The 461,373-nt window shown below is 65.0% G+C and carries 404 protein-coding genes, 8 tRNA genes, 3 rRNA genes and 8 pseudogenes (2 of these 423 only partly in view); 169 read left to right on the top strand and 254 right to left on the bottom strand.

What is annotated here, in order from left to right; genetic code table 11:
* Both CMASS_RS05395 and CMASS_RS05390 read left to right on the top strand, forming a co-directional pair.
* Positions 1-641 carry the final stretch of an anaerobic C4-dicarboxylate transporter gene (locus CMASS_RS05395; protein WP_022861991.1) on the top strand. It extends 667 nt beyond the left edge of the window, so the window shows 641 of its 1,308 coding nt (coding positions 668-1,308); the start codon falls outside the window, past its left edge; it ends in the stop codon at positions 639-641.
* A gap of 87 nt (positions 642-728) precedes the next feature.
* Entirely contained in the window at positions 729-2,393 is a 1,665-nt protein-coding gene (locus CMASS_RS05390) for a formate--tetrahydrofolate ligase (RefSeq protein ID WP_022861990.1), read from the top strand.
* Here the strand turns inward: CMASS_RS05390 and CMASS_RS05385 are convergent.
* Positions 2,390-3,289, bottom strand: coding sequence for a RecB family exonuclease (locus CMASS_RS05385; RefSeq protein WP_022861989.1), 900 nt, complete (start codon positions 3,287-3,289; stop codon positions 2,390-2,392). The two genes, CMASS_RS05390 and CMASS_RS05385, sit on opposite strands and share 4 nt — an antisense overlap.
* 50 nt (positions 3,290-3,339) lie before the next feature.
* On the opposite strand from CMASS_RS05385, the gene CMASS_RS05380 reads away from it, so the two are divergent.
* The 14 genes from CMASS_RS05380 to CMASS_RS05315 all read left to right on the top strand — a co-directional run bounded on the left by CMASS_RS05380 (position 3,340) and on the right by CMASS_RS05315 (position 19,346).
* Positions 3,340-4,647 (top strand): M18 family aminopeptidase, encoded by a 1,308-nt coding sequence (locus tag CMASS_RS05380; RefSeq protein ID WP_022861988.1) that lies wholly within the window; start codon positions 3,340-3,342, stop codon positions 4,645-4,647.
* Between the two features lie 69 nt (positions 4,648-4,716).
* Positions 4,717-5,553 (top strand): tRNA (adenine-N1)-methyltransferase, encoded by an 837-nt coding sequence (locus CMASS_RS05375; RefSeq protein ID WP_022861987.1) that lies wholly within the window; start codon positions 4,717-4,719, stop codon positions 5,551-5,553.
* 9 nt (positions 5,554-5,562) lie between these two features.
* Positions 5,563-7,122 (top strand): proteasome ATPase, encoded by a 1,560-nt coding sequence (gene arc, locus CMASS_RS05370; protein WP_084684296.1) that lies wholly within the window; start codon positions 5,563-5,565, stop codon positions 7,120-7,122.
* Positions 7,123-7,172: 50 nt separating this feature from the next.
* Positions 7,173-8,705 carry a depupylase/deamidase Dop gene (dop, locus tag CMASS_RS05365; protein WP_022861985.1) on the top strand — a complete coding sequence of 511 codons (1,533 nt, stop codon included), beginning with the start codon at positions 7,173-7,175 and terminating at the stop codon, positions 8,703-8,705.
* Positions 8,706-8,739: 34 nt separating this feature from the next.
* The gene (locus tag CMASS_RS05360) at positions 8,740-8,928 is read left to right on the top strand and encodes a ubiquitin-like protein Pup (protein WP_022861984.1); all 189 of its coding nucleotides are present in this window, start codon (positions 8,740-8,742) and stop codon (positions 8,926-8,928) included.
* Positions 8,925-10,391, top strand: coding sequence for a Pup--protein ligase (pafA, locus tag CMASS_RS05355; protein WP_022861983.1), 1,467 nt, complete (start codon positions 8,925-8,927; stop codon positions 10,389-10,391). Before CMASS_RS05360 ends, pafA begins: the two co-directional genes overlap by 4 nt.
* Positions 10,392-10,463: 72 nt before the next feature.
* The gene (locus CMASS_RS05350) at positions 10,464-11,432 is read left to right on the top strand and encodes a helix-turn-helix transcriptional regulator (protein WP_027018441.1); all 969 of its coding nucleotides are present in this window, start codon (positions 10,464-10,466) and stop codon (positions 11,430-11,432) included.
* 2 nt (positions 11,433-11,434) lie between these two features.
* Positions 11,435-12,421, top strand: a complete 987-nt coding sequence (locus tag CMASS_RS05345; RefSeq protein ID WP_027018440.1) for a helix-turn-helix transcriptional regulator — start codon at positions 11,435-11,437, stop codon at positions 12,419-12,421.
* A 97-nt stretch (positions 12,422-12,518) separates the two neighbouring features.
* Complete coding sequence (gene tatA, locus CMASS_RS05340; protein ID WP_022861982.1) at positions 12,519-12,794, top strand: Sec-independent protein translocase subunit TatA; 276 nt, start codon at positions 12,519-12,521, stop codon at positions 12,792-12,794.
* Between the two features lie 53 nt (positions 12,795-12,847).
* Positions 12,848-13,852 carry a twin-arginine translocase subunit TatC gene (tatC, locus tag CMASS_RS05335; protein WP_022861981.1) on the top strand — a complete coding sequence of 335 codons (1,005 nt, stop codon included), beginning with the start codon at positions 12,848-12,850 and terminating at the stop codon, positions 13,850-13,852.
* A 21-nt stretch (positions 13,853-13,873) separates the two neighbouring features.
* Complete coding sequence (locus CMASS_RS05330) at positions 13,874-16,690, top strand: DEAD/DEAH box helicase (RefSeq protein WP_022861980.1); 2,817 nt, start codon at positions 13,874-13,876, stop codon at positions 16,688-16,690.
* A gap of 24 nt (positions 16,691-16,714) precedes the next feature.
* Entirely contained in the window at positions 16,715-17,869 is a 1,155-nt protein-coding gene (locus CMASS_RS05325) for a M24 family metallopeptidase (protein ID WP_022861979.1), read from the top strand.
* Positions 17,870-18,679, top strand: coding sequence for an SDR family oxidoreductase (locus tag CMASS_RS05320; protein ID WP_022861978.1), 810 nt, complete (start codon positions 17,870-17,872; stop codon positions 18,677-18,679). It begins immediately after the preceding gene.
* 73 nt (positions 18,680-18,752) lie between these two features.
* Positions 18,753-19,346 carry a hypothetical protein gene (locus tag CMASS_RS05315; RefSeq protein ID WP_156831742.1) on the top strand — a complete coding sequence of 198 codons (594 nt, stop codon included), beginning with the start codon at positions 18,753-18,755 and terminating at the stop codon, positions 19,344-19,346.
* A 28-nt stretch (positions 19,347-19,374) separates the two neighbouring features.
* On the opposite strand, the gene CMASS_RS05310 is transcribed toward CMASS_RS05315, so the two are convergent.
* Positions 19,375-19,941 (bottom strand): hypothetical protein, encoded by a 567-nt coding sequence (locus tag CMASS_RS05310; RefSeq protein ID WP_022861976.1) that lies wholly within the window; start codon positions 19,939-19,941, stop codon positions 19,375-19,377.
* 120 nt (positions 19,942-20,061) lie between these two features.
* On the opposite strand from CMASS_RS05310, the gene CMASS_RS05305 reads away from it, so the two are divergent.
* The 3 genes from CMASS_RS05305 (at position 20,062) to CMASS_RS05295 (ending at position 23,255) form a co-directional block, all read left to right on the top strand.
* Positions 20,062-20,718, top strand: coding sequence for an FxsA family protein (locus tag CMASS_RS05305; RefSeq protein ID WP_051126767.1), 657 nt, complete (start codon positions 20,062-20,064; stop codon positions 20,716-20,718).
* Positions 20,718-22,298 (top strand): apolipoprotein N-acyltransferase, encoded by a 1,581-nt coding sequence (gene lnt, locus CMASS_RS05300; RefSeq protein WP_022861974.1) that lies wholly within the window; start codon positions 20,718-20,720, stop codon positions 22,296-22,298. The genes CMASS_RS05305 and lnt overlap by 1 nt, the downstream gene beginning before the upstream one ends.
* Positions 22,299-22,376: 78 nt before the next feature.
* Complete coding sequence (locus CMASS_RS05295; RefSeq protein WP_051126783.1) at positions 22,377-23,255, top strand: polyprenol monophosphomannose synthase; 879 nt, start codon at positions 22,377-22,379, stop codon at positions 23,253-23,255.
* 98 nt (positions 23,256-23,353) lie between these two features.
* Here the strand turns inward: CMASS_RS05295 and CMASS_RS05290 are convergent, their stop codons facing one another.
* Positions 23,354-23,740, bottom strand: a complete 387-nt coding sequence (locus CMASS_RS05290; RefSeq protein ID WP_022861972.1) for an RNA polymerase-binding protein RbpA — start codon at positions 23,738-23,740, stop codon at positions 23,354-23,356.
* A gap of 150 nt (positions 23,741-23,890) precedes the next feature.
* On the opposite strand from CMASS_RS05290, the gene CMASS_RS05285 reads away from it, so the two are divergent.
* From CMASS_RS05285 to CMASS_RS05275, 3 genes are all read left to right on the top strand, one after another.
* Positions 23,891-24,232 carry a zinc finger MYND domain-containing protein gene (locus CMASS_RS05285; RefSeq protein WP_022861971.1) on the top strand — a complete coding sequence of 114 codons (342 nt, stop codon included), beginning with the start codon at positions 23,891-23,893 and terminating at the stop codon, positions 24,230-24,232.
* Between the two features lie 6 nt (positions 24,233-24,238).
* Positions 24,239-24,937: a YceI family protein gene (locus CMASS_RS05280; RefSeq protein ID WP_022861970.1), complete on the top strand. Its 699-nt coding sequence runs from the start codon at positions 24,239-24,241 to the stop codon at positions 24,935-24,937.
* Between the two features lie 171 nt (positions 24,938-25,108).
* Entirely contained in the window at positions 25,109-26,029 is a 921-nt protein-coding gene (locus CMASS_RS05275) for a Dyp-type peroxidase (protein WP_027018439.1), read from the top strand.
* Between the two features lie 40 nt (positions 26,030-26,069).
* Here the strand turns inward: CMASS_RS05275 and CMASS_RS05270 are convergent, their stop codons facing one another.
* On the bottom strand, positions 26,070-27,383 hold the full coding sequence (locus tag CMASS_RS05270) for a class I SAM-dependent methyltransferase (RefSeq protein WP_022861968.1): 1,314 nt from the start codon (positions 27,381-27,383) through the stop codon (positions 26,070-26,072).
* A gap of 220 nt (positions 27,384-27,603) precedes the next feature.
* On the opposite strand from CMASS_RS05270, the gene CMASS_RS05265 reads away from it, so the two are divergent.
* Positions 27,604-28,947: an NAD(P)/FAD-dependent oxidoreductase gene (locus tag CMASS_RS05265; protein WP_022861967.1), complete on the top strand. Its 1,344-nt coding sequence runs from the start codon at positions 27,604-27,606 to the stop codon at positions 28,945-28,947.
* A 126-nt stretch (positions 28,948-29,073) separates the two neighbouring features.
* The gene (locus CMASS_RS05260; protein WP_022861966.1) at positions 29,074-30,627 is read left to right on the top strand and encodes a bifunctional hydroxymethylpyrimidine kinase/phosphomethylpyrimidine kinase; all 1,554 of its coding nucleotides are present in this window, start codon (positions 29,074-29,076) and stop codon (positions 30,625-30,627) included.
* A 69-nt stretch (positions 30,628-30,696) separates the two neighbouring features.
* On the opposite strand, the gene CMASS_RS05255 is transcribed toward CMASS_RS05260, so the two are convergent.
* Entirely contained in the window at positions 30,697-31,299 is a 603-nt protein-coding gene (locus CMASS_RS05255; RefSeq protein ID WP_022861965.1) for a class I SAM-dependent methyltransferase, read from the bottom strand.
* A 114-nt stretch (positions 31,300-31,413) separates the two neighbouring features.
* Here CMASS_RS05255 and corA point away from each other — a divergent pair, with 114 nt between their 5' ends.
* Positions 31,414-32,490 carry a magnesium/cobalt transporter CorA gene (corA, locus tag CMASS_RS05250; RefSeq protein WP_022861964.1) on the top strand — a complete coding sequence of 359 codons (1,077 nt, stop codon included), beginning with the start codon at positions 31,414-31,416 and terminating at the stop codon, positions 32,488-32,490.
* Between the two features lie 34 nt (positions 32,491-32,524).
* On the opposite strand, the gene CMASS_RS05245 is transcribed toward corA, so the two are convergent.
* The gene (locus CMASS_RS05245; protein ID WP_022861963.1) at positions 32,525-33,019 is read right to left on the bottom strand and encodes a PaaI family thioesterase; all 495 of its coding nucleotides are present in this window, start codon (positions 33,017-33,019) and stop codon (positions 32,525-32,527) included.
* 59 nt (positions 33,020-33,078) lie between these two features.
* On the opposite strand from CMASS_RS05245, the gene gndA reads away from it, so the two are divergent.
* The 4 genes from gndA to CMASS_RS05225 are packed head-to-tail and all read left to right on the top strand — an operon-like array spanning position 33,079 to position 37,761.
* Positions 33,079-34,539, top strand: a complete 1,461-nt coding sequence (gene gndA / locus CMASS_RS05240; protein ID WP_022861962.1) for an NADP-dependent phosphogluconate dehydrogenase — start codon at positions 33,079-33,081, stop codon at positions 34,537-34,539.
* Between the two features lie 43 nt (positions 34,540-34,582).
* Positions 34,583-35,995, top strand: coding sequence for a DEAD/DEAH box helicase (locus CMASS_RS05235; RefSeq protein WP_022861961.1), 1,413 nt, complete (start codon positions 34,583-34,585; stop codon positions 35,993-35,995).
* Between the two features lie 3 nt (positions 35,996-35,998).
* Entirely contained in the window at positions 35,999-36,877 is an 879-nt protein-coding gene (locus CMASS_RS05230) for a hypothetical protein (RefSeq protein ID WP_022861960.1), read from the top strand.
* Positions 36,878-36,918: 41 nt separating this feature from the next.
* Positions 36,919-37,761 (top strand): vWA domain-containing protein, encoded by an 843-nt coding sequence (locus CMASS_RS05225; RefSeq protein WP_022861959.1) that lies wholly within the window; start codon positions 36,919-36,921, stop codon positions 37,759-37,761.
* Positions 37,762-37,925: 164 nt separating this feature from the next.
* Here CMASS_RS05225 and CMASS_RS05220 read toward each other — a convergent pair whose 3' ends face one another.
* The 5 genes from CMASS_RS05220 to secA2 form a co-directional block, all read right to left on the bottom strand.
* The gene (locus CMASS_RS05220) at positions 37,926-38,474 is read right to left on the bottom strand and encodes a MerR family transcriptional regulator (protein ID WP_022861958.1); all 549 of its coding nucleotides are present in this window, start codon (positions 38,472-38,474) and stop codon (positions 37,926-37,928) included.
* Positions 38,475-38,802: 328 nt separating this feature from the next.
* Positions 38,803-39,603: a bifunctional nuclease domain-containing protein gene (locus tag CMASS_RS05215; protein WP_022861957.1), complete on the bottom strand. Its 801-nt coding sequence runs from the start codon at positions 39,601-39,603 to the stop codon at positions 38,803-38,805.
* Positions 39,604-39,659: 56 nt separating this feature from the next.
* Positions 39,660-40,397: a transcriptional regulator FtsR gene (gene ftsR, locus CMASS_RS05210; protein ID WP_022861956.1), complete on the bottom strand. Its 738-nt coding sequence runs from the start codon at positions 40,395-40,397 to the stop codon at positions 39,660-39,662.
* 128 nt (positions 40,398-40,525) lie between these two features.
* A complete protein-coding gene (odhI, locus tag CMASS_RS05205; RefSeq protein ID WP_022861955.1) occupies positions 40,526-40,960 on the bottom strand; it encodes an oxoglutarate dehydrogenase inhibitor Odhl in 435 nt (144 codons plus the stop codon).
* 85 nt (positions 40,961-41,045) lie between these two features.
* Positions 41,046-43,325, bottom strand: coding sequence for an accessory Sec system translocase SecA2 (secA2, locus tag CMASS_RS05200; RefSeq protein ID WP_022861954.1), 2,280 nt, complete (start codon positions 43,323-43,325; stop codon positions 41,046-41,048).
* A 72-nt stretch (positions 43,326-43,397) separates the two neighbouring features.
* On the opposite strand from secA2, the gene CMASS_RS05195 reads away from it, so the two are divergent.
* From CMASS_RS05195 to CMASS_RS05185, 3 genes are all read left to right on the top strand, one after another.
* Positions 43,398-44,549: a bifunctional alpha/beta hydrolase/OsmC family protein gene (locus tag CMASS_RS05195; RefSeq protein WP_027018436.1), complete on the top strand. Its 1,152-nt coding sequence runs from the start codon at positions 43,398-43,400 to the stop codon at positions 44,547-44,549.
* Between the two features lie 6 nt (positions 44,550-44,555).
* Entirely contained in the window at positions 44,556-44,942 is a 387-nt protein-coding gene (locus CMASS_RS05190) for a YchJ family protein (protein WP_022861952.1), read from the top strand.
* An 86-nt stretch (positions 44,943-45,028) separates the two neighbouring features.
* Positions 45,029-45,105 (top strand) — tRNA-Pro (locus CMASS_RS05185).
* Positions 45,106-45,236: 131 nt separating this feature from the next.
* On the opposite strand, the gene CMASS_RS05180 is transcribed toward CMASS_RS05185, so the two are convergent.
* Positions 45,237-46,397 (bottom strand): IS481 family transposase, encoded by a 1,161-nt coding sequence (locus tag CMASS_RS05180; RefSeq protein WP_273665899.1) that lies wholly within the window; start codon positions 46,395-46,397, stop codon positions 45,237-45,239.
* Positions 46,398-46,806: 409 nt separating this feature from the next.
* Here CMASS_RS05180 and CMASS_RS05175 point away from each other — a divergent pair, with 409 nt between their 5' ends.
* From CMASS_RS05175 to CMASS_RS05165, 3 genes are all read left to right on the top strand, one after another.
* The gene (locus tag CMASS_RS05175; RefSeq protein WP_273665896.1) at positions 46,807-48,156 is read left to right on the top strand and encodes an IS256 family transposase; all 1,350 of its coding nucleotides are present in this window, start codon (positions 46,807-46,809) and stop codon (positions 48,154-48,156) included.
* 225 nt (positions 48,157-48,381) lie between these two features.
* Positions 48,382-49,671: an HNH endonuclease signature motif containing protein gene (locus CMASS_RS05170; protein ID WP_273665911.1), complete on the top strand. Its 1,290-nt coding sequence runs from the start codon at positions 48,382-48,384 to the stop codon at positions 49,669-49,671.
* 336 nt (positions 49,672-50,007) lie between these two features.
* Positions 50,008-51,594 carry a hypothetical protein gene (locus CMASS_RS05165; protein WP_156831838.1) on the top strand — a complete coding sequence of 529 codons (1,587 nt, stop codon included), beginning with the start codon at positions 50,008-50,010 and terminating at the stop codon, positions 51,592-51,594.
* A 36-nt stretch (positions 51,595-51,630) separates the two neighbouring features.
* On the opposite strand, the gene CMASS_RS05160 is transcribed toward CMASS_RS05165, so the two are convergent.
* Complete coding sequence (locus CMASS_RS05160; RefSeq protein WP_022863833.1) at positions 51,631-51,822, bottom strand: antitoxin; 192 nt, start codon at positions 51,820-51,822, stop codon at positions 51,631-51,633.
* Positions 51,823-51,912: 90 nt separating this feature from the next.
* Here CMASS_RS05160 and CMASS_RS05155 point away from each other — a divergent pair, with 90 nt between their 5' ends.
* Complete coding sequence (locus tag CMASS_RS05155) at positions 51,913-53,115, top strand: site-specific DNA-methyltransferase (RefSeq protein WP_051126892.1); 1,203 nt, start codon at positions 51,913-51,915, stop codon at positions 53,113-53,115.
* 34 nt (positions 53,116-53,149) lie between these two features.
* Here the strand turns inward: CMASS_RS05155 and CMASS_RS05150 are convergent, their stop codons facing one another.
* The 3 genes from CMASS_RS05150 to CMASS_RS05140 are packed head-to-tail and all read right to left on the bottom strand — an operon-like array spanning position 53,150 to position 57,325.
* Complete coding sequence (locus CMASS_RS05150; protein WP_022863831.1) at positions 53,150-54,148, bottom strand: CE1 family esterase; 999 nt, start codon at positions 54,146-54,148, stop codon at positions 53,150-53,152.
* Between the two features lie 7 nt (positions 54,149-54,155).
* A complete protein-coding gene (locus CMASS_RS05145; RefSeq protein ID WP_027018844.1) occupies positions 54,156-55,913 on the bottom strand; it encodes an ABC transporter ATP-binding protein in 1,758 nt (585 codons plus the stop codon).
* Positions 55,910-57,325 (bottom strand): ABC transporter transmembrane domain-containing protein, encoded by a 1,416-nt coding sequence (locus tag CMASS_RS05140; protein WP_027018843.1) that lies wholly within the window; start codon positions 57,323-57,325, stop codon positions 55,910-55,912. Before CMASS_RS05140 ends, CMASS_RS05145 begins: the two co-directional genes overlap by 4 nt.
* A 42-nt stretch (positions 57,326-57,367) precedes the next feature.
* On the opposite strand from CMASS_RS05140, the gene CMASS_RS05135 reads away from it, so the two are divergent.
* Entirely contained in the window at positions 57,368-58,159 is a 792-nt protein-coding gene (locus CMASS_RS05135; protein ID WP_022863828.1) for a class I SAM-dependent methyltransferase, read from the top strand.
* Positions 58,160-58,170: 11 nt separating this feature from the next.
* Here CMASS_RS05135 and der read toward each other — a convergent pair whose 3' ends face one another.
* The 16 genes from der to CMASS_RS05055 all read right to left on the bottom strand — a co-directional run bounded on the left by der (position 58,171) and on the right by CMASS_RS05055 (position 73,126).
* Positions 58,171-59,805 carry a ribosome biogenesis GTPase Der gene (der, locus tag CMASS_RS05130; protein ID WP_022863827.1) on the bottom strand — a complete coding sequence of 545 codons (1,635 nt, stop codon included), beginning with the start codon at positions 59,803-59,805 and terminating at the stop codon, positions 58,171-58,173.
* Complete coding sequence (cmk, locus tag CMASS_RS05125; protein ID WP_022863826.1) at positions 59,798-60,496, bottom strand: (d)CMP kinase; 699 nt, start codon at positions 60,494-60,496, stop codon at positions 59,798-59,800. Before cmk ends, der begins: the two co-directional genes overlap by 8 nt.
* Entirely contained in the window at positions 60,496-61,446 is a 951-nt protein-coding gene (locus CMASS_RS05120; protein WP_022863825.1) for a pseudouridine synthase, read from the bottom strand. Before CMASS_RS05120 ends, cmk begins: the two co-directional genes overlap by 1 nt.
* 53 nt (positions 61,447-61,499) lie before the next feature.
* A complete protein-coding gene (gene scpB, locus CMASS_RS05115) occupies positions 61,500-62,063 on the bottom strand; it encodes an SMC-Scp complex subunit ScpB (RefSeq protein WP_022863824.1) in 564 nt (187 codons plus the stop codon).
* 11 nt (positions 62,064-62,074) lie between these two features.
* Positions 62,075-62,863 (bottom strand): segregation and condensation protein A, encoded by a 789-nt coding sequence (locus tag CMASS_RS05110; RefSeq protein WP_022863823.1) that lies wholly within the window; start codon positions 62,861-62,863, stop codon positions 62,075-62,077.
* Positions 62,860-63,726, bottom strand: a complete 867-nt coding sequence (locus tag CMASS_RS05105) for a ParA family protein (protein WP_027018841.1) — start codon at positions 63,724-63,726, stop codon at positions 62,860-62,862. The genes CMASS_RS05110 and CMASS_RS05105 overlap by 4 nt, the downstream gene beginning before the upstream one ends.
* Before the next feature lie 93 nt (positions 63,727-63,819).
* Positions 63,820-64,761, bottom strand: coding sequence for a site-specific tyrosine recombinase XerD (gene xerD / locus CMASS_RS05100; protein WP_022863821.1), 942 nt, complete (start codon positions 64,759-64,761; stop codon positions 63,820-63,822).
* Positions 64,758-65,408 (bottom strand): NUDIX domain-containing protein, encoded by a 651-nt coding sequence (locus CMASS_RS05095; RefSeq protein WP_022863820.1) that lies wholly within the window; start codon positions 65,406-65,408, stop codon positions 64,758-64,760. The genes xerD and CMASS_RS05095 overlap by 4 nt, the downstream gene beginning before the upstream one ends.
* A gap of 2 nt (positions 65,409-65,410) precedes the next feature.
* Positions 65,411-66,358 (bottom strand): copper transporter, encoded by a 948-nt coding sequence (locus CMASS_RS05090; protein ID WP_022863819.1) that lies wholly within the window; start codon positions 66,356-66,358, stop codon positions 65,411-65,413.
* A gap of 44 nt (positions 66,359-66,402) precedes the next feature.
* Complete coding sequence (gene steA, locus CMASS_RS05085; RefSeq protein ID WP_033399730.1) at positions 66,403-67,584, bottom strand: putative cytokinetic ring protein SteA; 1,182 nt, start codon at positions 67,582-67,584, stop codon at positions 66,403-66,405.
* A gap of 51 nt (positions 67,585-67,635) precedes the next feature.
* Positions 67,636-69,333, bottom strand: coding sequence for a DNA repair protein RecN (gene recN / locus CMASS_RS05080; RefSeq protein WP_027018838.1), 1,698 nt, complete (start codon positions 69,331-69,333; stop codon positions 67,636-67,638).
* Between the two features lie 11 nt (positions 69,334-69,344).
* Positions 69,345-70,226, bottom strand: coding sequence for an NAD kinase (locus CMASS_RS05075; RefSeq protein WP_022863816.1), 882 nt, complete (start codon positions 70,224-70,226; stop codon positions 69,345-69,347).
* Positions 70,223-71,038, bottom strand: a complete 816-nt coding sequence (locus CMASS_RS05070; RefSeq protein ID WP_022863815.1) for a TlyA family RNA methyltransferase — start codon at positions 71,036-71,038, stop codon at positions 70,223-70,225. Before CMASS_RS05070 ends, CMASS_RS05075 begins: the two co-directional genes overlap by 4 nt.
* Positions 71,038-71,205, bottom strand: coding sequence for a hypothetical protein (locus tag CMASS_RS05065; RefSeq protein WP_022863814.1), 168 nt, complete (start codon positions 71,203-71,205; stop codon positions 71,038-71,040). Before CMASS_RS05065 ends, CMASS_RS05070 begins: the two co-directional genes overlap by 1 nt.
* Positions 71,205-72,188 (bottom strand): HAD-IIA family hydrolase, encoded by a 984-nt coding sequence (locus CMASS_RS05060; protein WP_022863813.1) that lies wholly within the window; start codon positions 72,186-72,188, stop codon positions 71,205-71,207. Before CMASS_RS05060 ends, CMASS_RS05065 begins: the two co-directional genes overlap by 1 nt.
* A gap of 5 nt (positions 72,189-72,193) precedes the next feature.
* A complete protein-coding gene (locus CMASS_RS05055) occupies positions 72,194-73,126 on the bottom strand; it encodes a hypothetical protein (RefSeq protein WP_022863812.1) in 933 nt (310 codons plus the stop codon).
* A gap of 433 nt (positions 73,127-73,559) precedes the next feature.
* On the opposite strand from CMASS_RS05055, the gene CMASS_RS05050 reads away from it, so the two are divergent.
* Positions 73,560-74,738 carry an IS256-like element IS1249 family transposase gene (locus tag CMASS_RS05050; protein WP_005323424.1) on the top strand — a complete coding sequence of 393 codons (1,179 nt, stop codon included), beginning with the start codon at positions 73,560-73,562 and terminating at the stop codon, positions 74,736-74,738.
* Positions 74,739-74,911: 173 nt separating this feature from the next.
* On the opposite strand, the gene rrf is transcribed toward CMASS_RS05050, so the two are convergent.
* The 16 genes from rrf to uvrA form a co-directional block, all read right to left on the bottom strand.
* Positions 74,912-75,029 (bottom strand): 5S ribosomal RNA (gene rrf, locus CMASS_RS05045).
* Between the two features lie 138 nt (positions 75,030-75,167).
* Positions 75,168-78,241: ribosomal RNA gene (locus CMASS_RS05040) — 23S ribosomal RNA — on the bottom strand.
* A 456-nt stretch (positions 78,242-78,697) separates the two neighbouring features.
* Positions 78,698-80,218, bottom strand: a 16S ribosomal RNA gene (locus CMASS_RS05035).
* Together the 16S, 23S and 5S rRNA genes form the textbook arrangement of a ribosomal RNA operon.
* A 447-nt stretch (positions 80,219-80,665) precedes the next feature.
* A complete protein-coding gene (tyrS, locus tag CMASS_RS05030) occupies positions 80,666-81,934 on the bottom strand; it encodes a tyrosine--tRNA ligase (RefSeq protein ID WP_022863660.1) in 1,269 nt (422 codons plus the stop codon).
* 77 nt (positions 81,935-82,011) lie between these two features.
* Positions 82,012-82,188, bottom strand: coding sequence for a Trm112 family protein (locus CMASS_RS05025; protein ID WP_022863661.1), 177 nt, complete (start codon positions 82,186-82,188; stop codon positions 82,012-82,014).
* A 24-nt stretch (positions 82,189-82,212) separates the two neighbouring features.
* Entirely contained in the window at positions 82,213-83,655 is a 1,443-nt protein-coding gene (argH, locus tag CMASS_RS05020) for an argininosuccinate lyase (RefSeq protein WP_022863662.1), read from the bottom strand.
* A gap of 25 nt (positions 83,656-83,680) precedes the next feature.
* The gene (locus CMASS_RS05015) at positions 83,681-84,922 is read right to left on the bottom strand and encodes an argininosuccinate synthase (protein WP_022863663.1); all 1,242 of its coding nucleotides are present in this window, start codon (positions 84,920-84,922) and stop codon (positions 83,681-83,683) included.
* Between the two features lie 219 nt (positions 84,923-85,141).
* Complete coding sequence (locus tag CMASS_RS05010) at positions 85,142-86,170, bottom strand: ornithine cyclodeaminase (RefSeq protein ID WP_022863664.1); 1,029 nt, start codon at positions 86,168-86,170, stop codon at positions 85,142-85,144.
* 49 nt (positions 86,171-86,219) lie between these two features.
* On the bottom strand, positions 86,220-87,782 hold the full coding sequence (locus tag CMASS_RS05005) for an amino acid permease (RefSeq protein ID WP_022863665.1): 1,563 nt from the start codon (positions 87,780-87,782) through the stop codon (positions 86,220-86,222).
* A 220-nt stretch (positions 87,783-88,002) separates the two neighbouring features.
* Entirely contained in the window at positions 88,003-90,516 is a 2,514-nt protein-coding gene (gene pheT / locus CMASS_RS05000) for a phenylalanine--tRNA ligase subunit beta (RefSeq protein WP_022863666.1), read from the bottom strand.
* A gap of 28 nt (positions 90,517-90,544) precedes the next feature.
* Positions 90,545-91,591: a phenylalanine--tRNA ligase subunit alpha gene (gene pheS, locus CMASS_RS04995; RefSeq protein WP_022863667.1), complete on the bottom strand. Its 1,047-nt coding sequence runs from the start codon at positions 91,589-91,591 to the stop codon at positions 90,545-90,547.
* Positions 91,592-91,657: 66 nt separating this feature from the next.
* Complete coding sequence (locus tag CMASS_RS04990) at positions 91,658-92,473, bottom strand: TrmH family RNA methyltransferase (protein ID WP_022863668.1); 816 nt, start codon at positions 92,471-92,473, stop codon at positions 91,658-91,660.
* A gap of 128 nt (positions 92,474-92,601) precedes the next feature.
* Positions 92,602-92,985 carry a 50S ribosomal protein L20 gene (gene rplT / locus CMASS_RS04985; protein ID WP_022863669.1) on the bottom strand — a complete coding sequence of 128 codons (384 nt, stop codon included), beginning with the start codon at positions 92,983-92,985 and terminating at the stop codon, positions 92,602-92,604.
* 81 nt (positions 92,986-93,066) lie between these two features.
* On the bottom strand, positions 93,067-93,261 hold the full coding sequence (gene rpmI / locus CMASS_RS04980) for a 50S ribosomal protein L35 (protein ID WP_022863670.1): 195 nt from the start codon (positions 93,259-93,261) through the stop codon (positions 93,067-93,069).
* Between the two features lie 32 nt (positions 93,262-93,293).
* The gene (gene infC, locus CMASS_RS04975) at positions 93,294-93,851 is read right to left on the bottom strand and encodes a translation initiation factor IF-3 (RefSeq protein ID WP_033399705.1); all 558 of its coding nucleotides are present in this window, start codon (positions 93,849-93,851) and stop codon (positions 93,294-93,296) included.
* Positions 93,852-94,120: 269 nt separating this feature from the next.
* Entirely contained in the window at positions 94,121-96,961 is a 2,841-nt protein-coding gene (uvrA, locus tag CMASS_RS04970; RefSeq protein WP_022863672.1) for an excinuclease ABC subunit UvrA, read from the bottom strand.
* 73 nt (positions 96,962-97,034) lie between these two features.
* Between uvrA and CMASS_RS04965 the strand changes: the two genes are divergently transcribed.
* The 3 genes from CMASS_RS04965 to CMASS_RS04955 all read left to right on the top strand — a co-directional run bounded on the left by CMASS_RS04965 (position 97,035) and on the right by CMASS_RS04955 (position 101,001).
* On the top strand, positions 97,035-97,637 hold the full coding sequence (locus tag CMASS_RS04965) for an MBL fold metallo-hydrolase (protein WP_027018810.1): 603 nt from the start codon (positions 97,035-97,037) through the stop codon (positions 97,635-97,637).
* Positions 97,638-97,720: 83 nt separating this feature from the next.
* On the top strand, positions 97,721-98,608 hold the full coding sequence (locus CMASS_RS04960) for a DoxX family membrane protein (RefSeq protein ID WP_022863674.1): 888 nt from the start codon (positions 97,721-97,723) through the stop codon (positions 98,606-98,608).
* Between the two features lie 104 nt (positions 98,609-98,712).
* The gene (locus CMASS_RS04955) at positions 98,713-101,001 is read left to right on the top strand and encodes a HelD family protein (RefSeq protein WP_022863675.1); all 2,289 of its coding nucleotides are present in this window, start codon (positions 98,713-98,715) and stop codon (positions 100,999-101,001) included.
* Here the strand turns inward: CMASS_RS04955 and CMASS_RS04950 are convergent.
* The 7 genes from CMASS_RS04950 to rpsA all read right to left on the bottom strand — a co-directional run bounded on the left by CMASS_RS04950 (position 100,994) and on the right by rpsA (position 108,914).
* Complete coding sequence (locus CMASS_RS04950) at positions 100,994-101,434, bottom strand: universal stress protein (RefSeq protein ID WP_022863676.1); 441 nt, start codon at positions 101,432-101,434, stop codon at positions 100,994-100,996. The two genes, CMASS_RS04955 and CMASS_RS04950, sit on opposite strands and share 8 nt — an antisense overlap.
* A gap of 89 nt (positions 101,435-101,523) precedes the next feature.
* Positions 101,524-101,973, bottom strand: coding sequence for a universal stress protein (locus CMASS_RS04945; RefSeq protein ID WP_022863677.1), 450 nt, complete (start codon positions 101,971-101,973; stop codon positions 101,524-101,526).
* A gap of 29 nt (positions 101,974-102,002) precedes the next feature.
* A complete protein-coding gene (gene uvrB, locus CMASS_RS04940) occupies positions 102,003-104,111 on the bottom strand; it encodes an excinuclease ABC subunit UvrB (protein ID WP_022863678.1) in 2,109 nt (702 codons plus the stop codon).
* 10 nt (positions 104,112-104,121) lie between these two features.
* Positions 104,122-104,484: a DUF4259 domain-containing protein gene (locus tag CMASS_RS04935; RefSeq protein WP_022863679.1), complete on the bottom strand. Its 363-nt coding sequence runs from the start codon at positions 104,482-104,484 to the stop codon at positions 104,122-104,124.
* A 79-nt stretch (positions 104,485-104,563) separates the two neighbouring features.
* Positions 104,564-105,154, bottom strand: coding sequence for a dephospho-CoA kinase (gene coaE, locus CMASS_RS04930; RefSeq protein WP_022863680.1), 591 nt, complete (start codon positions 105,152-105,154; stop codon positions 104,564-104,566).
* 42 nt (positions 105,155-105,196) lie between these two features.
* Positions 105,197-107,275: a glucose PTS transporter subunit IIA gene (locus CMASS_RS04925; RefSeq protein ID WP_022863681.1), complete on the bottom strand. Its 2,079-nt coding sequence runs from the start codon at positions 107,273-107,275 to the stop codon at positions 105,197-105,199.
* Between the two features lie 181 nt (positions 107,276-107,456).
* On the bottom strand, positions 107,457-108,914 hold the full coding sequence (gene rpsA / locus CMASS_RS04920; RefSeq protein WP_022863682.1) for a 30S ribosomal protein S1: 1,458 nt from the start codon (positions 108,912-108,914) through the stop codon (positions 107,457-107,459).
* Between the two features lie 291 nt (positions 108,915-109,205).
* On the opposite strand from rpsA, the gene CMASS_RS04915 reads away from it, so the two are divergent.
* Positions 109,206-109,676, top strand: a complete 471-nt coding sequence (locus tag CMASS_RS04915) for an RDD family protein (RefSeq protein ID WP_027018811.1) — start codon at positions 109,206-109,208, stop codon at positions 109,674-109,676.
* Between the two features lie 28 nt (positions 109,677-109,704).
* Here the strand turns inward: CMASS_RS04915 and polA are convergent, their stop codons facing one another.
* On the bottom strand, positions 109,705-112,287 hold the full coding sequence (polA, locus tag CMASS_RS04910) for a DNA polymerase I (protein WP_022863684.1): 2,583 nt from the start codon (positions 112,285-112,287) through the stop codon (positions 109,705-109,707).
* A 141-nt stretch (positions 112,288-112,428) separates the two neighbouring features.
* Between polA and CMASS_RS04905 the strand changes: the two genes are divergently transcribed.
* Positions 112,429-112,502 (top strand) — tRNA-Leu (locus tag CMASS_RS04905).
* Between the two features lie 352 nt (positions 112,503-112,854).
* Here the strand turns inward: CMASS_RS04905 and CMASS_RS04900 are convergent.
* From CMASS_RS04900 to CMASS_RS04870, 7 genes are all read right to left on the bottom strand, one after another.
* Entirely contained in the window at positions 112,855-113,964 is a 1,110-nt protein-coding gene (locus CMASS_RS04900) for a hypothetical protein (protein WP_022863685.1), read from the bottom strand.
* 2 nt (positions 113,965-113,966) lie between these two features.
* Positions 113,967-114,392, bottom strand: a complete 426-nt coding sequence (locus tag CMASS_RS04895; RefSeq protein WP_156831826.1) for a hypothetical protein — start codon at positions 114,390-114,392, stop codon at positions 113,967-113,969.
* Between the two features lie 771 nt (positions 114,393-115,163).
* Positions 115,164-117,317 carry an AAA family ATPase gene (locus tag CMASS_RS04890; RefSeq protein WP_084684454.1) on the bottom strand — a complete coding sequence of 718 codons (2,154 nt, stop codon included), beginning with the start codon at positions 117,315-117,317 and terminating at the stop codon, positions 115,164-115,166.
* A 140-nt stretch (positions 117,318-117,457) separates the two neighbouring features.
* The gene (locus CMASS_RS04885; RefSeq protein ID WP_022863688.1) at positions 117,458-117,664 is read right to left on the bottom strand and encodes a hypothetical protein; all 207 of its coding nucleotides are present in this window, start codon (positions 117,662-117,664) and stop codon (positions 117,458-117,460) included.
* Positions 117,661-118,074 carry a hypothetical protein gene (locus CMASS_RS04880; protein ID WP_022863689.1) on the bottom strand — a complete coding sequence of 138 codons (414 nt, stop codon included), beginning with the start codon at positions 118,072-118,074 and terminating at the stop codon, positions 117,661-117,663. Before CMASS_RS04880 ends, CMASS_RS04885 begins: the two co-directional genes overlap by 4 nt.
* Positions 118,075-118,151: 77 nt before the next feature.
* Positions 118,152-118,274, bottom strand: coding sequence for a hypothetical protein (locus CMASS_RS04875; RefSeq protein ID WP_273665910.1), 123 nt, complete (start codon positions 118,272-118,274; stop codon positions 118,152-118,154).
* Positions 118,274-118,468: a helix-turn-helix domain-containing protein gene (locus CMASS_RS04870; RefSeq protein ID WP_022863690.1), complete on the bottom strand. Its 195-nt coding sequence runs from the start codon at positions 118,466-118,468 to the stop codon at positions 118,274-118,276. Before CMASS_RS04870 ends, CMASS_RS04875 begins: the two co-directional genes overlap by 1 nt.
* A gap of 116 nt (positions 118,469-118,584) precedes the next feature.
* On the opposite strand from CMASS_RS04870, the gene CMASS_RS04865 reads away from it, so the two are divergent.
* On the top strand, positions 118,585-119,094 hold the full coding sequence (locus tag CMASS_RS04865; protein ID WP_027018813.1) for a helix-turn-helix domain-containing protein: 510 nt from the start codon (positions 118,585-118,587) through the stop codon (positions 119,092-119,094).
* On the top strand, positions 119,087-120,214 hold the full coding sequence (locus CMASS_RS04860) for a tyrosine-type recombinase/integrase (RefSeq protein WP_084684455.1): 1,128 nt from the start codon (positions 119,087-119,089) through the stop codon (positions 120,212-120,214). Before CMASS_RS04865 ends, CMASS_RS04860 begins: the two co-directional genes overlap by 8 nt.
* 275 nt (positions 120,215-120,489) lie before the next feature.
* Here CMASS_RS04860 and CMASS_RS04855 read toward each other — a convergent pair whose 3' ends face one another.
* Positions 120,490-120,672, bottom strand: coding sequence for a tyrosine-type recombinase/integrase (locus CMASS_RS04855; protein ID WP_205617739.1), 183 nt, complete (start codon positions 120,670-120,672; stop codon positions 120,490-120,492).
* Between the two features lie 172 nt (positions 120,673-120,844).
* Positions 120,845-122,128, bottom strand: a complete 1,284-nt coding sequence (locus CMASS_RS04850) for an IS30 family transposase (protein WP_420536141.1) — start codon at positions 122,126-122,128, stop codon at positions 120,845-120,847.
* 497 nt (positions 122,129-122,625) lie between these two features.
* On the opposite strand from CMASS_RS04850, the gene CMASS_RS04845 reads away from it, so the two are divergent.
* Positions 122,626-123,858: a hypothetical protein gene (locus tag CMASS_RS04845; RefSeq protein WP_156831827.1), complete on the top strand. Its 1,233-nt coding sequence runs from the start codon at positions 122,626-122,628 to the stop codon at positions 123,856-123,858.
* 29 nt (positions 123,859-123,887) lie between these two features.
* Here CMASS_RS04845 and CMASS_RS04840 read toward each other — a convergent pair.
* Both CMASS_RS04840 and CMASS_RS04835 read right to left on the bottom strand, forming a co-directional pair.
* Positions 123,888-125,082: pseudogene (locus CMASS_RS04840) on the bottom strand (IS3 family transposase).
* 672 nt (positions 125,083-125,754) lie between these two features.
* Entirely contained in the window at positions 125,755-126,399 is a 645-nt protein-coding gene (locus tag CMASS_RS04835) for a DUF6973 domain-containing protein (RefSeq protein WP_156831828.1), read from the bottom strand.
* A 664-nt stretch (positions 126,400-127,063) separates the two neighbouring features.
* On the opposite strand from CMASS_RS04835, the gene CMASS_RS04830 reads away from it, so the two are divergent.
* The 3 genes from CMASS_RS04830 to CMASS_RS04820 are packed head-to-tail and all read left to right on the top strand — an operon-like array spanning position 127,064 to position 130,300.
* Positions 127,064-128,242 (top strand): IS256-like element IS1249 family transposase, encoded by a 1,179-nt coding sequence (locus CMASS_RS04830; RefSeq protein ID WP_005323424.1) that lies wholly within the window; start codon positions 127,064-127,066, stop codon positions 128,240-128,242.
* Between the two features lie 31 nt (positions 128,243-128,273).
* The gene (locus CMASS_RS04825; protein ID WP_022862395.1) at positions 128,274-129,449 is read left to right on the top strand and encodes an MFS transporter; all 1,176 of its coding nucleotides are present in this window, start codon (positions 128,274-128,276) and stop codon (positions 129,447-129,449) included.
* 5 nt (positions 129,450-129,454) lie between these two features.
* Positions 129,455-130,300, top strand: coding sequence for a helix-turn-helix domain-containing protein (locus tag CMASS_RS04820; protein WP_022862396.1), 846 nt, complete (start codon positions 129,455-129,457; stop codon positions 130,298-130,300).
* Here the strand turns inward: CMASS_RS04820 and CMASS_RS04815 are convergent.
* From CMASS_RS04815 to CMASS_RS04770, 10 genes and pseudogenes are all read right to left on the bottom strand, one after another.
* Positions 130,297-130,620: a hypothetical protein gene (locus CMASS_RS04815; RefSeq protein WP_273665909.1), complete on the bottom strand. Its 324-nt coding sequence runs from the start codon at positions 130,618-130,620 to the stop codon at positions 130,297-130,299. The genes CMASS_RS04820 and CMASS_RS04815 overlap by 4 nt on opposite strands.
* A gap of 106 nt (positions 130,621-130,726) precedes the next feature.
* Positions 130,727-131,419 (bottom strand): annotated as a pseudogene (locus CMASS_RS10325) (MFS transporter); the annotation flags it as partial.
* A 108-nt stretch (positions 131,420-131,527) separates the two neighbouring features.
* Positions 131,528-132,970, bottom strand: a pseudogene (locus CMASS_RS04805) (FAD/NAD(P)-binding protein).
* A gap of 166 nt (positions 132,971-133,136) precedes the next feature.
* Complete coding sequence (locus tag CMASS_RS04800) at positions 133,137-133,886, bottom strand: sulfite exporter TauE/SafE family protein (protein WP_027018526.1); 750 nt, start codon at positions 133,884-133,886, stop codon at positions 133,137-133,139.
* A complete protein-coding gene (coaD, locus tag CMASS_RS04795) occupies positions 133,883-134,356 on the bottom strand; it encodes a pantetheine-phosphate adenylyltransferase (RefSeq protein ID WP_022862401.1) in 474 nt (157 codons plus the stop codon). Before coaD ends, CMASS_RS04800 begins: the two co-directional genes overlap by 4 nt.
* Complete coding sequence (gene rsmD, locus CMASS_RS04790; protein WP_022862402.1) at positions 134,353-134,925, bottom strand: 16S rRNA (guanine(966)-N(2))-methyltransferase RsmD; 573 nt, start codon at positions 134,923-134,925, stop codon at positions 134,353-134,355. The genes coaD and rsmD overlap by 4 nt, the downstream gene beginning before the upstream one ends.
* Before the next feature lie 47 nt (positions 134,926-134,972).
* Positions 134,973-137,060, bottom strand: coding sequence for an ATP-dependent DNA helicase RecG (locus tag CMASS_RS04785; RefSeq protein WP_022862403.1), 2,088 nt, complete (start codon positions 137,058-137,060; stop codon positions 134,973-134,975).
* Between the two features lie 3 nt (positions 137,061-137,063).
* Positions 137,064-138,614: a DAK2 domain-containing protein gene (locus tag CMASS_RS04780; protein WP_022862404.1), complete on the bottom strand. Its 1,551-nt coding sequence runs from the start codon at positions 138,612-138,614 to the stop codon at positions 137,064-137,066.
* A 12-nt stretch (positions 138,615-138,626) separates the two neighbouring features.
* Positions 138,627-139,271 carry a uracil-DNA glycosylase gene (locus CMASS_RS04775; RefSeq protein ID WP_022862405.1) on the bottom strand — a complete coding sequence of 215 codons (645 nt, stop codon included), beginning with the start codon at positions 139,269-139,271 and terminating at the stop codon, positions 138,627-138,629.
* The gene (locus tag CMASS_RS04770) at positions 139,268-140,215 is read right to left on the bottom strand and encodes a thiamine-phosphate kinase (protein WP_022862406.1); all 948 of its coding nucleotides are present in this window, start codon (positions 140,213-140,215) and stop codon (positions 139,268-139,270) included. Before CMASS_RS04770 ends, CMASS_RS04775 begins: the two co-directional genes overlap by 4 nt.
* Before the next feature lie 38 nt (positions 140,216-140,253).
* Between CMASS_RS04770 and CMASS_RS04765 the strand changes: the two genes are divergently transcribed.
* A complete protein-coding gene (locus tag CMASS_RS04765) occupies positions 140,254-141,177 on the top strand; it encodes a DUF3515 domain-containing protein (protein WP_022862407.1) in 924 nt (307 codons plus the stop codon).
* A gap of 41 nt (positions 141,178-141,218) precedes the next feature.
* Here CMASS_RS04765 and CMASS_RS04760 read toward each other — a convergent pair whose 3' ends face one another.
* Together CMASS_RS04760 and CMASS_RS04755 are read right to left on the bottom strand one after the other, a co-directional pair.
* Positions 141,219-142,307, bottom strand: coding sequence for a D-alanine--D-alanine ligase family protein (locus CMASS_RS04760; protein WP_022862408.1), 1,089 nt, complete (start codon positions 142,305-142,307; stop codon positions 141,219-141,221).
* Positions 142,308-142,332: 25 nt separating this feature from the next.
* Positions 142,333-143,331 (bottom strand): NAD(P)H-dependent glycerol-3-phosphate dehydrogenase, encoded by a 999-nt coding sequence (locus CMASS_RS04755; RefSeq protein WP_027018529.1) that lies wholly within the window; start codon positions 143,329-143,331, stop codon positions 142,333-142,335.
* Between the two features lie 133 nt (positions 143,332-143,464).
* Between CMASS_RS04755 and CMASS_RS04750 the strand changes: the two genes are divergently transcribed.
* On the top strand, positions 143,465-144,463 hold the full coding sequence (locus tag CMASS_RS04750; protein ID WP_022862410.1) for a bifunctional NUDIX hydrolase/histidine phosphatase family protein: 999 nt from the start codon (positions 143,465-143,467) through the stop codon (positions 144,461-144,463).
* A 58-nt stretch (positions 144,464-144,521) separates the two neighbouring features.
* Here the strand turns inward: CMASS_RS04750 and leuD are convergent, their stop codons facing one another.
* Entirely contained in the window at positions 144,522-145,103 is a 582-nt protein-coding gene (leuD, locus tag CMASS_RS04745; RefSeq protein WP_022862411.1) for a 3-isopropylmalate dehydratase small subunit, read from the bottom strand.
* A gap of 17 nt (positions 145,104-145,120) precedes the next feature.
* Complete coding sequence (gene leuC, locus CMASS_RS04740; RefSeq protein ID WP_022862412.1) at positions 145,121-146,620, bottom strand: 3-isopropylmalate dehydratase large subunit; 1,500 nt, start codon at positions 146,618-146,620, stop codon at positions 145,121-145,123.
* Positions 146,621-146,698: 78 nt separating this feature from the next.
* Between leuC and CMASS_RS04735 the strand changes: the two genes are divergently transcribed.
* Both CMASS_RS04735 and CMASS_RS04730 read left to right on the top strand, forming a co-directional pair.
* Positions 146,699-147,382: an IclR family transcriptional regulator gene (locus CMASS_RS04735; protein WP_027018530.1), complete on the top strand. Its 684-nt coding sequence runs from the start codon at positions 146,699-146,701 to the stop codon at positions 147,380-147,382.
* A gap of 84 nt (positions 147,383-147,466) precedes the next feature.
* On the top strand, positions 147,467-148,093 hold the full coding sequence (locus CMASS_RS04730; protein ID WP_022862414.1) for a DedA family protein: 627 nt from the start codon (positions 147,467-147,469) through the stop codon (positions 148,091-148,093).
* Between the two features lie 143 nt (positions 148,094-148,236).
* On the opposite strand, the gene CMASS_RS04725 is transcribed toward CMASS_RS04730, so the two are convergent.
* Positions 148,237-148,309 (bottom strand) — tRNA-Glu (locus CMASS_RS04725).
* Between the two features lie 134 nt (positions 148,310-148,443).
* On the opposite strand from CMASS_RS04725, the gene CMASS_RS04720 reads away from it, so the two are divergent.
* Positions 148,444-149,586, top strand: a complete 1,143-nt coding sequence (locus tag CMASS_RS04720) for an amidohydrolase family protein (RefSeq protein ID WP_022862415.1) — start codon at positions 148,444-148,446, stop codon at positions 149,584-149,586.
* Positions 149,587-149,650: 64 nt separating this feature from the next.
* Here CMASS_RS04720 and CMASS_RS04715 read toward each other — a convergent pair.
* The 3 genes from CMASS_RS04715 to gltX all read right to left on the bottom strand — a co-directional run bounded on the left by CMASS_RS04715 (position 149,651) and on the right by gltX (position 151,559).
* Positions 149,651-149,726: transfer RNA gene (locus CMASS_RS04715), tRNA-Glu, on the bottom strand.
* Between the two features lie 35 nt (positions 149,727-149,761).
* Positions 149,762-149,833: transfer RNA gene (locus CMASS_RS04710), tRNA-Gln, on the bottom strand.
* Between the two features lie 235 nt (positions 149,834-150,068).
* Entirely contained in the window at positions 150,069-151,559 is a 1,491-nt protein-coding gene (gene gltX / locus CMASS_RS04705) for a glutamate--tRNA ligase (protein WP_084684355.1), read from the bottom strand.
* Between the two features lie 111 nt (positions 151,560-151,670).
* On the opposite strand from gltX, the gene CMASS_RS04700 reads away from it, so the two are divergent.
* Positions 151,671-152,774 (top strand): isochorismate synthase, encoded by a 1,104-nt coding sequence (locus CMASS_RS04700; RefSeq protein WP_027018532.1) that lies wholly within the window; start codon positions 151,671-151,673, stop codon positions 152,772-152,774.
* 57 nt (positions 152,775-152,831) lie between these two features.
* On the opposite strand, the gene CMASS_RS04695 is transcribed toward CMASS_RS04700, so the two are convergent.
* From CMASS_RS04695 to ilvC, 7 genes are all read right to left on the bottom strand, one after another.
* Positions 152,832-153,632 (bottom strand): fumarylacetoacetate hydrolase family protein, encoded by an 801-nt coding sequence (locus CMASS_RS04695; RefSeq protein WP_027018533.1) that lies wholly within the window; start codon positions 153,630-153,632, stop codon positions 152,832-152,834.
* 54 nt (positions 153,633-153,686) lie between these two features.
* Positions 153,687-155,255, bottom strand: coding sequence for a cell wall-binding repeat-containing protein (locus tag CMASS_RS04690; protein WP_240482753.1), 1,569 nt, complete (start codon positions 155,253-155,255; stop codon positions 153,687-153,689).
* An 81-nt stretch (positions 155,256-155,336) separates the two neighbouring features.
* Positions 155,337-156,386: a 3-isopropylmalate dehydrogenase gene (locus CMASS_RS04685; RefSeq protein ID WP_022862420.1), complete on the bottom strand. Its 1,050-nt coding sequence runs from the start codon at positions 156,384-156,386 to the stop codon at positions 155,337-155,339.
* Between the two features lie 99 nt (positions 156,387-156,485).
* Positions 156,486-157,511 (bottom strand): hydroxyacid dehydrogenase, encoded by a 1,026-nt coding sequence (locus CMASS_RS04680; protein ID WP_022862421.1) that lies wholly within the window; start codon positions 157,509-157,511, stop codon positions 156,486-156,488.
* Positions 157,512-157,524: 13 nt separating this feature from the next.
* Positions 157,525-158,544 carry a hypothetical protein gene (locus CMASS_RS04675; RefSeq protein ID WP_156831762.1) on the bottom strand — a complete coding sequence of 340 codons (1,020 nt, stop codon included), beginning with the start codon at positions 158,542-158,544 and terminating at the stop codon, positions 157,525-157,527.
* Complete coding sequence (locus tag CMASS_RS04670; protein WP_022862423.1) at positions 158,492-160,333, bottom strand: DUF262 domain-containing protein; 1,842 nt, start codon at positions 160,331-160,333, stop codon at positions 158,492-158,494. Before CMASS_RS04670 ends, CMASS_RS04675 begins: the two co-directional genes overlap by 53 nt.
* Before the next feature lie 42 nt (positions 160,334-160,375).
* Entirely contained in the window at positions 160,376-161,383 is a 1,008-nt protein-coding gene (gene ilvC, locus CMASS_RS04665; protein WP_022862424.1) for a ketol-acid reductoisomerase, read from the bottom strand.
* 107 nt (positions 161,384-161,490) lie between these two features.
* Between ilvC and CMASS_RS04660 the strand changes: the two genes are divergently transcribed.
* Both CMASS_RS04660 and CMASS_RS04655 read left to right on the top strand, forming a co-directional pair.
* Entirely contained in the window at positions 161,491-162,045 is a 555-nt protein-coding gene (locus tag CMASS_RS04660) for a PH domain-containing protein (protein ID WP_022862425.1), read from the top strand.
* Between the two features lie 11 nt (positions 162,046-162,056).
* Complete coding sequence (locus tag CMASS_RS04655; RefSeq protein ID WP_022862426.1) at positions 162,057-163,400, top strand: glycosyltransferase family 87 protein; 1,344 nt, start codon at positions 162,057-162,059, stop codon at positions 163,398-163,400.
* Here CMASS_RS04655 and CMASS_RS04650 read toward each other — a convergent pair.
* Positions 163,397-164,626, bottom strand: coding sequence for a DoxX family protein (locus CMASS_RS04650; RefSeq protein ID WP_022862427.1), 1,230 nt, complete (start codon positions 164,624-164,626; stop codon positions 163,397-163,399). The genes CMASS_RS04655 and CMASS_RS04650 overlap by 4 nt on opposite strands.
* Positions 164,627-164,764: 138 nt before the next feature.
* On the opposite strand from CMASS_RS04650, the gene CMASS_RS04645 reads away from it, so the two are divergent.
* On the top strand, positions 164,765-165,850 hold the full coding sequence (locus CMASS_RS04645; RefSeq protein ID WP_022862428.1) for a glutathione S-transferase C-terminal domain-containing protein: 1,086 nt from the start codon (positions 164,765-164,767) through the stop codon (positions 165,848-165,850).
* 6 nt (positions 165,851-165,856) lie between these two features.
* Here the strand turns inward: CMASS_RS04645 and mgrA are convergent, their stop codons facing one another.
* The 3 genes from mgrA to CMASS_RS04630 form a co-directional block, all read right to left on the bottom strand.
* Positions 165,857-166,924, bottom strand: a complete 1,068-nt coding sequence (mgrA, locus tag CMASS_RS04640; protein ID WP_022862429.1) for an L-glyceraldehyde 3-phosphate reductase — start codon at positions 166,922-166,924, stop codon at positions 165,857-165,859.
* A 132-nt stretch (positions 166,925-167,056) separates the two neighbouring features.
* Positions 167,057-168,550 carry a YkvI family membrane protein gene (locus CMASS_RS04635; RefSeq protein ID WP_022862430.1) on the bottom strand — a complete coding sequence of 498 codons (1,494 nt, stop codon included), beginning with the start codon at positions 168,548-168,550 and terminating at the stop codon, positions 167,057-167,059.
* A gap of 170 nt (positions 168,551-168,720) precedes the next feature.
* On the bottom strand, positions 168,721-171,327 hold the full coding sequence (locus CMASS_RS04630) for an ATP-dependent DNA ligase (RefSeq protein WP_022862431.1): 2,607 nt from the start codon (positions 171,325-171,327) through the stop codon (positions 168,721-168,723).
* 91 nt (positions 171,328-171,418) lie between these two features.
* Here CMASS_RS04630 and ku point away from each other — a divergent pair, with 91 nt between their 5' ends.
* The gene (gene ku, locus CMASS_RS04625; protein ID WP_022862432.1) at positions 171,419-172,438 is read left to right on the top strand and encodes a non-homologous end joining protein Ku; all 1,020 of its coding nucleotides are present in this window, start codon (positions 171,419-171,421) and stop codon (positions 172,436-172,438) included.
* A gap of 175 nt (positions 172,439-172,613) precedes the next feature.
* Here the strand turns inward: ku and gatB are convergent, their stop codons facing one another.
* The gene (gene gatB, locus CMASS_RS04620) at positions 172,614-174,119 is read right to left on the bottom strand and encodes an Asp-tRNA(Asn)/Glu-tRNA(Gln) amidotransferase subunit GatB (RefSeq protein ID WP_027018536.1); all 1,506 of its coding nucleotides are present in this window, start codon (positions 174,117-174,119) and stop codon (positions 172,614-172,616) included.
* Positions 174,120-174,163: 44 nt separating this feature from the next.
* Here gatB and CMASS_RS04615 point away from each other — a divergent pair, with 44 nt between their 5' ends.
* On the top strand, positions 174,164-175,027 hold the full coding sequence (locus CMASS_RS04615) for a DUF4261 domain-containing protein (RefSeq protein WP_022862434.1): 864 nt from the start codon (positions 174,164-174,166) through the stop codon (positions 175,025-175,027).
* Between the two features lies 1 nt (position 175,028).
* Here CMASS_RS04615 and CMASS_RS04610 read toward each other — a convergent pair whose 3' ends face one another.
* Positions 175,029-176,060: a 6-phosphofructokinase gene (locus CMASS_RS04610; RefSeq protein ID WP_022862435.1), complete on the bottom strand. Its 1,032-nt coding sequence runs from the start codon at positions 176,058-176,060 to the stop codon at positions 175,029-175,031.
* Positions 176,061-176,096: 36 nt separating this feature from the next.
* Here CMASS_RS04610 and CMASS_RS04605 point away from each other — a divergent pair, with 36 nt between their 5' ends.
* Positions 176,097-176,420 carry a hypothetical protein gene (locus CMASS_RS04605; protein ID WP_033399465.1) on the top strand — a complete coding sequence of 108 codons (324 nt, stop codon included), beginning with the start codon at positions 176,097-176,099 and terminating at the stop codon, positions 176,418-176,420.
* A gap of 104 nt (positions 176,421-176,524) precedes the next feature.
* On the opposite strand, the gene CMASS_RS04600 is transcribed toward CMASS_RS04605, so the two are convergent.
* From CMASS_RS04600 to gatC, 3 genes are all read right to left on the bottom strand, one after another.
* On the bottom strand, positions 176,525-177,355 hold the full coding sequence (locus CMASS_RS04600) for a siderophore-interacting protein (RefSeq protein ID WP_022862437.1): 831 nt from the start codon (positions 177,353-177,355) through the stop codon (positions 176,525-176,527).
* Positions 177,356-177,515: 160 nt separating this feature from the next.
* A complete protein-coding gene (gene gatA / locus CMASS_RS04595; RefSeq protein ID WP_022862438.1) occupies positions 177,516-179,003 on the bottom strand; it encodes an Asp-tRNA(Asn)/Glu-tRNA(Gln) amidotransferase subunit GatA in 1,488 nt (495 codons plus the stop codon).
* On the bottom strand, positions 179,004-179,300 hold the full coding sequence (gatC, locus tag CMASS_RS04590; RefSeq protein ID WP_027018539.1) for an Asp-tRNA(Asn)/Glu-tRNA(Gln) amidotransferase subunit GatC: 297 nt from the start codon (positions 179,298-179,300) through the stop codon (positions 179,004-179,006).
* A gap of 228 nt (positions 179,301-179,528) precedes the next feature.
* Here gatC and CMASS_RS04585 point away from each other — a divergent pair, with 228 nt between their 5' ends.
* A complete protein-coding gene (locus CMASS_RS04585; RefSeq protein ID WP_022862440.1) occupies positions 179,529-180,191 on the top strand; it encodes an ACT domain-containing protein in 663 nt (220 codons plus the stop codon).
* Here CMASS_RS04585 and ligA read toward each other — a convergent pair.
* Complete coding sequence (ligA, locus tag CMASS_RS04580) at positions 180,188-182,230, bottom strand: NAD-dependent DNA ligase LigA (protein WP_022862441.1); 2,043 nt, start codon at positions 182,228-182,230, stop codon at positions 180,188-180,190. The genes CMASS_RS04585 and ligA overlap by 4 nt on opposite strands.
* 44 nt (positions 182,231-182,274) lie before the next feature.
* Positions 182,275-183,039 (bottom strand): MerR family transcriptional regulator, encoded by a 765-nt coding sequence (locus CMASS_RS04575; RefSeq protein WP_022862442.1) that lies wholly within the window; start codon positions 183,037-183,039, stop codon positions 182,275-182,277.
* 83 nt (positions 183,040-183,122) lie between these two features.
* Here CMASS_RS04575 and CMASS_RS04570 point away from each other — a divergent pair, with 83 nt between their 5' ends.
* Positions 183,123-183,797 carry a 3'-5' exonuclease gene (locus tag CMASS_RS04570; protein ID WP_022862443.1) on the top strand — a complete coding sequence of 225 codons (675 nt, stop codon included), beginning with the start codon at positions 183,123-183,125 and terminating at the stop codon, positions 183,795-183,797.
* Positions 183,798-183,830: 33 nt separating this feature from the next.
* Here the strand turns inward: CMASS_RS04570 and CMASS_RS04565 are convergent, their stop codons facing one another.
* The gene (locus tag CMASS_RS04565; RefSeq protein ID WP_022862444.1) at positions 183,831-184,772 is read right to left on the bottom strand and encodes a uroporphyrinogen decarboxylase/cobalamine-independent methonine synthase family protein; all 942 of its coding nucleotides are present in this window, start codon (positions 184,770-184,772) and stop codon (positions 183,831-183,833) included.
* 105 nt (positions 184,773-184,877) lie between these two features.
* Here CMASS_RS04565 and CMASS_RS04560 point away from each other — a divergent pair, with 105 nt between their 5' ends.
* A complete protein-coding gene (locus CMASS_RS04560; RefSeq protein WP_027018541.1) occupies positions 184,878-185,996 on the top strand; it encodes an ATP-binding protein in 1,119 nt (372 codons plus the stop codon).
* Here the strand turns inward: CMASS_RS04560 and mnmA are convergent.
* A complete protein-coding gene (gene mnmA, locus CMASS_RS04555; RefSeq protein ID WP_051126802.1) occupies positions 185,993-187,126 on the bottom strand; it encodes a tRNA 2-thiouridine(34) synthase MnmA in 1,134 nt (377 codons plus the stop codon). The genes CMASS_RS04560 and mnmA overlap by 4 nt on opposite strands.
* A 69-nt stretch (positions 187,127-187,195) precedes the next feature.
* Between mnmA and CMASS_RS04550 the strand changes: the two are divergent.
* Positions 187,196-188,054: pseudogene (locus CMASS_RS04550) on the top strand (spermidine synthase); the annotation flags it as partial.
* Here the strand turns inward: CMASS_RS04550 and CMASS_RS04545 are convergent.
* The 7 genes from CMASS_RS04545 to CMASS_RS04515 all read right to left on the bottom strand — a co-directional run bounded on the left by CMASS_RS04545 (position 188,054) and on the right by CMASS_RS04515 (position 194,995).
* Complete coding sequence (locus CMASS_RS04545) at positions 188,054-189,058, bottom strand: glycoside hydrolase family 25 protein (RefSeq protein WP_022862449.1); 1,005 nt, start codon at positions 189,056-189,058, stop codon at positions 188,054-188,056. The pseudogene CMASS_RS04550 and the gene CMASS_RS04545 sit on opposite strands and share 1 nt — an antisense overlap.
* Before the next feature lie 64 nt (positions 189,059-189,122).
* Positions 189,123-190,232 carry a cysteine desulfurase family protein gene (locus tag CMASS_RS04540; RefSeq protein WP_022862450.1) on the bottom strand — a complete coding sequence of 370 codons (1,110 nt, stop codon included), beginning with the start codon at positions 190,230-190,232 and terminating at the stop codon, positions 189,123-189,125.
* 35 nt (positions 190,233-190,267) lie between these two features.
* Positions 190,268-191,209: an electron transfer flavoprotein subunit alpha/FixB family protein gene (locus tag CMASS_RS04535; RefSeq protein ID WP_022862451.1), complete on the bottom strand. Its 942-nt coding sequence runs from the start codon at positions 191,207-191,209 to the stop codon at positions 190,268-190,270.
* A 16-nt stretch (positions 191,210-191,225) separates the two neighbouring features.
* A complete protein-coding gene (locus CMASS_RS04530) occupies positions 191,226-192,008 on the bottom strand; it encodes an electron transfer flavoprotein subunit beta/FixA family protein (protein ID WP_022862452.1) in 783 nt (260 codons plus the stop codon).
* 21 nt (positions 192,009-192,029) lie between these two features.
* Positions 192,030-193,286 carry a THUMP-like domain-containing protein gene (locus tag CMASS_RS04525; protein ID WP_022862453.1) on the bottom strand — a complete coding sequence of 419 codons (1,257 nt, stop codon included), beginning with the start codon at positions 193,284-193,286 and terminating at the stop codon, positions 192,030-192,032.
* Complete coding sequence (locus CMASS_RS04520) at positions 193,287-194,138, bottom strand: NUDIX hydrolase (protein WP_022862454.1); 852 nt, start codon at positions 194,136-194,138, stop codon at positions 193,287-193,289. It abuts the gene before it with no gap.
* A gap of 11 nt (positions 194,139-194,149) precedes the next feature.
* The gene (locus CMASS_RS04515; protein ID WP_022862455.1) at positions 194,150-194,995 is read right to left on the bottom strand and encodes an ABC transporter ATP-binding protein; all 846 of its coding nucleotides are present in this window, start codon (positions 194,993-194,995) and stop codon (positions 194,150-194,152) included.
* A 67-nt stretch (positions 194,996-195,062) separates the two neighbouring features.
* Between CMASS_RS04515 and CMASS_RS04510 the strand changes: the two genes are divergently transcribed.
* A complete protein-coding gene (locus CMASS_RS04510; RefSeq protein ID WP_022862456.1) occupies positions 195,063-197,015 on the top strand; it encodes a maltotransferase domain-containing protein in 1,953 nt (650 codons plus the stop codon).
* 55 nt (positions 197,016-197,070) lie between these two features.
* On the top strand, positions 197,071-199,239 hold the full coding sequence (glgB, locus tag CMASS_RS04505; protein ID WP_022862457.1) for a 1,4-alpha-glucan branching protein GlgB: 2,169 nt from the start codon (positions 197,071-197,073) through the stop codon (positions 199,237-199,239).
* Here the strand turns inward: glgB and CMASS_RS04500 are convergent.
* The 20 genes from CMASS_RS04500 to rho form a co-directional block, all read right to left on the bottom strand.
* A complete protein-coding gene (locus tag CMASS_RS04500) occupies positions 199,196-200,647 on the bottom strand; it encodes a cation:dicarboxylate symporter family transporter (RefSeq protein WP_022862458.1) in 1,452 nt (483 codons plus the stop codon). The genes glgB and CMASS_RS04500 overlap by 44 nt on opposite strands.
* 203 nt (positions 200,648-200,850) lie before the next feature.
* Complete coding sequence (locus CMASS_RS04495; protein ID WP_022862459.1) at positions 200,851-201,759, bottom strand: tetratricopeptide repeat protein; 909 nt, start codon at positions 201,757-201,759, stop codon at positions 200,851-200,853.
* Positions 201,760-202,068: a thiamine-binding protein gene (locus tag CMASS_RS04490; RefSeq protein ID WP_022862460.1), complete on the bottom strand. Its 309-nt coding sequence runs from the start codon at positions 202,066-202,068 to the stop codon at positions 201,760-201,762.
* Positions 202,069-202,096: 28 nt separating this feature from the next.
* On the bottom strand, positions 202,097-202,378 hold the full coding sequence (locus tag CMASS_RS04485; RefSeq protein WP_084684359.1) for a hypothetical protein: 282 nt from the start codon (positions 202,376-202,378) through the stop codon (positions 202,097-202,099).
* Complete coding sequence (gene nucS, locus CMASS_RS04480) at positions 202,379-203,071, bottom strand: endonuclease NucS (RefSeq protein WP_022862461.1); 693 nt, start codon at positions 203,069-203,071, stop codon at positions 202,379-202,381.
* A gap of 78 nt (positions 203,072-203,149) precedes the next feature.
* Positions 203,150-203,695: a DUF2550 domain-containing protein gene (locus CMASS_RS04475; RefSeq protein ID WP_022862462.1), complete on the bottom strand. Its 546-nt coding sequence runs from the start codon at positions 203,693-203,695 to the stop codon at positions 203,150-203,152.
* A 182-nt stretch (positions 203,696-203,877) separates the two neighbouring features.
* Positions 203,878-204,249, bottom strand: a complete 372-nt coding sequence (locus CMASS_RS04470; RefSeq protein WP_022862463.1) for a F0F1 ATP synthase subunit epsilon — start codon at positions 204,247-204,249, stop codon at positions 203,878-203,880.
* Between the two features lie 10 nt (positions 204,250-204,259).
* A complete protein-coding gene (atpD, locus tag CMASS_RS04465; protein WP_022862464.1) occupies positions 204,260-205,714 on the bottom strand; it encodes a F0F1 ATP synthase subunit beta in 1,455 nt (484 codons plus the stop codon).
* Positions 205,715-205,717: 3 nt separating this feature from the next.
* Positions 205,718-206,680 carry a F0F1 ATP synthase subunit gamma gene (locus CMASS_RS04460; protein ID WP_022862465.1) on the bottom strand — a complete coding sequence of 321 codons (963 nt, stop codon included), beginning with the start codon at positions 206,678-206,680 and terminating at the stop codon, positions 205,718-205,720.
* 60 nt (positions 206,681-206,740) lie between these two features.
* Entirely contained in the window at positions 206,741-208,381 is a 1,641-nt protein-coding gene (atpA, locus tag CMASS_RS04455; RefSeq protein WP_027018543.1) for a F0F1 ATP synthase subunit alpha, read from the bottom strand.
* Positions 208,382-208,505: 124 nt separating this feature from the next.
* The gene (locus CMASS_RS04450) at positions 208,506-209,321 is read right to left on the bottom strand and encodes a F0F1 ATP synthase subunit delta (RefSeq protein ID WP_022862467.1); all 816 of its coding nucleotides are present in this window, start codon (positions 209,319-209,321) and stop codon (positions 208,506-208,508) included.
* A 6-nt stretch (positions 209,322-209,327) separates the two neighbouring features.
* On the bottom strand, positions 209,328-209,900 hold the full coding sequence (locus CMASS_RS04445; RefSeq protein WP_022862468.1) for a F0F1 ATP synthase subunit B: 573 nt from the start codon (positions 209,898-209,900) through the stop codon (positions 209,328-209,330).
* A 44-nt stretch (positions 209,901-209,944) separates the two neighbouring features.
* Positions 209,945-210,181, bottom strand: a complete 237-nt coding sequence (locus tag CMASS_RS04440; RefSeq protein ID WP_022862469.1) for an ATP synthase F0 subunit C — start codon at positions 210,179-210,181, stop codon at positions 209,945-209,947.
* Positions 210,182-210,283: 102 nt separating this feature from the next.
* On the bottom strand, positions 210,284-211,081 hold the full coding sequence (gene atpB / locus CMASS_RS04435; RefSeq protein ID WP_022862470.1) for a F0F1 ATP synthase subunit A: 798 nt from the start codon (positions 211,079-211,081) through the stop codon (positions 210,284-210,286).
* Between the two features lie 285 nt (positions 211,082-211,366).
* On the bottom strand, positions 211,367-211,813 hold the full coding sequence (locus tag CMASS_RS04430) for a Cg1360 family ATP-synthase-associated protein (RefSeq protein ID WP_022862471.1): 447 nt from the start codon (positions 211,811-211,813) through the stop codon (positions 211,367-211,369).
* 11 nt (positions 211,814-211,824) lie between these two features.
* Entirely contained in the window at positions 211,825-212,982 is a 1,158-nt protein-coding gene (locus tag CMASS_RS04425) for a glycosyltransferase family 4 protein (protein WP_022862472.1), read from the bottom strand.
* Positions 212,983-212,985: 3 nt separating this feature from the next.
* Positions 212,986-213,660, bottom strand: coding sequence for an L-threonylcarbamoyladenylate synthase (locus tag CMASS_RS04420; RefSeq protein ID WP_022862473.1), 675 nt, complete (start codon positions 213,658-213,660; stop codon positions 212,986-212,988).
* A gap of 17 nt (positions 213,661-213,677) precedes the next feature.
* Positions 213,678-214,616 (bottom strand): N5-glutamine methyltransferase family protein, encoded by a 939-nt coding sequence (locus tag CMASS_RS04415; protein WP_022862474.1) that lies wholly within the window; start codon positions 214,614-214,616, stop codon positions 213,678-213,680.
* Between the two features lie 3 nt (positions 214,617-214,619).
* Positions 214,620-215,696, bottom strand: a complete 1,077-nt coding sequence (gene prfA, locus CMASS_RS04410) for a peptide chain release factor 1 (RefSeq protein WP_022862475.1) — start codon at positions 215,694-215,696, stop codon at positions 214,620-214,622.
* Positions 215,696-217,636 carry a transcription termination factor Rho gene (gene rho, locus CMASS_RS04405; RefSeq protein ID WP_022862476.1) on the bottom strand — a complete coding sequence of 647 codons (1,941 nt, stop codon included), beginning with the start codon at positions 217,634-217,636 and terminating at the stop codon, positions 215,696-215,698. The genes prfA and rho overlap by 1 nt, the downstream gene beginning before the upstream one ends.
* Positions 217,637-218,161: 525 nt before the next feature.
* On the opposite strand from rho, the gene CMASS_RS04400 reads away from it, so the two are divergent.
* From CMASS_RS04400 to mobA, 5 genes are all read left to right on the top strand, one after another.
* On the top strand, positions 218,162-220,063 hold the full coding sequence (locus CMASS_RS04400) for a long-chain fatty-acid--CoA ligase (RefSeq protein ID WP_022862477.1): 1,902 nt from the start codon (positions 218,162-218,164) through the stop codon (positions 220,061-220,063).
* Between the two features lie 54 nt (positions 220,064-220,117).
* Positions 220,118-221,260: a GTP 3',8-cyclase MoaA gene (gene moaA, locus CMASS_RS04395; protein ID WP_022862478.1), complete on the top strand. Its 1,143-nt coding sequence runs from the start codon at positions 220,118-220,120 to the stop codon at positions 221,258-221,260.
* A 68-nt stretch (positions 221,261-221,328) separates the two neighbouring features.
* Positions 221,329-222,663, top strand: a complete 1,335-nt coding sequence (locus CMASS_RS04390) for a molybdopterin molybdotransferase MoeA (RefSeq protein WP_022862479.1) — start codon at positions 221,329-221,331, stop codon at positions 222,661-222,663.
* A 4-nt stretch (positions 222,664-222,667) separates the two neighbouring features.
* Positions 222,668-223,144 (top strand): cyclic pyranopterin monophosphate synthase MoaC, encoded by a 477-nt coding sequence (gene moaC, locus CMASS_RS04385; protein ID WP_022862480.1) that lies wholly within the window; start codon positions 222,668-222,670, stop codon positions 223,142-223,144.
* Positions 223,141-223,782, top strand: a complete 642-nt coding sequence (gene mobA / locus CMASS_RS04380) for a molybdenum cofactor guanylyltransferase (protein WP_022862481.1) — start codon at positions 223,141-223,143, stop codon at positions 223,780-223,782. The genes moaC and mobA overlap by 4 nt, the downstream gene beginning before the upstream one ends.
* 14 nt (positions 223,783-223,796) lie before the next feature.
* Here mobA and CMASS_RS04375 read toward each other — a convergent pair whose 3' ends face one another.
* A complete protein-coding gene (locus tag CMASS_RS04375) occupies positions 223,797-225,314 on the bottom strand; it encodes a multicopper oxidase domain-containing protein (protein WP_022862482.1) in 1,518 nt (505 codons plus the stop codon).
* A 161-nt stretch (positions 225,315-225,475) separates the two neighbouring features.
* On the opposite strand from CMASS_RS04375, the gene modA reads away from it, so the two are divergent.
* Both modA and CMASS_RS04365 read left to right on the top strand, forming a co-directional pair.
* Positions 225,476-226,288: a molybdate ABC transporter substrate-binding protein gene (gene modA, locus CMASS_RS04370; protein ID WP_022862483.1), complete on the top strand. Its 813-nt coding sequence runs from the start codon at positions 225,476-225,478 to the stop codon at positions 226,286-226,288.
* A complete protein-coding gene (locus tag CMASS_RS04365) occupies positions 226,278-228,233 on the top strand; it encodes an ATP-binding cassette domain-containing protein (RefSeq protein WP_022862484.1) in 1,956 nt (651 codons plus the stop codon). The genes modA and CMASS_RS04365 overlap by 11 nt, the downstream gene beginning before the upstream one ends.
* Before the next feature lie 10 nt (positions 228,234-228,243).
* On the opposite strand, the gene thrB is transcribed toward CMASS_RS04365, so the two are convergent.
* Genes thrB through lysA form a run of 3 tightly spaced genes read right to left on the bottom strand, consistent with a single transcriptional unit; the run spans position 228,244 to position 232,008 of the window.
* Positions 228,244-229,221 (bottom strand): homoserine kinase, encoded by a 978-nt coding sequence (gene thrB / locus CMASS_RS04360; RefSeq protein WP_022862485.1) that lies wholly within the window; start codon positions 229,219-229,221, stop codon positions 228,244-228,246.
* 11 nt (positions 229,222-229,232) lie between these two features.
* On the bottom strand, positions 229,233-230,576 hold the full coding sequence (locus CMASS_RS04355; RefSeq protein WP_022862486.1) for a homoserine dehydrogenase: 1,344 nt from the start codon (positions 230,574-230,576) through the stop codon (positions 229,233-229,235).
* A gap of 55 nt (positions 230,577-230,631) precedes the next feature.
* Positions 230,632-232,008, bottom strand: a complete 1,377-nt coding sequence (lysA, locus tag CMASS_RS04350; protein WP_420536138.1) for a diaminopimelate decarboxylase — start codon at positions 232,006-232,008, stop codon at positions 230,632-230,634.
* Between the two features lie 19 nt (positions 232,009-232,027).
* On the opposite strand from lysA, the gene CMASS_RS04345 reads away from it, so the two are divergent.
* From CMASS_RS04345 to CMASS_RS04290, 12 genes and pseudogenes are all read left to right on the top strand, one after another.
* Positions 232,028-233,683, top strand: a complete 1,656-nt coding sequence (locus CMASS_RS04345; RefSeq protein WP_027018547.1) for an L-lactate permease — start codon at positions 232,028-232,030, stop codon at positions 233,681-233,683.
* A gap of 51 nt (positions 233,684-233,734) precedes the next feature.
* Positions 233,735-234,520, top strand: coding sequence for a (Fe-S)-binding protein (locus tag CMASS_RS04340; RefSeq protein WP_022862489.1), 786 nt, complete (start codon positions 233,735-233,737; stop codon positions 234,518-234,520).
* Positions 234,520-236,157: a lactate utilization protein B gene (locus tag CMASS_RS04335; RefSeq protein WP_022862490.1), complete on the top strand. Its 1,638-nt coding sequence runs from the start codon at positions 234,520-234,522 to the stop codon at positions 236,155-236,157. Before CMASS_RS04340 ends, CMASS_RS04335 begins: the two co-directional genes overlap by 1 nt.
* 111 nt (positions 236,158-236,268) lie before the next feature.
* Complete coding sequence (locus tag CMASS_RS04330; protein ID WP_240482757.1) at positions 236,269-236,853, top strand: LutC/YkgG family protein; 585 nt, start codon at positions 236,269-236,271, stop codon at positions 236,851-236,853.
* 111 nt (positions 236,854-236,964) lie between these two features.
* Entirely contained in the window at positions 236,965-238,641 is a 1,677-nt protein-coding gene (locus CMASS_RS04325) for an alpha/beta fold hydrolase (RefSeq protein ID WP_022862492.1), read from the top strand.
* A gap of 103 nt (positions 238,642-238,744) precedes the next feature.
* Positions 238,745-238,821, top strand: a tRNA-Arg gene (locus tag CMASS_RS04320).
* Positions 238,822-239,184: 363 nt separating this feature from the next.
* Positions 239,185-239,720 (top strand): annotated as a pseudogene (locus tag CMASS_RS04315) (YceI family protein).
* Positions 239,721-239,751: 31 nt separating this feature from the next.
* The gene (locus CMASS_RS04310) at positions 239,752-241,623 is read left to right on the top strand and encodes a DUF2264 domain-containing protein (RefSeq protein ID WP_022862493.1); all 1,872 of its coding nucleotides are present in this window, start codon (positions 239,752-239,754) and stop codon (positions 241,621-241,623) included.
* A 61-nt stretch (positions 241,624-241,684) separates the two neighbouring features.
* Positions 241,685-241,963 carry a ribbon-helix-helix domain-containing protein gene (locus CMASS_RS04305; protein WP_022862494.1) on the top strand — a complete coding sequence of 93 codons (279 nt, stop codon included), beginning with the start codon at positions 241,685-241,687 and terminating at the stop codon, positions 241,961-241,963.
* A complete protein-coding gene (locus CMASS_RS04300) occupies positions 241,960-242,334 on the top strand; it encodes a type II toxin-antitoxin system PemK/MazF family toxin (RefSeq protein WP_022862495.1) in 375 nt (124 codons plus the stop codon). Before CMASS_RS04305 ends, CMASS_RS04300 begins: the two co-directional genes overlap by 4 nt.
* Before the next feature lie 106 nt (positions 242,335-242,440).
* Positions 242,441-243,394, top strand: coding sequence for a ketopantoate reductase family protein (locus tag CMASS_RS04295; protein WP_022862496.1), 954 nt, complete (start codon positions 242,441-242,443; stop codon positions 243,392-243,394).
* A 162-nt stretch (positions 243,395-243,556) separates the two neighbouring features.
* Positions 243,557-244,189 (top strand): class I SAM-dependent methyltransferase, encoded by a 633-nt coding sequence (locus tag CMASS_RS04290; RefSeq protein WP_022862497.1) that lies wholly within the window; start codon positions 243,557-243,559, stop codon positions 244,187-244,189.
* Here the strand turns inward: CMASS_RS04290 and CMASS_RS04285 are convergent.
* From CMASS_RS04285 to CMASS_RS04250, 8 genes are all read right to left on the bottom strand, one after another.
* Positions 244,186-244,593 (bottom strand): hypothetical protein, encoded by a 408-nt coding sequence (locus CMASS_RS04285; protein ID WP_156831763.1) that lies wholly within the window; start codon positions 244,591-244,593, stop codon positions 244,186-244,188. The two genes, CMASS_RS04290 and CMASS_RS04285, sit on opposite strands and share 4 nt — an antisense overlap.
* 160 nt (positions 244,594-244,753) lie before the next feature.
* On the bottom strand, positions 244,754-245,053 hold the full coding sequence (locus CMASS_RS04280) for a hypothetical protein (RefSeq protein ID WP_022862499.1): 300 nt from the start codon (positions 245,051-245,053) through the stop codon (positions 244,754-244,756).
* A gap of 19 nt (positions 245,054-245,072) precedes the next feature.
* Positions 245,073-245,270, bottom strand: a complete 198-nt coding sequence (locus tag CMASS_RS04275; protein ID WP_027018550.1) for a PspC domain-containing protein — start codon at positions 245,268-245,270, stop codon at positions 245,073-245,075.
* Between the two features lie 224 nt (positions 245,271-245,494).
* Positions 245,495-246,007, bottom strand: coding sequence for a MarR family winged helix-turn-helix transcriptional regulator (locus CMASS_RS04270; RefSeq protein WP_022862501.1), 513 nt, complete (start codon positions 246,005-246,007; stop codon positions 245,495-245,497).
* A 49-nt stretch (positions 246,008-246,056) separates the two neighbouring features.
* Complete coding sequence (locus tag CMASS_RS04265; protein WP_022862502.1) at positions 246,057-248,843, bottom strand: AAA family ATPase; 2,787 nt, start codon at positions 248,841-248,843, stop codon at positions 246,057-246,059.
* A 4-nt stretch (positions 248,844-248,847) separates the two neighbouring features.
* Positions 248,848-250,029 (bottom strand): metallophosphoesterase family protein, encoded by a 1,182-nt coding sequence (locus CMASS_RS04260; protein WP_022862503.1) that lies wholly within the window; start codon positions 250,027-250,029, stop codon positions 248,848-248,850.
* 46 nt (positions 250,030-250,075) lie between these two features.
* The gene (locus CMASS_RS04255) at positions 250,076-250,921 is read right to left on the bottom strand and encodes an SWIM zinc finger family protein (protein ID WP_022862504.1); all 846 of its coding nucleotides are present in this window, start codon (positions 250,919-250,921) and stop codon (positions 250,076-250,078) included.
* A gap of 3 nt (positions 250,922-250,924) precedes the next feature.
* Positions 250,925-253,936, bottom strand: a complete 3,012-nt coding sequence (locus tag CMASS_RS04250) for a DEAD/DEAH box helicase (RefSeq protein ID WP_027018551.1) — start codon at positions 253,934-253,936, stop codon at positions 250,925-250,927.
* 463 nt (positions 253,937-254,399) lie between these two features.
* Here CMASS_RS04250 and putP point away from each other — a divergent pair, with 463 nt between their 5' ends.
* From putP to CMASS_RS04235, 3 genes are all read left to right on the top strand, one after another.
* The gene (gene putP / locus CMASS_RS04245; RefSeq protein ID WP_022862506.1) at positions 254,400-255,959 is read left to right on the top strand and encodes a sodium/proline symporter PutP; all 1,560 of its coding nucleotides are present in this window, start codon (positions 254,400-254,402) and stop codon (positions 255,957-255,959) included.
* Positions 255,960-256,033: 74 nt separating this feature from the next.
* Positions 256,034-256,723: an HNH endonuclease family protein gene (locus CMASS_RS04240; RefSeq protein ID WP_051126806.1), complete on the top strand. Its 690-nt coding sequence runs from the start codon at positions 256,034-256,036 to the stop codon at positions 256,721-256,723.
* 102 nt (positions 256,724-256,825) lie between these two features.
* On the top strand, positions 256,826-257,275 hold the full coding sequence (locus CMASS_RS04235; protein ID WP_022862507.1) for a hypothetical protein: 450 nt from the start codon (positions 256,826-256,828) through the stop codon (positions 257,273-257,275).
* 87 nt (positions 257,276-257,362) lie between these two features.
* Here CMASS_RS04235 and CMASS_RS04230 read toward each other — a convergent pair whose 3' ends face one another.
* The 5 genes and pseudogenes from CMASS_RS04230 to CMASS_RS04210 form a co-directional block, all read right to left on the bottom strand.
* On the bottom strand, positions 257,363-259,303 hold the full coding sequence (locus tag CMASS_RS04230; RefSeq protein ID WP_022862508.1) for a DEAD/DEAH box helicase: 1,941 nt from the start codon (positions 259,301-259,303) through the stop codon (positions 257,363-257,365).
* A 171-nt stretch (positions 259,304-259,474) separates the two neighbouring features.
* On the bottom strand, positions 259,475-260,668 hold the full coding sequence (gene hutI, locus CMASS_RS04225) for an imidazolonepropionase (protein ID WP_022862509.1): 1,194 nt from the start codon (positions 260,666-260,668) through the stop codon (positions 259,475-259,477).
* A gap of 139 nt (positions 260,669-260,807) precedes the next feature.
* Positions 260,808-262,484, bottom strand: a complete 1,677-nt coding sequence (gene hutU, locus CMASS_RS04220) for a urocanate hydratase (protein WP_022862510.1) — start codon at positions 262,482-262,484, stop codon at positions 260,808-260,810.
* Between the two features lie 209 nt (positions 262,485-262,693).
* A pseudogene (gene hutH / locus CMASS_RS04215) lies at positions 262,694-264,245 on the bottom strand (histidine ammonia-lyase).
* A gap of 105 nt (positions 264,246-264,350) precedes the next feature.
* The gene (locus tag CMASS_RS04210; RefSeq protein WP_027018552.1) at positions 264,351-265,091 is read right to left on the bottom strand and encodes an IclR family transcriptional regulator; all 741 of its coding nucleotides are present in this window, start codon (positions 265,089-265,091) and stop codon (positions 264,351-264,353) included.
* A gap of 249 nt (positions 265,092-265,340) precedes the next feature.
* On the opposite strand from CMASS_RS04210, the gene CMASS_RS04205 reads away from it, so the two are divergent.
* Both CMASS_RS04205 and hutG read left to right on the top strand, forming a co-directional pair.
* Positions 265,341-266,732 carry an amino acid permease gene (locus CMASS_RS04205; protein ID WP_240482758.1) on the top strand — a complete coding sequence of 464 codons (1,392 nt, stop codon included), beginning with the start codon at positions 265,341-265,343 and terminating at the stop codon, positions 266,730-266,732.
* Between the two features lie 53 nt (positions 266,733-266,785).
* Positions 266,786-267,766, top strand: a complete 981-nt coding sequence (gene hutG / locus CMASS_RS04200; RefSeq protein ID WP_022862513.1) for a formimidoylglutamase — start codon at positions 266,786-266,788, stop codon at positions 267,764-267,766.
* 109 nt (positions 267,767-267,875) lie between these two features.
* Here the strand turns inward: hutG and CMASS_RS04195 are convergent, their stop codons facing one another.
* The gene (locus tag CMASS_RS04195; protein ID WP_027018553.1) at positions 267,876-269,222 is read right to left on the bottom strand and encodes a YjiH family protein; all 1,347 of its coding nucleotides are present in this window, start codon (positions 269,220-269,222) and stop codon (positions 267,876-267,878) included.
* A gap of 236 nt (positions 269,223-269,458) precedes the next feature.
* Here CMASS_RS04195 and CMASS_RS04190 point away from each other — a divergent pair, with 236 nt between their 5' ends.
* On the top strand, positions 269,459-269,845 hold the full coding sequence (locus tag CMASS_RS04190) for a (deoxy)nucleoside triphosphate pyrophosphohydrolase (RefSeq protein ID WP_022862515.1): 387 nt from the start codon (positions 269,459-269,461) through the stop codon (positions 269,843-269,845).
* A 37-nt stretch (positions 269,846-269,882) separates the two neighbouring features.
* Positions 269,883-273,014, top strand: coding sequence for a DUF3427 domain-containing protein (locus CMASS_RS04185; protein ID WP_022862516.1), 3,132 nt, complete (start codon positions 269,883-269,885; stop codon positions 273,012-273,014).
* Positions 273,015-273,025: 11 nt separating this feature from the next.
* Here the strand turns inward: CMASS_RS04185 and CMASS_RS04180 are convergent, their stop codons facing one another.
* Entirely contained in the window at positions 273,026-274,351 is a 1,326-nt protein-coding gene (locus CMASS_RS04180) for an MFS transporter (protein WP_084684362.1), read from the bottom strand.
* Between the two features lie 79 nt (positions 274,352-274,430).
* Between CMASS_RS04180 and CMASS_RS04175 the strand changes: the two genes are divergently transcribed.
* Positions 274,431-274,979 carry a hypothetical protein gene (locus CMASS_RS04175; protein ID WP_022862518.1) on the top strand — a complete coding sequence of 183 codons (549 nt, stop codon included), beginning with the start codon at positions 274,431-274,433 and terminating at the stop codon, positions 274,977-274,979.
* On the opposite strand, the gene CMASS_RS04170 is transcribed toward CMASS_RS04175, so the two are convergent.
* Both CMASS_RS04170 and CMASS_RS04165 read right to left on the bottom strand, forming a co-directional pair.
* Positions 274,976-275,938 (bottom strand): hypothetical protein, encoded by a 963-nt coding sequence (locus tag CMASS_RS04170; protein WP_022862519.1) that lies wholly within the window; start codon positions 275,936-275,938, stop codon positions 274,976-274,978. The genes CMASS_RS04175 and CMASS_RS04170 overlap by 4 nt on opposite strands.
* A 136-nt stretch (positions 275,939-276,074) precedes the next feature.
* Positions 276,075-277,664, bottom strand: a complete 1,590-nt coding sequence (locus CMASS_RS04165) for a carboxylesterase/lipase family protein (protein ID WP_033399480.1) — start codon at positions 277,662-277,664, stop codon at positions 276,075-276,077.
* 82 nt (positions 277,665-277,746) lie between these two features.
* Between CMASS_RS04165 and CMASS_RS04160 the strand changes: the two genes are divergently transcribed.
* Positions 277,747-278,532, top strand: a complete 786-nt coding sequence (locus CMASS_RS04160; RefSeq protein WP_022862522.1) for a hypothetical protein — start codon at positions 277,747-277,749, stop codon at positions 278,530-278,532.
* A 141-nt stretch (positions 278,533-278,673) separates the two neighbouring features.
* A complete protein-coding gene (locus tag CMASS_RS04155; RefSeq protein WP_022862523.1) occupies positions 278,674-282,450 on the top strand; it encodes a multifunctional oxoglutarate decarboxylase/oxoglutarate dehydrogenase thiamine pyrophosphate-binding subunit/dihydrolipoyllysine-residue succinyltransferase subunit in 3,777 nt (1,258 codons plus the stop codon).
* 99 nt (positions 282,451-282,549) lie between these two features.
* Here the strand turns inward: CMASS_RS04155 and CMASS_RS04150 are convergent, their stop codons facing one another.
* Positions 282,550-283,395 (bottom strand): hypothetical protein, encoded by an 846-nt coding sequence (locus CMASS_RS04150; protein ID WP_156831764.1) that lies wholly within the window; start codon positions 283,393-283,395, stop codon positions 282,550-282,552.
* Between the two features lie 63 nt (positions 283,396-283,458).
* Between CMASS_RS04150 and CMASS_RS04145 the strand changes: the two genes are divergently transcribed.
* On the top strand, positions 283,459-284,589 hold the full coding sequence (locus CMASS_RS04145) for an Mrp/NBP35 family ATP-binding protein (protein WP_022862525.1): 1,131 nt from the start codon (positions 283,459-283,461) through the stop codon (positions 284,587-284,589).
* A gap of 42 nt (positions 284,590-284,631) precedes the next feature.
* On the opposite strand, the gene CMASS_RS04140 is transcribed toward CMASS_RS04145, so the two are convergent.
* The 3 genes from CMASS_RS04140 to sigE form a co-directional block, all read right to left on the bottom strand.
* Entirely contained in the window at positions 284,632-285,276 is a 645-nt protein-coding gene (locus CMASS_RS04140; RefSeq protein WP_022862526.1) for a twin-arginine translocase TatA/TatE family subunit, read from the bottom strand.
* A 10-nt stretch (positions 285,277-285,286) separates the two neighbouring features.
* A complete protein-coding gene (locus tag CMASS_RS04135) occupies positions 285,287-285,682 on the bottom strand; it encodes an anti-sigma factor family protein (protein WP_022862527.1) in 396 nt (131 codons plus the stop codon).
* Positions 285,683-285,744: 62 nt separating this feature from the next.
* Positions 285,745-286,350 carry an RNA polymerase sigma factor SigE gene (gene sigE / locus CMASS_RS04130; RefSeq protein WP_022862528.1) on the bottom strand — a complete coding sequence of 202 codons (606 nt, stop codon included), beginning with the start codon at positions 286,348-286,350 and terminating at the stop codon, positions 285,745-285,747.
* Positions 286,351-286,528: 178 nt separating this feature from the next.
* Here sigE and CMASS_RS04125 point away from each other — a divergent pair, with 178 nt between their 5' ends.
* Positions 286,529-287,209, top strand: a complete 681-nt coding sequence (locus tag CMASS_RS04125; protein ID WP_022862529.1) for an O-methyltransferase — start codon at positions 286,529-286,531, stop codon at positions 287,207-287,209.
* 11 nt (positions 287,210-287,220) lie between these two features.
* On the opposite strand, the gene glgC is transcribed toward CMASS_RS04125, so the two are convergent.
* Complete coding sequence (gene glgC / locus CMASS_RS04120; protein WP_022862530.1) at positions 287,221-288,438, bottom strand: glucose-1-phosphate adenylyltransferase; 1,218 nt, start codon at positions 288,436-288,438, stop codon at positions 287,221-287,223.
* A 99-nt stretch (positions 288,439-288,537) separates the two neighbouring features.
* Here glgC and glgA point away from each other — a divergent pair, with 99 nt between their 5' ends.
* Together glgA and CMASS_RS04110 are read left to right on the top strand one after the other, a co-directional pair.
* Positions 288,538-289,692: a glycogen synthase gene (gene glgA / locus CMASS_RS04115; RefSeq protein WP_022862531.1), complete on the top strand. Its 1,155-nt coding sequence runs from the start codon at positions 288,538-288,540 to the stop codon at positions 289,690-289,692.
* A 12-nt stretch (positions 289,693-289,704) separates the two neighbouring features.
* Positions 289,705-291,144: a GH32 C-terminal domain-containing protein gene (locus CMASS_RS04110; protein ID WP_022862532.1), complete on the top strand. Its 1,440-nt coding sequence runs from the start codon at positions 289,705-289,707 to the stop codon at positions 291,142-291,144.
* A 38-nt stretch (positions 291,145-291,182) separates the two neighbouring features.
* On the opposite strand, the gene CMASS_RS04105 is transcribed toward CMASS_RS04110, so the two are convergent.
* Genes CMASS_RS04105 through dapE form a run of 7 tightly spaced genes read right to left on the bottom strand, consistent with a single transcriptional unit; the run spans position 291,183 to position 296,130 of the window.
* Positions 291,183-292,052: a methyltransferase domain-containing protein gene (locus tag CMASS_RS04105; protein ID WP_022862533.1), complete on the bottom strand. Its 870-nt coding sequence runs from the start codon at positions 292,050-292,052 to the stop codon at positions 291,183-291,185.
* 10 nt (positions 292,053-292,062) lie between these two features.
* Positions 292,063-292,230: a DUF3117 domain-containing protein gene (locus CMASS_RS04100; protein ID WP_022862534.1), complete on the bottom strand. Its 168-nt coding sequence runs from the start codon at positions 292,228-292,230 to the stop codon at positions 292,063-292,065.
* A 42-nt stretch (positions 292,231-292,272) separates the two neighbouring features.
* A complete protein-coding gene (locus tag CMASS_RS04095) occupies positions 292,273-292,551 on the bottom strand; it encodes a DivIVA domain-containing protein (RefSeq protein ID WP_022862535.1) in 279 nt (92 codons plus the stop codon).
* Positions 292,552-292,573: 22 nt separating this feature from the next.
* A complete protein-coding gene (locus tag CMASS_RS04090) occupies positions 292,574-293,320 on the bottom strand; it encodes a glucosyl-3-phosphoglycerate synthase (protein WP_022862536.1) in 747 nt (248 codons plus the stop codon).
* Entirely contained in the window at positions 293,321-294,154 is an 834-nt protein-coding gene (gene folP, locus CMASS_RS04085; RefSeq protein WP_022862537.1) for a dihydropteroate synthase, read from the bottom strand. It lies immediately after the preceding gene.
* Positions 294,151-294,921, bottom strand: coding sequence for an LOG family protein (locus CMASS_RS04080; RefSeq protein ID WP_022862538.1), 771 nt, complete (start codon positions 294,919-294,921; stop codon positions 294,151-294,153). Before CMASS_RS04080 ends, folP begins: the two co-directional genes overlap by 4 nt.
* Positions 294,922-294,960: 39 nt before the next feature.
* Entirely contained in the window at positions 294,961-296,130 is a 1,170-nt protein-coding gene (gene dapE / locus CMASS_RS04075) for a succinyl-diaminopimelate desuccinylase (RefSeq protein ID WP_022862539.1), read from the bottom strand.
* A 133-nt stretch (positions 296,131-296,263) separates the two neighbouring features.
* Between dapE and CMASS_RS04070 the strand changes: the two genes are divergently transcribed.
* The 5 genes from CMASS_RS04070 (at position 296,264) to CMASS_RS04050 (ending at position 301,282) form a co-directional block, all read left to right on the top strand.
* A complete protein-coding gene (locus tag CMASS_RS04070) occupies positions 296,264-297,652 on the top strand; it encodes an amino acid permease (RefSeq protein WP_022862540.1) in 1,389 nt (462 codons plus the stop codon).
* A 55-nt stretch (positions 297,653-297,707) separates the two neighbouring features.
* Entirely contained in the window at positions 297,708-298,679 is a 972-nt protein-coding gene (dapD, locus tag CMASS_RS04065; RefSeq protein WP_022862541.1) for a 2,3,4,5-tetrahydropyridine-2,6-dicarboxylate N-succinyltransferase, read from the top strand.
* Between the two features lie 83 nt (positions 298,680-298,762).
* The gene (locus tag CMASS_RS04060; protein WP_022862542.1) at positions 298,763-300,145 is read left to right on the top strand and encodes an amino acid permease; all 1,383 of its coding nucleotides are present in this window, start codon (positions 298,763-298,765) and stop codon (positions 300,143-300,145) included.
* A 385-nt stretch (positions 300,146-300,530) separates the two neighbouring features.
* On the top strand, positions 300,531-300,740 hold the full coding sequence (locus CMASS_RS04055) for a helix-turn-helix transcriptional regulator (protein WP_022862543.1): 210 nt from the start codon (positions 300,531-300,533) through the stop codon (positions 300,738-300,740).
* A 35-nt stretch (positions 300,741-300,775) separates the two neighbouring features.
* Entirely contained in the window at positions 300,776-301,282 is a 507-nt protein-coding gene (locus CMASS_RS04050; protein WP_022862544.1) for a hypothetical protein, read from the top strand.
* Here CMASS_RS04050 and CMASS_RS04045 read toward each other — a convergent pair.
* The 7 genes from CMASS_RS04045 to typA all read right to left on the bottom strand — a co-directional run bounded on the left by CMASS_RS04045 (position 301,279) and on the right by typA (position 308,187).
* A complete protein-coding gene (locus CMASS_RS04045) occupies positions 301,279-301,848 on the bottom strand; it encodes a GtrA family protein (protein ID WP_022862545.1) in 570 nt (189 codons plus the stop codon). The genes CMASS_RS04050 and CMASS_RS04045 overlap by 4 nt on opposite strands.
* A gap of 111 nt (positions 301,849-301,959) precedes the next feature.
* Complete coding sequence (dapC, locus tag CMASS_RS04040; protein ID WP_022862546.1) at positions 301,960-303,063, bottom strand: succinyldiaminopimelate transaminase; 1,104 nt, start codon at positions 303,061-303,063, stop codon at positions 301,960-301,962.
* A 6-nt stretch (positions 303,064-303,069) separates the two neighbouring features.
* Positions 303,070-303,393: a ferredoxin gene (gene fdxA, locus CMASS_RS04035; RefSeq protein ID WP_022862547.1), complete on the bottom strand. Its 324-nt coding sequence runs from the start codon at positions 303,391-303,393 to the stop codon at positions 303,070-303,072.
* Between the two features lie 47 nt (positions 303,394-303,440).
* Complete coding sequence (locus CMASS_RS04030) at positions 303,441-303,848, bottom strand: hypothetical protein (protein ID WP_022862548.1); 408 nt, start codon at positions 303,846-303,848, stop codon at positions 303,441-303,443.
* The gene (locus CMASS_RS04025) at positions 303,841-304,713 is read right to left on the bottom strand and encodes a PIG-L family deacetylase (RefSeq protein ID WP_022862549.1); all 873 of its coding nucleotides are present in this window, start codon (positions 304,711-304,713) and stop codon (positions 303,841-303,843) included. The genes CMASS_RS04030 and CMASS_RS04025 overlap by 8 nt, the downstream gene beginning before the upstream one ends.
* Positions 304,710-306,257 carry an ABC transporter family substrate-binding protein gene (locus tag CMASS_RS04020; RefSeq protein ID WP_022862550.1) on the bottom strand — a complete coding sequence of 516 codons (1,548 nt, stop codon included), beginning with the start codon at positions 306,255-306,257 and terminating at the stop codon, positions 304,710-304,712. Before CMASS_RS04020 ends, CMASS_RS04025 begins: the two co-directional genes overlap by 4 nt.
* A gap of 19 nt (positions 306,258-306,276) precedes the next feature.
* The gene (gene typA, locus CMASS_RS04015) at positions 306,277-308,187 is read right to left on the bottom strand and encodes a translational GTPase TypA (protein WP_022862551.1); all 1,911 of its coding nucleotides are present in this window, start codon (positions 308,185-308,187) and stop codon (positions 306,277-306,279) included.
* A gap of 233 nt (positions 308,188-308,420) precedes the next feature.
* Here typA and CMASS_RS04010 point away from each other — a divergent pair, with 233 nt between their 5' ends.
* The 3 genes from CMASS_RS04010 to CMASS_RS04000 are packed head-to-tail and all read left to right on the top strand — an operon-like array spanning position 308,421 to position 310,475.
* Positions 308,421-309,089 (top strand): Rv1157c family protein, encoded by a 669-nt coding sequence (locus tag CMASS_RS04010; RefSeq protein WP_022862552.1) that lies wholly within the window; start codon positions 308,421-308,423, stop codon positions 309,087-309,089.
* A gap of 11 nt (positions 309,090-309,100) precedes the next feature.
* Positions 309,101-309,625 (top strand): ribonuclease FAU-1 family protein, encoded by a 525-nt coding sequence (locus tag CMASS_RS04005; protein ID WP_022862553.1) that lies wholly within the window; start codon positions 309,101-309,103, stop codon positions 309,623-309,625.
* 10 nt (positions 309,626-309,635) lie between these two features.
* Entirely contained in the window at positions 309,636-310,475 is an 840-nt protein-coding gene (locus CMASS_RS04000) for a DUF808 domain-containing protein (protein WP_022862554.1), read from the top strand.
* Here CMASS_RS04000 and CMASS_RS03995 read toward each other — a convergent pair.
* Positions 310,459-312,270 (bottom strand): BCCT family transporter, encoded by a 1,812-nt coding sequence (locus tag CMASS_RS03995; protein WP_420536137.1) that lies wholly within the window; start codon positions 312,268-312,270, stop codon positions 310,459-310,461. The genes CMASS_RS04000 and CMASS_RS03995 overlap by 17 nt on opposite strands.
* Positions 312,271-312,466: 196 nt before the next feature.
* Between CMASS_RS03995 and CMASS_RS03990 the strand changes: the two genes are divergently transcribed.
* A complete protein-coding gene (locus CMASS_RS03990) occupies positions 312,467-313,492 on the top strand; it encodes a hypothetical protein (protein WP_022862556.1) in 1,026 nt (341 codons plus the stop codon).
* A gap of 148 nt (positions 313,493-313,640) precedes the next feature.
* The gene (locus tag CMASS_RS03985; RefSeq protein WP_273665908.1) at positions 313,641-314,774 is read left to right on the top strand and encodes an HNH endonuclease signature motif containing protein; all 1,134 of its coding nucleotides are present in this window, start codon (positions 313,641-313,643) and stop codon (positions 314,772-314,774) included.
* Here CMASS_RS03985 and selB read toward each other — a convergent pair.
* The 3 genes from selB to CMASS_RS03970 form a co-directional block, all read right to left on the bottom strand.
* Positions 314,737-316,509 carry a selenocysteine-specific translation elongation factor gene (gene selB, locus CMASS_RS03980; protein WP_022862558.1) on the bottom strand — a complete coding sequence of 591 codons (1,773 nt, stop codon included), beginning with the start codon at positions 316,507-316,509 and terminating at the stop codon, positions 314,737-314,739. The genes CMASS_RS03985 and selB overlap by 38 nt on opposite strands.
* Complete coding sequence (gene selA / locus CMASS_RS03975) at positions 316,510-317,799, bottom strand: L-seryl-tRNA(Sec) selenium transferase (RefSeq protein WP_051126814.1); 1,290 nt, start codon at positions 317,797-317,799, stop codon at positions 316,510-316,512.
* Between the two features lie 28 nt (positions 317,800-317,827).
* Positions 317,828-317,922 (bottom strand) — tRNA-Sec (locus CMASS_RS03970).
* Between the two features lie 34 nt (positions 317,923-317,956).
* Here CMASS_RS03970 and selD point away from each other — a divergent pair.
* A complete protein-coding gene (gene selD, locus CMASS_RS03965) occupies positions 317,957-318,934 on the top strand; it encodes a selenide, water dikinase SelD (RefSeq protein ID WP_022862560.1) in 978 nt (325 codons plus the stop codon).
* Here selD and nrfD read toward each other — a convergent pair.
* Genes nrfD through fdnG form a run of 3 tightly spaced genes read right to left on the bottom strand, consistent with a single transcriptional unit; the run spans position 318,921 to position 324,309 of the window.
* Positions 318,921-319,970 carry an NrfD/PsrC family molybdoenzyme membrane anchor subunit gene (gene nrfD / locus CMASS_RS03960; protein WP_027018562.1) on the bottom strand — a complete coding sequence of 350 codons (1,050 nt, stop codon included), beginning with the start codon at positions 319,968-319,970 and terminating at the stop codon, positions 318,921-318,923. The two genes, selD and nrfD, sit on opposite strands and share 14 nt — an antisense overlap.
* Positions 319,967-321,031 (bottom strand): 4Fe-4S dicluster domain-containing protein, encoded by a 1,065-nt coding sequence (locus CMASS_RS03955; RefSeq protein ID WP_022862562.1) that lies wholly within the window; start codon positions 321,029-321,031, stop codon positions 319,967-319,969. Before CMASS_RS03955 ends, nrfD begins: the two co-directional genes overlap by 4 nt.
* Positions 321,031-324,309, bottom strand: a complete 3,279-nt coding sequence (gene fdnG, locus CMASS_RS03950) for a formate dehydrogenase-N subunit alpha (protein ID WP_205617721.1) — start codon at positions 324,307-324,309, stop codon at positions 321,031-321,033. The genes CMASS_RS03955 and fdnG overlap by 1 nt, the downstream gene beginning before the upstream one ends.
* A 57-nt stretch (positions 324,310-324,366) precedes the next feature.
* Here fdnG and CMASS_RS03945 point away from each other — a divergent pair, with 57 nt between their 5' ends.
* Entirely contained in the window at positions 324,367-324,780 is a 414-nt protein-coding gene (locus CMASS_RS03945) for a rhodanese-like domain-containing protein (protein ID WP_022862565.1), read from the top strand.
* Positions 324,781-324,840: 60 nt separating this feature from the next.
* Here the strand turns inward: CMASS_RS03945 and CMASS_RS03940 are convergent, their stop codons facing one another.
* From CMASS_RS03940 to CMASS_RS03910, 7 genes are all read right to left on the bottom strand, one after another.
* On the bottom strand, positions 324,841-325,683 hold the full coding sequence (locus CMASS_RS03940) for a PRC and DUF2382 domain-containing protein (protein WP_022862566.1): 843 nt from the start codon (positions 325,681-325,683) through the stop codon (positions 324,841-324,843).
* Between the two features lie 354 nt (positions 325,684-326,037).
* Positions 326,038-326,571, bottom strand: a complete 534-nt coding sequence (locus tag CMASS_RS03935; protein WP_022862567.1) for a type 1 glutamine amidotransferase domain-containing protein — start codon at positions 326,569-326,571, stop codon at positions 326,038-326,040.
* 54 nt (positions 326,572-326,625) lie between these two features.
* Positions 326,626-327,822: an MFS transporter gene (locus CMASS_RS03930; protein WP_022862568.1), complete on the bottom strand. Its 1,197-nt coding sequence runs from the start codon at positions 327,820-327,822 to the stop codon at positions 326,626-326,628.
* Positions 327,823-327,902: 80 nt separating this feature from the next.
* The gene (locus CMASS_RS03925; RefSeq protein ID WP_022862569.1) at positions 327,903-329,177 is read right to left on the bottom strand and encodes a cytochrome P450; all 1,275 of its coding nucleotides are present in this window, start codon (positions 329,175-329,177) and stop codon (positions 327,903-327,905) included.
* A gap of 10 nt (positions 329,178-329,187) precedes the next feature.
* Positions 329,188-330,387, bottom strand: a complete 1,200-nt coding sequence (locus CMASS_RS03920; protein WP_022862570.1) for an amidohydrolase — start codon at positions 330,385-330,387, stop codon at positions 329,188-329,190.
* Between the two features lie 18 nt (positions 330,388-330,405).
* Positions 330,406-330,969: a mismatch-specific DNA-glycosylase gene (locus CMASS_RS03915; protein WP_022862571.1), complete on the bottom strand. Its 564-nt coding sequence runs from the start codon at positions 330,967-330,969 to the stop codon at positions 330,406-330,408.
* 12 nt (positions 330,970-330,981) lie between these two features.
* A complete protein-coding gene (locus tag CMASS_RS03910; RefSeq protein ID WP_022862572.1) occupies positions 330,982-331,569 on the bottom strand; it encodes an HhH-GDP family DNA glycosylase in 588 nt (195 codons plus the stop codon).
* A 31-nt stretch (positions 331,570-331,600) separates the two neighbouring features.
* Here CMASS_RS03910 and CMASS_RS03905 point away from each other — a divergent pair, with 31 nt between their 5' ends.
* Both CMASS_RS03905 and CMASS_RS03900 read left to right on the top strand, forming a co-directional pair.
* A complete protein-coding gene (locus tag CMASS_RS03905) occupies positions 331,601-332,248 on the top strand; it encodes a pyroglutamyl-peptidase I (protein ID WP_022862573.1) in 648 nt (215 codons plus the stop codon).
* 27 nt (positions 332,249-332,275) lie between these two features.
* Positions 332,276-332,431 carry a hypothetical protein gene (locus tag CMASS_RS03900; RefSeq protein ID WP_022862574.1) on the top strand — a complete coding sequence of 52 codons (156 nt, stop codon included), beginning with the start codon at positions 332,276-332,278 and terminating at the stop codon, positions 332,429-332,431.
* Here CMASS_RS03900 and CMASS_RS03895 read toward each other — a convergent pair.
* The 4 genes from CMASS_RS03895 to CMASS_RS03880 all read right to left on the bottom strand — a co-directional run bounded on the left by CMASS_RS03895 (position 332,406) and on the right by CMASS_RS03880 (position 335,696).
* Entirely contained in the window at positions 332,406-332,927 is a 522-nt protein-coding gene (locus CMASS_RS03895; protein WP_084684366.1) for a 2'-5' RNA ligase family protein, read from the bottom strand. The genes CMASS_RS03900 and CMASS_RS03895 overlap by 26 nt on opposite strands.
* 33 nt (positions 332,928-332,960) lie before the next feature.
* Positions 332,961-333,185, bottom strand: coding sequence for a hypothetical protein (locus CMASS_RS03890; protein ID WP_337955850.1), 225 nt, complete (start codon positions 333,183-333,185; stop codon positions 332,961-332,963).
* Positions 333,186-333,281: 96 nt separating this feature from the next.
* Complete coding sequence (locus CMASS_RS03885) at positions 333,282-334,631, bottom strand: IS256 family transposase (RefSeq protein ID WP_273665896.1); 1,350 nt, start codon at positions 334,629-334,631, stop codon at positions 333,282-333,284.
* Positions 334,632-334,661: 30 nt separating this feature from the next.
* Complete coding sequence (locus CMASS_RS03880) at positions 334,662-335,696, bottom strand: HNH endonuclease signature motif containing protein (RefSeq protein ID WP_273665907.1); 1,035 nt, start codon at positions 335,694-335,696, stop codon at positions 334,662-334,664.
* A gap of 417 nt (positions 335,697-336,113) precedes the next feature.
* On the opposite strand from CMASS_RS03880, the gene cmtR reads away from it, so the two are divergent.
* Together cmtR and CMASS_RS03870 are read left to right on the top strand one after the other, a co-directional pair.
* Positions 336,114-336,473, top strand: a complete 360-nt coding sequence (cmtR, locus tag CMASS_RS03875; RefSeq protein WP_005291009.1) for a Cd(II)/Pb(II)-sensing metalloregulatory transcriptional regulator CmtR — start codon at positions 336,114-336,116, stop codon at positions 336,471-336,473.
* The gene (locus CMASS_RS03870) at positions 336,470-338,362 is read left to right on the top strand and encodes a heavy metal translocating P-type ATPase (RefSeq protein ID WP_005291011.1); all 1,893 of its coding nucleotides are present in this window, start codon (positions 336,470-336,472) and stop codon (positions 338,360-338,362) included. The genes cmtR and CMASS_RS03870 overlap by 4 nt, the downstream gene beginning before the upstream one ends.
* A 275-nt stretch (positions 338,363-338,637) precedes the next feature.
* Here CMASS_RS03870 and ychF read toward each other — a convergent pair whose 3' ends face one another.
* The gene (ychF, locus tag CMASS_RS03865) at positions 338,638-339,726 is read right to left on the bottom strand and encodes a redox-regulated ATPase YchF (protein WP_022862758.1); all 1,089 of its coding nucleotides are present in this window, start codon (positions 339,724-339,726) and stop codon (positions 338,638-338,640) included.
* A gap of 61 nt (positions 339,727-339,787) precedes the next feature.
* Here ychF and CMASS_RS03860 point away from each other — a divergent pair, with 61 nt between their 5' ends.
* From CMASS_RS03860 to CMASS_RS03850, 3 genes are read left to right on the top strand one after another with little or no spacing between them, the layout of a single operon-like run.
* Positions 339,788-341,170 carry an AI-2E family transporter gene (locus tag CMASS_RS03860; protein ID WP_240482773.1) on the top strand — a complete coding sequence of 461 codons (1,383 nt, stop codon included), beginning with the start codon at positions 339,788-339,790 and terminating at the stop codon, positions 341,168-341,170.
* An 8-nt stretch (positions 341,171-341,178) separates the two neighbouring features.
* Positions 341,179-342,237: a DNA recombination protein RmuC gene (locus CMASS_RS03855; protein WP_022862760.1), complete on the top strand. Its 1,059-nt coding sequence runs from the start codon at positions 341,179-341,181 to the stop codon at positions 342,235-342,237.
* A 21-nt stretch (positions 342,238-342,258) separates the two neighbouring features.
* Entirely contained in the window at positions 342,259-342,834 is a 576-nt protein-coding gene (locus CMASS_RS03850) for a DUF6542 domain-containing protein (RefSeq protein WP_273665906.1), read from the top strand.
* Positions 342,835-342,841: 7 nt separating this feature from the next.
* On the opposite strand, the gene CMASS_RS03845 is transcribed toward CMASS_RS03850, so the two are convergent.
* Positions 342,842-343,801, bottom strand: a complete 960-nt coding sequence (locus CMASS_RS03845; protein ID WP_022862762.1) for a 4-hydroxy-3-methylbut-2-enyl diphosphate reductase — start codon at positions 343,799-343,801, stop codon at positions 342,842-342,844.
* 78 nt (positions 343,802-343,879) lie between these two features.
* On the opposite strand from CMASS_RS03845, the gene xseA reads away from it, so the two are divergent.
* From xseA to CMASS_RS03830, 3 genes are read left to right on the top strand one after another with little or no spacing between them, the layout of a single operon-like run.
* Positions 343,880-345,121 (top strand): exodeoxyribonuclease VII large subunit, encoded by a 1,242-nt coding sequence (gene xseA, locus CMASS_RS03840; protein ID WP_022862763.1) that lies wholly within the window; start codon positions 343,880-343,882, stop codon positions 345,119-345,121.
* A gap of 39 nt (positions 345,122-345,160) precedes the next feature.
* Positions 345,161-345,442 (top strand): exodeoxyribonuclease VII small subunit, encoded by a 282-nt coding sequence (locus CMASS_RS03835; RefSeq protein WP_022862764.1) that lies wholly within the window; start codon positions 345,161-345,163, stop codon positions 345,440-345,442.
* A gap of 2 nt (positions 345,443-345,444) precedes the next feature.
* Positions 345,445-345,798: a hypothetical protein gene (locus CMASS_RS03830; RefSeq protein ID WP_022862765.1), complete on the top strand. Its 354-nt coding sequence runs from the start codon at positions 345,445-345,447 to the stop codon at positions 345,796-345,798.
* Positions 345,799-345,801: 3 nt separating this feature from the next.
* Here CMASS_RS03830 and CMASS_RS03825 read toward each other — a convergent pair whose 3' ends face one another.
* Positions 345,802-346,368: a DUF4245 domain-containing protein gene (locus CMASS_RS03825; RefSeq protein WP_027018607.1), complete on the bottom strand. Its 567-nt coding sequence runs from the start codon at positions 346,366-346,368 to the stop codon at positions 345,802-345,804.
* Between the two features lie 98 nt (positions 346,369-346,466).
* Between CMASS_RS03825 and glpX the strand changes: the two genes are divergently transcribed.
* The 4 genes from glpX to CMASS_RS03805 all read left to right on the top strand — a co-directional run bounded on the left by glpX (position 346,467) and on the right by CMASS_RS03805 (position 351,275).
* The gene (gene glpX, locus CMASS_RS03820) at positions 346,467-347,471 is read left to right on the top strand and encodes a class II fructose-bisphosphatase (RefSeq protein ID WP_022862766.1); all 1,005 of its coding nucleotides are present in this window, start codon (positions 346,467-346,469) and stop codon (positions 347,469-347,471) included.
* Between the two features lie 80 nt (positions 347,472-347,551).
* Entirely contained in the window at positions 347,552-348,961 is a 1,410-nt protein-coding gene (locus CMASS_RS03815; RefSeq protein WP_022862767.1) for a class II fumarate hydratase, read from the top strand.
* Between the two features lie 128 nt (positions 348,962-349,089).
* On the top strand, positions 349,090-349,692 hold the full coding sequence (locus tag CMASS_RS03810; protein WP_022862768.1) for a TetR/AcrR family transcriptional regulator: 603 nt from the start codon (positions 349,090-349,092) through the stop codon (positions 349,690-349,692).
* The gene (locus tag CMASS_RS03805; RefSeq protein WP_022862769.1) at positions 349,686-351,275 is read left to right on the top strand and encodes an MDR family MFS transporter; all 1,590 of its coding nucleotides are present in this window, start codon (positions 349,686-349,688) and stop codon (positions 351,273-351,275) included. Before CMASS_RS03810 ends, CMASS_RS03805 begins: the two co-directional genes overlap by 7 nt.
* A gap of 12 nt (positions 351,276-351,287) precedes the next feature.
* Here CMASS_RS03805 and CMASS_RS03800 read toward each other — a convergent pair whose 3' ends face one another.
* The 4 genes from CMASS_RS03800 to CMASS_RS03785 form a co-directional block, all read right to left on the bottom strand.
* Positions 351,288-351,818 (bottom strand): GNAT family N-acetyltransferase, encoded by a 531-nt coding sequence (locus CMASS_RS03800; protein ID WP_027018608.1) that lies wholly within the window; start codon positions 351,816-351,818, stop codon positions 351,288-351,290.
* A gap of 19 nt (positions 351,819-351,837) precedes the next feature.
* Positions 351,838-353,235 (bottom strand): PhoH family protein, encoded by a 1,398-nt coding sequence (locus CMASS_RS03795; RefSeq protein WP_022862771.1) that lies wholly within the window; start codon positions 353,233-353,235, stop codon positions 351,838-351,840.
* A gap of 204 nt (positions 353,236-353,439) precedes the next feature.
* Positions 353,440-354,123, bottom strand: coding sequence for an LGFP repeat-containing protein (locus tag CMASS_RS03790; protein ID WP_022862772.1), 684 nt, complete (start codon positions 354,121-354,123; stop codon positions 353,440-353,442).
* A 142-nt stretch (positions 354,124-354,265) separates the two neighbouring features.
* Positions 354,266-354,994, bottom strand: a complete 729-nt coding sequence (locus CMASS_RS03785; protein WP_027018609.1) for a type 2 periplasmic-binding domain-containing protein — start codon at positions 354,992-354,994, stop codon at positions 354,266-354,268.
* A 72-nt stretch (positions 354,995-355,066) separates the two neighbouring features.
* Between CMASS_RS03785 and CMASS_RS03780 the strand changes: the two genes are divergently transcribed.
* Entirely contained in the window at positions 355,067-355,417 is a 351-nt protein-coding gene (locus CMASS_RS03780) for a DUF5997 family protein (protein WP_240482779.1), read from the top strand.
* Here CMASS_RS03780 and CMASS_RS03775 read toward each other — a convergent pair.
* From CMASS_RS03775 to glyA, 3 genes are read right to left on the bottom strand one after another with little or no spacing between them, the layout of a single operon-like run.
* Entirely contained in the window at positions 355,380-356,078 is a 699-nt protein-coding gene (locus CMASS_RS03775; protein ID WP_022862774.1) for an aminotransferase class IV, read from the bottom strand. The two genes, CMASS_RS03780 and CMASS_RS03775, sit on opposite strands and share 38 nt — an antisense overlap.
* Entirely contained in the window at positions 356,075-357,964 is a 1,890-nt protein-coding gene (locus tag CMASS_RS03770; RefSeq protein WP_022862775.1) for a chorismate-binding protein, read from the bottom strand. Before CMASS_RS03770 ends, CMASS_RS03775 begins: the two co-directional genes overlap by 4 nt.
* Positions 357,965-358,013: 49 nt before the next feature.
* A complete protein-coding gene (gene glyA, locus CMASS_RS03765) occupies positions 358,014-359,315 on the bottom strand; it encodes a serine hydroxymethyltransferase (RefSeq protein ID WP_022862776.1) in 1,302 nt (433 codons plus the stop codon).
* Between the two features lie 116 nt (positions 359,316-359,431).
* Between glyA and coaA the strand changes: the two genes are divergently transcribed.
* A complete protein-coding gene (gene coaA / locus CMASS_RS03760) occupies positions 359,432-360,364 on the top strand; it encodes a type I pantothenate kinase (RefSeq protein WP_027018611.1) in 933 nt (310 codons plus the stop codon).
* A gap of 9 nt (positions 360,365-360,373) precedes the next feature.
* Here coaA and CMASS_RS03755 read toward each other — a convergent pair whose 3' ends face one another.
* From CMASS_RS03755 to mca, 3 genes are read right to left on the bottom strand one after another with little or no spacing between them, the layout of a single operon-like run.
* Positions 360,374-361,144: an isoprenyl transferase gene (locus CMASS_RS03755; RefSeq protein ID WP_022862778.1), complete on the bottom strand. Its 771-nt coding sequence runs from the start codon at positions 361,142-361,144 to the stop codon at positions 360,374-360,376.
* A 33-nt stretch (positions 361,145-361,177) separates the two neighbouring features.
* Positions 361,178-361,489 (bottom strand): hypothetical protein, encoded by a 312-nt coding sequence (locus CMASS_RS03750; RefSeq protein WP_022862779.1) that lies wholly within the window; start codon positions 361,487-361,489, stop codon positions 361,178-361,180.
* A 9-nt stretch (positions 361,490-361,498) separates the two neighbouring features.
* Positions 361,499-362,386 (bottom strand): mycothiol conjugate amidase Mca, encoded by an 888-nt coding sequence (gene mca, locus CMASS_RS03745; protein ID WP_022862780.1) that lies wholly within the window; start codon positions 362,384-362,386, stop codon positions 361,499-361,501.
* Positions 362,387-362,504: 118 nt separating this feature from the next.
* Here mca and CMASS_RS03740 point away from each other — a divergent pair, with 118 nt between their 5' ends.
* The 3 genes from CMASS_RS03740 to CMASS_RS03730 all read left to right on the top strand — a co-directional run bounded on the left by CMASS_RS03740 (position 362,505) and on the right by CMASS_RS03730 (position 364,252).
* Complete coding sequence (locus CMASS_RS03740; RefSeq protein ID WP_027018613.1) at positions 362,505-363,014, top strand: DUF4307 domain-containing protein; 510 nt, start codon at positions 362,505-362,507, stop codon at positions 363,012-363,014.
* Between the two features lie 167 nt (positions 363,015-363,181).
* Positions 363,182-363,703, top strand: coding sequence for a transcription elongation factor GreA (gene greA, locus CMASS_RS03735; RefSeq protein WP_027018614.1), 522 nt, complete (start codon positions 363,182-363,184; stop codon positions 363,701-363,703).
* Positions 363,704-363,754: 51 nt separating this feature from the next.
* The gene (locus tag CMASS_RS03730; RefSeq protein ID WP_022862783.1) at positions 363,755-364,252 is read left to right on the top strand and encodes a hypothetical protein; all 498 of its coding nucleotides are present in this window, start codon (positions 363,755-363,757) and stop codon (positions 364,250-364,252) included.
* Positions 364,253-364,355: 103 nt separating this feature from the next.
* Here the strand turns inward: CMASS_RS03730 and CMASS_RS03725 are convergent, their stop codons facing one another.
* The 11 genes from CMASS_RS03725 to CMASS_RS03675 form a co-directional block, all read right to left on the bottom strand.
* Complete coding sequence (locus tag CMASS_RS03725) at positions 364,356-365,963, bottom strand: hypothetical protein (protein WP_051126831.1); 1,608 nt, start codon at positions 365,961-365,963, stop codon at positions 364,356-364,358.
* Positions 365,964-366,260: 297 nt separating this feature from the next.
* Positions 366,261-366,863, bottom strand: coding sequence for a DUF3558 family protein (locus tag CMASS_RS03720; RefSeq protein ID WP_022862785.1), 603 nt, complete (start codon positions 366,861-366,863; stop codon positions 366,261-366,263).
* Positions 366,864-367,292: 429 nt separating this feature from the next.
* Positions 367,293-368,135, bottom strand: coding sequence for a Bax inhibitor-1/YccA family protein (locus tag CMASS_RS03715; RefSeq protein WP_027018616.1), 843 nt, complete (start codon positions 368,133-368,135; stop codon positions 367,293-367,295).
* Between the two features lie 174 nt (positions 368,136-368,309).
* On the bottom strand, positions 368,310-369,302 hold the full coding sequence (locus CMASS_RS03710) for an intradiol ring-cleavage dioxygenase (RefSeq protein ID WP_022862787.1): 993 nt from the start codon (positions 369,300-369,302) through the stop codon (positions 368,310-368,312).
* Positions 369,303-369,450: 148 nt separating this feature from the next.
* A tRNA-Leu gene (locus CMASS_RS03705) sits at positions 369,451-369,524 on the bottom strand.
* A 97-nt stretch (positions 369,525-369,621) separates the two neighbouring features.
* Positions 369,622-370,596, bottom strand: coding sequence for a Ppx/GppA phosphatase family protein (locus CMASS_RS03700; protein WP_022862788.1), 975 nt, complete (start codon positions 370,594-370,596; stop codon positions 369,622-369,624).
* Positions 370,593-371,147: a DUF501 domain-containing protein gene (locus CMASS_RS03695; RefSeq protein ID WP_027018617.1), complete on the bottom strand. Its 555-nt coding sequence runs from the start codon at positions 371,145-371,147 to the stop codon at positions 370,593-370,595. Before CMASS_RS03695 ends, CMASS_RS03700 begins: the two co-directional genes overlap by 4 nt.
* 5 nt (positions 371,148-371,152) lie before the next feature.
* Complete coding sequence (locus CMASS_RS03690; RefSeq protein ID WP_022862790.1) at positions 371,153-371,842, bottom strand: FtsB family cell division protein; 690 nt, start codon at positions 371,840-371,842, stop codon at positions 371,153-371,155.
* A 63-nt stretch (positions 371,843-371,905) separates the two neighbouring features.
* Entirely contained in the window at positions 371,906-373,183 is a 1,278-nt protein-coding gene (gene eno / locus CMASS_RS03685; RefSeq protein WP_022862791.1) for a phosphopyruvate hydratase, read from the bottom strand.
* Positions 373,184-373,289: 106 nt separating this feature from the next.
* Complete coding sequence (locus CMASS_RS03680) at positions 373,290-374,075, bottom strand: lytic transglycosylase domain-containing protein (protein WP_022862792.1); 786 nt, start codon at positions 374,073-374,075, stop codon at positions 373,290-373,292.
* 14 nt (positions 374,076-374,089) lie between these two features.
* Positions 374,090-374,704, bottom strand: a complete 615-nt coding sequence (locus tag CMASS_RS03675; RefSeq protein ID WP_027018619.1) for a MazG nucleotide pyrophosphohydrolase domain-containing protein — start codon at positions 374,702-374,704, stop codon at positions 374,090-374,092.
* A gap of 123 nt (positions 374,705-374,827) precedes the next feature.
* Between CMASS_RS03675 and CMASS_RS03670 the strand changes: the two genes are divergently transcribed.
* From CMASS_RS03670 to efeB, 4 genes are all read left to right on the top strand, one after another.
* On the top strand, positions 374,828-376,336 hold the full coding sequence (locus CMASS_RS03670; protein ID WP_027018620.1) for an amino acid permease: 1,509 nt from the start codon (positions 374,828-374,830) through the stop codon (positions 376,334-376,336).
* A gap of 127 nt (positions 376,337-376,463) precedes the next feature.
* Entirely contained in the window at positions 376,464-377,300 is an 837-nt protein-coding gene (gene efeU / locus CMASS_RS03665) for an iron uptake transporter permease EfeU (RefSeq protein ID WP_022862795.1), read from the top strand.
* On the top strand, positions 377,293-378,456 hold the full coding sequence (efeO, locus tag CMASS_RS03660; protein WP_022862796.1) for an iron uptake system protein EfeO: 1,164 nt from the start codon (positions 377,293-377,295) through the stop codon (positions 378,454-378,456). Before efeU ends, efeO begins: the two co-directional genes overlap by 8 nt.
* Positions 378,456-379,712, top strand: a complete 1,257-nt coding sequence (efeB, locus tag CMASS_RS03655) for an iron uptake transporter deferrochelatase/peroxidase subunit (protein WP_022862797.1) — start codon at positions 378,456-378,458, stop codon at positions 379,710-379,712. Before efeO ends, efeB begins: the two co-directional genes overlap by 1 nt.
* Positions 379,713-379,718: 6 nt before the next feature.
* On the opposite strand, the gene mfd is transcribed toward efeB, so the two are convergent.
* The 3 genes from mfd to CMASS_RS03640 all read right to left on the bottom strand — a co-directional run bounded on the left by mfd (position 379,719) and on the right by CMASS_RS03640 (position 386,074).
* The gene (mfd, locus tag CMASS_RS03650) at positions 379,719-383,384 is read right to left on the bottom strand and encodes a transcription-repair coupling factor (protein ID WP_027018622.1); all 3,666 of its coding nucleotides are present in this window, start codon (positions 383,382-383,384) and stop codon (positions 379,719-379,721) included.
* Between the two features lie 39 nt (positions 383,385-383,423).
* Positions 383,424-384,068: a TetR/AcrR family transcriptional regulator gene (locus tag CMASS_RS03645; protein ID WP_051126832.1), complete on the bottom strand. Its 645-nt coding sequence runs from the start codon at positions 384,066-384,068 to the stop codon at positions 383,424-383,426.
* Between the two features lie 308 nt (positions 384,069-384,376).
* Positions 384,377-386,074, bottom strand: coding sequence for a multicopper oxidase family protein (locus tag CMASS_RS03640; RefSeq protein WP_022862800.1), 1,698 nt, complete (start codon positions 386,072-386,074; stop codon positions 384,377-384,379).
* Between the two features lie 213 nt (positions 386,075-386,287).
* Here CMASS_RS03640 and CMASS_RS03635 point away from each other — a divergent pair, with 213 nt between their 5' ends.
* The 10 genes from CMASS_RS03635 (at position 386,288) to ppk2 (ending at position 397,589) form a co-directional block, all read left to right on the top strand.
* Entirely contained in the window at positions 386,288-387,532 is a 1,245-nt protein-coding gene (locus CMASS_RS03635; RefSeq protein WP_022862801.1) for an MFS transporter, read from the top strand.
* 117 nt (positions 387,533-387,649) lie between these two features.
* A complete protein-coding gene (gene glmU / locus CMASS_RS03630) occupies positions 387,650-389,173 on the top strand; it encodes a bifunctional UDP-N-acetylglucosamine diphosphorylase/glucosamine-1-phosphate N-acetyltransferase GlmU (protein ID WP_084684389.1) in 1,524 nt (507 codons plus the stop codon).
* 57 nt (positions 389,174-389,230) lie between these two features.
* Complete coding sequence (locus CMASS_RS03625) at positions 389,231-390,208, top strand: ribose-phosphate diphosphokinase (protein WP_022862803.1); 978 nt, start codon at positions 389,231-389,233, stop codon at positions 390,206-390,208.
* Between the two features lie 184 nt (positions 390,209-390,392).
* A complete protein-coding gene (locus CMASS_RS03620) occupies positions 390,393-391,169 on the top strand; it encodes an SDR family NAD(P)-dependent oxidoreductase (protein WP_022862804.1) in 777 nt (258 codons plus the stop codon).
* Between the two features lie 97 nt (positions 391,170-391,266).
* The gene (locus CMASS_RS03615; protein WP_273665905.1) at positions 391,267-392,334 is read left to right on the top strand and encodes a YkvI family membrane protein; all 1,068 of its coding nucleotides are present in this window, start codon (positions 391,267-391,269) and stop codon (positions 392,332-392,334) included.
* 207 nt (positions 392,335-392,541) lie between these two features.
* The gene (locus tag CMASS_RS03610) at positions 392,542-393,204 is read left to right on the top strand and encodes a 50S ribosomal protein L25/general stress protein Ctc (protein WP_022862805.1); all 663 of its coding nucleotides are present in this window, start codon (positions 392,542-392,544) and stop codon (positions 393,202-393,204) included.
* 248 nt (positions 393,205-393,452) lie between these two features.
* The gene (locus tag CMASS_RS03605; protein ID WP_022862806.1) at positions 393,453-394,904 is read left to right on the top strand and encodes an HNH endonuclease signature motif containing protein; all 1,452 of its coding nucleotides are present in this window, start codon (positions 393,453-393,455) and stop codon (positions 394,902-394,904) included.
* 346 nt (positions 394,905-395,250) lie between these two features.
* Positions 395,251-395,802, top strand: a complete 552-nt coding sequence (gene pth, locus CMASS_RS03600; protein WP_022862807.1) for an aminoacyl-tRNA hydrolase — start codon at positions 395,251-395,253, stop codon at positions 395,800-395,802.
* Between the two features lie 30 nt (positions 395,803-395,832).
* A complete protein-coding gene (locus tag CMASS_RS03595; protein WP_022862808.1) occupies positions 395,833-396,735 on the top strand; it encodes a fumarylacetoacetate hydrolase family protein in 903 nt (300 codons plus the stop codon).
* 29 nt (positions 396,736-396,764) lie between these two features.
* Positions 396,765-397,589 carry a polyphosphate kinase 2 gene (gene ppk2 / locus CMASS_RS03590; protein WP_022862809.1) on the top strand — a complete coding sequence of 275 codons (825 nt, stop codon included), beginning with the start codon at positions 396,765-396,767 and terminating at the stop codon, positions 397,587-397,589.
* 48 nt (positions 397,590-397,637) lie between these two features.
* Here the strand turns inward: ppk2 and CMASS_RS03585 are convergent, their stop codons facing one another.
* Complete coding sequence (locus tag CMASS_RS03585; protein ID WP_420536140.1) at positions 397,638-399,029, bottom strand: glyceraldehyde-3-phosphate dehydrogenase; 1,392 nt, start codon at positions 399,027-399,029, stop codon at positions 397,638-397,640.
* A gap of 207 nt (positions 399,030-399,236) precedes the next feature.
* On the opposite strand from CMASS_RS03585, the gene CMASS_RS03580 reads away from it, so the two are divergent.
* Positions 399,237-400,727 (top strand): histidine-type phosphatase, encoded by a 1,491-nt coding sequence (locus tag CMASS_RS03580; protein WP_022862811.1) that lies wholly within the window; start codon positions 399,237-399,239, stop codon positions 400,725-400,727.
* 87 nt (positions 400,728-400,814) lie between these two features.
* Here the strand turns inward: CMASS_RS03580 and CMASS_RS03575 are convergent, their stop codons facing one another.
* Positions 400,815-401,837: a nitronate monooxygenase gene (locus CMASS_RS03575; RefSeq protein ID WP_022862812.1), complete on the bottom strand. Its 1,023-nt coding sequence runs from the start codon at positions 401,835-401,837 to the stop codon at positions 400,815-400,817.
* Between the two features lie 31 nt (positions 401,838-401,868).
* Here CMASS_RS03575 and pth (CMASS_RS03570) point away from each other — a divergent pair, with 31 nt between their 5' ends.
* A complete protein-coding gene (gene pth, locus CMASS_RS03570) occupies positions 401,869-402,498 on the top strand; it encodes an aminoacyl-tRNA hydrolase (protein ID WP_022862813.1) in 630 nt (209 codons plus the stop codon).
* Between the two features lie 18 nt (positions 402,499-402,516).
* On the opposite strand, the gene CMASS_RS03565 is transcribed toward pth (CMASS_RS03570), so the two are convergent.
* Entirely contained in the window at positions 402,517-403,038 is a 522-nt protein-coding gene (locus CMASS_RS03565; protein ID WP_022862814.1) for an NADPH-dependent FMN reductase, read from the bottom strand.
* 95 nt (positions 403,039-403,133) lie between these two features.
* On the opposite strand from CMASS_RS03565, the gene CMASS_RS03560 reads away from it, so the two are divergent.
* Positions 403,134-404,768 carry a peptide chain release factor 3 gene (locus tag CMASS_RS03560; protein ID WP_022862815.1) on the top strand — a complete coding sequence of 545 codons (1,635 nt, stop codon included), beginning with the start codon at positions 403,134-403,136 and terminating at the stop codon, positions 404,766-404,768.
* Between the two features lie 37 nt (positions 404,769-404,805).
* Here the strand turns inward: CMASS_RS03560 and CMASS_RS03555 are convergent, their stop codons facing one another.
* Positions 404,806-405,675, bottom strand: coding sequence for a patatin-like phospholipase family protein (locus CMASS_RS03555; protein WP_022862816.1), 870 nt, complete (start codon positions 405,673-405,675; stop codon positions 404,806-404,808).
* A 35-nt stretch (positions 405,676-405,710) separates the two neighbouring features.
* On the opposite strand from CMASS_RS03555, the gene CMASS_RS03550 reads away from it, so the two are divergent.
* Positions 405,711-406,193 (top strand): hypothetical protein, encoded by a 483-nt coding sequence (locus CMASS_RS03550; protein ID WP_156831779.1) that lies wholly within the window; start codon positions 405,711-405,713, stop codon positions 406,191-406,193.
* On the opposite strand, the gene CMASS_RS03545 is transcribed toward CMASS_RS03550, so the two are convergent.
* Positions 406,168-406,824, bottom strand: coding sequence for a GAP family protein (locus CMASS_RS03545; RefSeq protein WP_022862818.1), 657 nt, complete (start codon positions 406,822-406,824; stop codon positions 406,168-406,170). The genes CMASS_RS03550 and CMASS_RS03545 overlap by 26 nt on opposite strands.
* A gap of 171 nt (positions 406,825-406,995) precedes the next feature.
* Between CMASS_RS03545 and CMASS_RS03540 the strand changes: the two are divergent.
* Both CMASS_RS03540 and CMASS_RS03535 read left to right on the top strand, forming a co-directional pair.
* Positions 406,996-409,350, top strand: a pseudogene (locus CMASS_RS03540) (MMPL family transporter); the annotation flags it as partial.
* A gap of 817 nt (positions 409,351-410,167) precedes the next feature.
* A complete protein-coding gene (locus CMASS_RS03535) occupies positions 410,168-410,761 on the top strand; it encodes a TetR/AcrR family transcriptional regulator (protein ID WP_022862820.1) in 594 nt (197 codons plus the stop codon).
* A gap of 31 nt (positions 410,762-410,792) precedes the next feature.
* Here CMASS_RS03535 and CMASS_RS03530 read toward each other — a convergent pair whose 3' ends face one another.
* Positions 410,793-412,028 (bottom strand): YihY/virulence factor BrkB family protein, encoded by a 1,236-nt coding sequence (locus CMASS_RS03530; RefSeq protein WP_022862821.1) that lies wholly within the window; start codon positions 412,026-412,028, stop codon positions 410,793-410,795.
* Positions 412,029-412,071: 43 nt separating this feature from the next.
* The gene (locus tag CMASS_RS03525) at positions 412,072-413,625 is read right to left on the bottom strand and encodes an SLC13 family permease (RefSeq protein WP_022862822.1); all 1,554 of its coding nucleotides are present in this window, start codon (positions 413,623-413,625) and stop codon (positions 412,072-412,074) included.
* 296 nt (positions 413,626-413,921) lie between these two features.
* On the opposite strand from CMASS_RS03525, the gene CMASS_RS03520 reads away from it, so the two are divergent.
* Entirely contained in the window at positions 413,922-415,121 is a 1,200-nt protein-coding gene (locus CMASS_RS03520) for an NAD-dependent epimerase/dehydratase family protein (protein ID WP_022862823.1), read from the top strand.
* A gap of 12 nt (positions 415,122-415,133) precedes the next feature.
* Entirely contained in the window at positions 415,134-416,282 is a 1,149-nt protein-coding gene (locus CMASS_RS03515) for a glycosyltransferase family 4 protein (RefSeq protein ID WP_022862824.1), read from the top strand.
* A 126-nt stretch (positions 416,283-416,408) separates the two neighbouring features.
* Here CMASS_RS03515 and CMASS_RS03510 read toward each other — a convergent pair whose 3' ends face one another.
* Positions 416,409-417,878, bottom strand: a complete 1,470-nt coding sequence (locus CMASS_RS03510; RefSeq protein ID WP_022862825.1) for a dicarboxylate/amino acid:cation symporter — start codon at positions 417,876-417,878, stop codon at positions 416,409-416,411.
* A 251-nt stretch (positions 417,879-418,129) separates the two neighbouring features.
* Positions 418,130-419,179 carry a 3-hydroxyisobutyryl-CoA hydrolase gene (locus CMASS_RS03505; protein WP_022862826.1) on the bottom strand — a complete coding sequence of 350 codons (1,050 nt, stop codon included), beginning with the start codon at positions 419,177-419,179 and terminating at the stop codon, positions 418,130-418,132.
* Positions 419,180-419,224: 45 nt separating this feature from the next.
* Here CMASS_RS03505 and CMASS_RS03500 point away from each other — a divergent pair, with 45 nt between their 5' ends.
* Entirely contained in the window at positions 419,225-420,064 is an 840-nt protein-coding gene (locus CMASS_RS03500) for an HAD family hydrolase (protein WP_022862827.1), read from the top strand.
* A 56-nt stretch (positions 420,065-420,120) separates the two neighbouring features.
* Here the strand turns inward: CMASS_RS03500 and CMASS_RS03495 are convergent, their stop codons facing one another.
* The 8 genes from CMASS_RS03495 to CMASS_RS03460 all read right to left on the bottom strand — a co-directional run bounded on the left by CMASS_RS03495 (position 420,121) and on the right by CMASS_RS03460 (position 428,930).
* A complete protein-coding gene (locus CMASS_RS03495; protein WP_022862828.1) occupies positions 420,121-420,447 on the bottom strand; it encodes a putative quinol monooxygenase in 327 nt (108 codons plus the stop codon).
* A 231-nt stretch (positions 420,448-420,678) separates the two neighbouring features.
* A complete protein-coding gene (locus CMASS_RS03490) occupies positions 420,679-421,269 on the bottom strand; it encodes a hypothetical protein (RefSeq protein ID WP_156831780.1) in 591 nt (196 codons plus the stop codon).
* A gap of 263 nt (positions 421,270-421,532) precedes the next feature.
* Positions 421,533-422,666, bottom strand: a complete 1,134-nt coding sequence (locus tag CMASS_RS03485; protein ID WP_022862831.1) for an ABC transporter ATP-binding protein — start codon at positions 422,664-422,666, stop codon at positions 421,533-421,535.
* An 88-nt stretch (positions 422,667-422,754) separates the two neighbouring features.
* Entirely contained in the window at positions 422,755-424,068 is a 1,314-nt protein-coding gene (locus tag CMASS_RS03480; protein ID WP_022862832.1) for an ABC transporter substrate-binding protein, read from the bottom strand.
* A gap of 75 nt (positions 424,069-424,143) precedes the next feature.
* A complete protein-coding gene (locus tag CMASS_RS03475; protein ID WP_022862833.1) occupies positions 424,144-424,944 on the bottom strand; it encodes a carbohydrate ABC transporter permease in 801 nt (266 codons plus the stop codon).
* A gap of 179 nt (positions 424,945-425,123) precedes the next feature.
* A complete protein-coding gene (locus CMASS_RS03470; protein WP_022862834.1) occupies positions 425,124-426,074 on the bottom strand; it encodes a carbohydrate ABC transporter permease in 951 nt (316 codons plus the stop codon).
* Positions 426,075-426,215: 141 nt separating this feature from the next.
* Positions 426,216-426,962 carry a glycerophosphodiester phosphodiesterase family protein gene (locus CMASS_RS03465; protein WP_022862835.1) on the bottom strand — a complete coding sequence of 249 codons (747 nt, stop codon included), beginning with the start codon at positions 426,960-426,962 and terminating at the stop codon, positions 426,216-426,218.
* 114 nt (positions 426,963-427,076) lie between these two features.
* Positions 427,077-428,930: an ABC-F family ATP-binding cassette domain-containing protein gene (locus CMASS_RS03460; RefSeq protein WP_022862836.1), complete on the bottom strand. Its 1,854-nt coding sequence runs from the start codon at positions 428,928-428,930 to the stop codon at positions 427,077-427,079.
* Between the two features lie 102 nt (positions 428,931-429,032).
* Between CMASS_RS03460 and CMASS_RS03455 the strand changes: the two genes are divergently transcribed.
* Entirely contained in the window at positions 429,033-430,364 is a 1,332-nt protein-coding gene (locus CMASS_RS03455) for a WD40 repeat domain-containing protein (protein WP_022862837.1), read from the top strand.
* A 6-nt stretch (positions 430,365-430,370) separates the two neighbouring features.
* On the opposite strand, the gene CMASS_RS03450 is transcribed toward CMASS_RS03455, so the two are convergent.
* The 3 genes from CMASS_RS03450 to CMASS_RS03440 are packed head-to-tail and all read right to left on the bottom strand — an operon-like array spanning position 430,371 to position 433,532.
* Positions 430,371-431,378: a 4-(cytidine 5'-diphospho)-2-C-methyl-D-erythritol kinase gene (locus CMASS_RS03450; protein ID WP_022862838.1), complete on the bottom strand. Its 1,008-nt coding sequence runs from the start codon at positions 431,376-431,378 to the stop codon at positions 430,371-430,373.
* A complete protein-coding gene (gene rsmA, locus CMASS_RS03445; protein WP_022862839.1) occupies positions 431,378-432,310 on the bottom strand; it encodes a 16S rRNA (adenine(1518)-N(6)/adenine(1519)-N(6))-dimethyltransferase RsmA in 933 nt (310 codons plus the stop codon). The genes CMASS_RS03450 and rsmA overlap by 1 nt, the downstream gene beginning before the upstream one ends.
* Before the next feature lie 10 nt (positions 432,311-432,320).
* Positions 432,321-433,532 carry a resuscitation-promoting factor gene (locus CMASS_RS03440; protein ID WP_022862840.1) on the bottom strand — a complete coding sequence of 404 codons (1,212 nt, stop codon included), beginning with the start codon at positions 433,530-433,532 and terminating at the stop codon, positions 432,321-432,323.
* A 256-nt stretch (positions 433,533-433,788) separates the two neighbouring features.
* Here CMASS_RS03440 and CMASS_RS03435 point away from each other — a divergent pair, with 256 nt between their 5' ends.
* From CMASS_RS03435 to CMASS_RS03420, 4 genes are read left to right on the top strand one after another with little or no spacing between them, the layout of a single operon-like run.
* The gene (locus CMASS_RS03435; RefSeq protein ID WP_156831781.1) at positions 433,789-434,388 is read left to right on the top strand and encodes a hypothetical protein; all 600 of its coding nucleotides are present in this window, start codon (positions 433,789-433,791) and stop codon (positions 434,386-434,388) included.
* Positions 434,389-434,390: 2 nt separating this feature from the next.
* Entirely contained in the window at positions 434,391-435,326 is a 936-nt protein-coding gene (locus tag CMASS_RS03430) for a PrsW family glutamic-type intramembrane protease (protein ID WP_022862842.1), read from the top strand.
* A gap of 10 nt (positions 435,327-435,336) precedes the next feature.
* Positions 435,337-435,978, top strand: a complete 642-nt coding sequence (locus CMASS_RS03425) for a hypothetical protein (RefSeq protein WP_022862843.1) — start codon at positions 435,337-435,339, stop codon at positions 435,976-435,978.
* The gene (locus tag CMASS_RS03420) at positions 435,971-436,990 is read left to right on the top strand and encodes a PrsW family intramembrane metalloprotease (protein WP_022862844.1); all 1,020 of its coding nucleotides are present in this window, start codon (positions 435,971-435,973) and stop codon (positions 436,988-436,990) included. Before CMASS_RS03425 ends, CMASS_RS03420 begins: the two co-directional genes overlap by 8 nt.
* On the opposite strand, the gene CMASS_RS03415 is transcribed toward CMASS_RS03420, so the two are convergent.
* A complete protein-coding gene (locus CMASS_RS03415) occupies positions 436,927-437,763 on the bottom strand; it encodes a TatD family hydrolase (RefSeq protein WP_027018627.1) in 837 nt (278 codons plus the stop codon). The two genes, CMASS_RS03420 and CMASS_RS03415, sit on opposite strands and share 64 nt — an antisense overlap.
* 42 nt (positions 437,764-437,805) lie before the next feature.
* Between CMASS_RS03415 and CMASS_RS03410 the strand changes: the two genes are divergently transcribed.
* Positions 437,806-438,324 (top strand): GNAT family N-acetyltransferase, encoded by a 519-nt coding sequence (locus tag CMASS_RS03410; RefSeq protein ID WP_022862846.1) that lies wholly within the window; start codon positions 437,806-437,808, stop codon positions 438,322-438,324.
* A gap of 14 nt (positions 438,325-438,338) precedes the next feature.
* On the opposite strand, the gene CMASS_RS03405 is transcribed toward CMASS_RS03410, so the two are convergent.
* The 4 genes from CMASS_RS03405 to rsmI form a co-directional block, all read right to left on the bottom strand.
* Positions 438,339-439,640, bottom strand: coding sequence for an MFS transporter (locus CMASS_RS03405; RefSeq protein ID WP_022862847.1), 1,302 nt, complete (start codon positions 439,638-439,640; stop codon positions 438,339-438,341).
* The gene (gene metG / locus CMASS_RS03400; protein WP_022862848.1) at positions 439,640-441,490 is read right to left on the bottom strand and encodes a methionine--tRNA ligase; all 1,851 of its coding nucleotides are present in this window, start codon (positions 441,488-441,490) and stop codon (positions 439,640-439,642) included. The genes CMASS_RS03405 and metG overlap by 1 nt, the downstream gene beginning before the upstream one ends.
* A gap of 73 nt (positions 441,491-441,563) precedes the next feature.
* Entirely contained in the window at positions 441,564-443,405 is a 1,842-nt protein-coding gene (locus CMASS_RS03395; RefSeq protein WP_022862849.1) for a BCCT family transporter, read from the bottom strand.
* 248 nt (positions 443,406-443,653) lie between these two features.
* Positions 443,654-444,520, bottom strand: coding sequence for a 16S rRNA (cytidine(1402)-2'-O)-methyltransferase (gene rsmI / locus CMASS_RS03390; RefSeq protein WP_022862850.1), 867 nt, complete (start codon positions 444,518-444,520; stop codon positions 443,654-443,656).
* Positions 444,521-444,559: 39 nt separating this feature from the next.
* On the opposite strand from rsmI, the gene CMASS_RS03385 reads away from it, so the two are divergent.
* Positions 444,560-446,197, top strand: coding sequence for a dolichyl-phosphate-mannose--protein mannosyltransferase (locus CMASS_RS03385; protein ID WP_205617729.1), 1,638 nt, complete (start codon positions 444,560-444,562; stop codon positions 446,195-446,197).
* On the opposite strand, the gene CMASS_RS03380 is transcribed toward CMASS_RS03385, so the two are convergent.
* Together CMASS_RS03380 and CMASS_RS03375 are read right to left on the bottom strand one after the other, a co-directional pair.
* On the bottom strand, positions 446,194-446,892 hold the full coding sequence (locus tag CMASS_RS03380; protein WP_022862852.1) for a zf-HC2 domain-containing protein: 699 nt from the start codon (positions 446,890-446,892) through the stop codon (positions 446,194-446,196). The two genes, CMASS_RS03385 and CMASS_RS03380, sit on opposite strands and share 4 nt — an antisense overlap.
* Positions 446,879-447,292, bottom strand: coding sequence for a DoxX family protein (locus tag CMASS_RS03375; RefSeq protein ID WP_027018632.1), 414 nt, complete (start codon positions 447,290-447,292; stop codon positions 446,879-446,881). Before CMASS_RS03375 ends, CMASS_RS03380 begins: the two co-directional genes overlap by 14 nt.
* Before the next feature lie 19 nt (positions 447,293-447,311).
* Here CMASS_RS03375 and CMASS_RS03370 point away from each other — a divergent pair, with 19 nt between their 5' ends.
* Together CMASS_RS03370 and CMASS_RS03365 are read left to right on the top strand one after the other, a co-directional pair.
* Positions 447,312-447,881, top strand: a complete 570-nt coding sequence (locus tag CMASS_RS03370) for a methylated-DNA--[protein]-cysteine S-methyltransferase (protein WP_022862854.1) — start codon at positions 447,312-447,314, stop codon at positions 447,879-447,881.
* A 54-nt stretch (positions 447,882-447,935) separates the two neighbouring features.
* Positions 447,936-448,550 (top strand): DNA-3-methyladenine glycosylase I, encoded by a 615-nt coding sequence (locus tag CMASS_RS03365; RefSeq protein ID WP_022862855.1) that lies wholly within the window; start codon positions 447,936-447,938, stop codon positions 448,548-448,550.
* A gap of 128 nt (positions 448,551-448,678) precedes the next feature.
* Here CMASS_RS03365 and sepX read toward each other — a convergent pair.
* From sepX to CMASS_RS03340, 5 genes and pseudogenes are all read right to left on the bottom strand, one after another.
* A pseudogene (gene sepX, locus CMASS_RS03360) lies at positions 448,679-449,773 on the bottom strand (divisome protein SepX/GlpR); the annotation flags it as partial.
* Positions 449,755-450,144, bottom strand: a complete 390-nt coding sequence (locus CMASS_RS03355; RefSeq protein WP_033399516.1) for a hypothetical protein — start codon at positions 450,142-450,144, stop codon at positions 449,755-449,757. The pseudogene sepX and the gene CMASS_RS03355, both read right to left, overlap by 19 nt.
* Before the next feature lie 129 nt (positions 450,145-450,273).
* On the bottom strand, positions 450,274-450,927 hold the full coding sequence (locus CMASS_RS03350) for a GNAT family N-acetyltransferase (RefSeq protein ID WP_084684395.1): 654 nt from the start codon (positions 450,925-450,927) through the stop codon (positions 450,274-450,276).
* Positions 450,928-450,944: 17 nt separating this feature from the next.
* The gene (glp, locus tag CMASS_RS03345; RefSeq protein WP_022862857.1) at positions 450,945-452,270 is read right to left on the bottom strand and encodes a molybdotransferase-like divisome protein Glp; all 1,326 of its coding nucleotides are present in this window, start codon (positions 452,268-452,270) and stop codon (positions 450,945-450,947) included.
* Between the two features lie 72 nt (positions 452,271-452,342).
* Positions 452,343-453,275: a UTP--glucose-1-phosphate uridylyltransferase gene (locus tag CMASS_RS03340; RefSeq protein ID WP_022862858.1), complete on the bottom strand. Its 933-nt coding sequence runs from the start codon at positions 453,273-453,275 to the stop codon at positions 452,343-452,345.
* A gap of 67 nt (positions 453,276-453,342) precedes the next feature.
* Here CMASS_RS03340 and CMASS_RS03335 point away from each other — a divergent pair, with 67 nt between their 5' ends.
* From CMASS_RS03335 to mscL, 3 genes are all read left to right on the top strand, one after another.
* Positions 453,343-453,978 (top strand): 5-formyltetrahydrofolate cyclo-ligase, encoded by a 636-nt coding sequence (locus CMASS_RS03335; protein ID WP_022862859.1) that lies wholly within the window; start codon positions 453,343-453,345, stop codon positions 453,976-453,978.
* Between the two features lie 51 nt (positions 453,979-454,029).
* The gene (locus CMASS_RS03330) at positions 454,030-454,836 is read left to right on the top strand and encodes an SAF domain-containing protein (protein ID WP_022862860.1); all 807 of its coding nucleotides are present in this window, start codon (positions 454,030-454,032) and stop codon (positions 454,834-454,836) included.
* Positions 454,837-454,956: 120 nt separating this feature from the next.
* Positions 454,957-455,466 (top strand): large conductance mechanosensitive channel protein MscL, encoded by a 510-nt coding sequence (gene mscL, locus CMASS_RS03325; protein ID WP_022862861.1) that lies wholly within the window; start codon positions 454,957-454,959, stop codon positions 455,464-455,466.
* A gap of 25 nt (positions 455,467-455,491) precedes the next feature.
* On the opposite strand, the gene CMASS_RS03320 is transcribed toward mscL, so the two are convergent.
* The 5 genes from CMASS_RS03320 to CMASS_RS03300 all read right to left on the bottom strand — a co-directional run bounded on the left by CMASS_RS03320 (position 455,492) and on the right by CMASS_RS03300 (position 458,522).
* Positions 455,492-455,728: a hypothetical protein gene (locus tag CMASS_RS03320; RefSeq protein WP_022862862.1), complete on the bottom strand. Its 237-nt coding sequence runs from the start codon at positions 455,726-455,728 to the stop codon at positions 455,492-455,494.
* A complete protein-coding gene (locus tag CMASS_RS03315; protein WP_240482780.1) occupies positions 455,721-456,263 on the bottom strand; it encodes a MogA/MoaB family molybdenum cofactor biosynthesis protein in 543 nt (180 codons plus the stop codon). The genes CMASS_RS03320 and CMASS_RS03315 overlap by 8 nt, the downstream gene beginning before the upstream one ends.
* Before the next feature lie 145 nt (positions 456,264-456,408).
* Positions 456,409-457,836: a S1C family serine protease gene (locus tag CMASS_RS03310; protein ID WP_022862864.1), complete on the bottom strand. Its 1,428-nt coding sequence runs from the start codon at positions 457,834-457,836 to the stop codon at positions 456,409-456,411.
* A gap of 230 nt (positions 457,837-458,066) precedes the next feature.
* A complete protein-coding gene (gene rpmF, locus CMASS_RS03305; RefSeq protein WP_022862865.1) occupies positions 458,067-458,240 on the bottom strand; it encodes a 50S ribosomal protein L32 in 174 nt (57 codons plus the stop codon).
* 3 nt (positions 458,241-458,243) lie between these two features.
* Positions 458,244-458,522 (bottom strand): type B 50S ribosomal protein L31, encoded by a 279-nt coding sequence (locus tag CMASS_RS03300; protein WP_027018637.1) that lies wholly within the window; start codon positions 458,520-458,522, stop codon positions 458,244-458,246.
* 469 nt (positions 458,523-458,991) lie between these two features.
* On the opposite strand from CMASS_RS03300, the gene CMASS_RS03295 reads away from it, so the two are divergent.
* From CMASS_RS03295 to rpmB, 3 genes are all read left to right on the top strand, one after another.
* Positions 458,992-460,059 (top strand): DUF418 domain-containing protein, encoded by a 1,068-nt coding sequence (locus tag CMASS_RS03295; protein WP_169460800.1) that lies wholly within the window; start codon positions 458,992-458,994, stop codon positions 460,057-460,059.
* 31 nt (positions 460,060-460,090) lie between these two features.
* A complete protein-coding gene (locus CMASS_RS03290; RefSeq protein ID WP_022862868.1) occupies positions 460,091-461,110 on the top strand; it encodes a trypsin-like serine protease in 1,020 nt (339 codons plus the stop codon).
* A gap of 222 nt (positions 461,111-461,332) precedes the next feature.
* Positions 461,333-461,373: the beginning of a 50S ribosomal protein L28 gene (rpmB, locus tag CMASS_RS03285; protein ID WP_022862869.1), read on the top strand. Its footprint extends 196 nt past the window's final position; only the first 41 of its 237 coding nucleotides appear in the window; the start codon lies at positions 461,333-461,335; the stop codon falls past the right edge of the window.

The raw sequence follows: 461,373 nt of genomic DNA, 5'->3' as shown, positions 1-461,373 counted from the left end.
AGGGCGCAAAACTGTCGGTGGGTATCTTCGCTGCCGCGATCCTCATCGTGATGGCGTACGCGACGATCACCTCGGAGCAGGTCGGGCTCATCACCGATCCGACGCTGCCGCGCAATGAGGCCATTATGACCGTCATGCTCACCGCCGCGGCCATCATCGTCATGGCCACCCGCATCCCGGCCGCGGACGTGCTCAGTGCCCAGGTGTTCCGTTCCGGTATGTCCGCCTGCATCTGCGTGCTCGGCGTGGCCTGGCTGGGCACGACCCTCATCAACCACTACATCGATGACATCCAGTCGCTGTCCGGCTCCATCATTGAGTCCCACCCGTGGCTGCTGGCCGTCGTGCTGTTCTTCGCGGCGTCGCTGCTGTACTCGCAGGCGGCAACCGCGAAGGCGCTCATGCCGGCCGCTCTCGCGCTGGGCGTCAGCCCACTGACCGCGCTGGCCGCGTTCCCGGCCGTGTCCGCGCTGTTTATCCTCCCGACCTACCCGACGCTTCTGGCCGCGGTGGAAATGGACGACACGGGCTCGACTCGCATCGGCAAGGCGGTGTTCAACCACCCGTTCCTGCTGCCCGGCGTGGTCAGCATCGGGCTGTCCGTGCTGTTGGGCTACGCCCTCGGCGCCGTAGTGCTCTAGCAGCAGTGCTGCTGGTTAAGCACCACCCAGAATCTTCTGGTGCCAAACTCGTGACGTCGCTCGACAGACTGGTTAGTCTAAGTAGGTATGACTCACCAGCCATCAGACGTAGAAATCGCTCAGGCACACCAGCTTGAGCCCATCGCCGACATCGCTAAGAAGGCGGGCATCCCCTCCGCGGCCCTCATCCCGTACGGAAACACCAAGGCCAAGGTCGACATCACCAAGATCGGTGAGTACGCCCCGAAGGGCAAGGTCGTGCTCGTCACCGGCGTCTCGCCGACCCCGGCGGGTGAGGGCAAGTCCACCGTTCTCATCGGACTGACGGACGCGCTCACCCTCGCCGGCCAGAAGGCTATCGTGGCCCTGCGTGAGCCCTCGCAGGGGCCGGTTATGGGCATCAAGGGCGGCGCCGCGGGCGGTGGGTACGCGCAGATCGTGCCGATGGAGGACATCAACCTCCACTTCACCGGCGACTTCCACGCCATCTCCGCGGCGACCAACACGCTCGCGGCCATCATCGACAACCACATCCACCAGGGCAACACGTTGGGTATCGACCCGCGCAACGTCACCTGGCAGCGCTGCATCGACGTCAACGACCGCGCCCTGCGCAACGTGATCACCGGCCTCGGTGGCAAGGCCCACGGCGTGCCGGCGGAGACGCGTTTTACCATCACCGCGGCATCGGAAATCATGGCCATCCTCGGCCTGGCCACCAGCCTGGAGGACCTGAAGAAGCGGCTCGGGGACATCACGGTCGGATACACCTTCGACAAAAAGCCGGTCACCGCACGCGACCTCGAAGCCGAAGGCGCCCTGACCGCGCTCATGCGGGATGCGCTCAACCCGAACCTCGTGCAGACCCTGGGCGGCACCCCGGCGTTCGTGCACGGCGGCCCGTTCGCCAACATCGCGCACGGGTGCAACACGTTGCTCGCCACCAAGACCGCCCAGCGTTTCGGCGACATTGTCCTGACCGAAGCCGGCTTCGGCGCGGACTTGGGCGGCGAGAAGTTCTTCGACATCAAGGCGCGCTTCGGCGATATCGACGTCGCCGGCGCCGTGGTCGTGGCCACGATCCGCTCGCAGAAGTACAACGGCGGCGTGGCCAAGGCGGATCTCGGCGAGGAAAACGTCGATGCGCTGCGCGCCGGCATCAAGAACTTGGAGCGCCACGTGGACAACGTCCGAAACTTCGGCGTCACCCCGGTGGTCGCTCTTAACCTGTTCCCCTCGGACACCGCCGCCGAGCGCGAGTTCATGCGCGAGTGGGCCGCGGACTTCGGCGTCGCGCTGGAGGAGGTCACCGTACACGCTGACGGCGGCAAGGGAGCGACCGCGCTGGCGAATACGCTCCTGGACAACCTCGGCGGCGATTCGCACACGCTCTATGACCCAGCCGCTGGGGTAGAGGCGTCCATCGAAAAGATCGCCACCACCGTCTACCGCGCCGATGAGGTTGTCTACTCCGCGCGGGCGAAAAAGGACCTGAAGGCGATCGCGGAAAACGGCTGGGACACCATGCCCGTGGTGATCTCCAAGACGCAGTATTCCTTCAGCGATGACCCGGCCGAACTCGGCGCGCCGGAAGGACACACGCTGCACGTCCGCGAGCTGCAGCCACGCACCGGCGCCGGTTTCATCGTGGCGCTCACCGGCGACGTGATGACCATGCCGGGGCTTCCCAAGAAGCCGGCCGCCAACGGCATCGACGTCGCCGCCGACGGCATGATCTCCGGCTTGTTCTAGGCCTGCTGGGGCTGCTGGGCCTGCTGGTCGCCCACCGCTCCGGGCCACCCGGGGTAGGCGGGAGGCGTGCCGCCGAACTCGGGGCAGTACTCCTGGAAGGCGCACCATCCGCACAGCTTGCTGGGCCGGGGGCGGAAGTCCCCGGTCTTGCCATCGCCGACGATCTTGGACCACAGCTCGCCCAGGTCGCGCTCGAAGTACTCCAGCTCTTCGCGGGTGGGGGCGAGGAACATTGAGTCGTTGACCTTGAGGTACATCAGCCGCAGCTGGGTGGGAAGGATGCCCAAAAGCCGCCAATACACCAGGGCGTAAAAGCGCATCTGGAACGTTGCGTTGTGGGAAAAGCGCGGCTTCGGCTTCTTGCCGGTCTTATAGTCCACCACGCGCACCTCGCCGGTGGGGGCGACGTCCACACGGTCGATGAACCCGCGCACTGGGACGCCGTTGGGCAGGATGGTGTTGACGTACATCTCCACCCGATCGGCATCGAAACCCTGCGGGTTTTCCATCTGGAAATACCCTTTGACCAGGCTGCGGACCTCAATGAAGAAGCCGAGGGTTTCGTCCTCCGGCACGAGCTCTAGAAGCTCCGCGTCGGCTTCGACCATCTCCGCCCACGTCGGCTTGATGAGCTTGACCGCCGCCGGGTACGTCCGTTCCGCCCGCGGCCAGCCGTGCATCTTCTCCAACACCGCGTGCACCAGCGTGCCGCGCACCTGCGCCAGTGTCTTGGGCTCTGGCAGCTTGTCGATGCTGCGCAGGCGGTACAGCAGCGGGCACTGCTGGTAGTCGGACGCGCGGGACGGCGAGAGGGCCAGCGGCCGCGGCTTCTTTTTCCGGGAGACCGGAACGGCGAGCGCTTCCTGGTGCGAATCTTCAGGGCGTGAATCGGGCATAGCCCTCATAGCGTATCGCCTGAGCGGGCGGACGTGGCAATGTAGTAGGCATGACTAATTCGACTTCGACCCCCGCAGCGCAGGACTCGCTGGATGACTTCCGCGACTTCATCGCGGCCAGCCCCTCGAGCTTCCACGCCGCCGACGAGGTGGCCCGCCGCCTGGAGCACAGTGGTTTCACCATCCACGACGAGAAGGACGCGTGGGATGCGGCACCCGGCGGCCACGTCATGGTCCGCGGCGGCGCCGTGATGGCCTGGTACGTGCCGGAAGGAGCAGGCGCGGAGTCCGCGTTCCGCATCGTGGGCGCCCACACCGATTCGCCGGGGTTTAGCGTCAAGCCCAATCCGGACTCCACCCGCTCTGGTTGGGACCAGGTCGCCGTCGAGGTCTACGGCGGGCCGATCATCCGCAGCTGGTTCGATCGCGAGCTCACCCTCGCCGGCCGGGTGGTCACGCGCGACGGCCGCGAGCGGTTGGTGAGCACCGGCCCCATCGCGCGTATTCCGAACCTGGCCATCCACCTGGAGCGCACCAACGACTTCACGCCGAACCTGCAGGAGCACCTGCAGCCGATCCTCTCCGCCCACGACGCGAGCGCCCCGGCTTTTTCCCCGGTGCGCACCGCGCTGGCCACGGCTGCGGATCTGCGCCCGGAGGACATCGTGTCCTTCGAGCTCATCACCGCCGATACACAGCGCGGTGAGTATTTCGGCCCAGACGGCCAGTTCTTCGCCGCCGGCCGCATGGACAACCTGTCGTCGGTGTACGCGGGGATGCGGGCGATGGAGCGGGCATCGGCAAGCGCCGCGCAGACCTCCGACGTCCTGGTCCTTGCCGCTTTCGACCACGAAGAGGTCGGCTCGGCCTCCCGGGCGGGCGCGGCCGGCCCAATCTTGGAGGACGTACTCACCCGCACCGGCACCGCGCTCGGCATGGACACGGAGGCCCTGCGCCGCAGCTTTACCCGGTCCAGCTGCGTGTCTGCCGATGCCGCGCACGCCGTGCACCCCAACTACGCCGCCAAGCACGACGCGGGCCACCAGCCGGCGATCGGTCTGGGCCCGGTGACCAAGATCAACGGCAAGCAGCGCTACGCCACCGACGCGGTCACCCGGGCGCGGTGGGAGAGTGTCTGCCGCGATGCCGGGGTCCCGGTGCAGCAGTTCGTGGGCAACAACGACGTGCCGTGCGGTTCCACCATCGGGCCTATCACCGCCACCCGCCTGGGCATTCCGACTGTCGATGTCGGCGTGCCCATGCTGTCGATGCACTCCGCCCGCGAGATGATCGGCGTGGATGACCAACTATGGCTGGAGCACGCCCTTGCGGCATACTTCGGTGCAACGGATCACTAGTTACGCCGCGCACCGACACCACAGCGGCTCACACACACTCACAACCGGGGAAGGGAGCACACAGTACCCATGGCCTATTCCGGCCCATTCCAATACGGCGACCGCGTCCAACTCACGGACACCAAGCGCCGCCACTACACCGTTGTCCTGCAGGAAGGCGGGAAGTTCCACAGCCACAAGGGCATCATTGAGCACGACGACATCGCCGGCCGCGACGAAGGCTCGGTAGTGACCTCCACGCTGGGCTCGGACTTCCTCATCTTCCGCCACCTCATGGTCGACCACGTGCTGTCCATGCCCCGCGGCGCGGCGGTGATCTACCCGAAGGACGCGGCGCAGATCTTGGTCGAGGGCGATTTTTTCATGGGCGCCCGCGTCCTCGAGGCCGGCGCGGGGTCTGGCGCGTTGTCCATGTCGCTGCTGCGCGCCGTTGGCCCCGAAGGCCGCGTATTTTCCTACGAGGTGCGCGACGATCACTTGGAGTACGCGGTGGACAACGTGCGCGAGTACTTTGGCGAACAGCCGGAGTGGTGGACCCCGCAGCTGGGCGATCTGGCCGACGTGACCGTCGAGGATCTGGGCGGCCCGGTCGACCGCGTCATCCTCGACATGCTGGAGCCGTGGGAACACCTGGCCAAGGTGCGTGACCTGCTCATCCCGGGTGGGGTGTTCATGACGTACGTGGCCACCGTCCCGCAGCTGATGAAGGTCATGGAGGGAATCCGCGAGCTGCAGTGCTTCACCGAGCCGCGCGCCTGGGAGTCCCTGGTGCGCGAGTGGCGGGTGGAGGGCCTGGCCACCCGCCCGGAGCACCGCATGAACGCGCACACGGCGTTCCTCATCATGACGCGGCGGCTTGCCGATGGCGTCACCCCACCGCCTCCCAAGCGCAAAGCGCGGCGTTAGTCTTAGTCCATGACTCCACCAGTGCCACCCGCGTCGGCGGATTCTCACCGCACGGGTTCCCCCACGGAAACCCACCTGGCCGAGCGCAACAAGAAGCTCGCAGAGTTGCTCAAGGCATCCCGCGATCAATTGGAGCGCCTGTCCGCGGAGGTGGACGCGCTTGCTGAGCCCGCGTCGAGCTACGGGGTCTTCTTGCGCTATTCCACCTCGCGCAGCGACGGCATTGCCGACGCGGAGATCTTTACCGCGGGCAGGCACCTGAGAGTGAAGGTCTCGCCCCTGCTGGATCCCGGCAGCCTTGAGGTGGGTCAGGTGGTGCGCCTAGGCGAGGGGCACGTCGTGGTAGAGGCCTGCGGCTATGCCCCAGGCGGCCAGCTGACCACGGTTTCTGAGCGCCTGGATGATAGCCGCGTCATCGTCACCACCCCGAGCGGGGAGGAACACGTCATTTCTATTGCCGGGCAGATCAGCGCCGATGTTCGCGCAGGCGACACCGTGCTGACTGACTTGAAGGCCGGGGTAGCGGTGGAGGTGGTGGAAAAGACTGATCTTTCCCAGCTGTCCCTGGAGGAAGTCCCGGACGTCACCTTCGACGACATCGGCGGGCTCGAGTCCCAGATCAGCCAGATCCGCGACTCGGTGGAGCTGCCGTTCCTCCACCCCGACCTGTACCGCGACTACGACCTGCACCCGCCGAAGGGCGTGCTGTTGTACGGGCCGCCGGGGTGCGGCAAGACGCTCATCGCCAAGGCGGTGGCGCACTCGCTCGCCCAACACGAGGGGAGCGGCGCGGACAGCTACTTCCTCAACGTCAAGGGCCCAGAGCTACTCAACAAATTCGTCGGCGAGACCGAGCGCCGCATCCGGCTCATTTTTGAGCGCGCCCGGGAGCTCGCCGAGAAGGGCGGCCGGGGACCGGTGGTGGTCTTCTTCGACGAGATGGAGTCCATCTTCCGCACCCGCGGTTCCGGCGTGTCCTCCGACATGGAGACCACCGTGGTCCCGCAGCTCCTCGCGGAGCTCGACGGGGTGGAGGATCTGCGCAACGTCATCGTCATCGGCGCCACCAACCGCGAGGAGCTCATCGATCCGGCGATCATGCGCCCGGGCCGGTTGGACGTGAAGATCCGCATCAACCGCCCGACCAAGGACGGCGCCCGCGACATCTTGGCCCACCATCTCACCGAGTCCATCCCCACGGCCGAGGACCGCACCGCGCTTATCGATGCCGCCGTGGACGACCTCTACGCCGACCGCCCGTTCGTGCGCCTCACGCTTGCCGATGGCTCCACCCGCACCCTCCATTACCGCGACTTCGTTTCCGGAGCGATGCTCGCCAACGTCGTTGCCCGCGCGAAGAAGCTGGCCATCAAGGACGAGCTGCAGTCCGGCGGCGCCAACCGCGGCATCACCCGCGCGCACCTCACCGAGGCCATCGCCGCCGAGCAGGACGAAAGCGAGCACGTGCCCACGTCCGCCAACCCGGAGGACTGGTCAAAGATCGTCGGCGCCAGCGCTGGGGGCGGAACCAGCTCTGCAGTGACAGCGGTAGAGGTCATCAACCGGTAGAAGAAAGAAGAACCTGACGGCTCTAAGGGGCAATCGATAAGGTGTCGGTTATGTCCTCCCGCTTTATCGGAGCCGAAACCGAGTACGGAATCACCACGCCGAGTGCGCCTGAGCTGTCACCGATCGTCTCGTCGACGCACGCGGTCGTGGCCTACGCCGCGCTGCACACGAAGGCGCGATCCCGGTGGGATTTCGCCGCGGAGCACCCGCTGCGCGATTCGCGTGGTTTCGACCTCAAGCGCTATTCCACGGTGCCGGTGGTCGACCCGAACGCCATCGGTGTGGCCAACGTGATCCTGCCCAACGGCGCGCGCTACTACGTCGATCACGCGCATCCGGAGTACTCCGCGCCGGAGTGCGACAACGCCTGGGACGCGATGGTCCACGACGCGGCCGGCAATGTCGTGGTCCAGCGGGCGGCGCAGGCGCTGGCCCAGCTGGAGCAGCAGGGTGCGTCGGTCCTCGACGGGCATGAACCGTGCCCGCCGGTGCGCTTCTATAAAAACAACGTGGACGGCAAGGGCGCGTCCTACGGCTCCCACGAGAACTACCTGTACTCGCGCGAGACGGACTTCGACGCCATGGCGGCGGCGCTCATCCCGTTCTTCGTCACCCGCCAGGTCGTTGTCGGCGCTGGCCGCGTGGGCATCGGCCCGAGCGGGGAAGAGGCGGGTTTCCAGATATCGCAACGGGCCGACTACTTCGAGCAGGAGATCTCGCTGGAGACCACGCTGAACCGCGGCATCATCAACACCCGCGACGAGCCGCACGCGGACGCGGACCGCTTCGGGCGCCTGCACGTCATTATTGGCGATGCCAACCAGTCGCAGACGTCGAACTTGCTCAAATTCGGCATGACCGCGCTGGTCTTAGACGCCATTGAATCCGGGGTGGACTTTAGCGACCTGCAGCTGACCGCCCCGGTGGAAGAGCTCGAGCGCGTCAGCAGGGACGTCACGCTGCAACACCGGCTGCAGCTTGCTGACGGCCGTGAGCTGTCCGCTCTCGAAGTGCTCGCCGAGTACCGCCAGCGCGTGACCGCCACCACCGAGGTGGACCGGAAGGTCCTCGCCGCGTGGGACGAGGCGGTCGCGCTGCTTGCCGAGGATCCCCTCTCGGCCGCGCACCTTTTGGACTGGGTGGCCAAATACCGCCTGGTGCGCGCCTACATGGACCGCGGTATCGCGGCAGATAACCCGAAACTCGCGGCTATCGACCTGCAGTACGCCGACGTCGATCCGGACAAGTCCCTCTACTACGCGCTGCTGCGCAAAGGCCAGATGCGCGAGCTAGTTTCCGGAGACGAGCTTGCCGCTGCGGCGGACACGCCGCCAGATTCTTCCCGCGCGTACCTGCGCGGCCGCGTGCTGGAGAAATTCTGCGACGCGGTGGCCGCCGCCAGCTGGGACACCATCGTGTTACACGCGCACATTAACGGCCTAGACAAGCAAGCGGTGCTGCGGCTCAAAGAGGTGGGCAGCGCGACCGCCACCCACGTCGGCCAGGCGGTGGACGAGGCGGGCGATGTTCCCGAACTTTTGGAGGCCCTTGCGCGCGCCGGAATCACGGCCGAATATCGTTAGGGCAGACTAACTTCGAGGAAAGGTGGTTTAGGTCATGGCTAACCAGCAGATCCATGCCCCCGGTGGGGGAAACAACCCTGAGAACGAGGGGGATAACGCCGCGGCGGGTCAGGTGAACATCGACAAGGCAGGCACCGACGACCTCCTCGACGAGATTGACGGCCTGCTGGAAAGCAACGCCGAAGAGTTTGTGCGCTCCTACGTGCAGAAGGGCGGCCAATGATCTCGTACGCCCCAGGGGCGAACGCGGACAACACCCCGGTACATACCCGCCGGATCATGGGGATTGAGACCGAGTACGGGCTCATCGCCACGCGCGGCAATAAGATCCGTTGCAACGTGGACAGCCGCCTGTGCCGGCAGTGCAGCAGCCCCGACGAGGTGGCGCGCTGCATGTTCCGCCCCGTCGTGGAAGAATACGGCTCCACCAACGTCTTCACGGACAACGCCTCACGGCTGTACCTCGACGTGGGTAACCACCCGGAGGTGGCCACGGCGGAGTGCGACAGCCTGTCCCAGCTCATCGCCTATGAGCGTGCCGGTGATCGGATGGTGGACGATCTGGCGCGCATCGCGGAAAAGCGGCTGCGCGATATGGGCTGCGCGGAATCTATCTACCTGTTTAAAAACAACGTCGATTCCGCCGGCAACTCCTACGGCTGCCACGAGAACTACCTGGTGAGCCGGCAGGTGGTGCTCAAAGACATGGGGCGGGCGCTCCTGCCGTTTTTGATTACCCGCCAGCTCATTGCCGGCGCGGGGTTGATTCGCGCTCCTCGCGGTTCGGAGCCGGCGCAGTTTGTACTCTCGCAGCGCGCGGACAAGGTGTGGGACGGGATCTCGTCCGCTACGACGCGGTCCCGGCCGATGATCAACACCCGCGACGAGCCGCACGGGGACTCCACGCGGTTCCGCCGTATGCACGTCATCGTGGGCGATTCGAATATGGCGGAGCCGACCTCGGCGCTCAAGGTCGGCTCGATGCAGCTGGTCATAGAAATGCTCGAAGCCGGGGTGGATTTGCCGGAATTCGATCTCGCCGACCCGATCGCGGTAATCCAGGAGGTCTCCCGGGACCTCACCGGCCGCGCGCGGGTGGAACTCGCTGACGGCGGCAGCGTCGCCGCGCTAGACATCCAGCGCCGGCTGTGCGAGCGCGCCCGGGACTGGCTGGGGCAGCGCGACGACTGCGGTACGCCGATCGCGGAGCTGGCCCGAGTGGTGGATCTGTGGGAGCGGACCCTGGATGCGATCGATGCGCGGGATCTGGCCCGCGTGGGCACCGAAATCGACTGGGTAATAAAGCTGCAGCTGTTAGAGCAGTTCCGGGATCGCCTCAGCTGCGACTGGTCGCACCCGAAGCTCGCGCAGGTGGACTTCACCTACCACGACGTCCGCCCCGGCCGGGGGCTGTACAACGCGCTTGTAGAGCGCGGACGGGTTGCGCGGTGGGTGACCGACGCGGACATCGCCAAGGCCATGCACCACGCACCGGCGACCACCCGCGCAAACTTGCGCGGCAAGTTCCTCCGCACCGCGCGGGAGCTGAACGCGGAGACCTCCGTGGACTGGGTGCGGATGAAGATCAACCGGCCAGAGCCGTACACCGAAGAGTTCGCGGACCCGTTTGCATGCCGCGATCCGCGCCTCGACGCGCTGCTAGACTACATGCGCGTTAACGCTTAAAAAGCCTGGCCGCGCGCCTCGCGGACGACGGCCCCGGCAGGCGACGCTCCCACGCTAGAGAGGACGAACTGGATGGCACCCTCCCAAAAGCAGGCAGTCGAGCGCCTGGTCAACCTCTCTTTCGCCCTCCAGGGAGCGGCGAACAGTGGCCGGGGCACGCGCAGCGCCGAGTGGATCCGCCGCAACGTCGACGGCTACCAGGACAAGACGGACGAGGCCTTTGCCAAGGCGTTGAGCCGCGACGTGCGCTCGCTCCAGCGTGCCGGGGTGCCCATCGTCACCACGTCGGCGGCAGGTTTCGGCGCCGAGTACCGGCTGTTGGAGGACGCATACGAATTGCCGGCCGTCGACTTCACGCCGGAGGAGGCGCTGGTTCTAGGGCTCGCCGCGGGCATCGGCCAGGGCGGCGGCATGAGCGATCTGTCGCGGGCGGGGTGGACCAAGCTGGCCGCGTCCGGGGCTTCCCGGGATCTGGCGGCCCGCTCGACGGTGACCGCGGTTGTCGATGCCCAGCGTATCGACCCCGAAATGGTCCGCGCGGTTCTCACCATCATCCGCACCGGCCTGCGCATGCGGTTTGAGTATGTTCGCGCCCCCGGGGCCGAGCCGGCCATGCGCACGATGGATCCGTGGGGCCTGGTCACCCATCGCACGCGCCTGTACCTCGTGGGGTGGGACGTCGACCGCGCGGCGCCGCGCGCATTCCGGGCGACGCGCATCGGCAGCGTAAAAGCCACCCGCAGCCGTGCCGAGCACACCGAGCCGACAGCACCGCTCCAGCAGCTGGTGGAAAAGGCGCTGTCCCGCGAGGGTTTGGTCGATGCGCTCGTGCGCGCGCCGGAGGATGCTGCTGCCTTTGAGCTGTTGGCCCAGGGCCACCGCCTCGCCGACGGGCTGGTGGAACTGCGCGGAGTCCCGCTGGACTGGCTGGTGCGCACGGCTGTCGGTTACGCCGACGAGGTGGAAATTATCGAGCCGCCAGAGGCGCGAGAGCGCATCATCGATCTACTGCGCCAGGCGCTCAAAGAAGGGGAGCGATAGTCATGGCCGACAGCACAGACAAGCACCGCATGCTGGTAGGGGCGCTCAACCTCATCCCTTACTTCCAGTCGCACCCGGGCGCGAGTCTCATGGAAGCGGCCACGGATTTAGGTATGGGTGTCGAGGAGGTCCACGAGGCACTCACCAGCTTGTTTTGCAGCGGCGTAGGGCGCGGGACCGAGGATCTCATTGATCTAACCTTCAGCTACCGCGACGGCGTGACCATCACCGAGGATCAGGGGTTGAACAAGCCGTTGCGGTTGACTGCCACGGAGGCGGGCGCGCTGCTTTTGACCTTGGAAGCTCTCGAATCGAGCCCCGGGCTTGCCGATTCCCACGCGGTGCAGTCCGCCGCCGCCAAGCTGCGCGGCATCATGGACTCGAAGACGCGGGGGATTTACGACTCGCTGGCTGATGTCGACCCAGCCGCCGAGGACTCGCAGGCGCAGATGGCGCTCACCCGCGCCGTCGATGCCCGGCAGCGCGCCCGCTTCGACTACTGGTCGGCGCGGGCAGAGGAGTGGACCCGCCGTGAAGTCGATCCGGCTCGCCTCTTCCTCGTCGAGGACGTGGCGTACCTCATCGCCTGGGAGCCGGCGTCTAACGCGCACCGCACCTTCCGGATAGACCGCATGCGCCACGTCGAGCTTGTCGAGGAGAAATCGGCGCCGCACCTGGGCCAGTTAAGCTTTGATCCGACCGATCCCTTTAATTTCCGCCAGGCTGAGCGGGCGGAGGTTTCCGTCGATAGCCAGGCCACCTGGCTGGCAGAGGTGGCGGACCTCGAGCTGTCCGCAGACGCCGAGGCTGGGGCCGATAATCGAGGTTCCGAAGGTTGGATTCCCGCCACCGTGCCGGTGCAGTCGGAGGAGTGGGCCGTGCGCTTTATTCTGGGGCACGCAGACCGCGTGCGAGTGGAAGCTCCCGCCGAATTGCGGCAGGCCGTTGCGAACAAAGCGGCGGCAGGGTTGAACCGTTATACTCACTAATCAGCAATTTTCACCAATTAACAATCATCGTCACTGCCCCGATGCAGCGCTGAAGGCGTCTCATCCGGGCGGCAAGGTGTAGGAAGAAGAGAGGCTCATGTCCGTCGGCGCACCCGAAATCATCCTCATCATCGTGGTCATCCTCCTGCTCTTCGGAGCGACCAAGCTGCCGGAACTCGCGCGTTCCGTCGGGCGCTCGATGCGCATCTTCAAGTCCGAGGTCAACGAGATGAACAACGAGAGCGCGCAGTCGAAGCAGACGCAGACGGCCACCCCGTCCCAGCAAGCTCTGCCGTCCAGCAACCAGGCAGCGGATAACGCCGCGAGCCCGCTGAACGACCCGGAGGCCCACACCCAGGCCCGCGGTCAGTAGAACGCGCAGTAAACCTCTTTCACGTACCCACCTCAACAACTTTTCAGCGACGCATGACCACACACCCGCAGGCCGGCCAGAAGAAAAAGCGAGGGCTGAAACTTCCGGCGCGCAAAAAGAAGAACCCGACCGGGGAGATGACCCTGGTCGAGCATCTCAAGGAACTGCGCTACCGGCTGATCCTCGCGGTGGTGGCAGTACTGTGCGGCACCATCGTCGGTTTTATCTGGTACCAGACCGCGCCGCCGGGCATCCCGCCGCTGGGCGAGATGCTGCGCGGGCCGTACTGCTCGCTGCCGGATAACCTGCGCGCTGACTTCACCGGCGACGGCGAGTGCCGCCTGTTGGCCACGAGCCCGTTCGAGATGCTCCTGCTGCGCCTCAAGATCGCGGGGCTTGCGGGGCTGGTGTTGTCCTCGCCGTTCTGGCTTTACCAGGTGTGGGCGTTTATCACCCCGGGCCTTTTGCGCAAGGAGCGCAAGTTCACCTTTAGCTTCGTCTCGGTGGCGGTGCTGCTTTTTGTCCTCGGCGCGGTGTTGGCCTACGCGGTGGTCTCCATCGGCCTCGAGTTCCTCGTCTCGGTGGGCGATCAGTATCAGGCGGCCGGTCTGACCGGTAAGGAGTACTTCAGCTTCCTGCTGGGGTTCCTCGTCATTTTCGGTGTGAGCTTCGAGGTGCCGCTGGTCGTGGTCACGCTCAACCTCTTGGGCCTGTTGCGCTACGACGCGATCAAAGACAAGCGCCGCATCATCATCGTGGCCATCACCATCTTCGCGGCGGTGGCCACACCCGGCCAGGATCCGTTCACGATGATCATCTTGTCCCTGGCGCTCATCATCCTGGTCGAGCTGTCGTTCCAGTTCTGTCGTATCCACGACAAGCGCCGCGGGCGCGAGCGCCCCGAATGGCTCGGCCTCGACGATGAGGAGGCCTCCGCGTTAGATACCGCCCCCGGCGGGATGGATGCACCCCAGCCGGTCACCTCCCAGCCGGTGGCCAAACCGGCACCGGTCCGCCACGACAATGCAGGGGCCAATCCCTTCGACGACGTGCTATAGCGGCAGGTAGTCTAGGCCACTATGGCCACGTCGCATCTTGCTGAGTTTTCCGCCGCCCTGCCGTACCCGCTGGATGACTTCCAGCTCGAGGGCTGTCAGGCCGTCGAGGACGATCGGGGAGTGCTCGTATGCGCTCCCACCGGCGCCGGCAAGACCATCGTGGGCGAGTTCGCCGTCTCCCTGGCGCTCTCCCGCGGCACGAAGTGCTTTTACACCACGCCCATCAAGGCGCTGAGCAACCAGAAGTACCACGACCTCGTCGCAGAACACGGCGAGGACGCCGTGGGCCTGCTGACTGGCGATGTCTCCGTCAACCCCCACGCCGAGATCGTCGTGATGACCACCGAGGTCTTACGCAACATGATCTACGCGGGCTCGCGGGCCCTGGACCGGCTTACCCACGTGGTGATGGACGAGATTCACTTTCTTGCCGATGCCGCCCGCGGCGCCGTGTGGGAAGAAATCATCTTGAACCTTGACGAGTCGGTCAACATCATCGGGCTATCGGCCACGGTGTCGAACTCCGAGGAATTCGGCGAGTGGCTTTCTGCCGTGCGCGGCGATACCAAGGTCATCGTCTCCGAGCATCGCCCGGTCCCGCTGGACCAGTGGATGCTCATCGGGCACAAGGTCTACCCACTTTTCGAGCCGGGCACGACCGGCGAGGTCAACCCGGAACTGGTGCAACGCGTCCAGCGCCTCGAGGAGCGCGATGCCAACCAGGGCAAAGCCGACTACGTCTCCGGGAAGGGCTTTCGCTCGCGTGCACTGGCCAAGCGCAACAAGGGCGCGGAGAAGGGCCGGGATTCCCGCCGGCGCAGCGGCGCGCCGCGCCCGCAGGACAAGTACCGCCCCCTCGGCCGGCCGGAGGTGCTCAAGCTCCTGCAGGGGCAGGAGATGCTGCCGGCCATCACCTTCATCTTCTCCCGCGCCGGCTGCGACGGCGCCCTCTACCAGTGCTACCGCTCGCGGATGCGCCTGACCGAGCCGGAGGAAGCGCAGCAGATCAAAGAGATCATCGATGCCGGGGTGGAAGGCATCCCGGAAGAGGATCTCCAGGTGCTTAACTTCCGGCAGTGGCGCGAGGTGCTCTCCCGCGGTTTCGCCGCCCACCACGCCGGTATGCTGCCGGCATTTCGCCACATTGTGGAAGATCTCGTCGTGCGCGGGCTGGTGCGGGCCGTCTTCGCCACTGAGACGCTCGCGCTGGGGATCAACATGCCGGCGCGCACGGTGGTGCTGGAAAAGCTCATCAAATTTAATGGCGAGTCGCACGTGGATCTCACGCCGGGGCAGTACACGCAGCTGACGGGGCGCGCGGGCCGGCGTGGCATCGACACGCAAGGCAACGCGGTCGTGCTGTGGGCGCCGGCCATGGATCCGCGGCAGGTGGCAGGCCTTGCCTCCACGCGCACCTACCCGCTGAATTCCACGTTCGCCCCGGGGTACAACATGGCCATCAACCTGCTGGGCATGCTCGGTTTCGATGACTCGCTGCGGCTCATCGAGAAGTCGTTTGCGCAGTTCCAAGCGAACGGATCCGTGGTGGAAGAAACGCGCGAGATTGAGCGGGCGGAGCAGCGCGTCGCCGAGCTGGAACAGCAACTGGCCGAGGCGGTAGAGACCTTTGCGCCGCCGGTGGCCGATGGTGAGGATGCGCAGACGCTGCTGATGGACTACGTCGCGCTGCGCCGCGCGCTGACCGATGAGGAACGCGCCGCCCAGGCGCATTCGGTCGAGCAGCGCACCCAGGAAGTGCGCACCGTGCTGGCCAAGATGCAGGAAGGCGAGGTCGTCGCGCTGGCAGGGCGAAAAGGCCCCACGCTCGCGGTGGTCAATACCGCGGCTAACCAGTCGGCCGATCCCCGGCCGTGGGTGACCACGGAAACCGGCTGGTCGGGCCGGATTGACGTAGCCGGCATCGATAACCCGCCTATTTCCGTCGGCCGAATGAAGCTGCCGCGCCAGGTGCGGAAGAACCCGCGGAAGAACTCGCGCTTTGTGGTCAACGCGCTCAAGCGCGAGAAGTTCCACCGCCCGAAGAAGATGCGGCTGAAACCGCGCGTGCGGCCGACGAAGAAGATCACCGAGCTGCGCGAGGCCATTCGCGAGCACCCGGCGCACAACTGGCCGGCCTTGGACCGCGAACAGCTGGCAAATATCGGGCACCGGCTGGACCGCCGCGAGCGCGAGCTGGAGAAGATGGAAAAGCGGGTGGAGCGCGCCACGGACACCCTGGGCCGCACCTTCGAGCGCATCGTGGGGCTTTTGGCGCAGATGGACTACGTGGAATTCGATGGCATTGGCCCGGACCGGGTCCCAGTGGTCACCGAAGAAGGCGAGCGGCTGGCCAAAATCCACAGCGAGTCGGATCTGCTGGTGGCACAGTGCCTCAAGCGCGGCATCTGGGACGGTCTGGATCCGGCAGAGCTGGCCGGGGTGAGCTCACTGTGCGTGTTTGAAAACCGCAAATCCACCGCCGGGCAGCCCGAACTGCCCACGGAGGAGATGGTGGATGCCGCCAACGCCACCGTCCGAGTGTGGAGCGAACTGGCCGCCGACGAGCAGCGCAACCAGCTGCCCGTTACCCGTGAACCGGAGGCCGAGTTTGCCCTGGCCATCCACCAGTGGGCGGCGGGAGCGCCTTTGGGCTACTGCCTGGCCGCGGCCGCAGAGTCGGGCGCGCAGCTGACCGCCGGTGACTTCGTCCGCTGGTGCCGGCAGGTGGTCGATCTTCTCCAGCAGGTGGCCAAGACCGGCTACGGCGAGGATATTCGCGCCAACGCACGGCGGGCTATCGACGCGATCCAGCGCGGCGTGGTGGCTATCGGCGCCTAAGCCCGGCGCACTAAGGTGTGTGCCATGACTGAGACACCCGACTCCATCCCGTCCACTTTCGGCCCTGAGTTGTACTCGGAGCGCATCGAGCGCGCGCAGCAGGCCGTCCGCGAAGCCGGCGCTGCCGGCGCGGTCATCGCCACCGGTGCCGAGTTCGCGTACTTCACCGGCAGCTGGGCCTCCTCGCATGAGCGGCTGACCAGCCTGGTCATCCCCGCCGCGGGGCGCGCGACGGTTATTGTCCTCTCCACCGACATGGGCGATATCCGGCGCTCTCCCATCGGAGAGCTCGACGTGGACATCAAGCAGTGGGCCGATGGCCAGGACCCGTACGCACTGGTGTGGAACGCTCTGGGCGAGGCCCCGGCTGGCGCCACCATCGGCCTGAGCAGCTCACTGACGGCCGACCACGTCCTGCGCATCCAGAAGCGCGATCCCGCTGAGCGCCGCGACTGGGTGCTTACCGCCGACCTGCTGTCGGATCTCTACTACCGCAAGGGCGCCGAAGAAGTGGCGCAACTTGGCCAGGCCGCCGCGGCGATTGACCGCGTGCACGCGGCCGTCCCGGAGCTACTGACCCCGGGGGTGACTGAGAAGCAGGTGGCGGACAAGCTGTCCGAGCTTATCCTCGCCGAGCACGACAGCATCGACTTCGTCATCGTCGGCTCCGGCCCCAACGGCGCCGACCCGCACCACGACTTCTCCGACCGCGTGCTGCGCGCCGGCGAGCCGGTCGTGGTGGATCTCGGCGGCACCTTAGGCGCCGGCTACCACTCGGACTGCACGCGCACCTACGTCGTCGGGGGTGACTCTCAAGCCGCGCCGGAGGACTTCCGCGCCGCCTACGACGTCTTGTACCGCGCCTACCGCGCCGCCTTTGACGCCGTGCGTCCCGGGGTGACGGCGCAGGAGATCGACTCCGCCGCCCGCGACATCATCGAGGCGGCCGGTTACGGCGACGCGTTCTTCCACCGCTTAGGCCACGGCATCGGGCTGAGTGGCCACGAGGATCCGTTCATCATGCAGGGCAATGACACCCCGCTGACGGAGGGCATGTGCTTTTCCATCGAGCCGGGCATCTACGTCGCGGACAAGTGGGGCATGCGCTTGGAAGACATCGTGGTCGTGGAGGCCAGTGGGGCGCGCTCGCTGAACAACGGACCGCGGGAGCTGTGCTAGATGCCGGCCGGAAAGGAAGACGGCGCGGTCCTCGTCCTGGGCGGGCGCAGCGACATCGGTGGCGAGCTCGCCGCGCGGATCTGCCGGGGCCGCACCGTGGTGCTGGCCGCCCGGCCTCGTGGCGACGCCGAGCTGCACAACGCGGCGCTTGACGATGCCGCCCTCAACACCACCGTCTCCCGCCTGAGTTCCCCGGAGTGTGGAGCGAGCGCGGTGCACCGCATCGCCTTCGACGCGACCGACTGCGCATCCCACCGCGACGTGGTGCGCCGCGCCGAACAGGTGGCGGGGGAGGAAATCACCACGGCGATCGTGGCCTTCGGCATCTTGGGCGATCAGGATCGCGCGGAGCGTGACGAGGCGCACGCGGCCGACATCGCCGCCGTGGACTACCTCGCGCAGGTGTCCATGCTCACCGTGCTTGCCGATGTCATGCCCCGCGGCCACATCGTCGCCTTCTCGTCCATCGCCGGCTGGCGGGCGCGGCGCGCGAACTACGTATACGGCTCGACGAAGGCGGGGCTCGACGCCTTCTGCCAGGGTCTTGCGGACCGCCTGCACGGCAGCGAGCTGGCGCTTATTACTGCCCGCCCTGGCTTCGTCATCGGTTCGATGACCGAGGGCATGCGCCCCGCGCCACTGTCGGTGACGCCGGACGTGGTGGCGGAGCACATCGCCAAGCACATGCGTGCCGATGAAAAGCGCTCCCGCCCGCGCAGCACCACCGTGTGGATCCCCGGCACACTCCGGCTCCTTGCCTGGGTGATGCGCATGGTGCCGCGGCCAATCTGGCGGCACATGCCGCGTTAAGACAGGATGGTAGGCCATGCAGTTCGTTTTGGACGTGCTCCGCCACCAAAGCGGGATGATTACGTCTCGGCAAATGACTCGAGAGCAGGAGAAAGCCGCCCTCAAACGCGGAATAATTGAGCCATTTTTCGGGGAGTCGGAGAATTTACAGATCGCCGATGATGTCGTTTTCCGAGACGCGGATGTCTCGTGGAGTAGCGCCCTGATTCTTTACGCACCGGTGGTTGTGGCTACCCGTTGTCTTCCTGTCGAGACAGTAGTGCCCTTGGTGTGGCAGGCATCCCTAGAGGCGCAAAATGTCGGGCCCTTCGTCGTGACATCTGAGGGTCGCGATGTAGCCGTACCTGCCAGTTACACGCCGAACGTTATACAGGTCGACGTCCCACACAAGGTAACCGCCCACAGCATGGAGTTACGGCCGGATGAGTGGTGCTGGTTTGAGGGGATCCCTGTACAGCGCGCTGATTTAGCGATCAAACATCTAGCCGTTCCTGGAATGGTTCCGGACTGGATTGAGGCTGCGGTAGTGAATGCGTATGACGACGGTCTCGCATCCATAGAGCAACTCGGAAGAGCAATCGATAACTTCGCACGGGAGTATCTTCGGGTTTCAGGCCTGGAGCTTACCCAGAAGTGGATCGACGCCACCACTGACTGGCCGTCCTGATCCTGATCGCGGCTTCGGCGTAGGCCTGCTACCCGTCAGCCCGCAGCGACTCATCCAGATGCGGGGAATTCGCATCGAAGATGAACCCGCGGGGTGCGAGCACGCGCAGGACGACGTCAGCGTCGCCCTCGGCGATGTCGTGGAAGATGAGGCTGCCGCGCTGGGTGACGGTGACGGGGACTTCGAGTGCACCGAGGATATCCACGTGCGCGGCAGGCAGGCGGCGGCCGTAGACGCCGGCGCCGAGGTTCACCCTCCCGGGCTCGCAGTCCTCGTCGAGCCAGCCGATGGGGGCGGCATCGTCACGCGGGGCGGTAGGGAAGTCGGTCGTTTCCTCGGCCGGAATGTCCGCCACGGCGCGCTCTACGCCGGACTGGTCGTGGACACCGCGGACCTCGATGGTGCCGCCGTCCAGGATGTGGATCGCGCCGTCGGCGAAGTCGCGGGCCAGGTTGGCCAGCGCGAACCATTCCTGCTGCCGGATCACGCGGCCGGTCATCTCCATCCGCGCCACGGTGACGGTGGCTTGCGCGGCGGCGGTTGCTGCGGCTGCGGCGTCAGAAGGGGAGTGTTCGTGGAAACTCACTGTCGGCATGGCTCGTCAGTGTACAAGCCACCGTGGTCGCCGCCTCCGTCACCGCTTGCGGCCGCGTGACACGCGGCGCGACGTCCGCAAGGTGCCGTGGGGCGGTGAGGAATACGTAGGGGAGCCGGTATGGTTGAACCCACTATGCCGGTTGTTTATTTCTTCGCGTACTTCCTCCTCGAAGCCTTAGCCTTCTGGGCGGTCTCGTCCTGGATCGGTGTCGGCTGGGCGCTGCTCGTGCTCTTTGTCACCATGTTTTTCGGCATGACCATCGCGGGTGTGGAAGCCCGCCGCATCATGCGCTCGCGGGTGCGGGCGGACGACAAAGGACAGCTCGTCTACTCCGACGACAAGCCGGGGCGCACCGCGGGCAACGTGGGGCTGACCATGGTCGGCGGTGTTCTGCTGTCCATCCCCGGGTTCGTCACCACCATCGTGGGACTTCTGCTCATCCTGCCGCCGACGCGGTCGCTTATCCGCACGGTGCTGGCCGCGCGCATGTTCCGCGCCATCGAACGGATGGGCATGCGCGTCTACGAGGCAACTCCGATGGCACAAAACCACACCTCGTTCGGGCAGTTCACGTCCGCTCGCCCGTCGCAGCCTGGGGCGCGCGACTCCTCCCGCGGCTCAGCTCGCAGGCGGGCCCGCGATGAGGACTTGGTGATCGACGAAGACGAGATCCGGCGCTGGTCGGAATCGGCGGATCCGGATGACTTCCGCCCCGATAGCGACAATGGCCGCGGCCGCGGCGGTAGTGGACGCCCCAGCGGGGATACGCACTAGTGGCGCGCGGCTGGTTGCTAGCGCGCTGCGTACTCGCGGCGCTCGCCGGCGCACTGACCTACACCGCCTACGCACCGTTCGGGTGGTGGCCGGCGGCCATCGCCGGAATGGGCCTATTGTATGCGGCGCTAAGCCCCTGGCCGCGCGGTAAGCGCCTCACGTTGGGGAAGGCGGCGTGGGTCGCGTTCGTGCACGCGCTCTGCCTCTACCTGCTCCTGCTGCCGTGGATCGGGGAAATGGTCGGCGCGTTTCCGTACATCGCGCTCGCGGTGTTCCTCGCGCTCTACGCGCTCTTGCTGGGCGCGGGCGGGGCAGCCCTTGCTCGCTGGCGCTACGGCTTTGTCGCCTTCCCGCTGTGGTACGCGGCGGTCGAGGTGCTGCGCTCGTCGGTGCCGTTCGGCGGGTTTTCGTGGGTGCGCCTGGCGTGGAGCCAGGTGGAAGGACCGTTGGCGCACCTGATGCCGTGGGGCGGGGCGGTGGTGGTGACCGCAGCCACGGTTCTGGTGGGCACAAGCATCGCAGCACTCATCGGCACCCTGGTGGGAGTACCGCGGGCAGAAAAGGCCCGCGGGCAGGCGCTCCCGCGGTTTCGGGCGACAGCCGCCGCCGGTGCGATTGTGCCGCTGGCTGCTGCCATGGTCGCGACGATGACCGCGACAGCAAGCGGGCCGGACGGTTCGTCGTCCCATCACGTCGGTGAGGTGCGCGCGGCCGCCGTGCAGGGCAACGTCCCGCGTATGGGGCTAGATTTCAATGCCCAGCGCCGCGCGGTGCTGGCGAACCACGCGCGGGTGACGGAAGAACTCGCCGAGGCTGAGCCCGACCTTGATCTGGTTTTCTGGCCGGAAAACTCCTCGGACGTCAACCCGTTCGCCGACGATTCCGCGATGGCGATGATCCAGAAGGCCGCCCGCCGGGTCGCCGCCCCAGTCCTCGTGGGCACCCTGACCCGCGATCACGTTGGCGACCGCAACACCATGCAGGTATTCGACGCAGACGGGCAGCCGGGCGAGTACCACCACAAGAAGTACTTGCAGCCCTTCGGCGAGACAATGCCGTGGCGCGACTTCTTTGCCCATTTCAGCGACTTCGTCGACCTGGCCGGCGATTTCCAGCCCGGCAATGGCCCGGGCGTGGTGCACATGGCTGGCATCCCGGTAGGCGTGGCCACCTGCTACGAGGTCTCGTTCGACGACGCGTTCCGCACCTCGGTGGCGAATGGCGCGCAGATCCTTACCTCGCCGACGAACAACGCCACGTTCGGTTTTTCCGACATGACCTACCAGCAGCTGGCGATGAGCCGGATGCGGGCGATGGAAACCGACAGGGCAGTGGTGGTCGCGGCGACCTCCGGCGTATCCGCCATCGTGCACCCAGACGGGTCGGTTACCCAGCAGTCACGCATCTTCGAACCGAAGTTCCTAGCCGAGGATCTGCCGCTGCGTGACTCGCTGACGCCCGCCGTCCGGTTTGGCCACACCCTGCAGGTCATTCTCCTGATCCTCGGCGTGGGGCTGACCGCCGCCGCGGTGTGGACGACGAGCTGGAAAGGCCGTGTTCTTAGCCGACTGCGTAAGTGACGCCGGCCATAGGATATAGTCCCTTTTTTGTAGGGTCCGACAGAGTAAAAGAGGAGAGTCGTCACCGTGACTGAGTCCGTGTCTGCTCTAGACGCTTCCACGTTGGTCATCATCCCGACCTTCAACGAAATTGAAAACCTGCCCCGCATCTCCTCCCGCGTGCGAGAGGCCCAGCCTGGGGTGCACATCCTCGTCGTCGACGACAATTCTCCCGACGGGACCGGGGAGCTCGCCGACAAGCTGGCGGCTGACGATGACCACATCCACGTCCTGCACCGCGAGGGCAAGGGCGGGCTTTTGGGCGCGTACCTGGCCGGATTCGAGTGGGGCATGGAGCACGACTTCGAGGTCCTCTGCGAAATGGACGCGGACGGTTCCCACGCGCCGGAGGAGCTGCACCTGCTTCTCGATGAAGTGGCCGACGGCGCCGATCTCGTCATCGGCTCGCGCTACGTACCAGGCGGCAAGACCGTGAACTGGCCGGCATCCCGCGAGCTGCTGTCGCGACTGGGCAACGTCTACATTTCCATGGCGCTGGGCGCGGACCTGTCAGACATGACCGCCGGCTACCGCGCCTTCCGCCGCGAGGTGCTGGAGACGCTCGCGCTCGACGAGCTGTCTAAGGCCGGCTACATCTTCCAGGTCGATGTCGCCTTCCGCGCCATTCAGGAAGGCTTCGACGTGCGCGAGGTGCCGGTTACGTTCACCGACCGCGAGTTCGGCGAGTCGAAGCTCGACGGCTCCTTCGTGAAGGATTCCCTCTTTGAGGTCACCAAATGGGGAGTCAACCACCGCACCAACCAGGTCAAGGGCTTGGCGGAAGACTTTGGGCCCATCGTCAAGCGCAGTGTCGCCGATTCCCCGCTGGCCGACGCCCCGGCTGCACTGCGCCGCGCCGCTGGCAAGGCCACGCAGGCTGTGCGCGATCTTGGCGATACCGCTCGCGGGGCCAAATAAACCTACGAGCGCAGCCCGCATAGCACAACCGCCGCCCACGGTAGGAGAGTAGTTCCTGCCGTGGGCGGCGGTTGTCTAGTTAAAAGGGGCCGTAAAAGCTACTTCTTTTCCTTGGCTTCCTTTTCCTTCTGCTCCTTAAGCAGCTTGGCCGCGGTGCGGCGGCGCTTGCGCAGCTGGTCGATGCGCTCTTCAAGCAGCTCATCGAGTTCCTCAATGCTGCGGCGCTCGCGCAGCATGTCCCAGTGGGTGCGCGGCGGCTTGGTCGGCTTGGCCTCAACGCCTTCGCCCTCGACTAGGTGGCCCACCTTGCCGTTCTTGCACAGCCATTCCTCAGGGATTTCGGCGTCGTCCGCGAAGGGGACCTCATAGATCTCGCCGTCCTCGGTGCGATATTTGATCATCTGACGAGGAGCAAGGTCGTGGTCGCGGTCGGTTTCGTAGCTGACGGCGCCCATCCGGCTACCGCGAAGTACGCGATCTGCCATGCAACATCATCCTTTTCTCGTGGTCCCACTCAGTTTGGCCCTCAAAGGCAGTGCGCTCTTTAGAGCGCACCATTCGTAAGAGCTACAAGTATAACGAAGACGCAACGCCGTTTGTTCCTGGCCCCGTATAGATGGTTTAGAGTTGGAGCGGTGACACGTACGACGAGCAGGGAACGCAAAGCCCCGCAGTGCAACTGGTGCGGCAAGGGCATGCCCACGCAGACGCGCGGCAGGCCGCGCAAGTACTGCAGCGCCGCGTGCAAGCAGCGGGCGTGGGAGCAGCGCCACAACGTCGTGGGAACGCCGATCCCGCAGGACGCCGTCATCATGACTCCGGACAAGGCGGCGGCGTTTCAGGACGGACTGTTTGAACTGCGCTGTGGCGCGGAGGACGTCGCGACGGCCGCCGGTGAGGGAGCGTCCGCTGAAGAGATCCAGCAACTGTGTGAGGAGCTCGTCGCGGTAGCGCGCCGACTTGAGGATATGAGGTAGGCAGAAATGAAAAGCATCTTTTATAACCGCAAGCTCATGATCACCATCTTCGCCGTGTTGATCGTGATCTGTACACTGTTTGCGCTGGTCCCGCTAGCTTTTTCCATTTTTTCGGGCGCCGGCGTGAAGACCGAGCCGGTGAATCCGGACGGCGCCAAGGCGGCGTCGGAAGACATTAACGGCGAGTGGCACGTGACCAAGGGCGATCCGAAGAACTTCAGCTCTGTGGGCTTTACCATCCACGAGATCCTGCCGGCTGAAGACACCGTGACGTCCGGGTCGACGACCGACGTGGACGGCACGGTGACGGTCAGCGACAACACGCTGCGGGATGCAGACGTGACGGTCAACATGGACGCGTTGACTACGGACAAGAAGGTGCGCGACCAGAACATGAAGTCGAAGCTGCTGGAGACGGACAAGTACCCGGAGGCGACCTTCCGCGTGACCAAGCCAGTGGATCTGGCTGCCGTGCCTGACGATGGTTCCATGGGCCAGGTCGACATCACCGGCGAGCTGACGGTGAAGGATCAGACCAAGCCCGTCACGGAGACGTTCGACGTGCTGCGCGACGGCGACCACTTGGTCGTCGGCGGCGACGTTCATTTCAGCCGCGATGATTTCGGCATCGAGACGCCGGACATGATCGCGGCGAAGATCGACCAGGACGGTGCGATCAACGTGCGCCTGAACCTGGAGAAATAGTCGTCTTTTCGTCAGTGTGACTAAAAGAGGTGCTGCATCTGGACGAGGCCGGAAGGTCGCCCAGAGCGCATCTCCCAGTCAAAATGTCCGATAATGTACATTATGTCATTTTAGGACTCGCATAGGATCACTCGTCCCGGTCGGTCCGCCCCCGCCCCTATAGTGGTCTACATGTCTTTCCAACACATTGTGGACAAGCCTTCCCGGAACGCGATCTTCCTCGTTCTCAAAATCACGCCCGGCCGTGCCAACGACGTGCGCGCGGTTCTCGATGAGTACAAAGACTTGGTCAAGTCCGTCGCGTTCCGTAACCCCGAGGCAGATCTCTTCAGTGTGCTCGGCATCGGCTACGACGCATGGCCGCTTCTTACCAGCGCGCCGCGCCCGTCGCTTCTACAGCCCTTCCAAGAGATCGTCGGCCCGCGCCACACCGCGCCCGCGACGGACGGCGATCTTCTCTTACACCTGCGCGCCGAGGAATTCGACATGTGCCACGAGATGGCGCGCGTCCTCCTGCGCCGCTTCGGCAGCGCCGTGAGCATCCTGGATGAAACCCACGGCTTCAAGTACTTCGACCGCCGCGACCTTCTCGGCTTCGTCGACGGCAGCGCGAACCCGGTCTCTGACAACGCCGGCGAGAACGTCTTCCTCCCGCAAGAGGCCGACTACCCCGGCGGTACTTACGTAACAGTACAAAAATACCTCCACGATATCCAGGCCTGGGACGAGCTCAGTGTGGAAAGCCAGGAAGATGTCGTGGGCCGCACCAAGCTGGACAACATCGAGCTGCCCGCAGATAAGAAACCGGCGGACTCACACGTGGCGGTCAACGAAAATGATGGGCGCATGTACCGCGAGAACATGGTCTTTGGCAGCTTCCAGGACGATGTGACCGGCACGTACTTTATCGGCTACGTCCGCGACCCGGAGCGCATCACCAAGCGCCTGCGCAAGATGTTCGCCGGCGATCCGGACGGGAAGTTCTCCCACGACCGGATCCTGGATTTCTCCACCGCTTTAACCGGCACAAACTTCTTCGTGCCGAGCGTGAACATGATGGACGATTTCAAAGAGCTGCCGCCGGCGCACTAACGCTGGTTCGCTGCCGCCGTCTTCGCCTCGCCGTCGCTGGCTATCGCCGGCCGCCACGGTTGCGGCGGACTGCGGTGAACTGCACGGAGTCAATCATGCCCTCGCGCATGAGCGCCTCGCGCAGCGCCAGCTGGTAGGTCCACAGCCGCCGGAACACGGCGTCGAACCCGCTGGCCGCCGCCTCGCGCAGCTGGCCGCTGAAAAAGGATCGCTGCATAGCCAGCGACTCCGCGGCGTGCGCCCCCGTGTGGGTCTCGGCAATGATGCGTAGGCCGGAATGGCGGTCGACTAGGCGGTGCACGGCACTCGTCTCGGGGTAGTCCAGCCCCGGCCAGATATACGCGCGCAAAGCGCCAAGTGCGCCCTTGCCCGCCGCGGTGAGCGCCGGCGTAGCCACGGTCGATTGCAGCACCGCACGGCCCCCGGGCGCGAGCATCCGGTCGAGCCCGCCGACTAGTACGCGGCGCTGGCTGTCCGTTGCCGCGGCCAACTTGTCTATCACGACGATTCCGTCGTAGCGCCCGCGCCACTGCTGCGGACCCGGCACCGCCTGTTCGATGACCGCGGCATGCACCGAGTCCTCTACCCCGGCGTAAATGGCCGCGTCTTTGAGGCCGGGCAAGAAATCCTCGTCGGCGGTGAGGATGTCCACGGTCGCGCGCCGCTCGGCCGCATTCACCGCTGCCGCGACGCCGGCGCCCGGGTACACCAAGAGGTGTGTGCCGGGGGTGACCTCGGCGGCATCGAGAAGCTGGTGCGTGGCCCGCCGCTGGGCGGCAGCCAAGTCGTCGCGATCCACCTGACGCGGTTCGTCGTAGGTGCGCACATCCACGAAATGGGTCTTGGGCTCTCCCCGACGTCCCGCCCCAGGCGCGTAGCTGTCCACGCTGGTGCGCGTGGTCGTGGGAATGCCGCTGGCGAAGATTCCGCCGTAATCGGTCAGCCCATCGCCGGAATAGCGCTCCAGCAGGCTCAGCGGGATCTCCCCGCCCGGATCCGGCGAGCGGCTCACCTTCTTGCTGCGCGGGTGGTAACCGGACCGGAGTAGCTTGCGCAGGACGACCACTAACCCATCGCTATCCGGGGTATCCCATTCCCCGGCCAGGTAGGACTCAGCAAGGCCGAGCCAGCCGTCGCGGGCGATGCGGCAAAACAGCGCGTCCTCGTAGATGGTGAGCTCGGGCCCATCCGGCGCCACCCCACCGTCCAGCTCGATGTCGCCCCGCGCGCAGGCGGTCGCGAACTCGGCTTCGGCGCGGCGGGCACGCAGGCGGATGAGACGGCCGGAGGGCACGTTCGCTACTCGCGGCCACGCCGCGGCGTCGATGGCGGCGCGCTTTGATTCGCCAGTCACTGTGGGAGCGGCCCTCCTTCCCTCACCGAGGCGACGTGTTGGGTGTGTGCATATCGTACTTTTCCCCGGCGCAGTTTCCATGAGCGACGTGCCACGAAAACCGTCCGGGCGTACTAAATAATCCGGGGTATGTGTGCTCCGCCACGCTTTTGTGTTTAGACTGGTGTGGTTCCTAGAAGTGTGTATGTGTCCGAAAAGTAGTTAGAGAGGCGTTTGCATCATGGCTAACTCTGCTTACCGTCCCGCTGGTGATCGCCACCACGTCGTTGTGATCGGCGCTGGCCTCGGCGGCCTGTCGGCCGTTCAGAAGCTGAAGAACGCGGATGTCGATGTCACGGTCATCGACAAGAAGAATCACCACCTGTTCCAGCCGATGCTCTACCAGGTCACCACCGGCCTGATCTCCGCCTCGGACGTCGCACCCTCCATCCGCCAGCTGCTGGATGGCCAGGACAACGCCGACTTCATCAACGGCGAAGTTACTGACATCGACGTCAACGGCCAGACCGTCACCGCGAATCTTGCGGGCACCGAGCGCGTCGTCTCCTACGACTCCCTCATCGTCGCCGCTGGCTCCAACCAGTCCTACTTCGGCAACGACCACTTCGCCGAGTTCGCCCCGGGCATGAAGACGCTGGATGACGCCCTGGAGATCCGCTCCACCATCCTGACCGCCTTCGAGAAGGCAGAGATGACCGATGACCCGGCCGAGCGCGAGCGCCTTTTGACCTTCATCATCGTCGGAGCCGGCCCGACCGGCGTGGAGCTGGCCGGCCAGGTCGCCGAGCTGGCCCACCGCACGCTGACCAAGAAGTACTCCCAGTTCGGCCCCGAGGCCGCCAAGATCTACTTGCTGGACGGAGCGCCGCAGGTCCTGCCGCCGTTTGGCAAGCGCCTCGGCCGCAAGGCCCAGCGCACCCTGGAGAAGGCCGGCGTGACCGTCCGCCTCAACGCGATGGTCTCCAACGTCGACGACAACTCGGTGACCTACAAGACCAAGGACGGCAACGAGACCACCATCGAGGGCTTTACCAAGATCTGGTCCGCCGGCGTTGCCGCGTCCCCGCTGGGCAAGCTCATCGCCGACCAGGTGGACGGCGTCGAGGCCGACCGCGGTGGCCGCGTGGCCGTCAACGAGGACCTCACCGTGGGCGACAAGGACAACGTCTACATCATCGGTGACATGATCAACCTGAACAAGCTGCCGGGCCTCGCCCAGGTGGCCATGCAGGGTGGCGCGCACGCCGCGAAGCTCATCGCCGCGAAGACCGACGAGGAGTCCACCGCCGACGAAAAGGAGCCCTTCGACTACTTCGACAAGGGCACCATGGCGATCATCAACCGCTTCAACGCGGTGGCCAAGATCGGCAAGACCGAGCTGCACGGCCTCATCCCGTGGCTGATGTGGCTGGGCGTCCACGGCGCCTACCTGTCCGGCATCCGCAACCGCGCGTTCGCCGTGGCGGAGTGGATGATCAACGTCTTCTCCTCCCACCGCGGCAACCTGGAAATCACCCAGCAGCAGCGCGTGGCTCGCCGCGCTCTCGACTACGACGCGAAGTAACCCGCACTCCTCGCCGGCTTTTCCAGCTAGCAGACGAGTGGGATGAAAAGGCCTCCCTGAGGGAGGCCTTTTTGTTATCGTCGCAGGCAATCTCACTTTTTCACCTCAGCTTGCGAAGGAGAGACCATGCCCGCTGCACGCCACCACGCCCCCATCCCCCGCGTTCTATCCATCGCCGGTACGGATCCCTCGGGCGGCGCGGGCATTCAGGCTGATCTGAAGTCCATCTCGGCCACGGGCGGGTACGGGATGTGCGTGACCACGTCCCTGGTGGCGCAAAACACCCAGGGCGTGCGGTCCATTCACAACCCGCCCGTGGAGTTTCTCACCGAGCAGCTCGCCGCCGTGTCCGACGACGTCGAGGTGGACGCGGTGAAGATCGGCATGTTGGGCAGCGCCGAGGTCACCGAGACCGTAGAGGCGTGGCTTGCCTCGCTTGCCGATGACCTCCCCGTAGTCCTCGACCCAGTCATGGTGGCCACCAGCGGGGATCGCCTTTTGGAAGAGGACGCGGAGGACGCCATCAAGAAGCTGTGCGCGAAGGTCACGGTCATTACGCCGAACCTTCGCGAGCTGGCCGTGCTCACCGGCACCGAAATGGCGGACAGCCTCGATGCCGCCATCGAGACGGCAAAGAAGTGGGCGGCGGACAACGACACCGCGGTCATCGTCAAGGGCGGGCACCTGACCTCCGGCGGCGCGGACAACGCGTGCGTGCGCCCGGATGGGCAGGTCCACCATGTCCCCTCCCCGCGCGTGGACACGCCGCACACGCACGGTACCGGGTGCTCCCTCTCCTCCGCCCTGGCCACGCGCTTGGGCGCCGGGGACTCTTTAGAAGACGCCCTGGCGTATTCCACCCACTGGCTGCACGAGGCGATTGTGCACGCGCACAAGCTGCAGGTGGGCAAGGGTAACGGGCCGGTGGATCACTTCCACCGGCTGCGGCGGCTGGAAAAGGCCGCAAGCACCACGCCGGCGCAGTACCTGGTCGCCGCTAACCCGTGGGAGCCATCGGGCACGAAGGCCTCCGCGCCGCGGATTGCGCCGAGCGGCGAGTTCACCCGGGCGCTGTGGGAGGCCACCGGCGACGTGTGGGCGGAGCTAGTGGATCTCGATTTCATCCGTGACCTGCGGTCCGGTGAACTCCGGCGCGAGGATTTTCTGTTCTACCTGGCCCAGGACGCGCACTACTTGAACCAGTATTCGAAGGCGCTGGCGAAGGTGGCGATGAACTCGCCGGAAGCCCACGCACAGGTCTTCTGGGCGCATGCCGCGGCCGATTGCGTCGAGGTGGAGGCCGCCCTGCACCGCGAGTGGCTCGGCGACGCGGACGAGGCGGCCCCGTCTCGGGTCACGGCCGCCTACACGGACTTTCTGGTCGCACGCGCTGCGACGGAGAACTACGTGGTCGGCGCAGCGGCGGTACTGCCCTGCTTCTGGCTGTACGCGGAGATCGGCTTGTACCAGGCGGATGCCAACGGCCCGGATCACCCGTACGCCAGCTGGCTGGACATGTACGGCGGCGACGACTTCGTTGCCGAAACCGCTCGGGCAATCGAATTGTTGGAACAGGCGCTGCAGGAAGCGACCCCGCGGGAGCGTGACGCCGCTGCGCGCGCCTACCTCACCGCTTCCTGGCATGAGGTCGACTTCTTCGACCAGGCGTCCCGCCGCTAGAGCGCCACGGCGCTACCCCGTGACGCGGCTCATTCTTCAGCCCCCGTAACGCGGCTCGTCAGAGCCGCGTTACGCTAACAAGTTCGCCCCCGGCCGCGACAGCACGGCGACGAGGAACGTCGAGGTCGCGGAAAACACCTGCAGGTCCCACGACGAGAATGTGGAGTCGACCTGGAAGCCGACGGACTGAGCGGTGGTCAAAAAGTCGTCGAACGACCAGCCGCGCCCAGAGCCGAAGCCGACGACGAAGCGCCCACCCGGTTTCAGGGACTGGAAGATGTTCCGCAGGGCGGGCTCGCGGCCGTCCTCGGCGAGGAAGCCCATCACGTTCCCGGCGGAGACGGCCAAGTCGAAGTCGCCTTCCGGGATGTCGTCCGCGCTCAAGTCCCCGACCACCCACTCGACGTCGGGGAAGTCGTGCTCGGCGTGCTCGATAAGTAGCGGGTCGATGTCCACGCCGACGACCTCGTGCCCGCGGCGGGCCAGCTCCCCGCCCACGCGGCCGGTACCGCAGCCGGCGTCGAGGATGCGTGAATGGCGTTCTGACATGGCATCGGCAAGCCTGGCCTCGCCGTGAACATCCTTGCCTTGCGCTGCAAGCATGCGCCACCGGCGGGCGTAGTTCTGCGAATGGCTGGGGTCGGCGTCCGTGAGATCTTTCCAGGTAGGCATGGCACACAGTCTAGTGGGCGCGGGGTGTAGTATTTTGCACGCCATATGCACCGTGCCGAGCGTCATAGCGCGGTGTGCAGCTGTCCGACGCACCCCCACCCAAGGAGGCCCTCGATGCCCTCAGTACCCAAGCCATTTCGCGGGCTGACAAAGAAAAGCGGTGGGAAGCGACCGGCCAGCAGCATCCGCGTGCCCGCGGAGCAGGCGATCGAATCGTGCCGCGTGTTCATCGACGGCGAGGCACTCCCCGGCAACTACACGCCGCAGGCTGCCCGAGAGAAGATCGACGAGTACGGCCGCGGGTTCATCTGGGTGAGTCTGCACGCGCCGATGGAAGCGCAGATGACGAAGATCGCGCTGCAGTTCGGCATCCACGAGCTGATCGTCGAAGACGCCGTACAGGCCCACCAGCGGCCGAAACTGGAGCGCTACGAGGACCAGCTGTTCGTCGTGGCCCGCTCGGTGCGCTACCGCGACCACGACGAGGTGTCCGATACCCGCCAGATCATCTCCACCGGCGAGATCCAGATGGTCATCGGGCCGAGCTTTATTATCACCATTCGCCACGGCGCGAAGATCCCGGACCTGGAAAGCCGGCTGGTCGGCGATGAGGAGTTGGTCACCGCGGGGCCGATTGCTATCTGTTGGAAAATCCTCGATGTCATCGTGGACACCTACGCCACGATTACGGACGAGCTGTCCGAGGAGGTCGACTCCATCGAAGAGGAAGTCTTCACCCCCGGCATGCAGTTCAACATCGACAGGATTTACAGCTACAAGCGAGAGATCCTCGAGATGAAGCACGCGATCAACCCGCTGGCGCCCGCGCTGAAGGCACTGCACAGCGAGAATAAGGACATGGTGCCGAAAAACATCCGCTCCTACCTGCGCGATGTCTACGACAACGAGCTCGTCGTCCGCGACCAGGTCGCCGGGTTCGATGAACGCCTGTCTTCGCTTCTCGATGCCTCCGTGGCCAAAGTATCCATCCAACAGAACCAGGACATGCGCACCATCTCCGCGGTGGTCGGCATGGCCGCGGGCCCGACGATGATCGCCGGCATTTACGGCATGAACTTCGACGTCATGCCGGAGCTGCACCTCCAGCACGGCTACCTATACGCGCTCATCGCAATGGTCTTGGTCGTTGCGGTGATGTTCTGGTGGTTCCGGCGCAACGACTGGTTATAGGTCTAGAGCCTTCTAGAGGCGAGCCCTCCAGCGGCTAGCCTTCCAACGCCATGGTGCGCAGCCGGCTGACCGCCACGACTCGATCGCCGTGGGTCATGGTCACCTCCCACAGGTGGGTCCGCCGGCCGAGGTGGCAGGGCACCGCCCGGGCTTTCAGCACGCCTTCGCTGGTGGGCCGCAGAAAGTCCGTGCTGTTGTTGACCCCGACCATGGGGCGCCCGGCGGCGGCGACGCTGGCCGCTGATCCGACGGATTCCGCCAGCGCCGTATACGTGCCGCCGTGGGTGGCGCCGAACGGCTGGTGCAGCCGGTCCGTGAGCTCGACTTCCGCGCGTGCTTCCCGCGGGCTTAGGTGCGTCCACCGCACGCCGAGGAGCGCCTCGAGCCCGGTGCTCGCCGCGTTGAGCGCCGCCAGCTCGGCGCGGTTAAGTTCGCTCTGGTGGGCGGCCTGCAAAAGTTCTGTGAGTGGGCGGGGCGGGGTGGCTTCCCCTCCGGTGTGTGCTGCTGCCGAGCGGTTCGCGGTATCCATACATCGAGATACTACGGCAGACCGCCACGGCGCAGACGGGCTGCCGTAAACTGGGCCGCATGACTGAGCAGACGGAACTTGCGGATATTGGCGTCGTTGGACTCGCGGTGATGGGCTCGAACCTGGCCCGGAACTTCGCGCGCAACGGCAACACGGTCGCGGTGTACAACCGCAGCACGGAAAAGACGGACGCGCTCATGGACGCCTACGGCACGGAGGGTAACTTCATGCCGTCGAAGACGGTGGAGGATTTCGTCGCCTCGCTCAAACGCCCGCGCAAGGCGATCATCATGGTTCAGGCCGGCGCGGCCACCGACGCGGTCATCGACCAGCTGGCACGCGCGATGGACGAAGGCGACATCATCATCGACGGCGGCAACGCCAACTTCACCGACACCATCCGCCGCGAAAAGGAGATGACCGCGCGCGGCATCCACTTCGTCGGCGCGGGCATTTCCGGCGGTGAGGAAGGCGCGCTCAACGGCCCGTCCATCATGCCAGGCGGCCCGGCCGAAAGCTGGGAGACCCTGGGCCCCGTCCTGGAGTCGATTGCCGCGAACGTCGACGGCACCCCGTGCGTGACCCACATCGGTCCGGACGGCGCCGGCCACTTCGTCAAGATGGTGCACAACGGCATCGAGTACGCCGACATGCAGGTCATCGGCGAGGCCTACCAGCTCCTGCGCTACGGCGTGGGTCTCGCGCCGCAGGAGATCGCGGACATCTTCACCGAGTGGAACGCGGGCGACCTCGACTCCTACCTCATCGAAATCACCGCGGAGGTCCTCCGCCAAGAAGACAAGCGCACCGGCAAGCCGTTCATCGACGTCATCGTCGATGCAGCCGGCCAGAAGGGCACGGGCCGCTGGACCGTGAAGGAGGCGCTGAATCTGGGCGTTCCCACCACCGGCATCGGCGAGGCCGTCTTCGCCCGCGCGCTTTCCTCCGCAACCGCGCAGCGCGAAGCCGCCCAGCGCATCGGCCTGCCGGAGGGGACGACAGAGACCTTCGCCGACCTGGGTATCGACCGCGGCGAGTTTATCGAGGATGTGCGCCGGGCTCTGTACGCCTCCAAGCTCGTGGCCTACGCCCAGGGCTTCGACGAGATCAACGCCGGCTCGCAGGCCCATGACTGGAACATCCAGCCGGGCGAGCTGGCCAAGATCTGGCGCGGCGGCTGCATCATCCGCGCGAAGTTCCTGGACCGCATCACCGAGGCCTTCGCCAACGACCCAGAGCTGCCGTCGCTCCTGCTCGATCCGTACTTCAAGGGCGAGCTGGACCACGGGCTTATCGATTCCTGGCGCCGCGTCGTTGTCACCGCCACCCGCCTGGGCCTGCCGGTACCGGTGTTCGCCTCCTCGCTGTCGTACTACGACTCCCTGCGCGCCGACCGCCTACCGGCCGCCCTCATCCAGGGCCAGCGCGACTTCTTCGGCGCGCACACCTACCGCCGCGTGGACATGGAAGGCACGTTCCACACCGCGTGGTCGGGTGACCGCGAGGAAGTCTCCTACTAGTGAGTACGGAAAAGTAGTCCGCGCCGGTTAAACTTTTCCGGCGATGACTACTTTTTCTGATCTTGGCCTCCCCCGCCCCATCGTCGCGGAGCTTTCCCGGCAGGGCATGGCGGAGGCTTTTCCTATTCAGGCCGCGGCCATTCCCGATGCGCTGGCCGGCCGTGACGTGCTCGGGCGCGGCCCCACCGGCTCGGGTAAGACCCTGGCCTTCGGGCTTCCCCTCCTCGCCCAGCTTGCCGATGCCGCCTCCGGCGTCTCCCGCCCCGCCAAGCCGCGCGGGCTCATTCTCGCGCCCACCCGGGAGCTCGCCCAGCAAATCCACCAGCGCCTCGATCCGATGGCGGCCGCGGTCGGGCTGCGCGTGCTGTGCTTCGTCGGCGGCGTCAACATCAACCGCCACATCCGCCAACTGGCCCGCCCAGTCGACTTGCTGGTGGCCACTCCGGGCCGCGCGCTGGACCTAGTGCGCCAGGGCAAGCTCTCGCTTTCCGATGTCCGCTTCACCGCCCTCGACGAAGCCGACCAGATGGCCGACATGGGGTTCATTCCCCAGGTGCGCGCGTTGTTGCGCGATACCCAGCCTGATGGGCAGCGACTGTTTTTCTCCGCCACGCTCGACGATGACGTTGCGGCGCTCGTCGACGACTTCCTGGACAACCCCGTTACGCATTCCACCGCGCCCGCTGCCGCCGCCGTGGACACGATGCGCCACGCCCTTATCCGCGTGGGCTCGCGTGAGCGGCGCAACGACGTGGTCGCGCGCATCGCCGGCCGGGCGGGCAAGACCATCATGTTCATGCGCACCAAGCACGGCGTGGACCGGCAGGTGAAAAAGCTCCGGCGCGTAGGACTCAATGCGCTGCCGCTGCACGGCGACAAGTCGCAGGGCGCCCGCGAGCGTGCCATCACCGGTTTCCAGGACGGGTCGGTTCCCATCCTCGTGGCCACGGACATCGCCGCTCGCGGCATCGATATTCACGACGTCTCCCTCGTCGTGCACGTCGACCCGCCGGCCGAGCACAAGGCGTACCTGCACCGGGCGGGGCGCACCGCCCGCGCCGGTTCGGCCGGCACCGTGGTCACCCTGGTCATGGACGAACAGACCGACGAGGTGGACGCGCTTTTGCGCAAGGCCAAAGTCACCGCCGAGGTCGTGGACATCAGCGACGCCCCGCTTGACGATGCCGCCTTCCTCGCCCTCACCGGCGCCACCCCACATCCCCCGCAGGGCGCGCCCCTGCCGCCGCCTGGGGCCCAGCCGGATGGCGGAGCGGATGCGCGCGGGCGCGCTGGCAAGTCCAAGTCCGGCAACTCCGGCGGGCGCACGTCAGGCGGACGCGGGTCCGGACGCGGGAAGCCCGGTCGCGGAAAGCCCAGTCGCGCACAGGTCACTCGTGGAAAGGCCCCTCGCGGCAAACACGGCGGCCCACGACACAACGGACGGAAACGGAGGTAGAACGTGCACGTACTCAGCGCCGACCAATGGTCGGAGGCGATGGCCGCGCACACAGCGCGGGCGAACGACCGCCTCGCGCGGTTCCGTCATCCCGGTGAGTATCACCCCGTTTACGACTTCCTTTTCGAGTACTACCCGGTACGCCCCAGCCACCTGCGGCGCTGGCACCCAGGCGTGGGAGTCGCGCTGGCGCCATCCAGCCAGGGCTCAGCGCAGCGCACGCCTCCCCATGCCGAGTGGCGCGATTACACCACGAGCACCAACGGCGTGACCTTGGACGTGGAGTCGTTTTTCGCCCGCCGCGGTGACTCGGTGCGCTACATGCGTGACCTCATCGCGCGTTCGCGGACGAACCCCGCCCAGTTTGGCTGCTTCGGGCTGCATGAATGGGCCATGCTCTACCACGCGGACACGCCGCGACACGACCTGCCGCTGCGGCTCGGCCGCGCAGGCACCAACCAGGTCGTGGACACCCACCGCATCAAGTGCACCCATTACGATGCGTTTCGTTTTTTCACCCCGCCCGCGCGGTCGCTCAACCTGACCGTGCTCACCCGGGAGGGCCAGCCCGCCTCGGATCAGCCCGGCTGCGTTCACGCCACGATGGACCTGTACAAGTGGGCGTGGAAACTCGGGCCGCTCGTTCCCGGCGAGCTGTTTCTCGATGCCCTCGATCTCGCCATCGACGCCCGAGTGCTGGACATGGAGGCCTCCCCCTACGATTGCCGCGGGTTGGGTTTTGGTGTGGTGCCCATCGAAACGCCGGCGGGCAAGACGGAATACGTGCGGCGCCAGCGGGATCTGGCGCGCCGGGCAGAACCGATTCGGGACCGGCTTGTCGCACTGATCGACCACGCGGAAGCAATTAGAATGAACGTCTAAATTGCCGTCTGGGCACGCACCGAGGAAGGATTGGTCTCACTGTGGCTCGTCACGCCAATGGGAAAAACACGTACGCGGTCGCAGGGTGGGTCATCGCTGTCGCGGTAATCGCGGCGGTTGCGCTCATCGCCGCCCTGGTGTGGGCGCTCACCCGCGGTGGTTCTGGGACCGATGATGCCGCACAGGCCGAGGGGTCTGTCGCCGCGAGCAAAGCCGGCTCCCAAGACGCGGCGTCGGCCGCGACGTCGGAGACGAAAACCGAGTCTGGGTCTGAGTCAGCAGAACCCGCCACGTCCTCGAGTAAGGCACCAGCATCGTCGACCGCGCCGGCATCGACAGGCTCAGCGGACACGCTTTTGCTTCTGGATACTTCCGACGCGCTGGCACCAAACTTCGATCCAGTGACGGGCGCTGCGGCCGATGCCGCCCAGAGTCTTGGCGAGAAGAACAAACAGGTCGCGCTGTGGAACTACTCCTCGCCGATCAACCCGGGCGTACAGGTGGGCTATCGCACCAACCTGAACTTCGGTCCAGGCGCGGACGCCGCCGGCGCGGTCACCCAGTTCGGCACCGGTGGTGTCCCGCAGACGCGTTCTGCGGTTATCGCCGCGGTCCAGGCCGCCAGCGACCACTCCCAGCAGACTAACGATACGACCCGCGTCCTCGTGGTCACGACCGGCACCAAGGACGATCTCGACGACAAGGCGTTTGCCGATGCCCTGAAGGACGCCAAGGGCGACAAGGTACAGCTGTCCGTCGTGCACCTGGGCAAGGACGGCGCCGATGAGCAGCTCGAAGCAGCTGCCGATGGCTACAGCACAGTGGACACGCCGGGTGATAAGAAGGCCGTCTCCCAGGCGCTGCGCGAGGCGGCGGGTATTTAGAAATCCGGGCGCGCTAGCTGGGGTTTGCCAGCTTCCTGCCCTTGCCAATCCTCCGCGGCCTAAGAGTCCGCGATCGCGAAAGCCGCGCCCGCTCGTTGCGGACGCGGCCTTTTTGAACCCGCGTTGTAGGCGGCGAGTATCCCCCGCCGCCGAGGGAGTTTACGCTAGGACGTCTTCCGGTTGCGCAGGGCTGCCAGCTCGTCAATGGCGGCCACATTGTCCTCGACCACCTCGTCGATGCGCTCGGATGGGAAGTCGGCGATGGTGCCGGACAGCTCCTTCATAATGCCCGGGACGGCAATGCCGAATACGCCCTGGCCGCCGCCCAGAAGGTCAATGACCTCGTCGGCGGAGCGGCACTCGTAGACGGTCGTCCCGTCGGAGACCAGGGTGAGCTCGGCGATGTCGTTGACACCGCGGTCGCGGAGGGAATCTACGGCCAAGCGGATGTTCTGCAGCGAGATGCCGGTATCGAGTAGGCGCTTGACAATCTTCAGCACCAGCACGTCCTTGAACGAGTACAGGCGTTGGGAACCAGAACCGCGCGCGTTGCGGATAGACGGCTTGACCAAGTTGGTGCGCGCCCAGTAGTCGAGCTGGCGGTACGTAATACCCGCGACCTGGCACGCGATGGGCACGCGGTAACCGACCTCTTCGTCGGGCCCGACGTCGAAGAGGGATTCCTGCACGGCGGAGTCTTGACTGTTGCTCACGTAATTACTCCCATGAAGTTTAAAGCGGGTTCCAAAGACTTATTTAAAGGCAACCCTAGCCCCTCGTCAACCCTAACTGGAGCAACACGCCGTTACTACAGGCACTTTAATCGCTTTGTTTACCGAAGCTTTACACAAACCACGCTAGTCACAGCTTTCACATTCGGCACACGTGCCCGCTCGCACAATGCGTCCGTGCTGTTGCACTACATGGGCCAATCCAACTCGAACCCAAATCAGATCCCACCGATCTAGCCCCGCCATTCCCAGGCGCTCCGCACGGAACAGGCGGTCAGTGCCCTCAGGCCACCCTACCCCCGGCCGCGAGCTAGTTGTCCTCTCGCGGATCGTTCTCCGGGTCGTCGTGGCCCAAGTCCTCCTCGGACAAACCGAGGGACCGCAGCATCTCCGAAAATTCCGCGTCGGCCTGCGCGTCGCCGGATGCGGAGGTGCTTTCTTGATCCCCGCCGGCACTCCGTTCGGCGGCTGCGGATTCATCGCCGCTGGAGCGCGCGGCCCCGGCATCCGGGCCAGACTCCCGCGCGCCTGAGCGTTCTGCACCCGAGGGGTCTCCGGCAGCTCCGGGGTCGCCGGTGCCTTGGCCCTTCGTGGCCGGGCCGTCTTCGCTCCCGCTGCCACCGTTCGTGTTGCCGTCGCTCGCGCCGGCATCCTCCGCGCCGTCATCGCTGCCACTGCCCTGCACGTCGAGGCCAAAGTACTCGCGCAGATCCGCCGCGGTGGCGTAGACCGTCGTCTCCTGCAAAACGTCACTGTCCGCGACGATGTCGACCCCAAAGTGGTTCGCCAGCACCAACGCGTCCGACACACGGGTATCCAGCTGGGTGTCGTTCCCCAACTCCACATCGACCATGAACACGCCCTCGTGGTAATGGGAAATAGTCACGGCCTCTACCCCGCCGAGCTGTTCGACGGCATCGATAAGCGTGTCGTACGTATCGGGGCGGCGGTGCTCAAAACCGGCGAGGCGTGCGTCGATGCGCGCGCCATCGATAGGCGACAGCCACACCGGCAGGATGCGGTCGTGGCCCGGCCAGATGAACAGCGCGCAGTAAAACTCCTCCGGCGCTAGCTGGTGAATACCTGCAAACCTAATGGCCTCGCTCGCCATGTCGCCTCCCCGCCTCGTCGAGTGTGGGTCTTAAAAATTAACGTGGGCGCGCCCCGCTAAAACTCACCGCGCAACGTGTTTTTTACCAACGTCGCGTGCAGGGAAACCACCAACGCCGTCATCTGCGACGAGATCTCCTCTGCCTGCTGGGCCGCGAGATCGGACTTCGAATTCGCCACCGGCGCGGCGACCTGGCTGATGAGGTCGGCCTGGCGCCGCGCGTTGTTGCGCAGCGACTTTAAGTGCTGCTCGGTAAGCCCAAAGCCCTTGAGTGCCTCCACAGTGGAGACGATAGCTACGTCGTCGGTGGTGAAAAAGCCCGACTGGTCCGCCTGAAGCAAGCCCAACTTCGCCAACGCGGCGACGGTCTCGATGTTGGAGTCGGCCTTGTCGGCCACGTCGGCATCGGTAAGACGGGTGGTCGCCGGGGCGCGGAAACGGGCGGGCTCGACCCACGGATTGGCCCGGCCCGCGCCGACGATGGCGGTCACCTGGCCGGAATCCATGGCCTCCAGCTGCTCGCGGATGACCTTCAGCGGCGTGTAGTTATCGCGCTGCGTGGTCAGAATGTAGCGCAACCGGTCAACGTCATCCTCAGTAAAGCGGCGGTAACCCGAGGCGGTGCGCTGCGGGGAGACGAGCCCTTCCGATTCCAGGAATCGGATCTTGGACACGGTGACATCTGGGAACTGCTGTCGCAGCTGCTCCAAGACGACGCCGATGGACATGGTCTTCGCGCGCTTGCGCCGCGGGCTGTTCGCTGCGGCGGACGAGGACGATTGTGCTGCACTCAAAGTACGATCTCTTGCTGGTTGTGGGTCGAAACTGCGTGTAAGGGTGGGCGAACCGAGGGAAAATGGTTGCGTAAAACCGGCGCTCCGGGCCGGTGGATGCCCGCAGCGCCGAGGAAAGAAGTTCTAGGTTACTTCTCGTTCGCGATGAAAACCAAGCGGAACTTACCGATCTGGATCTCGTCGCCCACCGCAAGCTCCTGGGAGTTACGCGGCTCGCGGTTGACGTAGGTGCCGTTGAGGGATCCGACGTCGACGACCTCGAAGGTATCGCCGTTCTTGCGGAACTCCGCGTGGCGGCGCGAGACGGTCACATCGTCGAGGAAGATGTCCGCCTCCGGGTGGCGGCCGGCGGTAGTGGTCTCCTGGTCAAGCAGGAAACGAGCGCCGGCGTTCGGGCCGCGCTTGACCACGAGGAGTGCCTGGCCCTCCGGGAGGTTATCCGCACCGGCAGCCGACGTGTCTGCAGCAGAGCTCGCTCCGCTCTCCATCTCCTTGAGCAGGTCCGCGCGGAAGACCGAAGTGGTCTCTGCCTGCTGCTCCGGGGCGTTGTTGTTCTCGCTCATTTTCTACCTCCGATAGTCGGCCTCGAAATAACTATCCCAATAATAGCGGCAATTGGCCCGCGCGCGAGGGCCGTCTCCCCCATCGCTAGCGGAAGATATTGCCAATCCCGGAAAGAACCGTGTTGCCGCTGCCCGCCAACGGGTTGTCCGAGACCATGTACGTCCACGTCGCCGAGGGCCGGGCCAGCCCCTGGTCGGCGAGGTGCGCGCCGTCGGCATTAATGACGACGTCGCGGAACGTCTCCACCGCCTCGTCGACCGCGCGCTGCGCGAGCTCTTTAAATTCACGCACCGCGATCCGGTGGTACTCATCCACCGGGGTCTCCCGGGCGATCGCACGCAGGTGGATGGATTCGCGGACATCGTCCAGCATCTCCAGGTGCTCCGCCCACGCCATGTCGAGGTGGTAGAGCATGATCTCGCGCGCGGCGGCCACCCGCGTTTCCTGGTCGATGCCGCGTAGCTCCGCCGCCCGGTCTGGGTCGCGCTCGGCGAGTTCCTCCCAGGCCTGGTCCGTATCCAGCAGGCGGGCGCGGCGCTTGTCGATGATCCCCCGCTGCTCCGCCACCAACCTGTTGTACTTCCAGGTCTGCGCATGGATTTCCAACAATTCCGCCTCGGTGACGCGCTGGCAGTGGGCGATAAAATCGCGCACCTTTTTACTCTCCACCCGGCCCTCGGCATCCGGATGCGCCGTGATCTTTTCGCCCGCGCCACCCTGCTGGACCACGTCGTCTTCCAGCGAGACGAAGAACTCGCTCAACCCCGGATTGCCCTGGCGGCCCGCACGGCCACGCAGCTGGTTGTCCAGGCGCGCGGTGCGGTGCAGCGAGGTGCCGATGACGGCGAGCCCGCCGCGATCTACCACGGCATCGTGATCCGCCTCGGTGTGACCGCCGAGTCGGATATCCGTGCCGCGGCCGGCCATCTGCGTCGAGACAGTCACCCGGCCGATATCCCCGGCCTCGGCGACGATCGGCGCCTCTTCCGCATCGTTTTTCGCGTTGAGGACGTTGACCTCAATGCCGTCGGCGCGCAGCACCTCGGCAAGCTCCTCGGACTCCGCAACGTCGTGCGTGCCTACCAAAACCGGCTGTCCGGCCGCGTGCAGGCGCTCAATTTCCGCGACGATCGCGCGGTTTTTCTCCTGGGCAGTGGCATAAATCCGCGCCGGCTCGTCAACGCGCTGCACAGGTTTGTTGCGGTCGATGACCGACACGTAGAGATCGTAGAACTGGCGCAGCTGGTCGACCGCCTCGACCGCGGTGCCGGTCATGCCACACACCGTCGGGTAGCGCTGCATGAACTCCTGGATGGTAAGCGTGTCCAGGATGCGCCCGCCCTCGGAGACCTTGAGCCCCTCTTTCGCCTCCACCGCGGCCTGCAGGCCGTCCGGCCAGCGCTGCAGGTCTGCGACGCGGCCGCGGGAGGCATCGATAAGCTGCAGCTTCCCGTCGGTTACTAGGTAGTCGATGTCCCGGGTCAACAGCGCCTTCGCGTGCAGCGCCAGGTTAACTTTCACCAGGGTGCTGCCGACGTGGTCGGCGTCGTACAGCGAGGCGATCCCCAGCTCGCGCTCGACGCGCTGCGCGCCCGCGTCCGTCAGCGACACCGCGCGCCCGTCTGGGTTGACGGTGTAGTGTTCGCGCTCGCGCAGCCGGCTGACCACGGCGGTGACCTGCCCGGTCGGCGCGTCGCTTTCGCGCGTGCCGGCTAGGACCAGCGGCACCAGTGCCTCGTCGACGAGAACGGAATCGGCCTCATCCACCAGCGCGACGTCCGCACGGCTTTGCACCGCCTGGGAGCGATCGGTGATCTGGTTGTCGCGCAAAGCGTCAAAGCCCAGTTCTTTGATGGGCGCGTAGACCACGTCCGCGGTGTACGCGTCACGGCGCGCGGCCGCCGGCATCTTCTCCGTCACCGACGCCACGGTGAGGCCGAAAAACTCCACCAGCGGGCGCATCCACTCGGCGTCGCGGCCGGCGAGGTAGTCATTGACAGTCACCAGGTGCACCGACTTGCCGGACAGCGCAAACCCCGTCGCCGACATCGCGCCCACCAGCGTCTTGCCCTCGCCGGTGGCCATCTGGATAACGTCGCCGTCGAGCATGCGCAGCACCGCCTGCAACTGCACGGCGAAAGGTGTAAGCCCCAGGCGGCGCTCGCTGGCCACGGCGAGCGCAGCCAACAGGGTCGCCGGATCCCCCGCGGCGGCGGAACGGCCGGCGGCTGCCACGGCGGCATCGTCACGCGCGGCCAGCTCCCCGGCCACCCGCTGGGCCTTGTCGACCACCTTCCGCGCCGACTTCAAATTACGGTCGTGCTTGGCGCCCAGCGCGTTCCAGAACCAATCGAATGCGCCCATTCGCTTCCGACTCTCCCTTGCTCGTTGGCCTTGTGTGCTTGCTCGAGTTGTCGCTCCGTTATTCTAGTGCGCATGCGATCCGTGAACGTGCAGCTGCCATCCTCAACGGGACTCACTTTGGCGGGGACCATCGACTTCCCTGACTCTCCGCCCCGTGCTTATGCGATCTTCGCCCACTGCTTTGCCGGCTCGCGGCACACGCCGGGCGCGGCCCGAACGGCGAAACGCTTGACCCAGCACGGCATCGCCACGCTCCGCTTCGACTTCCCCGGCCTGGGGCAGTCTGAGGGCGAGTTCGCGGACACCAGCTTTAGCCAAAACGTCGCCGACATCAAGGCCGCGGCGGCCTGGCTCGAGGACAACTACTCCGCCCCGCAGCTGCTCATGGGGCACTCGCTCGGGGGCGCGGCCTCGCTCGCGGCGGCCAACGACATCCGCTCGCTGAAGGCCGTGGCCACCATCGGTGCGCCCTTCGACCCAGCGCACTCGGTACTGCACTACGCGGACAAGATTTCCGAGGTCGACGAAAACGGACTCGCGGAGGTCACCCTCGGCGGCCGGCAGCTGACCATCTCGTATTCCTTCCTGGAAGACCTCGCGGAGACGAACCCGGAGACCTACCTGCGCACGCTGCGCAAGCCGGTGCTGCTGTTGCACTCGCCGATTGACCAGACGGTGGGCATCGACAACGCGCAGACTATTTTCACCGTCACGCGCTACCCGAAGTCCCTAATCTCGCTGGATAAATCCGACCACCTGGTCACCCGCCACGGAGCCGCCGCCCGCGCCGCCGATCTCATCGCCGCGTGGGCGGAGAACTTTATCGAGCCCGAATACTCCCCGGAAGAAATCGGGCCGGATACCGCCGAGACGCACCTCGCGTTTGGCACCAAGATGGGCGTGGTTGTGCGCAACAACGACCGCGCACTCACGTCGGACCGCGCCAAGGGCGACGGCGGTCGCGGCGAGGGCTTCACGGCGCAGGGACTTTTGCTGTCGGCCATCGCCGCCGATACCGCCCAGGCCATCAAGGAGGCCGCGAAGGGCATGCCGCTTGACGATGTCCACGTCACCGTCCGCCGCACCTCCCCCACCCAGTTCGCCCGGTCCGTGGATCTGGTAGGCGATCTGTCACCTGCGCAGCGGGAGGCGCTGCTCGCCGCGGCCGGGAGCGGGTCGGTGGAGACCATGTTGCGGTCGTCCGTGGTCACCGAGGAGGCGTAGCGAGCGATGGACGCATCGACGCGCTGCCCGTGCGGCACCGGATTTTCCTACGGCGAGTGCTGCGGCAAGTACCACGCGGGGGCGAAGGCTCCCACCGCCGAGGCGCTGATGCGCTCGCGGTTTAGCGCGTTCGTGGTGCGGGATTCGGAATATCTTCTGCGCACCTGGGACGCGGACACTCGCCCGGAGTCGCTGAACCTGTCGGCGCCGGACGCGCCGAACATCCGCTTCTACCGGCTGGACGTCTTGGACGTGGTTGCGGGCGGCCCGTTGGACAATCAGGGGGTGGTGGAGTTCGAGGCGTTCTACAAGGGCGACGCGGTCGGTTCCCAGCGCGAGCGCTCCACCTTCGCGCGCCGCGGCGGCGAGTGGATCTACGTCTCCGGGATGTAATCGCGCCGGTGAGGTGACCTGCCGATTGGGAGATCCAAATCCCTCTGATGTAACCTAGGTGAGTCGCTCACTCGGTGGGCGGCAATCGGACTATGGCGCAGTTTGGTAGCGCACTACACTGGGGGTGTAGGGGTCGCAGGTTCAAATCCTGTTAGTCCGACCAGTGTCCTGTGTCGCGTCATAGTTGACAAAACTGTCGCGACATCGTTGACAGATGGGCGTCCGCCGAGTTTTTGTTCTCGGTGGGCGCCTTTTGTTTTCTGGGGGTTAGTTGAGTGGGGGTTCGCCGTGTTTCTAGATTGGGGCTTGGTAGTTGCGGCTGGTGTCGATGTAGTGCTCGGTGATGATGGCGCCGGTGTCTTTGAGTGATGTGGTGATGTGGCGGTCTTTGATGATCATCAGGACGTGGTGGCCGGTGTATTTTCGGCCCATTCCTAGGTGGTAAAGCCTGCCTGCGTAGCGGATGGTGCAGCGGCCGGCTTTGTCGACTTTGTCGTTGCGTGTACGCCATTCGTCGGTGGGGTTGTCGTCGGGGCTGGCTTTCGTGGATGCGTTGTAGACCTCGTATGGGGTGCGTCTGCCGAGGGCTCGGTGTGGGCGGTTGGTGTTGTAGTAGGCGGCGAATCGGTCGAGTTGTTGTTGTAGTTCGTCGATGGTGTTGACGGTGGGTTGGCGCGATAGCCACCGTTTGAGTGTTTGGTGGAATCGTTCGATTTTTCCTTGGGTTTGTGGGTGTCCTGGCCTGCCGTTTTTCTGTTGGATCCGGTGGTTGCGGATGAGTTTTTCGAAGGCGTTACGGCCGCCTTTTGCCCCGGCGTTGCGGGCGGTAAACACCAGCCCGTTGTCGGTGAGGGTGGATTGTGGTGGGCCGAAGTCGCTGATGAGGTGTGATAGTTCGTCGGCGACGGCAGGCCCAGAAAAGGACCGGCTGGCTGTAATGGACAGCAGCAGTCGGGAGTGGTCGTCGATGAAGTCGAGGATTTCGACGCGTCTTCCGCCGGTGAGATATGCGTGTGTGATGTCTGCTTGCCAGCATTCATTGGGGCGGGATGCTTCGAAGCGGATAAATGAGGTTCTCGGCCGCTTTTTTGGTTCTGGCTGCACGAGGCCGTGGTCGCGGAGGATGCGCACGATCGTCGAGGTAGATGGGGCATACATACCTTGTTGTTCCAGGTGGAACTGGATGGTTTCTGCCCCGGAATCCAGCCCGGAGTGGTCGAGTTGTTTGCGCATGTTGATGATGGTTTTCTTGAGCTTTTTGGATACTGCGCGTGGGTTGGAGTGCGGTGCTTTCGACTTCGGCTTTACCGCTTGTGGGCCGCCAGTGTCGTAGCGGCGGAGTAAGGCGTAGACCCACTGGCGGGACACGTTGAAACGCGTAGCGACTCGGGCGACTGGTTGGTGTTGCTCGCGGACAGCTTTGATGATCGCGAGATTGCGGTTCGGACTATTCATGCTGTCAACGATGACGCGACACACCTGTCAACTGTCATCGTGTCTTCGCCCCGGCTGGGGATGTAAAGGATGTCCCGACACACCTGTCAACTGTCAGTGACGTTTCCCCAGAACAGATTTGTAAACTATGTCATGACTTCAGACACTGTTAGTCCGACCAGCAGCGGGTCTCGTTTCGGGGCCCGCTTTCGCGTATCTCATGCGTGGTCTCAAGCTGTTTTCGTTGTGTTCCCCTCGTTCTGCGCGCTTTCCGTTCTGCGTGCTTTCCGCTCTGCGCGCTTTCCGTTCGCGCAGCTTCTTTGGTCCGCGCAAATCGGTTCCCTCTGCCGCGCCTCTAGTCTCTTGAGAAGAGGGAGGGTGTCAGGAAGTTTGTGTGTGAGGCTCTGATCTAGAAGGAGTTTCACCGATAATGACTACGGTGTCACCGAAGAAAAACCATGACCCGGCAAAGGTCAATGAGATCAGCGAGAAGCTGATGGAAAATCCTGAGCTCGCCAGCTTGATCAGCGAGCTGTCGGCTTCCGCTGATGATGCAAGCGAGCTGGTCAAAGGCCTGCTACAGGCATCAATCAACGCTGGTCTGCAGGCGGAGATGGATGCGCATTTGGGCTATAGCCATTCTGACCGCAAGACCAAAGCCCAAGTCGAATCCGCACAGGGCAACAATCACCGCAATGGGTCGTACACCAAGACCGTCAATTCTGGCTACGGCGCGGTGGAAGTGACCGTGCCCAGGGACCGTGCCGGCACCTTTACTCCCCGGATGGTGCCCAAGGGCGCACGCCGACTCACAGAACTCGACGACATGATCGTCTCGCTATACGCCGGCGGGATGACAGTGCGCGATATCCAGCATCACCTCGCGACCACGCTCGGGGTGGATATGAGCCCGGATACGATCAGCACCATTACCGATGCGGTGTTAGACGAGGTCATGATCTGGCAAAACCGCCAGCTCGACGAGTTCTACCCGGTGATCTTCCTCGACGCGCTACGCGTGAAAATCCGTGACGGCCACCGCGTGGTCAACAAGTCCTGCTATATGGCGGTTGGCGTCGACATGGACGGCATCAAGCACATCCTGGGATTGTGGATCGCTGAAAATGAAGGTGCCGCATTCTGGGCATCGGTCTGCGCGGATCTGGCCAACCGCGGTGTCCAGGACGTGTTCATTGTCTGCTGCGACGGGCTCAAAGGCCTGCCGGAAGCCGTGGAAGCCACCTGGCCGAATTCCATGGTGCAGACCTGTATCGTGCACCTGATTCGGGCTGCGAACCGGTGGGTGTCCTACCAAGACCGCAAAGGGGTCTCCCGGGCGCTGCGTGAGGTCTACACGGCCGCAAACGAGGACACCGCCCGTGCCGCCTTGGATGCGTTCGAAGCCAGTGAACTGGGCCGGAAATACCCGCAATCGGTCAAAGTCTGGCGCGACGCTTGGGAGCGGTTCGTGCCGTTTCTACAGTTCCCGCCGGCGGCACGCCGGGTGCTCTACACCACCAATTCGATCGAGTCGCTGAATGCTGAACTGCGTAAAGCTACCCGTAACCGCGGCCAGTTCCCGAACGATACCGCGGCGTTGAAAACGCTGTGGCTGATGATCTGCAACATCGAAGACAAGCGCGCCGCCCAGCGAGCCAAGAAAGCGAAGCGCGATATCGAATGCAACGGCTATATTGAAGGAGCGAAAGCCACCGGGTGGAAACAAGCCATCAACCAACTAGCCGTGGCTTACCCCGACCGATTCGCGGACTACTTGTAAACCAAACCCCCGCACACAAAGAATCGGACACTCTCAGAAGAGGTGCGAAGTGTACCGGCCCGTCGTTACCGCCGCATCCCCGCACTCGGCCCGCGAGCAAAGATGTGGATAACCCCGCCCATTTTTGTTGAACGTTAAACCAATTCTTCCCCCGCCGGTCCGCTTATCCACAGGCCTCCTCTCGTCCGCTAGCCGTGGCTGGCGGTGCGCTTTAGGTTCAGGTTCATGACTCTCACGAACCCCGCCGCCAGCTCCACTAGCCAATCCCCCGATACGCCTCTCCTCGAGGCGTTCGCGGGGTTGCTTGCCGATGGTCTCAGCCTCCTCAATGCGTGCCGTGACCACACCCGCGACGAGCTGATACAGCTCGGCATACCGGACACCACCGCCCGGGATTTAGCCAAACTCGCAGATACCTACTTCGGCCAAACTGCCTATACCCGCCTACGGGATGAGACCCTTACAGCCATTGCGGAAAACCAGCACAGCCTTGTCACCCTGTTGGCGGTAGAAAAGCTCACCAACCAACTCAAACACTCCCGCGACAAATGGAAACTACGCCACCACGCCACCAACCACCCCGGCCCCACCAGCGCCGTATGTACAGCCGCCAGAGCCTACTGCCGAGGTTTGAAAGACCCACCCCAACCACCACAACCCGGCCTAGACATCATCCGGCGTAAATCAGGTGATACCTGGACACTGAAACTACACGCCACCAGCGACCAAGTCGCCGAAATGGCCCAACACATCACCACCCCAGAAGACCTCATCGGGCTGATCCGCCACCACGAACACACCACCGCCACCGGCACCACCACCAACAACGCCGCCGCGCACACGTCATCGAATGAGCCACACGCCGCCGGGGCCAATAGCTCGGGTGACAATCAGCAATACTCCACCAACTCAAGCCCTGCAGCCGCACATCCTGACAACGGGCACACGGCCGGCGACTACCCCGCCCCGGAGGTGACAACCCAGCACGTTATCTGCACCGAATGCGGCGCCACCACGGAAGCCACCCAGGTTGTCGCAGGCTTGCGCACCAACGTAATCATCACCCTCGACCAGTTCACCGACATCCTAAACGACAACGGCGACGACGTCTTGCTCAAGATGACCAACGGTGCAACCATCACCGGCACCGAGCTGGTTACCCGCATGCTTGCCGACATCGGGCTGGTTACCCTCGTCCACCCCGTGGAAGGGCCGATCAACCTGTACCGGCTAAGCCGGTTCGCCAACGACAAGCAACGCCTGATGGCGATGGCCGAAAACCCCACCTGCCCATGGGACGGATGCCACCAACCGGCAGACACCGCCCAAATACACCACCTAAAAGCGTGGAAGAACGGTGGCAACACCAACCCGAAGAACCTGACCGTTGCCTGCCCCTACCACAACGGCGTCAACGACGACGACCCGTCAAAACCCCGCCGCGGGCGGCTAGAACGCGTCAACGGCAAAGTCCGCCGCATCCCACCCTGGGCCACCACCTACCAAGCCGCCTAGATGGTCACGCCCGGCCGAGCTGCATCCGGCAGGGAGGGATACAGAGACAACGAAAGGCAGATAAAGCTCAGGGGATCTCAACCTCGCATCGCTGGGCCGAGAAGTAATCCCTCGTGCTGAGAAGGTTGAAGACGGACGAACCCGCAGCCGGGAAAGCACCGCTCCCCCGGCCTCCTTGGCGATCGCAATTTCAGTTCACGCGGTGTGGGTCGGTGAGGGGTGGGCGGTGGGGAGCATCGTCAAGCAGGTACGCCCGGGCGCGGTAAGCTCGCCTCGATGGAGAAGACGTCGAGAGTACACAGCGCGGCACCGCTATTCGCAGTGGTGATTGTCGGGGTGGCAATCCGGACCGCCGTAGCCGCAACAGGTTGGTTTTACTGGGACGACCTCACCCTGCACGCGCAGGCGCTGTCCGATCCCTTGCCGGACATCCTCACCCGCAGCCACGACGGGCACCTCATGCCGGCGGCATGGTTAGTGTACTGGCTACTCGCGAAGCTAGCGCCGCTGTCATGGCCGCCCGCCGTCGCGGTGCTCGCCGTACTCAACCTCGCCGCGTGCGCCGGTGTCGCATGGCTGTGCTGGACCATCGCGCCACGCCGCACGAGCGCTTTCCCCATCGCCCTCTACGCCGCCGCCCCGCTCACCCTCCCCGTCACCACGTGGCTCGCCGCCGCGGTCAACAGCCTCCCGCTACACGCCGCGACGGCCTTCGTCGCCGCGACGGCCATCCGCTACGCCCGGCGCCCCACCGCAGCGAAACTCGCCGCCCTCGCCGCCATCACCGTCGCCGGCTGCGCCTTCAGCGAACGCATGCTGCTTTCCGCTCCCTTCGCACTCCTTCTCGCGTGGTGCCTCAAACCCACAAAACGTCTTTTGCGCGCCACCGCCGCCACGTTTATCCCCCTCGCCGCGTGGGCCGCGGTCTACGCCATCGCGGTCGGCGATCCGCGCCCGGCACCGGACGGGGCTGCGTCGGCCTGGGAGGTGGTGTACCGGGGCATCGTCAAGGGGCTCATCCCGACCGCCGCCGGCGGCCCGTGGCACTGGGACCGCTGGATCCCCAGCCCGCCGTGGGCCACCCCTCCCGCAGCCGCCGTCGCCGCGGGCGTTGCCGTCATCGCTGCCGCCGCCTGGTGGTCACGGAAGAATCTCCGCGCATGGCTGCCTACCCTCATCTACCCGTTCGTGGCGCTCAGCGCCCTCGCCATCGTCCGTAACGGCCCCGACACGGCGCCGGAAATCGCCCTGACGCTGCGCCACTTTTCCGAAACCGCCGTCTTCGCCGCCGCGGCGGCAGCCACCGGCAACTGGCAACGCCGCGCCCCGCGCCTTACTGCCGCGGCCCTCGTCGCCTCGGCAGCCGTCAGCACCGCCACCTTCGCCGCCCAGTGGCACCCCCAGCCCGCGCGCGACTACTTCACCCGCTTGCGCGCGGACCTCGCCCGCCACGACGGCCCCGTGCTCAATCAGGCCGTTGACTTCTCCGTGCTCACTCCCATCACCCACCCCGATAACCAGCTCGAACGCCTCCTTCCCGGCGTCGAGCGTTGGTCCGACCAGCCGACCGTGGTCACCCCCGACGGCACGCTTGCCGATGCCCAGCTCTACCCCATGCGCACCACCACCGCCGGCCGCGACGGCGACTGCGGCACGCGCATCGACGCCAACACCGAAAAGCCGCTCCGCCTCGACGGCCCGCTTATGGACCGCGAGTGGGTGGTCCGCTTGAACTACTTGGCAGACGAAGACGGCACCGCGAGCTTGCGCCTGAGCGGGAAGGCGCAAGAATTCCCCGTGAAAGCCGGCCTCAACCAAATCTACGTGCAGGTCGCCGGCGGCGGCGACACGCTGCGCGTCGGCACCGGCCCCGGCACGTGCGTGCAAACCAGCGAAATCGGGCTTATCACGACACAAAAATAGCCCCGCCGAAATAGCGGGGCTGGGTAGCGCGCGGGCTTACTTGTCGTCGCCCTCGCCGCCCTGGTTGAGCTGCTCGTCGATCTTCTGGCGAGCCTGGTCGATCTGCTCACCCTTGTCCTCGCCGAGCTTGTCCTTGGCCACGTCCTCGGCCTTGTCCAGGCCCTTCGAAACGGCGTCGCGGCCCTGGTCGGTGTTGAGTGCGTCCTTTGCCTTGTCCATCAGACCCATGAGATAACTCCTTTTTGTCGAAGGTGTGCTTACGCGCTCCCACGGTACCGGCATCGCCAGGCGCGTGCCATCTATACTTGGGTGCCGAACATGGACGATTTTTTCGGTTTAACGTGGCCCGGCAAGGACGCCGCAGCGCAGCAGGCTTCGCAACCCTCCCCGATGCAGTTGCTTGCCGATGCCCCTGCCTCCCCCAACGCCGTCTACACCGGCGACAACCTCGACGTGTTAAAGCTGGCGGATATCACCGCCGACGTCATCTACATCGATCCGCCGTACAACACCGGCCGCGATTTCGGATACCGCGATAACTTCCGCGGGCGCAGACCGGCGCATGCCGCAGATTTCGCGCAATGGCACATTCCGTGGCTCAACATGATGCTGCCGCGGTTGATCCTCGGGCGCGACAAGCTCGCAGAAACGGGGTTCATGTTCGTCTCCATCGGCGAAAACGAGGTGGCGAACCTGCGCAAGGTGCTCGACGAGGTCTTCGGCGAGGAGTGTTTCGCCGGCCAGTTCATCTGGAAGAAGGCGGGCACGGGGAAAAATGATGCGCACTACGCCATCGTCGAGCACGAGTACGTGTTGGCGTACGCGAAAAGCGCGGACAATCCCGGGTTTGGCACCGATTGGGACGGCGCGACGTCGACGCGGTACAACCATCGCGACGCGCGGGGCGAGTATTCCCTGGTGCGCCTGGATTCGAAGACGCTCGGATACGTCGCCTCCCTGGACTATCCGATCACGGGCCCGGACGGGACGGTGTACGAACCGGAGCAGCCCGGCGGCGAGCGTGTGGCGCGCTGGCGGTGGAGCGCAAAGAAGGTGCGGGACGACTACGACCAGCTGGTGTTCCGCAACGGGCATGTGTATACGAAAAACTACCGCAAGAAAGGTGCGCGGCCGCGGTCGATTCTCGCCGGGCCGCGGTTCGGGGTGACGCGCACGGGTCGGCGGGATGCGGAGGCGGCCCTCGGGATTCCCGGGGTGTTCGATTTTCCAAAGCCAGTGGGGCTTGTAAGCCACCTGATTTCGATTGCGGCCGGCGATGATGCGGTGGTTCTCGATTTCTTCGCCGGTTCCGGCACCACCGCGGAGGCCGTGGCGCGGCTCAATCGACGCGACGGCGGTTCGCGGACGTTCCACCTTGTCCAGCTGCCGGAGCCGACGCGCCCGGGTTCAGCCGCCGCGCGCGCCGGGTTTGCCACCTTGGCCGAGGTGTGCCGCGCCCGCGTCGCCGCGCTTGGCGATGCCCACGCCCCCTTCACCCACTACCGCACCGCCCCGCGCTAATTTCGCTCGGCACGCTCAGCGTCGGGCCGTCTGGTTACGGCGACGGCTCCCGCTTCGGGGTGTCGTCGATCTCCTTCTCCTTGTCCTCGGTGCCGTCGGGGCGGCCCGGGATGTGGAAGAAATCGAGAATCTTGTCGGTGGCGAAGTGGCGGCCGTCCTCGGACTTCTTGTCGGTGCTGCCGCCCGGCCAGGTGTGGGACCCGCCGCCGATGCGAATGTGCACCAGCGGTTTCTCGCAGCCGACCCAGCTCTGCCGGAACGCGGTGGTGGAAATACGGGTGGTATCGACGGCGTTGTCGCACTGGTTACGGCGCGCGTCCTCGGACAAGACGTCCGGCACCGAGTTGTACGGCGTGTCGTGGCGGGTGCCGCCGAAGTAGCTGATAATCGGGTCGTCGGTGCCGTGGATATCCAGCCGGGACAGCGGCTTGTCGGAGCAGCCCTTGTGAATCGCGTCGTAATAGGCCGCCGACACCGAGGCGATTCCGGCGAAGACATCGGGACGCTGGCATCCCAGGTAGGCGGTGAAGCCGCCGCCGTTGGACATACCCGCAGCGTAGATGGCGTCGTCGTCGACGCTGTAGGTCGCGCGCAACGCGTCGATCATGTCGTCGACAAACTTCAGGTCTTCCCGGCCGGTCGTCTTGGCGTACGGCGCCGGCGCCCATGCCTTTTCCTTGCCCAGCGGGTACACGCTGATGGCCTCGGCATCGTCAAACGACGTGCCCGTGCGCATCGACTCGTTGTCCTGCCCGTAGCCGTGGAAGGCGAACAACAACGGCCAGTCCTTCGACGAGTCGTAATCCGCCGGCAGGTGAACGAGGAACTCGCGGCCCGACGGCAGATTCACCGACTTGACCTCCCCGGGCTCCGGGCCGGATATCGGGGAGCTCTTCGGGATGCCCAGGCCGTCGGGTTTTACGGACAGGTTCGGGGTGGTATCCGGCGGGGCGACCTTATTCGGTGGATCGCCGCACCCGGCGAGCAACAGTGCTGCCGCTGCAATCGCCGTCAGAGCCGCTTTTGCCTTCACACTCACCCTATGAACGCCCTTTCTGCCACGCTGACCACATAGTTGCGTACTGACCACCTGAATCTACCAGCTGTTGGTGGGTGCCTTCCTCGATAATCCGGCCACCACCCATAACGAGCACCCGATCCACCATCCGTGCCTGATCGAGGCGATGCGCCACCAGCAAAGTGGTGCGACCCGCAACGAGCTCGCGCGCCGCGTCATCAAGACTGTCGGCTCCGGCGGTGCCGGCCTCTGCCGTGGCCTCGTCCAGGATCACCACGGCCGGGTCCAACAACAGCGCCCGCGCGAGCGCCACCTGCTGGGCGCGGACCGCGTCGAGATGAAAGCCGCCCTCCCCGACGACGGTGTCCAGCCCGTCTGTGAGCCGGGAAACCCACTGCCCCGCGCCCACGCGCTCCAGCGCAGCCCGCATATCCGCATCCGCAGCTCGCGCATCCGTAGCTCGCGCATTCGCCGCGCCGAGCGCGAGATTTTCCCGGAGCGTTCCCGCGAACACGTGGGTCTCTTGGGAAATGAGGGTGAGGCTGTGGGCATCGGCAAGCTGGCTCGCCGCTACCCCATCGACGGTGACGCGGCCGTGGTCCGGGGTACGCATCCCCGCAACCAACGCCGCCACGGTGGACTTTCCCGCGCCCGAGGCCCCGACGAGGGCAACCGTCTCCCCCGGCCGCAGGTGCATGTCGATGCCACGCACCGCCCAACCACTGCCGTAGGACATGGTGGCGTTTTCCACCCGCACCTCGCCCACAGCACGAGACGGTGACGCCGCGGCCTGCTCCCGCGGCGCCTCGCCGAGCACGCCCACGATGCGGGCCAGTGACGCATACCCCGCCTGCGCGGTGTCCAACACACGCATCAACCCGAGCAGCGGGCCGCGCACGCGGATGAGGAGGAACATCGCGGCCGTTGCCGTGCCGATACTCAAGTCCCCACGGCCCACGGAGACGAACCCGACGACCAGCCCGGCGCCCAGCATGACCAACTGCACGAAAGTAATCCACAGCTGCAGCGTCATCATGGTGCGTCGCGCGGCGTATCCGCGCTCCACGACCTCCCATGAGGCGGCTTCGGCGCGCTCGCGCATTGCGTCTTCCCACCCGAACGCGCGGATGGTCTCGCGCCCTTCGGCGGTCTCGATCACCGTGCGTGCCCGGTCCGCCACCGCGGCCCGCTCCGCGGCGTAGCGCCGCGGTGCGACGCGCAAGTAGCGGTGCGCGCCCCAGGCGTACAGCGGCCCGGCGCTCGCCACCACGGCGACGAACTGCCAGTCCAAGCCCACCAGCGCGAACGACGTGACCACCAGCGAGAAGGTGGAATTCACCAGCGCGGGGCCGGCCGCGGACACCGCTGCCGACAGCTCCGCCACGTCGTCGGTTGCCCGCGAGACGACGTCGCCGGAGCCGGGCTCTTCCACCCGGTCGGCCGGCAGGGTGAGGGCGGTGCCGAGCATGCGCTCGCGAAGCGTGGCGATGACCCGCTCACTCACCCGCGCCACCAAGAAAAAGCCGGCGGCCGACAGTCCGGCTCCCGCAAGCGCCGCCGCGGCCAGACCAGCGCCGACCAGCGCGAGCCCCGCTCCCTCGCCAGCCGCGACCGCGTCGACGATGCGGCCGAGCAGGATGGGGACGGTGACATCGGCAAGCGCACCGGCGACCAGCAGCACGATAGCGCCCACGAGGAAGAGCCGGGCCCGGGAAATGCGCCGGGCGTGGTCTCCCACAGCCGCGCACACCTCCGCCCACGTTGCGGTACGAAACGTCATGTCGGCGCCACCGCCCGCCATGCCGGTGATTGCGTTACCACGACCGTGCGTGCGTTGCGGCGGGCCTTCGCCACCCGCTTGGCGATGACCTGCTCCGTCACCGAATCCACCGCCGTCGTGGGATCGCAGAGCACGAGGACAGCGGGGCGGGCGGCGATCGCGCGGGCCAGGGCGACGCGCTGGCGCTGGCCGCCCGATAGCTGCGAACCGCCGTCTCCGACCGCCCGGTCGAGCCCGCCCGGGATGTCGCTGGCGGCCGCGATCTCCAGCGCCCACTGCGCGACGGCGCGGTCGGGATGCACGTTGCTCGCCACCGTCCCGGAAAACAGGTGCACCGTGTGGGGCGCGACCACCAGGTGCCTATCGCCGCGGTGCTGGCGCAGCGCGGAGTCCGCAAGCGCTAAATCCGCCAGCGCGGAAACGACGGTGAGGCCGGGGGTGGTGGAAGGGTGCGCGGGGGCATCGGGAAGCGTGGGTGCGAGCAGGACCTCGCGCACGCGCGACGCACTGGCCCGCGCCGTGGCCCACCGCGACGCAACACCCTTGCCCAGCATCGTCATCGGGGTCATGACAAACTGCGTGAGCCCGATGAGGGTAATCAAGTCCCCCACGCTCAACACGCCGCGCAGCGCCAGCCAGCCGGCTAACAGCGCCACCGCGCTGGTGTAGAGGGCCCCGAGTACCTGCGTGGTGGCATCGAGACGCGCGCGGGACGCGTCCGCCGCGATGGCCTTCTCGCACGCGTCCGTTGACACCGCGCGGTAGCGCCGGTCGGCCGACGCCACGGCCCGCAGCCCCTTGAGCACGCGCAGCCCCTGCATCAGGTCCGTGGCCACCGTCGAGGCGCGCCCCAGCGCCCGCTGCCGCTTCCGCGACGCCGCCCGGAGCGGCCGCGACACCCGCAACGACGCCCACACCACAACCGGACCACCGAGGAAAATAGCCAGCCCCAGCGGCCCGTGCACGCGCGCCATCATCACCGCCACGTACGCGATAGACACCGCCTCGGCCGTGGGGAAGACAACCGCCATCACGCCCTCGGAGACGCGCTGCGCGTCCGTCGTGGCCACCGACAGCAGCTCGCCCGCCGAGCGCCGCGTGCTGCCCATCGCCACGATGCGGTCGGTAACGGCCATCCGCACCGCGTGACCGATGCGCAGCCGCGCGCGGTTGAACATCGCCCGCCCGGTCCAGCCAACCGCCGCATTGAGCGCGAACAGGGCGCACAGGGCGATAAGCCAGGTGGGAAGGTGTGCGGCATCGTCAAGCGCGGCGCCAATGAGCACCGGGGTCGACGCGTTGCACACGAACATCAGGGTCATGCACACCTGCGCCGCAATCACCTCGCCGGGGCGAGAATAAATCACCCGCACAAGCCAGTTGTTCGCAGCGGGCGCGGGCAATCGGGTCATGCCGAACCATTGTAGGAACGTGGGGTAGATTGTGGAGCCGCCATGGCTCACTCTTTCCGCCCTCCATCCGCCCGCGAGGCCCCGCACTTTGCCACCGCGGCGCACCGCGAGACCACCGCCCGCGCGTTTTCCCACGGAGCGCGGGCCTACGACGACGTGCGCCCGGACTACCCGACGGCCGTCGCTGACTTCTTCCTCGCCGGGTTCACGCACGCCGGCGTGGTGGACATCGGTGCGGGCACCGGCAAGCTGACCGCTGCCTTGGCGGCCGACGGGCGCACGCGGGCGGTCACGGCCGTGGATCCCTCCCCTGCCATGGCCCAGGCGTTGCGGGCAAAAAACGTGCCGGTGGTGCGCGCGACGGCGGAGCACACCGCGCTTGCCGATGCCCACTTCGACCTCGCCACCCTCGCCCAAACGTGGCACTGGGTGGACGTTTCCGCCGCGTCGCGCGAACTCGACCGGATAGTCCGCCCCGGCGGCCGGGTCGGGTTGGTGTGGAACACGATCGATGTGAGCGCGGATCCGTGGGTGCTGCGACTTACCCGGATCATGCACTCGGGCGATATCCACCGCCCCGGGTTCATCCCGGAGGTCGCGGCGCCGTGGCGGGTGGCGCGCGAGCTGCGCACCGGGTTCGTGGACACGCTCACCCCCGAGTTGGTGCACACGCTGATGCACACTCGCTCGTATTGGCTCAAGGCCAACGCGAAGACGCGGTCGCGCATGACCGCGAACCTCGACTGGTACCTCTACGAGCACCTCGGGTTCGCGCCGGGCCAGCCGGTCGAGCTGCCGTACCGGACCGACGCGTTCGTGCTCGAGCGCGCCTAGCCCCTCGGCGGCTACTTCTTCTTGCGGCGCTCGCGCACGCGCACCGCGATGCGCACCGGCGTGCCGTGGAAGCCGAACCGCTCGCGGAATTTGCGCTCCAAATAGCGGCGGTAGCCGGCGTCTAGGAAGCCGGTGGTAAACAGCACGATGGTCGGCGGCTGCGTCGACGCCTGGGTGGCAAACAGCACGCGCGGGAGGCGGTTGTTGTTCATCGGCGGCGGGTTCGCGGCGATGGCCTCGCGCAGCCAGTTGTTGAGCTGGCCGGTGGTCACGCGGCTATCCCAGCTGTCCAGCGCCTCCAGCATCGCCGGCTCGAGCTTTTGCAGCGCGCGGCCCGTGGACGCGGAGATGTTCACGCGGGTGACCCACGGCAGGTGCGCGAGCTGCTCGTCGATCTCGCGGTCCAAGTAATAGCGGCGATCCTCGTCGACGAGATCCCACTTGTTAAACGCGATGACCAGCGCCTTACCGGCCTCTAACACCATGCGCAGGACGCGCTGGTCTTGCTCGGAAATTTCCTCCGAGGCATCGATAAGCATCACGCACACCTCGGCCGCGTCGATGACGCCGCGGGTGCGCAGGGACGCGTAGTACTCGTGGCCTTGTGCATTTTTCACCTTCTTGCGCAGGCCAGCCGTGTCGATGAAGCGCCACAGGTGCTGATCCAGCTGCACCAGCGAGTCGACTGGGTCGACGGTGGTGCCGGACGCGTCGTCGACCACCGCCCGTTCCTGGCCGGTGAACTTGTTAAGCAGCGAGGACTTGCCCACGTTCGGCCGCCCCACCAGCGCCACGCGGCGCGGGCCGGAGGTCACCGCGGTCGAGCGCGGCGTGTCCGGGAAGTTGTCCACGATGTAGTCGAGCACGTCGGCACCGCCGCGGCCGTGGAGTGCGGAGACCGGCCACGGGTCGCCCAGGCCGAGGCCGTAGAACTCGGCCATGTCGGCGTACTGCAGGTCGGACTCGAACTTGTTGGCCACGAGCACGACCGGCACCTCGGCGTCCACGAGCCGGCGGGCCATGACCTCGTCGGTCTCGGTGATGCCGACCTTCGTGTCGACGACGAAGACGATGATGTCCGCGGTCTCCATCGCCGCCTCCGCCTGCCGGGCGATGGCCGCGTGGATGCCCTTGACGTTCGGGTCCCACCCGCCGGTGTCCTGGACCAGGAAGCGCTGGCCGTTCCAATCCGCGAGGTAGGAAATCCGGTCGCGCGTGACGCCCGGGTGGTCTTCCACCACGGCCTCGCGGCGGCCGAGGAAGCGGTTGACCAGCGAAGACTTGCCCACGTTCGGGCGGCCGACGACCGCGACCGTGCACAGCGCCTCCTCGGTCGGCTGCGGGCCGAAGCCGTAGGACTCGGCGAGCTCCTCCCACGCGGCCTCGTCGTCCTGGCTTGCCTCCGCGCCCGCACCCGCGTCGGATCCGGCATCGTCGGATCCGGCATCGGCGGATCCGGCGGCGCCGTCGGCGACGCCGTCGGAATCGTCTTCCATCTCCGGGAACTCGAAATCGAACTCCGACTCGTCGAAGTCGCGCGCGGCCCAGCCGCCGAACTCGTCAGGCACCAAATCGAAGTCGTCGGGGCGGCCCTGCGCCCACACGACCTGCGGCTCCTTGTTGTCGTCGTTGTGCTTATCAGTCACGAGCGGACTCCTTTACTACGGTGACCAGAGCGTCCAAGACTTCCTCGGGCGTCATGTCGGAGGTGTCGATGACCGTGGCATCGTCAGCCGGGCGCAGCGGCGAGGCTTTCCGGGAGGAATCGGCGGCGTCGCGTCGCTCGACATCGGCAAGCACGGTGTCGAAGTCCGACTCCCTGCCCGCCGCCAGGTTTTGCGCGTGGCGGCGCTGCGCACGCACGGTGCTCGACGCGGTGAGAAATGCCTTCGCCGGCGCATCCGGCAGGACCACGGTCCCGATGTCGCGGCCCTCCACGATCGCGCGGCCGGCGCGGGCCGCCAACTCGCGCTGGAGGGCCACCAGGTTCTCCCGCACCTCAGCAATAGCGGAGACCGCCGAGACCGCGCGGGTCACCTCGTCGCCGCGGATCACCGCAGAGACGTCCTCGCCATCGAACAGCACCGCGGTCGAGTGCGGGTCATCCGAGACCTCCAGCGGGAGATCCCGAGTAGCCGCGATGACCGCCTCGGTATCGGCCGGATCGACGCCGGCGCGCAATACGGCGAGCGTGGCCACGCGGTACATCGCCCCGGTGTCCACGTATTTCGCGTCCAACCGCGACGCCAGCGCCCGGCAGTTCGTGGACTTGCCCGTGCCCGACGGCCCGTCGACCGCCAGGATCAGCCGGTCGTTAGAAAGATTGCTGATAGCCATTACATTTCCACCGCCTTGTACAAACTCGTTAACTCGCTGTCGTTGACCGCGCGCAACCCGCCCGGCTTCATCTCACCCAGCGACAGGGTGTGGAACTTGGTGCGCACCAGCCGCTGCACCGGGTAACCGGCGGCCTTGAGCAACCGGCGTACGATGTGCTTCCGGCCCTCGTGCAGCTCCACCTGGACGATGGAAAAGCCCTGATTCTTATCGATGATGTGGGCGTGGTCTGCTTTGGCCAGGCCATCGTCAAGCTCGATGCCCTTCTCCAGGGTCTTGACCAGGCTGCGGTCGCCCTCCCCGAGCACCGTGGCCACGTAGGTCTTTTTCACCTCGTACGCGGGGTGGATAAGCCGGTTAGCCAGCTCGCCGTCGTTGGTCAGCAGCAGCAGGCCCTCCGTGTCGGCGTCGAGGCGGCCGACATGGAACAGGCGCTGGCCGCTGGCGACCTTCTCCGCCACCACGTCGCCCACGCATGGCCGGCCGAGGTCATCCTGCATCGTGGTCTGCATGCCGCGCGGCTTGTTGAGGATGAAGTACTGCAGGTTCTGGTCCACGCGGATGCGCGCGCCGTCGACACGGATGATGTCGCGGTCCGGGTTCACGCGCACGCCCTGGCGCTTGATCACCTCGCCGTTGACCTCGACGCGGCCCTGGTCGATGAGGATCTCCGAGTGGCGACGGGAAGCGACGCCGGCCCGGGCGAGGACCTTCTGGAGGCGCTCGCCGGAGTTGTTCTTATCTGTGCTGCGGTCGTCGCCTTCGAAGACCCAGTCCGCGCCGAGGGATTCGGCGACGGAGCGCGCGGAGGCGTTGCCCCCGCGGGGGTGCTGGTGGCGGGCGGGTTTGGCGTTGGAGATGACGATATCGTCAGCCCGGGTGCGGGCACTGTCGCGTGCCGATGCCCCGTGTGCCTCCGGTGTGCCATCGCGGCGAGCGGGATTGTTCACTTTTGCCCCTTCTGAATTGGTGGTGCTTGAAGCTGCTGCGATATTACCGCGGCTTAGTACCCTTCGTCGATTGCATCGACGTCCGGCAGAAGTGGCGCGAGGTCCGGCAGGCGTTCAAGCGAGTCGATGCCCAGCTGCTCGAGGAACAGCTCAGTGGTCTCGTAGCGGTGCGCCGCGCCCGAGTCTTCCCCGGCGGGCAGCTCGCGCACGAGGCCGCGCAGCGCGAGCGTGCGCATGACGCCGTCGACGTTGACGCCGCGGACCGCGGCGACCTGCGCGCGCGTGACGGGCTGGCGGTAGGCAACCACCGCGAGTGTTTCCATCGCGGCGCGCGACAAGCGAGTCTGTGCGCCGTCCAAAAGGAACTCCTCGACCGCGTCGGCGTTTTCTTTCCGGGTGTACAGGCGCCAGCCGTCGGCGGTCTCGCGCAGGTCGATGCCGGAGCCGCGCTCGTCTAATTCCCGCGCGAACGCGTAGAGGCTGTCGCGCACGACGGTTTCTTCCTCCCCCACGGCGCGCGCCAACGCCGCCTCAGTCGCCGGGGAGTCCAACACGAGCAGGATGGATTCCAGACGGGAGCGCAGCTGGCTAATCATCGGCAGGGAGCTTGCGGTCATGGCGCGGCATCCTAGTCCCAGTTGGCGGCGGCAACAACAGCGGGGTCGACGTCGAGACCGGTCCACGACACTTCGAGCGTGCCCAGCGGCTCGGGCTGGTGGGCATCCACGGCAGTCGACTTGTACAGCTCGAGAAGTGCAAGGAAGCGGCCGACAACCTGCATGGAGACGGTGCAGTCGCGGGTGAGGCTGGCGAAAGACAGCCACTCGTCGCGGCCAATCTCTTTGAGGATGTCGAGGATCCTCCCCGCCTGTTCCGGCACCGAAACCGCCACGCGGTGGATGTGGCCGACGCCGACTTCCTCCGGCGGCTGGGGGCGGAACACGCCGGCGGCGAGCTCGGCGAAGGTGGCGGGAGTGTGCCCAAGTTGGACGGGCGGAAGCAGGTCGGCGAACTGCTCCTCCATGCTCACCGCGCGCGGGTAGGCGCGGCGTGCCTGGCGCTGCCACTGGGCGAACTGGTCGGCGACCTGTTTGTAAGCTTTGTACTGCAAAAGGCGCGCGAAAAGCAGGTCGCGGGATTCGAGAAGTTCGACGTCCTCGATCTCGGCCGCCTCGCCCCGCGGAAGGAGCCGCGCGGTCTTCAACTCCACCAATGTGGCGGCGATAAGCAGGAACCCCGTGGCCTCATCCAGGTCGGAGACTTGACGGGTGTAGGCGACGAACTCGTCAGTGACCTCTGATAGCGCGACCTCCGTCACGTCCATCTTCCGCGACTGGATGAGCTGCAAAAGCAGGTCGAGCGGGCCCTCGAAGTTATCCAGTGCAATGCGGAAGCCGGTGATTTCCGGTTGGGTCACGAGCGCTCGACAACCTCGCGGGCCAAGTCACGGTACTGCGCGGCGGCCTGGGAGCTGGGCGCCCAAGAGGTAATGGGCTCGCCGGCCACCGATGTCTCCGGGAAGCGCACGGTGCGGGTGATCACGGTGTCGAATACCTTGTCGCCGAAGTAGTCGACGACCCGCGACATAACCTCCCGCGCGTGGCGCGTGCGGCGGTCGAACATGGTCACCAGAATGCCCATGATCTCCAGGTCGAAATTGATGCGGTCCGAGACCTTCTCCACCGTGTCGGTCAAAAGAGCCAGGCCGCGCAGGGAGAAAAACTCGCACTCCATGGGGATGATGACCCCGTGCGAGCAGGCCAGCGCGTTGACGGTCAAAAGCCCCAGCGACGGCTGGCAGTCAATGATGATGTAGTCGTAATCGCGGCGCACCGGGCGCAAGGCGCGGGCAAGGGTGTGCTCGCGGCCCACCTCGTTGACCAACTGAATCTCCGCGGCGGACAGATCAATGTTCGCCGGCACCATGTCAAGGCCAGAGACTTCAGTGTGCTTGATGGCCGAGTGGATAGAGATCTGGTTATCCAGAATCACGTCGTAGATCGTGTCCTCGATCTCGTCGTGCGTGAGCCCCAAACCGGCGGACAGTGCGCCCTGTGGATCGAGATCGACTAAGAGGACGCGACGCCCGGCATCGGCAAGGCACGCACCCAAGTTAATGGTCGAGGTGGTCTTCCCCACGCCACCCTTCTGGTTGCACATCGAGATGATGGTGGCCGGGCCGTGTTTGTCCAGCGGCGGCGGTTCCGGGAGCTTGCGGAGCGGGCGCCCGGTTAGACCCACCTCAGCTTCGGAGCTGTCGAAGAGACCGTCCTCGCTCACAGTCACACCTGCTTCCTTGACCCGTCTGACCCAGTAGCAATAACAGCGATGTGATTACACACTACCCTCTTCCCGCGACCGGACAACACTCACCTATGCGCGCGGGTGCGCGGTCCGCCAGACCTCACGCAGGGAATCGGCGGTCACGTGCGTATATATCTGGGTCGTGGTCACCGACGCGTGGCCCAACAGCTCCTGCACGGTGCGCACGTCCGCGCCGCCCTCGAGCAGGTGCGTGGCAAAGGAATGCCGCAGCGTGTGCGGCGAGATGTGCTTGTCTATGCCCGCGCGCTCCGCCGCCTTTTGCACCACCGCCCACGCGCTCTGCCGTGACAGTGCCCCGCCGCGCATGTTGAGGAAGAACGCGTGCGACTTACCCTTGGCCAACCGGGGGCGCCCGCGGACGAGGTAGTCGGAGCAGGCGCGGGCCGCATGCGTACCGATGGGCACGATACGTTCCTTGTTGCCCTTCCCCGTCACGCGCACGAAGCCGTCGATCTCGGCGAGATCGTCAACGGCGAGGTCGGTGACCTCAGTAATCCGCGCACCCGTGGCGTAGAGTAACTCCAGCATCGCACGGTCGCGGAGATCCACCGCCGTAGCGGCCTCCCCCGCCGGCACTGCCTCGATGAGCGAGATGACGTCATTCACGGTGAGCGTGTCGGGCAGGTGCTTCCCGGCGGTGGGCGGCGACACTTCCGCTGCGACGTCCGCGTCCGCCAAACCTTCGCTGACCGCGAAGCGGTGCAAGCCGCGGGCGACGACGAGGGCGCGGGTGGCCGAGGACATCGCCAGGGGTTTGCTGCCCTCCCAGCCGCGGCGCAGGTCGCGCACGTACGCCTCGACGTGGCCGGCGGTGACGTCGGCGAAGGTGTGCAAACCCGCCGCGCCCAGCCACTCGGTATACCGACGCAGGTCGCGCCGGTAGTTGCTCAACGTATTGGGCGAGGCGCCCTTTTCCACTGCCAGGTGGTTGAGCCACACCTCGGCGGTCTGGGCGATGTCGCCGGCACCGCGGCTAGAGTCTCCGGTCACTGCTGCTTCAGGTCGGGGCCCTGGCGGCGCCGCGCCATGGAGGTCGGGCGGAGCTCGAAGTCCGACTCGGGGTCGCGCAAAGGGGTCGAGCCGTCGCCTGCGCCCCGCAGCACCTCGCGCGCGGCGAAGATGCCCGCCACGGCGATGGAGTTGGTAATCTCCCCGGCGAAGATCCGGCGGCAGGCGTCGTCAAGGTTGACCCACTCGAAGTCCATGTCGGCTTCCTCGTCGCCGGTGGCCTCCGGGCGCTCCACTTCGGTGAGCCCGCGGGCCAGGAAGACGCGGCACGCTTCTTCGCAGTAGCCGGGCGAGTTAACGATGTCCGCCATGACTCCCCAGTCGCTAGCGGCTAGGCCCGCCTCTTCCTGCAGCTCGCGCTGCGCCGCGCGCACCGGCGTTTCGCCCTTGACGTCCAAAAGCCCGGCGGGCAGTTCCCACAGCCTGCACCCGACCGAGTGGCGGTACTGCTGGACCATCGCGACGCGTCCGCGCTCGTCTACGGCCGCAATCGCCACGGCACCTAAGTGCTCGACCACTTCGCGGCTCGCCACGCCGCCGCCGGGCATGGTGACGTTGTCGCGGCGGACGGCGAGAATCGGGGCATCGAGAAGAAGCTCCGAGTCGACAACCTGGAAATCGTGGGCCACCGCTAGTCCTTCTTTCCGTCGTGTTCGAAGTCGGGCGCCGGCGCGCTTGCCGATGCCGCCGCGCCGTACGCGCCTGCCTTACCACCCAGCTGCTCGGCTACCGCGAGCGGCACTGCGATGCGCGCCCAGCCGCGGTCGAGGGAATCCACGGTCGAGACCTTCGACTCGCCGCGGCGCAGATCGGCGATCACCCCGCCATCGTCGGCGGCCTTCGCCCGACCCGCCACCACGGTGTGCTTGACCACGTCGTTGACCCCGCGGGCGAAGCCGGAGATGGTCGACGTGTAGTAGCCGTCGGCCGCGCCGTCGCTGGTGACTACGACAACCGCCTGGGCCGGCAGGATCGTCTTGTCCTTGTAGTCGATGAAGTCAGCATCGCGCAGTGCCTGCAGCAGCTCGGCGCGCTCCTCCACGCTGGCCAGCGGCTCCGCGTCGTCTGGGTTCATGCCGATCGCGTATGCGAGCGCCTCGCCGCCGTGGGTGCCGGCCTCGACGTTGTTTTCGCTCAGCTGAGCTCCCGCCGGCAGCGTGTTGGACAGGATGGACTTCAGCGAGTCCGCGCTATTGCGGTCGGAGAACTTCTGGGTGAGCTTGATTTCGCCGGCATCGATCGCGCCGGCCTCGCCCAAGTTGTGCCGCACCGCGGCGGTATCGAAGTCGTTGGCGTCCTCGGTCCGGATCACCGTCACCGGGCGATCCTTCAAGCGGTCTTTCAGAATCGCCTCCTGCGAGGCCTTTGTGAACTCGTCGCCCGCACCGATCTGCTCGTCCTTGGCGTAATTTTCTTTCAGGATCCGCTGGTACTCGGATCGGATGTCAGCGTCGCCGCCCTTTGCGTCCGCTCCCAGACCGGGCGTGTTCGGCGCGACGACCAGCGCCCCCAGCGCGAGCCCCGCGGCTGCGCCAAAACCTAAGCCGGCGATGACGCCGCCCGTATTCTTCTTCGCCATTGTCAGCGATTCACCTCGCCTTTCTGCCGAGTTACATTAGCCAGCTACTGGAACCAGCCCTGCACGGTCAGGGCGATGTTGTTCCAGGTGTCGATGAGGTTGTGGACAAACGAGCCGTCGCCGCCAAAGCCGACGATGAGCACGACCGCCGCGAGCGCGACCAAGATGCCCAACAGCGCCCACAGCCAGCCCAGGCCGCCGGACGAGGGGCGCGCGTACAGGTTGACCACCGCATCCGAGTCGACCACCCGGGTGCCCGCCTTGAGGCGTGACAGCATCGCAGACGGCGTGGCGTGCGGGCGGTTGGCAAAGATGTCGTCCAAGTCCAGCTGCCCGCCGACCTGCACGATGAGCTGGGCCTCGTGGTAGTCGGCCAAAAGCAGGGCCAAGTCGGTTGCGGAATCGGCCGACGCCGGGAACGTCATCGCGCCCACACCCAAGTCCTGGATGCGCTCCAGGCCCGGGGCGTGGCCATCCGGCTCTGCCGGCAGGATGACGTGGGCGCCGCTGCGCAGCGTTTCCGCGCGCACGTTGGCCGGGTTGGCCACGATGTAATCCGGCGTGTAGCCCATGTCCACCAGCGAGTCGGCCGCTTCTTCCACGCCGATAAACACCGGCTCGTACTCACGGATGAAGTTGCGCAACAGGCGGATCTGCTCGCGGTGGTCGGCGGTGGGTGAGACGAGAACGACCTTGCGGCCGCGCATATCGGCGCCGGCTTCGGGAATGCCCAGGCCATCGATCAGCAGCGGGCCCTCGGAGTGAATGAACTGCGTCGAGTTGCCGAAGAAGGCCTCCATGTGGTCCACCAAGCCCTGCTGCGCGTCGGTGAACTCCGCCTCCGCGCGGTCCCGCGAGAGGACCTCGCCCATCCCCAGCGACTTCTCCCCGATTAGGACCTCGCCGTCGAGAATGCGAGCCTGCTTGCCGTCCCGGAACTGCTGGAGGAAATCCTCGCCGAGGTCCTCGAGGAGCAGCACGTCGGCATCGAGAAGCATGTGCGGGCCATAGTTCGGGATCGCGCCGGTGGTAAAGCGCGAGGCGTTGAGGACGGCGCCGGGTTCGGCATCGACAAGCGTCTGCGCTTCCTGGCGCGAGATGTCGGCCGCATTGATCACCGCGAAATCGCCGGCGGTGAACTTTCGCATACCTTTGCCGCCGGGGGTGCAGTCGCGGAGGGTCCCGTGTTGGCCGGGCAGGTCACTGGAGCGGGAAAACAGACTCATGGGCGCTATTGTCGCGCGCGAGCCGCAGAATGTGGGTGAGGCGCGCGGGGCTTACTGCTTATCCGCGGAGAATTCCCGTACTTCAGCCTGCGCGCGATCAAAGAGCTCCTGCGCATGGGCACGGCCGGTCTCCGTGTCGTCGAGGCCGGCGAGCATCCGCGCCAGCTCCTCCACCCGTTGCTTTTCGCTCAGCGCGGCGACGCCGGAGGTAACGGTGGTGTCTTCCACGTCCTTCGCCACGTGCAGGTGCGTGTCTGCGTAGGCTGCGACCTGCGGCAAGTGCGTGACCACGATGACTTGCTGGCCGCGGGCCAGGCGGGCCAGGCGGCGGCCGATTTCTACCGCGGCGCGCCCGCCCACGCCGGCGTCCACCTCGTCGAAGACCAGGGTGCTGCCACCCGTATCCGCGTTGAGGATGACCTCTAAGGCCAGCATGACGCGGGAGAGCTCGCCGCCGGAAGCGGCGCTGGCCAGCGGTTTACCGTTCAGCTGGAGCTCCACTTGATCGGCGCCGGAGGCGGAAAACTGCGCGCGCTCTACGGCGACGGTGAGCTCCTGGCCCGCCATGGCGAGGCCTGTCAGCTCCGCCGTCACGGCCTCCCCCAACGCGCGGGCCGCCTTCTCTCGCGCCCGGCTCAGCTTCTTCGCGGCCGCGCGCATCGCCTTTTCTGCGGCTTGCAGGTCCTTTTTCAGCTGGTCCAGCGCCTCGGTGGAGGTGTCAATGCTGTGCAAGCGCTCGGCCGCCTTTGCTCGCCACGCAAGGACGCCGGCGATATCGGGGGCGTACTTCCGGGTCAGCTGCTTGAGATCCTGCTGGCGCTGCAGGGAGGTCTCGAGGAGGTTCGGGTCCGCCGGCAGGTCGCCCAAGAAGGCGCCCAGCTCCGCGGTAACGTCGCCCAACTGCGAGGTGATGTCCCCGAGCCGGTGCGCCAGTTGGACGAGCTCCGCATCCTCGACGCCCGCGAGCGCCGACTGCGCTTGGCCGATGAGCGTGGAGGCGGGCTCGTCGTCGGAGTAGCCGCCGAGAGACTCCGCGCCGTCGATGGCGCCAAGCGCGGTCGAGGCCGCCTCGCGGAGCGCGTCGACGTCCTGGAGCCGGCGGATCCGCGTTTGGAGGTCGGCGTCCTCGCCTGCCTCGGGTGCGACCTCGTCGATCTCCGCGATGGCGAACTTCAGCCGGTCGACTTCCTGTGCCAGCTCACGCCGCGACTCGGTACGCAGCTTGTAGTCCTTGGCCAGTGCGCGCCACTTCTTGAAGGCTGCCTTGTACTGATCCAGCAGCGGCGCGATCGCGGGATCCGCCCGGTCCACGGCCGCGAGTTGCTGGTCCGGGGCGAGCAGGCGCAGCTGGTCATTCTGCCCGTGCACGGTGATGAGCGGCTGCGCGAAATCGCCCAGCGTGGCGGCCGGCACCGCGCGCCCGCCCAGCCGCGCCTTGGACCGGCCGGCTGCAGACACCGTCCGCGAGGCTAGATATTCGCCGTTTTCGTCCGCATCGCCACCGGCCTCGCTGACGATTTCAGCCACATCGTCGCGGTCGGTGGCGAACGTGCCTTCCACCACGGCCTTTTTGGCGCCGTCGCGCACGCGGGAGGCATCGGCACGCCCGCCGGTCAACAGCCGCAGCCCGGTGACCACCATTGTCTTACCCGCGCCGGTTTCACCCGTGAGCACGGTAAGACCGCCGGAAAGTTCGACGGACGAGGACCGGATGACACCGAGATCCTCGATGGTCAGTTCCGTGAGCACGCGCTGCACACCTACCTTTGCGGGCCGCGCCACCCTTGGACGGGAAGGCGCAGTTTGCTGACTAGACGATCAGTAAACGGATGGTCATCTAGCCTAACCCACCGCACGGGGCGCTCGCCGCGGCGCACCTCCACGCGCGAGCCCGGTGGCATCGGGATCTCCCGCGAGCCGTCCATGATGACCACCGCGGCGCTTGTTGAGGACGCCGACTCCACCGCCACGACCGACTGCGGCGAGACCACCAGCGGTTTGGTGAACAGGGCATGGGCGTTGTTGGGCACGACGAGCATCGCGTCGAGCTCCGGCCACAACACTGGGCCGCCCGCCGAGAACGCGTAGGCCGTCGAGCCGGTCGGGGTGGACACGAGCACGCCGTCGCACCCGAACGAGGACACGGGGCGCCCGTCCACCTCCAGGATGGCGTCAAGCACGCCGGAGCGGTTGAGGCTTTCCATGCTGACCTCATTGAGCGCCCAATTGTCCCCGACCGGTTCCCCGTCCGGCCCGGTAACGCGGATGTCGATGGTCATGCGGTCTTCGACCCGGTAATCCTTTGCGATGACCATGCCGATCGCCTTTTCCAACGATTCGGCTTCCCACTCCGCGAGGAACCCCACGTGGCCCAAGTTGATGCCCAAGACGGGGACATCGACCGCGCGTGCTAGGTCGGCTGCGCGCAAGAACGTCCCGTCGCCGCCCAGCACGAGGACGAGTTCGCACCCCGCCGCCGCATCGGGCTCGTGGCCCACCTGGTCGTATCCGGGAAGGACGCCGCGGTCGCTGCGGAGGACGACGTTGATGCCGGCATCGTCAAGCAATTCTGCTGCCCGCTCCGTAGCCGCGATGTCGGATTCCCGGCCGCCGTGGGGCACCAACAAAATCTTCCGGGTCATCGCGGGCCCTCCTCAATCGCACGGTCGATCATGCTCTCCAGTGTGGCAGCGTCGGGCTGGCTGGCGCCGCCGTCCGCACCGAGGGCGAGGAAGTACTCCACGTTCCCGCTCGGCCCCGGCAGCGGGGAGGCGCTCACCCCGTGGCAGCTCAGCCCGAGGCCTACCGCAAATTCGGCAACGTCGCGGGTCACTTCCGCGCGCAGCTGCGGCGACTTGACCACCCCGCCGCTGCCCAGGCGGTCTTTACCTACCTCGAATTGCGGTTTGACCATAGGGTACAGCTCCGCGCCGTCACGCAGGCACTTGACAATGGCCGGCAGCACCAACCTCAGCGAGATAAACGAGAGATCACCGACCATGACGTCGCACAATCCCCCGACGGTGTCCGGTTCGAGGTGACGTACGTTGGTGCGGTCGCAGACGCGGACGCGCGGGTCGTTTTGCAGGCGCCAGGCCAGCTGACCGTAACCGACGTCCACCGCCACCACCTCGCGGGCGCCGTGGCGGAGCGCGACATCGGTAAACCCGCCCGTGGATGCGCCCGCATCGAGGACGCGCTTGTCGGTGAAGTCGATGCCGAAAGCCTCGACGGCCCCCAACAGCTTGTGGGCGCCGCGCGAGGCCCAGTCGTCCGCGTCGGACTTTTCGACCCGGATGGACACCGCGCCGTCGACCATGGTGGCGGGTTTGCGCGCGGCGAAACCGTTGACCGCGACGCGGCCGTCCTTGATCATCTCCACAGCTTGTTTGCGGGACCGGGCGATCTTTCGCTTGACCAGCTCCGCGTCAAGCCTCCTGCGGTTGGCGGGCATCAGTTCTCCTGTAGGGCATCGTGCAAGACGGCGTGGGCGCGCTCCAGCTGGTCCTTTTCCGCTTCCAGATCGTCGGCGTCCTCGCGCAGGATGTCAGCGACGCGCTGATCCACCTCGTCTGGGGTGACCCGGGGCGCGCGGGGATCGTGCGGTTTCGGGGCCGGCACTACCACCACTCCTCTACTGCGTGTTCTGCGATTTCGCTGCGCGGGTGGATGTAGCGCGGCGGTTCGGGCATGGCCCACACGACCTCCAGTACGGTGCGCAGGGCTTGGACGGGGGTGGCATGGTGGTCGCCGTTGTCTAAAAGGACGTCCGCGCCGTCCACGCGCGCGGTGAACCCGCCCTGGGCTCCCGGGAGGAGGAGTTCGCGGTTTTCGGCGAGATCCCGCAACGTGGAACAGATGTAGGTGGGGCGCTGGTGCACCGGTGCCTCGATAAGCTGCATCGGACCGGTAACGCCGGTGAGCACGACCGCGGAATCCATTGCGGCCGCCTGCCCGCCTTGGATGTCGGTGTCGAGCCGGTCTCCCACCGTTAATGGGCGCGCGGATCCGAGTGAGTCCGCCGCACTGAGGAACATGTCCGGCTCCGGCTTGCCGGCCGATACGACCTTGGCGCCCGTGGAGTGAACGACCGCCGCGACCAGTGCGCCGTTGCCCACCGCGAAGCCGCGGTCGGTCGGCAGCGAAGCGTCCAGGTTGGACGCGAAATACTTCGCGCCGGCGCGCACGGCATATGCGGCCTCGCTGAGCTCCGGCCACCCCACTGACGGATCGAACCCCTGGAACACTGCGGCGGGCTTGTCAGCGGCGCTGTCCACGACGTCATACCCGGAGTCTTCCACCAGACCCCGGAAGGATTCGGATCCCAAGACCAGCACGCGCGATCCCCCGCGCAGGACCTCGCGTGCCTTGTCGATGATCGCTTGCGCCGACGTGGTCACCTCCGCGGGCTGGGCGGTGATGCCGGCGCGGTTCAGTTTGTCTGCCACCGCGCCTGCGCTGCGGGAGGCGTTGTTAGTGACGTAGCCGCGCGCAATACCGCAGGAATTGATGAAGTCGACGGCGCCCTCGATGGGTTCACCGCCATTCCACACGGTGCCGTCGAGGTCCAGCAGCAGCGAATCGTATGCTTCCAGGACACCCATCGCTTTTAGAGCTCCCTTAGCCGATCTGCGGCGTCGGTCCACTCATTGTCATCGATGCGCGCGACATGAGCGAACCAGTCCTTCGCTTCCGCGGCGCGCCCCGCAGCGGCCAAGGCGTTGGCGTACGCGTAGCCGAGGCGGCACGCGGTCTCCCCGCGAGCATCTTTCGACGGGTGCGCGCGCTCGAGAGTCACGACGGCGGCCGGCGCCTCGCCAAGGTCTAGACGCGCGCCGGCTGCCACAATCGCGAGCTCGACCTTGCTGGCCGCGTCGAGGTCGCGGGCCTCCGGCGAGCGCTGAAGATCGATGGCCTTTTCCGGGCGGCCGAGGCCGCGTTCGCAATCCGCCATGACGGCGAGAAGGCCCGGACCGCCGGAAATCCGGCGGGCTGCCCGCAGCTCTGCGAGCGCCTCTTTCCACTCACCCGCGTGGTACGCGGCGATGCCGTTGGTTTCCCGGGCGACGGCCACGCGCCCGGCCCGGTCTTTTGCCGCACGGGCATGGCGCAGCGCCAGGTGCGGGTCATCTGCCATCCACGTGGCCGCCATGATGAGGTGCTTGGCCACGGCGTCCGAGTTTTCCTTGGACAGCACCTTGAGGTCCTGCAGGACCATCGGGTCCAAGTCCTTGATGTCAATATCGCCCGGCAGGTCCGGATCGTTGGCACGGTGGTTCAACCGCTCCTCGCGGAAACCAGAGCGCTGCGGGTTGAAACGTTTGCCGCGGCCCGCGCCGGCGCGTTGCTTGTGGGAGCGGCCTCCCTTGCCGCCCCGTCCGCGGTCCTTGCCGCCGCGTTCGTCGCGTCCGCCACGGCCGTCGTGTCCGTTACGCTTGTGCGGCGGGCGCCCCTGACGCCGGCGGTCGCCTTCGCCACGGCGTGCGCGGTCCGCGCCTTCCTCGCGTTCTGGCCGGTTCCCGCGATCTGTGCGGTCAGACATATAACCTGCTCTTTCTTCGTTCACGCGGTCAAATCTCTCCTCATACTACCGCCCAGCCTTGCCAACTCTGAACCGAGCCGCCGTGCGCGACGCACCGGGAGTCGTCGGGGAAATCGGCCCAAGCGGGACCGCTAAAAGTAAAGGCGCTCAACCAATGAGAACAAACGTCAGGTGGCCCTGGGTGCACGTTGTGTGATCGTAAGGGCCGGTTTTCCGCCTGGTTTGGGTGCTTGTGTACTCGTTTCGTGCACCAACCCCGACCCGGCACCTGTGGGTTAAGGGTCAAAAAGTGTGTCCGGAATCGCGGATTTTCACGGATTGACCTGTAGGTTTCCGGAAAGTATATGCTCCGGAAGCATATATCTAGCCCCCGACGGGAAATCCTCGGTGTGGCAGCCGTGATGTGCTATGCGCGGCGTGGTGTGGTGTCGCAATGTCGAAGAACCAACCACGCTGCCACTGCGGCGGTGAAATGAAACGCAACGGCACCACCAGCAAAGGCACCACCAGATGGCGCTGCAAACAATGCGGCGCCTCCAGCGTCAAACGTCGAAACGACATCACCAACGCGGCAGTGTTCACCCAGTTCATCGAGCATTGCACCACCGCAATATCACTCGACGACCTAGCCAAACGAAACGGTGTTAGCCGCGCCACCATGAAGCGGCGCTTCAAGTGGTGCTGGCTCGTTGATGTGCCTGACCCCACCGCCGGCCACCACAAGCGGATCTACGACCAGGTATTTCTCGATGGCACCTACACCGCCGGTGGCTGCCTGATCGTCGCGGCGACCATCGACCACGTGATCGCCTGGCACTGGTGCAAACACGAAACCACCCGCGACTACCAACTGCTGCTTGAACGCATCGAAGCCCCACTCATCGCCGTCATCGACGGCGGCCAAGGCGCATACAGCGCAATCAAAAAGTGCTGGCCGACTACGAAAATTCAACGCTGCCTCGTCCACGCCCAACGCGTGGTCCGCCGCTACACCACCACCAACCCACGCACCGATGCCGGGCGCACCATCTACCGACTTGCGCTGAAACTGACCCGGATCACCACACTGGATGAAGCCGCCGCGTGGGGTGTGCAACTGCACGAGTTTTCAACGATCTACCGGGAATGGATGAACGAGAAAACCATGATCAAAGACCCCAAAACAGGTGCATGGACCCGCGTGTGGACCCACCACAACGTGCGCAAGGCCTACAACAGCCTCAACCATCTTTGGCGGTCCGAGATGCTGTTTGTCTACCTCAACCCGCCAGCAGGAGTCCTTGCGCCCGAGCGGATCAAATCCACCACCAACAGCTTAGAAGGCGGCATCAACGCCCAGCTCAAACTGCTCGCCAGAACCCACCGCGGCAGATCAGGCGAACGACAACGCCGCATGCTGGATTGGTGGCTCTACTTAAAAACGGAACTGCCTGACGATCCAGTACGAATCGCCAGGCAGTCCGACTGGGGCCAGGGCCAACTCGCCAAAGTATCCACCCTGACCCAAACCGAGAACCAAGCCGACCACGAAACAGGACGCCCAGCCCTCTACGACAACGCTATCGACACCGACTACACCCACTCAATCGGCATTCAAAAAGGCCAAATCTAACCCCCGCGACACGCCGAGCCAGACACACATTTTGACCCTTAACCCGCACCTGTCACACGGCACAACTGGGGGGCTGAGGACATGGAAAAAGGAGGGGGAGAAACACGAACCAGCCGTGTGGTTGGTTGGTGTTTCTCCCCCTCCGGGTTGTATTGAGTTGTTGTGTTGTGTGGTGTCGGCGGTTACTTACTCTCCCACACCCTGGCGGGTGCAGTACCATCAGCGTGGGCAGGCTTAGCTTCCGGGTTCGGAATGGGTACCGGGCGTTGCCCTGCCACTATCACCACCGACAAACCTATAAGGGCTTGTCCATGTCATTATTTTGTTTGTGTGCGCACCTTTGGGTGGTGTGTCAGATACTGCATAGTGGACGCGAAACCAAAATGGTGTGATTGTGACCCGACTGTGTTGTGTGGGTCTTTTTTGTTTTAGTTGTGTTTGTTCGGCGGATTAGTACCAGTCACCTTCACGTGTTACCACGCGTCCAGATCTGGCCTATCAACCCCATAGTCTATAGGGCGCCTCAAGTATGAAACCTCATCTTAGAACAGGCTTCCCGCTTAGATGCTTTCAGCGGTTATCCTTCCCGTACGTAGCCAACCAGCCATACCCCTGGCGGGATAACTGGCACACTAGAGGTACGTCCGTCCCGGTCCTCTCGTACTAGGGACGGATTTCTTCAAGTTTCCACGCGCGCGGCGGATAGAGACCGAACTGTCTCACGACGTTCTGAACCCAGCTCGCGTGCCGCTTTAATGGGCGAACAGCCCAACCCTTGGGACCTACTCCAGCCCCAGGATGCGACGAGCCGACATCGAGGTGCCAAACCATCCCGTCGATATGAACTCTTGGGGAAGATCAGCCTGTTATCCCCGGGGTACCTTTTATCCGATGAGCGACACCACATCCACAAGTAGGTGCCGGATCACTAGTCCCGACTTTCGTCCCTGCTCGACATGTCTGTCTCACAGTCAAGCTCCCTTGTGCACTTACACTCAACACCTGATTGCCAACCAGGCTGAGGGAACCTTTGGGCGCCTCCGTTACCATTTAGGAGGCAACCGCCCCAGTTAAACTACCCACCAGGCACTGTCCCCAACCCAGATCATGGGCCAAGGTTAGACAGCCAATCCGGCCAGAGTGGTATTTCACCAACGACTCCACCACCACTAGCGTGATAGCTTCATAGTCTCCCACCTATCCTACACAAACCGAACCGACTGGCAATACCAAGCTATAGTGAAGGTCCCGGGGTCTTTTCGTCCTGCCGCGCGTAACGAGCATCTTCACTCGTAATGCAATTTCACCGGGCCTGTGGTTGAGACAGCAGAGGTCTCGTTACGCCATTCGTGCAGGTCGGAACTTACCCGACAAGGAATTTCGCTACCTTAGGATGGTTATAGTTACCACCGCCGTTTACTGGGGCTTAAATTCTCCGCTTCGACCCAAACGGGTCTAACAGGTCCTCGTAACCTTCCAGCACCGGGCAGGCGTCAGTCCATATACATCAACTTACCGTCTTCGCATAGACCTGTGTTTTTGATAAACAGTCGGACCCCTCTATTCTCTGCGACCCACCACCAGGTGGGCCCCCCATCTCCCGAAGTTACGGGGGCATTTTGCCGAATTCCTTAACCACAGTTCACCCGAACGCCTTAGTATGCTCAACCTGACTACCTGTGTCGGTTTCGGGTACGGGCCATAAACACACATCGCTAGAGGCTTTTCTCGACACCACAAGCACACCACATTCAACCCAAAAAAGGGTCTATGCATCACGCCTCACGCATAACACAGACCGGATTTGCCTAGCCTGCACGCTCGATGCGCTTACACCAACAATCCACTAAGCGGCGTGGCTGCCCTGATGCGTCACCCCATCACGTGGACCACAGATAAGGCCCCACCGCACACACACCAACAACCACACCCCGAAAGGTGCAGCGAAAGTCAGTATGTGTTTGGTGGTTAGTATCACTGCTTTACCAGGGGCGCGTGTTTACGGGTACCAGAATATCAACTGGTTATCCATCGACTACGCCTGTCGGCCTCGCCTTAGGTCCCGACTCACCCTGGGAAGACGAACTTGACCCAGGAACCCTTAGTCATCCGGCGGTAAGGATTCTCACCTTACAATTCGTTACTCATGCCTGCATTCTCACTCGCACACATTCCACCACTCCTTACAGTATGGCTTCACCACATGCACGACGCTCCCCTACCCAAACAACAAAAAGTTGCTTGCCGCGGCTTCGGCGGTGTGCTTGAGCCCCACTACATTATCGGCGCAGAACCACTCGACCAGTGAGCTATTACGCACTCTTTCAAGGATGGCTGCTTCTAAGCCAACCTCCTGGCTGTCTTCGCGATCCCACATCCTTTCCCACTTAGCACACCCTTAGGGGCCTTAACCGGCGATCTGGGCTGTATCCCTCGCGACCATGGAGCTTATCCCCCACAGACTCACTGCCGCACCAACACTTATGGCATTCGGAGTTTGGCTGATGTTGCTAAGATGATAGTCCCGCTCAACCAACCAGTAGCTCTACCTCCACAAGGCCTAACGTGCGACGCTGCACCTAAATGCATTTCGGGGAGAACCAGCTATCACGGAGTTTGATTAGCCTTTCACCCCTACCCACAACTCATCCCCGCAGTTTTCAACCTACGTGGGTTCGCGCCTCCACAACCTCTTACAATTGCTTCACACTGGCCATGGGTAGATCACCCCGCTTCGGGTCTTGGACACACCACTAAAAACACCCCATTAGGATTCGGTTTCCCTACGGCTACCCCACACACGGGTTAACCTCGCGACATGCCGCAAACTCGCAGGCTCATTCTTCAAAAGGCACGCCATCACACACACAAAGGTGCTCTGACGGATTGTCAGCACACAGTTTCAGGAACTATTTCACTCCCCTCCCGGGGTACTTTTCACCATTCCCTCACGGTACTATCCACTATCGGTCACACTGAGTATTTCGGCTTACCGGGTGGTCCCGGCAGATTCACAACAGATTCCACGAGCCCGTTGCTACTCGGGAAAAGACACAACACAACCACACACAGCCTTCAGCTACAGGACTCTCACCTGCTCCGGTCGACCATCCCAGGCCAGTTCACCTAACTGTCGCAGCCATGCTCCAGGCTGGCAGACCCAGACACATCAATCCCAACAACACCGCATGCGCAACCACTGCCACGTATCACACACACACGGTTTAGCCACATCCACGTTCGCTCGCCGCTACTAGCAGAATCATAAAATATTATTTCCTTCTCCTACGGGTACTGAGATGTTTCACTTCCCCGCGTAACCCCCACACCCGCTATACATTCACGAGCTGGTACCACCCAATAACAGGCAGTAGGTTTCCCCATTCGGACACCCTCGGATCAACGCTCCTTTGACAACTCCCCGAGGCCTATCGCGGCCTAGCACGTCCTTCATCGGCTCAGCATGCCAAGGCATCCACCATGCGCCTCAACGACAACACACCAAGATGACCCAACAACACACAAAAAATAATCACATCACACACACAAACAACACACCCACACACAACCAGCCACACACACGTATGACCAGTCACATGCAGCATGTTGCACGTATTCAGATGCTCGCGTCCACTATACAGTTCTCACACACCACCCCACCCCAGAAGCAACCACCACACACAAACAACGTGGCGGCACCACCAGAATGGGCACACAATAAAGGGACATGATGCCCCAGACACCCAACAATGCACCAACATTTGCCAAAAGAAAAAAATTAACCGTGTCCTCATTACCAACCACAGCCCATTGGCCTGACCAGGCTGGCCACGCACCCACAACCACACACTCATTCACGGCGTGATGCAGGCGTCCACAAAAGGTGGCGGAACCACAACCGGATCCACAAACCACCAACACAGCCTGCAACTGCAGACCACAAAAATAAAGCTCCTTAGAAAGGAGGTGATCCAGCCGCACCTTCCGGTACGGCTACCTTGTTACGACTTCGTCCCAATCGCCGATCCCACCTTCGACGGCTCCCTAACAAGTTTGGGCCACCGGCTTCGGGTGTTACCAACTTTCATGACGTGACGGGCGGTGTGTACAAGGCCCGGGAACGTATTCACCGCAGCATTGCTGATCTGCGATTACTAGCGACTCCGACTTCATGGGGTCGAGTTGCAGACCCCAATCCGAACTACGACCGGCTTTCAAGCGATTAGCTCCACCTCACAGTATCGCCACGCGTTGTACCGACCATTGTAGCATGTGTGAAGCCCTGGACATAAGGGGCATGATGATTTGACGTCATCCCCACCTTCCTCCGAGTTAACCCCGGCAGTCTCTCATGAGTCCCCAACCAAATGCTGGCAACATAAGACAAGGGTTGCGCTCGTTGCGGGACTTAACCCAACATCTCACGACACGAGCTGACGACAACCATGCACCACCTGTACACCAACCACAAAGGGAAAACGTATCTCTACGCCTGTCTGGTGCATGTCAAGCCCAGGTAAGGTTCTTCGCGTTGCATCGAATTAATCCACATGCTCCGCCGCTTGTGCGGGCCCCCGTCAATTCCTTTGAGTTTTAGCCTTGCGGCCGTACTCCCCAGGCGGGGCGCTTAACACGTTAGCTACGGCACGAAACCCGTGGAAGGGCCTCACACCTAGCGCCCACCGTTTACGGCATGGACTACCAGGGTATCTAATCCTGTTCGCTACCCATGCTTTCGCTCCTCAGCGTCAGTAACTGCCCAGTAACCTGCCTTCGCCATCGGCGTTCTGCCTGATATCTGCGCATTTCACCGCTACACCAGGCATTCCAGCTACCCCTACAGCACTCAAGCATGCCCGTATCGCCTGCACGCCCGGAGTTAAGCCCCGGAATTTCACAGACGACGCGACACACCACCTACGAGCCCTTTACGCCCAGTAATTCCGGACAACGCTCGCACCCTACGTATTACCGCGGCTGCTGGCACGTAGTTAGCCGGTGCTTCTTCTCCAGGTACCGTCACAAAAAGCTTCGTCCCTAGCGAAAGGAGTTTACAACCCGAAGGCCTTCATCCCCCACGCGGCGTCGCTGCATCAGGGTTTCCCCCATTGTGCAATATTCCCCACTGCTGCCTCCCGTAGGAGTCTGGGCCGTATCTCAGTCCCAATGTGACCGTCCACCCTCTCAGGCCGGCTACCCGTCGCCGTCTTGGTAGGCCATTACCCCACCAACAAACTGATAGGCCGCGAGCTCATCCCACACCAGAAAAAACCTTTCCACCACACACACCAAAGTGCGGTCCTATCCGGTATTAGACCCAGTTTCCCAGGCTTATCCCGAAGTGCAGGGCAGATCACCCACGTGTTACTCACCCGTTCGCCACTCGAGTACTCCAGCAAGCTGGAGCCTTTCCGTTCGACTTGCATGTGTTAAGCACGCCGCCAGCGTTCGTCCTGAGCCAGGATCAAACTCTCCACAAAAAATTGTGAGACATCAAAGCCCAAAAGAGCCTGACACCCAGCAAAAAAATTACCAAACAAACCAACCCCCACAATCAACGAGGAAAACCAGGGGCTGGCCAAAACAAACATTGGCACACTATTGAGTTCTCACACATCACAACCCACACCCACCCGAACAAACCATCCGAGCAAAATGCAAGCCCGAAGAAGCTTACCACCAACAACAACCGGAAGCAAACCACTTCATCTCAAAATTATTTCACCGTCACCGCCCGTTAACCTCTCGGCTACCTCGCGGCGACTCGAACTAAGTTACACACCCCAACAACACAACACAAATCCCCAGCACAAACCCACAAAACTAACCCACAACCACAACAACAAAAGCCGCCGCAGGCACACACACCCACGACGGCTCACGGTGACCCAGCCCTAAGGCCAGGACGGTGACGGCTTTCGCTGCGACTACGACAGGCGCGTACCGGCGAAGTTCTTCTTGCCCTTGCGCAGCACGAGCCAGCTGCCGTGCAGCAGATCGGACTCATCCGGCTGCCACTCGGCATCGGAAATGCGCTGGTTGTTGACGTAGGCACCGCCTTCCTTCACGGTGCGGCGGGCCGCGCCCTTGGAGTCGACCAACCCGGAGGCTACGAGAAGATCGACGATCGTCCGCGGATCGTCGGCACCCAGCTCAGCGACCTCCGTCTCTTGGAGCGCGCCGGCGAGGGTGCGCTCATCGAGATCCGCCAGCTCACCTCGACCGAACAAGGCCTGGGCAGCCTGCTCCACCGCGCGGGTCGCGTCAGCGCCGTGGACCATGTCCGTCATTTCCTGCGCCAGCCGGCGCTGAGCCGCGCGCTTGTACGGCTCTTCTTCCACCGTGCGGGCGTACTCCTCAATTTCCTCCTGGCTAAGGAAAGTGAAACGGCGCAGGTAGTCGATAACCACGGAATCGCCTGCGTTGAGGAAGTACTGGTACCAGGAGTACGCACTCGTCTTGTCCGGGTCGAGCCAGAGCTTGCCGCCACCGGTGGACTTGCCAAACTTCTTGCCCTGCGCGTCCGTCACCAGCGGTACGGTCATGCCGTGCACCCGGTCGCCGGTCACGCGCCGGATAAGATCCACGCCGGAGACGATGTTGCCCCACTGGTCACCGCCACCGATCTGCAGGTCGCAACCTGCTTCGCGGTGGAGGTGCAAGTAGTCGTTAGCCTGCAGGAGCATGTAGGAAAACTCCGTGTAGGAGATCCCATCGGATTCCAGGCGGCGCTTGACCGTCTCCCGGTCAAGCATGGTGTTGAGTGAGAAGTTCTTGCCGATGTCGCGCAGGAACTCCACCACCGACACGTTCATCGTCCAGTCCGCGTTGTTGACCAGCTGCGCCGGGTTGTCGCCGTCGAAGTCAACAAACCGGCGCAGCTGCCCCTTGATGGATTCCAGGTTGTGCTGCAGCGCTTCTTCGCTGAGCATGGACCGCTCCCCCACGTCGCGCGGATCCCCGATGAAGCCGGTCGCACCGCCGGCAAGCAGCACCGGGTTGTGGCCGAACTCCTGGAAGCGACGCAGCAGAATCATCGGCACGAGGTGCCCGGCGTGCAAAGAATCGCCGGTGGGATCGAAACCGCAGTAAAGGGTGATCGGCTCTTCACATGCTGCACGGAGCTCATCGACATCCGTGGACTGGTTGATCAGTCCGCGCCACTGCAGTTCATCAATAATGTTGTCGGCCGCCACCGAATCCGTTTCCTTCCCTCTACCGTTTTCAGTACGTCTTTTCAGTACGTGCGTGCGTACGCCTTAGCAGCGCGGTTTTAGCGCTGCGGCCAGTCGCGGGCCTCATCAACCAGCATGACTGGAATGCCATCCTCGATGGGATAGGCCTTACCCAGCCGCGGGTTGACTAAAACCTGCTCATCCTCGTGATATTCCAGAGGCCCTTTGTCCTCTGGGCACACGAGGATGTCCAGCAACGTCGGATCCAGACTCATGGCGGAGAGTCTACCGCACGCGTTCTACCGCGCTTGACGCACCGCGGTCTTCGCCCACGCGCGGAACTTTGCGTTGAGTTTCTCGACCGCGGCGCGCTGCTCATCGACCTGGCTTTGGGCAGTGCCGCCCTTCGTGTCGCGCGAGGCCACTGCCCCGTCGATGGTCAGTACGGTACGCACCTCGGGGGTCAGGCGGGCATCGACACCCGCCAGCTCCTCGTCGGTGAGATCGATGAGATCGACCCCGCGCTTTTCGGCAATCTGGACGCAGGCGCCCGACGCCTCGTGGGCTTCCCGGAAGGGAACTCCTTGGCGCACCATCCACTCCGCGAGGTCGGTCGCGAGGGTGTAGCCGCGCGGAGCGAGCTCGCGCATGCGCTGCTCGTTGAATTCCAGCGTGTCCACCAACCCGGTCATGGCCGGCAGGAGGAGGTTGAGCTGAGCCACCGAATCCACAATCGGCTCCTTGTCCTCCTGCAGGTCGCGGTTGTAGGCCAACGGCTGCGCCTTCAGCGTGGCCAAAAGGCCGGTGAGATTACCGATGAGGCGCCCGGTCTTGCCGCGCACGAGCTCTGGGATATCCGGGTTCTTCTTCTGCGGCATGATGGACGAACCGGTCGACCAGGCATCGTCAAGCGTGACGTAGCCGTACTCCGGAGTGCACCAGTAAATGATCTCTTCGGCGAACCGCGACATATCGATGGCGATTTGCGCGAGGACGAACGCGGTCTCGGCCGCGAAATCGCGCGAGCTGGTCGCATCGAGCGAGTTTTCCGCCGCGGAATCGAATCCGAGCTCTGCAGCAATGGCCTCTGGGTTCAGCGCCAGCGACGAGCCCGCGAGCGCGCCGGAACCGTACGGTGACACAGCCAGGCGGGAATCCAAGTCGCGGAGCCTATCGATGTCACGCAACAGCGGCTGGGCGTGCGCCAGCAGCGAGTGCGCCAGCAAAATCGGCTGCGCCGCCTGCGAGTGCGTCTTGCCCGGCATGATTGCGTCCGGGTGGCGTTCCGCCTGCTTGACGATGGCCCCCACCAGATCCGTTACCTGCACGGCGACATCGCGAATCGCGTCGCGCACCCACATCTGGAAGAGGGTGGCAACCTGATCGTTCCGGGAGCGACCGGCACGCAGCCGCCCACCGACCTCCGGGCCGACCCGCTCGATGAGTCCGCGCTCCATCGCACCGTGGACATCCTCGTCCGCAGGCCCCGGGGTAAAGTCTCCTGACTCGACATCCCTGCCCAGTTGGTCGAGACCGGCCAACATGGTGTCGAAGTCGGCATCGGAAAGCAGCCCTGCCTTGTGCAGCACCCGGGCGTGCGCCTTGGAGGCCAGCACGTCGTAGGGGGCAAGCACCCAGTCAAAGTGAGTCGAGACCGACAACGCGGCCATGGTCTCGGACGGACCACCCGAGAACCGGCCGCCCCACAGCGCGCCTTCGTTCGTCTTGTGCTGTTCTGCCATTTCTTACTACCCCGTCAAGCTCGCTTTAGTCGTCGTTCTTGTCCGTCAGGCTAGCGGCATCCGTGGGGAAACCGCCGTCCCGGTCACGCTGGTTGGCCATCTGCATGGACAAGCCGTGGAGCTGGACGAAGCCCTTCGCGGAGGACTGATCGAAGGCGTCACCGGAATCGTAAGTGGCCAAGCTGTAGTCGTACAGCGACTCCGGGGAGCGCCGGCCGGTGACGGTGGCGGTGCCGTTGTGCAGCACCATCCGGATATCACCGCTGACCTTGTCCTGGCTGCTTAAAGTGAAGGCGTCGAGAGCCCGCTTGAGCGGTGAGTACCACAGACCGTCGTAGACCTCCTCGGACCACCGGGCGTCCGTGAGCCGCTTGTACCGCGCGAGCTCACGCTCCAGGGTGATGTCTTCCAAGGCCTCGTGCGCCTTGATGAGGATCATCGCGCCCGGCGCCTCGTAGACCTCGCGGGACTTGATGCCGACGAGCCGGTCTTCCACCATGTCCAACCGGCCGACGCCCTGGGCACCGCCACGCTGGTTCAGCTCCTCGATCGCCTGCAGGACGCTCACCTTCTTGCCGTCAATGGCGACCGGCACACCCTTGTCGAACGAGACGATGACCTCATCCGGGGCGTTACCCAGCCCGGGATCTTCGGTGTAGGCGTAGACGTCCTTCGTCGGGGCGTTCCACAGGTCTTCCAGAAAGCCGGTTTCTACCGCGCGCCCCCAGACGTTCTGATCGATGGAAAACGGCGACTCCGCGGTCTGCTCGATCGGCAAATCGATCTCCTCGGCGAAGGCGATGGCTTTGTCGCGGGTCCAGGCATAATCACGCGCCGGCGCGATGATGTCCAGGCTCGGATCGAGCGCCCGGAAGGAGCACTCGAACCGGACCTGGTCGTTTCCCTTGCCGGTGCAGCCGTGCGAGACATGCGTGCCGCCGTGCTCCTGCGCGGCCTTCACCAGATGCTTCGTGATGAGCGGCCGCGACAGGGCGGACACCAGCGGATACTGCTTCATGTACATGCCGTTGGCCTGAATGGCCGGCAGGCAGTATTCGTTGACAAATTCGTCTTTCGCGTCGACGACGATGGACTCCACGGCGCCGCAGTCGAGAGCTCGCTGGCGCACGGACTCCATATCCTCGCCGCCCTGCCCGAGATCCAAGGACACGGCGACGACGTCACCGCCGGTCTGCTTGGCCAGGTACGGGATGGCGACAGACGTATCTAGGCCGCCGGAGTAGGCAAGAACCACACGTGCACCCATCGAGGTCACTCTCCTTCTATGTATGGAAATGATTCACTGCGAGCAATACTATACACTCGACAGCGTGAAGGCAAACACATTATCCCGTGCGTTTACATGAAGAAACCCGCAGCACCAGGCGCAGGCGGGGCCGCGTAGACCCCGGAAGGCACCGTTGTACTGCGGGTAAAAAATGAACCGGCGGCGGTGCACTAAGCGGCGCACCGCTCGCAAGAGCTTCTAGATGAGCGACGGCACGTTTGCGACGAGCGAGAAGAGATCCTTCGGATCGTCCGGGTTCGCCACGATGTCGATGTCGGTCTCCAGGTCGCTGCCGGCCACGGCGTCACGCAGGTAGCGCAGCGCCGAGAAGTCGTTGATGGCGAATCCGACGTCGTCGAAGAGGGTGATCTGGTCATCGGAGTCGCGGCCAGTTTCCTCGCCGGTGAGCACCTTCCAGAACTCCACGACCGGGAAATCGTCGGCCATCTGCTGGATCTCGCCCTCGATGCGGGTCTGCTCCGGGAACTCGACGAAGACCTTGGACTTGTCCAGGATGGACGCCTCGAGCTCGGTCTTGCCCGGGCAGTCGCCGCCGACCGCGTTCAGGTGGACGCCCGGTGCAACGTGCTTGTCGGCCAGGATCTGGTTCTGCGCCTTATCCGCAGTGCAGGTGGTGATGATGTCGGCGCCGAGAACCGCCTCGTCGACGCTCTTGCAGACGACGATGTTGAAGCCGAGCGGCTCGAGGTTGCGGCGGAACTTTTCCACTGCCTCATCATCGATGTCGTAGATGGCGATGTCCTCGATGCCCAGCACGCCACGGAACCCGAGCGCCTGGAACTCGGACTGGGAGCCAGCACCGATCATCGCCATGGTCTTGGAATCCTTGCGCGCCAGGTGCTTCGCCACCATCGCGGACGTCGCAGCGGTGCGGAGCGCGGTGAGCAGGGTCATTTCGGACTCGAAGGTCGGGTAGCCGTTGTCGACATCGGCAAGCAAGCCGAAGGCCGTCACGGTCTGGAAGCCGCGGGCCGGGTTGGACGGGTGACCGTTGACGTACTTGAAGGAGTACTCTTCGCCATCGGACGTAGGCATGAGCTCGATGACGCCGAACGGGGTGTGGGACGCGACGCGCGGGATCTTGTGGAACAGCTCCCAGCGCTTGTAGTCGCGCTCGAGGTAGCCGACCATGCCGGTGATGATGTTTTCCACACCATCGCGCTGGATCCAGCGGGCCATGTTGTTGACATCGACAAACTTAACCATGAGGAATTCCTTTCGTAGGTGGTGAGAGTAACTCTGTGCGAACAGCGGTCTATTTGCGCCTGCGCCGCGGCAACTTCTGCGCGATGAGCTCGCGCGTCGGACGCTCCCGCGACGGACGCAACCGGAGCGAGCCGGTTGCGGCAACCGGGAAGCTCGACGTGGACAGGTGCTTCGTGCGTCGCTCCTCAGCGATGCGCGCGATCCGGCCACGCCAGGCGAACCACATGGCCGCGAAGATGGGAATGAGAGCCACCGACGCGACCAGCGACCAAGTGCCAATCGGGTAGTCGAAGGCCATGAGGACCAGCACGACACCCAAGAAGGCCAGAGTCGCCCAGTCACCCGCCGTACCGAACGGCGTGCGGTAGTGCGGTCGGGTGTAGCGGCCCTCCTTGGCCAGGGATACGAACTTCATGTGCGCCAAAACGATGGCCGCCCACGACGCCATGGTGCCCAGCGCGGCCAAGTTCAACACGACCTCGAAGGCCTTCTCCGGCACAATGAAGTTCAGGAAGACGCCGGCCAGGGCGACCAGCGCCGCCATGACGATGCCGCCGTACGGCACGCCAGACTTGGACATCCGCATGCCGAACTTCGGCGCGGAGCCCGCCTGCGACATGTTGTACATAATGCGGCCCGTCGAATACAGGCCCGCGTTGAGCGAGGACAGCGCCGCGGTGATGAGCACCAGCTGGAAGATAGGTGCCGCTGCCCCGATGCCGAGCGACTCAAAGAACGTGACAAACGGCGAGACCTCTTCGACGTACTCGGTGTACGGCAGCACGAGGGTCAGCAGCAGCACGGAGCCGAAGTAGAAGAAGAAAATGCGGAACAGGACGCTGTTGACCGCCTTGGGCACGTGCTTTTCCACGTCCTTGGTCTCGCCGGAGGTGGTGCCCACCAGCTCGATGCCGGCGTAGGCGAAGACGACGCCCTGGACGACGACGATGGCCGGAAGCAGGCCATTAGGAAGCCACCCGCCTGCGTCTCCGATAAGGCTGAAGCCCGTGGGAGAGCCGGCCGGGTGGCCGAAGATGACAACGCCGATGGCGATGAGCATGAATACGCTCAGGCCGACGATCTTGATGAGCGAGAACCAGAACTCGAGCTCGCCGAAGATCTTGACCGAGACCATGTTGAACAGGAGCGTAAAGCCCACCACGCCCAGCGTAAGGAGCCACTGCGGGATGGAGTTGATCCACCCGAAGTACTGGCCGAACCACTTGATGTACAGGGCGACGGCGGTGCCGTCCGCCACCAGGGTCATCGCCCAGTTGCCCCAATAGAGCCAACCGGTGACGAAGGCCTGCTTCTCGCCATAGAACTCGCGGGCGTACGACACGAAAGAACCCGAGCTCGGGCGGTAGCAGATGAGCTCGCCCAGAGCCCGGAGAATGAGGTATCCGAAAAATCCACAAATGAGGTAGAGCACGGCGAGGAACGGACCGGCTACCTCAAGGCGGCCACCGGTACCCAGCAAAAGACCGGTACCGATGGCCGAACCCATGGCAATCATCTGTAGCTGTCGGCGGCCCATCCCCTTCTGGAGACCGGAGTCCTCAGAAGAAAAGACGTGCTTACTCGATTCATGCGGAGTTGGTTGTGAACTCATGCACCAACCTCCTGTGATCTACGTCTAAACGTCATTGCACGAGTATTACACATGACGCCCGTATTGTGACTGCCGAAACACTCACACGTTTCAGTATCTACGTTCACACAGCTAAGGCGGGTATACAACCGGACGGCACGAAAAAAGGGCCACCCTCTAAAGAGGGTGGCCCTTATCACACGGGGGGGCGGCCGCGCGGAGCCCGCACGGCGGGAGCTACCTACGCGCGCATTTCTGCACCCAAGCGCTCCTTGGCCAGCTCCGCGGCCGCCAGGCGGTGCTCGTTAGCTTCTTCGTCGGTCAGCGTGCGATCAGCCGCGCGGAAGACCAGCTGGAAGGCCAGTGACTTCTTGTCGGCGCCGAGCTGGTCTCCGCGGAAGACGTCGAAGACCGTGACGTCCTCGAGCAGGTCGCCCGCCCCTTCGCGCAGCACCGCGCGGACGTCCTCTGCCGGGATCGACTCGTCCACGACGAGGGCGATGTCCTGGTGCAACGCCGGGTAGGCGGACAGCGCGGGCGCCGGGAAGTTCTCTTCCATCGGCAGCGCGGAAAGATCCAGCTCCATGGCACAGGTGCGCGGCGGCAGATTGAGCTTCTTCAGCACCTGCGGGTGCAGTTCGCCGGCACAACCGACCACTTCGCCGCCCGCCTTCAGCGCGGCGCAGCGGCCCGGGTGCCACGGCAGCTCGTCCGCCGCGGCCACCTCAAGTTCCAGACCGCAGGCGCGGGCGACCACGCGGGCAGACTCGATCGCATCCGCGTACGAATACGCGCGCCCCTCGCCCCACGGGCCGGAGTGCTCGATGTTGCCCACTCCGACGGTGGCCACGTGCAGCGGCTGCGCCGGCAGCGTGCCCACAAGCTCGGCGACTTCTGCATCGTCCGGCCGGGTGCGGACATCGAGCATCGGGGAGGCAGCGGCACGCCGGAACGCCACCTGCTGCAGCCCGTACAGTGCGAGATCGGACCGGCCCCGGGCCACGTTGCGCGAGACGGCCTCGAGCATGTCCGGCAGCAGCGTGGTCGCCAGCGTCGCCTTGTCGGCCTCCAACGGGTTTTGCACCGTGACGGCGTTGCGGCGTGCGTCGTCGGCGGCAAGCCCCCATGCGTCCGCGGTGTCGTTGGCCATGAAGGGGCTCGGCAACACCTCGGCGTAGCCCGAGTACGCCAGGCTGTGCCCCACCGCACGCCGACGGCGCTGGCGCGGGCTCAGTCCCCGGCCGCCGGACGGAGTGGGCAGCACGCACGGGATGTCCTCCAGCCCCTCCAGGCGCAGGATTTCCTCGATGAGGTCGACGTCCATGGTCAGATCACCGCGCCACGTCGGCGGGGTGACGGTGAGGCGGTCGTCGGCGTCGCCGACCTCGCAGCCCACCTCGCGCAGACGGCGTACAACGGTCTCGCGGGAATAGTCCACGCCGGCATAGCGCGCGGGCTTGTCCGCAGCGAGGGAAATCGACTCGGCCTGCGGGACCTCGCCGATAAGGGTGCGGCCTGCCTCGATGGTGCCGTCGGCAAGCTCGGCGAGCAGCGCGCAGGCATAGTCCAGGGCCACCTCGACGATGGCCGGATCCACCTCGCGCTCAAAACGGCGGGAGGACTCCGACGACAGCTTGTGCCGCCGCGAGGTGCGGGCCACGGTGATGGGATCCCACGTAGCGGCCTCGAAGAGCACGTCGGTGGTCGCATCGGTGATTTCAGAGGTCGTGCCTCCCATCACACCGGCGAGCGACTGAATGCGCTCGGAGTCCGCGATGACGACGTCCTCGGCGTCCAGCTCGCGCTCGACGTGGTCGAGGGTCTCGAACTTCTCCCCCGCCGCCGCCCGGCGCACCGTGAGATCACCCTCGATGCGCTGGGCATCGAAGGCGTGCATCGGCTGGCCAAGCAGCAGCATGACGTAGTTGGTCACGTCGGTGGGCAGGCTCACCGGGCGCTGGCCGCTGAGCATGAGCTCGCGCTCCATCCAGAACGGTGTGCGCGCATCCGGGTCGATGCCGGTCACCTTGCGCAGGCCGAAACGCTGCGCCTTCGTCTCCGGGCGCAGGTCTACCTGCTGGACCGGTGCGGCGTCGTCGGCCGCGGGGACCGCCTGCGTGTCGATGCCCGCCACAGCCGCATCGTCGGCCGGATCCGTGAACTGCAGGTCAAACGACGAGGCGAGTTCGCGCACCAGGCCACGTGCGGAAAGCGCGTAGCCGCGGTCCGGGGTGATGTTGACGTCAAAGACGGTGTCATCCATGCCGATGAGCGGGCGGGCATCGGCGCCCGGCTCACCCACCGTATCCGCGAGCGTGATGATGCCCGCGGAACCAGCCGCCATCCCCAGCTCAGCGGCCGAGCACATCATGCCGGCGGAGATGTGGTCGTAGGTTTTGCGCGCAGAGATCTCGAACCCACCGGGCAGTACCGCACCCGGCAGGGCCACCACGACATGATCTCCGAGGCGGAAGTTGCGGGCGCCGCAGATAATGCCCTGCTTTTCCCCGGTGCCGTTGGCCTCGCCCACGTCGATCTGGCAGTAGCGAATCGGCTTTTTAAAACCGGTCAGCTCCTCGATTTCGTCCACGCGGCCGATGACCAGCGGCCCCTCGATCTCGGGCAGGGCCGCATAGCCCTCGGTTTCGAACCCAACGCGCACGTAGGCGCTATCGAGCTCCGCGGAGCTTACCGAGAAATCCGGGTTGCCGCCCCGCTGCAGCAGGTTGGTGACCCAACTTTGTGAAATGAGCATGAAGTTTCCCTTTCCTGCTGTCGTCTTGTTAAGCCTGCACGCCGAACGGCAGCGTGAAGCGAACGTCGCCTTCGACCATGTCGCGCATATCGGTCAGTCCGTTGCGGAACTGCAGCGTGCGCTCCAGCCCCATGCCGAAAGCAAAGCCGGTGTACTCTTCCGGATCCACGCCCACCGCGCGCAAGACGTTCGGGTTGACCATGCCGCAGCCACCCCACTCGATCCAGCCGGCGCCGCCCTTCTTGTTGGGGAACCAGACGTCCACCTCGGCGCTCGGCTCAGTGAACGGGAAGTAATTGGTGCGCATCCGCGTCTTCGTCTCCGGGCCGAAAAGCACCTTGGCCAGGTGGTCTAGCGTGCCGCGCAGGTGCGCCATGGTCAGGCCCTTATCCACCGCAAGGCCCTCAACCTGGTGGAAGACCGGGGTGTGCGTCGCATCCAGCTCGTCAGTGCGGAACACGCGGCCGGGGCACGCGATGTAGAGCGGCACCTCGCGCTCAAGCATTGTGCGCACCTGCACCGGCGAGGTGTGGGTGCGCAGCACCTGGAGAGAGTCCTTGTCAGACACGTGGAAGGTGTCCTGCAGGGTGCGGGCCGGGTGATCCGGCAGGAAGTTCAAGGCGTCGAAGTTGAAGTACTCCGCCTCCACCTCCGGGCCATCGGCGATTTCCCAGCCCATACCGATGAAGATATCGGCGATGCGCTCGCTCAACGCCGTAATCGGATGTAGCGCGCCGGTCTGGGTGCGGGTAGTCGGGATGGTGACGTCCACCGTCTCGGCCGCCAGTTGCTCGGCGCGGGCCTTTTCCTCGAGCTCCTGCTTGACGCCTGCGAAGTGTTTTTCCACCCGCCCGCGGGCCATATTGACCACCCGACCGGCGTCTTTGCGCTGGTCTTTCGGGATGGTACCGAGGCTCTGGCGAGCCTTCGGGATATAGGCGCCATCGCCTAGGTGATCGCGGCGCGCGGCGGCGAGTTCTTCCAGGCTGGTCGCGGCATCGAAATCCGCAATCGCCTTGTCCGCGGCGGCGCCCAGGGCGGCTTCGGTCAGTTCAATCTCGGGTGTATCCGACACGTGGCTTAAAACCCCTTCTTCGCGCGAAACGTAACGCCGGCAATCATACCGCGCGGGGCATGCGCCCTATTCCGCCGCCCGCGCTTCGGCCTGCGCCTGTGCCGACTCGTACAGACAGATGGCCGCGGCGGTCGCGAGGTTGAGCGATTCCGCACGCCCCCGCAGCGGGATGCGCACCCGCACGTCCGCCTCCGCCTGCAGCTCGCCCAGCCCGTGGGCTTCGTTACCGAAGAGCCAGGCGGTGGGGGCGGTGAGGTCGACATCGGCAAGCTCGGCCTCCCCGTCCGGGGCGGTGGCCAGCACCTGCATCTGCCGTGACCGCAGCTGCCCGAGCACGTCCTTGATGTTGGTTTCGCGCGCGACGGGGATGTGGAACAGCGAGCCTGCCGATGCCCGCGCCACCTTGCAGCCCAGCGGGTCCACGGTCTCGCCGGCGAAAATAACGCCGTCAGCCCCGAGCGCGTCCGAGGTGCGGATCAGCGTGCCGGCATTTCCCGGCTCCGCAGTCTCCACCGGCACGGTAACTAGATCAGGACCTCCAGCGAGGATCTTCCCGGCCTTCCACAGAACCGGGTCGCACACCGCGAAAAGCCCAGTCGTGGTCGCGGTATCGCTCAGCGACTTTGCTGCTTTATCCGTAATCGGGTGGATGTAGACGTCCATGTAGCCCGCGGCTGTCACTACCTCCGAAAAGCGTTCCGCCGCTCGCTCCGTGACAAACAGGTCCTTCGCAGCGCCCGTGGACACGGCGGCATCGACCGCGTTCTCCCCCTCCACGAGGAAGGCTTTCGCCTTGCGCCGCTGGCCTGCGCGGTGCAGTTTTGCCGCATTGACGATGCGCGGGGTCCGTTCCGTAAAAGCCTGTTCGAAGTCGAGTGCCATGCGCTCTACCCTACTTCCCGCCACCGCCGCCTCCCCGCATCCCTCAACCAGTGGCTAAAGGCACGCGAAGAGCCCCTACGGATCAGCTTTTCAAGGGATCCGTAGGGGCTCTGGGAAAGAGTCAGGCGTTACGCAGCCTGCGGAGCGTTGACATCCTCCGGCAGTGCGGCCTTGGCGGACTCACACAGGGTGGAGAAGGTCTCGAAGTCGTTGACGGCAAGGTCGGCGAGGATCTTGCGGTCGACCTCGATCTCAGCCAGGCGCAGGCCGTGGATGAGACGGTTGTAGGTGATGTCGTTCATGCGGGCAGCGGCGTTGATGCGCTGGATCCACAGCTTGCGGAACTCGCCCTTACGCTTACGGCGGTCGCGGTAAGCGTAAGTCATGGAGTGGAGCCACTGCTCCTTGGCTACGCGGTAGCGACGGGAGCGCGCACCACGGTAGCCCTTGGCGGACTTCATAATTGCGCGGCGCTTCTTCTTACCGTTAACAGACCGCTTTACTCGTGCCACGGTGATACTTCCTTCAGTTCAGATCGTAGGTGTGCTTGATGTGGTGATGAAGAGTTTCTGATGGGCGGAAAGGCCCGAAACTTAGGCCTTGCCCAGCAGGCGCTTGACACGCTTGCGGTCAGCGCGGGCGACATCCACGGAGCCCTTGAGGCGGCGGGTGCGCTTGGACGGCTTGTGCTCCAGCAGGTGGCGGCGGTTTGCCTGCTCGCGGCGCAGCTTGCCCTTGCCGGTCGTCTTGAAGCGCTTGGCAGTGCCCTTGTGAGTCTTCTGCTTCATGAGTATTGAGTCCTTCTCAGCTCGGTTGCGGTCTACTTCTTCTTGCCCTTGCGGATGGGCGCCAAGACCATGGTCATGTTCCGCCCGTCCTGCTTCGGCTTGGTCTGGATGGCGCCGTACTCGGCGACATCGTCAGCTAGGCGCTCCAACAGGCGGAAGCCAAGTTCCGGGCGGGACTGCTCGCGGCCACGGAACATGATCGTCACCTTGACCTTGGAGCCCTTCTCCAGGAAGCGAACGACGTTACCCTTTTTCGTTTCGTAGTCGTGCTCGTCGATCTTCGGACGGAACTTCTGTTCCTTGACGACAGTCTGCTGCTGGTTCTTGCGAGCCTCGCGAGCCTTCTGTCCCTGCTCGTACTTGTACTTGCCGTAGTCCATGATCTTGACTACCGGTGGCTTCGCCTTGGGGGCGACCTCCACCAGGTCCAGATCGGCTTCGTACGCAACCTTTCGGGCGTCGTCGGTGCGAACTACCCCTACTTGTTCACCTTCCGGTCCGATGAGTCGGACCTCCGGCACTCGGATGCGGTCATTGATGCGAGGCTCAGCAGCGATTGTGTCTCCTAGGTCTAAAAGGGTGAAACGTATGTACGCCTACCGAGACCACAAACGAAGAAACCCCGCTGCCTGTGACAGACATGCGGGGAGTTCTCACCTGAATAGGAAGACGCGCCGCCTTCCTATTACCGTTTGACCCGTAGCCTGCGTGTAGCGGCATGGGGTGGGAGAAACTCCGCTTGCGACCCGCGACCTCCTGGATAAAGTGTCCGCGGGCGGTAGTGGTTAAGAAGATAGCACTAGGCGGCGGGCAAACACAAAACGCCACGCGGGACGATGCCGCGCTTGGCGATGCCCACCTAACCCAGCATCCCCTTCAGGTACTGCCCGGTGTGGGACGCGTCCACCTTCGCCACGTCTTCCGGCGTGCCTTGGGCGACGACGGTTCCGCCACCGCTGCCGCCCTCGGGCCCCATGTCTACCAGCCAGTCGGCCGCCTTAATCACGTCGAGGTTGTGCTCGATGATGAGCACCGTGTTGCCCTTGTCCACCAGACCCTGGATGACCAGCATGAGGCGGCGGATATCCTCGAAGTGCAGGCCAGTGGTCGGCTCGTCCAGGATGTAGATGGTCCGGCCATTCGAGCGCTTCTGCAGCTCGGAGGCGAGCTTGACGCGCTGCGCCTCGCCGCCGGACAGGCTGGTCGCGGCCTGGCCTAAGCGGACGTAGCCCAGGCCGACATCGACAAGCGTGTCCAGGTAGCGGTGGATCGAGGTGATCGGCTCGAAGAACTCGGCGGCCTCGGAGATGGGCATGTTGAGCACCTCGGCGATGTTTTTGCCCTTGTAGTGCACCTCCAGCGTCTCGCGGTTGTAGCGCGCGCCGCCGCACACCTCGCACGGGACGTAGACGTCCGGCAGGAAGTTCATCTCGATCTTGATCGTGCCGTCGCCGCGGCACGCCTCGCAGCGCCCGCCTTTGACGTTGAAGGAAAAACGCCCCGGCTTGTAACCGCGGACCTTGGCCTCCTGAGTGTCGGCGAACAGGTGGCGGATCTTGTCGAAGACACCCGTGTACGTCGCCGGGTTCGACCGCGGGGTGCGGCCGATGGGCGACTGATCCACCTGGACCAGCTTGTCCAGCTGGTCGGTACCCTCCACGCGCTTGGCGCGCCCCGGCACCTGGCGGGCACGGTTGAGATCGTTGGCCAGAGTCTTCGCCAGGATCTGGTTGACCACCGTGGACTTGCCGGAGCCGGACACGCCGGTCACGCACACCAGGACGCCGAGCGGGATCTCCACGTCGATGTCTTTGAGGTTGTTCTCGTGTGCGCCCACGACCTTGAGTACCCGGTCGTGGTCCACCGGGCGGCGCTTGTCCGGCACGCCCAGGACCTTCTCCCCCGACAGGTACTGCCCGGTCAGCGAATCTTTCACCTTCTCGATGCCGGCGGGCTCGCCCTGGTAGACGATCTCGCCGCCGTACTCACCGGCACGCGGACCGATATCCACCAGCCAGTCGGACTGGCGGATGGTGTCCTCATCGTGTTCGACCACGATGAGCGTATTGCCGATGTCCCGCAGGCGCTTCAGCGTGTTGATGAGCCGCTGGTTGTCGCGCTGGTGCAGGCCGATGGACGGCTCGTCCAGCACGTAGAGCACGCCGGCCAGGCCCGAGCCGATCTGGGTGGCCAGGCGAATGCGCTGAGCCTCGCCACCCGACAGCGTGGAGGCGCCGCGGTCGAGGCTCAGGTAGGTCAGGCCGACATCGATAAGAAAGTGCAGCCGCGACTGGATCTCCTTGAGCACTGCCCCGGCGATGATCTCCTCGCGGTGGCCCAGCTGCAGCGAGTTCAGAAACTCCGAGGCATCCTCGATGGACAGCGCCGACAGACCCGCGATGGACTGCTCGCCGTGCGATTCCGAGGCCAGCCGGACCGACAGGATCTCCTTCTTCAACCGCGTGCCGTGGCACACGTTGCACGGGACCCGGCGGGTGTACTGCAGCAGGCGATCCTTCTGCGAGTCGGAATCGGTGGTCTCCAGCTTGCGGTGGATAAAGCCCACCGCGCCCTCGAACGGGGCGGTCCAGTCACGCATGCGCCCGTACCGGTTCTTGTAACGGACGCGGACCTTTTCTTCGGTGCCGTAGATAAGCGCCTCGCGCTGCTTCTTGGTCAGCTTGCTCACCGGGGTGCGCGGATCGAAGTCGAGCGCGTTGCCCAGGCCCGCGACCAGGCGCCGGAAGTACTTCGAGTTCGGGCTCGAGTGCCACGGCTGCACCGCCTCTTCCGCCGGCGCGTCCGGGTCCGGGACGATGAGCTCCTCGTCCACCTCGAGGCGAGTGCCCAGGCCGTCGCAGGCCGGGCAGGCACCGAAGGGTGAGTTGAACGAAAAGGCGCGCGGCTCGTACTCCTCGACCGTGAGTGTGTGCCCGTTCGGGCACGAGGCCTTTTCGGAGAAGGTGTGGGAAAGCTCCGGCTGGTCGACGTAGTCGATGGTGACCAGGCCATCGGCAAGCCGCAGCGCCGTTTCCACCGAGTCGGTCAGGCGCTGCTTCTGCGAGGCCTTCACCTGGAGGCGGTCGACCACCACGTCGATGTCGTGCTTGATCTGCTTCTTCAGCTTCGGCGGGTCCGTGAGCTGGTGAACCTCGCCGTCGACGCGCACGCGGGAAAAGCCCTGGGCCGCCATGTCCGCGAAAAGATCCACGAACTCGCCCTTGCGCTTGCGGGCCACCGGAGCGAGCACCTGGAACTTGAGCTTCTCCTCGTTGTCCAGGACCGTGTCCACAATCTGCTGCGGCGTCTGCGACTCGATGACCGCGTCGCACTCCGGGCAGTGCGGCGTGCCGGCGCGGGAGAACAACAGACGCAAAAAGTCGTAGATCTCGGTGATGGTGCCCACCGTGGACCGCGGGTTGTGGTTGGTGGACTTTTGGTCGATGGACACGGCCGGCGAGAGGCCATCGATGTAGTCGGCGTCGGGCTTGTCCATCTGGCCCAAAAACATCCGCGCGTAGGAGCTCAGCGATTCCACGTAGCGGCGCTGACCTTCAGCGAAGATGGTGTCGAAGGCCAGCGACGACTTGCCGGATCCGGACAACCCGGTGAACACGACCATCTTGTCGCGTGGGATGTCGATGTCTACCCCTTTGAGGTTGTGCTCACGTGCGCCGCGCACAACTAACCGCTCCGCCACGTATATACCGCCTTTCCAAAGGAGAATCGCTTACTGGGAACTGCTAGGAAACGATACCCGTACAGTGGAAATCATGACTACTGAGCTGCAGCTGCACCACGTGTCCGTGGGCGACATGGACAACAACTCCTATCTGCTGGCCGCGGGCGGCGAGGGCCTTCTTATCGATGCCGCGGCCGACGCCGACGCGCTCTTGGCGCTGGCCCGGGACGCCGGCGTGGACATCACCACCGTGCTCACCACGCATCGCCACGCCGACCACGTCGGAGCGCTTTCCCAAATTTTGTCTGCGACCGGGGCGCGCCATATCTCCTCGTTCCTCGATTCGCCCGCCCTGCCCGCGCCTGTCGATGTCGAGCTGCGCCACGGTGAGACCTTCGAGTTCGCCGGCCACGAGCTGCCCGCCATCATCCTGCGCGGCCACACTCCCGGCGGGCTAGCCACCGCCGCGGACATCGACGGGGTCACCAACCTGTTCGTCGGCGACTCCCTCTTCCCCGGCGGGCTGGGCAAGACGGCCTCCGAGGGGGACTTTTTCCGCCTGTACAAAGACGTCACGGAGCGGCTGTTCAACGCGTACCCAGACGAGGCGGTGGTTCGCCCCGGCCACGGCGCCCCGACCACGCTGGGCGAAGAACGGCCCCAGCTCGCGGAGTGGCGCGAGCGGCGCTGGTAACGCGCGCGACGTCGAGGCTATTCGAATCCGCGTAGACTGTGGCGACACAGTACGTCACACCTCACTAGAAGGAGTACGAGTTAATGATTCGCAAGATTGCCCGCCCGATGCTGGCTTCCGTCTTCATCTACGACGGGGTGGACAACGTCCGCAACTCCGCGGACCACGTGAAAGAGACCGAGTCTGCTCTGAAGCTGGTCCGCGGCGTCGTGCCGAAGGACTACCGCGGCTTGGTCCCGAACGATCCGGAGACCGTGGCCAAGGGCCTGGGCGGCGCGAAGATCGGCGCCGGTTCCCTGCTCGCGCTGGGTAAGGCGCCGCGCACCTCCGCCGCCGTGCTGGCCGCGGCTTCCCTGCCGTCCTTCCTCGGCCGCAACGCGTTCTGGAACGCGAAGGACTCCCAGGACAAGGAGGCCCGCCGCAACGGCTTCCTCACCTCCGTGGCCTTGCTCGGCGGCCTCGTGCTGGTCACCCAGGACACCGAGGGCAAGCCGTCGCTGCGCTGGCGCGCCGAGGACGCCGGCAAGCGCACCTCCAAGAAGGTTCAGTCCGCTCTGCCGGGCAAGTCCGAGACCCAGAAGTTCGCCGACGACGCGTCCGACTGGTTCAGCGACAAGACCGACAAGGTCAAGGATTACGTCGACGACAACAAGGACGACTGGCAGGAGGCTGGCCAGAACTTCTTCGACACCGCGAAGTCCTACGTGGAAGACGCCAAGGACTTCATCGATGACAACAAGGACGACTGGCTGAAGTCGGCGCAGAAGAACGCCAAGACCGCCAAGAAGTCCGTGGTCAAAAACGCCTCCAAGGCCCAGAAGAAGGCCGACAAGGCGCTGAGCGATGTCGACACGAAGAAGGGCAAGCGCGCCGTCAAGAAGGCGGGCAAGAAGGCCGACAAGCTGCAGGACAAGGCCGATAAGAAGCTGGCAAAGGCCATCGACAAGGTCGGCGACCTGATTAACGACTAGCCTGCGCTACAATCAGCGGCTCAGCTTTTTAGCTGGGCCGCATTTTCTTTGCCCTGGTGTCCGGCTTTTGCACACACCCTTCTAGTACGCGGAGGTTGTCTTCGATGTCTAACGCTCGCCACCCGGCCACCGACTCCGAGGCCGCCCATCAAGACGCGGAGATCGCGCGCGAGCAGCGCTACGTCGACGGGCTTTTCGCGCACCTCGACCACGAAGTCTCCGCCGCCCAACAGCGCCTGGCGGACGTGCAGAAGGACGTCGATCCGGCCACGCCGGAAGACGACGCGCTGGTGCGCCGCGAGACCGAGTACCACGGGCTGCAAGCCAAGCTCGACCGGTTGAACCTAGCGCAGGTCGGGCTGGTGTTCGGCCGCATCGACATCGACGCCCCGGGGGACAACCCGACCGCGGAGGGCCTCGACCGGCGCTACATCGGCCGCATGGGCATCGACGACCGCGCGGACGACTACCGCACCCTCCTGTTGGATTGGCGGGCGCCGATGGCGCGCCCGTTCTACCTGGCCACGACCGCCCAGCCGGAGGGCGTGACCGTGCGGCGGCACATTCGCACCTCCGGGCGCGAAGTCACGGGCTTGAGCGACGAGGTACTCTCCCACGGCGCCCAACCCGCGGCCGCCGATTTACCGCCGAGCGCAGCGGACGACGGCGTGGGCGGCGAATCCGCCCTCCTCGCCGCGCTCGATAGCGCCCGCACCGGCCACATGCACAGCATCGTGGAGACGATCCAGCGCGAGCAGGACGACATCATCCGCGATAGCACCCGCGGCGTCATGGTGGTCGAAGGCGGCCCAGGCACCGGGAAGACCGCCGTTGCGCTCCACCGCGTTGCCTACCTTTTGTACAACTACCGCGAGCGTTTGGGCTCTACCGGCGTGCTCATCCTGGGGCCGAATACGACCTTTCTCGACTACATCTCCCGCGTGCTGCCGGAGCTCGGCGAGACCGGCGTGGTGCTATCCACCGTGGGCGAGCTGTTCCCCGGGGTCACGCCCACGCATCGCGAGGATCTGCTGGCGCGCGAAATTAAAGGCTCCGAGGCCATGGTGGAGATCCTGCGCGAGGCCGTACGCGACCTACAGCGAATCCCCGACGAGGCCGTTACCGCCACGGTGGATCAAATAGACCTCGAGGTGACCCCCGCCATGGTCAAGGCCGCCCGTACCCGCGCGCGGCGGTCGCGCAAGCCGCACAACGACGCCCGCCTGGCGTTTACCGAACACCTCGTGGATCAGCTCGCGCACCAGCTCGCGGACACGATCGGCGCGGACCCGCTCGGTGGGGCGAACCTGCTGTCCCGTGCCGACGTCGACCAGCTCCACGACGACATCGACTCCTCCCCCGCCGTTGCCGCGCTTCTCGATGACTGGTGGCCCCACCTCACCCCGCACGGCGTCCTCGCCGATCTTCTTAGCGACCGGGATGCCATCGCCCGCGCCGCCCACGCCTACGACGACGAGACGCGCGAGGCGCTCTACCGTCCCGTCGGCGCCGCCTGGACGCCCGCGGACGCGGCGCTGCTCGACGAGCTCGCACAGCTGGTGGGCATGCCCGACCCCGATGCCGAGCAGGCGGCGGCCGACGCCGAGTGGCGCGAGCGTGTCGCGGAAGCGGAGGAAGCCCTGGACGTCCTGGCGTCGTCGGAGTCCACGGACAACGACGACGACACCTTCGAGGCGGAGATCCTCTCCGCCCACGACGTCATCGACCCGGAGGCCCTGGCACGGCGCCAGGAGGCGCGCGATACGCGCACCACCGCCCAACGCGCGCGGGCCGACCATACCTGGGCCTACGGGCACGTCATTGTCGATGAGGCACAGGAGCTCAGCCCCATGGAGTGGCGCATGGTCTTCCGGCGCAGCCCGTCGCGGTGGATGACCCTTGTTGGTGATACCGCGCAGACCGGCGCCCCCGCCGGCGTAGATGACTGGGCAGAAACGCTGGAGCCCTTCGTCGGCGCGCGCTTTCGTCACCACGAGCTCACCGTCAATTACCGCACCCCGCAGCCCATCGTCGACGTGGCGAACCACCTGCTCGAGCTCATCGACCCGGAGGCCACGCCGGCGGTGTCCGTGCGCGACGGCGACCCGGTGCGCTTTGTGGACGCCGTTCCGGAAACCGCAGAAGACCCCGACCGAGAGGGAACATTCACCGACGCCGACGGCCGCTTGCACGCGGTGATTGACGCCGCCAACGTCGAGGAGATGAAGGGGCTCGAGTTCGACCACGTGACACTAAAAGAGCCCCGGGAGATCCTCGCCGGATCTCCGCAGGGGCTCCATAACCTCTACGTCGCCATCACGCGGGCGACGCAGACGCTCACCGTCGTCGGCACATGGCCGACTGACGTCGAGCTGGAGTCAGCAGTTAGCTGACGGTGTGCACGATCATCACGTCGCAGTCGGACTGACGGGCGACGTCCGCCGGGACCGAGCCGAGCAGGCGGCCGGTCAGGGAGTTGATGCCGCGGTTACCCACGACGAGCAGCTCCGCGTTGTTGTCCTTGACGATGTCCATGAGGGCCTGCACCGGGGTGCCCGGGCGCACGGCGGTCTCGATGTTCTTCGCACCGAACTTCTCGGCGTGCTCGCGGGCCGACTGCAGGTTGGCCTCCGCCTTCTCGTCGCCGAGGATGGTCACGGTGTCCTGACGCAGGGTCTTGGAGGCCTGCTCCTTGTTTTCGTAGTAGGCGCAACCAATGACGAGAGTGGCGTCGAAAGCCCCCGCGATGCGCGCGGCGCGTTCGACGGCGAGCAGGGAGGACTTGGAACCATCCGTACCGACGACAATCTTGTTGTAATCGCTCATGGTATGTGCCCTTTCCAGGGAAATTCATTCCCTCGTCTTCAGAAAAATACTGTTACAGCGATGCTTTATTTTAGCAGCTGGATCGCCATTTATTGCTGCGTTGTGTTCACAACCACTACGTCACAGTGCACTTTGCGCATCAGCTCCGTGGACACGGAGCCGAAAACACGCCCCGACAGCGAGTTAATACCGCGGTTACCCACGACAAACACGTCCACGTCGTGCTCCTCGCCGACTTCCATGAGCGCATGGACGGGATCACCCGATTTAGGGATAACCTCCACCTTGTCCGCACCTTCCTCAGCGGCGATTTTCACCGCCGCGTCCAAATACGACTCGGCGGACTCTTCGCTGACGATCGGCAGCTTGTCGGTCTCGCTGGAGTGGGCGCCGAACACGCCGCCGTGGTGCGTGTAGAACGCCGTGACGATGATGAGCTTGGCCTGGTAGGCGCGGGCCATGCTGGCGGCGGTGCGCACCGCCTTTTGCGCGCCGTCCGACCCGTCGGTACCAACCGCAATGACGTCGTAGTGAAGCATGTGTCCCAGTCTAGATCCCCGCCCGCGGGCTAGATGCCTGCTTCTTCCAGCCCGCGCTTTTCCTTCTTCAAGTCGGCGATCTCGTCGCGCAGCCGGCCCGCCAGCTCGAACTTCAGCTCGCGGGCGGCGTCGCCCATTTGCTTGGTCAGATCATCGATAAGCGCCTGCACCTCGTCCGCGGCCATGGAAGACACGTCGGGGCGCTCGACCAACGCAGCCGGGTCGCCGTCGCGCGTGCCGTCCTTGTCAGAGTCACCGTCCTGGTCCTCGTAAACCTGGTCGAGGATATCGGCGATCTTCTTCCGCAACGGCTGCGGGTCAATGCCGTGTTCCTCGTTGTACGCGATCTGCTTCTCGCGGCGCCGCTCGGTCTCATCGATGGCGTTGCGCATCGACTCGGTGATCTCATCTGCGTACATGATGACCTCGCCGGAGACGTTACGGGCCGCACGTCCAATGGTCTGGATGAGCGAGGTGGTCGAGCGCAAAAAGCCCTCCTTGTCGGCATCCAGGATGGCCACGAGCGAAACCTCCGGGAGATCCAGGCCCTCGCGCAGGAGGTTGATGCCCACCAAGACGTCGTATTCGCCCTGCCGCAGCTGGCGGAGCAACTCCACGCGCTGCAGCGTGTCGATGTCCGAGTGCAGGTAGCGCACCTTGATCCCGTTTTCCATCAGGTAGTCCGTGAGATCCTCGGCCATGCGCTTGGTCAGGGTGGTCACCAGCACGCGCTCGTTCTTCTCCGTGCGCTCGCGCACCTGGTCGATGAGATCGTCAATCTGGCCCTTCGTCGGCTTGACCGTGACCTTCGGGTCGACCAGCCCGGTCGGGCGAATGACCTGCTCGACGAACTCGCCGCCGGACGCGGTCAGCTCGTAATCGCCCGGTGTCGCGGACATGTAGACGGTCTGGCCGACGCGCTTTTCAAACTCGTCGAAGGTCAACGGTCGGTTGTCCATCGCGCTGGGCAGCCGGAAGCCGAACTCCACCAAGTTGCGCTTACGCGACATGTCGCCTTCAAACATGCCGCCGATCTGCGGCACCGTCACGTGCGACTCATCGATAATGGTGAGGAAGTCTTCCGGGAAGTAGTCCATGAGCGTTGCCGGCGCAGATCCGGCCGGGCGGCCGTCAACGTGCCGGGAGTAGTTCTCGATGCCGGAGCAGAACCCGACCTGCTCGATCATCTCCAGGTCGTACTCGGTGCGCATGCGCAGGCGCTGCGCCTCGAGGAGTTTCCCGCGGTTTTCCAAGTCCTCCAGGCGCTCCGCCAGCTCGTCCTTGATGTCCTGGATGGCCTTGGCCATGCGCTCGGGGCCGGCCACGTAGTGCGTCGCCGGGAAGATGCGCAGCTCGTCAACCTGCTCGATGACGTTCCCGGTCACCGGGTGGATGTAGTAGAGCGCGTCGACGTCGTCGCCGAAGAACTCGATGCGCACCGCGCGTTCCTCGTAGGCCGGGATGATATCCACCGTGTCGCCCTTGACGCGGAACGTGCCGCGGGTGAACCCGACGTCGTTGCGCTCGTACTGGATGTCCACCAAAAGGCGGAGGAAACGGTCGCGTTCGACCTCGTCGTCCACCTTGAGCAGCACCGAGCGGTCCAGGTAGGACTGCGGTGTGCCCAGGCCGTAAATGCAGGAGACCGAGGAGACCACCACGACGTCACGGCGTGACAACAGCGCCGAGGTGGCGGAGTGGCGCAGGCGCTCCACGTCGTCGTTGATGGACGAGTCCTTCTCAATGTAAGTGTCCGTCTGCGCGATATACGCCTCGGGTTGGTAGTAGTCGTAGTAGCTGACAAAGTACTCGACCGCGTTGTGCGGCAGCAGCTGGCGCAGCTCGTTAGCCAGCTGGGCGGCCAGGGTCTTGTTCGGCGCCATCACCAACGTGGGGCGCTGCTGCTTTTCGATGAGCCACGCCGCCGTCGCCGACTTGCCCGTACCCGTCGCGCCCATGAGCACGACGTCGGACTCGCCCGCGTCCAACCGGCGGTCGAGCTCCGCGATCGCCGTCGGCTGGTCGCCGGCCGGTTCGAATTCCGACTCAACCTTGAAATCGCCGCCCGTGCGCTCGATCTCGCTGACGGGGCGGTGCTCGGATTCCGATAAAACAGGGTGCTCCGCTGCAAAAGCCATGCCGGCCAGTCTACGGCAGGACGGCCCGCGCAGTCTTCACCCAGTTGTCCAGCTCGCCCGTGGCCTCCCACAGCGCGTAGATGGTCGAATTGTCCGGGTCGATGGCTTTTTCTATCCGGTGGCGCAGCCACAGGCGGCGGTTGTCCGTAAATAGGCAGCGCATCCGCGCCGCGGCGATCCCCGGTGGCAGATCCTCCTGGGGCGCGGTGGCCAAAGCCCCGAGTGCGATAATGGCCTCGGCCTCGTCGGCATCGAGGTCGTCGTCGGCACAGGTCTCCCGGAACACGTCGAAGTCGAACGTGCCCGTCCGCACGGCATCGACAATCTCGCGGGCCCGGTGATTATCAAACGGCCCGACACCCCATGTGCCCATAGGCGGCAACGGTAGGCACCGGAAGTTAACGGCCCCGATACGCGAGGTGAATGTTAGGCGACGCTAAGGCGAACCCTGGCTACAGCACGCGCCGGAGAACCTCGTCGACTTGGGGCGCCAAGTCTTTTTTCGGACCGTTGTTGTCGATGACGAAGTCAGCCGCCGCGAGGCGCTTATCGTCAGAGATTTGTTGCGCGATGCGCCGCCGCGCGTCCGCCTCGTCCAGCCCGCGCGAGGCCACTAGGCGCCGCACGCGCTCGTCCACATCGACGTCGACCACCACGGTGACGTCCATGTCCTTGTCCAAGCCTTTGTCCACCAGCAGCGGCATGTCGTAGACCACCGCCTTCTCCCCCGCCTCGCGCGCGGTCTGGAAGCGCTTTTGGGTGACCTGGTGGATGCGCGGGTGGGTGATTTCGTTGAGGCGCTGCGTGCTTTCCGTGTCGGCGAAGGCCCGCTCGGCCAAAAGCCCGCGCTTGAGGGCGCCGGAAGAATCGAGGATGTCGGCACCGAACGCATCGGCAAGCTCGGCCAACGCCGGCTCACCCGGCTTGACGATGTCCCGCGCAATCGCGTCCGCATCCACCACCGGGATGCCACGCTCCGCGAAGAGCGCGGCCACCGTGGACTTTCCGCTGCCGATGCCGCCTGTCAGCCCAATGAGTCGCATGCCCCAGAGGATAACTGCTTCGGCGCGACTAGTTCTGCACGTTTACTTTCCGAACACGCGCAGCAGCGTATCGGACGGGGTGACCTCGCCCTCGACAGCATCCACGCCGGCACACTTCGCGGAGTTGGTGACCACGACCGGGGTGATGAGGTTGTAACCGCGGGCGGTGATGAACTCCGGGTCGAAGCTTATGAGCTTGTCGCCGGCGGAAACGCGCTGCTTCTTGTCCACATGGACGGTAAAACCTTCGCCGCCGAGCTCGACGGTGTCGATACCGACGTGGATGAGCAGCTGGACGCCGTTGTCCAAGTTGAGGCCCACCGCGTGCCCCGACTTCTGCACGGTGAGCACCTTGCCGTCAGCCGGCGCGTACACCGTCGTGCCCGTCGGTTGCACCGCCACACCCTCGCCCAGCTTGGCGCCGGCGAAAATTGGGTCCGGCACCTCGCTCAGCGGCACCGCGTGGCCGGCGAGCGGCGAGTCGAGCTCCACCACGCCGGATTCCACCCCCGCGCCAGCCGTCGCCGTCGTGGCCGCGGACGCCGCTACCGGTGCGCTAGCGCTGCCCTGCGCCGCGTCGCTCGCCTTCCGGTCGCCCGGCTCAGCGGTGCCGGCGTCCTCGACGGTGCGGTGGGCATCGTCAAGCGCGGCATCGTCACGCGAAGCCTCCCTGCGTTCTGCTTCCCGGCGTTCGGCGATGAGGCGCTGGGCCTCCTCCTTCTCCTCAGCGGTGCGGTAGCCGAAGAAGAGGGTGAGCAGCAGCGAGGTGGTGAAAGCCACGAGCACGCCAATGGCATAGCCGCTCCACGGATCGAAGGCGTTGATGGTGAGCGCGGAGGTGAAGACGAAGGCGTTGGCCTTGACGTCGAAAAGCCCCATGACCACACCGCCGAGCGCACAGCCCGGCAGCAGGCGGTAGTAGGAGCGGCGGAAGCGCAGCAGAATGCCGTAGAGCGACGGCTCGGAAATTCCGCCGAAGATGCCGGCGGCGAACGCGCCCACGGACACCTGCGTCATCTGCTGGTTCTTCTCGCGCAGGGAGATGATCATGACGCCGGCCACGACGCCGAAGCAGGCGAAGTTCCAGGCCCCCATCGGGCCCTGGATAAAGTCGTAGCCGTAGACCGCGATGTTCTGGATCATGATGACGTTGAGCGGCCAGTGCAGGCCCATCGGCACCAGGAACGGGTAAAGCAACGGGATGACGATGGCCAGGACAAACGGCGAGAAGTCGTTGATGGCGTACAGCGCGGAAGAAATGGCGTTGCCCACGCCGATGCCGAACGGACCGAGCAGGAACGCTGTCGCCGGGATCATAATCAGCAGCGAGAAGAAGGGCACGAACACCATGTGCACGGCGTTCGGGATGATCTTCTTCAGCGCCTTCTCCACGAAGTACAGGCCAATTGCTGCGAGGATCGGCGGGAAGACCTGGCCGCCGTACTCGTTGATGACGAGCGGGACGCCGGAGACGTCGAGGACATCTCCACGCTCGCCCATGCTCATGAACTCCTGAGTGAGCAGCGCAGCCGGGATGGCGGCCGAGACCCACATGTTGGCGCCCAGCTTCTGCGCCGCCGTGGCGCCGACGAAGATGGGCAGGAAGTAGAACACGGACTGGTACATCGCGTGCGCGAGCTGGAACAGCGGCGGTTGAGTGTCCACGTCCGCGCGGAAGTCCTGGATACCGACGGTGTCTGCCAGCACCAGCAACATAATGATGAGCGAGGCGCCCAGCAGAGCCCACAGCACCGGCCGGAAGGTATCCGAGAGGAACTCGAAGGCGTAGTCGACCCAGCCGTACTTGCCGCGCACGCCGTCGTAGTTCTTCTTCCCACTGTCCGCGTTGCGCCCCTCGGCGCTCGCGTTCACTCCGGGTAGCTTGATGATCTCGTTGTAGTACTCCGCTACCCCGCCGCCCATGACGACCTGGTAACCGTGCGCGCCCTGCGGCACGGTGCCCAGCACCGCTGGGTCTTGGTCCAGCGCGTCCTTATCCACGCTCGACGAATCACGCAGTTGGAAGCGCAGGCGCGTCGCGCAGTGGGTCAGCGACGTGATGTTCTCCGCCCCGCCCAGGTGCTCGACGATGTGTTGCGCAGTGTCTTTAGTCGACGCCACGACTTTTCTCCCTCTTGTAGCTACGCGCCGCCGACATGCCCCGGCAGCTGGTTACGGGTGGGAGTGTATCGCGGGCGAATTTAGCCAGACAAACCTCCGCCGAGGTTGTTGCAGGCGAAAACGCGAAAAGACCCCGGCAACTCATGTGCCGGGGTCTATTTCAGCGAGAAGCTAGTGTGGCTTAGTTGCCGGCCAGCTTGTCGCGCAGCTTAGCCAGCTGCTCGTCGGAAGCCAGGGAGCCAGCCTCCTCGGTGGTGCTGGACGCCGGAGCTGCGTCCTGCGACTCGGAGGAGAAGTTGGCGTCCTCGCCGGCCTCGGCAGCCTCGGCGGCTGCTTCGCGGTGGCGCTGGATCTGCTCGGAGTGGAGCTGGAAGCGACGCTCGGACTCGGCGTAGCGTGCCTCCCACTCCTGGCGCTGCTCGTCGTAGCCCTCGAGCCACTCGTTGGTCTCCGGGTCGAAGCCCTCCGGGAAGACGTAGTTGCCCTGCTCGTCGTAGGAGTCGGCCATGCCGTACTTCGACGGATCGAACTCCTCGGTGTAGTCCTCGTCGGCCTGCTTGATGGACAGGGAGATGCGACGACGCTCGAGGTCGATGTCGATGACCTTGACCATGATCTCTTCGCCGACGTTGACAACCTGGTCCGGGACCTCGACGTGGCGCTGCGCCAGCTCGGAGATGTGAACCAGGCCCTCGATGCCCTCCTCGACGCGGACGAACGCGCCGAACGGGACGAGCTTGGTGACCTTGCCCGGGACGATCTGACCCACAGCGTGGGTGCGGGCGAAGACGCGCCACGGATCTTCCTGGGTGGCCTTCAGGGACAGGGACACGCGCTCGCGGTCCAGGTCGACGTCGAGAACCTCGACGGTGACCTCGTCGCCCACGGTGACAACCTCGGACGGGTGGTCGATGTGCTTCCAGGACAGCTCGGAGACGTGCACCAGGCCGTCGACACCGCCCAGGTCCACGAAGGCACCGAAGTTGACGATGGAGGACACAACGCCCTTGCGGACCTGACCCTTCTGCAGCTGGTGCAGGAACTCGGAGCGGACCTCGGACTGGGTCTGCTCGAGGTAGGCGCGTCGGGACAGCACGACGTTGTTGCGGTGCTTGTCCAGCTCGATGATCTTCGCCTCGAGCTCCTGGCCGACGTACGGTTCCAGGTCGCGGACGCGGCGCATCTCAACCAGCGATGCCGGCAGGAAGCCGCGCAGACCGATGTCCAGGATGAGGCCGCCCTTGACGACCTCGATGACGGTACCGGTGACCGGCTCGTCGCGCTCCTGGAGATCCTCGATGGTGCCCCAGGCGCGCTCGTACTGGGCGCGCTTCTTGGACAGGATCAAGCGGCCTTCCTTGTCCTCCTTGGTGAGAACAAGCGCGTCAATCTCATCGCCGACCTCGACGACCTCGTCCGGGTCGACGTCGTGCTTGATGGACAGCTCGCGGGTCGGGATGACGCCTTCGGTCTTGAAGCCGATGTCGAGCAGAACCTCGTCGTGGTCGACCTTGACGACGGTGCCGGACACGATGTCGCCGTCGTTGAAGTACTTGATGGTCTGGTCGACCGCTGCGAGGAAGTCCTCAGCGGTACCGATGTCGTTGATCGCTACCTGAGGGGTGTTGGAAGTGGGCATATTTTTATGTTGCTCCGAATTGCGTATAGGAGATCGAAAATGGACAGGTGCATGTCTCTCGATTGCGCGAACTTCCGACGGCCTTGCTGCGCACGCCACCGCTACTGCAGCGACGCCACCGGCCGACAAGTCGAGGAATCGATCCCACCCCGCGGGCACAACGGCCCTCCTATTGCGACCGTAAGTGCCGAAAGGGCATAGACACGCTCAGCAAATCATACATACTCGCAGCTATGCGGGCAAACACTTTCCCCTAATTCCTCTGGGGCCGAGTGCTAGGATTTTGCCTCGATGACTATGGAGCGACTCGTCCTCACCGGCCGCCGCATCCTCGCGTGGTGGATCGATGCCTTCGCCGTGGGTGCGGTGGTCATCGTCCTGCGGTGGATCATCAACGCCATCACCGCTCACACCGGCGCACTCACCACCGCGCCCGCCGATGGCCTGCTCAACGGCACCGCCCAAACCACCTACGAAACCATCGCCTGGGCCGTATTCTTCTACGTCTACCGGGTCATCTTTGAAGGCCGCTACCGCACCTCGCTGGGCAAGTGGTCGCTCGGCCTCGAGGTGGTCAGCCCCTACCCCAGCTACCAAGTCGCCGCCGTCCGCAACAGCTGGTTGCTTCTCACCCTCGTCGGTATTTGGGTGTACCCGTGGCAAGACATCATTCCCATCGTGGTGGGCGCGACCATGTTCATCTGGGGCCAGCACGTCTTTGACAAGCTCGCCGGCGCCATCGTCCCAGAAAAGATGCGGTAGCGTGTCGGCGCGGTAGCCTATCGCTGCGCTAGTGCGCGGCGGAGTCCCAGCTGTGCCCCTCGCCCGTAGAAACCTCAAGCGGGACAAGCAGGTTGATCGCCGAGTCCATTTCGCGCTCGACGGTGGCGCGGACATCGGCAAGCTCGCCGGGCGCCACCTCGACCACGAGCTCGTCGTGGACCTGTAGCAGCACACGGGACTTGAAGCCGGCCAGGGCTTTATCCACGCGCAGCATCGCGACCTTGATGATGTCCGCCGCGGTGCCCTGGATCGGCGCGTTGAGCGCGGCGCGCTCCGCATTCTCGCGGGCCATCCGGTTGTCCGAATTGAGCTCCGGCAGGTAGCGGCGGCGCCCAAAGACGGTGGCGGTATAGCCATCGCGGCGCGCCTTGTCCACGACCTCCGCGAGGTAGCGCTGCACGCCGCCGAAGCGCTCGAAGTAGGACTCCATGATCTTCTTCGCCTCGCCCGCCGGGATGGACAGCTGCTGGGACAGGCCATAGGCGGACAGGCCGTAGACCAAGCCGTAGGACATCGCCTTCACGCGGCGACGCAGCTCCGGGGTGACCTCCTCAACCGGCACGTCGAAGACTTTCGAGCCGACGTAGTTGTGCAGGTCTTCGCCCTCGCGGTAGGCCTCGATAAGCCCGGGGTCCTCCGAGAGGTGCGCCATCACACGCATCTCGATCTGCGAGTAGTCGGCGGTCAGCAGCGTCTCGTAGCCCTCGCCCACCACGAAGCCGGAGCGAATGCGGCGGCCGGCCTCGGTGCGCACCGGGATGTTCTGCAGGTTCGGTTCGGCCGACGACAGCCTGCCTGTCGATGCCACCGTCTGGTTGAACGTGGTATGGATGCGCCCGTCCGGCTGCACCGTCTTGATGAGCCCCTCGAGGGTGCTCTTGAGCTTCTGGTACTCGCGGTGGGCCAACAGGTGATCCAAGAACGGGTGCGGGTGCTTGGCCGCCAGCTGCTCGATCTCCTTAGCCGCGGTGGAATACCCGGTCTTGGTCTTCTTCGTCTTCGGCAGCTCCAGCGTTTCAAACAACACTGTCTGCAGTTGCTTCGGCGAATTGAGGTTGAGCTTGTCGTCGCCAGCGATAGACCGCGCGTCCGCGAGTTCTTGGTCCACGTGGTTGGTAAACACGTCCAGCTGCTCGTGGAGGGTACCCAGATCCACCGCGATGCCGGTGGCCTCCATGCGTGCCAGGATGGCCGAAAGCGGCAGCTCCATGTCGGTGTACAGCTCGAAGGAGTCGATCTCCTGCAGCTGGCGGGTAAGCGCCTCGGCCAGTTCCATCACGGCCGCCGCCTGGTCGATGAGGCTGGTGTCATCGAGCAGGCTCACCTGGTCGTCCGAGGTGGCCAGGGACTTGTGGAGGTGGCGCTGGTAGACATCGGCAAGCGCGTAGCTTCGCTGCCCCGGCCGCAACAGGTACGCGGCGATGGCGGTGTCGTGGGCAATGCCCCGCAGTGTGATGCCGCGGCCAGCCAGCATGTGGAACGCCGCCTTGGCTTCGTGGAAGTACTTCTCCGCATCAGACTCCAGCCACTCCTTTAACGCCTTCTCGTCCGCAGGCGAAATCTCCGCCAGCTCGGCCTGGATGCCGTGGCGCTCGCCGTCCACCAGCCCGATAGCCTGCGCGTCGCCCTGGCCCGGGCGGCCGTCGCCATGGAGGAACACCGCGACGTGACGGCGGCCGTCCAGCCACGTCGCCAGCGGCTCATCGTCGATGGTGACGTCTTCCGCCGGCTCGGGCGCGGTCTCCTCGCCGTTGTTCGGCACCGCGGTAAGGATGCGCTCACGCAAGTTCTGGCCGAACTCCAGCTCGTCGAGCTTCGCAGCCACCTCTGCGACGTCGGCGGTTTTAAAGGCCAGGTCGTCCGGCCCGACGTCCAGATCCATGTCGGTGACCATCTGCGTCAGCTCGCGGTTGAGCCGCACCTGGTCGATGCGCTCGCGCAGGTTGCCGCCCACGACGCCCTTGATCTCGTCGGCGTGGGCGAGCAGCTCATCGAGGTTGCCGTACTTCAGGATCCACTTGGTGGCGGTCTTCTCCCCCACCTTCGGAATCGACGGCAGGTTGTCCGACGGGTCGCCGCGCAGCGCCGCGAAATCCGGGTACTGCGCCGGGCTCAATCCGTACTTTTCTTCCACCATCTCCGGCGTGAAACGCCGCAGGGTGGACACGCCCTTGATGGGGTACAAGACGGTGGTGTGGTCATCGACAAGCTGCAGGTAGTCGCGGTCACCAGTGACGATCAAGGTCTCGTAATCGCCGGCCTGCGTGGCGATGGTCGCCAGGATGTCGTCGGCCTCGTAATTCTCCACCGACAGGGTGGTAATACCCAGGGTGTCGAGCACCTCCCGGATTAGATCCACCTGGCCGCGGAACGCCTCCGGGGCGGCCTCGCGTTGGGCCTTGTACTCGGCGAACTTCTCGGTGCGGAACGTCTTGCGTCCCACGTCGAAAGCGACCGCGATGTGGTCCGGCTCTTCCTCGCTGACGATGTTCGCGAGCATAGACAGAAAGCCGTAGACCGCGTTGGTGTGCTGGCCGCCCGACGTGGAGAAGTTCTCCGCGGGCAGCGCGTAGAAGGCGCGGAACGCCATCGAGTGACCGTCAATGAGCAGAAGGCGAGGTTTCGTAGCAGACACGGTTGCCCAGTCTAGGCAATCGGGCCGCCGCGCTTGGCGATGCCTCTCCCCGCGATTTCCGTCCGCGGACGGCGGTGGGTTACTATTTCCCCCACGGCCCCTGTAGCCCAATTGGCAGAGGCAACGGATTCAAAACCCGTCCAGTGTGAGTTCGAGTCTCACCAGGGGCACCGTAAGCTGCGCAAACACCGCTTCCCTCGTGACTACCACCTCGAAAGTGTCCAAAAAGTGTCCACAAAGCAGCACCCCTCTTCCACGTGCACGCTCACGACTACTATGGGGAGTTGCCAATAATTGGTGGACCCCACTAAGTGAGTGCCAGTGTTCCGCAACTGGTGTTTTATCAGCCCCGATACTTTCTGACATACCCGTCAGAAAGTAGCCCCTGTCGAGCGGAAAACCTTACCGACGCCGGTAAAGTTCCCCAGCCACGACAGCAAAAAAAGGGGGGTGCATTCGGAATGCAACCCCTCTCTCAAGGTCGCACTCCGATACACCCCGCGTGCGAACACCGCGGACTAGCTACACCACCCGGCGCTTCCGCGCCCCGGTTTCCTTAACCGGCTTCGACTTCAACTCGCCAGCACGCCACCGCTTCCACTCCGAAATGAGCTCATCCCCCCTCAGCTCACTACGCCGGCGCAACTCATCCCAATCCAAGCCCGGGGGAAGAATGGACCCAGGGGTACTAGCTCGCAAGTCACGCAAGTACTCAAACTCATCCCGGAAGTAACGAACGGACTCAACAAGCTTTGCCCGTCGCTCATACTCTTCCTTATCGTCCCCCAAAGGGTCGACCAGCACCGAAAACTCATCCACCCCCTTAGCAACCAAGTCTTCGGAAGTTCCCCACACCGGGTTTAAGTCCGTGCACTCCACGAAGAGCACGTCCGTATCTACCGTCGTGGCACCTTCCCGAAGGTTGCCGAGGAAGTCTCGCTGCGCCTCCTCACTAATACCGTGCTTGAGGAAGGTGAACTCCTTTATCGCGCGCTCGAAGTCTTCCGGTCCTTCCACGCCCGGCATGCCCGCCTTCGTCAGCTGGCGTGCTGCACGCGTCATACGCTTAGCCGCGAGAATGACTTCCTCACTATCTCGCCCCAAATCGAGCTTGGCCGTAAGATTCTCAAACTTGCACCCGATTCCAAACTCCGAAAGCACCTCACGCTGCAACCACTCGGGCAACCCGGACCACGCCTCAGCCGCCTCACGAAGGCCTTCCTCTACGACCTCACGAAGCAGGTCGCCAACCTCCGCGGCAATCACGCCAGGGGTCAACTCATCGTTATCCACCTCAGTACGAAGTTCTCCCACAGCGCCGGCCACCACATGGTCCACCCGTGCCACACCACGGGAATCGCGCACACCCGCTGCCGAAGAAATACGCCCCGCAACCGTCGACGCCTTCAACTCACCCCGCGCCCAACGAGCCCCAAGGTCAGCCAAATCATCCCCCGTCCACGAAGCGCCCACAGTCTCAACAAGCTCTTCCAAACGAGTCACCACACGACGATCCGCCTCACGAAGCTTCGCCTCCACCGCCGGGCGCTTACCGATAAACCCCAAAAGCGGTTCCCACTTATCCAAACGACGAACAAAAAACGCGCCATACTGCTCTGCCAACTCACTCACGATTACCCCTCGCTCCCGGCCTTCGCCTGATTCTTCAACTCTTCTTCACGCCGCGCACGACGCTCCCGCAACTGGTCCAACACACTCTTCTCACGCCCCGGCTCCACCGCCGGAACCACATCCAACAAGTCCAACTGCTTCAACACCCGGTTCAACGACTCCCGCTGCCGACGCTGCTCAGCAACCGCCCCATCAACAACCACGTCAAACCGCGGCACACCCTCGGTTTGTTCTTCAGCCTCTGCCTTCAGCGACAACCACAAACCACGCCGGCTACGAACCGCACCGTCAAGACGCTCCAACACGTCCGCACAACGACACGCCTCAACAAGCAGATACAACGTCGCCGGGCTAAACCGACGCGCAACCGTAGCCGCAGCCCACAACCGAAGACCCGCACGCCCCAAACCAACCGGCGGCTCAGTCATAGGACCAACAACATCCTCCCAATCCGCCGTAGTGATTGAGCTCCGCTCCACCTTCGCCGCATGGTCCTCGGAACGAGCATTCCTACACCGCACACACGGCCGCTCACCCGCCCGATAATGAGCCTGATACCCAGACTTCGTTCCACACGTCTCCCGCCGGGTAGGTGGCTTCAAACCACCCATACCAATACACCCCCGAATTTCGTACTGTTATCAATTGTGACGCGATACCAAGCCGACCAGCGAGCTTGTATATACATCGTCACTACATATGTTACACCCGTCCAAACAGCAGTCTATGTGCAAACGCACGTACATAGGTGCCGAAAATGTTACGAGCCAGCTACCTCCCAATACCGGCAGGAGGGATGATCGGCCTCCGGGGGAGTCCCTCCCCACCCCTCTTGTTGGATATATCCAGTGGTGCGCATATGCGAGTGTCGCTGTTTGCGTTGCTTTTACTCAACATTGAGTAAATACTCTGTCGTTGTGTCGTTGCGTCGTTGTGTCGTTGCGTTCAGCGTATTTATCGTTGTGGTGTTGCGCTGCGATTTGTGGTGTGTGAACCGTTCCAGGTTTGGAAGCGTTTCGCTTGAGAGTTCACGAAGCTTTGCGTGAACGCTCGAAGTTCGTCGATTCTTCGGCGATTGTTTGAAGCTTCTTGTCGCTCGTTGATGGTGTGATGAGTTGTCCAGCCCATTTTCGGAAGGGCGTCCGCCGGAACTTTCTTCCATTTTTGGAATAAAGTCCTGACCTGCGGGGGGTAGGGGTTTAAGCGGCGGCTTGCGAACGGGAGAACTTTCCCTTGCCGTCCCGGGTAACAAGGCCTTCATCCGTTAGAGCATTGAGGACAGTTCCGATGTCGCCGATTTGAGCTAAGTCCTTCTTCGTGAAGCACCCCTTCAGGGTCTTAATGGTCATGCCGTTATCGGGGCTTAGACAGTTGAGGACCAAGTTACGTACGTCGGTAGTCGCCGCCCTAGAGGTGGTTTGATTTTCAGTTGGGCCACTCTTTAGGACGTGTCCCAACTGGCTTTCTGCCACAGTTGGGCCAATCAGTTTCTGCTGGTCATTCCCAGTTGGGCCAGTTGGGCCACTCTGACATGCACGAGGCCGTTTAGTGGCCTCACTGTCCCGACTGGGAAGCGACCACGTTGCTTGCCGTGGGAAACCGGCCTGTTCCGAAGTGCCGCCTAACTTCTTGAAGGCCCGTTTAATCGTTCGTTCGGAGGCGATCTTCTCCCGGGCCGCCGCTTTGAAAACGGCCGCTCTTGTACTCGGGCCATGAAGGGTTAAGTAGTCTTCGAGCCAGGCTTCTGCTTCGGTGCGGTCGTCTTCGTTGTTGGCGATGGTGGAGTCAAGAAAGTCGGTGGCGGCCGTGTCGGTGAATTCACCCCATTGAATTGTTCCAAGTTCGGTCTTCGTCCCGTCGTCGAGAACGAGTGGATGTGAAACTAGGCGGGCTTCACGTGATACCTTTCCGCGGGCAAGGTTGGACTTAGTGTTGGTTACGATGAGTCGTCCTTCGTCTTCGTCGACAGCGGCAGACAAGACACTTCGTGCGATTTGACTCCACGCGATTGAACCGAGCATTAATCGGCCAGTATCTTTCCCCTCACGTTTACCGAAGTGCGCAAGCCCCAAGATGGTTATCCCGTGCTTATCTGCATTTGCGGCAAGAGGTTCGAGAAACTGCCTAATGTCGTCATCTCGGTACCCGTCTAGTCTCGGATCCATTGCAGACTTTGCAGCGTCAAGTACGACAAATTCCACGCCTTCACTAGAGAGCTCGTTGAACAGCAAGTCCGTATCGGCGGGTAGCCGTAGTTGACCTTCGCGGCCAGTTTCAGTGTCAACGTCGATGAAGAAAACGTTGTCGAGATTGGCCCCAGCTGCTTCCAAACGGGGGCGGACGGTGTAGGAACGCGAGTCTTCCGAGTTGAGGTAAGCGCACTTCATGCCCTGGCGGGAGAACTGGGCGACCCAAGAACACGCGATAGTGGATTTACCGACGCCTTCGCGCCCTGCTAGCAAGGTGAGCATTCCACGGGGGATCCACTGATCAATAAGCCAGTCGACGCTTTCGGTTTTCACGGTTGACGCGGCGACTAATCGCACGCGGCGACGCCCAATCTTTGGCTCCAACTCCTCCAAGTCATCGGGGCTGTAGCCTGCCAGAATATGTTCGGCGGCGTCGTTGGCAGCTCCAGCTGCGGTAGTGACGCGGATAGATTCTGGTCGGTCAAGGCCTAAGCCCTGGAGGTAAATGGAAAGTGATTGTGCTCGTTTGTGTCCAGGCTTGTCGTTGTCGGCGATGATGACTACGTCGCGCCCCTTGAGCGGTGACCAATCGGCTTTAGAAGGGTCGTTGTTGCTGCCTCCCGCCTGCGAGACAGCAGCAGATCGCCAGTTGCGACGTATCTCTTTAACGTCCTTTTCACCTTCAACGACGTACACGGCACCGGGAGCGGTGAGACTGTCTACGCCGTAGAGGGAACGGATCGTTGCTTTACATCCGTGAGTGCAGCGAGACGGCACGGAACCGTGAGGGCATTTTTGACTAAACTTCTTGCCGCGTCCACGAATGACCCTGAACCCATCCGAGTAGTCGTAGCGGTCAGAATACGTGTTGTCGTAGAGGTCTTTTAGCTCGAGTCCAATATGGCGGAGGAACTCTTCTGTAGCCCCAGTCGGCTCGTTGTGTACATGAACGAGCGTGCATTGCCTCGCTTCGTTGTAGGAGATGCTCGTTCCCAAGTCGCGCCCTGAATGTCCAGGGGTCTGAATGCTGGCTTGCTTACCCGCTTCGGTGACGCGAACGTTCAACCCAGATTCTTCAGCGCGGGATACCACTAACTCGAAGGAGTTCATGGTGTGTGCGTTGTTGTTTCCCTCGCCGCTAGGTACAATGTTTTTTGTCAACATATCAACCCCATCTCTGATTGATTTCCCGCCGTGTAGTTCCCCCGCATGCACTGGTCCTGCATGCGGGGTTTCCCCGTTTTGGGGATTGTGCCCGTCCCCGGAGTCGAACCGGGGAAGGTGACCTTCCGGGCTGCTTGTTGTTACGCCTTCGGCGCCGCGATTCCTTCAAACAGCTGCCTGATACGCCGGCTAATGGTGAGCGATTGCGTGGCGAGCTCGTTCATGCGGTTCTTGTCCGCTTCTGTCCACGGTGCTTTTTGGTCAACGATTTGTCCGTATTCGCGGGTTAGCTTTCGGGACTCGTTGATGAGACGGTCTATCTCTTGCGTCCGGGTGTCGTTGCTCATGCGTCGCCTTGGCCGTTGTCGAAGCTTGCACTGAGTGCGTTGCGTTCGTCTTCGAAGCGGATAGCTTCCTTCGCGTAGTGTTCGATGGCTTCAGCGTCGCCGGCGCGGTGCGCGTCAACGAGGGCGTCGACGGCAAAGTCTCGTTCCCATTCGAGGCCTGTGAGCTTGAGCTTTTTGGCGTCCTCTGCTTTCTTGCGGTTCAGCGCTTCGTAGCAGTGGGTGCATACCGACACGGTTGTGTCGGTGTCGGAGAGCAGGGTCTTGAAGTCCTTCTTGGAGAAGTGGAGTTTGACGGCTAGGATCCGGTCGAGGGTTTCGCCGCTCCAGGTAATGACTTTCCTGCCGGTTGATTTGTCCGGGCAGGCGATGTGTGCCGTGACGTGGGCGGTTGGTTCGGTAGAATTGTTCACGGGGATACACTCCTTGTCTTGGTCTCCAGCAGTGTTATTGTCAGGCGCGCTGCTGGGGGCTTTTTCTGTGTGGGTGGTCATGGTTTCTGCTTCCGTTCAGTCGAGAGGTCTGGTTGGTCTAGGAAGTCTTTGAGTGCTTCGAAGGGGCGGTAGATGAACTGCTCTTCGCCTTCGTGTTCGTGGTCCTGAGGTGCCGGCATTAGGCGACCTCCCCTACTGGGGTACCCAGTGCTTCGTAGAACGGGCGGGTGGGGATGGTGTACCGGCCACCGATCTTCAGCGCCGGGAATGGAGTTTCGTTCTTCCGGATTGCGGAAATCAGGGTGGAGTACGCGACTCCGAGTTCAGACGCCGCCTCGCGGACGGTGATGGCCTTCGGGACTGTTGCAGGCATGTCAACTCCTTCTGTCTATGCATGTCTGGTGTTAGTGACTATACACGACATGGACAGATCAATGTGTTCATAATGAACATGTTGATATTTCAGCTGGTGACACGCACAATTGCGTTATGAGCAAACCTCTAAGTTTCGGGATGGCCGTAGAAGGCGTCCGCAAGTACTTAGGGCTGTCACGCACAGAACTGCAACGCCGGCTTGCCCAAAACGACACCCCGATCCACATGACCACTCTTCGCCGCATAGAAAGCGGGGAACAGGAACCTAAGCTGTCAGACGCTCAAGCCATTTCTAAGGCACTAGGCGTCTCTCTAGAGGTTCTAACGTCCAGCGAGGCCGTTCCCCAAGGCCTATTCGAGCTCGCTCTATGCCGCGCCACATTGGCAGATAAAACTAACGCTGCCTTGTCGAGTCTCCACGAGTGGGAACAGGCAGGAATCAAACTTGCGAAGTCCATCTCCGAGGCCGAAAATTTCGGCATAGATGGACCCCAGTTAGCAGAGGCTCGAACGGACCTCAGGGACAACTTCGATTTGAGTAACCTAACTGCAAAGCTCAAGGACTATTCTGAGGCCAGAAAGTACTGGGCAGAATACTTGGAGGATCGCGCGGCCAATGGCTAGAGGGCGCCCTGCAACCCCGCCCGGAACTTGGGGCACAATTTCCACGAAGCAACTTCCGAACGGTAACTGGCAGGCTTCCACATGGCTCAGGCTCTACACCGGCCGCACGAAACGGAAACGAGGCAACGGCACCACAAAGACCGCCGCCATCAACCGCCTTAAGTTCAACTGCCAGGAAGAACTAGGCACAACCGGCGACGGGCCCCTATCCCCCTCGAGCCCGCTCAACGACGCGCTAGACCAATGGTTACGCCAGAAAAGCGACGAAGTAAGGGAAGTGTCCTACGACCGTTACGTGTCCGCTGCGAACAACCACATCCGTCCCGAAATCGGGGCCCTTCGTCTCAACGAGTTGCAGCCTTCGAGGCTCAATGTGTGGTTGAAGCGCCTCTCCCCCGGCCCGCGGGACACGGTGAGAACCGTACTCAACGGGGTGTTCCGCATGGCGGTTCGGGACGGGCTCATGCGCGGTAACCCCATGACCGTGCTTGAGCGCGTGAAGTCAACGAAGAAGCAGGTGCGCGCCCTTTCCAGTAGTGAGCTTACCCGTTACCGGGCGAACATCTCAGCTTCCCAGAACGACACCCTGATCGATGTAGTGGACTTGTGTCTAGCTACGGGGCTTAGGGCAGGGGAAGCTCTCGGGTTGCGGTGGCAGGACATCCACCTACACGACGACGTCCCATATCTCGAAGTGGCGGGGACTCTCGTGTACTCGAAATCTAATGGTCATTTTCGGAGCCCGGTGCCGAAGACTGATTCGTCCCGCCGGTCAGTGCGGATCGCCCGCGCAATCCAACCTATGCTTCAGCGGCGTGAAGAGAAGTACGTCAACTTCATTGAGCCGGTGTTTCCCTCCGCTACGGGAACGTACATCCCTGAAGCTAACTTCAACCGGCTACACCGGAAGTGGCGCGGGGAAGAATTCCATTGGGTAACGGTGCACACGCTCAGGAAAACGTTGTCGACGAACCTAAGCGAGCGGTACGGAGCGCACGCCGCGTCAATCGTGCTCGGTCATGAAACCGATCGTCTTACGCAGTCGACGTATATCCATAAAGACGGGCGCCGCGTGGACCTGAGCGACGTGGTTGACGGGTATCTAGGTCGAGGTGAATAGTGTCCATTTAGTGACCACTAATAAACGTCAAGCCCTGTTCGCAACGAGAACAGACGTAACGTTTCCGGTGGTAAACGAGTTATGGACGCATTCATCCACCCCTGAAATAGGGTTTACCCCACACCCGTCCAGTGTGAGTTCGAGTCTCACCAGGGGCACTTTTCGTAACAACCCTCTGACCGGGAACTTCCTGGTAGGGGTTGTTTTTTCATGTTACGAAACAGGAGTCATTGCGATCATAACGATCAGGACGCTCACAAAATGTTGTCACGGAATCAGGACCACAAATCCGCCATTTTCGCAGACACAGACCCCAAATCATCATCAAAAAGATCCGCATAAGTATTTAGCGTCATGGCCGCGTCCTCGTGCCCCAGCTGCCTGCTCACCACCAGAACGGTTGCCCCAGCACTGATAAGCAGCGACGCCGCGGTGTGCCTTAAACCGTGCGGGGTGATGTGCGGGAATGCGGGGTCAGCAGCCTATAGACGCGCCACAGCCTCCGTAAACCAGCTACCAGAACTAGGAAGACGCATAGGAGTAGACGGGTCGCCAGGACTGTGGAAAAGATACTCCCCTGGTCCCACAGCTGCTACACGTGCTCGAAGATCATCAGACACAAGGCGGATTCTAGTGATCGTTGCAACACTCGTTGTCGTTGATGGGGTGGGAGTTTAGCAGTTCGGCGAGTTTCTCTGCGGGGGTGTAGAACCCGAGGGTTTTGCGTGGGCGTCGGTTGAGTTGGCAGGCGACGAACTCTAAGTCGGTTTCGGTGTGCACGCTCAAGTCGGTGCCTTTGGGAAAGTACTGGCGGAGCAGTCCGTTGGTGTTTTCGTTGCTGCCGCGCTGCCACGGTGATGCTGGGTCGCAGAAATACACCGGGCAGCCGGTTTTTACGCTGAATTGTTTGTGGTGGGCCATTTCGCGGCCTCTGTCCCAGGTCAGCGATGCCCGCAGATGCTGCGGAAGCTTCTCGATCGTCTCGATGAGCTTGTCTTTGACAGTGACCGCATCGTGTTTGTCGGGAAGATGCAACAACATCACATACCGGGTGGATCGTTCGACGAGGGTGCCGATCGCAGATTGGCCGGCTTTGCCGATAATCAAGTCACCTTCCCAATGACCGGGCACAGCCCGGTCGGCAACTTCGGCAGGCCTGTCGGAAATCATCAACATCTCGTCGCCGAACCGTGGGCGTTTGCGTTTGACCTGCGACCGACGTCTCGCGCGCCCGCGGCGGAGGGCTTGTTGGATATCTTTTTTCAAATGCCCTTTGCCCTGGATGAACAGTGACTGGTAGATGGTTTCATGACTCACACGCATAGTCTGGTCATCGGGGTAGTCCACCGGCAAACGGCCAGCGATTTGCTCTGGCGACAACCGCTCTTTCAGCCCAGCGTCGACCGCCGCTGCCAAGCGCTTATTCCGATCTAACTTCCGGGGCTTCGGCCGCAAACGACGCCGCACGCTCAACCGGTGGGCACTACACGGCCGGTATGCGCCACCGTGGACACAGTCGCGGGCGGGTTCTCTGCTGATAGTCGATGGGGCCCGTCCCATCTTTCGCGCAATCGCGCGCATCGACATGCCCTCACGGCGACAATCTGCGATGTATTCGCGGTCTGTAATCGACAGATACCGCGGGCTGATTGTCTTATCGACAGCCGCGAACGGAATCGACTGACCTGCGATTCGGATATCTTTCCGACCAAATTCCAGCAACGCCATAAGCCGGTTATAACGCTCTGCATCAGGACCAGCAGGCACAAAACGCTTCGAGTTCGCTTTCGGTGTCATTAAACCCTGCTGGACCGGATAGGACATCGCTTTGCTCACCCCAGTCTTTTCCGCTGCTTCCAGCCGGGAAAAGCCCTCAAGACGCAACTCGAGAAAGGCACACCGACGACTCGTCATCCGCTCCCGCTGCGCACCCCACCCCTGGACCCACAAGCCCATGCGCTCACCGGTCCGATAAACCTGAGAGTGCGGCGCCCCAGTCGCACGCACAATATCCGCCGGCTTCCACCCCTGACGCCACAAACGACGAATCATCTCACCCGTCGACTCACCATCACGATCGCTAACAACCACCTGCAACACCTCTCTCACTCTGCGGTGTTGCAACGACCACTAGAGCCCAATCTCAAGGTCAGGGTCTCTGCGGATAAAACTGGCATTGCAAAAGCCTCCGCAATCATGGCCGCACTCACCACCACTACTGGGCTTGTTAAAGCTAAAACCGCTATGACCGGACTGACAATGAGCCTAGGAGCCGCGGGGACAAGGACTCTGCAAATGAGGTCAGCTATGGCTATTGCAACGTCCGGTGTTCTGGCACTCGTACCAATCCTGCACACCGCCGGAAAGCAACACTACAATTCGCATCTTCACTGACGTCACTCGTCGGAACAATGGCCGTACCAACTATCGCAGCGGCAAGCACAGCGTTTGCTTCTATTGCTATCGCAATCAAGGGAATGGGCGACGCTATTGGTGCTACTGACACGAAGGGTCTGCAGGACGCGATAAATCAGTTGATTCCGTCTGCGCAGACTGCTGCTCTATCAATCCGAGACTTAAAGGATCTGTTTGATTTTTCTGGTATCCAAGAAGCATTTTTCGAACCACTCGGAAACCTTGGACAGGTTAGCGCACTGATCGGACCACTTAACGAGGTCATGCGCACACTCGCTGGAAACCTAGGCCTAGCAGCGAGCGGATTGGTGGAGTTCCTGACCACTAACACTGGTCTGACAACCATGAACGAATTGCTAAATGGCACGAAGTTTGCGGCCAATGATCTCGCGGGTGGAGTACGAAACGTTCTCAAAACAACCGTAGTGTTGGGCGCTGCTGCTCCAATTTTCAGCCGCATGATGTCACATTTTTGGAACCGACTGAGACATGGAAGAACAACACCGTCGCAGCTTTTGAATACGGTTCGCTGCAACGCTCTCTCACCGAAAAAGAAGCCACTGCCGTTTCATTTTGGAAGAATCTATCCCATCTCGGATGGGCAGATTAAAGGGATCTTTTCCGGTATCGACAAAGCGGCCGGATCAGTGAATATAAATGGTGGGTTCAGCTTCCTAGTTTTCTTGTCGCAGGTCAAAGAGTGGGTGAACTCGATGAATGGGCAACAAGCATTGCAGTCATACTTCGCCTCAGCAGCCGCACTTTTGTCCGCCATATCGCCGATTATCAGCACATTGGCTTCCATGGTGATGAATGAGCTGTACCCGTCTTTTGCTGATTTTGTTTCGCAAGCAGCACCTGGAGTTGAAGAGCTTTTCAACGGAATGGCTGAGTGTATCCAACCTATTCTCGATAAGCTGCCTGAGTTTGATGAAGCGCTTGGCGAGGTAATCGGAGCCATTGATTTAGAGTCGCTGGGCAAGACGATCGCCACAGTGGTACTACCCGTCCTAGAAACCATCGCCCCCTACAACGATGAGATCGTGATTGCAATTGGGATTCTAGTCGGAGCCATCGAAGGAATCGGCCTCGTTCTAACAGTGATCGAGGCCGGGCCTATCGCTTTGATCGTTGCCGCAATCGGAGCTGTGGTACTGGCAGTCACTACCGACTATCGAGAGCCCGAAACTTTCCAGAATATCCTAGACAGAATAGGCAACTGGGCCTGACCCCGGAAAGTAGACTCGTCGGAGGGTAGCTATGCTACTTGGCTCAATGTAGCTGAATTAAGTGCTTCGAAGTCATCGGGGGCTTGAAGGTTGCACCAGGAGTGTCGTCTGCGCGTGTTGTAGCGTATGCACCACCGGAAGACTTCCTGGCGGCAGACAATGGGATTGTCAAAGACTTTCCTATCTTGCAGAACTTCACGCTTGAAAGCGGCGTTAAATGATTCTGCCAGGGCGTTATCGGCACTTGTACCCACCGCGCCCATGGATTGGCGCACACCAAGCTGGGCGCAGTGGTCCCTAAATGCCTGTGAGGTGTACACACTGCCGTGATCGGAATGGAAGATTGCCCCGTTGAGGCTTCCACGGACTTTTCTGGCATGGGACAAAAGCTTCGATAACCAGCGATACCCGCATGCGATCCGCGAGTGCATGACCGACGAGCTTGCGCGAGTAGGCGTCGATGACCGTGGCAAGGTACATGTTCTTGCCACCCTTACACGGCAGGTACGTAATGTCACCTACGTACACGTGGTTGGGCCTGTCCGCAGTGAATTTGCGGCTTACTAAATCTGGCATGGCTCGGTGGCCAGGCTTACGCCGAGTGGTGATGCACCGACGCTGTTTCGAAAAGCCTTTAAGCCCCATGGATTTCATGATGCGTGCGACCTTCTTGTGATTGATTGGGCCGAAATCCGTATCGTCGTTGAGGCTTGCGGCGATGCGTTTAGCACCATAAAACCCGTGTTCATCATCGAAGACGGTCTTGATCTTGCACCAATAAGAGCATCGAAACACATCTTTAACCTGCGCTTTTCGCGGGTGTTGACCTATTTGTAGAACGAGGAGCGATTGCGCTTTAACACGTGCCACTTCCGCTTAACCGAGTGCTCGGTTCGGTGGTCATAGACAATCTGGAAGCGGATTACCAGCGTGTCTCTTTAAGCAAAATATTTAGCGGCCTTGCGCAGGATGTCGCGTTCCTCGCGCAGCTTCGCGTTCTCTTTTTCTAACTGGCGGATCCGCTCTGAATCAGTCATCACTTGAGCTTCATCGCGCAGGGTCTTCGTGCGGGCACGTTTGCCGGTGCCGTACTGCTTAAGCCAGGAATAAAGTGAGGAACGATTGATTCCTAGCTCTGCTGAAGCCACGTGAAGTGAGAAGGCCCTCATTATTTTCGTAGAGGGCCACAGCATCACGTTTGAACTGTTCGGAATACCTAGGCATGGTGGTAGATTACCTTTCTTCCCAACCCAACCGGGCTGGATATCAGGTGTCTACCTAACAGGGGTCAGGTCCTTGTTCTTACCGGCCATTTGGCAACACGTCGTCGATGCGTCTACTTGGTACATCAGCTTGCTCTAGCTTAGCCTCGGCGTGAGCATGGTCGCGGTATTCGGTCCAGTCTAATGGTTACTGTGGCAATGGCTCTGGAACGAATGGAAAGCGTTAGAGAGTCCTTAGCAGTTCCAAAATACGCAGAAACTTAAGTGGAAATAGGTTCTTCTGCGGTTACAGTTAGTCCCTCTAGACTTCAATCTAGAGGGGCTAACTGTAATTGGCCTTACAGCGGTTCCATATCTATAGGCTATGCGAAGTTTCCATAGCCAGAAATGGTGCTCACCCATAAGAACGCTGATACGACGAAAGCCGCAGCGAATGTGAAGGCAAAAGCACGCCATGATCGGTCGCTAAGCCGGCCCTTTTTCAACATGTAGACAGACATGACTAATACACCCAACACCACCAATGAAGGTAGAGGTAGCCCGTAGAAGACGAAAGGTATTGGAAGACATGTGGACAGGACCACTCCGCTATAAAGGGTTGCGACGCCCAAGACAATTCCAAAAAGTATTCCCGGAATGATCGTTCTTTCTTTCACAACAAATTCCTTACCAATCAGTTTATCTTGATCAGACCACCGTTTTTAGCCTTCGCATGACATTCATTAATGGCGCCCGCTTCATCTCCTTCGTGTCGCAATCCAATGTCTCGACCAATGGCATTGTTTGTTTGATCCATGTGCCCAGCTTCAGGAGAACCAGGATGGTCTGTTTCGTGGGCATCGCCAATTTTTCGTGCAAAATCTGCGTTAGCCCGGATCGTTGTCAGCGCCTGCCACACACAATTCCTATCAGCGTCCTGAATGTTATCGTTCGTTACTTTGTTTGGAAACGTTTGCGAGGAAATACGTTCCGCGTCCTTGATTGCTGATTTCGCGCGCTTACAATCATAAGGATTGGTCGCGCAGGCTGCCGCTTCATGCCTACCGATGCTGGTTCCATAATTGTCGCCGGAGTCTCGAAGGGCTGTTTTATCCCCTGTAGAGCCGGATTCATTTAAAACTTGCTGTACGATATGGTCTGGAGTCTCAGCCTTCGGATCAATGTGCTCTTTCTCACGCAGTTCAATCGTCGTCTGAGCGATGCGCTCGTAAGAGTCAGTTTCTGCTGGTGTGGCATGTGCTGGCGATGCTGCCAAAGCATTCGCCGTGACGCCAATCGATAGTAGTGCTACTGCACCCAAAGCCTTCATAGCCTTCATATTTAAGCCTTTCTCGAATCTTGATGGACTCGGCTAGTGCACCACACCCAAAGCTTCAATACAGGGTTTTGTGAGATTTTTTGGGTATTGACGTTGTCAAACCGTTGTCACAAAACGTGGCAACATAAATTACTCCCTGGCCAGACCCTTACACTACGTTAGTTGGTGTGAGTTCGAGTCTCACCAGGGGCACGCCTTTTGACCGCCGCGCAGTGTGGGTGGCGGTCTTTCGTTTTGGCTGGGGCGGCTAGCGCACGGTCCGGGGGTTAAAGGACAAAATGTGCATCTAGTCGGCGTGTCGGGGTTACCGCGTTTCACTGACTAGCTGAATGCCAGCTGGAAACGCGACTGTGCGCTGGTGCTTTATGCGCTCGTCGGGCGGGCGCGTTCACGGGGTGCGCGCTGGGTTTCTGAATTGCTTGACTGTCCTGTGCTCCGCAACGAAGAGCGAACAGGAGACTCAATGACTTCTACGGAACCACGGGCGCTTACCCGCCAGGAGAGGGTTAAGGGTCAAAAAGTGTGTCCGGAATCGCGGATTTTCACGGATTGACCTGTAGGTTTCCGGAAAGTATATGCTCCGGAAGCATATATCTAGCCCCCGACGGGAAATCCTCGGTGTGGCAGCCGTGATGTGCTATGCGCGGCGTGGTGTGGTGTCGCAATGTCGAAGAACCAACCACGCTGCCACTGCGGCGGTGAAATGAAACGCAACGGCACCACCAGCAAAGGCACCACCAGATGGCGCTGCAAACAATGCGGCGCCTCCAGCGTCAAACGTCGAAACGACATCACCAACGCGGCAGTGTTCACCCAGTTCATCGAGCATTGCACCACCGCAATATCACTCGACGACCTAGCCAAACGAAACGGTGTTAGCCGCGCCACCATGAAGCGGCGCTTCAAGTGGTGCTGGCTCGTTGATGTGCCTGACCCCACCGCCGGCCACCACAAGCGGATCTACGACCAGGTATTTCTCGATGGCACCTACACCGCCGGTGGCTGCCTGATCGTCGCGGCGACCATCGACCACGTGATCGCCTGGCACTGGTGCAAACACGAAACCACCCGCGACTACCAACTGCTGCTTGAACGCATCGAAGCCCCACTCATCGCCGTCATCGACGGCGGCCAAGGCGCATACAGCGCAATCAAAAAGTGCTGGCCGACTACGAAAATTCAACGCTGCCTCGTCCACGCCCAACGCGTGGTCCGCCGCTACACCACCACCAACCCACGCACCGATGCCGGGCGCACCATCTACCGACTTGCGCTGAAACTGACCCGGATCACCACACTGGATGAAGCCGCCGCGTGGGGTGTGCAACTGCACGAGTTTTCAACGATCTACCGGGAATGGATGAACGAGAAAACCATGATCAAAGACCCCAAAACAGGTGCATGGACCCGCGTGTGGACCCACCACAACGTGCGCAAGGCCTACAACAGCCTCAACCATCTTTGGCGGTCCGAGATGCTGTTTGTCTACCTCAACCCGCCAGCAGGAGTCCTTGCGCCCGAGCGGATCAAATCCACCACCAACAGCTTAGAAGGCGGCATCAACGCCCAGCTCAAACTGCTCGCCAGAACCCACCGCGGCAGATCAGGCGAACGACAACGCCGCATGCTGGATTGGTGGCTCTACTTAAAAACGGAACTGCCTGACGATCCAGTACGAATCGCCAGGCAGTCCGACTGGGGCCAGGGCCAACTCGCCAAAGTATCCACCCTGACCCAAACCGAGAACCAAGCCGACCACGAAACAGGACGCCCAGCCCTCTACGACAACGCTATCGACACCGACTACACCCACTCAATCGGCATTCAAAAAGGCCAAATCTAACCCCCGCGACACGCCGAGCCAGACACACATTTTGACCCTTAACCCCCAGGAGACAACCGTTTTGCTGCTGGCCGCGATACTGCCGCTTTTAGATTCCAGCCTGATTAACGTCCTTTTACCCAATGTTGCACATTCGCTAGGCGCTCCTGCCGCCACGGTGCAATGGGGAGTTTCCGGTTACCTACTAGCCGCGATGGTCGGCATAGTGGGCTCTATCCCCACACTCGCGCGGTTCGGCGCCCGCACCGTCGGCATTTCCTCGGTGGTCCTTTTCGGACTGGCGTCTGTGCTCGTCGGCGCCAGCGGGACGCCCGCCGCCTTCGTCGCCGCCCGTGTTGTGCAGGGACTGGCGTGCGGGTTCATCATGCCCGCGGTTCAGCAACTCGCCGCGGACATCGTCGGGCGATCTGGGATGCGGGCGGCACTCGCGACGGTTGGCCTCCCCGCGGTCGTGGCCCCGGCCTTCGGCCCTCTGCTCGGCGGTGTATTCGTTGGCGCCGTCGGATGGCGCGCACTGTTTTTCATCAACGTTCCCCTCGTCTTCTGCATCGGGGTCATGGGCGCGGGGCGTTTTTCGACGCAGAACGCAGCGCCCACTCGAGATACCCCGAAGGCGGCGGGGCTCGGTTTCCGGGACCTTACGCATCTTGCTCGTTCGGCCGTCTTCGTTCGAACGATGCTGGTGTGTTTCATCGTCGGGGCTGTCTTTTACGGGACACTCCTTCTTACCTCGTTGGACGTTCAGGTCCACCTGCGCGCGCCCGCATGGTGGGCCGGACTCGTGCTCGGTGTGCAAGGTGTCGGTGCATGGATCGCCCGCTCGCTGGTGAAAGGGCGGTGGAAAGACCACAACGCGTTCGGGTTGCTATCCGCCGGATTGCTAGTCGCTAGTGGTGCTATTGCTGCCATGGGATCCGTTGTTGCAGCTCCGCCTGTGCTCCTTTTCCCAGTCCTCTTCGGCGGGGCGTTCGTGCGTGGGCTCGGACTGGGCGTGTGCACGCTCCTTGCCCTGTCCAGCGTTTACGAGGTGGTCGACAGGCGCCGCACCGCTATCGCCGGATCACTGTCGCGGCTCATGCTGCAGGTCGGCGGCGCTGCCGGAACATCGCTGGCAGGCACAGGCGGGGCGGTGACAGTAGGTTTCGTGTGCCTCGCGCTCGTGGGCGCGGCGGTGAGCTGGACAACGTATCGCGCCCAGGTAGTCTAGCGGCCATGTGCGAGACCACTTCGGCGGCAGCGTTCTCGCGGCGCCTCCGGCACGCTCGTCGCGAGCGCGGCCTTTCGCAAAGCGCGCTCGCCGCGGGGATTTGCTCCCCCAGCGCCATTTCTCGGTGGGAAAAGGGACAATCGCTGCCGGATCCTTCCGTCGCCTCGGCACTCGCCCAGCGGATGGGGATCGCGGCCGAAGTTCTTACCGGCCAGGGATACGATCCACGCTTTTCGGTTTCCCCGCGCGAATTGGACAGTCTCATTGCGCTGGGTTTTGGTTCCCGCGCAAGTTCCGCCAATCCCGTTATTTCCTGGATCACCATCGCCCAGGACGTAGCCCGGTCAGCCTCCCCATGGTCGTCGCCGCAATATTCGCGCAGGCGTGTCGATGACTTGGCTATCCACGAACTCACCACGCTTCATCCCAGCGCGGCGCAGATGGCGGAACTACTCGAATCAATGGTCCACCTTCAGGAAGAGATGAACCAGACAGCCGTGACAGAACTCCTCAAGGCCATACACACCTGCGCCGACGCTCCACTCCGGGTGCGGCAAACAGCGTTGGAAAACGCCATTGCCGTGCTTGCCGATGCCCATCTGTCTACCGCTGCCACCCACGCCCTGCGGGATTCCGGTCTTTCCGAAGTCACCCACGCGGCAGTCTGTTTGGCCGATTGGCACACCTCCTCGCACTCGAAGATTCCGATCCGCACAGAGCTCTCCGCACGCGACGTGCTCATACAGCAACTCGCCTCGGCGCGTAGTGGCAAGATTGCTGCGTCCGTCGCCGCGCGCCTGGCCGCTTCCTCGACCGATTCGGTGGTGCGGCGTTTTGGGGCGGGACTTTAAGACATCGCCAAGCGCTGGCGTGCCACCATCGCAGTGACGACGACCTGCGGGACCACCAGAACCACCAGGTACGCCGGCACCGACGGAAGGTGGAGGGCGCCGACGACGGCGGAAAATGCCGCGCCGCCGGCCATCTGGAGGAAGAAGAACAGGCCGGCCGACACGCCTGGGTAGTCGAGATCGAGTTCCAGCAGCCCGGCCTGCGTATACGGGATGGTGGCGCCGACTCCCAGGAAGGTCACCGACATCGCGATGACGATGGCAAGCGGGTGGTCGCTCAGCGGGGTCGCCGCGACGGCGATGGCCGCGATAATGCCCACTGCCCCAACACCGACGCCGATGCCCACCGCGCGCGATGTCTTGGGAGCGCTTAATGATCAAGCTGCCCACCAGGTACCCAATCGCCGGGATGGCCATGAGCATGCCGTAGCACACCGCGGACTGGCCGAGGAAGTCCTGCAGGATGGTCGTCGAGCTGCTGACGAAGCCGAAGTAGGTCATCCACACGAGGGCGATAGCGGCGGCGTGCCAGCGGAAAGTTTTGTTCCCCAGCGCTTGGGCATTGGCGGCGATGAATTGTTTGAGCGTGGGAAGCTCGGGGCGCTCCGGGACGGCGTGGCCGAGGAGAAATTCGATGGTCGGAATAAGCGCGGCGGCGAAGATGGCGAGCGCGACGAACAGCCAGCGCCACGGGACGACCTGAGCGGTGAAGCCGCCGACTAGCGGGGACAGCGACGGCGTGAGGGAAATGACCATCGACATGGAGGTCAATATGTCGACGCGGGCTTCTGCGGCGAAACGGCGTTGGACGATGATGCGACACAGCACCGTCGCCGACGTGCCGCCGAGCGCCTGCAGAAAGCGACCGATTCCCAGAACCGCTACGGATGGAGCAGTCGCTGCCACCACGCTGCCTAGGGTAAAGAGTCCTAGACCCGCCGACTGCAACCGACTGGCATGGAATCTATCGGCTAAGGAGCCGGATGCGAACATGCTGAGCGCATAACCGACCATGTAGACCGTGAGAGTACCCTCCACGGTGGATATCTGGGTACCTACATCTTGGGCAATGGCTGCGTTTGAAGGATTAACGAGCGTTAATCCCAATTGCGGGACCATTACAATAGCGAGCAAAATCCAAGTCGTTGAGCCTGGCTTTTCCCGTTGTTCCGAAGACGGCTGCACCATTTAAATTTCTACCTTTCTACTTTGCACGCAAACTTAGTATCAGCCTTCCATTTGCCGGAAGTGACGCACAATTTCTTGCGCTCGATCTCGGATCTTGGAGATGCTACTTATGTAGTAGATATCACCGACGGTAACTTCGCCTAGAGCATACAAGCCCGGTTGCGCGAAACCATGAGGGCTCTTAATAAGGTTTACCGCAGGATCTATCCTCAGCCCACCGAACGGATTCTTAATCGCGATGCCCCGGTATGTTAACGATGCGAGCAAGGATCCGGCCGCACCGGCTAGGCTCCCGCCCGGCATCTTCGTCGCGTTAACGACCCTCTCGACTTCCCGCACATCCGCTTTGAGACACAAACGGAAACCACCGTGAACCGGTTCAATCTGCTGCACACCGGGCTGGATACCAAGGCGCCCATCATTCATCATTTCTGATAGTTTGCGCGCTGTCTGAGGCGGCAGCGGATTCGCTAGTGATTGAAAGCTACTGTGGTACTGTTTTAGAAATATTCTGCGAGCGCTCGCTCTCATTAAGGACCAAAGGTCGTTGATGTAATGATTCGCTATACCGACAACTGCTCTCTGTACCTCAGCATTGACCGAGTGTTGAGAAGAGTCGGCCGCGTTCCGGAATCGCTTCTCCGCTGGCATGGATAGCTCGGTGAACGTGTCTCGCATTTCACTGGGACGAATCCCCGCCGTCAGACAAATGTAATTAAGGACCTGGTCGACGTCCTCCCATTCCAAGCCCTGTCGCTGACGGGCTGTTTGGCCAATCATGCGTGTGATATCTGGATCGTAGTCAATGACTGAGGAAAAGTCCCGCACATCAGGTAACATCCCCCGTCGGGAAACCATCGTCATCTCACCCGCTGCTCCGCTGTCGTAAAATGCTGCAGCGGCATCGATTCCGCTCAGCCCAGTCCCCACGACACCTAGGCGGTGGCCCTCTGCCGTACCAATCCATTCAGAAATGGGATAAACATCTGGATGGTAGTTATCGGACCCTTCGAGCTGGTAGGGATCTCCTGGAATGCTCGTGCCAAGCGCCAGGACCACAACATCAAAGGCGTCTCGTAATACGCCTTGTCGGGTCTGAACGGTGAGGACCCACCTCCCGTCCCCTCGTTCTAGGTCGATCGCGCGTCCGTTACACACCGATACGCGGCCGCTCCACGCTTTCTCAATTGTCGAAATTTGATCGCTGAGATATTTTCCGTAAATGGATCTTGCGACGAACCCCTCCCTGTCGGCATCATCATGCGTACCGAGCCACCGCAGAAAATCGTTAGGATCTTCTGCATCAATTGACATCGCCTTGACTTAGCGGTTAAGAAGAGCCGATGATGACGGCTCTGCGTATGCCCGTCCAGGCCCAGGCGGCTGATCCGAAACGACAGTGACTTCTTCAGGGTTCCCTCTAGCTAAAGCAACCAGCACACTAATAGCCGCGGCGCCTCCACCGACAGCTGCAATTTGCATTTTCCAGTCTTCCCCCGGAATGGATGTGTTTGCGGTCACTAGCACGGTATCAAGACTGCGTTCCGCTCGCTAGATCCCTCGGTTGTAAGACAGTTAACAAAACGGGAAGGCGAGCAAATGTTTGGGCTCGGCGCTCAGCGAGCTCACCCCGCGCGGAACCCGCCGATTAGTAACCCAAGATCTGCGTGACTCCGCGTATCATCGCGCTGAGTGCGCCCAACACCGCCACGATGAGCGACAGCCGGTGCGCGTTCTCGCGGTCAATCTTGCCGGCCAGCCAGCCGCCCACGACGATGCCGGCAAACATGCCCACAAACGCCGCCGGCCAAATAACCCAATCCACCGACGCCATTCCCCCGGCACCGAAGCCGAGCTTCACCAGTACTGAAATGAGCCCGCCGACGAAGAAGATGGGCTGGAGCGTCGCGGTGTAAACATAGGTTGGCCAGCGCGCGGCCTGCGCATAGACCGCAATTACCGGGCCTGCGGCGCCCGCCAGGGTGTTCGTGAATCCGCCCAATACGCCGGCCGAGATAGCCGCGCCCGGGCCGTGCAGGACCGGCACGAACCGCTTGCCAAACGTCACCACGGCCAGCGCCGCCACCAACGCGCCGCCGACCACGATCAAAAGCGGCCCAGTATCCATGTTCGAAATCAGCAGCGCCGCCGGGATCGAACCAAAGACCATCACCGGCGCAATGAGCCAGAACCGGCGCCAGTCCACGTGGTCGCGCACCGTCATCGTCGTGACCATTGCATTGATGCACGCGAACACGTTCACCACCAAAATCCCCTGCACCGGGCCCAAGATGAGCATCAGCACCGGCCCGCCGACCAGCCCGATGCCCATCCCTGAAACGCGCTGCAGGCAGGCGCCGGCAAAGATCGTGGCGAAAATCCCCAACGCCAACATTATTCGCCGAACTTCTCCTTTATCGCCGCCACGACCGGGTCCGGCAGCAGCCCACTGACGTCGCCACCGAAGCTCGCCACCTGCTTGCACAGCGACGACGAGACGTAGCCCAGCTTTTCATTCGTGAGCAAAAAGACCGTATCGATGCCCGACAGGTGCCGGTTCATCTGCGCCATCGGCAGCTCATACTCGTAGTCGAGCGACGACCGCAGCCCCTTCACCAGCGCGTCCGCCCCGTGCGCGGTGGTGTAGTCCACCAGCAACCCGGACCAGTAGTCGACTTTCACCGACGGGTCCACGACCTCGCGGATAAGTTCCACGCGCTCCTGCACGGAAAACAAGCCCGTGTTCTTGTCGGGGTTGCCGGTGACGAGGACGGTGACGTCATCGAAAAGCGCCTGCGCCCGCCGGAAAATATCCAGGTGACCGCAGGTCACGGGGTCGAAAGAACCTGGGCAAATCGCTTTCGTCACTGCACTCCTCCGACGCGGTGATAAAGGGCCATGTCCATCCGCGCGCGACCAAACGTGCGCTTCTTCAGCTTCTGCGACGTCGGCTGGAACCCAGCCGGCCAGTCCGTTGCCGGGGAGGTTACCTCGCGTTCGATGACGACGATGGCATCATCCGCCAGGCAGGGCTCTAGCTTGGCGATGAGCTCTGCCACCTCGTCGAATTCATACGGCGGGTCCGCCAGCACCATGTCGAAGTACCCGCGCGGGGCGCTGGCCAGGTAGCTGCCGACCTTGCGCTCCTCGACGCGCACGTTTGGGTGGCCGACGACCTCCATGTTGTGGCGGATGACGGAGACGGCCGCGGGGGCGTTTTCCACTAGCACGACCTCGTCCGCTCCCCGGCTGGCCGCCTCGAGGCCGAGCGCGCCCGATCCGGCGAAAAGGTCGAGCACGCGGGTGCCCGCAAAGCCCCAGCGCACGTCGAGGGAGGAAAACAGGCCCTCGCGCGCCCGATCGGCGGTGGGCCGTGTCCCCGTCTCGGGAACTTTGATGGTGCGACTGCGGGCCTCGCCCGCGATGATGCGTGTCATGCTCTCCCCTTCCGACTGTGACCCACACACTGTAACCGATAGGCGAGCTAGGACTTGTCGAGGAACTCCTTCTCAATCTCGGGGATGTCGCTCACCAGCTCGGCGGCGAGCTGCGGGTCGCGCTCCACCAGCGCAAAGGCGTCCGCGTTGGCGCGCTCGATGAACTGCAGGTCGCGGGTGAGGTTCAACAGGCGCAGCGTGCGGTGCACGCCCGACTGGGACGTCCCCAACACGTCGCCTTCCTGACGCTGCTGTAAGTCCAGCTCGGCGAGCTCGAAGCCGCTCGCGGTCTTCGCCACCGCCTCGATGCGCTCGTACGCCGGGCTGTCCTTTTTGGCGGTGGTGTGAAACAGGCACAGCGACGCGTTGCCGCCGCGGCCGACGCGCCCGCGCAGCTGGTGCAGCTGCGAGACGCCGAAGACCTCCGACTCGCGGATGACCATCACCGTTGCGTTGGGCACGTCGACGCCGACCTCAACCACCGTGGTGGACACCAGCACGTCGATCTCGCCGCGCGCGAACATCGCCATGATCTCGTCCTTGTCGTGCAGCTTGCCGTGCAGGATGCACAGGCGCAGACCCCTAAGCGGCCCGCGCCGCAGGTAGTCGTAGACGCCCCACACGCCGCCGTCGCCTTCGATGCGCGGGCACACCACGTACGCCTGGTGGCCCGCCTGGACTTCCTCGCGCACCCGCGTCCACGCGCGCTCAATCCACCCGGGTTTCCACTCCGGCGCCACCGCCGACTGGATGGGCTTTCGCCCGCCCGGCAGCTCATCCAACGTGGAGACGGCCAAGTCGCCGAAGACCGTCATCGCAATGGTCCGCGGGATCGGCGTCGCCGTCATCACCAGCACGTGCGGGACTACGTTCCCCCGCGCTTTACCCCGCAGCTGGTCGCGCTGCTCCACGCCGAAGCGGTGCTGCTCGTCCACGACCACCATCGCGAGATCAAAAAACTCCACCGAGTCCTGGATGAGCGCGTGCGTGCCGATGACGATGTCCGCCTCGCCGGTCACGACATCGAGAAGCGCCTGCTTCTTCTCCGCCACTTTCATCGAGCCGGTCAAAAGCACGACCTTGACACCCTCCGGCACTTGCCCGGCGATCGACGTCGCGTGCTGCGCGGCGAGCACCTCCGTCGGCGCAAGCAGCGCCGCCTGTTTTCCGGCATCGACCGCCTGGAGCATCGCCAAAAGCGCCACCAGCGTCTTGCCCGAGCCGACCTCGCCCTGCAGAAGCCGCGACATCGGCGTCGCGGAGTCCAAATCCTGCGCGATCTCGCCCGCCACATTGCGCTGGCCGGCCGTTAGCTCAAACGGGAGGTTGTCGAGGAGGGCGGCGCGGGCGGCATCGTCACGCACCGGCAGCGGGCACGCCTCCCGGTCCCGCGCGTCGCGGCGGCGCAGTGCCATGACTAGCCCGACGCCTAAGGCCTCGTTGTACTTCAGCCGCCAGATGGCGCGCTCCGGGCCGGACGGGCCCGGCATGTGTACCTCGCGGATGGCCTTGTCCAGGCTCACCATCATGCGGAAATCGAGCGGCTCCGGAATCGGCGGCAGGCTCGCCAGCACCGCCTGGATGGCGGCCATGATTACCCACGACGTCAGGCCGGCCGTCGCCGGGTAGACCGGCAGCCAGTCGTTGTCGAGGAGTTTTCGGACATCGACAAGCTTGCGTATCGTCTTCATGCTGGGGCTCGCGTTTTCGGGCCGATTCCCGCGGTAGAAGGGCGGCTCGCGCAGGACGAGAAAGTCCGGGTGCTGCAGCTGGGGCCGGCCCTGGAAGAATTTGAGCTTGCCGGAAAACATCACGCGGGCGCCCTCGCGAATGACCGCGTGCTGCCAGTGGGCGCGAAAGAAGGTCACCTCGACCTTGCCGTCGACCGTGACCTTGAAAATCGGCCCCCGGGAGGTCTCCCTCCGCTTCGTGCGCGTGACGATGCCCGTGATCGTCACCGCGTCCCCCTCCTGCGCGGTGCCCAGGCCGACGTCGTTGTTGTGGTGGACCCAGGTGCGCGGGAAGTGCTCGATGAGCTCGGCGCAGGTGGTGTATCCGAACGACTTCTCGAACTTCTTCGCCAGCGAGGCGGGCAGAACCTCCGTGAGCGCCCGCTCGTCGCGCCACCCGAGCATGCCCTACTCCACCCCGATCTCGGTGCGCATCCCCGGCACGCGCAGCGCCATGACGTCGACGCCGAGCTGGGCGCTGAGCGCATCCGCGTTGACATCGAGCGGCGACAGGATGGTGATTTGCTCCCCGCCGCCGAACAGGAGGTCGCGGCAGGTGCTCATGATTGCGCCGAGCGAGTCCTCGCGGGGGCGGTCGACACGCATGGCGGCCGCCGCCTCTTCCATGGCGGCCACGGCGGCGCGGGTGTCGAGGGCGTTGTCGTCGTACACCGACATGGCAGCGATGCCGGCGACAAGCGATCCGGCGTCGATGAGGTGCCCCGCGGTGGTGCGGGTGCGGGTGCCGTTGCGCATGACTATGTCCTCGTCCCCCGCGTCCTCTACCGTATCGCCGGGGTTGATGACGCGCGCGCCTGCCGAGGCGAATAGCTCCGCCACCGGCCCGTCCGGCGCCGCCGCAAAAACCGTGCGGCGGAGGGCGGGGCGCTCGCCGGACGCTGGCGTGGGCGCGGACTGCGGGAGGGCCTCGAGGTGGATGCCGCTGACCTCGCCGCGGGCGTAGGCGGTTTCGATGACCCGGCCGGCGTCGTGCGAGTGGATGTGCACGTTGGCGTGCGTGTCGTCGGTGCGCGCGATAACTAGCGAGGTGCCCAGCTCGCGGAGCTCTTCGGCGAGCGCTTCGAGGTCGCCGCCGAAGTAGAAGACGGCTTCGATTTCCGCGTCGGCGGCGCGGGAGCACCCAGTACCGTGTGCGTCCTTCCCGTGTGCGCCGGCGCTGTGCGAGGGCAAGCGACCTGCGCCGGCGGCGCGCGCGTCGTCGTGGCGCTGCGAGCCGCGTTCTAGGAGACGGTCGAGGGGGCGAGCGTCGTAGGTTCCCTTACTGTCGGCGACGTCAAGCATCGCCGCGAGCACAAGCACGAGCCCCGCGCCGCCCGCGTCGACGACGCCGGCCTCCTGCAACGCGGGCAACTGCGCGGTCGTCTTTTCCAGCGCGGCCGTCGCCGACTCAATCGCGGCGCGCAGCACCGCGGGAAGGTCGGGTGCGTTGGCCGTTGCGTCGGCGGTCCCGGCGTTCGCGGTCTCGGTGCTCGCGGTCTCAGCGATCGCGGAGGCCGCAGCAGCTGCCTCTGCGCCCGCGGCCGCCGCCCGCAGCACCGTCACAATGGTCCCCTCCACCGGGCCGGCCAGCGCGTCCAAGACGTAGTCCACGGACGTGTTCAGCGCGTTGGAGAGAGCGGGCCCGGTCAAGCCCTCGTCCGTGACAGTGTCCGCCGTCCCCCGCAACACCTGCGAGAGCACCATCCCGGAATTGCCGCGCGCGCCGCGCACGGCCCCGCGGGCGAGGGCGTGGGCGAGGTCGTTAGACGGGGCATCGGCAGGCACGGCCGCGGCGTGTTCCACCGCGGACTGCATGGTAAACGCCATGTTGGATCCGGTGTCGGCATCGGCGACCGGAAAAACGTTGAGGGCGTTGATGTCATCGCGCCGCTCGGTGAGCACGGCAACGGCGCGTTCGGCCCAGCGGCGCAGCCCCGCGGCATCGAGAGAAATAGGCATCGCGCGATAAGTTTACAGCTGCCAGTTCACTGGCGCGGCGCCTTGGTCACGCAGGAACGCGTTGGCGCGCGAAAACGGTCGCGAGCCGAAGAAGCTGTACCGCGCCGCCAGCGGCGAGGGGTGCGAGGACTCAATGGTCGGCACGTCCGGGATAAAGCGCTTACACTTCTGCGCATCCCTGCCCCACAAGATCGCGACCATCTGCGGCCGATTGAGCGCGCGCATCGCGGCCTCGGTGACCACTTCCCACCCGATCCGGCGGTGGGACCCCGCATCGCCCGAGCGCACGGTGAGCACCCGGTTGAGCAGCATGACGCCCTGGTCGCTCCAGGCGGTGAGATCGCCGTCGCGCGGCGGGGTGACGCCGACATCGTCACGCAGCTCCTTATAGATATTCACCAGCGACCGCGGCGGCTTCACCCCCGGGCGAGTGGAGAAGGACATGCCCATCGCGTTGCCCGGCGTCGGGTACGGATCCTGGCCAACGATGAGCACGCGCACCGCGTCCATGGGGATGCGAAACGCGCGGAAGATATCCTCGCGCGGCGGCAGGAAGTCGTCGCGCTCCAGCACCGGGCCGATGGACGGCCATGCGGCCTCCAGCGCGGGCTCAAGCACCGGCGCCCAGGACTCGTGGTAATCAAACTCTGGAGTCAAAACGACACCCATCCTTCCTCGTAGTCGGCCGGCTTGCCGTCCAGCGTGACGCCTTCCCCCTTGAGCACGCGGCCGATGGGCCGGAACCCGCTCGGTGCGTCCTTCGCGGTGGTGACCAAAAGCGTATGGTCCTCCCCGCCGGAAAGCACCCACTTCCACGGGTCGATGCCGAGCAGTACCCCGGCCTCTTCCAGCAGTTCGTCGGGCGCAATCGCGTCTGCGTTCAGGTCCATCCGCACGCCGGAGCGCCGCGCGAAAATCCCCAGGTCCGGCACGAGTCCGTCCGAGTTGTCCGTCGCCGCCGTCGCCCCGGTCGCGCGCGCGATGACCCCGCGGCCCGGGGACAACCACGGCACGCAATGCTGGTCGATGAGCGCACCCAGCCGCTCGTGGCCCGCGGGCAGCTCGCGCCCGAACGCGCGGAGGAGGTCCAGGCCCGCCGCGGACCAGCCCAGCCGCCCGTGCGCGACAATCGACTGGCCGGCCCGCGCCCGGGTGAGCGCCAGCGCCGGCATGCTGCCGCCCAGCGCACCAATGGCCGTCACAGTCACGACTATTTCCTCACTGCGGGTGAGATCCCCGCCGACCAGCTCCGCGGTGTAGTCACCGCAGCGCGCGGCAATGCCTTCCGCCACCCCGCGGACGAACGCGACGGGCGTATCGGAAGGCGCGCTCATGGCCAACAAGGCCGCCACGGGCCGCGCGCCCATCGCCTCGATGTCGGCGAAGTTCTGCGTAATGGCCTTCTTGCCTATCTCCTCTGGCCTGGACCACTCGCGCTTGAAGTGCCTGCCTTCGACCATCGTGTCGGTAGACGCCACGGTGCGCGAGTTCGGTGGCGCGGGAAACAGCACCGCGGCGTCGTCGCCGTTGAGGGCGCTGGGGGCCGCGGCGACGATCTCGCCGATGACTTCGTGCTCGCCGGCATCCGCCAGGGTCTGCATCCAGGTGCTCCTTTACCCATCCGATACGATGAACCGCTATGAAGTCCCAATTTAACCGCTCTGCCATTTACGTCGCGCTCGGGCTCTCGATTGCGTTGGTCGTGGGCGTGTTGTTCGGGGCTAAGTGGGTCTACGACCACACAGAACTCGAGCCCGTGGCGGTCGCTCCCGTCCCGTCCGACAAGGCGGATTCCGCCGAGTGCCAGGCGTTTATCGATGCCCTGCCGGAGACCTTCCAGGGCCACCGCCGCGCCGACATCGCGGACCCGGTCCCCGACGGCGTGGCGGCGTGGGCGTCGAACTCGGTCGATTCCATCACCGCGCGCTGCGGCGTGGATCTGCCGGCGCAGTACACGGAACTGGCGCAGACGGAGAAGGCGGCCGGCGCGACGTGGCTGCCGGTTAAAGACATGACCCCGGGCTCGGGCCTGACGTCGTGGTACACGGTGGACCGCTCGCCGGCGGCGGTCATCACCACCTTCGAGGACGACGAGCCGGCGGGCCTCGACGAGGCCGTGGCGGCCCTCCCCGAATCCGAGACTAAGCCGAGCCCGGCGCCGCTTTCCCAGCTGGGTTCTGCCGAGCCGACGGGGTGCGACGCGCTTGACGATGCCCTGCCCCGCGACCTCGCCGACGACTACACCCGCGCAGATCCGGAATCGTTTGACGGCGTCGATCTTCCCGAACACACCGCGGTGTGGACCGCGCCGCGCCGCGAGCCGATCGTGCTGCGGTGCGGGGTGAAGCCGCCGGCGGGCTATAAGCCCGGCGAGCGCGTCCAGCAGGTCAACGACGTGCCGTGGTTCGAAGACACCACGCTCGCCAAGGGCACCACCTCCGGCACGTGGTACGCCCTGGGGCGCGCGACCGACATCGCGGTCTCGCTGCCGCAAGACGCGGCCGACGGTTCGCTGGTGAAACTGTCCGACGCCATCGCCGAGGCCACACCGGAAGAAAAGTAGGGCGCGGGCGCCCGCGTCACACCGCGCCGCCGCCCGGGCGCTTACTGCGCGCTGTAGACGCCCGCGTGGTGGGCCAGCGCGTTGCGCACCAGCGTGTCCAGCAGCTCCTCGTAGCTCACGCCGCTGGCCTTGAACACCTGCGGGAACATCGAAATCGGGGTGAAGCCCGGCATGGTGTTGATCTCGTTGAGCACCGGGCCGCGGTCGGTGACGAAGAAGTCGACGCGGGACAGCCCCTTGCAGTCGAGCGCCTGGAAGGTTTTGAGCGCCATGTCCTGCAGCGCCTGGGTGGTCTCCTCGTCGAACGGCGCGGGGATAGTCGGAGACACAACGTCGTCTAAGTACTTCGTCTCGAAGCCGTAAAAGCCCTCGTCGGAATCCTCGGTGCCGTTGAGTTTTGCGGGCACGGAGGCAACCACGCGCCCATCCGGGTACTGGAGCACGCCGACCTCGACCTCGTCGCCGTGGATTTCCGCCTCGACTATCACCTTGCTATCGCTTTCACGCGCAAGCTCAACCGCCGCCGGCAGGTCGGCCCAGTCGGTGACCTTGGAGATGCCGATGGACGATCCGCCGCGGGCAGGCTTCACAAAGACGGGCAGGCCGAGGCGGTCCTTCTGGGCATCGTCAAGCTCAGCGCCCTCGCGGAGGATGACCTCAGCGGTGACCGGCAGGCCCTCGGCGACCATGAGCTTTTTGGTGAATTCCTTGTCCATGCCGGCGGCGGACGAGAGCACGCCGGTGCCCACGTACGGGATACCGGAGAGTTCAAACAGCCCCTGGACGGTGCCGTCCTCGCCGAACGGCCCGTGCAGGACCGGGAAAATCACGTCAACCTCCGCGTGGACCTCGCCGCGGGTGACGTTGTAGAACTGGCCCCGCGTGTGCGGGTTGACCGACAGGGTCAGCTCCTCGTCGAATTCCACCTCGGGCATGCGACCGTCGATGATTTCCAGGCCCTCGGTGGTCCCCTTCGTCCACGCGCCGTCGCGGGTAATACCGATGGGGATGACCTCATAGGCCTGCGGATCGAGGTGCGCCATGATGGCCCCGGCGGAAACGCACGAGACCGAGTGCTCGCTGCTGCGGCCGCCGTAGACGACGGCTACCCGGATCTTCTTCGCATTCATTCGCGTCATCCTACCCGGCGGGTGACTACTCGGCCTTTTTGGATCGGCCCATCAGCGCGATGATCATGTCCGCCACCGACATCTGCTCGTGGCAGACGCCGTAGACGGCCTGCGTGATCGGCATCTCCACCCCGACCGACTCCGCGAGCCGGTAGATGGACTCCGAGGAAATAACGCCCTCGGCGACCTGGCCGTTGGTCGCGGCCTTCGCCTCCTCCAGCGTGCCGCCGCGGCCCAAGCGGAAGCCGAAAGTGCGGTTGCGCGACAGGGTGGAGTTGCAGGTCGCTACGAGATCGCCCAGGCCGGCCAGGCCGGCGAACGTCCGCTCGTCGGCGCCGAGCTTTACCCCGAGCCGCGTGATCTCCGCCAGCCCGCGGGTGATAAGCGTCGCGGCGGTGTTGTGGCCGAGCTCGCGGCCCGAGGCCATGCCGCATGCCAGCGCGATGACGTTTTTGCACGCGCCGCCGACTTCCACCCCGATGACGTCGGTGTTGGTGTACGGGCGCAAATACGGCGCGGCGACTGCGTGCTGGACTTCGCGGGCGCGCTTTTCGTCCGTGCAGGCGATGACGGTAGCCGCGACCTGCTCGTCGGCGACCTCCCGCGCCAGGTTCGGCCCGCTGAGCACGGCGATGCGCGCGGGGTCCGCGCCGGTCGTATCGGCGATGACCTCGCTCATGCGCTTACGAGTGTGCATTTCCACGCCCTTGGAGATGGACACCAGCGTGGCATCGTCAGGCACGGCGTCGCCCCACGCCTCCAGGTTCGTGCGCAGGGTCTGCGACGGCACGCCGAGCACCACGATGTCCGCACCCTGCAAAGCCTCCCGCGGGTCGGTGGTGGGCCGGACGGCCTTAGGCAGGCGGACATCGGGAAGGTAGTCGGCGTTGCGGTGGGTGCGGGCGATGGCGCTGGCAAGCTCCGCGCGGCGGGCCCACAACTGCACGTCGTTGCCGGCGTCGGCGAAGACTTTCGCCAGGGTCGTGCCCCACGACCCTGCACCCATCACGGCGACAGTAGGCATGGCGTACCTCCTTGTTCGAAACTCCCGGCCAGCTTAATGCATGCTGTTTCCGCAAGGCGCACGCACTCGATTAGGGTTTAGGGGCGTAAATTGCTGCGACATACACGTCCACCTCGGTGTAAGGAGCGCCCTCATGCCCAACGACAAGCGGATGCACGAAACCGACAAGGACAAAAAGTCCGTCTCCTACCTCAAGGGCCGCCACCAGTCCATCAGCCCGGATCCGGCGGCGGAGTTTAAAAAGACGACGCTCGCGGCCGGCGCGGTGCTCTGGCGCGGGGATCCGAAAGACCCGGAAGTGGCCGTCATTCACCGCCCGCACTACGACGACTGGTCGCTGGCGAAGGGCAAGGTCGACGCCGGGGAGTCGCTGCCGGTGACCGCGGCGCGCGAGATTGCCGAAGAGACCGGCATGGAGGTCCGCCTGGGCTCGCTTTTGGGCAAGGCCACCTACCCGGTGCAGGGCCGCACGAAGGTGGTCTACTACTGGCTCGCGGAGGTCACCGGCGGCAAGTTCAAGAAGAACGGCGAGGTCGACCAGATGAAGTGGGTCTCGCTGAAAAAGGCCCGCAAGATGGTCTCGTACGACCTAGACGAGCAGGTGCTGGACAAGGCGAAGGACGCGCTGCGCACCTCCGTGACCGCGCGGGTGCTCTACGTGCGCCACGCCCGCGCCCACAAGCGCGAGACCTGGAGCGGGGACGACAACTTGCGCCCGCTGGATAAAAAGGGCCGCCGCCAGGCGGAGATGCTCGTGCCGCTTCTGAGCGCCTACCAGCTCACGGCTATCTATTCCGCGGAGCCGGACCGTTGCCGCCAGACCGCCGCCCCGCTTGCCGATGAGCTCAGCATGCCCATCACCGTCGAGCCCGCGCTTGGCGATGCCGCGTGGGAGGACAAGCCGAAATCGGCCCGAAAAGCCTTCGACAAGGTAGTCGCCGGCGGCGGCGTGCCGGTCGTCGTGGCGCAGGGCGGGGTCATCCCGGGGATCCTGGACGCGGTCGACCCGGGCTTTTTGGCGAAGGAAGTAGACGAGCTCAAGGTGAAAAAGGCGTCGGTGTGGGTGCTGTCGTTCGCCGGCGACGAGCTCGTTGCGGCCGACTACCTGGCGAGCCCGCTGCCCGTGAAGTAGCGGGGTCCGCGGACCCCGCTCCCCGCGGTTACCGCACACCGCCGCCGCTGCCCACAGATCACACCGCGGGCTTAACCCGCGGGCGCTTAGCCTCGAAGCGGGCGATGTCGTCGGCATGGCGGAGGGTCAGTCCGATGTCGTCGAGCCCCTCGCGCAGGCGCCAGCGGGTGTAATCGTCGACGTCGAAACGGTACGTGTTGGCCCCGACCGTCACGGTCTTCGCGGCCAGATCGACAGTGACCGAGGTGTCGCCGCTTTCGAGCTGCTTCCAGATAAGTTCGATGTCCTCTTGTTCCATCAGCCCGGCGAGCAGTCCGGATTTCCCGGCGTTGCCGCGGAAGATATCCGCGAACCGGGAGGAAAACACCGCGCGGAAGCCGTAGTCCTGTAAGGCCCACACCGCGTGCTCGCGCGAGGACCCGGTGCCGAAGTCAGCGCCGGCGAACAGGACGGATCCGTTCTTAAACGCGTCCTGGTTGAGCACGAAGTGCGCGTCGCGCCGCCAGCTGGCGAAAAGCCCTTTGCCGAAGCCGGTCTTGGACACCGACTTGAGGTAGACGGCCGGGATGATCTGGTCGGTGTCCACGTTGGAGGCGCGCAGCGGCACGCCCGTGCCCGTGTAGGTCTCAAACTTTTCCATGTCCGCTCCTCCGTTCTCTATTCCGCGATCTCGCCCGACGCGCGGGCAGTCGGCGCATGATCCGCCGGCGCGTGGTCGGCCAGCGCGAGTTCCAACGGCTCGAGATCCGCCGGCGCGGCAAGCCGGCCGACCACGGCCGTCGCCGCCGCCACCTGCGGCGAGACCAGGTGCGTGCGCCCGCCGGGCCCCTGGCGGCCCTCAAAGTTGCGGTTCGACGTCGACGCCGACCGCTCCCCCGGCCGCAGCTGGTCCGGGTTCATCCCCAGACACATCGAGCAGCCGGCGGTGCGCCACTCCGCGCCGAACTCGCGAAACACCGCGTCCAGCCCCTCCTGCTCGGCTTGAAGCTTCACCTGCGCCGACGACGGCACGACCAGCATCCGCGTGCCCGCGTGGATCCGCCGGCCACGCACCACCGCGGCCGCGTCCCGCAAATCCTCAATGCGGGCATTGGTGCAGGAGCCAAGGAAAACGGTGTCGATGGGGACATCGCGAAGCGCAGTGCCCGGGGTCAGATCCATGTACCGCAACGCCTTCTCCGCGGCCGCCCGGGCGTTGTCGTCGCCGAAGTCCTCCGGATTGGGGACCCGCGCCGCAAGCGGCGCACCCTGCCCCGGGTTTGTGCCCCACGTGACGAACGGGCTGAGCTCGGCGGCATCGAGGCGCACGACGGTGTCGAATTCGGCGCCGGGATCCGTGGGCAGCGTCCGCCAATAGTCCACGGCCGCATCCCAGTCCGCCCCCGCGGGCGCGAACTCCCGGCCGCGCACGTAGTCGAACGTCGTCTCGTCGGGCGCGACCATCCCCGCGCGGGCGCCGGCCTCGATGGACATGTTGCACAGCGTCATGCGCTGCTCCATGGACATCGCGCGGACGGCCTCGCCGCGGTACTCAATGATGTGGCCCTGGCCGCCGCCGGTGCCGATCTTGGCGATGATCGCCAAAATCACGTCCTTCGCGCCCACGCCTGTGGGCAGCTGGCCGTCGATTTCGATGGCCATCGTCTTGAACGGCTGCAGCGACAGCGTCTGCGTGGCCATGACGTGCTCGACCTCGGAGGTGCCGATCCCCATCGCGATCGAGCCGAACGCCCCGTGCGTGGAGGTATGCGAGTCGCCGCACACTATCGTCATGCCCGGCTGGGTAATACCCAGCTGCGGACCCACGGTGTGCACGATGCCCTGCTGCGCGTCACCCATCGAGTGCAGGCGCACCCCAAACTCGGCGCAGTTGTCCCGCAGCGTGGACACCTGGGTCCGCGACGTCTCATCGGCAATCTCGCTGAGCGCGCCCGTGGCGATGCCCCGCGTGGGCACGTTGTGATCCTCCGTGGCCAGGTGCAGCTCGGGGTGCCGCAGCGTGCGGCCGGCGAGCCGCAGCCCATCGAACGCCTGCGGGCTGGTGACCTCGTGGAGGAGCTGGAAGTCGATGTACAAAAGGTCCGGTTCGCCCGCAGCGCCGGCGCGCACGACGTGGTCGCGCCACACCTTCTCCGCTAGAGTGAGCTTTTCGTTCATGGCGTCTCCCTCCCTCGGTCACGGCAACCGACGTCACGCCGGTTGAAATCTCATAATGCGAGAAGTAGATTTCAGGATATGGGAGATTATAACGCAGTGTCGGGGATCAAGGTTCTCGATCGTGCCATCGCCATCATGCTGGCCGCCGCGAACCACCCCTCCTCGCTTAACGATCTGTGCGAGACCACGGGACTTCCGCGGGCGACCACGCACCGCCTGGCCACCGCGCTCGAAGCGCATCAAATTCTCACCCGCACCCCGGACGGCAAGTGGACCACCGGCCCGGGCATGCCGGGAAACCGCGACAACCTCCTGCACGCGGCCGGGCCGATCATGGAAGACCTCCTCGAGCTGACCGGGGAATCCGTCCAGCTGTTCCAGCTGACGGGAACGACGCGCACGTGCATCGCCACGCGCGAGCCCTCCAGTGGGCTGCACAACATCGTGCCCGTCGGCCGGCAGCTGCCGCTCACCCACGGGTCTGCGGCGCGCGTTATCGCCGCGCACACGGACGTCGACACGGCGGCAGCGACGTTTACCGCCGCCGACATCGAGACCGCCCGCACCCGCGGCTATGCGGAATCTTTCGAGGAGCGTGAGGCCGGCGTCGCCTCGATCTCGGCGCCGGTGCTCAACGCCAATGGATCTTTGCTCGCCGTGCTCTCACTGTCTGGTTCGGCGGAGCACTTCCGGCGCGCGCCCATCGATAAGTGGGCAACCGCGCTCATCAATGCTGCCAACGCCATCGCGGCAAACGCGTAAAGCACGCGAACCCAGCCACCTCACAGCGACTTGCCCGGCAGCGGTACGGGGTGAAGGCGCGGCGGGATGAAATAATTGGCTGCCATGAACTCGATCACCGACATCCTCGATGCAGAGGCCGTCCTGTCCTCGTTTGGCCCCTGGGTCCTGGCGGGCGTCGCCCTCATCGTCTTTATCGAATCCGGCGTCCTGTTCCCGTTTTTGCCCGGCGATTCCCTGCTGGTGACGGCAGCGGTCTTGCGGGATCAGCTGAACTTGTCGATGCCCACTTTGATCCTCGTCGCCATCACCGCCGCGTTCTTGGGCGACCAGGTGGGATTCTTCCTCGGTCACAAGTTCGGCCGGCGGCTATTCAAAGACGACGCGCGCGTTTTGAAGACCAAGCACCTGCATGCGGCGGAGGACTTCTTCGAAAAACGCGGCCCGCTCGCGCTGGTGTTGGGCCGCTTCGTTCCCATCGTGCGCACCTACGTGCCGCTGGCGGCAGGTACTGCCGGCATGCGCTACCGGCACTTCGTGGTGTGGAACGTCATCGGTGCGGTCACCTGGGTGCTGTCGATGACGATGGTCGGCTACTTTTTGGGCAACATCCCGGGCATCGCGGATTCCATCGAGGGCATCATGCTGCTCATCATCTTCATCTCCGTGCTGCCGATCATCATCCAGGCCATCATCGAGCGCCGGAAGAAGAACAAGGCCGAGACCGCGTAGCCGCCCGCGCTTAGCGCTTAGCGCTCGCGCTTGCCGCTCTCGGCTTTTGGCGCAGGCTACCGCGGCACGCCAGCGTGTCGCGGCATAGCGAAACCGCCGCCTGGAAGTTCCTCGTCGGAATTTCCGGGCGGCGGTTTTCTTTGTACCCCGTACGGGATTTGAACCCGTGTTACCGGCGTGAGAGGCCGGCGTCCTAGGCCGCTAGACGAACGGGGCTCGTCTGTCCGTTGCGGACTTGAAAAGAGTAAACGCTCCCCCGCCCCGACACCAAATCGCCTGGCCACGACACGTTCTTTTGCGTTCCGATTCCGGGGTCACGGGTGGCAATCCCACGCCCTACACTGGCGCGCATGTCCACAACACACGACACCGATACGTCAATCATTTCCCACGTCCGCGTCTTTGACGGCACCTCTAAGACGCTCTCAGACCCCGTAGACGTCCACCTCGCCGGCGGCCACATTCGGCGCATCACGCCCGCCACAGCCATAGCTGCCGACAAGCTGCACGCCTCCGGGCCGCAATCCACCGGCCACGCACGCCCCGTCAGCCCAACGCGCCCGGCACAGAACGACCGCGTGCTCATCCCAGGGCTTATCGACTCACACGTCCACGTACGCACGCATAAGGACCTCGAGCGCCTCGCCCACAATGGCGTGACGTTCTGTCTCGACATGGCCATGTGGCCCGCGGCTCTCATGCGGGAGCTGAAAGAAACCGAGCGCGTCGGTCTGCTGTCTGCCGGCGTGCCCTTCATCGGCCCGAATGGTGTGCACTCGAAGTTCGTCTCGCCGGACTACGCTGTGGTGACCGACCCAGCACAGGTCCCAGCCGGGATCGAGCGCCGCCTTAAGGAGGGCTCCGATTACATCAAGATCGTGTGCGAGGCGCCCGGTGATGGCGGGCCGTCGGAGGAGGTGGTGCGGGCCATCGTCACGCACGCACGCGAGCGCGGGGTCAAGACGGTGGCGCACGCGGCCTCCAGCGGCGCGTTTGAGCTTGCTGCGCGGTGCGGAGTCGACTGCCTGACTCATTCCCCGGCTGACTTTCCTGTGTCCGTCTCACGGGCGCGTGAGCTCGCTGAGCGCGGCGTGGTGACTATCCCGACGGTCGTGACGGCGAAGACCACCGCGCGGATCAAGAAGAGCGATTCCTTCGACACGGCGCGCAAGACCGCCCGCCACCTCCGCATGGCCGGCGTGCCGATGTTCGCCGGCACCGATTCGGTCTGCGTCGGCCCCGTGCCGATCATCAAACACGGCAGGTCACTCCACGACGAACTGGAGTTGCTAGTCGATGCCGGCCTCACCCCCGCCGAAACCCTCATCGCGGCCACGTCGGCGCCCGCCCGCTGGTTCGGGCTCGAAGACCGCGGGGTTATCGCTGAAGGCGCGCGGGCCGATCTCGTGCTCATCAACGGCAACCCGCTGACCGATATCTCGCGCACGCGCAACATCGACGGCGTGTGGTTGGGAGGAAAGCGCGTGCGCTAACCTTTTCTCTCCCAGCGGCCAATATGCGAAAACCCGCACCGTGTAATACGGTGCGGGTTGTATGTGGTACCCCGTACGGGATTTGAACCCGTGTTACCGGCGTGAGAGGCCGGCGTCCTAGGCCGCTAGACGAACGGGGCATAGAACTAGCGTCACATATTTCTATGTTTCGCTGCTGGCCTACCAGGACTCGAACCTAGAATGGCGGTACCAGAAACCGCTGTGTTGCCAATTACACCATAGGCCACTTGTTGCTTTGAACTTTCCGGAAGAAGAACTTTTCTGTTCTTTGTCCGTGCCGCTCTGTGCAACGATTAATAACTATAATGATGCGACGTACATGAAACAAATCGCCAGCGCACACCGCATTTTTCGACCGTTTTAAACGCGTCTAAAGCGATCGTTCTTACGCCGCTGTGATTCGCCCGCGCGGGCGTAGCCGGACGCCGCCCAAAACAGCGTTCTGAGCGGCCTCGGCCGGGCTACTCCGCGGACTGCCACGGCGTCTGCTCGCGCGCAGCGCGCAGACGCTTCAGGGTGGACTCACGGCCAAGCAGCTCCATGGACTCGAACAGCGGCGGCGAGACGGCCGCGCCGGTGGTACCGACGCGCAGGGCGCCGTAGGCCTTGCGCGGCTTGAGCCCGAGGTCTTCAATGAGCGCCTTGGATAGCGCGGCCTCGATGGCGTCGGTCTTCCACTCGTCGACGCCCTCCAGTGTCTCGATGCCCACCTCAAGCGACTGGATGGCCTCTTCCTTGAGGTTCTTCCGGCCCGACTTCTCGTCGATGGTCAACTCGTCGTCTGGGATGACGAGGAACTTGAGGAGGTCATAGGCCTCCGACAGGGTCTTAATGCGCGTTTGCACCAGGTCGGCGGCCACCGCGAACTTCTCGGCGTCGTAGTCAGCCGGGAAGTCGGTGTGCTCGGTGAGGTACGCCCGCAGCCGGTCGCGGAAGTCCGCCGGATCGAGCTGGCGGATGTGGTCGGCGTTGATGGCTTCCAGCTTCTTCTGGTCAAAGCGGGCCGGGTTGCCGAGCACGTCGGCGACGTCGAAGTTTTCTACCAGCTCCTCCGCGCTGAAAATGTCGCGGTCGGCGGAGAGCGACCAGCCCAACAGCGCGAGGTAGTTGATCATGCCTTCAGGGATGATGCCGTTGTCGCGGTGGTTGAACAGGTTGGATTCCGGATCGCGCTTCGACAGCTTCTTGTTGCCCTGCCCCATGACGAACGGCAGGTGGGCAAACTGCGGCGTGTAGTCGGTCACGCCGATCTGCTGCAGCGCCTCGTACAGGGCGAGCTGGCGCGGCGTGGAAGAGAGCAGATCCTCGCCACGCAGCACGTGAGTGATGCCCATCAGGGCGTCATCGACCGGGTTGACCAACGTGTACAGCGGCTGGCCGTTGGAGCGCGCCACGACGTAATCCGGCTGGGTTTCCGACTTGAAGGTCATCTCCCCGCGCACCAGGTCGGTCCAGGTCCAGTCCTTGTCCGGCATCTTCAGGCGCCACACCGGCTTGCGGCCTTCGGCCTCGAAGGCCTTCTTCTGCTCGTCGGTGAGGTCGCGGTCGAAGTTGTCGTAGCCGAGCTTCGGGTCGCGGCCAGCCGCTTTGTGCCGCTCCTCGACCTCCTCCGCGGTGGAGTACGCGGGGTAGACCAAGTCGGCATCGATAAGCTTGTTCAGCACCTCGGTGTAGATGTCCGAACGCTGGGACTGACGATACGGCTCGTGCGGACCGCCGACGTTGATGCCTTCGTCCCACTTCATGCCGAGCCACTCGAGGGAGTCGATGATGGCCTGGTAGGACTCCTCGGAGTCGCGGGCGGCGTCGGTATCTTCGATGCGGAAGACGAAGGTGCCGCCGGTATGGCGGGCATAGGCCCAGTTGAACAGGGCGGTGCGAACCATGCCCACGTGGGGCGTTCCGGTGGGTGAGGGACAAAAACGTACGCGTACTTCAGACATGCTCACCATGGTAGACAAGCGCCCCGGCCCGCTTTTCAGTCGCGCCCGTGCTTTCGCCACGGGCTCGGACAGGCGGCCGCAGTGCGGCGCCGCAGCGCGGCGTTAGTAAACTTGGGACACATGTTTGCTGACAGGCCGCACACGGCGCCCGACTTCCTGCTGTCCCGGTCCACGGGATCAGTGCGCGCTTTCGGCGCGGCACGGACGTTTACCGATGCCCACGCCGCGGCCGCAGCGCTCAAGTGCGGGGAAGCCGACATGGTCGTCGGCGCCCTCCCGTTCAACAGCGACGACAAGGCGGCGCTCACCCAGCCGGTCGAGGTGCAGCGCGAGCCCGGGCCGCTGGAGCCGCCCGCCCACTTCCGCGGCCGCGGCGTGCGCGCGGCCATCACCGGCATGGACCCGGACCCGGCGGAGCACCTGCGCCGGGTGGAGGCCGCCATTAGCACTATCCGCTCGTCCACCTTGGAAAAGGTCGTGCTGGCCCGCGCCGTCGACGTGGAGTTCACCGAGGCAGTAGATCCGCGAGTGATTGCTGCACGGCTCATCGATAAGTCCGCCAACCGCGACGGCTTTTTGGCGGACCTCTCCCCCGCCGGCCGCGACGGCGCAAGCCTCGTCGGTTCCTCGCCGGAGGTGCTCATCAAACGCGAGGGCCGCACCGTGTCCGCGTTCCCGCTCGCCGGCTCCGCGCCGCGCTCGAGCGATCCGACCGCCGACCACGCCGCAGCCGACAGCCTGCGCGGTTCCGCAAAGGATCAGTCCGAGCACCGCTTCGTCGTAGAACACCTACGCCGAGTGCTCGCACCCCTGTGCGCGGAGTTGGACATCCCGGACACACCGCAGCTGACCTCGACAACTGAGATGTGGCACCTGGGCACCCCTATCACGGGCACGTTGCGGGATTCCTCCATCACCGCCCTGGAACTGGCGATGGACGTCCACCCCACCCCCGCCATCTGCGGCACCCCCGCGGCGGCGGCCGAGGCGCTCATCCAGACCGCGGAATCGGACCGCGGGTTCTACGCCGGCGCGGTGGGCTGGTGCGACAGCTCCGGCGACGGTGAATACATGGTGGCAATCCGCTGCGCAGAAGTCGCGGCCGACTGGCGGCACGCCCGCACGTGGGCGGGCGGCGGCATCGTCGCCGATTCTGACCCCGACGGCGAGCTGAAGGAAACGACCGCGAAGCTGCGGACGATCCTCACCTCGCTCGGGCTTTAGCCACCCGGATTTCCCGAGTTCCGGTTTTCCGGGTTTCCCGGGAGCTGAAGCAGCGAGTTAGGCTTCCGCTACCGGGTTGCTGAGCGTGCCGATGCCCGGAATCTCGATCTCGATCGTATCCCCCGGAACCATCTCGGCGGTGCCGGCCGGCGAACCGGTGGTGATGACATCGCCAGGCAATAGCGTCATCGAGGCCGAAATCTTCTCCAGGATCTCGCCCATCTTGATGATCATCAGGTTCGTGTTGGAGTCCTGCTTTTGCTCCCGCTCCCCATCGTGGGTGAGGTAGGCGTTGATCTTCTGATCGTCCAGGTTCACGGTGTCCAGGTCGGTCTCGATCCACGGCCCGAGCGGGCAGAACGTGTCGATGCCCTTGCCGCGGGTCCACTGCCCGTCCGAGTGCTGCAGCTCGCGGGAGGAGACGTCGTTGCAGATGGTGTAGCCCAGTACGTGATCCCGCCAGTTCTCCGCGCGGATGTTCTTCGAGACCTTCTTAATGATGACGGCCAGCTCACCTTCGAACTCCACCTTCTTGGCGAAGTCGGGGATCTTAATGGCCGCGCCCGGACCGACGACCGCAGACGACGGCTTGAGGAAGAACGTCGGCGGCAGCGAGTCCGAACTCTGCTTGAAGACCTCCTCGACGTGGTCCGCGTAGTTACGCCCGAGGGCGACCACCTTGGTGGGCAGCGACGGCGACAGCAGACGCACGTCGTCCACCGGCCACTCGCGGCCAGTGGGCTCCGGCGGGGTAAACGGGGTGCCGGAAATTTCCTTAGCAATCAAAGAGCCATCATCGCTTTTTTCGATGATGGCGAAACAAATACCTTCAGTGTGAGCAATACGAGCTAAACGCATGACGCCCATCATACTGAGAGGCGCCTGAATAGCTGACGACCGGCATCCGGTGCCCTACTGGTAGGAAACGAACCACGGGCGCGGGTCGATGCCGTAGGTCTGCTCCGGGGTGAACATCGGCTCGTCTTCGTCGAAGAAGTTCTTCCACGCCATGAAGTAATCCGGCGACAGGCCTTTGCGCACCACGTCCCACGTGCCGAACTTCGTGTCCGGGTCGCCGTGACCGTCGGCGTGGAGTACGAAGGCAAGCTCCGGGTGGTCGGTGTTGACGTTTTCGCGGTTGCGGATCATCTGCAGCTGGAACTGGTGAATAATAAGGCCCTTCTGCGGCACCTTTTCTTCCCGCACCAGACCCGACAGCCAGTCGCTGACCTCGTTGATCTCCTCGGCGTCGACGTGGCCGACGTTTTCCAGCGGCTGCTCATCGGGCCCAATCTTCCACTCCGGATCGAGGGCCAGGCCGACGTTCGGGCGGCGCAGCAGATCCTCATAGCGCTTGGCTTGATCGATAAGCCGGGCGCGCCCCGGCTGCAGGTCGATGTAGGCGTAGCCGCCGGCCTCGGTCACCGCGTCGATATACGGCTCGAGCTCCTTCGGATCCGTCTCGTTGGAGAAATCGCCGTCGGGGCCCGGGTCACCGGAGGCGATCGTGGCGATGATCTCGAACGCCGGCATCACCGGCCAGTCGGTGTCCTTCTCGTAATCCGCGATGAGCCCCTTGAGGCGGTCGACGGATTCTTCCGGCGACTGCTCGCCCAGCGCGCCCAGGTCCGGCCCGGACGGGTGGCCGTAAAGCGCCACCATGCGCCGGCCGGGGAAGACCAGCCCGCCGCCACCGGGCAGCTCGCCATTTTGTGCCAGCTCCAACCGTTCCGCGAAGTCGTCATCCGAGCCGAACTCCGGCCCCATGGCGAGGGTGTTGCCCTCGGCGACAGCCTTCATGGAGTGGCTCGTGGCGCGCGGATCACCCACGGTCAGCACCTCGGTGTCGGCGCCCGCCGCTCGGGCGGTGGCGATGGCGGCCAGCCCGGCCTTGGGCGTGGCCAACACGTGCGTGGCGTTATCGTTCGGCGTCTCCCCCTCGGCCACTGCGTCCAAGTCCTTGAACGGGTTCTTCTTGTCGACCGCGGCGTCGTCCGGGATCTTCTGGTCGTCGCGCTTTGCCTTGCCCAACGCCTCGTCCTTGACCTCACCAAAGACCTTGACCTTCTTGGCACCGAGGCGGTCGATCTGCTCGGCGATGTCCTTGTCGTCCGTTCCTTCGCCGGACTCGCCGGCGATAAACAGCGGCACGCCATCCTTCACCGCCTGCAGCGCAGCAGTCTGGTGCGCCACCGGGTCCGGCCCGGCCACGACCACCGAATCCGCCTCCGAGTAGAACCGCTCGGCGGCGGCAGTGCCGGCCGGGTCGGCCTGGGAGACCAGCTCCGGCTTGTCGATGTCCTGCTTCGCCACGCCGCGGTCGAAGGACTTCTTGGCCGCCGCAGAAACCCCACTGCCGCCGCTGCCGTTACCATTACCGCCATCATCGGTGGCGTTGCAGGCAACCAGCGCCCCGGCGGCAACGACTCCCACCAGGGTGGTAGCAACTGGGCGGAACATACGAGATTTCTGCGGATTCATTCTTGTCATGCTACCGCCCGGACCGGTAGCTACTGGTGGTCTCTACCCGCCTGTCGGAACAAGTGTGTGTGGGTGTGCCGATTATTTCTCCGTAGAGTCCCGGACACCGGCCGCTGCGCGCTCGGCGATGCGGTCGCCGATTGCCACGGTCGTATCCGCGGCAGGCGCCCCACGTTGGCCCTCGACGTCCTGCGCCACGGCAGCGCGGACGGCGCGTGCCGATGCCGCGTCCCCGACATGATCGAGCAGCAGCGCCACCGACAGGATGGCGGCGCGGGGGTCGGCACTGCCTGTGCCCGCGATGTCCGGCGCGGAGCCGTGCACCGGTTCAAACATGGAGGGATAGGTGCGCGAGGTATCGATATTCGCCGAGGCAGCCAGCCCGATCCCGCCGGTGACAGACGCCGCGAGATCGGTGAGGATGTCGCCGAAAAGATTGTCGGTGACGATGACATCGAAACGCGCCGGTTCCTCGACCAACCTCATGGTCGCCGCGTCGATGTGTAAGTAGTCCACGGTGACGTCGGGGAACTCCTCCCCCACTTCCGCGACGGTGCGCTCCCACAGCGAGCCCGCGTGGGTCAACACATTCGTCTTGTGCACCCAGGTGAGCTCACCGCGCCGCGCCTGGGCGCGGGTGAAGGCGTCGCGGACGACGCGCTCCACGCCGAACCGGGTGTTCTGGGAGACCTCGCTTGCCACCTCGTGCCCGGTTCCGCGCCGCAGGCTCCCGCCATTGCCGCAGTAAAGCCCCTCGGTGCCTTCGCGCACGACGACGAAATCGACCGCCCCCGGCGCCTTCAACGGCGAGTCCGCCCCGCGGTGCAGGACCGCCGGGCGCAGGTTGACGTGGTGGTCGAACTGGAAACGCAGCTCCAGTAGCAGACCGCGCTCTAGAACCCCGGGCGGGACCTTGCCGGGCGCGCCCACGGCGCCGAGCAGGATCGCATCGTGCTGGGCCAGCTTCTCCCGTTCCGCGTCGGACAGGATGTCGCCCGTGCGCAGGTAGCGCTCGGCGCCCAGGTCGAAGTGGGTGAGGTCGACATCGTCACGCACCGCGCGAAGCACCTTGATGGCCTGCTCGGTCACCTCGGGGCCAATGCCGTCCCCACCAATCACCGCCAGTTTCATAATGTGAAACACCTTCTCTCGCAGAGTGGACGAAGTGTTTCACACACGGTAGCAAAACGGGCGCGCCCGCAACCTGGATTTATGCGAAACCGGCGCGGTTTAGCGGTACAGATCCGCGGCGTTGACGGCGGTGGGAACGCGCTCACCGCGCAGTACGGCGGCGATATAGCCCGCCACTTCGCGGCCCACCCGCTCCTGCGCCTCAAAGGTGGCGGCACCAAGGTGCGGGGTGGCCACCACCTGCGGCAACTCGAGCAGCGGCGAGTGGACGTCGGGCTCGTTGTCCCACACGTCAATCCCCGCCCCGCGGTGCGGGCCGTCGGACGAACGGATGGAGTTGGCGAGCGCGGCATCATCGATGAGCCCACCGCGGGCGGCGTTGATGAGGATCTGGCCCGGCTTGGCCAGCGCGATGAGCCGGGCGTCCACCATGCCGGTGGTCTCCGGCGTCTTGGGCACGTGGAGGGCGACCACGTCCGCGGAACGCATGAGTTCCTCCTTGCTCACCAACTCCACGCCGGCCCGGGCGGCACTATCCGGATCGATGTACGGATCGTTGGCGATGACCCGGGCGTCGAAGGCCTGCAGCCGCCGCGCGACCAGCCGGCCAATGGTGCCGAAGCCGATGATGCCCACCGTCTTGGAGTAAATTTCCACCCCGGTCAACTCGCTGCGCCGCCATTGTCCCGCGCGCAGGGAGCTATCCGCCACCGCGAGGTTGCGCGCCACCGCCAGCAACAGGCCGATGGTGTGCTCGGCGGCGGAATGGCTGTTGGCCAGCGGGGTGTTGACCACGGCGACACCGCGAGCGGTGCAGGCGGGGATGTTGATGTTGTCTACCCCGACGCCGGCGCGGCCGACGACCCGCAGCTGCGGTGCGGCGCGAAGCAGCTCGGCGTCCACGGCCGTGGCGGAGCGGACCAGCAGTGCGACCGGGTCGGCCTCCATCAGCGCCCGCAGGACGCCCGCGCGGTCCGCGCCGGCCACGCGCCGGATCTCGGCGCCCATTTCCTGCTGCAGCTGGTCGGCCGCCGAGTCCGCAACCTCGTCGGCCATCACAATGGCTGGGTGTGGGCGCGCGCCTGGGGCCGAAGACAGGGCGGGCCCCGAAAAATTATCTACCACCGCGGGGTATCTCCTAGTCTTCCGAGTTTTTGTCTTCATCCGGCGCGTCGTCGCCGTCCTTGTGCGCGCCGCCCTCGTCCGGAATCTTTTCGATGCGCTTGCGTAGTTGGGCGACCGTGCCGAATTCGTCACCGAGGGCGATAAGTGGGCCATCGGCAAGCCCGGCAACCATCGCAGACGCCTCCTTCGAGTCCAGCGGATCGAAGGTATCCATCAACCGCACCTCGGCGCCGTAGGCACGCGCGTTGATGACGGAAACCAGCGGGGATCCGGGGGCGGCGATGATGACGGGCGCCATCTGGCCGTCGCGCCGCGACTGGGCGGGAACCGCGGTGTTGACGCGCGCGTCCTTGTCCTCCGGCAGCGTGTCCCACTTGGCGGTCAACTCGGTGCGGTCGTTTTCGTCCAGGTTGACCACTGCCTCCACCATGTCGTGGGGGCGTTCCACTTCCTGTTTCGAGTACTGGAACGCGGTCATCCGGCCGAGCGCCGCGTCAGTGCCCGGATCGTCGATGACGGTGAGGTTTTCGCTCTGCACGGCCGCGAGCGGGACGTCCCCCACGGTCACGATGCGCTCGGTGTTGAACTCGTCGACAAGCTTGACGATGTCGGCCCGCTCCGCCGGGGTCATCACCACCATGGGCACGTGCTGCGAGATGGCAATCGTCGCCCCGCGCAGCATGGCCGCGTCCGTAGAGTCCGTAATGACCAGCGAGCGGGAGTCCGAATCGGAAAAGAACATCCGCGCGGTCTCCAGGCCCGTGGAGTCCTCGATGACGCGCACCTGGTCCGCGAACTCCGGCTTCACAAAGCGGTTTTCGTTTTCCGCGGCGGCGTCTTCCAGGTTGATCTTCTCGGCGGGGACTTGGCCTTCTTCCGAGGGGATCACCGTCGTGCCCCAGACGTCCTCGTCGCACCCGGTCAGCGTCAGCGCGCTCACGCAGACCAGGCCAGCGACCGCGGTCGTCGCGTGGGCGCGGCTAGCGCGAGAAAGCCTCAGGCCCTTCCACACCGGCAGCATAGTTTTCTTCATCAACATCACGATAGACTTCCTTGCCCATCGCATGCTCCACCATGCCCACAAACCGCCGGCGCCGGTCGGCGAGAAATTCCGCGAACCGGGCCTTATGCACCAGCTGCGCGTCCAAGTTATGGGAGGCAAGGACGGCGTCAAACTCGGAGTCATCCATGAGCGACTTCGCCTGCACCCGCGCCAGGTAGCGGTCGGGGCCGTACCCGTCTGTGACCACCTCGGTGCGCTTGCCCATGGGCGTGCGGTTGAGCACCGAGCCCGCCAGAACCTCGTCCACACGGTGGCGCGCGCACCACGCGGCCGGGAAGATGCGGTGGAACCCGGGCTGCAGCTGGTCCACGGTCTCTTTGTCGAAGCCCTTGGCGGTGCGCCAGTCCTGCGCGCCGCGCGCCATCAGAAGGGCGAAGATAGCGCGGAAGATGGCGGAGTCCTCGCGGGCGGAGAGCAGCCGCGACTCGGCGAACTGCGCGTCGCGGACGGTCTGCGGCACGGTTTCCGCGTTTCCTGCCACCCAGTCGACGACCTCCCGCACGTCCCGGGCCGCCCGCAGGCTCACCGACGACGAGCCGTAGAGTTCGCCGAATACGCCGCACCAGAACCATTGATTGATCTTGTCCCAGCTAGCCTGCGTGGACAGCGCCCCCGGCATCTGGGCCAGGCGTGCCAGGATGACCGCCAGGGGCACGATCTGCTTGGGGTACGGGACCTGCTCGGCGGCAATGATGTGGCGTTGGGCGAGGAACTCCCCCACCTCCCGGAAGGTCACCCGCAGCACCGCCGCGGCGTCGCGGTATTCCACCAGGGTCAGCTGGACGATGTCCTCGCGCTGCCCGCCCGGGTTCGGGTTTCCCTTGTTGGCCGTGACATACAGGGCCACCGCGGACAGGAAGCTGTGCCTGTCGATGCCCCGCAGGGCCGGGTACGCGTGCAGGTGCTTGGCGATGCCCCGCCAGTCCTCCGCCAGGTGGAAATCGGGATCTTCGCTGGCGAAGACGGCGGTGAGCAGATCGACGACGTCCATCTGCAGGCCGAGCGAATTCGCCTGAGCGAAGATGGTGCCCACCCCGGCGTTCATCGTCTCCCGGCCGAGCCGGATCATCGGGGTGGCGTAGGCGGCGACAGTGCGCAACACCCGGTTGTTGAACGCCGCGAGCACCGCGCTATCTTCCTCGCCCGCCATGGCGAAGAGGTGCGCGGCGCCGGCTTCAGAAAGAAGCGCCGCCACCGGGATGCAGCCCGCGCGGCGCGCGGCCTCGGGTGTGTCCAGCGGCTCGTCGAGGACGGGGCCGAAATGGGAAGTGACCCGGCCTGACTCGTCGGTGGCGAAGACGGACTCGTCCGGGAGGATATCTTCCTCCACGGCTTTCGCCACGTCCACAAAATACCGGCGGGTGACGGCCTTGCCGCGGAAGTCGCGGGTGGGTACGTGACCGGGAATACCCGTGTGGGCGCCCGCAGCGGTATCCGCCTCGGCGGCCGTGTCCCCGCCCCGCAGGGCAAGGTAGAGGGAGGTGAGGCGCTGTTGGCCATCGAGAAGCAACAGCCCTGGATCCCGGCCCGTGTCCGGGGCGCCGGCAAGCGGGCGCGGGCGAAACCGCATCGGCTCGTTCCGGGTATCCAATGCGAGCAGGCTGCCCATGGGATAGCCGCGCAGCACGGTGACCAAGAGCGCGCGGATGCGGTCTTCGTCCCACTGGTAGGCGCGCTGGAAATCGGGGATCTGGATATCGCCGCGGTCAATCCGGGCGATGAGGTCTGCTAGGCCATAGCTCGGCGTGGAAAAGCCCATGGCCCGCAGTCTATCCGCGCACCGATAATTCGCGCGCTGCTTTTAGTTCCGCCGCTGCGGCACCCAGCTCATGAGCGCGCGCATCTCGGCTCCGGCCTTTTCCACGGGGTGCTCGGCGCGCTCCGCCCGCTCCTTGCCCAGCTTGCCGGAATCGGCTGCAAACTCACCGCGGCGGCGGATAAACGTGCCGTCTTCGATTTCGCCGAGCACCGCCGCGAGCCGCTCGCGCGCGTCCTCGCCCATGACCCGGCCGCCGGCGAGGTAGCCGCCGGCTTCTGCCGCACTGGACGCAGCCTCGTGCAGAGCGGTAAACCCGCCGGTGGTGATCTGGTCCGCCACAGCGGACAGCGCGTGCACGCAGTTGAAGTATGCGAGCTCCGGCGAGTAGCCGGCACCGACCAAGGTGTCGAAGGCGGTGGTCGCCAGCGCTTCCACCCCGCCAGTGGTGATGGCCTGCTGGCCGAAGGCCTCGGAGACCGCAATGGCCGCCACCGAGGTGACCATGACTCCGGCTCGCGCGCCGCCGAGCGCCGTTGCGTAAGACAGCGCGAGCTCCTCGCCGGTGCCGTCTGGGTCTTGGGCGACGGCGATGAAAGAGGGAACGCCCTTGCCGTCCTCGAACTGGCGGCGCACCCGCTTTCCTGATCCCTGGAACGCGACGACCCCCACGGTCACCTCCTTGGGCGGGGTGATCATCTCGAAGTGCACGCCCTCGCCGTGGGCGAAGAACAGGGCATCGCCGGCCTCGAGGTGGGGCGCGATCTCCTTGGCGAACGCGTCCGCGATCTCGTACTCCGGCTCCACCACCATGACAAAGTGGGCCCAGTCGGCGGCCTCGGCGAAATCAAGGACCGGGAATCCATCTTCTTCCGCCCGCTCCCGCTCGTTGCGCGCCGCCTCGGAAGGCAGGCCAACCACGACTTCCACGCCCGATTCGCGCAGGTTGTGCGCGTGGGCCTCGGCCTGCGCGTCGTAGCCTATGACCGCCACCCGGCGGTTTTGGATAAGGGAGAGGTCAGCGTCGTCTTCGAAGTACGTCTTCAGGCCCATCGTGCGGTCACATCCCCTTGTACACGGTCGTATCTTTACTGCGGCCAGTGTAGAACGCCCGCAACCGACTGTATTTCTTTCCCCGGGGTCAATTAGGGTATGAGGCCATGAACTCGCGCCCCCAGAATGCCTCGCGCACAGCACGGCCCCAGGCAAAACAGAAGGCACCGGCACACACCACCGCGCACACCGAGATTTTCCGCCCGGAGCGCACCCACCTGCTCGCGATCGGTCTGATGTTCATCGTCACCTTCATGATCGTGGCGTGGGCGCCGACGAAACTTTTCTGGCTCCTCCTCTTCCCCCTGCTGGGCGCGTGGTGGGTGCTGCGCGCTCGCACCACGGTGGGCGAGCGCGGCATCGCGATCCGCTACGGCTTCCGCGGCTCGCGGTCGCTGTCGTGGGATGACGTGGCCGGCGTCGGTTTCCAGCGCGCCCGCGCGTTTGTGAGCACCCGCGGCGACGACAAGCTCACCCTGCCCGGCGTGACTTTTAACTCGTTGCCGCGGCTGGCGGAGGCGTCCCGCGGACGCATCCCCGATGCTCTCACCGCCGGCAAGGAGGCGGCGGACGAGAAGGTTGTGGTCATTCACCGCGATGGACAGCAGGTGATGATGAGCAAGGACGAGTTCGACGCCTACCAGAACGCGCAAGCTGACTAGCCGGGGTTTTCATGACGTCATCCATCGCCAAGCGCCAAAGCTCCCTTTCCGCCCTCGGCTGGCTAGTCACCGCGGTCGGAATGCTCGCGGGCATCGCCCGCATCGTCGCGCACACGCGGATCACGGATTTCCCCGTTGATATGACGATTTACCGCGAGGGCGTCCAGGCGTTCCTCGACGGCCGCCCGGTCTATTCTGAGCCGATGCTGGCCGGCGACATCGCCCTGCCGTTTATCTACCCGCCCTTCGGCGCCTTGGCGATGGTGCCGCTGGCCAGCCGGGGCATTAGCCACGACACGGCGGGCAACATCATGATCGTCTTGTCTGATCTCCTCCTGGTCGCCTGCCTGTACTTCTGCTTCCGCGCCGTGCTGGCGCCCAGGCATCGCCGCCTCTTGCTGCCGATTACTTCGGTCACGTGGGCGGTCGCTCTCTTCTTCGAGCCGATCGATCTCAACAACAGTTTCGCGCAGATCAACGTCGTCATCATGGCGCTGGTGGTCTTCGACCTGGTGCCGCGCAAGCGCTGGCTGCCACAGGGATGGCTCATCGGCCTAGCCGCGGCCATCAAGATCACACCGCTGGCCATGCTGCTCTACCCGCTGCTGAAGAAGGACGTCCGGACGATTCTCACCGCGGCGGCCTCCGCGATCATTGCCACGGCGGTAGCTGCCGCGGTGCGCTGGGACGCCTTCGTGGAGTTCTTCACGGTCAAGCTGCTGGCCATGGGCACGGGCGACGACTTCGGCGTGGGAACCGACTACCAGTCCAACAGCTCTATCAAGGGCGTCGTGCAGCGCCTCTACCCGTCCCTGGAAAGCGCCACGGATCACGCCACGCTGACGTCTGTCGTGTGGCTCGCGCTGACGCTTATCACCATCGCCGCCGGGGCGTGGGCAATGCGCCTGTTCATGCGCCGCGACCTGAATGTCGAGGCCTGGCTCATCGGCAGCCTGGTCATGTTGCTTATTTCCCCAGTCTCCTGGTCGCACCACTGGGTGTGGCTCGCGCTGGTGGTCCCCGTGTTTGCCTACCGGGCGTGGATTTACCGCCACTCCACCTGGGTGTCAGGTGCGCTCCTCGCCACCCTGGCCACCTGGACAGTTCTCATGGTGACGGTGCCGCCAAAGTGGTGGTTCGGTGACCAGATCGATGTCTACGGAATGCCGCTAGAGTTCAAACTGGTCGTCGACGATTACGTCTGGTTCGCCCTGCTGACCGCCGTCTTATTCGTGATTGTGGTGCGCCGCCGCTTGCCGATGCCCACACCCACTCCACCCACCCCTAAAACGCGCGAAAGCCGCGCGGCAGCAACGGACCGCGCGGCTAGTAGCTCGAAAGAGCTGCAGGCTTAGAAGATCCCGGCGAAGAATGCGGCGCCTGCCGCCGCGGCGATGCCGAGGATGGCGAAGACCCAGGACGACGCCAGCGGGCGCCGCGCCCACGACCGCCCGAAGTCAAGCGAGGCGACGCCCGGGCCGGTGAACTGCACTGCCAGCGACAGTGCGAAAAGCACAACCGGCAGCCAGATGTCCGCGGTCCAGGAAAAGACGTCGAAGCCGACGCCGCCGGTGGAAATAGCGTGCAGGGCGCTAAACCCGGTCACCGCCACGGCCACCATGGCCGCGAACGGGAACACCAGGCCGAGGACCAAGAACACGCCGGCAAACAGCTCCAGTGCTGGGATGGCGATGGCCCAGATATTCGCGTGGGGGTAGGCCGCGAACTCCGATTCGAGTTCCGTCAGTCCACCGCTGTTGCCCAAGTTGAAGAAGGCGGCCGCGCCGGAGCAGATGAGGAAAAGCCCCAGCGCCAGGCGGGCGAGCAACAGACCGAAGTCGATGGTGCCGCGGCGACCATCGCGGGTGCGATCATCGTCAAGCGCGTCTTCATCGACACGCAGGGCGTCGTCCGAGTCCGCGGCGGCCACCCCAGAGGTTGCCTCGGGGCTCATTTCGGTGGCTGCACCCGCAGTCCCCGCCCCGATAAGTTCGGTGTGCGGTTGGTCCGCGTAGTCGTACTCGGCATCGGCGTCGACGTCCCGGTTGAGCGCCACCGTCTCCTCCGGCTCGCTGTCACGCTGCACGGCCGGGCGCGGGAACGCGGTGGTGCGGGTGTCGGCGTCGACGTCGACATCGTCAGTCACGTCTTCCGTACCGCGGTATTCTGCCCCACGGGATTCGGACTCGCGGTACTCGGGCTCGCCGGCGGTAGTGCCGCGGGGCGCGATGGTCTGCGGTTCCGCACGGCCAGCGCGATCGAAGACGGACGAACGCTTCGGCTTGACCGGCTCTTCGGCCTGCTGCGCACGCTCCTCGTCGCTGGACGGCGCCGTGCGCGCGGCGGCCGTCTCCGCGGTGCGCTCGGTCGGCCGCGACGCAGACAGCACCTCGGTTTCCGGCTGCTCTGCGTCGACGTCTTGGCTGACCCGGCTCACGCGACTGGCAGTGCCCCGGCTGGCAGTGCCGCGGCTGGTCAGGTCGCGGCCAGCCTTGGCGCCATCCTTCTTCGGGTCGTAGGTCGGGATGTCAAAGTCCGCGTCCACATCGCGGGCGTTATCGGGCTTGTTGCTTTTCGTCATGCTTCAAAAGTAAACGAGGCGGGCTGCGACGTGGTTGACCAGCAGCGGCGCGTCAGGAAACAAATGCGGGCTATAGTCGCCCACACACATTGTTTCCGCATCTACATTCACTACGTCGAACGCACCGAGGAGTCAGACATGCCTTCGCAGTCAGACAATCCGGAGTGGGCCGGCGACGCACATAACGCCGCTGACGGCGAGTACGTGCGCGACACCGCCTACATCGCGGACCGCGTTTCCCCTTCCGTACGCACCGTCACCGCGCGTGGCGATGGCACCTTCGCCTGGCCCATGGACGCCGGCCGCTACCGGCTCATCGGTGCGCGGGCCTGCCCGTGGGCGCACCGCAGCATCATCACCCGCCGCCTTGTGGGCCTGGAATCCAGCATCTCGCTCGGGCTGGCCAGCCCCACCCACGACAAACGCTCGTGGGACTTCTCCCTCGATCCGGGCGGCGTCGACCCGGTGCTCAAGATACCGCGCCTCCAGGAAGCCTACTTCCGCCGCTTTCCCGACTACCCGCGCGGCATCACCGTCCCGGCCCTGGTGGAGGAGGAATCCGGGAAGGTAGTCACCAACGACTTTCCCACCCTGGTCCGTGACTTCATCACCGAGTGGACCGACTTTCACCGCGCGGGAGCGCCGGATTTGTACCCGGCACAGCACGCGGCGGAGATGGAGAAGATAAACGACTACATTTACAAAAACGTCAACAATGGCGTCTACCGCTGCGGCTTTGCGGGTACTCAAAGCGACTACGAGGACGCGTACCACCGCTTGTGGGAGGCACTTGACTGGGTGGAAGAGCGCCTGGGATCGCAGCGCTATCTCGTGGGCGAACACGTGACGGAAACGGATGTCCGCCTCTTCGTGACTCTCATCCGCTTCGATCCCGTCTACTACGGGCATTTCAAGGCCTCGCGTCACAAGACGAGTGAGATGCCCAATATCCGCGGCTACCTGCAAGAGCTTTTCCAGCTGCCCGGTTTCGGTGACACGACCGATTTCACCGAAATTAAGCAGCACTATTACATCGTGCACAAAGAAGTAAACCCCACCCAGGTTGTTCCCGTGGGGCCGGACATGTCGTGGCTTGCAGAAAGCCACGATCGCGACCGCTTCGGCGGCTCCCCCTTCGCCGACGGCGTGGTGTTGCCCGAATACGGGGCTCTGCCCGCGGGCGAAGAGGTAAAGAACCCGGAAGACTTCCAGGCTCTTCCCTAGCCCGCGCTAGCCGTGGCGGCGGGCCTCGGTGGCCTTGCCCCAGATGTTGATGCCCGCGTCGTGGGCGGTCTCATCGATGGCGGTGAGCTCCTCGTCCGTGAAGTCGAGGTTGTCCAGCGCCTCGATGTTCGACTGCAACTGGTCCACGGAAGACGCGCCGATAAGCGCGCTGGTAACGGTCTCGTCTCCCTGGTCGCGCAGAACCCAGGACAGGGCCATCTGCGCCAGCGACTGACCGCGGGCACTGGCGATGTCGTTGAGGCGGCGGATCATCGCCACGTTCTCCTCGTTCAGCCAGTCCGGCTGCAGCGATTTTCCGGCCGCGGCGCGGGAATCCTCCGGAATGCCGTTGAGGTACTTGTCGGTCAACATGCCCTGCGCCAACGGGGAGAAGGCGATAACGCCCAGCCCGCCATCGGCGGCCTCCTCCAGCAACGAGGTGTCGTCCTCGCCCGGTTCTTCGACCCAGCGGTTGACCATCGAGTAGCTGGGCTGGTGGATGAGCAGCGGGCAGCCTTCATCCTCCATAAACTCCACGGCCTCACGGGTGAGCTCCGGGCCGTAGGAGGAAATACCCACGTACAGCGCCTTACCGGAGGCGACGATGTCACGGAGGGCGTACATGGTTTCCGCCAGCGGGGTGTCCGCATCGGGACGGTGGTGGTAGAAGATATCCACGTAGTCCAGACCCATGCGCTCCAGGGAGGCGTCCAGCGAGCTCATCAGGTACTTGCGCGAGCCACCAAAGCCGTAGGGCGAATCGTTCATGACCCACCCCGCCTTGGAGGAAATGATCATCTCATCGCGGAAGGGCTTGAAGTCCTCTTTGAAGATGCGGCCGAAGTTCTTCTCCGCCGCTCCCGGCTCTGGGCCGTAGTTGTTGGCCAGGTCGAAGTGGGTGATGCCGGAGTCGTAGGCGTAGCGCAGGATCTCGCGCTGGGTGGCCAACGGCTTGTCATCGCCGAAGTTGTGCCACAGCCCGAGCGAGATGGCGGGCAGTTTCAGGCCCGAGCGGCCGACGGTGCGGTACGGAATCTTTTCGTAACGGTCTTCTGCAGGCGCGTAGAAAGTCATACAGTCGATTGTCCGCGGCATGTGCTGTGCTGTCGAGGAGATACGAAAAGAGGCGAAGGGCGGGTGTACCCATGACACCCACTCTTCGCCTCTTTTTATTCGTGCAGCTTTTCGCGCTGCCGCTAGCCGCGTCTAGTCGCGGGAGATGCGGCGTGCCGAACCCTCTGCGGTGGTCGTGCCGCGAGCGGATTCGGAACCAGCGGTGGAACCGCCGTTATCGGCCGCGCCGCCCGACATCTCTTCTTCGACGTCGGTGGAGCTGTGCGAGTCGAGCCATTCCTTCTTTTCTTCTTCGGAACGGTCGTGCTCGATGCCGTCGCGATCGGTGTACTCGGAGACCTCGTGGTTCTCGCTGGCGTACTTCTTGCGGTCGAAGTCGACGTCGCTGTCCTTGTGCAGCTCCTCGGTGACTTCGTCCTCCACCTCGCTGTAGAGCGCCCCGTCGTCCAGGTTGGAGTCGGTGATCTGCTGGCCGATCTCCTGGTCGTAACGGTCCGCGTCGTAGTCCTTGTCCGGGTGCAGCTTGAGGTGCATCAGAGCGCGGATACGAGCGCGGCGGGTGGACTCATCGCGAATCTTGCTCAAGGAGTTGAACCATGCCCACACCAACACGACCACCATGAAGATGCCCAGGTAACCGATGACCGGGTAGACGTAGTTCATCAGGGTCTTGAAGCCGAAGAAGGAAACAATGAAGCCGGCGATACAACCCGCGAAGAAGATCATGTGGAACTTGTCTTCGTGACCCGAAGACAGGCGCTTGCCCAGCGCGTAGAACATGCCGATGGCGGTATTGAAGATCATCAGGAAGATGATGACCGCCATAATCGCGCCCAACACCGGGTTGATGTCGTCCACGAGCTGGAGCATCGGGATGTCGGTGTCACCCGCGGAATCGGAGTTCATGAACAGGGCGAAGCCAGCCAGCGCCATCATGATGAGGTAAATGATGCCGCCGACGATGCCGCCCAGACCAGCCTCGCGCGGGGAGATGTGGTCGCCACCGATAACCAGGGACATGGACACGGCCAAGAGCAGGGCCAGGCCGTTGTAGTTCAGAGCGGAAACCAGCCAGTTACCAATCGGGGCCTCGATCTGCGAGGACGTCTCCATTGCCTGGCCGATGTCCGGCGGCATGTGCATGAGCGTGTACACAGCCACGAAGATCACGGCGATGATGATGGACGGCGTGATAGCGCCGATAACCTTGGACACCTTGTCCACGTTCAGCATGCCGGTGATCATCACCAGGACGAGCATGAGGCCGGAGCCGATCCACGGCGCCCAGCCGAACTGCTGCTGCATGTTGGAGCCCGCGCCGGCGAGCATGACAAAGCCGATGCAGAACAGGGTCAAGATGACCGAGATATCCAGCAGCTTCGACACGATCGGGTGGGTCACCCGACGGAAGACCTGGTTGTGCTCGGAAGCGTGGAAGTAGGAGCCGAGCTGCAGAAAGACGGTGCCGGCCAGAGTCATGACGAGACCGGCGACAACGATGCCTGCTACACCGCCCCAGCCGAACGAGGTGAAGTACTGGACCACCTCTTGGCCGGTAGCGAAGCCGGCGCCCACCAACAGTCCCACGAAGGACATGGCAATGGCGGTTACGTTTTTATAAGACACGTGTGTTCCCTTGCGTATATAGCGAATAGTTTCGCAGCGCATCGCGGGTAGCCGACTGTGGTGCAATCGGACCTCCGCGAAATACGCACCGAGCTTCAACCTTACCGGGAAAACACAGCACAACCGCAACCTAATTGCGCCGAAAACCTATATTTTTCTCATGTAATGAGCTAGTTTTCAGCCTGCCCGTTGCCTAGGTCACCTTCGACGTTTCCGACCTCCCAGCGCACATCGCGTGTGCCCTTATCGTCCCGCCAGCCGCGCCAGGCCGCCTGCCGCACGCGGCCATCCCGCGTACGCCCGGCCAGGCTGACTTCCGCCACCAGCTTCGGCGTCACCCACCACGCGTCGTTTCTGTCCTCCTCCGGAACGTCGCCCACACCAGGGGTTTTACGCTCGATACGACGCAGACGCTTGGCGATGTCCTTTAGCTCCCGCCCCGAAAATCCCGTGCCCACGCGCCCGGCATAACGCAGCTCGCCGTCAGCGTCGGGCACGGCAACCAGGAGGGAGGCGAAACTGTCGCTGCGCTCGCCCTGCCCCTCCCGCGCGCCGATGACCACAACTTCCTGGTGCAGCTCGAACTTGAGCTTGAGCCACGCGCCGTCGCGCTCGCCGGCAAAGTAGGGCGCGTCGGTGCGCTTAGCCATCACGCCTTCCAGCTCTAGCGACCGCGCCGCCCGCTGCGCGCCAGATAGGGATCCGGTGTAGCTGGGCGGCACGCGCACCACATCACCTTCCTCGAGGATGGTCTCCAACAGCTTTCGCCTCGCCGAATACGGGCGATCGGTGAGATCCTCGCCGCCAATCGCGAGGACGTCGAAGACCATGTAGACGATGTCCGCGGCGGCGCGCGCGTGACCGGTGTGGTGACGCGTGTCTTGCAGCAGGCCGAAATCCGGCCGGCCGGCGTCGTTGAGGGCTACCACCTCGCCATCTAAAACCGCGCTCCCCCGCTTTTCTGCCTCGCCGGCAAGCGCCCCACTTAGCTCCGCCAGCTGCGGGAAACGGTCGGTGTAGTCGTTGCCGTTGCGGCTGGCAAGGACCACGCCGTCCGGTGTTGCCCCGGCGATGATGCGGTAGCCGTCCCACTTCATCTCGAATGCCCACCGGTGGCCATCCTTCTCGCTGATCCGGATCTGGCCCTTAGAGCCCCGCTCCGCGATCATCGGCGCCGGCAAATCGCTCAGGCGCAGCGAGCAGCCCGTGCTTCCACGTGCACTCTCTGCGTCCCCGTCCCCATCCCCGCCAGAGCCATGGTCGCTATCGGCCGCGGTCACGCCGTCTTCCGGCTGCTTCTTCGTGAATTTCAACAGCCACTTGTTGTCACCGGTGTGGATAAGGGCGAATCGGCGGGCGAGCCCGCCGAGCCCGCCATTGTCACGCCCCGCCAGCGTCGCGATGACCTCCTTGCCATCGCGCCACTTCTCGATCTCGCAGGTGCCCCGATCCCAGATCTTCACTGTCCCGGCGCCGTACTGGCCTTTGGGGATGGTACCGAAGAAGTTCGCGTAGTCCAGCGGGTGGTCCTCCGTGTGTACCGCCAGCCGCGTCGCCTCCGCGTCGAGCGGCACCCCCTTCGGCACGGCCCAGGACACGAGCACCCCGCCGCGTTCCAGGCGGAAATCCCAGTGCAACGAGCTCGCGTGGTGCTCTTGGATAACGAATATCGGCGCGGCATCCGCACCAGCCCCCGGTGCCGACGAGGCGGCGGCCATCGGCTCGCGCGTCTTTTTCGGATCGCGCATGGAGCGATACTTGGCCAGCCGCGCGTCGGGCGTAGCTGGGTCTTTTCCGGACGTCTCCCCCTTCGGCTCCTCTTGCGCCGTCTGTGTTGGCGTCGCCCCCGCGGGCGTCGCCCCCGTTGGCGCCACCCCCGCGGGCGCCAACGGCGCCAACGGGTCGCCGAGTGACTCGATGCGGTCCAAGACGTCATCGATAAGCAACTGCTTGAGTGACCCCGGTTGGCTGGCCGCCTCTTCGATCTCAGCCCACTGGCGCGGCGCGGCCACGGTCGGTTGTGGCTTGCCACGCAACGAGTACGGACTCACCGTCGTCTTCTTGCCGTTGTTCTGGCTCCAGTCCACAAACACCTTGCCGCGGCGCGCGGTCTTCTTCATCACCGAAGTGACCTCGTCCGGGTGCTCCTTGGCCAACGCGCGAGCGAACTCGTGCGCCACGGCCGACACCCCATCCGCGGGCGTGGCGCCGTCGAGCCGGGCGTAGAGGTGAATGCCCTTCGAGCCACTGGTAACGGGGACGCTTTCCAGCCCCATCCCGTCAAGCACCTCGCGCGACCACAGCGCCACCTGCGCGCATAGGTCAAGGCCCACGCCTTCCCCGGGGTCTAGATCCAGCACCAGTCGATCCGGATTCGCCTGCGCGCCCTCACGGGTAAAGCGCCACTGCGGGGTGTGCAGCTCGAGCGCCGCCACTTGCGCGCACCAAGCCAGGGCTGCGGGTTCACCGATAAGCGGGTACGCGTTCACGCCCGTTTTGTGCTCGATTGTGCCGGTGGGGATCCAGTTCGGCGCTGAGTCCTCCAGATCCTTGCGGAAGAAGGCATCGGCAGGCTCAGCGGCGGTGCCCACCCCGTCCACCCAGCGTTTGCGGGTGACCGGGCGGTTCGCAATGTGCGGGATGATGACGTCCGCGACCGCGAGGTAGTAGTGCAGCACCTCCGCCTTGGTCGTCGCCGTCTCCGGGTAGAGAACCTTGTCCAGGTTGGAAACGGACAGCTCGCGGCCTCCCACCCGATAGGTCTTCCCCTCCGCCACCGGCGTCCTCCTGAGATCGTGCGCACCGTGAAACCCCCGCGCACGCGGTCGCCAGCCATGCGCGGGTGAGTTTTTCCTTAACCTTTATCGTATGCGCGCGATTTGGAATGGATCCATCAGTTTCGGACTCGTCAACGTACCGGTCAAGCTCTACGGGGCCACCGAAGACCACGACATCTCTTTCCGCCAGGTGCACGACAAGGACGGCGGCCGCATCCACTACGAACGGCGCTGCGAGGCCTGCGGCGAGAAGGTGGAGTTTAAGCACATCCAGAAGGCCTACGACGACGGCGACGACACCGTCGTGGTTACCGACAAGGACTTCGACTCCCTGCCCGAGGCAGAAAAGGACGAAATCGAGGTCGTCCAGTTCGTCCCCTCGGACCAGGTCGACCCCATCATGCTGTCCCAGAGCTACTTCGTGCGGCCGGCCGACAAGTCCCCGAAGTCCTACCTGCTGCTGCGCAAGACGCTGGAGGAAACGGACCGGACGGCCATCGTCAAGTTTGCGCTGCGGCAAAAGACCCGGCTGGGTGCCCTGCACGTGCGTGACGATGTCCTCGTGCTCCAAGCCATGCTCTGGGCCGATGAGGTACGCGCTGCCGACTTCAAGGAAACGAAATCAAAGGCGAAGGTCAGCGACAAAGAGCTCGAGCTGTCCTCCGCGCTTGTCGAGCAGTACTCCTCCGATTTCACCCCCGAGGAGTTCGAAGACGACTACCAGAAGGAGTTGCGCGAGCTCGTCGAGCACAAGCTCGAGGAGGGCGAGACCATCGACGCCAAGGATTCGGATACCTCTGCCAGCGACGCGGACACCGACTCGGAAGCGGACGACGACGATGACGCAGAGGTCGTAGACCTCATGGAGGCGTTGCAGAACTCGCTGAAGAAGAAGGGCGGGAAGAAATCGTCCTCGAGTTCGGAGTCGAAGAAGGACGACGACGGCGAGGATAGCGACGACGGCAACGACAGCGGGTCGTCGTCGAAAAAGTCCTCTAAGAAGTCGTCGAGCTCGAAGTCCAGCTCGAAGTCCAGCTCCAAGTCGAAGTCGAAGTCCAAGTCGGGCTCGAAGTCCAGCTCCAAGTCGAAGTCGAAGAAGAAATCGGCCTAGCGCCGCGGCGCGGCCGAGGAGGATCTCCCGCGACTCTTCACCCCAGGGATTTTCTCCCCCTCGGCGCACGAAAACGGGATTTTTCGGCCGGAAAATTCGATCTCGGGGCCGAAAAATCCCTAAAACAAGCGCAGGGCCCTCTTAGATAAAGGGGCCCCTGGGCGGGCGACTGCGGCTAGGACAGCTTTTCTGCGATGAGCTTGTTGACCTGGCCCGGGTCGGCCTTGCCCTGGGTGGCCTTCATGACCGCACCCACGATGGCGCCGGCGACCTTCTTGTTGCCCGCGCGGTACTTCTCCACCACGTCCGGGTTGTCCGCAAGCGCGTCGTCGACGGCCTTTTCGATGGCGCCATCGTCACGCACGACCTCGAGGCCACGGTCCGCGACGACCTTGTCCACGTCGCCCTCGCCAGCGAGCACGCCGTCGACGGCCTTGCGGGCGAGCTTCGTGGTCAGCTTCCCTTCCTTGACCAGCTCGGCAACGCGGGCCACCTGCTGCGGGGTGATGTCCAGGTCCGCGAGCGCGACTTCCTGCTCGTTCGCCTTACCCGCCAGGTAGGCGACCCACCAGGACCGCGCACTTTCCGGATCGGCGCCGGCCTCGACGGTGTCCACGATGAGATCGAGCGCGCCGGCGTTGACCAGATCGCGCATCTCCTTGTCCTTTAAGCCCCACTCCTTCTGGATGCGGGCGCGACGGACCCACGGCAGCTCCGGCAGCGTCTGGCGGATCTCCTCGACCCACTCGCGTGGGGCGATAACCGGCGGCAGATCCGGGTCGTTGAAGTAGCGGTAATCCTCGGCCGTCTCCTTCGGGCGGCCCTTGGAGGTAGTGCCGTCGCCTTCCTGGTAGTGGCGGGTTTCTTGGACGATCTCGCCGCCGTCTTCGAGCACCTGGGCCTGGCGCTGCATCTCGAAGCGAACGGCCTGCTCCACGGAGCGCAGCGAGTTGATGTTCTTCGTCTCCGTGCGGGTACCAAACTCTTCCTGGCCTACCGGGCGCAGGGAGAGGTTGGAGTCCACACGCATCGAGCCCTGATCCATACGGGCATCGGACACGCCCAGGGCTGCGACGAGATCGCGCAGGGCGGTGACGTACGCCTTGGCCACCTCTGGGGCGCGCTCGCCGGCGCCGGTGATCGGCTTCGTCACAATCTCGATAAGCGGAATACCCGCGCGGTTGCAGTCCACCAGCGAGGACGTCGCGCCGGTAATGCGGCCGCCCGCACCGCCGATGTGGGTGAGCTTGCCGGTGTCTTCCTCCATGTGGGCGCGCTCAATTTCCACGCGCCACTCGGTGCCGTCCTCCAGCTGGACGTCGAGGTAGCCGTCGTAAGCAATCGGCTCGTCGTACTGGGAGATCTGGTAGTTCTTCGGCTGGTCCGGGTAGAAGTAGTTCTTGCGGGCAAAGCGCGAGGACTCGGCGATGGAGCAGTTCAGCGCCAGGCCAATCTTGATAGCCCACTCCACGCCCTTCTTGTTCACCACCGGAAGCGCACCTGGCAGGCCCAAGGAGACCGGGTCAACGTTGGAATTAGGCGCTGCGCCGAAGTCGGTCGAGGAGGTCGAAAACATCTTGGTGTCCGTGGCCAACTCGACGTGGACTTCCATGCCCATTACCGGATCGTATTTCTTGAGGACCTCGTCGTAGTCCATCAGGTCATAAGTCGCAGCAGTCATGCGCACTAGTGTAATAGGTGCCCGGCCGCGTTAGGCTTTAGCCCATGACTGACAAGGACGCTGCAAACACCGCCCCTGACAACGCCGATCCGAAGCCGGGCGAAAACCCGGAGTACCCCGTTCCGCTCGGGCCGCAGATGGCCACTTTGCTCCTCGAGGAGGCATACGAGCCGTCGGACATCGAGGACATCGTCAAGCGCTCGCTCACCGAGGACGCTCCGTTGAAGTTCGTCGATAGCGGCGCCCCGCACGTCGCGGCCTTCACCCTCGGTGGCGAGTACTTTGCGGCCACCTGCGTGGACAAGCCGTACCCAGTGCAGGACGGCGGCGTCAGCCCGGCAGACCTCGCCCACCCAGTCTTCTTCGGCGCTGACCCGCAGGAGCGTGCGGAGCTTCACGATGCCCGCGCTCACCTCCTCATCGCCCACCGCCCGGACATGGACGCGCCCAGCGAGATTCCCGCACGCGAGCAGAAGTTCAAGCAGCGCGCGCTGCACGCTTTGGTCACGGCCATGATTTCCCAGCTGCCCGGGACTCTCGGCGTCTTCTTCCCGTCCGTGAAGACCACGCTGAGCCCGCGCCACCTGCAGGAATTCACCATGAGCGAGTCGCCGTTCCCGAGCGCCTACATGGCGCCGACGTGGCTCAAACCCGAAGAAGACGGATCGGTCTCTGGCTACACCATCGGCCTGATGGATTTGGGCCACCCGGAGCTGCAGGTGACGAAGTCCAAGGGGGATCCGCAGAAGATTTTCGAGCTGCTCGCCGACACTGCGGCGCACGTCGTGGGCGGCGCGACCATCATCGGCGGGCAGACCGTCGGGCGCACCGACGACGACAAGCACGCGACCTCGTTCGCGCCGTGGATCATCGATGGCGACAAGAAGGCCATCGAGGTGGAGATGTAACTTACCCGAAAAGGGCGCGGGCGTTGACGTAGCGCCACTCCGGCACCGTCTTGAGCTGGCCCACCGCGTCCTCGAGGGAGACCAAGTCGATGTTCTCGCCGTGCAGCGCCACGCACGTGCCGTGGTCGCCATTGTGCGCAGCGCGCGCGGCGTGGACGCCGAAACGAGTGGCCAGCACTCGGTCGTAGGCGGTCGGGGTACCGCCACGCTGCGTGTGTCCGAGCACCGTAGTGCGCACGTCGTAGCCGGTGCGGCGGTTGATTTCGTCGCCGATAATTTGGCCAATGCCGGTAAAAGTTTGGTGACCGAACTCGTCCTCCTCGCCCGCCTGAAACTCCATGGTTCCCTCCTTGGGCGAGGCGCCCTCGGCGACACAGATGATCCCATACTTCTCCCCCATCTGGAAGCGCCGCTCCATGGACTTGCAGATGTCCGCCACGTCGAAGGGCTCTTCCGGGATCACCGTGTAGTGCGCGCCGCCGGCCATGCCGGCGTGCAGCGCAATCCAACCCACGTGGCGGCCCATGACCTCGACGATGAGGATGCGGTTGTGCGACTCGGCCGTGGTGTGCAGCCGGTCGATGGCCTCGGTGGCCACGGACACGGCAGTGTCAAAGCCAAAGGTGTAGTCGGTGGCGTTGACGTCATTATCGATGGTCTTGGGCACCCCGACGACCGGAACCCCATTATCCGCAAGCCACTTCGCCCCTTTGAGCGTGCCCTCGCCGCCGATGGCGATGAGCGCGTCGACTTCCGCTTCCGCCAGGTTGCGCCGCACCGTATCGATGCCCGCCTTGAACTTGTCTGGGTGCAACCGGCCGGTGCCCAAAATTGTGCCACCCCGCGACAGGATGCGGTCGATGGCGGCGTCGTCGTAGAGATCGCGGCGCTTGTCCTCCATCAGGCCGACCCACCCGTCCTCGTATCCGACGACGGTGTCACCGAACTCGTTCGAGGCGGTGCGGACCACTGAGCGGATTACTGCGTTCAGGCCGGGGCAATCGCCACCGGAGGTCAGTGTGGCAAGTCGCATGCGCCCTACTCTAGCGAGCTGGTTAGCATGGTGGGCATGTCGATGATTGATATCAAAAAGCCCAAGGACGTCAGCACCGCTCTTACCACCACCGTCGGCCTGATGGGCGGGTGGCTCACCGCACGCGAGACCGGGATCCGCCCGCTGGGCGGCGCCATCCTCGCCGCGGCCGGAATCTGGGCGGGCCGCTCCTGGGCCGCCAAGACCGATGTCCCCACCACCGCCTGCCTGTCCGCACTGTACGTCGGCGCATTCGGCGCGTCCCACCCGTTGGCGAAGAAGATCGGCTCGTGGCCGGCCGTCTTGTCCGTCACCGCCCTGACCGCGGGTGCGTCCTACGCGCTGTCTGACTCCAAGTAAGCGCTGGCGCTCGCCGCGCTCACCTCACCTTCCCTCCCGCGCTGCCCGGCTCTTGTGCCCGGCAGCGTTTTTCTGTGCTGCCGCGCGGGCTACTGCCGCGCTGACTACGGCCGCGCGGACTTCTCCTCGCGTTCCATAGACTCGACGAACTCGCGCTTGGTCGCCTGCCACTCGTCTTCCACCATGCCCAAGCGCCAGTAGCCGGAGATGGACGCGTCAGCACGATCTACCTCCTGCTCGACGAACAGAAAGCGGCGCAGTTCCCGAATCATTTCGGCCACCCCGTGGATGAACCAGCTCGTTTTCTGCGACGGGCGACCGGCGGCGCGCACAGCCTCGGACAGCTTGGTGCCCGGCGTTGCACCGTCGCGGTAAATCCAGTGCAGCTCAACGCCTTCCTTGTCCGGAATGTCCATCTCACGGCCGCGTTCGGCAACTTCCACATACGCGGTGGCCGTGGTGCCTTCCGGCAAGTGGTCCAACGCGGCGCCGATGGCCGGCGCGGCTGCCTCGTCGCCGGCGAGCACAAAGTGTTCGTAATCCCGCGACGGCGCCCAGCCGCCGCCGGGGCCGGCGAAACCGAGGGTGTCTCCCGGCTCTGCCGTTCGCGCCCACGGGCCCGCTATGCCCTGGTCGCCGTGGATGACAAAGTCGATATCGCAATCGCCGGTTTCCTGATCCACACGCCGGAGCGAATAGGTCCGTTTCACCGGCTGCTGGGAACGCGGGTACTTCTCCCGGATCTCGGCAAGATCGAACGGCCACGTATAGTCCGCGCCGTCGGGAACAAACAAGAGCTTGATGTAGTGGTCGGTGAAAGGCAGCTCGGCATCTTTGAGTGCCGGGGCGTTGACGGTTAACCGGATCATATCCGGAGTGATCTGCTGGCTTTTTACTACCGTCAGTCCCTTCGCCTGCATCTTCTTCGGGGCCATTGCGTGGTTCATCTCCTCACGGTTGGGTTAGCATCGCACTTCTCGATGTCCGTGAGGTTACCCTAACCTCAAAAACCGGCGGGGGCTCTGCCCCTCGTGTGGGGCGAGTCCTCCGCCGGTTTCCGGGAGGCGTGAACTGAGCGTTTAGCCGCTTTAGCGCTTAGCTGTCGCGGCGTGCCTCGTAGGCGGCGCCGACCTTGTACAGGCGATCATCGCTAAAGGCGGGCGCCATGATTTGCAGGCCGGTCGGCAGGTTGGTGTCGCTGGCCATGCCAGACGGAACCGACATGCCGCACAGGCCCGCCAGGTTGAGCGGCAGGGTGCACAGGTCGAAGTTGTACATGGCGACCGGGTCCTGCACCTTCTCGCCCAGCTTGAACGCGGTGGTCGGGGTGGTCGGCGAGACGATGACGTCGACGTCCTCGAAGGCGCGGGCGAAGTCCTGCGCGATGAGCGAGCGCACGCGCTGCGCCTGCAGGTAGTAAGCGTCGTAGTAGCCGACGGACAGCGCGTAGGTACCCAGCATGATGCGGCGCTTGACCTCGGGGCCAAAACCCTCGGCGCGGGACTGGTTCATCACCTGCTCGACGGAGTGTTTGCCGTCGTCGCCGGAGCGCAGGCCGTAGCGCATGCCGTCGAAGCGCGCGAGGTTGGACGAGACCTCACACGACATGACGATGTAGTACGCCGCCAGCGCGTGGTTAAAGTTCGGGCAGTCCACCTCGACCTTCTCGGCACCCTGGGCGACGAGCTGATCGACAGCGGCGTGGTAGCGCTCCATGACGCCGTCCTGCCAGCCGTCGCGCTCGAACTGCTTGACGATGCCGATCTTCACACCGCTCAAGTCGCCGTTTTTACCCTCTTCGGCGGCCTTGACCACCGGGGCGACCGCGCGGTCCACGGAGGTGGCGTCGTGCTCGTCGAAGCCGGCAATGATCTCGTGCAGGCGCGCCGCATCGCCAACGGTGCGGGCGCACGGACCCGCCTGGTCGAGCGAGGACGCGGCGGCGATAAGACCGTAGCGCGAGACGGTGCCGTAGGTCGGCTTGATGCCCACGGTGTTGGTCAGGGCGGCCGGCTGGCGAATGGAACCGCCGGTGTCGGTACCGATGCCCAGCGGCGCCTGGCCGGACGCCAGTGCCGCGGAGGTGCCGCCGCCGGAACCGCCCGGGGTGCGCTCGGTATCAAACGGGTTGCGCACCGGGCCGAACGCGGAGTTCTCGCTGGACGAGCCCATGGCGAACTCGTCCAGGTTGGTCTTGCCCAAGATCGGAATGCCGGCCTCGCGCAGCTTGCGGGTCACGGTCGCGTCGTAAGGCGACATGTAGCCTTCGAGCATCTTGGACGCCGCGGTGGTCGGCGCATCCGTGGTGGTCAACAGATCCTTCAGTGCCAGCGGCACGCCCGCCAGCGACGATGCCGGCTTCTCACCGGCGTCGAGGGCCTTATCCACGGCATCGGCAGTAGCGAGCGCTTCCTCAGCACCAACGTGGAGGAAGGAGTTCAGGGTCTCGTTGGTCTCTGCAATGCGGTCCAGGAACGCCTGTGTCACCTCGCGGGAGGTGACCTCGCGCGAGTGGATCTTTTCTGCGAGTTCGGTCGCGGTCAGGGAGGTAAGCCCCTCCGCGGGTACCAGGTAGTCAGTCATTTACTCTCCTCCCAGAATCTGCGGCACGACGAAGCGGTCCTCTTCCACCTCAGGCGCTTGGTCCAAGGCCTGCTCGGCGGTGAGGGTGGGTACGACCTCATCGTCACGCATGCGGGCGTTGACGGAGTGCGGGTGGCTCATCGGCTCAACCCCGTCAGCGTCGACCTCACTAATCGAAGACACCGCGCTGACAATCTCGTCGATGTCCGAAGCGAACTGCGACAGCTCTTCGTCGTTCAAACCCAGCCGAGACAACTTGGCCAAGTGGGCGATTTCTTCACGCGAAAAATCAGACACGCGAAACTCCATCCTTTAACTATCTCGCTTGGCATTTCACACGCCTTACAGCTACCGCCTCATGCTACTGCACGGCCCGGACACCAAGCCGAGTCACCCTCGGGGATGCTCCACCCACCCGATTTGCCCTGATCCTGCATCTAGGTATTGAGTTAGCCTGCGTTACCTCAGTAACATTCAATTGATTAGGTAACCGATACAACTCCAGCGAAAGGCCATTCCACTTCCATGTCCTACCTCATCCGCGTCCTATTACCCGACACGCCGGGAAGCCTGGGCCAACTGGCGGACGCGATCGGCATGGTGGGCGCGAACATCCAGTCCGTCGACATCGTGGAGAACTTCTCCGACGGCACCGTCATGGATGACATCGTAGTCACCCTCCCGCCGGAGGTGATGGCGGACGTCCTCATCACGGCGGTGGACGCGGTCGACGGCGCCAGCGTGGATTCCATCCGCCCGTTTAGCGGCCGCGTTGATCGCCGCGGCCAGATCGCCCTGTTGTCGCGCGTAGCGGAGAAGTCGCGGGATTACACCGCCGCGATGGAAGAGGTCGTCGAAGCCCTCCCCAAGGCGCTGACCTCGACGTGGGCCATCGTCATCGACAACACCGAGCCCGCCCACCGCGTGGCCTGGTCGGCGGCCGCCCCGGAGGACGACGGCTCCACCCCGTCACAGCTCAACGTCACCACCGCGCGGGCGCTTAACCCGGAAGAACCGTGGATCCCCAGCGGCTGGACCCTCCTCGACTCGGCGGTGGCGATTGCGCCTATCGGCACCACGGGCCTCGTCATCGCGGTCGGGCGCACCGGCGGGCCGGACTACCTGGCCTCGGAGGTCGAGCACATTGGCAATCTGGGCACGATCCTCGGCGCGTTTATTCAGCGCTAGCCCGCAGTCCCCGTCTCCAGCAGCGTTGCAAACTGCTCCTCGTTGAGGATTGTGATGCCCAAGTCGCGCGCTTTCTGCTCCTTGGAGCCGGCGTTGTCGCCGACGACGACGTAATCCGTCTTCTTCGATACGGATCCGGTGGCCTTGCCGCCGCGCGTGACGATGGCCTCCTTTGCCTCGTCCCGCGAGAAATTCTCCAGCGTGCCGGTCACGACGACCGTAACCCCCTCGAGGGTTTGCTCTGGACGCGAGCTGGCGTCGACCTCCATACGCACGCCTGCCTTTTCCCAGCGGTCCACGATGTTGCGGTGCCAATCCACCTGGAACCACTCGTGGAAAGACTCGGCGATGACCTTGCCCACGCCCTCCGTTTCAGCGAGGTGGTTCAAGTCCGCCTCTCGCGCGGCGGCCAGGGAGCCGTAGCGCGTGGCGATGGCCTGGGCCGCCGTCGGTCCGACGTAACGGATAGACAGCGCGACGAGCACCCGCCACAGGTCGGTGTCCTTGGCCGTGTCGAGGTTGTCCAAAAGCTTCTTGCCGGCGGCGTTGACCGTTCCCTTTTTGGTCGTATATGCCTGGGACTTCTCCAAGTCCTCAGTAGTTAGATCGAACAGGCCGGACTCGTCTTCCAATACGCCCGAGTTAATAAGGTCGCGAGCGCCCTTCTCCCCTAGCGCCTCGATGTCGAAGGCCCCGCGACCGGCGATGTATTCCAGCCGGGCGCCGAGCTGCGCCGGGCAGCTGCGGGTGTTCGGGCAGCGCCAGTCGGCGTCGCCTTCCTTTTGCGGCGCGAGCGTGCTGCCACACGACGGACATTCTTTCGGAAACACCCATTCCTTCTCCGTCCCGTCGCGCTTTTCCACCACCGGCCCGAGCACCTCCGGGATGATTTCGCCGGCCTTGCGGATGACCACAGTGTCGCCGACGAGAACGCCCTTGCGTTTGACCTCGGACTGGTTGTGCAGCGTGGCCATCGACACTGTCGAGCCGGACACGCGCACCGGCTCCATGATGGCAAACGGCGTCACGCGCCCGGTGCGGCCGACGCTCGCCTCAATATCGAGAAGCTTCGTGGTCACTTCCTCCGGCGGGTACTTGTACGCAATGGCCCACCGCGGCGCGCGGGCAGTCGCGCCCAAAGAACGCTGGGAGGCGAGATCATCGACCTTGACCACCAGGCCGTCCATCTCGAAGACGGCGTCGTGCCGGTGATCCGCCCAGTACTCGACCTTTTCTTGCACCTCTTTCGCGGAGGTGACCCGTTCGGTATACGGCGAGACCGGCAGGCCCCACGCCTCGAGTGCGAGGTAGGCGTCGTGCTGGCTCGCCGGGGTAAAGCCCTCGCGGGCGCCGATGCCGTGGCAGACCATGCGCAGGCGCCGCTTTTTCACGTCCGCCGGGTCCTTCATCCGCAGCCCGCCAGCGGCGGAATTGCGTGGGTTCGCAAACGGGTCTTTGCCGGCGGCCACGCGCTCGGCGTTGATGTCCTCGAAATCTTCGGGCCGCATGTAGACCTCGCCGCACACCTCCACCAGCTCCGGCACTGGATACTCGTCGCTTCCAGAAAGCTCATGCGGGATGTCCTCGATGACCTTCGCGTTGACGGTGATGTCCTCGCCCACGCGGCCATCGCCACGCGTGGCGGCGCGCTCTAGGCGGCCGTCGCGGTAGACCAAGTCGATGGACAGGCCATCGATCTTCAGCTCGGTGAGGTAGGCATCGGCCGGCGTGCGGTCCAGCCAGTTCTGCAGCTCTCCGGCGGAAAAGACGTTGTCCAAGCTGGTCATGCGCTGCAGGTGCTCGACGTCGGCGAAAGACGAGTTTTCCTGCGGTGCAGCACCCACCTGCCGGGTGGGGCTATCCGGTACCGCTAGTTCGGGGTGCTCGTCTTCCAGCTGGAGCAGACGCTGAAAGAGCTTATCGAAGTCGGCGTCTGGAATCACCGGCTCGCCGTTGTAGTACAGCTCGCGGTGGCGGCGCACCTCCTGCGCCAGCTCATTCCATTCTTTCTGCGGGTTCGAAGTTTCAGCGCTAGTCACAGCGCACCAGTCTAGAATGTCGCGCGCGGGACGTGCCCACGGCGCTAGTCCCATTGCGGGTTATCGGTATTCACCCCTTCGGCACGTGCTGCTTCCTCGATGAGTTCAAGAAGGTAGTCTTGCGCGCTGCGGTAGGCAGCGTGAAAGCGGCTGTCTGCGACGTACATCCGCGCCAGGATGAGCTGGCGCGCGGGGGTCACCTCGTACCACTGCCCAATCATCTCGCGGTGCCGTGCGACCAGCGAACTAGCCGCGGCCGAGCCCGGTTTCACGCCAGCCTCCCGGGCAGCGAGTAAATCGGCGGCGAATTTTTCCTGTTCGTCCTGCATGTGCGCAAAATCCTGTTCTTCCATTCGGCCGAGACGCTCCTGTGCAGTTGCCCAGTCCGGGGTTTCTCCCCAGCGGTCTTCTGCTTCCTGGTGGTATTCCGGCAGGTGCTCGCCGAAGTAGCTGTGCATGGCGTTCATGTCCACATTTCCTTTCTCGGTGTGTGCGATGAGCTCGTCCACCGCCCGTACCTGCTCCTGTATCGCCTCCAGCTGACCTACGAGTTCAGCCCGGTGGCGGCGCAGTGCGGTGTTGAGGGTGTGGGACGGGGCATCGAGAAGCGTTGCGATGTCCTCGAGCGACAACCCAACGCCGCGGTAAAGCACAATGGCCGCCGCCCTTTCGAGGTCGGCGTCGGAAAAGGCCCTGTAGCCGGCGGGCGTTCGCGCCGGCGTGAAAAGGCCCACGCTTTCCCAGTAGCGGAGAGCTTTTGCCGATACGCCGAGGGCAGCGGCTGCTTCGCTGATTGTGTAGTCGCTCATGAAAGCAAGTGTGCGCCTTGCCGTCGCGGCAAGGTCAAGCGCCGCCCACAAGGTGTGTCCGCACCCTCGTTAGAATGAGGCGCATGGCAGCTACCTTCGACGCCTCCCGCATGCTCTCGTTCGACCTGGAGACCACCTCGCCGAACCCGCGGGAAGCGCGCATTGTGACCTCCGCGCTCGTGCGTATCGATGGCCGCGACGTCTCCTCCACCGAGATGCTCGCCGATCCGGGCGTGGAGATCCCCGAGGCCGCCACCAAAGTCCACGGCATCAGCACGGAAAAGGCCCGCGCGGAAGGCCGCCCACACGACGAGGTGCTGAAAGAGACGGTGGACGCGCTCTACAAGGCGTGGGACGACGGCTTTACCGTCATCGTGTACAACGCCGCCTACGATCTCACCATCCTGCGGCAGCTCACCGGCGATTTCGTGGTCACCGGCACCGTGTTCGACCCGTTCGTCATCGACCGCGTGATGGACAAGTGGCGCAAGGGCCGCCGCACTTTGGGCGATGTGTGCCAGCACTATGGCGTGCAGCTGGACAACGCGCACGAGGCGACTGCCGATGCCCTCGCTGCCGCCCGCGTGGCCTGGAAGCAGGTCCGGCAGTACCCCGACCTCGCCGCGATGGACGTCGGCGAGCTCATGGAGTTCCAGGCGGTCAAGTGGTACGAGGACCGCATGGCGTTCAAGAAGTACTTGGAAGGCCGCGGACGCGACGCCAGCGACGTGTTCCCGTCGTGGCCGCTGAAGGGCTAGCTGTCCCCACAACGACCAGCCTCAGGCGCCAGGCTACGCGTCCCCACTGGCGAGGATGTCGCCGAGTTTCGCCGCGTGGGAATAAGCGGCTGCGGCATCTCCCAACGCGCCGGACACCGGCCACGGGCTCACGTCCAGCTGGGTGGCCATAGTCTCGCGCCGCATCCCGAGCCTGTCGAGCCACCCGGCAATCTCCCGTGCCTGGCGCCCGGGCTCGCGCAGGTTCTCCGGGGCGATAGTGCAGCCCAACCGGTAGCCATCCTCCAGGTGCATGCCGGCGCCCTCGTAGTTGGCCTGCGCGGTAAGCGCTGGGAAGTCCACGATGGCGGTGCGGGCGGCGCGCGCCGCCTCCCACGATGGGTGTGGCCCTGGCAACCACAGGTAGTCGGCGGAAAACTCCTCTAAAGCGGCGACCGCGACCTCCGCCGGCACCGCCGGGATTGTCTCGAAATCCGTCGCCCCCGGCACCCGTCCGGCGAGCACCGCGTCCAAGTACGGCTCGTCCAGCTGGAGCACGGTCCGGCACTGGAAACGATCTGCGACATCCGCGGTGTGTTCTGCTACTGCCTGGAGCAAAGAAGCGTGTAGCTCGCGCACGGCGCCGCGGTCGGTAACAGCCCGGTGGCCGTTGCCCAGCTCGAGCGCGGCCGCCAGCGACCACGGGCCCACGCACTGAATCTTCACCACCTCCGGGGTGGTTTCCCACACTTCCTGAATGGCGTCCAGGTCCCGCGCCATCAGGTCGCGGCCACGCCGAGTGATGAGCTGATCGCGGGCGGTAAGCACCCACCCGCGCGGCCCGCGATCGACCGCCAGGCCGGGGAGCAGAAACGCTGTGCGCGCCACCGCCCCGGCGGCAATGCCGCGCTCAGGCAGCTGCGGCACGTGCGGCAGCTCTCCCGTCTCACCCAACACGATGTCGGCGGCTGCGGCGACGTCAGTTCCGGGCATGGGGCCAATTCCGAAAGCGGTCATTCTTCGCAGTGTAATGACGACGAGATCCCGGTTCCGAGCGCGGGCGGGACTCGCGCCGCGGCCAATTTCTCGAATTTCTCGAAACTCTCGAATAGGCTTTCTGGCATGCAGAATCCGTTCCGCCCCTCGTTCGGAGTGCCTCCCCTGTTCTGGGTGGGGCGCGCCACCATCCTCGACAGCTTCCGCAGCGCGCTGGCCACCGGGCCGGGTGCCTTTGGCCGCTCGATGGTGATTTCGGGCGCCCGCGGCATCGGCAAGACAGTGCTCCTCAACGAGCTCGAGGATATCGCCACCGCCAACGGCTGGCTGGCACTGCGCGCATCCGGCCGCATGAATCTCACCCGGGAGCTGCGCGATACCACCATCCCGCGCGCGGCGGCCAGCCTCAATCCGCCGCAAAAGCGTCGGGTGAGCCGCGTGGGCATCAGCTCGCTGGGCACCGTCGGCTTCGAGCACGACGACGAACCGGACTTCCAGCCCACCTTGAACACCGAGCTGCGCCGGCTGGTGGGGCTGACCTCCGAGTCCGGTGTCCTCATCACCATCGACGAAGTCCAAGACGCATCGCAAGACGACCTCACCGAGCTGGCCGTGGCCTACCAAGATCTGCTGCGCGACGAACTCAACGTCGCGCTGGTCATGGCGGGGCTACCCCAAGGTGTGGAGGACTTGTTGGATCTGCCAGGCGCGACGTTTTTGCGCCGCGCCGAGCGCCACTTGCTCGGGCCCTTCTCCCCGCCGAACTCGGCGACCGCCTTCCACTCCACCGCGGCGGAATCCGGCATCGCCTTTACTGACGATGCCGTGGCGGCAGCCACCGACCTGTCCCAGGGCTACCCCTTCCTGGTGCAGCTCGTCGGCTCACTGGCGTGGCAGAAAGCGCACGCGGACTCCCGCGACGCCATCACGACAGCCGACGTGGAGGCCGTCACCGACACTGCCATCGCCGCCATGGGCTCGCAGGTGCACGCCCCGGCCGTGCGGGACCTGCCGCCGGCCCAGCGGGCGTACCTCGAGGCGATGGCTCACGTCGGCGGTGCGGAGATCGCCGCCTCCGACATCGCGGAGCAGGTGGGCAAACCGGTGAAGTCACTATCCGATACGCGCCAGAAGCTCATCGGTGCGGACCTCATTGAACCGGCCGGCTTTGGCAAGGTGGCTTTCACCCTGCCCTACCTCGCCGAGTACTTATGCTCGACGGACCGGCTAGGGCGGGTGGACTAGGAGTCACGTCCAGTAGCGGCGCCAGGAGTATCACGGGAGGTATCTCGAGCGGTGCCGCAGATGGTGCCGGAGCCTAAGACGACATCGCCAAGCTCGTCGTGCGTGGGCAGATACAGCACGGCGGCCTGGCCGCGCGCCACGCCGGAGAGCGGCTCGCTCAGCTCGAGCGTCATCCGGTCGGCTGCGCGATCGATATGCGCGCGGCAGGGCACGACAGACCCGTGGGCGCGGACCTGCACCTCGCAGTCGAGGTCGCCGTCCATCGCCGGGTGCAGGTACTTCAGCCGGTCAGCGGTGATCTCGGTAATCTTGAGATCCTCCTTGGACCCCACAGTCACGGTGCCGGTCTCCGCGTCGATGTCGGTGACGTAGCGCGGGCGGCCGTCCGCCGCCGGTTCCTTAATGTCGAGGCCCTTGCGCTGGCCGATGGTGTAGTTCCACGCGCCGTCGTGCTGCTTGAGGTCGGAGCCTTCCTGATCCTTGATCATCCCGGGGCGCAGCCCGATGCGCGAGCCCAAGAAGGCTTGAGTGTTGCCGTCTGGGATGAAGCAGATGTCATACGAGTCCGGCTTCTTGGCCGTGGAAAAACCGTGGGCAGCCGCTTCTTCGCGGATCTGCGGCTTCGGCGTATCCCCGATGGGGAAATAGCAGTGCGCCAACTCATCCGCGGAGATCACGCCGAGCACGTAGGACTGATCCTTGTTCTCGTCTTTGGAGCGGCGCATGAATCCATCGGCGTCCAGGGTGGCGTAGTGGCCGGTGGCCACCGCGTCGAAGCCTAGGGCCATGCCCTTTTGCAGCAGCGCGCGGAACTTGATCTTCTCGTTGCAGCGCAGGCACGGGTTCGGGGTCTCGCCGCGGGCATACGAGTCGACGAAGTCCTCGATCACGTCTTCTTTGAACTGCTCAGAGAAATCCCACACGTAAAACGGGATCCCCAGCTTGTCGCAGATGCGCCGGGCGTCGGCGGAATCCTCCAACGAACAGCAGCCGCGCTCCTTCTCACGGGTCTGCTGCGCGTCTTTATGCAGCGCGAGGTGCACGCCAGTAACGTCGTGGCCTGCCTCAACGGCACGGGCGGCGGCCACCGAGGAGTCGACCCCGCCACTCATTGCAACTAGTACCCGCATGCGCGTCCAACCTCCCTGCTGCATCGGCTCGTGTTCAAAGCATGGTCAAGCGGGCGTTAGTGTACTCCCATGGGAAGACAGCGGAAAAGTCGAAAGTCGGGGCCGGGAGAAGGCGCGGGGTCAGGCCAGGACTCGATCCTGGGCACCTACCCCATCTCCACGGGCACGGCGGAGGTGGTCGCGGACGACTTCCGCGACGGCGCCTACATCCTCCTGGTCAACGGCGTGCCCAGCTCCCACATCGTGCCCGGCGAGCCGGGCGAGCTGGACTTCGAGTACATGCGCTGGATCGCCGCCGGCATCGAGGTGCTCAACCGCGTACCCGAAGACGAGCTGCGCATCACCCACTTGGGCGGGGCGGGCTGCTCGCTCGCGCGCTACTTCGCTGAGCTGTGGCCCAAGGCGCGCAACACCGTGGTCGAGCTCGACGAAAAGCTCGGCACCCTCGTCCGCGAGCTGTTTGACATCCCCCCGCGCGCCGACGGTGAAGATCCGCCCGGGCGACGCGTTCGCGGTCACGCGCAGTTTCCAACCGGAAAGCCGCGACGTCATCATCCGCGACGTGTTCTCCGGAGCGGAAACGCCCGCGCCGCTAGCCAGCGCCGAGTTCTACCGCGCCGCCCACGTATCCTTAAGCCCCGGCGGCCTCTTCGTGGCCAACTGCGGCGACCACTCCGATCTCACCCTGGCCAAGCGCGAGGTGGCAGGGCTTCTCGCCGAGTTCGGGCACGTCGCCTGCATCGCCGACCCGGCCATGCTCAAGGGCAGGCGCTACGGCAACATCATCTTCCTCGCCAGCGACTGGCCGCTGCCCGCCGAGGGCGAGGACGACTACGTCCAGATCACCAAACGCCTCCTCGGCGGCGGCGTGCCGGCGCACTACAAAGACGAGGCGTGGGCGCGGAAGTTCGCGGGCAGCCCCGCTGCTTACGCATTCGCCTCGTTGGCGGCGTTGTCCAGCAGGATCACCAGGTCGGAGACCGTCGCGCCGTTTTCTGCCATATCGCGTAACTCGTCGACCGGGAGCTTGCCCTCGGCGTAGAGGGTGCCCACCAGTTCCAACAGGTCCTTCGCGCCGTCCGGATCGATGCCGGCCTTCTCGGCCTCCTTGATCACTCCGGGGTTGAGGGTCAAAACGGCATCGATAAGCGCCTTGGCTCCCCCGCCCAGGGACGGCCCATCCTCGATGGTTACGCCGTCCAGGTGGCCGCCGGGCTGGAAACCGGTGAGCTGATCCGGCGTGCCGTTGAAGACGTTGAGATCCACGTTGCCGGTAATGCCGCCGACCCGGCCGGTGCCGGTGCGCTGCCACATGGCCAGCTCGCTCCAGCCGCCGACTGGCTTCGGCGCGGTGTTTTGGTAGGCCGCGAGCCACAGCGGGTACTGCGCAAAGTCGGTGGCGTTGCCCATGTTGTGCAACCAGAAGTACGGGTAGGTGTAGACCATCGGCTTCTGCCCGGAGCGCGACTCCAGCTCATCCAGGAAGTCGTGCGTCCACGCCGTCAGCTCCTTCGGGGACTTGCCCTCGTCCACCTCGATGTCCAGCACCGGCGGCAGGGAGCTGCCCGGGAAGTTCTTGAGCTGATCGGCGAAGTGGCGCGCCTGCGCGCGGGCATCCATGCCGGGGCGCGCATAGTGGTACGCGCCGACCTTGAGGCCCGCGGCCGCCGCCTTGTCCACGTCCTCCGCGGCGAAGTCGTTCACCCAATCAGTGCCTTCGGAGGCCTTGACCACGGCGAAGGACTGGCCATCCGTCTTTACTTCGTGCCAGTCGATGGCCGCCCCGCCCGGGCGCTGATACCCGGACACGTCGACGCCGGACGGCAGATGGGCGTGTCCGCTGGCGGAGGCGACGGCGGGAACCCCCACCGCGGACACGGCGGTGGTCAAAGCGGCGGCGAGGACGGTGGCGAAGTTGCGAGAGGAATGCATGGCCGCGAGCCTAGCTACAAAACCACACAAATCACACCCGCAACACGGGTAACACGAGAAACTTTTAGAAAACCTGCCGCGCTTTCTCCACCACCGCGGGTAGCTCGCGAAGCACCACGTCCACGTCTTCCTGGGTCGTCGTGCGGCCGAGGGTAAAGCGGAGCGAGCCCAGCCCCTCGTGTTCGCTGACCCCCATCGCCTCGAGCACCTCGGACATGCGGTGCACGCCTGCGTGGCAGGCCGAGCCGGCCGAGGCCTCAATGCCCAGCTGATCTAAAAGGAGCAGCAGGCTGTCGCCGTCAGTGCCCGGGAACGAAAGGTGGAGGTGCCCCGCCAGGCGCGGCTCCACGGAGTTGACCACGACGTCGTCGATGCTGCGGGTTAGCCCCTCCTGGAGCTGATCGCGCAAGCGGGCGACGCGGGCGTTTTCGGCGTCCATTTCCTGCACGGACTCCTCCAGCGCCGCCGCGAGTCCCGCGGCGCCGGCGACGTCCACCGTGCCCGGGCGGATGCCGCGCTCCTGGCCGCCGCCGAAGAGCACCGGGCGTGGCGCGGGCGTGCGCTTGGCCACGAGCAGGCCGATGCCGCGGGGGCCACCAAACTTGTGCGCCGACGCCGCGAGCGTGGCCGCACCCAAGCCGTGGAAGTCGATCGGCACCTTGCCCGCCGCCTGCACGGCATCGACGTGCACGGGCGTGTCCACCGCCGCGGCGCGCTCGACCACGTCGGCCACCGGCTGCACCGCGCCCGTCTCGTTATTGGCCCACATGCAGGTGGCCACGTCCGCCGGGGTATCCAGCGCGGACAGATCACCGATATGCCCGTCGCGCCCTACCGGCAGCAGATCGACGGTAGCGCCCAACTTTCCCACCGTCTCGCGCACGGCGGGATGCTCGATCGGGGTGGAGACCACCCGGCCGGTCGAACCGGCCGCGTAGAGTCCCTGGATCGCAATGTTGTCCGCCTCCGTGCCCGAGGCAGTGAAGATCACCTCAACGGGCTCGGCGCCCAAGAGGTCCGCGACTTTCTCGCGGGCATCGTCAAGCACGCTGCGCGCCTTGCGCCCCGAACCGTACTGGGCGCCGGGGTTGACGGCACCCGCCGCCGCCACCCACGCATCGATGGCGCACTGGCGCATCGGCTGGGTCGCAGCGTTGTCAAAATAGTGCGGCATAACCCGACCTTCCTGCGAGCCCTTCCCTCCGGGCCCTACTTGCGGCTGTTGATTTCCTCGGTCAGCGCCGGGGCGATCTCGTGCAGATCGCCCACCACGCCGAGATCCGCAATCTGGAAGAACGGCTCGTCGCCGTCCTGGTTGACCACGACGATGGTCCCGGAGGTCTGCATGCCGGAGATGTGCTGCATCGCGCCGGAAATCCCCAGGCCGATGTAGAGATCCGGCGAGACCGTCACGCCGGTCTGGCCGATCTGGTGGGCGGCATCGTAGTGGCCTTCGTCCACCACGTCGCGGGTAGCACCCACAGCGCCGCCGAACGCGTCAGCCAGCGGCTCGACAACCTCGCCGAACTTGCCCTCCACGCCGCGGCCGCCGGCCACGACGACGCGCGCCGTGGTCAACTCCGGGCGCGCAGACTTTTCCGCCGGGGTGAAACCGGTGACCTTGACATCGAGCGCGCCCGCTGCCGGCAGCTCCATCGGCGCGACCGCGCCGTCAGCCGGCTGCGGCACGGCATCCACCGCGCCCGGGCGCACGGAGTAGACGGGGCACTGCCCCACCGCGGTCGCGGTGGTCTCGTACGCACCACCGAAAATGGAGTGGACGGCGCTGCCGTCCGCCTTAATCTCCGAGACGTCGGAGAGCGCGCCAGATGCCAAGCGCGCGGCGACGCGGCCTGCAATCTCGTTGCCGGTCGGGGTGGCCGCGACGACGATGGGCGCCGGATTCGCCTGCCCCAGCGCGGACAGCGCGTCGACCTCGGGGAGGATGAGGCGGGACTCGTAGTCCGTTGCCTGCGCGTCGACGACCTGGGCCGCACCCAGCTGGCCGAGCTCCTCGGCGAGGGCGTCGGCGTGGCCGCCCACGACAACTGCGGAGACCGCCCCGAGCGGGCGGGCGGCGGTGATCAGCTCCGCCGTCACGGAATTCAGCTGGTCGGCCTCGTGCTCGACCAAAACATACACGTGAGACATGGTGAATGAATCTCCTCTACAGCAGGTTGCGGTCGGCGAGGAAATCGGCGATCTTCTTCGCGGTCTCCTCCGGGGTGGTGGCCTCGATGGTCTCGCCCGCCTCGCGCGGCGGGCGCTTGGTGGCGTCGGTGACCTGGGTGGTCGGCGCGATGGGGTCGATGCCCAGCTGCGCGACATCCAAGACGGTCACGTCGTGCTTCTTCGCCGCCATCAGCTTCTTGAAGTTGGGGAAGCGCGGCTTATCCGCCTCCTCGCCCACGGAGACGATGGCCGGCAGCGGCGCGGCCAGCTCCCAGCGGCCGCGGGCATCGTCACGCACGGCGGAAAGCTGATCGCCGTCGAGCGCGACGGAGCTCACGCAGGTCAGCGCCGGCACCTGGCGGTACTCCGACAGGAAGCCGGCCACAAGACCCGTCTGGCCGTCGGCGGAGCGCTCGCCCATGGTGACGATCTGCACGTCGTCGAGGGCGTTCAACGCGTGGTTCAACACCCACGCGGTGGAGAGCGCGTCGGCGCCGGACAGCGACTCGTCGGTGACGTGCACCGCGTCGTCCGCGCCCATGGCCAGCGCCTTGCGCAGCGCCGCGTCCGCGGCCGCCGGGCCAACCGTCAGCGCGACGACCCGGAAATCCTTGTCCGGGTTGTCGTCGCGCAGGCGCAACGCCTGCTCCACGGAGTACTCATTAATCTCGTCGATGACGTTGTCGACCGACTCACGGTCCAGCGTGAAGTCGTCCTCCAACGACATCTCCGACCAGGTATCCGGCACGTGTTTAACCAAAGCCGCGATGGTTGGCATTCGTCCTTTACCTTTCCGCTTCTAATAAAGCTGTTCGTGCTTGGTGTTTGTTAGGCAAACCTCTGGCTCATCATAGTCACACATTCGCGCGCCACAGATAAGCCCAACGCCCGCCGTGCCGATGCGGGTCAGGACCACCGCGCGTGGCTGCGATCCCTTCAGCTTGAGCTTCTTCCGGAACGCATCGGGGTCGATGTCCAGCCCGCGGACCAAGATTTCCACCGAGCCGGCATCGGCGGCGATAAGCGCCTGCTTGACCTTCTTCACCGGCACCTGCTCGATGAATGGAAATGCGGACGTCCCCGCCGGGATCCGGTCCCCGGTGAGGTAGGCGATGCGCTCGTCCAGCTGCCACAGCCCCTCGCGCGCGGCGTAGTCGCGCACAAGCCCAGCGCGCACGATCGCGCCGTCTGGGTCGATGATGTAGCGACCAGGGCCTGCCACTTCCGGTTCTGGGGCCGGGGTGCCGCTGCGCGTGACGATGTCCGCCTGCCCGGTCTCCGGGTCGAGGATGACCGCGCGGCGCTCGGCGGAAAGCCCCGGGGTATACAGGCACACTTCTTTAACCCCGCTGCGCGTTGCCGCGCCGCCGCGCCGGACGCTGGTCACCGTCACACCGCCGTCCCAGAAGGAGTAGTCCAAGCCGGGCGCGCATTTGATGGCCATCTCCTCGCCTGGGTAGGCGGCCAACAAGTCTGGCAACGGCGGCTGGAGCGCTTCCGGCGAGTGCAGCCTGCGGCCGCCGGCGCGGCGAGCGGGATCGGCGATCACCGCGTCGGCACCCGCCGGGCTGCCGTGCCCAGAGCCGCCGGCGGATAAGCGGAGGGCGGGCCGCACCGCGTCGGCGCGGGCGAAGTGGCCGCCGGGCACGTTGTGGGCGGCCATGCGCACGCGGGAGGCGTCGAGGTCGAAACCGCAGTACTCCAGCCCCGTCTTCACCACCGCGGCTCCTTCGGTGCCGATGGAGCACGTTACGTCCGCAACCCGGCGCACCCCGGCGGCGGCGAGCTCGCGGGCGCGGAACGCGGCCACGGCGGCGGGGGTGGCTTGCTGAGCGGCGTCGCCATCGGAAAGCCACCAGTGAGGGATCTTCCCCGTCGCCCGGGCGCCTAACAGCTCGCGCACCGCGCGGCCGTACTCGCCGAATTCGCGGTGGAGCAACGCCGCGTCGTCCACCTGACTCTTCTTGGTGAGTGTGAGCCGGCCGCTGGCGGCGATGTCCGCGATCTCCGCGCGGTGCTGGAGCAGGAAGTCGACGTCTTCTGGCGCGAAGGCCATTTAGATCCTCTCGATGGGGTGGGTGGTGAAAAACTCACGGTACCGCTGGTCGGTGCGCGGGTCGCCCACCACGGGGCGGAGATCGGAGAAGGAGGCGTCATCCACCGCTTCCGCCACACTCCGGCAGCGGCTGAGCCGCAGCAGCTGCGCCCACGTCGGGATGACCAGGCGCACCAGCCCGGCGCGCCAGCCGTCGAGGATGAGCTGGGGCGGAAACCACCCGGCGTCGGTGGCTTCCGGCGTATTGCCGTCGGGCTCTTGCCCCTCGGGTACGCAGGCGAGGAAGAAGAAGGTGTCGAAGGTCTGCTCTTTGACCACCCCGACCCAGCGCGACCAGGGCAAGAGCTTGCCCGCGTCGACGTGCAGGCGATTCTGCTCGAGGAAGTCTGTAAACGACAGCCGGTGCGATTCCAGCTCCGGGCGCTCCTGGCTGAACATCTCCGGCTGGCAGCCGCCGGGGCCGCAGTCGCCGCCGGCAAGGAGGATGCCGGCTTCCTCGAAAAGCTCGCGGGCGGCGGCGAAGATGAGCGCGTGCGCCTTGTACTTGGTTACGCCCATGGTGCGGGCGCACGAGACGACCGAGGGGCCGGACCACAGATCACCGGAGTCCCAGTGCCGGCCGGGGAAGTCGCGCGGGTCTACCCCGCCGCCGGGGAATACGGCGTAGCCGGGGTAGTTGCGCATGGTGGCCTGGCGCTCCTGGATCCACACTTCGAGGCCGTCGCGCCCGTCGCGGACCAAGATGACGGTCGCGGCAAGGCGCGCGCCGTGCAGTCCCCGGGTGTCGGTCTCATCGATCGCGTCGATGAGGTCGAGATCGACGGATTGAGTGTTCCGCTGGCCGCCCTCCATGTGTGCCGAGCCTAGTGAGTTGCCTCGGGCGCGGCAGGCTTTCGCCGCGCGAAGTAGCGGCGGTCGATCCGATCCAGCTGGATCGGCTGGTGGAAGGTGCGGGTGAGGTTCTCGGAGGTCAGTACGTCATCGATAAGCCCCTGCGCGACCACGTTGCCCTCATCGAGCAGGAGCGCATGGGTAAAGCCGTACGGGATCTCCTCCACGTGGTGGGTGATCATGATGGTCGCGGGTGCATCAGGGTCCATGACTAAGCCGCTCAAGTAGCTCACCAGGTCTTCGCGGCCGCCCAGGTCCATGCCGGCGGCGGGCTCGTCGAGGATAAGCAGCTCGGGGTTGATCATCAGCGCGCGGGCGAGGATGACGCGCTTGCGCTCGCCCTCGGAGAGGGTCCGCCACTCCCTGTCCGCCAGGTGGCTGGCGCCAAGCTGCTCCAGCAGCTGAGCGGCGCGCTCGAAGTCCACGCCCTGGTACTCCTCGCGCCAGCGGCCCAGGACGGCGTAGCCGGCGGAGACCACCAGGTCATCGACACGCTCGTCGTCTGGGATGCGGTGCTGGACGGCCGCGGAAGAAATGCCGATGGCCGCGCGGAGATCGCGCATATCGGTACGGCCGAGCTGCTCGCCCATCAAAAAGGCAGTGCCGGCAGACGGGAAGACCTCGGCTGCGGCCATGTTGACCAGGGAGGTCTTTCCGGCGCCGTTGGGGCCGATGATGACCCAGCGCTCGTCCAGCTCCACCTGCCAGTCCAGCGGGCCGACGAGGCTTGTACCGCCGCGCCGCAACTGGACGCCGCGGAAGTCCACGAGGAGGTCCGGATCCGTCTCTGACTCTTTTGCATGCCGTGGGGAATTCACGTCCCTTATTGTGGCCGAAAAGTAAACAACCGGGCGGAACGGACACAGCTGGTTTAGGGTAAAAACCATGTCGACTCGGCTTAACCTCGATGATGTCCGCCCCGTCATCTCCTGCGGCACGCTCCCGGCGAAAGCGGTGGTGGGCGAGGTCGTCCCCGTCACCGCCCTGGCGTGGCGGGAGGGCCACGACGCCCTCGGCGCGACCTTGGTGGCGTGGCCGGTCCAGGACCCGGGCAAGCGAATCTCGGTGCGCATGACCCAGGATCCGGACAACGTCGACCGCGTCCACGGCTTGTTCGCCCCGGACGTGGAGGGCATGTGGCTCTTTCGCATCGACGTGTGGTCGGATCCCCTCACCACGTGGCGCACCGCGGTGGATAAGAAGCTCGCCGCGGGCCAGGGCACCGCCGAGCTGGCCAACGATCTGGCGCACGGCGCCGACTTATTCGCGCGCGCCGGCCACAGTGACATCGCCCGCCAGCTGGCCGATGCCACCGCGTCTTTGTCCGAGCGCACCCGCGCCGCGCTGACCTCGACGGTTACTCCCCTGCGCGATCTTTTGGTCACCGGGGCCGAATACGAGGTGTACGTCGAGCGCCGCAAGGCGCTGTTTAGCTCCTGGTACGAGCTGTTTCCCCGCTCGACCGGCGGCCGCGACGCGAACAGCGAGCCCGTCCACGGCACGTTCGACACCACTGCGCAGGCCCTTCAGCGCGTGGCCGACATGGGCTTTGACACCGTCTACTTCCCGCCCATCCACCCCATCGGCACCGCCCACCGCAAGGGCAAGAACAACTCGCTGACCGCGGAGAAGGACGACGTGGGCTCGCCGTGGGCAATTGCGGATCACACCGCCACCCACCCGGAGCTCGGCACGCTGGCGGATTTCCGCCGCCTCGTACACCGCGCCGCGGACCTTGGCCTCGAGGTGGCCCTCGACCTAGCGTTGCAGGCCTCGCCCGATCACCCATGGGCGAAGGCGCATCCGGAGTATTTCACCGTGCTTGCCGATGGTTCCATCGCCTACGCCGAAAACCCGCCGAAAAAATACCAGGACATCTACCCCATCAACTTCGACAACGCGCCGGCTGCGCTGTACGACGAGCTCTACCGCGTGGTCATGACGTGGGTAGACGCCGGCGTCACCACCTTCCGCGTGGACAACCCGCACACCAAGCCGACTCAGTTCTGGGCGTGGCTCATCGCCAAGGTGCACGCCACCCACCCCGAGGTCATCTTCCTGGCGGAGGCGTTTACCCGCCCGGCGCGCCTGTTCGGCTTGGCCAAGCACGGGTTCACCCAGTCGTATACCTACTTCACCTGGAAGACCACGAAGGCCGAGCTCACCGAATTCGCCGAGGAGCACGTCGCGCAGGCGGACATTTGCCGGCCGAACCTGTTTGTCAATACCCCGGACATCCTCCACGAGAGCCTGCAGACCGGCGGGCGCGCGATGTTCGCCATCCGCGCTACCCTGGCCGCGACCCTCTCGCCACTGTGGGGCGTGTACTCCGGTTACGAGCTCTTCGAGCACACCGCGGTCCAGCCGGGCAGCGAAGAGTACCTCGATTCGGAGAAATACCAGCTGCGCCCCCGCAACTTTGACACAGCGGAAACGCTTGCGCCCTACCTGGGGATGCTCAACCGCATCCGCCGCGAGAATTCCGCGCTGCAGCAGCTGCGCACCCTCCGTTTCCACCCGACCGACAATGACCGGGTGATCGCCTACTCCAAGTCCGATCCGTTAAGCGGCAACGTCGTGTTGGTCGTGGTGAACCTCGATCCGCGCAACCCGCAGGAAGCCACGGTCGCCGTGGACACGACGGCGCTGGGCCGTCCCGCCGGCGAGTCCTATCCCATCCAGGACATGATCACCGGCGCGTGCTACCAGTGGGGCGAGCGCAACTTTGTCCGCCTCGAGCCGATGCGCGACGTCGCCCACATCTTCATCCTCCCGCCCGCGGATCCGCGCCTGCGCGAGCAGATGGCGTGGCGCCAGGTCGGCGAATACCGCGCCTAGCCGGCCTGGGTGAAACAACCCGTGCCAACCAGCGGAGATTGGTAGCGTAAGCGGCATGACTGACCATCGCGCCCGCCTTCTCGCGGGCCGGCATCACGATCCCCACTGCTTCTACGGCTGGCACGCAGGCCGCATCCGCACCCGCCAGCCCGGCGCCACGCGCGTTGTTGTGCGCACCGTCGACGGCCGGAGCATCGACCTCGCCCGCTGCGCGCCGGAAGCAGACGGCGTGTGGGAAGGCGAGCTGGACGAGGACATCGACTACCGCCTGCGCGTCTTTTCCGGCGAGGGAAGTAACCCGGACGAGACCGCCGACGCCTACCGCTTTTTGCCCACCGTGGGCGAGCAGGACCTGCACTTTTTCGGTGAAGGCCGCCACGAGCGCCTGTGGGAGATGCTCGGCGCGCACCCTATTTCCTACGACACCGCGATGGGCAAGGTGCACGGCACCGCCTTTAGCGTGTGGGCGCCCGGCGCCGAGGGCGTGGCCGTCATCGGCGATTTCTGTTCCTGGGATCCCGCGCGCTTTCCCATGCGCACCCTGGGGTCATCCGGCGTGTGGGAGATCTTCGTCCCCGATGTGGGCCCGGGCGCGCTGTACAAGTTCGCCGTCTTCCACGACGGCACCCGCACCGACAAAGCCGATCCCATGGCGCGGCGCACGCAGTGCCCGCCGGAGACGGCATCGATAGTCGAGTCCTCGTCCTACCGCTGGTCCGACGGCGATGCTCAGTGGATGGCGGCGCGGGATACCTCCGGCGCCTATGCCCTGAGCGCGCAGCCGATGAGCGTCTACGAGGTGCACATTGGCTCGTGGAAGGCCGGGGCCGATTACGCGCGCCTGACCCGCGAGCTGGTGGACTACGTCACCGAGCACGGCTTTACCCACGTCGAGTTCCTCCCGGTGGCCGAGCATCCCTTCGGCGGTTCCTGGGGCTACCAGGTCACCGGGTACTACGCCCCGACCGCGCGGTGGGGCAGCCCGGACGAGTTCCGCGCGCTTGTCGATGCCCTGCATACCGCCGGCATCGGAGTCCTCATGGACTGGGTGCCGGCCCACTTCCCGCGCGATGAATGGGCGCTCGGCCGCTTTACCGGCCACCCCGTCTACGAGCACCCTGATCCGCGCCGCGGCGAGCAGCCCGACTGGGGCACCTACGTCTTCGATTTCGGCCGCAACGAGGTGCGCAACTTCCTGGTGGCCAACGCCTTGTACTGGGCGGAGGAATTCCACATCGACGGCCTGCGTGTCGATGCCGTGGCCAGCATGCTCTACCTCGACTACTCGCGCGAGGAATGGGTGCCCAATATCCACGGCGGCCGCGAGAACTTGGAGGCTATCCAGTTCTTACAGGAGATGAACGCCACCCTGCACCGCACTCACCCCGGGGTGCTCACCATCGCGGAGGAATCCACCGCGTGGCCCGGCGTGACCCGCCCCACCACCGAGGGCGGCTTGGGGTTTTCCCTGAAGTGGAACATGGGCTGGATGAACGACACCCTCCGCTACTTCGGCAACGATCCCATTCACCGCTCCCACCACCACGGGGAGCTGACCTTCTCGCTGGTCTACGCCCACTCGGAGCGCTACGTCTTGCCGTTTTCCCACGACGAGGTGGTCCACGGCAAAGGCACTCTGTGGACCCGGATGCCCGGCGACGACTGGAACAAGGCGGCCGGGGTGCGCACGCTGTTCGGCTACATGTTCAGCCACCCCGGCAAGAAGTTGTTGTTTATGGGCTGCGAATTCGGCCAAGTCACGGAGTGGGCGGAGGCGTCCTCAGTGGACTGGGACAACCTTGCGGGCTGGGGCTCCGAGTGGCACCACGGCATCAAGCGCCTCGTGCGCGATATCAACGCGGTCTACCGCGACACCCCAGCGCTGTGGACCCAGGACGATAACGCCGCCGGATTCGAGTGGGTTGTCGCCGACGACGCGGCAAACAACGTGCTTGCCTATGCCCGCTACGGCACCGACGGGTCGGTGCTGCTCAGTGTGGTGAACCTCGCGGGCGCGTCCCACGTGGACTACGGCATCCGCACGCCGCGGGCCGGCGAGTGGGAGATGGTGATCAACACCGACGACGGCGTATACCAGGGCGCTGCCAACCCGCTCCCCCGCCGCGTGGTGGCGAGCCACCACGCGGAATCCGCAGGCTGGTTAAACCTGCACCTGCCGGCTAATTCTTGCCAGTGGTACCGCTGGAACCCTCGTACTGACTGAGGTCCACCTGCGGGGTCGGCTGCAGGTGCTCGGTCGCCGGGTTTTCCACGTCCGGGCGGCGCATGTCGACGGTGCTGTCGTCCTCCGAGGCCTCGTATGGGATCTCTCCGGCAAGCACCTTGTGCACGCGATCCATGTCGGCGGTACCGGTCCAGCGACCCACCAGGATGGTGGCGACGGCGTTGCCGGCGAAGTTGGTCAGCGAGCGCGCCTCGGACATGAGGCGATCCACGCCCATGACGATGCTGACGCCGCCGAGGAGATCCGGGCGGTGCGACTGCAAGCCAGCCGCCAGGGTGGCAAGCCCCGCGCCGGAGACACCCGCCGCGCCCTTGGACGCGATGATCATGAAGACCAGCAGGCCGATCTGCTCGCCAAGCGACATCGGCTTGTGCATGGCCTCCGCGATGAACAGGGCGGTCATCGTCAAGTAAATGGCCGTGCCATCGAGGTTGAACGAGTAACCGGTGGGCACGACGATGCCCACGGTGGACTTGTCCACGCCGACGTGCTCCATCTTGCGCATGAGGTTCGGCAGGGCCGACTCGGAGGACGAGGTGGCGACAATGAGCAGGAACTCGCGGGCTAAGTACTTGACCAAGCGGAAGATGCTTACCCCGCCGAAGAGGCGCAGCACGCCGCCCATGACCACGAAGATGAAGAGGAAGCAGGTGATGTAGAACGCGAGCATCAGGGTGGCCAGGGACACGACTGCGGACCAGCCGGACTTGCCCACGGCACCGGACATGGCGCCAAACGCGCCGACCGGGGCGGCCCACATGATCATGCCCAGCACCTTGAACGCCAGGCGCTGCAGGTGTGCGATGAACCCGAGGATGGGCTCGCCCCGCTCACCCATCTGCTGGACCGCAAAGCCGACCAGCAGGGCGATGAACAGAACCTGGAGCACAGAACCCGAGGTGAATGCGGAGAAGAACGTGTCCGGGATGATGCTTTCGATGAACCCGAACAGGCCGTGAGAGCTCTCCCCGCCCTGGTCGGTGAACTGGCTGGCCTTGTCGGCGTCAGCCTGCGCGTCCAAGCCCGCGCCCGGCTCAATGATATTGCCCACCAAAAGGCCCACAGCGAGCGCGAAGGTAGACATCGCGATGAAGTAGATAAGGGCGATGCCGCCAGCCTTGCCCACCGACGCCGCCGCGCGCACCGAACCAATGCCCAGCACGATGGTGCAGAAGATGACCGGCGGGATGATCATCTTGATGAGGCTGACGTACATGTCGCCGATCGGCTTGAGGGTCGCCGCGGCATCGGGGGCGATAAGGCCGAAGGCCACGCCGCCGATGAGCGCGACGATGACGGCCGCGTACATCCAGTGGGTGCGATCCCGCGGCGGCTTCTTTGACTTCGCGATCTGCGGACCGCGGCTAACCGGAGAGGCTGTCGCCATGACTCCTCCATTCTGTGATACAAACCATAGTTCCCGTGTTGCCTAGCATTATGCTTGCCGGGGCCCGCAGGAACAAAACCCCGCCTTGACCCCGCGACTCCCCCTGCAGACACCGTCCGTGTGATCAGCGTCGTGCAGGAAAGTCCACCCCGGGGCAGGCAGGGCGCTTCGATGTGTGTTGAGCGTGAGTGAAAACCCGGCCGCTAGAAGAGCGCGCTGGCCAGGTTCGTGCGGGCGTTGAGCACCCGCGGGTCGTTGGCCTCGAACAGGTCGAAGAGCTCGAAAAGGCGCTGCTTGAGTGTCTCTTTGTCGTCGCCTGCCGCGGTGGAGATGGCGCCGATAAGTCCCTGAAACGCCGCCTCAACGTTGCCGCCCAGCACCGCCATATCAGCCTTGTGCAGCGCCTGCCCGATCTCATCGTCGGCAGCCGGCTCGGTGTCCCGGGCGCGCTTGATCAGTGCCGCGGAATCGCGGGCCTGCTTGACGGGAGTGTTGTCCGGGTCGTCGTCCAAGACCTGGTTGTAGGTTTCGATCGCGGCGTCCACATCGCCACAGGCGAGCTGATCCTCTGCCGCGGCAATGCGCGGATCGGCCGGCGGCTCGTTCTCCGCCGCGTCCTCTGCCCCGCCGGCGGGACCGGATAGCTGCGGGCCCACCTGCTGAACCAGCGCGTTGACCCACTGGCGCAGCGCGTCTATCGGCTGCGCGCCCACAAACGACGTCAGCGGCTGGCCGGCGCCCAGCGCCACCGTCGTGGGCAGGTCGCGAACGCCAAAGAGCTGCGCGACCTGCGGGGTGGCATCGGCGTCGAGGTAGCCCACCGCGAACGTGCCGCGGCCCTCGCCGGCGAGTTCCTGCAGCGTCTGCTTGAGCTCCTCGCTAGCCGGCGAGCGCGGCGAGCCGATGAGAACGACGACGGGGACCTCCGCCGACTTCTTCATCACCACGTCCTGGACGTTCGCCTCGGTGACGGTGAAGAAGTTCGCGCCGCCCTGGCCGGCGCTTGGGCCCTGGCCGGCACCTGCGGCCTGTCCTGCGCCAGATCCGTTACCGGAGCCGCTGCCCTGCCCTTTCCCGGCAGACGAGTTCAACTGGCTGAGATCTAAAACCATTTAATCCTCCTGCAAGTGGCGGTTCACTGCATCGACCTTGTGAGAAAGCTGGCCCTCCGGGTGCGAGGCCCGAATGTCCGCCTTGATCACCAGCGAGACGCGCGGGGAGACTTTCTCCACTGCCGCGGTCGCTTCCTTGACCACCGCGAAGACCTCGTCCCATTCACCCTCCACGAGCGTGAACATCGCATTGGTCTCGTTGGGTAGCCCCGAGCGGCGCACCACGCGCACGGCTTCGGCGACGGCCTCCGACATCTCCGCCGTGGGTGAGTCCACCACGGTCGGCGCTACGGAAAATGCAACAATCATGGCGGCGATTCTACCTGCCAGGGTTCCTTTACCGGTTCTGCCAGCACCGGGTGTGCCAGTGCCGCCGGTCCTCGCCGCGATCTACCGGCCAGGCCACGATGTGGCTCATACGCGGCGGGATATACGAGTTGCACCCCGGGCAGATATACGTCTTTTGCGCGCTCGCCGCGCCCATCGTCCGTTCAATGTAGGGCCGACCGAAATCCCACCGCGGCCCCTCCACCTGGCGGGCGCCGAAAAACGCGCCGCCATCACGCGGCAGAGTTCGCCCGCGGGGCTTGGGCTTCGCGCGACGATTCCGGCGTGGCATTTAAAACAACCGCAATTCGTTCGTCTCGATGCCGCGTAGGTCCTCGTAGTCTAGGACCACGCACCGGATCCCCCGATCCTCTGCCAAAGTCCGGGCCTGCGGCTTGATTTCCTGGGCGGCAAAGACGCCCTCCACCGGCGCCAGCAACTCATCGCGGTTGAGCAAATCGAGGTACCGGGTCAACTGTTCCACGCCGTCGATACCGCCACGGCGCTTGACCTCGATGGCGACGAAGCGCTCGTTGTCGTCGCGCGCCATGATGTCGACCGGGCCGATCGCCGTGGGGTATTCGCGGCGGACGAGCGAGTAGCCATCGCCAAGCGTGGTGATGTGCTCGGCCAGAAGTTCCTGGAGGTGGGACTCCACGCCGTCTTTGATGAGGCCCGGATCCTCCCCCAAATCGTAGGAGAAGTCCTGGTACACATCGTGCAGGGTAATGCGGAGCTGCTCGCCCTTGGGGCTTTCCACCAGCCACAGGCGCTCACCGGTATCGGCGTCATCGATATCGGTGATGCTCGACTCCGTCAGCGTGCACGGCGGCGACATCCAGTTAAGTGGCTTGTAGGCCCGGTCGTCGGCGTGGACGGACACGGACCCATCGGCCTTCACGAGGATGAGACGGTCTGCTTCCGGTAGGTGGGCTGCGAGCCGACCGACGTAGTCAACCGAGCAGCGGGCGATGACAAGACGCATGCGCCCTACCCTACTTCCCGGGCCCGTACTGACCGAAGCGCGGGGTGGATGGCTATGCGAGCGCGGGATATGCGGGACTTACACAGCACCAGCACCGTTGTCCCGGGAGCTCGCCGTGCGGGTGCCCGTAGAGCGGGTGCCCGTGGATCCGGTTGCCGTGGTGCCCCGCCCGCGGTATGACCGGGCACGCAGGCGGGCCAGATCCGTGCGCTCCTGCCGCGGCGAGGGCGCGGATTCGATCCACGCGTTGAGCGCCAAGGCCGAGTCCGGCTCTAGGGCGATCTCCACGTCCTGCGTGCCGATGCGAAGGTGCACAGCCTCCGCCGGCTGGACAATAAAAGACGCCTCGTCATCATCCAGCGGACGGGTGCCCACGTAGGTGACAACTCGGCGGTCAAATCTCATATCGCACGACGGGTTCAGCGATCGCAGCTTGTAGAACTCCATGTCTTCCCCGCTATAGCGGATGACCCCATGGCGCCAGCCGCGGGTGTCCCCCGCCGGCAACGTGCGCACCAGCACCTGGGTGCCCCGGGAGCGGTGGGAGAAAAAGCGGATGGCCGCGAGCAAGACGACGATGCCGACGGCCAGCAGTAACGCGCCGATGAGACCGAAAATCACCATGTGCCGCACAGCTACGTCGCCTCCTTTTCCCAGCGCCACGTAAGAGTTGAAAGTAATGGGTCAGATTTTATCGCTCGCCTGGAGACCTCGCTAGCGAATAGAAAAATCCTCCCCGCGAGTTGTGCGGGGAGGATTTTTCTAAAGTGCTGTGAGAGTAGAGGGCGGCGGCGCCGCCCGGTTAGTTAACCCTCGCGTGAACGACGGAGCGCGCGGAGTGCGGCTTCGCCCTGGGAGCGAGTCAGCTCGTTGTCCGACTGCGCGTCCTCGGTGGCCTGCTTCTCGTCGACCTCGTTGGCCCAGATGGCCCAGTCGGCGAGAACGGTGACCTTCTCATCGGTCACGGAGAGGAAGCCACCTTGGACCGCGGCGACGCGGCGGTCGCCATCGGTCGGGCGGAAAGTCACGACGCCGTTGTCGACCAGCTGGCCGAGCATCGGCTCGTGGCCCGGAAGCACGCCGATCTCACCCTCGGCGGTTTCCGCGGTGACGATGCTGGCGGTACCCGACCACAGCATGCGCTCCACAGACACCAGTTCAACGGTGATGTCAGCCATGTGCCGCTCCCTACTTCTTCTCGGTCAGCTTCTTGTACTCGGCGTGGAGGTCGTCCAGACCGCCGATGCCGTTGAACGCCTGCTCCGGGTAGTGGTCGAACTCGCCGTCGCAGATGCGCTCGAAGGCGTCGATGGTCTCCGTCAGCGGCACGTAGGAGCCCTCCAGGCCGGTGAACTTCTTCGCCACGAAGAAGTTCTGGCCCAGGAAGCGCTCGATGCGGCGTGCGCGCTGGACGGTGATCTTGTCCTCTTCCGAGAGCTCGTCCATACCCAGGATGGCGATGATGTCCTGCAGCTCCTTGTTCTTCTGCAGGATGCCGATGACGCGCTGCGCAACCTCGTAGTGGTGATCGCCGACGATGCCCGGCTCGAGGATTCGAGAGGTTGACGTCAGCGGGTTCACCGCCGGGTAAATACCCTTCGAGGCGATGGAGCGGTCCAGCTCGGTGGTCGCATCCAGGTGGGCGAAGGTGGTCGCCGGAGCCGGGTCGGTGTAGTCATCGGCCGGCACGTAGACCGCCTGCAGGGAGGTAATGGAACGACCCTTGGTCGAGGTAATACGCTCCTGCAGAACACCCATCTCGTCAGCCAGGGTCGGCTGGTAACCGACGGCGGAAGGCATGCGGCCCAGCAGGGTCGACACCTCGGAACCGGCCTGGGTGAAACGGAAGATGTTGTCGATGAACAGCAGCACGTCCTGGTTCTGCACATCGCGGAAGTACTCCGCCATGGTCAGGCCGGACAGGGCCACGCGCATACGGACTCCCGGCGGCTCGTCCATCTGGCCGAAGACAAGTGCGGTGTCCTGCAGCACGCCCATCTCTTCCATTTCCAGGAAGAGGTCGGTGCCCTCACGGGTGCGCTCGCCAACGCCGGCGAACACGGAGGTACCGGAGAACTCGCGGGCGATACGGGTAATCATCTCCTGGATGAGAACCGTCTTGCCCACGCCGGCGCCGCCGAACAGGCCGATCTTGCCGCCCTTGACGTACGGGGTCAGAAGGTCGATGACCTTAATGCCGGTCTCGAGGATCTCGGTCTTGCCCTCGAGCTCGTCGAACGGCGGCGGGTCACGGTGGATGCCCCAGTTCTCGCCGTCGCGGCCGAGACCCGGCTCATCCAGGCAGTCGCCCAGGGCGTTGAAGACGTGGCCCTTGACCACGTCGCCGACCGGAACGGAGATCGGGCCGCCGGTGTTGGACACCTCTGCGCCGCGAACCAGGCCGTCGGTCGGTGCCATGGAGACGGCACGGACCAGGTTGTCACCGAGGTGCTGAGCGACCTCGAGGGTGATGGTCTTTTCCACCGCCGCGAGGTGAACCTCGACGGTCAGCGCGTTGTACAGCTCCGGCAGCTCGCCGCGCGGGAACTCCACGTCGACGACCGGACCGATGACACGCACTACCCGCCCAGCGGCGGCCGAGGACTTGTCGTCCTCAAGCTTTACAGCAGTAGCTGAAGTCATAATTTAGTCACTTTCTGCGCTTTCGGCGAGCGCGCCAGCGCCACCGACGATCTCTGAGATTTCCTGAGTAATCTGCGCCTGACGTGCCTGGTTGGCCACACGGGAGAGATCCGTGACCAGCTCGGAGGCGTTGTCAGTAGCAGACTTCATGGCGGTACGGCGGGATGCGGACTCCGAGGCGGATGCCTCGAGGAAAATCGCGTACAGCACGCGCGAAACGTACTTCGGCAGCAGCCCGTCCATCAGCGTATCGGCGTCCGGCTCGAACTCGAAGTCCGAACCGGTCTCGGCCGCAGCGGCCGAATCCCCAGCCGCGTCCGCAGCATCGTGATCGCCCTTAACCGGCTTCACGGGCAGCAGCTGCTGCACGCGAGCGGTCTGGGTCAGCATCGATTCGAACTCGGTGTAGACCACGTGCACCTCGTCGAAGCCGCGCGGGTTGGAAACGCCCGCACGGTCCTTCGCCTGCGAGGTGGAGCCAGCCAGGAAGCCGTCGACCACGTGGTGACGGACGTCGTGGGTAGCTTCCCAGGACGGATCCTGGGAGAACCCGGTCCACTGTCCCTCGATGTGCTCGTCGCGGAACTGGTAGAAGCCGACGCCCTTGGCACCGGTGACCAGGCGGACGACCTCCAGGCCGCGCTGTTCGAGGAGAGCCTCCAGCTGCGCAGCCTTCTTGAACACGTTGTTGTTGTAGCCGCCGCACATGCCGCGGTCAGAGGACACGATGACGACCGCGGCCACGCGGGCGTTCTCGCGCTCCTTCAACATCGGGTGATCAAGGGAGCTGTTCGCTGCGAGGCGCTGCATGACGTTGCCCATTTCCTGGGCGTACGGCTGCGAAGCCTCGACGCGCGCCTGCGCCTTGGTAATGCGCGAGGTCGCGATAAGTTCCTGCGCCTTGGTGATCTTCTTGGTCGAGTTCACCGACCGGATGCGGTCGCGCAACTCACGAAGACTTGCCATGGTAGTGCTCCTCCCTTCTTATTCTTCTCGGCGATTGATGTAGAGCAGTCCGAGACTTTTCTACTTGGTCGCCTTGCGGGAGACGCCGAGCTCGGTCTGGTTGACTTCGCTCTCGTCCATGGCCTCGACCGGTGCTTCCGTGCCCAGGGTGTTGCCCTCGGAGGTGCGGAAGCCGGACAGGAAGCGCTTCGCCTCGGCGGTGAGCTTTTCCTTGGACTCGTCGTTCAGCGGAACGCCGCCGCTGATCTGGTCGTAAGCCTCCGGAACGGTCGCGTTGAGGTGATCCTGGACCTCCGTCTCAAAGCGGCGCACATCCTCGACGGGAACGGAGTCGAAGATGCCCTGGTCCGCCAGGAAGATGGAGACCATCTGGTACTCAACGGCCTGCGGTGCGTGCTCCTTCTGCTTGAGCAGCTCGACCAGGCGAGCGCCGCGCTCCAGCTGAGCCTTGGACGCGGAGTCCAGGTCAGAGGCGAAGGCGGCGAACGCCTCCAGGTCGCGGTAAGCAGCGAGGTCAAGACGCAGGTTACCGGCAACCTTCTTCATGCCCTTGGTCTGTGCGGCACCACCGACACGGGACACCGACACACCGACGTTAATAGCCGGGCGAATGCCCTGGTTGAACAGGTCAGACTCGAGGAAGACCTGGCCGTCGGTAATCGAGATGACGTTGGTCGGAATGAAGGCCGAGACGTCGTTTGCCTTCGTCTCGATGATCGGCAGGGCGGTCAGCGAGCCGGCGCCCATGTCATCGGAAAGTTTGGCCGCGCGCTCCAGCAGACGGGAGTGCAGGTAGAAGACGTCGCCCGGGTAAGCCTCGCGTCCCGGCGGGCGGCGCAGCAGCAGCGAGATGGCACGGTAGGCCTCTGCCTGCTTGGTCAGGTCATCGTAGATAACCAGGACGTGGTAGCCCTGGTACATCCAGTGCTGACCCAGGGCGGCACCGGAAAACGGTGCGAGCCACTTGAAGCCGGCCGAGTCAGACGCCGGGGCAGCCACGATGGTGGTGTAGTCGAGCGCGCCGTGCTCCTCGAGGGTCTGGCGCACGCCGGCGATGGTCGAGCCCTTCTGACCGATAGCGACGTAGATGCAGCGGACCTGCTTGTCCTTGTCGCCGGACTCCCAGTTCGCCTTCTGGTTAAGGATGGTGTCGATGCACACCGAGGTCTTACCGGTCTTACGGTCACCGATGATCAACTGACGCTGACCACGGCCGATCGGGGTCATCGCGTCGATGGCCTTCATACCGGTCTGCATCGGCTCTTCGACCGGCTGGCGCTGCAGCACGGACGGTGCCTGCAGCTCCAGGACGCGGTCTTCTTCGCCCTTGACGTCGCCCAGGCCGTCGATGGCCTGACCCAGCGGGTTGACGACGCGGCCGAGGAAGTCATCGCCGACCGGGATGGACAGGACCTCGCCGGTGCGGCGAACTTCGTCGCCTTCGGCCAGGGATTCAAAGTTACCCAGAACCACGACGCCGATGGAGTTGGTGTCCAGGTTCTGTGCGACGCCAATGACGCCGTTCGGGAACTCGAGCAGCTCGTTCGCCATGACAGACGGAAGGCCACTGACGTTGGCAATACCGTCTGCTGCCGAAGTAATCACGCCGACCTCCTCACGGGAGGCCTCCGCGGAGTAGCTCGAGGTGTAGTTCGCAATCGCGCTACGGATCTCGTCAGAGGAGATCGTCAGCTCCGCCATGTTCTTCCTACTCTCGGTAGATTCGTCCAGCACTTACTTAATTAAATCTGTCGTAGTCGACGACTGTCGGCAACCTTTCCTAGGGGCTACCCGCTCGTCCGCACCAGGTGTGCGAGCGAGTGCCCTAGGCGCTCATCGCGGTCCGCAGGCGGGCGATCTTGCCCTGGATGGAACCGTCGATGACCTCGTCGCCAACGCGGATCTTCATTCCACCGAGGAGGCTGGGATCAACCTCTGTGTGGATGGAGACCGCACGACCGTAAATCTTGCCCAGCTTCTCGGCGAGTACTGCCTGCTGGTTGTCATTCACATCCCGAGCGACTGCCACGTGGGCGATGGTGCGGTCACGCAGGTCTGCGGCCTGCGCGGCCAGCGCGGCCACGTCGTCGATCGAGTTCTTCTCGGGTCGGCCGATGGCCTGCAGCGCAAGCGCCTCGGCGAACATCGAAACCTTGCCGTAGAGAACGTTTGCCAGCAATCCGCGCTTCTTCGCGGAAGAGGCAGTGCGGTCGGAAAGCAGCTGGGTCAGCTCACCCTCGCGGTCCAGGACGCGGGACAGTTGGAACAGCTCGTCTTCGACCTGCTCCAGCTGGCCCTGTGCCTCGGCGCCGCGCAGCAGGGCGCGGTGACCGATGGTGGAAAGCCCGTTGACGAATTCCTTACCGGTCGACCAGTTCTGCGCGACAGCGTCGTTCAAAACCTGCAGGGTCGACTCGGCGACCTTCGAACCGAAGAGCTCGCGGACGAGAGACTGGCGGGCCTCCGCGGGCGCGGCGTCATCGGTCAGCGCAACACGCAAGTCACGGTGATCGTCCAGCACACCGACGACCTCGAAGAGATCGAGGCCGGTCTGTGCTGCAGCCTGGACGTCGTGCTCGCGCAGGTATCCGTCGAGCTTTTCCTGGCACTGAGCGAGTGCTTCGCGGCTAGCTGCCTTCATAGATCCCTACTTTCCGGCCGGTGCCACGTTGTCGAGCTCGGACAGGAAGTTGTCGATCGTCTGCGACTGCTTCGAGGAATCGGACAGCTCGCCACCCAGCAGCTTCTCTGCCAGGTTGATGGAGTTCTGTCCAATGTCGTTGCGCAGGTCGCCGACCACCTGAGCGCGGGAAGCGGCCAGCTGCTTCTCGCCGGCGGCGATGATGCGCTGTGCCTCTTCCTCGGCCTGTGCTCGAGCTTCTGCCTCGATCTGCTTGCCACGCTCGCGTGCCTGCTCGCGGATCTCGGCGGCTTCAGCGCGGGCATCGGCAAGCTGGGCGTTGTACTTCTCCAGCGCTGCCTTTGCCTCGGCCTGCTGAGCCTCAGCACGCTTCATGCCGCCTTCGATCCGGTCCTCGCGCTCCCGCAGCAGTTCTTGGAAGTTCGGAAGAACGAACTTCCAGAAGACGAGCAGGATGATGACGAACGCGACGAGAGACCAGAAGATGTCATAGCCCTTGGGCAAAAGGAGGTTGTTGCCTCCCTCCATCGGGAGCTCCTCCCCTCCTTCCGCCGCAAGGAAGAAAAAGACGTTGTTCATGAGTCTCCTGTCAGTAAAAGGGGTTTCTTAGGAAATTCCGCTTTTTAGAACAGGAAGCCGGCAACCAGGCCGATCAGGGCCAGTGCCTCAACGAACGCGATACCCAGGAACATGGTGGTACGCAGCTGGCCAGCCATCTCCGGCTGACGTGCCATGCCCTCAACGGTCTTGCCAACGAGGATGCCGATGCCGAGGCCCGGGCCGATGGTGGCGACGCCGTAGCCGAGGGCGCGGAGGTCGATGGCGGTGTCTGCTGCCTGAGCCAGGATGATGTCGTTCATGAAAGTCGTTCCCTTTCGATGTTTCCCGCCCCGGCGTGACTGCCCGAGGCGGCGTGATGGTGAAAATGGGGTTATTCAGTTGGCCGCGTTGTTCGCGCGTGATTAGTGCTCGTCCGCGTGCAAGGAAAGCTCAATGTAGACCGCCGTCAGCAGGGCGAAGATGTACGCCTGCAGGAAGATGACGATGATCTCGTAGAGCGTGAACAGGACTGCGGCGAGCACGGTAACACCAGACAGTGCGGTCCACCCATTCAGCTGCCAGAAGAAGAAGTTGGTCGCCGAGTAGAGGAGCACCAGAATGATGTGGCCAGCCAGGAAGTTCGCCATGAGACGAAGTGCCAGCGTGACCGGTCGCAGGATGAACGTCGAGAAGAACTCGATCGGCACAACAAGTACATGCAGCGCCGGCGGCAGGTTAGGGATAACCACCGACGACTTCATGAACTTACCGAACCCATAACGCTTAGCGCCCGCGTAGATCATGGCGATGTACGCCGCGGCAGCCAAGACGATTGGCATACCGATGCGAGCGTTCGGCGAAATGTTGAGCAACGGGATGATCGTCGAAACGTTCATGAACAGAACGGCGAAGAAAATGGTCGCCAGCAACGGCAAGAAGCGGCGGCCTTCCTTCTTCCCCAGAATGTCTTCGGCGATGTTTACCCGCACGAAATCGAGAGCGATTTCAGCGACGTTCTGCAGACCCTTCGGAACCAGCTTGGGCTTCCAAAAGGCTGCGACGAAAAGGAGCACCAAGATCGCCGTCATAATGAGGCGGACGATCATGATGCGATCCAGCGCGAACCACCCGTTGGCTACGTCACCAAACAGGATGTGGCCGAAAGTTTGCCCCGGGAAAAGTTCTGGATCCAGTTCGGGCGAGTGGAAGTCACCCTTCATGGCCAATGTTGTAACGCTCAGCGTTCTCTCCCGTGTTCGGGCCGTACCGAAGAACCTTCAGTACGGTGCGATGGACGTCTCAAACTCTCTACCGCAGCAACGAGACTCCGTCGCACATCAGCGAAGCTGCGGCAGGGTTTCACCGCGACGTTTAATCACGCTCAATCACACCGTCATTGCAGGTCATAGTTCCTGCGCCGACGCTGTGTATGATTTCCGCGGTAACCCGCAGGACATCTTAGCAGTCAGCCCGCGATTTTTGGTTTCCGGGGGCACCATAAGAATTTACTGGGAGGACACGTAGGTCGTGCGGGTAGACACTGTCGCCCACACCTCTGCTCCGAGCACTGCGACAAGCGCCAGGACCACCGTGGTCAGAAGCGCCCCGCGGTGGAAGAAGTCGAGATCGCGGATGAACAGCAAGACGATGACGAGCAGGACAATCTTGAGCAGCCAGCCGCCCAAGACCACCGCCATCGTGGTTGACGGGGATGTGCCAGCGGTCAGCAGAACTGACAGCGCGGTGAGCAGCACGAAGCCGCCGCCAATGGCGGCGCCTATCACCACGCCCCACAGGCCAGGCGCGCCGCCGACAAGGCCCCACACCACGAGAGAGATGACCGTAAAAGCCGCGAGCGCTAAGGCGCCGAATTTCACCGCCCGCACCAGCGGACGGCGCTGATCCTCGAAGTCGGTGTCCGTATCCAGGCTGGTATTAGTAGTCGAATTCACGGGCCATTACCCTACCGCACCGAATGCGCGCGGGTATGCCGACCGATCTTGCCCGCCCGCAGCGGGATGAGCGTGACGCCGATGGCCGCGAGGATGGCGAGCAGGCTGATGGCCGCCGCGATGGGCGCTGGCACCAAAGAGAAACTCACCGCACCGAAGGCCACCGCGGTCACCCAGAGGTAGATGACCAGCACCGTGCGGCGGTGCGTGTGCCCCAAAGACAGCAACCGGTGGTGGATGTGCAGCTTGTCCGCCGCGAACGGTGACTTGCCCTGCGCGAGCCGGCGCACCACCGCCCACACCAGATCCAGCACGGGGATAAACACCGCGGCTGCGACCACGATGAGCGGGCTCATCAGCGCCACGAGATCCGCAGCGCCGTACAGGGACATGTTGATCTTCCCGGAGGCCGAGGTGGCCGCCGCGGCCAGCAGCAGCCCGATGAGCATGGAGCCGGAATCGCCCATGAAAATGCGCGAGGGTTCAAAGTTGTGGGGCAAAAAGCCCGCGCACACACCGACCAAGCCGGCGGCAATGATGGCCGGCGGGTACGCCGAGACCGTGCCGCCCTGGTCGTGCAACACCGTCAGCGAGAACACCAGAATGGCGGCGCCGGCGATAAGCCCCAGACCGGCGGCGAGCCCATCGAGCCCGTCGACGAAGTTCATGGCGTTGACAAGGATCACGGCGAAGACCGTGGTCAAGATTGTGGACTGGAACTGATCCAGGACCACCGTGGTGCCGCCGCCCACCGGCACGAAGAGCAGGGTCCACGAGACACCAAGCCCCGCCAACACCGCCGCGGCCACGAGCTGGCCGAGCAGCTTCACCACGGCGCTGAGCTCAAAGAGGTCATCGACCACGCCCACCGCCACGATGGCGAGCGCGGCCCACACCACCGCGGTCATCTCCGGGGTGACGGGCATGAACCCGCGGGTAAGGGCGGGCAGCTGCGCGGCCAGGAAGATAGCGCCGCCGAACCCGAAGAGCATGGCCAGCCCACCCAGCCGCGGGGTCGGCTGGGAGTGGCTATCGCGCTGACGAATCTCCGCCACCCGGCCGCTGCGCACCAGAAAGGAACGCACGATGCCCGTGGTCAGATACGTCAGGACGGCGGCCACCAGAATGACCAGCCCGATTTCCCGAAGCGGGACGCCGGCACTGCCCACAGGTTACCGCCCTTCGCCCGGGCGGGTGCGCAGCTCCGCGGCGTCCATGCCTAAGACCTCGCCCAGCCGCTCGGCGCTAATCGCGCCCTCGCGGAGGATGTACGGGCGCGGGCCGGACAGGTCGACGATGCTCGACGGCTTGCCGATGGCCGCCTCTCCCCCGTCCAAGTAAACGTTGACGGCTTTACCCAACTGCTGTTTCGCAGCGATGGCCGTCGTCGGCGGGGTCTGGCCGGAGATATTGGCGCTGGAGACCGCCATGGGTCCGACCTCGCGGAGCAGTTCAATGGCGATGGGGTGCAGCGGCATGCGCAGCATCACCGTGCCCCGGGTATCGCCTAAGTTCCACGGCAGCGACGGCGCCTCCGGCACAACGATGGAAAGCCCACCCGGCCAAAAGGCTTCCACGAGACGCTGGGTCTTTTCCGGGTACGTGGCCACCAGGCCGCGCACGGTATCCCACGAACCGACCAGGACCGGCACCGGCATATCCGGGCCGCGGCCCTTCGCTGCGAGGAGGTTGGCCACTGCCTCGTTATCGAAGGCGTCGCAACCAATGCCGTAGAGCGTGTCCGTCGGGGTCACCACAAGCCGGCCCGACTTGGCGGACTTCACCGCCGCGGCCATCCCGGCGGCGCGCTCTTGTGGATCCGAGCAATCGTAAATCTTGCCTTGCACTTACTCTCTCCCCTTGCCTAAATGTCCGTGCCTAGTCGGCGCTCAAGTTTACGCGCGGTGACAAAGCGGTCGACCCCGGTGAGGTCCGCCAGCGGCGCGATGTCGGTGAACTGCCCACCGGCAGCGAAACAGTCGCGCACCGCAGCGGAGGTCGTGTCATCGTGCTCCACCGCCGCATAACCGCCGGAGCGCAGGAGCGTGGCGATGACCGGCACCATCCCCCGGATAAGCCGCATACCGTCCGCGCCGGAAAAGACCGCCATGTCCGGATCCGCGTAGACCTCCGGCGGGAGATCCGACGACTCCGGAACGTACGGCGGGTTGGCCACCACCACGTCCACCTGCCCGTGCAACGTGTCCAGCAGCATCAGGTCGGTCGCATCGCCGTGGATGACCTCCACGCCGTGTGGCTCAGCGTTTTGGCGGGTATACGGCAGCGCGTCCGCGGACAGCTCAACCGCCAGCACCCGCGCCGCCGGTACAGCGTGGGCGATATACGCCGCCACGGCGCCCGACCCGGAACACAGATCCACCACGACCGGCGCCGGCGCCGCGTCGCTTCCCGCCGCTAAAGCCTGCGCTTGGCGCGCGCCCCAGTCCGCCAAGGACTCGGTCTCCGGGCGCGGGATGAACACGCCGGGGCCCACTGCGATGTCCAGCGGCCCGAAAGGGGCCTGGCCCAGGATGTGTTGCAGCGGCTCGCGGGTCAGCCGGCGGTCCACCGCGGCCCAGAAGCCTTCCGGCACGTCGTCGTAGAACATGGTGTCCAGCGGAGCGCAGCCTAGAAGGTGGGCGGCGATGAGGCGGGCATCGTAAAGCGGGGATGCGACTCCCACCGCCTGCAGCTCGGCCGCCGCGTGCCGGAGGGCGGCGGGAAGTGTCTCGGGGCGCGCGGCCGCAGCCTTCCCGCCCCGCTCCCCGGCTCCGCTCTCGCCTGCGGTGTCGGCGTCCGCCACCGACTAGCCCTCCGCCTCGAGGCGATCGGCGCGCTCCTGCGCCTGCAGCGCGGTGATCAGCGCGTCCATGTCGCCGTCCAGAACGGAGTCCAAGTTGTTGGCCTTGTAGCCGATGCGGTGATCGGTAATGCGGTTTTCCGGCCAGTTGTAGGTGCGGATGCGCTCGGAACGATCCATCGTGCGCACCTGGGAGGCGCGCTGATCGGCGGTCTCGGCGTCGCGGGCCTCGCGCTCCATCTGCTCCAGGCGGGCCTGCAGCACCTGCATGGCGCGGGCCTTGTTCTGGATCTGGGAGCGTTCTTTCTGGCAGGTGACCACCAGCCCGGTGGGCAGGTGGGTGATACGCACGGCCGAGTCGGTCGTGTTCACGCCCTGGCCGCCCTTACCGGACGAGCGGTAGACATCGATACGCAGGTCCTTTTCGTCGATGTGGACCTCTTCCGGCTCCTCCGGCTCGGGGAAGACGAGCACGCCCGCGGCCGAGGTCTGGATGCGGCCCTGGGACTCGGTGACCGGCACGCGCTGCACGCGGTGCACGCCGCCCTCGAACTTGAACACCGACCACGCACCGTCGCGCGACGGGGTCTTGGACTTCACGGACAACGTCATGTCCTTGACACCGCCGAGGTCGGAGTCCGTAATGCCGAGTACCTCCCAGGTGAACCCGGCCTTATCGGCGTAACGCTCGTACATGCGCGCCAGCTCACCGGCGAACAGGGCGGCCTCTTCACCGCCGGCGCCGGCCTTGATCTCCATGATGACGTCCTCGGAGTCCTGCTCGTCGCGCGGAGCGAGCAGATCGGCGAGCTTTTCCTCCAGCTCCACCACGACGCCTTCCAGGCGGTCGGCCTCGGCCTGGAAATCGTGATCCTCGTAGGCCATTTCCTTCGCGTCGTCTAAGTCGGTGCGCGCCTGGGTTAGGTCGTTATTGACCTGGATGATCGGGCGCAGCTCGGCGTAGCGCTTGGACAGCTTGCGGAACTGGGACTGATCACCCGCGATGGAGGGATCAGCCATCTGCATCTCGATGCCCTCGTACTCGGAGACAATGTCGTCTACGAGGGAAACCTGGCTAGCCATTAGGAGTAGTCCTCCTCGTCTTTATCGGCGGCCATCGGCGCGGAGCTGGCCACGCCCATGAGGAACTCACCGTTGGACTTGGTCTTCTTCAGCTGTTTGATCAAAAGATCGATGGCCTGCTGGGATTCCAGGCCGGACAGGATGCGGCGCAGCTTGGTCATGATGCGCGCCTCTTCCGGCACGAGCAGCAGCTCGTCCTTGCGGGTGCCGGACGGTTTGACGTCCACGGCCGGGAAGACGCGGCGCTCGGCGATGCCGCGGTCGAGCTTGAGCTCCGCGTTACCAGTGCCCTTGAACTCCTCGAAGATGACCGTGTCGCCGGTGGAGCCGGTCTCCACCATGGCGGTGGCGATAATCGTCAGCGAGCCGCCCTCCTCGATGTTGCGGGCAGCACCCAAAAAGCGCTTCGGCGGGTAGAGCGCGTTGGAGTCCACACCGCCGGACAGGATGCGGCCGGAGGCCGGCGAGGAGTTGTTGTACGCGCGGCCCAGGCGGGTTATCGAGTCGAGCAGGACCACGACGTCCTTGCCCTGCTCCACCAGGCGCTTGGCGCGCTCGATGGCGAGCTCCGCCACGGACGTGTGCTCTGACGGCGGGCGGTCGAAGGTGGAGGCGATGACCTCGCCCTTGACCGAGCGCTGCATGTCGGTGACCTCTTCCGGACGCTCGTCGACGAGGACAACCATGAGGTAGCACTCCGGGTTGTTCGTGGCAATCGCGTTGGCCACGTTCTGCAAGATGGTGGTCTTACCGGCCTTCGGCGGGGAGACGATCAGCGCGCGCTGCCCCTTACCGATGGGCATGATGAGGTCGATAACGCGCGTGGTCAGCACCTTTGGCTCGGTTTCCAGCCGCAGGCGCTTGTTCGGGTACAGCGGGGTGAGCTTGCCAAACTCCGGGCGCTGCTTGGCCTGCTCCGGATCCATCCCGTTGACGGAATCGACGCGCACGAGCTGGTTGTACTTGCGGCGGTTGCGGCCGTTGCCGTGCGTGTGGGTCGCGCCGACCTTGACCTGGCCGGTCAGCGCATCGCCGGAGCGCAGCCCCAGCTTGCGCACGAGGTTGTGGTTGACAAAGACGTCGCTGGCACCGGCGCGGTAGCCGCCGGTGCGCAGGAACGCAACGTTGTTGTCCACCACTTCCAGGATGCCGCCGACGGCCTGCAGCTCATCGCCCTCGCGGATCTGCAGATCGTCTCCGCCGCCACCCCGGCCGCCGCGGTTACGACGGTTACGGCGGTTGCGGCGACCTCGGCGGCCACCGCGGTCATTACGGTCACCCCGGTCATTCCGGTCGCCGCGGCCATTGCCATTGTGGCCATTGCCGTTCCCGTTCCCGTTGCCGTCACCATTGTTCTGCTGACCGTTGTCGCCGTTGTCGCCACCGCGGTCATCGTGGTTGTTCCGGTTGTTCCGGTCATTCCGATCGCCCCGGTCACCGTGGTGGTCATTGCCAACCTTGTCGCCGGCGCCGTGGTCGTGGTTGTCCCCAGCCTGGTTGTTGCGCATGCGGTTGCGGCGGGCGCGACGGGCCTGCGCGCGGGTCTCATAGCGCGGGCGGTCATTGCCATCGCGGTCGTTGCCATCGCGATCGCGCCCCTCACGGTCGCCACCGTCGTGCCCGTCGCCGTTGTCCCGGCCCTTGGCGTCCTGGCCCTTGCTGTCACGAGCGCCGCCGTCGGAGTCGGCGGCCGGCGCCTTATCCCCTCGGTTTCGGCCGCGGGATTTCGGCTCTGCGTCTGCCTCGCCCGCTGCCGCATCGGCAGCCGCGGCGGCCGCGATCTTCTTCGCCGGGACCTTGCCGGTCTTGATCGCGGTGATGAGATCCCCCTTGCGCAGACCGGAGACGCCGCGGAGTCCCTTGTCGGCGGCCATCTTGCGCAGTTCCGGCAGTTTCAGCGATGCCAAGTCCTTGGCTGCGTTATTGTCCGTCTCGCTCACGGATGTCCTTTCGTCGCTTGACCAGCTGATACCGCACCGACGATGACGGCGTTGGCGCGGGTGGAAGCCATATGTGAAATTCGCGGTATATACGGCCCGTTTCGCCTCCAGGCGCAGATGGCCTGGCGGCTCGATTGGCCGAGTATGTGCAGTAACCCAAAAGCCTTTGCTGCTGTCTGCGTCCCGCCCCGCTTTCGCGTTGGGAAAGTACCTGTGCGAAACGAGGAAGAAAGGGAGAAACAGCGTGCGACAAAGACCGTAAGTCACTGTCTTGAAGTAGAGAGGTGACTGTGTGGCGTTCCGCGACGGGGCCTGGCCGAGCCGTGGAAATTTATCTTCCGGCGTTTCGACGTCCGGCCCCACACTGCGAGCTGCGGAGTCCTAGATGCGGCGAAGGACTTCAGTCGTTTCGTCGTCGCACCCAGCAGTCGCTCGACAGTATAGCCCACCGCCGCGCCAGACTCATCACCCACCGCCCCCTCAATGCGGCCAAATGTGTCGGCGCAGGCGGCTAGACTGATCGCCATGCTTTCGTCGATGCAGGACATCCCGCTGTCGATCACGCGCATCCTCACCTACGGCGCCTCCGTGCACGGCACTACCCCGGTCACCACGTGGCACGGGGAGCGCACCGCTGAGTCCGCGGATTCCCGTACCAGCGCCGGCGCCTTCTCGGGGTCCGGCCCACACCCCAGTGCCAACGCGGTGCCGATGAGCAGCTCCAGCTTCGCCACTGATGCCGACGACCCAGACACGCAGGCAGACCAGCGCGCGGAGCAGACCGACTTCGCCACCATCGGCGCCCGGGCCGCCGCTTTCGCGCACGTCCTGCACGACGAGCTCGGGGTCACTGGCGACGAGCGCGTCGGCTCCTTCCTCTACAACTGCGCGGAGCACCTCGAGGTGATGTTCGCCGCGGCCTGCAAGGGCGCGGTGTTTACTCCCCTGAACAAGCAGTTGATGAACGACCAGATCCGGCACATCATCAACCACGCGGAAATCAAGGTCATCGTGGCTGATCCGCGCATGGCTGCCCAGCTTGCGGAGGTGCTCGAGGGGGTCACGTGCGTCGACGCGGTCGTCTTCGTCGGCCCGCGGTCCGGGTCCGTCAAGCGCGTGCGTGCGCTTTTCGATGCCTCGGTGGCCGTCCACTCCTACGAAGAACTGCTCGACGGCCGCTCCACGGTGTACGAGTGGCCGGAGTTAGACGAGCGCACCGCCGCCGCGCTGTGCTACTCTACCGGTACCACGGGCGCGCCGAAGGGCGTGCTGTATTCGCACCGCTCCATCTACCTGGAGGCGATGCTGCTGCGCAGCTCCGATTCGTTGGCCATTACCCACGGCGAGCCGTTTTTGTGCTGCATCCCCATCTACCACGTGCTCAGTTGGGGCGTTCCCTTCGCGGCGTTTATGACCGGCACCCCGCTCATCCTGCCGGATGCGGACGTGTCCGCCCCGACGCTGGCGCAGCTCATTGAGACCACGCACCCGCGCGTGGCCCACGGCGTGCCCACCATCTGGCTCCAGCTCATTGTCTACTACCTGAAGCACCCGCCGAGCCGCATGTCGCTGACCGAAATTTACGCCGGCGGCTCCCCCGTCCCGCCGCGGCTTATCAAGGTGTGGGAGGAACAGTACGGCGTCGACGTCGTCCACGTGTGGGGCATGGTGGAAACCAGCACGGCCGGCACGGTGGCCCGCCCGCCCCGCGGCGCATCTGGCGACGCCCGCTGGGCCTACCGCGTCAGCCAGGGCCGCTTCCCCTCCTCGCTGGAGTACCGCGTGGTTAACGACGGCCAGGTGGTCGCGCCCACCGACCGCTATGCCGGCGAGATCCAGGTGCGCGGCAACTTGGTCACCGGCTCCTACTACCACTCGCCCACCTCTGAGGCGGGCGGCGCCGCCAGCCAGTTCCGCGGCAAGCCGACCGAGGACGCGACCAATAAGTTCACCTCCGACGGCTGGCTGCGTACCGGCGACGTCGGCTCGGTGACCGAGGACGGGTTCCTCACCGTCGAGGACCGCGCCCGCGACGTCATCCGCTCCGGCGGCGAGTGGATCTATTCCGTCCAGCTGGAAAACCTGATTATGGCCAACGACGAGGTGGTCGAGGCGGCCGTCATCGGCTACCCGGACGAGCGCTGGGTGGAGCGCCCGCTGGCGGTCACCGTCCTGCGTGACGGGGTCTCCGGCACCATCGAGACCGCCGAGCTACTCCGCGAGCGCATGCGCGACGAGCTTCCCAGCTGGATGCTGCCGGAGTACTGGACCTTCGTAAAATTCATCGACAAGACCTCGGTGGGCAAGTTCGACAAGAAAGATCTGCGCGGCCACCTCGCCGCCGGCGATTTCAACATCATCCGCCTCGCCGGCCCCGGCGAGGGACAGCGCGACGACGACAGCGCTTTCCTCGAATACGACGACTAGCCCCGTTGCGGACGCTTTCGGTTCCATTCAGCCTGCTCCTAAAATGGCGTTCCAATGACACAGCAGGTTTTTCTTCCCACCCCACGCCTGCGGAACACCGACGCGGATTCTTCCGCCCAGCCGGTTGATCTTCTGCCGGCACGCCCGGATGGCAGCCGCGCCTTGCTCGATCGCTTCGGCCGCCAGGCGCGCGACTTGCGCGTCTCCCTGACCGATAAGTGCAACCTGCGCTGCACATACTGCATGCCCGCAGAGGGCTTGGAGTGGCTGCCCAAGGAGCAGACGCTTTCCGATGCCGAGGTCATCCGTCTCATCACCCTAGGGGTGGAAAAGCTGGGCATTAGGCAGGTGCGTTTCACCGGCGGCGAGCCGCTGCTCCGGCGCGGCCTCGCGGACATCATCGCCGCGACAAAGAGCCTGACCACCGACGAGGGCGCCGCCCCCTCCACCGCACTGACCACCAACGGGCTGGGCCTGGACAAGAAGGCCCAGGTCCTCGCCGGTGCCGGGCTGGATCGCATCAACGTCTCCCTCGACACCATCGACGCCGAGCGCTACCAATCGCTTACCCGGCGCGACCGGCTGTCCGGTGTTATCGCCTCCCTCGACGCGGCGGCCGCGGCCGGCCTTCACCCCATCAAGGTCAACGCGGTGGTCATGCCCGGCGTCAACGAGGACGACATCGTCCCCCTCGCCCAGTTCTGCCTGGACCGCGGCCTTAATCTGCGGTTTATCGAGCAGATGCCGCTAGGCCCGCGCGAGCAGTGGGACATCGATGAGATGATCACCGCCGACGACATCCTCGCCCGCCTGCGCGACCACTTCCGCTTGTCCCCGGCGGTCGCGCCGCGGGGTTCTGCCCCCGCCGCCCTGTGGGACGTGGCAGCCCCTGCCGGCGCCGCCACGGGCGCAGCAGGCGCGGGCGAGACGATAGGCCAGATCGGCATTATCGCCTCGGTGACCCGCCCGTTCTGCGCGGATTGCGACCGCACCCGGCTTACCGCGGACGGCATGGTCCGCAACTGCCTGTTCGGGAACTCGGAGACCAACCTGCGCGACCTGCTGCGCGCCGGCGCGAACGACGCGGACATCGCCGCAGCCTGGGCCGGGGAGATGTGGCGCAAGAAGCCGGGCCACGGGATCGATGACGAAGGTTTTCTCCAACCCGACCGTCCTATGGCAGCCATAGGTGGATAATGGTCGTGTGAGGCAAACGGGAGAAGCCGAAAGCCACAACCGCGACAGAAAGGATCGGTTGACCCGCCGTGTTCAATCCGCAACGTAGCCCAGAAGAACACCTCAAAGACGTGCTGCGCCGCGTCGCCCCGCTGGAGACGATCTCGGCGCCCACGGTCGATGCCGCCGGCTTAGTTCTAGCCACCAATGTCGAGGCGCGCCTGGCCATCCCGCCGTTTTCCAACTCCGCGATGGACGGCTATCTGGTCAACTCCGCCGACCTTCCGGCTATTGAGGCAGAAGAGGTCACGGTGGAAAAGCTTGATGCCCCGATCACCCTGGCTGTGTCCGGCGAAGTCGCCGCCGGCGGCCGCGCGCAGCGCCCGGAGCCGGGTACCGCCGTGCGGATCATGACCGGCGCGCCGGTCCCCAGCGAGTTCGACGGGCTCACCGTGGTCCCGGTCGAGTACACCGATGCCGCGCCCGGCCCCGGCGCGCTGCCTGCGGAGGTCGCCGTGCACACCGTGGCGCGCCGCCGCAACATCCGGCGCCTCGGCGACGACATCACCCCGGCCGACATCGTCGCCCGGGCGGGCACGGTCATCGACGCGGCTACGCAGGCCGCCCTGCTCTCCGCCGGCGTACCGGAGGTCACCGTCCACCGCGCGCCGCGGGTGGCCGTGGTCTCCTGCGGCGCCGAGCTCATCACCTTCGACGGCGCGACCCCGTCTGCAGAGGTGGAGCACATGACGCCGGGAATGCTGCCGGATTCCAACGGGCCCATGCTGGAATCGCTGGCTTCGGGCCTGGCGGCCGCGACGGTCACCCGGGAAAGCTGCGACGACGATCCGCAGCGCATGCGCGAGCTGCTCGACCGGCTCGCGGCCGATCACGATCTCATCGTCACCAGCGGCGGTGTGTCCACCGGTGCCTACGACGTGGTGCACCAGGTGCTTTCCGAGCAGGGCGAGGACGTCTTCTTCGGCGAGGTGAGCCAGAAACCCGGCGCCCCGCAGGGGCTCGGCGCGTGGAAGGGCACCCCGGTCATCGGTTTGCCGGGCAACCCGGTGGCGGCGTTTATGGGCTTCCAGCTCTACGCCTCCGCCGCCATCGCTCGGCTGCGCGGGCTTGACCCCGATACTGATCTCACGGTGCGCCCGCACTTCGAGGCGATGGCCGGCAGCGAGTTCCGCCCGGCGAAAAACCGCACCTCGTTCGTCCCGGTCCACCTGCACTTTGGGGACGCGGAAGCGCCGGCCCCCGTGGCCACCCCGTACCACCGCAGCGGTTTCGGCTCGCACCGCATCGGCGGGATGGTGGGTACGCGTGGTTACGCGATGTTGGAGCCTTCCGAGACCATCCTGCCCGGCGAGATGCTGACCATCTACGACTTCCCCTACCGCGGCATGGCACGTAAAAAGTAGGGCTATGAAGTTCACTCACTTAAACAGCGACGGCGCCGCCTACATGGTGGACGTGACAGAAAAGCAGCCGACGGTACGCAGCGCCACTGCCCAGGGCGAGGTGGCCTGCTCCCCGGAGGTTCTCGCCGCGCTGCGCGACGGCACGGTGCCGAAAGGCGACGTCTTAGCCGTTGCCCGCGTGGCGGGTATCGCCGCCGCGAAGAAGGTGCCGGATCTTCTCCCGCTGGCCCACACCATCGGCGTGCACGGCGCCGCGGTGGAGCTGGAGCTTGGCGATGACCACGTGTCCATCCAGGCCACCGTCCGTACCGCGGACCGCACCGGCGTGGAGATGGAGGCGCTGACCGCGGTCAACGTCGCGGCACTGGCCGTTATCGACATGGTCAAAGGCGTCGACCGCAGCGCGTATATCCGCCGCTGCGGCATCACCGCCAAATCCGGCGGGCGGTCGGGCGACTGGTCGCGGGAACTGCCGCAGTGACGGGCCGCCACACGCGGTCCGGCACGGACACAGCGCAGGGCAGCACCGCCCCGCTGGCGGGGACTATTGTGCTCGCCGGCGGCCGCGGCACCCGCATGGGCGGGGTCAACAAGGCGGCGCTGACCGTCGGCGGCGAGCGCTTCGTGGACAGGCTGCTGCGCCAGCTGCCCTACGGAGTACCAACAGTGGTGGTCTCGCCGTATTTCCTCGGGGTCCCGCAGGTGTGCGAGAACCCCCTGTTTGGTGGGCCGGCGGCGGGCATCGCCCGCGGGTTCGCCGAGCTCGAATCCCGCGGGATGCACCCTGGCGGCGACCAGCTCGTGGCTGTCGTGGCGGTCGATGCCCCCGATTCACCGCAGCTTCTCCCCCGGCTCACCGCGGCGCTCCGCCGCGCCCCCGAGGCCGGGGCCGCACTCATCCGCAGCGCGGACGGCCACCTCCAGCCGCTGTGTGCCGTGTGGCGCGCGGACTGCCTCGCCGGGGCGCTTGCGGCAGTGGGCTCGCCCCGCAACGCCTCCGCCATGCGCCTTATCCGCCAGACGCGGTGGATCGCTGTGGGCGGCGACGCGCGCGGCGCCGAGCGCGATTACGACACCCCCGCCGACCTCCGCGCTCTCCAGCAGGCCACGAAGCATTAAAGATTGGCTGTCGCCTAGCGCACGAGAATCGTGCCGCGCTGGCCCATATCCGCCTGCGCCGGGGACTGGTTGCCGAAGGTGTAGGTGCCGGGCTTGTTGAAGGTCACCTCGACGTAGCCGCCCTGCGACGGCCCGAGGGTGAGCGCGTGGGCGGCGCGGTTTTCGCCAAGCTCGCTGCGGCCGTCGACGTAGACGCGGTCGAACACCGCGCCGTCGATGCCGAAGGTCAGCGGGTCCCCAGGGCCAGCGTTGAGCACCCACATGCGCACGGTCTCGCCCTTTTTCACCTCAATCGGGTCGTGGAGGTACTGCGCCGGGTAGGCGTTGAACGCCCACAGGTCGGCCTCGCCGCGGGCCACGCGATCGGCGTTGGCGCCGGAGTCGGCGCCAGAGTCGGCGTCGTCGGCGAGGTAAACCTCGCTGCCCACAAGGCCGATTTCTTTGTCTACGTCCGGCAGGCTGTCATCGACAAGCACGGCACCGAAAAGACCGTTGGCCGTGTTCAACGCCTGCGGCTCGGTAATGCTGCGGTATATCCACGCCCCGGCGTGGTGGGCGGTGAACTCGACAGTCTTTTCGTCCCCTGGCTCGACCACGGTGTCGCCGTCGATGTGCCCACCGGTGAAATCGAAAGACTGGGCCTCGTCGGAGCTGTTTTTCAGGTGCAGGCGGAACGTGTCGCCCACGCGCCCGCGCAGCACCGGTCCCGGCGCCTGGCCGTTGAACAGCCAACGCTTTTGCTCCTTGCCCGGCGCGACCTCGCGGGTCTCAGAGGTGATCTCCCAGTCGTACTCGTGGAGATCACCGTCCGGCGCGGGTTTTAAGGTGGGGTCGAACGCCTCGAAGCCCTCGCCTGGGTCGGCGGTAAGGTCCGCCGGTGTCACCGCCCCGGCGCCAGTGCCGCCACCCTGGGAGACATCCCCACTCGCACCCGCGGTGTCGGAGGCCACCACGTCCAAGGTCATGCCCTGCATCTTGTGCCCGGCGATGGTGCACCAGCCCTGCATGTCCTTGTCCACCGTGCCCACGTCCACCGAGGCGGATTCGCCGGCCTTGACGCGGCCGGTCTCCTGGCCGCCGATTTTCAGGTCGTGGGCCTGGTCGCCGGTGTTTTTAAAGTTGATGACCAGGTGGGCGCCGCGGGGCACCTCGATGCGGTTAGGCACGAACGCCATTCCGTCGACGGTGACTTCCTTCGTCACTGTCTGCGCCGAAGCAGAACCGGAATCAGATCCCGCCGACGCGGCGCTATCGTCACTGCTGACGGACCCGGACTTCCCAAACGGCCCCCACCCGAGCGTGGACGCGAGCGCGAGCAGCGCCACCAACACCACGGCGACGATGACCACGATCCACGACCACAGCTGGTTGCCGCCCTTGTTCGTGGGCGCCGCGCTGCCTTCCACCTCAGACACGTCCGGAGCCGGGGCCCGGCGTGCCGTGTGCGGGGTGACGCCTTCGGCTGGAGCCTTCTCGGCCTGCGCCTTCTCGGCCTGCGCCTTCCGGTTCGGTTCAGGGTGTGGGGTGTCCATACATACTCCCTTTGCAGTGGACAGACGGCCAGCGGTTCTGTTTCTCATTATGGTCGCGGGCGCAAGTCAGGTGGCGCGTGGGTCAAGGCCGCAATCCTGGGAACCATCCGGGCGCTCATTTCGCCTCCGATAGCCTGCTGCCACCGCTACAATCAACCCCTATGAACTTCGGCGTATTAAAAAAGAAAAAGCTGCCAATCATTGCCGCCATCGCGGCGGGCGCGGCGGCCGCGCTCGTTGGCTGCCAGGCCTCCGACTCCGCCTCCGAGGGCGCTGCAAGCGACGCCCCGGAATCCTCCCAGGCGGACACCCTCAACGTGCTGGCTGCGTCGTCGACGCGTGTGCTTAACGATGACCTACAGAAGGCCGCCGATGACGCCGGCGTAGACGCGAAACTGTCGTTCGTAAACGCCGGCTCGTACACCCTGGTCCAGCAACTGTCTGACGGCGCGCCGGGCGACCTGCTCATCACCGCCAACCAGAAGACGATGGATGACGCCGTCGAGCGCGGTACGGTCAGCGATCCCCGCGTGCTGGCCACCAACGAAATGGTCATGGTCGTGCCCAAGGGCAACCCGGCAGGCATTAAGTCGGTGCGCGATATCACCGACGAAACCAACTTCGTCGTGTGCGATCCGCAGGTGCCGTGCGGCGATATTTCCGAAGACCTGATGAAGGACAACAACGTCACCGCCCGGCCGGACTCGCAGGAGCACCAGGTCGCCGACGTTCTCAGCCGCGTGTCCACCGGTGAAGCCGACGCCGGCTGGGTGTACTCCACTGACGCCGCCGCAGCTGGCGACAAGGTGGAAGTGATAAAGATCGACCACTCCGCCGAGCACCGCAACGATATCGTCGGCGCCGTGGCCAAGGACGCGGCGCACAAGGACGCCGCCGAGCGCGTTCTGGATTTGTTGGATAAGGACTTTGACGTCCAGTGGCGCGACCACGGCTTTGAGCCGAATGAGGGCTAACGCCCGCCCTAGTCGCGCTCCACGCACCGAGCGCACCCCACTCACCAAGCGCGCCCCGAGCGTCAACCCCGCGGCGCTGTGGCCCATCCCGGGGCCGCTGTGGGCCATCGCAGCTATGGCGGTGGTCTACCTCGTTGCGCCCATCGTGGCGCTAGCCTCCCGGGTGCCGTGGGGTGATATCACCGCGGTGATGGCGACCCCGGAGACCCGCGATCTTTTGTCGCTCACGCTACGGGCCGCGGTGTGGAGCACCGCCATCGCGCTGCTGCTCGGCGTGTCGCTCGCGCTCGCATTGCAGCGGCTGCGGCAAGGCTCCGCCGTCGTGCGCGCGCTCGTTCTCTTGCCGCTGGCCATGCCGCCGGTGGTCAGCGGGTTGGCGCTTACCGCCCTGTTGGGCAGGCGCGGCCTGCTCGCACCCATACTCGACGCTCTAGGCCTCCAGTTCGGGTTCGCCTTCCCCGGTGTGGTGGCCGCGCACGTGTTTATCACCCTGCCGTTCGTGGTGGTCACCGCCGACTCGGCATTAGGCCAGCTGGACGGCGAGATCCTCGCCGCCGCCCGTAGCGTCGGGCTGGGACGCTGGCGGATGCTGCGCCACATCATTCTGCCCGCTGTCGCCCCGGCGCTTCTGACCGGCGGCTGCCTCGCCTTCGCCCGCTCGCTGGGTGAGTTCGGCACTACGCTCACCTTCGCCGGCTCCATGCCCGGGGTCACCCGCACGATGCCGCTGGGCATCTACCTCGCCCGCGAAGTCAGCGAGGACAACGCCTACGCGCTCTCCGCGGTGCTCATCGGCTTGGCGGTCGCCTGCCTCGCCCTCACCGCCCTGCCCGCGCTATGGCGGCGCTCGCCGCGGCCCACGGCTCGGACCATCCGGGAGATGGACATCCCACAGCTTGCGGAACTCACCCGTCCCCTTCCCCAGTCCGGCATCCCGCACCCGGCCATCGAGGTAGGCGACGGAGACACCATCACCCGTTTTCGCCCCGGCAAGGTCACCGCGATCGCCGGGCCGAACGGCTCGGGCAAGACCACGCTCGCGGGCACGATCGCCGGCCGGCTCACCGGCCTGCCGGTGCGTGTCCCAGAAGACGCCCGGATCGTGCTGCTCACCCAGCGCCCGGGGCTGCCGCGCACGACGACCGTGCGCGGGGCCATCACGATGGTGACCCGGGATGCGGCCCGGACAGCGGCGTTGCTGGGCGCAGCGGGGCTGGCAGAGCTCGCCGATGTCCGCGTACCCGCCCTCTCCGGCGGCCAGGCCGCCCAGGTCGCGCTCGTGCGCGCGCTGGCCGCACGCCCCGACGTCATCATCCTGGACGAGCCGCTGGCGGCGATCGACGTCGCCGGGGCGGCGCGGTGGCGTCAGTTTATCCGGCACGTGGCCGACACCGACGGCAGCCAACGCACCGTGCTCATGGTCACCCACGACGCGGTGGATTTGCGGATGCTGGCTAGCGACCTCGCAGTCCTCGAAGGCGGCGAGGTGGTCGCGCACGGCCCCGCGCCCGAGCTGATGGCCGCTCCCCCGACCGACTTTGTGGCCGCGCTCGCCGGCCTCAACCGGGTGGCGGGCACGGTTGTCGATGCCCCCGCCGCCAACACGGATCTGGTGTGCGTCCGGGCGGGCGAGGGCGCGGACAGCGCGGTCCTTTACGCCCGGACCCACGCGTCTGCGACGGATCTAACCCCCGGCGGCCGCGTCTTCGTCGTCTTTCCGCCGGAAGCACTACGCCTTCACACCGACGCCGAGGGCGCACCTGGCACCGTAGTCGCCGTGACGGCCAATTCCGCCGCGTCGCTGCAGGTCACCGTTGATGCGCTGGACACGCAGCTCGTCGCACACCTTCCCTGGGCGAGCGCCGGCGACATCCATCTCGGCGGCATCCACCCCGGGGACAGTTGTGCTGTCTCCGTCGAAAGCGGTGCGGCAACCGCCTATTAACCTCCGGGTATTAGCCTGCGAAATCGGCGGAGGTCTCCACGGGGCCGGCGATGCCCAGCTGCATGATGCGCAGGTTCTGCGCGCGGGCATCGGCAAGCTCGGCGTCCGGGATGGGCTCGGTGTGCAGGACCAGAACCGTCGGCCCGGCGCCGGAGAGGAACGCGGCGAAACCGCGGTTGCGCAGGCGGTTAACCCACTCGGCGGTCACGGGCAGCACGTCCGCGCGGTACGGCTGGTGCAGGCGATCGCGGGTGCCCTCCCACAACAGCTCTGGGTGATCGCGCAGCGCCACGGTCTGCAAAGCCGCGCGCGAGACGTTGAACGCCGCGTCCTGGTGCGTGACGTGGGACGGCAGTACCCGGCGGACCTCGCGCGTGGAGGCGTGGAAGTCAGGCACGATGGCCGTCGCCCTAATGTCCTTGTGAACCGGGATCTGTACCGCGCGGAACGTGGGCAGCGAGCGGCCATCGACCGGCACGCTCGTCCACGAGGTCACCGCCTGCCCCAGCACGGAGGCCGCCGCATTATCCGGGTGGCCTTCGAACTCGGACGACAGCTGCACCAGATCTGCGGCGGACAGCGGCGAGCCCGCCAGCGCGTTCGCCGCCGCCACCCCGGCGACAGCCGCGGACGCCGACGACCCCAGCCCGCGCGACTGCGGGATGGCGTTGGTGCAGGTGACCTTCAGCCCCGGCGCGGTCACGTCCGCCGCCTTCAGCCCGGAACGCACCGCGCGCACCACCAAGTTGGACTCGTCGCGCGGCAGCTCGTCGGCGCCTTCGCCGGTGATGTCCACGCGGACGCTGGCGCCCATCGTGTCCGCGCCGACGGTGCCCGGCACCCCACCGTGCGGATCGGTGACCTCCACCTCCACTACGTCGTAGAGGGTGAGGGCGAGGCCCAGCGTGTCGTAGCCAGGGCCCAGGTTGGCAGTGGAGGCGGGCACGCGCACGCGGGCGCGCGTGCCGGGACGAAGTTCGGTACTCATGCGTTTTATTTCTACTCACTTAAGCGGATGACCGAGTGCACCGCGTGGACGGAGTCGAGCGCGCGCAGCTCGTCGATGATCGCCTCGAGGACCTCCTCGCGGGCGGAGTGGGTCACCACGATGAGGCGGGCGGTCTCCTCACCATCTTCCTGGCGCACGGTGCGCAGCGAGACGTCGCGGCGGGCGAAGACGCCGGCGACCTCCTTCAGCACGCCCAGCTTATCGCTGACCTCCATGTCGATGTGGAACTTGGTGCGCACCTCGCCGAAGCTGGCGATCGGCAGGTTGGCGTAGGTGTTTTCCCCGGGCGCGCGGCCGCCGTGGACGATGTTGCGGGCGGCGCCGACGACATCGCCAAGCACGGCAGACGCGGTCGGGTTGCCGCCGGCGCCGTTGCCGTAGAACATCAGCTCGCCGGCGGCCTCCGACTCGACGAAGATGGCGTTGTAGGACTCGCTCACGCTCGCCATCGGGTGCTCTTTGCGCACCAGCGCCGGGTGCACGCGGGCGTTGACGGCCTCGGTGCCGTCGTCGCGGCGAAGCCGCTCGCAGATGGCGAGCAGCTTGATGGAAAAGCCGGCTTCGTTCGCCGCCTGGATGTCGCCGGCGGTGATGTCCGAGATGCCCTGGCAGTACACGTCGTCGAAGTTCACGCGGGTGTGGAAGGCCAGCGACGCCATGATCGCCGCCTTGCTGGCCGCGTCATGGCCCTCGACGTCGGCGGTCGGATCGGCCTCCGCGTAGCCGAGGCGGGTGGCCTCCGCGAGCGCGTCGTCGTAGCTGGCGCCGGTGGCCTCCATCGCGTCCAGGATGAAGTTGGTGGTGCCGTTGACGATGCCGCTGATCCGCTCGACCTGGTCGCCGGCCAGCGAGCGGCGCAGCATGCCCACGACCGGGATGGCGGCGGCGACGGCGGCCTCGAAGTAGAGGTCCGCGCCGGTGGCCTCGGCGGCCGCGGCGAGCTCATCGGCGCGGGCGGCCACGAGCGCCTTGTTGGCGGTGACCACGGACTTGCCGGCGTTGAGCGCGGTGAGCACGAGCTCGCGCGGGAAGTCGATGCCGCCGATGACCTCGACGACCAAGTCGATGTCGTCGCGGGTGACTAGGCCGGCCGCATCGTCAGTGAGCAGATCCTTCGGCACCCCGGGGCGCGGCTTGTTGCCCACGTGGGAAACGGCGACCCCGCGCACCTCGGCCGGCCCGCCGATGCGGTGGGTGAACGCGTCCGCGTTTTCCTGCAGCAGGCGGAAGACCTCGGAACCGACTGTGCCGAAACCGAGAAGGGCGATGCCCACGGTTTCGCCTTCGCCTTTACCAGCGCGGATGGGAGCCTGAGCGACGGAAGAAGTAAGCATGTGACTTAGTGTACAGACCTAGCTGTCTACTTCCATCCGTTTGCGGATTTTTATGCTAGTCCACCTCGAGGGCCACAAGATCCTCGAAAGTTTCGCGGCGCAGCATGGGCTTTTTCTCCCCGGCGCGCACCGCGACGACGGCGGGGCGCACGAACGCGTTGTAGCGCGAGGCCATGGCGTAGCAGTACGCACCGGTCGCGGCGAGCGCGATGAGGTCGCCGGGGCGGACATCGGCAGGCAAGGCAATGTCGCTGACCAGAATATCCCCGGCCTCGCAGTGCGAGCCCACGATGCGCGCCGGCACGGTCTCACCGTCGGCATACCGGCCGACCAGGCGGGCGTCATACTCCGCACCGTAGAGCGAGGGGCGGATGTTGTCGGACATGCCGCCGTCCACCGAGACGTAGCGGCGCACCGGCACCTCCCCGTCGCCGGTGGCCACGTCCTTGACCGTGCCCACTTCATAGACCGTCACGGCGGCGGGCGCGGCGATGGCCCGGCCGGGCTCAACGAGGATGGTGGGCGGGGTAATCTCCAGGTCGTCGGCGATCTGGCCGACAGCCGCCAGCAGATCCTTGGCCAGCGCGGCGACGTCCAGCGCGGTGTCGTGCGCGGTGTACGGGACGCCGTAGCCGCCGCCCAAGTCCAACTCGGCGAGCGCGATGCCCAGCTCGTTGTAGACCTGGCGGTAAAGCCCCAGCACGCGCTGCGCGGCGAGCTTGAAGCCCTCGGCATCGAAGACCTGGGAGCCGACGTGGCAGTGCAGGCCGACCAGCTGGAGGTTCTCCGCGCGGTGGCACGCCTTGACCGCCGCGAAGGCCTCCCCGCCGGCGAGCGCGATGCCGAACTTCTGGTCCTCATGGCTGGTGGCAATGAACTCGTGCGTGTGCGCGTCGATGCCCGGGGTCACGCGCACCATCACCGGCTGCACCTTGCCCAGCGAGCGCGCGACGAAATCGAGCGTTTCCAGCTCCTGGGGCGAGTCTATAACTACGTGGCCGACCTGGCTGTCGACGCAGTAGGCCAGAAATCCGGCGGACTTGTTGTTGCCGTGGACGGTGATGCGCTCGGCGGGGAACCCGGCCGCCAGCGCGATGCGCAGCTCGTTGATGGAGGCGACGTCCAGCGACAGCCCCTCCTCGTCGACCCACCGGGCCACCTTCTTGGACAGGAAGGCCTTGGAGGCGTAGTGCACGCGCTCCGGCGCGCCGAACGCGGCGGCCATGTCGCGGCACCGCGAGCGGAAGTCGTCTTCGTCGAAGACCATGAGCGGGGTGCCGTATTCCTCGGCGAGCTCCGGGAGCGGAACCCCGGCGACGGTGATGACCCCGTCTTCTTCCCGCTGGGCGCCGCGCGGCCACACGTGCGCGGGCACGTCGTTGAAATCTGTCATGGCAGAAAGTGTATCGAAACCGATTTGCCGCGCTGCCATGAGAATTAAGTTAAAGACCGTGAATACATTTCAGATCGTCACCGACGCTGTTGGCGGCAGCCTCGGTCTCTCGGCACTGGCCGCGCTGGTGCCCCTCATCGTCTTTTTCGCCATGCTGCTCGGCCTCAAAGCCAGCGCGCACCTGTCCGGTGCGGTGGCGCTGTTAGCCAGCCTCGCGGTGGCTGTCTTCGGCTTTTCGATGCCCGCGTCGATGGCCCTGTCCGCCGCCGGGCGCGGCGCGCTGTTCGGCCTCTTCCCCATCGTCTGGGTGATCGTGATGGCCATCTGGTTCTACGAGATCACGGTCGCCTCCGGCCGGTTTGAGGACCTGCGCAAGACCTTCGATCTTCTCGGCGAGGGCGACGTGCGCATCCAGGCGGCCCTTATCGCGTTCTGTTTCGGTGGCCTGCTAGAAGCCCTCGCCGGCTTCGGCGCTCCCGTGGCCATTACTGCGACGATGCTGCTGGCGCTCGGCATCAAGCCGGGCAAGGCGATTACCACGGTCCTGGTGGCCAACACCGCCCCGGTCGCCTTCGGTGCCGTAGGCATTCCGATCACCACCGCCGGCGAGGTGGGCGGCAGAACCACCGAGCAGGTCGGCGACATCGCCCAGCTGGTCTCCGTCATCGTCTTTGTCATCGCGGCGCTCGTGCCGTTTGTCATCCTGTTCATCCTCGACGGGCTGCGCGGCGTGCGCGAGGCCGGCCCGGCAGCCGCGGTCATTGGCATCTCCTTCGCCATCACGCAGTGGCTGACCGCCACGTTCTTCGTCTACCAGCTCACCAACGTCATCGCCTGCATCGTCTCGCTGGCCGTCACCGTGGCCTTTTTGCGCTGGTGGAAGCCAAAGGGCGTGGGCGAGCTGCGCACCCGGATGGGGCTCGGGGACGCCGAACCGGCCACCGATCTGACCGGCGGGCGCATCGCCATGGCGCTGGTGCCCTACGCCATCGTCGTCGCGGTCTTCGGGCTGGCCACCGCCGCGCCCGCCCTGTTCAACTTCTGGACCATCCACTTCCCCTGGCCGGGGCTCGGCGATCGCGTCATCGCGCCCACCGGCAGCCCGATGGATACCTCGTACTCGCTGTCCGTGTTGGGCAACCCGGGCTCCCTGATGGCGATTTCCGCCCTCATCGTCTGGGCTGTACTGGCCATTGCCGGCCGCGGGGACGGCCGCTACCGCTTGCCTGCTGCCACGCCGTTGCACGCGCTTGCCGATGTCGCCAGCCGCATGAAACTATCCGCCCTCACCATCGTGCTCGTGCTGGCACTGGCGTACGTGATGAACTACTCCGGCCAGACAATTGCGATCGGCGAGTTCGTGGCCTCTGCTGGCGGCATCTTCACCCTGTTCGCCCCCGTGTTGGGGTGGATCGGCACCGCCGTGACCGGCTCCGACACCTCCGCCAACGCGCTGTTTGCGAATCTGCAGGTCACCGCCGCTGACCGCATCGGCGCCAACCCCGACCTAATGCTCGCGGCGAACACTACCGGCGGCGTGGTGGGCAAAATGATCTCGCCGCAGTCGTTGGCCATCGGCGCTACGGCCGTGCAGATGAACGGGCAGGAATCGAAGATCTTCACCTCCGTGGTCGGCTACTCCCTTATCCTCCTTGCGCTGGTGTGCCTGACCGTTTTCGCCCTCTCGGGGGCACCAGGTTTTCTCGTTCCCTAAAATTGGGCACGAAGCTTTTCAATCAAATCCTGCACACTTTAAGGAGCTGCGATGCGTGTCGCACTGTTTTCCACGTGCATCGGCGACGGACTTTTCCCGGATGCCCACAAGGCAACGGCCCTCATCCTCGCCCGGCTCGGCTACGAGGTCGTCTTCCCCGAAGAGCAGACCTGCTGCGGCCAGATGCACATCAACACCGGCTACCAAGAACAGGCCCTGCCGCTGATCCGCACGTACACGGATGCGTTTGCCGACCCGTCCATTGACTACGTGGTCTCCGCGTCCGGCTCGTGCGTGGGCGCGGTGCGCGAGCACCACGAGCGCATTGCGGACCGATTCGGCTCCGCCGCCGACAAGGACGGCGCCCGGCGCGCGGCGGACAAGACCTACGACCTGCCGGAGTTCCTCATCGACGTGGCACAGACGACGGAGCTCGGCGCGTTCTTCCCGCACCGGGTGACCTACCACTCGTCCTGCCACGGCCTGCGCTTCCTCAAACTCGGCGCGCGGCCTTATGACCTGCTGAAGAATGTCGACGGCATCGAGCTGGTCCCGCTGGCCAACTCCGAGGAGTGCTGCGGCTTCGGCGGCACCTTTGCCATCAAGAACCCGGAGGTCTCCCAGGCGATGGTCTCCGACAAGACCCGCCACATTAAGGACACCGAGGCCGAGTACGTCACCGCCGGCGACTCGTCGTGCCTGATGAACATCGCGGGCACACTACACCGCCAGCGCACCGGTATCCGCGCGGTCCACATGGCGGAGATCCTCGCCTCCACCCGCGAGCACCCGTGGACGCCCGATTCCGCCGCCTACTCCAAGGAGGTCATGCTGTAATGGCTGTCTTCTCCGACACCACCCCGCCCCGCGCGCCGGAGGGCTACGGCAACCTGCGCGGCGAGCGCGGCTTCGTAGAAAACGCCCACGTTGACCTCAACAAGGCCACCCAGCGCCGCAACCTGCAGCACGCCACCACCAGCATCCGCGCCAAGCGCCAGAACGTGGTCAGCGAGATGGGCGACTGGGAAGAGCTGCGCGCCGCCGGCTCGGCGCTCAAGGAGTCCGTCATGGCCAACATGCCGGAGCTTTTGGAGCAGTTCGAGGAGGCGGTCACCGCCCGCGGCGGCGTGGTCCACTGGGCCCGCGACGCCAAGGAAGCCAACGAGATTATCACCGATCTTGTCCGCGAAACCGGTGAGACCGACGTGGTCAAGGTGAAGTCGATGGCCACCCAGGAAACCGGCCTCAACGAACACCTGGAAAGTGCCGGTATCCACGCCCAGGAGACTGACCTGGCGGAGCTTATCGTCCAGCTCGGCGAGGACAAGCCGTCGCACATCCTGGTGCCGGCCATCCACCGCAACCGCGCCGAGATCCGCGACATCTTCGTGGACAAGATGCCGGACACCGACGACTCGCTGGAGGCGGACCCGCCGGAGCTTGCCGAGGCGTCCCGGAAGTTTTTGCGCCAGCAGTTCATGAAGGCGAAGGTCGCCATCTCGGGCGCCAACTTCGGCGTGGCTGAAAACGGCGTGGTCAACATCGTCGAGTCCGAGGGCAACGGGCGCATGTGCGTCACGATGCCGGAGACGCTTATCACCCTGATGGGCATCGAAAAGCTCGTGCCCACCTACCAGGACTTAGAGGTCTTCCTGCAGCTTCTGCCGCGCTCGTCCACCGCCGAGCGCATGAACCCGTACACCTCCATGTGGACCGGGGTGACCGAAGGCGACGGCCCGCAGAACTTCCACATCGTGCTTCTGGATAACGGCCGCACCGCCGCTATGTCCAGCGAGATCGGCCACCAGGCGCTGAAATGCATCCGCTGTTCGGCCTGCCTGAACGTCTGCCCGGTCTACGAGCGCGCCGGCGGCCACGCCTACGGCTCGACCTACCCGGGCCCCATCGGCATCTCGCTGACCCCGCAGCTCACCGGCATGAAGGATCATAAGGATCCGTCCGCCTCGCTGCCGTATGCCTGCTCGCTGTGCGGGCGCTGCGACGAGGTCTGCCCCGTCAAAATCCCGCTGTCCGACGTGATCTTGGAAAACCGCTACCAAAAGGTCACCCACGCCACCCCGCCGGTGGAGTCGAAGCTCATGGGGCTCATGCGGGTGGCCATGGGCAACTCCACCCTGTGGAACCAGCTCATGCGCGTGGTGTTCATGGGCCGCATCCTGGGCGGATTCAACCAGACCATCGAGTCGCTGCCACTGTTCATGTCCGGCTGGTCAGAGGGCCGCGATACCGCGGTGCCGCCGAAGCAGACCTTCCGCCAGTGGTTCGAGTCCAACGAGGCGAAGAACCTGCTGGCCGAGGCGCGGGAGAACGGCGTCCCGGTGCAGAAGAAGGCCGGCGACGCGAAGCTGGGCGATGCCGAACCGGATGCCACCGCCGGCCAGGCCTCGACCCCGGGCGCAGGCGAATCCCGCAAGCCCGGCGAATCCACGAACGATTCTGAGGAGGACAACTAAATGAGCGCACACACCGCCTCCCGCAGCACCTCTCGCGGCGGGGCCCGCACCGCCGCTGATTCCCGGGCAGCCAAGAAGGAAATCTTGCAGCGCATCAAGCGCGCGCAAAAGATGGCCAAGCTGCCGAAGGACGTGGAAATCCCCCGCGACTACCAGCAGACCAGTTCGCTTCCCGCCGACGAGGTACGCGACGTGCTGGTTGACCGCCTGGAGGACTACCACGCCGAGGTCCACGTCACCGACGCCGACGGGCTCGCGCAGACCGTCGCGGACGTGCTTAAAGACCGTGAGTGCACCGACATCGTGCACGCGCCGGGCCTGGGCGAAGACGTCCTGACCTCTTTTGCGGGCTCCGCGCGTGCCGATGACCCCGCCAGTGATCCCCGCGACCTCGGCGACATCGACGCCGTGGTCACCGAGTCGAAAGTCTCCTGCGCGCTGACCGGCACCATCGCCCTGGAGTCCAGCGAGTCCAACGGCCGCCGCGCTGTGGCGCTCGTGCCCGACCGCCACGTGTGCATCGTGCGGGATGAGGACATCGTCTACACCGTCCCGGAGATGATCTCGCGGCTGGATCCGGAGCGCCCCACCACACTGTTCTCGGGCCCTTCGGCCACCTCAGATATCGAGCTCGAGCGCGTCGAAGGGGTGCACGGTCCGCGGGATCTCATCGTGGTCATCGTCAAGCAGGGCTAAACACCCCAGTGCGCTCGCACACGCCCACGCATTCATATCTCTGCCAGTGACTTACGGAAGTTGTAAGGTGTGGCTGTAAATCCGTAAAAACACTTCATAAGGATATGATTCGTGGCCACTAATTCACGCCTTCACCGCCGCTGCGCCGCACTTCTTGCGGCCGCGGCGGTTTCTTTGTCCCCTCTGACCGCCACCGCCTTTGCTGCCGACGCCGGCATCGCTGCCGAGGACGCCGAGCGCGCTGCCGACGCAGACCAGGGCGCGATTGGCCGTGCCCTGGCGGAAGACGACCAGGACGCCCCGGAGATCACTTGGGAGGAGTGCCCGGAGCAGGTCGATCTGCCGAACGCCCGCTGCGGCCGCATTGAGGTGCCCACCTACTACGACTCGCCGGAGAAGGGCTCCATCTCGGTCGGTTTTGTCCACGTCCCGGCCGCAAATCCGGAGGCTAAGCGCGGCACCATCTTTGGCAACCCGGGCGGGCCGGGTATTGAGGCCTACAGCTACTTCGGTAACTCGGCGGTGGATCTGCCCGAGTCGATCGTCAACGAGTACGACCGCGTCGCGGTCCAGCCGCGTGGCCTGTCCGGCTCCACTCCGGTCGAATGCACCGAGAACGACAACGCCAACCTGCTGGACGCCGAGCTGCGCCCAGGGTCGTTCGTACGCGATAACTGCGAGCACTCCACGCCCGGCTACACCGCGTCGCTGACCACGGAAAACACCGCCCACGATTGGGACATGGTCCGCCGCGCGCTGGGCGAGGACCGCATCTCCATTCTGGGCCTGAGCTACGGCACCTACCTCGGCTCGGTGTACGCCACCCTCTTCCCCGAGCACACCGACAAGGTGGTGCTGGATTCCGCGATGAGCCCCAACCTGGCCTGGAACGGCGTGATTACGGCCCAGGAGGAGGGCTTCCGGAACGCGCTGCACGACATGTTCCAGTTCATGGCCGACCGCGACGAGGAATACCACCTGGGCACCACCCCGCTGGCTGTCTACGAGAAGTGGAGCCAGAAGGTCGCCTCCGAGGCGGGGATCACCCCGACCGTGCTGCCGCCAAACGCACAGATTGGTGACCTTCCCCCGGGGCTCGAGTTCGCCGGTCAGCCGGGCGCGGATCTCATCTCCGGCTCTGGTGAGCTGCGTGTGCAGGCCGACTACTTGGGTCACAAGGCGCTGAACCCCGATGCCAGCCAAGCCAACTCGTTTACCCTCCAGGCAGCCCAGGGCGTTATCCCCCGGCCGGAGCAGTGGGACGCTTACGCCAAGCACGTCGCGGGCATTGAGCCGCTGCCCAACCCGGACGAACAGATGGCTGACCTTCCGGAAGAGGAGCTGGAAAAGTACGCGGAAGACACCGGGCGCATGCAGTTCATGCAGAACCTGCTCGTGTGTAACGAAAATGCGGTGCCCGCCAACCCACTGGCGCTGCCGAAGTACCTCTGGTCCGGCTACGTGCTCGAGGATCCCTTCACCGCCGCGCCGGCCATGTGGGAGTCCGGCGTGAACTGCTACGACCGCCCGGCTACCACCGCCCCGATCCAGGTCAACGGCAACAAGCTGGCGACCCGCCCGCTGCAGATCAGCGGCACCGATGACCCGCAGACGCCGTACAAGTACCACGGTGACTTACAGCAGATGATGGGCGCGCACCTGGTCACCGTGCACGGACCGGGCCACGGCCACGTCGGCTTTGGCAATGAGGAAGTGGGCAAGATTGTCGATGAATACCTGCGCACCGGCCACACCGACGCCACCGATGCGCCCGGTTTCTTCGGCTAACGAGCCTCCTCCCCCACACGGCCGGCACTGATTTAACTCCGCGCCGGCCCATGGGTTAGAATTACGGCGTTGTTCGCGCACACGTCATGCGCGGCAACGAGATGTCTCCGTAGCTCAGTGGATTAGAGCATCGGTTTCCGGTACCGAAGGTCGCAGGTTCGAGTCCTGTCGGGGACACCAAATCTCAAGGCGATAGCCTTGATCTTATCGGCGCTCACCAGCGTTATGCTCGCGGTGGGCGCCCTTTGCTTTTCTGTACTGAATTCGCGCGGAGCACTTCGCCGAGAATGTTTCCCGCTTCTGCAGCCACTGCACTGATCGTCTTCTTCGGCGGCAGGTCCGGATTGTTTACGGACACTCCACTGACGCCTCCCAGCGACCCCAGAAACCACCTTACCGGTGCGAAATCACCCTCCTACCGCGGCAGATGAGATAGATCCGCCCATATAGTTGAGATGTCACCTTTCCGGTGTAGAGTGAACCCTACACCGCATGACGCGGCCTAGAACACTCCCTAAGCAATCCATCTTCAAAGGAGAAGTCATGAGCAACCTGTCCGGCACCTGGAACGTCGACCCGGTCCACTCCACCCTGAGCTTCGTGGTGCGCCACGCCATGGTGACCAAGGTCCGCGGCACCTTCAACGAGTGGTCCTCCGAGATCACCATCGATGGTGAGAACCCGGCTGCATCCACGGCCACCGCCACCGTGAAGATCGATTCCGTGGACACCCGCAACGCCGACCGCGACAAGCACCTGGCCTCCGACGCTTCTTTGACACCGCCAACCACCCGGAGGCAACGTTTACCTCCACCGGCTTCGACGTCGACGAGCACGGCAACGGCACCGTCGCAGGCGATCTGACCATCAAGGGTGTAACCAAGCCGGTCACCTTCACCGTCGAGACCTTTGGCCCGGAGGAGGCACCGTCCGGCGAGACCCGCCTGGGCTTCGAGGCCACCACCAAGATCGACCGCACCGAATTCGGTATCGACTTCAACGCCCCGATGAACTCCGGCGGCGTGCTGCTGTCGAAGGACATCACTCTCGAAATCGAGGGCTCTGCCGTTAAGGCGTAAAGCCCGCTTTGTCGTGGTTACACTCGCGTAGGTGACTTCCCCAAACGCTTCTGAAACCACCAACCCACTGAAAACGCGCGCGGACTTCCAACAGTTCGCGCGCGAGCTTTTTGAGCCACTCGTCCCCCACTTCGAGGCTTCCCCTGGCCGGCCGAAGTTTGGCCCCACCGCCGCGGGTTTCGATGCCGCCGCAGAGGGACTCGAGTCCTTCTCCCGGCCGCTGTGGGGGATCGCGGCTCTCGCCGCCGGCGGTGGCGAGTTTGCACACTGGGATCTCGTGCGCCGCGGGCTCGTGGCCGGCACGGACCCCAATTCCCCGGAGTACTGGGGTGTGGTCGGCGCACCGCCGGGCACCGACGCCTCGGCTGACCAACGCTTGGTAGAGATGGCCGCCATCGGCTTCGCGCTGGCCATTGCCCCGGAGCACATCTATGAGCCGCTTTCCCAGCAAGAAAAGGACAACGTCGTCCGCTGGCTCAGCCAGATCAATCAGACCGACACCAACCCGAACAACTGGTGGTTCTTCCGCATCATGGTCGACGCCGGTCTGGAGAAGGTGGGCGCGCCCTTCAACGAGAAGGCCGCCCAAGAGTCCTTCAACATCCTCAATGGCTACTACTTGGGCGATGGCTGGTACCGCGACGGCGCGCTGCAAAACACTGACTTCTACGTTGCGTTCGCGTTCCACTTCTACTCGCTCATCTACGCACGGCTGCGCGGGGATAAGGATCCGGAGCGTGCCCACACCGCCGTGGGTCGCGCCCGCGCCTTTGCCTCTGACTGGGCCGCGCGTTTCGATGCCACCGGGCGCGTCATCGCCTACGGCCGGTCGCTGACCTACCGCTCCGGCGGCGCAGCCTTCTTCGGCGCGCTGGCCTTCGCCGACGTGGAGGCGCTGCCGTGGGCAGAAATCCGCGCTCTGTGGGCGAAGCACCTGCGGTGGTTCGCCAAGCAGGACATCTACACCCCGGACGGGGTGCTGTCTATCGGTTGGGCTTATCCCAACCTGCTCATGAGCGAGACGTACAATTCGCCCGGCTCGCCCTACTGGGCGCTGAAGGCACTGCTGCCCCTAGCGCTCCCGGAGGATCACCCGTTCTGGACCGCAGAGGAAAATCCGGATGCGGGCAGCACGCCGCTGGTGAGCGCCCAACCTCACGCGCAGGTGGTGGTCAACCGCACGGACAACCAGTCCCAGATGCTCAACGCCGGCGGCAACGGCGCGTGGTTCGTCCGCCAGGCAGTGGCCAAATACGGCAAGCTCGCCTACTCGTCCGCGTTCCCGCTCGCGCTGGAGCCGGACGACATTGCGTCCTACCTCACCGCCGAGTCTGAGCTCGCCTTCGTGGACGTGATGACCATGCGCCGCGAGACCCGCCGTCTGGTCACCGATAGTGGCCTGACTGACCCCGATGACACTATTGCCTGGTCAAAGTGGGAGGCCTTCGGCGAGGACATCCGGGTCACCACCTTTATGCGTGGCGAGGGCGACGCTCACGTGCGCGTCCACGTGGTCGATACCGATCTCGCCGTCACTGCCGTGGAGGGTGGTTTCGCCATCGCGGAGAATTTCGACCCAGCGCACAACCACTACTCGGAGGACTCAGAAGACACCCACGCCCGGGTGCGCAACGGGAAAGCCACGTCCCTGCTGGTGGACCTGGCCGGCGAGCGAGCGGCCTCTACTAGCTCCCTGCAGCCGAACACGTCCCTGGGCTGGGCCCGCGCCACCGTCCCGCTGCTCACCCAGCCGCTTACCCCGGACCAGCATGTGCTGGTCACGGGCGTGCGCGCCGCCGAGGAGCCGGACCTCAGCTTCGAACACACGCACCTGCTTGACGATGCCTTCGCCACCGCCATCCGCGACATCGCCGGCGTCAACCTCCCGAAAACCGGCGATTGAAGTCCGCAGACGAGAGGTATACCGTTATGGATACCTTTCGTCATACCAAGGGGTACACCCAATGACACGCAACTTAACGACCATCAAAGTTCCGGTCGACCTGCGGGATCAGCTCAAGGATGCCGCAGCTCGCGAGGGCCGCACCATATCGAGCATGATCGAGCTCCTTTTGGAACGGGAGCTCAACCGCGTCCAGTTTGCTCGCCTCCGCAAGCAAATCGCAAACACGCCCCCAGAGTCGATGCGTGAGTACGAAGAGGAGCACGAGGTCCACCAGCACGATCTCCTTGACGAACTGCCGACAGAAGACTTCAGCGACGTGCCTGGGTATCCCGGATGAAGGTTTCCCGCGAACAGCTATTCCCCGGGGCGGTCGTGTGGGCGAACCTCGACCCAGTAGTCGGCAGAGAGCAGTCCGGCCATCGCCCCCATATTGTCGTCTCTACTCAGGCTTTTAATTCACTCGGCTCGCCCTTAATCCACACCGTCCCAATCACGCGTCGTAATCGCGGATGGGACAACCATGTCAGTGTGGAGATGGCTCAGGGCCAGCTCGATCACTCCTTTGCCCTTACCGAGCAGGTCAGAGCCCTGTCGATCGACCGGATCACGGGTTTTCACGGCGCCGTCACCGCCACAACGTTGAAGGAAATTCGGTGGTGGCTGCACCGGTTCCTCGTCTTCGATATCGGTGGTGTCAACCCCCAATAGGCCGTGCCTTTACGGCCGCGAAAAGTGATTCGCGCCACTTTTGCCCTCCTAATTCCGTACCCTCGTGAGAAACAGGAATCGTCCATGTTCAACCGGAGGGATAGTCATGAAGGTAGCGATAATCGGCGCCGGCGCCATGGGACAGCTGTTCGGCGCAAAGATAGTGGACGCGGGCGAGGACGTCGTGTTCCTCGACGTCGATCAGCGCACGGTCGACGCCCTCAATAACGAAGGCATCGAGGTGGTCAATACCGCCGGCGAGCGCACAGTGAAGGTCTCCGCCACCGCCTGCCAGCCCGCGAACTGGAACGAGCCGGTCGATTTCGCCCTGTTCTTCGTCAAAGGCTTCTACACTCAAGACGCCATCGAGAGCGCACGCCACCTGTTCAACGAGAACACCATCGCGCTGACTCTGCAGAACGGCTTGGGCAACGGCGAGGTGCTGGTCCGCGCCTTCGGCCCCGACCGCGCCCTCGACGGCGTCACGGATTACTCCGCTTACCGCCCAGGCAAGAATACTGTCTCCTCCTCGGCGTACGGCGCGATCCGGATCGGCGGCGCGAGCGTCGACGGTGATGCCAGCGCCGCCGCGGAAAAGGTGCGCGATCTCTTCGAGCGCTGCGGGTTCAACGCCGAGGTTCACGCGGACGTACGGGTTCCCATCTGGGAAAAGCTCATCCTCAACACCGTGTACAACACCGTCGGCGCGGCCACTGACCTCACCATCGGCGAAACCCTCGAGCGCGAACCCAGCCGTCGGCTGGCCGAGACGGTCTACTCCGAGGCCATGGCGGTGGTGCGCTCGCTCGAAATCCCAGTGCGCGAAGACGTCATCCGCGAGCACTTGGAACAGGTGGGCACCGAGTCCGCCGGGCACAAGACGTCCATGACCGCAGACGTTGAGGCGGGCCGCCGCACCGAGGTCAATACCATCAGCGGTGCCGTGGCCGCCGCGGGCGAGAAGGCCGGCGTGGCCACCCCGGTGCTGGCCACGCTTGCCGATGTCGTCCGCGCCCGCACCGAGCCAGCCCACGGCGGGCACCCCGGGGAGGCGAAGTAGCCGAGCCTCATCACAGATGCGCAAGCACGGCATGGCCGAAATCCGCAGCGGACGGGAATCATCTTGTCTCACAGCTCCGCTTTCGGCGTGACCGCCCAGCCACGAAAGTCTTCTACCGCGCCGTGTAACTTCCGCTCTTACCGAGCGGTAATTTAGAGTGCCATGAGCACCTTCGATGCCGAGGCCAACGCAGCTGAATGGAACAGCCGGTACTCCGAATCCGACCGCATGTGGAGTGGGAACCCGAATGGGGCCTTGGTGGACATCGCCAAGCATATTGCCCCAGGCCGTGCCCTCGACGTCGGCTGCGGCGAGGGCGCGGACGCCGTGTGGCTTGCTTCCCACGGGTGGCAGGTCACCGCAATCGACCCGTCGAGCGTGGCGCTGGAGCGCGCCCGCGCCCACGGTGCGAACACATCGGTGGCGTGGATAAACTCCGGCATCCAGGAGTTTGCAGCACGTGAGCGCGCCGAATCATTCGATCTGGTCAGCGCGATGTACCCAGTCATTGAGGCGCCGGATCCCGATACGGGCGTCGAGTACCTCACCGAGCTGGTCGCTCCAGGCGGGCACCTGCTGTTCGTCCACCACGTCGTCGACCCCGAGCACCTGCGCCAGCATCCGGAGTTTGCCCACGTGCTGTCCGTCGACGCTGTGCGCGACTACCTCACCGCGCACGCGGACGAATGGAGCGTCGAGGTGGCAGAGGATCGTGCGCGCACAGTCACGTCAGGCCGGGGTGCCGGTCACTCCACAGACCGCGTGATCCTCGCGCGGCGAGGCCAGAAAATCTAGTTAAAGAACGGGAACGGCTTGTGCGGATCCAGCGCGAGCATGCCGGCCATCAGCAGGGACACGATGATGAAGGAGATGATGGCGAACGGGATCCACTCCAGGAAGACGGGGAACCAGCCATCGTCCTTATTACGGGCCTCGAGCTCCTTGTTGTCGCGCTCCAGGCGCTCGTTCAGACCGACGTAGTTCGGATCGCGTTCCTCGTTGCGGGTGCTGTACTCGCGGTCATCGCGGGTGTCGCGGGCACGCTCGTCGCGCACGCGCTCGTTGCTCTGCGGCTCAACGGTGCGCACGGTGGTCGCGGTGCGCGGGGCATCGTCACGCACGGCATCGGTACGCTCTGCGCCGGCAGTATCGCCGAGCTGCTCGCTCAGCGGGCGTGCTTTGCTGGTGGATTCGCTCATAGTGTGCGCCATCGTCCTTTCTTGTCACTTCTACCCCGTGGCGGCACTGGATCCCCGCCGCCGAAACGGGGCATGACTCACAGGGAGATACTAGCACTTCCCCACCCTGGCCCCGCCGGCGGCGCTGCCAGGAAGGGACGGCGCGGGGCGCGCGGTGCTTTTACGCCCCGGGATCCTCGCCGTTTTCGAGCGCGTCGACGAATTCTTCGCGGTCCGCGAACAGGCGGTTGATGTCGTCTTCGGCCCCGCTGATCCACAACTCGGTGGCGGCATCGTACGTCAGCGCTGCTTCCGGTTCAGCGGCAAGCGCGTCTTCCATCGCCGCTTCCTGCTCCGCGGTTGGCCCCTCGGCAGGAAACTCCTCCGGATCACCGAGGGTCTGCGAGAGCGTTTCGTGCGCGGTTAAGCGGTACAGCTCGTACTGGCGGTGCGGGTTTTCGAATAACTCTTGGCCCATCATGGGCTACAAGTCTACGTCCCTAGTACTGCAGATCCTCGTCGTGCGGCATGAAGAACCACATGACGAAGTAAAAAATGAGCTGCGGGCCAGGCAGGAAGAAGCTGGCGACGAACAGGATGCGCAGCAGGTTGGAATCCAGGTTGTAGGTCTCCGCGATGCCACCGAAGACACCCGCCACCCACTTATCCCGGGAGGAACGGTGCAGCTTGCGGCTCAGCGGCGACTCCTGACGGAAGCCATCCGCCGGGCCCGGGCGGTACGGGCCGTAGTTGCTAGCCGGCTGGCCCGGCTGGTCCTGGTGGCGGAAGTAGCCCTTGTACGGTTCGTCAGAACGCGACTCGCTCGTTGGCTCGGACATGTCGAAACTCCTTCGTTATCAAGTACACGGTGTTGAAACGATGCCCACCATTCAACACGAACGCGCACCGCGATGCAGCTGGTTTACTTCTTCGGGATAGCCGAGAGGTATTCGTCCGGAACGTAGCCCGGGTAGCCCGGAATGTTGTCCACCGCCAGCACGCCGGCGAAGAAGTTCTTGATCACCTGAATGTCCTCGGCGGGCAGGTGATCGTAAATCAACCGGCGCACGGACTCGACGTGGGCCGGCGCGGCGGCAACCTGCTTCTCCCGCCCCTCCTTGGTCAGGGCGATGAGCACGCCGCGGCCGTCGCCGCCGCACGGCTTTTTCTCCACCAGGCCGCGTTTGACCATGCGAGTGATCTGGTGCGACGCGCGCGAGCGATCCCATTCGAGGTGATCGCAGATATCGCGCAAACGTAACGCCTCGTCTTCCGCCTCCACGAGTGTCACTAGGACGGCAAACTCAGAGGAGGAAATGTCGGCCTCTGCCTGGAAAGTCTCGTCGATGCCACGACGAATCTTCCGGCTCGCCGCGAGCAGGAGCTGCCACATCTCCTGCTCGTTGTCGTTCAACCAGCGCGTCTCTACTGCCATGCCGAGAACACTACACCGTGTTCAATTATCGAAAGAATCAGATTCACTGTTAGTTTAATTTCATTGACTCGATGTCGATCTCCGTGCGTCCCGGAACGCGAGAGAACCGATCCGGGTCACACGTGAAGACGAGCACCTGGGACTGACGTCCGGCATCGGCAAACAGCGTCGACATCAGCTGCAAGCGCTGCGGGTCGGTAGAGCCCAGCGCATCGTCGACCACGACCGGCACGGACTCGGAATCCGGATCGGCCACCAGATCCGCGATGGCAAAGCGCGTGAGAATGGACAGCTGTTCCTGCGCGCCACCCGATAAAGCGCCCAGCGGGACAGCGACCCCATCATGGACGCGCTGTTCGATGGCGAGATCCGCGTCGAGGGTGAAGCTGACGTCGCCGCCGAAGACCGAACTCGCCAGCGCACCCAGCTTCGTGGCGAACGGCTCGGCATAGCGGCGGCGCGCCGCGTCGCGATGGGTGACCAACAAGTCCCGCAGCCGTTTCGCCGCCTGGGCACGGCGGTTCACCGCGGCGTATGTGTCCGCGGCGGCCTGTCGGTCGGCCTGGGCGATTTCCACTGTCTCGGCGGCACCGGCGGCCTGCTCGATGTAACCGGTCAGGCGGTAACGTTCCGCCTCCGCGTCGCTGCGCCGCTTGTCCAGGGTCTCTAGTTGTGCTTGCGCTCCGACGAGGAGCTTTTCCGCCATGTCCGGATCCGCCGCGGCGACCTGCCGTTCGGCCTCCTCCACATCCCGGCCGGCCTTATCAGCAGCAGCGCGGGCGGACTCGATCCACGCGTTCAACTCGTCGTCGGACTTCCCCGCCACCGCGTGCTCGAACTCGGATTTTTTCGCCGCGAGCATGCGTTCGACGTTGTCAACGTTGCTCTGCACGATAGCGGCGTCGCGCCCGAAGGGGCGCTCCCGGCGCGGCGCGAGAGCGGCATCGGCGTTATCGACCGCCGCCTGGGCTTCTTCTTCCGCGCGCTCCGCGTTCGCTAGTGCCTCCGCGGCAGCAGCCATTGCATCGGCAGTTTGGTGCTCGACGGTCTCCTCGTCGCTGCCCAGCTTGTCCCGCAAAGCCGTCTGCTTCGCGCGCAGTTCCCCGACGTCCTTGGCGCCGATGACCGCTTCCCACTCTCGGACGGCGGCGTCCCGGGTAGCGAGGAGCTCGCGGTGTTCGTCCCGGCGCGCGCGGACCTCGTCGGCGTCTGTGCATCCGAGATCGTGGAGCAGATCCGCAAGGCGGGCCTCCGCCTTTTCCAGCTGGGCGCCAGCATCCGCGCTGCCCGCCGCGGCAGCGCCGGCGGCATACCGCGCCGTGACCGACCCGATTTCGACCGTGGTGCCCTCGCGCAGCTCGACCGGGTGCGGATCGGCACTAAGTGGGGTCGATTTCCCGTCGACGCGGATCTCATCGTCCGCGGTGGACGAGACCCACAGTTTGGCAGCCGCCGATTCCGCCAGCGCCCGTTGCACGCGCACCTCACCGGCTGCGTCATCCACTGCCGTGACGTCCGAATCCTCGATGATGCGCCCGCAGGCGGCGACTGCTTCGCGGGCGGAGTCCAGGTTCGACTCGGCCAGCGCGACGTCGGCGAGCAATGTGTCGAGCGCAGTAAGTTCCTGGCGGTCGGCCGCCTGGTCTTTCGCCGCACGGGCATCGCGCACCGCCTGGCGGGCGGTGGCGTGCGCCTGCTTCGCCTCGTCGAGCTGCGCCATCAGTTCCGCGATGCGGCTTTCTTCGTCCGCGGCCTGCTCCTGCTTTTCGGCTGCAACGTTCCGGGCAGATTCCGCCTCCGCGGTAAGTTTCTCCACCTCGACGGCTAAGTTCTGGCGTTGTTGCTGCGCCTGCTGGGCGCGTTCCAGATCCTCGAGCGCGCGGCGGTACTCGTCACGGCGCGCCGCTGCCTGCTCGGCGGCAGCGCGGGCTTTTTCCGCCTCCTCCCGGCGCACAGAAAGCTCCTCGCGCGCGGCGGGGAGCTTCTCCTCCGTCGTGGCAAGTTGGCGTTCCACGTCCTCATAGCGCGCTACAAACGAATCCAATTCCCGCAACTTCGCCTCTGCCTCGGTGGCAGCGGCCTCGGCAGCATCGAGATCCGCCTTGGCGGACTTCAGCTCCTTGGCGGGTTTGTTTTCCTTCTGCGTGAAGTAGCGGGAGTACTCCGCCTCCACGCGCTGCATGAGCGCGTCGTTGTCCGCCTGCACCGAACTCGATGGAGCCGAGCTCGTTTGAGCGGAGCTAGCGTAATCGGAACCAGCGTAAGCGGAACCGGCTCCGCCCGCCTCGCCGGCTCCGGAACGCGCGTCGAGCGCCGTGGACAGGCTGGGAATGCCGGCGGCCTGAATGCGGGCGGCGAATTCCTGTCCCTGCCGCAGGAAAAGAGTGTGGAGCAGCTTCTCATCGAGGTGCTCGTCGAGGATTTCTTTCAACCGGTTTTCCGCGTCCTCATCGGTGAGGTTCTCCGGACGCGGCGCGGTGATGGTGAGCCGAGCGTACGGTGCCTTGAGCCACCGCTTGGACAGCGTGAACCGGTACGGCCCCACGGTCATCTCGATAGCGACGGTGGGGCCGCCGTTGCGGTCACCGCCGGCGTGAGAGCTAGCGGTGCCGGCACCGGCGCCGGCTGCGCCCCCGCCGGCAGGCTTGAGCGCCTTAATCGACTTCTTCTTACTGCTGTGCTTTTCCCACAGCACCGCGTCGATAGCGTTGAGCACGGTCGACTTGCCGGCCTCGTTGTTGCCGTGGACGACAACCACCCCGCGCTCCGGGAGATCTGCCAGGCGCAGGTGGCCGATGCCTTTGAAATCGGTGAGCTCAAGCGAATGGATCTGCATGGGCTTACTTCCCTCCCTGCGAGCTGAGCCGGAACAGCAAGTTCGCCGCGTCCCGGGCGGTCGGATCGGTCTCGAGGTCGGCGACGAGCTCAGTAAGCGCGTCGGCGGCGTAGCCGGCAACGTCCAAGTCCGCGAGCTCGTCCGAGTTGGGTGCGAGATGAAGGTCATGCAGCCTCTCCCGCGGGCGCAGGGAGGCGAAAATGGGCTCCAGCTCCTCTAAAGCGCGCTCCAGCTCGGCCTGCTCGGTCAGGCTCACCGTGCCGCGTAGCGAGTACTTCACCGCCGTGCGGTCCTTGTCCGGGTATGCGCGTAGCGTCTCCACGAACTTCTCCACATCTGCGGCGGTGTTGACGTCCATATCGATGGCGTCGAAGGTCCACTCCCCGATCGCGTGCTTTTCCACCTCGACCGTGGCGGGCGTGCTCGCGCCGGCGGCCTTATTTACCGTGACCACGAGCGCGTTGCCCGAATCATTCTCCCCGCCGCCTGCGGGCAGCTCGTGGTAGTCCGTGGTCTCCGGCGCCCCGGAAAACCAGACCGCGCCCGTGGACGATAAGTCCGTCGTCGAGTGCGTGTCCCCCAGCGCCAGGTAATCCACCCGGCGATCCGCGATGGCGCGCTCCACCCCGGCGAGGTCGATGAGGTCCGGCGCGGGATCGCTGCTGCGCGATTCGACCTGCCCGTGCCCGACCACGATCCGGATGTCATCGGTGGGCTCGAGCGGTTCGATGGCTTCTGCCACCAGGTCGCGGTTGACCCGCTTAGACATGTAGGGCGCGCCGACGACCTCCACGCCGTCGGCCACCTGTACCGGTTCGGTGCTGTCTAGTACCCGCACCCCCGATTCCTCCGTCGCGCCGCCGCGCGAGTTCCCATCGAGCGCGTGGAAGAACACCGAGTCCGCCACGAGCGGGTCGTGGTTGCCCGGCAGAAGGTATACCGGCACGGGCAACCGCTCGAGGGCCTCGCGCGCCCGGCCGGTGGTCTGCCGGTTGAGCGCGTTGTGTTCAAAGACGTCGCCGGCCACGACGATGAATTCGGCGCCCGTTTCGCGCGCCAGCTGGCCCAGCTTGTCGATGGCCGCTACCCGCGCCGCGCTAAACCGCGCCTGGGCTTCGCCGGCGAGGAACCATAAGGTCATGCCGATCTGGAGGTCGGAGGTGTGGATGAACGTGGTAGAAGGCATAAATGCAGTCTTAGCATGCCCGCCGGACACGTACCGCTAGCTGGGACTACTTAGTTAGCTCGTGGTAGAGATCCTCGATGTCGGACACCGCGCGCAGAAGGTCGATGGTGGTGTGCGAGACCGGCCGCATCGCCTTGCGCAAAAGGTCCATATCCGAATCATCGAGCGCCGGCGCCACCTGCGGCCGCGGCACCTCCGGGAGTGTGCGCCCCGACCAGAACAGATCGTTTTGCTCGTCCACGCTCAGCCCGGTGCCTGCGGTATACGACTCAGCCGCCGCATGCTGCGACTGCTCCATGACCATCTGCTCGAGACGGTGGAAGTCCAGGCCGCGCATGGAGAAAACGGTGGACGGGTCGGCATCGATACGCGCGGCGAGCCGGTCGACCACGGCGACGATGTGCTTGCACACCTCCTCCGGGTCAGGGCAGGTGCACGAGACCTTGACGTCATCGGGTTCGGCGGCGATGAGGACATCGAGAAGCTCCGGCGCCAGCTTCCCCTCCCGGGCCGCGGCCATGCTGCCCGCCCGGCGCGCCAGGATGGTGGCGGCCTCCGCCATGTCGTCGTTGTCGCGGAACGGCAGGCGGATGAGCACGGCAAACGGCGTGTTCTGGGAACCGGCCACCTGGCCGTGGATGGCCCCTACGCGCACGTCTAAGTCCACGACGTTCCCGGAGCGGGCGTACTGCTTGCCGCGGGTGATGCGGCCGTGGTCGGCGCGGTTGTTGACCAGATTGATGATCCGCTGCGCGGCCGGGGGCACCGCGCCCACGGTCTTGTCCACGCGCTCCACCGAGCCGGTTTCATCCGGCGAGGTGACGCGCTTGCGGGTGCCAAAGTTGGCGTAGATGACGTTGTCGTCGCCGGAGCCAGTGCCGTGCACGCTCATGGTTTACTCCTTCCCCCGGTAGCTCATCAGCAGCGCGAAGTCCTCCGAGTCGAGCTCGGTGATCCAGCCTTCGCCCTCGCCAACGACGGACCCGGCGAGCTTGGTCTTGCCGTCCAGGATGTCCTGGATGGATTCCTCCAGGGTGCCCTCGGTGATCATCTTGTACACCTGCACGTTCTTGTTCTGCCCGATGCGGAACGCGCGGTCGGTGGCCTGGTTTTCCACCGCCGGGTTCCACCACCGGTCCATGTGGACCACCACGTTCGCGGCCGTCAGGTTTAGGCCCGTGCCGCCGGCCTTGAGCGACAGCAGCATCGCCGGCGGGCCGTCCGCGTGCTGGAACTCGGTGACCATGGAATCGCGCCGGGCCTTGGTCACGCCGCCGTGCAGGAACGGCACCTCGCGGCCGAGCTGTTCCGACAGGTAGGGCTGCAAGATCGCGCCGAAGGCCTTGTACTGGGTGAAGATGAGCACGCGCTCGCCGTTTTCCACCGCCTGGGACACGATCCGCATCAGCTCGGCGACCTTGCCGGAGCGGTGCTTGCCCTTGATAGTCACCGGGGAGTCATCGCCCAGGTAGTGCGCCGGGTGGTTACAGATCTGTTTAATGCGCGTGAGCGTGGCCAGCACGAGCCCGCGCCTGGCGATGCCCTCGGTCTCCTCCAGCCGCCGCTCCACGTCCTGGACGAGCGCCTTGTACAGCGCGGCCTGCTCGCTGGTCAGCGACACTGAAAGGATCTGCTCGGTCTTTTCCGGCAGGTCGTCGATGATATTCGGGTCCGTCTTCAACCGGCGCAGGATAAACGGGCCGGTCAGCTGGCGTAGCTTCTCCGCCATCTCTTCGTTGTCTTCGCGCTCGATGGCTTTGGCGAAGTGGTTGCGGAAAAAGCTCGCCGATCCCAGCACGCCGGGGTTGACAAAGTCCAAGATGGAGCGCATCTCGGACAGGCGGTTTTCAATCGGCGTGCCGGTCAGCGCAAGGCGGTGGCGCGACGGGAGCGAGCGCACCGCCTTGGACGAACGGGTTCCCGAGTTCTTGATCGCCTGGGCCTCGTCGAGCACCACGCGGTCCCACTCGACTTGGCCCAAAAGAGTGAAGTCGCGGCCGATGGTGCCGTAAGAGGTGATGACCAAGTCGGCGGCGTTGGCCACGGTGAGAAGATCGTCGTCTTTGAGCCGGTTCGTGCCGTGGTGGACGAGTACCTTGAGCGAGGGCACGAACTTATCCGCCTCGCGCGCCCAGTTGCCCACCACAGAGGTCGGCGCCACCACGAGCGTGGGGCCGACGCGGTAGTCCTCCGGCAGCTCATCGGGCGCGGCATTCGCCTTCGCCTCCGCCCGCTCCACGGCGAGCAGGCTGAGCAGCTGGAGGGTTTTGCCCAGCCCCATGTCATCGGCAAGCACAGCGCCGATGTTGTTGGAAGACATCCAGTACAGCCAATCGACGCCGCGGCGCTGATACGGGCGCAGCTCCGCGCGCACGGTGTCCGGAATGTCTACCCGCTCCGGCGCCGGGGTCTCCATTCCGCCCAGCAGCGAGGCGTGCCACGTCGAGCCGGTGAACTCAATCGGGTCCTTGCCCGCCGATTCGAGCGCGAGCTCGCGCAGCTCCGACATGCTGGCCGTGCCCGAAAGGCCCAGCCCGTCTTCGCGCTTGCCGGCGTCGCCTTTCTCGCGCGACTTTTGCAGCTCCTTCATGTACTGCGCGATGCGGCCCACCGCCTGGGTGTCGGCCATCACCCAATCGCCGCGCAGCTTAATGAGCCCCGACTTGGAGTTGACCAGCTCTGTCATCTCCTCCTCGGTCAACTCCGTGTCGCCGACGGAGATGCGCCAGTCGTACTCGACCAGTTTCTCTAGGCCGATGTGGGCCTTGGTGGCCCCTTCGGCATCGTCCAGAGAGCGCGTGTCCACCTTCGCGGTGGTCTCCAGCTGCGCCCACGCCTTGGGCAGCATGACCGAGAACCCGGCCTTGCGCAGCGCCTCCGCGCCGTGGGAGATGAAGTCCACCAGCGTGTCGGTGCTGACGAACACGTCCCAGTCGCCGGCGTCGGCATAGTAGCCGGTGGGCGGCAACGAGCGCGCCGGGTTGAGCGCCGGGGCGATGGTCAGCGCCCGGGTTAGAGCATCGCGCAGCTTCTCCACGCTGCCCCGGTCCAACTCGTCGAGGCGCACGGGCCGTGGCGATGCCGTGCCGGACCGCACGCCACACCGGATCCGCCAGGTGTTGTCGGCGGCCGGGTTATCGCCCAGCGCCGCGTTTCGGGGCGGCTCTTCCACGATCAAGACGAGCTGGAGGTCGACCGAGGTGATCGAGTCTTTCCACTCGTTGAGCCCGCGCAGAAGCTGCGCCTTGCCGCGTTTGATGGGCGTGGTGGTCAACAGCGCCTGGGCGAAGTCGTGCCAGGGGTACGGCCGCGACTCTTCGGTGAGGTGTTTGAGATCCGCGAACGCGATCCAGTGGGTGAGCTCGTCGGCCAAGTCCTCGGAGAGCGACCGGTTGTTAATGGTAAGTATCCCCGGCGCGGCGGAGATCATCTCCGCGAGCCACCCGCGCTCTCCCAGCCCGGAGGCTAGCTGCCACATGGGGAACCATTCGCCGCCCTGGTAGGACAGGCGCATGGTCACCCGCCCCGCGCGCACGAAGCGGGTAAGCCCGCGGTAGGCGCGGATGAGCCACATGAGGTCCGGCGCGATGGCTGCCCGCTGTTCAGCGCTGGCCGCCGGCGAGCGGTCATCGAGAAAGCTCAGCTGGCTCAGCGCCACTACGGATTCGTCCGGGGCGAACATGGCCATCGGCGCCATGAGCGAGACATCTTTGCCCTTAGGCGTGCGCAGGGAGACCCGCGCCCGGTTGCGGAAAGACTTGTTGGCCAAAAGCGCGTCCACCGCGCTGGGAAAGGTGCCCTCCGGCACGGCCTGCGGGGTGACGATCTTGTGCCCGTCCACCCGCTCGATCCACAGGCTCAGCCCGGAAACGGGCAGCCACAGACCGTGCAGGAGGTAAGAAGCCATGAGGGACATCGTAGCAGTCAGCCGGCCACAGGCTCGTCGAGCCGCCTGGGCGCCTTTTTCCACGCGCGCCACGTGCCTCTCCCCTGCCCGCGCACCCCTGCCCGCGCGCTCACTACCACGCGCCGGCCACACCCCGGTCACAACCCCGCCCAAGCCCACACACAGTTAATCGTTACCGTTCCGTTACATAGCCGTTAACCCGCTATTCGCAGCACCTTTTAACCACAAGCACAGCCGCAAATGATTTCGGTCTCACTTGGACATGACTTTGGTCATAGTTATTGTTTAGATGTTCCGCACGTCATGACCTGCGGAGTTATCTGCGCCGCGGCAGGTGTACTGCAATTTTCCCGGGTTGAAGAGAGATGTTCCCGCTCCACGCTCAGGGAGGTTCGCGTTCAGTTGCCGTACAGGCGCGCACAGTTTTTCCTATTGACAATGACACGACAGGCTAGGAGCATCAGTGGATTCTTCAACCTGGTACGTCATCGCGATCATTATTTATCTGTTCGCGATGCTCGCCATCGGTTACTGGAGTTATAAACAGACCGACGAATACGACGACTACGTCCTCGGCGGCCGCGGACTCCACCCGTTCGTCGCGGCACTGTCCGCCGGCGCGTCCGACATGTCCGGCTGGCTGCTCATGGGCCTGCCCGGCGCACTCTTCTTCCACGGCTTCTCCGAAATCTGGATGGCCTTGGGTCTCGTTATCGGCGCGTGGACGAACTGGAAGCTCGTCGCCCCGCGCCTGCGCGCCTACTCTGAGGTGGCCGGCAACTCGATTACGGTCCCGTCCTTCTTCGAGAACCGTCTGCACGACAAGTCGCGTTCGCTGCGCATCATCGCAGCGCTCATCATTATTTTCTTCTTCACCTTCTACGTATCCTCCGGCATGGTCTCCGGCGGTCGCTACTTCGAGTCGACCTTCGGCGGCAACTACCTGATGGGTATGTTCATCGTGGCCGCGGTCACCGTGGTCTACACCTTCGTGGGCGGCTTCCTCGCCGTGTCCTACACCGACATGGTCCAGGGTCTGCTCATGTTCGCCTCGCTCATCATCGTGCCGATCATGGCGGCGGTCTCCCTGCAGAACCCGGCGGAGATCTTCTCCTTCGCTGCGGAGAACCCGTACAGCCACGCACACCTGGAGAACCCGAACTTCTTCTCCATCTTCGCGGGCGTGTCCGCCGGCGTCATCATCGGTAACTTCTGCTGGGGCCTGGGCTACTTCGGCCAGCCGCACATCATCATCCGCTTCATGGCGCTGCGCACCCCGTCCGATGCCCGCCAGGGCCGCTTCTACGGCGTGACCTGGATGTTCCTCTCCGTCATCGGCGCTATCTTCGTCGCGCTGGTCGGCACCGTCTTCTTCACCCAGAACGACTACAAGATCACCGACCAGGAGAACTTCGAGACCATCTTCCTGGACATGGCCCAGGTCATGTTCCACCCGCTGCCCGCCGGCCTGGTGCTCACCGCCGTCCTGGCAGCGATCATGTCCACGACGTCCTCCCAGCTGCTGGCCGTGTCCACCTCGCTCATCGAGGACCTGGCCAAGATCTTCCTGAAGCGCACCCCGTCGCAGTCCACGCTGATCAACCTCTCGCGCACGATGGTGCTGTGCATCGCCGTCATCGCCGCGCTGATGGCCATCAGCCCGTCGGACTCCATCCTGGCGCTCGTCGGCTTCGCTTGGGCTGGCTTCGGTGCCGCCTTCGGCCCGCTGGTTCTCTACTCCCTCTACTGGCGCCGCCTCAACGTTCCGGGCGCTGTCTCCGGCATGGTCGTCGGTGCGCTGACCACCGTCATCTGGGGCATGTCGCCGCTGTCCGACGTTCTCTATGAGATCGTCCCGGGCTTCCTGCTGTCCGCGATTGTCACCTACGTGGTGTCCATCTCCACCGGCCAGCCGGATCCGCGCGTCAAGGAAGAGTTTGACCACGCCACCGAGCTGTCCCGCCTGGTCGAGGAGAACAAGAACCTCGACTTCGAGGAAGCTGCCGAAAAGGCACAGAGCTAACTCGCTCAACCTGTTCCGGAGTCAGCCGCGCTGGCGCCGGAACCATGACGCGCCCCGCGCAGTCTAAGTAAGGCATGCGGGATTTCTTCCACCGCGAGTGGGCCCTCACGGCCCGCTCGCTTTTTCTATGTCTGCTTACCCTGGCCACCGTTGTGCTCGCCGCCCGGTGGGCAATTTTGCGGGCACACACCTTCGACCAGCCAGGTCTGCCGGGGTTGCGTGCCATGCTTGCCGATGTCCCCTCTACCCCCACCCGGCAGCGCGTCCTGGGATACGAACGCGACGAGTTCGGCCACGGGTGGGGCCCTGCGCCCATCCCCGGGCCCGACGCTGGGTGCTCCACCCGCGACGCGGCGCTGCGCGCGCAGAGCACCGACTACACGGCCACCTCCTGCCGCGCCACCGCGGGGGTCCTCTTCGACCCGTATTCGCACACCCAGATACCGCTCGGCAGCGCCGACAATCCCCTTGAAGTCGACCACGTCATCCCACTGTCTGCGGCGTGGGACTTGGGCGCTCACGCCTGGGAGCCGGACCAGCGCACCCGCTTTGCCAACGACCCGATAAACCTCGTGGTCACCTCGCGGGAAGCCAACCAGGACAAGTCCGATTCCCTGCCGTCCGAATGGCTGCCGCCGCACCCCGGCTCGCGCTGTTGGTACTCCCGCCGCATCGCACTCGTGGCACGCACGTATGAGCTGCCGCTCCCCCACGCCGACATCGCCACGATGCGCCGCCAGTGCGGGGTGTGGCCACGGCCGTAAAATCCCCGGCTACACTGTGTGGACGGAGCATAGCCCGCACACTAGAAGGGCTGCATTCTTTTCCTGCATTTGTCACCTCGTGTGAAAGGTATTCGTTTCACTATGACGACAGTCGTTACCGCTCTCCACGTGCTGGCGGCCATTGTGCTGCTCGGCCCCGTCGTGGTCGCCGTGTCCATGTTCCCGGCGCAGATGCTGCGCGCGAAGAAGGGCGACACCACCGCCTTGGGTTCCGCCCAGACGCTGCACCGCATCACGAGCACCTACAGCATGTTCTCCGCCCTGGTTCCTGTCTTAGGCTTGGCGGTCTTCCTCACCGACTTGGACACCTACGGCTCGATGTGGCAGTTCCACACGGCCATCCTGCTGTCTGTCATCGCCTGGGGCCTTTTACTCTTCGTCATCGTGCCGCGCGAGAAGAAGGCGCTAGCCGCCCTCGAGGGCGAGACCCAGGAGCCGTTCGATTACGCCAAGGCCAAAAAGCAGCTGGCGATGTTCGGCGGCATCTTCAATTTGCTCTGGGTTATTACCGCCATCCTGATGTTCCTGTAGAACACCAGAACCCCCACCCAACGAAAAAGCTCCCCTCACGGGGAGCTTTTCTGCGTTTTAAGCGCGCCCACGCACGGCGCGGCGATGTTAGTCGCGGCGGCCCTTGCCGTAGCCGCCATCGCGCCCGTGGTCGCGACCGTGGCCGTGACCACGCCCGCCGCCGCGGTGCCCGCGGCCGTCCTTGCGGCCGTCGCGGTCGCGGCGCGGCGGCCGGCCCGGGTCCTTCTGGATGTTGATCAGCTGGCCGGAAATCCGGGTGTCCTTCAGGCGATCCAGCACCGCCGGGTCCAGGTTCTTCGGCAAATCGACCAGGGTGTGGCCCACCGCGATGGTGATGCGCCCGAAGTCCTTCGCAGACAGCCCGCCTTCGTTGGCAATAGCACCCACGATGGCGCCCGGCCGGACGTTTTGGCGCTTGCCCACATCGAGGCGGTAGGTCTCAAAGTTGGCATCACTGTGGTGGCCGCGGCCGCCGCGGTCCTTGCCGCCGCGCGGCCCGCGATCTCGGTCGCGTCCCTTACCGCGTTCTTTCCGGTCAGCCTTCGGCAGCGGCTCGTCCTTCATGAGGAAGTCCTTGCCGTCCTGCGCCATGACCGCAATCGCGGCGGCGATGTCGTCCATCGCGGTGTCGTTGTCCTGCGAGTAGTCGCGCACGAGCTGGCGGAAGAAGTCCATCTGCTTGTCGCCCAGGGCCGCAGAGATGCGCTGCTGGAACTTCTGGGTGCGCTTCTCGTTGACCTCCTCGACGGTCGGGAGATCCATCTCTTCCAGGCGCGCCTTGGTCACGCGCTCAATAGACCGCAGCATGCGGCGCTCGCGCGGGGTGACAAACAGGATCGCCTCGCCGCTGCGGCCCGCGCGGCCGGTGCGGCCGATGCGGTGCACGTAGGACTCGGTATCGCGCGGGATGTCGTAGTTGATGACGTGGGTGATGCGCTCGACGTCGAGGCCGCGCGCGGCCACGTCGGTAGCCACGAGGATGTCCAGGCGTCCGTCCTTCAACTGATCGACGGTGCGCTCGCGCTGGTTCTGGGCGATGTCGCCGTTGATGGCCGCAGCATTGAACCCGCGGTCACTCAACTTTTCGGCGACCTCCTCGGTCTCCTGCTTGGTGCGGCAGAAGACGATGATGGCGTCCGAATCGATGACCTCGAGGATGCGGGTGAACGCCGCCATCTTCGCGCGGTGCGGGATCATCAGGTAGCGCTGCGAGATGTTGTCGTTCGTGCGCGCCTGCGCCTTGACGGTCACCTCGGCCGGGTTGTCCAGGTAGTTCTTGGACAGGCGGCGGATGCCATTTGGCATCGTCGCCGAGAACAGCGCGACCTGTTTGTCCTCCGGGGTGTCTTCCAGGATGCGCTCGACGTCTTCCTGGAAGCCCATGTTGAGCATCTCGTCGGCCTCATCGAGCACCAGGTATTCGAGCTGGGAGATGTCCAGCGAGCCCTTCTCCAGGTGGTCGATGACACGGCCCGGCGTACCTACGATGATCTGCGCGCCACGGCGCAGACCGGACAGCTGAATGCCGTATGCCTGTCCGCCGTAGATCGGCAAGATCTCCAGCTTGCCCAGGTGATCGGCGAACGACTGGAAGGAGTCGGCGACCTGCAAGGCCAGCTCGCGAGTCGGGGCGAGCACGAGCGCCTGGGGATGGCGCTTTTCGGCATCGATACGCGCCAGGATCGGCAGCGCAAAGGCGGCGGTCTTACCCGTGCCCGTCTGTGCCAAGCCGACGACGTCGCGGCCCTGCATCAGCAGCGGGATGGTTTCGGATTGGATGGGGGAAGGTTCGGTGAACCCGACCTTGGAGACGGCCTTCTGGATGTCGTCAGGAAGACCGAGATCCGCGAACCCCTGGGATTTTTCAGTGGCCGAGTTGTTGTCCTCGGCGCCGGTAGCCTCAGAAGCTGTCGCGTCCCCGGTGTCCTGGGCCGAAGCCCCACCCTGCGATTCGTTCTGAGATTCCGACAAAGTTGCTTGTTCTTCCGGCTGATTCTCGCTGCCGGCAGCGTTATCGGTAATGCTCATTGCCCGGCTAACAGTACGCGATTCACGCCCCGATATCCATTGCGGTACCGAGCTAGCACACCCAGCATTACCCAAGACTGCTTATCAAGACCTGCCGGCGGTCGCCGGCATCTCCATCCCCGCGGTCTTCGTGCGCGCGGAAGCCGCCCCGCCAATCCGCGGCCGCAACCTCTAACCGTGCACCTTCTTACCCGCCAGGTAGGTCTGGTAGGTCGCCGGCATGCCCGGGCGGTACGCCAGGTTGATGGCGTTGTCCGCATCCAACACGTGCAGGTCGGCCGCCGCGCCGACGACGAGCTGGCCCTTGGCCGGCCGGCCCTGAGCATCCTTGCCCCCATCGACGGCGTGGCGGCGCAGCGCCTTCGCGCCGCCCAGCGTGGCGGCCTCAATGGCCTCGTCCAGCGTGAGGTGCTGCTGGAGCACCGCGGTGGTCACGCAGTAATTCATCGACGAGGTGTAGCTCGTGCCCGGGTTCAAGTTGGAGGCGATGGCGACGGTGACGCCGGCATCGATAAGCTTGCGGCCCGGCGCGAGCGGCTGCCGGGTGGAGAGATCACAGGCCGGCAGCATCGTGGCCACGGTCTCGGAGCCGGCGAGCTTGGCGATGTCCTCCTCCGACAAGTAGTTCACATGGTCCACCGACGCGGCACCGAGCTCGACGGCGAGCGCGACGCCCGGGCCCTCGCCCAGCTGGTTGCCGTGCACGCGCACGCCCAGGCCCTTCTCCTTGCCGGCCTCGAGGACGCGGCGGGACTCTTCTTCGTTGAAGGCGCCGCGCTCGCAGAAGACGTCGATCCACTGCACGTGCGGGGCGACGGCCTCGAGCATCGGGCCGGCGACCTCCTCGACGTACTCGGCCTCGTCGGCTCCCGGCGGCACGAGGTGGGCGCCGAGGAAGGTGACGTCGTCGACGAACTCGCTGGCGACCTTCGCCGCCTGGACTTCGGACTCGACGTTCAGGCCGTAGCCGGTCTTGGTCTCGAACGTGGTGGTGCCCCCGGCGCGGCCGGCGGCGACGCGGTCGCGCACCAGCTCCTTCAGGCGCTCCTCGCTGGCGGACCGGGTCGCGTCCATGGTCACCGCGATGCCGCCGGCGGCGTAGTCCTCGCCGGCCATGCGGGCCTCGAACTCCTCGGCGCGGTTGCCGTCGAAGACCATGTGGGTGTGGGAGTCGACCCAGCCGGGCAGGACAGCACGGCCACCGAGATCGATCTGCTCGGCATCGGCATACTCCGTGGGGAGGGCGTCCGCGGTGCCCACCCAGGCGATGGTGCCGTCGTCGGCGGCGACCAGCGCGGCATCATTAATCGTGCCGGCCTCGGCGACGGTGCGTAGTTCAGAGATATTGGTAAAGACGGTAGTCATAGCGATAAAACCTCAGTTTCCTAGTGAGACATGTACGCCGTGAGACAGGTGTGCCCCGGCCACCTCCGCCAGCGTAGTGATTGCGAAGGAAGCCGGGGCCGTCACAGCACACGGTGTGCGTGCGCGGGGCTAGATGGTGCTAGTCGCGGGCCTTGAACTCCATCGGGATGCGCACGTCGCGCTCCTTTGCCACCTCGTCGGCGCGGGAGTAGCCGGCGTCGACGTGGCGGATAACGCCCATGCCCGGGTCGTTGGTGAGGACGGCGCGCAGCTTGGCATCGGCAAGCTCGCTGCCGTCGGCCACGGTGACCTGGCCGGCGTGGATGGAGCGGCCCATGCCCACACCGCCGCCGTGGTGGATGGACACCCAGGTCGCGCCGGAGGACACGGCGGTCATAGCGTTGAGCAGCGGCCAGTCGGCCACGGCGTCGGTGCCGTCCAGCATGGACTCGGTCTCACGGTACGGAGAGGCCACGGAGCCGGAATCCAGGTGGTCACGGCCGATGACGACCGGCGCCTTGAGCTTGCCCTCGCGGACCAGCTCGTTGAACTTCAGGCCGGCCTTGTGGCGCTCGTTGTAGCCCAGCCAGCAGATGCGCGCCGGCAGGCCCTCGTACTCGACGAACTCCTGGGCGGCATCGATCCAGGTGTGCAGGTGCTCGTTATCCGGGAAGAGCTCCTTGATGGCCTCGTCGGTGACCTTGATGTCTTCCGGATCACCGGACAGCGCGGCCCAGCGGAACGGGCCGAGGCCCTCGCAGAACAGCGGGCGGATGTAGGCCGGCACGAAGCCCGGGAACTCGAAGGCGCGGTTGTAACCGGCCTTGCGGGCCTCGTCGCGGATGGAGTTGCCGTAGTCGAAGACCTCAGCGCCCTCGTCCTGGAACTCGACCATGGCCTGCACCTGCGCGGCCATTGCCTCGCGGGCCTTCTTGGTGAAGGTCTCCGGGTCGGACTTGGCCTCACTCTGCCAGTCCTCGACGGTGATCTCGGTGGGCAGGTAGGACAGCGGGTCGTGCGCGGAGGTCTGGTCGGTGACGATGTCGACGGTCAGCTCGCCGTCCTTGTGGCGGCGCAGGATCTCCGGGTAGAGCTCGGCGGCGTTGCCCACAAGGCCGACGGACAGCGGCTTCTTGGCTTCCTTGGCCTCGTTGACCTGCTTGATGGCGTCGTCGAGGTTGTCGGTGACCTCGTCGAGGTAGCGCTTGCCCTGGCGGCGCTTCAGGCGCTTCTCATCGACGTCGATGATGAGGCACACACCCTTGTTCAGGGTGACGGCCAGCGGCTGCGCGCCGCCCATGCCGCCACACCCGGCGGTAAGCGTCAGCGTGCCGGCGAGGGTGTCGTCGAAGCGCTTCTTGGCCACGGCCGCGAAGGTCTCGAAGGTGCCCTGCAGGATGCCCTGCGTGGCGATGTAGATCCAGGAGCCAGCGGTCATCTGGCCGTACATCATGAGGCCTTCGTCCTCGAGCTTGCGGAAGTGCTCCCAATTAGCCCAGTCGCCGACCAGGTTGGAGTTGGCGATGAGCACGCGCGGGGCCCACTCGTTGGTCTTCCACACGCCGACCGGCTTGCCGGACTGCACGAGCAGGGTCTCGTCGGACTCGAGGTCCTTGAGGGTCTCGACGATGGCGTCGAAGGCCTCCCAGCTGCGGGCCGCGCGGCCGGTGCCGCCGTAGACGACGAGGTCCTCCGGGCGCTCCGCAACCTCCGGGTCGAGGTTGTTCATCAGCATGCGCAGCGGGGCCTCGGTCTGCCAGGACTTGGCGTTGAGGTCAGTTCCGCGCGGCGCGCGCACCTCGCGAGCTTCAGACATGGTGGGGACACTCCCTTTCTTTTCTACGTTCACAACTGTGTTAGTTGGCGGTCAGTACCGCTACCAATGTAATGGGCGACACACCGAGTGTGCCGGGACACACGAAGGCGCGGTGTCTGAAATCCAAGACTTACCGCCTTGGGGCTGCAGACACCGCGCCCAATCAACCGACGCGCAAAGCCGCTCACCGCGGCTCTACGCCGGCTCGCTTACTTCAGTTCGCCGACTGCCTTTTCCACGGCATCGACAAACGCGCCAGCCTTAACCAGCTGGACGGTCTCCTCGATCTCCGGGGCGAGGAAGCGGTCGCTGCCCGGCCCCTCGACCTTCTCGCGCAGGGTGGCCAGCGCGGCAGCCGCGCCGCCGGATGCGTCCACCTCGCGCATGTCAATCGCGCGGGCGGCGGTGAGGATCTCGATGGCCAGCACGCGCTGCAGGCCGTCGACGGCGCGGCGCAGCTTGCGCGCACCGGACCAACCCAGGGAGACGTGGTCTTCCTGCATCGCAGACGACGGGATGGAGTCGGCCGAGGACGGCACCGCCAGGCGCTTGAGCTCGGCGACGATGCCCGCCTGGGTGTACTGGGCAATCATGTGGCCAGAGTCCACGCCCGGATCGAAGGCAAGGAACGGGTTGAGGCCACGGTTGCGAGCCGGATCCAGGAAGCGGTCGGTGCGGCGCTCCGAGATGGAGGCGAGATCCGCGGTGACCACGGCCAAAAAGTCGAGCACGTAGGCAACCGGCGCGCCGTGGAAGTTGCCGTTGGAGACCACGCGGCCGTCCTTGGTCACGACCGGGTTATCCACCGCGGCGGCCAGCTCGCGGTCGGCAACGGTGGTGGCGTGCTCAATGGTGTCGCGGAAGCCGCCGGCGACCTGCGGGGCGCAGCGCACCGAGTAGGCGTCCTGCACGTGGTTCTGGGTGAACTCCGCGTGCGCCGCGTCGAGGATGCCGCTGCCGGCAGCCACTGTGCGGATGTTTTCCGCCGCGGCGGCCTGGCCCGGGTGCGGGCGCAGCGCCTGCAGGTCCTCGGCGAACGGGACGAGGGAGCCGTTGAGGCCCTCGACGGACATGGCGGTGGCGATGTCCGCCACCTTGGCGGCCGCGCGCAGATCGGTAATGGCCAGGCAGAGCTGGCCCAGCATGCCGTCGGTGCCGTTGATGAGCGCCAGGCCTTCCTTCTCGCGCAGCTGCAGCGGCTCAATCCCCGCCGGACAGCGCATCGGCGGACGGCTGGATGTCGCCGCCGGCCACGCGTACCTCACCTTCGCCCAGAAGCGCCAGCGCGCAGTGCGCCAGCGGAGCCAGGTCGCCCGAGCAGCCCAGGGAGCCGTACTCGCGCACCACCGGGGTGATCCGCTCGTTGAGCACCTTGGCGTAGGTCTCCACCACGACCGGGCGCACGCCGGTGCGGCCGGTAGCCAGGGTGGACAGGCGCAGCAGCATCAGCGCGCGCACAACCTCTTCCTCGACCTCTGGGCCCGACGAGGCCGCATGGGAGCGCACGAGGGAAAGCTGCAGCTCCGCACGCTGCTCTTCCGGAATATGCTTGCGGGCGAGCGCGCCGAATCCGGTGGAGATGCCGTAGACCGGCGTCGGGTCGTTGGCCAGCTCCTCCACGCGCTGCCGGGTCGTGCCCACCTCTTCCAGGGCGGCCGGATCCAGCTCAACCTTTGCACCGTAGCGGGCGACTGCAACCACCTCGTCGATGGTCAGCGCACCAATGCCTACGGTGACGGTATCCGGGTAGCTAATAGCCATTTTTCGCTCCTCACTTCAATTCCAAATGAACTAGGCCGTGCAACAGTGTAGTTGTGAGCGAGGACATAGTGGACAAATTTTTCTAGCTACCCCCACACCCGGCGCCTACCCACCGGTGTGGCCATACATCTTCCGGGAGATAGCCGCGGCCGTGTGCTGGAGCTTGGCGATGCCCCCGTGCGGCACCTCCCCCGCCGCACTAAAGGTGACCGCCAGGGCCGCCGCGGGGCGCTGCAGGTGGTCCACGATGGGCACCGCCACCGACGACTGCCCGGCCGAAACCTCCTGCTTTTCACTCGCCCACCCGCGGGCGCGGATCTCGCGCAGCTCCGCCTGGAATTCCCGCAGGCTCCCACCGCTGCCGGAGGTGGCGAAGACGGCGCGGGCCTCGACCTCGGGCAGGTGCGCGAGCATCGCCTTGCCGGACGCGGTGCGCAACGCCGGCAGCCGCACCCCCACGTCCGTCACCAGGGAGACCGCGCCGGGCGGGCGCACCTCGAGCAGGTAGACGATCTCGGTGCCCGACAGCCGCGACAGATGGCCAGATCCGCCGAAAAATTCCGCCAGCTGATGCAGCGGCCGGTTGGCCAGGCGCGCCAGCGGCTGCTGGGTGGAATACGCCGAGGCCATCTCGTAGGCGGCGAGCCCCAGCCCGTAGGTGTTGTTCGCCTCCACGCGCGCCACGAACCCGGCGTCCATCAATTCGTTGAGCAGGTGGTACGTGGTCGAGCGCGGCAGATCGAGCTCGCTGCGGATACGCGCGGCGGACACCGGGACATCGATACGCGAGAGCAGCAACAGAATTTCCAGCGCCTTGCGCGCCGCTGGGACTCGAGACGAACTCACGCCCATAGAGTCTAAACTTCCCCCTCTCCCCTCCTACCCCGACCCGCGCTTCGGCCTGCTCCCTGCCGCGGACCGCCTCGGTCCGCTGCCGATGTGCTGGAAATCAACTCTCACACGGATTAGTGATATAGACTACACTGCGTTTCCATTCATTCGTCGTTGACCACAGGAGACTGGTTTATGAATGCACACAGCCCCCGGCTGGCCCACGAAGTTGGCGAGAGAACCCGCGCCGGCGCCCGCAAAGCGATGTCGGGCCTGCAGCACCGCCACCTTTTGTTCATCGCGCTGGGCTCGGCCATCGGCACCGGCCTGTTTTACGGTTCGGCCGGCGCCATCCAGGAGGCGGGCCCGTCCGTCCTGCTCGTCTACCTCATCGCCGGCGCGGTCGTGTACTTCATGCTCCGCGGCCTAGGTGAGATGGCGGTCCACAACCCCACCTTGGGTTCGTTCGCGGAATACGCGCGCACGCACCTCGGCGGCTGGTCGGGCTACATCACCGGCTGGATGTTCGCCTTCGAGATGGTGATCGTCTGTCTGGCGGACCTCACAGCCATCGGCGTGTACATGAAGATGTGGTTCCCGGACGTCGCATCCTGGGTTTGGATCGTGGCCACCCTGCTCATCGTGGGCGCGGCGAACTTCGCCTCCGCCCGCGCGTTCGGCGAGCTGGAATTTGCCTTCACCGTCATCAAGGTGGGCGCGGTCATCGCCATGATCTTGGGCGGCGCGGCCGTGCTCGTCTTCGGCCTCTCGCACGCGGAGACCACCGGTTTCCAGAACCTGGTCAATGATGGCGGCTTCTTCCCCAACGGCCCCGGCGGGCTCGTGTCCTCGTTCATCCTCGTGCTCTTCGCCTTCGGCGGCACGGAGATCATCGGCGTCGCCGGAACGGAGGCGGAAGACCCGTCCAAGTCGGTTCCGCAGGCCATCAACACCGTGCCGATGCGCATCCTCATCTTCTACGTGCTGTCCATCCTGGTCATCCTGCTCATCAACCCGTGGCGCAGCATCACCGGCGACCAGTCGCCGTTCGTGCAGATTTTCTCGACCCTGGGCGTGAACTGGGCCGCTGGCCTGCTCAACCTGGTGGTCATCACCGCGGCGCTGTCGGCCATCAACGCCGACCTCTTCGGTGCCGGCCGCGTGCTCACCGGCCTGGCCCGCCAGAACCTCGCGCCGAAGGTCATGGCGCGCACGTCCCGCGGCGTGCCGGTGATGACCGTGGCCATCCTGCTGTCCGTCATGGTCATCGGCGCGGTGCTCAACGCGCTGCTGCCGGACCGCATCTTCGAGATCGTCGCCTCCCTGGCCACCTTCGCCACCGTGTTCGTCTGGCTGATGATCCTCCTCGCCCACGTCGCCTCCCGCCGCAACCTATCGCGCCAGGAGGTCCGCGACCTGGAGTACAAGGTGCCGTTCTGGCCGTTCGGCCAGTACTTCGCCATCGCGTTCATCCTGTGCACCTTCGGCATCATGGTGTGGAAGTCGGAGTACCACGTCGCCCTTATCGTGGGCGTGATCTTCCTGGCCATCATGACCATCTGCTACTACGCCACAGGCCGCCAGAAGGTGCACCGCTCCGAGGCGGACCACGCCGCCGAGGAAGCCGCCGCCAACCAGGCCACGGCGACCGAGTAACCACGTGACGACTCGTCCCTCCCCTTTCCGATACCTCGCTACGATGGGCGCCCATGAACACCGTGACCGATAAGCCTCTGTACGAAGAAGCCAGCGCCTGGGAAGGCCGCGACGACGGCCCCGGCCCGGAGCACGCCCGCTGGCACAGCGTGGTCCAGCCGGCGGAAAGCCCCGAAAACAGCATCGCCGTTCTCGGCTTCGCCTCCGACGAGGGCGTGCGCCGCAACGGCGGCCGTCAGGGCGCTGCCGCGGGCCCGGCAGCGCTGCGCACCGCGCTCGGCTCCCTGGCCATCCACGACGATGCCCCGCGTTACGATGCCGGCACCGTGACCACCCAGGGCGACGACCTGGAAGGTGCACAAAGCGAGCTGTCCGACCGCGTGGAAAAGCTCATTGCGGCCGGCAACCTCGCCGTCGTTCTGGGCGGCGGCCACGAGACCGCCTGGGCCACCCACCGCGGCGCGTTCCGCGCCACCGGTGGCCCGCTGAAGATCGTGAACCTCGACGCGCACTTCGACCTGCGCGCAGAAGATCGCGCCACCTCGGGCACACCGTTTTTGCAGATTTCCGAGTTCCTCGCTGCGGAAAACAGCGACTCCGACGCGCTGCACCACGGCTTCGACTACTCCGTCTTCGGCATCTCGGAGCCGAACAACACCCGCGTACTGTTCGATACCGCGGAAAAGCTCGGCGTGGAAACCGTCCTGGACACCACCCTGGCGGAGCTCACCCCGAAGGAAGCCGGCGATCTCACCGCGAAGGCGGTCGCGAACTCGAACAAGCCCGTCCACTTGACCATCGACCTGGACGGCCTAGCCGCGAGCGTCGCCCCGGGTGTGTCCGCCCCCGCGGGCTTCGGCGTGAGCTTCGACCGCTATCGCGCCATGGCCACCGCCGTGGCCGCCACGGGCAAGCTGAAGCTTGTCGATGTCGTCGAGCTCAACCCCGACTTCGACGTGGACAACCGCACCGCCAAAGCGGCCGCCCGCCTCATCCACGACGTCGTCGACGCCCACGTCAAGGCCACCAAGTAGTTCCCCCGGGGCGCGCTCAACACCGCGCCTGACACACACGAAGGCCCTCGTTCCAACGACTCCACAACGCGGAGCTGGAACGAGGGCCTTTCCTATTAAGCGCCGGGATTTAGAAGATGAGGTAGGCCGCCGGCGCGGCCAGCAGGATGGTAAGAACGACGCGCTCGAACCACACAATGACCATGTGGGAGAGCTTGATCGGGATCTTCGTGGCCATGATGCACGGCACCAGCGCGGAGAAGAAGATGATGGCGGAGACGGACACGACGCCGATGACGAACTTCACCTCGATGGAGCCGGAGTCTGCCACCGCGGTGCTGGGCAGGAACATCTCGGCCAGCCCCATGGCGGAGGCCTCCCCCACGAGGCCGGGCTCGGGCAGGCGTACCAGCCAGGCGAACGGGTAGAACAGGTAGCCCAGCCAGGTAAACAGCGGGGTGAACCGCTCGAGCAGCAGGCCGATGAGGCCGACGGACATGATGGACGGGACGATGGCACCGGCCATGCGCAGCCCGTCGAGAAAGTTGTCCCAGATCGCCCGAGCCAGCGACGGCGCGCGGTCCAGGGCCATGAGCGCCTCCCGTTTGGCTTCTTTGAAGCGGTTGCCGGTGACCTTGCGCTCCGGGTCCGCGGTCGCGCCTGGGAAGTAGTCGTCCTCGATTGTTGCCAGCGGCGGGATGCGCACGGTGATGGCGGTGACCAGGAAGGTGATAACGAGGGTGACGCCGAAGAAGATTCCCCACACGTCCATCAGCCCCAAGGTCTTGGCCACGATGACCATGAACGCCGCGGAGACGGTGGAAAAGCCCGTGGCGATGATGGCCGCCTCGCGGCCGGTATAACCGCCGCTCTGGTAAACACGGTCGGTGATCAGGATGCCCAGCGAATAGCTGCCTACGAACGATGCCACGGCATCCACCGCGGAGCGCCCCGGTGTTTTCCAAATGGGCCGCATAACCGGCTGCATGAACACGCCGACGAACTCTAGAAGTCCGTAGCCGATGAGCAGGGCCAAGAACGCGCCGCCGATGGGCACGATGAGCCCGACCGGCGTGGCGATTTTCTCCCACAGGAACGGCACGAGGTCGTCATCGCCCAGCACCCACGGCAGCTTGCCGGTCACGGCCATCACGGAGACCACCAGGCCCACGACGTTGAGCACCGTGAAGACCGCTTGCAGCGGTCCTTCGCGCCAGTTCTTGTTCTTCATCGAGCGCACTGTCCCGTAGGCCGCCAGCGCCAGGATGATCCACGGGATCACACTGGGGATGGCTTCTTTGAGCATCGTGACAATGTGGTCCAGCGGAATGGAGCTATTCCCCTTGTACGAGATGGGGAAGAAGAACACGAACGCGCCAATGGCGCTATAGACAAAGAGCCGCCACACCCCCTTGACCTTGGGAGTGTCGTCGTCATGGTTCATGACCGAGTAGGCCACCGAGTCAGCGTAGGTCACGCACATCACCTGCCTTTATTAAGAGCTCACCAGCCGAGGTCGGGGTACCACCCTCAGCGCTGTTGCGCACAAACGGGCTCCGCAGCCGGCCCATAAAACTGAGGAATCTCGCGCACCGTTCGCGCGAGCGTGGAGCAAGTGTAACCTACGTCATTATTTCCCGTGCGGTGAGAGGTAACTCAATCCGATCTTCAGATCGCCGGCACGTGATGCGTCTCAAAGGCACAATGTGGCGTATGGCGAAATCAATCTCGGTTGTGGGAGCCGTATTCGTAGACGGTTCCCGCTTTTTGGCTGCTAGGAAACGAGAGGGCAAACCTCTCGCTGGTTACTGGGAATTTCCCGGCGGGAAAATAGAACCTGGCGAGGCCCCAGAGCAGGCACTGCGCCGAGAGCTCAATGAGGAACTCGCAGTCGACGCTGACATCGGCCCGCACATCACCACGGCCACGTACGAGTACAACCACGCGACCATTGAGCTCGCTACCTATTCCTGCACCATCGTCAATGGCACGCCGCAGCTTACTGACCACGACGAAATCCGCTGGGTGACGGCGGAAGAAGCCCGCGAATTGAACTGGGCTCCCGCTGACATACCCACCGTCGAAATTCTCTGCCGATAGCCTTCACCACCCCGTCTAGAAAGCACCTCCCCTACCTATGTCGACTGACTCCGTACTCCCCTTCGGTTCTTACGAAACCCCCGTGACCGCAAGCGTGGCGAAGCGAATCGAGGAGACCCGGAAGCAGTTTCCGGCTGCAGGATTCGGCGTAGCATCAGGCGAGTCAACCGGGAACAGGGCGCGCTATTCCTCCGCCATTACGCACTACATCGCGCGGCAACTTGAACGCCGTCTTGCGGAAACGTCCGATACGGACGATCGCGTTGCCCTCCTCAACACTGTGCTTAATACTCTGGAGGCGGGCGAAAGCATAAGAGCAGAACAACTCCTGTATTCGGTGCAAGAAACCGACAATGCCACCCCGCCGCAACTGCCGGAGGTACCGCTTACGCAAGAGGCATTGTTTACCAATGCCCCGGGAGAGGTGAGTCTCAATAACGAAATCGCCCGCGAGCTACGGACAGCTGACGAAGTCGACTTACTCTGTGCCTTCATCAAGCAGTCTGGTTTAGCGGTCATCGCCGACAATCTCCGCGAATTGCAGGACCGAGGGGTTCCTTTTCGAGTCATCACCTTCACATACTGCGGAGCCACTGAAGCCACAGCTTTACGGCGACTGGTGGAGGATTTCGGCGCCGAAGTCCGCGTTTGTTACGAGAGCAACCAGACTCGGCTTCACGCGAAGGCGTGGATGTTCCGTCGCAATTCCGGGTTTGATACTGCCTTTATCGGAAGCTCGAACCTGTCTCAGTCCGCGCTTGTCGATGGCATGGAGTGGAATGTCCGCACTACCTCGACCACTACGCCCGGGGTATTGGACAAATTTCTCAGTACATTCGACACCTATTGGCACAGCGACCAGTTCAAACAGTTCGATCCGAGCCGAGATGAACGCACGCTTCTCGATGCCCTTGATGCCGCCTCGTGGAACTCGTCTAAGACGCTCCAGCCGCTGGAACTTTCCGGCCTGCGTGCAGAACCGTACACCTACCAGAAGGAAATGCTCGAGGCACTCACGTCCGAACGCCTCGAGCACGACCGTCATCGGAATCTGCTGGTTGCCGCAACGGGCACCGGCAAAACCGTCGTCGCAGCCTTCGACTACCGAGACCTTTCGAAGGCCCGGGGAAAGCGACCGCGTTTACTCTTCGTTGCGCACCGGGTGGAAATCCTGCAACAGTCACTGCGTACGTTCCGGGAGATCTTAGGTACGACTGACTTCGGCGAGATCCTCAATGGCGACCATAAGCCCCGGGAATGGTCTCACGTATTCGCTTCAGTTCAGTCCCTCAAAAGGGACACGCTAAACAAGTTGTCTCCGGACCACTTCGACATCATTATCATCGACGAGTTCCACCATGCCGAAGCAACCACCTACCAGAGGGTCTTGGAACACTTCACCCCACAGGAGCTTCTCGGGCTGACGGCAACGCCAGAGCGCGGTGACGGTAAGAACGTGCTTTCTTACTTCGACTATCGCGCCGCTTACGAGCTCAGACTGTGGGATGCACTGGCGTTGCAGCTTCTTTGTCCCATTCACTACTACGGCGTCGACGACGGAACGGATCTGTCCTCTCTGACGTGGCGGCGCGGCACTAAAGACTACGACCAGCAAGAACTTTCCGACTTCTACATCAAAGCTGGCGAAAAGCGCATCAAGTTCATCCTCAGCCAAATGGTCAATAGGCTCTACGATTTAAGCACCGTTAAAGGGATTGGATTCTGCGTGTCGGTGGAGCACGCGCACTACATGGCTCAGGAGTTCTCGCGCTTTGGGGTGACTGCGACCGCGGTGGATGGATCGACGCCATCCAAACAACGCCAAGCCGCCTTGGATCAGCTCGCGAACGGCGACATTCATTTCATCTTCGCAGTCGACCTCTTCAACGAGGGAGTAGACATACCCGAAGTGAACACCCTTTTGCTACTGCGGCCGACGCAGAGCCCAGTGATCTTCCTCCAGCAACTCGGCCGAGGCCTACGCCTGCAGGAGGGAAAAGATGCGTGCACGGTCTTCGACTTCATCGGCGTACAACATCAGAATTTTGACTTCGAGGCCCGGTACACCGCGCTGTCAGGCAAACGCGGAAAGCATCTCATGAAAGAAATTGAGAGTGGCTTTCCCACTGCCCCACCCGGCACGAGCATCAAGTTCGATCGGGTCGCAGCTGACCGGGTGCTGCGCAACATTCGCAAAGTAACTTCGGGAAACAAACGACGCATTTCGGCACTCACCAAGGAAGTGGGGACCACCGACCTGAGGGCATTCCTCGATGAGAGCGGATTCGACATAGTCGATGTCTACAAGAGCAACGGTTCCTCGTGGACGCGGTATCTGCGGGATGCAGGTCTCCTTCCGCAGCCCAGTGATCACTCGTCTGTGGAGAAGATGCTCCTCTCCCGCATCCCAGCTTTTCTTCACGTCAACGACCATGCGCGAGCAGAAGCCTACCGCAGAATCCTCAACGATTCTTCTCTCGATACGCGAAAACTGACGCACGCGGACCGCCTATACGCACGCATGTTGATCTTCAATGTGTGGGGACCCAGCATTAAGCAATCTCCTGCATCCGAAGCCGAAGCTGTGGATATTCTTCGGTCATACCCACAATTCGTTTCTGAGCTAACGCAGGTCCTTAATCTGGTCGAGGATTCGTCGAGAATTGTGCCGGCCCTTCTCGATGAAGCGATCGGACAGGGTGTCCTCTACACGCATGCTTCGTACTCACTAGGCGAGCTGATCGCGGTCCTGGACAATCAACCGCTTAGTCAGATCAACGGTCTCCCCAGAGAGGGAGTCAAGCACTTCGAACACCTCTCCACCGACCTATTGCTGGTGACGTTGGTTAAAGACACTTCAGTGAGCAAATCGACCAACTACCACGACTACCCCATCTCGGAATCCCTTTTCCATTGGGAGACGCAATCGAACCAAGCTGAGCACCACAAGACGGTTCAGCGCTACATCAACCACAAAAATAAAGGCGATTCAATTCTTCTTGCCACGCGCGGAGAAAAGACGAACGAGCTCGATCTCGCCGAGCCGTACACGCTATTAGGGAAAGCGGATTACGTGTCACACCGCGGCAGCAAGCCAGTTGCGATCAACTGGCAGCTCCAACGAAAGATACCGACGAAGCTCTATCGCATCGGCCGAACGGTGGCGTAGAAAACCACGAGCTACTTAGCGGTCTCTTCGACGCGGGTTCGCTTCAGCGGCTCCCGCGCGAATGCCCAGGCCACCACGCCGATGGGCGCGATGGTGGCGCACAGTAGGAAGGCGACGCGGAAGCTGTAGAGATCGGCAAGCGCGCCGATGGCGATGGGGCCGATGATCTGGCCCAGATCCATCGCCATCTGGAACGACGAGAGGACTTGGCCGCCGGAGCGCTGGTTGCCAATGACATCGCCAAGCGTGGCCTGCTGGGCCGGATTGATAAGCCCGGAGCTGCCGCCGGCGAGGAACGACACGACGAGCAGCGCCGGAGCCGAGTCGACGAAGCCCATTGCGGCCGTAAACACCGTCGTCAGGGTCAGGCCGAGCATGATGAAGGGGCGGCGGCCGTGGGCATCGGCAAGCGTGCCCGAAAACTGCAGAACAATCGCATTGCCAGCGGCGAAGGCTGCCAACGCCAGGCCGGCCACGGCACCGCTGTGGGTGAAGATCGTCGCGGCGAACAGCGGCAGGATGGACACCCGCACGCCCATATTGATCCAGCCGTGGGCGAAGTTCGATGTGAGCACCGCGCGGTACGCCGTATCCCGCCACGCCTGCTGGACACGCATGGGCGGCAGCTGCGTGCCGGCATCGCGCCTGTCCACGTGCTTCGGCATCATCAGCCACACGGTCACGGCCGCGATGATGACGCCCACACCGTAAATGAAGAACGGCCAGCGGAACCCGAGGAATGCCAGCATCGCGCCCACGAGCGGGCCGACGACGTTGCCCAAAAGGAACGCCGTGGAATACGTCGCCGAGGCCCGGCCACGAATGCTCGGCGGGGCAAGGCGGACGATAAGCCCCATCGCGGACACGGTGAACATGGTCGACCCGATGCCCGCCGCCGCGCGCAGCCCGAAGACCTGCCAGAAGTTCTGCGCCAGCGACACCAGCCCCGTGGTCACGCCGACGGTGAACAAACCAATGAGGTAGATGCGCCGGTACCCAAAGGTATTGACCAGATGTCCCGCCACCGGGGCGAAGAGCAACCGGGAGGCGGAAAAGACCGCCACCACTGCCCCGGCGGCGCCGCTGGAGACGTCGAAGCTCACCACGAACTGCGGCAGCAGCGGAGCGATGAGCCCGTAGCCCAGCGCCACGATGACCGCGGCGGATACCAGCACCCAGATCTCCCGCGGAATGGTCGCACGGTACGTCACCGCCTGGCCATCGCTGCCGGAGGTTGGGCCGCTGGCTGCCCGGCCGCCGGCTGTTTGGCGGGCGGTGTCTGCATCGGGAGCGGGATGCGCGGAGTCGGGGCGAGGATGTAAGGAATCACTGGGCATAGCCACTCCGACCATAGCTTACGAACGCATGTTCGAATATCCGGTTTATGTGTCCTGGGTGCGCCTTAGGGTGCGAGCCATGCAGACAACGAACATGAACCTCCGCGACAACCGTTCCTTCCACCAGCCGACACGCGCGCACCACGCCCGTGCACGATTCGCGCAGCCTGACGCAACCGACATCGCCGCGGACATCACCCGGCGCCACGGCGATGTCATCGACCGCGTGCACGCCATCTTCCACCACCCGCGATCCTTGGCGCGCCCACTGCCCACGTGGCGGCCACCGGGAATCACACTGCCCGCAGTCAGCGGGTGCAGCCCCCTGCGCCTGACGGTCACCCGGCACCGCGTCGGCCCGCGGGCCAAGGCGCGCGTGCGCGGATTCGGCGAAACACGAGAGCCGGCCTACCTCATCACCGCACGCCTGGCGGACCCGTCCGGCGGGATCCTCAACGCGGACGCCACCGAGGGTTGGATCCGCAGCTTTATCGGCGGCGAGGACGCCGACGCGGTCCACGAGTTCTCCACCGAGCGCGCCGCCAGCTACGTCTGGCTCGTGGACCGCAACTTCCGCCCGGTGCACTCCCCCATCAGCATGTTCACCGGGCTGAGCAACGCGGCTTAAGCGCCGTCGTCTTCTGTAACGTCCTCGTCGTCGACGTCCTCGTCGTCACTGTCGAGGGCGTCGGGGTCTTCGTCGAACTCCGCGTCGTCTTCGCCAAAGATGTCGTAGACGTCCGGTTCGTCGTAGTCGTCGGCGTTGAAGGCGATAAGCTGCGCCTCCCAGTCGTCGGCCTGCTCGGCGACGAGACCCAAGACATCGAAAAGCCGGTCGAAGTCGGTGTAGGTGCCCAGCTCGAGGGTCTCGGCCGGCAGCTCGATGAGCGGCGGGCCGGGGACGGGAACCGGGACCGGGCCGGGCAGCATCTCCGAGAAGGCATCGAGGCGATCCTGCTCGTTGTCCTCGTCGTGGTGATGCCAGGCGCTGGAGATCGCGTCGTCCTCGCGGTGGTCGGCCGGCCCAAGCGGGGCGTAGCCCAGCGCCTCGACGACGTCGTAGTCATCGTCGCCCTCGCCGGCCAGCTCGTCCTCTTCGTCCCAATCCCAATCGTCGTCGCCGAGGGAATCAGCGTCGAAGGACAGGAACCGCACCACGGCGGTCGGGGTGCCATCGACCACCTCAACGAGCACACGCAGCTCGGAGTCCTCGGCCACGTCGGCGACCACGAGGTGCGGGTTGAACTCGTCCTGGGAGAATTCCAGCTCCGCGATGCGCTCGTCGGTGCCCTCTAATAGGTCGCGCAGGACGGTGACCACCTGGTCGGTGGCGATGTGCCGCGACACGGCGTCGACGGCTGCTTCGACCGAGAACGCGACCGAGACCAGCACCGCCTCGAAGTCGTCGTCGTCCTCGTCGACGTCCGCGGCGGCGATGTAGACATTCGCGGCCGGCAGCAGCGGATCGATCTCCACGAACTGGATTTCCAGCTCCGAGGTGATCGGCACAAACAGCACGTCATCGTTGACGCGAGACTCGATTCCCTCCGCGTCCAAAGCAGCAGCAATGTCCTCGAAAAAGCTCATAACAGGCAATCCGTCCTTGCAGAAGAAGTCGCGGTCGCGGCCTAGCCTACAGCCACCGCGCGTGCACCGGTGCGCAATTCCCAAGTCAGTTGCGTGTCGGAATACTGACTGCCACGCCGGTGCGCGTGGCCGTGGGCTATTCGGTGAGCATCCCCAGCTGTTTGAGCAGCTGCGGCTTGCCGGTGGCCCACTCCAGCATTGTGTATTCCGCCCAGGCCTCGCGCTTGGTCTTTTTCGGGTCTGAAACGACGCGGTCTGTGGCATCGAAAATCTGCGTGTGGCGCTCCGGCAGCGTGTAGGCCGGCCACGTGGTTGGCGCGCCCGGGGTGCCGCCGTGGATGAACTGCGCCCACATGGACTGCATGCGGGCGGTGAGATCGCGCATGTCTTCTTCCGCCCCGAAACTGGTGATACGTCCGGCGCGGGCCGCATGTGGGGTGCCAAAGACGGTGGCGAGCTCCGCGGAATGCACCGCGCCGAGTCCCAAGAGCTGCATGGTCTTCGGCGCGAAGTCGAAGCGGTACATCCACGTCGGGTGGCGCGCGGCATGGGCATCGGCGACGCGGACGGCGGGTGCCCAAAACAGGGCATCGGCAATCAGCTCCGCGAAGTTCTTTCGCGACACCCCGGGGCCGTAGGTGTGGACGAGCTCGCGGGCGCTGTCCTCATCGACGGTGGTGAGCATGCGCACCCCGGCGCGGGTACGGGCCACGCGGCGCTGGTACATGAACTTGCTAAAGCTCGCCTCGTCCGCGTTGGTGCCGATGATGAGCGGGACGGGCGCCTGCGCGCCGCGCTCAAAGGCGGCGATGGGGTGTTCGGGCAGCAGCTCACCGTCGATGGTCGGCGCGTAGCAGGAGTTCAGATTGAGGAGCGCGCCGCTGCGCCACAGCATCGATTGGCCGGCGCGCACCAAGTCGGCGGCGGATTCCTTGCGCAGCTCGTCCACGGCGGTGCGGCGCGGTAGGGCCAGGCGGTGGAGGAACTCGCGCACCCAGGCGGCGGACTGCTCCCGGGAGTGGACGATGCCGATGGGCGGCGACTGCGCGATGGCGCGGTGGAACAACCCGCGCGCGGCAGGCGCGGCCATGAGCGCAAGCACCGCCGCTCCACCCGCGGACTCGCCCATGGCGGTGACGCTTTCCGGATCGCCGCCGAACTGGGCGATGTTCTCGCGCACCCACTCCAGCGCGGCGATGTGATCCCGCATCGCCGGGTTGGCCTCGGCATCGCCCGCCAGTGAGCTGACGTCTAAATACCCCAGCGCGCCCAGCCGGAAATTCACCGAGACGTAGACGCAGTTCATGTTCGCGGCAAGTTCCAGCCCGCGCAGCATGAGCATGTGGGACGACCCCAAGATAAACGAGCCGCCGTGGAAGTAGACCACGACGGGCAGTTGTTCGTCGTTGTTCGGCCGCACGATGTCGAGGTGGAGGCAGTCCTCGGAGCCTAAGACCTTTTCGGTCCAGGAGTACGTCGGCTGCGGTGCGGCGGGCCCGTACTCGGTGCAGTCGCGCACCCCGTCCCAGCGCGGCGCCGGCTCGGGCGCGCGGTAGCGGCGGGCGCCGGAGGTCTCCGCCGCGAACGGCACGCCGCGCCAGGCTCGTACCAACGCAGGGTTATCCCCCACCCCCTCGCTGCACAGGGTGCCTTCCACCCAGCCCGAGGTCGTGCGTACGCGAAGCGGATGCTGTTGCGAATGCGGATGCGCCTGCGACGTCTGCATGGCCACCAGCTTAAGCACGGAACCTTTCATCCGCCGTACACTTTGTGGTCACGAACGCGTCAACCGAAAGGAACCTTTTTAGATGTTTGGTGTCGGCTCGAAAAAGCGCGAGAAAAACGCCCCGCAGCCCGCGGACGATCAGTCCCTGGCGGACAGCGGCGCGCAGGTTCTCGACGTCTACGACATTGATCCGGACAACACCGACCGCTTTACCAAGATCCTGCTCGGCAGCCTCGACCGCGGCGTGTCCGTGCAGTCCGGCGTCATCCGGAAGTACGTCGACCAGCTGCGGGAGAAGAACAAAGACCGCTCGCCGGAGGAGCTGCAGAAGCTTATCGATGGCCACTTTCTCAAGCTGACCACCGGCTCCGGCGCGGGCGCGGGCGTGGCCTCCTCCATCCCCGGCATTGGCCTTATTACTGGTGTGGCCGCCATCGGCGCCGAGTCCCTCGTCTTCTTGGAGGCCGCCGCGTGGTACATCCTGGCCTCGGCCTACCTGCGCGGGGTGGACATCGACGACAAGGAGGAGCGCCGCGCGCTGGTGCTGCTCGTGCTCACCGGCTCCAAGGGCACCGCGCTGGTGGACACGCTCGTGGGCGATTTCGGCACCGGCAAGGGGCTGACCAGCGCGGCGACCCTGTCGCGCTTTTCCGGTCCGCAGCTGACCGGCCTGAACAAGCGCCTGTCCACGATGTTTACGAAGCAGGCCACCAAGCGCCTGAAGTGGGGTTGGGTGTCCAAACTCATGCCGCTGGGCATCGGCGCCGTGCTCGGCTCGATGGCCAACCGCAAGCTGGCGAAGAAGGTCATCGAGCTGGCGCACAGCGAGTTGCGCGAGCTGACCACCGTGCACGCCGACGAGCGCTAGTACCCCACCGCATTGTCAGTAGCGGTCACCGCCGTATCATAGGGACGGACGCTTGTAGCGTTTGCGCTCTTCAAGCTTAAAACCCGCTTTTAAGCAGCACTTTAGACAGCTGAAAGTTAAGGAAAGAGGCGAGCACCTGCCGTGAGCAACTCGAGCATCTACGGCCCGAATGCGTGGCTAATAGACGAACAGTTCCAGCAGTACTCCAAGGATCCCGACTCCGTGGATAAGGAGTGGCGCGAGTACTTCGAGAAAAACGGCGCCCCGAACTCCGCTGACGATAAGTCGGCACAGACGTCTGCGTCCAAGACGGAGACGAAGAAGGCGGCGAACGCTTCCGACGCGGAATCCGACGGCACCGAGGGCGCGTCGATGAAGGAGAAGCAGGAAAGCCGCGAGACCAAGGTCACCGAGAACGTCGCGGAGACCCGCAAGAAGTCTGAGAAGGCGAACCGCCCGGCGGACGCCAAGCAGGGCTCCGACTCCCCGCTCGACCGCATCGGCGAGCAGCCGGAGGCCGGCTCGAAGAAGCTCAAGGGCATGTTCAAGGCCATCGCTAAGAACATGGAAGAGTCCCTCGAGATTCCGACGGCCACCACCGTGCGCGATATGCCGGTCAAGCTCATGTGGGAAAACCGCCAGATGATCAACGATCACCTGAAGCGCACCCGCGGCGGCAAGATCTCCTTTACCCACATCATCGGTTACGCACTGGTCAAGGCTACCCAGATTCACCCGGCCATGAACGTGCGCTACGAGGAAGAAGACGGCAAGCCCACCGTCGTCCAGCCGGAGCACATTAACCTCGGCCTCGCCATCGACCTGCCGCAGAAGGACGGCGAGCGCGCGCTGGTCGTCGCCGCGATTAAGGAGTGCGAGGGCAAGTCCTTCGCCGAGTTCGTGGAGGCCTACGAGGACATCGTCAAGCGCTCGCGCAACGGCAAGCTGACGATGGATGACTTCTCCGGCGTCACCATTAACCTCACCAACCCGGGCGGCATCGGCACCCGCCACTCCATCGCCCGCCTGACCAAGGGCTCCGGCTCGATTATCGGTGTCGGTTCGATGGACTTCCCGGCGGAGTTCGCCGGCGCGTCCAACGACCGCCTGGCAGAGCTCGGCGTGGGCCGCCTGGTCACCCTGACCTCCACCTACGACCACCGCGTCATCCAGGGCGCGGAGTCGGGCGAGTTCCTGCGCACCATTAGCCAGCTGCTTGTCGATGACAAGTTCTGGGACCAGATCTTCGAATCCATGCAGGTCCCGTACGCCCCGCTGCGCTGGGCGCAGGACATGCCGAACACCGGCATCGACAAAAACACCCGCGTCATCGAACTCATCGAGGCGTACCGCTCCCGCGGCCACCTGCTCGCGGACACCAACCCGCTGCGCTGGCACCAGCCGGGCCTGCCCACCCCGGATCACCGCGATCTGGACATGGAGACCCACGGGCTGACCATCTGGGATTTGGACCGCACGTTCAACGTCGGCGGTTTCGGCGGCAAGGAGCGCATGACCCTGCGCGAGGTGCTCACCCGCCTGCGCGCGGCCTACACGCTGAAGATCGGTGCCGAGTACACCCACATCCTCGACCGCGACGAGCGCGCCTGGCTGCGTGACCGCCTTGAGGCCGGCATGCCGAAGCCGACCACCGCGGAGCAGAAGTACATCCTGCAGAAGGTCAACGCCGCCGAGGCGTTCGAGAACTTCCTGCAGACCAAGTACGTCGGCCAGAAGCGCTTCTCCCTCGAGGGCGCCGAGACCCTTATCCCGCTGATGGACTCCATCATCGACACCGGTGCGGACCAGGGCCTCGACGAGGTCGTCATCGGCATGCCGCACCGTGGCCGCCTGAACGTCCTGTTCAACATCGTGGGCAAGCCGCTCGCCCAGATCTTCAAGGAGTTCGAGGGCGACATGAACGGCGGCCAGCTCGGCGGCTCCGGCGACGTGAAATACCACCTGGGTGCGGACGGCAAGCACATCCAGATGTTCGGCGACAACGAGATCAAGGTGAAGCTCGCCGCCAACCCGTCGCACCTGGAGACCGTCAACCCGGTCGCGGTCGGTATTACCCGCGCGCTGCAGGACGAGATCGACAACGGTGGCGACGGCGATGACGCCTACCCGGTCATGCCGGTCCTCCTCCACGGCGACGCCTCCTTCACCGGCCTCGGCGTGGTCCAGGAGACCATCAACCTGTCCCGCCTGCGCGGCTTCGCCGTCGGCGGCACCATCCACATCGTGGTCAACAACCAGGTCGGCTTCACCACCACCCCGGATTCGGGCCGTTCGACCTTCTACTCCACCGACATCGCCAAGGGCTTCGACTGCCCGGTCTTCCACGTCAACGGCGACGACCCGGAGGCCGTCGTGTGGGTCGGCCAGATGGCTGCGGAGTACCGCCGTGCCTTTGGCAAGGACGCCTTCATCGACCTCATCTGCTACCGCAAGCGCGGCCACAACGAGGCCGACGATCCGTCCATGACCCAGCCGGTCCTCTACGACCGCATCGGCAAGCACCAGAGCGTGCGCGAGAGCTACACCAACGAACTGGTCGGCCGCGGCGACCTGAGTGAAGAGGACGCCGAGAAGGCAGCACGCGACTTCAACGATCAGATGGAGTCGGTCTTCTCCGAGGTCAAAAACGCCGACGATGACGGCCCGAAGAAGCAGACCGGCATCACCGACTCGCAGGAGCTCGCCCACGGCCTGGACACCTCGATTACGGCCGATGAGGTCGCCGAGATTGGCAAGGCATTTACCAACGTGCCGGACGGCTTCGAGCTGCACAAGCGCGTGAAGAAGGTGGCCACCTCCCGCGAGAAGATGTCCACTGAGGGCAAGATCGACTGGGCCTTCGGCGAGCTGCTCGCCTTCGGCTCCCTGGCTGACCAGGGCAAGCTGGTCCGCGTCGCCGGTGAGGATTCCCGCCGCGGTACCTTCACCCAGCGCCACGCCGTGCTCTTCGACCCGGCCACCGGCCAGGAGTACAACCCGCTGCACGAGCTCGCGCAATCCAAGGGCAACGGCGGCCGCTTCCTCATCTACAACTCGGCGCTGACCGAGTACGCCGGCATGGGCTTCGAGTACGGCTACTCCGTGGGCAACCAGGACGCCCTGGTGGCCTGGGAGGCGCAGTTCGGCGACTTCGCCAACGGATCGCAGACCATCATCGATGAGTACCTGTCCTCCGGCGAGGCCAAGTGGGGCCAGCTGTCCAGCCTGGTGCTGCTCCTGCCGCACGGCTACGAGGGCCAGGGCCCGGACCACTCCTCCGCCCGCATCGAGCGCTACCTGCAGCTGTGCGCGGAAGGTTCCATGACGGTCGCGCAGCCGTCGGAGCCGGCCAACCACTTCCACCTGCTGCGCCGTCAGGCGCTGGGCAAGATGAAGCGCCCGCTGGTCGTCTTCACCCCGAAGTCCATGCTGCGTAACAAGGCAGCGGTCTCCGCGGTGGAGGACTTCACGGACGTCAAGGCCTTCCGTTCGGTTATCAACGACCCGAACCTGGTCGACCGGAACAACAAGAAGGTCGGCGACACGGACAAGGTCAAGCACATCATCCTGTGCTCCGGCAAGATCTACTGGGATCTGGAAAAGGAGCGTCAGAAGCAGGAGCGTGACGATGTCGCCATCGTCCGCATCGAGATGCTGCACCCGATTCCGTTCAACCGCCTCGACGAGGCGTTCAAGATGTTCCCGAACGCCGAAGAGGTCCGCTTCGTCCAGGACGAGCCGGCCAACCAGGGCCCGTGGCCGTTCCTGCACGAGCACCTGCCGGAGCTGGTGCCGGACATGCCGAAGATGGAGCGCGTCTCCCGCCGTGCGCAGTCCTCGACTGCGACCGGCATTGCCAAGGTGCACCAGATGGAGCAGAAGGCGCTCATCGAAGAGGCCTTTGACTTCGACGACTAGCGCTCACGCTGGCTGATGGGTGCTTTCGCACCCATCCGATACAGCGTCTCGGCCCCCGCTTCCCTTCCCACAGGGAGGCGGGGGCCTTTTTCGGTGCAGCTACAACTCCGCGTCGGAGGAGTCGTCCGAGTCGCCGCCCTCGTTGATCTCCGCCGCGGGCATCTCGGTGGCGACCCATTCGCTGACCGCCTCGCGCACCGCCTTGGCGGCGGCCTTCGCATCACCCTTGCTGGCGCCGCGGTCGTCGGCGTCTTCGGTGATGTCCGCGATGTCGTCGGCAGTGAGGAACTTCGCCACCGAGGAGACCACGTTGCGCTCGTCGCGGTCGAAAAGCTGCTTGTTAAAGATCGGGGTGTAGTTCTCCGGCAACTCCACGTCCGCGTCGTTGGGGCATCCCTCCGCGCTGGAGGGATCGGTGGTGATGAGCTCCGGCGGCAGCGAGCCGATGAGCGCCACGTGCGTGGTGGCCAGGTAGTCCTCGTCGGAATCGCTTTCGCCTTCCTGCGCCGCCTTGTACTTCGGCTCGAGCTCTTCGGCCTCTTCTGGGTTGTAATCCTCGAGCGCCTCGCCGGTACACGCGAGCCACAGATTCGCCTCGCCCGTGCGCAGGGCGTCGCCGGGGCGGTCAGCAGGGACATCGCCAAGCGCGGCCGCGTCCACGAGTTCCGCGCTGCGGCCGGCATTGCGCAGTGACTGCCGGAAAATCTCCGCCACCACCCGATCCTCGGTGTCCGAGGTGGGCACGAGGATCTGCACCGGCGCGTTCGCAATCGCCGGCTCGGCGGCCTGCGGCTGCGCCGCGGCGCACCCGGCAAGGGCGGCCACCGTCATGGCCCCTCCCAGAAGCGTGGCGGCGAGTCGGCGGGCAGGCAGCGTAGCCGGGCCTTGGCGCATGCGGCGTCCTTTCTCCTTGTGGGCAGACGGGTGTGTGTCTGGAGCAGACATTCGGATCTGATGCTACAGGTGCGGATTTACTTTGATTTAAAGGAGACTAAAATGACGCGCAGTATGTCTAACGAAATTACAGAATCCGCAGTCCGGGACGCCCTTTCCCGGGTGGAAGACCCGGAGATTGGCAAGCCGCTCACCGAGCTCGGCATGGTCAAATCCGTGCAGGTCAACGGCTCCGACGTCGACATTGAGCTGTACCTGACCATCGCGGGCTGCCCCATGAAGTCCACCATTCAGCACAACGCCCAGGCCGCCGTCGAGGACATCGACGGCGTTGGCCGCGTCACCATCACCATGGACGTGATGAGCGACGAGCAGCGCCTGGAGCTGAAAAAGCAGCTGCGCGGCAGCCGGTCCGAGCCGGTCATCCCGTTTGCCCAGCCGGACTCCACCACCCGCGTGTTCGCGGTGGCCTCCGGCAAGGGCGGCGTGGGCAAGTCGTCCGTCACGGTGAACCTGGCGGCGGCCCTGCGCGAGCGCGGCCTCAAGGTGGGCATTATCGATGCCGATATTTACGGCCACTCCGTCCCCGGCCTGCTCGGCTCCACCGCCGGGCCGACCGTGCTGGACGAGGAGATGCTCCTGCCGCCGGTCGCCCACGGCATTAAGCACATCTCCATCGGCCAGTTCGTGGAGGGCAACGCCCCGGTGGTCTGGCGCGGCCCGATGCTGCACCGCGCGCTACAGCAGTTCTTGGTCGACGTCTTCTGGGGCGACTTGGACATCCTGCTGCTGGACCTTCCGCCGGGCACCGGCGACGTAGCCCTGTCGGTCGCGCAGCTCATCCCGAACGCGGAGCTGCTCATCGTCACCACCCCGCAGGCGGCGGCCGCGGAGGTGGCCGAGCGCGCCGGCTCCATGTCGCAGCAAACGCGCCAGCGCGTCGCCGGTGTTATTGAGAACATGTCCGCCATGGTCATGCCAGACGGCTCCACCATGGACGTCTTCGGCAGCGGCGGCGGCCAGATCGTCGCCGACCGCCTGAGCACCATCCTCGGCCACGACGTGCCACTTCTGGGCCAGATCCCGCTCGACCCGCCGCTGCGCTCGGCGGGTGACGATGGCGAGCCGATCGTCACCGCCGCACCCGACTCGCCGTCTTCCACGGCACTCGGCGAGGTGGCCGACAAGCTGTCGAAGCGCAAGGACTCGCTCGCCGGCAAGCCGCTGGGCCTGGGAGTGAAGTAGATCGTCTACTGAGCGGGGCGGCAGGCGATCGCCGCCACCGCGCTAAGTGATGTCCGCCCAGGAAAAGCCGCCGCCCGTCCCGTCACCGGCGGCGCTCCCCTGCGCCCCGCGCTCCTGCTCAGTCTGCTGGCGCTTCTGCGCGCGGGAGCCGGGGCGCGGCGGCTGCATCCCCTGGTAGGGCCGGGCAGCCGGTTCGGCCTGTGCCTGTTGCTCGCTATAGATCTGCGAGTAGTCGAAGCCGCGGGTCGCGTGCGCGGAGACCGGCGAGGCGGCGGCGTTCGTCGCGCTCGGGGCATCGGCACCCGCGGTCGTGGCCTCTGGGGACGCGGAGGGTGAGGCGGCGTGCGCAGCCTCGCTGTCCGAGGACTTCTGTGCCGACTTCTTCGGGTTGAAGGCGTCCCACTCGGATCCGTCGCCATCGAAAAGCGCCTTGGTCAGCGCTCCCCGCGGCCCCAGGCGGCCCCACTCGGCGGCTTTGGACAGCGGCTCACGCAGCGGCTCGAATTCGGCGCCGAAGGAATCGAATTCACCGTTGAGCTCTGCCTTGGCGTTGTTGATCGCTTTCCGCGCAGCGTAAATGGCCGCCCGCACGTCCTGGATGACGCCGGGCAGCCGTTCTGGGCCGATAACGATGACGCCGATCACCACGATGGTGAAGATCTCCGGCCAGCCGATACTGGAAAACACGGGGTCTACTTTAGCCCTTGGGCCGGCGGGGCTCGGAGATCGGCCGTGGGTGGCTCGTGAAGGCACGCGCGAGGGCGCCCAGAGCAGATAACTTGGAGCGCCGCGGTTTCGGCTGGGTGGGGTGCGCGTCCTGCGCGGCCGCCTCGTCGAGGTGGGTGAGCTTGGCCAGAAGCTCCGCGGACGCATGCACTTGGCTGGTGTCCGTGGAGCGCTTGAGCCACTCAGATGCCCCCTTCTGGGCGAGCACCTCCGTGCGGCATTCGGCGCAGCGGGCGAAGTGGTAGTCGGCGCGGCGCATGGACTTGCGGTCCATCTCCCCGTCCACGTATGCGGCGAGTGCTTCCGGGCCGAGGTGGCCGATCGGATCCGATACGGGCGCGTCCTGGCGCGGTTTCTGGCTGAACATTTCGATCACCTGCCTACAACAGCGACGTGTGTCGAGCGAGGGAAAGTGTAGACCGCAGCGCGCTAACGCATCCGCAGCAGCGTCCGCGTTTCGGCATTAGAACGCGCCGCTTGCTCCAGCGAGTCCCGCAGCTGCGCGCGGGCGCGGTGGATACGCGAGCGAACCGTGCCCATCTTCACGCCGAGCGTCGCCGCGATTTCTTCGTAGCTCATCCCCACCACGTCACACAGCACCACGGCAACGCGGAAGTCCGGGCTCAGCTCGTCCAGCGCGCGCTGAAGTGCCGGGTCCAGGTTCGCCTCGGAGTAGACCTCCTCCGGGGTGGCCGCATCCCCGGGGACGCGGTCGTAGTCCTCCGGCAGTTGCTCCATCCGGATCTTTTGCCGGTGGCGCACCATGTCCAAAAACAGGTTCGTGGTGATCCGGTGCAGCCAGCCCTTGAACGTGCCGGGCTCGTAGCGGTCGAGCGACCGGAACACGCGCATGAAGGTCTCCTGCGTCAGATCCTCCGCGTCGTGCTGGTTGCCGGCCAACCGGTAGGCCAAGCGGTACACCCCGTCGGCGTGCTCGGCAACGAGCTCGCTCCACGACGGCAGTGCTCCTTCCCCCGCGTCGAACGCGGCGGTCCCAGTAAGGCCGGAGTGGCTTGACTGAGTCACGTTGTCCATAGCTGTATTGTGCAACACACCGTGCCGGATCTCCTAGTTGTGAAGCTTAGGAAAACGCTGATAGCACCACTCCTTTTTGGCGGCGCATACACCACTTTCGCCCCAGCCGTCACAGATTCCGGGCAGCCGGGGCATAGGCTGCCGTGACCAGCACACCCGTCCCCTAGACTAGGCAGGCGTGAGTACTACCGCCTTCGATGCACTGAGCAACTACATCCAGCACACCACCGAGTGTTCCCCGGCCCTGCGCGACGCCTACGCGCATGCGGAGGAATACTCGCTGACGGTGCCCGACTTCCCCACCGGCCAGCTGCTCAGCACCCTTGCCGCCGCCTCCACCGGCCACCGCGGCCAGACGGAGAAGGCGCAAGTGGTCGCCGCCACCCCGGCGGTCTCCGTCGCGGGGCTGTATCTTCTGGAGGGCCTCGGGCAGTCCGGTTCGCTTACCTGCATCGACCCGGAGGCCGAGCACCAGAACCACGCCCGCGAGCTGTTCCGGTCGGCCGGCTATTCCACCTCCCGCGTGCGCTTTTTGCCCTCCCGCCCGCTCGACGTGATGTCCCGCCTGGCCAATGACGCCTACCAGGTCATCTACGCCGACGTCGCGGCCCCGGATCTGAAGGCCACCGTGGAGGCCGCGTGGCCGCTGCTCGCCCCGCACGGCACGCTGGTGCTCGCCGGCTCGCTTCTCGATGGCACCGTGGCCGACGACACCCGCACCGACCGCGACACCGCCAGCGCCCGTGAGGCTGACGCTGTCGTGCGCGATCTGGCGCAGGCGGACTCCGGCGCAGCCGCCCAGGCCACCGTCACCCGCCTCCCCCTCGGCGCGGGCGTGACCTTGGTGACCAAGCGTTAGACCACCTGGCGCTAGACCACCTGGTTCTTACCTACGACCACCACGCCGGCGGCAGAGACCTGAAAGCGCGCCTTGTCGCGCTCGGGGTCCACGCCGACGATTTCGCCGGCGCTGACGGTGACGTTCTTATCCAGGATGGCGTGGCGGACCACCGCCCCGCTTTCCACGCGCACGCCCGGAAACAGCACGGAGCTTTCCACCGTCGCGCCGGCGGCAACGTGCACGTCGGTGGCCAACACCGAGTTGCGCACCGTGCCGCCGGCGACGATGGAACCGGCGGCGACCATGGAGGCCTGCGCGATGCCATCGTGCACCAGCTTGGCCGGCGGCAGGTTCTCATTGTCGGTGGAGTGAATCGGCCAGCTGCGGTTGTACAGGTTGAAAATCGGGTGCACGGAGATGAGATCCATGTGCGCGTCGTAGAACGAGTCGATGGTTCCCACATCGCGCCAGTACCCGCGGTCGCGGTCGGTGGCCCCGGGCACCACGTTGGACATGAAATCGTAGACGTGCGCCTCGCCGCGCTCCACGAATGACGGGATGATGTCGCCGCCCATGTCGTGTTTGGATCCGTCGAAGTTCTCGTCGCGCTGGAGCGCCTCCACCAGCGCGTCGGTGGTGAAGACGTAGTTGCCCATCGACGCGTATGCGGAGTCCGGATCATCTGGCGTGGCGGGCGGATCGGCGGGCTTTTCCACGAACTCGGTGATGGTGCCATCCGCATCCGCCTGGATGCAGCCGAACGCGTGCGCTTCGGCGCGGGGGACGCGGATGCCGGCCACCGAGCAGGCCTTGCCGGATTCGATGTGCTCGTCGACCATCTGGCGCGGGTCCATCCGGTAGACGTGGTCGGCGCCGAAGACGATGACGTAGTCGGGGCGCTCGTCATAGATGAGGTTGAGCGACTGCAAAATGGCGTCAGCGGAGCCGTTGTACCAGCGCTTGCCGCGGCGCTGCTGGGCGGGCACGGACGCGATGTACTGCGGGATGGGGCCCGACAGGTTCCAGGCCTGGGAGATGTGGCGGTCGAGCGAGTGGGATTTGTACTGAGTCAGCACCGCGATCTTGTAGAAACCGGCGTTGACCAGGTTGGACAAAACGAAGTCGATGAGGCGGTAGGAACCACCAAAGGGCACGGCTGGCTTGGCGCGGTCTTCGGTCAGGGGGAACAGGCGCTTTCCTTCCCCGCCGGCGAGGACAATGGCAAGGACATTCGGCTGGCTCTTCACAGTGTTTAACTTAGGCTAAAAATTCGGCCTTGGCACCACTTGTACTCGCCTATTTTTCTCCCTCCGGGGGCCTGTGCCCTGCAGGTACAGTGTGACGTTATGAGAGCGGGAATCTTTACGCGGGAGTATCCACCTGAGGTCTACGGCGGCGCCGGCGTCCACGTCGCGGAGCTCACCCGGCATCTGCGCCAGCTTGTCGATGTCGACGTTCACTGCTGGGGAGAGCCCCGCACCGAGGCCGGGGTCACCGCCCACGCCGCGGACCCGGAACTAGCCGGGGCTAATCCCGCTCTGCGCACGCTGTCGACGGGCCTGCGCATGGCGGACGCGGCGAGCGAGATCGACGTCGCTCACTCACACACGTGGTACGCGGGCCTGGCCGGCCACTTGGCGGGCACACTCTACGGCGTGCCCCACGTGGTCACTGCCCACTCGCTCGAGCCGCACCGCCCGTGGAAGCGCGAGCAGCTCGGCGGCGGCTACGACGTGTCGTCGTGGTCGGAGAAGAACGCGATGGTAAACGCTGACGCGATTATCGCTGTTTCGCGCGGCATGAAGAACGCGATTGTCGATGCCTACCCGGACATCGATGAAGACAAAATCCACGTGGTGCTCAACGGCATCGACACGCAAGTGTGGCAGCCGCGCCACGGCACCTACCTCGACTCGCTCGGCGTCGACCGCTCCCGCCCCATTGTCGCCTTCGTCGGGCGCATCACCCAGCAAAAGGGCGTCGAGCACTTGCTCAAGGCCGCGCGCTCTTTCCACCCGGACACCCAGCTCATCTTGTGCGCCGGCGCCCCCGACACCCCGGAGATCAAGGGCCGAGTGGAAAAGCTCGTGGCCACCCTGCAGGCCGAACGCGATGGCGTGTGGTGGATTCAGGAAATGCTAGACAAAGACCGCGTGCAGCAGGTCTACACCGCCGCCGACGTGTTCGTGTGCCCGTCCATCTACGAGCCGCTGGGCATCGTCAACCTGGAGGCCATGGCGTGCGGCACCGCCGTCGTCGCCTCCGATGTCGGCGGCATCCCCGAGGTGGTCAGCGACGGCGACACCGGGCGGCTCGTCCACTACGACGCGTCCCACCCTGCGGAATTTGAAGAGCGCCTCGCCGGGGCTGTGAATGACGTAGTAAGCCAAAGTGGCCTGACTGAGAAGATGGGTACACTCGGGCGCGCACGAGCGATAGACAACTTTAGTTGGAGTACTATCGCCACTCAGACTTTGAACGTGTACGAATCGTTGATGTAGGAAGCTTCGCTGATGGATCGAAAAGTTCACCGACCGGAATTGCACTTCGCGCCGGAGGAGGGTGTGGTCGAAGCACCCGCCGGAGTCTTGCTCAACGACAAGGTATGGCACCTGTGGTTCCAGTACCGCCGCAGCGTGGACGGCCCGTTCCGCTGGGGACACAACGTCTCCGAGGACACTCCCTTTGACTGGCTGGAGTGCGACGACGCGCTCGGCCCGAACGAGGAGGAAAAGACCGTCCGCGCCGGCTCGGTGGCGGCTATCGATGACTCGGTGTGCCTCTACTACACCTCGGTGACCGCCGACGAGACCCGCATCGAGCTGGCCCGCTACATCGACTTCAACGACGCCTGCGAGCTGTCGGACGACTGCACGGTCCTCGACCAGAACGTCGAGCGCGTCGCCGTGGTGGCCGACGATTCCACCGCCGAAGGTTTCCACTCGTTCCGCTCCCCCTGCGTCGTGCCCGATTGGGCCGGCGAAGACCGCCAGGAGCCGCACTCCGGCTGGCTGATGCTCGCGCTGACCGGCGACCTCGACGATCCGCGCCCGGTCGTGCTCAAGAGTGAAGACGGCAAGGACTGGTCGTTCGTGGGCCCAGTGACCTTCGACGGCGATTCCGGCTTCGCCGCCCACGACGGCGCGCTGCCGCCGGTGGTCTCGCCGCGCATCCTGCGCCTGCGCGACGAAGTGGACGGCAAGATCTACGACGTCGTGCTAGTCACCCTCGAGGTCGATCAGCAGGGCGAGATCTCCGGCTACGTCGTCGGCGAGCTGGAAGGCTCCGTCTTCCACGTCTCCCAGCCGTTCCAGCGCGTGGACTTCGGGCACGACTTCACCCGCCCGCGCAACGTCAACTACACCGAGGGCACCATCGACAAGGCCACGCGTTACGATGCCGCGCTCCTCTTCGGCCTGTTAAACGGCCACGGCCGCCGCGACGAGCCGGCCGCGCACCCGTCGCTGACCGCGGAAGGCTGGGCCAACGCGCTGTCGCTGCCCCGCCGGGTGAGCCTGCAGGGCGGCAAGCTGTTCCAGACGCCGCCGAACGGGCTTCCCGATGCGGTGGCCGACTCGCGGTACGCCCGCATGTGGACCGGGCTGATGGACGTGCCGGAGGGCTCCAAGGTCACCGTCGAGCTGCTCAACGAGCGCGGCAACCCGGCCGCCGTCATCGAGCACGTGGGCGAGACCCTCACCCTGGATCGCTCCATGGGTGTCGCGTTCGACGCGCGCTACGCCAACGAGCCGAAGGCCCAGGCCCACCTGGACGAGGGCGATTCCGACTCGCTGACCATCATCGTCGACGGCTCCACCGTCGAGGTTTTCGCCGACAGCGGCCAGGTGGCCATGGCATCGCGCGTGTACTTCGTCGGCGGTTGCTCCGGCTTCCGCGTCACCACCGAGGGCGACGCGGAGATTTTGCGCGAGTTCGAACGTGCGGGAGCGTAAACGCTCCCGCACGTGATTACGAACGCTCCCGCGCGTGATTACGCGGCGGCGCGCAGGCGGTCCAGCCGCGCGTGTGCGGTGACCGTGAGCTGATCGGGCAGCGCCTGCACGCGGCGCTCCAGCTCAGCCGGCTCAATGTGGCGGGCCGAGGGGCTCATGCCCACCTGGGCCTTGATGGACTCACGGTCCAAGGTGATGGGGAACGAGATGTCCTGCGGCTCGGCGGCCTGTTCGAGGTAGCCCGCCGCCTGCTCGTACATCCGCTCAACCTTGCCGTCTTCCACGCCCAGAATGCCGAGCGGCTCGCGCAGCTCATCCAAGTGGCCAGCGCCCGGGGTCAGCACCACCACTTCCCCGCCGGGTGCAAGGACGCGCTGGAACTCGGCTGGGTTGCGCGGCGCGAAGATGACGGTAATAGCGTCCACCGAGTTGTCGCGCAGCGGGAGGCGCTCCCACACGTCGGCGACCACTGCGCCCACCCGCGAGTGGCACTTAGCCAGGTGTTTTGCGGCTGGGACGGACACGTCCAGCCCGATGCCGCACGAGCCGTCGATGGAATCCAGGGTGTGCGACAGGTAGTAGCCGGTGCCGGCGCCGACTTCGAGGAAGGTCGGCACCGCGGCATCGCCAAGCTCGCGGTGCTCCACCACGTCCTGCACGGCGTCCGTCACCGCCTCCACGAAGGGGGCGAAGTGGCCGCGGGACAGGTACGCCTCGCGGGCGTTGACCATGTCGATATCGTCGCCCTCGTGCTTGAGCCCAGCCCCCGGAGCCAAGGTGACGTAGCCCTGCTTGGCCACGTCGTAGGAATGCCCCGAGGTAGAAACCAAGCGGCGGAAGTCATCCGCGCCTTGAAGATCGGTTCCGTCGTTCGGATCGGCGAGAGCGTGGATTACATCAGCAAGCATGAATGTAAGACTAACCGGTCACTTCCGTGAGCAAAGAACCAAGCTCCGCCGCCTCGTCGTGGCTGAGCTCGAGGACAATGCGTCCACCGCCCTCGGAAGGAATGCGCATGACAATCTTGCGCGATTCCTCGACCGCCTCCATGGGGCCACCGGTGGTCCGCGGTTTCATTGCTGCCATTGCCGTTTCCTCTCCGACCGAGTTTTAGGTACCCTGACCAGTTTAGCCCTTTTCGGCCGCCGCGTGTGGATTGCGCTGGGCGGCCAGCTCGTGGAGCAGCGCATCCACCTGGTCTTGCCGGTAGCCGCGCGGGACGACGTCGAATGCGACGGCGCCGAAATCACCCTGCCGTACCGCCTGGGCATTGTGCGCGTTGAGATCCACCTCCAGGTCGGGGCGGGCCGGCATGACCTTCTCGCCGCCGAAGAAGTAGGTAAAGCTCCACGTGCCGATGACGACGAAGGCGGCAAGGATCAGGATGAGGAAAATCCAGGACAGCATGAGGTTCCTTTCCACTGAGGCTCTAGGCGAGGGTCGCAAGCGGCGGGCGCTCGCTTAAGTCGAAGTCCTCCAAGGGGCGCTCCAGCGCCCGGGCGAGGATGGTGCCGGAAACGACGTCGGCCATCTGGGTTAACTGCGACAGCGGCCGGTTGCGGTGCACACGCGGGGCGAGCTGCGCCTGGGCGATGGCGTCCGCACCGAAGCGGCGGGCGAAATCGATGAGCAGACCCGACTCGACGCCGTAGCCCGCGACGAACGGCACCTGCACCGCTGCTTCGCGCCGCACCGCGTACTCGCCGCCAAGTGGCTGGTTGATGCCGTTTAACTCCGGGAAGAAGTGGCGCAGCAGCGGCTTCGCAGTAAGTTCAGTGACGCGGCCGCCACCGGCAGGTTTGCCCTCAAAGGTGCGGCGATAGGCCGCCCGCACCATCTGCACGTCCGGATCTGCAAACGGCGCGATGAGCGAGCGGACCATCCCCGGCTCGGCGGACTCCAAGTCGGCGTCGACGAAGACGACGATGTCGCCGCCGGCGGCGTGTACCCCGCGCCACAGGGATTCGCCCTTGCCCGGCCGCGGGGCAATGTCGGGCAACGGGTCACGCCAGTTGACCACCGTCGCCCCGGCGCCGGCGGCCTGCCGGGCGGTACCGTCCTGCGAGTCGGCGTCGATGACCAACACCTCGGCGGGGCCGTCGGCGCGGCAGGCGCGCACGACGTCGGCCACGGTTGCTTCCTCATTGAGCGCCGGGATGACCACGGACACCTTCATCTATGCCAGCCCTCTCGTCGTCGCCAGCGGCGGGATGTCACCGCGGATCGCGGCAATCATTTGGATTATATCGGCAGTTTCCGCCACCTCGTGGGCGCGGAAGGCCGCCACCCCGCGCTCGGCCGCCCACGCCGTCGCCGCGAGCGTGCCGGGCACGCGCTTGTCGATGCCCCGGTCCAGCGTCTCGCCCACGAAGTCCTTGTTGGACAGCGCCATGAGCACCGGCCAGCCGGTGGCCACGAGCTCGTCGACCCGGCGCAGGAGCTCGAGCCCGTGCCAGGTGTTTTTGCCGAAGTCGTGGGTCGGGTCGATGAACGTGAGCTCCGGCGGGCAGCCCAGACCGGCCGCGTGCTCGGCGGCGCGCGTGGTTTCCGCGATGACGTCGGCCACCACGTCGTCGTAGTGCACGCGGTGCGGGCGGGTGCGCGGGGTGATGCCCCCGGTGTGCGAGCAGACGTACCCGACGCGGTAGTGGCCAGCGACCTCCACCAACTGCGGGTCCCAGCCCGCCCAGGTGTCGTTGACTAAGCCGGCGCCGGCCTCCACCGCCGCCGCGGCCACCCCGGAGCGCCACGTGTCGACGGAGATGAGCACGTCCGGGAAGCGCTCGTGCATCGCCGCGATCGCCGGCACGACGCGGTCGATCTCCTCCGCGGCGTCCACCGCGGTACCGGGACCGGCCTTGACGCCGCCGACATCGAGAATCGTCGCGCCGCTCGCTACCGCCTCCCCGGCGCGGCGCACCGCGTCGTCGAGCCCGAAGGTCGCGCCCTTGTCGTAGAAGGAGTCCGGGGTGCGATTGATGATCGCCATGACCCGCGGCAGATCGGTCATGAGTGGTCTTTCACCCGCTTGTCCGACATGATGGCGTGAGCCTTTTTAATGTGGCTGACCGCCTCGTCCACCGAGTCGGTGGTGAGGAACAGGTCGAGATCCTCACGATTAATGTAGCCGCTTTCGGCCAGGGTGTTTGTCATCCAGTCCACCAGCCCGGACCAGTAGTCCGAGCCCAACAGCACGATCGGGTAGTTGGTCACCTTGCCGGTCTGGACCATGCAGGCGACCTCGAAGAACTCGTCCATCGTGCCCATGCCGCCCGGCAGGCACACGAACGCCTGGGAGTACTTGAGGAACATCGTCTTGCGAGCGAAGAAGTAGCGGAAGTTGATCCCTAAGTCGACGTACTCGTTAAGCCCCTGCTCGAAGGGCAGCTCGATGCCCAGCCCGATGGACATGCCGTCGCCCTCGGTGGCGCCGCGGTTAGCCGCCTCCATGATGCCGGGCCCGCCGCCGGTAATGACGGCGTATTCGGCCTGCGCCAGCGCGCGGCCCAGCTCCACGGCGAGCTGGTAGTAACGGTCGCCTTCCGGGGTGCGGGCCGAGCCGAAGACGGTGACGGCCTTCGGCAGCTTGGACAGCGCGTCGAAGCCGGCGACGAACTCGCCCTGGATGCGCAGGACGCGCCACGGATCGGCGTGCTGCCATTCGTGGTCCGCGCCGGATTCCAGCAGGCGCTGGTCGAAGGTCGATTCCTGCTCGCCGTCGCTGCGCAGAAGAAGCGGGCCGCGCAGGGTGCGGTTGTGGTTGACGTCCGGGGCCATTGTTCTCCTCGTGGTGCGGATCGTTTACGTGCGAATATGTTAGGCGGTCAGGTAGTCCCGCAGGGATTGCGCCAGCTCGGTGATCTGGGTGACCGGGCACTGCTCGTCTTCCTTGTGGGCATAGCCCGGGTCGCCAGAACCGAAGTTCACCGCCGGCACGCCTTGCGCGGAGAAGCGAGCGACGTCGGTCCAGCCGAATTTGGCGCGGACGTTGCCTCCCACGGCATCGATAAGCGCCTGCGCGGCCGGCTGCCCCAGCCCCGGCAGGGCGCCGCCGACGGCGTCGTCGACCTCATAGGTCACCTCACCGGGGGCCGCCTCCTTCTCCCCGCCCGGGTTTTCCTGCCCGCGGTCTAGCCCCAGGGCCTCGAGCATGTGGTCCATGGCTTGGTCGAGCGAGCGATCCGGCGCGTAGCGGAAGTTCACGAACATCCACGCCTCATCCGGCAGGGTGTTGGTGGCCACGCCGGACTCCAGGTGCACGATGTTGAGCCCCTCGCGGTACTCGCAGCCGTCGATGGTGATCCGTCGCGGCTGGTACTCGGCGATGCGGGTCATCACCGGCGCCAGGTCGTGGGCGGCGTTGTGGCCCAGCCAGGCGCGGGCGGAGTGCGCGCGGGTGCCGTGGGCAGTCACACGCAGGCGGATGGTGCCCTGGCAGCCGGCCTCCACCATGCCGCCGGACGGCTCGCCCAACAGCGCGAAGTCCGCCTCCAGCCACTCCGGGTGATCGCGCTGCAGGTGGCCCAGCCCGTTGTAGCGCGAGGCGATCTCCTCGCCGTCGTAGGCGATGAGGGTGAGATCGTGCGCGAGCTCCGCGGCGTCCCACAGCTGCGCGAACGCGTTCAGGTAGACCGCCAGGCCGGACTTCATGTCGACCGCGCCGCAGCCGAAGATGACGTCCTCGCCGGAGTCGTCTTTTCCCATGTGGTGCGGGACGTTGTCCGCAATCGGCACCGTGTCGATGTGCCCGGCAAGCACCACGCGGTCGCTGGCTCCGCGGTGGGTGCGGGCGCACACGGTGTTGCCGAAGCGGGCGATCTCGAGGCGGCCGGATGCTTCTTCCGGGGCATCGGCAAGCGCACGCAACGCGGCCTCGATGGCGTCGGCGATGGCCTCCTCGCTGTGGGAGGGGCTGGGGATGTCGATGAGCTGGCGGGTCAGCTCCACCGGGTCGGCGTGCAGGTCGAGTTTCTGGCAAGTAGTCACGCCCGGCACCTTACCCCGCCGACTCCGACCCGCGCGGGAAAGCCGTGTAGACTCGCCGCCCAAACCCCCACAGGCCGGCACACGGTTGCGGTCGCGTGGGCTCGACATAGCGAAATGGAAAAGGAGCTCTTTGATGAGTGACACACAGCCAGCGCCGCGGCTCAAACAGCGGCACTTGACGATGATGGGTCTCGGTTCCTCCATCGGAGCCGGCCTCTTCCTGGGTGTGGGCCTGGGGATCCAACAATCCGGCACGTCCATCCTCATCTCCTATGGCCTCGCGGGTCTGCTCGTGGCCTTCGTGATGACGCTTCTGGCCCAAATCTCGGCCGCGCGGCCGTCTTTGGGTTCCTTTTCCACCTATGGCGGCCAGGCATTCGGTAACTGGGCCGCGTTCGTCCTCGGCTGGCTGTGGTGGTTCCTGCTGGTCATGGTCATGGGCGCGGAGATCACCGGCGCGGCCAGCATCATCGGCGGTTGGTTCGGCATCGCCCCGTGGATCCCGGCGCTTATCGCCGTCGTCATCTTCACCGTCATCAACTTCGCCGCCGTGGGCGGCTTCGGCGAGTTCGAGTTCTGGTTCAGCGTGATCAAGGTCGCGGTGATCATCCTCTTCATGGTCTTAGGCGCCCTGCTCGCGCTGGGCTGGTGGCCGGACACGCCGCCGGTGGAGCTGTCCAACTTCACTGAGAACTTCCTCCCGCACGGCATCGGTGGTTTCGCCGCCGGCCTGTTGTCGGTGGCCTTCGCCTTCGGCGGCATCGAGGTCATCACCGTGGGCGCGGCCGAGTCCGAGGACCCGGCAAACTCGGTGAAGAAGGCGCTGCGCGCGTTCATCGTGCGCGTGCTCATCTTCTACTTGGGCTCGGTGCTGGTCATCGCGCTGCTGTTGCCGTTCGACCAAATCCAGGATGCCGATACCGCGACCGAGTCGCCGTTTACCCAGGTGCTGGATCTGGCGCATATCCCGGCGGCCAGCTTCATCATGGAGGTCGTCATCGTCACCGCGCTGCTGTCGTCGTTCAACGCGCAGATTTACGGCACCTCGCGCGGGGTGTTTTCCATGGCCCGAAACGGCAACGCGCCGCGGATCTTCCGCCGCACGAATGCCTCCGGCTCGCCGCACGCGGCGGTAGTGCTGTCCACCATCGTGGCCTTCGGCTCGGTGGGCCTGCAGATGTGGAACCCGCCGGGACTTTTGGAATTTTTGTTCAACGCCGTGGGCGGCTGCCTGGTGGTCATCTGGGTATGGACGGTGGCCACCTACATCAAGCTGCGTCCGGAGATGGTCCGCTCGGGTGAATTGAGCGGCCAGGGCAGCCGCATCATCCCGTGGGTTCTGCTCGTCGCGTTTGCGGGCCTGGTCGGGCTCATGGTGTGGGACGACAATTCGCGCGGGCAGATCGTCAGCGTCCTCATCCTGACGGCGCTGCTGGTGGTGCTGGCGGTGGTGCTGCCCATCGGAAAGCGCGGCTCTGGTGAATCCGCCAAGGCTGTGAAGAATGAGGCGGAAGTGAGTTAGTTATACTCAGACGGTGTTAGACCTCCCCGACCCGTTTGGTAAGGCAAAATAACTCATGACATCTGCTTTTGCGCGCGGCCTGGCCACCATCACCCACGACGGCACCGTCCTGGACGTGTGGTTCCCCTCCGTCCATACCGACCGCGAGGTCGCCGAGTCGGGCACCGCCCGGCTTGACGATGCCCCGCAGCAGTTCGCCGAACTCGTCGGCCCGGACGAGGAGCGCGGCGTCGCCCGCGTGGCGGTGGAGACCTCCATCAAGGACCTCGACGCGGCCCCCGCCGACACCTACGACGCCTACCTGCGCCTGCACCTGCTCTCCCACCGCGCGGTGCGCCCGCACGAGCTCAACATGGACGGCATCTTCGGCCACCTGGCTAACGTCGTGTGGACCAACTACGGCCCGTGCGCCGTCTCCGACTTTCAGATGGTGCGCGGCCGCCTCGCCTCCCGCGGGCCGGTCACCGTCTACTCGGTGGACAAGTTCCCGCGCATGGTCGACTACGTCGTGCCCTCCGGCGTGCGGATTGGCGATGCCGACCGCGTCCGCCTCGGCGCCCACCTCGCCGAAGGCACCACCGTCATGCACGAAGGTTTCGTGAACTTCAACGCCGGCACCCTGGGCGCCTCCATGGTTGAAGGCCGCATCTCCGCTGGCGTGGTCGTCGGCGACGGCTCCGACATCGGCGGCGGCGCGTCCATCATGGGCACCCTGTCCGGCGGCGGCAAGGAGGTCATCTCCGTGGGCGAGCGCTGCCTGCTCGGCGCCAACTCCGGCCTGGGCATCTCGCTTGGCGATGACTCCGTCATCGAGGCCGGCCTGTACGTCACCAGTGGTTCCAAAGTAACCGTCTTCGGCGCCGTGGCCGAGGCCGCGGGCGTGGACGACGGCGCGACCGTCAAGGCTGCACAGCTGTCCGGCGCGTCCGGCATGCTGCTGCGCCGCAACTCCGTCACCGGCGCTATCGAGGCCACCGAGTGGAAGGCCGAGGCTGTGGCGCTCAACGAGGACCTGCACAAGAACTAGCGCGTCCCGCCACTCCCCCGCATCCGGCCGGCCGCGAGGTCCCGGCCGGATGTCTCGTTTTAGCGGGCAGGTAACATCTAGGAATGACCTCGAACGAATCCGCGGCTGGATCGAGCTTGAAATCCCGCCACCTGACGATGATGGGGCTCGGCTCCACTATCGGCGCCGGCCTGTTCCTGGGCACGGGCGTGGGTATTTCCGCCGCTGGGCCTTCCGTCATAGTGGCCTACGCCATCGCCGGCCTGCTGGCCATCCTGGTCATGCAAATGCTCGGTGAGATGGGCGCGGTCATCCCCGCCACCGGTTCTTTTTCCGTCTACGCCGAGCACGGCATTGGCCGCTGGGCGGGCTTTACGCAGGGCTGGATCTACTGGCTCGCCACGGTCGCCGTCTTAGGCACCGAGATCACCGGGTCCGCGTCCATCGTCGCGCACTGGTTCGACATCGAGCCGTGGATCCCCGCCGCGGTCTTCGTCGTCATTTTCGGCGGCATCAACCTGCTCGGCGTGCGCAAGTTCGGCGAGCTCGAGTACTGGTTCGCGTCCATCAAGGTCGCGGTCATCGTGCTGTTCTTGTTCGTCGGCGCCCTGCTCATCTTCGGCCTGTGGCCGGGGCACGCAGCCGTGGGCACCTCGATTGTGGCTTCCGGCGGCTTCTTCCCCAACGGGCTGGGTGGGGTGGCCACCGCACTGTTGTCCGTCGCCTTCACCTTCGGCGGCATCGAGGTGGCGGCTATCGCGGCCGCCGAGTCGGAGCACCCGCAGCGCTCCCTGGTCAGCGCGGTGCGCTCGGCCTTCTTGCGCATCGCGGTCTTCTACTTGGGCTCCATCCTGGTCATCATCTTCCTCGTCCCCTGGTCCAGCCTGGGCGCCGCGGAGACAGCCGCCGATTCGCCGTTTACCCGCGTCATGGAACGCGCGGATCTGCCGTATACGACCGGTTTCATGGAAGCGGTCATCGTCATCGCGCTGCTGTCCGCGTTCAACGCGCAGATTTACGTCACCTCCCGCATGATGCACTCGCTGGCGGAGCGGAAGGAGGCGCCGCGCGTGTTCGCCCACGCCGACGGGCGCGGCGTACCCGTTCCTGCCATCGTCTTGTCCACCGCGCTGTCCGCGGCAATGGCGCTGCTCAACTACTTGGACACCGGGTGGGTTTTGTCCTTCCTGCTGAACTCGGCGGGCGCTTCCCTGCTCATCGTCTGGGGGTTCATCGCGGTCTCCGAGCTGCGCCTGCGCCCCGAACTAGAAAAGCGCCGCATGCCCATCACGATGTGGGCCTACCCCTACCTCACGTGGTTCGTGCTCGCCGCGCTGGCCGCCTTCGCGCTGCTCATGCTCACCGAGCCGGCGTCTCGCACCCAGCTGTTCTCGGCGCTCATCATGTTCGCCGTGCTCACCGTCGCCGGTGCTATCAACGCCCGCGCCCGCGGCATCGACCCGCGTTCGACGCTGCCGCTGCCGTAAGCCTCCCCCGCCTTTCGGCACCCGCCTTACGCCTGTGGGATTCCCCTGCCTTGCAGCGCCCCCGCTTGAAAACAGGAATTTTCGCCTCTACAACCGCGTCTTAGCCGTGAAAAATCCCGTTATCACGCAAGCGCCTCACGCAAGCGCCTCGCGTAAGGCTGTGCCGCTGCCTAGGCCGGCGCCGCCGGATCCGATCCGTTGCCCGTAGCTACGGCGATCCGTTGCCATTGTGACAACTATGCTTTACACTTTGACTAGCGCTATCCGGACGATGAAAGGAATACTTACGTGACCCGACAAACGGCAGCCACCAACATTGCTCTCGCAATGATGTTTTTCGTCTTCGGACTCTTCTCCGACAAAGACCAAGGGTCCGCGGGATCGAATGAGTAAGCCGCGCCCGAACATGGTCCGCAAGTGGCGGCGCTGGCAGGAGATGTCGCAAGCGGACCTCGCCGAGAAAGTGAACGTATCCCGGCAGACCATCGCGAACGTGGAGCGCGGCAACTACTCGCCATCGGTGCACCTCGCGCTGGACATTTGCCACCAACTAGGAAAAACCGTCGAAGAAGTCTTCGGCGCTGAACAGGACTAGACCGCCCCCATCCATAAGGAAGGCACACAAAGACCATGTCCCTGATTAAGAAGTTCGGCGACCACTACGTCGCACTGGTCGAAGACAACGCCGACGACGAATACCAGGCATCCATCGAGCACAAGAGCAACACCGTCGCCGTGAACGCAATGTATTACGGTGTACTCGTTTCCGTGGCGCTCCTCGCGTGGGGCTTGCCCTCGGAGCTCTCCCTGTATTCGCTGCTGCCCATCGTGGTATTCGCGTTCCTGGCCGTGAAGAACCTCTGGATGCGCAACTACGCACCGACTCCCCGGCCGGTTATCGATAAGCGAACCATCCTCCCCGCTCTCCTCCTCCTGCTAGTCGCACTCGCCGGCTGGGCATTCAACATCGCCACGGGCCCGGGAGCCGACAGCAACGCGCTCGGCTCACTAGGTGGCAGCATCGTGGGTAGTGTCATCGGCGTGAGCGTAGCGCTGATATTCACCCCGCGCATCCTTCACCGCCAGCGGAAAAACGACGAGGAGCGCTTCAACCGCGAGATAGACGCGGAAGACTAGGCCGGCTGGGCTTCCTCCACCACCGCCGCCTTCTGCGGGTCGGGGGCAGACCGGAAGGTCCACAGCTTGTTGATGACGAAGTTGACCGGCGTGGCCACGATGATGGCGATGAGCGTAGCCCAGTAGGACTTGCGGCGCAGGCCGGACGAGTCATCGAGGAGGTCGGACGGCAGGCCAATCGGCGAGGTCGGGTTCATCAGCAACACCAGCACGAACTGCTGGATGACAAACGCGCCCAAGCCGGTCAGAAGGAACGGGAAGAACCCGCGCCACCAGCTGACCTTGGTGGACTCCTTGAACGTCCACATCCGGTTGAGCTGGTAGTTGGTCGTGTTCGCAGCCAAGAACCCGAGCGCGGTAAACACGTTGTACCAGCGGATATTGAACTCGGTGAACGGGATCGGGAAGACGACGTCGTGTTCCGTCACGCCGAAGCCGTAGAGCCCGAGTTTGAGCAGCAGCGAGTACACCACCAGCTGAACCACGGCTCCGCTGGCGCCGACCATTCCAAACTTGAAGAACTGAGTCAGATTACGCCCGCCGGCGACCGCCCGCGCTACGCCCATCGCTTACGCCAATCTCCCGTTCGTCCTACACGTACACAGCATGATTGGGCGGACCAAACCGAGCCCGCCTATCTCACGCACTTTACTCCCCCGCCCCCTTAGAAGCGGAAACTACCTGCCCGCGATTCGTTCCGCGGCAGCGGCCACCTTGTCGTCGGCGGCGTTGAGACCGACGCGGATGAACTCCGCGCCGTCCGGACCGTAGAAGGCTCCCGGGGCGACGAGGATGCCGCGCTCGGCCAGCCAGTCGACGCTCTTGCGGCCGTCCTCGCCGCGGGTGGCCCACAGATACATCCCGGCATCGGAGTGCTCGACGCGGAAACCGGCATCGACAAGCGCCCGCATGAGCGCCGCGCGGCGGGAGGCGTAGCGGTGGCGCTGGAGTTGCTGCGAGGCATCGTCACGCAAGGCTTCCACCATGGCCGCCTGAATCGGGCCGGGAACGATGAGGCCGGCGTGCTTGCGCACCGTCAAAAGCTCCTGCACCAGGTCCTCGTCGCCGGCGATAAAACCGGCGCGGTAGGACGCCATGTTTGCCGTCTTAGACTGCGAGTGCAGCGCGAGCAGCCTGGTGTGATCGCCGTCGGAGACCCGCTCGTCCAGGATGGAGACGGGCGGATTCGCGTCGCTGTAGCCGAGTCCCAGGTAGCACTCGTCCGAGGCCACGATGGCGCCGGTCTCCCGCGCCCACTTGACGATGTCGCGCAGCTCCTCCACCGTCTTCACCGCGCCCGTGGGGTTGGACGGGGAATTGACGAAAACCAAGCCGGCGTCACCGAATTCCGCCGGGGTGTCGCCGCGGCGCGGGGTGGCGCCCGCGATGAGCGCGGCGACCTCGTAGGTGGGGTACGCCAACCGCGGGAAGCACACGGCGCCGGTCACGCCGAGCAGCGTGGGCAGCCAGGCGATGGCCTCTTTCAGCCCGATGACCGGCAGGACTGACTTCTCCCCCAGCCCGGCGATGCCGAAACGGCGCTGCAGCGCCGCCGCGATCTCGTCGCGCAACTCCGGGGTGCCGGCGGTCTGCGGGTAGCCGGTCTTGCCACCGGCGGCGGTCAGCCCCAGCTGCACGCCCGGGGCGACGGGGTCCACCGGGGAGCCGACGGATAGGTCAATGAGCCCGTCCGGGTGCGCGGCGGCGCGCTGTTTCGCGTCCGCGATAAGGTCCCACGGGAATTCGGGCAGCCGTTGGATAAGCGGCGTGCGTGCCGTCACGAGGTACTACTCCTGGTTTTGCGGGGGCAGCTTTTCGATGAACTCCGCATCGAAGTCCTGCGGGCCCACTGCAGCGGCTCCGCCCGGGGATCCGAGATCGTCGAAGAAGGCCGCGTTGGCGTCGTTGTATTCGATCCACTCGTCCGGCACGTCGTCTTCGTAGAAGATCGCCTCGACCGGGCATGCCGGCTCGCACGCGCCGCAATCCACACACTCATCGGGGTGGATGTAGAGCATGCGCTTTCCCTCGTAAATGCAGTCGACCGGGCATTCCTCGACGCAGGAACGATCCAGCACATCCACGCAGGGCTGGGCAATCGTGTAAGTCATAGGTGTGGTTCTCCTGAAGTCAGGTTATCGGGATGGAAAACAGTATGTCACTTGCGCGCCAAAAGAGGCCAAACGCCACCCAGGATGCCGGCCAATAACAGCAGCAACGTGCGAATATTATTTCCCAGCATCTGATCGCCGCCGAGTGCCTCGGTGAAGACGAAGAACAGGAACCCCAAGCCCCAGGCGATGACCGGGACCGCCGTCACGAGCGCCTCCGAGCAAAAGTGCGCGCTCCACAGCCGGGCGGTCCGGGCAAGCACCCAGTTGAACAGGAAGGCGATGACGATGGTCACCGGGAAGGGCAGGTGCCGGCCCTCTCCCACCGGAATCGTCGCGCCGAGGTAGACGACCTCCAAAAGCAGCGACATCAGCGCTCCGAGGCAGAGCCAAAACAACCCGCCTACGGCCTCGGCGCGGGAGTAGTCACGGCGCGGGCGAGCTGCATCAGCCACGGTCAGCCTCCTCGACAAGCGATGCCGGCGCCGGCCCCTCGCCACCCCACTGGTAGTGCTCGCGGCGCAGCACCGGCATCATTAGCCGGTTCGACAGCGCGTAGGCGAACGGCGCTTCCGCCGGGTTCTGGCACACCGCCCAGGCCGCTTCCGGGTTTGTAGGCGTCACCGTGCCGTCGCCCACCCAGATCTGGGTCGGGTGCGCGGCCAGTGCGCGGCGCTTGGCATCCAGGGCGGCGTCGTCGAGGGGGATTTCGACGTCGAAGTCCGCGTTGGTGTAGTTGTCCAGGTACGCCTGGTCCGGAAACTCCCACTGCGGCGGCGGGGTGATGTTCTCCAGCGCGGCGTAGAAGGACGGGCGATGGTAAATACACCACCACACCGGGGTGTTACCCGCCGCCAGGTGCGTGGCTTTGTGCACCGCGATGTGGTCCGGGTGCCCGTAGCCGCCATCCGGCCCGTAGGTGAGGATGATGTGCGGGTCCAGCCGGTCCAGCTCCGCGCGCAGCAGCTCGGCGGCCTCGTCCACGCGGCCGACCAGCGACCGCGGGCTTGCGTCGCCGTCCATGCCGGAGTCGCGGAAGTGCCCGAAGCCGCCGAGCTGGATGCCGCGGACGCCGAGCGCCCGCAGGGATTCGTCGAGTTCGCGCACGCGGGCGCCGCCGAGCTGGTCCGCGGCGTCCACCACGAGCCCCTGCAGGCGGTCGCCGATGACCTCGCCTTCCTCGCCCAGCGTGGCCGTGATGACAGTGACTTCCGCGCCCCGGCGGGCGAAATCAGCCAGCGTGCCGCCGGTAAACAGCGCCTCGTCGTCCGGGTGGGCGTGCACCGCCACCACGCGGTAGCCCACTAGATCGCGCGTCATTTGTCTGCTCCTTCCCAGCCCGCGACGCCGCGGACATCTAAATCTCCCACGCGCAGGCGCGTCTCGTTCAAGATGGGCACCCGCAACGCCGCCGCCTCGTCGAAGCGGTTGACCTGCTGCGCCGCCTCGTTCGCTCCCACCGCGCCGGCGAGCACGTCCCACAGGTACTCCGGGGTCTCCGCCGGGCACGGCGCCGAGTCCGCGTCCTGGTCGAGCGCGCACGTCAGGTCATCGCCGACGCTAAACGATGTCGCGAACGTATCGTCCCACGAAAAGTACGCGTCCACCGCACCGGCGGGGTTAAGCCGCGAGGTGATGGTGGATAGCCGCTCCTCCTCCACCGTGGCGGGGATGCCGTGCTGCGCGAGGACATCGGCCAGCGTGTGGGCGGCCGCGTTGGCCACCGCGTCGCTGGGGTCCGCCGCGATGCGCACCGGCCGCTTCTCCGCCCGCTCCCGCAGGGCTTTAAGATCCCGCTCGCCGATAACGGCCTTGCCGCCGCGGGCGGGCTCCAGGTGGTTGCTCCGGCCCGTGGCCAGGCGGGCGAGCTGTTCGGTGTCGACGAGACTGGCAAGGTCGCGGCGCTCTTCGACATCGCCAAGCTGCTCGCCCATGTGCAACCGCAACTGGCGCGGGCGCTGCACCACGTGCGTGTCGATGTCCGGGATGAGCTCCAGCGACTCCACCGTCGTCTCCCCCGGCGTGAGATCGGCAGCCTCGATCTGGCCGGAGCGCACCATGTCGACGGCTTGCGCCGACGAGCGGATAAACCGCAACTGCACCACGTCCACCTTGGCGGGGTCTTTGCCCCAGAAGCGGTCGTTGCGGTTCAGGGTGATAACCCCGCGCCCGCGGTCCACGGAGTCGACGAGGAAGGCGCCGGCCGAGGCCGGGATTCCCTGCGCCAGCACGGTGGAAAAGTCCTCGTCCTTGACCAGGTGGGACGGCAGGAGGTGAGTAAACAGGATCCGCCAGTCCGCGACATAGTGGTCGAAGTCCACGGTGACGATCCGCCCGCCTTTCGAAGTGCGGATGTCTTTGATCGCGCGGTACCCCGACGCCCCCACCGCGTCGGGGGTGTCCACCATCGAGCGCCAGAGGTACTCGAAGTCCGCGCCGGTAATCGGCGTGCCGTCGGACCACTGGGCGGCGTCCGAGATGACATAGCGCACGCGCTGCGCCACCCCGTCCGGGGCCGGGACCTCCGCTGCGGAGTCGAGGACGTCGGTGTCCATCTGCCCGCCGTGAAAGGCGGACGGCAGCACCACATCCGCGATTCCATTGACCAGCTCCGAGTTGTTCGCCCGCAGATGCGGATTCAAACCGCTGCTCAACGGATCGACGCCGATGGCAACGGTGCTGCGACCGGCGTCGGCATCGTCCACCGGCGGCTCGGTAGTCGTCGTGGTGGTGGCGGCGGCGCTCGAACTCGGGGTCTCGTCCGAGTGCTCCACCACTGGCGGCGGGCCGGGGTTGGCCACGCACGCCGCGAGCGTGACGATGCCCACGGCGCCTACCGCCGCCACACGGATGGGTGCGCGCATGACGCCTAGCCGACTCGGCTTACTTGTTCTTCTGCTTCGCGCGAGCGCGGGCGCGGGCGCGGTCGGTGGCGGACAGCTCTACCTTGCGCACGCGCAGAACGTCCGGGCCGACCTCGACGCACTCGTCGTGGCCACAGAACTCCAGGGCCTCGTCCAAGCTGAGCGCCCGCGCCTTGGCCAAGGTCACCGTGGTGTCGGCGGACGCCGCACGCATGTTGGTGAGCTTCTTTTCCTTGGTGATGTTGATGTCCATGTCCTCGTCGCGGTTGTTCGCGCCGACGACCATGCCCTCGTAGGCCTCCATGCCCGGCTCGACGAAGAACTCGCCGCGGTCTGCCAGCTGCTGCAGCGCGTACTGGGTGATCTGGCCGGTGCGGTCGGCGACGAGGGAGCCGTTTGGGCGATCCTGGATCTCGCCCGCCCAGACGTCCATGCCGTCCGAGTAGGAGTTGGCGATGCCCGCGCCGCGGGTCTCGGTGAGGAAGGTGGTGCGGAAGCCAATGAGGCCGCGGGCCGGGATGCGGAACTCCATGCGGATCCAGTCGCCCTCGCGGACGTCCATGGACTGCATCTGGCCCTTGCGGGTGGCCATGAGCTGCGTGACCGCGCCCTGGTGCTCGGACGGGGTGTCGATGACCATGATCTCGTACGGCTCGTAGGTCTTGCCGTCGATCTCGCGGGTGACCACCTCCGGCTTGCCCACGGTCAGCTCGAAGCCCTCGCGGCGCATCGTCTCGATGAGCACGGACAGCGCCATCTCACCGCGGCCCTGGACCTCCCAGGCATCCGGGCGCTCGGTCGGCAGCACGCGCAGGGAGACGTTACCGATGAGCTCCTGGTCCAGGCGGGCCTTGATCATGCGGGCGGTGAGCTTGTCGCCACCGCCGCGGCCGGCCATCGGCGAGGTGTTCACGCCGATTGTCATGGAAATGGCCGGCTCGTCGACCTTGATGCGCGGCAGCGGGTCCGGGTGCTCCGGGTCCGCCAGGGTGTCGCCGATCATGATCTCCGGGATGCCGGAGATGGCGACAATGTCGCCGGCGATCGCCTCATCGGTGGGCTGGCGCTCGAAGCCGACGGTGCGCAGCAGCTCGGCGATCTTGACGTTCTTGACGTGCTGCTCGCCGTCCTCGTCGTAGTGGATCCACGCGACCTGCTGCCCCTTCTTGATGACACCCTTGTGGATGCGCAGCAGACCAATGCGGCCCAGGAAGGACGAGGAGTCCAGGTTGGTCACGTGCGCCTGCAGCGGGGCGTCGACGGTGGCCGACGGCTCCGGCAAGACGTGGTAGATGACATCGAAAAGCTTCTGCAGATCCGGCGCGTCCGGCTCATTGCCGTCACCCGGGTTCTCGGTGGAGGCCTTGCCGGCGCGGCCGGAGGCGTAGAGAACCGGGAGATCCAGAAGCTCCTCGGCGGCCGCCGCGGCTTCCGGATCGTCCAGGCCGGCCGCGATTTCCAGCAGGAGGTCCTGCGACTCGGTGACGACTTCCTCGATGCGGGCGTCCGGGCGGTCCGTCTTGTTCACGGCGATGATGACCGGCAGCTTGGCTTCCAGCGCCTTGGTCAGCACGAAGCGGGTCTGCGGGAGCGGGCCCTCGGAGGCGTCGACCAAGAGGACGACACCATCGACCATCGACAGGCCGCGCTCGACCTCGCCGCCGAAGTCGGCGTGGCCCGGGGTGTCGATGACGTTGATGATGAGGTCGGCGCCATCCTTGCCCAGGCCCTTACGGGTAATGGCCGTGTTCTTGGCCAGAATGGTAATACCCTTTTCCTTCTCCAGGTCACCGGAGTCCATGGCGCGATCGGCAACCTCGCCGTGGTCACCGAAGGCGCCCGACTGCTCCAGCATGCCGTTCACGAGGGTGGTCTTGCCATGGTCGACGTGCGCGACGATGGCTACGTTACGGAACTCGGTGTGTGTCACTGAAGGAAATCTCCTTAGATTGCTTGCAATAAGCGTTGACTGCCTTGGTCTGTAGAAGCGCCTGCAGTATAGACAGCGGTGCCCTGCAGGGAACAACGGGCGCCGATTTTACTCCCCGACTCCCCGGACGCACCTTGACGGCCGCCAAAAAGTGAATATTGTGTACTTGAGATAACTTCTGTGACTTGTGAGACGTGTTAGGATTCGCTGCCGTGAGCTTGAGCCGTAAGACCATGACCGCCGCGCTGGCCCTCAGCGCTGCCCTCGTGCTGCCCGCGACAGCCACCGCAGCACCCGCACCCGCCCCGTCCGCCCAGCTGCAGCTGCCCGCCAGCCCGCTGGACGAGCTCGGCCGCCCCACCGACGAGACCGCGCAGGCCATCCGCGACTTCGTCAACCAGCCGTGGGTCCCGGAAGACCTCCGCAACGCCGCGCTCAGCGCCCTCGCCTTCGCCCGCGGTGACGGCGGCGGCGAACCGGGCGCCAAGCTGCCCGAAAACGGCCCGAACTTCCGCCAGTTCGTCTGGCCCACCGTCTCCGGCCGCTGCATTGACGGCCAGTCCGACGCGGTCGGCTCCGCCATCGCCGTCCCCGGCCCGAGCGAGATCCCCGCCCCCGGCGCCGCAGAGGGCGAGACCACGTTCCTGTTCACTGGTCTGGGCACCGCTCCCGCGGCCAAGGACCAGGGCGACATGCGCGTCCAGTGGTTCAACTTGACCACCCTCCAAGGCGGCGAGACCTCCCTGGAGAACCACGGCATCAACCCGGACGGCCCGGGCACCGTGTCGGGGACCGCCAAGACCGGCAAGGGCCTGACCATCGCCTGGCTGCACGGCACCTTGCACACCGAGAAAGAAACCTGCGGGTTCATGCCCACCGCGGCGTTCATCGACAACAAGTAGCGCACCACCCCATGGGCACCCACCCCGTCAAAGAGGAAACGTTCGACGTCGCAGCACACGTCAACGTCGACCCCAAAGGTTTCCGCCGCACCGTCGACGAGTACCGCGTCACCGACTTCGGCCTCTACATGGCCCGCGGCGCCGATCACCCCAAGTTCGGCTACCTCGAGTCGTGGCTGCTGCCCGACTTCAACCTGCGGGTGAGCATCTTCCACTTCCGCGAGCCGGCCGCGCAGGACTTCTACGTGGACATCGCGGACATCGCCAAGCACGGCGATACCTGGACCACCCGGGACCTCTACCTCGACCTGGTGAGCGTGACCGGCACTCCTGTCGAAGTCCTCGACACCGACGAGCTGTCCGAGGCCACCGCCGCCGGGCTGATTACGGCCCGCGAGGCGGAGCTGGCCATCGACACCACCCTCGACGCCGTAGAGGGAATCACGCGCCACGGCGACGACGTCATGGCGTGGCTCGCCTCGCGCGGGGTGCGGTTATCATGGGCCGACAGTGTCCAACTGACCCCACCTATGTAAGGAGTAGCCCATGGCCGGCGGCCTTTTGGCTTTGCTTGACGATGTCGCCCTAATCGCCCGCTCCGCCGCCGCCACCTCCACCAAAGCGGCCGGAGTGGTCATCGACGACACCGCGGTCACCCCGCAGTACCTTTCCGGCATCAAGCCCTCCCGCGAGCTGCCCGCCATCTGGAAGATCACGAAAGGCTCGCTGCGCAACAAGCTGCTTATCATCCTGCCCATCGCGCTGCTGCTCTCCTGGCTCGCACCGTGGGCGCTCACGCCGATCCTCATGGTCGGCGGTACCTACCTCACCTACGAGGGCGCGGAGAAGATCTGGGAGAAAATATCCGGCGGCGCGGACGAGGAAGATGAGGCGGCCGCCAGCGAGGACGAGATGGTCAACTCCGCCATCCGCACCGACCTCATCCTGTCCGCCGAGATCATGATCATCTCGCTGAGCACCATCATCGACGAGCCGCTGTGGCTGCGGGTGAGCACGCTCGTCTTGGTCGGCATCATCATGACCGCCGGCGTCTACGGCGCGGTCGCGCTCTTGGTCAAGATGGACGACATCGGCATGGGCATGCTGGAGCGCTCCGACGGGAAGTCGGCGGTTGGCCGTGGCCTCGTCAAGGCCATGCCCGTGCTGCTGCAAATCATCGGCATTGTGGGCACCGCCGCGATGCTGTGGGTCGGCGGGCACATCATCGTCAGTGGCCTGGCCAAGTTCGGCATCGACCAGCCGGAGCAGTTCATTGCCTCGCTCGGCTCCTCGTGGTTTGTGGAGACCGGCTGCGCGATGGTCGCCGGCCTCATCGTCGGCGCGGTCGTGCTCGCGGTGACGAAGCTTTTTAGCTCCGGGAAATAAACTCCCCGTCCTCGACCGTCGGGTCGTCGTCGACGTATTCCCCTGACTGGTAGTCGTAGCCGACGGCGTTTCCGTCCTCGTCGGTGCGGGCGTACCAATCGGTGTACTCGTCCGCGGTGGACTCGAAGTCGCTGCCGGTGGCGTACTCGGAGTCTGGGGCCGTCGGTTCGATAGCTAGCGCCCAATTATCGCCGTGCTCGCGTGTGCCGCGCACGACGGCGTTTGAGACGGCCTCCTCGCCGTAGTGGCGGCGGATGGTGTACGGGTCGTGGCGCAGTTCTTTCACCAACGCAACGGTCATCAGCACGATGATGACCGCGAACGGCAGCGCGGTAATCGTGATGAGGTTCTGCAGTCCTTGCAGCGCATCCCGCCCGCCGGCGAGCAAGATGACCACCGCGATGCCCGCCATGCACAGCACCCAGAAGACTGTGATCCATGGATTCGGCTTGGGATTGCCGCGCTGCGTCATCTGAGAGTTCACCAACGAGGCCGAGTCGGACGTGGTGACGAAAAAGACTACGAGCATGAGGATGACAATCGGCGCCACGATGTGCGCGCCGGGCAGGTTATCCAGCACGACGAAGAAGATTTCTTCCGGTGCGGGAAGCGAGTCCGCCGTCCCGTCTGGGGCAATGGCCTGGGAATTGTGCTGGATCCAAATGGCCGTGCCGCCCAGGATGGTGTAGGCGCCGACGATGATGGCCGACGGAATGAACAGCACGCCCAGGATGTACTGGCGGATTGTGCGGCCGCGCGAAATCTTCGCCACGAAGACCCCGACGAACGGCGACCAGGAGACCCACCATGCCCAGTAGAAGGTGGTCCACGACGACAGGAACTTCTGCATCTCTTCGCCCTCGCCCATGTTGGCGGCGAGCATGTCCGGCATCTCAGACAGGTACTCGATAACGACCGGCACCGCCATGTTGGCCAAAAAGGCGGTCGGCCCCACGACGAAGAAGAAGATGGCAATACCCAGCGCGAAGGCCAAGTTGATGTTGGACAGCCAGCGGATGCCCTTAGCCACGCCCGAGACCGCCGAGGCAATCGTGCCGATAGACAGCACCACGATAATGCCCAGCGCCAACGCGTTACCCTCCGGCGACCAGCCCGAGACCACCTCAACGCCGCGCGAGATCTGCAACGCGCCGATGCCCAGGGTGGCCGCCGTGCCGAAGAGGGTGGCGATGATGGCGAGGCCATCGATAAGCCGGCCCTGCCACGAGTCCGTATCTTTGTTTCCAAACAGCGGCATAAGGATGGAACTCATCAGCGGCACTCGGCCGCGGCGGTAGGACACGTAGGCCACCGCCAGCCCGACGATCGCGTAAATCGCCCAGGCATTAATGCCCCAGTGCATCGCAGACTGGGCCATGGCCTTGAGCATCGCCTCCGAAGTTCCCGCTTCGTACGCGCCCGGACGCGGCGACAGGTAGTGGCTCAGCGGCTCGTAGGGCCCGAAGAAAATGATGCCGATACCGATGCCCGCGCCAAAGAGCATCGCCGCCCAGCTGATGGTCGAGTATTCCGGCTTCTCCCCGTCCAGGCCAAGCGGAATCTTGCCGTAGCGGGTAAAGGCCAGGATGAGAAGGAAAAACATCAAGCCCGCTGCCAGCAGGGTGAAAATCCACCCCAGGTTACGCATGACCCAGTCAAGGGCGACCGACGAGACATCGAAAACCTGCTGCGGCGCGATAATACCCCAGGCAATGAAGGCCACCACGGCGCCGCCCACCGCGGTGAGGATGACCTTGTCTACGCCGTAGCGCACCTTCTGGTCCTCGATGGACACGCCTGGCACCAAGGCGGGGTGGGTGTTGTGGGGATAGAGCAGACGGGGGAATTTCTGCTTCTCCGGAATAGGAATCTCCTCCTTAAAAACAGCTGGACAGACCCTTACGAGGCTAACGATTTCCCCGCGCAGACCCGCAATATGGGGGATCGGCGGCAGCGACCTAGACTAGGGCGAGAAAAGGAGGTCCGACCGAGTGCAGTCTTACCCTTTGGCCAGCAGCTACTTCGGCGTGCGGCACGCCGCGGTGTTGGAGCATCCGTGCACCGCGGTCGCCCTGGGCATCCCCCAGCTTGACGATGCCCCCGTGGCCCTCGACGCCCACCTGCGCCCTGACCACCGGTCTGGCGGCTGGCATGTGGTAACTCCCGTCGGAGTCATCGGCTGGCTCGACGCGCACGAGGCCGCGGAATTCCCGCAGCTGGAACAGGTGCGGCGGCGTGGTCTGGCACCGGCAGTGACCGTGACGGTGGAGCTGGTCGACGGCGTCGTAGAGGTCGCGGTGGGCCTGGGGCTGGCGCCGTGGCAGGTGCCGGCCAACGACGTCGCGGTCCCGGTTCTGTCCGGGGGTCTGGGCCAGCTCATCGACACGCAGGCCTCGGCCGACGTCACGGAGGCGGACCTGCGCGGGCTGGGCACGCGCCAGATTCTGGTTACGCTCGAGCCGATGGACGGGGCGGTGCTGGCGCTTGCCGATGCCCGCGTTCTCGGCACCATTTCCTCGCCTGCGCTGGCGCGGTTGTGCTCGGCGTCTGGGCCACTGGCGGCGCGGGCGTATTGCGCCGACGGGCAGGTGGCGGTGGATCTGCCGGTATTGGACGGTGACAGGGTGCCGGCGCAGGAGCTGCCTGCCTTAGGTGACGAGGCGCTCTGGCCGAAGAAGGCGGAGCTTAGCCCCGAGTGGGACTTCACGCCCACAGAAGAGATCGGGCTGAAGTCGGTACCGCGGGGTGCGCGCCACGGTCTGGGGCCGGGAAGCGTCTCCTACGTCGAGCCGGAAATTCTGCCGGGCGCGCCCACCCAGACGTTCCAGGCGGTGGACTTCCCCACCGGCATGTTCGAAGCACAAGAGCCCGCGCCGGTGGACGTCAGTGAGCTGGCCAAGCAGGAGTCGATGACGGGCGAGTTCCGGGCGCTGAAATCTGGTCCGGGGTCCGCGATGGAAGAAGTGCGGCGCCGGCGCAACGCGCGACGGCGCCGAGGCGGGCACCACCGCCGTTAGCGCATAGTGCGCTTCCGCGCCACTTGTCAGGCGTTGTGGCGCGGGAAAAGGGCGGTTTCTGTGGAATTCTTCGTCTGTGGCGGGGTTATCCACAGGCCTGGGGTTCGTGGACTTGCCAGCTTGACTGTGACGGTCTTAGCTCAAGGGCGTGAATGACGCAGCAGACCTACTGTCCCGCCTGGCCCGGCTCGGAATCGCCGTCGCCGAACTGGCCTTTCGCCACGGCCTTGACGCCACCGCGGGTCTTGATGCTGCCACCACCCGGTCCTACACAGCCATAGGCCGCAGCCTGTTCGGACCGTGCTCCGAACCGAAAATACGCGCCCAAGTCTTAGAGCACGCCGCCGAGTTTCCCATTACCCGTTTGCAGGTGATCCACAAAGCCGCCCGCCAACTCCACCGCGACGCCAACATCACCCGCTGGCAACTATGGCTAGAACTCGCCCAACGCCACGAACTGACCATCGACCAGCTGCGCGAATACGCCCGCAACCGCGTACGCGAACTCAACCGCAAAACCGGCACCACCCCCACACGCAGCCTAGTTATCGGCCGCGACATCGACGCCACCGGCAGACGAACCGCCCTACTGAAACTACCCGCCGCCGAAATGGCCCAGCTAGAAAAGAAGATCCGCCGCATGACCGCCAAACGCGGCACCGTGCCAGAAGACATCGCCATGGGCAACGCCATCTGGACACTACTGAAAGGCACCGCACACACAAGCCGCGCCCAAGATAAGACCCCGGAGCCGACGTTTCTGGTCAAAGCCGAAGACCTAGTCGGCAACGGCAACGGCGAACTCGTCGCCACCGACGGCACGATCATCGACACCCAGTCCTACCTAAATAGCCAGCTCGGCCGATACGGGTGGGCAATGATCTACGACCACAACGCCCAACCAGTCAACCTCCACCGCCTCGAACGCTTCGCCAACACCAAACAGCGCGCGATGCTGGCCATCGACCAAGGCGAATGCGCCTGGCCCGGCTGCCGCAGAAAAGCCATCTACGCCAAAGCCCACCACATACACGCCTGGCACCACGGCGGAAAAACCAACCTCAACAACCTCGTCGCTCTCTGCGGGCCGCACAACGCCAGAAACGACGACAACCCCAACAGCCCACCCAGAAACGGCCGAATAGGAAAAGACCCCGACGGCCACCCATGCTGGCACCCACCTGACGGCGGACCACCGCAATACAACGACGGGATCCACACCCAAAAATCAGGAAGAACGTGGGCTAAGTCAGAGAGCGTAGATTCCCGTCGCGACGAGTAACTCCTGTTTGATCGAGGTGCTCCAAAAGGGGTACCGCGATCCTTCTTGTCGTGCCCAAAGCCCGGCGCGCTTCGGACAGGGTGAAGCTTGGGCCCAGAGTCTTGAGCTTTGCCGCCGCGAGTCGCGGGGCGTTCGGGAGCAGCACCACTCCCCCGGCCAGCCGGAGCACGCGTCCTGCGCGCTCGGCTGCGGCAAGTTCTTTCGCCCCCAGACCTAGGTCTGATAACTCGTGGGCCTCCGGCGCGGCGAACGGGTCGCTGTGCAGGCGCTGCTCTAGCTCCGCGACCGCTTTTTCGGCAGCCCCCAAATTCACGGCTGTCCCCGGCAGACGAACAACGCCGCCTGACGATTCAACCTTCGCCGCGGCGATGGCGAGGTTCAGCAGAGAGTCGCTGCTGACTCCGATCGCGTCTCGCGCGGCCGGGCGAGCGAGGCCTTCACTCAACGGCTCGGCAGCGGCATGCTCCTCCAGGGCGCGCAGGAGCGCCTCCTTCCACACCCGGACCTGCGGGGCGTGAATCCACCAGTCTTTGAAAGCGATGATGCCCTTCGGCGGCGCGTCGGTCGCGTACCCCAAAAACTGCAGCCGTGACACCTTGACGGCGCCATCCCGCCGCACCAGCGGGGCGGGATCACCTATAAGAGGAATCTGTGCCAAATCCTCCGCTCGCCTGCGGGCAGCGCCGCGGCGCGTGAAGTCCGGCGGCGCAACGTCCAACACGCTCACCCCGGCTAACACCTGGTGGGAGCCAGGCGCGCGCAGGACAAACCGGTCGCCGGGCTCAAGCGGCAGGCCGCGTGAGAGCGTGATTCGCGCGTGATCATCATCCAGTCGCCGCACGTGCGCAGTCAACGCGGCGGTGCCGATGTGTGCGGCGAGTTCGGTAGGGACATCGGAAAGCGCCCGCCCGGTGACTCTTCGGGCATCAAACTGCTCCACCACCGGCCATTGGTCCGGGCGAACCAAAACGTCGCCGCGACGCACGTCGCTCGCCGTCACCCCACGGAGGTTGACCGCCGCCCGCGACACCGGCTCGATGGTCTCCACCTGACGTTTCTCACTTTGCAACCCACGGACAGTGACCGTCGGCCCGCCGACGACAACCAGACTGTCCCCGACCGTCACCTCACTCGCCGCCAAAGTCCCAGTCACCACCGTGCCGGCGCCTTTGACGGTAAACGACCGGTCCAGCCATAACCGCAGACGGGAGGTCTGCGCCGCCACCGCTGCCTGTCCCAAGACGCGGTCCAGTGCCTGCCGCAAGTCGTCTAACCCGGCTCCGGTGCGGGCGGAGACGGGGACGATGGGGGCATCGGCAAGCGCGGTGCCGGAAAGCTCCTCCCGGACCGAGGTCTGGGCCGCCGCCTGCTGGTCAGGCGTGGCCTTGTCGCAGCGCGTGAGCGCCACCACGCCGTGCTCGATGCCGAAAGCGGCGAGTGCGTCGCGATGATCCGCCGACTGCTGCTGCCACCCCTCGTCCGCCGCGACGACAAAAAGCACCACGGACGCCGGCCCGACGCCAGCAAGCATGTTGCTCAAAAAGCGCTCGTGCCCGGGAACATCGACGAACGCCAGATCGGCCCCCGACGGAAGCTTGGTCCAGACAAAACCTAAGTCAATAGTCAGCCCGCGCTGCTTTTCCTCTTTCCACCGGTCTGGGTCCATGTCCGTGAGCGCCCGGACCAGGGTGGATTTGCCGTGGTCGACGTGGCCTGCGGTGGCGACAACGTACATTTACCGCGCCCTTTCAATCGCTCGCAGAACGTCGTCGTCCTTTTCCGGCGGCACGCAGCGCAGGTCCACCAGGCACGCCCCGTCGTGGACGCGGGCGAGCACCCGTTCGCGGCGCAGCCCCTCCGCCAGTCTCTCCGGCAGTTTGAGCGCCCACCCGTCCAGCGGGTATCCCGGCGCGCCACCGCCGCCGACTCGCCCGGCGTGTGGGACCACCTCGCCGCCGACCTTCGCCGCCAGACCTTCCGTCCGACGCCGCAGCGCATCCGGGTCAGCGTGCAGCGCCTGCCGGACTGCGTTGTCGGGGGCGTTGACGGCTGCTTCTACGGCGTTGAGCCGAAGCTTGTCGATGCGCACCGCCCGCGCCAGCGGATGCCTTTTCACCTTCTGGATCGCCGCGGCCTTCCCCAGCAGGATGCCCGCCTGCGGGCCGCCTAAGAGCTTGTCGCCGGAGGCAATGACAAGGTCGGCCCCCTGCGCCAATTGCGTGGCGATGTCCGGCTCGTCCGGCAGCACCGGATCGTGGTTTAGCAGCCCAGACCCTAGGTCAACGATGAGCCCCACCCCGTGCTCGTCCGCCAGGCGCCGCAGTTCCGGCACGGACACCGCCGACGTGAACCCCTCGATCCGGAAGTTCGACGGGTGCACCTTGAGCAGCGCTCCGACATTGCCGGTCAGGGCGCGCTCGTAGTCCGCGAGGTGCGTGCGGTTCGTCGCCCCCACTTCGCGGAGCCGGACGTGGGCCGACTCGATGAGCTCGGGCAGCCGGAACCCGGCGCCGATTTCGATGAGCTCACCCCGGGAGATGACCACCTCACGCCCCTCCGCCAGCGCGGTCGTTGCCAGCAGCAGGGCGGCCGCCCCGTTGTTGACCACGAGGGCGTCCTCGGCGTCCGGGCAGGCATCGAGAAGCGCCCGCACGGCCCCCGCCCCGCGCGCCCGGGACCGCTTCCCAGACTGGAGGTCTAGCTCCACGTCGGTGTACCCGGCGGCATCGGCAAGCGCGGCGACCGCGGCCGGCGGCAGTGGCGCCCGGCCCAGGTTGGTGTGCACGATAACGCCTGTGGCGTTGATGACTGGACGCAACGAGTGTGGCGCGGCCTCAGACAGTAGTCGGGAGACCTCCCCCGCCACCGCGCCCGGTGCCACGTCGCCCTGACGCGCCCGCTCCTGACAGCGCCGGATGACGCGGCGAATGACGTGTTCAGCGAGCCTGTCGCGCGCGGCAGTGACCGCGGGAAGTGCAAGCAGGTCGTCGGTGCGCGGGATGCGCCGCCGGGGATCGTCCACGATGGTCGCTGCCTCCTTGCAAAAAGTCGTGTGGCGGAGACGGACAGGAATCGAACCTGCCAGACCGAGATACTCGGCCTCACCGGTTTTGAAGACCGGGGCGCCCACCAGGACACGTACGCCTCCATCGGTTCACCTTACCGCGCCTAGAATTCACACCATGACTGACATCAAACTCACTTCGTACGCGGCGGGCGGCGGCTGCGCCTGCAAGATCCCGGCCGGCGAGCTGGAGTCGGCGGTCGAAGGGCTCGTTGGTGCCACGGACCCGAACGTCCTCGTCGGCCTTGACGACGGCGACGACGCGGCGGCGGTGCGCATTAGCGATCACACGGCCGTCATTTCCACCGCCGACTTTTTCACCCCGATGCTCAACGACCCGTATGACTGGGGCCGGGTCGCCGCGGCCAACGCCCTCTCCGACGTCTACGCCATGGGCGGCACCCCGTTGACCGCAATCAATTTGGTGGGCTGGCCGCGCGAGGAGCTTCCCCTCGAGGTGCTCACGGAGGTTTTGCGCGGCGGGATGGACATCGCCACGCAGGCGGGCATTGCTATTACCGGCGGGCATTCGATTACTGCCCCGGAGCCGATCTACGGGATGGCGGTGACCGGTACGGCGGACCCGGCGAAGCTGATGCGTAACGATGCCGCCACCGCCGGCCAGCCCATCACCCTGACTAAGCCCATCGGCGTCGGCATCTTGAACAACAAGCACAAGGCCACCGGCGAGGTAAGCCAGGCGGCGGTGGACTCGATGACGACGCTCAACGATAAGGCGTCGGCCGCGGCATTGCGGGCGGAAGCGCGCGCCGCCACCGACGTCACCGGCTTCGGCCTGCTCGGCCACCTATACAAGATGTGCCGCGCCTCCGGGGTGGGTGCGGTCATCGACGCCGCTAAGGTACCCGCGGTTGAGGGGGCCAAGCAGGCACTTGCCGATGGCTTCGTGCCCGGCGGTTCGCGCCGCAACCTCGACTGGGTGCGCCCACACCTTAAAGCAGACGGGGTGGATGAAGACACCCTCGTCTTCCTCGCTGACGCGCAGACCTCGGGCGGGCTGCTCGTTGTCGGCGAGGTGCCCGGCTACCCAGTCATCGGCGAGACGACCGAGGGATCCGGGGTTACCGTACGCTAACGACCATGTCGCGCAGGCGCTTGCGCTCGGCGCGGCGCTTTTGCGGGCCAATGGTGGTCGACGGATCCTTGACCGCTTCTTTGCCGGCGTTGAGCACGCCGAATCGGGTACACAGCGAGCCGGCCGCGAGCGCGATTCCGGAAACGGCGGCAACGGCCCGCGACTTGGTCAGGCTGGCCACGGCGGTGCCGATGCCGCCGGCGGCCACGAGATATTCGGACGCCTGCATGAGCTTTCCGGGCGTGCCGCGCTCGAGCGGGGCACGCTCCTCCGGCTCCATCCCCTCCTTCATCGCGTGGGTGAAGTAGAGATCGCCTGTCGCACCGGTAAGCGCCAAGGCACGGGCGGGGCCAGCGTGTGTGGTCGGGGTGAGTGCCATCGCAATCCCCGCGGCCGCAAGCGATGCCGACGAGACGAAGACGTACGGCAGGTGCTTTTTCGCCCCGTTCCACGTGGGGTTGGCGGTGTCGGCGAACAGGACCGCCGTGTAGCCGGCGAGCGGGCCGCCGAGGATGCCGGTGATGACGGTGGTCGGTCCCGCGAGCTTGCGGAGGAGGGAAGCAAACGGGATGGGCAGCTCTGCAACCGCCCCGACTGCGGAGGTGCCGCCGAACGCGCCGAGCAGCCAGGACCCCATGGACATCGGCGAGGTCACCTTGAACACGCGGAACATGTTGAACAGGCGCTCCGGACGGCCGAGATCGAGGACGAGGCACACCGAGCCGGCGCCCGCGGCGACAAACGAGGTCAACCGCGCCCGGGTGAGCAGCACCGGGTTCCGCGTCGCCATTGCGCCGGTGGCCAGCAGCGCAGACCCGCCGGCCACGCCACCGAGGAACAGGTAGGCGCCGATGGGCCACTCCCACGGCGGAGCCTTGACCACCTGACGGCCGTAGTAGGAGTCGAAGGTGAAATCCTCCGACATCCGGGCTTCCTTCGACCCGTCCATCGCGCCCGCGCCACGGCGCTTTTTCTTCCTTCCGCCACCGCGGCGGCGCGGTTCCTGGGGAGGCCGGTACTCGTCGTACTTACTCACTTGCGTCCTCCAATCACGAACGAAGCCGCGGCGGCCAGCGCCATCCCGCCGACCGCCTTGGCGAAGGTCTTGCCCAGCTCCGGCAGGTCCAAGGTGGGCACCCGCGGATCCGGCGGCAGGCCGTAGACCTCGGGGGAATCCAAGAGCAGGAAGATGGATCCGGTTCCACCCACCCCGTCACCGTCATTGGCGCCGTACAGGCGGGCCTCGGTGTAGCCCTGCTCGTGCAGCTGCGCGACCCGTTCGTGGGCCCGGCGCGACATCTCGGTATAGGTGCCGAACTGGATGGACTCGGTCGGGCACGTCTTCGAGCACGCCGGCTGCTCGCCCATCTTGAGGCGGTCGTAGCACATCGTGCACTTCTGGGCGACGCCGATGTTTTTGATCGGCATCTCAGTACCCGGGGTGTGGTCGGTGCGGGAATCGCGCTTGCCTAACAGACCGGCCAGCAGGTTCTGCCCGGCGTGCGGACGGTACTCGTTGTCCACGGTGGCGGTCTTGTCGGTCTTCAGGGTCACGCCGCCATCGTCACGCCGCTGGATAACGCCGAACGGGCACCCCGCCACGCACGTGCCGCAGCCGTTGCACACGTCGTCCTGGACGACGACGGTGCCGTACTCGGTGCGAAACAGCGCGCCGGTCGGGCACACGTCCAGACAGCCCGCGTGCGCGCAGTGCTTACACACGTCCGACGACATCAGCCAGCGGAAATCGTCCGTGTCCGGCGGGGTGGTGTCCTGCTTTTCGGCCTTCTCTGGGCCAACCGTGGGCATCCCCAGAGAGACGAGCCGGGCGCCTTCTGCGCGGGCCTTATCGATGCGCTGTTGGTTCTGCTCCACGAACGCCACGTGGCGCCAGGTGTTGGCGCCCAGCCCGCCGGTGTTGTCGTAGGAGTCGCCGGACAGCGAGTACTCCTCCACCGGGTTGCGGTTCCACTCCTTGCACGCCACTTCGCAGGCTTTGCAGCCGATGCACACCGACGTGTCGGTGAAGAAGGCCATCCGCTCGTAGGACGGGTACGCGGTGTGCGCGGCGTTTTCTGTCAACGCGTTCGCTGTCATTAGCTTCCCTTGTGTCCTTCCTCGAACTTCTCACTGCCCGATCCGTCGTTGCCGTCGAAGCCGAACCCGATTTCCTCTGGGTTGCCCTTCGCCGTTTCTTCCTCGCCGACCTGGAGCAGTTCGTTACCCGAGTCGATGGTGAGGCCTGCCCGCTCCTGGTATTCGCGCAGCATGTCCAAGCGCTCCGCGCCGCGCGGGCGCCGGCCCGGCTGGATGTCCACCGCGCTGACCTTCGAGTTCTGGATGAACACGTTGGGCTCGAGCGTGAGGTTGAGCAGGTCATTCGGACTGTCACCGGTGACCGGGGAGGTCTCGGACTGCCCATAGTGGAACGGCATGCCGATCTGGTGGAACTCCGCGCCGTCGATGACGAGCGGCTCCACGCGCTCAGTGACCAGCACGCGCGCCTCGATGACCCCGCGCGGCGACACCACGGTGGCCCAGCCGCCGTTGTCCAGCCCGCGCTTTTTCGCCAGCACCGGATCCACCTCGCAGAACAGATCCGGCTGCAGCTCCGCCAGGTACGGCACGCGGCGGCTCATCGCACCGGAAGTGTACATCTCGGTCAGGCGGTAGGTGGACAGGACGAACGGGTAGACCTCCTCGCCCGGTTCTCCCGGCGCCGGACGCGACAGGTTATCCGGGCGCTTGATGGTCAGACGCGTCGGCGACTGCTGCTGCCCATAGAGCTTGTTGCGCACCGGGGATTCCTGCGGCTCGTAGTGCGTGGGCAACGGGCCATCGGAAAGCCCGGTCGGTGCGAACAGCCAGGCGCGCCCGTCCGACTTCATGATGAACGCGTCGGTGCCGTCCAGGGCCTTCGGCCCCACGGCGTCCTTCGGCGCGCGGTAGTCCGGCGGCGTGTCGGCAGGGAAGTCGACGACGTCGTCGGAGGCCCACTTGCCGACCTCGGCATCCCACCACACGTACTTCTTGCGCTCCGACCACGGGGTGCCGTCCGGGGCCGCCGAGGCGCGGTTGTACAGGGTGCGGCGATTCGCCGGCCACGCCCAACCCCAATTGAGCGCCACGGAATTCTGTTCGCTGCCCGGCGACTTCCGCGCCGCCTGGTTCACGTTGTCTTTGAAGACGCCGCAGTAAATCCAGCAGCCGCCCGAGGTGGAGCCGTCGGACTTCATCTCGGTGTAACTCGGCAATAGCTGGCCCTTCTTCGGCCCGTCGAGGTAGTAGCCGTTGATCTCGCGCAGAACGTCCTCCGGATCGGGCTCACCGCCGTTAATTTCGCGGTAGTCCCAATTGAGTGCCTTCAGCGCCCGGTCGCGCGGATCGGTTGAATCTTGCAGCCGCTCGCGCAGCTTCTTGCCCAGCTGGTAGAAGAAGCGCAGCTCGCTGGTCGCCTCTCCCGGCGCCTCGGTGGCTTGGAAGCGCCACTGCAGCATGCGCTGCGTCTGGGTGAAGGTACCCGCCTTTTCCACGTGGGTGGCCGCCGGCATGAGGAAGACCTCGGTGCCGATCTCCTCGGTCTTCAACTCGCCGGAGCGGATTTCGGGCGAGTCGTACCAGAAGGAAGCGGTCTCGATTTCCTGGAAATCGCGAACCACGAGCCACTTCAAGTTGGCCAAAGCGCGTCGCTGCATTCCGCCATTGGACTGGGCGACGGCCGGGTTTTGGCCGAAGACCAAGTACCCTTCGACCACGCCGTTGAGCATGGCCTGCAACGTCTCGTACGTCGAGTGCGCGCCCGACACCCGCGGCAGGTAGTCCCAGCCCCAGTTGTTGTCGCGGCGAGCGTTGTCACCGAAGTACGACTTCATCAACGACACCGCGTAGTCCTCACCCGGCTGCCAGAATCCCTTCTGGTCCTTCGCGGCGATGTCGGCGACGAAATCGTCCCAGCCGCCGTGCTCGACAGCCGGCATCGGCAAGTAGCCCGGCAGGTTGTTGAACAACGTCGGGATGTCGGTCGATCCCTGAATGGAGGCGTGCCCGCGCAGCGCCATGATGCCACTGCCCGGACGGCCCACGTTGCCCATGAGCAACTGCAGGATCGCGGCGGTACGAATGAACTGCGCGCCCAAAGTGTGCTGGGTAAAGCCTAAAGCATAGGCGAAGCAGGTGGTGCGCTCCTTGCCGGAGTTCTTAGCGATGGACTCCGCCAAGTAGTAGAAGTCCTCCTGCGAAATACCGCACATGTCCTCGACCATCTCGGGCGTGTAGCGCGCGTAGTGACGCTTGAGGATCTGGAATACACAGTTCGGATCCTGCAGGCTGTCGTCGCGCCGCACGTTCCACGAGGCGCCGTCCTTTTCCGGCACGTACTGCCACGTATCCGTGATGTACTTTCCGGTCTCCGGATCGTATCCCGAAAACAGCCCGTCGAGCTCGTCGGTGTCGCGGAACTCATCGTGGATGATCATCGGCGCGTTGGTGTACGCCTTGACGTACTCGTCGAAGTAGTAGTCGTTGTCGATCATGTACTTGATGAGCGCGCCGAGCAGCACGACGTCCGTGCCGCCGCGGATGCCGATGTGGCGGTGCGCAAACGCCGAGGTACGCGTAAACCGCGGGTCGACGTGGATAATCCGGGCGCCCCGCTTTTTCGCTTCGGCTACCCACTGGAAGCCGACCGGGTGGCACTCGGCCATGTTGGACCCTTCGATGACGATGCAGTCAGCATTCGCCATATCCTGCAGCGGCTGGGTCGCGCCGCCGCGGCCAAACGAGGTTCCCAAACTGGGAACCGTGGCGGAGTGTCATATGCGGGCTTGGTTTTCGATCTGCACCGCCCCGGAAGCGGTGAACAGTTTCTTGATGAGGTAGTTCTCCTCATTGTCCAGGGTCGCACCGCCCAATCCGGCGATGCCCATGGTGCGGTTGAGCGGCCGCCCCTCGTCGTCGGCGTCTTCCCAGCCGTTGGCGCGCGATTCGAGGAAGCGGTCGACGATCATGTCCATCGCCTCGTCCGGATCCAGGTACTGCCACTCGGTGGAGTACGGCGCGCGGTACTTGACCTTGGTCAAGCGCGTCGCGGAGTTCACCAGCTGCTCGGACGCCGCACCCTTCGGGCACAGCCGGCCGCGCGAAACCGGCGAGTCCGGATCACCCTCGATCTGGATGACGCGGTCGTCCTTGACGTACACCCGCTGGCTGCAGCCGACAGCGCAGTACGGACACACGGACTGCACGACCTTGTCCGCCTCCACGGTGCGCCCGATCTTTTCCTCCGACTTTTTCGACTTCGTCGAAGCGTCCCTACCGAAGGGATCTTTTGACCGGAGTTGACGGAACACCGGCCAGTTCAGGGGCTTAATAGACATATCCCCTAAACTACGGGCTCACCGGCTTTTTCACTAGAAAGGCTGCCCTAACCCGCCATGCACGGCTCCACAGAACTTCTCGCCTACGCGCGCTCGCGCATAGAAAGGCTGTCCCCCACGGCAGCGCACGCAGAGCTGTCCCGCGATCCCCGCGCCCTGCTTATCGATGTCCGCACCGCCTCCCACCGCGCCACCGGCGGCCATGTTCCCGGCGCACACTGTATTGACCTCACCGTCCTCCCATGGCGCCTCGACCCGGAATTCGGTTGGAGGATCCCGGAGGCGACGTCCTTCGACCAGCGCTACATACTGATGTGCCGCCACGGGTTTTCCACATCGCTTGCCGCGTGGCAGCTAGGCTTGATGGGTCTTAACAACGTGGCGGACATCGACGGCGGATTCGAGGCGTGGTGTGCCGCCGGCCTCCCCGTGGACCGCTCCCCCACATTCATGGCGGACGTGCGGGAATGAAAAACGGGAAAAGCCCCGAGCCGTATGGCCCGGGGCTTTACGCGCTAGCGCCGCTAGTTTTTACTTGCGGTCGGTGCGCTCGTCCTTGAGGTGAGCACCCTCGGTGTCCACCTGCTCCTTGCGCAGCTCGGTGGTGTGGCGCTCGGTGTCCTGAACCTGGTCCTTGTTCAGGTTGATCTTCTCGACCGGGACGGTCTCCTTCTCAACGTTGACCTTGTCCTCGTGCAGGGTCACGGAAGCCTCGTCCTCGCCGATCTTGCCGTCGTAGTTCTTGGCGTCGGCCTCGGAGATCGGGGTGCGCTCAACGGAAACCTCTTCGCGGGTAACCGGAACCTCGACGGTCTCCTTGTCGGAAACGACGTACTTGCGCAGGCGAGCCTCGCCGGTGGCAACGCGGTCCTTGGAGACGTTAGCGCGCTCCTCGGAACGGATGATCTCGTTGTCGGCGGTGCGGTTGTCGCGGTCCGCAGCGGTGCGCTCGCGGTCAGCAACCTCGCGGTCAGCAGCGGTGCGCTCACGGTCCTGAGCAGCACCAGCACCTGCACCGGCAACGCCAGCGCCAGCGTTCTCGTTGGCGTACTCGGTGGTGTCGGTTGCGTTCTCAACGCCGTAGTGGCGGAAGATCTCGGACTGCTGCTCCGGGGTGAGAGCGGAATCGGTGTCGAACTCCGGAGCGTCCTTGATGCGGTCCTTCGGGAAAGCCAGGGTCAGCTCCTCGCCGGTGAACTTGTGGCCGCGGAGCGGAACCAGGGAGCTGCCCATGCCGAACAGGCCGTGGTTGACCTCGACGAAGGTCGGCTGGCCGTTGTCATCGTTGACGAAAACTTCCTTGACGGAACCGATCTTCTCGCCCTCAGAGTCGAAGGCAGTTGCGTCGAACAGGTCCTTGATGTTCTTAGCCATTCTTCTGCTTTCCTTTCGCATGATGGTGTGTATGTGCAGCACGCGGACACTCAACTTGCGAGTGCTGCGGGCTGCTTAGCGGCAGAAATTCCAGTGCGGAATCTCCACCGCCCTTCACCCGCCTGAGGCGTGTGAGACCCCACCATACGGAAAGTGCTCGGAACGCTATCCGGGGAAAGCAAATTGACCCCCGCCACTACCCCCAAATCACCCCTATCTCCCCAGCTCAACACGTTAATAACGAAATTGTAACGAGTGTCAATACTACCCACATCCGTCCCGCACCGGTGCCCGAAAACGTAAAAAAATCCCCGCCAACCAAAATCGGTTAGCGGGGTCTCGGCGAAGGAAGGTTTAGTGCTGCCCCTCAGCGAACTCCTCGACGATCTTGGAGTTGAAGGCCGGCAGGTCGTCCGGCGTGCGGGAGCTCACCAGGCCCTGATCGGTCACGACTTCCTCATCGACCCAGGTCGCGCCCGCGTTGCGCAGGTCGGTCTTCAGGGACGGGAAGGACGTAATCGTCCGGCCGCGCAGCACGTCCGCGTCGGTCAAGATCCACGCACCGTGGCAAATGGCACCGAGCGGGAGATCCGCCTCCATGTGCTTCTTCACGATGGCCACGGCGTCGTCGTCCAGGCGAATCGTGTCGGCGTTGGTCGTACCGCCCGGCAGGATAATGCCGTCGAAGTCGGAGTCCTTGGCCAGGCCCGTCGTGGTATCGACATCCACCTTGGTGCCATTCTTGCCCTCGATGGTACCGCCCTTGGTGGACAGCACCTTCACGGTCGCACCGGCGTCCTTCACGGCCTCCACCGGGGAGGTCAGCTCCGAATCCTCGAAACCGTCGGTGGCGATAACGGCAATGGTCTTGTTGGACAGGTCAGCCATAATGCACGCTCCTTTTGCGTCGTCTATGTATCGTCCACCCGCCGATGGTAACGACTAGTGGCCGGCTTGGGCCACGGATTTGCGCCCGTGAACGACGAGGTAGAGCACGGCCGCCAACACGATGACGCCGGTCAGCGCCCAGTACATCGCGCTGTACCCGGCCGCCGAGACGATGAGCCCCAAAAGGATCGGCCCGAAGCCGATGCCGACATCGAGAAGCAAAAACAGCGTCGAAATTCCCGTACCCATCTTCTTCGCAGGAACCAGCCGCACCGAGATGGCCTGCGCGGCCGGCATGAGCGTGCCGTAGCCGCCACCGACAAACACACCCGCCAGGATGACCTGCCACTGGCTGGTCGCCACCGCCAACAAGATCAGTCCGGCCGCGAAAGAGACCAGCCCTGGGTAGAAGACCGCGTTGTCGCCGCGGCGATCCTGCAGACGGCCGAGGAAGAAGCGCGAGATGAGCATCACTAGCGCGTAGGCAAGGAAGAACCACGCCGCGGTTTGGGAGGATAGGCCGCGGTCGGCGGAAAATTCGTTCAAGAACGTGATGATGCCCGAGTAGGTCACGCCAGCCAGCAGCATGACCGACGCGATGGGCACGACCCGCGGGCTGATCAGCGAGCTAAGGCTGAACTTCGGGCGCTCCGATCCTTCGTCCGCGGCCGACGCCGGGACGCGCAGTACGAAAGCAAGCGCGAGGGAAGTTGCGGACACGATGAGCGCCGCGAGCGGCAGGCCCTCATCGCCCCAGTTGTCGGCGATCATGATGCCCAGCCCGGGGCCGACCGCGGTCGCGGCGGTGGTACCCAACGCGAAGTAACCGGTCCCCTCCGCGCGCCGCTTGGGCGGAATGATCGTCTGTGCGACAGCCATAATGGACGTGCTGGCGAAGGCGTAGCCGATGCCGTGGATGGCACGCACCGCGATGAGCACGCCTAGGGAATGCGCAGCGGAATAGAGAGCCGTCGCAACAACCACCAGAATGACCGAGGCGTACAGCGACTTTTTGATCCCGATGGTGTCAACAGTAAAGCCCGAGAACACTCGGGCAAGAGTGGCGCCGATGACGAAGGAGCTGGCCGCCAGGCCGCTCATCGCCTCGTTCGCGCCGAATTGGTGGGCGGCATACGCCGCCATGGTGGTAATGAGGATGTAAAAACCCAGATACTGGGAGAAATTAATGACCCACGCAAGCAAGAAGCGCGGGGTCATGAGCTTTTCGTCTCTGGCCGCAGCCTCCGTCACGACGCCCTCTTTTCTTGTTGAGTTCTCTAATGCGGAGGCCATTATTCTCCGCACGGAGGGCGTCGTGCAAACGACAGCAGTTACCGGACCGTCACGCGAACGCCCGTATCCGGGCGGGTGAGAATCTTCGTCCAGTCGAAGGTGGTGTCCTCGCGGTCGGTGGAAATCTGCACGTCAGGACGGGAAAGCATCTCCACCGCAGAGGACAGTGCGGCAACCGCGATCTTCTCGCCTGGGCAGCGGTGGCCGCTGCGGACATCGGCGCCGCCCTGCGGAATGAAAGACGTGATGGATTCCGCGTCCTTCTGGGCCGGGTAGTCCATGAAACGCTCCGGGTCGAACGACCCCGGCGTCTTCCATTCCTTCGGGGAATTCAGCGTGCCCACGATGTCCAGGATCACGCGCTGGCCCTTGTGGACCGGGCAGCCGGACACCTCGGCGTCCTTGCGGGCAAACCCGGGGAGCATCGGCACGAACGGGAACGCGCGGCGCGTTTCCTGCGCGAAGGCGACCGCTTCGTGGCCCTCGCCGTTGCGGATGCGCTCTGCCCACTCTGGGTGTTCCACCAGCGCCACGGCAGCGAAGGCAGCGAAGCGTCCCACGGCGATGGTCGGGCGGGTGAGGTTCTGCAGCTCGATGCCGGCAACCTGGGCATCGACAAGCTCGCCGTTCTTATCCCGCAGGTTGGCCATGTGCTCAACCACGGAATCCTGCGGCACCTCTACCTCGCCGGCGCGGGCCTTTTCGATGTACTCGCGGTAGAACTTGTTGGTGCGGAAGCGCTCGAAAATCGCGATCGGCGTCGAGGTGACCTTGCCAAACGTGTCCAGCAGGCGGTTGAGCTGGCGCACGACGCGGTCAGTCTCCTTGTCCGAGACCCGAATGCCCGCCCAGCGGAACGCAGCGCGGCCGAACGCCAGTGCCATGTCCGCGTGCACGTCGCCGGGCTGGTGCTGGCTGGCCCACTGGCGGTACATGCGGTCGACTTCCTCGGCCACCAGCGGCTCGAACTGCGCGACGCGGTCGTCTTCGTAGGCCATATCGGCCATCGCGTTCTTGCGCACGCGGTGATCCTCGCCATCGAGGGTGTGCACCGCCCCGTTGCCGAACAGCGGGAACTGCACGAACTTCGGCATCGCGCCGTCGCGCTCGATGTTGTCGGAATCGTAGAAGAAGTCGACGCCCTCATCGCCACGCACGATGACCGCGCCCTTGCCCAGCAGACGGGTGGTAAACGGGCGGTGGGAATCGGGACTCAAACCGGCCTGCTTCCGCAGGACCGACGGCATGAGGTAACCCTTGGTCAAAATTTTCAGGGACTGTTCGCCTTTAACGCGGGGAAATTTGATAGCCATGTGACCCACGCTACCCAAGAAACGCGCAGGCGGCAGCGACCAAAGCTTCGGTGCCCGTCCGCAGCGTTGGCTGCATGACCGGCGCAAACTTCGGGCTGTGGTTCGGGATGGACTCGCCTTCCGGCAGCCCGCCGAAGAACCAGTAGCAATACGGGGCGTCGTAGGCGTCGGGCACGTGCGAGAAGTCCTCGGACGCGGTGACCGGGTCGGTGTGGAACACCTTGTCCTCGCCGAAGTGGTCCACCAGTGCCGCCTTGACCTTCTCCGTCGTGTCCTCGTCGTTGACCGTCAGCGGGAAGTGATCGTAGTGCTCGTACTCCGGTTCCTTCGGGCTGCGCGAGATGGCGCACTCCCCGTCCACGACTCGGTGCACGGCGTCGACCAAGAAGTCGCGCTTGTCCTCATCGTAGGCGCGGATGTTGATTTCCAGCGTCGCCGAATCCGCGATGACGTTGGCTTTCTTGCCAGCAGAAATGCTGCCGACCGTGATGACGCCGAAATCACCCGGTGCGATCTCCCGAGAGATCACCGTCTGCAAGCGCGTGACGATGCTGCTGGCCAGCACCACCGGGTCCACGCCGAGGTGCGGCATCGAGCCGTGCGAGCCATCGCCATAGACCTTGATGCGCATGCTCACTGCGGCGGACATAACGCTGCCGGAGGCAATAGCGAGGCTGCCGGCGGGTACCTCCATGCCGAAGACGTGCTGACCGAGCACCACGTCGGGGGCAGAGACCTTGTCCACGAGGGCATCGTCAAGCATGGCTTTCGCACCCGCGCCGGTCTCCTCTCCCGGCTGAAACAGCAGGTGCAGCGTGCCCGACCACGCGTCTTTATTCTCGACCATCAACTGCGCCATGCCCATCAGGGCGGTGACGTGGGTGTCGTGGCCGCACGCGTGCATTACGCCCGCGTCCGGGTCGGCGGCGTAGTCGAGGCCGGTCTCTTCTGCCACCGGCAAGCCGTCGAAGTCGGCGCGGAGCATCACCGTCGGCCCCTCGCCATTTTCCACGGTGCCAACAACACCGCCGCCGATCTCCTGACTGGAAATCCCCAGGCTATCCAGCTTGTCCGCAATCACACCCCGGGTGCGCTCTTCCTCCATCGACAGCTCGGGGTGGCTGTGGAGGTCTTTGTAGAAGTCTTCCTGCCACTCCAACAGCTCGTCGGCGCGGGAAACGATGTCGTTCACAGTGTTCTTATCGCCCATGCCCTCCCACCGTATACGTCACACAATGCCTGCGGCACGGGCCACTTCGCGGTAGGCCGCCGCGTGATCCTCCACGGACGCGTGCGCGTTCAACCCGCTCGGGTTTGGCGCGACAAACAGCCGCGTGCCCTCCCAAGGCGATTCCTGCTCGCCCGTGGTGGCCTTCGGTTTCTTGAAAGCCTGCCGGTACGAGGTGATTCCCAGCACCGCGATCACCTTTGGGTGGTGCTCGTCCACGATGCGCGCCAACCGCTCTGGCGCCTCCCGGAGCTCTGCGGTGGTCAGCTCATCGGCACGCGCGGACGCCCGCGGCACCAGATTGGACACCCCGATGCCTTTGTGGTGCAGCTCCGCTAAGTCCGCTTCCGTGTAGCCGGCGGACGCATCGAACTGGTGCGAGGTGATCCCGGCCTTGTACAAAGCCGGGTAAAAGCGGTTGCCGGGCCGTGCGAAGTGGGCCCCGGTCGCCGCGGTCCAAAGCCCCGGGTTGATGCCCACGAACAGCAGGTTGAGCGGATCTGGCAACAGATCCTCCACCGTCTTATCGCGGTACTTTTGCAGTTCTTCCTGGCTAAATCGCACTAAGCACCTTCCCTACTTCTCCAGCGCGTAGCGCACGAGCGCCCCTGCCACGCGCGGACACTCCGCCGGCTCGCGCATAACGTCATCGATATCGATCCCCAGCTTCTCCGCGCCTTGCCGCGCCTTCTTGTCCACCACCGGGGCGATTTCCGGCCACACTCCCTGTACCTCGCGCAGGAAGATATCCACTCCCGCGGGCCCAAATCCGGGAAAGGCCTGCAGCCGCTTCTTCAGGTCGGTGCGGCTGGTGGCGGCATCGTAAAGCACCCGCAGGTCCCCGCCGTAGTCATCGAGCAACTGGCGGGCACCGTCCTGCAGCCGGGTGGCGGTGCTTTCGTCGTAGCGGGCGTACTTGTGGGCGCCGAAGATGGAAATCAGCCGCGACCGCGGCGCCTCCACCATCGCCTGCGGGGTGTCGATGCCCGCCTCGAACAGCCCCTTCGCCGCCCGCGCCGCAACGCTGGCATTAATCGGCTTAGCCTGCATGTTTGCCAGCACGAAGACCTGGTAGAGGGCCGCCGGCTCGTTGGCCACGGTGATCCCAGCCTCCTCGGCGAAAGTGGTGGGATAGCGCTCAATTACCTCATCAATCGTGCTCATACGGACCACCGTAGCGCCTAGGCTCGACAAGATGACCGCGCCATCACACCGCATTCTCCTCACCGGATTCGGCCCGTTTGGCCAGAGCACGTTCAACCCCACCATCGGGGCGGTGGAATCGCTCGCAGAGCGCAGCGACGTCATCACGGCCATTTTGCCCGTCGAGTACCGCGCCGCCACCCGCCGCATTCGCGAGCTCATCCACGACCACGCCCCCGACGCCATCGTCAGCCTGGGCCTTGCCGAACCGCGCAGCACCCTGTCCGTCGAGCGCGTGGCCATCAACCTCGCCGAGGCCCGCATCCCCGACAATTCCGGCTACCAGCCCCAGGACACCGCGCTTGCCGATGCCCCCTCCCCCGCCGCCTACTTCAGCACCCTGCCGGTCAAACGTCTGGTGCAAGCGCTTGCCGATGCCGATGTCCCCGGCTCCCTGTCCTATACCGCCGGCACGTTCGTGTGCAATGCGGTGATGTATGCCGCGTTGGATGAAACCGCTGGCACCGACGTTCTGTCCGGGTTCATTCACGTGCCGCAGGCTTTGGGCCACGAGACGTCAGAGACAACCGGGACGCCGCTGGCTCAGGACACTATCAACCGCGGAGTCGCTGCCGCACTTGACGTACTTTTCTCCACTGATCAGGTGTCCACGAACGGCAACTTCGGGGCATTGCAGTAGCCGGCGTCATCGCTACGATGGGGCGACATGGATGGTATGAACAACGACCCGACCGATCCGAACTACGATTCCGCCGACAGCACCAACGAGCCCATCGACCGCGACGAGGACCAGATGGCACAGGACACCGGCTCCCAGGTGGGATACGGCGAGGAAGTCACCGAGGACGAGGACGCCCAGTAGCGTGTTCTAGCTCGACTTCATCTCCTAACCGCGGCCGCCGCCAGACTACTCGTTGACCCGTAAAGGTCTTCAGTGTCGGCGGCGTTATTTCGTCCAACGCCGCGATGTAGTCGCCCACCATCCGGCGCGGCAATCGCAGCCCCACCGTCAGATGTGGTGTCCACTCCGGGCCACGCCCATCCGGGTTCGCGGCGCTTACTTCTCGGGCGGCCGCCTGCACGTCGTGGGGCGCGTCGAGTAGCCACGTGACAGTTTGCTTACTCTTTGTCCCAAATACGGCCACGCCGGTGCGCCGGAACTCGACTGGCGTGAGTGGCGCCAAAAGCTCTCCCGCCCGCCGAACCGCTTGCTCGCCCATTTCTGGTGCGAATGTGACGGTGACATGCGGGGGCTGCTCTTGGCGAGGAAAGCCCGCGGCCGCGAGGGCATCGAACACCTCACGGATCCGGGTCGCTTCCGCATCCGGCAGTCGAAACAGGATGTTATCGGGAGACATTGGATCCCAAACTTACCGCCGACCGAGCTGTGATTAGAGCGGCGGCTCCTCTTCGTAGTCGGGGTCGGTGTCGGGGTGGGTGTTGGTGTTGGTTGGTTCGGTGTCGGGTTCTGGTTTGGTGTTAAGGGCGCGTTCGCGGGCGTTGGCCCGGCGGGTAGCAATCGCTTGGTCGACCGTCTGCAACCAGTTGCACGTCTCGGGTGCCAGCGGGCCGGCAGCAGTAGTGGACTGCCAGGTGCCGTCGGTAAATAGCCACACCACATCACCCGTGGCGGGATCGAGGATGTAGCGGGCCCGTTTGTCGGTTTTGATGTTGTGAGAGAGTGTCCGATTCTTTGTGTGCGGGGGTTTGGTTTACAAGTAGTCCGCGAATCGGTCGGGGTAAGCCACGGCTAGTTGGTTGATGGCTTGTTTCCACCCGGTGGCTTTCGCTCCTTCAATATAGCCGTTGCATTCGATATCGCGCTTCGCTTTCTTGGCTCGCTGGGCGGCGCGCTTGTCTTCGATGTTGCAGATCATCAGCCACAGCGTTTTCAACGCCGCGGTATCGTTCGGGAACTGGCCGCGGTTACGGGTAGCTTTACGCAGTTCAGCATTCAGCGACTCGATCGAATTGGTGGTGTAGAGCACCCGGCGTGCCGCCGGCGGGAACTGTAGAAACGGCACGAACCGCTCCCAAGCGTCGCGCCAGACTTTGACCGATTGCGGGTATTTCCGGCCCAGTTCACTGGCTTCGAACGCATCCAAGGCGGCACGGGCGGTGTCCTCGTTTGCGGCCGTGTAGACCTCACGCAGCGCCCGGGAGACCCCTTTGCGGTCTTGGTAGGACACCCACCGGTTCGCAGCCCGAATCAGGTGCACGATACAGGTCTGCACCATGGAATTCGGCCAGGTGGCTTCCACGGCTTCCGGCAGGCCTTTGAGCCCGTCGCAGCAGACAATGAACACGTCCTGGACACCGCGGTTGGCCAGATCCGCGCAGACCGATGCCCAGAATGCGGCACCTTCATTTTCAGCGATCCACAATCCCAGGATGTGCTTGATGCCGTCCATGTCGACGCCAACCGCCATATAGCAGGACTTGTTGACCACGCGGTGGCCGTCACGGATTTTCACGCGTAGCGCGTCGAGGAAGATCACCGGGTAGAACTCGTCGAGCTGGCGGTTTTGCCAGATCATGACCTCGTCTAACACCGCATCGGTAATGGTGCTGATCGTATCCGGGCTCATATCCACCCCGAGCGTGGTCGCGAGGTGATGCTGGATATCGCGCACTGTCATCCCGCCGGCGTATAGCGAGACGATCATGTCGTCGAGTTCTGTGAGTCGGCGTGCGCCCTTGGGCACCATCCGGGGAGTAAAGGTGCCGGCACGGTCCCTGGGCACGGTCACTTCCACCGCGCCGTAGCCAGAATTGACGGTCTTGGTGTACGACCCATTGCGGTGATTGTTGCCCTGTGCGGATTCGACTTGGGCTTTGGTCTTGCGGTCAGAATGGCTATAGCCCAAATGCGCATCCATCTCCGCCTGCAGACCAGCGTTGATTGATGCCTGTAGCAGGCCTTTGACCAGCTCGCTTGCATCATCAGCGGAAGCCGACAGCTCGCTGATCAAGCTGGCGAGCTCAGGATTTTCCATCAGCTTCTCGCTGATCTCATTGACCTTTGCCGGGTCATGGTTTTTCTTCGGTGACACCGTAGTCATTATCGGTGAAACTCCTTCTAGATCAGAGCCTCACACACAAACTTCCTGACACCCTCTGTTGTGATGATGCTGGCACAGATTCACCAGATTCCACGCTGCCGTCGGCCCACCGTCCGCAAAATCCACACAATGATCCTTCTGACACCGATACGCCGGCAGGCAACACCCCGGATACCGGCAGGTACCGTCCCTGCCGTTGAGATACGCCTTCAACCTGTCCGGGGTGGAGTAGTTTGTGCTTTCCATCCAGGCGGCCGCATTCATGTCTTTACGCCGGGATGCTTTCCCGGCAAGCTCGGCACCTGTTTCGGCGTCGGTCCAGCCAGTACCTTCGACAAACACCGGCGCATGCGCAAGATCCGCCGCCTGAAACACATTCAGTGTCACATCCACATCCCGGTTGATATCAGTCAGCACCAACATCGCGAACGCTTCCGAAGCGCTGACCCCGTACTCGTCGGCAACCCGGCGGATCACCCCATTGATCTGGGCGGCAGTCTCCGTGTCGTATTCAACACTGATACACCCCACCCCGCCGGGAAGACTCGACCAGTCATACCGGCCTTTACGCTTCCGACGTTTCTCAGCTTCCTTTTCTGCCTCTGTGCTTACCGCGTCGGCAAGTTCTGGGTCTTCGGCAGCGACTAAGGCGTTGAGTTTGCGGCGTAAGTTGCGCACCGACGGCAGTACTTGGCCCGCCCGGGTGGGGGTCAAATACTTGACTAGGGCGGCATCGATACGCGCTAGTGCTTCCTCATCTGGAGTGCCGAGTTTGCACAACACCTGGTCGATAACGATCAGGCGGGAGAAATCCAGGTGGAACAACCGCTCATGCACCTCCCGCAGGCCGGGTAGCTCATCCAGGCGGAACAGTGCCATGAAGATATTGGCCACCCGGGTTGGTGATTTTCCCGTCAACCCGGCCAGGCGGGTGCAGGCCAGATCGAAATCATCGTCTGGTTCCGGCAAGCACTCACGGTGCATGAAGTATTCGAACTGGCGTAGTTGTGTCGCGGTTGTGGCTATGTCGTTTCCTGGTGTGGACACCGTGTAATACGGACCCATTGGGCCCCTCCCCCGAAAAGTATTCGCTAACGTGTTCTACACACCACCCACCATAACGGTTCCAGAACCGAAGTCAAACCCCACCTCGAACACGTATTCGTTTCGTTACAAACCGCCGTCACGCAATCCGCAAAACACGAAAAGACCCCAGCCACACACACCATATGCGCAGCTGGGGCCCGGGAAGGACCGGCGGGATACTTACACGTTGAACTTGAAGTCCACGGTATGTAGTTGCAAAGTTACTTTCTCGAGAACCTCGCCGCCCACGTCGCTCCCGCGTTGGGTGGCAGCCGAACCACAAAGGATCAGTCATCTGCTATCCCATCGACTAATTCTTGCAGGTCGCAGGACCTTCGCGTAACTGTCAGTTCAGCACACTTTGAATCGTTCAGCACACGATGTATTGTTCAGCACATGCTGACTATTGCTTCACGCCTCGACGTCATGAACCGGCTCGGCCGGGCCATGGCGGATCCGACGCGTTCCAGAATCCTGATGACACTACTCGACGGCCCGAGCTACCCGGCCGTACTTTCGCGCGACCTGGGCCTGACCCGCTCAAACGTCTCGAACCACCTGACCTGCCTGCGTGACTGCGGCATCGTCGTTGCCGAGCCGGAGGGCCGCAAGACACGCTACGAAATCGCCGATCCGCACCTCGCGGCAGCGCTCAACGCGCTGGTGAACGCGACGTTGGCTGTCGACGAAAACGCCCCGTGCATCGACCCTGAGTGCTCGGTGCCCGGCTGCGGCGAGAAGGGAGAGGACGCATGAGCTCGGCGTGTGGATGCGAACACGAACCCGCCACGGAGATCGAAGAACTCGATCGGCCATGGTGGAAGGACCCCGAGTTGCTACTGCCGATCTTCTCCGGCGTAGCCCTCTGCGTAGGCCTGGCGCTGGGCTGGTCCGGGCTAGCGACACCCGCGACAGTACTGTTCTGGGTCGGCCTGCTGCTAGGGGCGTATACGTTCGCGCCCGACGCGATCCGAAACCTTGTCACGAAGCGCAAGCTCGGCATTGGTTTGCTGATGACCATCAGCGCGGTCGGCGCGGTAATCCTCGGTTACGTCGGAGAGGCCGCGGCGCTAGCGTTCCTGTACTCGATCGCCGAGGCGCTGGAAGACAAGGCGATGGACCGGGCGCAGGGCGGACTGCGGGCACTGTTGAAGTTGGTACCGCAGACCGCGACGGTGCTGCGCGACGGCACGTCGGTCGAGGTCGCAGCGAAGGACCTCGCGGCTGGCGAGCTTATGCTCGTGCGCCCCGGAGAGCGGATCGCCACGGACGGCATCATTCGGTCTGGGCGCTCCAGCCTTGACACCTCAGCGATCACCGGAGAATCCATTCCGGAGGAGGTTGCGCCCGGCGACGAGGTGCCCGCGGGAGCGATCAACTCCGCCGGTGTGCTGGAAGTCCAGACGACCGCAGCTGGAACGGACAACTCGCTGACCACACTCGTGGACCTGGTCGAGCAGGCGCAGGCGGAAAAGGGCGACCGCGCCCGGATCGCCGACCGGATTGCCCAACCCCTAGTGCCCGGGGTGATGATCCTGGCGGTGCTAGTCGGCGTGATCGGCTCGCTGCTGGGCGACCCCGAGACGTGGATCACCCGTGCGTTGGTGGTTCTGGTCGCAGCGTCGCCGTGCGCGCTGGCAATCTCCGTGCCGCTGACGGTCGTGGCCGCGATCGGCGCGGCCAGCCAGTTCGGCGTGGTCATCAAGTCTGGCGCGGCGTTCGAGCGGCTCGGCGGCATCCGTCACCTGGCGGTGGACAAGACCGGAACCCTCACCCGCAACCAGCCCGAGGTTACCGGCGTGGTCCCGGCAGACAGGTTTGATCGGGCGCAGGTGCTTACTTTCGCGGCGGCAGTTGAGCAGCAATCGACGCACCCCCTCGCCGCGGCGATCGCGGCAGCGGGGCCCGAAGCGCCCGCCGCCCAGGACATCAGCGAGGAAGCCGGGCACGGCATCAGCGGCACCGTCGAAGGCCGACGGGTGCTGGTGGGCAGCCCCCGGTGGATCGACGCCGGGCCACTGAAGGCAGACGTTGAGCGCATGGAGTCCGAAGGCCAGACCTGCGTCCTAGTCACCGTCGATGACGCTCTCGCCGGAGCGATCGGTGTCCGCGACGAGCTGCGTCCCGAGGTTCCCGAAGCCGTGCAGACCCTGCGCGCCAACGATGTGGAAGTGAGCATGCTCACCGGCGACAACACTCGCACCGCCCGGGCGCTGGCTGAAATCGCCGGAATCGACGACGTGCGCGCCGAGCTGCGCCCTGAGGACAAGGCAAGCATCGTCGCCGAATTTTCCTCCAAGACGCCGACGGCGATGATCGGCGACGGCATCAACGACGCGCCGGCACTGGCGGGCGCGACGGTGGGCATTGCGATGGGAGCAACCGGCTCTGACGCCGCGATCGAGTCCGCTGACGTCGCCTTCACTGGCCACGACCTCCGGCTGATCCCGCAGGCGCTGCAGCACGCCCGCCGAGGCAGCAGGATCATCAACCAGAACATCGTGCTGTCTCTGGCCATCATCATCGTGTTGATGCCACTGGCGATCAGCGGTGTGCTGGGCCTGGCCGCCGTCGTGTTGGTTCACGAAGTCGCTGAAGTCATCGTGATCTTGAACGGCCTGCGGGCTGCACGAGCGAAACGCTGAGGCTGTGACCGGCAAGTCTTATAAGAGTTAAACCACGCGCCGAGCGCACACACGTTGGACCAGGCGAGTCATTCGAGTTCACCACCTGGTCCTTCTCGATGCGTGCAGGCACGGGAACTGTGGGTGAACCTAATAGTTCAACGGCCCGATACCGCTTGCAGATTCTACACACGAGGTAGCGGAATGGACCGAGGCCGAACGAAAACCGGAGTTAGAGACAGCGCTCTTCAACCTCCCCCCCCCCCAATAACGCGAAACGTCATTAACGCTCCGCGTTACACATTAAATTTGAATTCAACGATGTCGCCGTCCTGCATGACGTAGTCCTTGCCCTCTTGGCGGACCTTGCCGTTGGCACGCGCGTCTGCCATGGACCCGGCGGCGGCAAGGTCGTCGTAGGAGACGATTTCAGCCTTGATGAAGCCCTTCTCAAAGTCGGAGTGGATAACGCCCGCCGCCTGCGGAGCGGTATCACCCTGGTGAATGGTCCAGGCGCGGGCTTCCTTCTCGCCGGCAGTCAGGTAGGTCTGCAGGCCCAGCGTCTCAAAGCCGGCCTTCGCCAGCGTTTGCAGGCCCGGCTCGGACTGGCCGACGGATTCGAGGAGTTCTTGGACCTCGGCGGCATCGTCAAGCTCCAGCAGCTCCGTCTCCGTCTGGGCATCGAGGAAGACGCACTCGGCCGGCGCGACCAGCTCACGCAGCTCGTCCTTCTTCGCGTCGTCGGTAAGCACCTCCTCGTCGGAGTTGAAGACGTAGAGGAACGGCTTCGCCGTCATCAGGTGCAGCTCCTTGAGCAGGCCGAGATCGACCTCGCCTTCCTTGGAGGCGGCGAAGAGCGTGCGATCGTCTTCCAGCACCTCCTGGGCTTTCTTCGCGGCGTCGACGACCTCCGCTAGGTCCTTGTTCTTCTTCGCATCCTTTTCCAGGCGGGGCAGAGCCTTTTCGATGGTCTGCAGGTCCGCGAGGATCAGCTCGGTATTGATGACGGAAATATCGCTCGCCGGGTCGACCTTGCCGTCGACGTGGACGACGTTGTCATCGCTAAACGCACGCACCACCTGGCAGATCGCATCGGCCTCGCGGATGTTGGACAGGAAGGCGTTACCCATTCCCTCACCCTCGGAGGCACCCTTGACGATGCCCGCAATATCCACGAACGACACCGTCGCCGGGAGGATGCGCTGCGAGTTGAACATCTCCGCCAAGCGATCCAGGCGCGGGTCAGGCAGCTCCACGAGCCCGACGTTGGGCTCGATGGTGGCGAACGGGTAGTTGGCCGCCAGGATCTCGCTGCGGGTCAGGGCGTTGAACAGAGTGGACTTGCCCACGTTGGGCAGACCGACAATACCTAGTGTAAGACTCACGCTGGCAATCCTAACGCACCACTTTTCACCCGCTAGATGGTGTTCGGGCAAGATGGTGTGCGTGAATCAACACGAAGACCTCGACTCCATCTCGCCACACCCGCCGGGCGATCAGGTCGATCGTTCGGTTGTCGTCGGCGAAGTGGTCAAAAGCGCCGCCCTGTGGTCGGTGCGGCTCGTCCTCATCGGGGCGATGCTCTACCTGGCCGCCCAGCTGGTGGGCAACTTCTGGCAGGGGATCCTGCCGGTCGTGCTCGCGCTTATCGTGTGCACTGTGCTCTCCCCCGTCGCCCAGGGGTTGCGGAAGATCGGGCTGCCCAGTGCGCTCGCGGCCATCCTCACGGTGCTGGGCGCGTTCGGGCTCGTCGGTGCGCTCATCGCTGTGATCGCGCCGAGCTTTGCACGGCAATCACAGTCGCTCTACCTGCAATCGGTCGAGGGCATTCAGCGCCTGCAGATCTGGGCACAGGGCCCGCCGCTCAACCTCAACTCTGAGGATATGGGCAGCTACGTCGACGAAATCGCGTCGTGGCTGCAGCAGCGCGCCGGCAATATCGCGGGTTCGGTCTTTACGGGTATCGGCACGGCGACGTCCATCGTCATCACGCTGTTCATCGTCACCGTCCTCACCTTCTTCTTCCTCAAGGACGGCGACCGGTTCCTGCCCTGGCTGCGCCGCGCAACGGGCCGCCGCACCGGCTGGCACCTCACCGAGCTTCTCACCCGCGGGTGGAAGACCCTCGGCGGTTTCATTCGGGCGCAGGCGCTGGTCTCGCTTGTCGATGCCGTCTTCATCGGCCTCGGCCTCCTCCTCATCGGGGTGCCGCTCGCACTGACCTTGGCCATCATCACGTTCATCGCGGGCTTCATCCCGCTCATCGGCGCAATCGTCGCGGGTGCGCTGTCGGTACTTATCGCGCTAGTGTCGTTGGGCTTTACCCAGGCGCTTTTGGTGCTCGGCCTCGTGCTTTTGGTCCAACAGTTGGAAGGCAACATCTTGAGCCCGTGGCTGCAGTCCAAAGCAATGGACTTGCACCCGGTCATTGTGTTGGTGTCGGTCACCGTGGGATCCGCTCTGTTCAACCTCGTCGGCGCATTCCTCGCCGTACCCGCGGCCGCCATGGTGGCGGTAGGCTACCGCTATTTCCAGGACCAGATGATGCTGCAATCCGGCGAGAAGCGGGTCGACGACATTCACTTCGTGACCTCCGCCGGCTACCTCGCCGGCCGCTACTCGGAGGCCCAGGGCGAGCATCGCCGCGCGGTGTGGCGGCAGGCCCCCGAGCAGGCAGCTAGCGCGGCGGCCGCCGAGGACCTGGTCTCGGAGGACAAACCGCTGACCGACGAGGTGAACATCGACATGGACGCCGCGCCCACCAGTACGGACACGGGAAGCAACTGGGCCAAAGAAGCTCTCGACACACTGTTTGGAAAACGGAGGTAGACCTGCCAGTGAGCACAGCGGTTTCAGTCGTGTTCCTTCTCCTCGGGCTAGCCGTGGGCGCGGTCCTCGGCTGGCTGGTACGGGATCGCCGGCAGGACGAGACCCCGCCGCCGGCGCACGACCTCGTTCCGCTGGAAAACGCCATGGCGGGGCTCAACCAGCACCTGCACGCGCTGGAAAAGGACCGCGCGGGTGATATGGCCACCTTGGCGAGCCAGCTGCAGACGATGATGCGGACTTCCGCACGTCTCAACGACCGCACCGAAGAGCTGGTGACCGCGTTGCGCTCGCCAAACGTGCGCGGCCGCTGGGGCGAGATGCAGCTCGAGCGCGTCGTTGAGCTGGGCGGCATGGTCAAACACGTCGACTTCGAACCCCAAGCGCACCTCACCTCCCGCGGCGCGACGGTGCGCCCCGACCTGGTGGTCAACCTCGCCGGCGGCCGCCACATCGTCGTGGACGCGAAGGTGCCATTCTCCTCCTACCTCGACGCCCTAGAGACCACCGACCCAGAAGAGCACGCCGGCTACTTGCGGCGCCACGCCCACCTCTTGCGCAACCATGTCGTGGCTTTGTCACACAAGGACTACATCGACGCCTTCTACCCCACCCCGGAATTCGTCGTCCTCTTCGTCCCCGCCGATCCGTTCTTAGACGCCGCACTCAACGTCGATCCGGAGCTTTTGGAGTTCGCGTTTGGGCGCAACGTGGTCATCGCCACGCCGACGACACTGTTCGCACTCCTGCGCACGGTAGGGCTCGGGTGGCAAAACGAAGACGTCTCAGAGAAAGCCCGCGAGATCCAGCGCCTAGGCCGCGAACTCTACACGCGGCTGAACACGCTGGGTGAGCACTACAACTCGGTGGGCCGCCAGCTCAATAAGACGGTGGAGGCCTACAACTCCACTCTGGCGTCCCTCGACTCGCGGGTGGCGGTGACCGCGCGCCGGCTATCGGAGATGGACATCACGACACGGACGGATCGGGCTCCGGTGGAGCCGCGATACATCGACACGCGCCCGGCGAGGCCCGGCAGGCACTCCTCCGAATCCCGCCGGGTAGACTAAGTGGCCGTGTCGCACACCGTAATGAGCAGAAATCGCCCCCACCGATCCGCGCTACCCGTGTGGACCGCGGTAGCGATCCTCATCGCTGCCCTCATCACCGGTCTGCTGCTATCGCTTCTGACTGGCGATGTCTCGTGGCCCTACGCGGTGTGCCTCATCGTCTCCGCGGTGGCGGTCGCCGCGTTCGTGGAACCGCGCGGGATCTTCGTCTCCGTCGCCACGATTCCCCTGTGGTACGTGCTGATTACGCCGCTCGCCGGCTGGCTGGTGACCCTCCGCGCCGGCTCCGAGGACAAGCGGCCCTTTGCCAAGACCACGCTCATTACCTCGGTATTTCCCACCGCCGAACTCTTCCCGTGGCTGCTGGTGGCCTTCCTGGCGGCAGTTGTCATCGGCTGGCTGCGTCTCAAGCGCCTGAAGCGACGCGCCGAAAATGACCGCGCGAAGGCGCAGTACACGCGCCGCGCTACCGCCGAGGCAGATCGCCGCAACCGCGACAACCGCCTGTCCGTAGCCGAGCTCATCGCCCGCAACGAGCAAGAAACCCGCGCGCACCGTCCGGATCCGAACGTGCGCGCGGGCCAGCCGCGCCGGTAGTCGCGCCTTACTTGTTCACGCGCTTGGCGCGCAACTCCCGCGGCAGGGAGAACTGGATGGTCTCCGTCGTGGTGGTCACCTGCTCGACGTCGGTGTAGCCGCGCTCGGCCAGAAACTCCAGCACCTCGCGGACGAGCAGCTCCGGCACGGAGGCGCCACAGGTCACGCCGACGGTCTCTACGCCGTCGAGCCACGCCTCCTCGATCTGGTTAGCAAAGTCCACGAGGTGCGAATCCCGCGCCCCGGCGTCCAGTGCTACCTCGACCAGGCGCTTGGAGTTCGACGAGTTCTGCGAGCCGACGACGATCATGAGATCACACTTCGGCGAGATCGCCTTCACCGACTCCTGGCGGTTCTGGGTGGCGTAGCAAATGTCGTCTGACGGCGGGTTCTCCAGCTGCGGGAAACGCTCGCGCAGCTTATTGACGATGGTCACCGTCTCATCCACCGACAGCGTGGTCTGCGAGAGCCACACCAGCTTTTCGTCGTGGAGGAACTCGGGGAGCTTTGCCACGCCGTCGACGCCATCGACAAGATGCGTGACCTCTGGGGCCTCGCCGGCCGTGCCCTCAACCTCCTCGTGCCCCTCATGGCCCACGAGCAGGATGTGGTAGCCGTCGCGGGCAAAGCGCTGCACCTCGCGGTGCACCTTGGTCACCAGCGGGCACGTCGCATCCAGGGTGAGCTGCTTGCGCTCGCCGGCCTCGTTGCGCACTGCGGGCGAGATGCCGTGGGCGGAGAAAATCAGCCGGGCGCCCTCGGGGGCGTCCGCCGCCTCATCGACGAAGATGACGCCGCGGCGCGACAGTGACTCGACCACGTACCGGTTGTGCACGATCTGTTTGCGGACGTAAATCGGGGCGCCGTACTTTTCCAGCGCCTTTTCCACGGTTTCTACCGCTCGATCCACTCCCGCGCAGTAGCCGCGGGGAGCAGCGAGGAGTACCTTCTTCGCAGCTTCCGTCATGCGCCCTAGGGTATCGAATGTCCGACCATATCCATACACTGGGAACCCGGATCGTGAACTCGAAAGGGACACCTGCCTGTGAATCAAGCCGCCAACACCCCGGAAACCGCCTGGCCGGTCAGCCAGGTCAACGATCAGATCAAAGGGTGGATAGAAAAGCTCGGGGTCATCTGGGTCGAAGGGCAGCTCACCCAAATCAACGTCAAACCCACGTGGAAGCTGTCCTACCTCACGCTTCGAGACGTGGAAAAGGAAGCCTCCGTGCAGCTGACCTGCCCCACTAATCTTCTGCAGTCGCTGGATTCACCGCTTCAGGACGGCGACCGCATCGTCGTGCGCGGCAAACCGGCGTTTTATACCCGCCGCGGCAGCTTTTCCTTGTGGACGACGGAGATCCGCCACGTCGGTATCGGCGAACTGCTCGCCCGCATCGAGGAACTACGGCGCCGCCTGTCCGCGGAGGGGCTTTTCGACCCGGCGCGAAAGAAGCCGTTGCCGTACCTGCCGCAGAAAATCGGGCTGATCACCGGCCGCGGCTCGGCCGCTGAGCGAGACGTGCTGGAGGTTGCCCGCGCGCGGTGGGACAACGTGAATTTCCGCGTGCTCAACACCGCCGTCCAGGGCGCCACCGCGGTGCCCCAGGTCATCGACGCGCTGCGCACGCTCGACAACGACCCAGAGGTCGACGTCATCATCATCGCCCGCGGTGGCGGTTCCGTGGAGGATCTACTCCCCTTCTCGGAGGAGTCCCTCCAGCGCGCGGTGGCGGCAGCGCGCACCCCCGTGGTCTCCGCCATCGGTCACGAGCCGGACACCCCTGTGCTGGACAACGTGGCTGATCTGCGCGGCGCCACGCCTACCGATGCTGCTAAGCGCGTCGTCCCCGACGCCGCCCAGGAGCGCGCGTTTCTGGAGGAGGCCCGCGACCGGCTCACCGCCGCCCTGCGCGGCTGGGTTGAGCGGGAACGCCGGGTGCTTGCCGATGTCCGATCCCGCCCCGTCCTCGCAGACCCGCTGTCGGCTGTGGAGGGGCGCCGGGAGGACATCGACAAGCAACGCACCCTGATGCGCCGCGACATCACGCACCTTATCGACCGCGAGAAGAACCACACCGCTTCGCTGCGGGCGCGGGTGTCCGCACTGGGGCCGGCCGCCACGCTCGAGCGCGGGTACTCCATCGTCCAGGTCCTGCCGCGCGATGGCAGCGGCCCGGAGGTAGTGACCTCGCACGAGCAGTCGCCGCCAGGGTCGCAGTTGCGCATCCGCGTTACTGACGGCTCCATTACCGCCGCCGCGATGCAGAATAAACCGGCAGACTAACTAACCGTCAGACTAGCTACGAAAAATTCAGGAGAAGACATGAGCACCGATACCTTTGGCACCGGCGAGCAGCGCGACGACGCTTTCCGCCCCGTTAACGAGCTGAGCTACGAAGAAGCCCGCGACGAGCTGGTGGAGACCGTGAAGATCCTCGAGCTCGGCCAGATGGGCCTGGACGAGTCGCTGCAGTACTGGGAACGGGGCGAAGCCTTGGCTAAGGCGTGCGAGCAGCACCTCGACGGAGCCGCACGTAGAGTGGAACGGGCGCTGGCTGACGGCGCCGAGAATTCCCCTGAACGCTCCACTGATGAGGAGAACTAGACATGCAGATTATCGGTTACCCGGAAGATCGCGTCGACTTCGTATCCAAGTCGGGCTCCGCGGATTCCATTTACTTCGGCGACTCGGAAAAGAAGGTCGAGGACTTCTTCGGTCCGTCGCACACCCAGCTGGACGATGCAGTCCAGTACTTCAACAACTCTGTGACCATCCACTTCGAAGACGGCAAGGTCTCCGCCGTCACCGTTGATCCGCGCAAGTCGGACGAGAACATCGAGGTGTACGTGGGCAAGGAGAAGCTCACCGGCCTGAGCCCGGGCGAGCTGGAGGAGGCCGTGAAGAACCACGGCGTCGCCGTCCACTTCGGTGAAGAGCTGCAGACCTTCACTTTCTCCTAAACGCTACGACACCGGCTGCGCGTTGATGAACGCCTCCATCAGCGCGCGGAAGTCGTCATCTTTGGCGGAGCCGCTGAGAAGCACGCGAGCGTCGTTTAAATCAGCGGCCCACACGTCGCGGGCGTTGCGCTCGTCGGCGTGGAAAATGTGCACGTCCGTGCCCGCGATGCGTTGAGTTTCCTCGTCCGGGCGGTAGTGCTCGTCGTAGGCAGCGACGGCATCGTCAAGCGGCAAGTCCGTCTGGGTACTTTGCACGAAGCCTTCATCGGCAGTCACCCACCCCACCATCGAAGCGGGCTCGCCGCCGAGATCACTGCGGCGCGTGGAGTTGGCGTACCACCCCTCCGGGACGTGAGGGATGCGGATGGCGGTCTGCGTGGATTGCGCCTCCATTTCCAGAAACGGCTTCGGGTCGACCTCGTGATTGACGGCCAGATCCGATTTTTCCGAATCCACCGAACACAGTCCGGTGCCGCCGACGACGAGCAACATCAGTACGACCACGACGCCAAGCGACAGCATGATGTCCTTGCCGCCCTCAAAGAGCTTCGGTTTCTTCTCTGCAGCCACGCGCCCAAGTATCGCACACAGGTACTGCCTTCCCACTTTCGGTTGTGCTTTGATTGACGGGGGATACACACCCTTAAGGAAGTAAGGAAGGCGAAGAAATGTCGAATACGTCCCACGAGACCCCGGACCGCAACCTCGCGATGGAACTCGTCCGCGTCACCGAAGCAGCCGCCCTGGCCTCGGGCCGCTGGGTTGGTCGCGGCCAGAAGAACGAGGGCGACGGCGCGGCCGTGGACGCGATGCGCCAGCTGATTAACTCGGTGGCCATGGACGGCGTCGTCGTCATCGGCGAGGGTGAAAAGGACGAGGCGCCGATGCTGTTCAACGGCGAGCACGTCGGTACCGGCGAGGGCCCGGCACTCGACATCGCCGTCGATCCGGTCGACGGCACCCGCCTGATGGCGGAGGGCCGCCCGAACGCCATTTCCGTCATCGCGGCGGCCGAGCGCGGCACGATGTACGACCCCTCCGCGGTCTTTTACATGAAGAAGATCGCCACCGGCCCGGAGGCAGCCGACGTCATCGACGTGGACGCGTCCGTGGCCGACAACATCAATGCCGTGGCAAAGGCCAAGGGCGTGCGCCCGGCCGATATCACCGTCGTGGTGTTGGACCGCCCGCGCCACGAGCAGCTGGTCCGCGAGATCCGCGAGGCCGGCGCGAAGGTCCGCTTCATCATGGACGGCGACGTAGCCGGCGCCATCGCCACCGCCCAGGAAGGCTCCACCATCGACCTGATGATGGGCACCGGCGGCACTCCGGAGGGCATCATCACCGCCTGCGCCCTCAAGTGCATGGGCGGTTCCATCCAGGGCAAGCTCGCGCCGAAGGACGAGGAAGAGGCTGACAAGGCGCGCGCCGCCGGCCACGATCTGGACAAGGTGCTCCACCTCGACGATCTGGTTTCCTCCGACAACTGCTACTTCGCAGCCACCGGCGTGACCAACGGCGACATGCTCGAGGGCGTCAGCTACCGCGCGGCCGGCGCGAAGACCCGTTCGCTGGTCATGCGCTCCAAGTCCGGCACGATTCGCTACATCGACTCCTTCCACAAGCTGTCGAAGCTGCAGGAGTACTCCGTCGTCGACTACACCGCGGAGTAAATCGGCGGCACCGCACCGCTATTTTGGCCATACTGGGATAAGCCAGCGAAACCTGGACGAACTTAAGGAGTTTTATTTCCATGTCTGATTCGACTGAGTACCGCATCGAGCACGACACGATGGGCGAGGTCAAGGTCCCGAAGGACGCCCTCTGGCGCGCGCAGACCCAGCGCGCGGTGGAGAACTTCCCCATCTCCGGCCGCGGCCTGGAATCCGCCCAGATCCGCGCGATGGGCCTGCTCAAGGTCGCGTGCGCGCAGGTCAACAAGGACTCTGGCGCGCTGGATGCCGACAAGGCCGATGCCATTATCGCCGCCGGTAAGGAAATCGCCGATGGGAAGCACGACGACCAGTTCCCCATCGACGTCTTCCAGACCGGTTCGGGCACCTCGTCGAATATGAACACCAACGAGGTCATCGCGTCCATCGCTAAGAGCAACGGCGTGGAGATCCACCCGAACGACCACGTCAACATGGGCCAGTCCTCTAACGACACCTTCCCGACCGCCACCCACGTCGCGGCCACCGAGGCAGCCCTCAACCAGCTGCTGCCGGGCCTGCGCACCCTGCACGAGTCGCTGCAGAAGAAGGCGCACGAGTGGAAGGAAGTGGTCAAGTCCGGCCGCACCCACCTCATGGACGCCGTCCCGGTCACCCTGGGCCAGGAGTTCTCCGGCTACGCCCGCCAGATCGAGCTCGGCATCGAGCGCGTGGAAGCAACCCTGCCGCGCCTGGGCGAGCTGGCCATCGGCGGCACCGCTGCCGGCACCGGCTTGAACACCCCGGCTGACTTCGGCGCGAAGGTGACCGAAGAGCTGAAGAAGCTCACCGGCGTGGACGAGCTCAGCGAGGCGAAGAACCACTTCGAGGCGCAGGCCGCACGCGACGGCCTGGTCGAGTTCTCCGGCGCCATGCGCACCGTCGCGGTCTCCCTGTACAAGATCGCCAACGACATCCGCCTGATGGGCTCCGGCCCGCTGACCGGCCTGGGCGAGCTGCACCTGCCGGACCTGCAGCCGGGTTCGTCCATCATGCCGGGCAAGGTCAACCCGGTCCTGTGTGAGGCCGCTACTCAGGTTTCCGCGCAGGTCATTGGCAACGACGCCGCGGTGGCGTTCGGCGGCACCCAGGGCCAGTTCGAGCTCAACGTGTTCGTGCCGGTCATGGCGCGCAACATCCTCGAGTCCGCACGCCTGCTGGGCAACGTCAGCTCCATTATGGCCGAGCGCATGGTCGACGGCATCGAGGCCAACGCCGACCGCATGAAGGAGCTCGCGCAGTCTTCGCCGTCGATCGTCACCCCGCTGAACTCGGCGATCGGCTACGAGAACGCCGCCAAGGTGGCAAAGCACGCGCTCAAGGAGAAGATCACCATCCGCGAGGCCGTCATCGACCTGGGCTTCGTCGACGGCGATAAGCTCACCGAGGAAGAGCTTGACCGCCGCCTCGACGTCCTCGACATGGCTAACACGGATCGCGATAACTTCTAGTTTCTCAGCGATCTCCCTCACTGCCCCGCCCTCGGTGTGTGACCGAGGGCGGGGTTTCTGCGTGTTTGCCTAAAATCACTTCCTTTCAGTGTTGGCGCAAATTTGCACTCCATGTAAAGTTGCATGGCGTGCAAGAAGAAAGTCACACGTCTCTTCGGGAGAAGAAGCGCCTAGAAACAACTCGAAATATCGAGGACGCCGCCACCCGCCTGGTGGACGAGAAGGGACTCAGCAACGTCACCGTCGAAGAGATCTGCGGGGTCGTCGGAATTTCCCGGCGCACCTTCTTCAATTACTTCGACTCGAAAGACGAAGCGGTCTTCGGCACCGCGCTGGTCACGCCCGATCCCGCCATCCGGGAGCGGTTCCTCACGGAAGAAACCGACAACCTCATCAAGTTCGCCCTCGAGCTCATCGCGGAAATGCACCGCAAGCAGGGAGCGGGCGATGACATCACCGCGCGACGCAAGCGCCTCCTGCAGCAACCGGAGGCGGCCGCCATCGCGGTCAGCCATCACCGCACCCGAGTGCTGAGCCTTATCGATGCCGTCGAGGCACGCCTGGAGGCTTTCCCGGCCGACCGACGGCGTCCGGACCTGCCGGCCCGAAAGGAGGCATTCATCATTGCCGCCTTCGTCCGCGAGGCGATGTGGCTCCACGGACTACTTGGTGAAACACATGCTTCAGCTGCGCAAACTCTCACCGATTACGCGAAAGGAATGAAATGGTAGAAACCCCGGAGGCGCCGCGCGCAAAGCGGCAGCCTAAGCCGACCTACAGCACCCGCGAGGTGCTCACGGTCTTCTCCGGCCTCATGCTCACCATGCTGATGAGCTCGCTGGGCCAGACCATCTTTGCTACTGCCCTGCCCACCATCGTCGGCGACCTCGGCGGCGTGGATAAGACCAGCTGGGTCATCTCGTCCTTCCTGGTGGCCATGACGGTGGCGCTGCCGGTCTTCGGCAAGCTGGGCGACCGGCTGGGCCGCAAACCGCTCTACCTCACCGCCATCATCTTCTTCTTGATCGGCTCCACCTTGGGCGGCTTCGCCCACACCATGGAGCTTCTGATCATCGGCCGCACCATCCAGGGCATCGGTGCCGGCGGCCTCATGATCTCCTCGCAGTCCATCGTGGCGGAGGTTGTTCCCGCCCGTGACCGCGGTAAGTACATGGGCATCATGGGCGCCGTCTTTGGCCTAAGCTCCGTGCTCGGCCCGGTCCTGGGCGGCTGGATCACCGACGGCCCGGGCTGGCGCTGGGGACTCTGGCTCAACATCCCGCTGGGCCTGCTCGCCCTGCTCGTGTGCACCCTGGTTCTGCGCCTGCGCAAGGGCGAGAGCGGTATCGCCGGCTACGACTGGCTGGGCACCATCTTCCTCATCATCGCCACCACCTCGCTCATCCTCATGACCACGTGGGGCGGCACCGAGTACGAGTGGTCGGATCCGCACGTGTGGGGCCTGGGCATTTCCGCCCTCATTTCCGCGATCATCTTCGTCTTCGTGGAAAACCGCGCGCAGCACCCGCTGATCCCGATGCGCCTGTTCAAGACGCGCAACATGGTACTGACCACCATCGCCGGCACGTTCATGGGCATCTCCATGTTCGGCGTGCTCGCCTACATGCCGACCTACCTGCAGATGGTGCACACCATGACCCCGACCGAGGCGGGCCTGATGATGATCCCGATGATGGTCGGCCTCATCGGCACCTCCACCAGTGTCGGTTTCATCATCTCGCGCATCGGCCGCTACAAGATGTTCCCGCTCATCGGCCTGGCTATTACCGCCGTGGGTCTGCTGCTGCTGTCCACGATGTCCAAGGACACCTCGCTGACCGTCCTGGGCTGCTACCTGTTCGTGTTCGGTATCGGCCTGGGCTTCGTCATGCAGGTGCTGGTGCTTATCGTGCAGAACGCCTTCCCAGTCGCGGAGGTCGGTACCGCCACCGCGGCGAACAACTTCTTCCGCCAGATCGGTGGCGCCATCGGCGCTTCCCTGGCCGGCTCGCTGTTCATCCACAACATGCAAAATGAGATGGCGGACAAGCTGCCGGGCGCCATCAAGTCGATGGGCCCGGAGGGCGCGCAGTACGCCGAGAAGCTCAATGGCGCCGGCGGTGGCGGCGCTGGGACGAACTCCCTGACGCCGGAGCTCGTGGCCAACCTGCCGGGGCCTATCCGCGACGCCATCCTGGACAGCTACAACGACGGGCTCATGCCCGTGCTGCGGCTCATGGTGCCGCTGGTCATCCTCGCGTTGCTCGTGATGCTGCCGCTGCGCGAGGACAAGCTCAAGGAGACGGTGGACTAAGCGCTATCCCGCTTAGGCCCCGTCCGGCTTAGGCAGCAACTTTTCGTACACGTCGGTATCTCGCCACTCTCCCGCCAAGTCGCCGTAGGTCATCTTGGCTAGGTGGCGGTAGGTACCGACTTTTCTAAATCCGCGGGACAGGTGCAGGCGCTTCGAGCCCTCGTTTTCGGGGAAAATCCAGGCGTGAATGGCCCATTTGTGCAGCCCCTGGCACGTCTCGATGAGGTGGTCGAGCAGCGCGCCGGCAATCCCGCGGCCGCGGGCGGCGGAGCTCACGTAGACCGAATCCTCCACCACCCCGTGGAACACGGAGCGCGACGAGACCGGCGCCGCTGACACCCAGCCGAGGATCACCGAGTCGTCGTCAGCCTCCACGGCCACGGACACCGACGCGGTGATCTTCGAGCGCGTGAACTGCTCGTAGGTCAGCGCGCGGGTCTCATACGTGGCGTGGCCAGTGCGCAGGCCTTCCTCGTAGATCTCGCAGATCTGGTCGTAGTCTTCCTTGCGGAACGGACGAATGACAAAGTCCTTTTCTGGCATGCGCACCATTATCCCTGGTTTACTGATCGCTTTCCAGCAGGTCGGTGACCAGCTCCGCGATGGCGGAACGCTCCGAGCGCTGGAGGGTAATGTGCGCGAACAGCTCGTGGCCCTTCAGCTTTTCGATGACCGCCTGCACACCGTCGTGCCGCCCCACGCGCAGGTTGTCGCGCTGGGCGACGTCGTGGGTCAGCACCACGCGGGATCCGCTGCCCAGGCGGGACAGCACGGTGAGCAACACGTTGCGCTCGAGCGACTGCGCCTCGTCCACGATGACGAACGCATCGTGCAGCGAGCGGCCGCGGATGTGGGTCAGCGGGAGTACCTCGATGAGCCCGCGGTCGAGGACCTCGTCCATGACGTTGTCCGAGACCAGCCCCTCAAGCGTGTCGTAGACCGCCTGCGCCCACGGATTCATTTTCTCCGACTCGGAGCCGGGCAGGTAGCCCAGCGACTGCCCGCCGACCGCGTACATCGGGCGGAAGACAATGATGCGGCGGTGCTCGCCGCGCTCCAGGACCGCCTCGAGACCCGCGCACAACGCGAGGGCGGATTTACCGGTGCCGGCGCGGCCGCCGACCGAGACGATCCCCACCGAGGGATCGAGAAGACAGTCGAGCGCGATGCGCTGCTCAGCGGAGCGTCCCTGGAGGCCGAACGCGTTGGCATCGCCACGCACGAGCTGGATGGCGCCGTCCTTAGTCACCCGCCCCAGCGCCGACTGCTGCTGGTGGACGAGCTTCACACCGCAGTGGACGGGCAGCTCACTGACGGGGGTTCCGTGGTCGGTCAGGACATCGTCAAGCAGCAGCTCCCCGTCGCGGTACAGCTCGCCGATGGCCTCGCTGGTCGTGTGCACCGTGGCCATGCCGGTGTACCCGGTGAGCACGACGTCCTGGGCGCGGTACTCGTCGGCCTGGACGCCGACGGCGCCGGCCTTGACGCGCAGCGGGACGTCCTTGGTCACCAGCACGGTGTGGCGGCCCTCCGCAGCGAGGTTGTACGCACACGCCAGGATGCGGTGGTCGCCCTCGGTGCCGCGGAACGCGACCGGCAGCTCCGACTGGTCCTGGTGGTTGAGCTCCACCCGCAGGGTGCCGCCTTCCACGTTGACCGGCACGGGCTGATCGAGGCGCTCGTAGGTGTTGCGCATCTCCTCTAAAAGACGAAGAGCTTGGCGGGCGAACCAGCCAAGCTCTGGGTGATGACGCTTCCCCTCCAGTTCGGAGATGACCACGACGGGAAGCACGACGTCGTGTTCGGCGAATTTCTTCAGCGCCCACGGGTCCGAGAGGAGAACCGAGGTGTCGAGGACGTAGGAGATGACCTCGGTGTCGGGAGTGTGTGGGGAATCAGAAAGGGAATCGGAGGCCGGGGCCGGAACCGATGCTGGGCGGATGGTCGTGGAGTCAAACATGAATGCAGGCTCTCCCTGTGGCAGCGTCTTCATCGGACACCTTCAACCTAAACAGGAAAGGTTGAAATTACATGGTTGGAAGATGAACTTCACGTAACCTCACGGCACGCCTACCGCTCGTGTCACACCGGCCACACTAGACGCCGCAGTCAGATACAAAAAAGGCCCCGTGGGAAACCCACGGGGCCAGTAAGCACGCGGTGCTTACTTCATGTCGACGTGGCCGGAGAACATGCCGTCGGAGTTCTCGCCGTCGGTGCCCTTCAGCCAGGAGATGGTGCCGTTTTCAAACTCCTGGGTCCAGCCGGTGCCCTCGGTAGCCTTGGTTTCCTCGGCGGTGGGCAGGCCGATCTCGGAGTCGATGCCGCCCTGTGCCTTCCAGGTCTCGCCGATCTGGCCGACGAGCTCAACGACGCCGGTGTCCTCGGAGTACACCAGGTTGTTGCTGTCGTCGTCGAAGGTCGCCAGGAACTTGTCGCCCTTCTGCTCGACGGTCTGGATAGCGCCCCAGGTGTCCTTGTGCTCGTCGATGGCCTCGGCCAGCTTGGCCGGGACTTCCTTGGAGCCGTCGGCGGTAACGACGTCGGTCATCTCGCCGTCCTTGGCGTCGCCAGCCTTCTCGGAGGCCTTGTCCTTGGCCTCGCCGGCCTTGTCCTCAGCCTTATCCTTGGCGTCGCCTGCCTTGTCCTTGGCATCGTCAGCAGCGTCGCCAGCCTTGTCCTTAGCGTCGCCTGCCTTGTCCTTGGCGTCACCAGCAGCGTCGGTGGCCTGCTCGGCAGCGTCGCCAGCCTTGTCGGCAGCGTCGTCAGCCTCGGAGCAAGCAACGAGGGACACGGAAAGTGCAGCAGCGGCGACACCGCTCATGAGACCGCGAGTGATCTTCTTCATGGCAATTCCTTTCGTCGAAAAATCACGGGCTAAATTGCGACAACCGCTGGTCTGCAACGGTCGATCCCCCACCCTAACTATCCGCTGAGTGGGCTTTCAACGAAAATCCAACTTGGCGCTCCTTCGACGGCACAAACCCCGTTCAGCGACCACGTTTGCGCTGGTGACGCGATTTCTTACTTTTCGATAACGACTTGCGCGAACCCTTGCTTTTCGCGCCGGTTGCCCTTTCCGCACGTCGTTTTTGCTTCGCCAGCGTCTTCTCCCGCGCGCTGCGGTTCGCCTTCGGCTTTTCCTGCCGGGAGGAGTTCGACGTGCGCCCCTTGGCCACCCCGACGAAATCCTGAATCGCCGGGCCATCGTCCGCCTTCCGCCAGACCAAGGACACCTCGGTCGCCACGGCGTCGTCGCCGACGTACGGCAGAGCCACCACCTGCTTTTTGCTTAAGACCTTGAGCAGCGGCCACGGCCCATACGCCACGCCCACGTTGGCGCCCACGACCGACAACGCGGTGCGCAACTCGACGATGTCCAGGTCAGCGGCGCTTTCCGCACGGTAGTTCACGTGCTCATCCGCCACGTCGGCGGCCCGCACCTTCTCCCCCACCTCCGCGTACACCGAGCCCTTCGGGACCGCGATGCCTGGGGCCTCGCGGTAGAGCCGGACGACGTGGCAGGAGTCCGGGTCGAGCCGTGCGTCTAGTCCTCCCGGAGCGCTGCGCACCAGCGCCACATCCGCCGCGCCGGCCAGCAACTCCGCGACCGGATCGTCCACGCCGCGGGTGTGCAGTTCCCCGTGCGCGGTGTGAGCGGAAAAGCGGCGAAACCACTTCCCCGGTTCGGTTCCCGTAACAAAGCTAATGCGGAGCATGCTGTGCAGTGTATCGACAGTGCTACCGTAGACCGCGTGAGTGACCAAGCACAGACCCCGTCCGGCACCGCGATGCGTGCCCAGACTGCCGCGAAGAAGCTCGGAATCTACCTGCCGGCCGCGCCTGCCGAGTTCCAGGAATCGGCCGTAACGCACGAACAGCTGCGGGAACTGCAGCACAACCCGCCGGAGTGGCTCAACGAGCTGCGCCGCACCGGCCCGCACCCGCGCCCCATCGTCGCGCAGAAGCTCGGCATTTCGGTCAACGCGCTGAAAAAGAACGACATGGACAAGCCGTTGACTACCGAGGAAATCAAAGCCCTCCTGGAAGACCAGCCGCGGTGGCTGGGCGATGCGCGCCGCCAGCACGCCGAAGAGCGTGACGCTACCAGCGCTCAGCCCGAGTCCACAGACGACGAGTAAAGCCCCTCCACGGCACGTCCGGCGCGGGGACCTGCTCGCCGCTGGGCAGCACCCACCGCGTCACCGCGGTCCAACCGTGCAGTGCGCTCAGGCACCAGGCCGGGGTGCGCAGCGCCTCGTCGAGCGGTATGTCCCGCGTGTGCTTGACGATGCCCACCTCATCCACCGTGGCCTGCCACGTCACCGAGGGCAGGAGATAATCGTCCGGCGCGGTCGCCAGCCCAGTATCGGTGGCAAATATCAATGTTCCGTTTGCCGCCTCGCGGACGCAGCCGCCGGAAACGATCGCAGCGTCGTCCGCGCCGCGCTCTCTCGCCGCGTTGCGCATATCGCCCAGCACGTGTAAATCCGGCCCCTTCACCGCGGGGTGGCGCCGCGGGTCCGTCTCCCGACCAGGGAGCACCGCGAGCGTCGTTGTGTCTCTGCGCGGCGGCGCCGGCCGGACGTCGAGGTGAAAGTCCGACCCGTCCCACTGCAGCTTGGGGAACCACTCGCCGTGCACAGGCAGCTCGCGCCCGACGTGCGCGAAGTAGTGGTCCACGTCGTGCCCCGGCGCGCCCGCCCACACGGCGTCACGGTGGAATCTTTTTCGGTGCAGGTCGGGACGGACCACCCTCCCCTCTTTGAGGAGGAAAGAGTCGACGATGGGCACGCGGGTCACGGCTCGAGTCCTTCCAATACCCGCGCCTTGACACGCGTTTCCTCCCACTCCTCGGCCGGATCGGACAGGTGCAGGATGGCCCCGCCCACCCCGTAGGACGCTCCCGCCTCCGTGTTAACCAGGGTGCGGATGACCATGGAGAAATCCGCCGCCCCGTTGAGAGATAGGTAGCCGAAGGCCCCGGAGTACGGGCCGCGCCAGGTGCCTTCGAGTTCGCTGATGATCTGCATCGTGCGCCGTTTCGGCGCGCCCGTCATGGAACCGCCGGGGAAGGCGGCCCGCAGGGCATCGATAGGCGTGTGCCCGGCGCGCAATTTCCCGGTAACTGTGCTGACCAGCTGGTGCACCGTGGGGTAGGTTTCCACCTCGCACAGCTGCGGGACGGCGATGTCGTCGCACACGCGCGCGAGGTCGTTGCGCACAAGATCGACGATCATGAGGTTTTCCGAGCGGTCCTTCTCGCACCCAGCGAGCTCCGCCGCAATGTCTGCGTCCGTGTCCGCGGTTCCCCGCGGCCGGGTGCCCTTGATTGGCTTCGAGGTCACCGTGCCGGCCGCATCGGCGGCGAGGAAGAGCTCGGGCGTGGTGGAAAGCAGCTGCAGGTTCCCGAAGTCGAGATAACCGGTGCGCCCCGTGGGGTTGTTCTCCCGGAGGGTCGCAAACGCCGCGAGTGGGTCGGCCAGCTGCGGCAACTCCAGCCGGTTGGTCAGGCACACCTCGTAGGACTCGCCGCGCCGGATAAGCTCCTGCGCGCGCCGGATAAGCGCGAGGTAGTCGGTCTCGGGGTGGACGGGAATTGGCGTCGGTCGAGCGGCTGCGGCTGGGCGCGGCGGCTGGCGGCGTACGGGTTCGGCTATCTCCCACTCGTCGTCGCCGGCGAAGGACAGCAGGTAGGTCTCGTCGCGGTCAGGGTGGATGACTATCGCGCGCTCGCAGAACATGAGCTGCGCATCCGGGCCGGGATAGCGCGGCATCTCACCTGCCCCGCAGAGCTTTCCCAGCTCGTAGCCGAGGTAGCCCACCCACCCCAGCGCGAACGGGCAACCAGGGATGGGCTCCGCGCTGGCGTCCACGCGGCGGGCGCGGAAGGCGTCGTTCCACGCGTCGAAGAAGTCCGCGGAGTTACTCTCCACGTCGTAGGTGAGGTGGCGCGCACCCTCGCCGAGGATGATGAAACCGCCCGCGTCGAGCCAGAACGAGTTCCCCGGGCGCAGCTGCTGAGCCACAGCCGCCGGATCCACCGCGCGCCCCAGCGTGCGTACGCTAAACGCGCCGTTGGCCAGGGCCCGCTGGTGATCGCGCGCGATGGCGAGGAAGTTTTCCACCAGCCGCGTGCGCGCACTATCCCCGATTGACTCCGGGTGGAACTGGACGCCGTACCACGGACGTGCGCGGTGCTCGACGGCCATGGGGATGGCGGCGGCATCGTCAGTCACTGCGGTGACCGCCAGCTCGGCGGGCACCTCGACCGCGCACAGCGAGTGGTAGCGCACCACCTCGTGCGGGGAGTCAATGCCTGCGAAGAGGGCGCCGCCGGTGTGCCGGATGGGAGTCGTGCGGCCGTGGACCGGTTCTGGGGCGAGTCCCACCGCGCCGCTCAGCCACGTGACCATCGCCTGCATGCCCAGGCACACGCCCAAGATGGGGCCACGAAAAGAATCCAAGACGGCGGCGCTGAGCCCAATGTCATCCGGGTTGTGCGGGGTGCCCGGCCCGGGTGAGATGACCGCGGCGTCAAACGCGGCTAGTTCGGCACTATCCAGCTCGACGTCATTGGTGACCACCGTGGTGTCGGCGGACAGCCCAAGGGCCCGCGCCCCGTGGCGGAGGTAGTCGACCAGGTTGTATGTGAACGAGTCGAAATTATCTACAACCAGAATCCGCACGGTGTTACGCGGGCCCTTTCTAGCGCGTGAGCGCGTTGACGGCGAGCCGTTAGACGAGCTTCCAGTCCTCCAGGCCGTCGTAGAGCGGGTAGTGCTCGGCGATCTTGTCCACGCGGGCGCGCAGAGCGTCCACGTCGGCGTTCTTGCCGGCGGCCAGAGCGGTGCCGATGATGTCGGCGACCTCCTTGAACGCCTCCGCGTCGAGGCCGCGGGTGGCCAGCGCGGAGGTGCCGATGCGCAGGCCGGAGGTGACCATCGGCGGGCGCGGATCGTTCGGCACCGCGTTGCGGTTGACGGTGATGCCCACCTCGTGGAGGAGGTCCTCGGCCTGCTGGCCGTCGAGCTCGGAGTTGCGCAGATCGACCAAGACGAGGTGGACGTCGGTGCCGCCGGTGAGCACGTTGACGCCGGCCTCCTTGGTGTCGTCGGCGGTCAGGCGCTCGGCCAGGATCTGCGCGCCCTCGATGGTGCGCTGCTGGCGCTCGCGGAACTCCTCGGTGCCGGCGATCTTCATGGCGATGGCCTTCGCGGCAATGACGTGCATGAGCGGCCCGCCCTGCTGGCCCGGGAAGACGTTGGAGTTGATCTTCTTCGCGTAGTCCTGCTTGGCCAGGATCATGCCGGAGCGCGGGCCGCCCAGGGTCTTGTGCACGGTGGTGGAGACCACGTCGGAGTGCGGGACCGGGGACGGGTACAGGTCGGCGGCGACCAGGCCGGCGAAGTGGGCCATGTCGGTCCACAGGTAGGCGCCGACCTCGTCAGCGATGGAACGGAACGCCGCGAAGTCGATGGTGCGCGGGTACGCGGACCAGCCGGCGATGATGACGTCCGGGTTCTCCGCCAGCGCCTGCTCGCGGACCTTGTCCATGTCCAGGCGGCTGGTCTCCTCGTCGACCTCGTAGGCGGCGACATCGTAAAGCTTGCCGGAGAAGTTCAGCTTCATGCCGTGGGTGAGGTGGCCGCCGTGCGCGAGCGACAGGCCCATGATCTTGTCGCCCGGGTTAATCAGAGAGGCAAGCACGGCCGCGTTCGCCTGCGCGCCGGAGTGCGGCTGGACGTTTGCAAAGTCCGCGCCGAAAACCTGCTTGGCGCGATTGCGGGCGAGGTCCTCCACCACGTCGACGTGCTCGCAGCCACCGTAGTAGCGGCGGCCCGGGTAGCCTTCGGCGTACTTGTTGGTCAGCACGGAGCCCTGCGCCTGCAAGACAGCACGCGGCACGAAGTTCTCGGAGGCGATCATCTCCAGGGTGTCCCGCTGACGGGAAATCTCGCCCTGGATGGCCTCGAAGACGTCGGGGTCAAGTTCGCGCAGGTCCTGGTAGCGGACATCGGTGGAATCGTGGGCAGTCATCGGCTTCCTTCCTTATCGCCTTGTCGCCTAATCGCAGTGGCCCTCATCATATCTAAGCTGGTTGCGCCGCGATCCGATATCTCCCCGCTAACGGGCGGGGTGTCACAATGGTGGCCATGTCCCGATCGCACGATCCCGGCCCCAGCCCCTACCTCGACTTCGACCGCGCCTCCTGGCACGAGCTCGGGCGCTCAATGCCCCAAGTCCTGTCCGCGGACGAAGTCGAACAGCTCGTCGGCGTGGGCGAACACCTCGACTTGAACGAGGTCGAAGAGGTCTACCTCCCCTTGTCCCGCCTCATCCATCTGATGGTCAAGGCGCGCCAGGAGCTGACCGCCGCGACCGAATCATTCCTGGACAGCGAGCCCACCCACGTGCCGTTCATCATCGGCGTGGCCGGGTCCGTGGCCGTAGGCAAATCCACCACCGCGCGCCTCTTGCAGGTCCTCCTCCAGCGCTGGGACACCCACCCGGACGTCGAGCTCGTGGCCACCGACGGCTTCCTTTACCCCACCGAGGTGTTGGAATCGCGCGGACTCATGGCCCGCAAAGGTTTCCCGGAAAGCTACGACCGCCGCAAGCTGCTGCGCTTTGTCACCGACGTGAAGTCGGGGCACAAGGAGGTCAAGGCGCCGGTGTATTCCCACATCTCCTACGACATCGTGCCGGACGAGTTCCAGGTGGTCCACCAGCCGGACATCCTCATCCTCGAGGGCCTCAACGTGCTGCAAACCGGCCCGACCCTCATGGTCTCGGACTTCATCGACTTCTCCCTCTACGTCGACGCGCCCACCGACACCATCGAGGATTGGTACATGAACCGGTTCATGAAGTTGCGGCAGACCGCCTTCCGCAAACCGGGCGCCCACTTCGCCGAGCTGGTGGACATGGAAGACGATGAGGCCATCGCTTTCGCCCGCGAGGTGTGGCAGTCGGTGAACCTGCCCAACCTGGTGGAAAACATCCTGCCCACCCGCGTGCGCGCCTCCGCGGTGCTGCGCAAGGGCGACAATCACCTCGTGCAGAAGGTACGAATGCGCAAGATTTAAACCGGCCGGCTATTTGCCGAACCTGCGGGAACGCTGGGAGAAGTCCCGCAGTGCGCGCAGGAAGTCGATCTTGCGGAACGCCGGCCAGTAGGTGTCGGTGAACCAGATTTCGGAATAGGCAGCCTGCCACAGCAGGAACCCGGACAGGCGCTGTTCGCCGGAGGTGCGGATCACCAGATCCGGGTCCGGCAGCCCGCGGGTGTACAGGTGCTTGGCGATGGACTCCGCCGTCACCGTCTCCGCCATATCCGCCGCGGCTACTCCCGCGTCCGCCTGGGAGCGGATGAGGTTCTGCACGGCATCGACAATCTCCTGCCGGCCGCCGTAGCCGACCGCCACGTTGACGATGACGCCGTCCTTGTCCTTCGTTGTCGCCGCGTCCTCCTGCATGCGCGCGGCCATCTGCTCCGGCAACAGGTCGAGGTGGCCCACCAGCCGCACCTCGCAGTTGTGAGCCTTGTCCGCCAGCTGCGTCACCACGTCCGCGATGATGTCGAACAGCAGGGCCACCTCGGTCTCCGAGCGCTTCAGGTTCTCGGTAGACAGCAGGTAGATGGTGACCACCTCGATGGCGGTCTCCTCGCACCACGAGATCATCTCGCTGATCTTTTTCGCCCCCTGGCGGTGGCCGTGGCTGATGTCGGTGAACCCGGCCTCGCGCGCCCAGCGACGGTTGCCGTCGGCCATGATGGCGACGTGCTTCGGCTGCGGCTTGCCCTTGAGGCCACGGCGCAGGTGGGCCTCGTAGAGCGGGTACAGGAGGCGAGGCAAAAGTTCCACGATGCTAAATCCTAGACGTCTTCACCCGGGGTGCTAGAACTTCGACTTCTTCCGGCGATCGTAGATCCCGGCCTCGCGCATGGCGGCGTCCAGCTTTTCCTCATCGAACGGATCGATGCCGTGGCGCTGGGCGAACAGCGAGCGGCGGCGGAAGCGCGAGTAGCGCCGGTGGAACGACCAACCGGCGAAGATGACCGCGATGGCGAGCAGGACCATGATGAGCAGGCCGATGGGCGAGGCCTTGCCAAACTCGGGGCCGATCGGCTTGTCGCCGTAGGTCTGGGCGAGCACGGCGACGTGGTTGATGGCCAGCGGGGCATCGCGAAGCACAGCAGAAGTAATCATTGCGGGAATTTACGCCTCCTTGGTGGGCTCGTATCCCTCGATACCAGCAAATAGATCGTCTTCCGGCAAGGTGGTCTCCACGCGGGAAGAAGCCAGCTCGAACTCCTCGGTGGACCAGATCTCCTTCTGCGCCTCGGACGGAACAATGACGAAGAACCCATCTGGATCGATCTGGGTGCGGTGGGCGCGTAGGGCGTTATCGCGGTTTTCAAAGTAGTCACCGCATTCAACCCGGGTGGTCACCCGCTGCATCAGGTCCTCGGCACCGTCCTTCCAGCGTTCCAGCACCCCGCTGAAGGGGCTGTCGTGGCCGTTGTCTTCCAGCCACTTATTGAGCAGCTCCATGCGCTGGTAGATGAAACCGTGCGTGTAGTAGAGCTTCTGCGGCTCCCATGCCTTACCGAGCTCTGGGTGCCAGTCCGGGTCGCCGGCCTTGTCCCAGGCGATCATGGACGCGCGGTGCACCATCAGGTGATCCGGGTGCGGGTAGCCGCCGTTTTCGTCGTAGGTGATGATGACGTGCGGGCGGAACTCGCGGATGACCTTGACGATGTCGGCGGCCACCGCGGCATCGTCAAGCCGGGCGAAGCAGCCCTCCGGCAGCGGCGGGAGGGGATCGCCTTCCGGCAGTCCCGAATCCTCGTAGCCGAGCCAGCGGTGGTCCACGCCCAGCGCGCGGGCGGCCTCAGCCATTTCCTCGGCGCGCACCTGCGGCAGATTTTCGATAACCCCCGGCTTGTCCATCGCTGGGTTGATGATGGACCCGCGCTCGCCGCCGGTGCAGGTCAACACCATAACCTCGTGACCCTCCGCGGCGTAGCGCGCCATGGTTGCCCCGCCCTTGGACGATTCGTCATCGGGGTGGGCGTGAACAGCTAGAAGACGCATCGTGCTCATGGTCGCCGAACCATCCCCTTGCAAAAGCTTTCATTCTTACCGCCGAAAAGCGGCTCACTAACCCGAACTATCTTAGGTGATACGTGGACTAACTACGCAGTTGGATAACATGTCCAGCATGACTCCCGCTGGTTCTTCTGTCCCGCACTCTCGCGCGAGCCGTTACGGCCAGGGGCCGGGCACCGCGCGTGACGATGCCCAGTCGCACGACCGCAGCTCCAACCTCACCGGCCGTCTGTTGGTACTGCTCATGGTGGCCATCGTCGTGGTCACCGGCATCTACGCGGCGCGCTACGTGCAGCAGCAGCGCGAGGTCAACGCCCGCATGAGCTACGTGACCCAGCAGGTTATCGATGACCACACGCTGCGTGTGTGGGTGGACGTCACCCGCAACCGGCCGGACGAGCCGGCCTACTGCGTGGTGCAGGCGTTTAACTACAACAAGGCGGAGGTGGGCCGCCGCGACATCCCGCTCGCCCCCGACGGGGTGGACACCCAGCGCATCGCGGTGGACATTCCCACGAACCACCGCGCGGTCTCGGGGGATGCGTACGGCTGCTCGAGCAACGTTCCGGACTACCTGGACACCGACCACCCCGACTACGTGGAGTCGTACCAGAACTCCTGACGCGTTAGGGGTAAACAGCGCAGGAGAAGGCGGGGAGATGCATCCGCTGTTGTGTTAGGATCCTGTGCGCACCGTGTGGCGGCAGATGCGCAACTTTTACCCAACTCGCGTCGCCGCCCCATTTTTATAAGACCGCGATGTTCTTTTAGACAGGGAAGGTTGGAAGTATGGCTGAGCAGCAGAAGCAGTACATCACCCCCGAGACCAAGGAAAAGCTCGAGACCGAGCTGCAGGAGCTTATTGATCACCGCCCCGTCGTCGCGGCGGAAATTAACGAGCGCCGCGAAGAGGGCGACCTGAAGGAGAACGCGGGCTACGACGCCGCCCGTGAGATGCAGGACCAGGAAGAGGCCCGCATCAAGCAGATTTCGGAGATCCTGGCTAACTCCACCACCGAGCGTGAGGGCGTCGAGGAAGGCGTGGCCAACATCGGCTCCGTCGTGCACGTCTACTACAACGACGACAAGGACGATAAGGAGACCTTCCTCATCGGCACCCGTGCGGCGGCCTCGGACAACAAGGACCTGGAGACCTACTCCGAGCAGTCCCCGCTGGGCGCCGCGATCCTGGGTGCCCAGGAGGGTGAGACCCGCACCTACTCCGCCCCGAGCGGCAAGACCATCTCGGTGACCATCGAGTCCGCCGCGCCGTATGATTCGGCTAAGGCCGCCACCGAGCGCAAGTCCTAACCCGACCACACTCACCTACCCACACACCCCTTTCGGAGAAAGAGCACGCCCATGAAGAAGTTCTCCCGCACTGCCGCCGCCGGCCTGGTCGCCGTTGCCGCTGCCACCCTCGCCGGGTGCCACCCGCCGCACCAGCAGCCGTCCGACGAGAAGGTGGCCAACGCCGCGACCTACACCGGTGAGCCGAAGCCGGGGGTAGGCGAGAAGGAGTCCGCCTCCGCTACCACTGCCCCGTCTGAGCAGGCGGCCGGCAACAAGGCGCGCCAGGCTGGCGACAAGCCGCAGTTCCAGGACTGCGTCGCCGCCCCGGCCACTGAGCCGGCGACCGTCACGCTCAACTGCGCGGACGGCGCAAATCGCGTGGAGAACATCAAGTGGGAGTCGTGGGAGGCTGACGAGGCACACGGCACCGGCACCCGCGTGACCAACGCCAACGGCCACGAGGAGCGCGACGACGACGTGGACGTCGAACTGCACACCCCGGCTGAGACCGCCGACGGTTTCGCCTTCACCGAGATCGTCGTCGACGGCCAGCCCGTCGAGCAGTAATCCCGAACACGCGCGAAGCACCCCGCCGCTAGGAGACCTCCACGAGGTTCCTAGCGCCGGGGCGCTTTTGTTTTATCCAGGTGTGTGTTCTCCCCTGCCCTGCCTACTCGCGGACCCAGGCGCCGATAACGCCGGGGACCACCAGGGGCGGCTCGCCCAGCAGAGCTTTCTTGTTCGGCTCGAGCTCGACCTGGGTGACCACCGACTTCACCTTCTTGCTCTTGGCTGAGTCACCGCCGCGAGCGCCCATCATCGGCATCATGCCGCGTGCACCAGCACCCGCACCGCCGCGGGCGGCACCAGCGCCCGACGTAGTACCGACAGCAGAGCCCGCGCCCATGCCCGGCGCGGCGCCCATTCCACCAACCCGGCCGCCGGCTCCACCGGCACCGACACCATTTCCAGGCGCTGCGCCAGCGCCCAGGCCACCAGCGCTCACTCCCGACGCACCCGCACTGCCCGCACCAACACCAGCACCGAGGGAACCAGCACCCAGAGCACCAGCACCCCGGCGACCGCCGAGCATGCTCGGCCCACCGAGCCCGGAAACACCGTTCATGCTGTGCGGCCCACCAAACGGACGCGCACCCATCGTCCCCAGGCCGCTGGCCTGCGTGCGCATGTCGGCTGCACTGCGCTGGCCGATGCCGGACAGCGGTGACATCCCAAAGCCGTTTCCTTTACCACCGGCGTTGAGCAGTCCCCCTGGCAGCGCTCCACCGGGGCCGACCCCGGCGCTGTTGAGCGTTCCACCGGTGGTGCCAGCCACCGCACCGCCCGCGGGAGTGCCCGCGCCTGGGTGCGGCGCGAGGTCCAGCGCCGATGCACTTTGCGTACCCAGGTTCGCTGCCGGGAGATTAAGCCCCGCTCCCGCGCCTGCGGCCTCACCCGCCGGATGCAGGTCGGTCGCGTTCGGAAGCGTCGACTGCGATCCCTGCACCATGCTGTGCGCCGCCTGGTTCAAAGCGGTCTCGTCATTAATACCGGTCAGCGCCTGGGCTGCCTGCTTCACCGCGCCGAAATCACCTGGGCCGAGAGTCCCGTTTACAACCTTCTGCACCAATTCTTTCGGCCACTGCACCCCATCGGTGGTGTAGCGCTCTCCTTGGCCGGCAATGTCCCCCACACCGGTTTCGATATCACCGCCACCGGTTGCGGCGTAGTCACTGATGAGTGACGCCTGCATCGGCATCGACTTCGTCACAGTGGTTTGCAGCTTGGTCTGCAATTCGGACAGTGCTGCCATCTCTGCGGCCTTACGTGCGACTGGATCCTTAATTGCGTTTACCTTGACCGACTTCAGCATGGCGTCGAAACCGGCAAGCGCCACCCCGTTGCCCAGCGTGACAACCTTTTGGGCCATGACCCGCGAGTTCGCCGCGAACTGTTTGCCAGTGCCTGCTACTTCGCGAATCTTGCTCGCCGCCCGCTCGGTGGCTTCGCTATCGTTCGCCGAAATCAACCCGTCAGCCACGGAGTCCAACTGGTCGCTTATCTCCGTGACCTTTTCCGCTAAGTCCCGCCACCGCTGCGCCGTCGCCGCACCCGACTGAATGTCGGAGCCATTCAACTGCGCGGCTAGAAGATCCAAGTCGGACCCCACCGACACGACCGGCTCAGTGAAGGAGAACGGGCTGTAACCCGGCTCCGGCTGGTCCACCACCGGCATGGCAGCCATCTCTACCGAACCGCCGATATCAGCAAGATCCATTGCCCGACTGTTATCAGACTCCTGCTGCCCAAAGGCCTCAGAGTGGGTACCCAGCGTTTCGCTGAGCCAGTTCACCTGTTCCTGCAGTTTTCCTAACGTCTCCGACGCTGATGCCGGATCCATTTGAACCGCCCGGCCATGAATTCCTCCCGCCTCGGAAACACCCGCTACCTGCGAGAAACCGTGGCTGATGACCGGGCCAACATGGTTTGCCAACCCTCCCAAATTTCGTTCAATCGTTTGTACTTCGGTCGCGTGTTTACGTAAGTCACTAGTTTGCAGTCGCATGTTCCCCCGCTAAAGACTTTCCAGAATGTCAAAACCATGCTCACAGATTTCCGATGGTGAAACTGCACCGGTCGGTTCGTACAAATCAACAGCAATCGTGCCTTGTTGAGTTTGCACCGCTGCCCGACAAGTACTTTCGGTCTCCCCCGCCAATCGGAATGCTTTCCAGTTCCGATCAGGCACAGCTACTCCCGGGACATCGACAAAGTTCGACGGTAGGTCGTCTAACGAAACAACCGTAGACACGATGTTGACGCTGACAAATACCCCCGAGTGTCCGTAATCGTCGAACCTGCATGCCATGTCCAACTTTGTCGGTGTCAAGAATTCTTCAGGTCGCCCCAGCTCGGCGCGCCGAAGCGACTCTTCGGAGATTTCCGTACAAGGGTCGAAGAGATCGAAGTCGGGTGCAGCGTAATCGAAGCCACCCACTGGTGGCAGCGACGATTCCTCGGCAACGACCTCGACCTCTTCCCCCTTGGCCGTGTTAAGACCTCGCTCATCCGTAGCGCTATTAGGGCTGACCTGCGCATCGCTATCCCCCATCGACACGCAACCGGTCAAAAGCAGCCCAGATACCGTTACCAGCAGCGCGGCCTCAGCACGACTCATTTACTTTCCTTCCCAGGAACGGCTCCGGAACCACAAACCCACCCCAGTTTTTAGCGTGGCTCTGGATTCACGTTGAGAAGCTCTTCTCCTCATCCGCTTACCGTTCCCGCATAGCATCTTGCATGGTTCCTGACCGTTTGTCGCGGCAAGTTGTGAATTCACATGGAGGCCACTGTTTGTTGTGACATCACCAATAAGTTTTTGCTCACATAAACCGCTGGTAGCAATGGAAATGTGAATATTGTGACCGATCACAAGAGGGGGTAGCCCCTACCCCCATAATCACAACGGTGTAAGTGTGACCTTCTGTCCGGAAGAGCGGTAGTCCGCACGTCCGGTTCACCACCCCCAAAGCATGAAAAATCCCCGCGCACCACACATCGTGTGTGAGTGCGCGGGGTTGAATCCAGCCGCTGAGCAGCCCGGCGTTTACCGGTTATTGAAATAGCTCAGCAGGCGCAGGATCTCCGTGTAGAGCCAGACCAGGGTAACGGCCAGGCCCAGAGCCACACCCCAGGCGTAGTTGGCCGGAGCGCCAGCACGAACGAGGCGGTCCGCCTGGTCGAAGTCAGTGAGGAAAGACATCGCAGCCAGCACGATGCAGACCAGGGAGAAGATGATGGCCAGGGTGCCGCCACCACGCAGCGGATTCATGCCCGTGAACATGAACAGCAGCAGGTTGCCCAGCGCCAGAACGACCACGCCAATGATCGCGCCCATCATGATCTTGTTAAACCGAGGCGTGACCTTCACCGCACCGGTCTTGTAGACGAACAGCATGCCCACAAAGACACCGACGGTGCCGATGATGGCTTGGCCGATCATGGTCATCATGTTCGATCCGCCCACCGAGTAACCAGCGAAGACAATCGAAATGCCACCCACGAAAAGGCCTTCAAACACGGCGTAGATGAGCGTGACCCACGCGGAGCCGAACTTGCGACCAAAGGTGGAAATTAGCGTCATGATGAAACCGCCGATGGCACCAACGGCAGTTAGAGCCATCGTTACACCTTCGTGCCCCATCAGGGCCAAGCCGAAGTTCACAATCGCCATGACAACGATGACCGCGAGGGTGATACCGGTCTTGGTCACCACATCATCGACAGTCATGGGCCGTGCCTGCTGGCCGGAGGCAGCGTCGTAGCCGGACTGGTAGGTGGACTGCTGGCCGTAAGGGCTGTCCTGAACACCCGGAGCGCCGTAGCCGCTTTGCTGGCCACGCTGCTCACCGTCGGTCAGGCTTCTCATCACCGGGTTACTAGAGCGCACTATGAACCCCGATCCTTTCTTGCTTCGGTCGACTATTCACTAGGGGAAGTTCCACTAAGTACAACGCGTCTGACCGTTCAGGAGTTCCCCATCAAAACGGAATTCCGCACTCAGACGCATTAACCGTCCAGGCTACCGACCAAAATTCCGGCATGCGATGTACCGTTGATCTGCCTAGGACATATTTGGAGGAGCGCTGGGTCCGCTGCCCTCCGGGGGCGGTTGTGCTGGACCGCCCTGCCTGCCTTGACCGTCCGGCGGTTTCGGCGCCCCATCTTCGGCCGGGCTCGACTTGGTTGTCGGATCCACCGGCACCTTGATGGTGAAGGTGTAGCCACTTTCAGCGGAACCGATGACAGACGGGGTCTGCTGGTCCCAGCCATCGGAAAACACCATGTCGGTGTCCAACGACACCCGGGCAAGGTTCTCCGCAGAACCGGCATATCGTGCGTCGGCATACACTTTGTTTCCCACCTCTTCTGGGATCACCAGCTGCGAGGTCAGCACCGCGTTGGTGGCGTCTGTGATCGCATCCAGATCCGGGAACACCTCGAAGTGAATGTGCGGCCACCGACCGTCGTAGCAACCGGGCACGATGGAATCGAAAGTGACCGCCCCATCGTCGTCGGTAACCTGCACACCGCGCAGCCACGTCTGGTCCGTCACGCCATTGGAATACATCGAGTACTCGCCTTCGGCGTTGCAGTGCCAGACGTAGACCGCCGCGCCGACCAGCGGCTGATTATCGTTCGAAATATCCACAAGCCGCATCGTCAGCGTCATGGGCACACCCTCGACCGACCCGTTTCCATCGACCGAGTTCTTCAGATCCCGGCGCTCAATTCCCGTTTCGTCCAAGACGTCTGGGCCGTTCGAACCGTCGCCCGGGTACGGGCCGGCAGTCTCCGTGTTCATCTCCGTTAGGGAGTTGCTGTTGGCGGACGTGGTGCTTTCCGTGCTTGCTGTGCCATTCGCGCCTGCGCCAGTCTTCTGGGTGCCGGAGGCGCCGCACGCCGCCAAGGCGGTCGCTCCCGCGCCGACTCCTAAGACACCCAGCAGCCGCCGACGGCTCAACACGGTACCCATGTCGAATGCAAGGCCTTGATCTTCAACGTCCTCGTTCGGGCGGTCAAGGCGCCGCCCTTCGAAAAATCGTGGCTTACTCATGGTGAGTAAATGTAAGGCGCCAAACTTTGACGTCCCCGCACTGCAGCGGAAAGCTGTCACCACAATCGCGGACAGCTTCCAGAGTGATCGCTGTACGGTTCCTGTGAGCGAAAAAGCGCCACAACCAGCGATTTCATTAAAGCAACGGTGCCCCCAGTGGGACTCGAACCCACACTGAATCGATTTTAAGTCGACTGCCTCTGCCGATTGGGCTATGGGGGCGTAACACCCGGCGGGCACGAGAGGAGTGTGCGCGCCGGACAACTATTTTATGGCACTGCCACCCGCGCCCGGAAATGGGGCCGCGCGAAGTTGGTGCCTAGTCCGCCTGCGTGCCGCGCATGTCCGCGACGATGCTGGCGATGATGCCGTCGAGGATGTCCTTTTCGCTGATGACGAACGTGTCCACGCCGGCGGCGCGTTCGGCGAGATCCATGATGCCTTCCACGGCCACTGCCCCGCCGCCGATGACATCTGCACGACCCGGGTGGATCACCGGGTTGAGCTTGCGACGATCCGCCGAGACCGTCTTCAGCTCGCCCGTGATGGTGCGCAGACCCGGGAAGCGCAGCTCGGTGTTGTGGATGGCGTCCGCATCGTAACGCTCCAGCCCCTGCGCCAGGGCAGACAGCGTGGTAAAGGTGCCGGCGCAGCCGACGAACGTGCGTGCCTTATCGATGGGCAGGTCTCGCTCGACCTCCGCCATCTTCTCCGCCACGAAATCTTTGGCGATCTCCAGCTCGGTCTCGCTCGGCGGATCGGTGCGCATGATGCGCTCGGTGATGCGCACGCACCCCATCTGCTTCGACGTCGCGCCCAAGATGGTGCCGTCGGTATCCCCGACCACGAACTCGGTAGAACCGCCGCCCAAGTCGATGACGCAGAACGGCCCCTGCACCGGGTCCAAGTCCGCCACCGCGCCGGTAAACGACAGCTTCGCTTCCTCCTCGCCGGAGATGACCTCCGCCTTCGCGCCCGGCTGGATCTCACCCAAAAGCTGGGCGGTCATGTCGAAGAACTCTTCACGGTTGCTGGCATCACGCGTCGCGGAGGTCGCGACCATGCGCACCCGCACCACCTGCTCAAAGCGCATCTGCTGGACGAATCCGGTCAACGCCTTGCGGGTGCGCTCGATGGCCTCCGCCGCGAGCTTCCCGTTCGCATCGACGCCCTGGCCCAAGCGCACGATCTCCATCGTCCGGGTGACGTCGCGGACGGTGCCGTCGTCGCGGACATCGGAAATAAGCAAGCGGATGGAATTCGTACCGCAATCGACCGCGGCTACACGAGTCATGAGGACACCCCGTTCGAGAAATCAAAGTCGTTCAAGTCAATGCCGAGCTCAGCGGTCGTCGGCCAGTCTTCCGGGATGACGTCGCCGCGCAGACCGCCGCGGTCAGCGGCCATCGCCACCGCCTCGGTGCCCAGGCGCACCCGGTCCGGCCCCTCGGCCAGCGCGTAGGCGATGAGCACGTGCAAGCACTTGACTCGCTCTGGCATGCCGCCGCCGGAGAAATCCGTGCCCAGATCTTCGATAGCGTTGCGCTCCGCCAGGTAGTGATCGTGGGCGCGGCGGTAATCTGCGGCCAGCTCCTCGTCCTCGGCCAGGCGCGCCTCCATCCACTTCATGACGTGGGCGACCTCGAGGCGCGACGCCTCCGCCGTCAGGCGCGGTTCGGTGAGGTAATACAGTGTGGGAAACGGCGTGCCGTCCGGCAGCTTCGGCGCGGTTTTAATGACCGCCGGTTCCCCATCCGGGGTGCGGTAGGAAATCTCGAGGACCCCGCGCGGGGTCCGGCCGAGTTGGTGAGAAACGATCTGCAGATCGGCGTCGGAGACTGTCATGGCCACTATTGTGGCACGGGCGCACCCTCCGGCGCGGGCGCGGGTTCGCCCTGTCCATCCTCGCCGCCGGCATCGTCACCACCGCCGGTCGTACCTTCCTCTTCCGGCAGGTTCAGCCCCGGGCCGCGGTCACCAGTGGTGGACTCGGAGCCATCCAACAGCGCCGGGTCATCCGCGATGGAATCCCACAGCACCTCGTACCACGGGCGCTTGTCCTCTTCCGCGCGCCGGTCCGTGGTCACGCTATCGTCGCTGTTCATGTGCGGATCCATGATGCGGTAGGCGGTCTCCCCCTCCGCGACGAGGCCCAAGCGGCGGCGCGCTTCTTGTTCGACGTACGCGTCCGACTTGTACTTGTCGATCTCCTCTAACAACCGGTCCTTTTCCGCCTGCTTGGCGGTGATGGACTCCTCCAGGCGGGCGATCTCCGCGCGGCCCGAGTAGTAGTTGCGCAGCGGGGTAGCCACCGCCCACAGGATGGCGAGGAGGACAAACAGGATAATGGCGTAGCCGAGCAGGTCGACCCGGCCGCGCTGCCGCGGCGGTTTCGGCGACGCCCCCTTCGCCGGCGACTTTCCCTTGCCCGCAGGCTTTCCCCCCTGGGTGTGGGCGCGCGAGGCGACAGGGACAGTGCGGGGACGCCGCTTCGAGCGAGTCCCCGCGTCCTTGTTTCTTGCCTTGTTCGCGCCAGCCATAGGAACCACAGTGTAACCCCTGTGGTTTACCGCCCGCCCGCGCGGCGCGCCTGAACTACCCCGCTACTTCTTAAACCGCGGGAAGGCGGAGCGGCCGGCGTACACCGCGGCATCGTCAAGCTCCTGCTCGATACGGAGCAGGCGGTTGTACTTGGCCACGCGCTCCGAGCGGGCCGGGGCACCGGTCTTGATCTGGCCGCAGCCGAGGGCCACCGCGAGATCCGCGATGGTGGTGTCCTCGGTCTCGCCGGAACGGTGGGACATCATGGTGCGGTAGCCGTTGCGGTGCGCAAGCTCCACCGCGTCGAAGGTCTCGGTGAGGGTGCCGATCTGGTTGACCTTGACCAGCAGGGCGTTGGCCGCCTTCTTATCGATGCCCTCCTGCAGACGCTGCGGGTTGGTCACGAAGAAGTCGTCGCCGACGATCTGCACCTTGTCGCCGATGGCGGCGGTCAGCTGGGTGTAGCCGTCCCAGTCGTCCTCCTGGAGCGGATCCTCGATGGAGACGATCGGGTACTCATCCACGAGCTCGGCGTAGACCTTGCTCATCTCCTCCGCGGAGTGCTCGCCGCCTTCGAAGTGGTAGGTGCCGTCGCGGAAGAACTCGGAGGAGGCGACGTCGAGGGCCAGCGCGATGTCCTCGCCCGGCTTGAGACCTGCGGCCTGGATGGCTTCGACGATGAGATCGAGGGCCGCGCGGGTGGAGTCGACCGACGGGGCGAAACCGCCCTCGTCGCCCAGGCCGGTGGACAGGCCGCGGTCCTTGATGACCTTCTTCAGCGCGTGGTAGACCTCGGCACCCTGGCGGAGCGCCTCGGAGAAGGTCTCCGCGCCGATCGGGGCGATCATAAACTCCTGGACGTCCACGCCGGAGTCGGCGTGCGCGCCACCGTTCAAGATGTTCATCATCGGCACCGGCAGCACGTGGGCGCTCGGGCCACCGATGTAGCGGTAGAGCGGCAGCGCGGCGGACTCCGCGGCGGCGCGGGCGACGGCCATGGACACGCCCAAAATGGCGTTAGCGCCCAGGCGGGACTTGTTGTCGCTGCCGTCGAGCTCGATCATGGCCTTATCGATGAGCCGCTGGTCATCCGCCTCAAAGCCGGCAATCTCGTCCGAGATCTCTTCGTTGATGTTGGCTACCGCGTTCAGCACGCCCTTGCCCAGGTAACGGTCGCCACCGTCGCGCAGCTCGTGGGCCTCGTGGACGCCGGTGGAGGCGCCGGACGGGACGCCGGCGCGGCCGTGGGAGCCGTCGTCCAGCAGGACCTCGGCTTCGACGGTGGGGTTACCGCGCGAATCCATGATCTCGCGGCCAAAGACGTGGATGATGTCAGCCATGCTGAAGTCACACTCCTTGCAGTGATACTTTGCGGTTTCCTCACTCATTGTGGCAGAAGTCCCCCGCCCCCGCGGCCACTGCTCCCGTGGATTCGCTGGAAGCTGGTTAACTCACCGCTGGCTGCCCAATGGCGTACGAGTTCGCCGCCCCGGCGACCCGCTGCAGGTAGTCCGAGGAGTGGTTGTAGGCGAAGATGGCGTCAGCCCAGTCGTCTTCGTCACTCAAGTCGCGCTCGCCGGAGCACAGCAGCTTCGCCGAACTCAGCGCGGCGTCATCAATCTGGTGCGGGTCGGCCACGCCGTCGCCGTTGGCGTCGAGTCCGAACTGGTCCCACGACGCGGAGATGAACTGCATGGGGCCGACCGCGCGATCGAACTCGGTGTCCTCATCGAAGACGCCGTCGTCAGTGTCCTCGATGCGCTGGGTGCCGTTGTCCCCGTCGAGCGGAATGCCGATGATTTTCGGATCGGCCACCCCTGCGTCGTTGAGGTGCGGCGGGTGCAGGCGGTTGCCGGAATACGTGCCGTGGCGGGTTTCCACCCAGCCAATGCCGGCCAGCGTGTTCCACCTAAGGTGGCACTCCGGCCACGCGTCGCGGGCGATGAGCTCCGCGTTGCCGTACGCGCGCAGCGCCTGCCCGGGGATCTCGGTCTGCTCGGAAATATCCCCCGACCAGTACTTCAGCTTGTCGGCGGTTCGCCCCTCGCCGTGGACGTCGATGTCCGGCACCTCGGCCGGCGCCTGCGGCGGGATGTCCTCCGGGATCTTCTCCAACTGGCGGTGTGTCGGCGAGGTGGTCAGCCCGACGATCCCCCACAGGGCCAGGGACACGATCACGATGACTGCCAGGGCGGCGGCACACCCCAGCCCGAGTACGCGCTGTACGTTCATATCGCCGTCAGAGCCTACCGAACCCCGCGCGCCTTACCCAGCTCCCACAGGCGCTTCTGCTCCTCGGCGGGGACCACGTCCTGCGTGCCGTCGAACAGGTAGGGCGCGCGGGCACGCATCTTGTCCACGAAGCTCTGAGCGACGTCGGCAAAGTCGAAGTCGCCGCGGCGCGAGGCGATCTCGGCATGGAAGAGGACTTGCAGGAGGACATCGCCCAGCTCGCTGCGCAGAGTCTCCGGGTCCGCGCCCGCGCGCACGGCGTGGGCGAACTCGGCGGCCTCCTCGTCCAAGTACGGCAGCAGGCTTTCGTGGGTGTGGGCGGTCTCCCACTCCCCGATGCTGCGGGCGCGGGCCATGACCTGGCGGGCGGCGAGCACGGCATCGGCACGCGATGGCGCCTCGATGACCTCCTCGCCGGCGGCTAGCCGGGCCTTAACCTCCGGGTCGGCGGCGTTGGTGCTTACCAGAACGCCGCGGCCCGCCGGATCGTCGCCGGGCAGGAGATCCGGCAGGTCCCACCGCACTTTTACCGGGACCTCACTGGTATAGGACACGGGCCGCAAGACGCGACGGAGGGCCTCCATCGGGATCTGGGTGGGCCAGCGTTCATCGAGCAGCAGGACGGTCATGCAGGACAGTATAGAAGTAGGGATGCGCGCGGCCGGAAGGAAGTGGAAACGCGCCGCGCCGACGCCTGTGGCATACATCGCGTGAGTTTCGTGCGCAGGCTTCAAGGCGGTATTTTTATGTGCATGACAGATACGGATGTTCCCAGCACTGCGCCCGCTGATTCAGCCAGCGGGCGCAGCCATTCGGTATCTCTATGGACGCTGGTCGCGCTCATCATCGGTTCGACGGTGGGCGCGGGCATCTTTTCGCTTCCCCAAAACATCGCGTCCGTCGCCGCGCCCGGCGCGATGCTTATCGGCTGGGCGATTGCTGGCGTGGGCATGCTGTCCGTGGCCTTCGTCTTCCAAATCCTCGCCCGCCGCAAGCCGCACCTTGACTCCGGCGTGTACTCCTACGTGCGCGCGGGCCTCGGTGACTTCATCGGCTTTGCCTCCGGCTGGGGCTACTGGCTCGGGTCCGTCATCGCTCAGGTCGGCTACGCCACCTTGTTCTTCAACACCCTGGGGCATTACTTGCCGCTTTTCGATGCCTCCCACAGCTGGACCTCTGCCATCGCCGTCTCCGCGATGACGTGGGGCATCTTCGCCGTGCTCACGCGCGGCACGCAGCAGGCGGCGATCATGAACCTGATTACAACCGTGGCCAAGCTGGTGCCCATCGTCGCGTTCGTCGTGCTCATCGCGTTTGTGGGCTTTAGCTGGGACAAGTTCACCATGGACTTCTGGGGCCGCGATTCCGGCCAGACTGCCTTCGAGCAGATCCAGGGCATCATGCTCTTTACCGTCTGGGTCTTCATCGGCGTGGAGGGTGCGTCGGTGTATTCCAAGCAGGCGCGCAAGCGTACCGATGTCGGGCGCGCCACCATCATCGGCTTCATCTCGGTGCTGGCACTCTTGGTGTCGGTGTCCACCCTGTCCTACGGCGTGCTTACGCAGGCGGAGCTGGCCGCCCTGCCAGACAACTCGATGGCGTCCGTACTCACCGCCGTGGTCGGCGACTGGGGCGGGCTGCTCATCTCCGTCGGACTGTGCCTGTCGGTTCTGGGCGCTTATGTTTCCTGGCAGATGCTGTGTGCGGAGCCCATCACGTTGATGGCGCTCGACGGCCTGCTGCCGCGCACCGTGGGCAGGACGAACAAGGCCGGTGCGCCGTGGGTGGCGCAGTTGATTTCCACCATCGCGATTCAGGGCTTTGTCATCGTCTTCTTTGCCAACGAGACCTCGTATAACGCGATGGTCCAGCTGGCGACGATCATGTACCTGCTGCCCTACATCTTCTCCTCGCTCTACCTAGTGCTTTTGGCCAGCCGCGGGCGCGGGCTGTCCCACCCCAAAGCCGGCGTGAACTTCGACCTGTCCGGCCCGGAGGTGTCCCGCCGCGACAACCGGCGCCACCTCGCGGTGGCGGTGCTGGCGTTCGCCTACTCCATGTGGCTCATCTACGCCGCCGACTTGGTCTACGTGCTTTTCGGCGCCATCGCCATCATCCCGGGGCTTATCCCGTACGTAGCTACCCGCCTGTTCAAGCGCGAGCGCGTGTTCAACACCTTCGAGTGGGTCATCGTCGCCATCATCGTCGTCGCGGCCATCGCGGCCGCGTGGGGTCTGGCGCGCGGCACGCTGAGCCTGTAAACACACCCCCGCCCCGCCACCGCGGGAGCCACGTCAACCAGCCAGTTTTCTTCGGGTTAGTCGACCCTTACCCCCGCTTTCCTTAACGAGGTTTTATTTCGGTGAGCCTTGCCTAAATAATTGCTGTGTGTTGTTCGCTAACTTGCTCATAGGCCTGCGCGAGGGCCTCGAGGCCTCCATGGTCGTGATGATCCTCGCGGCCTTCCTCGTAAAATCCCGCCAGCGAAGACTGCTCCAGTGGGTGTGGGTCGGCGTCCTCGCGGCCCTGGCCGTCACCGTCGGCGCCTTCCTCATCATCCACTTCGGCACGAAGACGCTCACCTCCCTCGGCCAAGAACTCGTGGGCGGCATCTCGTCGCTCATCGCCGTTGGCTTAGTCAGCTACCTGCTGTTGTGGATGCGCGGCGCCGACAAGAACATGTCCCGCGTGCTCAACGACAAGATGGAGACCGCGGCCGCCTCCGGACCGCTTGCCGTCATCGTTCTCGCATTCACCGCGGTCGCCCGCGAGGGAATCGAGACCGCCCTCCTCGTCTTTGACACCTTCGCCTACGGCGACACCGTCAAGCCCGCGCTGGGCCTGTCGGTGGGCATTGCCATCGCAATCGTGGTCACGCTGCTGATGTACCGCGGCGCTATCCGGATCAACCTCTCCGTCTTCTTCCGCATCACCGGCGTGCTCCTCATCGTGGTTGCCGCCGGCATCCTGCGCTACGGCATCAACGACCTGCAAGAAGCCGGCGTCCTTCCGGGCCTGAACACCCTGGCGTTCAACGTCGCCGACGTCATTCCTCCCGGCAGCCCGCTCGCCGTCTTCCTCGAGGGCATGTTCAACCTGGTTCCGGCCCCGACGCTTTTGTCGATGATCGCCTGGGCCATCTACCTCATCGTCGCCCTCTGGCTCTTCCTCCGCCCCCTCCCCGCGCCCTCTTCCGCGCAGAAAGGAACCTCCACTAATGCTTAACTCCCGCATCTCTTCCCGCCCCGCTCGCATCGGCCTACTCACCGTCGTTTTAGCCACCACCACCGGTGCGCTCTACGGCTGCGCCGACAAGGTCGACGAGGCCGACGCGCAGCAGTTCAAGGTCACCGCCGACGACCAGACCTGCGAGGTCAGCGGCGAGACCGCGGAAACCGGCACCGCGTCCTTCGACGTGACGAACAACGGCTCCAAGGTCACGGAGTTCTACACCTACACCGACGCCGGCCGCGTGGTGGGCGAGGTGGAAAACATCGGCCCCGGCGCCACCCGCAAGCTGGTCGTGCAGCTAACCGATCCCGGCGACTACACACTAACCTGCAAGCCCGGCATGGTGGGCGAAGGTATCTCGCAGCCGCTCACGGTCACCGGTGAGGCCATCGACGTGGTCGAAGGCGACGAGGCCGCCCGGGAGGCCGTCGACGGCTACCTGTCCTACGTGCGCAACCAGACGCAGACCTTGAAAGATCAGACCAAGGATTTCACGGCCGCGATCGAGGAAGGCGACATCGACAAGGCCAAGGAGCTCTTCCCCATCGTGCGCATCCCGTACGAGCGCATCGAGCCGGTCGCCGAATCCTTCCCCGACGATCTGGATCCGCGCATCGACGTCCGCGAGGCCGACCTGGAGGAAGGTCAGGAATGGACCGGCTTCCACAAGATTGAAAAGCAGCTGTTCGACGACGGCAAGATCACCGACCAGACCAAGAAGGACGCGCAGCAGCTCGAAGACGACCTGGCGGAGCTTGTCGATGGCGTCAGCAGCGACGACTTCACCTTCACCCCGGTCCAGATTGCGTCCGGCGCGCAGGGGCTTTTGGATGAGATTGCCACCAGCAAGATCACCGGCGAAGAAGACATCTTCTCCGGCACCGACCTCTACGACTTCCAGGCCAACCTGGACGGATCCAAGGCCGCGATCGCATCCCTAGAAAAGGTCATCGACGACAAAGATCCGCAGCTGCTCAGCGATATCAACGACCGCTTCGACGACGTGCAAAAGCTGCTGGACAAGTACCGCGAGGGCGACGGCTTCGTGGACTACAACGACGTGGACCAGAACAAGCGCCGCGAGCTGTCCGATTCCATCGACGTGCTGACCGAGAAAGTCGCGCGCGTCCAAGAGGTGGTGGCTCAGTAATGCGGGGCAATTCCGTAAGCCGCCGGGGCTTTTTGTCGGCGGCGGTGGCCACCTCCGTGGCGGCGACGGCCGGGCTGGCCAGCTGCTCGCGCGGCAGCACTACCGGCGAGGGCGGGGCCAATCTGGACTCGACGGTGCCTTTCGATGGTGAGCACCAGGCGGGCATCGCCACGCAGCAACAGTCCCGGCTGCACTTCGCCGCCTTTGACGTGACCACCACCGACCGCACCGAACTCATCGGACTGCTCAAGACCTGGACGCAGATGGCGCGGCGCATGACGCAGGGTGATCCGGCCACCGCGAGCGCCGAGGACATGAGCGAGTACGCCGTGCCCGAGGACACCGGGGAGGCCTGGGATCTGCCGCCGGCCAACCTCACCATCACCATCGGATTCGGGCCGACGCTTTTCGATGACCGCTTCGGCCTGAAATCCGCCCGCCCAGCAGAACTGACACAGCTTCCACACTTCCCGTCCGACCAGCTGCAGGACAACTTATGCGGCGGCGACTTGTGCATTCAGGCGTGCGCGGACGAGCCACAGGTGGCGGTACACGCGGTGCGCAACTTGGCACGCGCCGGTAGCGGCCTGGTGCGCTACAAGTGGTCACAGCTGGGCTTCGGCCACGCCTCGGCCACGACGCGCAACCAGGAAACGCCGCGCAACCTGTTCGGTTTCAAGGACGGCACGAACAACCTCAAGGCCGAAGACACCGACGACTTCAACGAGCACGTTTGGGTCTCCGGGACCAATACCTGGCTCGACGGCGGCGCGTTCCTCATCTCCCGGCGCATCCGCATGCTGCTGGAAAATTGGGATCGACAGGTGCTGGCCGACCAGGAAGAAACCTTCGGCCGCCAGAAGCTGTCGGGCGCACCACTGGGCCGCGAGGACGAATTCGACGAGCTCCCGCTCGACGAGTACCACGGCACCTCCGGGCCGGTGATCCCCGAGGTCGCCCACTCGCGGCTGGCCAACCCGGCCGAAAACGGCGGCATGCGGATGCTGCGCCGCGCGTACAACTTTAGCGACGGCATCGACGAGTTCGGCCACCTCGACTCGGGGCTGTTTTTCATCGCGCTGGTGAACTCCCCCGAGAAGCGGTTCATCCCCATCCAGACGCGGCTGGGCAAGCACGACAAGTTGAACGAGTACGTGCGCTACGAGTCATCGTCCATTTTCGCCTGCCCGCCGGGCACCTCCGGCGAGGACGACTGGTGGGGCCGGGCGCTTTTTGAAGCGACGGAGCGCGCCTAAGCGGACCTACTCCGAGACGGAGATCGTCTTCTTTTTCGGCGTGCTCTTGCTGGCGGCGGTCTTGCCGCCGCCAGTGACGTCGTGCTCGTCCACGTCGAACATCGCCGCGAGGAAGTCGCTGGCCCACTGCAGCAGCTCGACATCGCGAAGCTTCGGCGACGTGATGTTGCGCCCAGCCTTCGGGAACGGCACCTGCACGGCCTGGGCGGCCGCGCGGTACATCGACCCCGAGTACAGGCGCTTCAGGCGCACCTGCTTCGAGTCCCCCAGCTGCGCCGGGTGGAACTTGATGCGCGTGCCCTGCACCGTAATGTCCGAGACGCCGGCCCGGCGCGCCTGGTGGCGCAGCCGCGCAACCGCGAGCAGGCGCTCGACCTCCTCCGGCACGGGCCCGTAGCGGTCCTCCATCTCCTCGACCGCGGCGCGCAGGTCCTTGTTGTCCTGCGAGGCGGCGAGCTTGCGGTAGATCTCCAGGCGCAGCCGCTCGGAGTTGATGTAGGACTCGGGGATGTGGGCATCGACAGGCAGGTCGATGCGGATCTCCTTGGGGCCCTCGTCGGTGGCCTTGACGGTCTCGCCGCGCGCCATCGCCTTGTACGCCTCCACGGCCTCGCCCACCAGGCGGACGTAGAGGTCAAAGCCCACGCCGGCGATGTGACCGGACTGCTGCGAGCCGAGCACGTTGCCGGCGCCGCGCATCTCCAGGTCCTTCATCGCCACGGCCATGCCCGCACCCAGGTCGTTGTTCTGCGCGATGGTGGACAACCGGTCGTAGGAGGTCTCCTTCAGCGTCGCGCCCTTCGGGTACAGGAAGTAGGCGTAGCCGCGCTCCCGGGAGCGGCCCACGCGCCCGCGCAGCTGGTGCAGCTGCGACAGGCCCATCTGGTGGGCGGAATCCACGATGAGCGTATTCGCGTTCGCGATATCCAGTCCGGTTTCCACGATCGTCGTGCACACCAGCACGTCGTACTCGCGGTCCCAGAAGCCCTGGACGGTCTTTTCCAAAAGCTCCTCGCTCATCTGCCCGTGGGCCACCACGATGCGCGCTTCCGGCACCAGATCGCGCAGCTCCTTAGCCTTCTTTTCGATGTCCGCGACCTTGTTGTGCACGAAAAACACCTGGCCCTCGCGCAGCAGCTCGCGGCGAATCGCGGCGGTGACCTGCTTGTCCTCGTAGGCGCCGACGAAGGTGAGCACCGGGTGCCGGTCCTCCGGCGGGGTGAGGATCGTGCTCATCTCGCGGATGCCGGCCATGGACATCTCAAGGGTGCGCGGGATCGGCGTCGCGGACAGGGTGAGCACGTCCACCGACGCCTTGAGCGCCTTGATGTGCTCCTTGTGCTCGACGCCGAAGCGCTGCTCCTCGTCGACGATGATGAGGCCCAGCTCTTTCCAATGCACGCCGGTCTGCAGCAGGCGGTGCGTGCCGATGACGACGTCCACCGAGCCATCGGCAAGCCCGGCCATGATCTCCTTGGCCTCTTTCTGCGAGGTAAAGCGCGACAACACCTTGACCGAGATGGGGAAACCGTCCATGCGCTCGGTGAAGGTGTCGAAGTGCTGCTGCGCCAGAAGCGTCGTGGGCACAAGCACCGCGACCTGAGTGCCGTCTTGGACCGCCTTGAACGCCGCGCGCACGGCCACCTCGGTCTTGCCGTAGCCGACATCGCCCACCACGACGCGGTCCATGGGCACGGTGGATTCCATGTCGTGTTTGACCGCCTCGATGGCGCTCATCTGGTCCTCGGTCTCGACAAACGGGAAGTTATCTTCCATCTCCGCCTGCCACGGGGTATCCGCCCCGAAGGCGCGGCCCGGCGCGGACTGGCGCTTGGCATAGAGCTGCACCAGTTCCCCGGCGATGTCGCGCACAGCGGCGCGGGCCTTCTTCTTCGTGTTCTTCCAGTCCGAGCCGCCCATCTTGGACAGCCGGGGCGCCTCGCCGCCGGTGTACTTGCTCAGCAGGTCGAGCGAGTCCATGGGCACCCACAGCTGGTCGCCCGGCTGCCCGCGCTTGGAGGCGGCGTATTCCAGCACGATGTACTCGCGCCGCGAGGTCTCGTCGCCGGACTTGATGGTGCGCTCGGCCATCTTCACGAACTTGCCGATGCCGTGCGTTTCATGCACCACAAAATCGCCCGTCTTCAGGGCCAGGGGGTCGACCTTGTTGCGGCGCTTGGCGGGCTTGCGCTTGGCCTTGGCGATGTCGCCGACGCGGTTGCCCGTCAGATCCGTTTCGGTGATGACCACCAGCGGCAGCGCCTCGGCGTCTTTGAGCTTGCGCACCTTGGGAAAGACGAGGCCGGCATGGCTCATGGCCTGGTAGAGCGTCACCTCCCCCGGCGAGGGTTCCCAGCCCGGCGTGGCGGTCTTGGTGCGAATTCCCTTCTCGGCGAAGCGGTCGACCATGCGCTTGATGGCACCTTTGGCCGGGGCGATGAACGCCGCGCGGCCGCCGGCCTGGGTGTGCGCGAGCAGCTGGGCCATCATCGCGTCGATTTCTTTGATGTCGCCGCGCGGGGTCGGGCCCGGCTCGAAGTCGATGGGCAGGGTGAGCGACTCGTCGGCGGCGAACATCCCCGGCGGGGCGAAGGTCCACAGCGGCAGACCGGCGTCGCGCACGGTATCTTCCAAGTCGTCGAAGGAACGGTAGCTCGACGGCTCCAGGTCGAGCCCCTCGACGGCGACGGGGCCGTCCGCACCCATGGCGGCGGCCTCCCACCCGGCCTCCAAGAACTCGCGGTCGGTGTTTTCCAAGTCCGCAATGCGGGTGCGGATCTTCTCCGGCGCGACCAGGACGACGTGGGTATCTGCCGGCAGAAGCTCCGGCAGGGCGACCATGGGCGAGTCGGTGAGCTCCGGCAGGAGCGCCTCCATGCCCTCTGCCGGGATCTTCTCCGAGACCTTGGTCAACAGCTCCACCAAAGCCGCGTTGCCCGGGTGCTTCTGGGCGAGCTCGCCGGCGCGCTTAGCCACGGCATCGGTAATCGGCAGCTCCCGCGCCGGGTAGATGGCCACCTCGCCGACGTCGATATCGTCGATGGCGCGCTGGTCCGCCACGGAGAACTGGCGGATATCCGTGATCTCGTCGCCCCAGAACTCCACGCGCACCGGGTAGTTCAAGGTGGTGGGAAAGACATCGAGGATGCCGCCGCGGATGGCGTACTCGCCGCGCTTGGCCACCATGTCCACGTGCGTGTAGGCGCGGAAGTCGAGCTCTCGGGTCAGCGCGTCGAACTCGAACTCGGCGTCCTCTGCCAGGCGGATGGGTTCGCGGCCGGCGACGTCCTTGATCACCGGCTGCGAGTAGCCGCGGGCGGCGGTGACGATGACCTGGAGGTTGTCATCGTCACGCGCGATGCGGTCGAGCACCTGCGCGCGCCCACCCACGATGTCCGCGCCGGGGCTAAGCCGCTCGTGCGGAAGCGTCTCCCACGCCGGCAGGTAGGCCACCTTGTCGCCCAGCATGGCCGCCAGCTCCGCGGTGAGGTCTTCCGCTTCGCGCCCGGTGGCGGTGACCACTAACACCGGCGCGTGGTGCGCCAGCGTGCCGATGACCCACGGACGCGTCTGGTCAATCCCCGTCAGGTGCAGGGTCTTCTCCCCCACCTGAGCAACAAGCCCTTTGAGCTTCGGATCGGACGCGGCGACTTTGAGCAGCCCCGCGAGCATCGGCGGTTCAGCGTGGGTGTCTTTTCCGGCTGCGCTCACTTATTTCGTCTCTTTCTTCATCGTGTCGTCTGTGGCTGCGTCCCGGTCGGCGAGCTTGGGCACCTTCTCCATGCGCGACAGGCCATTCCAACACAGGTTAACGATGTGCGCCGCCACCGTCTCCTTGTCCAGATAGCGGTTATCCAGCCACCACTGCGCGGTCATGGCGACCATGCCCACCAGCGCCTGGGCGTAGACCACCGCCAGCTGCGGGTCAATGTCGCGGTGCTCGAACGCCTCGCCCAAGATGTGGGCGACCTGCTCGACCGCGGTGTTGAGCAGCGTGCCAAACGTCTGCTCGCCGGTCGGCTTGGAATCGCGCGCGAGGATGACAAACCCGTCGGTTTCTTCCTCCACGTAGGTCAGAATGGCCAGCGCGGCCTGCTCGATCTTCTCGCGCCACTTGCCCTTTTCCAGCGACTGCGTGATGCGCTTTTCCAGCGCGAGCATCTCGCGGTCCACCACCACGGCGTACAGGCCTTCCTTGCCACCGAAGTGCTCGTAGACCACCGGCTTGGTCACCTCGGCGCGCGCGGCGATTTCCTCCACGCTCGCGCCGTCGAACCCCAGTTCCGCGAATGCCTTGCGCCCGATGGCGATGAGCTGCTCTCGCCGCTCGCGGCCGGTCATTCTCTTTCGCGCCATGGCCGCTACTTTATCGCGGACGCCAAACCCACCCACCGAAGCGGTAAGTGGGCGGGTTAATTAGCGGACATTACCTGTGCGGCGACTGGTTCGGAAGCGAAGTAATAGCGCGCGTGGGATTGGGGCAACGCTGCGTCGTTTGCGCTGGTCAGAGTTGCTTCCCCACCAGGACTCGAACCTGGAATGACGGTACCAAAAACCGTAGTGTTGCCATTACACCATGGGGAACCACACCGAGTGTGCTCGGTGCATGATCATCGTAGCGGACTCACCCCGCGCAGCCGAAACGAGGGCTACCGCACGTCGAGCTACCGCGCGTCGAGGTTGTCCTGGAACCCGCCCGGGTTGCCGCGTGCGCCGGTAGAGTGACCGTGCCCAGCCGCGCCAGCCTCCCCGGGCATCGTCTTCCCGTGCCCCGCATGCGCCTCCGGCGGGACGTAAACGTCCGGCTTTTCACCCGGCCCCACGATGACAAACTGCCCCATCATCCCGCTGTCCTCGTGCAGCAGCATGTGGCAGTGGTACATATACGGCACCTTTGGGTCTGGGTAGTACCCCAAGTCCACGGCCAGCCGCGCGGTGGCCTTCGGCGGTAGCGCCACCGTGTCCTTCCAGCCATACGTGGGCACCACCACCTCGTCGGTCCCCTCCCCCGGCTCGAGCGAGAGCACCTTGAACCGCGCGTCGTGGATGTGGAAGTTGTGCGGCCAGTCGTTGTTGTCGTTGGTGACCTCCCAGATTTCGGGAGCATCCTTATCGATGACCTCGTCCACCCGCGCCATGTCCATCATCTGGCCGTTGATGCTGAAGGTGTCGAGGACGAACTTCCTCTCCTTCACCCCGTCCAGGTCGAGGTCAGCAGCGGCGGCCGGGTCGAGAACGTCCGGCAGCGCGCCCGGTTCCGGGGCGGACTCCTCCGGCCCGCGGATCTCCAGCAGCTGGAAGTGGTCGCGGAACCCGAAATCCACCGCGCCCTCGTCATCCGGGATTCCGAAATTGTCTTTCCGCGGCATGGACTGCAGGTTCACGGTCTTGCCAGGCTCGAGGTCCACCAGGAATTCGACGCGCTCGCCTGGCCCGATGAGGATGTCGTCGACCTCGTGGGGTTTATCCAGCAGACCGGAATCGGTGGCGATGACGGTGAGCGGGGAGGCATCGTCAAGCGCGAGCGTGTAAAAGCGCATGCTGGCGCCGTTGAGCACGCGCAGGCGAATCCGGCGGGTGGTGGCCTGGAAGTAGGCGTTGGCGATGCCGTTGACCACCGGCGTGGTGCCCTGCAGGCCGAGCGTCTCGTCGACCTCTTCGTCGAGCTGGCCGTCATCGGTGAACTTCGCGTCCACGATGGCCAGCGGGATGTCGTCCACGCCATAGTCACTGGGCACGTCGAGGTTTTCGGCCACCTCGTCCGAGAGAACGAACAACCCTGCGAGCCCCCGGTAGGCGTGGAGGGCGGTGCGCTCGTGCGGGTGCGGGTGGTACCACACGCTCGCCGCGGGTTGCTCAATGTTCCACTCCGGGTCCCACGTGCCGCCCGGCTCGATGGGCAGGTGCGGGCCGCCGTCCGCTTTCGCCGGCAGCTTCATGCCGTGCCAGTGCACGGTGGTCATCTCCGGCAGGGAGTTCTTCAAGGTGAACGAGACGTGTTCGCGCTTCTTCGCCATGAGCGTCGGGCCCAGGTACGGGCCGTTGAAGCCCCACGTCTTTGTGGTCACGCCGGGCAGGATCTCGGCGTTTCCCTCCATCAGTTCGAGCTCGAAGCGGCGGGTATCGCCATCCTTTGTGCCCTGGTAGAGCTCCGGGATGGGAAGCTCGCGCGGCTCACCGTCGTACCCGCGCGGGGCCGGCTGGTCCTTCCGGGCGTGCTGCGTGCCGATGCCCGACCCCGCCTTGCCGCCCACCGCGTCACAGCCTGCCAGCGCCCCGACGGCACTCGCTCCCGCGCCCGCAGCGCCGACGACCACCATGCCGCGCACGAACGTCCGCCGGGAAAATTCCGCGTTTCCCATAACCAGCAACACTGCCTTTCGAAACTGCGCACCAACTCTTAGATTTAAGCCTAAACCGCGCGATGACCTGTGCAAAACCCCTAACGTCCTATGCGAGCTGATCCTCGCCAGGGAAAGCCACGCCCGGGGAGAAGGCAAGCCTTTACTTCGTGGCGCGCCCGCGCCGGCCCGGCCTAGACTCCCCTCGTGGAAAATCGCGGTACGAGCACAGAGATGAATACAGAGAAGACGTCGGCCAAGGCGGCCGAAAAGCGCAACGCTAACCGTTTTGTGTGGGCCAACGGCCTGCAAAACATTGGTGATCAGATTCTGTCTGCCAAGACAGTGCTGCCGTGGCTGTTTTCCGCGGCGGGCGTGCCGCACCTGTTCACCGGCCTGCTCGTGCCCATCCGAGAATCTGGATCCATGCTGCCGCAGGCGGCGTTCTCGCCGTGGATTACGAGCCGCAACTCGCGCAAGCGGTTATGGATCTTGGGCTCGCTCGGCCAGGGCATCGCGGGCGTGCTCATCGCGCTGTCGGCGTTCCTTCTGCGCGGGGCGGCGCTGGGCATCGCCGCGGTGGTGTTCCTCGGCGTTTTGTCGCTATGCCGCGCTCTGTGCTCGGTGGCGGGCAAGGACGTCCAAGGCCGCACCATTTCTAAGGGCACGCGCGGCAAGGTCACCGGGCGGGCCACGGCGCTGGGCGGCGCGGTGACCCTGCTGGTCGGCATCGCGCTTTACTTCGCCGACGACCTGTCCGTAGCCGCGCTGGCGACCATCTCCTTCGGTGCGGCGCTGACCTGGTTCGTCGCAGCCGGCGTGTTTACCGGCATCGCGGAGCCGACTCCGGACGGGGAGAAACAGGGCATCGACAAGGCGTGGTGGCGCGACACCTGGGACCTGTATACCGGCGACCGCCGCTTCCGCACCTTCGTCCACGTCCGCGCGCTGCTGTTGGTCTCGGCGCTGTCGACGTCGTTCATCGTCACGCTCTCGCTCCAGGCCGGCACCGAGGCGTTGACCGGGCTCGGCGGCTTCGTGCTCGCCTCGGGCCTCGCCGCACTCGTCGGCGGGCGCGTGACCGGCGGTCTTGCTGATCGCTCCTCCCGCAGCGTCATGGCCGGCGGCGCGGCGGTCGCCTCCGTCTGCCTGGTCCTCCTCGTCGCCGCGGCCACGTGGTTGCCCGCCGCGGTCAACGCCTGGGTCTTCCCCCTCGGCTTTTTCGTGGTCAACCTCGCACACACCGCGATCCGGGTGGCGCGCAAGACCTACGTGGTAGACATGGCCACCGGCGACGAGCGCACCCGCTGCGTCGGCGCCGCCAACACGATGATGGGCGTCATCCTGCTTCTCGTCGGCGGGATTTCCGCCGTCATTGCACTCGCCGGCCCGTCCGCGGCGCTTCTCACGCTCGCGGTCATCGGCGGCATCGGCGTCGTCATGGCGCGCAGGCTCCCCGAGGTCTCTGAGACGCGGTAAAGACCGCGCCCGCGTAGCGTTGCCCAACCCCGCGCGGCGCGCAAAGGTGTCGGGCGCCACACGCTATAGGATGGTGGCCGCGAAATCTTATTCAGCGAGATTTTACAGGAGAATCACGTGGAAGCCACACAGCCCTGCTCTGTCGTGATCCTCGCCGCCGGCGCGGGGACACGCATGAAGTCTGCGAAGCAAAAGACTCTGCACGCCATCGGCGGCCGCACTCTTTTGAGCCACAGCCTGCACGCGGCGAACGGGCTTCAGCCGGAACACCTCGTGGCCGTGGTCGGCCACCAGCGCGACCAGGTCGCGCCCGCGGTTGACGATGTCGCCGCCGAGCTCGACCGCGACATCCTCACCGCCGTGCAGGAAGAGCAGAACGGCACCGGCGACGCCGTGCGCTACGGCGTGGATGCCATCCCGTCGTTTACCGGCACCGTCATCGTGACCAACGCGGACGTGCCGCTTTTGACCGCCGAGACCCTGGCCGGCCTGCGCGCCGAGCACGAGCGTTCCGGCGCCGCCGTGACCGTGCTGTCGATGCAGCTTGACGATGCCACCGGCTACGGCCGCATCGTCCGCAACGACGCCGGCGAGGTCACCGAGATTGTCGAACACAAGGACGCCACCGACGCCCAGCGCGAGATCCGCGAGGTCAACTCCGGCGTCTTCGCCTTCGACGCGGATATTCTGCGCGACGCGCTCGGCCGCCTGGATACGGACAACGCCCAGGGTGAGCTGTACATCACCGACGTGCTGTCCATCGCGCGCGCCGATGGCCACTCTGTCGCCGCCTTTGTGGCCGCCGACCCGGCGGAGCTCGCCGGCGTCAACGACCGCGTCCAGCTAGCCGCCGCCGGCCGGGAGCTCAACCGCCGCACCGTCGAGGCCGCTATGCGCGGCGGCGCGACCGTCGTCGACCCGGCCACCACCTGGATCGACGTCACCGTCACCGTGGGCCAGGACGTGACCATCTACCCCGGCACCCAGCTCTACGGGGCCAGCTCGCTTGCCGATGATTCCAGCGTCGGCCCCGACACCACCCTCACCGACGTGCAGGTGGGCCAGGGTGCGCAGGTGGTGCGTGCGCACGGTGAGCGGTCGGTCATCGGCACGCGCGCGAAGGTCGGGCCGTTTACCTACATCCGCCCGAACACCGTGCTGGGTGAAGAGGCAAAGCTCGGTGGCTTCGTCGAGTCCAAGAACGCGCAGATCGGCCGCGGTTCCAAGGTCCCGCACCTGACCTACATTGGCGATGCCACCGTGGGCGAGGAATCCAACATCGGCGCCTCCAGCGTGTTTGTGAACTACGACGGCGTGGAAAAGCACCACACCGAGATTGGCAGCCACGTGCGCACCGGCTCCGACACGATGTTCATCGCCCCGGTCACCGTGGGTGACGGCGCGTACTCCGGCGCCGGCACCGTGATCAAGGACGACGTCCCGCCGGGGGCGCTCGCCGTCTCCGGCGGCAAGCAGCGCAACATCGAGGGCTGGGTCGCCCGCAAGCGCCCCGGCACCCCGGCCGCCCAGGCTGCCGAAGCCGCCAACGCCGGCCCCAACGCGGGCCCCGACGCAGGTTCCGACGCCGCGGAAGGTTCCGCAGCGACGCCGGATTCTGAACGCGGCGGCACCGAGGCTTAGAATCAGTAACGACCTCAACCGATACGGGCTGAAACCGATACAGTGCAAGGAAGGCTTATGACCGGCAAGGTAACTGAAAGTCACAAGAACATGAAGCTGTTTTCCGGGCGTGCGCACCCGGAACTCGGTGAGGCCGTGGCCAAGGAACTGGGCACCGAGCTCGTTCCCACCACCGCGCGTGACTTCGCCAACGGCGAGATTTTCATCCGCTTCGAAGAGTCCGTGCGCGGCGCCGACTGCTTTGTGATGCAGGCGCACAACCAGCCGCTCAACAAGTGGCTCATGGAGCAGCTCATCATGATCGATGCACTCAAGCGTGGCTCCGCCAAGCGCATCACCGCGATCCTGCCTTTCTACCCCTACGCGCGTCAGGATAAGAAGCACCGCGGCCGCGAGCCGATCTCCGCCCGTCTTATCGCGGATCTCCTCCAGACCGCCGGCGCCGACCGCATCGTCTCGGTCGACCTGCACACCGACCAGATCCAGGGCTTCTTCGACGGCCCGGTCGATCACATGCACGCCATGCCGATCCTCACCGGCTACATCAAGGACAAGTACGACACGGCCAACATGACCGTCGTCTCCCCGGATGCCGGCCGCGTGAAGACCGCCGAGAAGTGGGCCAACGAGCTCGACGGCGCCCCGATGGCCTTCGTGCACAAGACCCGCTCCGTGGACGAGGCGAACAAGGTCGTGTCCAACCGCGTCGTCGGCGACGTCGAGGGCAAGGACTGCATTCTTCTCGATGACATGATCGACACCGGCGGCACCATCGCCGGCGCCGTCCGCGTGCTCAAGGAGGCCGGCGCGCAGAAGGTCATCATCGCCTGCACCCACGGCGTGTTCTCCGACCCGGCCCGCGAGCGCCTCTCCCAGTGCGGCGCCGAGGAAGTCATCACCACCGACACCCTCCCGCAGTCCACCGAGGGCTGGTCCAACCTCACCGTTCTGTCGATTGCGCCGCTGCTCGCGCGCACGATCCACGAGATCTTCGAAAACGGCTCGGTGACCACCCTCTTCGAGGGCGAGGCGTAACGGCTTCTCCGGCACCGCGCGGAGGCCGGCGCGGTGCCGGTCGCATCGTCACGCAGGGCATGGTCACGCACGGTGCCGCTTTGATTGTGACGCAGGTTGCAAGAAAAGCTTCGCGATATTTCAGATTCCACTACCCTGAAGCGTTAACCGCATCTTCCGCGTCGACGAGAAAGGACAACGCTTCATGGGTAGGTTTTCTGGTTTTGACGGCCGTGTCGCCATCGTGACGGGCGGCGGCTACGGCATCGGCGCGGCCGCGGCGAAGGAACTCGCCGAGTGGGACGCGAAGGTCGTCGTGGCGGACCTGCGCCGCGAGCAGGTCGACACCGTCGTGGACGAGATCCGCAGCGCCGGCGGTGAGGCCACCGGCTTCCTCATGGACATCGCCTCCGAGGAAGACAACCAGGCGGCCGTCGAATTCGCCGTCGAGACCTACGGCGGCCTCCACCTCGCGGTTAACTCCGCCGGCTACGCCCGCGAGGCCGAAACGCTGGGCACCTACTCCATCTCCGAGTGGGACCGGCTCATCTCGTCCAACTTGAACGGCGTCGCCTACGCCATGCGCTACCAGCTGGAACAGTTCATGGACCAGGAACGCACCTCGCAGTGCGCGATTGTGAACATCTCCTCCATCCACGGCCAGCTGGGCGTGAAGGGCAACGCCGCCTACAGCGCGGCCAAGCACGGCATCGTCGGACTGACCAAGTCCGCGGCCCTGGAATATGCCTCGAAGGCGATTCGAATTAACTCCGTTAGCCCGGCCTTCGTCCGCGGTGCGCTTATCTCCACCAGCATGGACGAAAAGGACGTGGCTGACACGGTCAACCGGCATCCGCTCGGGCGACTAGGTACGCCCGCGGAGGTAGCCCCGCTTATTCGGTTCCTCCTCAGCAAGGATGCGTCCTACATCACCGGTTCCGATCACCCCGTTGACGGCGGGTACACCGCCGGGGTGAGTTAATCGCCTCCGCGTGGCGCCCTCTTTTCACCTTTCTCCGCGCCACGTGGCTCATTCCAGAAAGGTCTGACCCCACATGAAACGCACAGTCGTTATGGCCATGGCATTTTTCAGCTGCGCCGTCGGCGCCGGATTCGCCTCGGGCCAGGAAATCCTCCAGTACTACGCGGCTTTCGGGTGGTGGGGTGTGCTCGGCGCGATCGCCGCCATGGCGCTCATGGCGTTGACCACGATGATCCTCATGCGCTACGGCAGCTTTTACCGCGCCGCCTCCCACGACGAGGTCTTCCGGAAAGTCACCCACCCGGCGGTGGCGACATTCCTCGACTATTCCATCACGTTCGCGCAGTTTTGCATCTGCTTCGTGATGCTCGCCGGCACCGGCGCCAACCTCGAACAGCAGTGGGGCCTGCCGGCCTGGGTCGGCTCCGCGGTCATGGTCGCGCTCGTCGCCCTCGTCGGAGCGCTCAACGTGGACAAAATCACCGATGTCATCAGCGCGGTCACGCCGCTCATCATCGTCCTGTTCCTCATCGCGGCGGTGCACGCGTACGTCAACCCGCCGGCGGATCTCTCCGCGTCCGTGCAGTACGCCCAGGGCACTATCGAGACCGGCCTGCCCAACTGGTGGGTCTCGACCGTCAACTACGTCGGCATCAACCTGATGGGCTGTGTGTCGATGGGCATTGTCATGGGCGGTGCGACGAGCATCGGCACGCAGGCGGGCCGCACGGGCATCCTCGCCGGGGTCTTGTTCGGCACGTTGCTGCTGATGATGGTCGTGGCGCTGCTGTTCAACGCCGAGGCGATCTCCACCGAGTTGCTGCCGACCCTGGCCATGGTCACGGAGATGAACTCCGGGCTTGGCGTGTTCGCGTCGGTGGTTATCTACCTGATGATTTTCTCCACGTGCGTGGGCAACTACTACAGCCTGTCGCGGCGCGTGTCCGGCTCCGGGCGGCGTTTTTCGGCCGTCGCGTTTGCCCTCCTGGCGCTGTGCTTCGTGCTCTCGTTGGTCGATTTCGTCTCGCTCATCGGGTTCGTCTTCCCCATCTTGGGCTACATCGGCATCTTCATGATGGGCGTGCTCATCTACTCGTGGTGGCGCGGTGGCCGCGGTGCTGTTGCCGTTGAAGAGCGCATCCCCGCAGCGGTCGGGGCGCGGTAGCTTGCTCCGCGCTTGCCGGGCGTGCTAGCTTTAACTCCGTCTCGGCGAGGGCTCTTGAAGTAAGGGCCGTTATCGACGCGATGTGAACTATTGCAAGCCTGCGATACTCGCCCCAGACGTGTATCCGCAGGCTTTTTCCATATCGTTAACGCGCCCGCGCGTGGGGTCCTTGCCTGAAATGTACTTTCCGATGGTTAGGAGATCCCCATGGCCAACAAGCGCCCCGTAGTCAAGGCAGAGGCCCGCAACGAATTCGGCAAGGGTGCGGCACGCCGCCTGCGCCGCGAGTGGAAGGTTCCGGGCGTTATCTACGGCCCGAACACCGACCCGATTCACTTCGCTGTCCCGCTGCTCGAGATTGAGACCCTGATCCGTTACAACGGCGTCAACGCAGTTCTCGAGCTGGAGATCGACGGCGAGCAGCACCTCACCATGGTCAAGCAGATCGAGCAGAACGTGCTCACGCTCGACATCGACCACATCGACCTGCTGTCCATCCGCCGCGGCGAGAAGGTCGAGGTCGAGGTCCCGGTCATGCTCGAGGGCGAGCCGGCCCCGGGCATGATGTCCGTCCAGGACGCCGACGTCCTGCTGGTCGAGGCCGACGTTCTCAACATCCCGGAGGAGATCACCGTCTCCATCGAGGGTCTGGAGAACGGCACCGTCGTCACCGCCGCCGACCTCACTATGCCGGAGGACACCACGCTGGTTGCCGATGGCGAGACCGTCATCGTCTCCATCTCCGAGCCGGAGGTTGACGAGGAGCTCGAGGAAGCCGCTGCTGAGGCCGAGGAAGGCGGCGCCGACGCTGGTGCCGATTCCGAGGACGAAGGCGCTTCCGAGGGCGAGGAGAAGAAGGACGAGGAGTAAACCTCCCCCCCCCCTTCCTCTTGCGTGCACCCCGCTTGGACTTTCCAGGCGGGGTCTTCCGCGTTTTCACCCCTTCCGCCCCAGGGGTAGGCACCTGGTCGGCGCAGGTTCCCCGGACGCGGAATTTTCCCGGAAAATGTGGATGACTTGGCCGGTTGATGTTCAAACCAGATCTTCGAATGCGGGTTATCCACAGGCGATTGTTCCTCCCCTAGCTTCTGGTTGCGAGCTGGCTTAGGTTCAAGCGCATGACGCAGATGAACCCAAATATCGCAGCCTCTTCCCGCGCCAACCGGACCGCCGTCGACCGCGCCGCCGGCGACCGCGCCTCCGGCGATCGCGCCTCGAGTTCGGATAACCGCCTGAGCCATTCTCCGCCGCCCGACTCGACCGGGTTTCCCGACCCGGGCGACTCGGCCGGATTTTCCGGCCCGGATGGATCCCCGCACCCATCGATTCTCGAAGTCTTCGCCGGCCTCTTATCCGACAGCCTTGGACTCCTCAACGCCTGCCGCACCCACACACGAGACGACCTAATAGCCCTCGGGGTGCCGGACACCACCGCGCAGGACTTAGCCAAACTCGCTGACATCTACTTCGGCCAGACCGCCTACAACCGGCTGCAGGAAGAAACCATTAGCGCCATCCGGGCGAACCGGCACAACCTTGCCACCCTGTTGGTCATCGAAAAGCATGCCAACACCATCAAACCCGCGGTAGACAAATGGAAGCTCCGGCACCACGCCGCACGCCATACCGGTACGACCAGCGCGATTAAATCAATCGCCCGCACCTTAGCCCGCGAGCTCAAAGGGCCACCGAAGCCACCGGAGCCTGGCTGCAGCGTTATCCGCCGCAAGCCGGGTGATCCGTGGACGCTGAAACTGCACGGCAGCAGCGACCAAGTCGCCGAAATGCTCCAACACATCGACACCCCAGAGGATCTGATCGGACTGATCCGCGGGCACGAACGCACCGCCACGGAAAGAACTAAAGACGCTCTTGGGGCCGACCCCGAAGGAACCGCCCAGACCACGCTGGACGACGAAGCAGCCGCCAACACTGACGGTGCTGTCCCTACCGCCTCGGCTGGTACCGATGGTCCGGATTGCCCCGCGCCGGCACCTGAGGTTGCTACCCAGCACGTCACCTGCACCGAATGCGGGGCGGCCACCGAAGCGAAGCAGGTGGTCGCCGGGTTGCGGACGAATGTGATTATCACGCTCGACCAACTCACCGAAATCCTCAATGACGACGACGGCACCGGCGATGATGTTTTGTTAAAGATGACCAACGGGGCGACCATTACCGGCCGCGACCTGGTTAGCCGGATGTTGGCCGATATTGGTCTTGTCACGCTTGTCCACCCGGTTAAAGGGCCGGTGAACCTGTACCGGTTGAGCCGGTTTGCCAACACCAAGCAGCGGTTGATGGCGATGGCTGAAAACCCCACCTGCCCATGGGACGGGTGCTACCACCCGGCAGAGACCGCACAGATTCACCACTTGAAAGCGTGGAAGTATGGCGGGCACACCAACCCAGAAAACCTCACCGTTGCCTGCCCGTACCACAACGGCGTCAACGACGACGACCCGTCGACACCCCGCCGCGGCAGACTAGAACGCGTCAACGGCAAAGTCCGCCGCATCCCACCCTGGGCCACCACCTACCACCCCGCAAAAGCCGCCGCGCCTCACTGAAAGCGCAGGCACTAAAGGAGCGCAGAGGGAGAAATCGACACCGCCCGAGGACACACTGCACCACAGCGGCAGCGCGCCCGACCGACAAACCTCGGCCGACAAACCCCGGCCGAGATGAAGACGGGACGAGTCGGCCTCTGAGCGGGCGCGACACCGGCTGGGCGTGAACCCGCCGTAACGTTAACCCGCCGTACCGTGAACCCGCCGTACCGTGAACCCGCCGTACCGTGAACCCGACCGCAAAAAGAAGCGCGGGACGGGGCTAAACGCATGCCCCAAAACAGCGACCCCACACGACGATGAGCAAGCACGCGGTGCAGCCCCCGCGAATGGCACAATTAGCGCCATGGACGCTCCCCTGCTCATCGTCGGCCTGGGCAATCCGGGCCCGAAGTACGACGACACTCGCCACAACATCGGGTTCGCGGTGGTCGAGGAAATCGCCAGCCGCGCTACCCCCATGCCCGCCGACTTCGCCGTGCACAAGAAGACCAACGCCGAGGTCGCGGAGCTCGCCGCCGGCCGGCTGCTTCCCCGCCGGGTCGTCCTGGCCAAGCCGCGCACGTACATGAACCTCTCGGGCGGCGCGGTCAAGGCGCTCGCGAACTACTTCGGCGCCGCGCCCGCCGACATCATCGTCGCGCACGACGAGCTGGAGCTCGATTTCGGCCGCGTCCGGCTGCGCATGGGCGGCGGCGATCACGGCCACAACGGCCTGCGGTCTATCACCAAGTCCCTCGGCACCAAGGACTATCAGCGCCTATCCGTGGGCATCGGCCGCCCGCCGGGCCGCATGGATCCGGCAGCGTTCGTCCTGCAGCGGTTTGCCAAGCGCGAGCTTGCCGATGTCCCCATCATCACCGCCGACGCCGCCGACCAGGTCCTCCGCCCCGCCTGACGCGCTGCGGCGAAAGTAGACTGCAGCACCATGAAACTGGCTACGCTGCGAACTGCTTACGGAACCACCACTATCCGCGTGGAAGGCGACGGCGTGGGCGTCGAGCTCGACCATGCGGATGTCGGCGAGCTGCTGCGCACCGGCGATTGGCGCAAGGCCGCCCAGCTGTCCGGCGAGCCGATTGTCTTCGACCCGCGCGACCTCGCTCCCGTCATCCCGCGCCCAGAAAAGATCATCTGCGTGGGCCTCAACTACGCCAAACATGTCCGCGAGATGGGGCGCGAGTTCCCCGACCAGCCCACCCTGTTCATCAAGTTCGCCGACGCACTGACCGGCCCGTACGACGACATCCACCTGCCGGACTACGCGCAACATACACCCGATTACGAAGGGGAACTCGCCGTGGTCATCGGCGATCGCGCGCACCGCGTGGGCGAAGAGGACGCGCCTGGATTCGTCGCCGGCTACAGCATCATCAACGACTACACCCTGCGCGACTTCCAGCGCGCGACCACCCAGTTCCACGCCGGGAAGTCGTTTTACCGCACCGCCGGCTTCGGGCCCTGGCTCACGACTGCCGATGAGTGGAGCCCCGGCAACCACGCCACCCTCACCACCACGGTCTGCAGAAAAGAGCCGAGTACCGATGCGGCTCAGAGTGACGCGGCGGGGCAGGACGCCGAAGAGGGCTTTTCACCTCAGGTTTTCTCCGAAGTGCGCCAGAAGGACGATACGGACGATTTGATATTTTCCATCGCCAAGCTGGTGAGCTTTTGCTCCCAGCTCTACCCCTTGAACCCCGGCGACGTCATCGCCACGGGCACTCCCGAAGGCGTCGGCTTCGCCCGCAACGAGTTCCTCCGCGACGGGGACACAGCCCGCGTCGCCATCGACGGCTTAGGCTACATCGCCAACACCACCGTCTTCGATTAACCACCCAGCACGCATTAAGGTCTATGACCATGAGCAAGAAACCCGACAAGGCCCCGCGCAAGCTGCGCAAGAAGGCCTACGAGAAGGAACTTCGCCGCCTGCAAGCCGAGCTGGTGGACATGCAGCAATGGGTCGTCGAAACCGGCGCCCGCGTTGTCATCATCATGGAAGGTCGCGACGCCGCCGGCAAAGGTTCGGCCATCAAGCGCATCACCCAGTACCTGAACCCGCGCTCGTGCCGCGTCGAGGCGCTGCCCGCCCCCGATTCCCGCGAGCAGGGCCAGTGGTACTTCCAGCGGTACATCGAAAAGCTGCCGACCAAGGGCGAAATCGTCATCTTCGATCGCTCCTGGTACAACCGCGCCGGCGTCGAGCGCGTCATGGGCTTTTGCACCGACCAGGAATACGTCCGCTTCCTCCACCAGGCGCCGATTCTGGAGCAAATGCTTGTCGAGGACGGCATCATCCTCCGCAAGTACTGGTTCTCCGTCTCCGACGAAGAGCAGATCGCGCGTTTCGAATCGCGCCGCAACGACCCGCTGCGCCGCTGGAAGCTCTCCCCGATGGATCTCCAGTCCATCACGCGCTGGGAGGACTACTCGCGCGCGAAGGACGCGATGTTCATCCACACCGACACGCCCACCGCGCCGTGGTACACGGTCGAGTCGGAGGACAAGAAGCGCTCGCGCATCAACGTCATCGCGCACCTGCTCGACACGATCCCGTACGAGAAGATCGAGCGCGAGATGCCGGAGATTCCGGAACGGCCCGCCTCCGACGGCGAGGAGTACCAGCGCCCGGACCGTCGCGAGTTCCGCTACGTCCCCGACGTAGCCGCTAAGCTGGAAAAGTAATGTAGCGCGGCGCTGCCTCACCGCGACCGGAAGGCAGCGCCGAACACGCTACAGCTCGGAGATGTCCTTGCGCTCCGGCAGGACCTGCAGGCGCGCGCCCGCCAGCTTCTCCACGATGCGGACGACCTGGTTGGAGTAGCCGAACTCGTTGTCGTACCAGACGTAGAGCACCAGGTGCTTGCCATTAGCGATGGTCGCCAGCCCATCAACCACACCCGCGTGCGTCGAGCCAACGAAGTCGTTGGACACGACCTCCGGCGACGCGATGTAGCTGATCTGCTGACGCAGGTTGGACTCCAACGAGACGGCGCGCAGGAAGTCGTTGACCTCGTCGCGTTCCACCTCGCGCTCGAGCTCCAGGTTGAGCACGGCCATCGACACGTCCGGGGTGGGAACGCGGATGGCGTTACCGGTGAGCTTGCCCTCGAACTCCGGCAGCGCCTTGGACACGGCCTTGGCCGCGCCGGTCTCGGTCAACACCATGTTCAGGCCCGCCGCACGGCCGCGGCGCGGGCCCTTGTGGTAGTTATCAATCAGGTTCTGGTCATTGGTGAACGAGTGCGCGGTCTCGACGTGGCCGTGCGCCACGCCGTAGCGGTCGCCGATGACCTTGAGCACCGGCGTGATGCCGTTGGTGGTGCACGACGCGGCGGACAGGATGGTGTCGCTGTCCTCGATGTCGTTGTCGTTGATGCCGTAGACGATGTTCTTGATGTCGCCCTTGCCCGGCGCGGTGAGCAGCACGCGGGCCACGCCCTTGGACTGCAGGTGCTGTGCCAGCCCCTCGCGGTTGCGCCAGGCGCCGGTGTTGTCCACCACGATGGCATCGTCAATGCCGTAGGAGGTGTAGTCGATGTCGGCCGGGTCGTTGGCGTAGATCATCTGGATCTTGGTGCCGTTGGCCCAGATGACCTCGTTTTCCTCGTCGACGGTGATGGTGCCGTTGAAGGCGCCGTGGACGGAGTCGCGACGCAGGAGCGAGGCACGCTTGACGATGTCCCCATCACCCTTCTTACGCACCACAATCGCGCGCAGGCGCACACCTCCAACCGAGGCCTCGCGGGAGACCAGGATGCGGGCGAGCAGGCGGCCGATGCGCCCGAAGCCGTAGAGCACGACGTCGGTGGGCTCGGACTGGGTGCTGGTGCCGATGACATCGCCAAGCTCTGCCTTGAGGAACGCTGCAAGGTCCTGCTCGCCGGAATCAGCGAACTTCAGAACCAGGCGGCCCAGGTCGATGGACGAGGTCCCCAGGTCCATGTCGACCAGCTCGCGCAGGATGGGCAGGGTCTCCTCGGGCGAAAGCTCGCGCTGGGCCACGCGGCGGGCAAAGCGGTGCGCCTTCATGATCTCGATGTCGGTCATGCCGAGCAGGCGGCGGCCGAAGATCGAGGTGACGACGTTGTTCTTGCGGTGCAGCCGGTGGATGAGGGGGAGCATCTCCTGAGCCAGCTCCAGGCGCTCGTACCACTGCTCGTGTGCGTTAGCGGCCACGGTAAACCATCCTTCATTAACAATCGGGGGTGGGAAACAAAAATTTTCCGCCCTCATCTTATCCATTCAGCGCCGCGATTCCGGCCTATTGGGTGGGGCGTGTGTTCACCCGGCGTTCACCGCCCCGCCACCCGGGCGTCCTACCGTGCGGGCATGAGTTTTCGCCCTGCCCGCGCCATCGTGGCCATCGGAGCTGCCACGGCCCTTCTGCCTCTTTCCGCACCCACGCCCGCCGAGGCCGCAACTGCCGCCGAGTCCACCGCAACGTTCTACTCCACCAAGCAGCCCTATTCGCCCCAAGCGTCGATCGAGTCCTACTCCCCCGCGCCGGACGGGTTTGAGCAGATCTACACCGCGAGCGTGAACCGCCACGGCTCCCGGGGACTGTCGAGCTGGAAGTACGACGACCTCGCGGAACAAATGCTCCAGGCGGCCGCCGCGGAAGGCCAGCTCACCGAGCTCGGCGAGCGCCTCATCCCGCAGGTGCACGCCCTGCACGCGGCCAACGAGCAGCTCACCGGACCCGATGGTGCCAGCGGGTACGGCAACCTCACGGAGGTGGGGCGTGGGGAGCTGCGGGGCATCGGCAAGCGTAATGCCCAGCGCAACCAGTGGCTTTTCGACGGCGCCCACGACATCGCAGTCACCTCGTCCGGCCAGGACCGCGCGACCGAATCCGCTGAGCTGGTCCTCGATGGCCTGGGCCGGCGCGCCGACATCACTGAGACGCCGGAGCTGTTGTATGCGCACAAGGACAAGGCGGCGGAAAGCTTTGCGCGCTACAGCGAGTGGAAGAACGGCGAGGTGGTCAAGGCGAAGGTCCGGCACGCCCACGAATCTCCCGCCGCGCGCGAGGCCGCCGTGGGGTTGTTGTCGCACATCTTCACACCGGAGTTTCTTGAAAGCCTCGACGACCGGAGTTTCCAGGGCCGCGGAAACCCCGACAAGACGGTGTCGGGGCCGGTCGAGGCGGCGCTGCAGTTCTACAACCTGTACCTCATCGCCCCGGCGATGGGCGGCGACTGGATATTCCACGAGTACATCGACCCTGCCGACGGGCCCACCTTTGCGTGGCTGTTGGACGTGGAGGATTTCTACGAAAAAGGCCCCGGCATTGCTGGGGAGACGGTGTCCTACGACAACTACGAGCCATTGCTTGACGATGTCCTCCGCGGCATGCGCGACCGCGCCAACGGCGGGCCGGTCGCGGCCGATTTCCGGTTCGGCCATGCGGAGACCATCATCCCGCTAGCAGCACTTTTGCGGCTGCCAGGTTCGGAGGCTGGGGTTCCGGCAGACGAGGTGATGGATCGGTCGAATTCGGCGTGGCGGGGTGATGCGGTCTCACCGATGGCCGCGAATATCCAGTGGGACGAGTTCCAAAACACTGCCGGAGAGACAATCGTGCGCATGCTGTACAACGAGGCGGAAATCCCGTTCCATGCAGGGTGCGAACCGATTGCGGAGGGCTCGCGGTTCTACACGCTTGACGAGTTAGAGTCTTGCCTCCCACTCGGCGCGTCGTCGGACCACGCGCATGCGCACTTGGGCACCGGCGGCGGCGCGGGCTCGGGACCGGACAGCCCTGGCCCGGGCAGTTCCACGAGCAGCGCGCGGCTTAGTTCAGCGCTGACCGCCTTCTGAAGCCGCCTGCATTCTCGCCGCCCGCTGCCGCTTTCTCGTTGTCCTTTATCCCTTGTCCGCTTTCACCCGTTCCGCGGCAGCGCAGACTCACTGCGGTTCGAGAGCGGAGAGGATGCCGGCGGTGCTGCCGCGCCGGATCTGCGATGGCCGCGCGCCCACCAGGCAGTACGCCACATCGGGGTCCCCAGTCTTGCGCCGCGGCGCGAGGATGCGGTTGAGCAGCGGGTAAACCGCGGGCAGGTCCGGGTGCTCTTCAGTAAAGCGCGTGGCGATGCCCCGGGCATACCGCCCCGAAAACGCCCGCGTGGTCACCGTCGGGTCCCCGAGCCCCTCGTCGGCGTGGTGAGCGCCACAGGCGGCAATGGCTCGGCTATTGTCCCGACTCGTCCCCGCCTCCTCGGCAAGCAGGAACGGCGAGCCGCACACCACCTTCCGTACGTGCGGCAGGTTGAGGAGCGTGGTGACATCGGCACTGGTGCGCGCGCCACCGGCAGCGAGCAGCGGAACGCCGGGGACTGCGGCGGCAACCTCCCGCACGAGCTGCGGAAGCGGCCGCGGGTCGGGTTCGGCACGCACGTCCCAGGTCCCGCGGTGCCCGCCCGCCGCCGGCCCCTGTACGCACAGTACGTCCACGCCCGCAGCCGCAGCGCACTGCGCTTCGTCGATGGTGGTGACGGTGGTCCAGGCTTCGGCGCCCGCGGAGTGAATGCGGGTGACCTCCGCGGGGCTGAACGCGCCGAACATCGACCACACCACCGACGCGCCCGCGGACAGCGCCAGCTGGAGCTTCGCGTCCCACCCGAAGGAGTAATCGGGCGCTGCACAAGTGTCCCCGGGCGCGAACTCGGCGGCGAGGGCGCGGGCGGTGGTGAGCTCGGCATCGGCAAGCGGGGTCTGCGGGTGAAACAGGTTCACCCCGAAGCGCTCGCAGCCCGCCGCGGCGAGCTGGAAGACCTGCGTGCGCGCGGCCTCGACGCTGCACGTGCCCCACGCGAGGGTGCCAAAGGACGAGGCGGCGCAGGCGGCGCGGACCAGCGCGGGCGTGGTCGGCCCGCCGGCCATCGGCGCGGGGAGGACGGACGCGGCGACGGAATCGAGAACAGCGCTCATAGAGCCACAGCGTATGTGAGACGATGATTGTGTGTCTGCTATCAAAAAGCTTTTTGCCCGCATGTTCCGCCGCCCGCGCACGCTTGACCCGCGCGAGCTCGACGTCGACTGGCTCATCGTCGGCCTGGGCAACCCGGAGCCGGAATACGCGGGCACGCGGCACAACGTCGGCTACATGGCGGTCGACGATCTCCTAGCGCCCACCGGCGACATCCTCCAGCCAGTCAAGGGACATCGTGCCCACGCCGCGCTTTACGATGCCCACATCCTCGCCGTCCGCGCCGACACCTACATGAACACCACCGGCGAGGCGATTGGCCCGCTCGCAAAAGCGCTCGGGGTGGCGCCGGACCACGTGATTGCCATCCACGACGAACTCGACCTGCCGCCGCACAAGGTCCGGCTGAAGGCGGGCGGGAACGAAAACGGGCACAACGGGCTGAAGTCGCTCACCGAGCACCTGGGCACGCGGGACTTTGTGCGCGTGCGCATCGGCATCGGCCGCCCGCCGAAGGGCACGAGCGTGCCGGACTGGGTGCTCAGCCGCATCGACACCGGAGCCGGGCTCGACGAGCAGATCGAGTCCGCCGCCGAGGGCGCGCGGCTTATCACCCGCGACGGGCTGGGCAAGGCGCAAAGCGTCATTCACGCCCGCACGTAAGTAGCTCGCGCCGGCCGTCTACGAGAGCTTGCCCTCCAGTTCGGCGATGGCGGTGCGGAGTTGGCGGGAGGCGGCATCGTCAAGCACGGCGCCCTCGCGCCCCAAGGTCAGGGCGGTGTCAGACGCGGTCGGGTCCATGGCCAGCAGCCCGGTGACGGTGGTGCGCCAGCCAGCAATCGCGGCGCGGCCGCCGCCGGAACCGTAGGCGACGAAGGTGACCGGCTTGCCCTTCCACTCCGCGACCGAATCGAAGGCGTTTTTGAACGGGCCGGGCACGTTGCGGTTGTACTCCGGGGTGACGAAGACGAACGCGTCGAAGCCCGCCACCTTGTCGGCCCAGGCCTGCACGCGCGGGTCGTCGTACGTGCCGCCGGCCATGGCCGGGATGACCTCGGTGGTGGCGAACGGGATGTCCCAGTCGGCGAGCTCCACCAGTTCGTAGTCGAACGCGCTGTCCGCGACCTGCTCGGCCACCCACTGGCCTACGCGGGTGCCCACGCGGCCGTGCCGGATGCTGCCAACGATGATGCCAATGGTCATTTTCTCCATACCTTTCTGACAAGTGCGCCACTTTGTTGACGTATCATACACGCCGATTCCGGCGGCGCCGCGACTGGCCGCTAAGCTTATCCACCATGAGTTCCGTCGCCGCTGAAGCCTCCCGCCGCCGCACCTTCGCCGTCATCGCCCACCCGGATGCCGGTAAATCCACGCTCACCGAGGCGCTCGCGCTGCACGCCCACGTCATCAACGAGGCCGGCGCCGTCCACGGCAAAGCGGGCCGCAAGGCGACGGTGTCCGACTGGATGGACATGGAAAAAGAGCGCGGCATCTCGGTCGCCTCGTCGGCGCTGCAGTTCGAGTACGCCCCCGAGGGCCACGCGGGCGCGCCGTACATGATCAACCTCGTGGACACCCCGGGCCACGCGGACTTTTCCGAGGACACCTACCGCGTGCTCACCGCCGTCGACGCCGCGGTCATGCTCATCGACGCCGCCAAGGGCTTGGAGCCGCAGACGCTGAAACTGTTCCGCGTGTGCAAGTCCCGCGGGCTGCCGATCATCACCGTGATCAACAAGTGGGACCGCGCCGGCCGGGAGGCGCTGGAGCTTGTCGATGAAATCGTCAACGAAATCGAACTCCAACCCACCCCTCTGTACTGGCCGGTGGGCGAGGCGGGTGACTTCCGCGGCCTCGCGCACGTCAACGACGACGGCGAGGCGGACGAATACATCCACTTTTTGCGCACCGCGGGCGGCTCGACCATCGCGCCGGAGGAACACTTTGCCCCGGACGCGGCGGCGGAGAAAGAGGGCGCGGCGTGGGAGACCGCGCAGGAGGAAGCCGAGCTACTCGCCGCGGACGGCGCGCTGCACGACCAGGAGCTGTTCGAGCAGTGCGTGACCTCGCCGCTGATCTTCGCCTCCGCGATGCTGAACTTCGGCGTGCACCAGATCTTGGACACCCTGTGCGCGATCGCCCCGCAGCCGCGGGAGCGCGACTCCGACCCGCGGGCGCTCGCGGCGTCGCAGCAGGCAATGGACGAAACGCGCGCGGTCGCCGACGACTTTTCCGGCGTGGTGTTCAAGGTGCAGGCCGGCATGGACCGCAAGCACCGCGACACGCTGGCATTTATGCGTGTGGTCTCAGGCGTGTTCCGCCGCGGCATGCAGGTCACGCACGCACAATCGGGCCGCAGCTTTTCCACCAAGTACGCGCTCACCGTCTTCGGCCGCACGCGCGACACGGTCGAGGAGGCCTACCCCGGCGACATCGTCGGTCTGGTCAACGCGGGCTCCCTCGCGCCGGGCGACACGATCTACGAGGGCAAGAAGGTCCAGTTCAAGCCGATGCCGCAGTTCGCGCCGGAGGCGTTCCGCATCCTGCGCGCGAAGTCGTTGGGAAAGTACAAGGCGTTCCGCAAGGGCCTCGAACAGCTCGACGCGGAGGGCGTGGTGCAGATCCTGCGCAACGACGCGCGTGGCGATGCCGCCCCCGTCATGGCCGCCGTCGGCCCCATGCAGTTCGACGTCATGCAGGCGCGCATGGAACTCGAGTACAACGTTGAGACGGTCACCGAGCCCATCCCCTACTCCGTCGCGCGGCGCACCGACGCCGAGTCCGCGCCGGAGCTCGGCAGGCAGCGCGGCGTGGAGATTTTCACGCGCACCGATGGCGAGCTCATCGCGCTGTTTGGCGATAAGTGGAAGCTCAAGTTCATCGAGAAAGAACACCCCGAGCTGACGATGGACACGCTCGTCGCCGACTAGCGCGGCCGGTCTAGCGCCCGCGGCTACGCGCCCGCGGCTACGCGCGGAGAAACTCCTCCCACGCCGGCCACTCCCGTTCCACCTGGCGCATTCCGGCCGCGTAGTTTGCGTGCAGCTTTTCCACGTTGCGCTCGGTGGAGGTGACCTGCATGTCGTCGGGGAAAAACAGATAGGCCTTGCCGGCCTTTTCCAGCTCGAGCAGCCGGTCTTTGACGGCGTTGTAGCGCGCTGGGCGTTCGATAAGCGCATCGGCTACCGCCGGGTTCTTGCGGAAGGCGCGGCGCACCAGCCCCGGCCGCGGAACCTCCGGGCGCACGTAGTCGCGCGGTTTCGTACCGAGGAAGAACACGCGGTCGTATCCCGCCTCGAGCGCTGGGTCGACAGGGAGTCCGCCGTGTTCGCTTAGGGCGCCATCGTCAAACGGCACGCCATCGATAACCCGCATGGGCATGATGACGGGAAGCGTCGACGATGCCCGCACCCGCGCCAGCAGGCCCGGCAGGTCCGGCACGTCGGCGCGCGTCCAGTAGACACTCTCGCCGGTGTCGGCGCGCGTGGCGGTCAGGTTGAGCTCCGCCGGGTGCTGCTGGAACGCCTCGTAGTCGAACGGCATGTCCGTATCCGCTGAGCGCTCGTAGATGTACTCGGCGTTGAAGTATCCGCGCCCGCGCACGAGCGAGCCGACGCCGCCGAAGCTGGGGTTGTTGGCAAAGTCGGTGAAACACTCCCGGGCGCGCTCGGCATCGCGCGATAAGTAGTTGAGCGCGTGCGTCGCCCCCGCCGAGACCCCGCCGACCCAGCCGAATTCGACGCCGTGTTCCAGCAGCTTGACGATGCCCGGCGCCGTATACGAATTGCGCATCCCGCCGCCTTCGAGCACGAGTGCAATGTGGTGTGCATCAATCATCGCGGCTCCACAGTACTCGGCTAGGCTCGGCGGGCATGGGATTGCGGGATTTCCTCGAACGGGTTGTGGGCGGCGCCGGCGGGAGCGGGAGCGACAGCGCGGGCGACACGGGCGGCCGGACGCGGTCTCGGCGCCGGTCTCGGCGCCAACCCAAGCTCGGACAGGCGCCACAACACGCGGTGGACATCGCCGCGCGCACGCTGCAGGTCTCCACGGCCGAGGGCATGGTCATTGTCGTGCTCGACCAAGAGGCGGCCGCCGCGCTGCAGGAAACGCTCGCGCGCGACGAGTCCGCCGCCCTCCACGGTCCTGCGGGCGCGGGCAAACCCGCCGGCGAGGTCGTGTACTTCGTGCCCACCTGGCGCGCGGCGCTCGCCGTACACGATCCACGCTACGGCTGGGCGGTTCCGGTGGACGGTGAGGAACGGGTGGGCATCGCAAAGCTGGGCACGGCCCCGCAGGAGGTGGAAGTCTCCGCGCGGCTCGGGCTGGTTATAGAAGAGACACCCCGCCCATAATCACCAGGAAGACCGCGACGGCCAGCCCGCCCCACAGTGCGACGCGGGCGGAGTTGCGGCGCGCGGCGTCAAAGGTGCGGCCGGCCGCGCTGTCCGGGCGGGCGCGCACAACCGCGATAAACAGCCCGCACACCACCGGCAGCGACAGCGCGAGCGTGGCGTAGACCGCCAGCCCGACGTACTGCGTCGCGGGCGCGAGATCGGTCGCGGCCAGGTGCAGCAGGCCGTAGTAGAAGGGCACGGAGGTTAAGGACTGGATGGCGCCCATCGCAAAGCCGATGCCCACGGTGGTAGCCGAAGGGCGCTGCAACGGTTCCATGAGGCGCCGGACTAGTTCGTTGGGGCTGCCCTGCGAACGCCACGCACCGATGCCGAGCGCGATGCCGACAACGATGAGCACGATGCCCGCGACCGGAGATTCGAGAATGTGCTGGATGCGCTCGCGCACGCCGAGGAGGAAAAACAGGACGGCGGCCGCGGCCGCGACGACGCCGAGCCAGTCGCCGATGACGACCAGCGTCGCGATTTTCCGGTAGCGCCCGCGCGGCAGCATGATGCCGATTGCCACCAGGATTCCTATCAGCAGGGCGTTGACGGAATCGCCCAGCGCGTAGAGCACGGCGTGGAGCATGCGGCTTAGCCTACCGCCCGCCGACGCCCACTACGGCAACCGGCGCCCCCGCACGGGCCCGGCAGCGAACCCGCGAACACAGCCGAAGAAATTGCACAGTTCCCGCAAATTTGCATAGAGTGTGCAACGTTCGTATTTTTCTCCCCGCTCATTCCGCGAAAGGAATCTTATATGTCCCGACTGCTGTACCGCATCGGCAGCTGGTCTTACAGAAAAGTTTGGCCGTTTCTAGCCTTCTGGCTCGTCCTGCTCGTCGCGATGGGCGGGCTGGCTGCCGGGTTTGCCAAGGAGCCGAACCCGAACTTCACCATGCCGGAGATGGACTCCACCGTCACCCAGGACAAGATGAACGAGCGCTTCGGCAACGACTCGGATGCCATGAGCGAGCCCACCGGCACCGTGCTCGTACAGGCGCCGGAGGGCAAAAAGCTCACCGACCCGGAGGTGATGAACGAGGTCGACTCGCTGATCGATGACCTGCGGGCAACCGGCGCACTCGAAGACAGCGACGAAATGGTCAACCCGGTGCTCGCCGCTAAGGGCATGGAAAAGCAGCTCGGCGAGCAAAAAGCCGCGCAGGGCACGCCGAAGGAGCAGATCGCCTCCGACCTCAAGGCGCTCTCCCCGCTCAGCGAGGACCAGCGCACCGGCACCTTCACCGTCACGTTCGACGCGCCGGAGGTCATGGAGATCGACCCCGACGCGAAAGACGCGGTCACAGACGTCATCGACCGCTACGACGCCGGCGAAAACGGCGCCGCGCACATCGCCGCCAAGTACAGCGGCAACGCCTTCCAGTCCGCCGGCCAGGACATGGACATGACCTCCGAGACCATCGGCCTGGCGGTGGCGGCGGTGGTGCTCATCGTCACGTTCGGCTCGCTCATCGCCGCGGGCATGCCACTTATCTCCGCGGTGATCGGCGTGGCCATCGGCCTGCTCGGCGTGCAGCTGTGCACCGTGTTCACGGACAGCATCTCGGAAGTCACCCCGATGCTCGCATCCATGATTGGCCTGGCGGTGGGCATTGACTACGCGCTGTTCATCGTCAACCGCTACCGCAACGAGCTCATCACCTCCTCCGGCCTCAACGACCTGACACCGAAGGAGTTGGCGGCCGCGCTCAAGTCAATGGACAAAAAGACCCGCGCCCACGCGATGGGCATGGCGCTGGGCACTGCCGGCTCGTCGGTCCTGTTTGCCGGCGTGACGGTGCTCATCGCGCTGGCGGCGCTGTCCATCATCAACATCCCGTTCCTCACCACGATGGCGCTTGCGGCCGCCGCGACCGTCGCCATCGCCGTGCTGGTGTCGCTGACCTTCATCCCGGCCCTGCTGGGGCTTTTGGGCACCAAGATCTTCGCCGGCCGCGTGCCGGGCCCACAGGTCCCAGACCCGGAGGACGAGAAGCCGACCATGGGCCTGAAGTGGGCCCGCCAGATCCGCCGCCACCCGTGGCTGAACCTCATCGCCGGCGTGGTGCTGCTCGGCGTGCTGGCCATCCCCGCCGGCAAGCTCAGCTTGGCGATGCCCACCGACGGCACCGCGAAGCTCGGGTCATCGCAACGCGACGCGTACGAAATGACCGCCGACGCCTTCGGCCCGGGCCGCAACGCCCCGATGGTCGCCTACGTGGACACCGCCGACGTGGCCGAGCAGGACCGGATGCAGGCTTACAGCGACGTGCTGGCGAAGTTCAACGACACCGAGGGTGTGGACAACGCCCAGATCGTCCAGACCACGGACAACATGGACGCCGCCCAGGTGCTTATCACCCCGACCACCGGCGCTACCGACGAGGCCACCACCGACACCCTTAACCGCCTGCGCGACTACCAGGCGGACTTCGAGTCGGAGACCGGCGCTACCTTCGGCATCACCGGCGTCACGCCGATTTTCGATGACATCTCCGAGCGCCTCACCGACGTGCTTGTCCCCTACCTGGCCATCGTGCTGGGGCTCGCGTTCATCGTGTTGCTGCTCGTCTTCCGTTCCATCTGGGTGCCGCTCATCGCGGCGCTGGGCTTCGGCTTGTCGATGGCCGCCGCCTTCGGCATCACCGTCGCCATCTTCCAGGAAGGCATGTTCGGCATCATCGACGACCCGCAGCCGCTGCTGTCCTTCCTGCCGATCATGCTCATCGGCCTGACGTTCGGCCTGGCGATGGACTACCAGGTCTTCCTGGTCACCCGCATGCGCGAGGGCTTTGTCTCCCGCGGCAAGACCGCCGGCAATGCGACCGCGAACGGTTTCAAGCACGGCGCCCGGGTGGTCACCGCCGCCGCGCTGATTATGACCTCGGTTTTCGCGGCGTTCATGTTGATGGACGAGCCGTTCATCAAGACCATGGGCTTCGCACTCGCCGTGGGCGTTCTTTTCGATGCCTTCGTCGTCCGCATGACCATCATCCCGGCGACGATGTACCTGTTGGACCGCAAGGCGTGGTGGATTCCGCGGTGGCTGGATAAGTTCCTGCCTAATATGGACATCGAAGGCGAGGCCCTGCAGCGGGAGAATGCCCAGCTCGCGGCGGCCTCCGGAAACACCAGCGGGGCGATGGCCCGCACCGATGCGACGACAGGACACGAAACTATGGATGATTCTCACGGTTTGAGCCGCCCGGTCAGCAACTCGGCCGCCGACGCGCAACACGCCGACGCACAGCGCACTCACCAGGCGCACTCGGGCGACACGCAGTCCGACCCGCGCGAGACGCCGCGCGGGTACGCGGAGCTGGTCGGTTACGTAGACACCCACGCCGACGAGCACTCCACCGATCCGGAAGACATCGACGTCACCCCGGCCACACACGACGGCGGCCACGTCCGCGAGGGCGAAAAGTCGGTGGCGGGCAACCAGCTGCACACCGGCAAGACCGCGTCCTACCCGTATGCCGATTCCCCGCTCAACCACGGTGGCGGCGCGGCTGCTGGCGCGGGCGCTGCGGCTGGCGCGCACCCTGCCGGGAAGGGCTCGGCAATCTCGCGTTTCTTCCGCAACCTGGATAACCGCGTGGTGTGGCTCTTGGGCGGCACCACGGCCGCAGCCGCGCTTGCGGCGTTTGTCGGCGGCTCGCTGGGCAACCGTAAAAACGACAAGCAGTTCGATCACCTGCTGCCGCGGGACGTGCGCGCCGAGCGCGACCGCGCCGATCGTGCTGAGTACCTCGAGAAAAAGCTGCGCGGCAGCCGCCGCGGCCGCAAGCGCCTAGATGATCTCCTGCGCGAGGACGACGACCTCAGCGACAAGCTGAGCAAGTTCAAGCGCCGCGGCGAGAAGAAGCTGCGCGACGAGTTCGGCGACGCGAAGAGCGGCCGGGGCCGGAACTGGGGCGACTGGTTCCATGGCTAGTCTCCGCGAGACCAAAAAGCAGGCCACTCGGCAGGCGATCGCGGATTCGACAGCGCGGATCATCCTCGACGACGGCGTCGACGAGCTGACCGTCAGCCGGGTTGCGGATGAGGCGGGCATTTCCGCCCGCACCTTCCACAACTACTTCTCCGACCTGCATGAGGCGTTGTTGGTGTTTACGGAGACATCGATTAGCGCCGCGGCCGATGACTTGGCCGCGCTGTCGGACGAGTACTCGACTGTCGATGCCGCCGAGAAATTGTTTTCCGACGCCGTCGAGGACACCACCGCGCACCTGCACTCCCTGTCTTCCCTGCTGCTGGTGGCCGACCGCGTCAAGCGCATGGGACGGCCGCCGCAAAACGAGCCGCGGCAGATGGAGCGCCTGTTGGAGCCGCTCGTGCGGGAGTTCGGGCGCCGCTCGCATCTGGATTCGCCGGTGGAATCCCGGATCCTGTTCGCCGCCTGTAGCTCGGTCGGCGCAGCGGCGATCAGCGAGTACTACAAGCTGCCGGAGCCGCGCGATCCGGAACAGGGCCGCGAGATAGTGCGCACCGCGTTTAAAGTGCTGCGAACGACCTCGTAAAAGGCGCTCGGCACCGGGGGCGGGGCCGGCCCTACTCAGCCGCGGGGTTGTCCTCCGGCTGCTGGCCTTTCACGCGCATGCTCGCGTGCCCGCGCCCGCTGCCCACGCGCGGCGAGCTCTTCTCAATCGCCGCCGCGCTCTTGCGCAGCGACCGCAGCTGGCGCAGCCGGGCCCGCACCGCGGCATCGGACTTCGGCGCGGCATGGATGAACTCCTCCGAGCCGTACCCGGCCTGGATTTCTTTGACGCGCAACACTTCTGCGTCGATTTTCACGCCGATGAGCAGGCACAAGTTGCCCAGCCACGTGCCCACGAGCACGGCCAGCGCGGTGCCGAACGCGCCGTAGGCGCTACTGACCCCCACCACGGTGAGGTACACGCTGAACCCGCCCCACACGAGGCCGCACACGATAAGCGCGAACGTGGAGCCCAGGGTGAGCAGCCGCAGCTTGCCCGGCCGAACGTTCGGGGTGAGGTAGTACAGCATCGCCAGTAGCACCACGGCAATGACCACGATGACCGGGTAGCGCACCCACCGCCACACCGGCAGGAAAATCGACGTCAAGTACTCGACCGTGCCCGTGATGTGCAGCGGCTCCGCGATGGGCTCGAGCACGCCCAACACGATGGATTCCCGCAGCAGCGCCGCGAGCATGAGCGCAACGCCGCCCACCACCAACAGCACGGTCACGCCCCACATGCCGAGCCAGGTGCGCACGATGCCGCGGCCTTCCGCCCGGCCGTACATGACGTTGGCGCTGCGGGAGAACGCACGCACATACGCCGACGCCGAAATCAGCGACACCAGAATCGAAATCACCAGCGCGACGGTGCTGTCCGCGCTTGTGCCCACAATCGCGTGCACGAAGGCCCCGGCGTCGTCGTGGAGGGAGGGCGGCAGGTAGTTGACGATGAGCTCATCGATAAGCTCCACGCCGTCCGCGCTCCCCCGCGGCAGAAGCAGCAGGACGATGGAATACGCCGCCACGATGGTCGGCGCGAGCGACAGGACCGTGTAATAGGTCAGCGTGGCGGCCTTGTCCACCATCGCGTCGTACCCGAAGTCGTAGACGACGCGCTTGACGATGTGCCACCAGCTCGCCCATTGCAGCCGATTATTCCTCCCGCGCAGGGGGTTCGGCTGCAGCGATCGCGGCGGCAGCGCGCGGATCTGCCCGGGCCCGTACCGCATGACCAGCTCGGTGCGGTAGGACGCAACGTCGTCGGACTCGTAGTCCGGGTCCGTGGGTTCCGCGCTGAGTGCCATGCCGCCTTAGCCTAGACCAGACCGCGCCTACACCAGGCCGCGGCTACACCAGGCCGATCCAGTGCCAGTACGTCGCGGAAAGCACAAGCACCAGAAGGTAGCCCACGACGGTGAGCGGAATGCCCGTCTTCAAAAACTGCTTCGTGGTGAACGCACCGGTGCCGTAGGCGAGCATGTTCTGCGGCGCGGAGACCGGCAGCAGGAAGCCGAAGCAGATGACGAACTGCTGGATGATGACGAAACCGATGCCGCCGTTCGGCGCGTCCAGGGTGCTGGCCAGCGCGATAAACACCGGGATAAGCGCGGACGCCAGCGAGGTCGCCGAGGCAAAACCCAGGTGGATGAGGATGTTGAAGAGGGCGACGATGGCGATGGTGGCGAGCATCGGCAAGCTAGCCAGCCCCAGCGCACCGAAGGTCTTTTCGGACAGCCACGCGGCCGCGCCGGTGTTGAGCAGGAACGACCCCAGCGAGATACCCACGGCGAAGACGATGAGCGTGCCCCAGTTGATGTGGTTTTGTGCGTACTTCCAGTCCATCACGCCAATGCCCGGCAGGAGCATGAAGCCGACCGCGACGATGGTGATGACCGACGAGTCGATCGGGTGCAGTACGCCCTCGGTAGCCCAGAACGCGAGCAGCACGACCGCGATGGCGGTCAGACGCTTTTCCTCCCCGCTCATCGGGCCCATCTCGCGCAGCTTTTCGCTAACCAGCTCGCGGCCGCCGGCGATGGACTCGGCCTCCGGCTTGATGGCCGCGCGCATGATGAAATACAGCGCGATGGACATGACCACCGACCACGGCGCCGCCCACAGGAACCACTGGCCCCAGGACACGCTTTGGCCCATTTGGTCCTCGATGAAGCCGACGGCGACGAGGTTCTGCGCGGCCGCGGTCTTGATGCCGACGTTCCAGATGGACACCGCCTGCGTCGCGGTGATGATGAGCAGTGCGGACAGCTTCGAGTTCACCGACAGGCCGAAGGCGGCGACCATGCCGAGCAGGATGGGCACGACGGCGCCGGCGCGGGCCGTGGCGGACGGTACGAAAAACGCCAGGATGATAGAGATGACAATCGAGCCGACGACGATGCGCGAGGTCTTCTCGCCGGCGAACTTGAGCACGTAGAGCGCGAGCCGCTGGTGCAGCCCGGTCGCCTGCATGGCGGTGGCCAGCGCGAGCGCGGCCGCCACGAGCGCGACTGCCGATGACGAAAAGCCCGACATCGCCGTCTTCAACGCCGCGCTGGTGCCGATGAGCTCGCCCGGTTTGTCCGGGTCGGGGCTAAACCCGAGCAGCAGGGAAATAAGCCCCAGGATGAGCACGGAGCTGACCGGGTAGGTTACCGCCTCGGAGACCCACATGATGACGGCGAAGGCGAGCATCGCCAGCGCGATCTGGCCGGGGCGGTCGAGGGTGTCCATCGGCAGGAACAAAACGGCCGCGAGCGCCGCGAACGCCAGGAAGAAGGCGACGATCTTGCCGGTCTTCTTGTTCTTGCGCTTCTCGGGCGCGCTGTCGTTGTCGGCGCCGGCCCCGGAACCGGAACCTTGGGTTGTTGCTTTTACGGCATTCGAGCTTGGCGATGTCGACACTGCCCGCACACTTCCTGCCCATTAGTTGAAAAGTTCTTGGCTTTACTACGAAAAACGTTACCTTTTAACCTCATGAGCTGGAAATTTCCGGTCTATGACATATCTCTCGGTAGGAAGGTCAGCGCCGGCGCCGAGGCTGCGGCACCCCTGCGGCACCGCCGCACCCGGCTCGGCCCGTGAGATGTCATCTCGCGTTAACCGATTTCATACGGCGGGAGCCGGACGGGCCGAGTACCGTGTAGGGGAGGTTCGACGCTCAGCGTCGTCACAGTAAGCGGTTAGAAAGGTTGTCTTCAGTGAAAGTTGCGGTTCTTGGCGGCGATGGTTTTTGCGGTTGGCCGGCTTCACTCCACTTATCCGATCACGGAAACGACGTGGTTATCGTGGATAACCTCAGCCGCAGGGCCATCGATAAGGAGCTGGGAGCGGAGTCGCTGACGCCGATTGCGGGCATCGAAAAGCGCATTGCGGCGTGGCAGGAACTAACCGGCAAGACCATCGGGTTCCGCAACATCGATGTCGCCCAGGACTACGACGGGCTGCTGCAGTTTCTTATCGATGAACGCCCCGACGCCGTCATCCACTTCGCCGAACAGCGCGCCGCGCCGTATTCGATGAAGTCCTCGCGCACCAAGCGCTACACGGTGGACAACAACGTCAACGCCACCCACAACCTGCTCGCCGCGATTGTTGAGTCCGGCCAGGACATCCACGTCGTGCATTTAGGGACGATGGGCGTGTACGGCTACGGCACCGCCGGCATGGAAATCCCCGAGGGCTACCTCGACGTCGAGGTGCCGACGGATAAGGGCGAGCGCATCGAGCAATCCATCCTCTACCCCTCCAACCCGGGCTCGGTGTACCACATGACAAAGGTGCTGGATCAGCACCTGTTCGCCTACTACGCCAAGAACGACGAGCTGCGGGTCACGGACCTGCACCAAGGCATCGTGTGGGGCACGTTCACGGAGCAGACCGCGAAGGACGAGCGGCTCATCAACCGCTTCGACTACGACGGCGACTACGGCACCGTGCTCAACCGCTTTCTGATGCAGGCCGGCGTGGGCTACCCGCTGACCGTGCACGGCACCGGCGGGCAGACCCGCGCGTTCATCCACATCTCGGATATGGCCAAGTGCGTGGAAATCGCACTCAAGAACCCGCCGGAGCGCGGCGACCGAGTCAAGATCTTCAACCAGATGACCGAAACGCACCGCGTGCGCGACTTGGCGGAGATGGTGGCGAAGTTCTCCGGCGCCGAGGTCGCCTACGTGCCCAACCCGCGCAAGGAGTCGGCGGAAAACGAGCTCTACGCGTCGAACACGACGTTCCTGGATCTGGGCTTGGAGCCGACCACCCTGTCCGAGGGCCTGTTGCAGGAGGTCGAGCACGTGGCCAAGCGCTACGCCGACCGCGCGGACCGCTCCAAGATCCCGGCGCAGTCGCTGTGGACGCAGAACCAGGCGGCGGGTGTGCCGGACTCCGAGGCGAAATAAAGGTACCCGCACGTGCGCATCGCCTTATTCACCGAAGTCTTCCTGCCCAAAATCGACGGCGTGGTCACCCGCGTGACGCGCACCCTGGACCAGCTTGCCGAGCTCGGCCACGAGGTGCTCATCTTCGCCCCCGGCACCCCGCCGGAGACGTACGCGGGCTTTGAGGTCTACAAGATCCCGTCGCTGTCACTCAACGTCTACCCGGAGATCAAGTGGGGCCTGCCCGATCCGCGCATGGTGGCGAAGCTGCGCGAGTTCGACCCGGACGTCGTGCACGCGGTGAACCCGATCTGGACCAGCGCGTATGGCGTCTTGCTTGCCCAGTGGGACGCGTACCCGCTGGTGTGCAGCTTCCACACGAATATCCCGGAATACACCGACGCGTTGGGCATCGGCTGGGTGCGCCCGCTTGCGGAGAAGGCTTTGGGCTACCTGCACGGGCGCGCGTCGGTGAACCTGTGCACGTCGGCGCCGATGGTGGACAAGGCGCGCGGGCTCGGATTCCCCAACGTGAAGCTGTGGCCCAAGGCGGTGGATACCGCGCTCTACCGCCCCGACCAGGCCACCCGCGAGATGCGCGAGCGCCTCACCGGCGGCCACCCGGACGCGCCGCTGGTGACCTACATCGGGCGCATTTCCAAAGAAAAGGACCTCGACCGGCTCGCCCACGTCATGCAGCTGGTGCGCGAGGAGGTCCCGGCAGCCCGCCTGGCGCTGGTGGGCGCGGGCCCGCACTTTGAGCAGATCCAGCAGGACTTCGCGGACCAGAGCGAGGACGCCGTGTTTACCGGGTACCTGTCCGGCGACGAGCTCGCAGCGGCGTTCGCCAGCGGCGACGTGTTCGCGTTCCCGTCAGCGACCGAGACGCTGGGCCTGGTGGCCCTCGAGTCGTTCGCGTCGGGCGTGCCCGTGGTGGGCACCCGCGCCGGCGGCATCCCGTTCGTCATCGACGACGGCGAGACCGGCCTCCTCGTCGACGAGGACGCCGACGACCAGGCCTGGGCCGACGCGCTCACGGAGATATTGCTCGACCGGGACCGCCGCTTTTCGATGGGCCGCGCCGCCCGCGCCGAGGCCGAAAAGTTCTCGTGGCGCGAGTCGACGCTCGCGCTTGTCGATGCCTACCAGGAAGCCCTCGACGCCCCCTTACACCGCGGTTAGCGGACCCACCCGCGGTGTGAATCGCAGGGGCTCACCGCAAAACGGACAAAGCTCCCTCCCCCGCCAGATTGTTTCGGCGAGGTCGGGAGCTTTTGGGTTGTAGGGCGCGCTTGGAGGGCGCGATGCCTAGCGCGCGGAGACGAGGTCAGAGTCGGCGGACTCGCGGTCGACAGCTCCGCGGTCGGTAGCTTCGCGTTCGGTAGCTTCGCGTTCGGCATCGTCACGCAGCTTCGACGGCTCGAGAACGTTGACGCCGCCGGCGGCCCGGTCCCACATCTCTTGGTCTTGGATGCCGGCGCGCTTGGCTACCACGGTGGCGACCAGGGACTGGCCGGTGACGTTGACCGCGGTGCGGCCCATGTCGATGATCGGCTCGGTGGCCAGCAGCAGGCCCACACCCTCGAGCGGCAGGCCCAGCGTGGACAGCGTCAGTGTGAGCATGACCGTCGCGCCGGTGGTGCCCGCCGTGGCGGCGGAGCCAATGACGGAGACGAACACGATGAGCAGGTACTGCGTAAACGACAGCTCAATGCCGTAGAACTGCGCGACGAAGATAGCGGCAACGGCCGGGTAGACCGACGCGCAGCCGTCCATCTTGGTGGCCGCGCCCAGCGGGATGGAGAAGGACGCGTACTCCTTCGGCACACCCATGGACTTCTCGGTCACGCGCTGAGTGACCGGCATGACGCCCATCGAGGAGCGGGACACAAACCCCAGGGAGAACACCGGCCACACGCGGCGGGCGAAACCGGCGACCGGGATGCCGTTGAACAGTGCGGTCAGCGGGTAGATGACGAACAGCACCAGTGCGAGGCCCACGTAGATGGCGAGCACGAACTTGCCCAGCGAGCCGAGTGCTTCCCAACCGTAAGTGGCCACGGCCTTGCCGATGAGCGCCGCCGTACCAATCGGCGCCAAGCGGATGATCCACCACAGAACGGTCTGGATGACCTTGAGGAAGGACTCGGTAAACCGCAGGAACGGCTCGGCCGCGCGGCCCGCCTTGACCGCGGCGACGCCGATGGCCAGGGAAATGACCAAGATCTGCAGGACGTTGAAGGTCAGGCCGACGGTCAGCTCTTCCGGGTCGAACTTACCGGTGAGACCGATGATGTTGGCCGGGACAATGGACTGCAAGAAGCCCATCCAAGAACCGGTGTGGGTCGGCGCGGCGGCCGTCGACGGATCGATGCTGGTGCCAGCACCCGGGCGGAGCACCTCGGCGGCCACGACGCCGGCGAGCACCGAGAAGAACGCGGTGATGGCGAACCACACCAGCGTGGAGATAGCCAGCCGGGCCGCGTTGGTGACCTTGCGCAGGTTGGCCACGGAGGTGACCACGGCAGTAAAGACCAGCGGCGGGATCATGACCTTGAGGAGCTGAATGTAGGTATCGCCAATCCCGGTCATGGCGGTGGCCAGCCAGTCAAAGCCGTCCATGCGGGCGACAAAGCCCAAGACGAGGCCGATGATGAGACCCGCGATAACCTGGGCGCCGAAGCCGGTGGCCCAGCCGGGAAGGCCGGACTTCTTCGGCGCGGCCTCCTCGCGCTGCCGCCCGCGCGCGGGCGCGGCGGATGTTTCTGGAGCGGACATTGTCCCCACTTTCTATAAACCAGTAAGTGGCCGATAGTCCGCACCCATGAGCGAACCGATCGGTCTACCTTTATGATTTTCACATTCCACTTGATGAAACATCTACATCCTAGAATTATTCCAGCTAAGACACAAAGCGGGACGTGCCGGCGAACGTGCAGGTTCGCCGCAAGTAGACCGATCGGTTCGAATTAATTCAGAGGTAAGCGCCACACGCTGGCGTCGCGAGACACACGCAGGCTGCCTGCCCGCTACACCCCTAGCGCGGCGCGGAACTCGCTGGGGTCGACGGCATCGGTACGTGACGGGTCGAAGTCCGCATCCGGCCGCTTGTCCACCAACACCGCGCGCACGCCCTCGGCGAAGTCGCGGCGCCGCCGCATGTACTCGCCGAGCCGCTTCTCGGCATCCAGGGCCTCGCGCACGTCGTCCATCTGCTCTTCCGCGCGCAAAAGTTCGGCGGCGGCTACCAGCGAAGCGGGCGCGGCCTGCGCGGTGAGCTTTTCTACCTGCGCGATGAAATCCTCGTCGCCGCACTCCCGCACCGCCGCGGAGATGTCCTGCCAGGTGGCGTGCGAGAAGGTCTCTTCGATGACGGGGGCGAGGGCAGCGAGCGGAGCGTCAGAAGACGAGGCATCGCCAGGGGCAGCATCGTAAAGCGCGGCGTCCACCCCGCGGTCGATGATGGCCCGGATGGTGGCCTCAGCATCGTCCACGTAGTGGGTAGCCAGGCCGGTCCACAGCATGTCGGCGGCGTACTGGCGGTAGCCGGTGATGGCCCAGAACTTCGCCACGGCCGGCGACGCCGTGCCCCGGGTGCCCACCGCGCGCTGGGCGGCGAACCCGGCGGCGACGTCGGTGACAAAGCCGATGTTCATCTCCGGCATGGCCATAAATGCCTTGTCGGTGACCACGCGGTGGCTGCCGTGCAGGCTAATGCCCACGCCACCGCCCATGACCACGCCGTCCAGCACGGCCACGAATGGCTTCGGGTACTTCGCGATCTGCTCGTTCATCGCATACTCGGCCGCGAAGAACTCGTCGGCCTCCGCGGACTCGCCCGCCAATTCCTTGTCGCGGGCCCAACGGACGTCGCCGCCGGCGCAGAAGGCTTTCTCACTTGCGGAGTGGATGAGGATTTGGGTGACGGAGGCATCGTCACGCCAGGCGTCCAACGCGTCCGCAACGATGGTGACCATTTCCGGGTTCAGTGAGTTGAGCGCACGCGGGCGGTTGAGGGTGATGCCTCCGGTAGTGTTTCGAACGTCAGTGATAACGGGCTTTTCGTCTGCTGCAGTCATAGACCCAAGTGTTCCACATCACGAAAGGACTTTTTCGGCTTCACCATGACCAGTGATCACGCGCATCGCTCCCCCGCTCAGTGCCCGCGGCTTATTGCGCTCGACATGGACGGCACCCTGCTCGACGGCGACGGCAACATTCCAGAGAAGTTCTGGGACCTGCTTGCCGCGGCGCAGGACCGCAACATCGCCATTGCCCCGGCCTCGGGCCGGCAGCTGGCCACGCTGCGGGATATGTTCTCCGCGGACACGAACGGCGCCGTCCCCTCCACCTTCATCGCCGAGAATGGCACGGTGGTCTTCCACCGCGGCGAAGTCATCGACACCACGCCGATCGCGCCTGACGATGTCCACCGCCTCCTCACTGCCGCCTCTAATATCTCGGCACCGCACGACATCGTGTTGTGCTCGCCGGAATGCGCCTTTACCACTCAGGGGCCGTCGGATGCGGCGCGGAAAGAGATGGGTAATTACTACCACGCGCTCAAAGAGGTCGATGACCTTGCGGCGGTGGCGGACAGTGAGACCATCACGAAGGTGGCCACGTTGTGTTTCGATGGCACCGAAGAGCACGTCGCGCCGGTCTACGAGCGCGAGCTCACCGGGCTAAACATCGCGGTCTCCGGGCAGATTTGGGTGGACGTGATGGCCGAGGGCGCAGACAAGGGCGCCGCGCTGCGCCACCTGGCGGACAAGCTCGACATTGCCATTGAGGAGACCGCCGCCTTCGGCGACTTCCTCAACGACTACGAGCTACTGCAGGCAGCCGGCACCGCCGTGGCGATGGACAACGGCCACCAGAAGCTGAAAGACATCGCCGACCGCATCGCCCCGCCGAATACTGAACAGGGCGTCATCCAGGTGCTGGAGGAATGGTTGGGCTAGCCCCGCGGGGGATATCCCTGCCGGGGGTAGCTCTGCTGCGCTAGCCCCGTTCGCGGTTAGTCCTCCACGCCGAACTCGGCCATCTTGTCCCACTCGGTCTTTCCGTCAATGTGGAAGTTGATGATGTCCGGGGTCTCGAGCAGGTACTTCGGGAATTCTTCGCACGCGCGCTTGAAGTGGTCGGACTGGACGTGGTCGACGTCCTTGCCGTCGGCGTAGGTCTCCAGCAGGAGGAAGCGCTGGTTGTCTTCCGGGTCGCGGAACCACTTGAAGTCGAGGTTGCCCTCCTCGGCGCGGCAGGCCTGGGTGAACCAGTCCATCTCGTCGAGGAAGGTGTCGGCGTACTCGGGCTTTACGTGGAACTGAACGTTGATGAAAATCATGCGCCCGAGTCTAACCGCGCTCGCCCGCCCGATGCCCACACCCCGCAGCGCGCGATGTGGGCCATTTTCGCCGCAGATCGTCGCAGAAACCCGCGAAAATCCCAGTATCTCGCGCTTGGAAGGGTTCAACACTCGCGGACTGCCAGAAGAACGGCTCTCAGACACACGAAAAGGCGGGCGTCATGCCCGCCTTTTCGTTTCCTAACCTCTGTTAGGTTGAGCTACGCTGGATTAGTTGGCGAAGAACTCCGCGACGTAGAAGTACTCACCGTCGCTCGAGGCACCGACGCCGAAGGCGTGGCCATCATCGAACGGGTTCGCCTCGCGGGACTGCAGCCACTCGTAGCGTGCCTCGGCCTCCTGCGGGGTGAGCTTGTAGATGTTGCCGATGCCCTCGTCCAAGTGCGTGGTGCCCTGGCCGACGCCGCCGACGAATTCAACCTGGCCGGTGGCGGCCTCCTGTGCCCACTCGGAAGCAATCGCCTGGGCGTCCTCATCGAAGTGGTGGCCCTGCTGGGTAAGGTGCTCGACCGTCGCGTCGGCCAAGTCCTTCTGGAGCTGTACCTGCTGCTCCGGATCCATCGCAGCCGGCGCTGCCTCAGCGTCTGCCTCCGGAACCTCAGCCTCCGGCGCGTCTACAACCGGGGCCTCCGCCGGGACGTAGCCCTGGCCATCGTGCGCCGGCACCAGATCCGGGGCCGGCTGCTCGGCAGCAGGCACATCTGCCGGAGCCGGGGCAGGCTCAGCATGGGCAACCACGCCGCCTGTCAGAGCCAGAACGGAGGCGGCAGTGACGGAGACAATTCCATTTACAGTACGCATGCCACTCAGTATGGCGCGCTTACCGTCGTACACGAAAGCGATTCGCCGATTTCTTTAGCGATCGCAACGGCATTGTTATCTCGCTGTCGCTCATACTCCCCTACGGCGTAGCCGTCCAGAAAGTCCTCGAGCTCACGCGTTGCGACATCGACGAGGACTTCCACGAGGACGCGTAAACCTAAGTTATGTACACAAAGACCGGCCCTGGGCTCCCACCGAGGTGGGCAGCGGAACCGGTCATGTCGCTGGCTAGCTTAATCCAGCTAGTCAAGATAGCTGTAGTTAATCTCCGTTTCCGGTTCGAAGAAAATCGGCTCCCCCGCAATCGGACGAACCCAAATTCGTTCTCCTTGCTGGATCGTGATGCGCTTGTCCACACGAACAGCGATGTTCTGGCCGCGCACATGGATCCCTGCGCCTACACCATCCACTGGTGTGCAGTAGGCATATTGTTCGACACCGAGTTGCTCAACGATGACAACCTCGAGCTCAACCGCCGTCCCCTCCGGCGGTTCTACGGCTGACACCACTTCCCAGCCCTCCGGCCGGATCCCCACAATGACGTTGTCACCGGAGACTTTCTCTGCCTCTTCGCGGGGCATACCTAGCTTGATTCCCTGGTTCGCCCCCATTACCGCGTCGCTGTCGGCGAAGCGCACGCCCTCAATAATCGTCATCGCGGGCGAGCCAATGAAGCTCGCAACGAAGGTGTTGCCTGGGTTGTTGTACAAGGTCTCCGGGGTATCAACCTGCTGGAGGACACCATCGTTAAGTACGCAGATCCGGTCGCCCATAGTCATCGCCTCGGTCTGATCGTGGGTGACGTAAACCGTGGTGGTGTTGAGCTTGCGCTGCAAGGCGGCAATCTGCGCACGGGTAGACACACGCAGCTTGGCATCCAGGTTGGACAATGGCTCGTCCATCAAGAAGACCTTGGGCTCGCGCACGATGGCACGGCCCATCGCCACGCGCTGACGCTGGCCGCCAGACATGGCCGAGGGTTTCTTGTCTAGAAGATCCTCTAGCTCGAGCATCTTCGCGGCGGTCTGTACCCGCTCGTTAATGACGTGCTTATCCAATTTCGCGTTCTGAAGAGCGAACGCCATATTCTGCCGGGCCGTCATGTTCGGATACAGCGCATAAGACTGGAAAACCATGGCAACGTCGCGTTGGCGAGCCCGCTTTTCAGTTACGTCTTCCCCATCAATGAAGACCTGTCCTTCATCCACGGGCTCCAAACCAGCAAGCATGCGCAGCGTCGTGGACTTTCCGCAACCAGACGGACCGACCAATACGAGGAACTCGCCGTCAGCGATGTCCAACTGCATCCGGTTTACTGCCGGTGGCCGCTTCGGGTCGTAGATTCGCGAAATTTGGCGCAACTCAACTGTCGCCATGGTCTCTCCTTCAAACGTTACGCGCTGCACTTCATGCAGACGTGATTGAATACGCGCCGGTGCGCCCGACGCCTGCTGTCTTACTGCCTTACTTCAGCTTCGGTTCAATCTGCGAGTCGATGGTGCTCTGGGTTTCTTTCTCGACACCGCTGAACACTTCGTCGACGTCTTCCCCACCGAGGGTGATGCGGTCCAACGCGCCGCCGATGCGCTGCCCGCCGCCCGGAACAAACACACGGGCATTGTCCTGCGGCTTGGTGTTCTCCGTCAGCTGCTTAATCGAAGTTTCAGCGTTCGGGTGCTCCTTCAGGAATTCCTTTTCCTTCGGATCATCCAGCGCATCTTTGCGCACCGGCATGTAACCAGTCTTCTGGCTGAACTTGATGGTGTTTTCGGTGTTGGTCAAAAAGTCGATGAACTTGATTGCGTTAGACTTCCGTTCATCAGAAATCTTGGACGGAATCGCGAGACCAGCACCGCCTGTCGGAGCCGACGGCCCCGGCCCCGGAAGGTAGGTCGTAATGAATGGGACTTCCGATGCCTCAGTCAGACCACCAAGCGAACCGGTAGAACCGACAAACGAGGATGCGTTTCCGTTGCCGAACGAGACGGTCGGGTCCTTCGCAATTTCGATGTTGCCCTTCTTCACCTGGTCCTGGAGGAACTTCGCTGCCTCGATCGTCTTCGGGTCAGTGAACTTCAGGTCCCAGTCATCCGAGTAACCGCCACCGAAAGCCCAAGCCATTCCCTCGAAGTACCAATCCAGGTAGTCATCACCAGATGCCATGGTCAGTGCCGGCTTGCCAGTCTTCGCTTTGAGCTTGTCAGCCCACTCCGCGAATTCCTTCCAGTCCTTGGGGCCGCGGTCAGTAGGTAGACCCGCTTCCTTGAGCTGGTCGGTGTTCCAGTACATCAGCGTCGTGGAACGAGAGTACGGGGCTCCGTAGTGCTTGCCGTCGAAGTTGTAGTCCTCGCGGAGGGTATCGACGTAGCTATCCGGGTTCAGGTTTTCCTTTTCCCACAGCTCATCAAGGTTCTCTGATGAGCCATTGAGAGCGAAGTTGAACCACGTCATGTCGGAGGCCACGAACACATCAGGCAAGTCGTTGCCAGCCAGGGCCGCGTTGAGCTTTTGAGCAACTTCCTCGTAGGAAGATCCAGCATCAACGAGCTTGACTTTGAGATCCGGGTTTTCTTCTTCGAATTCCTTGATCATTTCTTCTTCAAGGTCGCGCGAACTACCCGGGTGGTTCGACCAGAACTGGATCGTGTTCGCGTCACCGGACTTGTCGCTTCCGGCTTCGTTCATGGAACCGCCAGCACAAGCGGTCAGCGTCAGAGAGGCCACGAGAGCGGTAGACGCAGCAACCGCCATGCGCTTGAAGTTAATGCGCTTGTTCATGATGAGTTCTCCGTTTCAGGATCTGAAGTGGTGAGGGTTAGTAGGGAGGAAAAGAAGTGGAGGCTATCTCGGGTTTTAGCCCTTTACAGCCCCGGCGGTGAGCCCTTTGATCATCGGTTTCTGCATAACCAGAAAAACGATGAGCATGGGCAAAGTGGTGAGGACTGTGCCTGCCATAACGGGGCCCCAGTTGGTCATGCCTTCCACCTCTTGCAGGCGGGTCAGACCGATGGGCAGCGTGGCCGCATCCGAGGTGTCCGTAATGAGGAAGGGCCAGAGGTACTCGTTCCACTCGTTGACAATCGTGATGACCACGAAAGCGGAAAGGGTAGGCCACGACATGGGTAAGACCACGCGGAATAGCTTGGTCAGGAACCCAGCGTTGTCCATTTCGGCCGCTTCTAGAACTTCCTTCGGTAACGATTCGAAGTGGTTTTTCATCAGGAAGCAGCCAAAGGCCACGCCGGATAGCGGGAGAATGACGCCTAGGTACGTATTGCGCCACCCCATCGCTGCCACGAGCGCGTAGTTGGAAATGATGGTGATTTGTCCGGGCACCATCAGAGCCGCGATGACCAGAACGAACAGCAGGTTTTTGAGCGGGAACCGAAGAAACGCGAACGCGTATGCCGAGGCCACCCCGAGCACGATCTTCACCACGGTGAGGATCAGCGTGATGAAGATCGAATTACGCAGGTAATAGACGAACCCCGACGTGTTCCACACGTGCGAATAGTTTCCCGGTACCCACGAGCTCGGCCAGAAAGTGATCGGATCCGAGTACACCTCCGAATAGGACTTCAAGGAGGTGATGGTGATGAAGTACAACGGTACGAGGATCAGGCACACGGCAAAGAACAGGCCGATGTACCCCATCACCTTTTGTGTAGTGGACGCATTGTCCACTCCTTCGGTTCCGAGGCGCCGACGCTGTTTGTCGGTGATCACAGGTTCGCCTCGGCCTTGGCTGCCCGGGACCGGTTGCGGAACTCCCCGCGACGGTGGGATGTGAGAAGTCCGGGTGGGCGCGGTAAGTGCTTGAGAATTGGTCATGTTTACTTCTCCAGCCGTTTCTGAAGCCACAGCTGCAGCACCGTGATGAGCAAAACAACGAAGAACATAATGGTCGCGACCGCTGCGCCATACCCTGCGCGGGAGTTAACGAAGGTTTCCTGATAGACCTGGAACACCATGGTGGATGTGCCGTAACCGAACGGGCCGCCGCCGGTCATCACGTTGATGACGTCAAAGACTTGCATGGAGCTCAGAAGAACCGTGATGAGCAGGAAGAAAGTGATGGGACGCATCTGCGGCATAACGACGCGGAAGAAGTGGCGCCATGCCGGCGTCCCATCGATCTCAGATGCCTCGTCCAGGTCGGAACGACGCCCCTGCAACGCGGCCAGGTAGATGACGAAGACGTACCCTGTGTTCTTCCAGATGTATGTCACCGTGATCATGAAAAGCGCCCAGCCCGGTTTCTGGTAAAAGGACGGCACAGGCACGTTGACCAGGTTCAAGAACCACTGAATGAGCCCATAGCTCGGATCGAAAATGAACTGGAAGGCCACACCGATAGCCGCACCCGATACAACGTACGGTGCGAAAACGATAGAACGCACCGCTGCACGCCCATGGAGCTTCTGATCCAACAGAACCGCAAGAGCAAGCCCTAGGATCATCGACCCCACAACGGCGCACACCGTGAACACGAGAGTGTTCATCACTACGGTTCCTGTTTCCGGGGCCGAGAGCCATTGGCGGTAGTTCCCCAGCCCGACGAACGTCATGTCTGAAGACGAAATGTTCCAGTCGAAGAAGGAAATCCGGATGTTATCGACCAGGGGACGATACGTGAAAATGATGAGCAAAAGCAGATTAGGCGCAATCAGAAGGGCAGCAAGCCCGACCTGCCGCCAGTCAACGCGGTTGCGTCTTCTTTTGGGAAGTCGCTCAGACTCTATTGCCGATGGTCGCGCCGACACTGCTGGGATGGCAGTTGTCATAGGTCGCTAATCTATGGGGCACATGTGAATCCGCCATGAACGGCACATAGCGGACGGGATAAGCGTTGTTAAACTTCTCCGAACAGCGCACCTATGAACGATGGTCAGCGACACAGTAGCACGTTCAGAGTGCTCCGTATCTCACTGGTTAGAGAATACCTGCAACGCCACTTCCGGATCATTCGTGCCGAGAAACGGAACCTGGTTTTCCCTGCACCAACGCAGGTCTTCTACATCATCGACCGTCCACACATAGGTGTTCAGCGCTTGCCAACCAATGACGTCCGGGTACTGGCGCGCCCAGCTCACCTCAGGTCCAAGGATCGTCGGTGTTTGCCCCGCCTCACTGACTAACTCGGAAAAGCTACGGTGCGGATTGAGCAGCAGGCAGCGATCCAGATCCGGCAATAATTCCGCTGCCCGATCAAGCGCGGTCTTGTCGAAGGAGATGATGTTGATCCTTGGATCCGCTGCAAGCCCCTTCTCCGTAAGAATCTCAGACACCTTGTGCTCGATCTGACCTCCGAACCGGGAAGGATGCTTGGTTTCAAGCAATAAGCTTTTATCTGGATAGTCCTCGAGCATCTCGAGTAGCTCCTCCAGCACCATAATGTGCTGCGGGTTATCCGCAGTTCCGAAGTTCAATTCGAGCAATTCGGAGACGGTGAGATCTGCCACGGCTCCGGTCCCGTTGGACACGCGATCCACCACATCGTCATGGATTACGGCAAGGTGGCCATCTTTCGTCCCCTGCACATCACACTCAATGCCGTAGATCGGCAGCTTCAACGCCTCTTCAAAGGCAACGGGGGTTTGCTCGGGGTATTTCGCGGAATAGCCACGATGGGCAATAATCTGGGGAACTCGTGGCTCGCTTATTACAGGCATTTCGGAACAGGCTTCCTTCACTCATCGGGGTCAATCCACCTGCATTATGCCGAGGTGCAGTTGACCCCGCAGGGCGAGCGCTCACGTTATCCAGCTAGTTCAAGGGGATAAGTGCTACCCCTCCAGCTGCTCCCCCAGCTCCAGCCACTCCATCTCGAGCTCCTCGCGGCGGGAGGCGACGTCGCGCTTCTTTTCGTCCAGCTCGGTGAGCTTTTCCGTGTCCACCTTCTCCGCGGCGGCGGCCATCTGGGCGTCGAGGTCGGCGACTTCGGCGTCGAGTTTATCCATCTTGCGCTCGATGGACTTCATCTGCTTGGTCAGCTTGTGCTCTTCCTGCGCAGAAAGTCCGTTGCTGGGCGCGGGGACGGCGGAAGTATCGTCATCGGGTTGCTCCGCGTCGTGGCCTTCCGGGCTGCGGCGGGTGGACGCGCCGCCGAGGTCGAGCACGCCGGCGGGGTTGGCGGCGTCGATGGCCTTGCGGCGGGCAAGGTACTCGTCGATGCCACCGGGCAGGTGCGTGAGCTTGCCGTCGCCGAAGAGTGCGTAGGTGTTATCGGCGATGCGCTCGATGAGGTAACGATCGTGCGAGATGACCACGAGGGTGCCGGGCCAGCCATCGAGGAGCGACTCCAGCTCCTGCAGGGTGTCGATGTCCAGGTCGTTGGTGGGCTCATCGAGAAGCAGCAGGTTCGGCTCCGCCATGAGGACGCGGGTGAGCTGCAGGCGGCGGCGCTCACCGCCGGAGAGATCGCCGACCGGGGTGCGCTGGCGCTTGCGCGAAAAGCCGAGGCGTTCCGCGAGCTGGGAGGCAGACAGTTCCTTTTTGCCCATGTGGACGTAGGTGGCGACGTCCTCGATGGCATCGATAAGCCGCCGGCTCGGATCCAAATCGTCGAGCTCCTGGCGCAGCCAGCCCAGCCGAACGGTCTGCCCTTCCACGCGGCGGCCGGCGCTTAACGGGTACTCGCCTGCCAGCGCGCGGAGGAGCGTCGTCTTGCCCGAGCCGTTGACACCGACCAAGCCGATGCGCTCGCCCGGCGCGAGCCGCCACGTGAGGTGATCGACCAGGGTGCGCTCGTCCGGCGATTCGAGTGTGACGTCTTCCAATTCGACCACCACGCGGCCCTGCCGCTGGCGGGAGAAACTCATCAGCTCCACCTTGTCGCGCGGGGCGGGCACATCCTTGATGAGCGCCTCGGCGGCCTCCACGCGGTAGCGCGGCTTGGACGTGCGGGCCGGCGCGCCGCGGCGCAGCCACGCCAGCTCCTTGCGCGCCAAGTTCTTCCGCCGCTGCTCGGCGGCATCGGCCTGGCGGGCGCGCTCGGCGCGGGCGAACGTCCAGTCGTTGTAGCCGCCCTCGTAGGTATCTACCTGCCCGTCGTGGACCTCCCAGGTCCAGTTGGCCACGGTGTCCAAGAACCAGCGGTCGTGGGTGACCACGACGACAGCGACCTTGCGTGCCAGCAGGTGGTCAGCCAGCCACTGCACGCCCTCCACGTCGAGGTGGTTGGTCGGCTCGTCGAGCACCACGAGGTCGACGTCCTGCACCAGCGCGGCCGCCAGGTTCACGCGGCGGCGCTCGCCGCCGGAGAACTCGCCCACCGGGGTCTCCAGCCCGAGTTCCACGATGCCCAACCCGGAGAGCACGTCGCGCACCTTCGCGTTCGACGCCCACTCGTATGTGTTGAGTCCCAGCGGTTCGACGACGACCTGGCCGATGGTCAGGGCATCGTCAAGCTCGAAGCGCTGGGTGACCACGGCCATGCGCAAGTCCGAGTTGCGGGACACGCGCCCGGCGTCCGGCGGCTCGATGCCGGTGAGCACCTCCAGCAGGGTGGTCTTGCCGCCGCCGTTGACGCCGACGATGCCGATGCGGTCGCCGGACTGCACGCCGAGGGACACACCGTCGAGCAGCGTCTTGAGCCCGAAGGATTTCTGGACTTGTTCCAGGTTGATGAGATTTACCATGACGGGATTCATCTTAAACCGTTACGGAGCGTTCCCCGTCCCCGAGGCTCACCGCACGCAGCTTTTTGAAAACGATTGTCACTTGCACTAAATTGCGTGGACATGAGAATTCGATACACCACGCGCCTTCTGTGCGCCGCAGCCATTCCCGCCCTCGCCATCTCCGCCTGCTCCTCCCCGGAGTCCCAGGACAAGGCCGACGCCCCTGCCACCGCCCACGAGCACGACCACGAGCACGGCGAGGGCCACAACGACCACGACCACGGCGACGGCGGCCACCCCGGCGCGGAAGCCGGCGAGACCGAGGTCCGCATGCTGCCCACCCGCGTGGTCTACACCTACGACGGCGGCATCCGCACCATCGATGCCAAGACCGGCGAGACCGTCGAGGACGTCAAGAAGGACGGCTTCCTACGCCTTAACGACGCGGGCGATAACCGCCACGTCATGGTCACCCGCGGTAACGAATTCCTCACTTTCGACTCCGGCCTGGTGACCAAGCCACACGGCGACCACAACCACTACTTCACCGCCCAGCCGAAGCTCACCGACGCGCACTTCGACGCCGACAAGGCCGGCCACGTCGTCGCCCACGACGGAAAGACCGCCATGTTCTCCGACGGTGCCGGCAAGGCCACCGTGGTCGATACCGAAGAGATCGCGGACAAGGACGCCCACACCCACGGCGTGGATACCGGTGCCCCGCACCACGGGGTGACCGTGCCGCTTTCCGATGGCTCCGTGGTCACCACCGCCGGCACCGAGGAGGAGCGCCACACCATCCGCCACTTGGACAGCAAGGGCAAGACGCTCGCGGAGACCACCGAGTGCCCGGGCGTGCACGGTGAGGCCGCCGCCGGCGGCGACAAGCTCGTCTTCGGCTGCGAGGATGGGCCGGTGCTTTTCGATGGCTCCCAGTTCAAGAAGCTTGACGCCTCCGCCATCGCCGGCGCGGACGGTTTCCAGCACTCCGGCACGCTGGCCGGCTCGGAGGAATCCTCGGTCGTGCTTGCCGATAACAAGACCGACAAGTCCGCGGCCGATAAGAAGGGCAAGGAAAAGGAGCACCCGACCTCGGTGGCTCTCATCGATACCGAGAACGGCTCGGTCAAGAAGGTCGATCTGGGCGGGTCCTACTGGTTCCGCTCGCTCGCCCGCGGCCCGCTCGGAGAGGGACTCGTGCTCACCGACGACGGCAAGCTCAACATCATCGACCCGAAGACCGGCGAGGTGACCAAGACGGTCGACGCCATCGATCCGTGGCAGGAGCCGGAAGACTGGCAGGGCGACGGCCCGATCCTGAAGTCCCACGGCGGCTACGCCTACGTCTCGGATGCGAAGACGAAGAAGCTCACCGTCATTGACCTGCACACCGGCGAAGTCGACCACACCGTGGACTTGGACGACACCGCCATCGAGATGGAAGTTCTCTAACCCCAGCTAGTTCGCTTCGTCCACCAGGTGCGCGCCGCGCGCCGGCCCACTCGTGGGAATCCCGCGAGTGCCCGGCAGCTCGGTGGACACCTGCGCCGCCACCTCGGCGGCCTCTGCCGCGTCCGCGCACAACAGCGCGCACGTCGGCCCCGAGCCGGAGACGATGCCAGCCAGAGCACCCGCGGCCTTCCCCGCCGCCAGCGTCTTGCGCAGATCCGGCCGCAGCGTCAGCGCCGCCGGCTGCATGTCGTTGTGCAACACCGCCGCGAGGTGCTCTGCATCCCCGCTGGTCAGCGCCTGGCTCACCGCCGCCGTATCGAGGTGCGGCGGCTGACCTTTACCCGCCGCGCGCAGCTCGTCGACCTTCTGAAACACCGCCGGGGTGGACAACCCCTCGTTGCTGGTGATGATCGCCCAGTGGAACGTGCCCCGCGCGAGCATCGGCGTGAGCTGCTCGCCCCGCCCGGTGCCCAGAGCGGTACCGCCACGAAGGGTAAACGCGATATCAGAGCCCAACCAATTAGCCTCCTCATACAGCACCGGCTGGCCCAGGCTGGTGGGGCCAAAGGCGGCATCGGCAAGCAAAAGCGCCGCAGCCGCATCGGCGGAACCGCCCGCCATGCCACCGGCCGCGGGGATGCCCTTGCGCAGCTCGAACGCGACCTGCGGCACCGCGTCCAGTCCACGTTCCGCGCGCAGGCGCTTGGCGATGTTCACCGTCGCCCGCCACACCAAGTTGCCGGAATCCGTGGGCACACCCGCCGCATACGGGCCAGTGACCGCAAGCGACTCGATGAGCCGCTCCTCCCACCCATCGACGGCGAGGTCAATCTCCTCGCCCGTCAGCGAGAGGCGCACGTCGTCGTGCAGCTCGAGTGACTGAAACACCGTGGCGAGCTCGTGGTAGCCGTCGGCGCGCGCATCCCCCACCCCGAGGTGGAGGTTGACCTTGGCGTGCGCGCGGGCGCGATAGCCGCTAGCGCGGCTATCGGGGGAAGAGAAATCGCGGTTCATTAGGCACCCTCCCCGTGAGCGGGAGCGTCGTGGGCTACGTCCACGTTGGCCAGGCGCACGAAATCGGCCACACCGATCTTCTCGCCGCGCTGCCGCGGATCAATGCCGGCGGCGCGCAGGGCCTCCTCGGCGGCCGCGCCGGAGCCGTAGTGCCCGGACAGCGCAGCGCGGAGGGTCTTGCGGCGCTGGGCGAAGGCGGCATCGATAATCGGCCACACCTTTGCCCGCTCTTCTTCGGTCACCGGCCAGGGTTCCGCGCCCGCCGGATGCCTATCGATACGCACCAGGCCCGACTCGATGTTCGGCTCCGGCCAAAAGACGTGCTTGCCTATCTTCCCGGCCTGCCGGGCCTCGCCGTAGAAGGCTGCCTTCACACTGGGCACACCGTAAATCTTCGTGCCGGGCTGGGCCACGAGGCGCGCGGCGACCTCGAGCTGCACCATCACCAGCACGCGCCGGATGGAGGGAAAGGTGCGCAGCAAGTGCAGGATGACCGGGACCGCGACGTTGTACGGCAGGTTCGCCACCAGCGCGGTAGGCGCCTGGCCAGCCGGCTCCTGCCCAGTGGGGTCAGCCGGGATGTCGTCGGCGCCCACCTGCAGCGCGTTCTTGTGCACGACGGTGAGCCTGGCAGCGCCGTCTGCATCCGTGGCGCGCTGCTCTACGGTGCGCGGCAGGCGCTCGGCCAGGCGCGGATCGATTTCGACGGCGGTGACCGCGCCGGCGGCTTCCATCAGCCCCAGGGTCAGGGAACCAAGACCGGGGCCTACCTCGACGACGTGATCGGAAGCATCAATATCCGCCGCCGCCACGATGCGGCGCACCGTGTTGGCATCGTGCAGGAAATTCTGCCCCCACTTCTTGGTGGGGGTCACGTCGAGCTCGGTGGCGAGCTCGCGGATATCGGCGGGGCCAAGGAGGCTATAAGGCATAGCCCCTAAGCTATCGGATACCCAACTTCGAGGTGCAGGCAGGCCATGCGCCCCAGCCCTGGGAGGCCTGAATCTTCTCCGCGACGGCAATCTGCTGCTCACGGGTGGCCTGGCTGGCGTCCGGCGCGTACTGGGTGCCGCCGTGCGCGGCCCAGGTGCCCGGGTCGAACTGCAAGCCGCCGGAGTAACCGTTACCGGTGTTGATGGACCAATCGCCGCCGGACTCGCACTGGGCGATGGAATCCCACACACCGCCGTTGGCCACGGCCGGGGCGGCAGCACCGGTGTTGCCGGACTGCGCGGAATCACCAGCGCCTGCCTTGCCGGCCGCGGAGTTCTCCTCCGCCGGCTTGGTGCCGCGCGCGATGGTCGCCGGGGTGGCGGGCTTTAGTTCCTTTTCGTCCTTGACCTCACGGGAGAACTCCTCGCCGTTGCGGGATTTCACCGTGTAGGTAATTTCCTTTTCGCCCGGGGTGCCTTCCTCGCGGACCTCCTCGGTACCTTCCGCCAGCTCCGGGTCGTCCACGTAATGCGGCTCCGCGTCGAAGGACTCGGTTTCTTTCACCTCATCCTCGGTGAACTTGTCCACCGTGATGGTCTGGCCATTCTTCAGCGGGGTGTTCTCGCCCGGCGAGACCTTGTCGTCCGCGCCCAGCTTGATGCCGCGCTCCTTGAGCACGTCGCCGACCGTCTTGGCGGCGATCTGGGTGTAGGTGGTCTTGCCACCATTGTTGATGGCGACGATCTTCGGCGAGACGACATCCAGGTTCATGCCATCGGCCACGCGCTCGTCAGCGTCGAGCTTTTTGCCATCGGCAGTCACGGCGGAGCCCGGCTGCACCTTGTCCAGGGACTTCACCAGGTCCTCGACGGTCAGCGCGGTGGAGTCGAAGTTCTTCTCCTCGCCGTCGATGGACACCGCCACCGGCTTGGCGGTGCGCACCGTGATGGTGTCACCCTTGTCCACCTGCTCGGACGGGGCCGGGTAGACCAAGTCCTTGTCGGAGACCTCCAGGTCTGCAGATTCCAGAGCACCCTTGACGTCGGAGGAGAACGTAGCCAGCTGGATCTCGTCGCCGTTGTAGTCAACGGTGATGTCCTTCTGGCTGGTAGCAGCGACCACGCCGCCGACGGCGAGGGCACCGACGACACCGCCGGTGGCCACGCGCAGCGGGATGGAGCGGGTGTTATTCAACCGCTTGATCTGGTTCGCAGTAGACATATCAAATTCTCCAATCTCGACTACGAGACGTGAGGTCCAAGCCAGGCCGCTTGCCGGCCCGTCAACAACGCTAAGTAACAATACGGTAACAGCGGGTGGGCGTCCAATTATGTGGCCAACGCCTCACCAGCGAAAGCGTCGGGGATCGCTACCTGAAGCGCCCCCGCCCCGCACCGCTAACCGCTTGAGCGGCACGCGAACAAATCCTCCCCGCGGAGGATACCGCCGCCACACTGCGCTTTTTAGCGTGTGCGACATGGAAGAGTTCAGCACCCCCTATTCCCGCTACGGGAAAAATTTCTTCACGGTCACAGCCCTGACCGCCGCCGCCTTTGGTGCGCCGTTCGCTTTAGCGGCCGGCCTGCCCGAGCAAGGCAGTGAGGACAACCCCGCCACACCCGTGGCCATCGTCAGCAAAGGCCACCCGGATGCCGACGCCGACGATAAGGACAAGGTGGCAATCGGCGACCGCGTCTGCCCCTCTGCCGTCGACCTAGTGATGGATTCCGCGTGGAACTGCGACGACGTGGACGTGAAAACCACGAAGCTCTCCGACGTCGAGGACGCCGATCTGACCACCACGCGGGCCATCCGTCAGGAGGCGATGCAGCCGCTGCGGGATGTAGAGGCGGACATCGCAAAGCAGGGCGACGATCGCATCGGTGTTTCCACGACAACGCGAACGGTTGCCATCGCGCAGAAGCAGCCTGGCGACGACGCGACCTACGTCATCACCGTCATCCACGGCCCGCGCGACGGCGTTCGCGACATGACTGGCGACATCTGGGAAACGCTCACCGGCTCCCCTGTGCCCGCCGAAGCGGACAGCGCCATCTCGAGCTTTGAAGGAGAGTAACGATGACTCAGACGACTACTACCGATTCTTCCCGGCGCGACATCCTGTTCCGCTTCGTCCTCAGCGTTTTCGTGCTCGCAGGCGCCGGCTTTTTCTTCATCGGCGGTGTCAGCCTCGTTCCAGATTCCCCCGCGGGCGCCGGCCTGGGCTATGCATTCTTCCTTATCGCCGCGGTGCTCGCCGTCATCATCTTCCGGCGCTCATTTCTGTTTCCCCGGCGCGCGACCGGGTGGTTTACCTTCTGGTGGGTCGTCTCCTGCCTTTCGTGGGGAGTCATCTCCCAACTGGTCGTGGTTGTCCAACAACCCATTCAGAAGCTGGTCGACTACGTCGGCTGGGAGGACGCCCAGTTTGCCTGGGGCGGCGCCTACCCGGAGGAGATCTTCAAGGCCGTGGGCGTCGTCGTGGTGCTGTTCAGCTTCCGCACCCTGACTAAACCGTGGCACGGGTTGCTCACCGGCCTGTTCATCGGCTTCGCGGACGGCGCCTTCGAAAACACCGACTACACCTACGCCGGCGCACTCGCGGATCCAAACTCCGACCTGCACGGCGCGATGGAGCTGCTCACCGCGCGCCTCGCCCACGGCACGCTCTTTTTGCACATAGCCACCACCGCCCTGGCCGGCTGGGGCATCGGCTGGGCCGTCTTTGCCACCACCCGCCCCATGTGGAAGCGGGTGGGCTGCGCGCTCAGCTGCTTTATGGGGGCATTCCTCTTCCACTTCGGGTGGAACTACCGCGTTGATACCCCCTTCGTCATGGCACACGACATCATCTTCACCGGCGGCGCCCTGGTCATCGTGGGATACCTGATCTGGCGCGCGCACCGCATTGCTCGGAAGGACCGGGCGGAACGTCGCGCGACAGAGCACGCTGAGCGAGGATCGGCGGAAGAATCCTCCCTGCGGGCGATACCCGAGCGGGTAGCGGCCCCCTAAGCTGGCGGCCATGGAATTATTCGATAAGCAACCTGGGCACTTCGGGCGCAGGTTCATTGCAGTAATAGGGTGCGCCGCCGCCGCGTTCGGCGCACCGTTTGCCGTCAACGCCGCGTTGCCCTCGTGGACCCCGCCGGACGAGCACGTTGAAATTGCCAACGAAGTAGACAGCAACGGCATGGAGTACGAGACCGAAGAGGTCGCCGGCCTGGACTGCCCGTTCGACCCAATGGCGACGGGGGATCGCGGCTGGACCTGCGGGAAAACCACCGTCGTCACGCAGGTCGTGCAAGGCGTCGATGACCTCGACGTCGCCGCCCAGCGCGCGCTGCGCAACGCGGCGATGACCAACCTGGACGAGGTAGACAACGCCGTGGTGGCACGCTCCGGCAACCACCGCATCGCGGCCGACCCGGACATCAACACCACCGCCGTGGTGCGCGAGATCGGCGACGACTCGTACTCGGTTACCACCGCATCCGGTCCGCGCGACGAGGTCCGCGAGACCACCGCGAAGCTGTGGACGACCGCGGCGGGATCCGAGATCCCGGCAGAGGTTTCAGCAACCATCGACGAGTTTTCCGAGAAGGCCACCGACGAGCTTGCCGATGAATTCACCGACCAGCAGCAGGGAGGCACCAACCGTGGATAACAAGCTCAACGCGTATGTGCCGCCGCTCCCGCGCTACGAAAAGCCCGCTCCCCCGGAGGCACCGCAAGGCTCCAGCTGGCTGTTTAGGATCGTGCTCATCGTCATGAGCATCGCGGGCTTTGCGCTGTTCGCAGCCAACACTGTCTTTAGCTTCTTCAGCTCCCCGGTGGGCAATGCGATCGGCCTCGCGTTCACCATCTTGTACGCGGTCATCGCCATCTGGCTTATCCGCCGCTCGCCGATGTACCCGAAGCACACACCCGGCTCTTTCCGGTTCTGGTGGGCCGTCGCGTGCCTCCTCTGGGGCGGCGGCGCAGGCCTCGTCTTCAGCCTGGCCGTAGGCACCCCGGTCACGGAACTTACCCAGCGCTCCGGGTGGGAGGATTCGCTGTTTTCCTGGGGCGGTGCCTACCCCGAGGAGATCGGCAAGGCGCTCGGCGTGGCCGTCATCCTGTTCAGCTTCAAGCACCTCACCCGGCCGTGGCACGGCGCCGTCACCGGCCTCATGATCGGCCTGGGCTTTGAGACCTCCGAGAACATCGGCTACGGCGGAATGGGCGCCATGATGGATCCGAATTCGGATGTCATGGGCTCGCTCGCCTCCTGGGGCGGGCGCATGGTCGCCGGCGTGGGCCTGCACATGATCACCACCGCCATCGCCGGCTGGGGCATCGGCTGGGCGGTCTTCGCCCTGCGCCGCTCGCTCGGTAGCCGCATCGCCGGCGCACTCGGTTGTTTCCTTATCGGTTTTGCCATCCACTTCGCGTGGAATTACACCATTGACAACCCGATCGCGATGATCGTGAAGTCAGTCACCGTCGCCCTGGTTATGTACGCCGCCCTGTTCGTGCTCATCACCCGCGGCAATGAGGCCGCCCGCCGCGAGCAGCATGGGCCGTGCACGCCGCGCTCGATCTCCGCCGACGGGGCGCCACAGCCAGCTGCGGGCTACAGCCCGTACACGCGGTCGAACGTGGCAGAGACCTCCGCAGCCACGTCCGCGACGGACTGACCGCGCGCCTCGGCCACGCACTTCGCGGTGTGGCCGATAAACGCCGGCTCGTTACGGGTGCCGCGGTACGGCTCGGGGGTCATGTACGGCGCATCCGTCTCGATGAGCAGCTGGCCCTCCGGCGCCAGCCCGGCCGCCTCGCGCATCTCGGTGTTGCGCTTGAAGGTCACGTTGCCGGCAAACGACAAGATGTAGCCGCGCTCCAGTGCCTTTTTCGCCGCGGCCAGCGGCGAGGAGAAGCAGTGCAGGATGATGGTGTCGGGCTGCGGGGCATCGTCAAGAATGCGGAAAAGTTCCTCGTCGCCTTCGCGGTTGTGGATCATCAGCGGCTTTCCCACCTTCTTGGCCAGCTCACTGTGCCAGCGCAGCGATTCTTCCTGCTGCTCGATGGTCGCCGTCTTCTCCGGTTCGTGGTGGATCCAGTAGGTATCGATGCCGGTCTCTCCCACCGCCACGCACCGCGGGTCCGCAGCCATGTCTGCCAGGCGCTTCTTCGCGGCATCGTCAAGCTCATGCGCCCGCGTCGGGTGCAGCGCGCACGCGGCCCACACCCGGTCGTTCACGTGGGCGGCTTCTAAGGCGAGAGCAGACTCTTCGACACCGTCGCCGACCGTGCAGATCTTTTCCACTCCGGCGTCAACCGCGCGCTGGACGAACTCGCCGACCTCGGCGCTCGTGTGGGCGCCGCAGGAGGTCAGGTGCGTGTGGGCATCGACAAGCTGCGGGATGTACTCGGCGGGCTGGGGCGTGGGACGCGGCTTCTTCTTCGACATGCCGGTCATTATAGGAACCGGCCCGCCGGTAAGGTGTCGGGCATGGATATCCGCCTAGCCACACACGACGACGCAGCTGCCATCGCCGACATCTTCAACTGGGCCACCGCCCAGCCGGACTTCAACCTGGTCACGTGGGAGGAAGACGCGGACTCCCGACGGGCCTGGATGGACGGGATTTTTGATTCCGGTTTCCCCGTCTTCGTCGCCGACGAGGACGGCAAGGTACTCGGATTTGCCGCCTACATGCAGTTTGTCACCCCGGGCCTGTACTACGGCACCGCGGAAGACACCATCTACGTCTCCCCCACCGCCCGTGGCAAGGGCGTGGGCAGCGCGCTGCTCAAGGCGGTGGTGGACCACGCCGCCGGCAACGACTACGTGGAGACCATCATCTCCTACATCGTGGACACCAACGCCGCCTCGCTGGCGCTACACAAGAAGTTTGGATTCAAAGAAACCGGCCGCATGCCGAACATCCACACCAAGCAGGGCCGCCGCCTGGGCCTAGTGCACCTGCAGCTGGATTTCGACCGCGGCCGTAACCACCGCGACCGTTAGGGCTTAACGGTCGCCTACGCCGCCACCAGTTCGTCATCGATGTAGATATCGCGGGTGGCGCGCACGCCGAACACTAAAAGACCTGCGCACATGATCATCAACAGCCACAGGGAGGCCGCCCACCCGCCGGTGAGCCCGTAGAGCCAGCCGACCACGAGCGGCACGAGGCCGGCGAGCAGGTAACCGCCGGGTTGCACGAAACCGGACAGGCGGGCGGTCACCAGCGGCGACTTGGTGCGCTGCGCGAGCAGAGCGATAGCCAGTGGGAAGCACATACCGCCGATGCCCAGCAGCGTGCCCCACAGGATCGGCGCCGCGGCCGGGGCGGCAAAGACCCCGAGCCAGCCCGCGAACGTCAGGGCGGCGAGGGCTACTGGCACGACGGTCAGGCGACGCATCCGGGCGGCCAGCTGCGGCATGATGACGCCACCCGCGACGTTGAACGCGCCCAAGATGGCCAGCGTGACGCTCGCCATGCCGGAGCTCACGCCCTGGTCCATGAGCATCTGCGGCAGCCAACCCATCTGCGTGTACGCCATGGAGGACTGGGTGCCAAAGAAGAGGAGCATCGCCACCGCGGTCGGCGATTTCCACAGCGGGGCCTTGGCCGCGGCTCGGCGCGCCGCGCGCTCTTCGGCGGTGCTGCCCGCACCAGCGGTGGCCTGGGTGCCGGACGCTGGTTCCTGATTTTCGGTCTCGGACCCGCGCGGGGTGTCGCGCCCAGTGCGCAAGAGGGCCAGTGCCCACACAACGAGCTGCGCCACCGCCGGAATGGCCCACACTCCGATGGCCCACTTCCAGGCGGCATCGCCGCTGAAGCACAGGGCGGACAGCGGGGCGATGGCGCCGGACAGCCCCAAGATCGCGGTGTACGCCGACATGAGGCCGACCGCTTGGCGGTGCGGCACGTGGGTTTTGATCCACGCGGGCAACAGCACGTTGCCCACCGCGATGCCGGCGACCACTGCGGTAGTCAGGACCAGAAACAGCGGGAAGCCGCCCACGAAGGGGCGCAGGGCGAGACCCGCCGTGATGAGCGCGCCGCCGGCCGCAATGACCGGAGTGAAACCGGCGCGCCGAGCCAGCGGGACCGCGCCCCAGCCCATCAGGGCAAAGAGGAACCCCGGGAGGGCCGTAAGCAGGCCGGCGGTGCCGGCGCTGACGTCGAAGGCGGTGGCGATGTCATCGATAACCGGCGCCACGGACGCAATGCCGGCGCGCAGGTTGATCGCCGCGGCGACGACGGCCAGCGCCGCGAAACCGAAGCCGAGGGAGGGCGTACGAGCGGAGCGGGAACTGGTCTTCCCCGCTGCCACTACTTATCCTCCGCGGCGGCCGGCATGACCGGCGCCCACTCCGGACCGGTCTCGGCGAGCTCCGGGTCCAGCTTGGCGATGAGCGGCTTCGGCTTGGCCAGTGCCGTGCCCGGTTCTACGTCGATGCGCTTCCACGCCGCCTGCTGCGCGTCGTAGTCGCCGGTGATGATCGGGTACGTGTGACCCTCTTCCGGCAGCCCCACGCCGACGAGCTCGACCGGGATGTCGTCGTGGACTTCCTCAATGCGCGGCTCGGCTGCCCACACGCCGTCGCGGCCCAAGGTCTCGTGGACCTTCTGCGCGGTGTGCGGCAGGTACGGGGTGAGCAGAACGTTGCAGTCCGAGACCACCTGCAGGGCGGTCCACAGCACGGTGGCGAGACGCTCGCGCTGGGAGTCGTCCTTAGCCAGCTTCCACGGCTCCTGGTCGGCGATGTAGGCGTTCGCCTCGCCGACGACGTGCATCGCGGCGGTGATGCCGGCCTTGAACTTGGAGTGCTTCAGCGACTCCGCGACGGTGTCGAAGGTCTCCTCAGCCAGCGCGAGGATCTTCTTGTCTGCCTCCTCCAGCGCGCCCGGCTCGGGCACCTCGCCGAAGTTCTTGTGCGCCATCGACACGGTGCGGTTGACCAGGTTTCCCCAGCCGTTGGCCATCTCGTTGTTGATGCGGCGGACGAACTCGTCCCAGGTGAAGTCGGTGTCGGTGTTTTCCGGGCCGGCCACGGAGATGAAGTAGCGCAGCGGATCCGGGCCGAACTCCTTGAGGAAGTCCTTGACGTAAATGACCACGCCCTTGGACGAGGAGAACTTGGAGCCCGACATGGTGAGGAACTCCGAGGAGACGATTTCGGTGGGCAGCTTTGGCTCGCCGTACTTGTGCACCTCGCCGCCCTTGGACCCCTTGCCCGCGTAGCCCAAAAGCTCCGCCGGCCAGATCTGGGAGTGGAAGGTGATGTTGTCTTTGCCCTGGAAGTAGTAGTGCAGGGCATCATCGTTCAGCCAGTAGTCCTTCCACGCCTCCGGGGTGCCGGAGCGGTGGGCCCACTCGATGGCGGCAGACAGGTAACCGATGACCGCATCGAACCAGACGTAGAGCTTCTTGGCACCGTTGTCGCTCCAGCCATCAATAGGCACCGGCACGCCCCAGTCGATGTCGCGAGTCATGGCGCGCGGGCGCATGTCATCGATGAGGTTGAGGGAGAACTTCAGCACGTTCGGGCGCCAGTTCTCGCGGGTCTTCAGCCACTCCTCGAGGGCCTCGCCCACCGCCGGGAGGTCGAGCAGGAAGTGCTCGGTGTCGATGAACTCCGGCGTTTCTCCGTTGATCTTGGAACGCGGGTCGATGAGGTCGACCGGATCCAGCTGGTTGCCGCAGTTATCGCACTGGTCGCCGCGGGCATCGTCCGCGCCGCAGATGGGGCAGGTGCCTTCGATGTAGCGGTCCGGCAGAGTGCGCTTCGTCGACGGGGAGATAGCGCCCTTGGTGGTTTCTTTGACCATGTAGCCGTTCTCGTAGAGGCCCTTGAACAGCTCCTGGACCACCGCGTAGTGGTTCCGGGTGGTGGTGCGGGTAAACAGGTCGTAGGACAGGCCGAGCCCGACCAGGTCCTCGACAATCTGGCGGTTGTAGCGGTCCGTCAGTTCACGGACGTTGACGCCTTCCTTATCCGCCTGGACCAAAAGCGGGGTGCCGTGCTCGTCGGTGCCGGAGACCATGAGCACGTCGTTGCCATACATTCGCTGGAATCGTGCGAAGACGTCCGAAGGAACGCCAAAGCCCGCGACATGTCCAATATGTCGCGGGCCATTGGCGTAGGGCCAAGCAACGTTTACAACCACAGTCTCAGTCATGCCCACTACTTTAACGAAGCGCGCGCTGGCCGCGCGCGCCGGATAGGGGCTTTAGTGCTGTGGCAACAAGTGCTTAAGCCTTGCGTGCGCGCTGCTTTTCTGCGCGGCGGTTCTTCAGCTGCTGGCGGCGCTGGTTCTCGCGGTGGATGCGGCGCTCGCGAGCAAGCTTGCGCTGGAAGTTCTGCGCCTCGCGGTACTCGAGGTAGATGACGTCGTTGCGCAGATCCTTGACGATGGCGAACATCAGCAGGAAGACGATGATCAGGAACGGCGCGGCCGCCACGATGGTCACATTCTGCAGGTTGTTCAGCGCATCCTCGTCGGTCAGCAGCAGGGTGATGCCGACGGCTGCGGTGAGCACACCCCAGGCGGCGGTGAGCCAACGCTTAGCGTCGGTCGCACCGTTCTGGGACAGCGAGCCCATCACGGTCGACGCGGAGTCCGCCGAGGTGATGAAGAAGGTCGCCAGCAGGATCATGGCCACGAGGCTGGTGATGGCCCCCAGCGGCAGGTTCTGCAGCAGGTTGAACAGCTCTTCCTCGCTGGACTCGCCGGAGATCGAGTTGCCGCCCTGCTCCATCTTGATGGCGGTACCGCCGAAGATGGCGAACCAGATGGTGGACACGCCCGCCGGGACGAGCAGCACGCCCACGCAGAACTCGCGGACGGAGCGGCCGCGGGAAATGCGGGCGACGAACATGCCGACGAACGGCGACCAGGAGATCCACCATGCCCAGTAGAAGATGGTCCAGGTGGACAGCCACTCGCCTGCCTCCGGGTTGGACTCGGCGGTGCGGCCGATCATCTCGGTGAAGTTGTCCAGGTAGGCGCCGACCGAACCCGGGATGAGGTTGAGGATGTCCACGGTCGGGCCGAGGATGAACACGAAGATGGCCAGGATGGCAGCCAGAACCATGTTCGCGTTGGACAGGTACTGGATGCCCTTGCCCACGCCGGACACGGCAGAGAGCACGAAGGCGAGGGTGAGCACCAGGACGATGCCCATCACAACGCTGTTGGACGGGTTCTCAATGAAGCCGGAGGCAGACAGGCCCGCCTGAATCTGCAGGGCGCCCAGGCCCAGCGAGCACGCGGTACCGAAGACGGTGGCGAAGACCGACAGGATGTCGATGAGCTTGCCCAGCCAGCCATCAGCAAGCTTCTGCCCGATAAGCGGCACGAACGCCGAGGACAGCAGCTGCTTACGGCCAATGCGGAAGGTCGAGTACGCAATGGCCAGACCCACAATCGCGTAGATCGCCCACGGGTGCAGGGTCCAGTGGAACATGGCCGAGGCCATGGCAGTGCCGACCTCGCCTTCCTCGTGGCCCGGGACGCCGTCGCGGAAGAAGGACAGCGGCTCGGAGGCGCCGAAGAACATCAGGCCGATACCCATGCCGGCTGCGAACATCATCGCAATCCAGGAGAACGTGTTGAACTCCGGTTCCTCGTCGGCGCGACCCAGGCGGATCGTGCCGAACTTGGACATGGCCAAGCCGAGGACGAAGACCACGAAGATGGTGGTGAACAGGATGTAGGCCCAACCGAAGTCGGTGGCCACGAAGTCGAGGGCGGCGCTGGCGAAGTTGGCGAAGCTCTCTGCGCCTGCCAGGCCCCAAATCACGATGGCGAGGACAACAACGCCGGTAATGCCGGTGACGACCCAGTCGACCTTGTGGTCCTTGTCGCCTTCCTTGTCCGGCTCACTCTCGTCGTAGTTGTCCGGGTTCTGCGATGCGCTATCCAGCATCGACGCCAGCTGCCCGGTGGCAGTCTGGTCATCTAGTGCATCGTCAACGGTAGAAAACTTCTGGTCTTTGGGCTTTGCATCCAGCACGTCTGGGTCGTGCGGATCCACCCCTTTCGGCGGGTTTTGGCCGGCATGCACCGGCACACTCTTATCGGAATTAGTCATGGGTTCAACCCTGTGACAGAAGTGAAACGCTTTCAAGTTCGCGCCCCGCAGTTTCGGCCCCTCCGCCGGGGCAAAACCGACCTTTGCCCTGCCGGTCCGCGGCGACACTCCCCTCACCCGCCTCGTTCAGGAAGCTCACTAACGCCTTTCAGCATTGCCAGCGAACACAAAGGCGGGAGATAACGAAGCTATAACAATATCGGCGAAAGGGTGCGAAACGGGAACTTGAGGTGCTGGGGGCACACCCATCAGTTTTGCTTGGCGCTAACCGCCGCGTCATAGAGCTCGCGGTTGGACACCTCAGTCCCAGCGGCCACCTGCTTGCACGCCGCCTTCAGGCGCATGCCGCCGGCGGTAAGCTCAGCAACCTGAGCGACGAGCTTGTCGATGTCGACCGCATCCTCACCCGCCGCATCCAATACGACCGCGATCTCGCCGCGGGCATTGTCCTCCGCCCACTCGGCGAGCTCCCCCAGCCCGCCGCGGCGCACCTCTTCGAACGTCTTGGTCAGCTCGCGGCACACCGCGGCTGGGTGCTCGGCACCTAAGACCTCGGCCGCCACCGCAAGCGTGGCCGCCAGGCGGTGCGGGGACTCGAAGAACACCGTGGCGCGGTTTTGCCCCTTGAGCGACTCCAGCCACTTCGCGCGCGGCCCGTCCTTGCGCGGGGCGAAACCGTCGAAGGAGAACTTCCCCACCCCCAGGCCGGACAGCGCCAGTGCCGTCGTCACCGCGCTGGGCCCCGGCAGGCAGGTCACCGGAACCCCCGCTTCCACTGCCGCCTGCACGAGCACGTAGCCCGGATCAGAGACGACCGGCATGCCCGCGTCCGTCACCACCAGCACGGTGCCGCTGCGCGCCGCGTCCAACAGCCGCGGCAGGCGCTCCTGCTCGTTGTGGTCGAAGTTGGACACGAAGGTGCCGCGGGGGCTTACCCCCAGGGCATCGGCAAGCGCACGCGCCCGGCGCGTGTCCTCCGCGGCGATGACGTCGGCGTCTTGGAGTGCCTGGATGAGCCGCAGCGAAGCATCCCCGATATTTCCCAGCGGTGTCGCGGCGAGCACCACGCCGCGGGGCAGCGGGTCAAGGTGCGGAAGGCTCACAGTGTCAGTCATATCCACAGCATGGCATACGTGTCCGGGCCAGCACCTATGATGTTCCGGGTGAACACCTCCGCCCCAGCCACCACGACCGAGCACCCACGCCCAGCCGCCCGGCGCGTGCGCCGTCCGCGCCGCCCCCGTGGCCTCCACGGCACCCCTCCCCCAGCGGCCCCGCGGCAGTACCGCTGGGGGCGCGGCGATACGTGGTCGACGGCGATCATCGCGGTGCTTGCGCTGTTCACCCGGTTTATCGGGCTGACCAACCCGGTGTCCAAGGGCTCTCCCGTCTTCGACGAAAAGCACTACGTCCCGCAGGCCTGGGACATGGTCCGCAGCTGGGACTCGCCGTTCCTCGGCGGTATCGAGCTCAACCCGGGCTACGGGCTCGTGGTCCACCCACCGCTGGGAAAGCAGATTCTGGCCCTGTCGGAGGCGGTCTTTGGCTATACCCCGCTGGGTTGGCGGTTTGCCACGGCTTTGTTCGGCGCCGGCACCGTTGTGATGGTGATGGCGCTGGCGCGGCGGATCTCCCTGTCCTGGCAGGTCGCTGCCTTCGCCGGGTTCATCGCCTGCTTCGACGGCGCCCTGTTGGTCTCGTCCAAGTTCGGCATGCTGGATATTTTCCAGGTCTTTTTCATCACCGCGGCCGCCTGGGCCCTCGCGCGCGACCACCACCAGATGCACGAGCGCCTCCACCGCGCCTACGTACGCGATGGGCTGGGCACCTCTGAGTATGGCCCGCGGTTCGGGTTTCGGTGGTGGCGGTTTACCGCCGGCGTTTTCCTGGGGCTCGCGCTCGCGGTCAAGTGGTCGGGACTGTACTTCATCGCCGCCTTCGGCCTGCTCACCGTCTTTTCGGATCTCGCGTTGCGCCGCCGCTACGGCGTGCGCCGCTACGTCGCGGGCACTGTGCTTCGCGATGTCGCACCGGCGTTTGCCTCCATCGTCATCCTGCCGGCCGCGCTCTACGTCTGGTCGTGGCGCGCGTGGTTCGGCTCGGAGACGGCCGTATACCGCCACGCTAAGGAAGACGGCACCATTGAGGCCGGTTCACTGCTCAACCTGCTTCCGGACAGCGTGGCCAACTGGCTGTACTACCACAAGACGGTACTGGAGTTTCACGCCTCGCTGACCTCCTCGGGCGGCCACCATCACCCGTGGGATTCCAAGCCGTGGGCGTGGCTAGTGGGCGCGCGCCCCGTCCTCTACTACTCATCGACCGACGCCGAGTGCGCCGGCGGGCAGGAGTGCCGCCGCATGCTCATGCTGTTCGGCACCCCGGTCATCTGGTGGATCATCGTGCCCGTGCTCATCTGGGCGCTGTGGTCGCTTACCGTGCGCCGCGACCGCCGCTTCCTCATCCCACTCGTCGGGTTCGCCGCCGGCTTTTTCCCGTGGCTTGTGGGCTTCGACCGCCAGATGTACTTCTTCTACGCGGCAGCGTTCATTCCGTTTGTCATCGTCGCCATCGCGCTCATCCTCGGCCAGCTGTCCGGGCGCGGGCGCGAAGTTCCCTGGCGCGCGCTGCGCACGCTGGCAGGCGGGCATCTACGCACCGGCACCTTGGCGGTCATCGTCTACTTGTGCGCGGTACTGGCGATGTTCGTCTACTTCTCCCCGCTGCTCTACGGGTTCTTGATCCCCGAAAGCTGGTACAACTCGCTGATGTGGCTGCCCAGCTGGCACTAACTCGGCTGGGCGTTCAGCGAGCGCCAGAACCGCCGCGGGGCAAACCCGCTGTCAATCGCCCAGGTCCACAGCAGCACGACGCCGAAAGCCACCAGGGCGATTAGCCAGCCCACCTGGGCGGAAGAAATCTGCCCCAGCGCGATATCCCGCATGGCAAAGCCGGCGAGGAACGCCGCCATGGTGCCCACGGTGGGCAGCGCGCCCTTGGCGATGGACGGGCGCCACGCCACGAAGAACGCCGCGGACGCCAACCCGAAGCGCAGGCCCGCTGCGTGCACCGCCGCTTCCCTCAGCGCCGGGTCGGCAACAGCGCCGGAAGCGCCCGCGGATTCTGCGCCCGTTAGCCGCGAGGCGTCCCCGATGAACGTGAGCGCCCACGCGCCGAAGACCACGCCCATGACCACGAGCAGCACCCGGGCGATGGTGAGCAGCGTGTGGCGCCGGGCGGCGGCCTCTCGCCAGCGCGGTTCCACCCCGGCGAGGATGTCCGCGGACAGATCCGCCCGCGGCCCGCTGGGGGCGCTGTGCGCCGCGGGCTGCCGGAGGTTCGCCGTCAGGGTGAGCGCCCGATCCCGAAAGCTGCGACACTCTGCGCAGCCGGCGAGGTGGGCATCCACCACATCATCGTCAAGCTGGTGCGGCTCCCCGTCGATGCGGGCCGACAGGGCCGCTTGCACCTCGTCATGGCTCAGCACGCGATAACACCCCATCGATGCTGGCGCGCCCGGAGCCGAAAACCACGATCATGAACAGCCCCACGATGAGCACCAGCGGGTACTCGATGCCGTTGTCGGACACGAAAAAGCCGTGTGGCAGGTGCACGAGGTAGAGCGCGCTGGCCATAAGCAGCGCCAGGGCGCCGGCGACGAGGGTGGTCAAAATCCCTACCACGAGCATGGCGCCGCCGATGATCTCCCCGAAGACCGCGACCCACGCGGACAGTCGCGGCTGCGGCACGTCCCAGGCGGAAAATTGCCCAATCGTGTCATCCATGCCCGCGATGAGCAGTTTGTCCACGCCGTGCGCGACGAAGACAACTCCCAGCACAGCGCGGAAAATGAGCAGCGCGGCATCGCGGACGGCGGGTTTATCCATGGCCATTAGACTACATCGCATGGCCGACACGAACGATTCCGACTCCTGCCCTGGTGCCCTAGCCCACGCCGCGTTCCACGCCCCCGCGCCCGTGGGCATGCTCACCGTCTGGTGCTCGGCCACCGCCGTGGTGCGCGTCGATTTCGGCGACACCGCAGGCGACGATTCCCCGCACCCGCCTGAAGTGCTGCGCACCGCGCTGCGGGAGTTGGACGAATACTTCGGCGGCACCCGCCGCACTTTCACCGTCCCCGTCGCCGGGGAGCCGGCAGACCCCGCCTCCTTCCGAACCCGGGCCCAGGCAGCGCTTTCAGAGATCCCATACGGCGCGGTGTGGACCTACGGTGAGCTTGCCGCGGCAAGCGGCTCTCCGCAGGCCGCCCGCGCCGCCGGGACCGCGTGCGCGACCAACCCGGTGCCGGTCATCGTCCCGTGCCACCGCGTGGTGCCGGCGGGAAATCCCGAACAAGCAGTCCGCCGCGTGGGCAATTACGGCGGCGGCGCCGACATGAAGCGCTGGCTTATCGCCCACGAGCGCTCCCACACGCCTTCTAACGGAACCGACAAGACGCATCCCCAGTCCAATTGAGACGGCGGGACCGATAGCTTCCCGCCGCACCACCACAAGAAAGGACTTGAAACAATGGCGGATATACTCTCGGCAAGCGATGATTTGGTAACCGGTGACGATGGGCTCAAACGCCCGCCGTGGGCGGCCAGCAGCGAGTTGCTGCGCGAGTACTACGACCACGAGTGGGGCATGCCGGTCCGGACCGAGCAGGGGCTGTATGAGCGCCTGTGCCTCGAAGGCTTCCAGGCCGGGTTGAGCTGGGAGCTCATCCTGCGGCGGCGCGAGGCCTTCCGCGATGCGTTCGCCAGGTTCGACCCCGAACGGGTCGCGCAGTTTACTACCGCGGAGGTGGAGCAGCTGCTGGTCAACCCGAACATCATCCGCAACCGCCGCAAGATTGAGGCAGCGATAAAGAATGCCCGCGCCACCGTCCAGCTGCGCGCGGAGGGCGGACTGGTGGATTTCATCTGGTCGTTTAAGCCGGAAAAGACGCCCCAGCCGCATTCGCTTGCCGATGTCCCCTCCACCTCACCCGAGTCCACCGCCCTGGCAAAGGCGCTGAAGAAGAAGGGCTTTAGCTTCGTCGGGCCAACGGTGTGTTTCGCGCTGATGGAAGCGATCGGAATGGTGGACACCCACCTGGTGGGCTCCCACCGCCGCGGCAGCTCCGGGGTGTGGGCTGACTAGAAGGTTTCGGCGCGAGGAATCTAGCGCACACAAATGACCCACAGAGAGCGGAATTGGTGCCCTAAATCCGTCTCTGTGGGTCAACTAGTTGCGCGGGCTAAGAAGCGCCAGCGCTGGCGCTCCGAGTATTAGCCCACGCGGCGGGCAGCCAAATCGTCACGCTGCGCAACGCGGCCCCGGCCGCGGGGGCGGGAACCCTGGCCGTCGAAATCGCCGTCGAAGTTGTGGGTGTAGACGGGCAGGTAGTCAAAGTCGGGGCTTTCGTCATCCGCCTCAACGACCACGGCGCCGGGGCGACGCAGCTGGCGCGGGATGGCCAGCTCCTCGTCGTGCGCATTGCGCACGCCCAAGCGCGCGCGGCGCAGCTGGCGGATGCGGCGGGCCCGCAGATCGTTTTCCGCGCGAACCTGGGCGCGCAGGGCGAACAGGTAGACCGCCAGGGCGGCAATGGCCACTGCCGGCAGGATCCACCAGCCGCCGCCAAGGATGGCGCCGACGACCACGGTGATGACCGCCGCGAGCGTGAGCCCCAGCAGGGTGCGCCGGCGGCGCTGGTAGCGATCGGCAGAGGCGCGCTTGTCGGCCTCCGGATCCCAGCCACCGCGGCCGCGGCGGCGCATGGCGAACTCCAGCTCCTCCTCCGTGAGCTCAGCTTCCTTGCCGCCGCGCTCCGCCTTCACGGCGTTGCGCGCAGACGGGGCGGACTGGGAAGACGAGGTGGACTTCTCAAGCAGCGGCCCGTCGACGAGAACCGAGGACTCGGCCGGCTCGTACAGGTCCGTCTCCCCGACTTGTTCGTCGGCGAATTCCGGCGCGGGCTCATCCACGTAGACGACGTCGCGGTCGGTGGATTCAGCGGCCCGAACACGGCCGCGGGCGGCGGTCGCGTCAGCGGTGTCGGCTTCCACGTCCGCATCCGTGCCCGCAACCGGTGCGTTAGCCTCCGCGTCGACGGCGCCGGGGTACATCAGGTCGACCGGAGAGGTGTAGGACTCGTCCAGCTCGTAGGTCTCACCGTCGGCGGCGGAATCGGCTTCTGCGTCTGCCGCGTCTTCCTCCGGGTGGGCCAGACGGCGTGCCACGCCGGCCCCCTCCGGTGCCGCAGCCAGCTCTTCGACGAGCTCGCCGTCGACGGTATCGGCCTCGGAATCGGCGTCGACGTCGACGTCGACATCGGCGTCGGTCTTCTCGCCCCGGTCGAACTTCACGGCGTTGCCGGAGGCGGTGTCGGAATCAGTGCTCGACGCAGCCTCGGCAGCCTGGCCCTCTGCAGCCTCTGTTTCGGAGGAGGCGGCGCGGGAGTGGGCGCGCGTCGGGACAGGATGTCCTCGTCATCGACGTCGGCGGTGACGACCTCGTACTCGTCCTCTGCGTCCACCGGCTGGGCGGAGGCGTGCTGCACGCGGCGCATCTGCGCCTCCGTCATGCGGGGACGGCGCGATTGTACCCGGCCGGAGTCGCCCTCGAACAAGACGCGGGTCTCGTCGAAGCCTTCACCGGTGTGGCTCATCGGGCGCTGGCTGCGCAGAAGCCACGGTGCCAGCACAACCAGCCAGAGCACCAGCATCAGAACAATAATCAGGCCAGAGGGCACGTCTAGCCACCTTCCCGTACATCCCGTACATCGTCGACAGTACGGAGCTAAGGCTATGGCAGACTGTCCGTCGCACAGCCCCGCCACGCCGCACAACACACCAGACTGTGACAGGTGTGAAAGATGAGGTTAAAGAACTCGCCCCGCGTCACGCAGGCGCACCACGCACGGCTCGGAAAAGTCCTCGCGGTCCAGCGCCACGAAGACGTGATCCTGCCAGCGGCCATCGATATGCAGGTTGCGCTTCAGGTAGCCCTCCTGCCGGAAACCGTTGTTCGCCAGCACCTTGCCGGAAGCCGGGTTGCCCGGCATGAACGTCGCGGTCACGCGGTGCAGCCCCACGCGATGTATGGCGTGATCAGTCCCCAGACCGCAAGCAACCGTGGCGATGCCCGCGCCGGTCAACGCGGAATGGACCCAGTAACCGATCCAGCACTCACTGATCGCGCCGTGTTGGATGTTGCCCAGCGTGACCTGCCCGGCAAAGGTGCCGTTGACCTCAATGGAAAAAGGCACCACGCTCCCCTGCTTGGCCGCAGCACGCAGCTCGAAGAGGTGGTTCCACCAGGCGCGCCGCGAGTGGGCTTCGCCCCACCGGACCGGGACCGTCGGCTCGACTGGGCGCAGGTAGGGCTCGTCCAGAAGGCGCATCTCCCGCCACTGCCGGCCGTCGCCGCGGTGCACCGGCCGCAGGCGCAGGTGGAAATCCTCCGCAAAGGGCCCAGCGGCGGGCATAAGCACCGTCGGGGTGGCCTCCGGCCACCCGGGATGAAGCGAAGACATCAGCTACCGCGCGCTGCCTAGGAGCGCTGGGTGATAAACAAAACGTCCACCACGTCGCCCGGGCGCACCTCGGTGACATCCTCCGGGATGCGCACCATAGCGTTCGCCTCGGACAAACCGGCCAGCAGGTGAGCCGGCCCGCCCGCGGCGCCGCCGAGGCCCTCCACGAGGTAGTCGGCCGTCTCCGCATCACGCATAAGGCGGGCGCGGATGTAGCCACGGCGCCCCGGCCGGGACTGCAGGTGGTTGAGCGCGCGGGCACGCACCACGCGGCGGTTGGCGTTGCGCTTGCCCAGCGAGAGGCGGATGAGCGGGCGGACGAAAATCTCGAAGGCGACGAGCGAGGACACCGCGTTCGACGGCAACAGGAACGTCGGGGTGCGCTCCTCACCGAGCAGGCCGAAGCCCTGTACGGAGCCGGGGTGCATGGCCACGCGGGAGGTATCCACCTCACCCAGCTCACGCAGCACCTCCTGCATGACCGCCGCGCCCGAACCGCCGACCGCGCCGGTGACCACGAGCACCTCGCTGCGACTCAGGTGCGTTTCCACTATCTCGCGCAGGCGGCGCGGCTCGCCCTCGGCGATGCCCACGCGGTGCACGTCCGCCCCGGCCTCCTTCGCGGCGGCGGCCAAGGCGTAGGAGTTGATATCGAAGATCTGGCCCAGGCCCGGCTCGCGGTCAATATCGACCAGCTCGCGGCCGTAGGACATGATCGTCACGCGCGGGCGCGGGTAGACCAGCACCTTGGAGCGGCCCACCGCCGCCAGCAGACCGATCTGGGCCGGCCCCAGAATCGACCCCGAGATCACGGCCACATCACCGGGCTGGATATCGTCGCCCACGCGGCGCACGAAGTCGCCGGAGCGGACTGGGCGGTGGGCCGTGACTCGCTTGCGGCCGCGGTCGGACCACTCGAGGGGCAGGACGGCATCGGCAAGCGTCGGCAGCGGCGCGCCGGTGTAGACGCGCACCGCATGCTTGGGCTGCAGGCGCAACGGCTGGCGGGAACCGGCGGGCACCTCACCCACCACGGGCAGGGAACGCTCGCGCACGGGCTCCGGGGCCGGTGCCGCGTTATCCCCCGCATCGTCGGCCGCGCCCTCCGGCGCTGGGCGGCTCGGCACGGCCCGGCGGGTGCTGAGAGCCCGCTCGCCGCCGACGTCTACCGCGCGGACCGCATACCCGTCGATGGCGGCCTGCGGGAACCCGGGAAGCGGCTGGTTGGCTTGTACCTCCTCAGCGCACATCAGGCCCAACGCATTGGCGATGGCGATGCGCACCGGCTCCGGTGTCACCGCAGCGTCAGTAACGAGCTTGAGTTGCTCTTCTACTGGTCGCATGGCGCCGCCTTTCTTGCCCCAGGTGTGTGCGGGCGCTTCGGCCGCGCCCGTAAACAGTACTGTGGCAGCAGTTTAGTCGTCGGACGGGTGAAACTCTTCTTCGAAGTCGGCCATGATGCGCTTGATTGCCTTGTACAGCGCCGGGCCGTACTTTTCGTGGCGCAGGCCGAAGTCGACATTCGCCGGAATGTAGCCCGCCGGGTTGCCCAGATCGTGACGCTTGCCGCGGTGGACCACCACGTGCACCGGGTGGCCTTCCTGGATGAGCAGCTCAACGGCATCGGTCAGCTGCAGCTCCCCGCCCTTGCCCGGCTCAATGCGTTGCAGGGCATCAAAAATCTTGCGGTCGAGCAGGTAGCGGCCGGTGGCCACGAGGGTGGACGGCGCGTCGGCCGGGTCCGGTTTCTCCACCATGCCGACGACCTTCTTCACGTCGTCATCGTCGGTGTCTTCCACGTCGAAGACGCCGTAATTGAAGGTCTCCTCGCGGGAGACCTCGAAGGCGCACAGGACCGAGCCGCCGTGTTCTTCGCGGACCTTACACATCTGGCCCATGACGTCGGCGGGAATGACGAGGTCATCGGGCAGCATGACGGCAAAGACGTCCTCGTCGTCATCCAGGACGTCCTCCGCCAGCCCGACGGCGTGACCCAATCCCAGCGGCTTTTCCTGCTCCACCGCGATGGGGTGGATGAGGTCGGCGGCCTTTTTGACCTTGTCTACCTGCGCGTCCTTCCCGCGGCGCTGCAGGGTTTCCACGAGTTCCGGGAAGGACTCGAAGTGCTTCATCAGCTCCTGCTTGTTCGGCGCGGTAATCACCGCCAAGCGGGAAGCCCCCGCGTGGGCGGCTTCCTCCGCGATGAGCTCAATGCCCGGCGTATCCACGACCGGCAGCAGCTCCTTCGGCACCGTCTTCGTAGCCGGAAGGAAACGCGTTCCCAAACCAGCCGCGGGAACCACGACAGTCTTCAGACACGTCGCGGCGTTGTCGAGTGAATTAGCCATGCAGAAGACACTACAGCCTGCAGTCTCCTTAGCCGTGGACCGCTACACCCCAGATAGGATTTCAGTTATGACTTCCCCCACCGATAATCCGCACCCTACGGATATTGCACAGGACAAAGCCGCGCTGCGGCGCGCGGTGAGAAAGGCGCGGAAACAACGCCCAGCCAGCGACAAGGCCAAGTTAGACCAGGGCGTGTGCGACGGTGCTGCCGCGGTGGTGCGCGCTTTTTCCGCGGCCCACTCCCGCCCGCCGAAGGTGGCGGCCTACATGCCGTTGCCTGCGGAACCAGGCGGCGAAGGTTTCGTGCCCGTGCTTGCCGATGCCGCCGCAGAACTGTGGCTGCCCATCACCGGCCCGCGCGGGACGGAGCTTACCTGGGCCCGATACACCGGGCCCGAGTCGTTGCAGCCCGGCCCACTGGGGATCAGCGAACCCGCCGGGCAGGCGGTTGGCGTCGACAAGCTACATCAGCTGGACATCGCCTTCGTTCCCGCGCTCGCCCTTTCCACCGCCGGGGTGCGCCTGGGCCAAGGCGGCGGGTACTACGACCGAACACTCGCCGCCTTGTCGGGGCCGCAGCTTATCGGCGTCGTCTTCGACGACGAGGTCTATGACCGCGTTCCGGCCGCCACCCACGATGCCGTGCTCGACGCGATCTTGACCCCGTCTGGCTGCCGCGACGTGCGCGCCACAGACGCCTAGACCACGCACGGTTTCGGGAACCAGGCGGCGAAAAGCGCAGTCCAATCAGGTATGCGCTTTTCTCAGAAGGCCCCGCAACGCTCCAGCCGGCCGCAACGCCCCGCCCGCTCACACCGCGGCGGGCTTTTCTCCACCCTGCGTACGCCCGGACATCGCCGGATGCTGCTCATCCGCCGCTTGCTTGCTGCCCTGCTGGTGTGCAGCGCGCTATTCATGGCGGCGATGTCGATGCGAGAGAACCCGGCCGTGCTGGTCTTCGCCCGGCCGGTCAACGCCGGGCACGTGCTCGGTCCGGGAGACGTCACGATCGCGCGGCTGCCCGAGGGGGTCATCCCATCCGCTGCCATGACCCCGACGGCGGGCACGGAAGTGAGGGCTGGCGCGAACCAAAACTCAGACGCTGGCACCGACACCGGCAACGTGGAGGGGCGCGTTGTGGTCGCCGCAGCCGATGCCGGGGAGATTGTCACCGAATCTCGGCTTTTAGGAGCGGAGCTCACAGCGTCGCTCGTGGGCGGCGACGACGAGTTAGGCACGTCCGCGATGGTGCCATTGAAGCTGGCAGACCCTGATCTTGTGCCTTTCTTGCACCATGGGGATACAGTAAATGTTGTCACGGCAACTATGGAGGGTAACGGTAAGGCTGGCGCTGCCGATAACCCGCCCGGTAGAGTCGTGGCCGCCAATGCGCGAGTCATCTCCACCGCAGCAGCCGATGCCGCGGGGGAAAAGACGCGCGGCACCCCGTCTACTATCCTCATCGCCCTGCCGGAAAGCGCAGCGCACAACGTTGCCGCAGCCTCGTTGAACCTGCCACTGACCGTGGCCATCACAGGAGAGCGCACCCACCTTCGGTGACGTCGTGGGATGGCGCCACCCGGCTGGGTCGAGAGCGATACCCTCCCTAACCACTCCCCTCCCCCAGGCACCCATCTGGGCTTTTCAGCCCCGGTTTCAGACAGAAAGGTTTCCTGCACCATGCTCAAGGGTTTTAAGGACTTCATCCTGCGCGGCAACGTCATCGAGCTGGCCACCGCGGTCATTATCGGCTCGGCGTTTACCGCCATCGTCAAGGCGGTCACCGACCACCTGATCCAGCCGCTGGTCAGCTCGTTCGGCTCCGCCGAGGTCGAGGGCCTCGGCTTCCGCCTGCGCCCGGATAACCCGGCGACCATGATCGACTTCGGCGCGATCATCTCCGCGGCCATCAACTTCCTCATCATCGCCGCGGTGGTCTACTTCCTCATCATCATGCCGATGAACAAGCTCAACGAGATCTCCAAGCGCCGCCAGGGCATCGATCCGGAAGAGGAGGCTCCGAGCACCGACGATCTCCTCATCGAGATCCGCGACCTGCTCGTCGCCCAGAACGATGCGCAGGGTCTGACCGCCCACGACAAGGACGCGGCGGATACCACCTCCACCACCGCTACTGCCTACAAGCAGGCGAAGTCCAACAACACGGACGGCGGCGAATCCATCAAGTAGGCATTCGCGCGAGCGACCCCTCGCTTTAGTAGTGGGGCGGGCGCTGCTCTTCCCAAAATTCGTCGCCCCGGGGCTCGTCCTCCGGGGCGTCTTCGTCTAACTGCACCTCGCGCGCGGCGTCGGCGCCGCGGTCTACACGCGTGCCCGCATCGTCAAACGCGGAGTAGAACGGCGCGCGATCGGCGCTGCGGTCGTAGTCCGGGGTGTCAGAGGTGCGGGTGGCGCGGCGGCGCTGCTTCCGGGGTGCGGAGTGCTTACCCATCGAGCGAGTGCTTCTGCAGCTCGGTGATGAGGAAGTGCACCAGCGGCGGCAGGGTGGCCATGCCATCGCGCAGGGCGGCGCGCGACGGCGCGAGATTGACCACCACGGTCGAGCCGGAAATACCGGACACGCCGCGCGACACGCAGGCGTCCACCGCACCGCACGCCTGCCCGGACGAGCGCAGCGCCTGTGCCACGCCCGGCAGCTGCTTATCCAACACAGCCGCGGTGGCCTCCGGGGTCTTATCGCGCGGGCCGACGCCGGTGCCGCCGATAGTCACCACGAGATCCACCCCGCCGACGACGGCGGTCTCAATGGCCTGACGGATCTTCGACTTCTTCGCCTTCACGGTCACCACGCCGTCGACCTGGAATTCGGCCTCGGACAGCAACTCGGTGAGCAGCTTGGAGGTGTCCTGCGGCTGCGCGTCCGGATGATCGGTGACCACCACAGCGAGCGCGCGCCGTTGGGTGGGAACGCGCCCCTCCTTCTCACTCGCGATGAGGAACTCCGCGTCCGGCTCCGCGATATTCATCAGATCGTCAGGAATTTCCCGCTCGACCAGCGGTTGCGACGTGTCGGTCTGGGACGCTTTCTTATTCGACATCGTTCTCCTGACGTGCTCGCCGCTACCGCCGCGGTCGGGGCGCGGTATATGTGTTCGTAGTCCGACTCGTAACTTACTCGTCGGACAGGGTTACCTCTACTTCATGACGGTTTTCGCCGTCGGGATCCGCCACCTCGAGGGTGACGGTCGCGCCAAATTCCTTCGAACGCGTTGCAGCGATAAGCGTATCGGAATCTTCCACGAGGCGATCGTTTACCCGAGTAATCACATCCCCGCGCTCGATGCCCGCCTTGTCCGCCGGGCTTCCGGGTTCCACGTCAACGACGTAGGCGCCGCCGTCGACCGGGTTGCGGGCATCGACCTTGACGCCGAGCATCGGGTGCTTGACCTCACCGTTGTTGATGAGCTCGTCCGCCATGCGCTTGGCAAAGTTCGACGGGATCGCAAAGCCCAACCCGATAGAGCCGGACGCGTCCTGCTGGCCGGACTGGGCGGACAGCGAGGCGATCATCGAGTTCATGCCGACGATGTTGCCGTCCATGTCCACCAGCGGGCCGCCGGAGTTGCCGGGGTTGACGGCGGCGTCGGTCTGCACGGCATCGATAAGCGAAAGCTCCCCGCCGTCCTGTGCGGCGCGGACCGGGCGGTTGAGCGCGGAGACGATGCCGGAGGTCACTGTCGCGTTCAGGCCGAGCGGCGAACCGACCGCGACGACCTCCTGGCCCACGCGCAGGCCGTCCGAGTCGCCGAACTTCAAGGTGGGCAGGTCCTTGCCGTCCTTGATCTTGATGACGCCAACGTCCGTATTCGGATCGGAGGCGACATATTCGGCCCCATGCTTGGAGCCGTCGTTGAGCGTCACGCGAATCTCCGCCTGCCCGCGCTGGGCGGCCTCGGCGATGACGTGGTGGTTGGTCAGCACATACCCGTCCGACGAGATGATGGAGCCGGAGCCTTCCGATGCCCCGCGCCCCGTCGCCACCTGGATGGCTACCACCGCGGGCGTCACCTTGGCCGCCACGTCCTCGGTCGAGCCCTCCGCCGGGGCCGGCGCCGGCTTGGAGTCGTCCTTTTTGTCGTTGTCCGCGCCCTGGTGCAGCGCCTCGTTGACCGTCGCGGTGGAGTGATTGCCTTTGTTCATGGCCTGCACCGCGGCACCCGCACCGATACCGGAGACAATCGAGCCGGCGAGCATCAGCGCCAGTGCCCCCGGCCAGGACAGGCCCCGCCGCTTCTTCTCGGGCGCCGCCGGCTGCGGCGAACTCACCTGCGGGCCGGCAGGAGTCTGGCCCTCCGGCGCCGGTGCTGCCTGTTGCGGCTGCTGCTGGTGCGCACTCCATGCCGCGGTGTCACCGGGCGCGGTGTGGGTGTAGGCCGCGCTGGCCTCGCCCGGCTGGGGTTCACTCGAGCGGTTCTCGCCTGGGTACGAGTTGCCGGCGTACGGGGAGGCAGTGGCGTCGCCGTTGCCGCGCGGCGCGTTCCAGCCGCGGGAGTACGACTGGCCATCGCGCCGGAATTCATCATCGTGCTGATTTTGCATAGACCGAATGTTGCCGCTTTCATCTGGTGCAGGACTTAGTTTGGGCTGCAAAGCCTGCTAGAGGATTCTGAACGTTTCCTGTCTACCGTGAACTGCGTTCTTTGTCACCCGAATGCCGTGCTTGACGACGACCCGCCCCACCCCAAAACGCGAAAAGCCGCCACCAGCTCCCTCCCCCGCACTAATGCGGTACGTGAGGAAACTGGCGGCGGCGAAAACGCGCGAGTGTTTTAGAACTGCTCGACGTCAACGAGGCCGAGCTGGGCGGCCTTCACCAGGCGGCGCGGGATGCGCACGGTCTGGCCGTCGATCTTGACTTCCTGCAGCGCGACGTTGTCGGCCTTCCAGGTGGAACGGCGCATACGGGTGTTCGCGCGGGACTTCTTGAACTTCGGGGTTGCCATTTCTTACTCTCCCCCCTTCGTCTTCTTCTTCCGGCGAGCCATCTTGCCGAAGCGCTGGTTGAAGCGCTCGACACGGCCAGCAGTGTCCATGACGCGCTGAGCGCCGGTCCAGAACGGGTGGGACTCGGCGGTCACGTCGACGACGATGAGCGGGTACTCGTTGCCGTCTTCCCACTGCACGGTACGGTCGGAGGACGCGGTGGACTTGGTCAGGAACTGGTTACCGGTACCAGCGTCCTGGAAGACCACCGGGTGGTAATCCGGGTGGATATCCTTCTTCATTATCGATTCCCTCAGGGTTGAAACTTCGGGTCGGTTCCACCTGCTCACAGCGGTAAACGCTAAGGCGGATCGTGCCCGAGTTGGGTCTCTTGCAAGTACAAAGGCCGGCATGGACAGAAAAGTCCCGTACCAGCGACTCGGATGATCCTACATCCCGCGGCCCGATTACCCGAAATCGCTGTGCTGGTGCTGCCGACGTCCGCGGACGCCGACCTTGTTCACAGCCTGATGGCAGCAGGGGCTTAGGGCTACATCCTCAAAGACTCGTCCCCGAAAGAACTCGCGCGCTCAATCGAAGCTGCCACGCAAGGCGGTGTAGTCCTACATTCGCGTTCGGCGACTAGCCGACGCGGCCGCTTTCACCTTCAGGAAGACCCTTTTCCGGGCAGTGACCAGGCAGGAACTTGGCGGCCTATTGTTAATGAGTTTCAGTGCTTTTTGGCATGCCGGGGCGCTACATTCCCTATCCATGACAACTACAACTCAAAAGCCGAATAGCCCCGGGCCGCCGTCCGCGGCCGCCGGGTCCGGAACAGGGACCGGGGCCGGAGCCGGCCGCATCGTGGCCCTCGACGTGGCCCGCGGCATCGCCGTGGCTGCCATGATCGTCGCGCATCTCTACCCGCCGCCGGGACTTGCCGGCGAGCTCTTCAGCGGATTCCCCGCGGCTCTCTTCGCCGCCCTTTCCGGGGTATCGCTGCACCTCATGATGGGACGCGGAAAGCCCGACGGCAGCCGGCGGCGGTGCATCGCCGTGATTGTCCGCGGCCTTATCCTCATCGCCCTCGGCACGGTGATGGCCCCGCACACCGGCACCATCGTCGTCGTACTCACCGTCACCGGCCTGGGCTACGTCGTCGGCGGGTTGGCCCGCATCGCGCGGTGGCGCCTTCCGGCACTTGCCGGCTTGTTCGTCGCCCTCGTTGCCGTCGCCGCGGCCGTGCACCTCTGGGCAGTGAACTCCCCCATCCCGGGCATTCTACGCGAGCCCTATCCCCTGCCGCTGTGGCTCGCCTACCTGGTGGCCGGTGTCATCGCTGGCCGGCTGCTAGTCGGGCGGACCCGCACGGCGCTTCTCGGCGTTGCGGGTACCGGTGCCGCACTGGCCGCAGGAGGGATCGCCGCCCGGGACATCCTCGGCGCGGCCACGTCGACCCAGCCCGTGCACGCGCTTGTCGATGCCACCGCCCACAGCGGCGGCCTCATCGACACCGTGGCCACGACTGGCGGGGCGATCGCGGTCATCGCCATGTGTATGACCGCTGTCCGCGGCGCGGCTGAGGCTTTCGCCTTCCCGTTCGCCGCGACCGGGGCAATGAGCCTGACGGTCTACACCGCCCACGCTCTGTCCTTCGGGGCGGTCGTCGGGGTGAGCAACCAGATCTACTTCCCCGGTCTCGCAGCCATCACCCTGCTCGCGGCCGTCACGTTCTGCACCGTGTGGCGCAGCTTCTTCCGGCGCGGGCCGCTCGAAGCAGCACTCGCCTGGGCTGCATCCCGCACCGCGCGAGCATTTGCGCCCACCCACTCGTCATAACTGCACCTTCTAAGAAAGGATTTTCCGCACCATGTCCACCCGCTTTACCGCTTCCCGCACCCACACCCGCAACCGCATCCTCAGCGGCGCTTGTGCCGCCAGTGTCGGTGCCGCCGTCCTGGCTTCCGCCCCGGTGCCGGCGCTCGCGCTGGTCAGCGAGCACTTTGCCGATGACTCCACCGCGGCCCGCGCCGTCGTGTCCGAGCAAATCGGCGAAAACGGCGACAAGGACGGCAACTGCACCGGCACCGCCGTCGCCGATCACTGGGTTCTTACCGCCCACCACTGCGTGGACAACGCCGACAAACCGGGCGGCAGCGTCCGCATCGGTCAGGGTGATGACCAACGGCGCGTCGACATCGACGATTGGCAGACATCCCCGGCGGGCGACTTCGCGCTCATCCACACCAAGCAGTCGATGGATCTCGGCGCGTACCCCGAGCTATCTGACGAGGTGAAGGGCGACGGCAAGATCGAGGCCTACGGCTGGTCGTCTGACGGCAGTGGCAAGACCACGAAGCTGCCCGTGGGTCACGGCGAGCTCAAGGGCACTAACGATTTCGCCCTCTACGAAGGCAAACAGGCCGTGCTGGCGCGGCTGACCGATGGCTCCCAGTTCCAGCCGGGCGATTCCGGCGGACCGGTCTTCGAAGACGGCAAGCTCTTCGGTGTGCTGTCCGCGGCGTTCGATCCGGATAATCCGGACAGCCAGACCTCCCCGGAGGCAATCCTCGCCCCGACCGCCGAGGTCGCTGACTGGGTCAAGCAGACCATTGAGATAGAACCCGAGCCGGCACAGGCAGAAGACGCCGAGGCCCACGATGCCGCGGACAAGGACTCCCAGTCCGTCCCCTCCGCCCTGTGGTGGGGACTCGGCGGCATCGGCGCACTTGCACTTATCGGGTGGGCCACCGCACGAGCACGCCGCACCGGTGCGGGCGCTGACGCGGCAGCCGGCGCTGATGCCGACACCGCCTCCGGTGCTAATGCTGAGCCTGTCAAAGGGAAGTACGAAACCCGCGCGGTGCGCAACTTTCCAGTGATTAGGTAAATGCGCACCTAGCCTGTAGAATTTTCCCTTGCTGTTGTCACAAGAATCATCAATTCGCCCCGTCTACCGGCATTTTGGCAGCTCAACCGTTTAACGCACGGTCCCTCACACCGTTCGCGTCGCGGGCATGACTTCGCCCGCCCCGGCCGTCCCTCACACGGCCACCCGCGGTAGTGCTGTCAATAGCTTTCTAGATGTGGGCGGCTAGGAGAAAGAAGACCCATGTCGGCTATTTGCCAGGTAACGGGCCGCAAGCCGCAGTT

This window comes from Corynebacterium massiliense DSM 45435, assembly GCF_028609805.1.
GTDB lineage: Bacteria > Actinomycetota > Actinomycetes > Mycobacteriales > Mycobacteriaceae > Corynebacterium > Corynebacterium massiliense.
Note: the sequence above shows the minus strand (reverse complement) of the source record. Positions and strands in the feature narration are given on the sequence as shown.

What these genes read in the sequence shown, in the direction of transcription:
- CMASS_RS05390 (WP_022861990.1), top strand. Translation starts at nt 729, where the DNA reads ATGACTCACCAGCCATCAGACGTAGAAATCGCTCAGGCACACCAGCTT.
- metG (WP_022862848.1), bottom strand. Translation starts at nt 441,490, where the DNA reads ATGACTGAGACTGTGGTTGTAAACGTTGCTTGGCCCTACGCCAATGGC.
- CMASS_RS05190 (WP_022861952.1), top strand. Translation starts at nt 44,556, where the DNA reads ATGGACGCATCGACGCGCTGCCCGTGCGGCACCGGATTTTCCTACGGC.
- gltX (WP_084684355.1), bottom strand. Translation starts at nt 151,559, where the DNA reads ATGGTGAGCATGTCTGAAGTACGCGTACGTTTTTGTCCCTCACCCACC.
- CMASS_RS03680 (WP_022862792.1), bottom strand. Translation starts at nt 374,075, where the DNA reads ATGAACGTACAGCGCGTACTCGGGCTGGGGTGTGCCGCCGCCCTGGCA.
- coaE (WP_022863680.1), bottom strand. Translation starts at nt 105,154, where the DNA reads ATGCGACTCATTGGGCTGACAGGCGGCATCGGCAGCGGAAAGTCCACG.
- CMASS_RS04760 (WP_022862408.1), bottom strand. Translation starts at nt 142,307, where the DNA reads ATGAATGCGAAGAAGATCCGGGTAGCCGTCGTCTACGGCGGCCGCAGC.
- CMASS_RS03920 (WP_022862570.1), bottom strand. Translation starts at nt 330,387, where the DNA reads ATGGGCGATAAGAACACTGTGAACGACATCGTTTCCCGCGCCGACGAG.
- eno (WP_022862791.1), bottom strand. Translation starts at nt 373,183, where the DNA reads ATGGCTGACATCATCCACGTCTTTGGCCGCGAGATCATGGATTCGCGC.
- CMASS_RS05280 (WP_022861970.1), top strand. Translation starts at nt 24,239, where the DNA reads ATGAAAAGCATCTTTTATAACCGCAAGCTCATGATCACCATCTTCGCC.
- CMASS_RS04450 (WP_022862467.1), bottom strand. Translation starts at nt 209,321, where the DNA reads ATGAAGGCAGCTAGCCGCGAAGCACTCGCTCAGTGCCAGGAAAAGCTC.
- CMASS_RS04375 (WP_022862482.1), bottom strand. Translation starts at nt 225,314, where the DNA reads ATGGACACCCCACACCCTGAACCGAACCGGAAGGCGCAGGCCGAGAAG.
- CMASS_RS04830 (WP_005323424.1), top strand. Translation starts at nt 127,064, where the DNA reads ATGTCGAAGAACCAACCACGCTGCCACTGCGGCGGTGAAATGAAACGC.
- CMASS_RS04675 (WP_156831762.1), bottom strand. Translation starts at nt 158,544, where the DNA reads ATGAAGAAAACTATGCTGCCGGTGTGGAAGGGCCTGAGGCTTTCTCGC.
- CMASS_RS04820 (WP_022862396.1), top strand. Translation starts at nt 129,455, where the DNA reads ATGTGCGAGACCACTTCGGCGGCAGCGTTCTCGCGGCGCCTCCGGCAC.
- CMASS_RS04870 (WP_022863690.1), bottom strand. Translation starts at nt 118,468, where the DNA reads ATGCCTGCAACAGTCCCGAAGGCCATCACCGTCCGCGAGGCGGCGTCT.
- efeO (WP_022862796.1), top strand. Translation starts at nt 377,293, where the DNA reads ATGCTTAACTCCCGCATCTCTTCCCGCCCCGCTCGCATCGGCCTACTC.
- CMASS_RS03495 (WP_022862828.1), bottom strand. Translation starts at nt 420,447, where the DNA reads ATGATTTTCATCAACGTTCAGTTCCACGTAAAGCCCGAGTACGCCGAC.
- CMASS_RS04535 (WP_022862451.1), bottom strand. Translation starts at nt 191,209, where the DNA reads ATGTCTCACGTGTATGTTTTGGTCGAGCACGAGGCCGACCAGCTGAAT.
- CMASS_RS03545 (WP_022862818.1), bottom strand. Translation starts at nt 406,824, where the DNA reads ATGCTCCACGCCGTGCTCTACGCGCTGGGCGATTCCGTCAACGCCCTG.
- atpD (WP_022862464.1), bottom strand. Translation starts at nt 205,714, where the DNA reads ATGACTTCAGCTACTGCTGTAAAGCTTGAGGACGACAAGTCCTCGGCC.
- CMASS_RS03475 (WP_022862833.1), bottom strand. Translation starts at nt 424,944, where the DNA reads ATGGGGTACATCGGCCTGTTCTTTGCCGTGTGCCTGATCCTCGTACCG.
- modA (WP_022862483.1), top strand. Translation starts at nt 225,476, where the DNA reads ATGAACTTCGGCGTATTAAAAAAGAAAAAGCTGCCAATCATTGCCGCC.
- CMASS_RS03940 (WP_022862566.1), bottom strand. Translation starts at nt 325,683, where the DNA reads ATGGCTAAGAACATCAAGGACCTGTTCGACGCAACTGCCTTCGACTCT.
- CMASS_RS05090 (WP_022863819.1), bottom strand. Translation starts at nt 66,358, where the DNA reads ATGGCGAAGAAGAATACGGGCGGCGTCATCGCCGGCTTAGGTTTTGGC.
- CMASS_RS03925 (WP_022862569.1), bottom strand. Translation starts at nt 329,177, where the DNA reads ATGGCTATCAAATTTCCCCGCGTTAAAGGCGAACAGTCCCTGAAAATT.
- CMASS_RS04080 (WP_022862538.1), bottom strand. Translation starts at nt 294,921, where the DNA reads ATGGCCCCGGACGTCAACCACAACCGCACCCTGCGCGGCCCGCTTCTT.
- selB (WP_022862558.1), bottom strand. Translation starts at nt 316,509, where the DNA reads ATGTACGTTGTCGCCACCGCAGGCCACGTCGACCACGGCAAATCCACC.
- CMASS_RS05310 (WP_022861976.1), bottom strand. Translation starts at nt 19,941, where the DNA reads ATGCCGACAGTGAGTTTCCACGAACACTCCCCTTCTGACGCCGCAGCC.
- CMASS_RS03795 (WP_022862771.1), bottom strand. Translation starts at nt 353,235, where the DNA reads ATGTTTGACTCCACGACCATCCGCCCAGCATCGGTTCCGGCCCCGGCC.
- scpB (WP_022863824.1), bottom strand. Translation starts at nt 62,063, where the DNA reads ATGACCGCAAGCTCCCTGCCGATGATTAGCCAGCTGCGCTCCCGTCTG.
- CMASS_RS04520 (WP_022862454.1), bottom strand. Translation starts at nt 194,138, where the DNA reads ATGGAGGGCGGCCAGCGGAACACTCAATCCGTCGATCTCGACCTCATC.
- CMASS_RS03500 (WP_022862827.1), top strand. Translation starts at nt 419,225, where the DNA reads ATGACCAGTGATCACGCGCATCGCTCCCCCGCTCAGTGCCCGCGGCTT.
- CMASS_RS04280 (WP_022862499.1), bottom strand. Translation starts at nt 245,053, where the DNA reads ATGATGGGCCAAGAGTTATTCGAAAACCCGCACCGCCAGTACGAGCTG.
- CMASS_RS05255 (WP_022861965.1), bottom strand. Translation starts at nt 31,299, where the DNA reads ATGCCTACCTGGAAAGATCTCACGGACGCCGACCCCAGCCATTCGCAG.
- CMASS_RS03850 (WP_273665906.1), top strand. Translation starts at nt 342,259, where the DNA reads ATGAGCAGAAATCGCCCCCACCGATCCGCGCTACCCGTGTGGACCGCG.
- mscL (WP_022862861.1), top strand. Translation starts at nt 454,957, where the DNA reads ATGCTCAAGGGTTTTAAGGACTTCATCCTGCGCGGCAACGTCATCGAG.
- odhI (WP_022861955.1), bottom strand. Translation starts at nt 40,960, where the DNA reads ATGAGCGAGAACAACAACGCCCCGGAGCAGCAGGCAGAGACCACTTCG.
- leuC (WP_022862412.1), bottom strand. Translation starts at nt 146,620, where the DNA reads ATGAACGAAAAGCTCACTCTAGCGGAGAAGGTGTGGCGCGACCACGTC.
- CMASS_RS05235 (WP_022861961.1), top strand. Translation starts at nt 34,583, where the DNA reads ATGACTACTTTTTCTGATCTTGGCCTCCCCCGCCCCATCGTCGCGGAG.
- CMASS_RS03780 (WP_240482779.1), top strand. Translation starts at nt 355,067, where the DNA reads ATGCGTGCCCAGACTGCCGCGAAGAAGCTCGGAATCTACCTGCCGGCC.
- CMASS_RS03895 (WP_084684366.1), bottom strand. Translation starts at nt 332,927, where the DNA reads ATGTCTCCCGATAACATCCTGTTTCGACTGCCGGATGCGGAAGCGACC.
- CMASS_RS04165 (WP_033399480.1), bottom strand. Translation starts at nt 277,664, where the DNA reads ATGCAGACGTCGCAGGCGCATCCGCATTCGCAACAGCATCCGCTTCGC.
- CMASS_RS03740 (WP_027018613.1), top strand. Translation starts at nt 362,505, where the DNA reads ATGACTCCCGCTGGTTCTTCTGTCCCGCACTCTCGCGCGAGCCGTTAC.
- polA (WP_022863684.1), bottom strand. Translation starts at nt 112,287, where the DNA reads ATGGCGTTCCGCGCCTTCTACGCGCTGCCCGCGGAGAACTTCTCCACG.
- mca (WP_022862780.1), bottom strand. Translation starts at nt 362,386, where the DNA reads ATGAGCACGATGCGTCTTCTAGCTGTTCACGCCCACCCCGATGACGAA.
- CMASS_RS03470 (WP_022862834.1), bottom strand. Translation starts at nt 426,074, where the DNA reads ATGACAACTGCCATCCCAGCAGTGTCGGCGCGACCATCGGCAATAGAG.
- CMASS_RS05275 (WP_027018439.1), top strand. Translation starts at nt 25,109, where the DNA reads ATGTCTTTCCAACACATTGTGGACAAGCCTTCCCGGAACGCGATCTTC.
- CMASS_RS03425 (WP_022862843.1), top strand. Translation starts at nt 435,337, where the DNA reads ATGGAATTATTCGATAAGCAACCTGGGCACTTCGGGCGCAGGTTCATT.
- CMASS_RS04250 (WP_027018551.1), bottom strand. Translation starts at nt 253,936, where the DNA reads ATGGCTTCTTACCTCCTGCACGGTCTGTGGCTGCCCGTTTCCGGGCTG.
- CMASS_RS04470 (WP_022862463.1), bottom strand. Translation starts at nt 204,249, where the DNA reads ATGGCTGACATCACCGTTGAACTGGTGTCTGTGGAGCGCATGCTGTGG.
- CMASS_RS05015 (WP_022863663.1), bottom strand. Translation starts at nt 84,922, where the DNA reads ATGGGTGCACGTGTGGTTCTTGCCTACTCCGGCGGCCTAGATACGTCT.
- CMASS_RS04495 (WP_022862459.1), bottom strand. Translation starts at nt 201,759, where the DNA reads ATGGTTTTAGATCTCAGCCAGTTGAACTCGTCTGCCGGGAAAGGGCAG.
- CMASS_RS05135 (WP_022863828.1), top strand. Translation starts at nt 57,368, where the DNA reads ATGGCTCACTCTTTCCGCCCTCCATCCGCCCGCGAGGCCCCGCACTTT.
- CMASS_RS04445 (WP_022862468.1), bottom strand. Translation starts at nt 209,900, where the DNA reads ATGAACAACGTCTTTTTCTTCCTTGCGGCGGAAGGAGGGGAGGAGCTC.
- CMASS_RS05380 (WP_022861988.1), top strand. Translation starts at nt 3,340, where the DNA reads ATGACTAATTCGACTTCGACCCCCGCAGCGCAGGACTCGCTGGATGAC.
- CMASS_RS05070 (WP_022863815.1), bottom strand. Translation starts at nt 71,038, where the DNA reads ATGCCCGCCAACCGCAGGAGGCTTGACGCGGAGCTGGTCAAGCGAAAG.
- CMASS_RS05315 (WP_156831742.1), top strand. Translation starts at nt 18,753, where the DNA reads ATGACTCGAGAGCAGGAGAAAGCCGCCCTCAAACGCGGAATAATTGAG.
- CMASS_RS04260 (WP_022862503.1), bottom strand. Translation starts at nt 250,029, where the DNA reads ATGCCTTCTACCACGTTCATCCACACCTCCGACCTCCAGATCGGCATG.
- CMASS_RS03870 (WP_005291011.1), top strand. Translation starts at nt 336,470, where the DNA reads ATGAGCTCGGCGTGTGGATGCGAACACGAACCCGCCACGGAGATCGAA.
- CMASS_RS04660 (WP_022862425.1), top strand. Translation starts at nt 161,491, where the DNA reads ATGAACTCGCGCCCCCAGAATGCCTCGCGCACAGCACGGCCCCAGGCA.
- CMASS_RS04050 (WP_022862544.1), top strand. Translation starts at nt 300,776, where the DNA reads ATGTCCCTGATTAAGAAGTTCGGCGACCACTACGTCGCACTGGTCGAA.
- CMASS_RS03320 (WP_022862862.1), bottom strand. Translation starts at nt 455,728, where the DNA reads ATGGGTAAGCACTCCGCACCCCGGAAGCAGCGCCGCCGCGCCACCCGC.
- CMASS_RS04765 (WP_022862407.1), top strand. Translation starts at nt 140,254, where the DNA reads ATGAAGTCCCAATTTAACCGCTCTGCCATTTACGTCGCGCTCGGGCTC.
- CMASS_RS04950 (WP_022863676.1), bottom strand. Translation starts at nt 101,434, where the DNA reads ATGAGCGATTACAACAAGATTGTCGTCGGTACGGATGGTTCCAAGTCC.
- CMASS_RS04750 (WP_022862410.1), top strand. Translation starts at nt 143,465, where the DNA reads ATGCCCAACGACAAGCGGATGCACGAAACCGACAAGGACAAAAAGTCC.
- CMASS_RS03370 (WP_022862854.1), top strand. Translation starts at nt 447,312, where the DNA reads ATGGCCGACACGAACGATTCCGACTCCTGCCCTGGTGCCCTAGCCCAC.
- mnmA (WP_051126802.1), bottom strand. Translation starts at nt 187,126, where the DNA reads ATGCGGGTACTAGTTGCAATGAGTGGCGGGGTCGACTCCTCGGTGGCC.
- CMASS_RS05345 (WP_027018440.1), top strand. Translation starts at nt 11,435, where the DNA reads ATGGCCGACAGCACAGACAAGCACCGCATGCTGGTAGGGGCGCTCAAC.
- CMASS_RS04205 (WP_240482758.1), top strand. Translation starts at nt 265,341, where the DNA reads ATGTCGGGCCTGCAGCACCGCCACCTTTTGTTCATCGCGCTGGGCTCG.
- corA (WP_022861964.1), top strand. Translation starts at nt 31,414, where the DNA reads ATGCCCTCAGTACCCAAGCCATTTCGCGGGCTGACAAAGAAAAGCGGT.
- CMASS_RS04545 (WP_022862449.1), bottom strand. Translation starts at nt 189,058, where the DNA reads ATGCATTCCTCTCGCAACTTCGCCACCGTCCTCGCCGCCGCTTTGACC.
- CMASS_RS05145 (WP_027018844.1), bottom strand. Translation starts at nt 55,913, where the DNA reads ATGACGTTTCGTACCGCAACGTGGGCGGAGGTGTGCGCGGCTGTGGGA.
- arc (WP_084684296.1), top strand. Translation starts at nt 5,563, where the DNA reads ATGACTCCACCAGTGCCACCCGCGTCGGCGGATTCTCACCGCACGGGT.
- CMASS_RS04330 (WP_240482757.1), top strand. Translation starts at nt 236,269, where the DNA reads ATGGCCAAGCTGCCGAAGGACGTGGAAATCCCCCGCGACTACCAGCAG.
- cmk (WP_022863826.1), bottom strand. Translation starts at nt 60,496, where the DNA reads ATGGCTATCAGCAATCTTTCTAACGACCGGCTGATCCTGGCGGTCGAC.
- CMASS_RS04780 (WP_022862404.1), bottom strand. Translation starts at nt 138,614, where the DNA reads ATGCCTATTTCTCTCGATGCCGCGGGGCTGCGCCGCTGGGCCGAACGC.
- CMASS_RS03575 (WP_022862812.1), bottom strand. Translation starts at nt 401,837, where the DNA reads ATGAGCGCTGTTCTCGATTCCGTCGCCGCGTCCGTCCTCCCCGCGCCG.
- CMASS_RS04460 (WP_022862465.1), bottom strand. Translation starts at nt 206,680, where the DNA reads ATGGCAAGTCTTCGTGAGTTGCGCGACCGCATCCGGTCGGTGAACTCG.
- CMASS_RS04135 (WP_022862527.1), bottom strand. Translation starts at nt 285,682, where the DNA reads ATGTTCAGCCAGAAACCGCGCCAGGACGCGCCCGTATCGGATCCGATC.
- CMASS_RS04890 (WP_084684454.1), bottom strand. Translation starts at nt 117,317, where the DNA reads ATGTTGACAAAAAACATTGTACCTAGCGGCGAGGGAAACAACAACGCA.
- CMASS_RS04960 (WP_022863674.1), top strand. Translation starts at nt 97,721, where the DNA reads ATGATTCGCAAGATTGCCCGCCCGATGCTGGCTTCCGTCTTCATCTAC.
- CMASS_RS04105 (WP_022862533.1), bottom strand. Translation starts at nt 292,052, where the DNA reads ATGCTTGCTGATGTAATCCACGCTCTCGCCGATCCGAACGACGGAACC.
- mgrA (WP_022862429.1), bottom strand. Translation starts at nt 166,924, where the DNA reads ATGACTTTCTACGCGCCTGCAGAAGACCGTTACGAAAAGATTCCGTAC.
- CMASS_RS04615 (WP_022862434.1), top strand. Translation starts at nt 174,164, where the DNA reads ATGACTGACAAGGACGCTGCAAACACCGCCCCTGACAACGCCGATCCG.
- CMASS_RS03845 (WP_022862762.1), bottom strand. Translation starts at nt 343,801, where the DNA reads ATGACGGAAGCTGCGAAGAAGGTACTCCTCGCTGCTCCCCGCGGCTAC.
- CMASS_RS03710 (WP_022862787.1), bottom strand. Translation starts at nt 369,302, where the DNA reads ATGAGTAAGCCACGATTTTTCGAAGGGCGGCGCCTTGACCGCCCGAAC.
- CMASS_RS05350 (WP_027018441.1), top strand. Translation starts at nt 10,464, where the DNA reads ATGGCACCCTCCCAAAAGCAGGCAGTCGAGCGCCTGGTCAACCTCTCT.
- coaA (WP_027018611.1), top strand. Translation starts at nt 359,432, where the DNA reads ATGTCCCGATCGCACGATCCCGGCCCCAGCCCCTACCTCGACTTCGAC.
- CMASS_RS03295 (WP_169460800.1), top strand. Translation starts at nt 458,992, where the DNA reads ATGACAACTACAACTCAAAAGCCGAATAGCCCCGGGCCGCCGTCCGCG.
- CMASS_RS05290 (WP_022861972.1), bottom strand. Translation starts at nt 23,740, where the DNA reads ATGGCAGATCGCGTACTTCGCGGTAGCCGGATGGGCGCCGTCAGCTAC.
- CMASS_RS03615 (WP_273665905.1), top strand. Translation starts at nt 391,267, where the DNA reads ATGGCATTTTTCAGCTGCGCCGTCGGCGCCGGATTCGCCTCGGGCCAG.
- CMASS_RS03610 (WP_022862805.1), top strand. Translation starts at nt 392,542, where the DNA reads ATGGCCAACAAGCGCCCCGTAGTCAAGGCAGAGGCCCGCAACGAATTC.
- CMASS_RS03720 (WP_022862785.1), bottom strand. Translation starts at nt 366,863, where the DNA reads ATGAGTCGTGCTGAGGCCGCGCTGCTGGTAACGGTATCTGGGCTGCTT.
- CMASS_RS04945 (WP_022863677.1), bottom strand. Translation starts at nt 101,973, where the DNA reads ATGCTTCACTACGACGTCATTGCGGTTGGTACCGACGGGTCGGACGGC.
- CMASS_RS04490 (WP_022862460.1), bottom strand. Translation starts at nt 202,068, where the DNA reads ATGATTGTTGCATTTTCCGTAGCGCCGACCGTGGTGGACTCACCCACG.
- CMASS_RS04955 (WP_022863675.1), top strand. Translation starts at nt 98,713, where the DNA reads ATGTCTAACGCTCGCCACCCGGCCACCGACTCCGAGGCCGCCCATCAA.
- prfA (WP_022862475.1), bottom strand. Translation starts at nt 215,696, where the DNA reads ATGGCTAGCCAGGTTTCCCTCGTAGACGACATTGTCTCCGAGTACGAG.
- gatB (WP_027018536.1), bottom strand. Translation starts at nt 174,119, where the DNA reads ATGACTGCTGCGACTTATGACCTGATGGACTACGACGAGGTCCTCAAG.
- CMASS_RS04860 (WP_084684455.1), top strand. Translation starts at nt 119,087, where the DNA reads ATGGCTAGAGGGCGCCCTGCAACCCCGCCCGGAACTTGGGGCACAATT.
- CMASS_RS04850 (WP_420536141.1), bottom strand. Translation starts at nt 122,128, where the DNA reads ATGACGAGTCGTCGGTGTGCCTTTCTCGAGTTGCGTCTTGAGGGCTTT.
- lysA (WP_420536138.1), bottom strand. Translation starts at nt 232,008, where the DNA reads ATGGCAGCGCGGCAAATCGGTTTCGATACACTTTCTGCCATGACAGAT.
- CMASS_RS03945 (WP_022862565.1), top strand. Translation starts at nt 324,367, where the DNA reads ATGCACGGCTCCACAGAACTTCTCGCCTACGCGCGCTCGCGCATAGAA.
- CMASS_RS03955 (WP_022862562.1), bottom strand. Translation starts at nt 321,031, where the DNA reads ATGACAGCGAACGCGTTGACAGAAAACGCCGCGCACACCGCGTACCCG.
- CMASS_RS03460 (WP_022862836.1), bottom strand. Translation starts at nt 428,930, where the DNA reads ATGGTAAATCTCATCAACCTGGAACAAGTCCAGAAATCCTTCGGGCTC.
- CMASS_RS05140 (WP_027018843.1), bottom strand. Translation starts at nt 57,325, where the DNA reads ATGACCCGATTGCCCGCGCCCGCTGCGAACAACTGGCTTGTGCGGGTG.
- CMASS_RS03785 (WP_027018609.1), bottom strand. Translation starts at nt 354,994, where the DNA reads ATGCTCCGCATTAGCTTTGTTACGGGAACCGAACCGGGGAAGTGGTTT.
- CMASS_RS05160 (WP_022863833.1), bottom strand. Translation starts at nt 51,822, where the DNA reads ATGGGTCTGATGGACAAGGCAAAGGACGCACTCAACACCGACCAGGGC.
- CMASS_RS04510 (WP_022862456.1), top strand. Translation starts at nt 195,063, where the DNA reads ATGTCGACTCGGCTTAACCTCGATGATGTCCGCCCCGTCATCTCCTGC.
- CMASS_RS04655 (WP_022862426.1), top strand. Translation starts at nt 162,057, where the DNA reads ATGACGTCATCCATCGCCAAGCGCCAAAGCTCCCTTTCCGCCCTCGGC.
- CMASS_RS04055 (WP_022862543.1), top strand. Translation starts at nt 300,531, where the DNA reads ATGAGTAAGCCGCGCCCGAACATGGTCCGCAAGTGGCGGCGCTGGCAG.
- CMASS_RS04585 (WP_022862440.1), top strand. Translation starts at nt 179,529, where the DNA reads ATGTCCTACCTCATCCGCGTCCTATTACCCGACACGCCGGGAAGCCTG.
- CMASS_RS03310 (WP_022862864.1), bottom strand. Translation starts at nt 457,836, where the DNA reads ATGCAAAATCAGCACGATGATGAATTCCGGCGCGATGGCCAGTCGTAC.
- CMASS_RS03430 (WP_022862842.1), top strand. Translation starts at nt 434,391, where the DNA reads ATGACTCAGACGACTACTACCGATTCTTCCCGGCGCGACATCCTGTTC.
- CMASS_RS05195 (WP_027018436.1), top strand. Translation starts at nt 43,398, where the DNA reads ATGCGATCCGTGAACGTGCAGCTGCCATCCTCAACGGGACTCACTTTG.
- CMASS_RS03490 (WP_156831780.1), bottom strand. Translation starts at nt 421,269, where the DNA reads ATGCGTACTGTAAATGGAATTGTCTCCGTCACTGCCGCCTCCGTTCTG.
- efeB (WP_022862797.1), top strand. Translation starts at nt 378,456, where the DNA reads ATGCGGGGCAATTCCGTAAGCCGCCGGGGCTTTTTGTCGGCGGCGGTG.
- CMASS_RS05305 (WP_051126767.1), top strand. Translation starts at nt 20,062, where the DNA reads ATGGTTGAACCCACTATGCCGGTTGTTTATTTCTTCGCGTACTTCCTC.
- CMASS_RS04300 (WP_022862495.1), top strand. Translation starts at nt 241,960, where the DNA reads ATGAAGGTTTCCCGCGAACAGCTATTCCCCGGGGCGGTCGTGTGGGCG.
- atpB (WP_022862470.1), bottom strand. Translation starts at nt 211,081, where the DNA reads ATGAAGGGTGACTTCCACTCGCCCGAACTGGATCCAGAACTTTTCCCG.
- nucS (WP_022862461.1), bottom strand. Translation starts at nt 203,071, where the DNA reads ATGCGTCTTGTCATCGCCCGCTGCTCGGTTGACTACGTCGGTCGGCTC.
- tatA (WP_022861982.1), top strand. Translation starts at nt 12,519, where the DNA reads ATGTCCGTCGGCGCACCCGAAATCATCCTCATCATCGTGGTCATCCTC.
- CMASS_RS03640 (WP_022862800.1), bottom strand. Translation starts at nt 386,074, where the DNA reads ATGGGAAACGCGGAATTTTCCCGGCGGACGTTCGTGCGCGGCATGGTG.
- CMASS_RS04170 (WP_022862519.1), bottom strand. Translation starts at nt 275,938, where the DNA reads ATGAGCTTTTTCGAGGACATTGCTGCTGCTTTGGACGCGGAGGGAATC.
- CMASS_RS04670 (WP_022862423.1), bottom strand. Translation starts at nt 160,333, where the DNA reads ATGGGCTTTTCCACGCCGAGCTATGGCCTAGCAGACCTCATCGCCCGG.
- rpmI (WP_022863670.1), bottom strand. Translation starts at nt 93,261, where the DNA reads ATGAAGCAGAAGACTCACAAGGGCACTGCCAAGCGCTTCAAGACGACC.
- CMASS_RS04110 (WP_022862532.1), top strand. Translation starts at nt 289,705, where the DNA reads ATGGATCGAAAAGTTCACCGACCGGAATTGCACTTCGCGCCGGAGGAG.
- CMASS_RS03690 (WP_022862790.1), bottom strand. Translation starts at nt 371,842, where the DNA reads ATGGCTGGCGCGAACAAGGCAAGAAACAAGGACGCGGGGACTCGCTCG.
- CMASS_RS04915 (WP_027018811.1), top strand. Translation starts at nt 109,206, where the DNA reads ATGACTATGGAGCGACTCGTCCTCACCGGCCGCCGCATCCTCGCGTGG.
- CMASS_RS03350 (WP_084684395.1), bottom strand. Translation starts at nt 450,927, where the DNA reads ATGTCTTCGCTTCATCCCGGGTGGCCGGAGGCCACCCCGACGGTGCTT.
- CMASS_RS05025 (WP_022863661.1), bottom strand. Translation starts at nt 82,188, where the DNA reads ATGAGTCTGGATCCGACGTTGCTGGACATCCTCGTGTGCCCAGAGGAC.
- CMASS_RS04540 (WP_022862450.1), bottom strand. Translation starts at nt 190,232, where the DNA reads ATGCCGCACTATTTTGACAACGCTGCGACCCAGCCGATGCGCCAGTGC.
- CMASS_RS04270 (WP_022862501.1), bottom strand. Translation starts at nt 246,007, where the DNA reads ATGGCAGTAGAGACGCGCTGGTTGAACGACAACGAGCAGGAGATGTGG.
- CMASS_RS04645 (WP_022862428.1), top strand. Translation starts at nt 164,765, where the DNA reads ATGCCTTCGCAGTCAGACAATCCGGAGTGGGCCGGCGACGCACATAAC.
- CMASS_RS04730 (WP_022862414.1), top strand. Translation starts at nt 147,467, where the DNA reads ATGAACTCGATCACCGACATCCTCGATGCAGAGGCCGTCCTGTCCTCG.
- CMASS_RS03365 (WP_022862855.1), top strand. Translation starts at nt 447,936, where the DNA reads ATGGCGGATATACTCTCGGCAAGCGATGATTTGGTAACCGGTGACGAT.
- CMASS_RS03505 (WP_022862826.1), bottom strand. Translation starts at nt 419,179, where the DNA reads ATGACTGCAGCAGACGAAAAGCCCGTTATCACTGACGTTCGAAACACT.
- CMASS_RS05050 (WP_005323424.1), top strand. Translation starts at nt 73,560, where the DNA reads ATGTCGAAGAACCAACCACGCTGCCACTGCGGCGGTGAAATGAAACGC.
- CMASS_RS04650 (WP_022862427.1), bottom strand. Translation starts at nt 164,626, where the DNA reads ATGACGAAAAGCAACAAGCCCGATAACGCCCGCGATGTGGACGCGGAC.
- CMASS_RS05010 (WP_022863664.1), bottom strand. Translation starts at nt 86,170, where the DNA reads ATGGTTAAGTTTGTCGATGTCAACAACATGGCCCGCTGGATCCAGCGC.
- CMASS_RS04185 (WP_022862516.1), top strand. Translation starts at nt 269,883, where the DNA reads ATGTCGACTGACTCCGTACTCCCCTTCGGTTCTTACGAAACCCCCGTG.
- CMASS_RS04735 (WP_027018530.1), top strand. Translation starts at nt 146,699, where the DNA reads ATGGGAGATTATAACGCAGTGTCGGGGATCAAGGTTCTCGATCGTGCC.
- CMASS_RS03730 (WP_022862783.1), top strand. Translation starts at nt 363,755, where the DNA reads ATGAAGAAGTTCTCCCGCACTGCCGCCGCCGGCCTGGTCGCCGTTGCC.
- rsmD (WP_022862402.1), bottom strand. Translation starts at nt 134,925, where the DNA reads ATGACACGCATCATCGCGGGCGAGGCCCGCAGTCGCACCATCAAAGTT.
- cmtR (WP_005291009.1), top strand. Translation starts at nt 336,114, where the DNA reads ATGCTGACTATTGCTTCACGCCTCGACGTCATGAACCGGCTCGGCCGG.
- CMASS_RS03750 (WP_022862779.1), bottom strand. Translation starts at nt 361,489, where the DNA reads ATGATTACTTCTGCTGTGCTTCGCGATGCCCCGCTGGCCATCAACCAC.
- CMASS_RS04095 (WP_022862535.1), bottom strand. Translation starts at nt 292,551, where the DNA reads ATGCTGTCCTGGATTTTCCTCATCCTGATCCTTGCCGCCTTCGTCGTC.
- CMASS_RS03435 (WP_156831781.1), top strand. Translation starts at nt 433,789, where the DNA reads ATGGAAGAGTTCAGCACCCCCTATTCCCGCTACGGGAAAAATTTCTTC.
- dapD (WP_022862541.1), top strand. Translation starts at nt 297,708, where the DNA reads ATGACATCTGCTTTTGCGCGCGGCCTGGCCACCATCACCCACGACGGC.
- CMASS_RS05055 (WP_022863812.1), bottom strand. Translation starts at nt 73,126, where the DNA reads ATGTCTGACCGCACAGATCGCGGGAACCGGCCAGAACGCGAGGAAGGC.
- CMASS_RS03670 (WP_027018620.1), top strand. Translation starts at nt 374,828, where the DNA reads ATGACAGATACGGATGTTCCCAGCACTGCGCCCGCTGATTCAGCCAGC.
- CMASS_RS04190 (WP_022862515.1), top strand. Translation starts at nt 269,459, where the DNA reads ATGGCGAAATCAATCTCGGTTGTGGGAGCCGTATTCGTAGACGGTTCC.
- CMASS_RS05170 (WP_273665911.1), top strand. Translation starts at nt 48,382, where the DNA reads ATGACTCTCACGAACCCCGCCGCCAGCTCCACTAGCCAATCCCCCGAT.
- CMASS_RS04865 (WP_027018813.1), top strand. Translation starts at nt 118,585, where the DNA reads ATGAGCAAACCTCTAAGTTTCGGGATGGCCGTAGAAGGCGTCCGCAAG.
- CMASS_RS04720 (WP_022862415.1), top strand. Translation starts at nt 148,444, where the DNA reads ATGTCCACAACACACGACACCGATACGTCAATCATTTCCCACGTCCGC.
- moaC (WP_022862480.1), top strand. Translation starts at nt 222,668, where the DNA reads ATGAAGTTCACTCACTTAAACAGCGACGGCGCCGCCTACATGGTGGAC.
- CMASS_RS03645 (WP_051126832.1), bottom strand. Translation starts at nt 384,068, where the DNA reads ATGGCGCGAAAGAGAATGACCGGCCGCGAGCGGCGAGAGCAGCTCATC.
- CMASS_RS03725 (WP_051126831.1), bottom strand. Translation starts at nt 365,963, where the DNA reads ATGGATCTTGCTGATATCGGCGGTTCGGTAGAGATGGCTGCCATGCCG.
- CMASS_RS03535 (WP_022862820.1), top strand. Translation starts at nt 410,168, where the DNA reads ATGGCTAGTCTCCGCGAGACCAAAAAGCAGGCCACTCGGCAGGCGATC.
- CMASS_RS04070 (WP_022862540.1), top strand. Translation starts at nt 296,264, where the DNA reads ATGAGTGACACACAGCCAGCGCCGCGGCTCAAACAGCGGCACTTGACG.
- rpsA (WP_022863682.1), bottom strand. Translation starts at nt 108,914, where the DNA reads ATGCCCACTTCCAACACCCCTCAGGTAGCGATCAACGACATCGGTACC.
- leuD (WP_022862411.1), bottom strand. Translation starts at nt 145,103, where the DNA reads ATGGAAAAGTTTGAGACCTACACGGGCACGGGCGTGCCGCTGCGCGCC.
- CMASS_RS05180 (WP_273665899.1), bottom strand. Translation starts at nt 46,397, where the DNA reads ATGAATAGTCCGAACCGCAATCTCGCGATCATCAAAGCTGTCCGCGAG.
- glpX (WP_022862766.1), top strand. Translation starts at nt 346,467, where the DNA reads ATGTCGAATACGTCCCACGAGACCCCGGACCGCAACCTCGCGATGGAA.
- gndA (WP_022861962.1), top strand. Translation starts at nt 33,079, where the DNA reads ATGACTGAGCAGACGGAACTTGCGGATATTGGCGTCGTTGGACTCGCG.
- CMASS_RS05155 (WP_051126892.1), top strand. Translation starts at nt 51,913, where the DNA reads ATGGACGATTTTTTCGGTTTAACGTGGCCCGGCAAGGACGCCGCAGCG.
- CMASS_RS04695 (WP_027018533.1), bottom strand. Translation starts at nt 153,632, where the DNA reads ATGCGTTTAGCTCGTATTGCTCACACTGAAGGTATTTGTTTCGCCATC.
- CMASS_RS04240 (WP_051126806.1), top strand. Translation starts at nt 256,034, where the DNA reads ATGCGGGATTTCTTCCACCGCGAGTGGGCCCTCACGGCCCGCTCGCTT.
- CMASS_RS03485 (WP_022862831.1), bottom strand. Translation starts at nt 422,666, where the DNA reads ATGGCGACAGTTGAGTTGCGCCAAATTTCGCGAATCTACGACCCGAAG.
- CMASS_RS03625 (WP_022862803.1), top strand. Translation starts at nt 389,231, where the DNA reads ATGACCGGCAAGGTAACTGAAAGTCACAAGAACATGAAGCTGTTTTCC.
- CMASS_RS04570 (WP_022862443.1), top strand. Translation starts at nt 183,123, where the DNA reads ATGGCAGCTACCTTCGACGCCTCCCGCATGCTCTCGTTCGACCTGGAG.
- CMASS_RS03595 (WP_022862808.1), top strand. Translation starts at nt 395,833, where the DNA reads ATGAAACTGGCTACGCTGCGAACTGCTTACGGAACCACCACTATCCGC.
- CMASS_RS04010 (WP_022862552.1), top strand. Translation starts at nt 308,421, where the DNA reads ATGACCGCCGCGCTGGCCCTCAGCGCTGCCCTCGTGCTGCCCGCGACA.
- CMASS_RS04770 (WP_022862406.1), bottom strand. Translation starts at nt 140,215, where the DNA reads ATGCAGACCCTGGCGGATGCCGGCGAGCACGAAGTCATCGGCGAGATC.
- ppk2 (WP_022862809.1), top strand. Translation starts at nt 396,765, where the DNA reads ATGAGCAAGAAACCCGACAAGGCCCCGCGCAAGCTGCGCAAGAAGGCC.
- CMASS_RS03450 (WP_022862838.1), bottom strand. Translation starts at nt 431,378, where the DNA reads ATGAACCGCGATTTCTCTTCCCCCGATAGCCGCGCTAGCGGCTATCGC.
- CMASS_RS04145 (WP_022862525.1), top strand. Translation starts at nt 283,459, where the DNA reads ATGTCTAACGAAATTACAGAATCCGCAGTCCGGGACGCCCTTTCCCGG.
- CMASS_RS03315 (WP_240482780.1), bottom strand. Translation starts at nt 456,263, where the DNA reads ATGAATATCGCGGAGCCGGACGCGGAGTTCCTCATCGCGAGTGAGAAG.
- pafA (WP_022861983.1), top strand. Translation starts at nt 8,925, where the DNA reads ATGATCTCGTACGCCCCAGGGGCGAACGCGGACAACACCCCGGTACAT.
- CMASS_RS03620 (WP_022862804.1), top strand. Translation starts at nt 390,393, where the DNA reads ATGGGTAGGTTTTCTGGTTTTGACGGCCGTGTCGCCATCGTGACGGGC.
- CMASS_RS04755 (WP_027018529.1), bottom strand. Translation starts at nt 143,331, where the DNA reads ATGCCTACTGTCGCCGTGATGGGTGCAGGGTCGTGGGGCACGACCCTG.
- CMASS_RS04935 (WP_022863679.1), bottom strand. Translation starts at nt 104,484, where the DNA reads ATGGGCACATGGGGTGTCGGGCCGTTTGATAATCACCGGGCCCGCGAG.
- hutG (WP_022862513.1), top strand. Translation starts at nt 266,786, where the DNA reads ATGAACACCGTGACCGATAAGCCTCTGTACGAAGAAGCCAGCGCCTGG.
- CMASS_RS03410 (WP_022862846.1), top strand. Translation starts at nt 437,806, where the DNA reads ATGGATATCCGCCTAGCCACACACGACGACGCAGCTGCCATCGCCGAC.
- CMASS_RS04230 (WP_022862508.1), bottom strand. Translation starts at nt 259,303, where the DNA reads ATGAGCATTACCGATAACGCTGCCGGCAGCGAGAATCAGCCGGAAGAA.
- CMASS_RS05215 (WP_022861957.1), bottom strand. Translation starts at nt 39,603, where the DNA reads ATGGCGAGCGAGGCCATTAGGTTTGCAGGTATTCACCAGCTAGCGCCG.
- CMASS_RS04440 (WP_022862469.1), bottom strand. Translation starts at nt 210,181, where the DNA reads ATGAACGACATCATCCTGGCTCAGGCAGCAGACACCGCCATCGACCTC.
- CMASS_RS03700 (WP_022862788.1), bottom strand. Translation starts at nt 370,596, where the DNA reads ATGACTCGTGTAGCCGCGGTCGATTGCGGTACGAATTCCATCCGCTTG.
- CMASS_RS03335 (WP_022862859.1), top strand. Translation starts at nt 453,343, where the DNA reads ATGACTTCCCCCACCGATAATCCGCACCCTACGGATATTGCACAGGAC.
- fdxA (WP_022862547.1), bottom strand. Translation starts at nt 303,393, where the DNA reads ATGACTTACACGATTGCCCAGCCCTGCGTGGATGTGCTGGATCGTTCC.
- selD (WP_022862560.1), top strand. Translation starts at nt 317,957, where the DNA reads ATGACTGACATCAAACTCACTTCGTACGCGGCGGGCGGCGGCTGCGCC.
- CMASS_RS04005 (WP_022862553.1), top strand. Translation starts at nt 309,101, where the DNA reads ATGGGCACCCACCCCGTCAAAGAGGAAACGTTCGACGTCGCAGCACAC.
- CMASS_RS04875 (WP_273665910.1), bottom strand. Translation starts at nt 118,274, where the DNA reads ATGCCGGCACCTCAGGACCACGAACACGAAGGCGAAGAGCAGTTCATC.
- CMASS_RS04700 (WP_027018532.1), top strand. Translation starts at nt 151,671, where the DNA reads ATGTTTGCTGACAGGCCGCACACGGCGCCCGACTTCCTGCTGTCCCGG.
- CMASS_RS04045 (WP_022862545.1), bottom strand. Translation starts at nt 301,848, where the DNA reads ATGGGCGTAGCGCGGGCGGTCGCCGGCGGGCGTAATCTGACTCAGTTC.
- CMASS_RS04485 (WP_084684359.1), bottom strand. Translation starts at nt 202,378, where the DNA reads ATGCCACGCCGGAATCGTCGCGCGAAGCCCAAGCCCCGCGGGCGAACT.
- CMASS_RS04885 (WP_022863688.1), bottom strand. Translation starts at nt 117,664, where the DNA reads ATGAGCAACGACACCCGGACGCAAGAGATAGACCGTCTCATCAACGAG.
- pth (WP_022862807.1), top strand. Translation starts at nt 395,251, where the DNA reads ATGGACGCTCCCCTGCTCATCGTCGGCCTGGGCAATCCGGGCCCGAAG.
- CMASS_RS05265 (WP_022861967.1), top strand. Translation starts at nt 27,604, where the DNA reads ATGGCTAACTCTGCTTACCGTCCCGCTGGTGATCGCCACCACGTCGTT.
- folP (WP_022862537.1), bottom strand. Translation starts at nt 294,154, where the DNA reads ATGACCGATCTGCCGCGGGTCATGGCGATCATCAATCGCACCCCGGAC.
- pheT (WP_022863666.1), bottom strand. Translation starts at nt 90,516, where the DNA reads ATGCTCATTTCACAAAGTTGGGTCACCAACCTGCTGCAGCGGGGCGGC.
- CMASS_RS03815 (WP_022862767.1), top strand. Translation starts at nt 347,552, where the DNA reads ATGTCTGATTCGACTGAGTACCGCATCGAGCACGACACGATGGGCGAG.
- hutU (WP_022862510.1), bottom strand. Translation starts at nt 262,484, where the DNA reads ATGTCTGAAGCTCGCGAGGTGCGCGCGCCGCGCGGAACTGACCTCAAC.
- CMASS_RS03675 (WP_027018619.1), bottom strand. Translation starts at nt 374,704, where the DNA reads ATGACCGTCCTGCTGCTCGATGAACGCTGGCCCACCCAGATCCCGATG.
- CMASS_RS04305 (WP_022862494.1), top strand. Translation starts at nt 241,685, where the DNA reads ATGACACGCAACTTAACGACCATCAAAGTTCCGGTCGACCTGCGGGAT.
- CMASS_RS04100 (WP_022862534.1), bottom strand. Translation starts at nt 292,230, where the DNA reads ATGGCAGCAATGAAACCGCGGACCACCGGTGGCCCCATGGAGGCGGTC.
- CMASS_RS04335 (WP_022862490.1), top strand. Translation starts at nt 234,520, where the DNA reads ATGGCTGTCTTCTCCGACACCACCCCGCCCCGCGCGCCGGAGGGCTAC.
- argH (WP_022863662.1), bottom strand. Translation starts at nt 83,655, where the DNA reads ATGGCAGAACAGCACAAGACGAACGAAGGCGCGCTGTGGGGCGGCCGG.
- dop (WP_022861985.1), top strand. Translation starts at nt 7,173, where the DNA reads ATGTCCTCCCGCTTTATCGGAGCCGAAACCGAGTACGGAATCACCACG.
- CMASS_RS03910 (WP_022862572.1), bottom strand. Translation starts at nt 331,569, where the DNA reads ATGAGCACGATTGATGAGGTAATTGAGCGCTATCCCACCACTTTCGCC.
- CMASS_RS04290 (WP_022862497.1), top strand. Translation starts at nt 243,557, where the DNA reads ATGAGCACCTTCGATGCCGAGGCCAACGCAGCTGAATGGAACAGCCGG.
- CMASS_RS05320 (WP_022861978.1), top strand. Translation starts at nt 17,870, where the DNA reads ATGCCGGCCGGAAAGGAAGACGGCGCGGTCCTCGTCCTGGGCGGGCGC.
- uvrB (WP_022863678.1), bottom strand. Translation starts at nt 104,111, where the DNA reads ATGGCTTTTGCAGCGGAGCACCCTGTTTTATCGGAATCCGAGCACCGC.
- CMASS_RS05325 (WP_022861979.1), top strand. Translation starts at nt 16,715, where the DNA reads ATGACTGAGACACCCGACTCCATCCCGTCCACTTTCGGCCCTGAGTTG.
- CMASS_RS04845 (WP_156831827.1), top strand. Translation starts at nt 122,626, where the DNA reads ATGGCCGTACCAACTATCGCAGCGGCAAGCACAGCGTTTGCTTCTATT.
- CMASS_RS04160 (WP_022862522.1), top strand. Translation starts at nt 277,747, where the DNA reads ATGTTTGGTGTCGGCTCGAAAAAGCGCGAGAAAAACGCCCCGCAGCCC.
- CMASS_RS04235 (WP_022862507.1), top strand. Translation starts at nt 256,826, where the DNA reads ATGACGACAGTCGTTACCGCTCTCCACGTGCTGGCGGCCATTGTGCTG.
- CMASS_RS03455 (WP_022862837.1), top strand. Translation starts at nt 429,033, where the DNA reads ATGAGAATTCGATACACCACGCGCCTTCTGTGCGCCGCAGCCATTCCC.
- CMASS_RS03580 (WP_022862811.1), top strand. Translation starts at nt 399,237, where the DNA reads ATGAGTTTTCGCCCTGCCCGCGCCATCGTGGCCATCGGAGCTGCCACG.
- CMASS_RS03415 (WP_027018627.1), bottom strand. Translation starts at nt 437,763, where the DNA reads ATGTCGAAGAAGAAGCCGCGTCCCACGCCCCAGCCCGCCGAGTACATC.
- CMASS_RS04600 (WP_022862437.1), bottom strand. Translation starts at nt 177,355, where the DNA reads ATGGCCCCGAAGAAGATGCAGGCGAAGGGACTGACGGTAGTAAAAAGC.
- CMASS_RS04895 (WP_156831826.1), bottom strand. Translation starts at nt 114,392, where the DNA reads ATGACTGAGCCGCCGGTTGGTTTGGGGCGTGCGGGTCTTCGGTTGTGG.
- CMASS_RS03635 (WP_022862801.1), top strand. Translation starts at nt 386,288, where the DNA reads ATGAATACAGAGAAGACGTCGGCCAAGGCGGCCGAAAAGCGCAACGCT.
- CMASS_RS04500 (WP_022862458.1), bottom strand. Translation starts at nt 200,647, where the DNA reads ATGGCGACAGCCTCTCCGGTTAGCCGCGGTCCGCAGATCGCGAAGTCA.
- CMASS_RS04560 (WP_027018541.1), top strand. Translation starts at nt 184,878, where the DNA reads ATGCAGAATCCGTTCCGCCCCTCGTTCGGAGTGCCTCCCCTGTTCTGG.
- CMASS_RS04565 (WP_022862444.1), bottom strand. Translation starts at nt 184,772, where the DNA reads ATGACCGCTTTCGGAATTGGCCCCATGCCCGGAACTGACGTCGCCGCA.
- CMASS_RS04400 (WP_022862477.1), top strand. Translation starts at nt 218,162, where the DNA reads ATGCTTTCGTCGATGCAGGACATCCCGCTGTCGATCACGCGCATCCTC.
- CMASS_RS04295 (WP_022862496.1), top strand. Translation starts at nt 242,441, where the DNA reads ATGAAGGTAGCGATAATCGGCGCCGGCGCCATGGGACAGCTGTTCGGC.
- CMASS_RS03555 (WP_022862816.1), bottom strand. Translation starts at nt 405,675, where the DNA reads ATGATTGATGCACACCACATTGCACTCGTGCTCGAAGGCGGCGGGATG.
- CMASS_RS03395 (WP_022862849.1), bottom strand. Translation starts at nt 443,405, where the DNA reads ATGACTAATTCCGATAAGAGTGTGCCGGTGCATGCCGGCCAAAACCCG.
- CMASS_RS03560 (WP_022862815.1), top strand. Translation starts at nt 403,134, where the DNA reads ATGAGTTCCGTCGCCGCTGAAGCCTCCCGCCGCCGCACCTTCGCCGTC.
- CMASS_RS03835 (WP_022862764.1), top strand. Translation starts at nt 345,161, where the DNA reads ATGAGCACCGATACCTTTGGCACCGGCGAGCAGCGCGACGACGCTTTC.
- CMASS_RS04000 (WP_022862554.1), top strand. Translation starts at nt 309,636, where the DNA reads ATGGCCGGCGGCCTTTTGGCTTTGCTTGACGATGTCGCCCTAATCGCC.
- CMASS_RS04090 (WP_022862536.1), bottom strand. Translation starts at nt 293,320, where the DNA reads ATGAAGGTGTCCGTGGTCATCCCGGCGCTCAATGAGGAAGCAACCGTG.
- CMASS_RS03905 (WP_022862573.1), top strand. Translation starts at nt 331,601, where the DNA reads ATGACCGCGCCATCACACCGCATTCTCCTCACCGGATTCGGCCCGTTT.
- CMASS_RS04610 (WP_022862435.1), bottom strand. Translation starts at nt 176,060, where the DNA reads ATGCGACTTGCCACACTGACCTCCGGTGGCGATTGCCCCGGCCTGAAC.
- CMASS_RS05375 (WP_022861987.1), top strand. Translation starts at nt 4,717, where the DNA reads ATGGCCTATTCCGGCCCATTCCAATACGGCGACCGCGTCCAACTCACG.
- CMASS_RS03510 (WP_022862825.1), bottom strand. Translation starts at nt 417,878, where the DNA reads ATGTCCGCTCCAGAAACATCCGCCGCGCCCGCGCGCGGGCGGCAGCGC.
- CMASS_RS05060 (WP_022863813.1), bottom strand. Translation starts at nt 72,188, where the DNA reads ATGGGTGTCCTGGAAGCATACGATTCGCTGCTGCTGGACCTCGACGGC.
- CMASS_RS03885 (WP_273665896.1), bottom strand. Translation starts at nt 334,631, where the DNA reads ATGACTACGGTGTCACCGAAGAAAAACCATGACCCGGCAAAGGTCAAT.
- CMASS_RS04475 (WP_022862462.1), bottom strand. Translation starts at nt 203,695, where the DNA reads ATGGTGATTTTCGGTCTCATCGGCGCGTTACTGCTGGCCGTCGGCATC.
- CMASS_RS05385 (WP_022861989.1), bottom strand. Translation starts at nt 3,289, where the DNA reads ATGCCCGATTCACGCCCTGAAGATTCGCACCAGGAAGCGCTCGCCGTT.
- CMASS_RS05360 (WP_022861984.1), top strand. Translation starts at nt 8,740, where the DNA reads ATGGCTAACCAGCAGATCCATGCCCCCGGTGGGGGAAACAACCCTGAG.
- CMASS_RS04020 (WP_022862550.1), bottom strand. Translation starts at nt 306,257, where the DNA reads ATGCGCGCACCCATCCGTGTGGCGGCGGTAGGCGCCGTGGGCATCGTC.
- CMASS_RS04365 (WP_022862484.1), top strand. Translation starts at nt 226,278, where the DNA reads ATGAGGGCTAACGCCCGCCCTAGTCGCGCTCCACGCACCGAGCGCACC.
- CMASS_RS04785 (WP_022862403.1), bottom strand. Translation starts at nt 137,060, where the DNA reads ATGCTCGGGTGGCGCGACGAGCGGGCGCTCACGGAGGTTCTGCCCGCC.
- mfd (WP_027018622.1), bottom strand. Translation starts at nt 383,384, where the DNA reads ATGCTCGCGGGGCTGCTCAAAGTCGCCGCGTCCGATCCGAAGCTCAAA.
- CMASS_RS04150 (WP_156831764.1), bottom strand. Translation starts at nt 283,395, where the DNA reads ATGTCTGCTCCAGACACACACCCGTCTGCCCACAAGGAGAAAGGACGC.
- CMASS_RS03805 (WP_022862769.1), top strand. Translation starts at nt 349,686, where the DNA reads ATGGTAGAAACCCCGGAGGCGCCGCGCGCAAAGCGGCAGCCTAAGCCG.
- tatC (WP_022861981.1), top strand. Translation starts at nt 12,848, where the DNA reads ATGACCACACACCCGCAGGCCGGCCAGAAGAAAAAGCGAGGGCTGAAA.
- moaA (WP_022862478.1), top strand. Translation starts at nt 220,118, where the DNA reads ATGACACAGCAGGTTTTTCTTCCCACCCCACGCCTGCGGAACACCGAC.
- greA (WP_027018614.1), top strand. Translation starts at nt 363,182, where the DNA reads ATGGCTGAGCAGCAGAAGCAGTACATCACCCCCGAGACCAAGGAAAAG.
- steA (WP_033399730.1), bottom strand. Translation starts at nt 67,584, where the DNA reads ATGAGTCTGTTTTCCCGCTCCAGTGACCTGCCCGGCCAACACGGGACC.
- CMASS_RS03385 (WP_205617729.1), top strand. Translation starts at nt 444,560, where the DNA reads ATGTTCCGGGTGAACACCTCCGCCCCAGCCACCACGACCGAGCACCCA.
- atpA (WP_027018543.1), bottom strand. Translation starts at nt 208,381, where the DNA reads ATGGCGGAGCTGACGATCTCCTCTGACGAGATCCGTAGCGCGATTGCG.
- CMASS_RS03900 (WP_022862574.1), top strand. Translation starts at nt 332,276, where the DNA reads ATGGATGGTATGAACAACGACCCGACCGATCCGAACTACGATTCCGCC.
- CMASS_RS05075 (WP_022863816.1), bottom strand. Translation starts at nt 70,226, where the DNA reads ATGACCCGGAAGATTTTGTTGGTGCCCCACGGCGGCCGGGAATCCGAC.
- CMASS_RS04835 (WP_156831828.1), bottom strand. Translation starts at nt 126,399, where the DNA reads ATGAAGGCTATGAAGGCTTTGGGTGCAGTAGCACTACTATCGATTGGC.
- CMASS_RS04060 (WP_022862542.1), top strand. Translation starts at nt 298,763, where the DNA reads ATGACCTCGAACGAATCCGCGGCTGGATCGAGCTTGAAATCCCGCCAC.
- CMASS_RS04965 (WP_027018810.1), top strand. Translation starts at nt 97,035, where the DNA reads ATGACTACTGAGCTGCAGCTGCACCACGTGTCCGTGGGCGACATGGAC.
- CMASS_RS05005 (WP_022863665.1), bottom strand. Translation starts at nt 87,782, where the DNA reads ATGAGTTCACAACCAACTCCGCATGAATCGAGTAAGCACGTCTTTTCT.
- CMASS_RS04355 (WP_022862486.1), bottom strand. Translation starts at nt 230,576, where the DNA reads ATGCTTACTTCTTCCGTCGCTCAGGCTCCCATCCGCGCTGGTAAAGGC.
- CMASS_RS03330 (WP_022862860.1), top strand. Translation starts at nt 454,030, where the DNA reads ATGCGCTTTTCTCAGAAGGCCCCGCAACGCTCCAGCCGGCCGCAACGC.
- ku (WP_022862432.1), top strand. Translation starts at nt 171,419, where the DNA reads ATGCGCGCGATTTGGAATGGATCCATCAGTTTCGGACTCGTCAACGTA.
- CMASS_RS04685 (WP_022862420.1), bottom strand. Translation starts at nt 156,386, where the DNA reads ATGAAACTGGCGGTGATTGGTGGGGACGGCATTGGCCCCGAGGTGACC.
- glgA (WP_022862531.1), top strand. Translation starts at nt 288,538, where the DNA reads ATGAGAGCGGGAATCTTTACGCGGGAGTATCCACCTGAGGTCTACGGC.
- CMASS_RS05330 (WP_022861980.1), top strand. Translation starts at nt 13,874, where the DNA reads ATGGCCACGTCGCATCTTGCTGAGTTTTCCGCCGCCCTGCCGTACCCG.
- glp (WP_022862857.1), bottom strand. Translation starts at nt 452,270, where the DNA reads ATGCGACCAGTAGAAGAGCAACTCAAGCTCGTTACTGACGCTGCGGTG.
- CMASS_RS03290 (WP_022862868.1), top strand. Translation starts at nt 460,091, where the DNA reads ATGTCCACCCGCTTTACCGCTTCCCGCACCCACACCCGCAACCGCATC.
- CMASS_RS04180 (WP_084684362.1), bottom strand. Translation starts at nt 274,351, where the DNA reads ATGCCCAGTGATTCCTTACATCCTCGCCCCGACTCCGCGCATCCCGCT.
- gatA (WP_022862438.1), bottom strand. Translation starts at nt 179,003, where the DNA reads ATGACTGACTACCTGGTACCCGCGGAGGGGCTTACCTCCCTGACCGCG.
- CMASS_RS03695 (WP_027018617.1), bottom strand. Translation starts at nt 371,147, where the DNA reads ATGACAGTCTCCGACGCCGATCTGCAGATCGTTTCTCACCAACTCGGC.
- CMASS_RS03300 (WP_027018637.1), bottom strand. Translation starts at nt 458,522, where the DNA reads ATGAAGAAGGATATCCACCCGGATTACCACCCGGTGGTCTTCCAGGAC.
- CMASS_RS05245 (WP_022861963.1), bottom strand. Translation starts at nt 33,019, where the DNA reads ATGGATACCGCGAACCGCTCGGCAGCAGCACACACCGGAGGGGAAGCC.
- CMASS_RS04690 (WP_240482753.1), bottom strand. Translation starts at nt 155,255, where the DNA reads ATGAATCCGCAGAAATCTCGTATGTTCCGCCCAGTTGCTACCACCCTG.
- CMASS_RS04530 (WP_022862452.1), bottom strand. Translation starts at nt 192,008, where the DNA reads ATGCCAACCATCGCGGCTTTGGTTAAACACGTGCCGGATACCTGGTCG.
- CMASS_RS03530 (WP_022862821.1), bottom strand. Translation starts at nt 412,028, where the DNA reads ATGGCACTCAGCGCGGAACCCACGGACCCGGACTACGAGTCCGACGAC.
- CMASS_RS04525 (WP_022862453.1), bottom strand. Translation starts at nt 193,286, where the DNA reads ATGGCCTTCGCGCCAGAAGACGTCGACTTCCTGCTCCAGCACCGCGCG.
- CMASS_RS04265 (WP_022862502.1), bottom strand. Translation starts at nt 248,843, where the DNA reads ATGCAGATCCATTCGCTTGAGCTCACCGATTTCAAAGGCATCGGCCAC.
- CMASS_RS03375 (WP_027018632.1), bottom strand. Translation starts at nt 447,292, where the DNA reads ATGGATAAACCCGCCGTCCGCGATGCCGCGCTGCTCATTTTCCGCGCT.
- CMASS_RS04990 (WP_022863668.1), bottom strand. Translation starts at nt 92,473, where the DNA reads ATGGCACTCGACTTCGAACAGGCTTTTACGGAACGGACCCCGCGCATC.
- CMASS_RS03790 (WP_022862772.1), bottom strand. Translation starts at nt 354,123, where the DNA reads ATGAAGAAGATCACTCGCGGTCTCATGAGCGGTGTCGCCGCTGCTGCA.
- CMASS_RS03465 (WP_022862835.1), bottom strand. Translation starts at nt 426,962, where the DNA reads ATGCCTGTAATAAGCGAGCCACGAGTTCCCCAGATTATTGCCCATCGT.
- CMASS_RS03830 (WP_022862765.1), top strand. Translation starts at nt 345,445, where the DNA reads ATGCAGATTATCGGTTACCCGGAAGATCGCGTCGACTTCGTATCCAAG.
- CMASS_RS03565 (WP_022862814.1), bottom strand. Translation starts at nt 403,038, where the DNA reads ATGACCATTGGCATCATCGTTGGCAGCATCCGGCACGGCCGCGTGGGC.
- rpmF (WP_022862865.1), bottom strand. Translation starts at nt 458,240, where the DNA reads ATGGCAACCCCGAAGTTCAAGAAGTCCCGCGCGAACACCCGTATGCGC.
- CMASS_RS04175 (WP_022862518.1), top strand. Translation starts at nt 274,431, where the DNA reads ATGCAGACAACGAACATGAACCTCCGCGACAACCGTTCCTTCCACCAG.
- CMASS_RS03880 (WP_273665907.1), bottom strand. Translation starts at nt 335,696, where the DNA reads ATGGGTCCGTATTACACGGTGTCCACACCAGGAAACGACATAGCCACA.
- ilvC (WP_022862424.1), bottom strand. Translation starts at nt 161,383, where the DNA reads ATGGGCCTGAAGACGTACTTCGAAGACGACGCTGACCTCTCCCTTATC.
- CMASS_RS03480 (WP_022862832.1), bottom strand. Translation starts at nt 424,068, where the DNA reads ATGAACAAGCGCATTAACTTCAAGCGCATGGCGGTTGCTGCGTCTACC.
- CMASS_RS04605 (WP_033399465.1), top strand. Translation starts at nt 176,097, where the DNA reads ATGTCGATGATTGATATCAAAAAGCCCAAGGACGTCAGCACCGCTCTT.
- CMASS_RS05260 (WP_022861966.1), top strand. Translation starts at nt 29,074, where the DNA reads ATGCCCGCTGCACGCCACCACGCCCCCATCCCCCGCGTTCTATCCATC.
- CMASS_RS03550 (WP_156831779.1), top strand. Translation starts at nt 405,711, where the DNA reads ATGGGATTGCGGGATTTCCTCGAACGGGTTGTGGGCGGCGCCGGCGGG.
- sigE (WP_022862528.1), bottom strand. Translation starts at nt 286,350, where the DNA reads ATGGACAACGTGACTCAGTCAAGCCACTCCGGCCTTACTGGGACCGCC.
- glgB (WP_022862457.1), top strand. Translation starts at nt 197,071, where the DNA reads ATGACTGACCATCGCGCCCGCCTTCTCGCGGGCCGGCATCACGATCCC.
- CMASS_RS03340 (WP_022862858.1), bottom strand. Translation starts at nt 453,275, where the DNA reads ATGGCTAATTCACTCGACAACGCCGCGACGTGTCTGAAGACTGTCGTG.
- CMASS_RS04285 (WP_156831763.1), bottom strand. Translation starts at nt 244,593, where the DNA reads ATGAGCGAATCCACCAGCAAAGCACGCCCGCTGAGCGAGCAGCTCGGC.
- thrB (WP_022862485.1), bottom strand. Translation starts at nt 229,221, where the DNA reads ATGAGTACCGAACTTCGTCCCGGCACGCGCGCCCGCGTGCGCGTGCCC.
- glyA (WP_022862776.1), bottom strand. Translation starts at nt 359,315, where the DNA reads ATGACTGCCCACGATTCCACCGATGTCCGCTACCAGGACCTGCGCGAA.
- CMASS_RS04340 (WP_022862489.1), top strand. Translation starts at nt 233,735, where the DNA reads ATGCGTGTCGCACTGTTTTCCACGTGCATCGGCGACGGACTTTTCCCG.
- CMASS_RS03800 (WP_027018608.1), bottom strand. Translation starts at nt 351,818, where the DNA reads ATGCCAGAAAAGGACTTTGTCATTCGTCCGTTCCGCAAGGAAGACTAC.
- CMASS_RS04025 (WP_022862549.1), bottom strand. Translation starts at nt 304,713, where the DNA reads ATGACGCGCGATCTAGTGGGCTACCGCGTGGTGGCGGTGCACGCCCAC.
- CMASS_RS04575 (WP_022862442.1), bottom strand. Translation starts at nt 183,039, where the DNA reads ATGAGCGACTACACAATCAGCGAAGCAGCCGCTGCCCTCGGCGTATCG.
- CMASS_RS03935 (WP_022862567.1), bottom strand. Translation starts at nt 326,571, where the DNA reads ATGGCTGACCTGTCCAACAAGACCATTGCCGTTATCGCCACCGACGGT.
- CMASS_RS03605 (WP_022862806.1), top strand. Translation starts at nt 393,453, where the DNA reads ATGACGCAGATGAACCCAAATATCGCAGCCTCTTCCCGCGCCAACCGG.
- hutI (WP_022862509.1), bottom strand. Translation starts at nt 260,668, where the DNA reads ATGACTACCGTCTTTACCAATATCTCTGAACTACGCACCGTCGCCGAG.
- secA2 (WP_022861954.1), bottom strand. Translation starts at nt 43,325, where the DNA reads ATGGGCGCATTCGATTGGTTCTGGAACGCGCTGGGCGCCAAGCACGAC.
- CMASS_RS04255 (WP_022862504.1), bottom strand. Translation starts at nt 250,921, where the DNA reads ATGAGCGTGCACGGCACTGGCTCCGGCGACGACAACGTCATCTACGCC.
- rsmI (WP_022862850.1), bottom strand. Translation starts at nt 444,520, where the DNA reads ATGACTGACACTGTGAGCCTTCCGCACCTTGACCCGCTGCCCCGCGGC.
- rsmA (WP_022862839.1), bottom strand. Translation starts at nt 432,310, where the DNA reads ATGCCTTATAGCCTCCTTGGCCCCGCCGATATCCGCGAGCTCGCCACC.
- CMASS_RS03585 (WP_420536140.1), bottom strand. Translation starts at nt 399,029, where the DNA reads ATGCTCCCCCTCATCCACCGGCTGCACCGCAAGAACAACGTCGTCACC.
- CMASS_RS03440 (WP_022862840.1), bottom strand. Translation starts at nt 433,532, where the DNA reads ATGTCTACTGCGAACCAGATCAAGCGGTTGAATAACACCCGCTCCATC.
- CMASS_RS05175 (WP_273665896.1), top strand. Translation starts at nt 46,807, where the DNA reads ATGACTACGGTGTCACCGAAGAAAAACCATGACCCGGCAAAGGTCAAT.